The sequence below is a fragment of the Chitinimonas taiwanensis DSM 18899 genome (assembly GCF_900119825.1).
Classification (GTDB): Bacteria; Pseudomonadota; Gammaproteobacteria; order Burkholderiales; family Chitinimonadaceae; genus Chitinimonas; species Chitinimonas taiwanensis.
The window spans coordinates 1-396680 of sequence record NZ_FPKR01000002.1 but is presented as its reverse complement, the minus strand read 5'-3'; the positions used below and the strand labels follow the sequence as shown (position 1 = coordinate 396680).

Sequence of the window (396680 nt, the reverse complement as noted above, 5' to 3'; positions counted from 1 at the left end):
GGATAACAGCGCCGCTGCTGTGCAGGGTCTGGCCGCAGGCCAGACCGTCCCACTGCAATTCCAGGTAGAAAGCCTGGATGGCACCACGTCCACCGTCAGCATCACCGTCACCGGCACGGGCGAAACCGCCACCATCGGTGTCGGTCGTGTGCAGGAAGACACCACGCTGAGCGACAGCGGCACGCTGAGCGCCACCGGCGGCGCCAGCTTCGTGGCGGAAACCCTCAATGGCAGCTACGGCAGCCTGAGTGTGGGCAGCAATGGTCAATGGACCTACACCCTGGCCAACGGCCAAGCCGCCGTCCAGGCGCTTAGCAGCAACGACACCCAGACGGAAACCTTCACCGTCAAGCTGAGCGACGGCAGCACGACCACGGTCAGCATCGACGTCCGTGGCCTAGACGACGCCGCCGTGATCAACGGCGACGCCACTGGCGCCGTTACCGAAGATGCCAGCACCCCGAACCTGACCGACAGCGGCACGCTGACGATTGCCGACGCCGATGCTGGCCAAGCTAGCTTCCAGGCTGGCGCCGCCACTCCGGTGGGCAGCACGCTGGGCAGCCTGAGCATCACCGCGGCTGGCACCTGGACCTACACGGTTGCCAACAGCGCCGTGCAGTATCTGAAGGCCGGTGAGACGAAGGTCGAGAGCTTCACGGTGCTGGCTGCCGATGGCACCACACATACTGTCAACGTGACCATCACCGGCACCAACGACGTACCGGTGATCAGCGGCGACGCCACCGGCGCCGTCACCGAAGACGCGACCACCCCGAACCTGACCGACAGCGGCACGCTGACGATTGCCGACGCCGACGCTGGCCAGTCGAGCTTCCAGGCCGGCACCGCCACCCCGGTGGGCAGCACCCTGGGCAGCCTGAGCATCACCGCCGCTGGCACCTGGACTTACACGGTCGCCAACAGCGCCGTGCAGTACTTGAAGGCCGGTGAGACCAAGCTGGAAAGCTTCACGGTGCTGGCAGCCGATGGCACCACACATACTGTCAATGTGACCATCACCGGCACCAACGATGTGCCCGTGATCAGCGGCGATGCTATTGGCGCCGTCACTGAAGACGCGACCACCCTGAACCTGACCGACAGCGGCACGCTGACGATTGCCGACGCCGATGCTGGTCAAGCTAGCTTCCAGGCTGGCGCCGCCACCCCGGTCGGCACCACGCTGGGCAGCCTGAGCATCACCGCCGCCGGCACCTGGACCTACACGGTCGCCAACAGCGCCGTGCAGTATCTGAAGGCCGGTGAGACCAAGCTGGAAAGCTTCACCGTCAAGGCAGCGGATGGCACGAGCCACACCGTGAACGTCACCATCACCGGCACCAACGACGTACCGGTGATCAGCGGTGATGCAATTGGCGCCGTCACCGAAGACGCGACCACCCCGAATCTGACCGACAGCGGCACGCTGACGATTGCCGACGCCGATGCCGGCCAATCGACCTTCCAGGCTGGCGCCGCCACCCCGGTCGGTACAACCCTGGGCAGCCTGAGCATCGCCGCTGCCGGCACCTGGACCTACACGGTCGCCAACAGCGCCGTGCAGTACTTGAAGGCCGGTGAGACCAAGCTGGAAAGCTTCACGGTGCTGGCAGCCGATGGCACCACACATACTGTCAATGTGACCATCACCGGCACCAACGATGTGCCCGTGATCAGCGGCGATGCTATTGGCGCCGTCACTGAAGACGCGACCACCCCGAACCTGACCGACAGCGGCACGCTGACGATTGCCGACGCCGACGCTGGCCAATCGACCTTCCAGGCTGGCGCCGCCACCCCGGTCGGTACGACGCTGGGCAGCTTGAGCATCACCGCGGCTGGCACCTGGACCTATACGGTCGCCAACAGCGCCGTGCAGTATCTGAAGGCGCGTGAGACCAAGGTGGAGAGCTTTACCGTGCTGTCTGCCGACGGCACCAGCCATACCATCACGGTGACGATTACCGGCACCAATGATGTGGCGACCATCAGCGGCACGGCCACGGGCAGTGTGCTGGAGGCGGGTGGGGTGGCGAATGCGCTGGCGGGTAGTGCCACGGCCAGTGGCACGCTCACGGTCAGCGATGCGGATAGTGGTCAGTCCAACTTCCTGGCACCGTCCAGCCTGAACGGCACTTACGGCAGCTTTACCTTCAATATCAGCACCGGCGCCTGGACCTATGCGCTGGACAATAGCAAGGCGGCGACCCAGGCCCTGAAGGGTGGTCAGCTCGTGCATGACACGCTGACCGTCAGCAGTAGCGACGGTACGGCCAGCCAGGTGATCGACGTGACGATTACCGGTGCGAATGACCATGCCAGCATCAGCGGCACGGCCACCGGCACGGTGACGGAAGACGGCAACCTGAACGCCAGCGGCACACTGAGCGTGGCCGACGTGGATAGTGGCGAGGCGGTATTCCAGACGCCGGCCAGCCTGACCGGCAGCTACGGCAGCTTCACCTTCAACACCAGCACCGGTGCCTGGACCTATGCGGCCAATAATGGCGCGCTGCAGTCGCTGGCTGCCGGCCAGAGCGTGACCGACACCCTGGTGGTGAAGAGTGCCGACGGCACGGCCACTCAGAATGTGGTGGTGACACTGAATGGCGCCAATGATGCACCGACCGGCGCGAACAATACCTTCACCATTCAGGAAGATGGCAGCAAGAGCTTCGCCGCGGCGGACTTTGGCTTCAGCGATGTCGATAGCGGCGATAGCCTGAAGGCCGTGCGCATCGACAGCCTGCCCACCGCCGGCAGCCTGACCCTGGGTGGCGTGGCCGTAACGGCCGGCCAGCTGATCAGCGCAGCGCAGCTCGGTAGCCTGGTATTTACCCCGGCCACCAATGTCAACGGCAGCAACTACGCCAACTTCACCTTCTCGGTGCAGGATCAGGCCAATGCCTTCGATACGGCGCCTAACACCATCTCGATCAGCGTCAGTGCAGTGAATGACGCGCCGACGGCAGCGGGTGGTCTGGTCAGCGGTACGGAAGACGTGCCCCTGGTCTTCAACTGGGCCAACTTCAATGTGGCCGATGTGGACAGCAGCGCGGCCAGCCTGGGCATCAAGATCAGCAGCCTGCCGGCCGACGGCTTACTGCAGTACTCGACCAATGGCACGAGCTGGCAGACCGTTACGCCCGGCCAGACCCTGAGCAAGACCGCCATTGATGCCGGTTTGTTGCGCTTCGTGCCAGACGCCAATGAGTCGGGCAGCGATGCGCTGGGCGGCAACGGCGTGGGCAATCAGCAGGCCGACTACACGCGCTTCAACTATGTGGCCACTGATGGCAGCCTGGAATCTGCCACGGCCACCGTGCGCGTGGATATTTCGCCGGTGGTGGACCAGCCGACCTTGTCGCTGGTGAATGCCGCCAGCAGCCAGCTGGTCAGCACAAACTGGGATTCTGTGGGGAATTCGGGTCAAAGCTCGCAGCTTGTGAGCGGTCCGGCGCTGGAAGGCTGGACGTTGATTACGACGGATGACAACTATGCGGGCGGCGACAATGTGTTTGAGATATGGCGGGCTGGCGATAAGCAGGTGTCGCAGAGCGGTAACGAGAACACGGTTGTTCTAAGTTCGGCAAACAACTTGAATGCGCTGGAACTGAATAATGCCAGCAGCAATGCTCAGACCTTGGGCATCCAACGTGCGGTCAACACGGTCGCGGGTGCGGTCTACGATCTGTCCCTCGACTATGCGGGCCGACCTGGCTTTAACGAGAACTTCACCCGTATCGCCATCTTTGTAGATGGCAACAAGATTGCGTCCTACGCCAATACCAGCCCGCAGAACGGTTTCAACTGGCAGAACCTGCACTTCAGCTTCGTGGGTACCGGGGGCAGCCAGACCATCAAGATCGTCACTGATGCGAGCCAATTCGATCCAAACGGCCGTGGCGCGATGATCGACGATATCGTGTTGACCCAGTACCAAGGCGTGGTGTCGGGCAATAGCAGCAGTGGCACGCAGACGGCTGTCACGCTGAAGAACTATGTGGGTGCCGCGCTGACCGATACCGACGGTTCGGAAAGCCTGAGCCTCAGCTTCAGCGGCCTGCCCATCGGTTCCATCATCACCACCAGCAGCAATCCGGCTGGCTATGTGCTGAGCGGCGGCGTCATCACCATCAGTGGCAGCGAGCTGGCTTCGGCCCAGCTGATCATGCCGTCGAGCTACAACGGCGCGCTGGCGATTGGCGTGACCGCCACCTCGACCGAGCTGGGCCAGACTGCCAGCACCAGCGGCACGCTCAATCTGCAGGTGCTGCCTGGCTCCATCCCGCCGGTGGCCGTCAATGACACGACCAATACCAATGAAGACACGGCAGTCACCATCACTGTGCTGGCCAATGACAGCGACCGCAATGGCGATACACTGACCGTGCAGACCGCTACGGCGGCCAATGGCACGGTAGTGATCAATGCCAATGGCACGATCACCTACACGCCGAATGCCAACTTCAATGGCAGCGACACCATTAGCTACTCGATTGGCGATGGTAAGGGCGGCAATGCTTCGGCCACGGTGGCGGTGACGGTGGCGGCGGTGAACGACGCGCCGGTGATTGCGGCCGGTGCCGCGGTAACGGGCAGCGAGGACAGCCCCTATGTGTTCAACTGGGCCGACTTCAAGGCTTCGGATGTGGACAATACGCTGACCATCCAGATCCGCAGCCTGCCCAGCGATGGCAAGCTTGAGTACTACAACGGCAGCAGCTGGGTGGCGGTCAGTCAGAACCAGAGCCTCACGCAGGCCGATATCAGTGCCGGCAAGCTGCGCTTTGTGCCGGATGCGCATGAGTCGGGCGCCGATGCCTTTGGTGGCACTGGTGTGGGCAATCAGCAGGCGGATTACGCGACCTTCACCTACCGCGCGAGCGATGGCACGGTGAACACCGGCGCTGCCACCATGCGCGTCGATGTGACCCCAGTGGCCGATTCGCCCAAGCTGTATATGGGCGGGGTGTCGTCTGCCGATGGTTCGGCACTGATCTCGACCTCGCCGGGCGGTGATGGTCTGACCGTGCGCCAGTACACCGCGCTGGGTAATGTCAGTGCCGGAAATATGGACACGGCCGATGAGGTCAAGCAGCTGCTTAGCCTGCTCAATGCGGCAACGCCGGCTTCGACCTCGGTGTCGACTGCGCCGGAAAACTACACAGCTGGTGTGAATGGCGGTGCGCCAACCGGTATTCCGACCGATGGCGCTTACCGTGTCAGCGGCCTGATCTATCTGGAAGCCGGCAAGACCTATACCTTCAGCTCCTACCAGGATGACACCGCGCTGCTGCGCATCGGTGGCACCGAGGTGCTGGCCAAGGAGCACGATAGCTGGGGCAATATCACCGCCAGCGACTACACCCCGACCGTCAGCGGCTACTACACGATCGATTGGGCCGTGTACAACGGCAGTGGCGTCGGTGCTTACAAGCCTTATCTGAGCGTGAACGGCGCCACACCGAAGGAGCTGACCAATGGCAACTTCAAGCTGTACAGCTCGCTCAGTCAGCTCGACAGCGCCGGCGGCGTGTATGACCCGCTGACGGTGGGGCCGGATGCCAGCGGTGGCTACTATCCGCTCACCATCCGCGGTGTGGAGGACAGTGAGATCAAGCTTGGCGCGGTGTCCTATGCGCTCAGCGATACCGATGGCTCGGAAGTGCTGGGCGCCTTGCTGGCCAAGAATCTGCTGGTTGGCACCGTGCTGAGCGACGGCACCAACAGCTTTACCGCCACGGCCGGCAATACCAGCGTGGATATCAAGTCCTGGAATCTGAGCAGCCTGAAGCTGGTACCGCCGAGCAATTTCACCGGCAGCTACAACCTGGTTCTGGAAGGGCGCAGCATCGAAAGCAGCACTGGCGCCGTGACCACCAGCACGACCAGCATGGCCATCACGGTGGCCAATGTGAACGATGCGCCGGTAGCCAGTGCGGATGCGGGCTCCGTGACCGAGGATTCGGGCAGCTATGTGGTGAGCGGCAATGTGCTCGGCAACGATAGCGATGTGGATGGCGACACCCTGGCCGTGCAGGCGGTCAACGGCAGCGCAGCGGCCGTGGGCAGCGTCATCAACACCAGCTATGGCACGCTGCGCATCAATGCTGATGGCAGTTACACCTACACGTTGAACAACGATGATGCGCGCATCAATGCATTGCGCGGCGGCGAGACCCTGAGCGAGCGCATCAACTACACCGCCAAGGATCCGGCCGGCCTGACCAGCAATGCGGTGCTCACCATCACCATCCATGGCAATACCGACCAGGTCGTGCTGTGGGGTTCGAACGGCAATGACCAGATCGGCGATGCCTACGGTGAAACCGTGGTGGCCGGTGTGGACAACAATGCCTTCGTACTGCAGCTGACTGGTGCAGCGCTGGGCAGTAATCCCGCTGCGAATGGCCAGGGCCAGGTGGTGGCCGGCAGTGCGGCTGGTGCGCAGATCATCGACGCCGGCGGCGGTAACGACTATGTCGAGGCCGGCGCGGGCAATGATGTGATCTATGCCGGCGATAGCGATTCGAGCGGCCACACCTTTGCCGAGGTGAAGGCACATAGCCTGATGACCTTGGCCGATGGCGCCGGCAATCTGCTGATGAGCGATGGTTCGGGCCTGCTCGACCAGAGCAAGGTGTCGGTCAGCAATCCCTGGGCCGATATCGTCAACGGCGGCTCGGGCAATGATGCGCTGATCGGGCAGGGCGGTTACGACCTGCTGTACGGTGGCAGTGGGAACGACTACCTGTCCGGTGGTAGCGGTTCGGACGGCCTGCGCGGCGGCACGGGCAATGACCGCCTCGAAGGTGGTTCAGGCAGCGATGTGCTGCGCGGCGACCTGGGTGCGGATACCTTCGCCTGGTCGTTCGGCGATCAATCGGCTACGGCTGGTGCAGTCAACGCCGGTAGCGGCAATGACTACGGTTTGAACGCATCGATCAAGCTGGTCAGCGGCGCTACCGATCTGGTCACCGACTTCAGCAAGACCGAGGGCGACAAGCTTGATCTGCGCGACCTGCTGCAAGGCGAAAGCCATGTGGGCGAGAACCCGGGCAATCTGAACCAGTACCTGCACTTCGAGTACAGCAACAACAGCACCATCGTGCATGTGAGCAGCAGCGGCGGCTTTGCCGGCGGTGTCTACGACGCCAGCAAGGAGAACCAGACCATCGTGCTGCAGAACGTGAACCTCTTGGTGGACAGCAACGGCACCAGCTTGCTGAACACTAATGCCATCGTGCAGGACTTGCTGAAGAACAACCGCTTGATTACCGACTAAGCGCTGTACGCCCCGCTGCGCTGCGCGCCTGTCCTTCCCGGATGGGCGCGCTTCACCGGGGTTCAGTGGCCTAAGGGGTTGATGTGACAGTGCTTGTTTGGCTGTCTCCCCAGTTTTTCCCAATAAAAAGCCCCGCTTCCGCGGGGCTTTTTATTGCCTGGGTGGCTCGCGTCAGCCCTGGAATTGCTCGGTGGCCAGCGGGCCAGTCATGCCGTCCACGCCCAGCGCATGCAGGGTCGTCCATTCCTCCGCCTGGTGGACGGCCTCGGCAATCACCTGCAGGCCAGCGCCGGCGGCCACACCGACAATCGCCTTCACCAGCTGCTGGTTGCCACTGTGAGTGTGGATGTCGCGCACGAAGCTGCCATCCACCTTCAGGTAGTCTAGGCGCAGATCGTACAGCGCCGGGATGCGGCCGAACTGGCGGCCGAAGTGCTCGATGCCGACCTTGACGCCAAAGCGGTGCGCGAGCGCGCAGAGCCGGCTCAGCCGCTCGTAATCACCATGCAGACCGTATTCATTCACCTCCAGCCAGAGCTGGGCTGCGGCATCGGCATGCTGGCTGAGCAGCGCTTGCAGCTGGGTGAGGAAGCCCGCATCGGCAATCGAGGCCGAGGACAGATTGACCGCCATCGGCTTGGGCTGCTTGGCGATCTGCCGGCAGGCGAGGGCGACCGCCACCAGGTCGAGTTGGGGCAATAGGCCCAAACGTGCCGCCATGGGCATGAACTGGCCAGCTGTCTGCAGTGTGCCATCACGCCCACGCAGGCGCAGCACGGCTTCCTGATGTAAGAGTTCGCCGCTGCGCTGCAGTACCGGGAAGCAGGCGAGCTCGAAACGCTGCGCCGCCAGTGCCTGCTCCAAGGTCTGGCGCCACTCTGCCACGGTGCTCGCATCGTCGTCGGCATCGCTATCGAGCACCACCGCATTGCTGCCCTGATTTTCCGCCTGGGCCAGTGCCTGGTCGGCCGCGCTGAGCAGATTGCGTTCCTGACTGCCGCGCTGATAGAAGCCGACGCCGATATGGGCGAGATTGTTGTGCTCGGCAAAGCCCTCCAGGGTCAGGCTTTCCAGCGCCAGCAGACATTGCTTGGCCAGCGCCTCGGCGCGTGCACGACCCAGGCTGGGCGCCAGCAGCGCGAAGTCGGCACCATTCAGGCGCGCTAGCAGGCGCTCGCCATCTTCCTCGGCAATGCCGCTCAGGGCTTGGGCGACCCGGCGCAGATAGTCATCGGTGCCCAGACGGCCCAGGCTGCGGTTGACCCCGTTCAGATCGTGCAGGCGGATCAGCAATAGCGCACCACGTGGGGCAGCCATTTCATCGACCATGGCCTGGCGTAGCCGTCCCATGAAGTTGTCACGGTTGGGCAGGCCAGTCAGCGCATCGCGGTTGGCGTGGGTACGCAGCTCATCGATGCGCGCAGCCTGCTCGTTGAACATGGCTTTCACCCGGTCGACCATGGCATTCATGGTGCGCACCACTAGGCGCAGCTCGCTCACATTCGGTTCGCGTATGGTGACGAAATGCCGCTCGCCAATCGCCGCCGCCTGGGCTACCAGCTCGCTTAGCGGCCGGCGCACCCAGCGGATCAGCGCGGTGACGGCGATGCCGGACAAGAGGCCGGTCAACGCGATCACGGCCAGGAAGGTCAGCGCACCATGCCAGAGCGAATGGTAAGCAAAGCGCTCGTGGGCAATCACCGTGACGCGCCCGGCCTGCTTCCAGCCATCCGACACCATGCCAGTGCCAGCCTGCACATGCAGCGGTACCAGGCGGGTAAACCAGGCTGGCACCTCGTCAGCCTGTTCATGGCTGCGCCGCTCGGTTACCAGCTTGCCGTTCACATCCTCGAAGCGCACCAGGCGGAAGTGGCCGGAATCGAATAGCGCGCTGACCATCAGCTCCACCGTGGCGGCATCCTTGCTCTGCTGCGACATCGACAGCGCCAGCGAGGCGGCATTGTCGCTGCTCTGGGTTAGCAGCTGCTGCTCCAGATACTGGCGCGCTGTGCTCAGATTGACCACGAAACCACCTACAAAGGCCATCAGGGTGGAAATCACCACCACCAGCCATAACTGCCTGAGTAAAGACATAACCCTCTCCTGATACCGGATACCTCGGGTGCCGGCGCACCCCGCCCTGGGGCGGATAATTCCCCGCTAGAAGCTGAAGCCCTCGCCACGCATGCGTGCGACCAGATCCTTCCAGCGCGATAAACGATCGGACGAGGCATTGGGTTGGCTGCCGCCCGGCACCCAGATGCCATCGCTATTGAAACTGAATACCGGTAATAAATCGGGCCGCCGCGAAGCAGGGCGTATATCGCCAATCAGATTATCCAGTACCAGGGGTTCGGCATCGGGCTGGCTGTAATAGGCGAGCACCATATGCGCCTGGCTGACCGTGCTGCTCGGGCCGCCAATTTTGGCTTTCACATAAGTCAGTCGCAGCTTGGCCGGATTGATATCCAGCATTTGCAGGGTGAAATACTTGGCAATGGTGAAATCTTCGCAATCGCCCGCACCACGGCCCAGGGTCTCCAGTGGTGTGGCCCAGTAATCGGTCTGTTGCCAGATCACGCTATCGTCTTCGAAGCGAATCTGGCGATTGAAGAAATCATTGACCCGCTTGAGTTTCTCCGCCTCGGGCAAGGTAGCCGAAATGCCTTGTAAGTCGCGCCAGGCTTGGAACTTTTGCACAGCGCCCGTACCCCAGCGCTGGTTCAGGCTACGCAGCAGGCGGTCGAAATCGGGGGCTGAATATGCCAAAGACATAATCAGCAGGCAGGCCAATATGCTGGGCCATTTCGCCAAGCATTTATTCCAACTGCTTGTTATTGCTTTAAAAAATTCGCAATGGCGCACAAGCACGCTAGGGTGAAGACCCCGCCCGATGATTTGTTTATCCACAAGCTAAATTAGCAGTGGCTTAATTGGAAGTCTTTGATTGCAATGTGTTTTTATTCAAATGGCCGGTTATAATTCGCGCCATTCCCAATTAGCCTGCGCAGCGCGGTGTTTTTACCCCAATACGCTGTGCACTAATTCACACCGCGACCGTAACCGAGAATAGCGGTCGGCTTCAACAGCATGGAGATTGGTTTTGATGAAAGCAATGTTTGGCTGGTTGCCCCTGACGGTGATGGCCCTGAGTCTGCAACAGGCTTATGCCGCACCGCAAACCCTGAAAGAGGCCGTCGAGCAAGCCATTCTGCAGAATCCGGAAGTACGTTATCGCTATCACAATCTGCAGGCCAGCACCGAGGAGCAGGACGCCGCCAAGGGCGCCTACCTACCGCGCGTGGACCTGAGTGCTGAGGCCAATCGTACTCGTACCGATACGCCGAGCGCGGCCTCGCGCTCCTATCAGAACCCCAGCGCAACCATCCAGCTGCGCCAGACCCTGTTCGATGGCTTCGCCACCCGCAATGAGGCGCGCCGCCTCGGCCATGTGAAGCAGGCGCGCTACTACGAGCTACTGGCCGCCAGCGATGAAGTGGGCCTTGAAGCTGCGCGCGCCTATGTCGACGTGCTGCGCTATCGGCGTATGGTTGAACTGGCGCGGCAGAATTATGCGGTGCACCAGGAAATCCACGCTTTGCTCAGCCAGAAGGTGGCGGCCGGCGTCGGTCGTCGCGTCGACCTTGAGCAGGCGGCGGGTCGCCTTGCGCTGGCTGAGTCGAACTGGCTGACCGAAGAGAGCAATCTGCATGATGTGTCCACCCGTTACCAGCGCGTAATCGGCGAGCGCCCAGCTGCCCAGCTGGGTGAGCTGCCCAAGCTGGATGCGGCCTTGCCGGCAGGCGACACCCTGCTGCAGGACAGCATCCGCCGCAACCCCACTTTCCTGGCCGCTGTCTCCGGCATACGCGCCGGCCGTGCCGATGCCGATGTACGCCGTGCCGGCTACTGGCCGACGCTGGAGTTCAAAGCCAGCCAGAGCCTGGAACGTAATCGCGATGGCGCCAAGGGCGAGTACCGTGATGGCGTGGTGGGTCTGGTACTCAACTACAACCTGTTCCGCGGCGGTAGCGACCGCGCCCGGGTGCGCCAGTACAGCCAGCAGCTGAACGCGGCCTATGATCTGCGCGACAAGGCCTGCCGCGATGTGCGCCAGACCGCGCTGATCGCCGTCAACGACGTGCGCCGCATCCGCGAGCAGATCAAGCTACTGAGCCAGCATGAGCTGTCCACCGCCAAGGCGCGCGATGCCTACCGCCAGCAGTTCGATATCGGCCAGCGCTCGCTGCTCGACCTGCTGGACACCGAGAACGAACTGTTTGAGGCGCGCCGCTCGCTGGCTTCCGCCGAGTTTGACCAGGAACTGGCTAAGCTGCGCACGCTGGCCAGCGGCCACCGTCTGTTGTCGGCGCTGGAACTGCAAGCCATGCAGAACGGCGTCGAGGAAGAAGACGGCGGTGTGGCCGAGGATGATGGTCTGCTGACCTGCAATACCGATCTGCCACCCACCCCGGTGCTGGACAAACCGGCCTTGCCCGCGCTGCCACCCGTGCTCGTGCCGCCCAAGCCACAAGCGCCTGCAGCTGCGCCGGCCCCGGTGGTCATTCCGCCCGCGGCTAAAAAGCTGGAAACCCTGACCGTGAGTGCTGCTGCCTGCTTCGACTTTGGTAAGTCCGAGCTGAAGAAGGATGGGCGCAAGATCTTCGACGAGATTGCCGCCAAGCTGATCGCCCGCAACTACGATCCGGCCAAGACCCTGATCGTGGTGGAAGGTCACTCGGATCGCATCGGCAAGCCGGCGAAAGTGCAGCAGATTTCCGAGGCCCGTGCCGAGAATATCCGCGAGCGCTTGATCGAGCGGGGCCTGCCGGCCAGCATGATCAGCGCCAAGGGCATGGGCATGAGCGAGCCGGTGACCAAGCCGCAAGACTGCAAACCGGTGGCCAAGAACCGCAACAAGCTGGTTGAGTGCTATGCGCCCGACCGCCGCGTGGAGGTGGAGATTTACGCGACGGTGGAAAATTGAACTCACCGCACGACCTTAGAACAACCGCCCTGCTAGGGCGGTTTTTTATTGCAGCTGGCGGGCTTAGATCGCCTGCATCCTCTAAGCAGGCGCCAGCGTCTTTACGCCCCGCCCAGCGGCTAGCGCATGATTCGCGGCACGGCGATCAGACCTGTGCCGATGGCAAGTACAGGCTGGCCAGCAGGCCGCCGCCCGGCGCATTGCGCAGTATCAGCTCCCCGCCATGGCGATGTGCGACCCGTTCGGCAATGGCCAGACCCAGGCCACAATGGCCGTGACCGCGCCGGGCCGGATCAAGCCGATGGAAGGGACGCGGTGCGGTTTGGAGCTCGGCCTCGCTCATGCCGTGGCCGTAGTCGCGCACCTGCAGGCAAACGCGCTCGGCCTCGGCCCGTGCGCTCAGTACAATCGGCGCGCTGCCGTGGCTAAGCGCATTGTCGATCAGATTGCTGAGCGCACGCAGTACGGCCAGCTTGTCGATCTTGGCGTACAGGCCGGCCGGTGCATTGAGGCTCAGGCTACAGACCGGCGCATAGCGCTCGGCTACCTCGGCCAGCAGGCTGGCCAGCTCAACGCGTTCGATCGGGCCGGCTTCGGCCTGGCCGCGCACATAGGCGAGGAACTGCTCGGTAATCCGCTCGATATCGTCGAGATCGCGCTCATACGGCGCGGTATCAGTGCCGTCCAGTAGTGCCAAGCGCATGCGCAAGCGGGTCAGCGGCGTACGCAGATCGTGTGAAACGCCGGCCAATAGCGTGCGTCGCTCGTCCTCCAGCGCACTCAGATTGTCGCTCATCTGATTGAAGCCACTGGCCAGCTGGGCCAGCTCGTACGGGCCTTGTGTGGGCAAGTTGGCAACGCGTTCGCCACGCCCCAGCGCGGCCTGGGCCAGACTGAGCCGGCGCAGCGGGCGATATAGCGGCCAGAGCAGCGCCAATGTGCCGAGCAGGCCGATGCCGGCGCTGACCAGCACCAGGGCGGCGGCCATCCACGGGTCGCGTGCCGGCTGCGGTAGGAATTCGCCTGGGCCGGGCGGGGGCAGAGGACGCGGTGGTGGGCCTGCTGCATCGCTCGGGCGCGCAGGTGGTCTTTCCGCGAAGTCGGCCTGGGGTGGTCGGCCCTCCAGCACTCCACCGAGCGGCGGCATGCCCGCGCCAAATGGCGTCTGGCGCAGCCACAGCCAGCGACCGCCTATCAATACCCTGACCCACAGCGCACCCTGGGGCGGTGGCGTACGACCGATCTGGATGTCCTGGCCGAGACGCTCGCGCAGCGCCGCGGCCAGCTTCTGGCTCTGCGGCCCTAGGCCCAGGGGCTGCAGCTCAGCGGGTGCTTCCGCGCGCAGCTGGGCGTCGTGCTCGCCGTGGCCGTGCAGATAGGCCTCGCGCTCGGCCTCGGTCAGTACACGCCAGATGCCGCGCTGGGTCTCCACCTCGGTGGCGATGCGTTGCGCCCATTGCTGTACCGGGCCATCGCGAAAGGCCCAGCTAAACAGCGCGAAAGCCGCGGCATGGCTGAGCACCAGGGTCAGGATCAGCACCAGGGCCGTGCGCCCGAACAGGCTGCCAAACAGGCGTTGCAGCGCGCCGCTCATCGTGCCTTGCCATCCGGCACGAATACATAGCCAAAGCCCCACACGGTCTGGATCAGGCTGGGCTGGCCGGGGTTGGGTTCGATCAATTTGCGCAGGCGGGAAATCTGCACATCCATGCTGCGTTCGAAGGCTTCGGCCTCGCGCCCGCGCGATAGCTCGATCAGCCGCTCGCGGCTCAGTGGGCGGTTGGGGTAACGCACCAGCACTGCCAGCAAGCTGAATTCGCCACTGGTCAAAGGCAGGGTCTGGCCGGCGCGCTGCAGGCGGCGGGTCGCCAGGTCGAGCTGGCAGTCGCCGAACACCACCACCCCGCCATCCGGGTCGGGTGCGCCGGCTGGGCCGCGCAGCTTGCGCCGCCGCAGAATGGCCTGGATGCGCGCCAGCAGCTCGCGCGGATTGAAGGGCTTGCCCAGGTAGTCGTCGGCACCCATCTCGAGGCCGATGATGCGGTCGATCTCGTCGCCACGTGCGGTCAGCATCAGGATGGGCAGGTCCTCATCAGCCAGCTTCAGACGCTGGCACACCTGCAGCCCCGACTCGCCCGGCAGCATCAGGTCGAGGATCAGCAGATCAGGGCGCTGGCGCGCCAGGCGGCGATCAAGCTGGCTGGCATCGCTGAGCGTGGCGACCTGGTGACCGTGTTTTTCCAGATATTGCTTGAGCAGGCTGCGCAAGTCGGGGTCGTCGTCGACCAGGAGCAAATCGTATTGGTTCGTCATGCGGGTCAGTTTACCGAGCGCTGTTGCTGCGAGATGGCCGGTCTGTAAGCAGATATTGCGGGCAGACCCTTACGGCAATATTCGCTTACAAATGCCGATTCGCCAGTGACAAAGCACTTACCGCGGCCGGCTAGTTTGGCCAGCGTGCGCGTCGTGCGCACGTTACCAAAGGAGCCCCCATCATGCTTTCCGGTATTTCATCGGCTGTCAGCTACGGCTACAGCCCCCAGGTCCGATCGGGCGGGCAACGCCCCGATCCCGCTGCCATGCAGCAAAAGCTGTTTGAGAAGATAGACGGCGATGGTGACGGCAGTGTCACGTCAGCCGAGTTCACCAGCTTCAGCCAGAATGCGCCCGCCTTGCCCGAAGGTGTGACCGCGCCAAGTTTCAGCGACTTCGATGCCGATAGCGATGGCGCGCTGAGCCTGAGCGAGTTTGCCGAGGGCAGCAAGGTCTTGGAAGCGCAGCTGCACAGCCAGTTCGACAGCCTGCGTGCGGCGGGTGGCATGCCACCACCGCCGCCCGAGGGTGACAGTGAGCAACTCGATCTAAGCAAGACCGAGCTGAGCAGCCTAGCCAGCGCCTTGGCCGACAGTGATAGCACGGTATCGGGCAAGCTGACCGCCTTGGCAGAGAACTTCGAAGCGGCCGATAGCAATCAGGATGGCAAGGTCAGCATCCAGGAGTTGCTGGTTTACCAAGCCGAACAGGACGGCGCGACGGACGCCGCAGCAAGCCAGGGTAGCCTGCTGCAGGACAGGCTGCAGGCACTGGTAGTGGCCTTGCTCGGCGAAGGGCAGGGTGGGCAAGGCAGCTTGAGCGTGAGCGCCTAGTCAGCACAAAACAAGATGCGGTCGCCACCGGGGGCAATCAGCGGCATGGTCCAAAACCATGCCGCTTTTTCATGGCCGTGCGCAAATGTAAAAAAGCGTCACGCCGGCGCCCAACGCTTACACACCCTTACATCCGTCGCCTGGCCTGCAATCGCTGGTTTACCGCTTGGGCCTAGATTGACAGCCATACGCCGCACCCCGCGGCGCTTTGCCCGCCGGTACTTGCTAAGCCGGCATGCTGACAGGAGAAATGAAGATGAATCGACTAAGCCGTTTCGCTGCTGTGGGCTTGATCGCGCTAATGGTTGGCGCGCAGGCCGCCGATACCCCGCCCGAGCCGCCCATGCACGGTAAGCACCCGCATCGTGCCGATGGTGCGCTGGGGCATGGCCCCTTGCAGATGCTGAATCGCCACAAGGCGGAGCTCAAGCTCAGCGCGGCGCAGGAGAAGCAGTGGTTGGCCGCCGAGGCCGCCAGCCAAGCGGCCAGCCAGGCGCGCCGCGACGCGCATGCCAAGCTGCGCGAGAGCCTGGCCGCCGAGCGCGAGAAGGAGGTGCTGGACTTGGCCAAGATCGATCAGCTGATCGAGCAGCAGCGTGAGCAGGCCCAGGCTCAGCAACGTGCGGCACACGAGCAATGGTTGGCTGTGTACGCGAGCCTGAGCCAGGAACAGAAGCGCCTGGCCAGCCAGCATATCAAGCAGGGCATGGCGCGCATGGACAAGCGCATGGCACGCAAGCACCGTCACCACGACGGCCCGCCGCCGGGTGCACCCATGCACTGAGGCATCCATTGCCTTGAAGCTGAACGTCTGGTGCCCCATCCGATCTGCTCGCAGCGAGGGCGGAGCCAGGTAAATAGAAAAGGGCCGCTAAGCGGCCCTTTTCTACATCGCGGCTGGAATTTAGCGCGGTACCACGCGGCTCACCCGGCCCTGGGTAATCACGCGCACCTTCTGGCCCGGGCTCAGCGCCACGTCGGCCTCCTGCACAATGGAGATCACTTCGCCGCTATCCATCTGCAGCACGATCTCGAGGCCTTCCTTGCTATTGGCCTCCTTGCCGATGGCATTGCCGGCCGCTCCACCGACCGCCGCACCGATTGTGCCGCTGATGATGGCGCCGCTGCCCTTGCCGATATTGCTGCCGGCCGCCACGCCGCCAATGATGGCGCCCATGATCTTGCCCAGCTCGCTATCAGCCTGGATCTTCACCGGACGTATCGACTCGACCACACCGGTGCGCACGCGCGATTCATTCATCGCCTGGTTGGGGTTGTAGACATTGGCCGAGCGGTCGGAAGCGCAGCCGGCCAACAGTACTAGCAGACCAAGGCCTGTGGCCGCGAGCAAGTGGGATGTGCGTGATGGCGTCATGGCTTTTCCTCGAATCAATGATTGTTATGAACGACAACTAGACCAATTATCCGCCCAGCCGTTCCCAAAACCAATGCGCCGACGCCAGCTTTCCGCCAGCGAGCTGGCAACGGTAGAATGCTGGCAGACCAAGCGGCGAGCCAGCCGCGATAAGCGGGCAGCCTGCCTGTGACTAGGGAGCGGCATGAAATTCCTGTTGAGCAATGACGACGGCTACTTCGCCCCCGGGCTGGCTGCTCTGGCGGCTGCGCTGCAAACCCAGGGGCAGATCGAGGTGGTGGCGCCCGAGCGCGACCGTAGCGGTGCCTCGAATTCCCTGACCCTGGATAGGCCTCTCAGCCTTAAACGTGCGCCCAGCGGCTTTCATTATGTGAATGGCACCCCGACCGACTGCGTGCATCTGGCGGTGACCGGCATGCTGGCAACGCCGCCCGACTGGGTGTTCTCCGGCATTAATCACGGCGCCAATATGGGCGACGATACGATTTATTCCGGCACGGTGGCCGCTGCCACCGAAGCCTATCTGCTCGGCATTCCGGCTGTCGCGATCTCGCTGGTCAAGCGCAGTGGCGGTCATTTCGATACCGCGGCCCAGGTGGCGCTCGATCTGGTCGAGCGCCTGCGCCGCGAACCGATCCGCGGTGCCGTGCTGCTGAATGTGAACGTGCCCGACTTGCCCTATGCCGAGCTCAAGGGTTGGCGCGTGACCCGGCTGGGGCGGCGCCATAAGGCGGAGCCGGTGATCAAGGCGCAGAATCCGCGCGGCGAAAGCATCTACTGGGTAGGCCCGGTGGGCGAGGCGCAGGATGCGGCCGAGGACACCGACTTCTGGGCGGTGGCCAATGGCTATGTGTCAGTCACGCCCCTGCAGATCGACCTGACGGCCTTCAAACAACTCGACTTCCTTTCTTCCTGGTTGCAAGCGTGAAACACGACTTTTCCGGCATTGGCATGACATCGGCCCGTACCCGTGGCCGCCTGGTGGAACGCTTGCGCCAGCAGGGCATACGTAACGAGGAAGTATTGGCCGTCATGGGTAATACGCCGCGACATATCTTTGTCGACGAGGCCTTGTCGCATCGCGCCTACGACGATGTGTCGCTGCCCATCGGTCTTGGCCAGACGATTTCCCAACCCTATATCGTCGCGCGCATGGTGGAGTTGGCCATCGGCGGCGCGCGGCGCGACAAGATTCTCGAGGTGGGCACCGGTTGCGGCTACCAGACCGTGGTGCTCGCCCAGCTGTTCAAGACGGTCTATTCGGTGGAGCGTATTGCCCAGCTACTTGAGCGTGCACGCACCCGCCTGCGCGATTTGCGCATTAGCAATGCGCGCTTAAAGCATGGCGACGGCTTTATCGGAATTACTGAAGCAGCACCTTTTGACGCGATTGTGATGGCCGCCGCACCGACCTATGTGCCGGATGCGCTACTGGCCCAGCTGGCCGTCGGCGGACGCATGGTTTTCCCCATTGGAACGGTCGATCAGGAGCTTCGAATAATCGAACGTACTGAAGATGGCTTTACCGATACCAAGCTGGAAAAAGTCCGTTTTGTGCCGATGTTGCCTGGACTTGCCTAGCTTCAATAAAACTGTCATTGTGGGTCCGTACCTTGTTGTACCACTCGCTACAGACGATGCCATATACAAGGGAGTAACGAGTTGAATGTTTGTCGCACCGCCGGTCTTTTGTCCGCCCTGTTGTTAGCTGCCTGCGCCACAAAGCCGGTTAGTCCCGTCCCAGTTGTTGATCGCAGCACGCCGCAAGGCGCAGCGGCCGGCAAGCCCATTGCCAACAATGGCGCGCGTGCCCCGCAAGCGGGCGATGGGAAGACCTGGGTCGTCAAACCGGGCGACACCCTGTACAGCATCGCGTTGGAAAATGGCCTTGATTACAAGGAAATCGCCGCCTGGAACCAATTGGCCGATGTGAACCTGATCAAGGTCGACCAGGTATTACGCCTGACCGAGCCCGCTGAGGCCGTTGCCGCTACGACATCTGCACCCGCCAGTGGCGTGGTGATCAAGCCGCTCAAGTCCGATGTCGACCTGCCTGCACCAGGCGTCGCCGGCGTCGTGCCCAGCAAGCCCGCCACTGCGCCGGGAACTGTTGCTACCGTCAACTATCCGAAATCGCTCAAGCTGTCGTATAGCAGCGACGCTGCCACCGTGGCACGCCAGGCTGAAGGCCCGGTGCAGACCGCCGCGCTGGCCAAGCCGCTGGATGCCGGCAAGCCAACCGAGGCCAAGCCTCTGGAAATCAAGCCGCAGGAGCCCAAGCCTCAGGACAGCAAGCCGGTGGAAAAGCCCGCTGCGGGCGGTGAGGAAGATATCGCCTGGAGTTGGCCAACCGCCGGTAAAGTGATCACCCCGTTCTCCGAGACCGCCAAGGGCTTGGATATCGGTGGCAAACTGGGTCAGCCTGTGCTGGCCGCCGGCTCTGGCCGGGTCGTCTATGCAGGCAGCGGCCTGCGTGGTTACGGCAAACTCGTCATCATCAAACACAACAAAACCTATCTGTCGGCGTACGCGCACAACAATCAGCTGTTGGTGAAAGAAGGGGATAACGTGAAAAAGGGAGACAAGATTGCCGAAATGGGAAACAGCGATGCAGAGCAGGTCAAACTGCACTTCGAGATCCGGCGCTTTGGGAAGCCGGTTGATCCATCGAAATACCTGACAGCGGGCTGATCATGAACCACGCCATCGATACCGTAGACGACGAGCTGCTCGACGAAGACCTCCTGGATGATGCTGAAGAGGAGGATGAGGCCGAAGATGAAGCTGAAGTAGAGGGTGTGCAGGCGGATGAAAAAGAACGTTATGTCGTTGAATCGACGGGCGATGTCACCCAGATCTATCTGAACGACATCGGCCAGAATGCCTTGCTGACCCCGGATGAGGAACGCCGCTTGGCGCGCTTGGTGGTCGAGGGTGATTTTGCGGCTCGGCAGAAGATGATCGAGCACAATCTGCGCTTGGTGGTGAATATCGCCAAGCATTACATCAATCGCGGCATGGCCCTGCTCGACCTGATCGAGGAAGGCAATATCGGCCTCATGCATGCGCTGGAAAAGTTTGATCCCGAGCGTGGCTTCCGCTTCTCCACCTATGCCACCTGGTGGATACGCCAGAGCATCGAGCGCGCGATCATGAATCAGTCGCGCACCATCCGGCTGCCTGTGCATGTGATCAAGGAATTGAACGTCTATCTGCGCGCTCAGCGTCATCTGGAAGCGCAGATGGGACGCGAGCCGACTCTGGAAGAGGTTGCTTATCAGGTCGACAAGCCGGTGGAGGATGTGCGCCGCGTGCTCAGCCTGAACGAGCGCATGGCCTCGCTGGATGCGCCGCTTGATATCGATCCGATGCTGTCGATTGGCGAATCGATTCCGGATGAGCAGCAGGAAGGGCCGGAAATGATTCTGCAGAACGCCGAGGTGCAGCGCTATGTGCGCGACTGGCTCAAGCAGCTGAACGATAAGCAGCGCATGGTGATCGAGCGCCGCTATGGGCTCAATGGCTACGATATCTGTACGTTGGAGGATCTGGCGGCGCACTTGCAACTGACTCGCGAGCGCGTACGGCAGATCCAGATCGAGGCGCTGGAGAGTCTGCGGCGACTCCTGCGCCGCCAGGGTGTATCGCGCGATGTCTTGTTAGGCTAGTGCGACCAGGGCAGTCAGAAACAGGCCGGAGATTCCGGCCTGTTTCTTTTTGCGCCGCCAGCCCTACTGCCGGGCTTGACGGCTTTGTTAGAATCACTTTTTTGGCCTAGTCGGCCACGAACTCCCCAAGAGGACAGCATGCTAACCGTCTACAACACCCTGGCCCGCGAAAAGCAGGTCTTCACACCCATCGAACCCGGCCGGGTGCGCATGTATGTGTGCGGCATGACGGTGTATGACCTGTGCCATATCGGTCACGCGCGCATGCTGACCGCCTTCGATGTCATTGTGCGCTGGCTGCACGCCTCCGGTTACGAGGTCAACTATGTGCGCAATATCACCGATATCGACGACAAGATCATCAAGCGCTCGCTGGAAGCCGGCATCACGCCAGAGGCGTTGACCGAGCGAACGATTGCCGAGATGCACGAGGATCTGGCCAAGCTGCTGCTTCTGCCGCCTACCCATGAACCACGCGCTACCCAGCACGTGCACGGCATGATCCATATCGTGGAAGGTCTGATTGCCAAGGGGCGCGCCTATCCGGCTGCCAATGGCGATGTCTATTACGCAGTGCGCGAGTTCCCTGGCTACGGCAAGTTGTCGGGCAAATCGATTGACGATCTGCGCGCCGGCGAGCGTGTGGATGTCGATCCGCATAAGCGTGATCCGCTCGATTTCGTGCTATGGAAGGCGGCCAAGCCTGGCGAGCCGCAATGGGATTCTCCCTGGGGTAAGGGCCGTCCGGGGTGGCATATCGAGTGCTCGGCCATGTCCGAGCATCATCTGGGCACGCATTTCGATATTCACGGCGGCGGTGAGGACCTGCAGTTTCCGCACCATGAGAACGAGATCGCCCAGAGCGAGGGCTGCCACGATCACACCTATGTGAACTACTGGCTGCATAACGGCTTTGTGCGCTTGCAGGGTGAGAAGATGTCCAAGTCGCTGGGCAATTTCTTCACCATCCGCGATGTGCTCAAGCACTTCGATGGCGAGGTGGTGCGCTTCTTCCTGGTGCGCGCCCATTACCGCAGTCCGGTCAATTACTCGGACGAGCTGATGCGCGATGCCAAGGCTGGGCTCGATCGCCTGTATACCGCGCTCAAGCTATGCCCACCGACCGCGCGCGCGCCGATCGACTGGCATAGCGATTACGCCCAGCGCTTCAAGGCCGCCATGGATGACGATTTTGCGACCTCAGACGCGGTGGCCGTGCTGTTCGAGCTGGCGGCCGAGGTCAATCGCAGCGGCTCGGCCGAATTGGCCGCGCAACTGAAGGGCCTGGCCGGCATCCTCGGCCTGCTGCAGCGTGATCCGGAAGCCTATCTGCAAGGCGGCCCGACGGCAGAGGGGGAAATCTCGGCTGAGCAGGTCGAAGCGCTGATCCTGGCGCGCGCCGAAGCACGCAAGGCAAAGAACTTTGCCGAGTCGGACCGGATTCGCGATGAGTTGCTGAAAAACGGCATCGTGCTGGAAGACAGCGCACAAGGCAGTAGCTGGCGGCGGCAGTAAACGTCCCTTACGGCGCTGGCTGTGCTTGAGTCAGCGCCGCATTCACACCTTTTTTCATTGATGAGTCTGTATGTCTGCTATTCCCGTCATCGCCATTGATGGCCCCTCCGCCTCGGGCAAGGGTACGGTTGCCGCGCGCGTGGCAGCCAGCCTGGCCTGGCACTATCTTGATTCCGGCGCGCTCTACCGATTGACCGCCCTGGCCGCCCTGCAGCGTGGCTTGGCGCTGGACGACGAGCCCGCGCTGGCGGCTTTGGCCGCTAAGCTGGATGTGGCTTTTCTCGAGGGCATGATTCTGCTCGACGGTGAGGATGCGACCGAAACCATCCGTGCCGAAGCGATAGGCGAGGGCGCTTCGCGCGTCGCCGTCCTGCCCACTGTTCGCACGGCCTTGCTGCAACGCCAGCGTGATTTCGCCCATGCGCCGGGTCTGGTGGCCGACGGACGCGACATGGGTTCGGTGGTGTTTCCCCATGCTCCGCTGAAGATTTTCCTGACCGCCAGTGCCGAGGAGCGTGCGAATCGCCGCTATAAGCAGTTGATTGCAAAAGGGGAAAAGATTACACTCTCGCAGATTTTGCAGGATATCGAGCAACGCGATGCGCGCGACCGCGCCCGTAGCGTCGCTCCACTCCAGCAACTGCCTGATGCCTTGCTGCTTGATACGACCCGTTTAAGCATCGAGCAGTCAGTGCAATTCGTGCTTGATCATTGGCGGGCTGTGTCCGCCGCCTGATCGGGCAAACCGTGTTGCTGATGCCAGATTGGCGGCACGGCGGTGCCAGTCCTTGCGCAAGGCGGGTTTGGCTTTTTTAACTTGACCCCACAGGCAGTACACGTGGGCTATCTGGATAATCAAATGACTACCGAAGTTTCTTCCATGGAAAGTTTTGCCGCCCTCTTCGAGGAAAGCCTGGCGCGTCAGGAAATGCGCGCTGGTGAAGTGATCACTGCAGAAGTGGTTGCTGTCGAAGACAAGGTGGTGATCGTCAACGCCGGCCTGAAGTCCGAGTCGCTGATCGACATCAATGAATTCAAGAACGACCAAGGCGTGATCGACGTTAAGGTTGGCGACTTCGTGCAAGTGGCCATCGAAAACGTGGAAAACGGCTTTGGCGAGACCAAGCTGTCGCGCGACAAGGCTAAGCGCCTCGCTGCCTGGATCGACCTGGAAGAAGCTCTGGAACAGGGCATCATCAAGACCGGTCTGATCTCCGGCAAGGTCAAGGGCGGTCTGACCGTCATGATCAACGGCATCCGCGCCTTCCTGCCGGGTTCGCTGGTCGACATCCGCCCGATCAAGGACACCACCCCGTTCGAAGGCAAGGACATCGAGTTCAAGGTGATCAAGCTCGATCGCAAGCGTAACAACGTGGTTGTTTCGCGTCGCGCCGTGCTGGAAGAAACCATGGGCGAAGAGCGCGAGAAGCTGCTGTCCACCCTGTCCGAAGGCGCTACCGTCAAGGGTATCGTCAAGAACATCACCGACTACGGCGCCTTCGTGGACCTGGGCGGTATCGATGGTCTGCTGCACATCACCGACCTGGCATGGCGTCGCGTGAAGCACCCGTCGGAAGTGCTGACCGTTGGCGACGAAGTGACCGCCAAGGTGCTGAAGTTCGACCAAGAGAAGAACCGCGTTTCCCTGGGCCTCAAGCAGCTCGGCGAAGATCCGTGGGTGGGCCTGGGTCGTCGTTACCCGCAGAACACCCGCCTGTTCGGCAAGGTCACTAACATCACCGACTACGGCGCCTTCGTTGAAATCGAACAAGGCATCGAAGGTCTGGTCCACGTGTCCGAAATGGACTGGACCAACAAGAACATCCACCCGACCAAGGTCGTCCAGCTGGGCGATGAAGTCGAAGTGATGATCCTGGAAATCGACGAAGATCGTCGTCGTATCTCGCTGGGCATGAAGCAGTGCATGTCCAATCCGTGGGACGATTTCCAAGCCACCTACAAGAAGGGTGACAAGATCAAGGGCGCCATCAAGTCGATCACCGACTTCGGCGTGTTCATCGGTCTGCCTGGCGGCATCGATGGCCTGGTCCACCTGTCCGACCTGTCCTGGAACCTGACTGGCGAAGAAGCCGTTCGCAACTACAAGAAGGGCGACGAAGTGGAAGCCCTGGTGTTGTCGATCGACGTCGAGCGCGAGCGCATCTCCATGGGCATCAAGCAAATGGAAGGTGATCCTTTCAACAACTTCGTGTCGACCTTCGACAAGGGTGCCGTGGTCAAGGGCGTCGTCAAGTCGCTGGATGCCAAGGGTGCCGTTGTTGCCCTGAGCGAAGAAGTCGAAGGCTACCTGCGCGCTACCGAAGTGTCCCGCGACCGCGTGGAAAACATCGCTTCGGTGCTGAAGGAAGGCGACGAAGTCGAAGCCATGATCATCAACGTTGATCGCAAGAACCGCTCGATCAACCTGTCGATCAAGGCCAAGGATTCGGTGGAAGAATCCAGCGCCATGAACAAGCTGGCCAGCGAAGCCACTGGCAACGCCGGTACGACCAGCCTGGGCGCACTGCTGAAGGCGAAGCTCTCGGGCAACCAAGAGTAAGTCGTGATGCCTTCCGGTAGCCCCATGACCAAGTCCGAGTTGATCGCCAAGCTCGCGGAGCGGTACCCGCAGCTCGTGGCGAAGGACGCCGAGTTGGCCGTGAAGACGATCCTGGATGCAATGGCAGTCAGTCTTGCCAGTGGCCAGCGTATCGAGATTCGGGGTTTCGGCAGCTTCGACCTGAACTACCGCCCGCCACGGGTGGGGCGCAATCCGAAGTCCGGGACGAAAGTCGCGGTGCCGGAGAAATATGTGCCGCACTTCAAGGCAGGCAAAGAGCTGAGGGAGCGCGTGGACGGTCAGGAGTAATCCTGCCGGCCCCGTGGCCCTGGTATCAAGAGAACGCGGCATCGCAAGATGCCGCGTTTTTCTTTTGCTGGGCGCGTGCCTGGCGGCAGCCGTGCAGTTTGCCGCCAGCCCTGCGCTGGCCTCGGTTAAAATGGCGGCCTTGCCCGCTTCTGGAGTTGCGCAGTGCGCTATCTTTCCTGGCTACTCAGGCTGTTTCTCTTTCTGTTGCTGTTTGCCTTTGCCTTGAATAACACCGCCCTGGTTGCCGTACAGGGCCTGCTGGGCAGCGAGCTGAAATTGCCGCTGATCGTATTGATCCTGCTGTGTTTTGCCTTGGGTGTGGCTGCCGGTGTGCTGGTCATGCTCTTGACGCAGCGCCGGCTGCAGCGGGAACTGGCCGCGGCAGAGTTGCGCCTCAAGCAGCTGCAGGCCAAGCCGGCTGCCCCGAATGAAGTCGAGCCGGCCGCGCCGCTCGACGCCGTACTTTGATCAAATAGGAACACAACGTGGAATTTGAAGCCTGGTGGCTGATCCTGTTTCCGCTCTGCTTTGGGCTGGGTTGGTTGGCGGCGCGTGTCGATATCCGCCATCTGCTGGCCAACTCCAAGCTGCTGCCGCGCCAGTATTTTGAGGGGCTGAACCACCTGCTCGGCGAGCGCACCGATAAGGCGGTCGAGGTCTTTGTCGATCTGGCCCGCAACCATAGTGAGACGATAGAGCTGCAGTTCGCACTCGGGCATCTCTTCCGCAAGAAGGGTGAGATCGAACGCGCGATCCGTATGCATCAGAAGCTGCTGGCCCGCCCAGAGCTCAAGCAGCATGAGAAGCACTCAGCCCAGTACGAGTTGGCGTTGGACTTCATGAAGGCCGGTCTGTTCGACCGCGCCGAGGAGCTGTTTGGCCAGCTCGATGACACCGACTTTGCCCGTGCCGCACGCCGCCATCTGCTCGATATCTATCAGCAGGAGAAGGAGTGGAAGAAGGCGATTGAAACCGCGCAGCAACTACGCGATACCAGCCATACCTATCAGCATGAGATTGCCGAGTTCTACTGCGAGCTGGCCACAGCGGCGATGACCCGCTCGCAGCCGCAGGAAGCGCGTCAGTATCTGCAGCAGGCGCTGGCTGAGCACCGCAAATGTGTGCGCGCCAATCTGCTGCTCGGTGAGCTGGCCGCCAATGAGGGCCAGTTCGCCGCCGCTATCGAGGCCTGGCTGAAGATCGAATCGCAGGATCATCGCTTCCTGCCTTTCGCCGCGCGCAAGCTGCTGGATGCCTATGACAAGCTCGGCAAGGCTGAGGAGGGCACGGCCCTGCTCAAGGGCTTTCTCAGTAGTTATCCCGAACTCGATATGCTCGATGTGCTGGTCGAGCGCATTGCGGCGACCGAGTCGGATGCGGCGGCCTATGACTGGCTGCGCGAGGAACTGCGCCGTAATCCGACCATGGCGGGCCTGCTCAAGCTGCAGGATGCGCAGACCAAGAGCGCGCCGGCCGAGCGTCGTGCCGAGCTGGAGACCATCCAGCGCCTGACACAGGAGGCTACCCGTGGCGCGAGCATGTATCACTGCGCGTCCTGCGGCTTCAAGGCGCGTCAGTACTTCTGGCGCTGCCCGGCCTGCAATGACTGGGAAAGTTTCCTACCGGCCCGCGGCCAGACCAAGGCCTGAGTCACTTCACCTCCATCGCCGCAAGGGCTGCGAGTACGCGCCTCGGCAAACCCACACACGAAGAAAGTACTGCCATGGCGCATGACCCGAAAATTCTGGTGGCCCTCGATTTCCAGGATGCTGCTGCTGCCCTGGCCTTTGCCGAGCGCGTCAGCCCCAGCCAATGCCGGCTCAAGGTTGGCAAGGAGCTGTTCACCGTTGCCGGCCCGCAGCTGGTGGAACAACTGGTGGCGCGCGGCTTCGATGTCTTCCTCGATCTGAAATTCCATGACATTCCGAATACCGTGGCGCAGGCCGTCAAGGCGGCGGCGCGGCTCGGGGTGTGGATGGTCAACGTGCACGCCTCGGGCGGACGCAAGATGATGGAGGCCGCCCGTGATGCGCTGCAGGATGAGCCGCGCAAGCCGTTGCTGATTGCGGTGACCGTGCTGACCAGCATGGATGGCGCGCAGCTGGCCGAACTTGGTCTGCCCGAGCCGGCGGTACAGGTGCCGCTGCTGGCGCGCCTGGCACTGGATTGCGGCATGGATGGCGTGGTCTGTTCGGCCCAGGAAGCCGTCGTGCTGAAAAAGCTCTGCGGGGCGGATTTCAAGCTGGTCACCCCCGGCATTCGCCCGGCCGGTGTCGATGCCGGCGATCAGAGCCGCATCATGACGCCGGAAGCCGCCATGGCAGCCGGTGCTGACTATCTGGTGATTGGCCGCCCGATCACCCAGAGCGCCGACCCACTCGCCACTCTGCAAGCGATCAACGCCAGCCTGGCCTGACCACCGCTCTTCCGTCGGTCCTGCGCGCCAGCGCTGTCATCTGCCTGCAAGCCTGCCGCTCTAGCCTCGTGGATATTCATCCACGAGGAGTAGCGCATGAAGCTCACCATTATCGGTACCGGCTATGTTGGCCTGGTCAGTGGCGCCTGCCTGGCGGAAGTGGGCAATGATGTGTTCTGCCTGGATCTGGATGCGGACAAGGTCGCGGCCCTGCAAGCTGGGCGAATCCCGCTCTATGAGCCAGGCCTGACCGAGCTGGTGCAGCGCAATCTGGCTGCCGGGCGCTTGCGCTTCTCCACCGATGTGGCGGCAGCCGTCGCCTTCGGCACCCTGCAGATTATCGCGGTGGGCACGCCGGCCAGCGCCTCGGGTGAGGCCGATGTCAGCCAGGTCTGGCAGGCCGCACGGGCGATTGGTCAGCATATGACCGACTACAAGGTGGTGATCGGCAAGTCCACCGTGCCGGTCGGTACCGCGGATCAGGTCAAGGCGCTGATCGCAGCCGAGCTTGCCCAGCGCGCGGTGGTCGTGCCTTACGCGGTGGTGTCGAATCCCGAATTCTTGAAGGAAGGTGCGGCGGTCGAGGACTTCATGCGCCCGGATCGCATCATCCTCGGTAGCGAGGATGAGCGTGCCACGCTCTTGCTGCGCTCGCTGTATCAGCCGTTTCAGCGTAATCGCGAGCGGCTGTTGCTGATGGATGTGCGCTCGGCCGAGCTGACCAAGTATGCGGCGAATGCCATGTTGGCCACGCGTATTTCGTTCATGAACGAGCTGGCCAATCTGGCCGAGGTGCTCGGCGCCGATATCGAGCAGGTGCGCCACGGCATGGGCTCGGACCCGCGCATCGGTTACGACTTCCTGTATGCGGGGCTAGGCTACGGCGGCTCCTGCTTCCCCAAGGATGTGCGTGCGCTGCGCCATACCGCCGCCCAGCATGAGGTACCGCTGCGCTTGCTGGGTGCGGTCGAGCAGGTGAATCGTCAGCAGCGTCTGCGCTTGGTCGCTAAGCTGGCCACTCTCTGGGGGGGAGACTGGCAGGGCAAGCGCTTGGCGCTGTGGGGCTTGGCCTTCAAGCCGAATACCGATGACATGCGCGAAGCGCCAAGTCTCGCTATCATCGAGGCCGTATTGGCCAGGGGCGCCAGCGTGCTGGCCTATGACCCGGTGGCCATGCCGGCGACCCGCGCGCTATTGGGTGAACAAATCGGCTATGCCGATAGTCCCATGGCCGCCCTGCATGAAGCCGACGCGCTGCTGATCGCCACCGAATGGAAGGAGTTCCGCAGCCCCGACTTCGAGCAGATGCGTGCGCTGCTACGTGCGCCGCTGATAATGGACGGGCGCAATCTGTACGAACCGAAGCGCATGCGTGAGCTGGGCTTCGTTTACCACGGCATAGGCCGTTAGTTTCCACCTCATTTCTGCCCGTGCCGCTGCGCGGGCTGGCAAGGCAAGCATGAAATACGACGATATCCGCCGCCAGTTGGCCCAATCCCGCGTCCTGATCGTGGGTGATGTGATGCTGGATCGCTACTGGTTTGGCGATGTGGAGCGCATCTCGCCCGAGGCGCCGGTGCCGGTGGCCAAGATCAGCCGTGTGGAAGAGCGCGCCGGCGGTGCGGCCAATGTGGCGCGCAATATCGCCGCGATTGGCGGCCAGGCCACGCTGCTGTCGGTGGTGGGCGACGATGAGGCGGGCACGGCGCTGCAAAAGCTGCTCGAGCAGCATCAGGTGGTGACCAGCCTGCACCGCGACGCGAGCATTACCACCACGGTCAAACTGCGCGTGGTCGCGCGCCAGCAGCAGTTGATCCGCCTGGATTTTGAATACAGCCCCAGCCATGAAGTGCTGGCCGCCAAGCTGGACGATTACCGCGCTGCCTTGGCTGCCCATGACGTGGTGATCCTGTCCGATTATGGCAAGGGCGGGCTTACCCATGTGACGGCCATGATCGAGGCGGCGCGCCAGGCCGGAAAGCCGGTACTGGTTGATCCGAAAGGCGATGATTACCGCCGCTATGCAGGCGCGACGCTGCTGACGCCCAACCGTGCCGAGCTACGTGAAGTGACTGGTCGCTGGTCCGATGAAGCTGAACTGGAGCGCAAGGCCCAGCAACTGCGCGTGGAGCTGGGTTTGGCAGCCTTGCTGGTCACCCGCTCCGAAGAAGGCATGAGCTTGTTCGAAGCGAGCGGCGTCAGCCATGAGCCTACGCTGGCTAAGGAAGTGTTCGATGTGTCGGGGGCGGGCGATACGGTGATCGCCACCCTGGCCGCCATGCTGGCCGCGGGTCTGAGTCTGCCGCAGGCCATGCACTGGTCGAACCGCGCGGCCGGTATTGTGGTGGGCAAGCTGGGCACGGCGGTGGCGACCGCTGAGGAATTATTTGCCGATTAATGGCTGCACCAGCCGATCGAATAATGCCCGCGCCATGCGGGCATTATTCATTTACACCCTTGATAATGCTGTTGGAATATTTGCCGCGCAGGGCGCCAATCGATACAGCACATTCATACTGAATAATATGTCTACATAATCGACTGCCATACGCCATTTGGGGGATGCGAGCGCCGTAGCAGCCCAACTAGAATGCGCCTGCCTTGTTGATCTGCCTGCAGCCTGCTGCGGGTAATAGCTTGAATCGAATTGGGCCTCTTGCCCGTCAGGTGTCATTAGTTGTTCGGTTGGCAGTGCGTTTTATCACTTCAAATCTGCTTTTTCCCGCCGTTCTAGGCAGCGCAGTTTTTCTCTACCGCTTATTATTCGATATGTAACAGACCGGCACCCAACCTGGGTGCCGGCCTTTAATTTGCCTGCAAGGTGTGGCGATGGATCGCAATGATTTATTAACCGCAACCCGTGTCGAATTCCTGCGTGCGTTTGCCAAGTCCTTTTCCGAACTGCTGCCCCAGAGCATAGACCGCCTGTTTGCGCGCGCCGACCAGGCGCGCTCCTCGCGTGAGCAACGCAGCCTGCTCGATGCACGCGCGGTGTTGCAGACGCGTGGCGAAGAGGTGCTGCGCGTGGCCAATCAGTCCATGGAGCAGCTGCTCAATCGCAGCTTCCGCACCGCTTACAGCACTTTCCGTCCGCAGTTCCAGGCCACCAGCGGCGGATTGGCCAGCCTCAGCCTGGTCGATACCTCTTCCTTCGAAGGCGAGCTCAAGGTGGACGACATCACCTTGCGCTACCGCAATGCGGCCGATGAGCAGCTGCGTGACCTGAATATCCGCATGGCCATCCTGTTCGAGCAGGACGATATCAAGGAGCGCGAAAACCCGTTCCGGCCCTATCTGTTCTCGCGCTGCGTGATCAATAGCGTGGAGGCGCTGGCACTGAGCCAGGAGCTGGCCGATGCGCTGATTGGCCAGTTCCGCGACGACCTGACCGAGCATGTGGTGGCGATCTACACGCGGCTGAATGCCTTGCTGGCTGACCATGGCATTGCCGCCCAGCTGCGCCTGCAGGCAGTGCGTAATCCCAATTACACGCACAGCCAGGTGCCACAGGAAGGGCTGAGCGCGGAAATCCGTGCCGATGACGAGGCTTATCTGCAACAAGTGGGTTTTGGCCGGCCGGCCGAGCCGGCACGCGCCAGTCCCGCCATGCCCAGGGGAGGCAGCGCGCCGGCCGCGGCGATGCCGAATGGCATGCCGGATCGTGCCGAGCAGCTGCTGAGCTGGGTGCGCCAGAGCAGCAGTGGCGGCGGATTCGCGCCCATGCCATCCTCCGACGGCGGTTGGGCGGATGGCGGCGGGCTGGACGATGGCTGGTCGGCCGAGGCGGCGCTTGCCGCGCCGACCACAGCCAAGCCGGGCGGTGGCGTGCAGGGACGGCGTGGTTGGCTATCGGGCATGCAGGCCGTGGGCAGCAGCCTGCGCGAGTTCTTCTCCCCAGCCAGCCCGGCGCGCCCGACGCCTGCCAATAGCCCCTTGGCGAGCGCCGTGCAGGGGTTGCAGCAGAACAGCCCGGCGGCTAGCGAGCTACAGGCGGCCGACGGCAGCTTGCGCAATCTGATTCTGGAAATGCGCCCAGGGCTCGGGGGCATGGTCAGCGATGTCAGCGAAGAGATGACCATCGACATCGTGGCTATGCTGTTCGAATTCATCCTGCGCGATAACCAGGTACCGGCCGAAGTACGTGCCCAGCTCGGGCGCTTGCAGTTCCTGGTGCTCAAGGTGGCGCTGCAGGACCCGACCCTGCTGACCCAGCGTCACCATCCGGCCCGCATGCTGGTCAACCGCATTGGTTCGATCTCGCTGGGCCTGCAGCAGGCAGGTGCGCATAGCGAGCGGGTGATCAAGGAAATTCAGCAGATCATTGAGCGCCTGCTGGCCGAGGAAAGCCCGCAGCTGTTTGCCACCATGCTGGATGAGTTCGACGCCTTTATCGCACGCGAGCTGCGTGCGGCCGACGAGCAGGTTGAACGCGCGGTGCGGGTGCTGGAAAGCGCCGAAAGCCATACCCTGCGTTTTGCCCGCACCAGCGCGGGCCTGGGCGATGCGCTGGCTGGCCTGACGCTCGACCCCTATCTGCACGACTTCCTGCTCAATGGCTGGGCGCAGGCCATAGAGCGTGCCGATAGGCAGGACAGCGCAGCGGCCACGCGCTACCGCCAGATGGTGCCCGACCTGATCTGGAGCATTGCACCCAAGAGCAGCAAGGAGGAACGCAGCCAGCTGCTGGCACAGATTCCGCTGCTGCTGGGCAGCTTGCGCCAGGGTCTGGCCCTGACCGGCTGGTCGGCCGAGCAGCAGCAGGAATTGCTGGCCTGGCTGATTGATGCGCACACCCATGCCTTGCGTACGAGTGCGCAGAGCTTCGCCGTGCCCAGTCTGGCCGATATGCGTGCACGCTTTCAGTCTTTTGTCGGCGGGCAGGATAGCGAGCCGATATCGATGCCCAAGCGCCCGGCATTGGATAGACGCATGCTGGACGAGGCGATCAATGAGATCGAGGCTGAGCTGAACCTGATAGAGCGGGTCCTGGCGACTGAGGACAGCCCGGCCATCGAGGAACCGGCCCTGTTTGTCGAGGATGAGGTGGAGGGCGCGTCGCTCGAGTACGCGGCGGCCGCATCCGGCGATGTGCTGGATCGTTTGCGCAGCGGCGTCGCGATCGAGATCAATCTGAATGGCAAACCCAGCCGTGCCCATCTGAACTGGATCAGCCCAACTGCCTCCAGCCTGGTGCTCAGCATCGATGGCGATGACAAGCCGTCCGCGCTCAGCGTGCGCCTATTCCTGCGCCTGCTAGAAAATGGCCGCGCTCACTTTCTGGAGGCGGCGCCCTTGTTCGAGCGTGCGGTGCAGTCGCTATTGCAGTCGGCAGACCGCATGGACAGGCTGGACCCACATGCAGCAGCCCGTCTGGGTGCCAGTGCCTGATGGACTGAGCGTAAAAAGCCCCGCCTGTGCGGGGCTTTTTACATGGGACTAGGGCTGCGTGCGGGCCAGCACGCCCTGGGCGGCGGCCACGCCGCTGCGCACGGCGCCTTCCAGCGTGGCCGGGTAGGGGCCGGCCGTGTAGTCGCCGGCCAGCCACAGGCTGGGTTCGCGGGTGGCATTGCCGGGCCGTGCCAGATCGGGCGTACAGGCATAGGTAGCGCGCTTCTCGGCGATAACCCGCTGCCAGAGTGGTGCAGGCAGCTGCGGCTGGCAGCGCGCCACTTCTTCGGCCACCACAGCGGCCAGCTCGGCCTGCGTATAGGCCTCATGCCTACCCTCGGCGCTGATCACGGCGGCCAACAGCCCATCCTGGCCACACAGCTGGCCGCGGTCGAACAACCACTGCGCGCAGCTGTCCACCATGCCTAGCATGGGCTTGGCCAGGCGGGTGCCGGCTGGGTACTGCAGATAGACGGTGTAGATGGGCTGCCACTGCCAGTTGGCCAGCATGGCCAGCGGCTGGCTCAGCGCCGGGAGCGATTCGGCCAGCATGCCCAGGCGGTGCGGCGGCAGGGCCAGGATTAGTTGCGCGTAGTCGCCCGTGCCGCGGTCGAGCTGCCAGCCCGTGTCGGTACGGGTGACCTGCTTGACCAGCGCCTGGCAATGCAGCTGGCCACCGCGCGCCTGTAGATAGCGGGCGGCGGCCTCGGGGAATAGGGCGGACAGATCGCTGCGTGGCAGCAGGAAGTCGCTGGCGGCGCGCTCGGCGGCCAGGCTATCGCGCAGCACATTCAGCAGCACCTGGGCGCTGGCGCTGGCAATTGGCGTATTCAGTGCGGCCAGGGTCAGCGGCTCCCACAGGCAGCGCACAAGGATATCGGGTTGGCCTTGCGCGGCCAGCCAGCCGGCCACGCTCTGGTCCTGCTTGAGGCGCCAACCCTGCAGGCGCGCCACGGCCATCGTGCGTATCGCCGCCCAGCGTGCGCGCGCATCCAGGCCCTCGGCGCACAACAGGCCCACCAGCGTATGCCAGGGCGCGGGCAGGCGCGGGCAGGCCAGGCGCATGCGGCGCTGGCTGCCGCTGTACACATCCAGCTCCATGGGCAGGCGGGCAAAGGCGGCATCGACCTCCACGCTGGCCAGCGCCATCAGGCGCAGCAGCTCGCGGTAGGCGCCGATGGCCATATGCTGGCCATTGTCGAGCGCCAGGCCGTCGATCTCGACCCGGCGTGCACGGCCACCGGGCAGCGGGCCGGCTTCGAAGACCTCGACCTGTCGACCGTGGCTGGCCAATTCCATGGCAGCGGCCATGCCGGCATAGCCGGCGCCGATAATGGCAATGCGCATGGTTCAGATCTCTTCGCGAAAAATTTTCATAGAATAAAATACATTAATTAAAACAATGCTTTGATGTGGTTTTGCTTGTCCAAAATTTCTGACTTATATCCCCAATTGGTGGGCTATGTACAAGTTGGGACAAATGGCGACCATCGAGAAGATTTCTGGAAACCATGCTCGCATTGACCGTTGCTGAACTTCGGCATTTGCCAAGCCCAGACAAGATTAAAGAAATTCCGGTTGCTGGCTATCCGGTAATGGTCGCTCAACCCTACCCAAAAGCTTCGCCCAAGTTCTTCTATGTGTGGAAGGGAATGGGTGCGGCTGGGACGCGTACAACTCGCCGTATTAAGCTTGGGGGAGTTTGACCATATCTCAGCCCATGCGAAGCGCTCACTCGAAGATGCCCGCCTACATGCAGGCAGTACGAATTCGAGAGTCAAGCGAGGAACCAACCCAAGCAGCCGCTGAGGCAGGAGATGATGACCTCACTGCGCGTTCCTGCCCGATGGTGACTTTAGGGAGGTGCGGGGTTCAAGATTGGCCCCCTAGTAGTGAATGAATGCATCGAGTGGCTTGACCGTGACTCGATGCTGTCGAAAAACACCAGAAGGGCACGCAGTAAATACCTTCCCAAGTTCCTAACGTTCACCGGGAACGTGATTCTATCGAGTATCACTGCTGATGAGGTCAATGACTTCATTGCTAATTGACTAGAGGCCCAAAAGACGGTTCGCCATGATGATGGGAGTGGCACCTGACGCGCTGTCCTAGTTGCCATTTCATCACTGTTTCGGTGGGCGATTGAACGTGGGTATGCGGACGACAATGCCCACCCCACAGCCTGTTCTATCAAATCTCGAACGTCACTTGAGACAAAGGAGCACTGGGTCACGATGATGCCATTGACTCACTGACAATGGCCTGTGCTCAGTCCAAGAGTTGGTGGTTGTCGAAGAAGAGGTGACAGAGAGGCTGCACCATGAATGGATGGTGCAGTCTTGGCTGGATGAACTGACTATGGATTCTGAAGTTCTGCTGGGTCAGGAGTATCGGATTGTTTAGATGGAAGGTGGCGGATGATCGGCAAACTTTTATCGTTAATAATATTTAGTTCGTGCAGTCTATTCATATAAGCACTGGAATTACTTGATATTCTGTAAGTGGCTGGGGTGGTTTCCGTAATGAATCCAGCAGCTAGAAGTTTATTGAGGGTATGTGCTATTCTTTCGTTGTCGTCTTTTGCGCTGAAAAGAATTTTTGCCTTTATTTCATATAGTGTGGTTACATCGAAATATTCAAGCGTGACATCGAACTCTAAATTTGCAATCGCAATTGCAAATAATTCAATTTGAATGCGCCTGCTCTCTGCTATTTTGTGCTTTTCCTGAAGTTCAGCATTTTCATTTTTTATTTTTTCTATGGATTCATCACGATTTTTCAAATCTTCCTTTAGTCTCACTGCGTCCTGAAAGCTGCTACTCAGCTCATTCGCTGTCTTTGCTCTCTGCTTCTCTATCTGGGCAACCTCTTCTTCATAGTCTTCACGTATCGCCTTGGATTCTTTGCGAATCTTAATGGCTTCTTGGTAGCTAATGGGCTTCTGCTTATCCATCTTCAACTGCATGGCCTTGTGGTAGTTCTGGCGCTTCTTGTAAGCGACCATAATTTTGGTGTTGATATAGGGCCACCAGAAGATATAGAAGAGGACAGTGGTTAGTGGGAAAACCCAATTCGACCACAAGTTACAGTTTGCCCAGTGTGAGTACAAGCCATTAAAGTTAGTGCAACTTGTCCAACTGGTCAGATTGTTTTCAATATAACTAAGCTTCTCATAGCCCTTCATGTCTGACACAGCAATGAGAACAATCTTGTAGTTCCACAGCAGCCAAGAGATTGCATAAGCCCCAAGAAACGGACTCGATACCCTGTCGTATAATTGAGCCTTTACTGAATTCGAGAATTCTTCAAGCATACTCATTCATTGGCCCCCTCACTTCTTGGCGCAAAGCGCACGGTCAACATAAGTTTTGTTGCCGTTCTTGTTGATGTAATAGCAGCCGCCCTTTGGTCCGAGAATATAAATTTGTGGCTTTTTAGGACGATAGGTGTTGGCTGCCGAAGCCAGCAGCGGTGCGGTCGATAGTGCCAAGCAGGCCAGTAGCATCGTGAATTTCATGTCTCCCCCTTGTGGAGCCTGCACTTTTTAGTCGTGCATGTAGGCTTGAAGAGCACAATACATCCTGATTCTGGGACAAGTAAGGGAGTGCCCAAAGAAATACCATTGGCATTCCTTGCCGGCGCGCGCTAACTGTGTCGTATATTTGAATCGCGCTAGACCCTTCGTTAGCGATTTTACGCGAGTAGAGTCTCATGATACGTAATTCACTAACTTGGACTTACAAAAGGTCTACCTTGCGTGGGCTTTTTTATTCGTGTTCACTTACAAGCAAACTAGCCTACTTAGTAGGCAATTGATCTTGTGATAACAGGATTCTGTTGTAAGAAATTGATTCTTTTGAAAACAAATGCAATTAGATCTCTTCGCGGAAAATGTCGCGGTACAGCTCGGGGTAGCGTGCCAGCACCTGGCGGGCGCGGTCGGGCTTGATGGGGTGCAGGGTGGTGATGAAGTGCAGATTGCCTTCTGGCTCGATGGCGACGAGTTCGAGAATGAAGAACAGCCGCCGCTCGGGCATGAAGTAGAGCCAGGAGGCGGAGCCATGGCCGTACTTGACGATATGGTTTTCCAGCTCGAGTAGGCGCTTGGAGTTTTCGGCGCTATAGAGGAACTGTTCGACGCTGCCGTCTTCGCGCTCGTATTTGCGCACGATGCGGAACTGCTCGAGCGCCTCGCGCATCTTGCGCTTGCGGATGGCAACGCGGTCAGCCTGCCGCATCTCAAGCCAGCCTGCCACGACGATGGCGATCAGCACCAGCGCAGCGAGCAGCACAAACCAGGGCGAGATCGGCAGCGCGTTCATTTCAGGCGAACCACCAGGTCTTCCAGGCCAGCCAGAGTTTGCGCAGTGGCGTGAGGCTCAGGCGTTGATTCAGCACCTTGGCCGGGCCGTCGAGCTTGATCTCGTCCAGGGTGGCGCGGTAGATGGCCGCCATGACGAGGCCCGCGCGCTGATTCTTGCGGTCGGCCTTAGGCAGGGCGGCCAGTGCGCGTTGGTAATAGCCCTCGGCGCGTTCGATCTGAAAGGCCATCAGCGCCTTGAAGTTATCGCTCTCGCGGTATTGCTGGATGTCGGCGGCCGGCACATTGAAGCGCTGCAGCTCTTCCACTGGCAGGTAGATACGCCCGCGCCGCGCGTCTTCACCCACATCGCGGATGATATTGGTCAGCTGGAAGGCGAGGCCCAGCTGCTCGGCGTATTCATAGGTCTTCGAGTCGCTGACGCCGAAGATGCGCGCCGACAAGAGGCCCACCACCGAGGCGACCAGATAGCAGTACTGGCGCAGGTCTTCGAAGCTGTTGTAGCGCGCCTGGGTCAGGTCCATTTCCATGCCGTCGATGATCTGCAGCAGCTGTTCGCGCGGCAGATCGAGGCGGGTTACATGCGGCAGCAGTGCTCGGGTCACCGGATGCTGCGGCGTGCCGGCATACAGATTGCCGATTTCGCTACGCCACCAGTTCAGCGTGGTGCGCGCCACATTCTCGTCATGGGTCTCGTCCACCACATCGTCCACCTCGCGGCAAAACGCATACAGGGCGGTAATCGCCAAACGGGTTTGCAGCGGCAGGAAGCGGAAACTGTAGTAGAAGCTCGATCCGCTCTGGGCGGCCTTGTCTTCGCAGTATTGATCGGGCGTCAAGTGGGCTCTCGGGATGTACGCGGTCGGGAACGGCGCGATTGTAACGGTTCCCGGCCACGCTGGCCCAAGGCTTGCGGCGATTTACACCCTGGCAACACTCATTGCTTGCTGCGGCTGATCCAGCTTACCCCGCCGAGCACCAGTGCAAGCCCCAGCAACTGCGCCCAGGAGAAGGGTTCGCTGAGGATGAACCAGCCAAAGACGATGGTCAGCACCGGCCCTATGGTGCCCATGGCAGCGGCCTTGCTGGCGCCGAGCGCGGCCACGGCGCGCGCCGCCAGCCAGATCGGCAGCACGGTGGAGAACAGTGCCATGGCCAAGGACCAGCCCCAGATGGCCGGGGCAAGCTGGGCGAGGCTGGCCAGCGGCCGGGTGGCGGCGAAATGCGCGAGCACGAAGCCGCAGGCCAGGCTGCCCGACAAGCCGGCCAGGCGCATGGCGCCCACGCGCTGCACATAACGGCCGGTGCCCAGGTAGTAGACCGAGTAGCTGAGGCTGGACAGAAAGACCCAGCCTGCACCGATCAGCACCGCGAGGCTGGCCTGGGTGTGAATCAGGTCGTGCCAGAAGGCGGCCAGCAGGCCCAGATAGGTGAGACCCATGCCCAGCCAGACCCGCGCACCTATCGGCTTGCGCCGCCACACCGCTTCCATCAGCAGCACCAGGGTCGGGTAGGTAAACAGGATCAGCCGCTCAAGCCCGGCGCTGATAGTCTGCAGGCCGATGAAATCGAACAGGCTGGACAGGTAGTAGCCGACCAGGCCGAGCAGCAGCATGCCCAGCCAATCCCCACTGCTCAGGCGCGTGCCACCCGCCTTGTAGACCAGCCAGATAAAGGCGGGCAGGGCCAGCAGCATGCGCAGGGCGAGCAGGGTGATGGCATCTACGGGGCCGGCAGCATAGGCGAGCTTGACGAAGATGGCCTTCAGCGAAAAACCAGCCGCGGCCAGCAGGGCCAGATTGCGCCCATCCTGCCACCAGGGCGGGGTTTCGGTGTTGGCGAAGTGAGGGCGGGCGCTGGGGGCGTGGGACATGGCCGGAATTCCTGAGGCAGACCCGCGCCATTCTGCAAAAAATGCCGGCACTGGAGAATACGTGATTGTTGCAGTAGCCTTCGCCAATGACGAAACCTGTGCGCTTTGATCTGATCGATCTGAAACTGTTTGTCGCGGTGGCACGCGCCGGCTCGCTATCGCGCGGGGCGGCCAGCCTGCCGTTGGCGCTGTCGGCCGCCAGCAGCCGGCTGCGTCTGCTCGAACACCGGCTCGGCTTCAGCCTGTTCGAGCGCCATGCGAGCGGCGTGCGCCTGAACTCGGCCGGTGAGCAGCTGCTTGAGCATGCGCAACGCGTGCTGCGCGCGGCCCAGGATGCACAGGCCGCCATGGACCAGCTGCTGGATGGGCAGCGCGAGCTGTTGCGCCTGTATGCGAATGCCACGGCCAATAGCACGGTGCTGCCTGCCGCACTCGGGCGCTTTCTGGCCGAGCGGCCGCGTGTGGATATCAGCCTGAATGAATGCCCGAGCCGCGAGGTGATAGCGGCGGTGCGCAATGGCGAGGCCGACCTCGGCGTCATCGATACCGATTATGCCCCGGCCGATTTGCTGACCTTGCCGCTCAATCGCTACCGGCTGGCGGTGCTGCTCTATCCCGAGCATGCCTTGGCCACGCACGCCAGCATCAGCCTGCGCGAGCTGGCCGAGCAGGCCTTGGTCGGCCAGCCGGCCCACACCGCCTTGCAGGGCTTTTTGCACAAGATGGCCGAGCTGGCCGGGGTGGATTTACATGTACGCGCGCGGGCGCCGAGCTTTGCCGCCATGGCGCGCTTGGTGGCCGGTGGGGCAGGGGTGGCGGTACTGCCGGAAAGCACTGGGCGTAGTTTTCGCGACAGCCTGGGCCTGGTCTTGCTGCCGCTGAACGAGGAATGGGCCGAGCGCGGGCTGCAGCTGTGCCTGCGCCCCTGGGACGGGCTGAGCCCGACCGTGCGCGCATTGGCCGCCCATCTGGGCAGGGTGAGCTAGGCCCCAGGCTGGCGGCGCGCTAGCCTAGCCAACCGCTGGCGGCGCGCTTGATGCGGTCGTTGACGGCCAGCCAGTCGGCTTCCTCGGGCGGGCGTTCCAAAAGCAGCACATCGAAACGTCCACCATCGCAGGCGCGCAGCGTGGCATACAGCTCACGCGCATAGTTGGCCGGGTCCAGCGGCATGGCCACCGACTCGGCACCGCACACCGCCTGCAGCATTTGCGAACGATGCAGCAAGGCCACGCGCTGGCCGGCTTCGAAACGCCGATAGGCCTCGCCTTCCAGCGCGGCCAGCGGGCCGACCAGCAGCGGGGTACGCGGCGCATAGTGCGAATCGAGCAGGCCGGAGACACGCAGCTTGGCACTGTCGGCCTTCTGGTGGTGGATGAGCTTCACGCCCAGCACCGCCTCGATGGCCTCGGCCGGCACGCCGCCCGGGCGCAGCAGAGTGGGCTGTTCGCCAGTCAGGCCGACGATGGTCGACTCCACCCCGACCTGGCAGGGGCCGCCGTCCAGGATCAGACCGAGCTGGCTGCCGAACTCGTTGTACACATGCTGGGCTGTGGTGGGGCTGACATGGCCGAACTGATTGGCCGACGGGGCGGCCAGCCCGCCGCCGAAGCGTTCGAGCAAGGCATGGGTGAGCGGATGGGCGGGCGCGCGCAGGCCGACCGTGTCCTGGCCGCCAGTCACCGCATCGGGCACATGCGGCTTGCGCTTGAGGATGAGCGTGAGCGAGCCGGGCCAGAAGGCGGCGGCCAGCTTGCGCGCGGAGTCGGGGATATCCTGCGCCCAGTCGTCCAGCTGCGCGGCACCGGCGATATGCACGATGACCGGATGGTCGGCGGGGCGGCCCTTCAGGGCGAAGATCTTGGCCACCGCCTCGGGGCGGCGGGCATCGGCCGCCAGGCCGTAGACGGTTTCGGTGGGAATGCCGACCAGCTCGCCCGCTTGCAAGAGGGCGAGGGCTTGGTCGAGGTCGGTGGAAATGGTGTTAGGCATGCCGGCATTTTACCCAAGCGTGACGGCGGGCACGAATCGGCTAGTGTCGTATCCAGCCGAAGCGGGTAACCGTTTGCAGTAATTCGGCCTGGCGCCGGCAGCCAGTCTTGCTTAGCAAGGCGGTCAGTTGGCTGCGCACCGTGCGTATACCCACCCCCAACTGTTCCGCGCATTCGGCCGGGGTATGGCCCTGCATCAGGCAGGCAAGCAGGCGGTTTTCCGCCGGAGTGAAGCCATACAGTGCGCTCAGCAGTTGGCTGGCGCAGGCAGGGGACTGATCGGGTTCATGCAACAAGACCAGCATGGCCGGGCCGGATGGTCCAAGGCCAAGCGGGGCATGGGCGGGCAGCGGTATCACTTCAAGCTGGATGGCATGGGGCGATGAGACATTGCCCACCCGCATAGCCCCGGCTCGCTGCCCACCTTGCTGCAATAGCGCGCGAAAGGTGGCTTCGGGCTGGGCGCACAGATATTGATTACGTATCGATACGCCCAAGCCACGCCGCAAGAGTTGTTCGGCAGGCCGGTTGGCGAAATGCAACCGCCCTTGCATGTCCACAATGGCCAAGGCCTGGCTGAGCAGATTAAGCGCAGCTTCCTCGCAGGCTTGCGCCAGTCCCAACTGGGCCAGTTCCATGCGCAGACGGGCGGCGCGGCGAAGGTGGGGGAGGAGGGACTGCAATTGTTCTAGCTCAGCCGCTGTGAATTCGGCACGGCCCAGATTGTGGTAAAGCGCTATCCATATCTGCAGCCCGCTGGATTCGCTGGCCCTGCTGCAAATTAGCTCGCCAAAGCCGTAGTGATGGAAAAAATCCTGGTAGAAGGGATGCTTGCGGATGACATCGAGCCCGAGATCGCGCCTGTCGTGATACCAGCGGTCGGTGATCAGCGAACCTGGGCCGCGGGCCGGGTCGGTGCCGGCATAGTGGGTCGCATAGTCAACCTCCATGGCAGGGTCGACATCGCTGCTGACCACCATGGGCGGCACATCGGGACGGGTGGGGTCCAACATCAGCATGGCTGAACCATCACAGAGGGCAAATCGTGCCAGTGAGCTACAGGCTTCGCGCCAGCGTACCGGGTCGCTAATCCCGGCATACAGCGTATCGAGCAGACTGGCTTCATCCATGGCATTTTTCCTTGGGTATCCGTCATATGACGGATGCTCAGGAAAAATATATTAAGTAGATTTGCACTTGGAAATGCCGCTTGTCGGGGTTTATAGGTTCTTCCTGAAGCCTGTTTTTTGAAAATCCAGGCATCAGAAAATCAGCCGCTTACAACGCAAGGGATGCCAAAAGTTGAAGTTTCTGGAAGTGTCATTAGGGAGCCTTTCAGCAACTTAAGTTTCTAAGCGAGGCAAGGTGCGAGTGAAATAATTTCGACGCAGCATCAGTGCCGGTGACCTCCACATTAGGCGCAGTGAGGGCGCCTCCTACCCCTCATAAAAAGGAGAATGCATATGTCTATCAAGCTAACTTCTGAAGAAGCAAAGAAGGCAGGCTATAAAAAAATTCCTTCAGGTACTAAAATTGACAAAACCAAAGGGGTGAATATTGACGCCGTAAAAAATGGTGACCTTTGTTACGTAGGTCCATGCGAACCAGGAGCTGGAGCAAGAACAGTCTGCTATCGTTCCGAGAATGGTTGCGATGATTGTTGGCTGGAAGATGATCTGCAGTGCAATAACTTGTCCGCCACAGAACAGACTGTCGAGCTTACAACAGCGTTCAAAATTGAGAGGTTAAAATCTGACTTTTCGCAATCGGTCCTTGTGACAGAGAGGACTATATATTCAGCCCCGACGAGCAATACTCCAATTGAAATTAAAGCCTGCGTGAATTTCTTCTATCACTCTGGCGGATTGGGAATTAGAAACAATTGCAGTGAATGCAAGGTTGCCGTAGTCAACTGGGATGGACGCGGAATCTACTACTATAAAGTAGCGGGCTACAGTCAAATTGTGGTAGCTCGTGAAAGCTCCTTTGGGCAACTAATTGGCGAAAACCCTTGCTAGCCCCTAACTACTCGCTCAACGGCCCCAAAGATAACGCTTTGGGGCCCCCTCGCTAACGTGATAGCCACTGCCAGTGAGTTTGGCGACGTTCAGGCAACGGCTTTGTGGCTGAGTTGGCCTGTGCCCGCCTAGTGCGCCACGTCGCCGGCCTGGGCCATGCGCGGTGGTGTGCGCATCCAGAACAGCAGCGGCAGCATCAGCACGATGGCAATGCCGAACAGCATAAACAGGTCGGAGAAGGCCAGCATCATCGCCTGCTTGGCCACCTGGCCATTGATAACCGCATACGCTTTCTGGGTGGCCAGCGCGGCGGCCTCGCCCTTCTGCTGGAACAGGTGGGTGAATACATTCAGGCGCTCGGCCATGGCGGCATTGTCATGGGCCAGGTGTTCGACCAGGGCCGAGCGCTTGATGTCCTCGAACTTGACCAGCAGGGTGGCCGACAGGGCAATGCCCACGCTGCCGCCCAGCTGCCGGGTCAGGTTATACAGGCCCGAGGCATTCGGGATCTCCTGCGGCTGGATGCGCGCCAGGGTCAGATTGTTCAGCGGCATGAACACGAGGCCCAGACCAAGGCCGCGCAGGATCAGCGGCCAGAAGAAGTCGGCCGCCCCCGATTCGGTGCTGAACAGATGATGGCCCCACATCGCGTACAGGAAGATGGCCGCGCCGGTGGCGATCAGCCCCCAGGCCGGTACGCCGCGCGCCAGCAGCTTGGCGGCAATCGGCATGGCAAAGGCGGCGGCCAGCGCCGAGGGCAGAATGATCATGCCGGTCTGGAAGGCGTCGAAGCCGATCAGGGTCTGGGCATAGACCGGGAACAGGAAGACGGTGGAAAACAGTGCGGCCCCAAGGAAGAAGGTGAACAAGAGACCGGCGCTGAATTGGCTGTCCTGCATGATGCGCAGATTGACGATCGGGTGCTCATACTCGAGTTCGCGGATCACGAAGGCGATCAGGGCCAGGATGCTGGCGATGGTGTAGGCAATGATCTCGGTCGATTCGAACCATTCGAGCTTCTCGCCGCGCTCCAGCATCAGCTGCAGCGCGCCCACGCCCACGGCGAGCAGGATCAGACCCAGGTAATCGACGGCGGGGATGGTTTTGCGGTGGGCCGAGTCGGGCACGAAGACGAGGACCAGCAGCAGGGCGGCCGCGCCCAAGGGCAGGTTGATATAGAAGATCCACGGCCAGGACCAGGTGTCGGTAATCCAGCCGCCCACGGTGGGGCCGAGCGAGGGGCCGAACATGATGCCCATGCCGAAGATGGACATGGCGGTAGCCATCTCCTTGGCCGGGAATACCTCGTACAGCGTGGCTTGCGCGGTGGCGATCAGGCCGCCGCCACCCAGGCCCTGCACGATGCGCCAGAACACCAGCTCGCCGAGCGAGTCGGCATTGCCGCAGGCCCAGGAGGCGATGGTGAATATCAGGATGGACAGGGCCAGGTAGTTGCGCCGGCCAAACTGGTTGGCCAGGAAGCCGGAAATCGGCAGCACGATCACATTCGCCACCACATAGCCGATCGATACCCAGGTGATCTCATCCAGGGTGGCACCGAGGCTGCCCATCATATGTGGCACCGCGACGTTGACGATGCTGGTGTCGAGCAACTCTAGCACGCAGGCTAGCGTGACCGTGGCGGCGATGATGAAGCGGTTCTGGAAAATGCTGGCAGGGCTGTTGCTGCGCAACAGGCCGGGAAGAAAAGGTTTCATGAATCAGGCCTGTGGGCTAAGGGCGAGCTTGATGCCCAGGAAGAGGAAAAGCGCACCGATGCCGCGGTTCAACCACTGGCCGACGGCGGCGCTGGCCTTCAGCTTTCAGCTGGCGATATGTGGCGAATCGGGGCCGGGGCTGATATTGCGCAGCAGGCCCGAGACGATGAACAGGGCAAGATCGCGGGTTCCTAACATGGCTATCCTAGTTGGCAGCGAGAGCCAGTGCGTAACCGGTGCGCAGCGCATGCGCCCAGTCGTGGCGCTGCTTGCGCTCGGCCTGGCGTGCGGCGGCTTCGTGGTCGTAAGGCAGGCTGATCAGCTCGGCGCGCCAGCCTGCGGCCGTGTATTCGGCAATCGCATAGCGGGCGTTCGGGCTGCCGTTCTCAATCACATGCGGGTGCGGATGGGCGTCGTCGTAAGCGGGCAGGCCCACGCTGCCCGGATTGAGCACCAGCTTGCCGTGGCTGGAGTGAAGCACACGTGGCACATGGGTATGACCACAGGCGATCAGGCCGGCCGACACGGCACCGAGCCGGGTATCGACCTCAGCACGGCTGGCCATGCGCACGCCCTGCGGCGTGACGGTTTCCAGGAAGTAAGTCAGATCGCTATCCGGCGTGCCGTGGCAGAGCAGGATGTCCTCGAATTCCAGCCGGGCCGGCAGCTGCGCGAGCCAGGCCAGCACGTCGGGCGATAGCTCGGCATGGGCCTGGCGGTCGCTCAGCCCCATGCGCTCGGGCGCTTGCAGCAGCTGGCGCTCGTGGTTGCCGGCCAGCTGGGGCCAGCTCTGCGCCATCAGGAACTCGGCCGTTTCCTGCGGCCATAGCGGCCCGCTCAGGCTATCGCCCAGATTGGCAATGCTGTCCACCCGGTGGCGGCCGATATCGGCCAGCACGGCTTCCAGGGCGGGCAGATTGCCGTGGATATCGGAAACGAGGGCGAGGCGCATGGTGGGCTCCCTGGGATTTGTGCTTAGCCGAGGCGGATGCTGGCCAGGACGCTCATGCCTGGGCGTAGCGGCGTGTGCTGGCTATCGAAGGCATCCAGTTTGACCTTGACCGGCACGCGCTGCACCACCTTGGTGAAGTTGCCGCTGGCATTGTCGGGCGGCAGCAGGGCGAACTTGGCGCCTGTGGCCGGGCTGAACGATTCCACCTTGCCGGTGAAGGTCTTGCCTGGATAGGCATCGACTTCGATCTCCACCTGCTGACCGGCCTGCACGCGGCCGACCTCGGTTTCCTTCAGATTGGCCGTCACCCACACATCGTTGAGCGGCACCAGATACATGAGGGTCTGGCCGGCCTGCACGAGCTGCCCCACTTCGACCGACTTCTTGCTGGTGACGCCGGCCAGCGGCGCGGTGACGTGGGTATCGGCAAACTGGATGGCGGCTAGGTCGCGCACGGCGCGCACCGACTCGACCTTGGCCTGGGCCGACTTGAGGCCGGCACCGGCCACGCCGATCTGCTTGCCGGCCGCAGTGGCGGTATCGCGCGCGGTGCGCAGCTGCGATTCGGCGGCACGGGCGGCTGCCTCGGCGGCATCCAGCGCGGCGGCACTGGTCATGCCCTTGGCCGCCAGCGATTTGGCACGGGCCAGATCATTGCGGCTGCGTTCGGCATTCGCCTCGGCCTGGGCAATGGCCGCCTGGGCGGCAGCGGCATTGGCCTGGCTATAGCTGAGCTGGGCGCCGGCCTGGCCTGCGCCATCGCGACCGCCGGCATTGGCCAGGGCAATCTGCAAGTCGGCCTCGGCCTGCGCCAGGCGCGCCGCATAGTCGCGCTCGTCAATCTGTACCAGCTCGCCACCCAGCGCCACCGGCTGGTTATCGCCGACCTTGACCGCCTTCACATAGCCGCTGACCTTGGCTGCGATGGGCACGATATGGCCTTCGACCTGGGCGTTATCGGTTTCCACGAAATGATGGCCATGCCACCAGTGGTAGCCGACCCAGCCGATGATGCCGGCCAGGGCGAGGGCAAATACCAGACGGGCCTTGTGTTGCTTCTTGGGGGGAGTGAGATCGCTCATGCTGGGCATTCCTGCTTCAAACGGGGCGCTGGGTGCGCCGAAAAAGGTGGGCTTGGGCTGAACTCATCGCTGGCTAGGCCAGGGCGGTAAGCAGCACGCATTCGATGATTTCTGTCAGTACTCGGTGCCTGGCGCAGCGCCTTCACAGGCGCTGTGAGCGGACGAGCCCGCCAGGTCGAGCTGCGGTGTGGCTTAACGGGCCTGCAGGCCCTGCAGCATCAATTCATAGTGAAAGCGCGCGAAATCCCTGAGGTCGACCGGCTCGGTATCGCATAGCGAGAAGCTCTGCTTCCAGACCTTGATCATCATCAGCGGCGAGATCACCGCGCGCGTTGCCAGTGCCACATCGACCGGACGGAACTCGCCGGCGGCAATGCCACGCTCGATCACATTGGCGAATAACTTGCGGCTGCGTATCACCACTTCTTCCACATAGAAGCGCGCCAGTTCCGGGAAGTTGTTTGCCTCGGCAATCATCAGCTTGGAAATGCCGGTCGAGGCCGACTGCTCCATGCGTTCGGCCCAGCGCTCCAGCAGGGTCCAGAGCAGATCGGCCCAGCGGCCTTGATGTTCGGCCAGCAGGGTTTCGCCCGATTCGATGTTCGGCAGCACGGTTTCGCGTACCACGGCCTTGAACAGTTCTTCCTTATTGGCGAAATAGAGGTAGACCGTTCCCTTGGTGACGCCGGCCAGCTTGGCCACATCGTCGAGGCGGGTAGCGGCAAAGCCGCGTTCCACGAACAGGCTCAGGGCGGCTTCGATGATTTCGGCCGGGCGGGCGTCTTTGCGGCGCTGCCAGCGTGGGGTGGGCGTATTCATAGCTGTCTCGGGGTCTAATGACTTGGCGGTAATTTATTACTTACTGACTTAAAGGTCAACAACTGCTGCGTGAGCATTGAAGCAGGCGGCGCTTTGGCGTAAGGTGCAATCAATATTCATGTTGGCTAATAAGAATCGCGCCCAAGTGCCTGAACTCAAACTGGAAATGCTATCCGTACTGCCCGCGGCGACCATACCAAGGCGCCCGCTGCTGTTTATCCACGGTGCCTATGTCGGTGCCTGGTGCTGGCAAGTGCATTTCCTGCCTTACTTCGCCCAGCGCGGCTATCCGGCCCATGCGCTGAGCCTGCGCGGGCATGGGGCGAGCGAGGGCAGGGCGCAGCTGGCCGCCACGCGCATCGATGACTATCTGCAGGATGTTGAGCGCGCCGTGCGCCAGATTGAGCAGCAACATGGCCAGACCCCGCTGCTGATCGGTCACTCGATGGGCGGCTTCCTGGCCATGGCCTATGCGCGCGAGCAGGCGCTGCCCGGCCTCGCCTTGCTGGCCACCGTGCCGCCCGAAGGGCTGATCGGTTCCGCACTGCACCTGTTCTGGCAGCACCCGCAGCTGATGTGGGAGCTGAACGCGCTGCAGAATATCGGCCTGCCGCCACGCCTCGACAAGCTGCGCGAGCTGCTGTTTTCGCCCGCCTTGCCCGAGTCGGAACTGCAGCGCTATGCCGTGCAGTTCCAACATGAGTCCGACCGCGCGCTCATCGATATGACCATGCCGCAGTTCGACCAGCGCCCACCACGTGGTTGCCCGCCCGTGCTGGTGCTGGGTAGCGAGCAGGATCTGCTGATGCCTGGCCATCTACTGCATAGCGCCGCCCATGCGCTGGGCGTGCGTGCGCAGTTCCTCAAGGGCTTGGGGCATCTGCTGATGCTGGATGCGAGCTGGTCTGCTGCGGCCGATACCTTGGCTGCCTGGCTGGAGGATTTGCCATGAATCCGCTCAATCTGGATGGCATGCCATCCATCCTGCTTGACCCGCATCTGCCGTCGCGCCAGCCCAAACGCCCGCCGCTGCGCAAATCGCGCCTGGCACGCGTGCGCACGCCCTTACTCTGCGCGCTGATTGCACTGCTGCTGTCGGCCTGCGGCAGCAATCCGCCCAGCAAGCCCGTGGCGCGCGCACCGGCCAAGCCGGCCTTGAGCAGTATTCAGATCAATGACGATGCGGGGCGCGAAATCGTCATGTATGCACTTGGCCTGCTGGATGTCGGCTATGTCTTCGGCGGCAAGAACCCGGAGGCCGGGCTCGATTGCAGCGGTATGGTCAGCTTCATCTACCGCCATGCCGTTGGCGTCGATCTGCTCGGCAGCGCGGCCGATATGGCGCGCAAGGGGCGGCCCATCTCGCGCGAGCAGCTGCAGGCTGGCGATCTGGTGTTCTTCAACACCATGAATCGGCCGTTCTCGCATGTGGGCATCTATATCGGCGACGATAAATTCGTGCATGCCCCGACCAGCAAGGGACGTATCCGCATCGAAAGCATCCGCAATAAATACTTCGCTGCCCGCTTCGAGGCGGCGCGCAGCTATTTCGCTGGTTAAGCGGGCGTTATGTGGATGGCCTGATACGCAGGCGCTGGCGCAGAAAACAAAACAGGGAGCCTAAGCTCCCTGTTTTGTTTGGCTAGTCTAGCAATCAGGCTTTATCACCGTGCTGCGTCTCCACCATCACCAGCTCGGTCTGCACCGGGGCGGGGGCCTCGGTCGGCTTGACCTCGCTACGGCGGCGGCGCACCGGCACTTCCAGCTGCACATCCACCGGCTCGAAAGCCTTCAGCTGGGTGTTGACCTGCACAAGACCCACATCCTCCGGGCGGCCGATTTCCAGCTGTACCTGCACAGGCTGGCTGCTGGCTACCGGCGCAACTTCCGCAGGGGCGGCTTCGACAGCCGGAGCGGGGGCTGCGGCTGCCACTTCGGGTTCCGCTGCGGCTTGCGCGGCAGCGGCGGGCGCTTCCACCGGGGCTGCCACGGCAGGCGCTGCGGCGACTTCCTCGCGGACATTCGCTACCACTGGCTGCTCGGCCGGTGCGGCTGCGACGGCTTCAACTACGGTCTCGGCAACCACTGGCGTAGCGACTTCGACCTGGGCGAGCACTGGTGCAGCTTCCTGCGCGGCGACCGGGGCTTCCGCGGCCGGGGCGACGACAGCTTCCGGCGCATTCACTTCCGCATTGGCCGCGTCTTCCTGAGTCATGGTCTCGGCTTGCAGGCCATTCGCTTGCTGCTCGTTACGGTCACCACGGCCACCGCGACGACCGCGACGACGACGACGGCCTTCATTACCTTCATTCGCCTCGTTGGCGGCGCTGTCCACCGGCAGCAATTCCTGCTGCGACGGCTCGACTGCCTGCTCGGCGTTCAGCTCGGCACGGGCTTCCTGCGGCTGGCGCGGGGCGCGTGGTTCGCGTTCGGCACGCGGTTCACGCTCAGCACGCGGTTCGCGTTCGGCGCGCGGCTCACGTTCCGGGCGTGGCTCGCGTTCGGCACGCGGTTCACGTTCCGGACGTGGTTCACGCTCGGCGCGCGGCTCGCGTGGCTGACGCGGTTCGCGCTCGGCGCGCGGCTCGCGTTCATTGCGACCTTCTTGGTTCTCGCGCGGCGCACGTGCTTCACGCGGCTCGCGGGCTTCGCGACCTTCGTTCTGGCGCTCGTTGCGGTTGTCCTGACGCTCGGCACGGCCTTCGCCTTGCGCGCGCTCATTGCGGTCACCGCGCTGACGCGGCTCGCGCGGCGGACGCGGCTGCTCGTCCTCCTCGATGCGCGGCTTGCCACCAGGGCGACGCTCATTGCGCTGCTCGGCATTGCGCTCGCCGCGCTCGCGACGGCCTTCGCCACGCTCGCCACGGCGGTTGTTGTTGCGCTCACGACCACCGGTCTTGTTGGCTGGTGTCGGCTGTTTGACTTCCTCGGCCTTTTCGCCGGTGAAGAAGCGCACGATGCGGCTGAACAGCGAGGGCTTGGCTTCCTCAACCACCGGCTTTTCCACGGCGACCGGGGCAGGCTGGGTCGGGGTGATGCCCTTGACGGCAGCTTCCTGGCGCGGCTTGCTCGGCTCATTGTCCTTGCCGTGGCTGTGCGCCTCCTCGGCCGGGGCTTCCATCATCTTGTAAGACGGCAGGACTTCCTCGATGTGGTTGAGGTCGTCGTGACGCAGACGGGTCAGCTGGTAGTTCGGCGTTTCGAGGTGGATATTCGGGATCAGTACCACGCCCACCTTGAGGCGCGATTCGACCGAGAAAATCTCGGCGCGCTTCTCGTTCAGTAGGAAGGTGGCCACATCAACCGGCACCTGCGCGTGGATGGCGCCGGTGTTTTCCTTCATCGCCTCTTCCTGAATGATGCGCAGGATGTGCAGGGCCGACGACTCGGTACCGCGGATAAAGCCAGTGCCATGGCAGCGCGGGCAGGGTTGGTGGGCGGTTTCGCCCAGGCTCGGTTGCAGGCGCTGGCGCGACAGCTCCATCAGGCCAAAGCGCGAGATCTTGCCGGTCTGCACGCGGGCACGGTCATGGCGCAGCGCATCGCGCAGGCGGTTTTCCACCTCGCGCTGATTGCCAGCCTTTTCCATATCGATGAAGTCGACCACGATCAGACCGCCCAGGTCGCGCAGGCGCAGCTGGCGGGCGATTTCGTCGGCGGCTTCCAGATTGGTGCGGGTAGCGGTTTCCTCGATATCGCCGCCCTTGGTGGCGCGCGCCGAGTTCACGTCCACCGATACCAAGGCTTCGGTGTGGTCGATGACGATGGCGCCGCCCGAGGGCAGGCCGACTTCACGCGAAAACGCGGTTTCGATCTGGTGTTCGATCTGGAAGCGCGAGAACAGCGGGACATCGTCCTTGTACAGCTTCACGCGGTTCACGAAGCCCGGCATCACATGGCTCATGAACTGCTGGGCTTGCTCGTACACGAACTCGGTGTCGATGAGGATTTCGCCGATATCGGGCTGGTAGTAGTCGCGAATCGCGCGGATGACCAGACTGCCTTCCTGGTAAATCAGGAAGGGGCCCTTCTGGGCGCTGCCGGCGTTCTCGATGGCGCGCCACAGTTGCAGCAGGTAGTTCAGGTCCCACTGCAGCTCTTCGGCGCTACGGCCGATGCCAGCGGTGCGGGCAATGATGGACATGCCGGCCGGCACATCGAGTTGATCCATGGTGGCGCGCAGTTCCTGGCGCTCCTCACCCTCGATGCGGCGGGATACGCCACCGCCGCGCGGGTTGTTCGGCATCAGCACCAGATAGCGGCCAGCCAGGGAAATGAAGGTAGTGAGGGCGGCGCCCTTATTGCCGCGTTCGTCCTTTTCCACCTGGACGATCAGCTCCATGCCTTCCTTGAGCGCGTCCTGGATGCGCGAACGGCCATCGGCGCCTTCCTTGAAATAGGCGCGGGCAACTTCCTTGAAGGGGAGGAAACCGTGGCGGTCGGTGCCGTAATCCACAAAGCAGGCTTCGAGCGAGGGCTCGATGCGGGTGATGACAGCCTTGTAGATATTGCTCTTGCGTTGTTCCTTGCCGACGGTTTCGATATCCAGATCAATCAGCTTCTGGCCGTCTACGATCGCGACACGTAGCTCTTCGGCCTGTGTCGCATTGAACAGCATGCGTTTCATGTTTTGTTCTCCCGCTGCCGGACAGGCAGGGGCGAACACACCGACGGTGGAAGCCGCCGAGGGAACGAATCAGACGATGGGGCGTTGCGTAAGCTTGTGCAAGGCAGAAAAGTCCAGTGGTTCCGTACTGTCGTCGTGGCCGAGATGTCGTTGCCACGCACGGGTGTGTCCTGTGTGCCGACTGGTTTACTTGTAATGCACCAGCCTGCGAATGTCCGGTCTAGCGTTTTGTCACTTTGTGTCGTCGTTGCTTGGCGGTGAACGACGTTAACCGCACCGGCTGGATCGACTTTCCCGTGTTTTCCTGTGCACTGTGAGCACTCGCGTCCGCCTTGCGCGCTAGGTGCGACCGGGTTTCGGATTGCACGGCAAGAGAGATGAGACGCGGGGAAAAGAGCGGGAAAGGCCGCGCGAGCCGGTCGCGCGTGAGATAATCCGCCTCTTTGGAAGTCATCGCCGTGTTGGCAGGTGACTGGAAAACAGGGCGGCGGCTGGTCTTGTTTTCTCGTGTCGGCAGCGCCCTTGGGCGTGGCCGCATGCGTTGCGCAAGACCGCCAGAGTATATGACAAGATGGATAATACGAGCAAAGTTTCCTACCTCACCGTTGGCAGCGAAGAAGCGGGTCAGCGGCTGGATAATTATCTACTCAAACATTTGAAGGGCGTGCCCAAATCGCTGGTCTACCGCATCGTGCGTTCGGGCGAGGTGCGGGTGAACAAGGGGCGGGCCGATGTCACCTATCGCATCGTCGAAGGCGATCTGATTCGCGTCCCGCCGGTGCGGGTGGCTGAGCCGAATGCCAAGCCCAGTCAGGCGACCATGGCGCGCGGCCCCGAACTGCCGATTCTGTTCGAGGACGAGGCCTTGCTGGTCATCGACAAGCCGGCTGGCCTTGCGGTGCATGGTGGCAGCGGGGTCAGCTTTGGCGTGATCGAGCAGCTGCGTGCGCAGCGCCCACAGGCCAAGTTCCTGGAGCTCGTGCACCGGCTCGATAGAGAGACCTCGGGCATCTTGCTGATTGCCAAGAAGCGCAGTGCGCTGGTGGCCATGCATGAAATGCTACGCAACGATCGCGGCATGGATAAGCGCTACCTGGCCCTGGTGCAGGGGCAGTTTCCCGATGCGCGTCGGCATGTGCGCTTCAAGTTGCAGAAATATGTGACTGCGGATGGCGAGCGACGCGTCGCGGTGACGCCCGATGGTCAGGAGTCGCACACCGTCTTCAATCGCCGCGCGCGTTATACGGCTGCCACCTTGCTGGAATGCGAGCTGAAGACCGGCCGCACGCACCAGATTCGCGTGCACTGCGCGCAGTCGGGTTTTCCGATTCTGGGTGATGATAAATACGGTGATTTCGCCCTGAACAAGCGCCTGCCGCGCGAAGGGCTTAAGCGTATGTTTCTGCACGCCTGGCGGCTGACGCTCAATCATCCGCTCAATAATACCCCCTTGAAACTGGAAGCCCCGCTGCCGACTGAGCTGCAGGCCTATCTGGATACGCTGGAGGCTATCGATGGCTGAACGTTTTGATCTCTTGGTATTTGACTGGGATGGCACGCTGGCTGATTCGACCGGCCTGATCACCCAATCGATACAACAGGCCTTCGCGGAAGCGGGCCTTAGCGTGCCTAGCCGCGAGGCGGCCAGCTATGTGATCGGCTATGGGCTGAACGAAGCGATGCAGTATCTTGCACCCGAAGCTAGTGGCGCGGAAGTGGCGCGCGTGGTGGAGGCCTACAAGACCCATTACCTGGCCCGCGATGGCGAAATCCTGCTGTTCGAGGGTGTGGCTGAAGCGCTGGCGCGCTACAAGATGGCCGGTTATGCGCTGGCGGTAGCCACCGGCAAATCGCGTCGTGGCTTGGATAGGGTGCTGGAACAAACGGGCTTGGGCGTGTATTTCGACACCACGCGCTGTGCGGACGAATGCCACTCCAAGCCGCACCCGCAGATGCTTGAGCAGATTGTTGAGCACTTGGCGGTGCCGGCGGCGCGAACGGTGATGATAGGGGACACCACGCACGATTTGCAGATGGCGATCAATGCCGGTACGGCGGGTCTGGGCGTCAGCTATGGCGCGCACCCGCGGGAGAATCTGGCCGAACTGGCGCCGCTGGGTTTGTTCGATAGCTTTGGCGAGCTGGATAACTGGTTGATTCAATATGGCTGAGCGACGTTGGCGCATCTGCGCGAGTGAAGATCTGCCTGATGCTGGGCTGGGCGTGCGCTTTCAGGCTGAGTGGCGTGGGGTGCCGGCACCTGCTTTTGCCGTACGTTGGGCCGGCAAGGTGCAGGCTTATCTGAACGAGTGCGCGCACATCCCGATCGAGCTGGATTTCAACGAAGGCGACTTCTTCGATCTGAGTCGCAGCTATTTGATCTGCTCGACGCACGGCGCTTACTATAGGCCGGACACCGGTCTATGCCTGGGCGGGCCTTGCAAGGGCGCCCGCCTGACCAAGCTGGCCGTGCTGGAAGAGGCGGGTGAGGTCTTCTTCCTGCCGGATGCCCAACCCTGATTGCCTTGAAGTGGAATGTAAAACCCTATGAATGAGCAGCAAAACCCGAACTGGGAACGCCAAGTGCTGGAAAACCTGCTGCAGGCTGGCCTGAAAGAGCAGCGTAAGACGCGTAACTGGAAAATCTTCTTCCGCTTTGTCGGTTTCGCCTGGCTCTTCCTGCTGCTGGCGATTCTGGTGAGCTGGCGTAGTGCTGGCAATGTTGAAGCGGTCAGCTCCGGCCCCCATACCGCCTTGGTGGATTTGCGTGGCGTGATTGCCGCGGGTGGCGATGTGGATGCCGACACCGTGATCGAAGGCCTGCGCAATGCCTTCAAGGACAAGCAAACCAAGGGTGTGGTGCTGCGTATCAATAGCCCGGGCGGCAGTCCGGTGCAGGCCGGCCAGGTGGCTGATGAGATCAAGCGCCTGCGCAAGCTGAACCCGACCACGCCACTATATGTGGTGGTCGATGATATCTGCGCCTCCGGTGGTTACTACGTTGCGGCGGCGGCCGACAAGATCTTTGTCGATAAGGCCAGCATGGTTGGCTCGATTGGCGTGTTGATGGATGGTTTCGGCTTTACTGGCGCCATGGAGAAGCTGGGCGTTGAACGTCGTCTGATCACGGCCGGTGAGAACAAGGGCTTCCTCGATCCGTTCTCGCCACAAAGCCCGGCTCAGCTGGAGATTGCCCACAAGATGCTCGATGAAGTGCACCAGCAATTCATCAAGGTGGTGCGCGAAGGGCGTGGCAAGCGCCTGAAGGAAACGCCAGATATGTTCTCGGGTCTGGTGTGGAGCGGTGAGAAGAGTGTTGAGCTGGGGTTGGCCGATGGCTTTGCCACCGTGGACAAGCTGGCGCGTGAAGTGATCAAGGCGGAAGAGATTGTCGATTTCACCCCGCGCGATGACTGGACGCAGCGCTTTGCCCGCACCTTGGGGGCCTCGGCTGGCGCACAACTGGCCAGCCAGTTCACCCTGAGTCTAAAGTAAGCCTACAGGCCCGCCCTGGTGCGGGCCTGCTTTCCAGACGGAGTCGCCATGGCGCGCAAACATCGGGTCGAAGAGCATGAGAATCACGAACGTTGGCTGGTGTCCTATGCCGACTTCATCACGCTGCTGTTTGCCTTCTTCGTCGTCATGTATGCGATCTCCCAGGTCAACGAAGGCAAGTACCGGGTGTTGTCCAATTCCCTGACCGTGGCTTTCAATAAGCCGGATGCCGCTTCAGAAGCGCTGATCAAGTCCGATCCGAATGGCAGCAATGCCTCGCTGATCGACCTGCCTTACCGTCAGCGCCGTGAGGCCCAGCAGGTACAGGAGCTGGTGCAGGAGCGTGCACGACAGGCCGAGGCCATGAAGCAGATGGCTGGTGAGTTGAAGCAGGACCTGGCCGCCTTGATCGACGATGGTCAGGTGCGCGTTACCGAGAGCAAGCGCGGCATCGCCATCGAGGTGAATGCCAGCCTGCTGTTCCCGGTCGGCTCCGCCACCCTGGATGAGCGTTCGGCCCAGTCCCTGGCCGATATCGCGCGCAAGCTGGCGAGCGCCGAGAACCTGATCCAGATCGAGGGGCATACCGATAATGTGCCGATCAACTCGCCGCTGTTTCCGTCCAATTGGGAGTTATCCGCAGCGCGTGCCGGCACGGTAGTGCGGCTGTTCGAGGCGAATGGCGTGGCGGCGCGGCGGCTGGTTGCGCTGGGCTATGGCGAAAATCGCTCGGTGGAGTCGAACCAGTCCGCCGAGGGGCGTGCGCGCAATCGGCGCGTGACCATCCAGATCCTCGCCGATAAGGAAAATGAGGTGGCCACCTTGCCGCTGCCGGATGCCACGACGCCTTGATGCTGAAGCTGCCAATAAAAAAAGCCCGCCTTGAAAGCGGGCTTTTTTTATTGGGTTGGATGCTGGACTAGGCCTTACCCAGCGAGCCGCCCGGGCGCGACAGCTTGGGCTGGCCATAGGCATCGTAGGATAGCGTTGAGCTTTGGCTATTCTGCAGCAGGGTCATCAGCTGCTGGTTTTGCTGATGGCGGGTCTCGATCAGCTTGCCATTGGTCTGGTTCAGCGCACTGGCCTGGCGGGCGGCCTGGATCAGCTCCTGCCAGAGTGAGGCGATGGGCGGCCAGGCCTCGGCGGGCAGATGGCGCGCCTGCGCGAATAGATGGGGTGCATCGGGGGACAGCTCTACGCCATTGATGTCGAAAAGGCGCTTGCGTTCACGCGCCAGGCTCTCCAGGGTTTGCGCGCGCGCCGTCTTTTGCTGGGCGTAGCCGACCAGGTCGGCCAGGGTGTTCTTGATCAGCGCATCCTGCTCCTGCTCCAGCAGCTCCACGAAGCCGAGCAATTCGGCCAACTCATTCTGCAGTACGGACATGAGAGGGGAGGGAAGCATGCGGATGCACCTGTCGAAGCGGGATGGGGTGGACGTCAAATAAGAAACGCCAACCACCGGTGATCCGGCAATTGGCGTTGCGTAGTATGCCTGCAAGTGCTGCTGGCGTCAGGGCTTCGCGAGCAGTTCCTTGACGCTGGCCATCAGCTTATCGGCGATGGCATCGGGATTCACGCTGAAGCGGCCCTCGGCAATCGCTTGGCGAATCTCGCTGATCTTGGCTTCGTCCATGACCGGCTGGCTGCCCAGATTGGCCTCCAGCGAGGCGAGGCGCGCGCTGAAGCTGGTGATGTCGACATTCTCGCCACGCACCTCTGCTGCGCCGCTGCTCTCGCTGCTCGTCTTGCTGCTGGGGCGGCTGTCGGTGCGGTTCAGCGCCGCGCCTAATGGCTTGCCGGAATTGTCGATTTTCATCATGCGTCCTTTCGTCGACTACTTTGGCCGACTCCTGTCACTTTAAACCTTACTCTGGTTTATCGGCATGGTGGCTGAAAACTTTAGCCCGGCTGGTTGAAAAGCTGCGAGATATCGGCAGGGTAGGGCGGCGATTGCCGTATAGGCCTGATTTCGGCTAGATTGCCTGCAGACTTGAGTGCTTACTAAGGGAGATTGTTCCATTATGCAAATCGTCACACCTCGCTTCGGCGTGCTGGAGATCGAAGAAAATTCCTTGATCACCTTTCCGGATGGTCTGCCTGGCTTTGATAACTGCAAGCGCTTCAAGCTGCTGCATGAAGACGTGGCCGAGCCCAAGGTATTGTGGATGCAGTCCTTGGATGAGCCCGAGGTGGTAATCAGTGTGATCGATGCCAATCTGCTTGGCTTGCACTATCAATTGGCGCTGAGCGACGCAGAAAGTGCACTGATTCAATATACGGGCGGGCAGGATGTGATCCTACTTTTGACCCTGACGCGCGACGGCGATGGCAACAAGATTCAGGCCAATACCCAGTCGCCTATTGTCTTGAATGCCGCCAGCCGCCTTGCCCTGCAGAAAAGCGGCGTGCGTGCGGAGATCGTTTTTACCAACGAATAGTGCCGGACGGCTGCTCGAAACGCGCTACTGTCAATCTTGCGGGGTGGCGGCATTTCGCCATAATGGCGCACTTTTCGCCGTTACGTCCGGCATTACCGGAGATCGATCGCATTGCAAAATGCGGCCAGCCCGAGCATGAAAACTACATTCCTCGACTTTGAACAACCGATCGCCGAGCTTGAAGGCAAGATCGAAGAACTGCGCTATGTGCAGGATGATTCGGCGGTCGATATCTCGGTCGAAATCGACCATCTGCAGAAAAAAAGCCAGGAGCTGACGCGCGGCATCTACGCCAAGCTCACGCCCTGGCAAATCTCCCAGGTATCGCGCCATCCTCAGCGGCCCTACACGCTCGACTATATCCGCGAAATCTTCACTGACTTTCAGGAATTGCATGGTGATCGGGGCTTTGCCGATGATCTGGCCATTGTGGGTGGTCTGGCGCGTTTGAATGGCCAGTCCTGCGTGGTGATTGGTCATCAGAAGGGTCGCGATACCAAGGAAAAGATTCTGCGCAATTTTGGCATGCCGCGCCCCGAGGGCTACCGCAAGGCTTTGCGCCTGATGCGTCTGGCTGAGAAATTCGGTCTGCCCATCTTCACCTTTGTCGATACGCCCGGTGCTTATCCAGGCATCGGCGCGGAAGAGCGCGGCCAGTCCGAAGCGATTGGGCGCAATCTGTATGAAATGACCCGTCTGCGCGTACCGGTGGTGGTGACCATTATTGGTGAGGGTGGCTCGGGCGGTGCGCTGGCCATTGCGGTGGGTGACCAGGTGCAGATGTTGCAGTACTCGACCTACTCGGTGATCTCGCCCGAAGGTTGCGCGTCCATTTTGTGGAAGAGCGCCGAGAAGGCGCCTGAAGCGGCTGAGACTCTTGGCATTACGGCTGCCCGCCTGAAGACCCTGGGTCTGGTCGACAAGGTGGTGGCCGAGCCACTCGGGGGTGCACATCGCGATCCGCAGGCGATGATGCTGACCTTGCGCAAAGCCTTGCAGGACGCACTGAAGAATCTGCAGGACAAGCCGATCGACGCGCTGCTGGAGACGCGTTTCGAGCGCCTGATGAGCTATGGCAAGTTCAAGGAAGTTGCCGCTGTCTGAGTCTGATCAGCTGTATGACCGCTTTCGGCAGCTGGCGCTGGTACGTTGCCAGTCGCCAGCCCGGGTGGCGGTCGCTTACTCCGGTGGGCTGGACTCCAGTGTGCTACTGCATTTGTTCGCCCGTCTGCGTGCCGAGCAGGCTTTCTCGCTACAGGCCTTTCACGTTCATCACGGTCTGAGTGCCCATGCCGACGCTTGGCTTGCGCATTGCGCGCAGGTCTCGGCCCAGCTCGATATTCCCTTCTCCAGTGTGCGTGCTGATCTATCGGCTCGCTCGGGTGCCGGCCTGGAGGCCGACGCGCGCGCCGCGCGCTACCGCGCCTATGCCGATCTGTCCGTCGACTGGGTAGCGCTCGCACATCATCAGGACGATCAAGCTGAAACTGTGCTTTTTCGGCTGGCTCGCGGTGCCGGGGTGCAGGGCGCGGCTGGCATGCCGGTGCAGCGCGCGCTGGCTGCGGATAAGCAGATATGGCGTCCACTGCTGGATGAATCACGCGCCAGCTTGCTGTGCTACGCACAGCAGCAGGGCTTGTCTTGGGTGGAAGACGAGAGCAATGCGCGCCAGGATTTTGATCGCAACTATCTGCGTCACGCGGTGATGCCGGCCTTGCAAGCGCGTTTCCCCGCCGCGCCAGCGGCCATCGCCAGGGCTGCCCGGCATTTCGCCGAGGCTGCCACGCTGCTCGATGAGTTGGCGCAGGAGGATGCGGGCGAGGTGGCGCCGCTCAGTCTTGATCTGGCCCGTTTGCGTCCTTTGCCGCCAGCTCGCCAGCGCAACCTCTTGCGCTGGTTTCTTGCTCGCCATGCGCTGCGCCTTGAGGAGCGCCAGCTCCATTTGCTGCTCGATCAGGTCCTGCAGGCGCGCGATGATGCGATGCCCTTTTTGCGAGTGGCCGAGCGCTCGGTGCGCCGTTATCGTGAGCGCTTATGGGTGGCGATCCTGCCGCCGCAGGTGCAGAGCTGCGTGCTGAATGCGCCTGGCGATCTGCCGCCTGACTGGTGTGGTGAGCTGCGTTGGCAGCGTCGCAATGGTGGTTTGGCGGAAGGCTGTTGGCCGGGTGTGCAGGTGCGCCCGCGTGTGGGTGGTGAGCGCTTGAAGGTGCGTCGGGGTGGGCCTACCCGGCCGGTCAAGGATCTGTTGCAGGAGGCGGGTGTGCCGCCCTGGTTGCGTAGTTATTGGCCCTTGCTGTGGCGCGATGAGGTCTTGCTGGCCGTAGCGGGAATTGCCGTGGCGGCCGATTATCAGGCGGAAGGCGGCTGGTGGCCGATCTGGCTGCCGCAGGGCTGGCCCCTGCCGGCTAGATTGGAATGAGGCTGAAAATGAAGAAGCCGCCTTTGATTCAGGGCGGCTTTTTCATGGGTCTTACGATATGCGTGGCTTTACTGGGGTGCAGGCGCCTGCAGTATGGGCGTCACGCCCATTTCACGCAGCCGGCGCATCATCAGGTCGGCTTCTTCGCGGCTTTTGAACGGGCCAATCTGCACGCGTGTCTCCAGGCGGGCGGGAATGCCGGCGCTGCTCAGGCGGCTGATCAACTTCTCCGCATTGCTGCCGCTCTGGAATACACCGGCCTGCACGGTAAAGCCGCGTGTGCCGGCGGGTTGTACGCCAGTGGCCAGGGCAACAATCGTCTGCTCGGGCGTCGTGGCCGGCGCGCGTGCGGCGCGCGGTGGTGGCGCGATGACGGGCTGGCTATTGCTGGGCGATGCGCTTGGCGTGCTGGCTACCTCGGTGCGTGCTGGGCTGCTGGCGGGTGGGTTCGGCTTGTTGCTTGACGTTGTCGGGTTGGTCTTGGCTGGGGCTGCTGGCTTGTCTTGCTTGATGGTGGCGGGTGGGATATCGGTTGAGCCACCGTCTGGATCGAAGGGGGCGAGTTCGACCTGTGCGCCACTCGGTTTGCTGACGGTGGCGTTGGTGCTGTTTGCGGGTGGTGTGCTGGCAACTGACTCTTCGGCGTTGGGCTGGGTAGTGGCTGCCTCAGGGCCGGCGCTGCCGGTTTCCGGATCGGGGCCAATACTGATGATGGGGGCGGTCTCTGTGTTGGCGGCTGGCGGGGCGCTGACGGCCGGCGCGGGTTCGCTCGAGGTTTCCGCCTGTAGAGGGTTGATGGCTGGGCCTTCCGCGCTGACCGTGGGCTTTTGCTCAAAGCGATTCAGGAAGGTAATCGCGAGTGCGGCAACCACGATCAGGCAAACGGCAATCGCCAGGCGCTGCATCAGGCGCTGGCGGATTTCCTTTTGCTCGGCGTCTTCTTCGGGAGATGGGGGCGGTTGAACCCGATTCGGGCTGGGGCGGATCGCGCTCATATGATTATCTGCGCCACTTCGGGCGCGCTCCCTTGGGATAGGCTTGAACCGACAGATCGTGCTTTGCGCGCCTTGGCGGCAAAGCTGGTAGAATATTCGGTCATTTTTATGCAGACAAGCTGCGCAGCCCTTCGTGGGCCGGGCTTGTGGTGCGAAATTATCTGCTTTTCCCTTTTTCCTCTACGAAATAATTGGAGTAGTAACCATGGCTGTTGAACGCACCCTGTCCATTATCAAGCCCGATGCCGTTGCCAAGAACGTGATCGGCCAGATCTACACCCGCTTTGAAAACGCTGGCCTGAAGGTTGTGGCTGCCAAGCTCAAGCAACTGTCGCGCGCTGAGGCTGAAGGCTTCTACGCTGTGCACAAGGCCCGTCCTTTCTTCAATGATCTGGTGAACTTCATGATCTCCGGCCCGGTCATGATTCAGGTGCTGGAAGGCGAGAACGCCATGCAGACCAACCGCGACCTGATGGGCGCTACCGATCCGAAGAAGGCCGAGAAGGGCACCATCCGCGCCGACTTCGCTGATTCGATCGATGCCAACGCTGTGCACGGTTCGGACAGCCTGGAGAATGCCGCGATTGAAATCGCCTACTTCTTCGCGGGAACCGAAGTTCACGCTGCTTAATTGAACGCCTTGGCCATGTCTATCAATCTGCTCGACTTTGACGCTGAACGCTTTGCCACCTTCCTTGCGGAGCGTGGCGAGAAGCCGTTTCGTGCCAAACAGCTGATGCGCTGGATCCATCACTTCGGTGCGGCGGATTTCGGTGTGATGACGGATATTGCCAAGGCAACGCGTGAAAAGCTGGCGGCGGAGGCAGTCATCGCCCCGCCCAGCTTGATGCTGGAACAGAAATCCGATGACGGCACCCGTAAGTGGTTGCTGGATGTCGGCACCGGCAACGGTGTGGAAGCGGTCTTCATCCCCGAGGATGACCGCGGTACTTTGTGCGTATCCAGCCAGGTTGGCTGTGCACTGGAATGCACGTTCTGCTCGACGGGACGACAAGGTTTCAATCGCAACCTCAGTACGGCGGAAATCATCGGCCAGCTGTGGTGGGCGAACAAGGCCCTGGGGCGCGACCCCAAGGGTGATCGCATCGTCTCCAATGTGGTGATGATGGGCATGGGCGAGCCGCTGGCCAACTTCGACAATGTCGTGGCCGCCATGCGCCTGATGCTGGATGACAATGCTTACGGCCTGAGCCGGCGCCGCGTCACGCTGTCCACCTCGGGCCTGGTGCCGCAGATGGACCGCCTGCGCGAAGCCTGCCCGGTGGCTTTGGCCGTATCACTGCACGCGCCTAACGATGCGCTGCGTGATGAGATCGTGCCGATCAACAAGAAGTATCCACTCAAGGAATTGATGGCTGCCTGCCAGCGTTATTTGGAAAAGGCGCCGCGCGATTTCATTACCTTCGAGTATGTGATGCTGGACGGGGTAAACGACAGCTTTGAACACGCCAAACAGTTGGTGGCGCTGGTCAAGGATGTGCCGTGCAAGTTCAATCTGATCCCCTTCAACCCTTTCCCGAATTCAGGTTATGGTCGCTCCAAGCCGGATGCGATCCGTCGCTTCCGCGATCATCTGATACAAGCGGGTTTCATCGTGACGGTGCGCAAGACGCGCGGCGATGATATTGATGCTGCCTGCGGCCAGCTGGCTGGCCAGGTGAAGGACAAGACCAAGCGCACACTGCGCTTGGCTGCGGAAGGCAAGACCACGCAAACCATTCAAATCACAAGGGACTAGCCCGTGAAACTCAGCCTGATTGCCCCGCTTCTGCTGGTTCTGAGCCTGCCCGCCCTGGCTGCGGAAAATGACGCCGATCGCAGCAGCCAGGTTCCGCGTCTGCGCACCGAGCTTGCCGCGGGCTACTATGCGCGTGGCCAGTATGGCGTGGCCCTGCAGGAAGTGGACAAGGCCTTGGCGGCCGATTCGAGCTATGCGCCGGCCTACTATGTGCAGGGCCTCGTCTATATGGATCTGCAGGAGTTCGATACCGCGGACAAGAGCTTCCGGCGTGCCGTCTCGCTCGACCCGACCGAACCGAATGCCAATCACAATTACGGCTGGTTCCTGTGCAATAAGCGCAAGGCCTACAAGGAGTCGATTCCTTATTTCCTGGCTGCGCTGAAGAACCCGCTCTACAACACCCCGGAAAAATCGCAGCAGCAGGCGGGCTTATGCGCGCTGAAGGCGGGCGATACCGCGGCGGCTGCAACTTACCTGCGCCAGGCCGACCGTGCCCAGCCGGACAATCCGCAAACCCTGTATGGACTGGCGCTGCTGTCCTATCAGCGTGGCGATTTCGAAGCCGCCCGCAATATGCTCTCGCGCCAGGCACGCCTGGGGCAGGGCGGTGCCGAAGAGCTGTGGCTGAACCTGCGGGTTGAGAACAAGCTGGGGAACACCGACAATGTGGCGGGCTTCGGCAAGGAATTGAAGACCCGCTTTCCCGATAGCGAAGAAGCTCGCCTGCTGGCTGCCGGCCAGTTCGATTGATTCCCTCCATCCGCGATGACCGCGCCTGCATGACGCCCGAGATGAGCCAAGAACAAGCGCCTACCCCCTCCCTTTCCGAAATGCTGGCCCAGACGCCAAGCGCGGGCGCCATCCTGGCGGCGCAGCGCAAGCAACTGGGCATGTCGGTGGACGAAGTGTCTGCCAAGCTTAAGCTGTCGCACCGCCAGATCGAGGCGCTGGAAACCGATCGCTACGATGCCTTGCCCGGCAATACCTTCGTGCGTGGTTTCGTGCGTAATTACGCACGCCTCTTGCAGATCGATGCACAGCCCCTGCTGCACTACCTGGAAAGCCATCTGCCCCAAGAGGCGCCACAGGCCGCCCTGCCGCGCCTGCAGAGTGAAACCCTGCCCACCCTGCGTCCGGGTGGCTCGCCTGGTCAGTCGTCCTTTCTGCTTGCGGTCTTGGGCGGTTTGGCACTGGCGCTGATCGCCTTCGGTGCCTACTGGCTGGTCCAGCAGTCGCGTCAGGAACCCATCCTGACCCTGCCGGAAACCCAGGCGCCCGTGGTGCTCGAGACGCCTGCACCGATCGCCCAATCCGCTCCTGTGGTCAGTGCACCAGCAATCGAGGCCGCACCGGCTGCGGTGCCGCCTGAGCCTGCATTGCCAGCTCAGGCTGCTGCACTGACGCCGGCGTTGCCGGCAGCGCAGCCTACGCCCGCGCCCGCTACGGCGGCACCCACGCTGCCGCCGGCCACTACACCGCAGGTCACACCGCCGGCTGTAGTGCCAGCACCGACTGGCGAGATTCGTGTCGTGGCCAAGCAGGAAAGCTGGGTGCAGATCACCGATGCCAATGGCCGTCGTTTGGTCAATGAGCTACTGCCGGCCGGCCAGGTGCGTGTGGTCGGCGGCAAGCCGCCTTACCAGGTACGCATCGGCAATGGCCGCCAGACCGAGCTGTATTACAAGGGCAAGGCCACGGATCTGGGGCCCTATATCCGCGTCGATGTGGCCAATCTGGAATTGAACTGAATTCGAGTATGAGCAAACTTCCCCGTCGTATTTCCCGTCAGGTCATGGTTGGCCATGTGCCTGTTGGCGGTGACGCGCCCGTGGTGGTCCAGTCGATGACCAATACCGACACCGCCGATGCGGCCGGTACCGCCCAGCAGGTATTCGAGCTCTGGCAGGCGGGCTCGGAGCTGGTGCGCATCACAGTCAACTCGCCCGAAGCCGCGGCCCAGGTGGGTGAGATTCGTCGCCGCCTGGATGCCATGGGTTGCGATGTACCGCTGGTGGGCGACTTCCACTTCAACGGTCACAAGCTGCTGAGCCAATACCCGGAGTGCGCGGCTGCATTGGCCAAGTACCGGATCAATCCTGGCAATGTGGGCAAAGGCAGCAAGCGCGACGAGCAGTTCGGCGCCATGATCGAGATGGCTATCCAGTACGGCAAGCCGGTACGCATCGGCGTGAACTGGGGCAGCCTGGATCAGGCCAAGATGGCGCGCATGATGGATGAGAATGCCCAGCGTGCCGAGCCGCTGCCTGCCGATGCGCTGATGCGCGAGGCGCTGATCCAGTCGGCGCTGGAAAGCGCGGCCCAGGCCGAGGCACTGGGCCTGCCTGGCAACGCGATTACGATCTCCTGCAAGGTGTCGGACGTGCAGGACCTGATCAAGGTCTACCGCGATCTGGCCAGCCGTTGCGACTACCCGCTGCACCTGGGCCTGACCGAAGCTGGCATGGGCTCCAAGGGCATTGTCGCCTCGACCGCGGCGCTGTCGGTGCTCTTGCAGGAAGGTATCGGCGACACCATCCGCGTGAGCCTGACCCCTGAGCCGGGCGAGGCGCGCACCAAGGAAGTGGTGGTGGCGCAGGAAATCCTGCAGACCATGGGCATCCGCTCGTTCACCCCGCTGGTGACGGCTTGCCCCGGTTGCGGCCGTACCACCTCGACCTTCTTCCAGGAGCTGGCGCAGAAGATCCAGCGCTATCTGCGCGAGCAGATGCCAGTCTGGCGCGCTGACTATCCGGGCGTGGAAACCATGAACGTGGCCGTGATGGGTTGCGTGGTGAACGGCCCGGGCGAATCCAAGCTGGCCAATATCGGCATTTCCCTGCCGGGCACTGGTGAAGTGCCGGTGGCACCTGTCTTCGTCGATGGTGAGAAGACCGTCACCCTGAAGGGCGAGGGCATTGCCGAAGCCTTCCAGGCCATTGTTTACGACTATGTGCGCGCCAATTACAGCGAGGGTGGCAAGCTGCGCCGCCGCATGGACGCACCCAAGACCATTCCGCTCAAGACGATCTGATACCTGCATCCATGGCTGACAAGTTCCAAAGCATCAAGGGTTTCTACGACATCCTGCCCGGCCAGACCGCGCTGTGGCGCCATCTGGAAGACGTGGCCAGTGAGGTGCTGGCCCAGTACGGTTATCGCTATATCCACCTGCCCATTGTCGAACCGACGGCGCTGTATGTGCGTGGCGTGGGTGAGCACACCGATATCGTCGAGAAGGAGATGTATTCCTGGACCGACGCGCTGAATGGCGACAAGCTGACCCTGCGTCCGGAAGGGACGGCTGGTTGCGTACGCGCCGTGGTTGAGCACAGCCTGACCTATAACGGCCCGCAACGGCTCTGGTATATGGGGCCGATGTTCCGCCACGAAAACGTGCAGAAGGGCCGCCAGCGCCAGTTCCACCAGATCGGCGCCGAGGCTTTCGGCTATGACGGGCCCGATGTGGATGCCGAGCTGATGATCATGCTGGCGCGCCTCTGGAAGGCGCTTGGGATTACCGATGTCGAACTGCAGATCAATACGATTGGTGACGCCAGCGAGCGCGCGGCCTACCGCCAGACCCTGATCGCCTATTTCGAGCAGCATGCCGAGCTGCTGGATGAGGACGCCAAGCGCCGTCTGCATGCCAATCCGCTACGCATTCTCGACAGCAAGAATCCGCGCATGCAGGCCATGATCGAAGCGGCGCCCAAGTTATTCGATGTGCTGGGTGCTGAATCACGCGCGCATTACGACGGCCTGTGCGCGCTGCTCGATGCGGCCGGTGTGCCTTACACGCTCAATACCCGCCTGGTGCGTGGTCTCGATTACTACAATCGCAGCGTGTTCGAGTGGGTGACCACCAAGCTGGGTGCCCAGGGCACGATTGCGGCCGGTGGTCGCTACGACAGCTTGGTGGAAACCCTGGGTGGCAAGCCGACCACGGCCTGCGGTTTTGGCATGGGCATGGAGCGGGTGTTTCTGCTGATGCAGGAATACGGCGTGCAGGCCAGTGATGCGCCTGATGTCTATCTGGTCAACGCCGGCGAGCAAGCCCAGGCCCAGGCGCCCATTCTGGCCGAACGTCTGCGTGACGCAGGCATGGCGGTGGCCGTGCATGCCGGTGGCGGCAGCTTCAAATCGCAGATGAAGAAGGCGGATGGCTCGGGTGCGCGCTTTGCCGTGATTCTGGGTGAGGACGAAGCCCGCGCCGGTACCGCGGTGATCAAGCCGCTGCGCGACGGTGGCGAGCAGCGCAGCGTAGCCCAGGCTGAACTTGCTGCGGCTTTGATGGACTGAGCCCATGGCGCAGCAAAAGCTCAAGGTTTCCTTCAAGCTCTTCGTGCTCGACATCATCGGCGCCATGCTGGCCGGTTTTGGTCTGCTGGGCGTGGTGGGCGAGGGTGGCCAGGTGCATCCTTGGCTGGCAGACCCGCTGCATGGCGCGATCCTGCTGGTCACCGGACTAGGCCTGATGGCCTGGTTCATGATCGATCTTCTCAAACGTATCCGTGCGCAACGCCAGTCGCGCACCAATCAACCCGCTAACGAACGGAAGTAAGCACAGATGGCCGCATTTGATTTGCAGGAACAGGAACAAATCGCCGAGATCAAGGCATGGTGGGCGCAATGGGGCAAGTGGCTGATCGCCCTGGCCATTGCCTTGCCGGTGGCCTATGTGGGCCAGTACGGCTGGAAGGCTTACCAGAAGTCGCAAGCCGAGGCGGCCGCTACTGCTTACGCTAATGTGGAAAAGGCCTTCCAGGCTAAGGATGCCGCCAAGACCCGTGCTGAAGCCGATGCGATGACCAAGGCTCAATCGGGCCATGCGCTGACCAGCCGTGCCATGCTGCTGGCTGCCAAGCTCGCGCACGACGCGAAGGACCTGGATAAGAGTCGTACCGCCCTGGAGTGGGTAGTCGCGAATGCCAAGGAAGACGGTGTGGCCGACGTGGCGCGTCTGCGCCTGGCTGCCGTGCAACTCGATCAGAAGCAATTCGATGCCGCGCTGAAGACCTTGGACAAGCCTAAGGGCGCCGCCTTTGACGGCCTGTTTGCCGATGCACGCGGCGATGTGCTGGCCATCAAGGGCGACGCCAAGGGCGCTCGTCAGGCTTACGAGCAGGCCTTGGCACAGCTGGAGAAGGATGCCCCGGCCCGTGACCTGATCGAGATCAAGCTGTCCTCGCTGGAGGCGGCCAAGTGAAGCAGCTTCTCGCGCTGAGCCTGTTGGCCACGCTGGCTGCCTGCGCCGGCACCGACAATAGCCCGGTACCCACCGAGCTGAAGGATGTCGCCAATACAGTGGCATTCAGCCAGCAATGGCAGGCTAGCTACTCGGAGGGCGGTATCTACCATTTCGCGCCAGACGTCACAGGCGGCAGCGTATTCATGGCCGGTCTGCAAGGTATTGCCGCCTTCAATCCGCAAGATGGTCGTCGGCTGATGGAAGTGCGCAGCGACAAACCGCTGGCAGGCGGCATCGGCGCAGCCAATGGCGTGGTGGCAGGCGGTTCGCTGAAGGGCGATCTGTTCGCCTGGGATGTGAGCGGCAAGGCCAAGTGGCAGGTGCGCGTTTCCAGCGAAGTGGTGGCCCCGCCGGCCATCGCCGAGGGTGTGGTCGTCGTGCGTACCGTGGATGGCCGCATCACCGGCTTGAATGCCGAAGACGGCAAACAGCGCTGGCAGTTCTCGCGCAGCCAGCCAGCGCTGATTCTGCGCAGCTATGCGGGCGTGACGATTGCCGATGGCGTGGTCTATGCCGGTCTGGCTGCGGGACGTCTGGTGGCGCTGTCGCTGGCCGATGGCCGCGTGCTGTGGGAATCGTTGGTGGCCCAGCCCAAGGGGGCTACCGAGCTCGAGCGCATCGCCGATGTGACCTCGCTACCGGTGGTCGATAAAGGTCAGGTCTGTGCGGTGGCCTACCAGGGCCGGGTGGCCTGTTTCGCGGTGAGCAATGGTTCCTTGCTGTGGGCGCGCGATATTTCCAGCTATGCAGGTCTGGCCATCGACGACAACCATGTCTATGTGACCGATGATGTCGGTACCGTCCAGGCGTTCGAGCGCTCGGGTGGTCGCAATCTGTGGAAGAGCAGCGATCTATACGGTCGTCGCGTGAGCGGCCCCGCGGCACTCGGCGGTGACTATATTGCAGTGGGCGATTTCGAAGGCTATGTGCATGTGCTTGCCGCAGCCGATGGTCGCCTGGTCGCGCGTCAGCGTGCGGATCGCAGCCCCATCGTGGTCGCTCCGCGCCTGATCGATGGCAAATTATTGGTACAGACACAGGCCGGTGGCCTGTATGCCTATACCCTGAAGTAATCTCCTGGTCTGCCTGGCCAGCCTTGGTTTGCCGAGCGGTGAACCCAGGCTGGCCGCTGTGTTGTACCGGTAATGCAATGTTGTTAGGAAACGAATGAAACCCACCATCGCCCTCGTCGGCCGTCCCAATGTTGGCAAATCCACGCTGTTCAATCGGCTCACCAAAAGCCGTGACGCGCTGGTAGCCGACCAACCGGGCCTGACGCGTGATCGTCACTATGGTCACGGCAAGGTGGGCAGCAAGCCCTATCTGGTGGTCGATACCGGCGGCTTTGAGCCGGTGGCCGATGACGGCATCCTGCATGAGATGGCGCGCCAGACCCTGCAAGCGATTGATGAGGCCGATGCGGTCGTGTTCATCGTGGACGGCCGCACCGGCTTGACGCCGCAGGACAAGCTGATTGCCAACCGCCTGCGCCAGCTTGATCGCCCGGTACGCCTGGCCGTCAACAAGGCGGAGGGCATGGTGTCGAATCTTGTGGTGGCCGAGTTCTTCGAGTTGGCCCTGGGTGAGCCCTGGCCGATTTCCGGTGCCCATGGTGAGGGTGTACGCAGCCTGATCGAAGACCTGTTGGCCGGCTTCGAGGTGGAAGTCGAGGAAGAAGACCTCGATTACCCGAAGTTCGCCATCATTGGTCGCCCGAATGTGGGCAAGTCCACGCTGGTGAATGCCATCCTGGGCGAGGAGCGGGTGATTGCTTTCGACCAGCCCGGCACCACGCGCGACTCGATTTATATTGATTTTGAGCGGAACGCCCGCAAATACACGGTGATCGACACGGCGGGTGTGCGTAAGCGCGCTAAGATCGACGAGGCGATCGAGAAGTTCTCGGTGGTGAAGACCATGCAGGCGATTGAAGACGCCAATGTGGTCGTGCTGGTGCTCGATGCCCGTCAGGACGTGGCCGAGCAGGATGCGCATATCGCCGGTTTTGCGTTGGAGGCGGGGCGCGCCATGGTGGTGGCGGTGAATAAATGGGAGGGCATGGACTTGTACGCGCGCGATCAGATCAAACGCGATATCGCGCGCAAGCTTGGCTTCCTCGACTTTGCCCGTTACCACTATATCTCGGCGCTGGAAGGGCAGGGCGTGGGAGATCTGTTTGCCAGTATCGATGCCGCTTACAAGGCCGCCATGGCCAAGTTGCCGACGCCGCGCTTGACGCGCGCGCTGCAGTTGGCCACCGAGAAGCAGCAGCCGCCACGCGCTGGTTTGGTGCGTCCGAAGATGAAATATGCGCACCAGGGTGGCACCAACCCGCCAGTGGTGATCGTGCATGGCACGGCGCTCGAACATATTCCCACCAGCTACTGGCGTTATCTGGAACATTCCTTCCTGAAGATGTTCAAACTGCAGGGCACGCCGCTGCGGGTACAGTTCAAGAAGGGTGAAAACCCGTATGACACCAAGCCGGGTGAATTCAAGCCCGACCGCAAGGGTGTGATGCGCGGCGAGCACAAACCCGGCAAGGAAGTCGTCAAGCGGGTGAGAAAGAAAACGGGCTGATCCCGGTTGTGCTTGGCAGAAAAACTGCTACAAGTCACAGTGACCAGCCGGATTGGTTTGCGCAGGAAAACAGATTGGGCGGATTTCCGTCGTTTTTTAATTGCATAGTGGAGAACTACAAATGAGCGCTAAAGGGCAAATGCTACAAGACCCGTTTCTGAACATCCTGCGCAAGGAACATGTGCCGGTTTCGATCTATCTGGTCAACGGCATCAAGCTGCAAGGCCAGATCGAGTCGTTCGACCAGTACGTGGTGTTGCTGCGTAATACCGTGACCCAGATGGTCTATAAGCACGCCATCTCCACCGTCGTGCCGGCCCGCGCCGTGTCGATTCCTTACGAGAACAAGGATCAGGCGCCAGCTGCCGAAGCCTGATCCTGATCGATCAAGCCAGCGCGGGGCACTTCGGTGCCCCGTTTGCTGTAAGGCTGCAGTGTGGTGTCATTGTCGCAACCATGGAGTAAACCCCCAGCGTGTTTGAACGCCATCAAGGCGGCGATAAAGCCGTCCTGGTCTGTCTCGATTTTGGCGAGCCGGACTATCTGGAAAACATCGAAGAATTCAAGCTCTTGGCGGAAGGCAATGGCTATAAAGCTTTGGCCGTCATCCAGGGCAAGCGCCAGCGTCCCGATCCCAAGCTGTTTGCCGGCTCCGGCAAAGTGGAGGAAATCGCCGCCGCCCTGGCGGCCACCGGTGCCAGCACAGTCCTGTTCAACCATGCGCTGGCTGGCGCGCAGGAACGTAATCTGGAGCGCGCGCTCGAATGTCGCGTTTCCGATCGCGTACGGCTGATTCTGGATATCTTCGGCCAGCGCGCGCGCTCCAATGAGGGCAAGCTGCAGGTCGAACTGGCGCAGCTGCAATATATGTCCACCCGTCTGGTGCGCGGCTGGACTCACCTGGAGCGCCAGCGCGGTGCCACCGGCACGCGCGGCGGCCCGGGTGAAACCCAGCTGGAAATGGACCGCCGCATGCTGAATGAGCGGGTGATCAAGCTCAAGGCCAAGCTCAAGGATCTGCAGCGCCATCGCGACACCCAGCGCCGTGCGCGCGAGCGCAGCAAGCAGTTCTCGGTCTCGCTGGTCGGCTATACCAATGCCGGCAAGTCCACGCTGTTCAATGCGCTGACCCATGCCAAGGCCTATGCGGCCGATCAGCTGTTCGCGACCCTGGACACCACCAGTCGTAAGCTTTTTCTGGATCCGCAGCATTCTATTGTGTTGTCAGACACGGTCGGTTTCATCCGCGATTTGCCCCATGGCCTGGTAGCGGCATTCCGTGCCACGCTGGAGGAAACGGTGCGGGCGGATCTGCTGCTGCATGTGGTTGACAGTGCGAGCGATACACGCGAAGCGCAGATCGAGGCGGTGAATCTGGTCCTCAAGGAGATCGACGCCGATGCGATCCCGCAGATCGTGATCTGGAACAAGATCGACCTGAAGGGCGGCGAGCCTGAAGTCGAGCGGGATGAGTATGGTAGGATTCGCGCCGTCCGCATGAGCGCAAAAACGGGACTGGGCCTGGATTTATTGCGGCAGGTACTGGTCGAAGCAATGCCTGACTATTCAACGACGGAATAAAGCTATATGTCGCAAGACCCGCAATGGGGCCGCCGAGGCAAGGACGGCCCTCCTGATCTGGACGAAATCGTCCGTCAGTTCAGCAATAAGCTCAAACAGTTCCTGGGCGGCAAGCCCAGCGGTCCGAGCAACTCACCCAGCGGTTCGCCCGGCAATGCGCCGGATGCACGCACCATGATCGGTGGCATGTCCATCGTCTTGGGCGTGATTGCTGTGCTGTGGGTGGCGAGCGGCTTCTACGTGGTGGATGCACGTGAGGAGTCGGTCGTGCTGCGCTTTGGCCGCTATGTGGAAACCACGGGTTCCGGCCTGCACTGGCGCATGCCCTGGCCGATCGAGCAGAACGAGATCGTCAAGCTGTCCGAGGTGCGTTCGGTGGAAGTCGGTTTCCGCGGCGATGCCAAGAGTCGCGTGGAAGACGAGTCACTGATGCTGACCCAGGATCAGAACATCATCGAGATGCAGCTGGAAGTACAGTATGACGTGAAGTCGGCCTATGACTTCGTGTTCAACAATGCCACCACCGATAGCGATGCGCGCGACCTGGTCAAGCAGGCCGCTGAAACCGCGATCCGTGAAGTGGTCGGTCGCAACAAGGTCGATTTCGTGCTGAACGAAGGGCGCGGCCAGATTGCCGCTGACACGACCCGCCTGATCCAGACCCTGCTTGACGACTACGGCACCGGTATCCGGGTGAGCCGCATCAATATCAATGATGTGCAGCCGCCGGAAGCCGTGCAGGCAGCCTTTGCCGATGCGGTGAAGGCCGGTCAGGACAAGGTCAAGCAGACCAATGAAGGTATCGCTTACGCCAACGATGTGATTCCGAAGGCCAAGGGTTATGCTGCGCGCCTGCTGCAGGAAGCCGAAGGTTACAAGCAGAGCGTGATCTCCCGCGCCGAGGGTGATGCAGCGCGCTTCAAGCAGGTGGCCAGCGAATATGCGAAGGCACCGCAAGTCACCCGTGATCGCCTCTATATCGATGCGATGCAGCAGGTGATGAGCAATAGCACCAAGGTGCTGGTGGACCAGAAGTCCAACGGTAATCTGCTATATCTGCCGCTCGACAAACTGATGCAGATGAGCAGCCAGCAGGCGCCAGCTGTTGAGAGCGTGCCGGCTGCGGCTGCCGATGCACCAGTTACCATCGTGCCGCGCACCAGTCCGCTGCGTGGCGAACGGGAGGGTCGTTAAGATGAATAGATTGATTCCGGCACTCGCCGTTGTGCTGCTGGGCCTGATGGTGCTCAGCATGAGTGTGTTCACGGTCGACCAGCGCCAAGCGGCCATGGTCTTCCAGCTTGGTGAAGTGGTGCGCGTGGTCAAGGAGCCTGGCATACGCTTCAAGGTGCCCTTGCTGCAGTCAGTGCGCTACTTTGATCGCCGTATCCTGACCATGGATGCCGAAAGCCCGGAGCGCTTCAATACGATCGAGAAGAAGAACGTATTGGTCGACAGCTATGTGAAGTGGCAGGTCATTGACGTCGAGCAGTACTACAAGAGCGTGGGTGGCAGCGAACGCATCGCCGCAGCGCGTCTGCGCAAGACGGTCAATGATGTGCTGCGCGCCGAGTTCGGTAAGCAGACCGTGCAGGATGTGATTTCCGGCAAGCGTGATGAAGTGATGGAAGTGGTCGGCCAGGTTGCCGACGCTGATGCGCGCAAGATTGGTGTGCGCATCGTCGATGTGCGTCTTAAGCGCGTCGATTTCCCGAACGACATCAGCAATGCGGTGTTCGACCGCATGATCTCGGAGCGCAAGACCGTGGCCAACCAGCTGCGTTCGGAAGGCTCGGCCGAAGCGGAAAAGATCCGTGCCGATGCCGACCGTCAGCGCGAGGTGATCCTGGCTGAGGCGTATAACAAGGCCCAGCAGCTTAAGGGTGAGGGCGACGGTCGTGCAGCCTCCATTTACGGTGCCGCGTATGGTCAGAACCCTGAGTTCTATGCCTTCTACCGCAGCCTGGATGCCTATAAGCAGACCTTCAAGTCCAAGTCGGATGTGATGGTGGTGGACCCGAGCTCGGCCTTCTTCAAATACATGAAGGACCCGCGAGCGAAGTGACGAGCTTGTGGGATAATCTCGGTTTCGCCCTGGCCCTCGTGCTGATCGCCGAGGGCCTGTTGCCGTTCTTGTCGCCCACTTTGTGGCGCCATACCTTCGAGCGCCTGGCCGCGCTGGAAGACGGCCAGCTCCGCTTCGTCGGTTTTGTCTCCCTACTGGCTGGTCTGCTTTTGCTGCTGGTCTTTTGAGCGTCTGTTCCAATGAGAAACTGGATTCTTCCTGAAAATATCGCCGACCTGCTGCCGCCCGAAGCGCGCCGGGTCGAGACGCTGCGGCGCGCTTCGCTCGATCTGATCGCGGGTTTTGGCTATGAGCTGGTACAGCCGCCGCTGATCGAGTACGTGGACTCGCTGCTCACGCGTGACGATGCTGCGCTGGATTTGAAGACCTTCAAGCTGACCGATCAGCTGTCAGGTCGTCAGCTTGGCCTGCGCGCCGATATCACGCCCCAGGTTGCCCGTATCGATGCGCATCTGCTCAATCGTCAGGGCGTGGCACGTCTGTGCTATGCCGGGCCGGTCGTGCATACGCTGCCCGACGGCATCATGGCTGCACGCGAGCCGCTGCAGCTGGGGGCTGAAATCTACGGCTATGCCGGTGTGGCGGCCGATGTGGAAATCGTCGAGTTGATGGGCGAGTGCCTGAAGCTGGCAGGTATTGCCCATGTGCATCTGGATATCGGTCATATCGGGCTGTTCCTGGCGCTGGCTGATGCGGCAGGCTTGCAAGGTGGTGCGCGTGAAGCGGTGTTCCGTACCATCCAGCAAAAGGATGCCGCCACGCTGGCTGCGCTGCTGGCCGATGTGCCGGCCGATCTGAAAGCCGGCTTGCTGGCCCTGCCGAATCTGTATGGCGATCTGCAGGTGCTTGAGCAGGCCGAGCGCAGCCTGCCCGCGCTGCCTGGTGTGCAGTCAGCGCTGCGCGAGCTGCGCGAGCTGAGCGTGGCCCTGGCAGCACGCGACATTACCCCGAATTTTGATCTGGCCGAGCTGCGTTCGGGCTACTACCACACCGGCCTTGTATTTGCCGCCTATGCGGAGGGCTGGCCGAATGCGGTGGCGCGCGGTGGGCGCTACGACCATGTCGGCGAGCAGTTTGGTCGTCCCCGTCCGGCCACCGGCTTCAGTCTCGATTTGAAAGAGCTGGCCTGGCGCCTGCCGCCGGCAGCCGCGCGCGCGGCGATTCTGGCGCCGTCCACTTTCGATCTGCAACTGGCCGATGCGATCCGCCAGTTGCGTGCAGCGGGTGAAACGGTGGTGGTGCGTCTGGGCGAGGTGGTGGACCCGGAAGAACTGCATGCCAACCGTGAGCTGGTGCTGGTGGATGGCCAGTGGCAGGTGCGTGCGCTCTGAGCGGCTTGACTGTCTATGCTGTAGTGCATTGCATGGCAATGCCAAGGAAAACCGGCGGTCGTGGTGCCAGGATGGGCCAGGACTGTTTCCCTGACCGGTAGGCCGATTTCGGGCCTGCAGGCCGCGCCGCTGGCGCGAATTTGATTTGATCTGTAATGAAGGAATATCCATGAGCCGTAACGTCGTGGTGATTGGCACCCAATGGGGTGATGAAGGCAAGGGTAAGATCGTTGACTGGATGATGGATCACGCCGAGGGTGTGGTGCGTTTCCAAGGCGGTCACAACGCTGGCCATACCCTGGTGATCGGTGGCAAGAAGACCGTGCTGCGCCTGATTCCGTCTGGCATCATGCATGCTGGCAAGGCCTGCTTTATCGGCAATGGCGTGGTGATCTCGCCGGAAGCGCTGCTCAAGGAAATTGATGAGCTGAAGGCGGCGGGTGTAGATGTGGAAAGCCGCCTGATGATTTCCGAGGCCTGCCCGCTGATCCTGCCGTATCACGTGGCGCTCGATCAGGCCCGCGAAGCGGCCAAGGGCGATAAGAAGATCGGCACGACCGGTCGTGGTATTGGCCCGGCCTATGAAGACAAGGTGGCACGTCGTGCGATTCGCGTGCAGGACCTGTTCTTCCCTGAGCGCCTGGCAGCCAAGCTGGGTGAAAACCTCGCTTACTACAACTTCCTGCTTAAGGAATATTTCAAGACCGCGACCGTGGATTTCCAGCAGACGCTGGAAGAAACGTTGCGTCTGGCGGAGCGCATCAAGCCCATGGTGGGCGATGTATCGCGCACGCTGCACGATATGAACCAGGGCAATAAGCCGCTGCTGTTCGAGGGGGCGCAGGGCACGCTGCTGGATATCGACCACGGCACCTACCCCTATGTGACCTCCAGCAACTGCTCGGCCGGTGCGGCTGCGCCCGGTGCAGGTGTGGCGCCGCAGATGCTCAATTATGTGCTGGGCATTGTGAAGGCCTACACCACCCGCGTGGGTTCCGGTCCTTTCCCCACCGAGCTGTTCGATGATGTGGGTGCAGGTCTGGCCAAGCGCGGCAATGAATTCGGTTCGGTGACTGGTCGTCCGCGTCGCTGCGGCTGGTTCGATGCGGCTGCTCTGAAGCGCTCGATCCAGATCAACGGCGTGTCCGGCCTGTGCGTGACCAAGATGGATGTGATGGACGGCATTGATGTGATCAAGCTGTGTACCGGCTACCGCATCAATGGTGAGATCGTAGACATCCTGCCGGTAGGTGCCGAGGAGCTGTCGGGTTGCGCGCCGGTGTACGAAGAGCTGCCGGGTTGGAGCGAATCGACCTTCGGTGTGAAGCGCTTTGAGGATCTGCCGCTGAATGCGCGCAACTACCTGAAGCGTATCGAGGAAGTGACTGGCGCACCGATCGATATCATTTCGACCGGCCCGGATCGTGAGGAAACGATTGTGCTGCGGCACCCGTTCAATCACTAAGCATCAGGAACGCCCGGCCCGTGCCGGGCGTTGTCACATGGGGCGGGCGGGATTGCCTGCCGCTGTCATCGAGAAATGCCGCAATGACCGTATTGTCCGTTAACGTTAACAAGATCGCCGTGCTGCGCAATTCGCGTGGTGGCGATATGCCCAGTGTGCTGGCCGCAGCGCAAACCTGCCTGGCGGCCGGTTGCGGCGGGATCACCGTTCATCCGCGCCCCGATCAGCGCCATATCCGCCCTCAGGATGTGCTCGATCTGGCGCAGTTGCTGGCGGGCTCGCCTGCCGAGCTCAATATCGAAGGCAATCCCTTCGCACCGCCGCGCGATGCTTATCCGGGCTTGCTGGCGCTGTGTGCGGCGGCCAAGCCGGCTCAGGCTACCTTGGTGCCCGATAGTGATGGCCAGATCACCTCTGACCATGGCTTTGATCTGCGCCGGGATGCTGAGCGCCTGCGCCCGCTGATTGCCGAGTTGCATGAGGTGGGTTGCCGGGTCAGCCTGTTTATGGATGCGGATTCGCCGGATATTGAACTGGCAGCTGAGATCGGCGCAGACCGGATCGAGCTCTACACCGGTCCGTATGCGGAAGCGTTTGAGCGTGGCGATGCCGCGCGGCAGCTGGCGCTGTGCGCGCAGGCGGCGCGACGTGCGCAAGCGGTGGGCTTGTCGGTCAATGCCGGCCATGATCTGAATCAGGCCAATTTGGGCGCTTTTCTTGTCCAGGTGCCTGCCGTGGCCGAGGTGTCGATAGGCCATGCCTTGATCGGCGAGGCGCTCTACGCGGGCCTAGCCGCTACGGTAGCGGCTTATACGGCAATCTGTGCGGGAGAGGGGCGCTGAGTCGCATGCGGGCGCTTATGGCCTGCCTGTGTGGCAGCGAGCGCCTGCTTGCTGCCGCAGGCAGCCTGTCAGTCAGCCAGTCGGGTGTGGTGGCGCGATACGTTTCGAACGCACAAAACAATAAAGCCGATACTTTTGTATCGGCTTTATTGAGTATTGGTGCCCAAGAGAAGACTCGAACTTCCACGCCCTTGCGAGCGCTAGGACCTGAACCTAGTGCGTCTACCAATTCCGCCACCTGGGCTTCAAGACTTGCTGCATTGTGTTCAGCGCGTCGAGAGGTGCGCATTATAGGGGATCGAAAACTGCTGTCAAGCTTTTGGCTGAAGAATTTTGCGCAGCCTGCCTTGCGTACCGCTCAGCGCGCTGCTGTTAGCGCTCCGATGCTGCATGCACAGAGCAGTGCTGGCGCTGAAAACAACAAAGCCGACGCTTGCGCATCGGCTTTGTTGATTAATACTGGTGCCCAAGAGAAGACTCGAACTTCCACGCCCTTGCGAGCGCTAGGACCTGAACCTAGTGCGTCTACCAATTCCGCCACCTGGGCTTCGAACATCGCTGCTTTGCAGTAGCGCGTCGAGAGAGATGCGCATTATAGAGAGGCAAATCGCCGTGTCAAATACCAAATCGAAGAAAAACACTTCCTCCAGCAAATTGCCGCGCGCCGCGCTCAAGCTGCGCCAGGCAGATCCTTTTTATGAACAAGAGCTTGCGCGTTATGCGCAGCCCATGCCGAGCCGCGGCTATCTGCTGCAAATTCTTGCCGAGCATGGCGCGCCGATGATGCCGGAGGAGCTGGTGGCGATGTTTGCCATCCAGCCCGAGGAGTCGGAATTCTTCTCGCGCCGCATCAATGCGATGGCGCGTGAAGGTGAGGTGGTGATCAATCGCAAGGGGGCAATCTGCATTGCCGAGAAGCTCGATCTGATCAAGGGGCGGGTGGTAGGTCATCCGGATGGTTTCGGTTTCGTGGTGCCGGATGACGGAAGCCCCGATCTCTTCGTCGGCCCGCGCGAAATGCACAAGGTGCTGCATCGCGATCGGGTCATGGTGCGCGAGATCGGTGTGGACAGACGTGGGCGGCGCGAAGGCAAGATTGTCGAGGTGCTCGAACACGTGAATAGCCGCGTGGTGGGTCGCTTGAAGGAGGAGCGCGGTGCGCGCTTCGTGCTGGCCGAGGATCGCCGCATCACCCAGGAAATCCTGCTTGCCCCGGAGGGCAGCCTGCCGGCCGAGCCAGGCCAGATCGTGACCGTGGAGTTATTGAGTCAGCCGAGCAAGTATTCGCAGGCGGTTGGGCGCATTGTTGAAGTGCTCGGGAATTATGCTGACCCGGGCATGGAGATCGAGATCGCGCTGCGCAAGCATGATTTGCCGCACGAATTTTCGGCCGAAGCCGAGGCCCAGGCCAAGAAGACCCCGCAGAAGGTGTTGAAGAAGGACTGGCAGACCCCGGAGGGGCTCAAGCGCGAAGATCTGCGCGATATGCCGCTGGTGACGATAGATGGCGAGACCGCGCGCGACTTCGACGATGCCGTGTATGCCGAAAAGCAGGGACGCGGCTGGCGGCTGGTAGTGGCGATTGCCGACGTCAGCCACTATGTGCGCCCCAAGGACGCGCTCGATGAGACCGGCTACGAGCGCGGCAATTCGGTGTACTTCCCACGCCGCGTGATTCCCATGCTGCCGGAGCAGCTATCCAATGGGATTTGCTCGCTGAACCCCGATGTCGAGCGCTGCTGCATGGTGTGCGATATGCAAATCGACGCCAAAGGCCAGGTCAAGCAGTACCGCTTCTACCCGGCGGTCATGCTGTCCAAGGCGCGCTTTACTTACACTGAAGTGGCGCAGATCCTGGCTGAGCCCAAGGGCGAGGCGGCCCAGCGCCGCAAGGCCCTGCTACCGCATCTGCAGAATCTGTATGGCCTGTTTCAAGCCATGCTCAAGGCGCGTAGCCAGCGTGGGGCGATCGATTTCGCGACCACCGAAACGCAGATGATCTTCAACGAGCAGGGCAAGATCGAGCGTATCGAGCCGGTGCAGCGTAACGATGCGCACCGCCTGATCGAAGAATGCATGCTGGCGGCCAATGTCTGCGCGGCCAACTTCCTGGCCGAGCACAAACATGCCTCGCTCTACCGCGTGCATGAGGGGCCGAGCGAACGCAAGCTGGAGAATCTGCGTCGCTTCTTGGGCGAGCATGGTCTGAGCCTGGGTGGGGGCGACGAGCCGCAGGCCAGCGATTATGCCGCGCTGATGGAGCAGGTGAAAACCCGTCCGGATGTGGACCTGATGCAGACCATGCTGCTGCGTTCCATGCAGCAGGCGGTGTATAGCCCCGAGCAACTCGGCCACTTTGGCCTTGCTTACGATGCGTATGCGCATTTCACCTCGCCGATACGGCGCTATCCGGACCTGCTCGTGCATCGCTCGATTAAGGCGGTGCTGAAAGGCCAGACCTATGCGCCAGGCAAGTGGGAAGAAATCGGCGCGCATTGCTCGAGCACCGAGCGGCGCGCCGACGAGGCGACCCGCGATGTGCAGAACTGGCTCAAGTGCTACTTCATGCGCGATCGCATCGGCGAGGTGTATGAGGGCGTGATCTCGGCGGTGACCAGTTTCGGGGTATTTGTGTTGCTCGACGGCCTGTTCGTGGAAGGGCTGCTGCATATCTCCGAACTGGGTAAGGACTATTTCCACTATGACGAGGCCAAGCATGTGCTGCGCGGCGAGCATGGCGGCCAGGTCTATGGGCTGACCGACCGCATCCGCATCCGGGTGGCACGCGTCGATCTGGAAACCAGCAAGATCGACTTCGCGCTGGCGCAAGCGCCGGCCGAGCAGGCTGCCAGCAAGGCAACGCGCGCTGGCCGGGCTGGCGCCAACAAGACCGTGGCGCCAGCCCCGGCTGCAGCACCCGCACCCTTACCCGCCAAGACGCTGCCTGCGGATATGCCTGCCAGCAAGCCAGCGCGCGGTGCGCGACGCAGCAAGGCCGATGCGCCTATTGCAGACGCACCTGCGCCGGCAGCGCCCGCTAAGTCCGCGCCCAAGGCCAGGGTGAAGCAGGCTGCATCGGTGGCTGCGGCCGAGCCCGATCATCAGCCCGACTCGCCACGCCTGGCCAAACGCCCCGCGCAGGTGGCGGCCCTGTTGTCGCCCAAGCCGCAAAGCAGCCCGCTGGATGTGGTGTTGGCCCAGCTCGATACGCCGAAAACCAAGACCAAGGCCAAGCCAGCGGCGGAAAAGACCGCGGCACCGGCTAAGCGCAGGAAGGCACCGGCCAAGTTGCTGAGCCCTGAGTCTGGGGCGGACAAGCTGTCTGCACCTAAGCCGACGAAGGCCAAACCCGGCAAACGCTCCAACTAACATGGCGCCGGGCATGGCGGAGGAGGATGCGGATGTCGCCTTTGGCGTGGGACGTGCTGGCCCACTACCGCTGGCTGAACTGCCCGGTGTGGGTGTTCAGCGAGGATGGTCGACACATTCTGTGGGCGAATCCGGCCGCCTGTGCCTATTGGCAGGCGACAGACTCGGTCGCACTTGCTCAACGTGATCTGGGTGCAGACGCCGCCTTCCCTTCGGCAGCCTTTGCCCAGCTAAGGGCCGAGCTGGCCGAGCAGGGCAGGGCGGCCTTGCGTTGGCCGGGGCGACTGCCCCTGCAGCTCGAAGCTTGCCTGATCCGCTTGCCCGCTGGTGGCATGGGGATATGCGCGCAGGGCCAAGCCCTGACGACACCGATCGAGCCGGCCGCCTTGCGGGGTGTGGAGGCGGTGCTGCATTTCTCGCTGGCCGTGGTGATGTTCAGCCTGGATGGTCTGGTGCTGATGCAGAACCCCGCAGCGCTGCGCGCGTTTCCACAGCTCGCCCAGCAGGCGGTCGGCAGCTTTGCCAGTCTGTTCGAGCAGGCCTGGGAGGCACAGTCGGTCTGGCAGGCGGCGTTGGAGCAGGGGGTGGAGCAGGGCGAGCGCCTGCTGGCTGCGCGCCCCAAACCGCGCTGGTATGCGTATAGCCTGCACCGGGTGCTCGACCCGGTCAGCGGCGCCCCGGCCATGCTGCTGACCGCGCAGGATGTGTCGCAGCGCGTACTGTCCGAGCAGAAGTTCCGCGTATTGTTCGAACAATCGGCCAATCCCATGCTGCTGTATGACCCGCAGACCGGCCGGGTCGTGGATGGCAATCGCGCTGCCGCGCAAGCGCTACGGTTGGCCGGGCGCCAGCAGCTACTGGATGCCGATCCGGCCGATTTCTACCCGCTGCTGCAACCGGATGGTCATGCCTCGCTCGAGCGGGCCGCCGAATTCGGGCAAGCGGCCCTGCGCGCGGGTTGGCAGCGCTTCGAATGGCTATTCCGCCGCGCCGATGGCACCGAGCTGCTGGTTGAGGTCAATCTTTCGCCGGTGACGGTGGATGAGCGCAGCCTGCTGTTCGGCGTCTGGCACGACTTGTCCTTCCGTCGTCTGATTGAGCGCCAGCTGACCGAGGCCAAGGAGCAAGCCGAGGCGGCCAGCCGTGCCAAGAGCCAGTTTCTGGCCAATATGAGCCACGAGATACGCACGCCGCTGAACGCGATTCTGGGCATGAGTGGCCTGTTGCAGGAGACCGAGCTGCAGCCGCGCCAGCGTGAGTGGCTGGATGTGGTGCGCTTCTCGTCCGAAGGGCTGGCCGAGCTGGTCGGTGACATCTTGGATTTCTCGCGCATCGAGGCGGGCAAGCTCAGTCTGAATCAGGCGCCGTTCGACTTGCTGGCCCTGGCGCAGCGCACGGTGGCTTTGCTGCGTCTGACGGCCACGGAGAAGGGTTTGGACCTGCGCCTGGAGGTCGAGGATGGCCTGCCCACGTGCTTGAGCGGCGATGCCGGGCGGGTCCGCCAGGTGTTGGTCAATCTGCTCGGGAACGCGATCAAGTTCACCGAGCGGGGCGAGGTGAGCCTGAGCCTGGCTGCGCGCCCGCTCAGCGAGGGGCGGGTCTGGGTGGAGATGGCGGTGCGCGATACCGGCATCGGGATTGCCCCAGCCAAGCTCGAATCGATCTTCGAGGCCTTTGCCCAGGCTGATGACGCCATCAATCGCCGCTATGGCGGTAGTGGCCTGGGACTGACCATTTCGCGTCGCCTGGTGTATGCGATGGGTGGCGAGTTAAGCGTGCAGAGCACGCTTCAGCAAGGCAGCGTTTTCCAGCTGCGCATCCCTATGAATCTGGCCGAGATGCCAGCCGCGCAGGTAGTTGCGCCGCCGGCTGCGCTGCGGCCTCTGCGCATCCTGCTGGCGGAAGATAATCCGCTCAATCAACAGCTGGCGCTGGCCCTGCTGGCGCGCGATGGGCACGCTGTGACCTTAGCGCAGGATGGTGGCGAGGCGATCGGCCTGTTTGCCGAGCAGGACTTCGACCTGGTGCTGATGGATATGCAGATGCCGCGCATCGATGGCCTGGCTGCCAGCCGGGCGATTCGTGCGCTGCCGGCTGCACGACGTGTTCCGATCATCGCCATGACCGCCAATGTGCTGCCCGAGGACCGCGCACGTTGCCTGGCCGCTGGCATGGATGACTTCCTGCCCAAACCGATCTCCCCCGAACGCCTGCGTGCACTGCTAGCCGGCTTGCCGCTGGCGGCGCCAGATGCAGTGGCTTCGACCGAGGAGGCGGCGGTGGATTTCGATCCTGAGCAGGCGCTGGCTGGCTGCGGGGGCAACCGTAAGTTGCTGGCCAGCTTGCTGAGCTTGTTTGCGGCGGAATGGCCGGCGCGCCGCAGCGCGTTGGTGGCCTGCTTGGATCAGCGCGATTCAGCCGCGCTGGCGGAGGCGCTGCATAGCCTGAAAGGCAGCCTCGGTGCGCTGGCCTTCAGTGCAGCATTACAGCGATTGCGGGGTCTGCAGGCGCATAGTCTGCCCGCCCTGGGGGACTTGATCGCGGCGGTGGAGGCCGGCGTGGAGGCAGGTCAGCACTGGCTGGCCAGCGATTAAGCCAGTTTTGCTTCAATCGGCTTGGTTTGGCCAGCCACGCCAAGCCGTGGCTGGCAATCAGCCTATGCCGCGCAGCAGTTGGTCGATCTTGGTACGGTATTCATTGCTCGGATCGGTGATGCGCATGCCGGTGCGGAATTCACCCATTGAACCGACTAGGGAAGAGTAGATAGGCTTGCCCTGTACATCGACGTAGGACACGCTGATATGCATCGCATCCGGGATCTGCAGAATGATCTTGTAGGTGATGTGTGGAAACAGCTGCTCCTTGCAGAACAGCGAAATCCCCTTCTGCGCCACCTCGGTTGCCTGGCCCTGAATCACCCGGTCTGGCTCATTCAGCGGGATCACGGCCGCTTTCCAGCGGACCAGTCGGCGCCCTGAAGTGCGTTGGTCGAACATGCTCAGCCCTAGTTGATATGCTTGTTAGCGATTCTATGCGATGGCCTGGGCGCTTCATAGCGTGGCGCAATGTGCATGCTATGCTGAGCCAGCCTTATTCTGGAGAACCCCATGTATTTTGTTGACCGCTCGATCGCTGTGATCAAGCCGAAGAAGCCGTTTCTCGATTGGCTGAATGCCCTGCCGGACACCGAGGTGACGCTGACGCTGGAAGATGTGCGCAGCGATTGCACCGTGCTGATGATTCCCGAGGTCAATGAGCAAGAAGATGGGATTGCCTATATCGACGATATGGCCGACAAGGTCTTCGAAATGGAACTGGCCTCCTGGAGCCAGGAAGAGAAGCTCTGGCCCAAGTCGCGCAATCTGAAGACCTTCTGGGAATGGTTCGATGTGGAGATCCACACCGTGCTGATGGACAGCGTGGACCAGGACATCCGCAATAGCCCAGCCGATCACGGCTTGCACTAAGCCTGGACAAGTTCAGGCTCGATTCAGGCCGGCGCACTAGACTGGCCCCATCTCAACGGAAGAGGAATACCTGATGAAAAAATTAGCTCGCCTGACCGCCTTGGCCTTGTTGGCCAGTAGTGCATTTGCCAGCGAAGCTGTGCTGTTCAATGTGGTTAGCCTGCAGGCGGAAGCGCGCCGCGAGGTGCCGAATGATCTGGCCCAGGCTTCGCTGTATGTCGAGTTCAGCGATGCGAATGCCGCTCAGCTGTCCGATAAGCTCAACCGTGCGCTGAGTGATGGACTGAAGGCCGCCAAGGCCTACCCGACGGTGAAGGCGGCCAATGGCGGCAATAGCGTCTACCCCTTGTATGGCAAGAACAATAAGGCGGAAGGCTGGCGCGGTCGGGCCGAAGTGCGCCTAGAAAGCACCGATTTCAAAGCGCTGGCCGAGCTAGTCGGCAAGCTGCAAAGTACTATGCAGCTGGGTGGGATGAGCTTTGGCGTGTCGCCCGCCACGATGGAAAAGGCGGAGACCGAGTTGATCGACGAGGCGGTCCGAGCCTTCCGCAGCCGTGCTGAAGTGGTCAAGCAAAGCGTGGGCGGCAAGGGCTATAAGCTGGTGAATCTAAGTGTGAATACCCAGGGTGGCTATGCCCCGCCGCCTATCATGCGCGCCAAGGCCGGCTTTGCCCGTGCCGAGGCGATGGATGTGGCTGCCCCACCGATGGAAGCCGGGCAGAGCCAGGTCACGGTGGGTGTGGCCGGCAGCATCCAGGTCGAGTAAGCAAAAAGGGCAGCCCAGGCTGCCCTTTGTTCTATGCCTGCACATAGCGCCCCCCCGCTACGCCTATCGCTGCGCCCGTCTCGCCTAGTCTGCAAGGGGCTGCTGGCTTTGTACGCGCTGATCCTGCCGTCACTCTGGCTGGCCAATCTGCCCTGGTGGGGCAGCCTTGGACTGAGCCTAGCCCTGTTGCTGGCCGCATATTGGCATCGACGCGTACAAGCGCAGCCAGTACCCGAATTGCTGCGGCTTCTGCCGGATGGCGGCTGGATGATCGTGTGGCCATCCGGTGTGGAAGAGCTCGCCCAGCTGGCGGATGGGGTCTACTGCAGCCGCTACCTGATTCGTCTGCCGCTGCGTCTGGATGATGGCCGCCAGCTGCGCCTGATGCTCTGGCCTGATAGTGCAGCGGCCGATGAGTTGCGCCGTTTGCGTGTCTGGCTGCGCTGGGGTGTTCGCGATGAGCGGTCTGCAGGGCAGGGCGGGGCCAGCTGAGCCGGCCCCTTCCGACTAGCTGCCCTGACGCGCGGGCAGGATGGTGGGCGTGGCGACCGCAGCCGTATCCGGATAGTCGCGGCTGTAGTGCAGGCCACGGCTCTCCTTGCGCAGCAGGGCCGAGCGCACGATCAGATCGGCGGTGTCGACCAGATTGCGCAGCTCGATCAGGTCGTTGCTGACGCGGAAGTGGCTGTAGTACTCGTCGATTTCGCTACGCAGCAGGGCGATGCGATGCGCGGCGCGCTCCAGGCGTTTGTCGGTGCGTACGATGCCCACGTAGTCCCACATGAAGCGGCGCAGCTCATCCCAGTTGTGCGCAATCACCACCGCCTCATCCGCATCGCTGACCCGGCTCTCATCCCAAGCCGGCACGGCCAGTCGCTGCGCCTTGGGCGCGGCGGCAATCGTGCTGGCTGCCGCACGGCCGAGCACCAGCGCCTCCAGCAGTGAGTTGCTGGCCAGCCGGTTCGCGCCATGCAAGCCGGTGCATGCGGTTTCCCCTATCGCATACAGATTCGCCACATCGGTGCGCCCCTGCAGATCGGTGACCAGGCCGCCGCAGGTGTAGTGGGCGGCCGGCACGACCGGGATAGGCTGACGGGTGATGTCGATGCCCAGCTCCAGGCAGCGCTGGTGGATATTCGGAAAATGCTCGCGAATGAAGTCGGCCGGCTGATGGCTGATATCCAGGTGCACGCAATCGAGACCATGCTTCTTCATCTCGAAGTCGATGGTGCGTGCGACGATATCCCGCGGCGCGAGCTCGGCACGCGCATCGTGGGCGGGCATAAAGCGCGTGCCATCCGGCAGTTTGAGCAAGCCGCCCTCGCCGCGCACCGCTTCCGAGATCAGGAAGCTCATCGCATGTGGGTGGTACAAGCAGGTCGGGTGGAACTGGATGAATTCCATATTCGCCACCCGGCAGCCGGCGCGCCAGCCCATGGCAATGCCGTCGCCGGTGGCGGTGTCCGGGTTGGTGGTGTACAGATAGACCTTGCCCGCACCGCCGGTGGCGAGCACGGTCTGGTCGGCCAGCAGGGTTTCAACCTTGTCAGCATGGCGGTCCAGCACATAGGCCCCCAGGCAGCCCGCCTCGGGCTGGCCAAGTTTCTTGCCTAGGATCAGATCCAGACCAATATGGTTTTCCAGCACCTTGATATTCGGGTGGGTCAGCACCTTGGCCGCCAGGGTCGCCACCACGGCCGCGCCGGTCGCATCGGCGGCGTGGATGATGCGCCGATGCGAGTGCCCGCCCTCGCGAGTCAGATGGAAGCCGGTTTCATGCGCGGCATCGGGCGTGAAAGGCACGCCCAGGCGTATCAGCCACTCGATCGCCTCGCGCGCATGGCTGAGGATACATTCGGTGGCGGCAGGGTCGCACAGACCGGCGCCGGCAATCAGCGTGTCTTCGACGTGTTCGGCAATGCTGTCGGTCTGGTCGAGCACGGCGGCGATGCCGCCCTGCGCCCACTGGCTTGCGCCATCGGTGAGCTGGCGCTTGGTCACCAGGGCGACCTTGTGCGTGTCGGCCAGCTGCAAGGCCAGGGTCATGCCAGCCAGGCCGCTGCCCAGGATCAATACATCGTAACGTTGCATGATGTTCGCGAGGGTTGAAGTGCGCCCACTATACCAAAGCGTGCCCTGAGCGAGCTTTGCCTGCCTCCGGAACTTTTCTGCAGCTGCCGCAGTCAAGTTGTTGTGCCCGCAAGGGAGGACACTGCGTAAAGGCCTTACAGAATATGGACACCATTACACTCCGGCCCACGAATCTGCTCGACGTATGGGACGCCGAGCCCAAAACTGCACGCAAAACAGCGCCAGTGCTTGAAAAAGCGCCGGCCAGCAGGCATGTTGACCCGATTGCAGCGCCGCAAGCGCAAGCTGGTAGTGCGCTGAGCGAGGGGAAAACATCGACCATGTCGAGCGAGCGGGACATCGACCACGAATTGGTACTGCGCGTTCAGCGCGGTGACAAGAAGGCTTTCGAGCTGCTGGTCGCCAAATATCATCGCAAGATCGCACGGCTGCTCAGCCGCATGATCCGCGATCAAGCCGAGATCGAAGACGTCTCGCAGGAGGCCTTTATCAAGGCCTATCGCGCTTTGCCCTCCTTTCGCGGCGAAAGCGCGTTCTACACCTGGCTGTATCGCATTGCCATCAACACCGCCAAGAACTACCTCGCTTCGCTTGGCCGTCGTCCGGTGCTGTCGACCGAGTACGAGGACGAGGACGGTGAGACGCTCGATACCGCTGCCCAGTTGCCGGATATGAATACGCCGGAAACCGAGATGATGAATCGCCAGATTGTCGATACCGTCAATCAGGCGGTGGAGGCCTTGCCGGAAGAATTGCGCACCGCGATTACCTTGCGCGAGATGGAAGGTTTGTCGTACGAAGACATCGCGGCAGTGATGAACTGCCCGATTGGCACCGTGCGTTCGCGGATTTTCCGCGCGCGTGAAGCCATTGCGGTACAGTTGAAGCCGCTTATCGAATCAGCTGGCAAAGACCGGCGTTGGTAAACAAACAGGGTAGATGGGTGTTGAACATGCAGGAAAAGCTCTCTGCAATGGTGGATGGCGAGTGGGATGACCACGAGCTGGAAAAGCTGATCGCCTCGATTGATCAGGATGAGTCCTGCGCGCAAGCGTGGCATGACTATCACCTGATCTCCGATGCAATGCGCCAGCAGCCCGTGGTATCCGACTGCTTCCTGGCCAAGTTTTCCGCCCGGCTGGAAGCCGAGCCGGTGGTGCTGGCACCGAGTGCTCTGCGCCGACGCCCGGCCGCCCCGCGCAAGCAATGGGTGGCGCTGTCGATGGCGGCCTCGGTGGCCTTGGTCAGTGCAACAGCCTGGTATGTCGGACGTGCCCAAGGCGGCAGCCTGCCTGCGGCTGAACTGCAGGTGGCGGCCAATCAGCCGGCACCGCGCGCCGCGCAGAATGTGGATGCCCTCAATCCCTACCTGCAGGCGCACCAGGCTATGGTGGGCAATCCGGGTTTCAGCCACCGCCCAGTCATCCTGACCGGTGCCGAAGCTGAACGTGCGGTCGCACCGCGTTGATTCGGCGTCCCTGCGTATCTTGCCTACTCCTCATGCTATGAAGCTGCGCTTGGGAATTTGCGGTCTGCTGCTGTTTGCGCTGTCCGCCTCGGCGGCTGAACTGCTGACGGCGTCCGAGTCGGTTAGCCTGCTGCGCAAGATGGGTACGGCAGCTCGCTCGCTCAATTACAGTGGTGTGTATGTGTATCAGCATGCTGATGTGATGGAGACCTTCCGGCTCGTGCATGCCTTTGATGCCAGCGGCGAGCAGGAGCGCCGCGAGTCACTGGACGGCGTGAGACGCGAGTTCGTCCGCACCAATGACCAGATCGTCTGCTACTCGGCTGAGGCGAGACCCTTCTTGCTCGACCGGCGTGCGGCCAACAAATTCTTCCCCGGCGTCATGCCCGACCAGGCCGCTGATGTGCTCAGCAACTACGCCTTCAAGCGCCTCGACACCGAGCGCGTGGCAGGGCACGAATGCCAGTCCATTCTGATGGAGCCGCGCGATAAGCTGCGCCATCCGCACAAGCTGTGTGTGGAACCCAATTCCGGCCTGTTGCTCAAGTCCACCATGTACACGACGGGGCGGCGTGAGCCTCTCGAGCAGTTCGCCTTCACCCAGCTGGAAATCGGCGGGCCGATCAATAAACAGCTGCTCAAGCCCACGCTGGCCGGTAAGGTACCGCCCCCGGCGCCTGCGGTTGCCGCCAAGCCGCAAACGCCGAGTCCAGCCGCGACCGAGGTGCAGTTCGTGGCCGAGAACCTGCCGGGTGGCTTCCGCCTGGTGAAGGAAGCGACCAGTCAGATGCCTGGCAAAGCGCTTCCGGTGGCGCATTATTTGTACAGCGATGGCATGGCGACGGTATCGGTGTTTATCGAACCGGCCAGCAATGGCCCTGTCAGCTTGCCGCTAACCCAGGGTACGCTGAACTTCTACTCGCGCCAGATCGATGGCTGGCGTATCACCGCTCTGGGCGAAGTGCCGCTGCGCACTGTGCAGCTGTTCACCCAGGCCTATTCGCCGCGCTAGCTCGTCTACCACGCATTCCGTCTGTGGCTATTGCAGTTCGCGCCCACTATCCCCATCTTCGTCGCGTCCACGTGCTGGCCTTGGAACTCCACGCGCCAGCCCGGCTCGAATCTCCCGATTGCACTGGCTTGACCGCGAAGGCTTCAAGCCATGTAAAGCTTGCTCGTCAACATAGAAAAGGGATCTAAGCATCATGAAGAACAGCCTGTTGACCGCCGCATTGATTGCCTGTGGTCTGATTGCCTGCACCGAAGCGGCCAATGTGGGTGCCGCATCCCAGCCGGTAGTGGCTGCCGCTGCGCCTGCCGTTGCGGCCAGCGCCCCTCTGGTGACCGGCCTGCCTGACTTTACTGCGCTGGTGGAGCGCGAGGGCAAGGCCGTGGTGAATATCAGCACCGCGCAGATTCGTCGTAATGCCGGCAATCAGCAGATTCCTGGCCTGGGCGGTGACGATCCGTTCGAATTCTTCCGTCGCTTTGGTTTCCCCATTCCGCCCCAGGGTCAGCGTCCGCAGCCGCGCGAAGAGCGCGCCCAGTCGCTTGGTTCGGGCTTCATCGTGGAGGCCGATGGCTATGTGCTGACCAATGCCCATGTGGTGGCGGATGCGGATGAGATCACTGTCAAGCTGGGGGACAAGCGCGAGTTTAAGGCCAAGGTGGTGGGCTCGGATGCGCGCACCGATGTGGCGGTGTTGAAGATCGACGCCAAGAATCTGCCGGTGGTGGATCTGGGCTCCAGCGAGAAGCTGCGTGTCGGTGAATGGGTGGTGGCGATTGGCTCACCGTTTGGCCTGGAAAACACCGTGACCGCAGGTATCGTCAGCGCCAAGGGGCGTAATCTGCCCGACGAGAATTTCGTGCCCTTTATCCAGACCGATGCCGCGGTAAATCCGGGCAACTCGGGTGGCCCGTTGTTCAATGTGCGCGGCGAGGTGGTGGGCATCAACTCGCAGATATTCAGCCAGTCGGGCGGCTATATGGGTCTGTCTTTCGCCATTCCCATCGACGAGGCAATGAAGATCGTCGCGCAGCTGAAATCGGGTGGCAAGGTGACCCGTGGCCGCATCGGCGTGGGCATCCAAGGGCTCAGTGATGAGCTGGCTGCCGACTTTGGCCTGAAGAGCGCCAAGGGTGCACTGGTCAGCAATGTCGAACCCGAAGGCCCGGCTGCCAAGGCCGGCTTCAAGGCTGGTGATGTGATCCTCAAGTTCAATGGCCGCGAGGTCGAGCAGTCGTCCGATCTGCCGCGCATCGTCGGTGAAACCAAGCCAGGCAGTGCGGTGCCGGTAGAGATCTGGCGTGATCGCTCGGCCAAGACCCTGAAGGTGACCGTGGGCGAGCTCGACCAGCTGGCGGATGGCCGCTCGGCTCAGCGCGAACTGAAGCGCGATCGTGGCGCCGCCGAGTCCTTGAACAAGTCCGGCCTGACTGTGCGCGAGCTCAATCCACGTGCGGCCAAGGAGCTAGGCATCAAATTCGGTCTGCAGGTGACCAATGTGGAAGGCCCGGCCGCCCGTGCTGGCGTGCAGCCTGGCGATGTGATCGTCGGTCTGGGCGGCGAGGAGCTCAGCAGCTTCGCCCAGCTTGAACAGACGATTGCCAAGGCCAAGCCCGGTAGTTCGCTGCCGCTGCGTCTGCGTCGCGGTGAGGCTGCGCTGTTTGTCAGTCTGAAACTGCCGAGCAAGGGCGAGGAATGACAGAGCGGGTGCTGCTGACCCTGTTTGGTCGTGAGTATTGCAGTCTGTGCCAGCAGATGCGCGAAGAGCTGCGTCTGCTGGCGCCTGAGCTGAATCTGGACATCGTCTGGTTCGATATCGACGATGACGATGAGATCGAGGCGCGCTACCACGAGATGGTCCCGGTGCTGACGGGTGATCAGGATGAGGTGATCTGCTTCTATCACCTTGATCGCCACAAGCTGGAGGCTTACCTCGTCCGTCGGTCGCTTGGCTGATCTAGCAGCCAAGCGGGCCCGATTCCGGTAAAATCGCCGCAAATCTACGTGGGCACGCCACAACGTGCCCATTTTTCATGCCGGTTTCCGGCAGCTGTCAGCCGGAAAAGTACCCACAGAAGTTTATGAACCACATCCGTAATTTCTCGATCATCGCCCATATCGACCACGGCAAATCCACGCTGGCCGACCGCTTCATTCAATACTGCGGCGGCCTGGAGTTGCGCGAAATGAGTGAGCAAGTCCTTGATTCGATGGATATCGAGAAGGAGCGTGGCATCACCATCAAGGCCCAGACCGCTGCGCTGCATTACAAGGCGCGCGATGGCCAGATCTACAACCTGAACCTGATCGACACCCCAGGTCATGTGGACTTCAGCTATGAAGTGAGCCGTTCGCTGGCTGCCTGCGAGGGCGCGCTGCTGGTGGTTGATGCCTCGCAGGGCGTAGAAGCGCAGACCGTGGCCAACTGCTACACCGCCATCGAGCAGGGTGTGGAAGTGGTGGCGGTGCTGAACAAGATTGACCTGCCGGCTGCTGAGCCGGAACGGGTGATCGAAGAGATTGAAGACATTGTCGGCATTGAGGCCACCGATGCCGTGCATGCCTCGGCCAAGAATGGCATCGGTATCCAGGACATTCTGGAAGCAGTGATCGCGCGAATTCCCGCCCCGAGCGGCAATCCGGATGGTCCGCTCAAGGCGCTGATCATCGACTCCTGGTTCGACAACTATGTCGGCGTGGTCATGCTGGTGCGCGTGGTGGATGGCGAGATCAAGCCCAAGGACAAGCTCCTGTTCATGTCCACCAAGGCCCAGCATCTATGTGAACAAGTCGGTGTGTTCACGCCCAAGTCACTACAGCGCGATTCGCTCAAGGCGGGTGAAGTGGGTTTCGTCATCGCCGGCATCAAGGAAATTGCCTCGGCCAAGGTGGGCGACACGATTACCCTGGTCAAGCCGGCCGCTGAGCAGCCGCTGCCTGGCTTCAAGGAAGTGAAGTCACAGGTGTTCGCAGGTCTGTACCCGGTTGAGTCGCATGATTACGACTCGCTGCGCGATTCGCTCGAGAAGCTCAAGCTTAATGATGCTTCGCTGCATTTCGAGCCCGAGGTATCGCAGGCGCTCGGCTTCGGCTTCCGCTGCGGTTTCCTGGGTCTCTTGCACCTGGAAATCGTGCAGGAGCGCCTTGAGCGCGAATTCAATATGGATCTGATTACCACGGCGCCGACCGTGGTCTATCAGCTGCTGTTGAAGGACGGCGAGGTGATCGAGATCGAGAATCCCTCACGCCTGCCTGAACTGGCCAAGATCGAGGAAATCCGCGAGCCCATCATCACCGCCACCATCCTGATGCCGCAGGACTATGTCGGCCCGGTGATGACGCTGTGTAATCTGAAGCGCGGTGTGCAGAAGAATATGCAGTATATGGGCCGCCAGGTGATGCTGACCTATGAGCTGCCCATGGCCGAAGTGGTGATGGACTTCTTCGACCGCCTGAAGTCGGTATCGCGCGGCTATGCCTCGCTCGACTATGACTTCAAGGAATTCCGCGCCGACGACCTGGTGAAGCTCGATGTGTTGGTGAATGGCGAGCGTGTCGACGCGCTGAGCCTGATGGTGCATCGTGCCAATAGCGTCTACCGTGGCCGCGAGCTGGTCAGCAAGATGCGGGAACTGATTCCGCGCCAGATGTTCGATATTGCGATCCAAGCCGCCATCGGTGCGCACATCATTGCGCGTGAAACGGTGAAGGCCATGCGTAAGGATGTGCTGGCCAAGTGCTACGGTGGCGATATCACCCGTAAGCGCAAGCTGCTGGAAAAGCAGAAGGCCGGTAAGAAGCGCATGAAGCAGGTGGGTAATGTCGAGATTCCGCAGGAGGCCTTCCTGGCCATTCTGCAGGTTAGCGACAAGTAAGACTACGCCGGGGCGACCCGGCGTTTGAATTTGCTGCCGACTACTTGTTTCATGCCGCGCTATCTGCGCTTGGTCGCAAAAGCACTGACGGATAACTGGCAGCCCGAATAATCTGAATACTTTCTTTCAACCCACGAAAGCCCTCATGAACTGGACACTGCTCGCGCTTGCCGCATTGTTTATCGGTCCCATCCTGATCTGGCGCGCCCGACGTAAGGCGCAGCCGGTATTCGATGCCGAACAGATGAGCGAAAGCGCTCTGTGGGGCTACTTCCTGATCCTGGTCGGTGGTTGGGGCGTGTTGTCGATGTTCGCTAACCCGAGCGACCTGTTCTTCCTGGTCATGATGGTGGCGGCTGTACTGGCCTTGTTCGCTAAGCTGCGTGGTTACAAGGCCAAGGGCAATGAGCGGCCGCTGCCGGACTGGGCAGCCTTCGGTTTTTCCAATGCCTTGGTGCTGGCCGCCATCGGTGTGGGCAAGACCTTTGTGGTCGAGCCGATGCAGATCCCGTCCAGCTCGATGCGCCCTGGCCTGGTGGTCGGTGATTTCATCCTAATCAATAAATTTGCTTACGGCGTGCGTATTCCGTTTATCAACGAGACCGTTGTGCCCTTGGGCAAGCCACAGCGAGGCGACGTGGTGGTATTCCGTTACCCAATGGATACCCGACTCAACTACATCAAGCGTGTGATCGGTGTGCCTGGCGATAAGGTCGAGTACCGCAACAAGCTGCTGACCATCAATGGCGTAAAGGTTGATAGCGTGCCGGTGGCCGAGTATCGCTACGCCGATGGTGGTGGCGAGGGTATCCAGGCTGTGCGCATGCGCGAGACCCTGGACGGCAAGGTGCATGACACGCTGAATGTGCCGGGAGCCCCCACGCTGCTACCGCCGGGTGTCATGGATTTTCCTGGCCGTAGCGAATCCTGCCAGCACGATGAAACGGGCTTCAGCTGCACGGTGCCGGCCGGTAAGTACATGATGCTGGGCGATAATCGTGATAACAGTAATGACGGCCGTTACTGGGGCTTTGTGCCGGAGAACCATCTGGCCGGTAAGGCTTTCCTGATCTGGATGAATCTGGGCGAACTGAGCCGGATTGGTACCAAGATCAACTGAAATGGGCTGGGGCGGTGAAATCCGTCGCCACAGCCACTAGAATGGCGCGAATCGACCCGCCCGGGTCTTTAGCCAGCGAAGAATGGGGAATCGAATGCGTAAGCAAGCAGGTCTGAGTCTGATCAATATGTTGCTGTGGGCCATTGTGTTGGGTTTTGGCCTGCTGCTGACCTTGAAGTTGATCCCGGTATATACCGAGTACTTCGGCATTAAGTCGGCCTTGGCGGGTCTGGTGAAGGAGAAGGCTGGGGCGCCAGTGAGCGATATCCGCGAAGCCTTTGTCCGTCGCGCCGAGATCGAGAACATCAAGTCCCTGAAGGCGGATGATCTGGACATCATTCAGGATCAGGCTGGTACAACCATCAGTGCCAGTTACGAGGCCATCGTGCCCTTGGTAGCCAATGCAAGCTTGGTGTTCAATTTCGAACTGGAAGAAAAGCAAGGCGGCAGCCCGGCGGCTGAATAAGGTGAGTGGGGATCTGAATCGGCTGGAAGCCGCGCTTGGTCATCGCTTCAAGGATGCTACCCTGCTGCGCCAGGCCTTGACACACCGTAGCTTCGGCATACCGCACAATGAGCGGCTAGAGTTTCTTGGCGACAGCATCCTGAACGTGGTGACCGCCTGGTTGCTGTTTGATGCGTTTCCCGAACGTAGCGAGGGTGAGCTATCGCGTTTGCGTGCCAGCTTGGTCAAGAAGGAAACCTTGGCCGAATTGGCCAGCGATCTGGGGCTGAGCGACTATCTGCGCCTCGGCGATGGTGAAGCGCGTAGCGGCGGTTACCAGCGCCCGTCCATCCTGGCCGATACGCTGGAAGCCTTGTTTGCCGCCATCTGTCTGGATGCCGATTTCGAGGCCGCCAAGCGCTCGGTGGCCCGCTTGCTCGGCCCGCGCATTGCGACGATAGACCCGGAAACGCATGGCAAGGACAGCAAGACCCGTTTGCAGGAATGGCTACAGGCGCAGCGACTGGCCTTGCCCGATTACCAGATCGTTAGCCAGCACGGTGAAGCACATGACCAGCACTTCGTGATCGCTTGCCGCATTGCGGCGCTCGATCTGGTGTGCGAAGGCGAGGGCGGCAGTCGCCGCGCTGCCGAACAAGTCGCGGCTACCCGCGCGCTGGCCTTGCTGCCGGCAGTCAAGAAAGGGAAGAAGCCATGAGCGACGCCACTGCATTCCATACCGGCTTTATCGCCATCGTTGGCCGCCCGAATGTGGGCAAGTCCACCCTGCTTAATCGCTTGATTGGGCAGAAGATCAGCATTGTCTCGCGCAAGGCGCAGACCACGCGGCACCGCATTACCGGCATCCGTACGGATGCTGATGCGCAGTTTATCTTCGTCGATACCCCGGGTTTTCAGACCAAGTACAAGAGTGCGCTGAACGAGGCGATGAACCGTGGCGTGACCACCACCTTGTCCGATGTGGACGTGGTGCTGTTCGTGATCGAGGCGAGCAAGTTCGACGAGCGCGATATCGAGGTCATGAAGCTGCTGCCCAAGCACCGACCGGTGATCCTGGTGCTGAACAAGGCCGATCTGCTCAAGGACAAAGGCCAGTTATTGCCCTTTATCGAGCGCATGTCCAAGCAGTTCCCCTTCCATGCCATTGTGCCGGTGTCGGCCAAGAAGATCATGAAGGTTGATGTGCTGGTCGACTCGATCAAGCCACTGCTGCCGGTGGGCGAGCCGATGTATGAGGAAGATCAGGTTACCGACCGCAGCGAGCGCTTCCTCGCCTCGGAGCTGATCCGCGAAAAGATCTTCCGTCTGGTTGGTGATGAATTGCCCTATTCGACCACGGTGGAAATCGAGCGCTGGGAAGAAGAGGGTAATCTGCGCCGCATCTATGCGGCCATTCTGGTTGACCGCGATGCGCAAAAGGCCATCGTGATTGGTCATGGCGGCGAGAAGCTGAAGGAAATTTCCACCCAGGCCCGTACCGATATGGAAAAGATGTTCGACGGTAAGGTCTATCTGGAAGTGTTCGTCAAGGTCAAGAGCGGTTGGGCCGATGACACCCGTCTGGTCCGCCAGTACGGCTACGAATAAGCGACCCTCAGGCCCGCCGCATCAGCTGCAGCGGGCCTGCCTTCTCTTTCTCCTTCCCACGCATGGCAGCCACCTTCGCCCGCAGCAAGGAACGTGTCGAAGCCAGTCACAGCTGGCTGCTGCACAGTTATCCCTATAAAGAAACCAGCCTGATCATTGAGGTATTCAGCCGCGAACATGGTCGGGTAGCCATGGTGGCGCGCGGTGCGCGTCGGCCGACCTCGGCCTTGCGCGGCAGCCTGTTGGCCTTCCAGCCGCTGGCTCTGTCCTGGTTTGGTAGCGGTGCGCTGAAGACTCTGCATGCAGCAGAGTGGCAGGGCGGTGTCGCTCAGCTGGCTGGCCTGCCACTGATCTGTGGCTTCTACCTGAACGAGGTACTGCTGAAGTTGCTGCCGCGCCAGGACGCTCACCCGGCCCTGCAAGCCGCCTATGCAACGGCCATTCGCGCGCTGAGTGTGGCCCAGGATGGTGAGGTGGAGCCTATCCTGCGCCGCTTCGAGCTGACCTTGCTGCGTGAGCTCGGCTACGGTCTGGCGCTGGACAAGGATGCGCATGGCAGCCCGATCTCGCCCACGCGTCATTACCGTTTCCTGAGCGGACGCGGCCTGTTGCTCGATGAACAGGTGGCGGGCGAGCAGGGCGTACCCTTGGCGGGCAGCAGCGTGCTAGCGATGGCGCGCGGTGAGTTTGCCGACAGCTTGGTGGCCCAGCAGGCCAAGCACTGGGTGCGCACAATGCTGGCCGAGCTGCTTGGCGACACGCCGCTGCATACCCGCAATATCCTGCGTGATCTGCACAAATTATGATTTTCGGCATCGGTACCGATCTGGTCGACATCGCCCGCATCGAGCAGGCTTACGCCCGCCACGGACGGCGCTTTCTGGCGCGCATGTTGGGGCCGGATGAGCTGGCCGGCTTTGTCGATGACGCGAACAGCGCGCGCTTTCTGGCCAAGCGCTGGGCGGCCAAGGAAGCGTTTGCCAAGGCGCTGGGCACTGGCATCCGGCCACCGGTCAGCTTGGCCTCTATCCAGATCTGCCATGATGCAGCCGGTCGTCCGCTGCTGCAGCTGGACGCGGCAGTGCTGGCCCATATGCAGCAGCTGGGCGCCGGGCGAGCCCATCTGTCGCTGTCGGATGAACGTCAGCAAGCCTTGGCATTTGTACTGATTGAAGCCGCTGTTTAAGCCACGGCATGGCGCAGCACCGGCAGCTTGCGTATAAAGAAACAAGGCCAGACCCGGCGGCAGGCATACAGCCTGTCGTTTGCTGAGCCAAGATCCGCACAGATTTGTCCACGTAATGCCTTCACCGGGAGAAAGCTGATGATTGCGATTGAGCATAAGGCGCATGGCGTGCTCGCGACGGTAGCCGGTGAATTCACGCTGGCGGATTACCGCGAGTTCGAGGAGAACGTGCTGTACGAGGTGCAGTTCCACGGCAAGCCGAATCTCTTGTTCGATCTGACCGAGATGCTCAGCTACACGCTGGATGTGGTCTGGGAGGAGATACGCTTTTCGCGCCAGCATGGCCATCAGTTCGGTCGCGTGGCCGTGGTGACACAAGACCAGTGGATGACCTGGGCGACCTGGCTGGCGCGGTTATTCGTGGACAGCGAGGTCAGGGTGTTTGACGATGCAGCGCAGGCGGAGGCCTGGCTGGGTGAAGCAACAATGGTGATGAACTGATGCGGAAACTGTTTGAATCGATTTCCGGGCTGGTCAAGCGCGATGCCGATCCGCTGGCCGATGCCCGCTCAGCCACACAATGGATGAAGGAAATCGGCCAGGAAGACCTGGGCGGCCGCCTGAGCGCGGTACGGGCGGTGTTGGCCAGCGTGGCCGGCCGCCCCAATCACAAGCTGGACAATCTGCTGGCCCTGTTCGTGATCGATGAGCAGATTCAGACCACCTATGCCCAAGTCTGCCAGCAGTATGTGCAGAACCCGCGTGCCGGCAAGGCCATCGAGGAAAAGCTGTGGAGCGATATCATCGGCTTTGCACGCGATATGCTGGCGGCCTACCACCCCTTTGTCGTGCTGGAGGAGCCTGGCCCACAGGAGGCGAACGGCTTCCACCAGGCCAGCGCGAAGATGCTGGCGCGCGCGCTCCACTATGTCGGTATTCAGGTGAAGTGGCATTTCTTCCGCTTCCAGGCACCACCTGCCCAGCTCTGGGCGGCCACCAACCAGCTGTATCGGCTAGCTGAAATCAGCAATGTCGATTCCGACCCTTTCCCGCTTTATCCGGCCCAGGATGCGACGCCTACCTCCTGTGCGGATGAGTTCATCCGCATCCAGATGCTGGCCACGCTGAATAACGGCAACTTCAGTCTGCGCCAGTTTGATTGGGCCGACCGCTGGCTGGCCAGCTGGTCGCGTCATGTGCAGATCGAGCGCAAGTACCGTGACAATATCCACCAGTTCTGCGTGAACCTGGCCGAGCCGACCGGCCCGGCCAAGATCCATGCCGCCATCGAGGGCGAGATGCTGCGCTTTTGGGGCGTGGCAGAGCTGCTGGCCGAAATGGGTCGCACCATGCGCGCGCTGGAAGGCGGCGACTCCCCGGCTCGCCTGGGCCTGGGTGACGATGCGCGCATGCCAGCCTGCCTCGATTTCATGCGCCAGCTGGAAATCCTCTGGTCGCGCGAGCGGCATCAGCAGCATAGCCGCGATGAGCGCACCCAGGTCAGCAAGCTTGTGCAGATTGCCTCGGGCTTGAGCAATATCTTCGCCGCGGTGCGCCTGGACGACGAGCGTGCCATGGCGCGCGCGAGCGGCCGTCATGCGCCCGATAACGACGAAGTGATGGACATGAAGCTGTATGGCTATGTGACCGAGCGCACCAAGCAGAAACTGGCCGCCATGCAGTCGCGCAACCATGCTTATGTCAGCAAGGCCAAGGCGGTCGAGCACGATGAATGGGTGATTGAAAACCAGTCGGCGGGTGGCTTTGGCGCCGTGCTGCCACTGAATGGCCACGATTGGGTGCGGCTGGGGGTTTTACTGGCGGTGCGCAATGAGGTGCAGGGCAGCTGGATGATTGCGGTGATACGCCGCCTGAACCGCATGGATGCCGAGCAGCTGTATGCGGGCGTGCAGATTCTGACCACCACGCCGGTGGCGGCCAGCTTGAAGTCGATGGATGAGGAGCAGCGCGCGGTGCCGATGTCGCTCGATGGTGGCATCGACACCATAGGCCTGACCATGCCGAAGAGCGCACTCTATATCCCCTATCTCGGCGAGGGTAAGCGTCTGAACAGCCTGCTGATCCATACCTCGGACTACGCACCCGGTCGCGTCTATCAGGTGGTGGCGCGCGATAAGGCCTTCATGGTGCGGATTGCCGATACGCTGGAGAAAGGGCCAGACTGGATCTGGACCGCGGTGGAAGTGCTGCGTCGCGACGCCTGAAACGCGCGCCCAACAAAAAAGCCGACCAGCGAGGTCGGCTTTTTATTTACCTGGGCTTAGACGCCCATTTGCTGTTTCAGCCACTGGCCGATGGCCTCGATCTCCTCCAGGCAGACCGAGTGCGGCATGCGGTAGCTATGCCAGCTCACCGCGCGCCCCCCCTGCACCTTGTCGCGCGCGGCCTCGCCCAGTGCATGCGGCACGATGGGGTCTTGCGCGCCATGGGCGGCAAACAGCGGCGTGGCGGCATTGGCGGGCGTGGCTTCGGCCTCGATCAGGCTGGCGGACGGGATATAGGTGGACAGGGCGATCAGGCCGGCCAGCTTGTCCGGATGGGTCAGGCCCACGCTGTACACCATGGCACCGCCTTGCGAGAAGCCGGCCAGGAAGATGCGCTCGCTCGGAATGCCGCGCGCGTTTTCCTTGGCAATCAGGGCGCGGATCGCCTCGCGGCTCTTGCGTATGCCGGCCTCATCCACGCGCCGGCCAATCGCGCTCAGTTCCAGGATGTCGTACCAGGCACGCATCACATAGCCGTTATTGCAGGTTACCGGCATGGTCTCGGCATGCGGGAAGATGAAGCGCACGCCGGGCGCATCCGCGAGGCCCAGCTCGGGTACCACCGGTACAAAGTCACTGCCATCGGCCCCCAGGCCATGCATCCAGATCACCGCCCATTCGGGCTGTGGCTTGGTTTCCAGTTCGATTACTTCCAGCGCATTGCTCATGCGGCGAGGTCCTTCACTTGTTGGTAGCGGAAGCAGTTCAGCGCATGGTCGTTGACCAGGCCGCTGGCCTGCAGATAGGCATAGATGATGGTGGAACCGACGAATTTGAAGCCACGCCGGCTCAGCTCCTTGGAAATCTGGTCGGACAGCGCAGTCTTGGCCGGTGCCTGCCGGTAGTCCTCGATAGTGTTCTGAATCGGCCGGCCGTCGACATGGGCCCATAGATAGCCATCCAGCGTCTGGCCTGCCTCGCGCAGGCGCAGATAGGCCTGGGCATTGGCGATGGTCGCGGCTACCTTGAGCCGATTGCGCACGATGCCGGGGTTGGCCAGTAGCTCGGCCACCTTGGTTGCATCGTAACGGGCAATTCGCTCCACATCCCAGCCATCGAAAGCCTCGCGATAGCTGTCGCGCTTGTTCAGGATGGTTTCCCACGACAGGCCGGCCTGGGCGCCTTCCAGATTGAGCATCTCGAACAAACGCGTCTCATCGTGGCTGGGCACGCCCCATTCCTCGTCGTGGTAGGCGAGGTAACGCGGGTTCTTCGGGTTGGCCCAGCCGCAGCGGCACAGGGTATCCATGCTTATTCCTTAGGCAGATTCAAGGCGGGGATCGGCCGCGCCTGCAGCGGTGCTGGCGCAGACTGACTGAGTTTATCGTTCAGATAGCGCAGTGCAGTCTCCAACTGCAGGTCTTCACCGCGGAAGGTGGCATGGGGCGGATTCTCCACCTCGATATCGGGCACCACGCCGCGGCCTTCAATCAACCACTGCCCATCCAGACCGAACTGGGCGTTTTCCGCCACGCGTGGCTTGCCGCCATCGGCGAGGCGGAAGCTGTCCGACAGCCAAACGCCCGCGCCGGCGGTGCGCGTGCCGATCAGCGGCCCGAGTTTCAGCGCCTTCACGCCGGCGGCAAAGGTTTCGCCATCGGAATAGGTGAGCGCATCGGTCAGCACCACCAGGTGGCCACGGAAGCTCTGCTGCATATTGCCATAGGGCGTAGCGCCCGGCGGCGCCCAGAAGGCCCACACGCGGCGCAGCAGCTTCTCGATGATCCAGCTATCGATATTGCCGCCATTATTGCGCCGCACATCAATGATCAGCCCGTCGCGGTCATACTGGGCATAGAACTCGCGCGCGAAGCTGGCGATATCGCTGCTGCCCATAGCGCGCAGATGCAGATAGCCGATGCGCCCAGCGCTGGCCTGCGCCACGCGCTCGAGCCGGCTGCGCTCCCAGTCGGTGTAGCGCAGTGCGGCATGCTGGCGCGCACTCACCGGCACCACCACTTGCTGCAAGGCCTGCTTGCCACGCAGCAGATTCAGCAAGAGCTGTTGCCCGGCCTGATTGCGCAAGAGGTCGGACAGATCGCGCAGCGCCGCTGTAGGGCGGCCATTGATGGCGGTGATCAGGTCGCCTTCCCGCACGTCCACACCCGGTGCCTGCAGCGGCGAGCGCTCGCTGGGCAGCTCGGCCTCGCTGCGGTAGATATGCTTGACCAGCCAGCCCTGCTCGCTGCGCTCGAGCTGTGCGCCCAGCCCGGCCGTGGCCACCGTGTCATCGGCGCTGCGCATGTCGCCTGGGATGATCTGCGAATGCAGCGCGCCAAGCTCGCCGATCATCTGCGCGAGCAGATCATCCAGCTCGGCGCGGTCGCTAACCCTGGCTACCAAGGGCGCGTACTTGCCACGCATGGCCGGCCAGTCCACGCCACGCATGGCACGGTCGAACAGGAAGTCGCGATGAGTGCGCCAGGCATCGGCAAACATCTGCGTCCATTCCTGGCGCGGTTCGACCAGCAGGCGCCAATCACCCAGGCGCACCGCATGCTTGGCCAGCTCGCTGGGCGCCTTGGCGGCGGCCGGCACGATGTAGAGCTCATTGCCCTTGCGGTAGAGCAGCTTCTTGCGGTCTTGCGACAGTGCATAGCTGCTCAGCTCGGCCACAAAGGTCTCTGCCTTCGGGCTGTTATTGTCGATGGACAGGGTCTTCAGCGTCAGGCTACCCTCGTCGCGCTCCAGCCAATACAGGCGCTTGGCATCGACATTGAGCTCGCTGTAATTGCCCGCGGCCAATGGCACCTCGAATAAGCGCTCTGCCAGCCCGTTCCAGACGATGGCGGGCAGCTTGGGCGCCTTGCTGGTCTTGGCCTTATCGGCCTTGTCTTCGTCTTTTTCCTCGTCCTTCTCGCTGCTCTCGGGCGCCTTCTTGGCCGCGCTCAACTCATCCTTGGCCTGGAAAGGGAAACGGTTATCGGCCTGCAGCGCCAGTGCATAAATCTTGCTGCGCTTGTCGAAATAGGGGCCAAGGTTGCGGTCGCCCCAGGGGTGGCGGTTGACCGCATTGAAGCTGCGCTCAGACAGAAAATACAGCCAGCGTCCATCCGGGCTGAAGGCGGGCGAGCCCGATTCATATTTATCGCTGCTCAGCCAGTGCAGCTGCTTGCTGGCCAGGGCAAACAGACCGAGCTGGGCGCGACTGCGCGCGCTATTACTACGCACGATGGCCAGACTCTGGCTATCCGGCGCCCAGCGCAGGCTCTGGAATTCCTCAATGCCTTGTGTACCGGCGTCGTCGATCAGCTGGTTTTTGCGCGTGGCCAGTTCCAGCAGCCACAGGCGCGCACGCTTATCGGTATGGGCCAGCCACTTGCCGTCCGGCGACAGGGCCAGATCGAGGCGGTGCACCTGACCATCACGGGTCAGTTGCTCTGCCGCCGGGCTGCCATCGGCCGGCAGGCGCCAGATTTCCTGTTCACCGCTCGCATCGCCAATGGCATACACCCATTTGCCATCCGGGCTGGGCACGGCTTGCCAGAGCCGGCTGCCCGCTGGGGCGCCCAGCTCCACCCGGCGCAGCGCACCGGTACCGGCCAGTGCCACCTGGCCGCGCGCGGTCAGCGCTACCCGCTCGCCATCGGGCGAGAGCTGCATATGGTTCAGGTATTGCAGCGGCTTATCCAGCCAGCGGCTGCGCTGCTGGTCGAAATCGGACAGCAGGGAAATCGGCGGCGTACTGTCCTGACCACTGGCCAGGTCCAGCACATGCAGGTCGGCCCCCAGCTGATAGCTGATGCGCCCATGCGCGAGCTGGGCGCTGCGTACATCGAAATCGCGGTACTGGGTCAGCGCACGCGCATCGCTGCCATCGGCCGCCAGGCTCCAGAGATTGTCGCGCCCGTTCATGTCGGCAATCACCACCAGGCGCCCCTGCCACCACATGGGCCGGCGCAGATTGGCATCCTGCGGGCCGATGCGCTCGGCTTCCGCCTGGCCGGCGAGCTTGAAGCGCCATAGCTGCGACAAGGCCCCGCCGCGATAGGCACGCGCATTGTCGCCGGTGCTAGCGAGGCCAAAGCGCACGAAGTACAGATACTCGCCGCGCGCATCCACTACGGCGTCGTTAGCATCGGCGAGCGGAAAGACGCGCCGCGCCAGATTGGCCGGGTTCACGGCCGCCACGATGCGCAGCGAAGACGGCCCCTGATCGTGCTGCGCGCTGTACAGCACCTCGCCCTGCGCCGTCCAACCCAGCGCCAGCGCACGGCTGTTTTCAAAGCTGATGCGCTTAGGCAAGCCGCCGGCCAGGGGCATTACATACACTTCGGTGCTGCCTTCGTAATTGGCCGAAAACGCCACCCATTGGCCATCGGGCGACAGGGCAGGGCGGGTCTCCTCGGCCGCATGGCTGGTCAGCCGCCGCGCCGCCCCGCCCGCCAGCGGCACGGTCCATAAATCGCCCTCGGCGGTGAACACCAGGTCCTGTTGGCTGATGGCCGGAAAACGGAAATACGCACTATTGGCTGCCCAGCCGGGCAAAGACAGCAGCAGGCCTAACAGGCCTGCCGTCAAACGTACTACGCGCATCGCCGCGCTCCCTGTATTTGGTATAAGCCCGGCGGATCACGCCGGTTGGCGGCGAGTTTACAACGCGATGACAGCCCGGCGTACAGCGGGCGGGCAAGTTGAGGCAGCTTGGCGCTACTTTAGCGGCCGAGTTTGCACTTACCAACGAAAGTCGCTTAATAGGGTTCTGCGTAGTGGACGAATTTGACTGTTTCTCCAAATCTATCTTGAAATAATGGAGATTTATTCAATTGCAACAATTCATCCCGCAAAGCAGAGCTATTCAAGGCTAAGTTCTTTCTTCTATGGGTTGGAAAGCATTGCCCTAAAAATACCCATCCTGAGCAATCTATCGTGGTGATCTGACGCAGACGAAGGCTTTCACCTAGCGGATCATTGCGGAACGTGCATTCATGTTGCATCTCGAGGTAAAGCAATGTGCTTGCGGGGAAAGCAAGTCCGCTCCCGTTAAACCAGATGCCGAATGTATCCGTGGCATCATGAAGCCATAGAACTACTTTCCCTTCGATTGCGGCGCTAGGCGGAATAAGGCCGCTAGCCAGTTCCTTCACTTGCGTGATACCTAAGGGAGTCTCGCGGATGTTGCTTTCTTGAATATCGATTTTCAGTATCCAAACATGCGTAATGCCATCGTCAAAATTTCGCTTGTAATATCGCATTTCTGCTCCGAATAATTTTTCGGTTATTTAATGTAATCCTTGCTTTGGGTGAGTGGTCATGGTGCTGCATGTTAAATACATTGCTGTATGGCATCGATATGAAAACTTTCTAAGTCGATCGGTTATTCCTATGTGGTAGGGGGCTGTTTGGTTTGTCAATGGAGAAATTAATGCACTGTAAAACCCTGGCCCTCTTTTTATTATTTTTACAGATACTATTGCTGATAGTGAGGCTTGCTGATTGCAAAGATGCTTATAGGTGTTGTAGGGGGGTTGATGCTTTTGTCTTTCATGTTGAGTTCAAGTGTATGGCGTGTTTGGTTGTAAAATTGGTGGGGCTGCGACAATTATAATACTTCAGTCGCGATGGTGGGCAATTAATTGGCTAGTTTGGGTAGAAATGAGATGTCGACGAGATATTTTTTTGGATTATCTTTGTTGATAAAAACGGTGATTTTTTCTCTGTCGATATGATCTGTTGGGTCAAACCATATATTATTGCTTTTGAATACGTGAATTTCCGAGGTGAGGGGATTCTTCCATTGAGTAATGATCACGTACGGATTTCTATTGTTGATCGAATAATTGGTGTTGATTTCAATACCATTGAGGTCGGATTCAATTTGTTTTCCATTTTCCTTTAGCTTGGTGTTGCTTTGGCTTTTTAGTGCCGGAATCATAAACAAGCAGCCACCAACTAGCGAGAAAGCGCCGCCGAGGATTCCAAGAATGATGGTTCCACCCCAAAGGGAGAATGTGCTATTGATTTCCGCTTTGCGCGGTTCGCTGGGGATGTAAAGAATGTCCACTTCTTCATCGATGTCAAAGCGAGGTGGATTGCTGCTAGACGATGTCGAGAATTGAATTTTTTCGCCGCTCTGAGTTTGAAATTGCACAACCGGTTTGTAAGTTGTGGAGTTATTATAGCTTGATGCAAGCAGGTCAATGACGATGCCTTTGGTGGGAACGGCACGGTCTAAAAAGGATGAGGTACTATTGAATGTTAATACTGCACCGATCAGTAGTGCTGCACCTGCCAGGGTGAAGGTGTATTTGATTATGCTCAATGTCTTCATGGCTCGTTTTCGCTGTAGGTAATAGATGAGTGTGCACGTAGTGTGCAGCGTTTAGGGTGAGTATTGGCTTTGGTATGTGGTGTGAGTAGGTGAATGATTAAGGTACTGCTTAGTCTAAGCCGGAGCAGGCTCTTACCGAATCAATCTCACACTTGATATAAGCTTGGCAGCTGTGAAACTCCGTACTCTGTCGATCGGCTGGTATTTTGCACTCGTCTGCTGTGGCAACCTTGCATTTTGCCTGCATATTATCCAGGCAGGCGTCCATCTCCTTATCTGGTTGCTGTGAGCAGCCGAATAGAGAAAGTGCAAGAAATAAATTAATCGTAGTGTTTGGCTTGATTTTCACGTCAGTTGCGGGCTTAAGTTAAATAGGGAGGTTTGGGATTTTTGTCGGCGTGAATGCTTGGTCATATGAATTTCTCAAGTTGTAGTCCCCTTCAACGGTTACTCGTGATGTAGGTGCATGGCTATGATTGGCCGATTACAATCCACCTCGGTGCGTTGCAGATCATCTGGTTGATGCTCCATAATTACCTGGATGTGCAAGTGCAGAATGATAAGCACTACTTCGCGGAGGGTGCTGGGCTATATGAGTAGAGGAATCATCTTGTCCATTGAGTAATGTGCCTATGTCCATGCTGAAATGTTTGCGCTTTTGACACGTCACTCGGACTTGATCAAGTGAGCAAGGCTTTTAGCATATTCAGTATGCTTGGCGCATGCCGCAAATGGGGTAGGGATGTGGCTCGGATTGCAGCATCTACTTGCTGGGTGAGGCTTGATGATCCTGTGTTTGCACTTTGGTAATTTGACCAATGTTTGGGTGGCAGGCAATCAACAGCGTGCTATGAGTGCACTGCTGAAATAGGGCACATTACCCGCGAAGCATATTGCCTTGTCGTGCTGTCTGGCTTCATGGGTGTTAGGTAGCGATAGATTTGCTATTGGCTTTCAGCCCGTGGCGTATTGGGATATGTATCCATGTGGCGCCTAACTTAGAACTAAGCGGCGTATAACGCCCCACAAGCCAGAATGTCTTGGTCTATTTGGCTGCAGAGTTAGCTGTGGCGAGCACATTCAGATCTGTGGAATGACGCTACAAATCGACTAACTCGCGTAAAGCAAATGTCAGTCGTCTCATGCAGTGGACGTGACATGAGTTGGCCTTCTAGCCAGATAACAAATTCACCTTTGTCTGTGAACTCTTTTCGTTCGGGGTTGCCGTGGTAGCAATTGCCGGGGCCGCATATATCACCATCATGTACGGCGTCATATATGAATATTCCGTCTATGTGCGCTAAACCCATGCCGCAATAGTAGGCATGACTGTCTGCAATCCACATACCGCTTTCGAGAAGATCGGCTGTCTCAATGGCGAGATTATGAGCGTCAGCCTTGCTTGGGAGTCTAGGGGAGCGCCTGAGCGGTAAAACGATGAAGCAAACTACAACGGTTCCGATCGCAAGCGCTATCTTCCAGGAGGTGATCGTTAAAAGTACAAAAAGAGCAGTAGTTAGGCTAGACATGGCTAATTAGGGTGTACCAGGCGCTGCGCGGCTTTATCGCGCGGTGTCTGTGTTGGCTGCAGGATTAGAAGGATACGTCCTACTAAGTCGCAATAAAGACATCGGCACAGGTGTCCCGGTGACTCAAGCGGTAAGTGCATAGCCATCTTTTGAAGCATCATTCTTCTTTGTAAGCCTACTGAAGGCATTAGCCATATTCTGAATGCACGCAATAGTAAACTGCTTTTGCATGCCGTTTGGGAAAGAGGCTAGGTATGCCTCCTGCTCCGAAATTGCGGATGCCCTATAGTTACAACCACTAACACAGCTGATGTTCTTCCACTGAGACGAAGAGTCATTCTTCCCTTCTAGGACCCATTTGCCATCAGGTCTGGACAAACGTATCTGCCTACCGCTGGGTTGTCCGTCCTTTCTTGTCAGTGAGTAAGTGGCAATATCCAAATCTGATATTCCATCGGCAAAAACAAAAAGTGAAGAAAGGAGAGCAACTGCAACAAGTAGAAGCCTAAGCATGGTTGTGTCTCTTCTTACGTTAATTCGACCCTAATTAGGGTAATAGAAATACTAGGCGAGAGGTGTTGCACACTCCGATTCGCTACTAAGTCATTGATTTGTTTTCAAGTACGTATCGCTGAAGATGTTGACATGACCGATAACACTTTTCTAGCACCCGATGCGGCGCCGGCAGCGTCTTCGCGTTTGCTTGTCCTGGCGCGCGAGCGTTTGCGGCTTAAGCATTGCAGCATTCGCACCGGGCAAGCGTATCTGAGGTGGATCAGGCGCATCACTCTGCATCACGATAAGCGTGACTCGCGCGAGATTTTATGGCATCCGTTTGCGTTTGCAGGAGGTTTTGCGCCTGCGCGTGACAGCAATGCCCGCCCCTTGGCGGGCATTGTCTTGGTCATGGTGCTTGCCTCAGGCCTTGGCCATCAGCTCGCGCAGCACAAAGGGCAGGATGCCGCCGTGCTGGTAGTAGTCGACTTCGATTGGGGTGTCGATCCGGCAGAGCAGGGTGACTTCGGACTGGCTGCCGTCGGGGCGGCGGATGCGCAGGGTCAGGTCCTGTTGAGGGCGTAGCTGGGCGTCCACGCCCAGGATGTCGAAGCTTTCATCGCCGCGCAGGCCCAGCTTTTCGTGGCTGTCCTCACCCTTGAACTGCAGCGGCAGCACCCCCATGCCGACCAGATTGGCGCGGTGGATGCGTTCGAAGCTGCGCGCCACCACGGCTTTCACGCCCAGCAACTGTGTGCCCTTGGCGGCCCAGTCGCGGCTGGAGCCGGTGCCGTATTCCTCGCCGGCAAACACCATGGTGGGCGTACCACGCGCGATATAGGCCTGGGCGGCCTCGTATACGCTGGTCTGCTGGCCATCCAGCAGGGTATAGCCGCCTTCCACGCGGCTGCCGTCGGCCTTCGGTGGCAGCATCAGGTTTTTCACCCGCACATTGGCGAAGGTGCCGCGAATCATGATGTCGTGGTTGCCGCGCCGGCTGCCATAGCTATTGAAGTCGCTTTTCTGTACACCGCGCTCCAGCAGATAGCGGCCAGCTGGCGTGCTGTCCTTGAAGGAGCCGGCCGGCGAAATATGGTCGGTGGTCACCGAATCACCCAAGATCAACAAAGCGCGCGCGGCGCGGATTTCGGCCACGGCGGCCGGCTGCATGGCGAAGTCGGCAAAGAAGGGCGGCTGGGCGATATAGGTGGAGGCTGGCCAGTCGTAGACCTGACCAGTGGGGGCGGGAATCGCATTCCACAGATCATGGTCGCGGGTGAAGTCGCCATACAGACGGCGGAACACCGCCGGGTTCATCGCATGGTGCATGAGCTGGGCGATCTCGTCCGAGCTTGGCCAGATCTCGCGCAGGAACACCGGCTGGCCATCGCTGCCGTGGCCAAGCGGCTCGGCTTCCAAATTGATATTGGCGCGCCCGGCCAGGGCAAAGGCCACCACCAGCGGTGGGCTGGCCAGGAAGTTGGCCTTGATATTCGGGTGGATGCGCGCCTCGAAATTGCGGTTGCCACTCAGCACCGCCGCCACGATCAGGTCATGGCTGGTAATCGCCTCGTTCAGCTCGGCCGTCAGGTCGCCGGCATTGCCGATGCAGGTGGTGCAGCCATAGGCGGCCACATTGAAGCCCAATTGGTCCAGATAAGGCTGCAAGCCGGTTTCGCGCAGGTATTCGCTCACCACGCGCGAGCCTGGGCCAAAGCTGGTCTTGATGCGCGGGTGCACACGTAGGCCGCGTTCGACCGCCTTCTTGGCCAAGAGACCCGCCGCCAGCAGTACGCCGGGGTTGGAGGTATTGGTGCAGCTGGTAATTGCCGCGATCAGCACATCGCCATGGCCCACATCGCCGGGCATTGCGCTGCTGGCCGCCGTGGGTTTATCGACCATTTCCACCATATTGCGCGCTGGTTCACTCTGGCGCAGTGCCTGGCTGGCTGCGGCGCCATTCGCCTGGGTGCTCACGCGCTGGCTCAACGCCTCGGCTGGCTTGCCGAAGCCGTTTTCGCTGATCGGCAGGCTGAACAGGCTGTTGAAGGTGCTGGCCATATCGGGCAGGGCGATGCGGTCTTGCGGGCGCTTGGGCCCGGCCAGGCTGGGCACGATGCTGGCGAGGTCCAGCTGCAGGGTCTTGCTGTAGGCAATGTCGCCGGCCTTGGGCATACCGAACAGGCCCTGGGCCTGGAAGTAGGCTTCGAAGGCTTCCACCTCGGCCTCGCTACGGCCGGTGCCGCGCAGATAGGCCACGGTCTTGTCGTCCACCGGGAAGAAGCCCATGGTGGCACCGTATTCGGGCGCCATATTGCCGATGGTGGCGCGGTCCACCACGCTGAGGCTGGCGGCACCGGGGCCGAAGAATTCCACGAACTTGCCCACCACCTTTTCCCGCCGCAACAGCTCGGTTACGGTCAGCACCAAGTCGGTAGCGGTAATGCCTTCGCGCAGCGCGCCTACCAGTTCCACGCCCACCACATCGGGGGTGAGGAAGTAGACCGGCTGGCCGAGCATGCCGGCCTCGGCTTCGATGCCGCCTACGCCCCAGCCCACCACGCCCACGCCATTGATCATGGTGGTATGGCTGTCGGTGCCGACCAGGGTGTCGGGGAAGGCGATGCCCTCGCGAATCTGCACGCCACGGAACAGGTACTCGAGATTGACCTGGTGGACGATGCCGATGCCGGGCGGCACCACCTTGAAGGTATCGAAGGCCTGCATGCCCCATTTCATGAACTGGTAGCGCTCGCGGTTGCGCTGGAATTCCAGCTCCATATTCAGGCGCAGCGCATCCGCCGTGCCGTAGTGGTCAATCATCACCGAGTGGTCGACCACCAGATCCACCGGCACCAAGGGCTCGATGGTCTTCGGGTCCTTGCCGAGCTTGGCCGCCACATTGCGCATGGCGGCGAGGTCTGCCAGCAGCGGCACGCCAGTGAAGTCCTGCAGCACCACGCGCGCTACCACGAAGGGGATTTCGTCCACGCGCGCGGCATTCGGCGCCCAGTTGGCCAGCTGGCGCACATGAGCCTCGGCCACTTTCTTGCCATCGCAGTTGCGCAGCACCGATTCGAGAACCAGCCGTATCGACACCGGCAGTCGGCTGACCGGGCCAATGCCGGCCGCTTCCAGTGCAGGCAGGCTGTAGTAGTGCAGGCTGCGGCCCGAGGGCAGGGTAAGCGGGGTGAGCGTGTTGTACAGATTGTGCGGCATGACATTCTCCGGCAGCGATCAGGCGATGGGACAGCATGCTGTTGCGACCCGGCGCAGGCGCGCCGGGTCGCTGGCTGGGCTTAATCTTTGCCCATGCTGGCCAGGAAGCAAGTCGCCGTGCCCGATGGCGCGGGCCTCAAGGCTGACGGCATTCGCTATCGGCACGCTGGGCACGTGCTGCGTGCGGGCTGGCCAGGAAGTCGCGCAGGGCCGGCACGCTGCAGGTGCTGGCATGCCAGAGCAGGAAATGGCTGCCGCCCTGCACGCGGTGCAGGCTGACTGGGCCGCGCGTGCGCAATAGCTGCAGATGGCTGACTGCGCCCGCATAGCTGGTCTTCGGGTCGTGGCTGCCATGCAGCAGCAGGGTGGGTGGCAGTTGCAGCGGTAGCGCCAATGCCAGCTCGCTGCGCGCGTAGCTGTTGCCGCGGTGGCGGGCCAGGATGCGCGGCAGCGGGCTGAGAAAGCCGAGCTCGGCCTCGCTGCGCCTGACCTCGTCCAAACTGCGCGTGGGCTGCAGATCGTTCTCGCTGGCGCTGATCAGCTGGGTCAGCGGTAGGGCAGGTGGGCTTTGCGGGTAAGCAAGAAAGGGTGCCAAGCGCGCTGCCTGGGCTGCCTGGGCAGTTTGCAGCGCAGTCGAGTCGCCCTGCAGCAGGCCGTTCAGGCTGCGGATCAGATCACGGCCCGGTTCTGGGCCATCGAGCAGGCTGCCCAGCTGCAGGCGCAGGCTGTCGCTGGCGGCCGCATCCTGGCTGGCCAACCAGGCACGGTAGCGCTCGCCCAGCTTGGGGCCGGCCGCCTGCCCGCAGGCCGGGTCGGCCGCGCAATCGGCCAGCCACTGCCAGCCGGCCCGGTCCACATCGTGCGAACGCATGGATAGATCGTGCGCGGCATCGTCCTGGCGCGGTACCAGTGAATCGAGCATCAGGCCATCCAGGCGTGGGCGATGGCTGGCCAGCATGCGCAGGCTCAGCTGTGTGCCATAGGACACCGCATACAGATAACGCGGCCCCGTGCTGGCATCGCGTGCCAGCAAGGCGGCCAGATCATCGGCGGCCTGGGCCAGGCTGAATTGCTGCAGGCGGGCCGGGGCCTGCGCCAGGCTCCCATAGCAGCTCGCCCATTCGGCGCCCTCCAGCGCAGCCCCGCCCGGGCTGTGCACGGCTTCCTCGGTTGGGCAGAGCCGGGTCGAGAAGCCGGTGCCGCGGTGGTCGGGGATGATCAGGTCATAACCGGGGAAGGCCTGTGCGAGCTGGCGGCGCAGCGGATAGAACATGGCGCCCGATTCACCTGGGCCGCCCGCCACCAGCCAGACCGTACCGCGCGCGCGACCCGGCGCGGGGAAGCGGCGCAGGAACAGTTCGATCTGCTCGCCACCCGCTTGGGCGTGATCGGCCGGCATGCTCACGCGTGCACACTGGCTGTCGGCCAGCTCGGCAAAGTCGCTGCGGTCGGCGCAGGGCTGGAAGTCGAGCGCAGCCAGCGCGGCGGGGCTCAGCAGGGTTAGGCCGGCCAGCAGGCCGAGGGCAGTAAGCGGATGGGGCATGGCGCGGACCTGGTGGATAAAGGTGCGCCAAGGCTGGCGCGCTCGGCCTGGCCTGCCCAGCACGCGCCGATGAAATGCCGCCTGGGCGGCATGGGCTGCACCTGGCGCCGACTGGCGCCTTAGCCCGGCTGGCTTTGCGGTGCAATGCCGGTGCTGGCGGCCTGTTGTTCCAGCCAGCGGGTCAGCACATGGATGGTCGGGTCATTCATGGCCGCGCGCGGGGCAATCCAGCAATAACCGCGCACCACCACGCTCGGTTCCTGCAGCGGGGCGACCAGGGTGCCGGCATCCAGCTCGGCCTGCATCATCGGCAGCGGGCCGAGTACCACGCCCAGGCCATTCATGGCCGCGCGCAGGGCCAGGTAGAAATGGCCGAACTGCTGGGTGGCGGCCGGCTTGAGCTCGGGCACGCCGGCCAGGGTCAGCCAGCGTTGCCAGGCCGTCGGGCGGGTGTCGGCTTGCAGCAGCGTGTGCTGGGCCAAATCCTGCGGGCTGTGGATGGGCAGTCGCTCAAGCAGGCTGGGCGCGCACAGCGGCAGCTCGCGTTCTTCCAGAAAGGGCTTGCTGACATGGCCGGGCCAGTCGCCCGGGCCGCGCCGTATCGCCAGGTCGAACGGCGCATCGAGGCGCGAGATATCGCGGTCGCTGGTCATCAGGCGCAGCTCGATATCCGGGTGTTCACGCTGGAAGGCGCCCAGGCGCGGCAGCAGCCAGAACATGGCAAAGGTGGGAATCGAGTTGATCACGATGCGGCGCTGGCGGTCGGGCTGCTTGAGCTGGGCGGTGGCGTTGGCAATGATGTCGAGGCCGTCCTGCACCTGCACCAGATAGCGCCAGCCCACTTCGGTCAGCTTGACGCGGCCGCCGCTGCGCTCGAACAGCGGCACGCCCAGCCAGTCTTCCAGCTGCTTTATCTGTTTGCTCACAGCGCCATGGGTCACGAACAGCTCGCCCGCCGCGGCGGAAAAGCTCTCCAGCCTTGCTGCAGCCTCAAAAGCGCGCAGGGCATTCAATGGGGGGAGGGTAGCGGTCATTGTGTGAGTTTAACTCACAGAACCTGTCGCAATTACTCGTTTGTGCATTGCCGCGCATGGCGGTAATCTGCGAGCACTTCAAAGAAGCCCCTGCGCCCAGCGCGGGTAGGGCGCAGCCGGCAAGTGGCTGATTCGCCAACTAAAATACCGCTGTCGCCGCGGGGTTTCCCGACAAAGATGCCACGGGCCGCCAAGGCTCCAAGCGCTTCCCGATCACACGCAACCGCAAGCAAAAAAGGTCATCGCCATGCTAGAAGCCTATCGCCAGCACGTATCTGAGCGCGCCGCTCTGGGTATCCCGCCGCTGCCGCTCAATGCGCAACAAGTCGCCGATCTGGTTGAACTCCTGAAGAACCCGCCCGCGGGTGAAGAGCAGACCCTGGTGGATCTGATCACCCACCGCGTGCCGCCCGGCGTGGACGATGCCGCCAAGGTGAAGGCTTCCTTCCTGGCCGCCGTGGCCGAAGGCAGCGTGAAGAGCCCGCTGATCGACCGCGCGTTGGCGACCAAGCTCTTGGGCACCATGGTCGGTGGCTACAACGTCAAGCCGATGGTGGATCTGCTCGGCGATGCCGAAGTGGGCACCATCGCCGCCGAAGGCCTGAAGAAGACCCTGCTGGTATTCGACTTCTTCCACGATGTGAAGACGCTGGCCGACCAGGGCAATGCCAATGCCAAGGCGGTGCTGCAAAGCTGGGCCGATGCCGAATGGTTCAAGAGCCGTCCGGAAGTGGCAGAGAAGATCACCGTCACCGTGTTCAAGGTGACCGGCGAAACCAATACCGACGATCTGTCGCCGGCCCCGGATGCCTGGTCGCGCCCGGATATTCCGCTCCACTACCTGGCCATGCTGAAGAACGCCCGTCCTGGCATCACGCCGGAAGAGGATGGCAAGCGCGGCCCGATGCAGTTCATTGAAGACCTGAAGAAGAAGGGCCACCTGGTGGCCTATGTGGGCGATGTGGTCGGTACCGGCTCCAGCCGCAAGTCGGCCACCAACTCGGTGGTGTGGGCCACCGGCCAGGACATCCCCTACGTGCCGAACAAGCGTTTCGGTGGCGTGACCCTCGGCGGCAAGATTGCGCCGATCTTCTTCAATACGCAGGAAGACTCCGGCTCGCTGCCGATTGAAGTCGATGTGTCCAAGCTCGATATGGGCGATGTGATCGACGTCTACCCCTACGCCGGCAAGATCGAAAAGAACGGCGCTGTGGTGGCCGAGTTCAAGCTGAAGTCCGATGTGATCCTGGACGAAGTGCGCGCCGGTGGCCGTATCAACCTGATCATCGGCCGCGGCCTGACTGGCAAGGCGCGTGAAGCGCTGGGCCTGCCGGCTTCCACCGAATTCCGCCTGCCCAAGGCCCCGGTCGACAGCGGCAAGGGCTTCTCGCTGGCGCAGAAGATGGTTGGCCGCGCCTGCGGTCTGCCGGAAGGCCAGGGCGTACGTCCGGGCACCTACTGCGAACCGAAGATGACCACCGTGGGTTCGCAAGACACCACCGGCCCGATGACCCGCGACGAGCTGAAGGACCTGGCTTGCCTGGGCTTCTCCGCCGATATGGTCATGCAATCGTTCTGCCACACCGCTGCTTACCCGAAGCCGGTGGATGTGAAGATGCACAAGGAACTGCCGGCCTTCATCAGCACCCGCGGCGGCGTGGCCCTGCGTCCGGGCGATGGCGTGATCCACAGCTGGCTGAACCGTCTGCTGCTGCCCGATACCGTCGGTACCGGCGGTGACTCGCACACCCGTTTCCCGATTGGTATCTCTTTCCCGGCCGGTTCCGGTCTGGTGGCGTTTGCCGCCGCCACCGGTGTGATGCCGCTGGATATGCCTGAATCGGTGCTGGTGCGCTTCAAGGGCAAGATGCAGCCGGGCGTGACCCTGCGCGACCTGGTGAACGCGATTCCGCTCTATGCCATCAAGGCTGGCATGCTGACCGTGGCCAAGGCCGGCAAGAAGAACATCTTCTCCGGTCGCATCCTGGAAATCGAAGGTCTGCCCGACCTGAAGGTGGAGCAGGCCTTTGAACTGTCGGACGCTTCGGCTGAGCGCTCGGCTGCCGGTTGTACCGTGCACCTCGACAAGGCCCCGATCATTGAATACATGACGTCGAACATCACGCTCATGAAGAATATGATCGCCAACGGCTACCAGGATGCCCGCACGCTGGAACGCCGTATCAAGGCCATGGAAGCCTGGATTGCCAAGCCGGAACTCTTGAAGGGTGACGACGACGCCGAATACGCCGCCGTGATCGAGATCGATCTGGCCGATATCCACGAGCCTATCGTGGCCTGCCCGAACGACCCGGACGATGTGAAGACCCTGTCCGAAGTCGCTGGTGCCAAGATCGATGAAGTGTTCATCGGTTCGTGCATGACCAATATCGGTCACTTCCGTGCCGCTTCCACGCTGCTGGAAGGCAAGCGCGACATCCCGGTCAAGCTGTGGGTGGCCCCGCCGACCAAGATGGACGCCGAGCAACTGACCAACGAAGGCCATTACGGCACCTTCGGCACTGCTGGCGCACGCATGGAAATGCCGGGCTGCTCGCTGTGCATGGGTAACCAGGCGCAGGTGAAGGAAGGCGCGACCGTCATGTCGACCTCGACCCGTAACTTCCCGAACCGTCTGGGTAAGAACTCCAACGTCTACCTCGGTTCGGCTGAACTGGCCGCCATCTGCTCCAAGCTGGGTCGTATTCCGACCAAGGAAGAGTACATGGCCGATATGGGCGTGCTGACTGCCAAGTCGGCCCAGGTCTACAAGTACATGAACTTCAATGAAATCAAGGACTACCAGGACGTGGCCGACACCGTGAAGGTGTAAGCCCAGCTACTGGCCTTGCGAAACAGCCCGTCGGGAAACCGGCGGGCTGTTTTGTTTTCTGGCCACGCTCGGGGAAGGAGCGGAACCGAGCGCTTGCTTTCATGCTTATGTCATCTATGTTGCCCACACTGCTGCGCCGCCTGGCCCTCTGCAGCAAGGGGCCCGCGCTGTGCGGCATCGACCAATAAGACATGGAGCAAGATCAATGCAAAAACCGCTATCACTGCTGGCCTGCTTTGCCCTGTCGGCCAGTCTGGCCGCTCAGGCTGCCTGCCCCGACTACCGCACGCCCCAGCAGGCACCCAGCGCGCCCACGCCGGCCAAGAAAAGTTTCCGCCATTTGGGCAGCAAGCTGCTGGCCAGCCTGTACCAGCCCTGGCATATGGTGCACGACAGCCTGGTGGCGGCCGGCCAGCCGGCCACCCTGGTGGGCAAGTTCGATTACGACGCGGTGCTGCACAAGGACTTGGAAGACGAACGCGTGCATGTCTACCTGTACGGCAGCGGCATGAGTGGCTGGGAATACCTGGGCAGCCAGCTCAGCAATAGCGATGGCAAGATCAGCCTGAGCATTGCGCCGCGCCCGGTGGGCGAGTACCGCGTGCGCATGGTGGTGGAGGGCGATGGCTCGGCGGTGGAGGGTTATCTGAGCGTGGTCGACCCGGCACGCGAGGCGGTGCTGTTCGATATCGACGGCACGCTGACCATCAATGACTTCGAGGCCTATGCCGACTATGCGGGGCTGAAGACCGCCAGCGCCTATTACTACGCGCCCGAGGTGGTGCGCGCCTATCAGCAGAAGGGCTATCAGATCATCTATCTGACCGCGCGGCCCTACTGGGTGACCCGCGATGCGCGCGAATGGTTTGGCCGCCAGCAGCTGCTGGGTTGGCACTACCGCAGCAACCCGTATGGCGATGGGCCGATTCCACCCAATACCGAGCAACACAAGACCGACTATGTGCGCTATCTGCGCGAGACGGTGGGCTTAAAGATCGTGCGCGCCTACGGCAATGCCACTACCGATATCGCCGCCTTTGCCAAGGGCGGCATTGCCAAGGCCGATACCTGGATCATCGGCGAGCATGCGGGCAAGGACGGCACGCAGGCGATACGCGGCGACTATGCCTACCACTACAGCACCGTGGTGGCGGCTACCGCACCGGCCAGCTGCCAGCGCTAAGCGGCAGACAGTGCGGACTGTGGCGATGTCAGGCCATAGTCCGCTGCAAGGCCCGGCCTGCCGTCAACTGGGCGGGCCGCGCGACTGAATAGCGACTGTTCTGATCGATCATGTAGTGCATTAATTTGCACTACATGTGGCATATGCTGGTAAAAAGCGCCCCCATAGCAAAGTGCGTCCTTCAATCAAAGGCTTAGCACCCGGCACACAGCCCATCAGGCTGGCATTCAATATTCAGTATTCGCGCGGCGCACCCGGCCGTGCCCAGTAGGAAAAATCCATGTCCAAGCAAGCAATTGGCGTCATCGGTATGGCCGTCATGGGCCGCAACCTGGCGTTGAACATCGAAAGCCGTGGCCACTCGGTCTCCATCTACAACCGCTCGGCCGATAAGACCGATGAAGTCATGGCAGAAAACCCCGGCAAGCGTCTGGTGCCTTTCCACACGCTGGAAGACTTCGTGGCCTCGCTGGAAACACCGCGCCGCATTCTGCTGATGGTGAAGGCCGGTACCGCCACCGATGCCACCATCGAGCAACTGAAGCCGCTGCTGGACAAGGGTGACATCATCATCGACGGTGGCAACACCCTGTACACCGACACCATCCGCCGCAATAAGGAGCTGTCCGCGCTCGGTTTCAACTTCATCGGCACTGGCGTATCGGGCGGTGAAGAGGGCGCGCTCAAGGGGCCGGCCATCATGCCAGGTGGCCAGCGCGAGGCCTACCAGCTGGTGGCGCCGATTCTGAAGCAGATTGCCGCGCGCGCGCCCGATGGCGAGCCCTGCGTCGGCTATATCGGCCCGGATGGCGCCGGCCACTATGTGAAGATGGTGCACAACGGCATCGAGTACGGTGATATGCAGCTGATCGCCGAAGCCTACGACATCCTCAAGCGCGTGCTGAACCTCAGCAATGCCGAGTTGGCCGAGGTGTTCGCCGAGTGGAACCGTGGCGAGCTCGACAGCTTCCTGATCGACATCACCGCCAAGATCTTCAAGAAGGGCGATGACCAGGGCGCCGGTGGCGAGCTGGTCGACTACATCCTCGACTCGGCCGGCCAGAAGGGCACCGGCAAGTGGACCAGCAAGAGCGCGCTCGACCTCGGTGTGCCGCTGCCGCTGATCACCGAATCGGTGTTCGCCCGCTTTATCTCCTCGCTGAAGAGCGAACGCATCGAAGCCGCCAAGGTATTGCGCGGCCCGGCTACCCGTGCCGCGGTCAGCGACCGTTCGGCCTTTATCGAAGCGGTGCGCCGCGCGCTGTTCCTGTCCAAGATTGTTTCCTATGCGCAGGGCTTTGAGCAGATGCGCAAGCAGTCCGAGGAAATGGGCTGGAACCTCAATTACGGCGATATCGCGAAGATCTTCCGCGCCGGCTGCATCATCCGTTCGCGCTTCCTGCAGAACATCACCGATGCCTACGCCAGCAACCCGCAGCTGGTGAACCTGCTGCTCGACCCGCACTTCGCCAAGATCGCCAATGAATATCAGGCCGCGCTGCGCGAGGTGGTGGCCACCGCGGTCATCGACGGCATTCCGGTGCCGACCTTTGCCTCGGCGATTGCCTACTTCGACAGCTACCGCGCCGAACGCCTGCCGGCCAACCTGATCCAGGCACAGCGTGACTACTTCGGTGCGCACACCTTCGAGCGTACCGACCGTGAGGGCGTGTTCCACGCACAGTGGTTCTGATCGTCTGATCGTGGCATCGCGCCAGCAAAAAGCGCCCCTTGGGGCGCTTTTTTCATGCCTGCTGTTCAGGCAGCGCGGCCACCAATGCAGCCAGCCGGCGCAGCGCGTGTTCCAGCTCGCGCGTGTAGGGCATGCCGCAGCTGATGCGCAGATAGGCGTTGAAGCGGTTGGAGTTGGAGAACATCAGCCCCGGCGCGATGCGTATGCCTTCCTTGAGCGCGGCATGGAATAGCGCCTCGGAGGAGCGCTGGCCGGGCATTTCCACCCATAGCGCCAGCCCGCCATTGGGCAGATTGAGCCGCGTGCCGGCCGGGAAGTAGTGCGCGACCGCCTCGGCTACCTGCTCGCGCTGGCTGCGCAGGCTGGCGCGCAGGCGGCGCAGATGGCGCTCGAAGGCGCCGCTGTCCAGATAGTCGGCCACGGCGATCTGGCCGAGCACCTCGGTAGAGCGCGATTGCGCGTACTTGAGCATTTCCACCCGCGCCTGCCAGCGTCCGGCGGCAATCCAGCCCAGGCGCATGCCGGGGGCCAGAATCTTGTGCAGCGAGGCGCAGTGGATGACATTGCCGTCCTGGTCCCAGGCCTTCAGCGCCGCCTGCGGGGCCTCGCTATCGCTCAGGGCCGAATAGGTGTCGTCCTCGATCAGTGGAATCTGCCGTGCCGCGCACCAGGCCACCAGGGCGGCCTTGTTGGCATCGGGCATGGTGCTGCCGAGCGGGTTCTGCAGATTCGGTACCACCACCAGCGCCTTGATATCGCGGTAGGTATGCGCGGCCAGCTCCAGCGCCTCCAGCGAGATGCCGGTCTGCGGGCTGCAGGGAATCTCCAGCGCCTTCAGTCCCAGGCTTTCCAGAATCTGCAGTAGGCCGAAGAAAGTCGGTGATTCGACCGCCACCACATCGCCCGGCTGGGTGACCGCGCGCAGCGCGAGGTTAAGCGCTTCGATGCAACCATGGGTGACGATGATCTCGTCCGGCGACAGCTTGATGCGCGACACCAGTGCCTGGCGCGCCATGGCGGCACGGAATGCTGGCTCGCCATTCGGCGTGCTGGGGCCGGCATGGCCGAACAGATCGGGGCGCTGGCGCAGCGCGCGCAGCACGCCCTGCTTGAGCGCCTCGCTCGGGTAGAGCGCCGGCGCGCCGCAGGCACCGGCCAGATTCACCGCCACCGGGCGCTGCTGGCCCTGGGCGATGATGGCTGAGACGCGCTCGTGTATGCCCACATACTGGGCCGGGTCGGGCAGCTGCTGGCTAGGTTCGGTGCTGGGCGCCAGCCCGCTGCGGCGCAGGCTGCGCACAAAGTAGCCCGAGCGCGGGCGCGCTTCCAGATGACCGCTCTGCTCGAGCTGGCGGCAGGCATTCAAGGCGGTCGACAGGCTCACGCCATGCCGCTCCATCATCACGCGCAGCGAAGGCATGCGGTCGCCGCTGCGCAGGGTGCCTGCGTCGATGGCTTTCAGATAATGGCCGGCCAGCTGCTGGTAGAGGTTTTCGGTGTGCATGCGCGATTATTTGGCCGGCGGGCCAGGCAGAACAGATACAGATGCGGGCCTTCTGCTACGTAACAGATGGCAAAACCCTACGCTGTTCTGCTGGCGAAGTACGCGGCTTGTGCCTGTTGGCGCGCCGGGGCGCGGCCTAAGCTGTGCACTCCCTGTTCGCCGATCCGGAGTCGCCCATGAGCGCAGCCCATCCCCCCATCCAGCACCTGGCCGCCGGCCGTAGCCTGCAGTTCTGGGCCGCCAAGGGCAGTACGCTGCATCTGCTGCGCGGCAAGGTCTACCTGATGCCGGCGCCGCGCTGGCTGGCCGACACCATGCTGCAGGAACCCCAACTGCTGTTGGGGGGCAGCGCGCAGCGGCTGCATGAATCGGGCTGGGTGGTGCTGTATGCGGTCAGCGCGGTTGAGCTGCAGCTTTGCCCAGCCGCGCCGGCCAAACCCTGGCGGCTGCGCGCGCGGCAGGGGCTGGCGGGTGTGCTGCTGCGCCTGGCGCGCCAGCTGGTGCTGCTGAGCCGCCCGCTGCGCCGGGGCTGGCAATGAACGCCAGCGCCAGCCCCATGCTGGCCATCGACTATGCGGCCATCTGTGCCGCCCAGGCACGCATCGCCACGCGTGTGCAGCGCACCCCGGCCTTGCACTCGCCGCTGCTCGATGCGCACTGCGGCGCACAGGTCTTCCTCAAGTGCGAGAACCTGCAACACAGCGGCGCTTTCAAGCTGCGCGGGGCCTTCAACACGCTGCTGCAGTTCAGCCCGGCCCAGCGCGCGGCCGGCGTGGTGGCGTTTTCGTCTGGCAACCATGCGCAGGCGATTGCGCTGGCCGCGCGCGAGCTGGGCATGCGCGCCGTCATCGTCATGCCCAACGATGCGCCGCCGGCCAAGCTGGCCGCCACGCGTGCCTATGGCGGCGAGGTGCTGCTGTACGACCGTTACCGTGAAGACCGCGAGGCGATTTGTCGCGAGCTGGCGCGGGCGCAGGGCCTGACCCTGGTGCCGCCCTACGACCATCCACTGGTGATGGCCGGGCAGGGCACGCTGGCCAAGGAGTTGTTCGAGCAATGCGGCGAACTGGATGTGCTGCTCAGCCCGCTGGGTGGCGGCGGCCTGCTGTCGGGCTGCGCGGTGGCCGCACAGGCGCTGTCCCCGGCCTGCCGCGTGGTCGGGGTGGAACCGGCGGCAGGTAACGATGGTCAGCTCAGTTTGCAGCGCGGCGAGCGCGTGCGCATTGCCACCCCGCGCACCGTGGCCGATGGCGCGCAGACCCAGCAGCTGGGCGAGCTGACCTTCGCGGTGATCCGCCGCCATGTGGCCGAGATACGCACGGTGGACGATGCGGCCCTGCTTGATGCGCTGCGCTTCGCGGCCCGCCAGCTCAAGCTGGTGCTGGAACCGACCGGCTGCCTGGGTCTGGCTGCGCTACTGAGCCAGCCCGATGCCTGGCGCGGCTTGCGTGTGGGCGTGGTGCTGTCGGGCGGCAATGTCGACCCGGCCCAGCTGGCCGGCTATCTGGCCGCAGCCTGAAGGGGGCTTCCAGAGGCCTCTGTTTCTAAGCGAGGCAAGGCGCGAGTGAAAAATTTCGACGTCAGCTATGTCTGATAGCTAAGGAGAAATTTTTCACGCGCAACGCCGCATCGCGACGAAAAAAGGGGTTGCTGCAAGCGCCCTGAACTGGCCCGGGGCCACACATGCGCTTACACTGGCGCGCTCGTCGGGTCTGACCCGTGCATGCCCCTGTTGGAGGAATCGATACGATGTTGACTAAACACGCTAGCAAGCTTGGTCTGAGCCTGGCCTTGCTCCTGAGCCTGGGCGCCTGCGCGCCCTTCGTTGCCCTGCAGCCGGCCGCCGAGGCGGTACAGGTGAGCACGCTGGAAGCGACCACCGCCTGTACGCCCAAGGGCAGTGTGCATGTGAAGGTGCTGGGCAAGCTTGGCCCGGTCGAGCGCGATCCGGGCAAGATCATCATCGAGCTGAACACCCTGGCGCGTAACTCGGCGGTCGGGCAGGGCGGCGACACCATCGCCGCCGCCGGCCCGATCAAGGACGGCGAGCGCGACTACAAGGTATTCCGCTGCCGCTAAGCACTGCGCCGGCCTGTCGGTCAGTCATGAAAAAGCCCGCCGTTGAAGAACGGCGGGCTTTTCATTCATTTTGGCAGCCAACTAGGTCCCAACAGCCTGGACGTCGGTGTCGTCTTCAGGATCGCTCGGGTAGACAGACACACAGAGCGATACACCCGTAGCGCCTGCAAGGGCCAGCAGTTCCGTCGGGAAAGTGAACGATGCCCAGCCAGGCGGATGCAGCTCAGCACCGAAGTCGAGAACCGCGCCTTCCACGCCGTGAAAGGCAGTCAGCATCTTGATGGCATCTAGGTGCTGACGTAGGAATGCGATCACATCTTCAATCTGTCGTGACAGCTCGGAGAAATCGGCCTCACTTGCAACAATTCGGATGCCCGAAGCCTGGTTGGTTGTTTCATTCGTTCTGCTATTAGGGAAGCGCTTCTCCCCTTTGCGCCAAAGCGAGCTGGTAATCAGCGATGACTTCGAGATGAAGTCATCAACATCAAAATGCTTGCCGCTGGCGCGAAGGATGCAGGTCATGAATGCCCCAGTTAGTTGCTAGCGCGCTGTAGCGATTCCGCCTTGATGGCGGCCTGTTCGATACGTTCCGGGGCGCTCAACTGGCTGTCGGCCAGGATGCGGTCGATGGCTGGCCATTTGCCGCTGCCGTTCAGCGCGTCCTCGCCCAGGAAGCCGATGATATTCACGTAGAAGGTGAAATCGCGCGGGCTGATAAAGCCGCGTGCATAGGCGCTATCGGCCCAGGCCAGGGTCTTGGCGAAGCGCTGCTGCTGGTCGAGGCCACGATATAGGGCCGGGAAGTAGCGGTCGACATGGCCAAGCAGGGACAGCACATTGCGCTGGTAGTGGCCCTTGCTCACGGTATCCAGCGGCATCACCTTGCGCTTGGTCTGCGCCAAGCGCTTGGCCACCTGGGCGCGCTGCGCCTTGCTCAGCTTGGCCTGTAGCGCGCTGGCCTGTTCGGCGGCACCCGGCTCGCCGTATTCGGCGGCCAGCTGATACCAGATCAGGGCGTTCACGCGGTCGCGCGCCTGTTCATAGCGCTGCGCCACCAGCAGCTGGGCGCTGCTCATGCCATTGTGGGCGGCGCGCAGATGCCAGCGACGCGCTTCGGCCGCATTGGCCTTCACGCCATCGCCTTCCAGGTAGGCATTACCCAGGCCGTATTCGGCGCAGGCGTTATTGCGCTTGGCGGCTTCGCGCAGCTGCTGGGTGGCGGCCACCCGGTCGGCCGGCACGCCGCGCCCACCGCGCAGAATCACCGCCAGATAGCAGCGCGCATCGGCATCGCCCTTGCTGGCTGCCAGCTCGAAGCAGCTGGCGGCCTTTTGCTGGGCGGCATCGCTGTCTTCCTCGTACAGCTGCTGGCCGCGGCCGAACAGCAGGTCGGCATCCACACTGCTATCGCACTGCACGCTGTCGACATAGCTGAGCGCGGCGATCGTGGGGTTGCTGGCATGGGCAGCCAGGCTGGGCTTGCCATCAGCCGGCGGCAGATTGGCTGGCTGCTGGGCAACGGGCTGGCTGGCGCAGGCACCAAGCAGCAGGGCGCCAAGCGCCAGGCAGTGGCGGTAAGAGATGGACGACATGGTTTTTCCTCCCGGAGACCGGTTGCTTTTGTCTGGCGAGCCGCCGTGGCGGCCACGCTGCTTATCGCAGCTGCGTATTGCAGCGGCATGACGCGCGGCCTGTCGGCTCATATAGGGGCGGCGATTTTAACCGGGCGGTGATGCCTGTCCATGTCATTTGTGCGCTTGCCAGCGCGGTGTCGCATCCGCGCCGCGATGGCAATGCGCGTTAGCGCGGCGGCACACGCCATGCCTAATCGCGTCGCCAGCTGGTCCACAGCGCGGCGGCCACAATCAGCGTGCCGCCCAGCCTGGCCAGCGGGCTCAGGCTTTCGTTCAGCCACAGCACGGCAAACAGGGCGCCGAAGGCCGGTTCGCTGCTGGTCAGCAGGGCCACGCGGCTGGGCGCGCTGTGCTTGAGCGCCCAGTTCTGCGCAAAGAAGGCGAACACGGTGCAGCCAAGTACCAGGTAAACGCTGGCCCACCAGAAGGCCGGTGCGCTGGGCAGCGGCGGCAAGCCACCGGGCAGGGCCAGCGCCAGCAGCAGGCTGCCCAAGCCGATCACCGCCGCCTGCACGGCAGTCAGTGCCAAGGCCGGCGCCGGGTGGGCGCGGCTAAGCTTGCTGGTCTGGCAGACGGTAATCGCGCGCAGCACGGCCGCCGCCAGCATCAGCCCATCACCCAGGCCCAGCTGGCCGCTCAGCCCACCGCTCAGCATGGCTGCGCCCAGCAGCGATAGCGCGGCAAAGCCAAACACCGCGCGGCTAGGCCGGTTGCCCAGTAGCGCCCATTCCACCAGCGGGGTGAACACCACGCACAGGCTGATCAGAAACGCCGCATTGCTGGCCAGCGTGTGCGCTACGCCATAGGTTTCGCACAGGAAGATGCCCAGCATCAGCCCGCCCAGCGGCAGGCCGCTGCGCCAGGCGGCCAGCTGTTCGGCCCGGCTGGCGCGCAGCAGGCTGGGCAGCAGCAGGGCAAAGGTCAGCAGGAAACGCACGGCCAGAAAGCCCAGCACCGGGTAAAAGGCCAGCGCGCCCTTGGCCACGCCATAGCTGGTGCCCCATACCAGCGCCACCAGCAGCAGGGTGATGTCAGATAGGCGCAGCAGGGCTTTGGGCTGCGCCAGGCTCAGTGTAGTTGTCATGGCAAATCCTCATCGTATCGGGTCGATGGGGATTATCCATTCATGCATTCAGGGCGATAATGATCTGAAATGGAATAGCACCTGTGCTGGAAAGGCATGAATATGCAGATCGATAGCCTGCCCGATATGGCCGTGTTTGCCCGCGTGGTGGAGGCGGGCAGCTTCTCGGCCGCCGCGCGCCAGCTGGGTAGCACGCCCTCGGCCGTCAGCCGCCAGGTGGCGCGCCTGGAAGGCCAGCTGCGCGTGCGCCTGCTGGAACGCACCACGCGCAAGCTGCGCCTGACCGAAGCCGGCAGCGCCGCCTATGGCCGCTGCCAGGCCATGCTGGCCGCCGCGCGCGAAGTGTGGGCGCTGGCCGATGCCGACGCAGCCACCCCGCGCGGCCTCTTGCGCGTAAGCATGCCCAAGGCGGTCGGCCGCCAGGTCATCCACCCGCTGATGGCCGGCTTTCTGGCCCAATACCCGGAGGTGGACGTGCAGCTGGTCATTACCGACCGCACGGTCGACCTGTACCAGGAGGCCATTGACCTCGCCATCCGTATCACCGACGCCCCACCGCCCGGCCTGGCCGGCCGCCCGCTGATGCCGATACGCCACCTGCTGGCCGCCAGCCCCGCCTATCTGGCCGCCAACGGCACACCGCAACAGCCGCGCGACCTGGCCGCACATAGCTGCCTGTACCTGGGCGAAGACGAGCGCGACCGCCACTGGCGCTTCCGACGCGGCAACGAAAGCGCCGAAGTGGCCGTGCGCGGCCGCTATGTAGCCAACCACAGCGAGGTACGCCTGGAAGGCGCCCTGGCCGGCCTCGGCATCGCCAGCCTGCCCGAATTCGCCGCCCGCACCGCACTGGCGCGTGGCGAACTGCACACCGTGCTAGCCGACTGGGAACACCTGACCGACTACGCCGGCACCGCCTGGCTGCTCTACCCGAGCAACCGCTTTCTGCCGGCCAAGCTCAGGGTGTGGATTGATTATGTGGTGGGGTGCTTGGGGAGTGATGGGGCAGGGGGGCAGCTTGAGAGACGCGCTGGCTGATGTGTGCAAGGTGGTATGTCTATTTTCTGGACGGAGACACTCAGCCAGGGTTGATTCGACTATGACGGGCTGTTGCTCGGCCTTAGCGGCCATTGGCCTTGGTTCCAAAGATAGGCGGCAATCTGCCCAACAGCCACCATTCAGCCATTGCCCTCGTTGAGCGACCAATTTCCTAGGCAAACTCAACAAAGTCCCCAGAAATCTGGATGTGGCTGTCTCGGAGTTCAGCGCTGAGTTCGTCGAGCAACTGTTGCCGAACATTTCTTCCAAGGCGCTGAAATCCTTGTGCCTTCGCGCGTTCCCGCAGGACATCCTCAAGCAGGACACGTCCACCGTTTCGCATTAGATAAATTTTGAGGTCAGATTTTGGCGCCATCACAGACACTTCCGGCTGCTCGTAACTCACTTCGGGCGCGAACATTTCCGAAGTCACCTCTGCGTTTGCCCTAGGTGTAGTGAAATCACAGGCGATGAGGTTATCCAACTCGTAGATGAGCGACATGTCGTCCGTTCCCTCATTCCCGATTGAAGCTTCTTTCGGAATTTCGAGTTCAGCCAGGCGCTCGAAAACGGGTTGCATCGCCGCCTCCGCATCACGATAGAAAGCGCTGCCGCGAATGCGCGCGAATTGCCAACCAAGACGCTCGAGAATCGTCTGCCGCTCGATGTCTTCAGCGAGCTTTTCAAAGGGATGATAACGGTCACCATCACACTCGACTGCGAGGCGACGACCACCGCCTTCAACAACGATGTCGATACGGTAGTATCCCACTTCGACCTGGGTCTTCACGCGGTATCCAGCATCCGTCAGCAGCTTCAGCACCGCACGCTCGAAGGGGGACTCCGTCTTTCCAACCTCGCGATGGTATTCACGAAGAGATGCTAGCGGGTCCTTGATGTGTTGCATCAGTCGCAAGCGCATGTCTCCGGGCTTCAGATGCAGGTCCGGGTCAAACGAATGCACCACAAACAGCTGGTCTCGCGCCCGGCTTACGGCCACGTTGTAGCGCTTCTTGAGCAACTCAAAAGCGCCTTCACCGGTCAGGCGCATTGGCCCCTCGTCTTCGGGGCTGTCCAGCATCGAGAGGAGTATGACATCACGTTCGTCGCCCTGAAACTCGCTTGAACTTCCTGCGAGGATGCGCCTACGCTCGATTTCGGTGCCGGGGATTTCCTTGAGGATGAGCGACTGGATTGCCAAGGTTTGCTGGTCGCCAACCATACCAATGACGCCGATGGTTTTTTCGGCATACGCTGGGTGGGCAATCATCGCCTTAATCAAATCGACGATGCGGCGAGCTTCGGCCTTGTTGACGTGTCCGTCCCGACGGCCATCAACCCGAACGCCAACGCATGCCGGTTTGAGGTGCGCTGAGTTGGATTCGCGCAGTGGCTTAATTTTTCCGTCGTAGGAAAGTTGGTTCGAGAAGGCGATGATTTCCGGCACGCACCGGAAATGTTCAACCAATCGAATACCGTCCCCAAAGGACTGCCGGCCAATGTCGTAAATAGAGAACCTCGCGTCAAACAGGTGCGAGTTCGGAATGTCCTCAAGAATCTGCTTTCGAAGGTTGTCCAGCAGCGCCTGTCCTTGACCGACCCCGAGAGGGGTTACCTGCTCATGGTCGCCCACAATGATGACCTGCTTGCCGAGGTACATTGGAATTAGCGCGTTCAAGTCAGCCTGACTCGCTTCATCGATAACGACGACGTCAAACCGCGTCGTCCGCGGGTCAAAGTTTTCTGCGACCAGAGAAATAGGCATTACCCAAACGGGGACAGCGCCAGCAGCGCGGGCCATCAATTTCCTCGCCTCTGCAAGGAGCATCTGACGCCGGTCCTGCTGCCGAGTGGAGATAAGCGCCTTCGCCGTATCCAGCCATCCAACCAGACACTGTCGAATTGAATTGTTCTGCTTCAGGCGCTCCAGCTGTTTTCCCCAAGCCTTCGCATCAATCAGCCATACGGTCACTTCCCTGAGTGTGGCCTCAACCTTGTCGATTTCACGCTGAATTTCGTTAGCGCTAAGGGCATCTCGAGCCACAAGCTCGTCATTAAGTTGTCGCCAAATCCAGCCAGCAGGAATGTCGCCAGGAATTTGCTCAGTATCGTGAGGAGATGTCCGCGTCTGGATAAGTTGAGACCATACCGGTGCGACCATTTCCAAGCGCTTCAGTAAGTCGCTCCGTTCCGAGACCAGCGGCTTTACGGTTTGGAGCCGGCGCGCGTATTCAAGAGCTGTGTCGTAGCTGGCGGTATCTCTTGCACGCAAAGCAGTCACGATTCGTCCGAGACAGCCCGTGTTGTTTTCGCTCGGGTCCAAGGAGAGCGCTAAGCGCTCGATTTCCGCAATACCGGCCTCGCATTCCGCCAGCTTGCGCCGCCCAACTTCGGCCGTCATGAGCGGTGGCAGCATACTCGAGGCCAATGTCTCGATGACTTGATATTCGGTGATTTGAGACGCCTGGCGCGGAATCAAACCGAACAGGTCGTTCAGCTTCACGCCTTCTCCCACCAGTCGTTCTGCCAGCGGTTTCCATACACGGTCGTGCCACTCGAGGCAACGCTGCATTTCCGGAATAAGCGCTCGGCAAGACTGCTCGGGCACCATGCCAAGGCTCGCAAAAGGCTGTTGGATGTGCTGTCCAATCAGCTGGTCCCAAAGCGGTTGGACTGACTCGCGAGCGTGTTCCAGTTCGACCAATGCTCGAAGCGCGGCGAAATGGTCCGTGTGGTTAGGCTCACCTGCCGAGACGGTGGCAGTCTTGATGAACTGCTTCCACTCGCCTCGCGTGACCAAATTAAAGAAACCGAGTTTTCCGCCATTCTCAAGATGCTCGCAGATTTCAACGACCACCTTCTTCTGAATGACGACCGGCATGCCAGTCGCCAGCTTCGGCTGGTGGTGCAGCATGAGTGCATGCTTACCCTGAGCTTCTGCGCCACCATTAATTTGCTCGATGAGCTTCAGCCAAACATCCTTCGCCGTGCCGCCATGGATGCCCGCAACAATGGCAAATGGCCGCCAGGACTGCTGGCGCAGCTCGTCCGAAAACTCAATGCCAAGGTCGAGCATCAATTGCGCGAGCGTCTCGCTACTGCCTTTGCCTGGTGTATTCCAGCGCTCCTGGCCAACCGTCAGGTCAGTGGTGGTGAGATTGTTGTATTCCGTTACCATCACCCTGAATTGGCGCTCGCTAGGCAAGCACGCAATATCTGGCAGCGGTTTCAGCGCATCTTGCTCCTCCAATACGGAGAAATGAGCACCCAAACTGTAGAGGCGGGCAAACTCCTGGAGAGATAAGGGGAGGCTGGCGCCCAATTTGACCGGCGATGGAATCCACGATGCGGACACCTTGTTGTCACGGACATGCCGAGCTGCCTCAGCTGGGGAAAAGGCGCGGTCGCCAACCTTGATTTCGCGATATTCGTTTTCGAGGGCCTGCCGCAACTTCTGCTTGAGGCTGCGCTTCTTGCTTAACAGCTCTTTACGCTGTTGTTCAAATTGCTGGGCTTTTGCGAGCAGCGACTCAGCCGAGTCGTGAGTCATCCGCTCCGTGATGGAGCCAATCGCTGTTTCCAGTTGCTGGCGAGCGCCTTGGTCGCTGCCAAGCACGGATACTGCTAATGGCCGGAGCATCTCCGGCACTTTGTCGCGGACGACGCGCAGCGCCTTAGCCGTCTGGGCGGTGACCAGGATGGACTTGCCTTGAGCCAGTAGATGGCTAATGACGTTACCAATTGTATGGGTCTTGCCAGTACCAGGGGGGCCTTGAACGATTACGGAACCGCTCTTGGAGAGCTTCCGGATGATTTGCAGCTGCTCTTCGTTGGCCTCTTTAGCCAGAAGAATCTCATCGTCCGATACTGACGAATCCTCGCCAGCCCCTGTCCCGTAGCCTTGTGCGCACCCGCCAGTGCTGCCATCACCAATGGTCTCTGGCGCCCAATCGTCTAGTGTCCCCGTAATTTGGCCTAATGCTGGCGAAAAGACAGTCTGGTTATCGATGTCCTCGATGATGGCGTTCACGAAATTGCCGAGGCCCGCGCTTCGCTTCCGAAGGAACAAGACGGTGTCCCGATACATGCGCGGGGTCGAGGTCGCGTCATCCGTAGGTGGTTCCTCGAGGAATTCACCCTTGATGGGGGAAACCGTCTGAATGAATGCCTTGAGGTAGGCCGTCGTGTCTTGCCACCCAAGGGGGTGGTAGCCGGCTTTCTCGAGTTCGTTGCTGCGATTCCGAATTGAAACCGGCAGCACCTCTTTCAGGTCAGTGAAGAGGCTGTTGTACAACTCTGGTTCGCGCTCGGTCTCGCAGACAACGAACTCTGGGACTTCGGCGTCGAAACGGATTTCCACGCGCTTGAGAAGAATTGGATGGCTGATGCGAACCGTCGTCTCTTCTGTGCTCGACATCGTGGACCAAAGCAGTTGGCCATCGCCAAGCATCAATTCCAGTTCTTCGCCGTCCTTTTCGATGGACGCATAGATATCGTAGAACTTCTCGTAGAAGGACATCGCAGAGCGCGCTGCAATCTCCGGCCCCACCCAGGCCGAGCGCTGTTCCAACCATGCAGTGTAGTTTGCGACTCGCTCTCGGTCCGCATCGAAACGTACTGTCCTGGTGACGCTCAATATCTCATGTACTTCCGGAGGCTTGCCTGGGAGGTCCCAGCCTTCCTTCAGCCAAGACGCAATACTCAGTGGTGGCTCAACGACGCCAGCTTCTCTAGTCGCTTGGCTACGATTGGCTTGGTATTGGCGGAGCGCTTCCACTCGACCGGCCTCATCATCAAAACGCTGAGTCGTCGAGACATTCAGGCTTTGGACTACTTCGGGTGTCTTGGCGGGGTCGTCAAATCCCGGGGCGAGCCACTGGAGCAATGACGTAGGCGGTTTGGGGCAGGGCGTCAGGTTCGGGCGCCGGATGCGAATCAAGACTTCGGGTATTTCCTGGGTCGTATCGGAGGTGCGGACCGGCCGAAAGAGTTGCATGCTGGGATGCTCGGGCATATCCGCCAAGCGAATGACTTTCACCTGTTCGGCCAGCTTCCGAATTGGCCTGTAACGGAGCTGATTTGCCTCTTTTAAGAACTGATAAAGCTGACGTACTTTGTTTTTTGTCGAATCGTTCAACACATCACCCAGAACGCATGGCGGAGCGCCGATAAAAGGCTTGCCGCAGTAATTAATTAACCGCTCAAATCATACGTCATCGAGTCGTTACTCGGTAGCGTCCGGCAAAAGGCTTCCGCCTCAACATGTCGCTTAAATCCCAGCCCTCTAAGGAGAAGCAGGACATTCAGTTTGAATCGCCCCCGCTTCAGTAGACTGTTTTGAGAGTCTGCATTGCGACCTAAATCGGCCACAGAGAGAAAAGCAGCTAGATGGCAGCTTTGGCCGATAAGCCGTCACCGACGATGCGCACCCTAGCCGCTGAACTCCCCCCGCCCCGCGCTTTCGTCTGCCATCCCCCACATCGCAACACGACTAGGCAAGTTGGTGTGCCGTTTTGGGGGTATACGGCCCGCAATGATGCTGCACCATTCCCTAAGCCAACATTTGCGCATCGGGTAGGCGCAACCCCCTAAGGCTGCCGTGCCGAATAGCTGAGCGTGGCTTTGCCACTGTTGAAGTTGTAGTGCCAGACCTGCTCGACCACGCCGGCTTCGATGCGTACCAGTGCCACCTCGGGCGAGCTGGCGTACAGGGCCAGGCGTGGCATCGATTCATTGCCGCGGTCGTAGCCGCGGCCAAAGCCGCTCAGCTGGTCGAGGATGCGGCGGGTGGTTTGTAGCTGGCAGGCGTGGCTGAGGAAGACCAGGCTGCCCTCGCTGGACCAGCCCATATAGCGGTCGGCCTTGGCGTCGTAGCTGAGTGCGTTCAGGTCGAGGTTGTCCAGCGAGCGGTAGTCGAGCCATTTGCCGCTGCGTGCATTGAAGCGATACAGTAAGCCTTCGCCGCCCAGGCTGCTCAAGGTCACGATATGGCGGCGCGTGTCGTAGGCAAGCGCGGTGGGCCAGGATAGGCGCGGGAAGGTGCCCGGCAGTGCAAAGCTTTCGCGCTTGCCGCTGCGGCGCTCGCTACGCACCAGTTGGTCGTTCTCCAGCGTGTACATCACCTTGCCGGTCTCGTCCCAGGTTTGCAGGCCGATATCGCGATAGCCCTGCTTGCGGCCGCTGTGCGGGCCGTTGACGGTCCAGGGCTCCAGCTGCTGCTCGGTGTTCCATAGCCCGAATTCCAGCTGCGATGGCAGGTTTTGCGCCGCCGGGCCTTGCAGCGTCAGCATCGGGTTGGGGGCGTCTGGCTGGCGAATGCTGACTTGGCGCGCCAGGCTGTAGGCGCCATGAAAGCTGTCGACGCTGCTGCGGCCAAACCAGCCATTCAGGTGCGCGAGTATCTGCACGAAGTGCTTGTTGTCGGCCTCGTAGCTATACGGCAGCGTCACCGGGTAGCGCGCGGCCTTGCCGGCTTTGACGCTGGCTTCGCCGTCCGAGGCGGTTTTGCTGTACAGCACGGCGCTCAGCTGGGTACGCGCGCTGGGCACCACCAGCCAGTCGATGGCGTGGTAGCTGCTCAGCACCAGCAGCACGCGCTTACCGGGCCGATCCAGGTCCACCCGGACCTGGCGTGTCTCGGATTCATAGCCCGAGACCAGCACGATTTCGGCGCCTGCGGCCAGTGCGCGTGGCGGGCCGGGCGGAATGCTGGGCTCTGGCAGGGCGATGTCGGCCAGCGTGTCGCTGCGCGTGGCGGCCTTGCTGGGTGGGCTTTTCAGTGGTGGTGTGGCGCCAGGGCAGGGGTTGTCCTGGTAACTGATTTCGCCCTTGTGCAGGCATTGGTAGACGGTGGCGCTGGCGGGCAAGGCAAGCAGCGGCAAGAGCAGGATCAATAGGCGCATGGTGTGGGTAGGTGAGGCGGCGGGGCAGAATGGGCGGCGATGATACGGCCGATTGGCGCTGCTGCGTGCTTTGCGGGTGCTTGACGACCCGCGCAGCCCTGTTCAACAAAGCCGCTCCGATCAACGCCTAGCCTTCAGAAGGAGAACCCGCATGACCCACGCCGCCTCTCCCGCTTTTACGCGCTGACCCTGATTCCGCCACTGGCGCACGGGGTCTGTTGCCCCTTGCGCCGGTTGCCCTGAAAAGCCCCGGCCTGTCCGGGGCTTTTTCATTCCGTTTTGCCTTGGGCGGCGGAATGCAGGAAATCAATACTTATGCCTATTTTGCAAACCCTGGCCGGCCAACAGGTGCCGGTCAAAATCTGGACCGACGAGATTGAATTCGCCGCGATCCAGCAACTGAAGAACGTGGCCGCGCTGCCGATCGTGCGCGGCCATATTGCCGCCATGCCCGATGTACACCTGGGCATTGGCGCCACCGTCGGTTCGGTCATTCCCACCCGGGCGGCCATTATCCCGGCCGCCGTGGGCGTGGATATTGGCTGCGGCATGAATGCGGTGCGCACCACGCTGACGGCCAGCGACCTGCCCGACAGCCTGGCGCGCCTGCGCTCGGCCGTGGAAGCCACGGTGCCGGTGGGCTTTGCCCAGCATGCCTGGGACAAGGTGCGCGGCAGCAAGCACCAGCGCGCGGCGCGGCCGCTGGACGACCGCCTCGACCGCATTGTCGGCAAGCATCCGGGCCTGATGAAGATGCAGCGCCAGTTTGCGCAGAGCTGGATCTGCCAGATTGGCACGCTGGGCGGTGGCAATCACTTCATCGAACTCTGCCTCGACGAGGCGCAGCGGGTGTGGATCATGCTGCATTCGGGCAGCCGGGGTACCGGCAATGTGATTGGCCGCTACTTCATTGAAGCTGCACGCAAGGATATGCAGCGCCACCAGCAACAGCTGCCCGACCGAGACCTGGCCTACTTCAGCGCCGGTTCCAGCCTGTTCGATGACTATGTGGAGGCGGTGGACTGGGCGCAGGACTACGCGCTGACCAACCGGCGCGAAATGATGCGCCTGGTGGTGGAGGCGCTGCAGGCCCACCTGCCACCCTTCAAGCTCAGCGATGAGGCGATCAACTGCCATCACAACTATGTGCAGCAGGAGACCCACTTCGGCGAAAAGCTGTTCATCACCCGCAAGGGTGCCATCTCGGCCCAAGCGGGCGAGCTGGGCATCATTCCCGGTTCGATGGGGGCGAAGAGCTTTATCGTGCGCGGGCTGGGCAATCCCGAGTCCTTCTGCTCGTGCTCGCACGGCGCGGGCCGACGCATGAGCCGTAGCGAGGCCAAGCGCCGTTTTGACCAGTTCGACTTGCGCGAGCAGACCGCCGGGGTGGAGTGCCGTAAGGATGGCGGCGTGGTGGACGAGATTCCGGCCGCCTATAAGGACATCGATACCGTGATGGCGCAGCAGACCGATCTGGTCGAGATTGTGCATACCCTCAAACAAGTGATGTGCATCAAGGGCTAGGCCCTACCCAACCGAGCAAGAGGAGCAAGCGCATGAAGAAAACCAAGCTGACCGTGGTGCTACCGGCATCCAAACCGCGCAACCCGGTGGCGCTGGCCGCACGCCAGCGCCAGGCGGGAGCACATGATAAAGGCGAGAAGACCCGGCGCCGCGATGCGCGCCAAGCCTTGCACAAGGCACTCAAACAAGGGCGGGAGGATTTCTCGCCCTTTTTCATGCCTGCTTGCGGTCAGTAATACTTGAGCCGGATCAAGCTAAGCCGGTTTATTCCAAAACGCTGGATGCAAATGCCTGAATGTGTGGAGGAAAGTTCTAATAATTTGCTAGAATTGCCGCCTGCCAATAACAGCTGTTCTCATCTACTACCCATGTCCACGATCGCCACCGAACGCGTCCTGAGCGTCCATCACTGGAACGACACCCTGTTCAGCTTCACCACCACGCGCGACCCGGGTCTGCGTTTTGAGAACGGCCATTTCGTGATGATCGGCCTGCAGGTGAACGACCGCCCGCTGATGCGCGCCTACTCGATCGCCAGCGCCAATTACGAAGAGCATTTGGAATTCTTCAGCATCAAGGTGCCGAACGGCCCGCTGACTTCGCGCCTGCAGCACCTGAAGGTGGGCGACGAATTGCTGGTCAGCCGCAAGCCCACCGGCACCCTGGTGGTCAGCGACCTGAAGCCGGGCAAGAACCTGTTCCTGTTTGGCACCGGCACTGGCCTTGCGCCCTTCATGTCCATCATCAAGGACCCGGAAACCTACGAACATTTTGAAAAGGTCATCCTGTTCCACGGTGTTCGCACGGTCAGCGAACTCGCCTATGCCGACTACATTCAGGAAGAGCTGCCCAAGAACGAGTTCTTCGGCGACATCATCCGCGAGAAGCTCATCTACTACCCAAGCGTGACCCGCGAGGAGTTCCGCAACCAGGGCCGTCTGACCGATCTGATCGAAAGCGGCAAGCTGTGCGCCGACCTGGGCCTGCCGCCGCTGAACCCGGAAACTGACCGCGCCATGATGTGCGGCAGCCCGAGCATGCTGAAGGACACCGCCGCACTGCTCGATGCACGCGGCTTCCAGGTTTCGCCGCGTATTGGCGTGCCGGGCGACTATGTGATCGAACGCGCCTTCGTGGAAAAGTAAGCCACGCGCTTCGCCGCGCGGTTTACCGCAGTGAAAAGCCCGTCTTGCGACGGGCTTTTTGCATTTCAGGCTCTCAGGCTCAGGATCTCGCTGGCGATGCGTTCGGCGGCCGGTGGCGCGCTTTGGCTGCGCTCGGCCAGCCGGTAGCAGGCATCGGCCACGCTGCGCGAGCGGCTCAGTTGCAGCAGCGCCTTGCTCCACTGGGCCACGCTGGCCGTGGGCGACACGCTCAGCCCAGCGCCCAGCGTGGCCAGCCGCGCGGCATTGTCGAACTGGTCGTGGGCGAAGGGGGTGATCAGCTGCGGCACGCCAGCCGCCACGCATTGCGCGAGCGTGCCAATGCCGCCGTGATGGACCATGACACTCAGATGCGGCAGCACCAGGTCGAACGGCACATAGGGCGTATGGCGCGCAAAGCTCGGTAGCTTGGCCGGCAGCTGTTCGCGGTAGGGCGTGATGAGCAGCGCGCGCAGGCCCAGGCTGTCGCAGGCGGCCAGTGCGCGTTCGAATAAGGGGGCGGCGTGTGCCATGGCAGAGCCGGGCGTGATGCCGACCACCGGCTGACCGGCGCTGAGAAAGCGTGTGAGCAGGGGGTCGAGCACCGTGCCGGCCGGCGCCGACCAGCGCGGGAAATCGGTGCATACGCTGTGTGCGGGCCAGTCGCGCTGCGGCGCGGCAAACCAGTCGGGAAACGCGCAGATCACCTTGTCGGGCGAGTTGGCCCACTGGCTGAGCACGCGCTTAACCGGTGGTAGGCCAAGTTCGCGACGCAGCTGGTTCAGTCCGGGGCGCAGCATGGGGTCGAGCGCGCTCGCTTCGATCAGCCTTTGCAGCGGGCCAGCCAGCCAGGGCGGCAGCTGGCGCAGTGCGGTCAGCCTCGGCCAGGCGGCCGGGTCGTGGGCGGAAAACAGGCAGGCAGGCGCCAGGTGCACGGTGGCGCCACGCAGCACCAGCTTTTCCTGCGCGAGGCGACTGTTCCAGGCCAGGGTGCTGCCCACCAGCAGGGTATCGGGCTGCGCATGCTGTTCGATTTGCACATAGGCGGCGCGCAGATTGCGCGCCAGATGCTGCGAGATCACCCCCAGACCCTTGCGCGGATGCCAGAGCAATGGGTCCTGCACAGCCTGCTCGTAGTCGGCACGCGTGCCCACCGGCAGAAAGCCCAACCCGGCCGCCTTGATGCGCTGCGCAAACCAGGGCGATGAGAGCAGGGTGACGGTTTCGCCGCGCGCCTGCAATGCCTGGCCAATGGCCAGGAAAGGGTAGACATCGCCGGCGCTGCCAAAGCAGGAAATCAGGATGGACATGGGGAATCGCGGTGAACGGTAGCGGGGACGGCAGGCGCTGAGGCGCTGCGGCGCGGCCCGTATTATCGCCAAACTGGCCGGGCTTGCCGCGAGCTTTTCTGCCCGGCCGGGTGGTGCGGCAGCAGGCACTTTGGTGGTTTCGGGCTGGTTTGTGGCTATGTCCCTAATCTATAAGACAAGTTTCGCGCATTTACGGGCTTTTCAGGCTTGCCCCTCCCGCGCATTTGGGCCACAATCCGCCCTCATTTTTAGCGCCGCGGCACCTCGCCCGGCGCGGGTATTAGGGCGCTTTCGGGCGCGCCTGGTGCTTGCCCCAAAGGGCCATGAGGCTAGGGAGGCGGGTCATCGGCCCCTCTCCGGCGCGGCGCAAAGCCGGGCCGACTCGTAATCCATCAAGGCAAGACGTTCTTAGACCTTCGGGTGTTGGGGCGCCGGTCTAGGAGTCTGAACCCGCTTTGCGGCAGGGCAGGCTTCGATGGGATTGCGCCTCACCCTGACTACTTGGGGGTGTGGGATATGTCCAACTTGGAATCTCGCAATCTGCTGCGCGCAGCTAACGCGCAACTGCCGGTCTCGGTCTATTTCGACGACGACTTCTACAAGCTCGAACAGGACATCCTCTTCGCCCATGGCCCCAAATATGTGGGGCATGAGCTGATGGTGCCCAATGTGGGCGACTATCAGGTGCTGGAGATGTACGACCGGGCGCGCATGCTCAAGCGCACCGAGGGCGGCGTGCAGCTGCTGTCGAATATCTGCCGCCATCGCCAGGCGCTGATGCTGGATGGGCGCGGCAATAACAATCACATCGTCTGCCCGCTGCACCGCTGGACCTACGACAACCAGGGCGTGCTGCTCGGTGCGCCGCATTTCCCGGAAAAGCCGTGCTTGAACCTGCCCAATACGCGGCTGCAAAGCTGGAACGGCATGCTGTTCGAACTCGGCACCGGCGGCCGCGATGTGGAGGCCGACCTGAAGGACCTCGGCGTTGCCAAGGACCTCGACTTCAGTAACTACATGCTGGCCGATGTGCAGGTCGATAGCTATGCGGGTAACTGGAAGACCTTTATCGAGGTGTATCTCGAGGACTACCACGTCGACCCCTTCCACCCGGGCCTGGGCCGCTTCGTTGAATGCGATGACCTGAAGTGGGAGTTTGCCGACTGGTATTCAGTGCAGACCGTGGGCATTCATAACGAGCTGGCGCGGGCTGGTTCGAAGTCCTATGCCGAGTGGCACAAGCAGGTGCTGGCCTTCAACCGTGGCGTGCTGCCCAAGCATGGCGCGATCTGGCTCACTTACTACCCGAATGTGATGGTCGAGTGGTATCCGCACACGCTGGTGATTTCCACTCTGCTGCCGGACGGCCCACGCAAGTACAAGAACATCGTCGAGTTCTACTACCCGGAAGAAGTGGTGCTGTTCGAACCCGAGTTCATGGCGGCCGAGCAGAAGGCCTACCAGGAGACCGCGGTCGAGGACATGGAGATCATCCGGCGCATGGAAGAGGGGCGCGAGCGCCTGTTCAAGGAAGGCCGCGATGAATTCGGCCCCTACCAGAGCCCGATGGAAGACGGCATGCTGCACTTCCACGAGTTCATGCGCCGCCAGATGGGCACCCATATCCCAGCCATGCGCGGCTAAGCGTTCGCTACCCGCCTGTGTGCAAAGCCCCCGTAGCGTTCAGCTAGCGGGGGCTTTGTTTTGGGGCCGGTAGCACGTGTGCTAACGGCCGATGGGCGGGTAGTCGCCGTAACCGTCCGGCCATGCAGTCAGTACCTCGAAACCGCTATCGGTGACTGCCACCATATGTTCCCACTGCGCCGAGAGCGAGCGGTCCAGCGTGACCACGGTCCAACCGTCGGCTAGCTGGCGCGTATCGCGCTTGCCAGCATTGATCATCGGTTCGATGGTGAACACCATGCCGGCGCGCAGCTTCATGCCCTGGCCGGGGCGGCCGTAGTGCAGCACGTCCGGTTCATCGTGGTAAACCCGGCCTATGCCATGGCCGCAGTAATCGCGCACCACGCTGAAGCCGGCCGCCTCGGCCACGGTCTGAATCGCATGGCCGATATCACCGAGGGTGGCACCGGGGCGCACCTGGTGGATGCCGGCACACAGGGCGTCGTAGGTGACCCGCACCAGGCGCTGCGCGAGCGGGCTGGGCTGGCCAACCACGAACATGCGGCTGGTGTCGCCAAACCAGCCATCCTTGATCAAGGCCACATCGACATTGACGATATCGCCGTCCTGCAGCGGCTTATCGGTGGGAATGCCATGGCAGACCACCTGATTGACCGAGGCGCAGATGGTTTTGGGATAGCCGTGGTAGCCGATATTGGCCGGCACGGCCTGCTGCACCTTGACGATATGGTCGTGGCACAGCTGGTCAAGCTGATTGGTGCTGATGCCGGGGCGGATATGCGCGGCCAGCATGCTGAGCACCTCGGCCGCCAGCTGGCCGGCACGGCGCGCCATGACAATCTCACTGGCGCTGTGAATGACCACCTGACGCCGGGTCATGCGCGCGCCCGCAGCATGGTGTTGGCATCGGCCGTGCTGGCCTGCTGTTCGGCTTCGATCAGCAGCTGGCAGATATCGCTATACGCCAGCTGCGGATGGCGCTCGGCCAACTGGCCTACGCGCAGCCAGTGCTCGGCCTGCGCGTTGATCGAGCGGCTCATCGCGCTGCTGGTGATGCGCAGCTGCTCATGCATCTGCTCGGAGATTTTGACAATGCCCATGCTCGCCCTTGAGATATATGAAACGTATATAAATCGTATATTGCCTGCTTTGCGGGCGGCTGGCCATTCGGGTTAGTGCTTAGCCAGGGCAGGGCGGCGCTGTCGGGGTGTGGCGCTGCTGCGCTACACTGGCCCGCTGTTCCCGAAAGCACATCATGACCGGCATCACCGACTTCCCCGCCTTCCTCTTGGCCTCCATCCTGCTGATCCTGTCGCCTGGGCCGGGCACGCTGTCCATCCTCGGTTCGGCCACGGCCTCGCGCCGGGCTGGCTTTGCCGCCCTGGCCGGCACCAGCACCGGCGATGCCATCCTGATGGCCGCTGCCGCGATTGGTGCGGCGGCGCTGCTGGTCAGCCATCCGTTTGCATTTACCGTGCTGAAGTACGGCGGTGGTGCTTATCTGGTTTGGCTGGGCATCAAGAGCCTGCTGGCGCGCGAGCAGGGCTTTGCCGTCACCCAGCCGGCCGAGGGCGATGCCTACCGGCGTAGCCTGCTGGTTACCCTGCTCAACCCCAAGGCCATCGTGTTCTTCATGGCCTTCTTTCCACAGTTCGTGCAGCCCGGCGCGGGTGCGAGCGCCTTCGTGCTGCTCGGCGCCGTGTTCATTACCCTGAACTGCTTGTTCCAGGCCCTGCTGATCAGCGGCGCTGGCGTGGTCATGCGCCATCTGGACCAGGCGCCGCATTACGCGCTGTGGGTGAATCGCGTGCTGGGCTGCGTGTTCATCCTGTTCGGCCTCAAGCTCGCGCTGGGCTGAGGGCCGCCGCGCCCATATGTAAAGACCCGCCGGCGCTTTGCCTGGTGGGCGGCAGGCCTGCTAGGCTTGCCGCCAACTGGCAGTGCAGGTGCCAGCCTGGACAGTCTGGCGGCTTCATGCCCCAAGCGTGCCTGTTCAGCCCCTGCCTGCCGCAGCTTGAATGCGCCTGACCGCCCCGAATCCGACCGAGATGCCGACCATGCAAGACGATTTCGAACTTCACCTTGAAACACTGGCGATTCGCGCCGGCCAGGAACGCAGCCAGTTTGGCGAGCACGCCGAAGCGCTCTACCTGACTTCCAGCTTCGTGGCCGATAACGCCGCCCAGGCCGCCGCCCGCTTTACCGGCGTGGAGCCGGGTTACATCTATTCGCGCTTCACCAACCCCACCGTCACCCAGTTCCAGGAAAGGCTGGCTGCGCTGGAAGGCGCCGAGGCCGCCGTGGCCACCGCCAGCGGCATGTCGGCCATCCTGGCCCTGTGCATGGGCCATCTGAAGGCCGGCGACCATATTCTCGCCTCGGCCGGCATGTTCGGCGCCACCATCCAGCTGTTTAACAACTGGCTGGGCAAGTTCGGTGTGAGCGCAAGCTATGTGGATGCCACCAACCCGGCTGCCTGGGCCGCCGCGGTCAAGCCGGAAACCCGCTTGTTCTATCTGGAAACCCCGTCCAACCCGCTGACCGAGGTGGCCGATATCGCCGCCATCGCCGCCGTGGCCCATGCCCATCAGGCGCTGATGGTGGTGGACAACTGCTTCTGCTCGCCTGCGCTGCAGCAGCCGCTCAAGCATGGCGCCGATCTGGTCATCCATTCGGCCACCAAGTACATCGACGGCCAGGGCCGCGTGCTCGGCGGCGCCGTGGTGGGCAGCAAGGCCTTGATCGAGCCGGTATACCAGTTCCTGCGCACCGCCGGCCCCACGCTGAGCGCCTTCAACGCCTGGGTGCTGACCAAGGGCCTGGAGACGCTGGGCATCCGCATGAAGGCGCATTGCGAGAACGCACTGGCGCTGGCCCAGTGGCTGGAAGCGCAGCCTGCGGTGGAAAAGGTCTATTACCCAGGCCTGCCTTCGCACCCGCAGCACGAGCTGGCCAAGCGCCAGCAAAGCGGTGGCGGCGGCGTGGTCTCGTTTGAACTGAAGGGCGGCAAGGACGCGGCCTGGAAGCTGATCGACGCGGTGCAATTGCTCAGCCGCACCGCCAACCTCGGTGATGTGAAGACCACCATCACCCATCCCTACACCACCACCCACGGCCGCATCAGCCCGGAAGCCAAGGCTGCCGCCGGCATACGCGAGGGCCTGGTACGCATCTCGGTCGGCCTCGAACACATCGAAGACATCCAACGCGACCTGGCCCGCGGCCTGTAAGGCGCAGCCAGCCAATGAAAAAAGCCACCGCGAGGTGGCTTTTTTCATTTGGACAGCGACCTTATTCGAAGCTGCTTTCCCGTTCCGAGGCGAAGCCGACCGACAGCGCGCCGATGCCGACGTTCACGCCGGCCGGCGTGCCCATTTCGGACAGCATGACCTTGACCCCGCGCATGCGCGCGGCCTCCAGCAGGCGCTGGTAACCGGACATGGCTTCCACCACGCTCGGTTCACCGCCATAGCTCACGCACACCACCGGGGCGAGCAGGCCGCCGTTGATCTGGGCGATGGCGGCGTCGAACAGCTTGTCGCAACCGACCTCGAAGCCGCGCACCTTGCCCACCGGGTGGGTGTCGCCACGGTAGGCACGCAGAATCGGCTTGATATCGAGCGCCGAGCCGAGCGCATAGGTCATGAAGCCCACGCTCTTGTCACCGCGCGAGCGCGCCTGGCTGCGCAGCTGGCCGAGGCCCGACGGCACCATGAAGGCCTGGGTGTGCTGGGTCAGCTTGTCGATATGGCGAATGATGTCGAGGGTGGAGGCGTCGGCAGCGATCAGGCGCGCGACTTCCGACACGATCAGGCCTTGGCCGGTGAACAGGCTGCAGCTGTCGAATACGCGCAGCGAGAACGGCGCCTTCACACCGGCTGCTTCGCGGATGGGGCGGTAGTCGTTCAGGATGCGCAGCGAGGCATGGGTGGCGTTTTCGAAGATCAGGCTACGGCTCTTCATCAGCGTGATGCAGAACACATAGTCGAATTCGAGCACCAGGCGACCGAGGAACAGCTCGCGGATCTGATCGGGGTTGAAGGGGCTGGAGCTGAGGCCGCCTTCACCGCGCGCAATTACATCGCGGTAGAAGGCCAGGGTGGCGTCGGGGTTGCGGTCGTCGATGAAATCGCCGTCCGGGCCGTGAATCGTGATCGGCATGATCACGATCTTGTGTTCATCAAGAAAGCGACGTGGCAGGTCGCAGCTCGAATCGGTAACGATGCCGATGCGCATGCAATATCTCCGGTGTGTTCATTGCTGAGCCGTCTGACGCGGCTTGGCAACAAGCCTAGCATGTCGAGCATTTGCTCGGCACCGGATGTGCAAGTTTTTGCTTATAAAGGCAAGCTGGCCGTGCCAGCCTTACTTCAGGCTTGCAATTGCAGGCTGGCCAGGCGCTGGTAAAGCGGGTTATTGGCGAGTAGATCGGCATGCTTGCCGATGCCAGCAATACGCCCGGCATCGATGACCACCGTGCGGTCGGCATGCAGCACGGTGGACAGGCGATGGGCGATGATCAGTGTGGTGCGCCCCTGCATCAGCCGGTCGAGCGCCTGCTGCACCATGCGTTCGCTATGCGAATCGAGCGCGCTGGTTGCCTCGTCCAGCAGCAGGATGGGCCGGTCGGCCAGAATCGCGCGCGCAATGGCGATGCGTTGGCGCTGCCCGCCCGATAGGCGCACGCCACGCTCGCCCAGGTCGGTCGCATAGCCCTCGGGCAGCTGCTCGATGAATTCGCTGGCAAAGGCCGCTTCACAGGCCGCCTTCACCTCGGCCTCGCTTGCCTCGGGCCGGCCATAGCGCACATTGTCCAGCACGCTCATGGCAAAGATCACCGCCTCCTGCGAGACGATGGCAATCCGGCTGCGCAGATCGGCAATCGCCACCTCACGTACATCGCGCCCATCCACGCGCACGCAGCCTTCGGCCGGGTCGTAAAAGCGCAGCAGCAGCTGGAATACCGTGCTCTTGCCGGCGCCGCTCGGGCCGACCAGGGCCACTTTCTCGCCTGGTGCCACCCGCAGGTTGAAGTCGGCCAGCGCCGGCTGTTCGGGCCGCGTCGGGTAGTGAAAGCGCAGCTGCTCGAATTCGACTTCGCCGCGCGCCGGCTGCGGCAGGGCCAGCGGCACGGCCGGTTCGGCCACCTCGGGCCGGGTGGCCAGCAGTTCCAGCAAACGCTCCAACGCACCGGCCGCGCGCTGCACATCGCCAATCACTTCCGAGATGGTGGCCACCGCGCCGGCCACGATGACTGCATAGAACACGAAGGCCGACAGCTGACCCGCGCTGATCTTGCCGGCCAGCACATCATGCCCGCCCACCCACAGGATGGCGGCCACCGCGCCGAACACCAGCACCATCACCGCTACGATCAGGGTGGCGCGCTGACGGATGCGCTGTTTGCCGGTGGCAAAGGTGGCCTCCACCCGCTCGGCAAAAGCTGCGCGGTCGGCGCCCTCGTGGCCATAGGCCTGCACGGTGCGGATCTCGTGCACGGTTTCGTCGATCACGCTGCTGACCGCCGCCACCTTGTCCTGGCTCTGGCGCGACAGCTTACGCACGCGGCGGCCGAACAGCAGGATGGGCACGACCACCAAGGGCACGCAGACCAGCACCAGCAGGGTCAGCTTCAGGCTGGTCACCGCCAGCATCACCATGCCGCCCACCAACATCAGCGCATTGCGCAGCGCCATCGAGGCCGAAGAGCCGATCACGGTCTCGATCTGGGTGGTGTCATTGGTCAGCCGCGAGATCACCTCGCCGGTGCGGCCGGTTTCGAAGAAGGAAGGCGGCAGCGTGAGCAGATGGTCGAACACCCGCCGGCGCAGATCGGCGGTCACCCGCTCGCCCAACCAGGACACGAAGTAAAAGCGCGCATAGGTGGCGGTCGCCATCACCGCAATCAAGCCGAGCAGGGCCAGCAGAGCCTGGTCGAGCAGGGCCGGATCGCTTGCTACAAAGCCCTTGTCGATCACTGCGCGCAAACCCTGGCCGACCAGCAGCATGCAGGCCGCTGCAATCACCAAGGCCACGGCGGCGATGGCAATGCGGGCGCGGTAGGGGGCGAGCAGGCTGCGTATCAGGGCAAGAGGGCGCATGCGGGTATCCGGTTGGCTGCGCTGCTGCGCAAAGAGGGTGCGTTTCAGATGAGGACGCGGGCGCGGATTTAAAGCGGCAGGGGCGTGAAGGTGTGATTGGCCAGTGCGTTACCCAACACGCATACCGCTGGGAGGCGAGTTGGTTTTAATGACGACGTCTGCTGCGGCTATTGCGATTGGTCGTATTGGGTGCGACTTGCTCAAGAAGTTGCTTCGGCAATTTGCACGCAGCGGCTGTGAAGGCTGCGCGTGTGCCGCACAATGGCGCCCTCTCTCAAGGACGGTTATCCATGCACGCACCGGATGCTCATCTAGCCAGCGCCACCTGGCTCTACCTAGGCGGCCCCTCGGGCGCGCTTCACTGCCTGGCGCGGTGCGACAATGTCTCGCCGCTCTGGTGCCTGCTGCTGGCCGGCGCTGCCGAGGTAGCCGCGATTACTACGCCGGAGCCCGACACCCAACTGCCGCGCCGGGGACTCAGGGTCGGTGCCTTGCGGGCGCTGCACAACTGGCGACTGTTCTGCGATTTCATCGCTGTCCATCCACAGTACCATCGGGTACCGGCACTCAGCATTTATCTGTCTGCAGTGGCAGAGTGGATTGAACAGCTCGCTGCCGAAGTGGGTCAACCCTTGGACGCGCTGTGGCTGCAGGGGGATTGGGATGCGCTATCCGGGCCGTTCGATGAGCATGAGTCTTCGCGTATCGCCTTCTGGCGCTGGAACGCCGACTCGCGCTTGGCCTTAGTACAGGGCGGTGATCCGCTGCAGCTGCACGAGATCACCCAGGTGGTCGATTTCGAGGCGTTGCAGGACTGGGTGCGTGGCTTCGGCCTGAACAGTCTCGATCATCCTTACTTCGATGCGTTGGCCCAGGAGGAGGCGTTCGAGGCACAGGGCACGCCCTTCGAAGATTTTCAACAGGCCGAGGCGCTGTCCTTCGACCCCTGGTGCGAGCATAACTTCCGCCCCCGCGAGCAGGCGGGGCTGTTTGGCCTGGTCGACGACGATGGTGCCTGGCATGAGCCGCCACAGTGGCAGGAAATACGCCCGGACGCTGGCAGCCTGGTGCGTGTCTGGGTCAGGCTGGGCGCGCGCTGGGGTCTGCTACAAATTGAGCCCACGGCGGAGCTGTTGTTCGCTCCGCAGTTCGATGCTGTGGTCGATTCGGCGGCGGGCGAGCTGTGCGTGGCGAGCCTGAACGGCCGCCAGGGTCTGCTCGATATCGCGCTGCGCCACTGGCGCTTGCCACCCGAGCACGAAGAGCTGCGCCGCGAGTGCAGCGGGCTGCTACGCGTGCGCCAGGGAGAACGGCTGGGCTATCTCGATGAAGACGGCCAGGTGCTCTGTGCGCCGCGCTATCAGCAGACCCGTCCGTTCGGCGGCAGCCAGCTGTTTGAGGCACAAGGCGTGGCCTGGGTAGTCGAAGCCGGGCGTTGGGGGCTGATCGATACCGGCTGTCGCGAGCTGCAGCCCTGCCAGTTCGAACGCGTGGAGTTTCGCGAGGAACATGATCAGCGCGGCTGGCGGGTATGGCGTGACGGCCATCAGGGCTGGGTCAATGCTGCTGGCGTGCTGGTGGTGCCTTGTCAATGGGATGAGGTGGACTGTTTCGAGCCCTACCAGCATGCCTGCGCCGCCGAGGGTATTTATCGCGTGCAGCGCGCCGGCCGCCATGGCCTGCTGCCTAGCCGGGGTGATTGGTGCATTCCCTGCGAATACGAGGATATCGAGCCGCTGGGCGTTGGCCCGGGCGCGCCACCTTTGCCGGAGGATGCGCTGCGCCAGGCTGCCGAACCGGAACAGGGCGACCTGGCCGTCTATATCGCTGACGGTGATACTGGCCAGTCGCGCCTACTGATTCGCGTACGCAATGCGCAGGGCGAGGGCGTGATCGATGAGGCCGGCCGGCAGATCGTTCCGCCCGCTGCCTGGCGGATTGCGGCGATCGGCAACCAAAACCTGCGCTGGCTGCGGCTGGAGGACGAGCAGTCACATTACCAGCTGTGGTGCGTCGAGCGGTGTGCACCGGCGCTGCCGGGCTGGCATGCCGGGGTCGATGTGCTGGACTTGCCCGGCCAGACACTGCTGTTGAGCTTTGCCGAGTCAGCGCCCCGAGACAGCGATTGCAGCTTGGAGTTCTGGACCACTGAGGGGGAGCCTGCGCTGGCTGGCCGCTTCATTGGCCTGCTGGGCGAGGTACTGTACGACTGCCGCTTGCTCAGTGATCAGCGCGAGTTGCTGCTGACGCATTGGCGCCGCGGCGAGCCGGTCGAGGCTTGCGAAATCCTCGCTGAGGGCGGTACCCGAGCGGTCTTCATCCAACCCGGCCAGGCACCACTTGTGGCTAGAGAGGAATGGCAGCGGCGTTATCGCCAAGGCGATCTGAATGCCGCGCTGGCCTTGTCCCGGCACTGTGAGACTAGGACACAGGCCTATCAGTGGGCGCGCCGTGCCTGCGGCCTGGACGAACTTGCCAGACAAGCATCGGCGGCAGCCTGGTTGCAATTGATTGAGCTGAGCTTGCAAGGGGCTGGCGATCTGTACGAGGCAAGGGACTGGGTCGAGCGCGGCCTGGCAGCCATGCCGGAGCTGGACGAGCGAGCACGCTTGTGGCTCTGCGCCGGGCGTCTGTGGCTGAATCCGGCGGCGGGTAGGGTGGATGCTGAGCGGGCTCGCCAGGCACTAGAGTGTGTGCAGCGCTTCAGTGACCAGCAGGACGCGGAGCATATCGAGAGCCGCTTTTACCTTGGGCATTACTGGTATGAAGGGCTGGGCGGCACGGTTGATCGCAACCAAGCGCGCGAGCTCTGGCGCAGCGCCGCGGCTGACGGCCATGCGCCCGCCTGCGAGGCGCTGCTGCGTCTACTGATCGACGACGCCCATGCTCAGGTGAATTCGGATGCTGCAGGGCAATGCTTGGAAGAGGCGCTTTACCATGCTCGGCAGTTCCTGGCGCACCCGCAGCATGGGGTAGCGTCGACGACGCTAATGGCCATACGCTACCAACTCGGTGAACTGCTTCTGGTTTGCGAACCGGTAGCCTGGGAGGAGGCAGAGCAAGTGCTGCACCAGGCTGCTGAGGCTGGTCATGCCCAGGCTATGGGCCTGTTGGCGGAGAAAATCTATCGTGACCGGGCTAGCCCGCTAAAGCGCGCAGGTGCAGCCACGCACTGGGCTTGGCGCTACGCCGCTGCACAGGGGCTCCTTGCTACGGCCGACAAGGGCTGGCGGCGCTGGCTGTTTGCCCTCGTCTGGTGGCTACGCGGCTAGCTCTTGCTCGCCCGAGCAACTTAGCAGGCGGCTACTTTCGTTCTCTGCAGCCAGCCTTGGCTCCAGCGCATTGGGTGCTGCACGGGCATCTCCAGTGCCACAGACTCAACGCTAAGGCGCGCCAACGATGGATGCGTTGGCGCCGAGTTGGCCGACTAATTGATTGAACAGCAACCGAATACCGGCGGATACCGGGCCGCGCTGTGGTTCGTAGGCATAGCGATCCTGGCTTGGCGGAGCCCATGGCTGTACCGCCTTAATAAGCTGACCACAGGCTAGATACGGTGCGGCCTGGAAGTCAGCCTGCTGCCTAAATCCACGCCGACTAATACGGCGGCTCATCTGCTTCAGGGTGCCAAGTTTGCCGTGCGTGCGATTGCGGAAGGCTTGCGCCACGAGGTCGGCGGCCAGATCCGCTTGACCGGTATCGAACCGGGGGCAGTGGATTCGTAACTGAAGTTCGGTAGCTCACTCGCGCGATAGCGCCAAGGCTATCGGTGAGTTCTACGACATTGCCATCCCGGCCGAATCGGTGGCACGTGCCATTGCGTTTGCCGTCGCGCAGCCGGCTGAGGTCGGTATCAGCGAGATCGTGCTGTGGCCTACGGTGCAGGACTTCTAAGCGGTAAGTCTCGGTCATGGCGACACGCCTACAACCAGATGGCGGGCGCGCTCCGACCACGGGCCTCACTTTGCCGACAAGGCGCTCAGCTTGCGCCAGGCGTGCTGGTCATCCGCTGCGGCTGCTTGGCGGAGTAAACGTAGCGCAGTCTGCCGGTCGCCCTTGCTGCCACGTTCCAGATACAGCATGGCGGCGTTGTAGGCGGCGATGGAATCACCAAGCTGACTGGCCGCCGTGAAGGCCTTCAGTGCACGCTCGGGACACAGGAAGAACATTTCCCAACCCGCGCCAGCCCGGCGGATGCCTTGTGCATGCTTGTGCTGCATCAGCTCGGCTTCGAAGGTGGCAGGCCAGCCGCCCGCCAGTGCCACCATGACTTCGCCGCCTTCCGCAACCTGGTAGGGCCCACCGCCCTGCGATAGGGTAAACGCCTGCCTGGTGGTGCGGGATTTGCCATCCTTGTCCAGCCAGATAAAGCCATCCTGCCCCTGAACGGGAAAGCCCTTCAGTGCGCGTGACAGCTTTACGGCCAGCGATTGTCCGCCGGGCTCGGCCGCCACCCCGCTCCAGGATGCGAGCAGGATGATCTTCCTGACTTCGGCGGATAGCTTGGGGCGCAGGATATCGGCCAGTTCTTCGGCGCCGAGAATGCGCCAATCCGCATCGTAGAAATGCCTGGGACTGGCATGCAGGCTCAGGTAGAGCGTCGATGGGTCATCGTCCCTCGCCCTGCTGTAGTTGAGGATGGCGTCTTCCGCCGGTATGCAGCGTTGGGTCCTGGCATCACAGTAGGGTATCGAGGCCGTACCGGTGAGTGGTAGCGAAGATGCACACTCGGCGGCTGCGAGGCTGTGGAGGGCGAACAGGGCTGTGTATACGATGATTTTCATACAGTTTTGCAGCGTCTCAGACCATCAAGGTCGCTATGCGATCGTGGTAGGCCTCGTCAGCAGCGATTCCAGCAGTTCGGGTAACCATTCGGGTTTGAACAGGCCTGGTGGTGCCTGCTGCAACTGTTCGATATCCCACCACTGCCAACGCTGGATCGTGTGTTGTTCTTCCTCGGTCCAGTCGGCGGCGAAGATCGTGGTCGGCGCCGGGCAGGCGACCAAGTAGTACTGCTCCTGCCAGCGCGCTGTGACCGACCTCGCCACCGCATAGTCGGCTTCGCGCTGCTTGAGCATGGGGCCGATGGGCAGCCGCAGACCGGTTTCCTCATAGAGTTCGCGCGCGGCCGCCGCCGCGTAGTCCTCGCCTGGCTTCAGTTCCCCGCCCGGCGTGGCCCAGAATGGCGCCTGATGTTCGTCCTGATACAGAAACAGCAGTAGCCGGCCAGCGCCGTCCACGATGATCAAGCGCGCAGAGTATCGGGTTTGCATGGTATGTTCTCGCTAAAGGCCACAGCTTGCCATGGGCTTGCACTAGCACAAATCACATGTTCTTCTTCGCAGAAGATGTCCGCGTCATTTAGAACCCATGCAGATCAGACCGAATGGGCGTTTCACAGTGCAGATCGCAAACTCGCAGCTTCCGGCTAATTCAATTCGGCGACTGCCGTATCTGGATGTCAGGATTTCACTTCTTGTGGTGTTGTTTGAATATGGTCAGTTCGCCATTGTCATCGGTGTTTTTAATGACCCAGTACCCGATAACGGCAAGTAATAACAAGGCTGAAATGAGTATGCCTACAAGGGACGGCATCAGGCCATGCGTGGCCAGCATGGTTTCCCATTTGGAATAAAAGAATGCGACGAAGCTTGCAATAAAGCAGAGGTAAAACTGTGCTGAGCCTTTGGGGAGTAGTTTTTTCATATTCATAAGCCATTGATAATTAATTCAATCATTGCAATTTGCTGTGTTGCTGCGAACGAAAGCCTGCTTTCAATCAGCTGATCTATGCGCTGCCCAGAGCTTGGGAATGGCGCGATACGCGGCGATCAGCCGCCTTCACAGCGTGTGGGCAACAGCTTAGCGCCTTTTGAACGCCTGGTGACAGCAGGGCGGGCAGCAGTGCGAGCCCGCCAGACAGCTAATGCGCATCCCCACGCAGCACCGTCACCCTGGCTTGCAGATCGCCCAGATCCAATTCGCTGGTGGGCACCGGCGCGCTCGCCACCAGGGCGATCTTGGACCAGAAGCGGCGTGGCATTTTCAGCATGGCGCTGCCGTCCTTGCGGCTGAAGAAGCTGCCCCACAGGCCGCGCAGGGCCATGGGGACGACCGGGGCATTGGCGCGTTGGGCGATTTCGATCACGCCGGGTTTGAAGGGGTTGATCTGGCCGTCATAGGTGATCTTGCCTTCCGGGAAGATGCATACCACTTCGCCGTTGGACAGATATTCCTGCACTTTGAGGAAGGCGCGTTCCTTCATGCCCGGATCTTCCTTGGCCGGGGCAATCGGCACGGCGCCGGCGGTGCGGAAGATGAAGCTCAGCACCGGAATCTTGAAGATGCGGTGGTCCATCACGAAGCGCACCGGGCGGCGTACTGCGCCGCCGATGACCAGCGCGTCCATGAAGCTGACATGGTTGCAGACCAGCACGACCGGGCCCTGATCGGGAATATGGTCTAGGCCCTCGTGCTTGACCCGGTACATGGTGTGGGTGGCGATCCAGACCAGGAAGCGCATCAGGTACTCGGGCTGCAGGCCGTAGACATAGAGCGCGACCGGGATATTCATCAGCGCGACGATCAGCAGCAGCTCAGGAATGCTGGTGCCTGCCTTGAGTATCAGGATGCTGACCACGGCCGAGACGACCATGAAGCAGGAATTGAGGATGTTATTGGCGGCGATGATGCGCGAGCGGTATTCGGGCTCGCTCTCGATCTGGATCAGCGCGTACAGCGGCACGATGAAGAAGCCGCCGAACACGCCCAATAGGGTGATATCGGCGATCAGGCGCCAGTGGCTGGCGTCGGCCAGGAAGGCCAGCGCACCAATGCCGGCGGCGGGCATGGCCGGAGCGGCGAAGTAGAGGTCGATGCCGAACACGCACATACCGATCGAGCCAAATGGCACCAGGCCGATTTCGATCTTGCGCCCGGACAGTACCTCGCACAGCGCCGAGCCCGCACCGACGCCGACCGAGAACAGCGCCACCAGCAGCGTGTAGACCTCGGCACTGCCACCGAGCACGTCCTTGGCATAGGTGGGCAGCTGGGTCAGATAGACCGCGCCGAAGAACCAGAACCAGGAAATACCCATCAGCGCGTGGAATACGCTCAGATTGCGCCGGCTCAGGCGGATGATGTGCCAGGTCTCGGTGAAGATATTCCAGTTGATCTTCAGGTCCTTGGCCTGCGGTGGGGCAGACGGCATGCCGCGGCTGGCCAGATAACCGAGCACGGCCACGCCCACACAGGCCATGGCCACCACGGCTACATTGTCCGGATTGTGTTCGACCAGCAGGGTGCCCCCGATCTGGCCCAAGAGGATGGCGATAAAAGTGCCCATCTCGATCAGGCCATTGCCGCCCAGCAGTTCACGCTCTTCCAGGTATTGCGGCAGGATCGAATACTTGAGCGGGCCGAACAGCGCCGAGTGCACGCCCATCAGAAACAGGCAGCCCATCAGCAGGGCGGCATTGCGATAGAGAAAGCCCACGCTGGCCAGCAGCATGATGGCGATCTCGAGCAGCTTGATCCAACGCGCGAGCGTGGCCTTGTCGAACTTTTCCGCCAGCTGACCGGCGGTGGCCGAGAACAGGAAGAAGGGCAGGATGAAGATGCCGGCCGCCGCATTGACCAGGGTGGGGGCATCGAGGCCGGCGAAACCGAGGCCAAAGAAGGTGATCATCACCAGCATGGCGTTCTTGAACAGATTGTCGTTGAAGGCGCCGAGGAACTGGGTGGTGAACAGGGGCAGGAAGCGCCGGGTGCGGAAGAGTTCGAACTGGTTATGGCCTGACATGCATGCTCCCGGGGGGCGGATTGGCTGTGCTGGCGCGGCGGCCAGCGATATTGCGCGCGAGATTAGCAGGCGACGCCCCCTTTGCCTACGCGGGCCGCCGCGCACGGCCAGTGCTAGAATTCAGCCCACCGCATGGGCCGACCCGCCTGGTACGGCCCGATTGGCCCGCTTCACAAGAGCGCGCCGCACAAGGGAGACTGCGTTGAACCACACCTTTCTGAGCCATCTGCAAGCCGAACTGGCTGCCATTCAGGACGCCGGCTTCTTCAAGCCCGAGCGCGTCATCGCCAGCCACCAGCGTGCCGACATCGCCCTGCGCGACGGCAGCCAGGTACTGAACTTCTGTGCCAATAATTATCTGGGCCTGGCCGACGACGCCCGCCTGATCGCCGCCGCCAAAAAGGGCGTGGACGACTATGGCTATGGCGTGGCCAGCGTGCGCTTCATCTGCGGCACCCAGAGCGTGCACAAAGACCTGGAAGGCGCGATTTCGCGCTTTCTGGAAACCGACGACACCATCCTGTATTCGAGCTGCTTCGACGCCAATGGCGGCGTGTTCGAAACCCTGTTGGGCGAACACGATGCGGTGATCTCGGATGAGCTCAACCATGCGTCCATCATCGATGGCGTGCGCCTCTGTAAGGCACAGCGCTATCGTTACAAGAACAACGATATGGCTGATCTGGAAGCGCAGCTGAAGGCCGCCGATGCGGCCGGCGCGCGCTTCAAGCTGATCGTCACCGACGGCGTATTCTCGATGGACGGCTTTATTGCCGATCTGAAGGCCATCTGCGATCTGGCCGATAAATACCAGGCCATCGTGATGGTGGACGACTCGCATGCAGTCGGCTTCATCGGCGAGAACGGCCGCGGTACACCCGAGTACTGCGGCGTGGCCGAGCGGGTCGATATCTATACCGGCACGCTGGGCAAAGCGCTCGGTGGTGCATCGGGCGGCTATGTCGCCGGTCGCCAGCCCATCATCGACCTGTTGCGCCAGCGCTCGCGCCCCTATCTGTTCTCCAACTCGCTGGCCCCGGCCATTACCGCCGCCAGCCTGGAAGTGTTCCGTATTCTGGAGAGTGACGGTGCGCGCCTGCGTGCCAAGGTCAAGGCCAATGCCGAGCTGTTCCGGCGCAAGATGAGCATGGCCGGCTTCACCCTGCAGCCGGGCGTACACCCCATCGTGCCGGTGATGCTGGGCGATGCGAAGCTGGCCAGCGAAATGGCCGCGCGCCTGTTGGCGCATGGCGTATATGTAATCGGCTTCAGCTTCCCGGTCGTACCGAAGGGCAAGGCGCGCATCCGCACCCAGATGAGCGCCGCGCACGAACCCGAGCATATCGAACGCGCAGTGGCGGCCTTTATCGCCGTGGGCAAGGAACTGGGCGTGATCGCCTGAGTGTAGCAAGCACTTTGTAGCCACTATGGCCGCGCCCACAAAGCGCGGCCGGACTTTCAGGAATATCCAGCATGAAAGCACTCGTCAAAGCCGAAGCCGCGCCGGGACTGACCCTGCAGCGGGTGAAGAAGCCCGAGGTCGGCCATAACGACCTCTTGATCAAGATCCGCAAGACCGCCATCTGCGGCACCGATATCCATATCTGGAAATGGGATGAATGGGCGCAGAAGACGATCCCGGTCGGCATGCATGTCGGCCATGAGTATGTTGGCGAAGTGGTCGGCATGGGCTCGGAAGTGCGTGGCTACAAGATTGGCGACCGGGTCTCCGGCGAGGGCCATATCACCTGCGGCTACTGCCGTAACTGCCGTGCAGGCCGCGTGCACCTGTGCCGCAATACCACCGGCGTGGGCGTGAACCGCGACGGCGCGTTTGCCGAGTATCTGGTGATCCCGGCCTTCAATGCTTTCAAGATTCCCGACGATATTCCGGATGAGATCGCCTCGATTCTCGACCCGTTTGGCAATGCCACCCATACCGCGCTGAGCTTCGACCTGGTCGGCGAGGATGTACTGATCACCGGTGCCGGCCCGATCGGCATCATGGCTGCCGCGATTGCCCGCCATGTCGGTGCGCGCCATGTGGTGATCACCGATGTGAACGAATACCGGCTGGAACTGGCGCTGAAGATGGGTGCCACCCGTGCGGTGAATGTGGCCAAGCAGGACCTGAAGGCGGTGATGCAGGAACTGGGCATGACCGAGGGCTTCGATGTGGGTCTGGAAATGTCCGGCAACCCGAGTGCCTTCCGTTCCATGCTGGAAACCATCAACCACGGCGGCAAGATCGCGCTCCTGGGCATTCCGCCCGGCGATATGGCCATCGACTGGAACCAGGTGATCTTCAAGGGCCTGGTGATCAAGGGCATTTACGGGCGCGAGATGTTCGAGACCTGGTACAAGATGGCCGCCATGCTGCAAAGCGGGCTCGATCTGTCTCCGATGATCACCCACCGCTTCCCGGTCGAGCAGTATGTGACCGGCTTCGAGACCATGTTGTCCGGGCAGTCGGGCAAGGTGATCCTCGACTGGACCGAAGCGGCCGAAGCGGTCTGAACCCCGCCGCAGCCAGCCAAAGCCGGATCGATGATCCGGCTTTTTTCATGCGTGGCGCGAGCGGCTTGGGCCGCACCCGGCGCAGTTAGGCGCTTGCCTGCGGCAGCCGCACGGTCACCAGCAGACCGCCATCCGGGTGGTTGGCCAGCTGCAGCTCACCGCCATGAGCATGGATGATATGGCGCGCAATGCCGAGGCCAAGGCCCATGCCCTCCTGGCGCTGCAGGCGGCCGTGTTCGAGGCGCACATAGGGCTGGAACAGGCTGTCGAATGCTTCCTCCGGCACGCCCGGCCCGTGGTCGCGCAGGCTCAGCTCCACCTGGCCGGCATGCTCGCTGAGCAGGATCTCGGCCCGCTCGCCATAGTGGAGCGCGTTTTCCAAGAGATTGCTCAGCGCGCGCTTGAGCGCCAGCGGCTTGGCGCGCACGGTCAGCGCCGGGCCGGCCCAGCGCACTTCCTTGCCGGCCAGCTTGGCATCCTGGGCCAGGCGCTCCACCAGTTGGTCCAGGCGCAGGGCGGTGCGGTTCTCGTGGATATCGCTGTCCTTCACGCTTTGCAGCGCGCCCTTGACCATCACATCCAGCTCGTCGAGGTCCTCATGGAACTCGGCGCGCGTGGTCTCATCGTCGAGCAGCTCGGTGCGCAGCTTGAGGCGGGTGATCGGGGTGCGCAGATCGTGCGAGATCGAGGCGAATAGCCGCTCGCGGTCATCGATATAGCGCTGAATGCGCGCCTGCATGGCATTGAAGGCGCGCGCAGTCTGCACGAATTCGCGGCTGCCGGCCTCGGGCAGCGGCTCGGGCGTCACGCCCTCGCCAAATGCTTCGGCCGCGCTGGAGATTGTTTCGAACGGCCGGGTCAGCCAGCGCACCACGCCGATCGACAAGAGCAGTACCGACAGCAGCGTGGCCAGTTGCAGGGCGAGTCGGTCCAGGCTGAGCGGGTCGGCATTGTCGAGGAAGTAGGGGTCGGGCATCAGCGCGGCCAGATACAGCCATTCCTCGCTGGCCAGCTGGGTCTGGATCACCAGGATGGGCGCCGGGCGCGGACGCACGATCAGCGTGTGCTGCACCCATTCGTCCGGCAGCTCGGCCAGGCGCATGCCGGCCTCGTTCACCACCAGCTGTTCAGGCCAGACAAAGCGCGCGCTGACCGAGGCCGGCTTGCTCAGCCCGGCCTGCAGCGTGGCCACCACGGTCTGCTGCACGGTGCGGGTGAGGGCGGAATCGGCTATGCCCTGCAGGGCCAGCGGCTGGCGGTTCACATTCACGAAAAAGCGCGTGCCGCCCATCTCGCGTAGCTGGGCAATCAGCAGCGGGCGGTAGTTGGCTGGCAGGCTGGCAAAGAAGCGCGTGGCGCTGGCGGCACTGGCGCCCAGATGGCGCGCCGCCTCGCTCGCTTCACGTTGGGCCTGCTGGCGCAGCTGGCCGGTCCAGATCAGATTGGCCACCAGCTGGGTGGCCAGTACGCCAGCCACCATCACCAGGCTGAGCCGGCCGGTCAGCGATCGGGGCAGTAGGCGCATCAGGCTTGCTCGGCCACGACTTCGGCTGAGAACACATAGCCGCTGCCGCGCACGGTCTTGATCAGGGTCGCATCGTCATTCAGACGCTGGCGCAGGCGGCTGACCTGCACATCGAGCGAGCGGTCGAGCGGTCCGAGATCGCGGCCTCGGGTTTCCTCGGCCAGCACATCACGGTCGAGCACCTCGCCCGGATGCTCGAGGAAGTACTTGAGCAGCTGGAAGTCGAGCCCGGTCAGCTTGACCGGCTCACCCTGTGCATCGCTGAGCGTGCGCTCGACCAGATCGAGCCGGAAGGCATTGAAGCGGTAAAAGCGTACCGGCGCACTGGCCACATCACCGGTACGGCGGTGGATGGCCTTGATGCGCGCCAAGAGCTCGCGCGGGTTGTAGGGCTTGCCGAGGTAGTCATCGGCCCCGAGCTCCAGGCCGACGATCTTGTCGGTGTCGTCGGCGCTGGCGGTCAGCATGATGATGGGCACCTTGCTCGTGCGCCGGACCCGACCGCACAGCGCAAAGCCATCGGTATCGGGCAGCATCACGTCCAGAATGACGAGACTCAGCTCATCCTGATAGCGCTCGAACTCGGCCAGAAAGCTCGCGCCATCGTGGGCCAGGCGCACCTCGTACTGGTTCTTCTCCAGATAGGTTTTCAGCAGGGTGCGGGTTTTGGCATCGTCATCGACGATCAGGATTTTGCGCGGCATAAGTAGTTCTAATCAGCGTGAGCTTGGCGTAATGAGCCCATATCGGGTATTCAGCGCCGGTTAAGTGGCAGGGCCTGAGTATGAACGTACACAACAGGGCCCGCGCCCCCATCCGAAGGAGTTTGCGATATGAAACGATTTTCCATCCTGGCCACCCTGGCCCTGCTGACCGTGCCTGTACTGGCCACCGATGTTGGCGTGTCGGTGACGGTGGGGGAACCCGGCTTCTACGGTCGTATCGATATTGGCAGTTTTCCGCAGCCGCGCGTCATCTATCGCGAACCCATCATCGTGCATCGCTCGCCAGTGATTGTGCATGAGCCGATCTATCTGCATGTGCCGCCCGGCCATGCCAAGAACTGGCGCAAGCACTGCGGTCGTTACGATGCCTGCGGTCGGCGTGTCTACTTCGTGCAGGACCGCTGGTACAACGATGTGTATGTGCCGCGCTACCGTGATCGCCACGGTCGGCACGATGATGATCGCTATGACCGACCCGGCAAACATGATCGTGATGACAAGCACGATAAGCATCCAGGCAAGGGCCATGGCCGTGGCAACGGCAAGGACTGAGGTCCGCCCGAACTGATTGGCAAGCTGATCCAGCCGCGCCCTTGGCGCGGCTGTGTTATTGCCGGCCCAGTGCGCGCGCATAACCGGCCAGTTTCCGCTGGGTTTCCGCCGTGCTCAGCCGTTTGTCGAGGAAGTAGCGATGCACCTGGGCAGTGATCGCCTCCTTCAAGGTTTCGCCGGTGGCCATGCGGTGCACGATGCTGGGTGCCTGCACACCGCTGCCGCGCGCAAAGGTCTGCCAGGATGCGCGCCCGCAGGCATCGAGTTGGGCCGGGTTGATATCGCGCCGGACCGGCACCGAGCCCTTGATGCGGTTATACGCAATCTGCACCGGCGCATTCACCACCAGAGCGGCCAGCGCCAGCTGGGCCGGCTGGCTGTCCTTGCCGGCCAGCATGGCCAGCGTGTCCACGCTGTAGAGATGGGCGTCCTCGGTGGCCGGTGAGGCCTGACAGTCGAAGTCCGCATCGGCCAGCTGGCCCATGGCCAGCAGTTCGCCCTTGGCCCAGTCGCCCATGATCCACATCACTGCCTCGCCCCGCGCAAAGCCATGCGCAACGGCCTGCCACGGTTGCTCGCGCAGCGGCTGCGGCATCCAGCGCTGCAGACGGCGCAAGCGCTCCAGCGCACGCGCTACCGGCGCGCCTTGCCACTGTGCGGCATTGCCGGCTTCGAAGAGCGCGCGGTAGCCGGCCGGGCCAGCTTCGCCGAGCAGAATCGCTTCGAACAGGGTGGCGACCTGCCAGGGCTCCTTGCTCTGGGCCAGTGGCACGAAGCCGCCGGCCTTCAGCTTCGTCGCCAGCAGCTCGAACTCATCCCAGTTGCGCGGTGGCTTGAGCCCAAGCTTGCCAAGCAGGGCAGAGCGATAGAACAGGGTATTGATGCGATGCAGGCCGACCGGCACGGCCACGCTGCGCCCGCCCGGGCTGACCAGCTGGCGTATGGTGGGGAAGAGCTTGTTCTGCCAGTCGTCGCGTTCGGCCACCTCGTCCAGCGGCAGCAATAGCCCCAGCTCGCTCCATTCGGCAATCGCCGGGCCGATCAGCTGGGTGACGTCGGGCGCCTGGCCCGACAGGATGCGACTCTTGAGCACCTTCATCGCCCCCACGCCGGCGCCGCCGGCAATCGCCGCATCGCGCCAGACGATCTGTTCGGCCGCAGCCCGCTCGGCCAGCAGGTCCGCCGCGCGCCGCTCGCTGGCCGAGGTCCACCAGTGCAGCACATTCAGCTGCTCGGCCTGGCTAGGCAGCGCAAGGCTGGCCAGCAGCGCCCAGGGCGCGGCATGCCGGATCAGCCAATGGCGAGGGAAGGGCATCGGGCGTTGTCTCCTTGGATGCGGGCCAGTGAACACGAACGAGCGTGGTTTTCTTGTCTTATACCGGCCTGCGCGGCGCAGCATAACGTAAGGCTGGCTATTGATTTGTAACAAAAGCTTGCAGGCCAGGATGCCGGTCTGCTGCGCGCGGTGGCAGCGGCCATTCGCGATGATCGTGCCGAATAAAGCAGGTATATCAAGGCTTTAAGCGTGTGCTTTCCTTTGCCTACTCAGCGGGGGCTGCAGGCTGGCAGGGCCGGGCAGTGGTTTGGTGCGATAGATTGCCTTACCTGAACTGGTCTGCTGGCGGTATTCAAGTATCTGAAAACAAAGGATTTTATATTCCATCGCCGTGGCGGCGCTCATCGTCGTGTCACACAGCCGCCGGTGCTAGTTTGCCCTCAACCCCGGAGCGCCGGGGCGCAACCGCCAATGAGGAGCAACAAGAAAATGAAGCACACCAAGCACACCCTGAGCATGCTGAGCGTCGCCCTGCTGGCGGGCGCGGCCCAGGCCGGCACCCTGAGCATCGAATCCTGGCGTGTGGATGACAAAGCGCTGTGGGAAGACGTGCTGATCCCGGCCTTCCAGAAAAAGCATCCGGGCATCACGGTCAAGTTCGCCCCCACCGCGCCGACCGAATACGACTCTAGCCTGACCGCGCGCCTGACTGGCGGCACGGCTGGCGACCTGATTACCTGCCGTCCTTTCGACAAATCGCTCGATCTGTACAAGAAGGGCCAGCTCGAGAAGCTGGATGGCAAGCCCGGCATGCAGCACTTTCCGGCCAGTGCCAAGGTGGCTTGGCAGAGCGATGATGGCAAGGACAGCTTCTGCATGCCGATGGCCTCGGTCATGCATGGCTTCTTCTACAACAAGAAGATTTTCGCCGACCTCAAGCTCGCTCCACCCAAGACCCAGGCTGAGTTCTTCGCCGCGCTGGACAAGGTGAAGGCGGCCGGTAAGACCCCGATTGCATTGGGCACGGCCGATCAGTGGGAAGCCAACCAGATCGTGTTCACCGGCATTGGCCCCAACTATTGGCAGGGCGAGGCCGGCCGCAAGGCACTGATCGCCGGCAAGGCCAAGTTCACCGACCCGCAGTTCGTGGCGGTGTGGGAGCAGATGGCCAAGTGGGCGCCTTACCTCGCCAAGGGCTATAGCGCGCAGACCTATGCTGACACGCAGAACCTGTTCGCCAGCGGCCGCGCCGCCATCGTGCCGGCAGGCTCCTGGGATATCGCCTACTACAAGCAGCAGGGCCTCGACTTTGGCGCGTTCGCCCCGCCGGTAGCCAAGGCTGGCGATAAGTGCCAGATCTCCGACCACACCGATATCGGCATCGGCATCAATCCGAAGTCGAAGAACAAGGCCGACGCCAGCAAATTCCTCGAATGGATTGCCTCGGCCGAGTTTGCCGACCTGTACACCAATAAGGTCACCGGCTTCTTCTCGCTGTCTTCGCATCCGATCGAGGTCAAGGACCAGGTCGCCAAGTCCATGCTGGACTGGCGCAAAAGCTGCGGCTCGACGATTCGCCTGAATGCCCAGGTGCTGAACCGCGGCGAGCCGAATATGGAAACCGAGCTGTGGAATGTGAACAGCCAGGTGCTGAACGGCAAGCTGGCCCCCAAGGCCGCTGCGCAGCAGATCCAGGCGGGTTTCGCCAAGTGGTACAAGCCGCAGCAGTAAGGCCCGGCAGCCCTGCGCCACACCTTGGTGCAGGGCTGGGTGAGGGCGCTGCGGCCGCTACACCAGCACCCCAGGCATGCCCAACATGCTTCGCCACGGCCGCCGCCCGCGGCGCCACACCCTCGCCACCCCGTGGTCGCTGCTTCCCAGCCGACGGCGGGGCCTGCATTCCATCCTGATGGCTTGCAGCGCGCACCGCGCCTGCACAAGGAAAGTCGCACCATGAACCGAATCGCCCGATGGCAGATCGCCATCTTCCTGGCCCCGGCGCTGCTGATCTACGCCAGCTTCAGCGCCTGGCCCCTGCTCGATACGCTAGGCCTGGGCTTCTTCAACACCGATGAAGCCGGGCAGCAGCACTTTGCCGGCCTGGCCAACTACTACAAGCTGCTGCTCGACCCGCAGTGGTCGGATGGCTTCTGGAACGCGATGGGCAATAACGTCGAGTTCTTCTTCATCCATATGCTTGTGCAGAACCCGATCGGCCTCTTGCTGGCCGCGCTCTTAAGCCTGAAGGGCGTGCGCTTTGCCAAGAGCTACCAGACCCTGTTGTTCCTGCCCACGCTGTTGTCGGTGGTCATCATCGGCTTTATCTGGCAGCTGATCCTGTCGCCGCTGTGGGGCGTGGCCGAAAGCCTGCTCGCCCAGGTCGGCCTGGCCGAGCACTTCCAGCCCTGGCTGGGCGAGGAGGGCAGTGCGCTGCTGACCCTGGCGCTGATCTCGGTGTGGCAGTTCATCGGCATTCCGATGATGCTGATCTACGCGGCGCTGATCGCCATTCCCGAGGAAGTGATCGAAGCGGCGCGCGTGGAAGGCGCGTCGGCCTGGCGCATCTTCTGGCAGATACGCCTGCCGCTGATCCTGCCCACGCTGGGCCTGGTGACCATCCTCACCTATGTAGGCAATTTCAATGCCTTCGACCTGATCTACTCGGTGAAGGGCGCGCTGGCCGGCCCGAACTACAGCACCGACATCCTCGGCACCTATTTCTACCGCACCTTCTTTGGCTACCAGTCGCAGATTGGCAGCCCCACCATGGGCGCGGCCGTGGCGACGCTGATGTTCCTGGTCATCCTGGCCGGGGTGGGCGTGTATTTCTTTGCCGTGCAGCGCCGCCTGCAGCGGCACGCGTTTTGAGGAGGCCCGCCATGCGTCAACCTGTAAGCCACTTGGCCGGCAGCAGCTTCACCCATCTGGTGCTGGCCGGCTACACGCTACTGTCGCTGTTCCCACTGTTTCTGGTGCTGATCAACGCGTTCAAAAGCCGCGCCGGTATTTTCGATGCACCGCTGGCCCTGCCCAATGGCGAAACCTTCTCCACCATCGGTTTCGAGAAGGTGCTCGGTAAGGCGCACTTTCTGGGCTTCTTCGGCAATAGTCTGACGGTGACCGTGCTGTCGCTGGTGCTGATCCTGCTGTTCGGCGCTATGGCGGCTTGGGCGCTATCTGAGTACCGTTTCCGCGGCCAACGCCTGATTCTGCTGTTTTTCGCCTTCGGCATCATGGTGCCGATACGTCTGGGGACCGTGGCGATTCTGGAACTGATGGTGAAGTTGGAGCTGGTCAATACGCTGAGCGCGCTGGTGCTGGTCTACACCGCCCAGGGCCTGCCGCTGGCCATCCTGATCCTTAGCGAATTCATCCAACAGATACCCAAGGAGCTGAAAGAAGCCGCGCGCTGCGATGGCGTGGGGGAATTCACCATCTTCTTCCAAATCATCCTGCCGCTGATCCGCCCGGCCATTGCCACCGTAGCCGTATTCACCATGGTGCCGGTGTGGAACGACCTGTGGTTCCCGCTGATTCTGGCCCCAGGTGAGGCTACCCAGACCATCACCCTGGGCGTGCAGCAATTCATCGGCCAGTACGCCACCGACTGGAATGCGGTGCTCGCCTCGCTGTCGCTGGCCGTCCTGCCGGTGCTCGTCATCTATGTGTTTTTCTCGCGCCAGCTGATACGCGGTATCACCGCCGGCGCCGTCAAATAAGGGAGGTCATGTCATGGCCCAAGTCAGCCTGCAACAAATCCGCAAATCCTACGATGGTCAGCATGATGTGCTGGCCGGTATCGACCTCGACATCCAGGACGGCGAATTCGTCGTGCTGGTTGGTCCCTCCGGCTGCGGTAAATCCACGCTCTTGCGCATGTTGTGCGGTCTGGAGGAAATCAGTGGCGGCGAAATGCAGATTGCCAATCAGCGCGTCAACGATCTGCCACCGGCTGAGCGTGGCATCGCCATGGTGTTCCAGAGCTACGCGCTCTACCCGCATATGACGGTGTACAAGAATATGGCCTTCGGCCTGAAGGTAGCCGGCGCGGACAAGGCCGAGATCGCGCGACGCATCCGCCATGCGGCTGCCATCCTCAAGATCGATCATCTGCTCGAACGCCTGCCGCGCGAGCTATCGGGCGGGCAGCGCCAGCGTGTGGCAATTGGCCGCGCCATTGTGCGCGAACCCAAGCTCTTCCTGTTCGACGAGCCGCTGTCCAACCTCGACGCCGCGCTGCGCGTGCAGACCCGGCTGGAGATTGCCAAGCTGCACCGCGAACTGAAGGCCACCATCGTCTATGTGACGCACGATCAGGTCGAGGCGATGACCCTGGGCGACAAGATTGTGGTCATGCACGACGGGCGCATCCAGCAGGCCGGCACGCCGCTCGAACTCTACCAATGCCCGGCCAATCTCTTCGTGGCGGGTTTCATCGGTTCGCCCAAGATGAATCTGCTCGATGGCGTGGTGGCTGAGGCGGGGGGCGAGGGCGTCAGCATTAGCCTGACCGGGGGCAAGACCGTACACGCCGCGGTGGATGGCAGTGGCCTGAGCGTGGGGGAACGCGTGACCCTGGGCATACGCGCCGAACACTGGCAGGCGGGCGAGCAGGGCAGCGAGCGCTTTTGCGGCACGGTCAATCTGGTCGAACACCTGGGCGAAGCCAATCTGCTCTACTTGACTCTGGAAGGCGGCCAGGACGTGGTGCTACGCGGCGACGGCAATGTCGAGGTCACTTATGACAGCCAGCTCAGCCTATCGGCCGACGCCAGCGCCTTCCACGTCTTCGACCGCGACGGCCAGGCACTGCGCCGCCTGCAACCGGGCAATCTGAAGGTGGCAAGGCGGGCGGCGGCGCTGGTCTAGGTTGTTGGAAATCAAAACGGCGCACCTTGGTGCGCCGTTTTTTGGTGTGAGCCGGTGTCAAACTGCCACTACACCCTTGATCGCCTCGTGGCTCTGATAGCCCTCGAGCGTGAAGTCCTCGTACTGGAAGGCGAAGATGTCCTTGATCGCCGGGTTCAACTTCATCTGCGGCAAGGGCAGTGGCTGGCGTGTGAGCTGCAGCTGCACCTGTTCGCGGTGGTTGCTGTAGATGTGGCAGTCGCCGCCGGTCCAGATGAAATCGCCCGGCTGTAGGTCGCAGACCTGGGCCACCATCAGCACCAGCAGCGCGTAGGAGGCGATATTGAAAGGCACGCCGAGGAAGAGGTCGGCACTGCGCTGGTAGAGCTGGCAGCTGAGCTTGCCGTCGGCCACATAGAACTGGAAGAAGGCGTGGCAGGGCGGCAGAGCCATGTTCTCGATCTCGCCCACATTCCAGGCCGATACGATCAGGCGGCGTGAATCGGGATTGTGCTTGATCTGCTCGACCACCTGGGCAATCTGGTCGATATGGCGGCCGTCGGCCGTGGGCCAGCTGCGCCATTGCACGCCGTACACCGGGCCGAGGTTGCCGTTTTCGTCCGCCCACTCATCCCAGATGCGCACGCCGTTTTCCTTCAGATAGCCAATATTGCTATCACCCTTCAGGAACCACAGCAGCTCGTGGATGATGGATTTCAAGTGCACCTTCTTGGTGGTCACCAGCGGAAAGCCCTCGGCCAGATTGAAGCGCATCTGGTGGCCGAATACCGACTGGGTGCCGGTGCCGGTACGGTCGGTTTTCTCGGTGCCGTGGTCGAGGACGTGTTGCAGAAGGTCGAGGTAGGCGCGCATGGGATCTTCGCTAGCTTGGGTGAAATCGCTTGGGCGAGCAGGCTCGCCGCGTGGCCCGCGATTCTAACAGCGCACCGGCTCGCGGCGCAGCCCGATGATCGGGCCGGCGCGCCCGCAGCGCGCTGTGGCGCGCATGCCCACAATGGCGAGCGGCGCAGTGCAAATTGCTCGCATCTGGGGCAGGCGGCATGGTGTAATACCGCCCGCTAAACCCCGCCTTCAGGCGCATCGGCACAGGGTTTGGCGGGTCGCTCCCCGCCGCTGTTCAACGCTCTTCCGGAGTTCAAATTCTCATGGTCCCGTTCCGCTTCCAGCCGACCCTGCTCGGCGCCGCTCTTGCCCTTTCGACGACCTTTGCCGTGCAAGCTGCCGGCACGGTGAATGTGTACAACTGGAACGATTACATCGCCGCCGACACCATTCCCAACTTCGAGAAGGCCTCGGGCCTGAAAGTGAAGTACGACCTGTTCGACAGCGTGGAAACCCTGCAGTCCAAGATGCTGACCGGCAAGTCGGGCTATGACGTGGTCTACCCGTCGGCCGACTACGCTGGCAAGTGGATTCAGGCCAATATCTTCCAGCCCATCGACAAGAAGAAGCTGCCGAATCTGGCCAATCTGAACCCTGAATTCCTGAAGAAGCTGGAAGCCGTTGATCCGGGCAACAAGTTCCTGGTGCCGTATATGTGGGGCACCATGGCCTTCGGCATCAATGTCGACAAGGTCAAGAAGGCACTGGGCAATGAGCCGATGCCGGCTGATCAGTGGGACCTGGTGTTCAATCCGAAGTACACCAGCAAGCTCAAGAGCTGCGGTATTTCCTACATCACCATGACCAAGAACCTGTTCGCCATGGCGAACATCTACAACGGCAAGCCGGCTAACGACTTCTCGAAGGACAGCGTGGCTGCCGCGCTGAACACCCTGAAGGCTGTGCGCAAGGACGTGCGCGTCTTCAACGACAGCCCGATCGATCTCTTGGCCAATGGCGATGTGTGCGTGGCCATGGCTTACAACGGCGATGTGTATATCGCCAAGGATCGTGCCGCTGCCGCCAAGAAGCCGCAGAACATCGAATACGTGGTGCCGGCCAAGGGCACCATGATGTGGTTTGACGTGATGGCGATTCCGAAAGACAGCAAGAACGCCGACAACGCGCACAAGTGGATCAACAACATCCTTGATCCCAAGGTGGTGGCCGCCATTACCAATACCGTCAGCTACGCCAACCCGAACGCCAAGGCTGATGCCCTGGTGGACAAGAAGATCAGCGGCGACGCCAAGATCTACCCGAATGCCGCTGCGCTGCAGAAGCTGCAACCGCTGGCTGTGATCGACCTGCCGACCCAGGTTGCACTGACCAAGGCCTTCAACCAGTTCAAGACCGCCAAGTAAGCTAGCGCGCCTTGTAGGGACCGAATGGCCGGGCTTTCGCCCGGCCGTTTTTTTATATTCATGCCCCTGGGTTCATTTTCCAGCGGCGTGGACGATAGCTCGGTCATGCCCAACTTCCTTGCCCTGCCATGAGCTTAATCAACGGCCTAGCCGGCCCCGCCAGGGCACCCTGGCTCGCACAGCAGAACACCGCGCCACAAACTGTGCCGGCCGGCGCGTCCACCAATACACCCAATGCCAGCCCCGCCAGCGTGGTGAGGCTCAGTGCAGCGGCCCTGGCTGCCGAGGCTGGCCAGATGCCTGATGGCCTGCCCATTACGGTTGCTACGGTATGGGAGCGCGCCGACGGCGATGCGATCTCGACGCTGATGGCCAGCAAGCAGCAGGCGTTTGGCCGCTATGGCTCGGTGCTGCAGGGCTTGGGGGCGGCCCTGCTGACGGCTGGCAGCGATTATTCCCAGGCGGCCGTCTGGTTCAATCCGGGCGGCGCCAGTGCGGCGCTCGCGCCGGCAGCCCGCCTGGCCGGCTTGCACACGCAGGCGAGCAATCAGGTGAGCCTGAACCTCGGCTTGCGCTCTGGCACCCAGGTCAGCTTATTTATCGGCCATCAGTCTGATGGCCTGGCGGTGCGCTTCGAGAGCAGTGCGGCGCTGGACGAGCAGGAGCGGGCCGCCTTGGCTGGCCTCGCCGAGGGCTTCGAGCAGGCGCTGGCCGCCTGGACGGCTGATACGCCGACGCTGGACTTGGCGGGCCTGCTCGCTTACGACGCCAAGGCGTTCAGTAGCCTGTCCTTGCGCATCGATCAGGACCAGCCGGGCAGCACGGATTTGAGCCTGCAGCTCGATATCGATGCCAAGCAACGCAAGCTCAGCGTGGACGGGGCCAGCGGCAAGCTCGAGCTGCGCCTCGACACGGCCCAGCAGCAGATCCTGGGCAGCCCGGCCCAGCGTGAGAAGGCGCTGGCCACCTATGCGCAGCGCTTTGCCCAGGCGGGCGATGCCGGCCGTGCCGATAAATCCTTGATCACACTGTTGCAGGATGCGTTTACCCAGCTCAATCGCAGCGCGCCTACCCAGACCGGTGGCGCTGCCTATGAGCGCTTGCTGGCCGCCATGCCCTTAGCCGACCACGACCAGGCCATGCTGAGCGGTCTGGCGGATTTCCAGATCGATCTGGTGCAGGCTAGCCGGCGGCCTAACCCGCGCCGGCCCGATGAGGTGAACCGCTTTAGCTACCAGGCATCGCAACAGACCGAGATCGAGGGGCGGGACAATGCGAAGCGAACCATCACCCAGCAGCGTCATCACAAGCTCGAGGCCAGCTATCACCAGCCCCTGGCCGGTAGCAAGCTGATGCTGGACGACAACCCGGCCAGCCAGTACTACACCTTCCATCGCGTCGAGGCGGAGAGTGAGAGCCGTGCGCAGATCCGCTATGCCGACCATCTGATGGTGGCGGCCAGCCTGCAGCAGCAGGGTAGTCAGCGCCATGAGATCACCGAGTACCAACATGGCGTGCGTACCCAGCACACGGTCACGCCGAACCGCTATGGCTGGGTCAAGGATTTGCTGGCCACGCTGAAGCCGCTGTACGAAGAAAAGGCGGATTCAGACATCGAATCCGCCGCGCGTGAGGCCTTGCTGGCCAGGGTGAACGCCCAGGTGCTGGCCGCACCTGAGCCGGGCTTCATGGTCTAGGACTGGCGGCGCACGCCGACTTCTGGCGTTTGAGCCGGTCCAAGCCACCCTTACATGGTTTCCAAAACCTCGATGCCGAGCAGGTTCAGGCCGCGCGCCAGGGTCTGGCCGCTCAGCTCGCACAGCTTGAGGCGCGAGGTGTTCGCCACGCCGTCCTGCAGCACCGGGCAGGCTTCGTAGAAACGCGAGAAGGCGGTGGCCAGGTTGTACAGATAGGCGCACAGGAAGTGCGGCATGCTGTCGCGCGCCACCTGGTGCACCACATCGGCAAAGCGCGCCAGTTCCAGCGCCAGCGCATGCTCGGCCGGCTCGCTCAGCAGCAGCGCACCACGGCGGTCCCAGTCACCCACCTTGCGGAAGATGCTCTGCACGCGTGTATACGCATACTGCAGATAGGGCGCGGTATTGCCTTCGAAGCTGAGCATGGCGTCCCAGTCGAAGATGTAGTCGGTATTGCGGTTCTTCGAGAGGTCGGCGTACTTGAGCGCGCCGATGCCGACCGCGCGGGCAATCTCGCGCCGCGTAGCCTCGTCCTGATCGGGGTTTTTGCTGCTGACCAGCGCAAACGCGCGTTCCACCGCCTCGTCGAGCAAGTCGCCGAGCTTGACCGTGTCGCCCGAGCGCGTCTTCAAGGGCTTGCCGTCCGGACCCATGATGGTGCCGTGGCCGATATGCTCGAACTGCGCGTCGGCAGCCAGGAAGCCGGCCTTGCGTGCGGTGGTGAACAGCTGCTGGAAGTGCAGGGCCTGGCGCGAGTCCACCACATACAGGCAGCGGTCGAGCTTCAGCTCGCGGGTGCGGAAGCGAATCGCGCCAAGGTCGGTGGTCGCGTACAGATAGCCGCCACCCTGCTTTTGCACGATAAAGGCGGCCGGGTCGCCTTCCTTGTTCTTGAACTCATCAAGAAACACGACCTGGGCGCCATCGCTCTCGGTCAACAGACCTTTCTCGCGCAGCTCATTCACCAGCACGGGCAGGTCGTCGTTGTAGAAGCTCTCGCCGCGCACATCGTCGTCGTTCAGCAGGAGGCCGAGCTTCTGGTAGATGGCATTGCAGTGGGTGAGCGAAATCGCCACGAACTGCTTCCACAGTGCCAGCACCTCGGCGTCGCCACCCTGCAGCTTGACCACATAGTCGCGCGCGGTATCGGCAAAAGCCGGGTCTTCATCGAAGCGCACCTTGGACTTCTTGTAGAAGCTGTCGAGATCACCCAGTTCGAGCGAGGCATTGCCGGTCTTGCTGGTCTCCACCATATAGGCCACCAGCATGCCGAACTGGGTGCCCCAGTCGCCCACATGGTTCTGGCGCACCACCTCCTGGCCGACAAAGCCCTGGATACGGGCCAGCGCGTCGCCGATGATGCCGCCGCGCAGATGGCCGATATGCATTTCCTTGGCGAGGTTCACCGACGAGTACTCGACCATCACCTTCTGGCGCGGCAGGGCGTCCACGCCCAGCTGGGCATCGCCGAGCGCTGTTTCCACGCGCTGGGCGAGGAAGCTGTCGGCCAGCTTGATATTGATGAAGCCTGGCCCGGCAATCTCGAGGCTGGCGGCGATGCCGGCCAGGTCGACCGCATCGATGACCTTCTGCGCCATCTCGCGCGGGTTGAGCTTGAGCGCCTTGGCGGCACCCATCACGCCATTCATCTGGTAGTCGCCAAACTCGGGGCGGCCAGCCTGCTGAACCAGCGGCTGGGCATTCGGGGCGCCAACCGCAGCCAGGGCAGCGGCGAAGCGGTCGTTAAGAAGCGGGAGCAAGGACATGGTAGGTAGTTCCTGAAAAAACAATCCCCTCCGCAGGGAGGGGCTTGTTAGTAAGCGTTGACGCGATTTTACGGGCCGGCGCCGGGGCGGGCAAATCAGCGTGCGACGCCGGCCAGCACCTCGAAATACTCGGGGAAGGTCTTGGCCACGCACTTCGGGTCATTGATGCGTATCGGCGTGCCGCCCACCGCCACCAGCGAGAAGCACATCGCCATGCGGTGATCGTCATAGGTGTCGATAACCGCATTCGGCGTCAGCGCGGCCGGCGGGGTGATGGCGATATAGTCGGCGCCTTCGTCCACCGTGGCACCGAGTTTGCGCAGCTCGGTGGCCATCGCGCTCAGGCGGTCGGTTTCCTTCACGCGCCAGCTGGCCACATTGCGGATGGTGGTGGTGCCATCGGCAAACAGCGCCAGCACCGCAATCGTCATCGCCGCATCGGGAATATGGTTGAGGTCGGCATCAATGGCGGTCAGCTTCTTGCCCTTGGCCACCACCGGGCCGGTGGCCTCGATCCAGTCCTCGCCCATGGCGATCAGCGCGCCCATCTGAGCCAGGGTTTCGGCGAACTTCACATCGCCCTGGATGCTGTGATTGCCCACGCCTTCCACCCGGACCGGCCCGCCACCAATCGCGCCAGCAGCCAGGAAATAGGAGGCCGAGCTCGCATCGCCTTCCACATGGATGGTGCGCGGGCTGTGGTAGCGCTGGCGGCCCGGCAGCTGGAATTCATTCCAGCCGCGTCTTTCCACCTGCACGCCAAAGCGGCGCAGCAGATTCAGGGTGATATCGATATAGGGTTTGGAGATCAGCTCGCCGACCACCTCGATGCGTGCATCCTCGCCGCCCAGCGGCAGGGCCATCAGGAGCGCGGTCAGGAACTGGCTCGATACATCGCCACGCACGCGTGTGCGCAGGCCCGGCGTGGCGTCGTGCTGGTTCTGCCAAGGGCGGATGCGCAGCGGCGGATAGCCCTCCTGGCCCAGGTAGTCGATCTGAGCTCCCAGCTCGCGCAGCGCATCGACCAGGTCGCCAATCGGCCGCTCATGCATACGCGCCACGCCCTTCAGCGTGTAGTCGCCATCCATCAGCGCCAGTGCCGCGGTCAGCGGGCGGAAGGCGGTGCCGGCATTGCCAAGGAAGAGCTCGCCCGACTTGACCGGGAAAGCACCGCCCACGCCGTGCACGCGGTAGTCGCGCTCAGCAATCTGCTCCCAAGCCACGCCCAGCGCCTGCAGGGCCTCCAGCATGCGGCGCGTGTCGTCCGAATCAAGCAGGCCGCGCACCTCGGTGCTGCCCTCGGCCAGGGCGGCTAGCAGCAGCGTGCGGTTGGAGATGCTCTTGGAGCCAGGCAGGCGGATGGTGCCGCTGGCGGTGCTGCAAGGGGAGAGATCGAGATATTCCATGGGAGGGCCGGGGCGTATGTTGCACTGCGATGAGAGCTAGCGAGTGTAGCCGCTGGCGGGCCGGGCCGGAAGTTGCCGCGCGCGTAAGGCTTGCGCTTTGTGCAACGCGCATGGGCAAAACAAAGCCCTGCCGTGCAACGCCATGCTGGGCGTGCAGGGCAGGGCGGTTGGATGCAGCGAGGGGCCGGCTTACTTGAACAGGCCCTTCAGCCCCTTCTTGATTGCCTCATCGGCCTTCTGCTTGATCTCTTGCTTCACTTCTGCCTTCTTCTCCTCCAGCTTCACACCGGCGTTGTCCTTCAAGGCGGCACTCAGGTCGAGCGAATACTTGGGTTCGGCAAAACTGCCCTTCACCCGTACCGGAATGGTCAGTCCGCGTAGCTCATCGCGGCTGGCGCCTTCCTGGCCCTTGCTGGTCGCCACCAGGGCGGCCTTGATCAGGTAGTTGACTGTCTCGCTCTTCAGATCGGCCTCGCCCTCGCCATTCACGCGGATCAGCGGCGATTTCATGCTCAGGTCCTTATTGCTGACCAGGCCCTGCGCTAGCAGCAAGCTGGCGGTCAGCTCGGTGAAGTCGGTCTTCTCGTTCGGGCTGCTGGCCACAGTCTTTTCGCCGCCCTGGAAATTGGCCAGCGTGGCCTTGGCGTCGCGCAGGGTCTTGCCGATATTGATGCCGCGCAAGGCGCCATCGTTAAGCTTGGCGCGCAGATTGCCGCTCACGCTGTGCTTCATGGCCGTGGCGTCGCTGCCTTGCACGGCCAGATCACCCTCGACAAAGCCGCGCCCTTCCAGGCGGTCGAAGTTGGCGAACTGCTTGAGCACCGCATGGATGTCCACATTGCTCAGCTTGGGCTTGACCGTGATGCGCGGGCTGGCGGTGGCGGTGGCCGTGGCGCTGGCGGCGATATCGCCACCGAAGGCCTTCAGGCTGGCCAGCGGCACATTGATCAAGCCGTGCTTGGCCGCAATCACCACACGCACTTCGCGCGCATCGAGCGGTGCCTTCTTCAGCTGGCCGACGCTGATACGCCCATCGATATTGAGGTCCTTCAGCGCGGACAGGTCGATCTTGGCCGGTGGGCCGGCCTTGCCGCTATCGGCCTTGGCTGGCGCGATATAGCGGTCGAGGTCGAGGCGGTCGGCCTTCAGCTCGAAGCGCACGGCTGGCTGGCTGAAATTCTTCACATCGGCGCTCAGGTTCAGGCCATTGCCGTCCAGCTTGCCGGCCAGCGCGGTATCGAGGTGCTGGGCCTGCAGGCCGAGGTTCAGATGGCCGCTCAGGTCCACCGGCGCGGCCTTGGCCGGCCCGGCGGTGATATTGCCCTGGATGGCCAGGCGCGACAGGCTCAGCGCGAGCTTGTCCACATCGAAGCCCAGCGGGCTGCTGATCTTGAGCTTGGCGGCGGTGCCGGCCTGCTGGCCATCCACATCGACCACGAAGGCGCGTGCGGCGATCTGCTTGCTATCGCCGGACAGGTTTTCCAGGCGGAACTTGGCATCCAGCTTGCGCGCCGCGCCGCTGAGCAGCGCGTCCAGCGTCAGCAGCTCGGCGCTGGCGCCGTTGCCACTCAGGCTCAGCTTGGGCGCCGCCAGGTTCAGCTTCAGCGTCTCGGCATCCAGCTTGCCCTCCACGCTGCTTTGCAAGTCATCGAGTTCGAAGCGCTTGGCCTCGGTATCCATGTCCAGCTGGTTGAGGCGGGTTTTCAGCTGCACATCCAGCAGCGGCTTGGATACCTGGGCGCGCGTGCTGAAGTCCAGATTGCGCGCGCCCTTCAGGGTCAGCCCATCGGCAGCCAGCGCGAGCTCGCTCAGCGACATCTGGCGGCCGGCCTGCTGGTCGTCGAAGGCCACATTGACCTTGTCCACGCGGATGCGCGAGATATCGAAATCCACCGGCGGGTTGGGTTGCGGGTCTTCTTCCTTGCTCATCAGGTCGGCAAAGTTGAATTCACCCTGCGCATTGCGCACCAGCTTCACTTGGGCGCCATGCAGCTCGACCGCGTCCACGATCACCTTCTTTTTGAGCAGCGGCCAGAACTGCAGCGACACGCGTGCATCGCTGATCTGGGCGAACTGTTGGGTGGGCGCATTGCGCTCGGACAGCGAGACATCGCTGAGGGTGGCACCCAGGCTGGGCAGGATGGACAGCTTGATCGGACCATTGAGCTTGAGCGTGCGCTGTTTCTCATCCAGCACCAGCTGCTCGATCTGCGGCTTGAGCGCATTCGGGTCGAACGTGGCCACGATATAGGCGAGCGCGCCGCCGCCCAGCAGCACGACGCCGCCGGCACCGTACAGCGCGTATTTGACGATCTGTTTCATCTTGTTTTCCTTGTATCGAACTGACGCAGCCTGCGCCTGGCAGGCAGCGCCCTGATCTGATCATCGCGCCGGCTGGCTGACTGCCAGGTGAATCGGCGTGGGCAGCGTGTGGGGCAGCATGGGCCTGCGCCTAGCCAAACACGACATGCCAGAGGCTGCGTACCGCCTCGCAATACGGTTGCACGGCGGCCAGTGCTTCCTCGCTCGGCGCGCTACCGTCCAGGCGTTCTTTGTGCTGCAGCTCGCGCAAACGCCGATAGGCTTCCTGCGCATCGCTGGCCAGGGCGGCCGGAATCAGCCCGGCATCGGCCGCCACGCGCAGCAGCGCGATATTACCGCTATTGGCCAGCAGGCCAGGGTGCTGCCAGGCGTGAGCCAGCACCAGGAATTGCACAATGAACTCCACGTCTACCAGACCGCCGCGCATATGCTTGACGTCCTGCGCCTTGGCCGGATGGGTGGCGAGCATCTTCTCGCGCATGCCGACCACATCCTCGGCCAGTTTCACCACATCGCGGCGCTGGCTGAGGATGGCGCGTCGCACGGTCTCGAACTTGGCCCCTACAGCCGCGTCACCGGCGGCAAAGCGCGCGCGGGTCAGCGCCTGGTGTTCCCACACCCAGGCGTTTTCCTGCTGATACTGGGCAAAGCCGCTCACGCTCGACACCAACAGCCCCGAGGCACCATTCGGGCGCAGGCGCAGATCGACCTCGTACAGCGCGCCGGCCGCGGTGGTGGTGGAGAGCCAGCTGATGATGCGCCGCGCCAGCTTGGCGTATTTCTCGCCCGCCTCCGCATCCTCGTCTTCGTAGACGAAGATGATGTCGAGGTCCGAGCCATAGCCGAGTTCCTTGCCGCCCAGCTTGCCGTAGCCGATGGCGGCGAAGCTCGCCTCGGGCTTGTGGCGGCCGGGCAGCTCGGCCCAGGCACGTTCCAGTGTCACGGCCAAGATCAGATCGGCAAGGTCGGACAGATGGTCGGACAGCGTGGTCAGGCTGTATTCGCCGGCCAGGTCCTGCGCGCATAGGCGGAAGATCTGCTGGTGCTGGAAATGGCGCAGCACATCCATCTCGGCTTCCTGATCCTCGCCCACGGCGGCGAGGTCAGCGCGCAGCTGCTGGCCCAGGCGTGGCCAGTCGGGCGCGCTGTACAGAAGGCGCGCGTCGAGCAGCTCGTCGAGCAGAATCGGGTGGCGGTGCAGATAGTCGGCCACCCAGGGACTGGCGCTATGCAAGGCGGCCAGGCGGCTCAGTGTCTGCGGGTGCTCGGCCAACAGGGCCAGATAGCTCTCGCGCCGGCTGATGGTTTCCAGAAAACGCAGGATGCGCGCCAGCGTGGCATCGGGGTTGCGCTGACGCGCCGCTACTTCCACCAGCGGCGGGATCAGCGCATCGAGCCGGCGTCGGCTCTTGTCCGCCAGGCTCTGGTAGCGGCCGCCCTGGGCAATGCCGGCGAGTTGGCGTTCGATCTCGGCCGGGTCCTGATAGCCGAGCGCGGCCAGCTTCTCCAGGCTGGAATGGCCATCGGCAATACCTAACCAAACGCCGGCCAAGGGGTGCACGGCATCGCCCTCGGCCTGTGGCAGGGCGAATACCTGCTCGAAGTGGCGTGCGACATTATTGCGGTGCACATCGAGCGCGCTGCAGAAGCTGTTCCAGTCCGGGTGGCCCATGCTGGCGGCGATCAAGGCGCGATCCGCCTCGTTGCTCGGCAGCATCTGGGTCTGTGCGTCATCGAGGTATTGCAGGCGGTGTTCGAGATCACGCAGGAAGACATAGGCGGCATTCAGCTCCACCACGGCCAGCGCTTCCAGCTGGCCCATGCCCACCAGCTCGGCCAGCACCTGGCGGGTCGGGCGGATGCGCAGGGCAGGGCGACGCCCGCCGCGAATCAGTTGGAAGACCTGCGCGATGAATTCCACCTCGCGGATGCCGCCTGGGCCGAGCTTGATATTGTCAGCCATATCGCGCCGCGCCACTTCGCGGCGAATTTGCGCATGCAGATCGCGCATCGAGGCATAGGCGCCGTAATCGAGGTATTTGCGGTACACGAAGGGCGTAACCAACTGCATGAGCCCGGCCGCATCGCCACCCAGGCCGGCCACGCCACGGCGCGCATACAGGCCGTTGTCGTCGCAGATCGCGCGGCCTTTGATCCAGGCATAGCGCTCCCATTCGCGTCCCTGGGTAAGCAGATAGTTTTCCAGCGAGGCAAAGCTCGAGACCAGTGGCCCGCTATCGCCATAGGGGCGCAGGCGCATATCGACGCGGAACACAAAGCCATCCGCCGTCACATCGTGGATCAGCGCAATCAGGCGCTTGCCCGCGCGGGTGAACCATTCCTGGTTGGATATCGGCCGCGTGCCATTGCTTTCGCCATCTTCAGGAAACACGAAGATCAGGTCGATATCGCTCGACACATTGAGCTCGCGCCCACCCAGCTTGCCCATGCCCACCACGATCAGCTGCTGCACCTGGCCCGATTCGGCCCCGATCGGCACGCCGCTGCGCTCGTCCGGGCGGGTCACGCACTCCAGCGCGGCCAGGATCGCCACCTCGGCCAGATCGCTGACCGTGACAATTACCTCGTCCAGATCGGCGAGGCCGAGCAGGTCGCGGCAGAAGATGCGCGCCATCACGGCCTGGCGCAGCTTGCGCAGCGCGATCTTCAGGCCGGCCTCGTCCAGCGCCGGGTCAAGCGCGGCCTCCATCTCGGCACGGCTGAAGGGCTGCTGCAGCTGCGCCTCGGTGGCCGCCTGCAGTTCGGGCTGGGCGGCAAACAGGCGTTGCAGGTAGCGGCTGTGTTGTAAAGCGCTGACGACAGTGGGGAGCATGGCGAAATATTTGTGATTTGGTGTAAACGCAAGCGGCGCACTGGGCGCGCCACGGCTAGAATTCGCGCCTTTATTCTAGCCTGCGCCCAGGCACTGGCCGCGCGCATTTGCGCGCCGCGAGGCGGACCTGAGCTGGCCGGTGATATCGGACCGGTGTGTGGCACTTGCCCCCTGCGCAGCGGTCTGTTGTTTGAAGAGCCTGTTTCCCATCCCGATGTCACCTGCCCGCCACCACCCTCTGCTTGCCCGCCTGGTGCTTGTCCGCCGTCTTGCTCTGCGGCTCTTGCACCTGCATTCGCGCGCGCTGATCTGGCTGGCCGCTGTCTTGATGCTGGTCTGGGGCGGCACGGCAGCCTGGCTGCAATGGTGGTTCTTTCCGCGCATCGAACAGTATCGTCCGGCCCTGGTGGCCGAATTCAGCCAGCGCGTCGGGCGGCCTATTGGCGTGGATGCGCTGCAGGGTGGTTGGCGCGCCGGCAAGCCTTATCTGGCCATGCAGGGCCTGAGCCTGCGCAGCAATGAAGGTGTGCTGGCGCTCAGTCTGCCGCGTGCCGAGGCCACGCTGTCCTGGTGGCCCCTGCTGCTGGGTCAGCTGCGTTTCGACCGCCTGGCCGCCATTTCCCCGCGCCTGAGCCTGAGTCGTGCCCCGGACGGCATCGTGCGTCTGGCCGGTCTGGCGCTCAATGGCGGTGAGGGCGACGACGCGATCGCTCAGTGGCTGCTACGCCAGCATGAGATCGCCATCGAGGATGGCGAGCTGATCTGGCAGGACGCGCTGCGCGGCGCGCCCGCGCTGAAGCTGGCTGCGCTGAACATCAAGCTGGAGAACCAGCTGTTCGGCCGCCACCGGCTGCAGCTGTCGGCCACCCCGCCGGCCGGGCTGGCAGCACCGTTGCAGGCCGAGCTGAACTGGCGCGGCGATGATCCGGCCGACTGGCAGCAATGGCCGGGCCGTCTGCAGCTGGATATCGCTCAGCTGCGCCTGGCCGATTGGGCGCGTTGGGTCGAGCTGCCGTTGGGCGCACAGCGCGGTCAGCTCGAGGCGCAACTCCGGCTCGATTTCCGCGGCCTGAAGGTGCAGGCGCTCGACGGCCAGCTGGCGCTGCACGAGGCAAGGCTGCAACTGCAGCCGACGCTGCGCCCGCTCGAGATCAAACAGCTGGCCGGCCGCCTGCGTTGGCAGCAGCGCGATGCGGCGCACAGCCTGAGCCTGGACGGCTTGCGTCTGGCACTGGCCGATGGCCAGCAGCTGAATGGCGCGCAAGCCACGTTGGAATGGTCGCCCCAGGGCGGACGCCTGGACGCTGGCGGCTTGAATCTGCGTGGCCTGGGCGAGCTGCCGGCCAGCCTGCCGCTGCCGGCGGTCTGGCAGCAGCGCCTGCTCGGCTGGCAGCCCAGTGGCCGCTTCGAACAGCTGAATTTGCGCTGGCACGGTGATGGGCGTGATGCACAGGCTTATCAGGGCCGTCTCGCCTTCAGCAATCTGGCCTGGCAGGCACCGCGCCCCTGGCCGAGTGCCGGGCCACTCGATGGCGAACTGAACCTGGATGGCCAGAGCGGCCGGCTGAGCCTGCGCGGCGCACGCACCCGCCTCGATGCGGGGGAATTCTTCCTCGCCCCCTTGCAGTTTGACCAGCTGCGCTTGGCGCTCGCTTGGCAGCACACCGCGCAGGGCTGGCAGCTCAAGCTTGGCGATCTCCTGCTGCGTAATGCCGATTTGCAGGCGCAAGCCAGCGCCAGCTGGGCCTGGCCCGGGAAGGGCGCCGGTTACCTGAAGCTGGATGGATCGGTGGCGCGCCTGCGCGCAGGCGCGGTGGCCGACTATCTGCCCACGGTGCTTGGGCGCGAGACGCTGGACTGGCTCAAGCACAGCCTGGTGGCTGGCGAGGCACGCAATGCGCGCTTCACGCTGGACGGGCCGCTCGCGCAGTTCCCATTTGCCGATGGCCAACAGGGCATCTGGCGCGTGGAGACCGAGACGGCTGGCGTACAGCTCGATTACGCAGCCGGCTGGCCGGCGGTGACCGGGCTGGATGGCAAGTTGAGCATCGTCGGCAATCGGCTGCAGGTGGATGCCAGTGGCCGCATCCTCGGCACGCGCGTGCCGGCGGTGCGCGCGCTGATCCCCGATCTGGCCATGAGTACGGCGGTGGAGATAGACGGCAAGGTGCAGGGGCCGACTGCGGAGTTCTTCCGCTTTATCGCGCAAAGCCCGCTTGAGCAAAGCCTGCATGGCTTGGGCAGCCTGGCGCGCGCCGAGGGCGAGGGCAAGCTCGCGCTGCAGCTGCAGATTCCTTTTGAAGATGCCGATGCGACCACGGTGCAGGGCCAGTTCCAGTTCCAGGACAACCGGCTGCGCATCGGCAGCGATATGCCGCCGCTGAGTGACTTGCGTGGCTTGCTGCGCTTCACCGAGCGCGGCTTGAGCGCCGAGGGCCTGAGTGCGCACAGCCTGGGTGGGCCGCTGCGCGCCGATATCCGCACCGAGGGAGATGTTGTGCAGATCATTGCCACCGGCCGTGCCGAAATGCGTGCGGCAGCCGAGCAATACGGCCTGCCGCTCAGCGAGCGCATCAGTGGTGCCAGCAGTTATCGCGCCCAGGTCAGCCTGCCAGCCAGCGGCTGGCAGCTGCAGCTTGACGCACCGCTGCAGGAGGTGGCGCTCGATCTGCCCGCGCCTTTGGGCAAGGCGGCTGGCGAGCTGCGCCCCTTGCGCCTGCAGCTGGATGCGGCCGAGCGCAGTGAGCGCTGGCAGCTGGCGCTGGGCAATCAGCTGCGCGCCCGCCTGTTGCGCGAACCCGGCGCGCAGGGTTGGGCGCTTAGTCGCGGCGAGATACGGGTCGGTCAGGGCGAACCGAATATGGCCAACCGCGGCCTGTGGTTGACGGTAAATCTGCCCGAGCTGGATCTCGACCCCTGGCTGGCCTTGCAGACCCAGCTTGAGAGCAAGCCCGCCGCTGCCGAGACGGCCGCCAGCAAGGCCACCAATCCGCTCAGCGGTGTGGAGCTGCGCGTCGACAAGCTGCAGCTCTTGGGCAAGCAGTTGGACGCGCTATCGCTGCGCGCGCTGCCGCAGGCCGAGGCCGGTTGGCAACTGACTGCGAGCGGCAAGCAGGTTGAGGGCAAGCTCAGCTGGTCGCCGCAGGCGCGTGGTCGGCTGTTCGCGCGCCTGAGCCGCCTGCAACTGCCGCTGCCCGCCGCACCCGGTGCGCCGAATGAGACTGCCGACCCGGCCAGCAAGCCGGTGCTGCCGGCCATCGACCTGGTGGCGGAGGATTTCCAATTTCGCCAGAACTCGCTCGGCCGCTTGGTGCTGCAGGCGCAACAGCAGCGCGAGAACTGGCAGATCGACAGCCTGAGCCTGATCAACCCGGATGGCCAGCTACTGGCCAGCGGCCTGTGGCGCGACCAGGGCGCCGACAGCAGCACGCGCATCCGCCTGGCGGTCGAGTCGGGCAATGTGGGCAAGCTGCTTGGCCGCTTTGGTTACCCGGAAACCGTGCAGCGCGGCAGTGGCCGGCTGAACGGCGAGCTGAGCTGGCAGGGCGCGCCGACCTCGCCCGATTACCCCAGTTTGAGCGGCAACCTGCGGCTGGAAGCCCAGAACGGCCAGTTCGCCAAGATCGATCCTGGCATGGGGCGCTTGCTGGGCATTTTGAGCTTGCAATCCCTGCCGCGCCGTTTGTCGTTGGATTTCCGCGACGTGTTCAGTGAGGGCTTTGCCTTCGACCGTATCGAGGGCGATAGTAAGATCGTGCGAGGCGTGCTGACGACGGACAATCTGACCATCGTCGGCCCGGCTGCACAGGTGTTGTTCCGCGGCGAAGCCGACGTGGCGCGCGAAACGCAGCAATTGCGTGTGCGCATCGTGCCGGTGGTGGGCGACAGCGTGGCGGTCGGTGTGGGCGTGGCCCTGGTCAATCCGATTGCCGCGGTGGGTGCCTTCCTGCTGCAACGCGTATTGAAAGATCCGCTGGGTCGGCTTATCGCTTACGAGTACGACATCAGCGGCAAATGGAATGACCCGCAGATCAAGCGGGTAGGGGCTGCATCGGGCAAGTAGACGGCTCGAGGAGGGCCTGTTGCGCGGTGTGTGCTCACTTTGGGAACACCTTTGGCGGCCAGCGTGCCTGCCCGAGCCTGTTCCGTGTGCCCAGACCAAGAAGGAGACACCATGTCCACCCGCGCCCGTAGCCTGCAAGCGGCCGCCACCCAGGCGGTCAGCCATGGAAACCTTCGCATCGCCGCCATCCAAATGGCGTCCGGCCCCACCGTGGCGGCCAATCTTTCCGAAGCCGAAGTGCTAATCAAGCTGGCCGCCAAGCAGGGTGCCAAGCTGGTTGCCCTGCCGGAATATTTCGCCATCCTGGGTCTGAAGGACACCGATAAGGTGGCCGTGCGCGAGCAGCCCGGCCATGGGCCCATCCAGGATTTCCTCAGCCGCATGGCCAAGAAGCACAAGCTGTGGATCGTCGGCGGCACCGTGCCGCTGTGGACCGAGGACCCGCACAAGGTCAAGAACAGCACACTGGTATACAACGACCGCGGCGAGGTGGCGGCGCGTTACGACAAGATCCACCTGTTCGGCTTCGAGATGGGCAGCGAGAAATACCGCGAGGAAGCGACCATCGAAGCGGGCAAGGAGGTAGTGGTATTCGATTCGCCGTTTGGGCGGATTGGCCTCGCCATCTGCTACGACCTGCGTTTCCCCGAGCTGTTTCGCCAGATGCAGCCGGTCGATCTGATCATTGTGCCGGCCGCCTTTACCGAGACCACCGGGCGCGCCCATTGGGAGACCCTCGTGCGCGCGCGAGCCATCGAGAATCTGTGCTATGTGCTGGCCAGTGCCCAGGGCGGTTATCACCGCAATGGGCGCGAGACCCATGGCGACAGCATGATCGTTGACCCCTGGGGCATCGTGCTCGACCGCTTGCCACGTGGTTCGGGGATTGTGATCGCTGATATCGACCACGACTACAAAGCGCGCCTGCGCCAGGGCCTGCCAGCGCTCTCGCATCGGGTACTGGTGTGAAAACGCTGCTCTGGCTGCTGCTGTGTCCGCTCTTGCTGGCGGCGCCGGCCGATTACGGTTGCAACCGGCCGGTGCGTGCGGATTTTTTTCCGTTTGGCCTGGCTTACTGGCGGGATGATGCGGGCCAGCAGCACGGCAGCGATTTTGAGCTGATGCAGGCGATCGAGCAGGAGACCGGCTGCCGCTTTGAAGTCAGCGAGCTGTCGCGCGTACTGATCTGGAAGAAGTTCGCCGCCGGCCAGACTGACCTCGTGCTGTCGGCCTTACCCACGGCCGAGCGTGATCGCTGGGGCCATTTTATTGCCTTGCCCTATTGGGGCAATCGCAATCAGCTGGTGATCAGCCGGCAACTGAGCCGACCCGCGACGGTGGAGGCGTTGCTCGCGCATCCGCAGCTCAAGCTGGGCGTGGTACGCAGCTATCGCTATGGCGAGCCCTTCTGGGAACAATTGATCGGGCAGCAGCGTCAACGTGGGGTGCTGGTCGAGGCGCCTGATCTGGAAAGCGTGTATCGACTGCTCAAGCTCGGGCGCATCAATGCGCTGATCTCGGCGCCGATGAGCTACCGCCTGCTGCTGCCACGTTTTGGTCTGCAAAATCAGGTAGACACGGTAGACTTCAGCCCGGATGCGCCGCCCTTGCGCGCCGGTCTTTATTTATCCCACCAGCGCTTCAGCCCGGCGGAAATCGCCCGCTGGGAAGCGCTGCTGAACGGCCCGCTGCAGGAACGTTTCAAGAGCATCCTGACTCGCCATCTGGGCCCGGCGCCCCTGGCCGAGCAACCCTAAATTCAGCCTCAGGCGCCGCCGCGCCGGGGCGCATACAGAAAGCGTCTTCCCGATGACATTCGCCTACACGCAGGCCAGCCAGGCCGCCGGCCAGTATTTGCTCGATCCCTACCAGCTTGACGATGCCGCGCTCGAGCAGGTGTTCGGCGAAATCATGACTCGCGAGGTCGACTATGCCGACCTCTACTTCCAGTACAGCCGTGCCGAGGGCTGGAGCCTGGAAGAGGGCATCGTCAAGGCCGGCAGCTTTAATATCGACCAGGGCGTCGGTGTGCGCGTGGTCAGCGGCGAGAAGACCGCGTTTGCCTATTCGGACGATATCAGTGCCGCTGCGCTGCATTCGGCGGCTCAGGCCACGCGTGCAATTGGCCGACAGGGTGGCCGTGGCGTGGCGGGCAGCAGCCGGCATGGTAGTGGCCATGCGCTGTACCGCGGCAGGGACCCGCTGGCCAGTCTGGATGAGGCAGCCAAGGTGGCGCTGCTAGAGGGCCTGGAGCGCTACACGCGCAGCCTGGACCCGCGCGTGACGCAGGTGATGGCCAGCCTGGCCGGTGAGTACGAGGTCGTCTACATCGCGCGTCACGATGGTCACCGTGCTGCCGATGTGCGCCCGCTGGTGCGGGTTGGCGTGCAGGTGATCGTTGAGCAGCATGGCCGGCGCGAATCGGCCCATGTGGGCGGCGGCGGCCGCTTCGACTACAGCTATTTCAGTGAGGAACGCTTGCAAGGCTATGCGCGCGAAGCCGTGCGCCAGGCTCTGGTCAATCTGGATGCGCGCCCGGCGCCGGCCGGCGAGATGACCGTGGTGCTAGGCAGTGGCTGGCCCGGCATCCTGTTGCATGAGGCAATCGGCCATGGCCTGGAGGGCGATTTCAATCGCAAGGGCAGCTCGGCCTTTGCCGGCCGCGTTGGTCAGCGCGTGGCGGCCAAGGGTGTGACCGTAGTGGATGACGGCACGATTGCCGATCGGCGCGGCTCATTGAATGTGGACGATGAGGGCAACCCAACCCAGCGCACGGTGCTGATTGAGGACGGCATCCTGCAAGGCTATATGCAGGACAGCCTGAATGCGCGCCTGATGGGGGTGCCGATTACCGGCAATGCACGGCGCGAAAGCTATGCGCACATTACCATGCCGCGCATGACCAATACCGTGATGATGAATGGTGACACCTCGGCCGAGGAGATCATCGGCTCGATCAAGCGCGGCTTGTATGCGGCCAATTTCGCCGGCGGCCAGGTCGATATCACCAGCGGCAAGTTTGTGTTTTCGGCCAGCGAGGCCTACTGGGTGGAAGACGGCAAGATCCAGTACCCGGTCAAGGGCGCAACCCTGATCGGTAACGGCCCGGATGTGCTGACCCGGGTGGGTCTGATCGGCAACGATATGCAGCTCGACCCCGGCGTAGGCACTTGCGGCAAGGAAGGCCAGAGCGTGCCAGTGGGGGTGGGGCAACCGACCATACGCGTGGACGGTGGTTTGACGGTCGGTGGGACAGCCTGAGCGGCCACGAGCAGGGGAGAGTGAAGCGGGGTAGCCAGCGGATTGCTGACTACCCCGTCTTGTTTTTTACTGACCCGCGCCTTGCACTTCCTTGACGGCGGCGTTGTAGTCATTGATGGCCATATTGGCCGCATCAGTCGCACTCTTGACCACAGCCGATTGCTCGTCGATGAACTTCTTCATGCAATCGCCGTATTCCTTGAAGCGGCGATTGAAGGTCTTCATCTGCATATCGCTGGCCAGCTTGCCTGGGAATTCAGGCTTGGTGCAGCTGGGCTTCACTGGCTCATTCGCCCAGGCAGCCGTACTGATCAGGGCAAAGGCGAGAAGAAAATGCTTCATGGCAGAGGTCCTTGCGAGGGGTTGAGGGGCGCGAGTGTGGCGCCAAATTGACGCGTGCGTCAATCCTCGCCAGCAAGCGCGCACTTGGCGCTATAGTCTGTGGCGAGAAAACCGACAAGGAGACCCCATGAGCGACCTGCTGCAACTCGAGCGCATCGGCCATACCGCGCTGATCACCATCCGCAACCCGCCCGCCAATACCTGGACCGAAGAGAGCCTGCCGGCCCTGCGCCGCATGGTGGAGGCGCTGAATGAAGAACGCGATATCTATGCGCTGGTACTGACCGGCGAAGGCCCGAAGTTCTTCAGCGCCGGTGCCGACCTCAAGGTATTCGGCAGCGGCGACAAGGCGCGCGCGCGCACCATGATCACCTACTTCGGCAAGGCGTTCGAGGCGCTGGCCCAGTTCCGTGGCGTCAGCATCGCGGCCATCAATGGCTACGCAATGGGTGGCGGGCTGGAAGCCGCGTTGGCCTGCGATATCCGCATCGCCGAGGAACATGCGGTGATGGCGCTGCCCGAAGCCAGCGTGGGCCTTCTGCCTGGCGGTATGGGCAGCCAGCATCTGCCCTGGCTGGTGGGCGAGGGCTGGGCCAAGCGCATGATTCTCTGTGGCGAACGCGTCGATGCCCCGACCGCCTTGCGCATCGGTCTGGTCGAGGAAGTGGTGCCGACCGGTGAAGCGCGCCAGTTTGCGCTGGCCATGGCCGAGAAGGTAGCCAAGCAGAGTCCGAGCGCGGTCAGCGCCTGCAAGCAGCTGATCCAGGCCGCGCGCAAGCAGAGCATGTGGTCGGCACTGACGCTGGAGCGGGAAATGTTCGTCGATCTGTTCGATACCGAAGATCAGCAAGAAGGCGTGCAAGCCTTCCTGGAAAAGCGTGCGCCGGTCTGGAAGAACCGCTAGGTGGGTCGCGCTCGCCTGCCTAGCGTGTTTGGGCTGGGCTGGGAGCGCCGATTACCAGCCGCAGCCCGAGCCACCCGCGACCAGTCTGGGCGTGCTGATCGACCCGGCCCTAACGCTGCCCGAGCAGCTCGCCCAGCCGCTCTGGCTGGCCGATAAGCCGGGCGGCGCGTTGCAAACCTATAGCGCTGGCGATCTCGCCTATCTTGAAACTGACTATGAGCAAGCCCGACTGCTGATCTATGCACAGCAGCCCGGCTGGTGGGGCGTGGCGCTACGCGAGGCTACCGCGGGCAGCGCGCTACGCTGGTTGCCCGCACAGGCCGGCCAGCATTGGCAAAGCTATGCCAGCCTGCTCAGTGCTGAGCGCCTGCGCTACCCGACTGCCAGCTGGAATGGTCGACTGGCTAAGCGTGTTGGTGGCTTGCTGCGTGCCCAGCCCGGTTTGCCACCAGCCAGCGGCCTGCAGTTTGATCTGCTGGGTCAGCGTGAACGGTTTGGGCAGACCTGGTTCCATATCGCCATACGAGCGAATGTGTGCACACACGGTGAAGCCAGCCTGGTGCTGGCGCGTGGCTGGCTGCCCTTGCGTGGGCGTGATGGCGCCCTGAATCTTTGGTATTACCCGCGCGGCTGTTGAGCACGCGGCCTGGAAGGAATGTGTGATGACCAGCAAGACTGTCGTATTCGAGCTACTGCCCACCGAGAGCGGCCATCTGATCGGCCAGATCACCCTGAGCGCCGAGAAGTCGCTCAATGCGCTGTCCTTGGAGATGATTCGCCAGATTGCCCCGCAACTGGCGGCTTGGCGGGACGATGCACGCGTTGCCTGCGTGCTGCTACGCGGCGCGGGCGAGAAGGCCTTCTGTGCCGGTGGCGATGTGGTGGCCATGCATGCGGCCATCCGTGCTGGCGACTTTGCGCTGACCGATGCCTTCTTTGGTGAGGAATACGCGCTCGATTACGCGATTCATACCTATCCCAAGCCCATCCTGGCCTGGGGCCACGGCATCGTGATGGGCGGGGGCCTGGGCTTGATGGCCGGGGCCAGCCATCGCGTGGTGACCGAGCGCTCGCGCATCGCCATGCCGGAGATCACCATCGGCCTCTACCCGGACGTGGGGGCGTCCTGGTTCCTGAATCGCTTGCCCGGGCGTCTCGGGCTCTACCTGGGCCTGACCGGCGCCTCCTTCAATGCGGCCGACGCGCTATATGTGGACCTGGCGGATTTTGCTCTGCCCAGTAGTGCGCGCGATCAGGTCTTCGCCGGCCTGGGGGCCTTGTCCTGGCAGGGGTGGGGTGAGGCCGATAAGGCGGTGCTCGGCAATTATCTGCGCGATCAGATGCGCCAGCATGCGCTGGAGCTGCCGGCTTCGCCGATACGCAGCCACTTCGATGCGATCCGTTCGCTGATGGATTACGAGAGCGTGGATGAAATGGTGGCGGCCATCTGCAGCTACAACGGCGCGGATGACTGGCTACGTGCGGGTGCGCAGAAGCTGGCGGCCGGTTCGCCGACCTCGATCCGCCTAGTGCTGGCCGCCCAGCAGCGCGCGCGTCAGCTGTCACTCGCGCAGGTGTTCGAGATGGAACTCAATCTGTCGCGCCAATGCTGCCGTCACCCTGATTTCGCCGAGGGTGTGCGCGCCTTGCTGGTCGACAAGGACAATGCGCCGCATTGGTCGCCGGCCACCTTGGCCGAGGTAACTCCTGACTATATCGATGCCTTCTTCTACGCGCCTTGAGCTGAGTTGCGGGTGGCTGCGTGCCACCTGCAGCCACCTGCCTAGTTGGCGCTGAATACCTTCTGCAGCAGCTTGCTGGCTTGGCCCATCGGGTCGGCGCGGATGGCTTTCTCCTTGTCGGCAATCATCAGGAACAGCCCGTCCATGGCCTTGCGGGTCACATAGTCATCAAGATTGGCATCCTCGGCCTTGATCAGGCCGAACTGGGCCGCCTGGCCTGCATAGGCATTGTATTTGTCTGCCAGCTGCAGCTTGGCGGTGGACTTCTTCACGATGGGCAGGAATTTGGCCGCGATGGCTTGGCTGCTGGTACGGCGGAAATAGTCGGTGGCAGCCGATTCGCCGCCGCTGAGTATGCCCTTGGCGTCCTGCCAGCTCATCTGCTTGATCGAATTGACCAGGATGGGCTTGGCTTCCACCACGGCGCCCTCGGCGGCGCGGTTCATGGTGGTGATCAGCTCATCGGCCTGGGCACCCATGCCGAATTTGCGCAGCATCTTCTCGGCCTTCTTCAGGCTATCGGGCAGCGGAATCTTGACCTGCTGGTTGCCCAGAAAGCCATCGGACTGACCAAGCTGGCTGACCGCGCTATTGGCGGCCACGGTCAGCGCCTCCTTCAGGCCGGCGCTGGCGTCCTTGCCAGTCAATTGATCGAGGCTGATGGCCTGGGCGCTCAGGCTGAGCAGCAGGGGCAGGCAAAGGGCAGTAAGGCGGTAGGGCAACATGGTGGGCTCGCGGATTCAGGCGGTTTTGGGCAGCGCGCGCTCGGCGTGCGCGCTGTAGTCGGGCACCCGGCGTGGGTAGGCCTTGTCCATCAGGCTGGACGAAATCAGGAAATCGGCCGAGGCACGGTTGCTGGCCATCGGTATATTCCAGACCACGGCCATGCGCAGCAGGGCTTTCACATCCGGGTCGTGCGGCTGGGGTTCGAGCGGGTCCCAGAAAAAGATCAGGAAGTCGATCTGCTGCTCGGCAATCGCGGCGCCGATCTGCTGGTCGCCGCCCAAAGGGCCACTCTGGTAACGATGCACGGGCTGGCCGAGTTCGCGTTCGATCAACAGACCGGTGGTGCCGGTGGCGAAGAGCCGGTGGCGCGCCAGACTGCCGCGATTGAACTTGGCCCAGTCGAGCAGGTCGGCTTTCATATTGTCGTGTGCGACCAGGGCGATCTGCTTGGCCGGCTGCATGATGATCTGCTTGAAATCCATGCGCTGGGTCCTTTTCTTATGGCTGCCTGTACTGTCGTGGCGGGCATGGCTTGGGAGAGTGCCTAGTATAACGAGGCAGCCCGCTGCGCTGGCCGCCAGTTAAGGAGTGAGACGATGTTTGCTGTTCTGCCGCTGCGCCTAAGCCTGCGCGGCCTCTGCTTGTCGCTGGGCCTGCTGTGCGCGAGCAGCCCCGCTTGGGCCATCGATTTGCCCGCGCGCTTTCGCAGCGAAGCCTATGCGTTGACTCTGAGCCAGTTCGTCGGCGGCCTTGATCACCCCTGGGGCATGGCTTTCCTGCCCGATGGGCGCCTCCTGGTGACCGAGCGCGCCGGGCGTCTGCGCCTCGTCGGCAGCGATGGGCGCGTTTCGGCACCGCTGGCGGGCCTGCCGCCCATCATGGCCAGCGGGCAGGGCGGTCTGCTTGATGTCGCGATCGATCCGCAATTTCGCAGCACGCGTTGGATCTATCTCAGCTATGCCGAACCGCGTGGCCAGGGGCGCAATGGCACCAGCGTGCTGCGTGCCAAGCTGGACGAGACGGGCTTGAGCGAGCCCAAGGTGATCTTCCGCCAGCAGCCGGCCGTGGCCTCGCAGCTGCATTTCGGTTCACGCCTGGCCTTCGCGCCCGATGGCACACTGTTTGTTACTACCGGCGACCGCTATAGCGAGCGCGATCAGGCCCAGAGTCTGGACAACCATCTGGGCAAGGTCATCCGTATCCGGGCGGATGGCAGCGTGCCGCCCGACAATCCCTTCCTTAAGCAGGCGGGCGCACGGCCGGAGATCTGGAGCTATGGGCATCGCAATCTGCAGGGAGCGGCTGTCCATCCGCTCAGCGGGCAGCTGTGGACGCATGAGCATGGCGCCAAGGGTGGTGACGAGGTCAACCTGACCCAGGCCGGCGTCAACTATGGCTGGCCAGTCATTACCTGGGGTGTCGATTACTCGGGTGCGCCGATCGGCGAGGGTAGTCGCAAGGCCGGCATGGCGCAGCCGCTTCACTACTGGGTGCCAAGCATCGCGCCCTCGGGCATGGCCTTCTATCAGGGCCAGCCGTTTGCGCAGTGGCAGGGCAGCCTGCTGGTTGGCGCACTGCGCGGCCAGATGCTGGTGCGCCTGGCGCTGGACGGCACGAAGATCAAGCAGGAAGAGCGCTTGCTGCAGGGCCTCGGTCAGCGTATCCGCGATGTGCGGGTTGGGCCGGACGGTCTGATCTATTTGCTGACCGACGAGGGCGACGGCAGTATTCTGCGCCTATCGCCGCAGCCATAAATATCGTGCTGGCCCTAAGCCAGACGTAAAAAAGCCGACCACGAGGTCGGCTTTTTAACTGGGCTGCGCGGCTTACTTGCTCTTGACCCAATCGGCCACGCTGGCCAGCGCGGCGCTCAGGCCTTCGGGCTGGGTGCCGCCGGCCATGGCCATGTCCGGGCGGCCGCCGCCCTTGCCACCGACCTGCTGGGCGACCAGATTGACCAGCTCGCCCGCCTTGATCCTGCCGGTTAGGTCGGCGGTCACGCCGGCCACCAGGGCCACCTTGCCCTCGGCCACCGCGCCGAGCACGATGGCAGCGCTGCCCAGCTTGTCCTTCAGCTTGTCGACCATCTCGCGCAGCGCGTTGTTGTCGGCGCCTTCCACCTGGGCGGCCAGCACCTTGATGCCGTTCACCTCGACGGCCTGATCCTGCAGGCTGTCGCCCGCGCTGGCTGCCAGCTTGCCCTTGAGCTTGGCCACTTCCTTTTCCAGCGCCTTCTGTTCCAGCTGCAGCTTTTCCAGCTTGCCCAACAGGTCGCCTGGCTGGGCGCCGATCAGCTGGGTGGCGCGCTTCACTTCGCGCTCCATATCCTGCACATAGGCCAGTGCGCCTTCTCCGGTCACCGCTTCCACGCGGCGGATGCCGGCCGCCACGCCGCCTTCGGCCACGATCTTGAAGAAGCCGATATCGCCGGTACGCTGCACATGGGTGCCACCGCACAGCTCGGTGGAGAACTGGCCCATCTTCAGTACGCGTACCTCATCACCGTACTTCTCGCCGAACAGGGCCATGGCGCCGGCTTTCAGTGCCTCGTCCTGCTTCATGATGGTGGCGCTCACCGGGTAGTTCTGCGCGATCACATGGTTGACCACCGCTTCGATCTTGGCGATTTCCTCGGCGCTGACGGCCTGGGTATGCGCGAAGTCGAAGCGCGTGCGCTCGTTGTTCACCAGCGAGCCCTTCTGCTGCACATGGGTGCCGAGTACTTCGCGCAGGGCAGCGTGCAGGAGGTGGGTGGCCGAGTGGTTACGGGCCGTGGCCAGACGCTTGTGCAGGTCGATGGTGGCGGTCACGGTGTCACCGAGGCGCAGCGTGCCGCGCACCAGCTTGCCCTGGTGGCCGAATACCGCGGCCTTCACCTTCTGGGTGTCCTGCACATCGAACAGCGCTGCCAGGCCGCCGCTGGCGCTGATCTCGCCGCTGTCGCCAACCTGGCCGCCGCCTTCGGCATAGAAGGCGGTATTGTCGAGCACCACCACGCCGGCCTCACCCGCGTTCAGCACCTCGACGGCTGCGCCATCCTTGTACAGGGCCAGCACGCGTGCTTCGCAGCTATTGGCCACATAGCCTTCAAAAATCGTGTCATTGCCGTTGTATTCGACATTGGCAGCGGCATTGAACTTGCCGGCGGCGCGGCCGCGCTCCTGTTCCTCGGCCAGCTCCTTCTCGTAGCCGGCCATATCAAGTTCCAGCTCGCGTTCGCGGCAGATATCGGCAGTCAGGTCGATCGGGAAGCCATAGGTGCTGTGCAGGGTGAAGGCGGTCTTGCCATCCAGCGTGCGTTTGCCGCCCTCGAGCGACTTTTCCAGCAAGGCCATGCCGATATCCAGCGTACGGGCAAACTGCTCTTCCTCGGCCTTCAGGGCGGCGGTAATGCGCGCCTGGCCCTCGATCAGCTGCGGGTAGGCATCGCCCATGGCGCTGGCCAGATCGGCCACCAGCTTGTGAAAGAACAGGCCCTTCTGGCCGAGCTTGTAACCATGTCGCACGGCGCGGCGCACGATGCGGCGCAGCACATAGCCTCGGCCTTCATTGGACGGCAGCACGCCATCGGCCACCAGGAAGGCACAGGCGCGGATATGGTCGGCAATCACCTTCAGCGAGGGCTGGTCCTGGGTGTAGGCCACGCCGGTTTCGCGCGCGGCGGCCTTGACGAGGCTGGCCAGGATGTCGGTTTCGTAATTGGACTTCACGCCCTGAAGCACGGTGGACAGGCGCTCCAGGCCCATGCCGGTATCGACCGAAGGCTTGGGCAGCGGATGCAGCACGCCAGCCTCGTCACGGTTGAACTGCATGAACACGTTGTTCCAGATTTCCATGAAGCGGTCACCGTCTTCATCGGGCGAGCCGGGGGGGCCGCCGGCCACGTCCGGGCCGTGGTCGTAGAAGATCTCGGTGCAGGGGCCGCAGGGGCCGGTGTCGCCCATGGTCCAGAAGTTGTCGCTCGCATAGGGCGCGCCCTTGTTGTCACCGATGCGCACGATCTTCTCGGCCGGCAGACCGACCGTCTTATGCCAGATGTCGTAAGCCTCATCGTCGCTGGCATACACGGTCACCATCAGCTTTTCCTTGGGCAGGTTCAGCCATTGCGGGCTGGTCAGGAATTCCCAGGCATAGGTGATCGCGTCGCGCTTGAAATAGTCGCCGAAGCTGAAGTTGCCCAGCATTTCGAAGAAGGTGTGGTGACGCGCGGTGTAGCCGACGTTCTCGAGGTCATTGTGCTTGCCACCGGCGCGCAGGCATTTCTGGCTGGTGGTGGCGCGCGTGTAGCCGCGCTTTTCGAAACCGAGGAACACGTCCTTGAACTGCACCATGCCGGCCACGGTAAACATGATGGTCGGGTCGTTACCCGGGACGAGCGGGCTGGAGGCGACGATCTGATGGTCCTTGCCTTCGAAGAAGTGAAGGAATTTCTGGCGGATTTCTGCGGTGCGCATGACGTGGAGGATCCGTGCGGGAAGTCGAAAAATATCCGCCAATTATGCCCGAAACTGCTGCATTGCAGCGCGTCGGCATGGGCGGAAAACAGACAGGCCCGCCTAAGCGAGCCTGTTTGCCATCAGCTTGCTGCGCCGCGCGTGCTTACTTGAGCATCTTCCACAGGAAGCTGAACTCCAGCGCGGTCATATCGGCCTTCTGGCCATTGTCGGCCGCGCCGGCATGGCCACCTTCCATGTTTTCGTAATACCAGGCGTTCTGGATGCCCATGCCCTGCATCTTGGCGAACATCTTGCGCGCATGGCCAGGATGCACGCGGTCATCGCGGGTCGAGGTGGTGAACAGCACATTCGGGTAGCGCACGCCGTCCTGCAGATTGTGATACGGCGAGAACTTGCGGATGTATGCCCATTCGGCCGGGATGTCGGGATTACCGTATTCGCCCATCCAGGACGCGCCAGCCAGCAGCTGGTTATAGCGCTGCATGTCCAGCAGCGGCACCTGGCAGACCACGGCACCAAAGAGGTCGGGGCGTTGGGTCAGCATCACGCCCATCAAGAGGCCGCCATTGCTGCCGCCCATGATGCCGAGTTTCTTGGGCTGGGTGATCTTGCGCTGGATCAGGTCCTCACCCACGGCGATGAAGTCGTCATAGGCCTTCTGGCGGTTTTGCTTGAGCGCTGCCTGGTGCCAGCGCGGGCCGAATTCACCGCCACCGCGGATATTCGCCACCACATACACGCCACCCTTCTCGATCCAGGCCTTGCCGGCACCGGCCGAGTACCACGGAGTCAGGCTGACTTCGAAGCCGCCATAGCCATACAGCAGGGTCGGGTGGCTGCCGTCGAGCTTGAGCGTCTTGTCCTTGACGATGAAGTAGGGCACGCGGGTGCCGTCCTTGGACTTGGCCTCGTACTGGGCGATCTCGAAACGGCTGGCATCGAAGAAGGCCGGGCGCTGCTTGAGCAGTTCGCGCGCATCGCTGCCGGCGCGGGCCAGATAGAGCGAATCGGGGGTCAGGAAGTCGACATGGGTGAGGAAGTAGTCATCCGAGCTGTCCTCATCGACACCCATCACGCCCAGGCTGCCAAAGGCCGGTGCCGCTACCTCGCGCTTGTGCCACTGGCCGGCATTGAAGCGCCATTCGCTGATGCGACCCTTGACCTTGTCCAGGCTGCTCAGCAGCACATAGTTCTGGGTGAAGCTGATGCCGTCGCGCTCGAGTGCCGTGGTGGCGCTTGGGGTGAACAGCGCGGTGAAACGCGGCTTGCCGGCGCGGAAGGCGGCGAAGTCGCTGGCAATCAGGCTGCCGGCCGGCCAGGTCTTGCCGGCCACCTTCCAGGGCTTGCGCAGATGGACGAGCAGCTGCGGGCCAAAGAACTGCACCTTGGCATGATCGGGCACGGCAAGACGGCTGAGCTTGTCGCCTTCGCGCAACCAGGTTTCGCTGGTGTAGAAGGTCACGCCGCGCTCAATGATCTCGTAGCGATACCCTGGGCGTTCCACCACGGCGGCGCCGACCGAGATATCGCTCTGCTGGCCTTCGAATACTGTTTTGGCGGCTGTCAGCGGTGTGCCGCGCTGCCAGAGCTTGAGCACGCGCGGGTAGCCGGAATCGGTTTGCGAACCCGGCCCGAAGTCGGTGCCGACGAAAATCGCGTCCTTGCCCTGCCAGCTCACATCGGTCTTGGCCTCCGGCAGGCTGAAACCATCGGCCACGAAGGATTTGCTGGCGATATCGAATTCGCGCACGACTACCGCATCGGCACCGCCGCGCGAGAGTTCGATCAGGCAGCGGTCATAGGCGGGGTAGCGGCACTTGCTGCCCTTGAAGACCCAGTTCTCGTTTTCCGCCTTAGCCAGCGCATCCAGGTCAAGCACGGTTTCCCACTGTGGCTCGGCCTGCTTGTAGCTGGCGAGATCCGTGCGCCGCCACACGCCGCGCGGGTGCTCGGCATCGCGCCAGAAGTTGTAGTAATGGCTGCCCAGCTTGTTCACATAAGGGATGCGCGCCTTGGAATCGAGAATCTCGCGCACCTGGCTGCGCAGGGCGGCGAAGCCCGGCTCCTGTTCGAGCATCGCGCGGCTGGCGGCGTTCTGGGTCTTGACCCAGTCGAGCGCTTTTTCGCCGCCCACGTCTTCCAGCCATTGGTAGGCATCTACCGCTGCCTCGGCATGCACGCCCAGTGCGGCGCCCGCCAGGGCCAGTGTCAACAACTGCTTCTTCATGCGCTCCCCCATCGATTACGGAATACGGGCTGGTGGCCCAAGGTGGGCGAGCATAGGCAGGCGCGCAGTAGGCAGCCATTTTCTGCGACGGGCTGCAGCGCAGCGCGATGAATGGTGTGGCCTGAGCACCACAGCGACCAGTGCGTCAGAGAGGAACTGATCTTGCTCTAGCTGGCAGTGCGGATCTGAATTAGCCGGCCGAGTAGAGCGGCTAGCGCCAGGCCGAGCAGTGCGCCGCAAGCATTGGCCAGCATGTCGTAGAGATCGAAGCTGCGGTAGGCGGTTTGCCCCTGCAGGAACTCGATCAGCACCCCAAAGGCGCTGGCACCGACTAGCACCTGCAGCCAGTGACCGCGCAGCAGCAGTGCCCACCAGCCACTGAGTACGGCATAGCCGAGCAGGTGGGCGATCTTGTCGCTATCGGGTGTGTCGGGCAGCGGTGGCGCCGGCATCAGCGAGCCGATGGCAATGGCCAGGATCAGCGCCACGCCGATCAGCAGGGCGGGGCGACGCGGGAGTGGGGGCATCATTCATCTTCCAGGCCAGCAATCACTTTGCGGATCACCTCGTAGGCAAAACCACGGCTTTGCAGGAAACGCGCTTGGCGCGCACGCTCCTGCTCATCGCGCGGGCGCTCGCGAAAGCGCTTTTGCCAGACCGTGCGGGCGCGCAGGAGTTCCGTATCGTCCTCAGGCAGGTTGTCCAAGGCCTCGCGTATCAGCGCATCGGCAATGCCGAGTTCGCGCAAAGCTTGCTCCAGCCGAAAGCGCCCGAAGCGCGCGGCGTTGGCACGTACATAGGCAGCGGCAAAGCGCGCATCGGACAACCAGCCGCGCGCTTCCAGCGCATCGAGCGCCGCGGCAATCTCGGCGCTATCGGCGTCCAGGCGGCTGAGTTTGCGCTGCAGCTCTTGGCGCGAGTGCTCGCGCCGGGCAAGCAGGTCGAGGGCTTTCTTTTGCAGGTCGACGACAGACATGGTGGGCAGGGGAGGGGGCAGAATGAAAAACGCCACCCGCTGGGGTGGCGCTGGAGTGCGCGGCTTAGATTTCTTCCGGCATCTCTTCGTCGTCGGCCTCGGCCGCAGGGACCGGCAGCGGCGCGTTGATGCCGACGGCCGAGCGGATCTTGGCTTCGATCTCGCGCGCGATGGCTGGATTGTCGCGCAGGTATTCGCGCGCATTGTCCTTGCCCTGGCCGATCTTATTGCCCTGGTAGGCATACCAAGCGCCCGATTTGTCGACGATCTTGTGGGTCACGCCCATCTCAATGATCTCGCCTTCACGCGAGATACCTTGTCCGTACAGGATGTCGAAGTGGGCTTCGCGGAACGGCGGGGAGACCTTGTTCTTGACCACTTTCACGCGCGTCTCGTTACCGACCACTTCCTCGCCCTTCTTGATGCCGCCGATGCGGCGGATATCGAGGCGCACCGAGGCGTAGAACTTCAGCGCATTACCGCCGGTGGTGGTTTCCGGGCTGCCGAACATCACACCGATCTTCATGCGGATCTGGTTGATGAAGATGACCAGGGTATTGGTGCGCTTGATATTGGCAGTCAGCTTGCGCAGCGCCTGCGACATCAGGCGGGCTTGCAGGCCGACGTGGCTGTCGCCCATCTCGCCTTCGATTTCGGCCTTCGGCACCAGGGCGGCCACCGAGTCGATCACGATGATGTCCACACCGCCCGAGCGAACCAGCATATCGGCGATTTCCAGTGCCTGTTCGCCGGTATCGGGTTGCGAGATCAGCATATCGCCCACATTCACGCCCAGCTTGCCGGCATAGACCGGATCGAGCGCGTTTTCCGCATCGATATAGGCAGCCACGCCACCCAGCTTCTGCATCTCCGCCACGGCCTGCAGACAGAGCGTGGTCTTACCCGAGGATTCCGGACCGTAGATTTCGATGATGCGACCGCGTGGCAGACCGCCGACGCCAAGAGCGAGGTCCAGACCCAGCGAGCCGGTGGACACCACCTGCAGATCGTTCTCGATCTGGCCTTCGCCCATCTTCATGATGGAGCCCTTGCCGAACTGCTTTTCAATCTGCGCCAGCGCTGCGGCCAGGGCCTTGCTCTTGTTGTCATCCATGTTTCGGTTTCCTTAGCGTGCGGAGAACGAACGTTCTCTAATTCGGTCGGGCGGACTATAGCACAAGCTTTTTCGCTGTGAAGCCCCCGAGCTGGCTTCGCTCGCTATTTTTTGTGTGGATACAGTTCAATCAAGCACTTAGCTGATGGTTTTCTCCACCTGACGCGGCAGGGTGAAGTAGAACGTGGCGCCCTGGCCCTGCGAGCCCTTGGCCCAGACCCGGCCGTGATGGCGGTTGATGATGCGCTGGACGATGGCAAGACCCACGCCATTGCCCTCGAATTCCTGCGCATTGTGCAGACGCTGGAAGGCACCAAACAGCTTGTCGGCATAAGCCATATCGAAGCCGGCACCGTTGTCGGACACATAGAAGGCATTCTGGCCCTCGATATGGGTGGCGCCGAACTTGATCTCGGCTGCCGGCACCTTGGCGGTGAACTTCCAGGCATTGGCGAGCAGGTTCTGCAGTACTACCCGGATCAGCTTGGGGTCGGCCTCGGTGACCAGATTCGGCATCACATTGATGCTGACCTGGCGTTCGGGATCGTTGCTACCCAGCTCCTGCAGGATTTCGTTGGCGATATCGGACAGATTGACCGCCTGGGTATTCACCTCGCTGCGGGTGAGCTTGGACAGATTGAGCAGGTCATCGATCAGATTGGACATATTCTGGGTGGCACGGCGGATGCGGCCCAGGTATTGGCGGCCCGCGTCGTCGAGCTTGTCCGAATAGTCCTCCAGCAGCACCTGCGAGAAGCCGTCCACGCTGCGCAACGGAGCGCGCAGGTCGTGCGACACTGAGTAGGAGAAGGCTTCCAGCTCCTTATTGGCGGCGGCCAGCGCCTTGGTGCGCTGCTCAACCAGCTCTTCTAGGTGGTTGCGATAATGATTGAGCTCGATTTCGGTGGTCTTGCGCGCCGAGATATCGATCAGATAACCCTGCAGATGGCGGTCGCCCGATTCATCCGGAATGGCGGTGGCGATCAGCATCACCCAGACCAGGCGGCCATCGGTGCCCAGCATGCGGCATTCGAATTCGATCGGGCGGTCGAGGTCCTGTGCCTCGGTGAACAGCTTGTAGGCGAGGTGGCGGTCATCCTGATGCAGATAGCTGCTCAGGAAGCCCTCGCTATACCAGATATGCAGCGGGTAACCGAGCAGCACCTCGGCCTGCGGGCCGACATAGGTAAAGCGCCACTCGGCCGGGTTGGCTTCCCAGGGCACCACATTGGTCGACTCGACCAGGCGGCGATAGCGATCTTCGCTGGCGCGCAGTGCCTGCTCGATCTGGCGACGCTGCTGGATGTCGGCCTCCAGCTCGCGGTTCTTGCTTTCCAGCTCACCAAACAGGCTGTGCAGCGATTGACGGGTGATTTCCAGGCTCTGGCCGAGCTTGCCGATCTCGTCATGGCGGCGCCATTCGAACGGGGTGGACAGATCGTGCCGCGCGAGGCGAATTGATTCGGACATCAGCCTTTGCAGCGGATTGAGCACGCGGCTTTGCAGCAGAACCAGGATGAAGGCGAGGCTCAGCGCCAGCTGGATGCCGGCAGTGATGAAGAAATACAGCTGGCTCTGGTGGATGGAGGCGAGCGCTGCACCATCGTCCATTTCCACCGTCACCTTGCCGATCACATTGCCCTGCTTGGTCACGCTCTGCGCCAGGGTTTTCAGCTTGCCTTGGCGGCGCTCGGGGCGATTCATTTCCAGAAAGGTGCCCAGGGTCGCGTCCTGCACGATTACGCGCACGATGCGCGGATCGCTCATCACCGAGTCGAGCAGCGGTTTACCGGTGTCGGGCGACAGATTCCATAGCGGCTCCTGCATGCCCAGCACCAGGATCTCGGTAATCCGGCTATGGTCCTGGTTCAGGTTCTTGATCAGTGCATCTTCCTGCCTTTGTACCGTGAGGAAACTGATGAATATGCCTGGCACCAAAAGGCCGGCCAGAATCGCCAGGACAACGGCGCGACGCAGGGTCAATGTCATGGAAAGCAGCTCCCTGAGCTTTTTGTTGGATAATCGCCAACGAATGTTGTCTGCTTATTATTAGGCCCGGCCCGAGGCGATGCAAACGGCGTTGTGGCGAATAAGGAGAAGTACTTGAAAGTCCTGATTCTGGGTGCCGGCATTACCGGTGTCAGTTCGGCCTGGTTTTTGCGCGAAGCCGGTTTCGAGGTGACGGTGCTGGACCGTCAGCCGGCGGCCGCGCTGGAAACCAGCTTTGCCAATGGCGGGCAGATTTCCGTCTCGCAGTCCGAGCCCTGGGCCAATCCGGAAGCACCGCTCAAGGTGCTGAAATGGCTGTGGCGCGACGATGCGCCGCTGCTGTTCCGCCCCAAGGTCGATCCGCGCCAGTGGGCCTGGGGCGCGCAATTCCTGCGCGAATGCCTGCCCGGCCGCACTGCACGCAATATCGTGCAAATGGTCAATCTGGGCCTGTATAGCCGCGCCACCCTGCAGGCGCTGCGTGCCAGCACCGATATCGAGTACGACCACGCCAGCCGCGGCATCCTGCAGATCTATTTCGAGCAGGCGGCTTTCGAGGCGGCGGCCGAAGCCTCGGCGCTGATGCGTGAGTACAACTGCGTCCGCGAGGCGATTCCGCGCGAGCGGGCGGTGGCGATCGAGCCGGCGCTGGCCGGCCTGGGTAGCCGCCTGGTCGGCGCCACCTGGGCCGAGGATGACGAGTCGGGCGATGCGCATCGCTTCACCCAGGGTCTGGCCGCGTTGGCCGCGCAGAAGGGGGTGGAGTTCCGCTTCAATACCTGCATCCGCGAGCTGCAGTCGGCCTGTGGCGAGATCAGCGGCGTGAAGGTGCGCGACTGCGAGGGGCGCGAAGAGATATTGAAGGCCGACGCCTACCTGCTATGCCTTGGCAGCTATAGCCCGCAGCTGGTCGCGCCGCTGGGCCTCTATCTGCCTATCTACCCTACCAAGGGCTACTCGGCCACGCTGTCCACCGAAGACCACGCGGGCGCCCCCCTGGTCAGCATTACCGATGAGGCGATGAAGATCGTCTACACGCGTCTTGGCGAGCGCATCCGCATCGCCGGCACAGCCGAACTGAATGGCTATAACACCGAGCTCAATCCGGTGCGCTGCCAGGCGCTGATCCGCCGCTACTTTGAGCTATTCCCCAATTCGGCCGACCCGAATTCGGTGCAGTTCTGGACTGGGCTGCGCCCGTCCACGCCGTCGAATGTGCCGCTGGTGGGGAGGTCGCGCATCCGCAATCTTTATCTGAATACCGGTCACGGCACGCTGGGCTGGACTGAGGGGCCGGGTTCGGGGCGGGCGATTGCCGAGCTGATGGCTGGGCACAAACCCGAGCTGGATTTCGACTTCGTCGGCTTCTGAGCTGGCTGGTAAACAAAACGGCACCCCGCGGGGCGCCGTTTGCATGGCTGGCTAGGCTGTCGTTCAGCCGTGCAACCAAGCCTCACGCGCGGCCAGCTTGGCTGGGTCGCTGTCGTCGCGCCGTAGGCCCACGGTCTGGCTGGGTTCGGCTTCCAGCTTGAGCTTGACGTTCATCAGCTCGTCGCGGCGGAAGGCCAGTACGTCCAGCTTGTCGCCCGGCTTGGCGGCGGCCAAGGCGGCATCCAGATTGCCCGCCGTGGCCTTTAGACCATCAATGGCGACCAGTACATCGCCGGCACTCAGGCCAGCATGCTCGGCCGGACCATCGCTGAGCACATGGGTGAGTTTGACCAGGGCGCCATCGCTGGCGGTGCGCGCACCCAGCCAGACGCCATTTGGCTTGGCCTTGTCCAGCCAGCCGCCCTTGTCATTGGCACCGGTTTGGCTACGCGCCTGCCACTGGATGCCTACGCTGGCCAGCATCTCGGCCAGCGGCAGCTCCTCGGTGCTGCGCAGGAAGTGGTCGAACTGGGCTTGCAGCTTCAGGCCGGTCACTTCTTCGGCCACCTGTTCCCAGGCCTCTTCTGGCACGCCCACCGGCTTGCCAGCATAGAAGTCGCGCCCATAACGCTCCCACAGCGCCAGCATCACATCGTCCAGGCTGTGCTTGCCCTGGGTAGCCTGGCGGATGTGCAGGTCGAGGCACAGACCGGCCAGTGCGCCCTTGGTGTAGTAGCTGATGCCGCTGTTCGGACTGTTCTCGTCCTGGCGGTAGAACTTGATCCAGGTGTCGAAGCTGGAATCGGCAATGTTCTGCACCAGGCGGCCCGGGGTGCGCAGCACGCCGGTAATCGTGTGTGACAGCAGTTCCAGATAGCTGTCGGCATCGATCAGGCCGGCACGCACCAGGGTCAGGTCATCGTAGTAGCTGGTCAGCCCTTCGAAGGCCCACAAGAGGCGCGAATAGGCTTCGCCATCGGCCGGGTAGGGCGCATAAGCAGCGGGCTTGATGCGCTTGACGTTCCAGCTATGGAAATACTCGTGCGAGACCAGCCCCAGGTATTGGCGGTAGCTGCTCTTCATGCCGGTTTCGCCGTCCTTGGGCAGGTCCTCGCGCTTGCACATCAGCGCGGTGGACGCGCGATGTTCCAGGCCGCCATAGCCATCGCCGCTGACGAAGGTCATGAATACATAGCGCTCGAACGGTGCGGGTTCGCCGAACATGCGGATCTGGTGTTCGCAGATCTTCTTGCAATCGCGCGCCAGGCGCTTGGAATCGATCTTGGGCAGGCGGCCCGACAGTACGAAGTCGTGCGGCACGCCACAGGCCTTGAACTGGATCAGCGTGAAGTCGCCCATTTCGACCGGGTGGTCGATCAGCTCGTCATAGTCGGCGGCGCGGTAGCTGCCAAAGGCATAGGGCTTGGCCTTGTGGGCGGGCAGGCTGGTGGCCACGCGCCATTCGCGATAAGCCTTGCCGCTCGGGGCCACAATATCCACTTCCACCGGCTGGTCGAGCTGACCGTCCACACCCAGGAACACGCTGCTGCCATTGAAAAAGGCGCGCGTGGTGTCGAGGTAGGCGGTGCGTACCGACAGATCGAAGCCATACACGGTGTAACGCACGGTCACCGCGCCCTGGGCCGGCGCGAGCTGCCAGTGGTTCTTGTCGGTCTTGCTGATGGCCAGCGCGCCGCGCTCGTCCTCGGCACTGATGCTGACGATGTGCTTGGCGAATTCGCGCACCAGGTAGGAGCCGGGAATCCACACCGGCAGGCTCAGGCGCTGACCTTCTGCGGCAGGGTGCTCGATGTGCAGGCGGATGTCGAACAGATGCGCTTCCGGGTGGGCGGCGCTGATGCGGTAGTGGATGGTGGGTTTCATCGCGGCAACTCGCTGGTGGCGGGAAAGCCGCGCAGTCTACGCCGCTGCCTGGGCAAGAAAAAGCCCCGCCATACGGCGGGGCTGAGCGACTGACGCGTGTGTGCTTAGCTGATCGTGACTGCGGCGATGTCCTTCTGCACCACGGCCCGCTTGCTGGCGGCAATCGTGCTGCTGGGTGCTGCGCCGCCTACCAGCTTATTCAGTTGCTTGAATTCGCAGCTGAGCGCGCTCGGTGTCAGCGTGACCACCGCATAGCCTTGGGCATCGGTATTGGCCAGCTTGAGCCAGGGGTTGCTATTGAGGCCGGCCAAGGCCTGCGCCACCGGCAGTAACTGGCCGGTGAAGCTGCTGCTGGTTTCGAGGCCTGCGAGGACGGCCGTGGTGGTGGCATCCAGCTGAGCCTCGGGCACGCCCTTGGCAGCCAGCGCGCCGCGCAGCTGCACGCGCAGGCTGCTGGCCAGCGAGGCTGCCGTCACATTGCTGGGGCTAAGCGTATGGTCGAGCAGGTTCACATTCAGTTCGACCGTGCCAAGGCCGCTAACTGGCGCGCTGAGCGGGTAGTAGACCAGGGGGGCCAGGCTGCTCGACAGGCTGCCCACGGCATCTTTCAGATAGCTGAAGAAGGAGTCCGAGCTGACCCCGGCGGTGACCAGGTCCACCATCACCGGCGTGCCGCCACCGGCAGCGCTGTAATCGTCGTGCACGGTGCCGGCGTAGAAAGCATGGATATCGCCAGTCAGCGCGACCACATTCTTGATGTTATTGCTGGCCAGATGCGCCATCAGCGCCTTGCGCTCGGCATTGAAGCCGTCCCATTGGTCGGCATTGAGCAGGAACTGGGTGAAGAAGCCGCTCAGGCTGGATTTCATGCTGGCCGGGATAAAGGCCGAGTTCTGCTGCTTGCTGGCAATATCGGCCTTGATGGCGGCAAACACGGCGCTGGGGCCGCTTTGCCCGGTCAGCAACTCGGCAATGCGCAGTGCGCCGGCCTGTTGCTGCTGGCTACTGTTGGCGCCAGCGGTGGCTGCGGTTTTGACGGCATCGAAGGCGCTGACTGCCAGCCCCGCCTGCTGTGCACTCAGGCCTGCGCCGATTGCAGCCGTGAGCTTGGCATTCGTGTCGCCAGCTCCGGCATCACTGAGGCCGATCGCCCCGGCGCCATTCGCCGCGACGGTATTGCTGGCGCCGGCCGCCACGGCGGCCACCACGGCCGCCGCCAGTGGTTGGCTATTGCTCAGTGCACTGGCGGCAGTGGCGATATTGCCGGCCAGGGTGGGAATGAAGTTCAGTGCCACCAGGGTGGCAATCGCCTGCGTGCCATCGATGCCCATGCGCAGCAGCGAGACTTCATTGCCCCACAGCTTCCAAGTGGCGGTGGACTGCTTGAGCGTGGATTGCCACCACTCGCGCTGTGTCTTGCCCAGGATGGACACCAGGGCCAGCGGATCGCCCTTGGCCTGACCCGCCGCCATTTTTTGTGCTTCCACGCCGGCGAGCATATTGCTCGGCACCATATAGCGGCTGCCTATGCTGCCCAAGGCAAGCCCGGTAGCCGGGTTGGCGCTGGCTTCCGGAATCAGGTGATCGCTGCGGTACAGGCGTTCGTCCGTCATCACCAGATGGGCGAGCTTGCCGAACTGCAGCTCGCGGTAGATGCGGATGTCGTGAATGCCCTCGGCATCCTTGCCGCTGTAGTAGATATCGGCCGGCATGTACTCATACCAGGCCTGGTTGGCACTGCGCCGGCGGGCAGGCTGGCGATCATTGTCGCTTGCGCTGCCATTGGTATAGGTCTGCGCATCGCCCCAGCAGTCATCGCTGAACTCATGGTCGTCCCAGACCGCGATAAAGGGGAAGCGCTCGTGCACGGCCTGCAGGCGTGCATCGCTGCGGTACTGCTTGTACAGATAGCGGTAGTCGGCCAGCGTGCTCGCGTACTTGGCGCCGCTGCTGCCGTTCTTGAAGGTGCCGTTGGGCAGCACCAGCTGGGTATGCAGGTTTTCCACCGCGCCGGTCTGGAAGGCTTCGCCCACCGTCTCATAGATGTAATCGCCGAGGTGCACGATGAAATCGAGCTGCTCATTGGCGGCGATATGGGCATACGCGCCCCAGTGATTGATGCTCCAGTCCTGGCAGCTAAGGAAGGCGAACTTCAGCTCGGCTACATCGGCATTGCGTGCCGGGGCGGTCTTGAAGCGGCCGACCTTGGAGCGCATGTCGCCCGCGATGAACTGGTAGAAATAGGTCTTACCGGCTTCGAGGCCGCTGACCTTGTGGCGCACTGTGTGGTCGAACTCGGCGCGCACCGGCAGCTGGGTATCCAGTACCAGGCTGCCGCTCAGCGCGGCATTGCTGCCCAGCTTGCTGGCGTGGTCAGCGCTGCTGATCTGCAGGCGGATGCTGAAATCGGCTTGGCTGCTGCTGGCCACCGGGTCGGCATTGGCCGGCACCACGCGCGTCCACAGCATGATGCCGTCTGGGCGCGGGTCGCCCGAGGCCAGGCTTTGCGGGAACTGCCAGCCATTGCCGCTGGCGGCCGGTGGCAAGGCAGCCACCGGTGCATTGCTCTCGTCGCTGCCGCAGCCAAATAGGCCGAGGCCGGCAACCGAGAAGGTGACAAAACTGCCTGCTTTCAAAAACTGTCTTCTATCCATCCGTACGCTCCCTTGATTGTTGTCAGCCCTGCGGCGGGGTATGCCGGTCAAGCGCATGCTTGGGCTGTGGATAAATGTAGTCTAAGCGGCATGCATGTCATCGATATTTCAGGCCGAAATGGCGATTCACTTGTTTAGACAAGGTTTTTGCCCGCTTACCAGCCTTTTGTAGGGAAATGCTTATGTCATTTATCCTTGTGGCGCTTGGTGAATAGCGCCGCAAGCCGCTTCCAGCAAGGCGTGGCGCGGATGCGACAGCTTGGTTTACTGCATTGCGGTACTCCCTATTTCGCATGGTTAAATTCGAACTTTCTAATGTTTGATAGCCCGTTTTACCGGTGATCCCGGGGTGTAAGCGGGTGGTTCAAGCGCTCAGGGGCGCCCGGTGCCGATGCGTGCCGGGCTGGAGGGAGAATCACCATGTTCGCTCGTCTCACCGTCGTGCAGCGAATTGCTGCCGGCTTCTTCGTGGTTACTGCGCTCTTGCTGGCGGTGGGGCTGACCGGTCTGTTCGGTCAGGCCAGCATGAATGCCAGCCTGGCCAATGTCAGCGACGCCACCCAGCTGCGCGGCCACAGTCAGTCGGTGCTGGTGGCGCTGCTGGAAACCGGCCGCCTGGCCGATACCTACCATGGCAATCAGGACGAGGCCGAGCTCAGCGCCATCGAGGCGCGCTATGCCGACACGGCCAAGCGCATCGCTGACTTGCGCGGTGAGCTGCAGGGTCTGGGCGCCAATGACGAGGCGCTCAAGTCGGCAGCACAACGCTTTGGCGCCGATATCGCGGCGGTGCAGACGGCGGCCGATGCGCTGTTCAGCTCGCACAAGCGTTTTGCCGGCCAGCAGCCGCAGCTCAAAACGGCGCGCGCTACGCTGGAAGACAGCGCCGACGAGCTGGATGGGCTGATTGCCGATGCGATGGATGCCGGCCAGGGCAATAAGGCGGTGCTCAGCAAGCTGCGCCGCGATGTCAAACAGGCGGTGATCCTGGCCAGCGAGGCGCTTCAGCAGCGCAAGCTCGAATCGGCTCGCATCGCCGCCAAGGATGTGCTGCCGCTGGCCGAGGCGATCCGCGCCGGGCTGGCCGCCAGCGAGTCGGCCAAGGGTCTGGACGAGGTGCGCGACCTGCTCACCGACTACCTGAGCGTGCTGGAGGGCAATGGCGCTTTGCTGGGCCTGTATGTGCAGTCGCTCGAGCAGGATGCCGAGTCGCTGAAGGCGCTGGCCGAGCTCAACCAGCGCATCGACAGCACGCGCCAGCAGCTGGATGCGATTGCCAAGCTGGCTAGCGAGCGGGTGAATGCCGCCACCGCCGGCGCCGCGACCCGCAGCAGCGTGGCCATGACCGCCATCGTGCTGATGAGCTTGCTGGCGCTGGCGATTGCGATTGCCACCGCCATCTGGGTGACCAATAGCATCCGCCGCCCGCTGGCGGGTGTAGTCGCCCAGCTGCGCAGCCTGGCGGCCGGCGATATGAGCCGCACGGTGGCCATACATAGCCAGGATGAATTCGGTGACCTGGCCCGCTCGACCAATGAGCTGACCGAGCGCCTGCGCGTGATGTTGGTGGATATCGCCGGCGACGCGGTGCGTCTGGCCGAGGCCAGCGAGCAGAGTGCCACCATTACCGCCCAGACCAGCGCCGGCATCGAACACCAGAAGCGCCAGACCGACGAGATGGTGCGCGAGATGGCCGCCATGAGCGATAGCGTGCGTGCCGTCTCGGAAGGTGCAGAGCGCACCCTGAACGAGATCCGCGCCGCGCGCGCCATGGCCGAACGTGGCCAGGACGTGGTCAGCGCCAATCTGCAGACCATCTCCCAGCTGGCCGGTCATATCGAATCGACCTCGGAAGTGGTGGCGCGCCTGGATGCCTATAGCAAGGACATCGGCCGCATCCTGACCGTAATCGGCGAGATTGCCGAGCAGACCAATCTGCTAGCCCTGAATGCCGCGATTGAAGCGGCGCGCGCCGGTGAGCAGGGGCGTGGTTTTGCCGTGGTGGCCGACGAGGTCCGTACGCTGGCCAGCCGCACGCGCCAGTCCACCGGCGAGATCCAGTCGGTGATCACCCGCCTGCAGGCCGGCGTGAAGGACGCGGTGGGCGCCATGTCGCAGAGCCGCAGCGGCACCGCGGCCAGCGTCGACCAGGCTACCGAGGCTGGCAAGACCTTGAATGCCATCCTGGCCAGCATGCGTCAGGTGGACGGCATGAGCGGCGAGATCGCCAGCGCGGCCGAGCGCCAGAACACCACTACCCGTCAGCTGCACCAGGGCGTGCTCGGCATCAGCGAGATTGCCGAGCAGACCGCCGTGGGTGCCACCCAGACCGCCGCCTCGAGCCGCGAGCTATCGCAACTGGCCGAGCGCCTGCAGCGCCAGGTCGCCCAATTCCAGGTCTGAGCGCCGCGCGCCGACCGCATTCCCCCGCCAACACATCTGGAGCCTCATCATGCAAAACCGTCTTCTGTTCAGCCTGCTCTCCGTCTGCCTGCTCGGCTTGGCCCAGGCCGACGATGATTTCGACCGCGCGGTCAGCAGCGTCTGCGAATACACCAAGGCCAATGACCGCGCCGGCCTGCGCCGCAAGCTCGATGACTCGGGCATCGAACTGCGTCGCACCTATGAAGATATCCGCTGCGGCAACGACAGCCTGCTGCGCGTGGCCGCTGGCAATGGTGCGGTGGACGCCGCCACCATCATCATCACCAAGGCCGGCAAGCGCGCGCTGACCGAGCCGGAGAAGGACGGCTTGACCAGCGTGCAATGGGCTCAGAAGAAGCACGATGCGGGTGATGCCGCCACCAAGGGCAAGATCAAGCCGGTGCTCGAGCTGATGCAGTCCAAGCTCTAAGCCCATCAGGTTGTGCCAAATGAAAAGCCACCCGCGGGGTGGCTTTTTATCGCTGCGGCGGGGGCGTGTTCTCGCCTCAAGCCAGATCGCTCGTGTACTGAATCACCTTATCGGCCAAGGGCAGGTCGCTCAGTGTTATTGGTACTGTCGCGCCGAACAGGCCATGCAGGGCTGCGCATATCGGTGCTTGCTGGGTGGCCTGCGCGGCCGGCAGACCTAGGCGCAGGCTGCGGTCGGCGCACTGGTGCAGCGTGTACTGCGGCAGGGCAAAGCGGGCCAGGCAGTGGCTGACATCGACATTATTGATCCACTGCCCGCTGGCGGTCTGAAAGCGCACAGGTGGGCGGCCGAGCAGCCCGCATAGTAATGGGCCGTCGGCCGTCATGCGCAGCGCGGCAAAGTCGCCAGTGCGGTAGCGCAGCAGCGGCAGATAGGGGTTGAAGCCACCCGTCAGGGTGATTTCACCGCGCTCGCCTTCCGGCACGGGGTGGCCGGTCGGATCGAGAATTTCCACAAACAAGCGTGGCTGCAGCAGCAGATGGCCGTCCAGCTCCGGCGCGTACGCCGCAATCGGCCCGCATTCATTCATCGAATACAGATCGAGCACTGGGCAGGCGAAGCGCGCACTCAGCGCCGCGCGCAAGCCTGCGCTCATCGCCATCGAGGTAGACAGCAGCGCGCGTGGCCTGTGTTGCAGCGGCAGTTCGGCCAGTGCGCTGAGCGAGATTGGGTCGCCGGTGATCAGCTCGGGCGCCATCGCGTCCAGATAAGCGACGCGGTCCTCGGGAGCCTGCCAGTCGTTCGGGTGCAGATTGATCTTGGCCAACCCCGCGTCGTCGAGCAGCGGGTTGAAGGACACATAGGTAAAACAGCGCGCCTGAAAGCCGGCCAGCACCACGCTGACGTCGCCACGCCCGGCGCGTAGCGCGATGCCAAAACGCGCCAGCGCACGGCGGTGGAAGGCCAGATAGCTGGCCGACACGCGCGGATGCGAGGGCAGTTTGAGCGGGTGGCCGGTGGTGCCGCTGGTCGAGTATTCGATCAGGCGGTTCAGCGGCAGATCGTCCGGCACAAAGCGGGTGATATCGCGACTGAGGTCAGCGCGCGACAGCGTGGGCAGGTTGTGCCAATCGTCAGGCGGCGCACCGCGCTGGCGGTAGGCCGGCACGCGCCGATACACGTCGGGCAGGAAGTCGGCCAGCCAGGTCGGCCGCCCCTGCGCGGGCCAGCCTATGCTCGCGGCCATCACCTCGCGGGTGAAGTGGCGTAGCCAGAGCAGATCGTCGGCCTCCAGGCGATGACCGCTGCGGTTGCGGTAGCGTGGTGCGGCCGGGTGTTCGAGCAGCTGGCGCAGCATGTGGCGCCCACTATCGCCGATGCCGGGGAACAGGCTTTCATCCGGGCGTACGCTGTCGCGATGCATGGTCTTATTCGCGCGTGTATTTGTCGGCTGCCTCGGCGGCAGCCTTCTGGATCAGCGCCTCGCGGATTTCCCGCGCGCGTTTTTCCGTCTCCCTGGCGGCCGCCAGGATGCGACGCCGCTCGGTGCTGCTCAGTGCCTGCAGCCTGTCCTGTGCCTGCGCCTCGCTTTCCCCGGCCGGGCGCAGGCCGAGTGCGGCCAAGGTAATGCGCAGCAGTTCTTCGCGCCGCTCCGGGTCGTGCAGGTATTTGTCCGCCGCATACTCGGCTGCCATCTGCGCCAGGGTGTCGGCCAGCAAGGGCAGCACGGTCGTCTTGTTCAGCTGCGCCTGCAGCTCGGGCGCGGCCAGCAGCCAGCAGGTCATTGCGACCAGATTCAGCCAGTTGGCATCGCCGGCCTTGCTGGTTTGAAACGGCGAGAGCTCGGCCAGGGTGCAGGGCGTGGCTAGTTCGCGGCACAGGTCGAACACCAGCGCGTCCACATGCAGCGCACCACGCTCGCCAATGCGCGGTGCATCGCAGAAGTCGCGCGGGGTATTGGCCAGCCGGCCCAGCAATAGCTCAAGCAGTGGGCCTTCAGTCGTGCTCATCGGGCAGGCTCCATTCTGGTGGGATCCATTGGGGTGGGCGGAATCAAGCCGTGGCGATGGCGGCGGCTGAAGTCCTGCGCAAAGCTCAGCAGGGCGGCCCAGTCCGCAATCGCATGCAGCGCCCAGCCCTGGGTCTGCACGGCTTTATCGATGGTCTGCAGTGCCTTGGCCACATAGCCAAAGCGCTGCTCGGGCAGATTGAGCGCCAGCGTGCCGCCCGCACCCGCTCTGGCCAGGGCGCGCGCGGCAATGTCCCAGCCCTCGTTGCCCTGCTCATCCTGTGCGAATAGGGTGTCGATGCCCTCGTCCGAGATCATCAAGAGATGGGTTGGGCGCGCGCGGCCCTGCGGGTCGGCGTAGGTGTCGCGCAGGCAATGGATGGGGAAGGCGGTGGCGCCACCGAAGAAATCAGTCAGCACGGCCAGGATGGCCTGGGTGTCGCGGACAAAGCCCGCCGTGCGGCGTACCTCGTCCTTGCCGCTCCATAAGGTGACCTGCACGCTGGCGCCGGCGCGCAAGGCGGACAGCGCAATGATGGCGCCGGCCAGGGTGAGCCAGGACATCTGCTGGCGCGGGTCGGGCATCGAGCCCGAGCTGTCCACATAGATATCGAGATCGATGGGCACTAGCGTGGGCAATTCGGACGGCTGCTCACCATAGTCGCGCTTAACCGTACTCAGCCCCGGCACGATGGTCGGCGATTGCAGCACGCTCTGCAGCCAGTCCAGCTCATCGAGCGGATCGGCGCATTCCCAGCGGTTCAGCCCCTCGGGCAGCGGCTCGCTCGCGGCAGGCATGTGCTGGCGCGGGTAGGGCAGCAGATGGGGCAGTGCGCGCTCATGGTAGTAGCGGATGGCGATCTCGTGCGCATCGAGCACCACGCCGGCCGCGCGCAGGATTTCCCCATATTCGAAGGGCTCGCGCATCTGGCCGCCCGACAGCTGGGTGGGCTGCGATTCGGCGCTGCCCAGTCCGTCGCCATCTAGCTCCTGCGCATCGTCCGTATCCGGCGCGTCTTCGCCGGTGATCAGCGGGTCCTCGGCGGGATGGATGGTCCCACTGATTTCGCCTGGCTCGACCACGCCCAGACCGGCGCCCGTGCAGTCGCGCCCGGCCGATTCGGTGTCGTGCAGCAAACGGGTCAGCGCGGCTTGCTGGACATCTTCCTGCAGCAGATAGGGCAGCATCAGCGCGGCAAAGCGACCGGCACCTTCCAGCCAGTCGCGCGCATACACGCGCAGCAGGCGCGCACCCAGCCAGGCATCGGTTTCGCCGCGCGCATCCAGCGTTTGCCTGCACAGGCTGCCGGCTTCCAGCTGCCAGAGCTGCTCGTAGATGCGCATATACAGCGCCCAGACACCCGCCGGCGAGCGGCCGGCATCTTTCTTGGCTGCGGTATCGGCCAGCTTGCGGTAGATATCGGCCAGGCGTAGCGCGGACTGGCGCTGCAAGCGGTCGTTGATCAGCAGATCGGTGTACAGATTGGCCAGCAGCGGCGCGTGCTGGGTCAGCGTGGGCAGGGCCTGGCGCATGCGCGCCAACAGGCGTAGATGGTCGGTGGCATTGGCCGGCGCCAGCACATGGTGGCCAATCTCATGCGCAAGCACTTCCAGCGCATAGTCATCCAGGCCCAGGCGCGCAATGGTGGCCAGATCGATGACCACGCGCTGGTCGGCGAAGCGGATCATGGCAAAGCTGCCATTCAGGCCCTCGGCGCGCGCGGCCTGCACGCTGCTGCACAGCAGGGCCGGCTGCAGGCGCGTGTAGCGGCTCCAGATTGCCAGCGCCTCGGGCCAGGCGGCCTGCCAGCGTTCGAGCAGGGCGCTGTCGTGTACGCTGCTCATGCCAGCGCGACCAAATGCAGATAGTGCGAGTAGGGTGAGCAGAGCAAGGCGCTCTGCGCGCCGCACACGATCTGCAGGCCCTCGGCCGGCAAGGGCAGCGCGCAGCTGGCCTCGCCATACACGAGTCGCCCGTTACGCACGGTGAGTTCGTCGGTACCGGGGCTGCCCGCGGCGTATTCCTCCGCCGAGCCCGCATGCAGCGCCACGCCGAAGGCGTCGGCACACAGATAGCTGTAGCGTCCGGCGCTATGCAGCACAAAGCCTTCACCATGCACGCGCGCCGTGGGCGGCGCGGCAAACGGTCCGGCAAAGCCGCTGAAACCACCGCAGACCTGAGTTAGGCGCAGGCCGGTACGGTCGGGCTGGGCGGGGTCGAACCAGGGGTCGGCCTGCAGGCGCTGCAAGGCGTTCGGCCAGTGCTGCGCGGCTGGTAGCTGAAAAGCGGCAGCGCCCAGCTCGGCCGGCAGGCCGGCCAGTACATTCAAGGCGCTGGCGCGAAAATGCGCGGCGCCACAGCGCCAGGCCAGCACCTGTCCCAGCGCGCGCAGGCTGGCGGTATCCGGGCAGTGCGCGGCCAGGCGGCGCAGGTCGGCCAGCCATTGCGCGGGGCGGGCGCCGGCTTGGGCGTGCAGATACAGCAAGCCATTGAACAGCATGCCCAGCGTCGCGCGCGGCTCGGCCAGCAACTGTGGCAGACAGGCCGGCAGCAGCTCATCCCAGAGCACCTGCACCAGCGGCAGGCTGTGCTTGCCGCGTAGCTGCAGGGTCAGGGCAGCTTCAAAGGCGGCCAGGGTCACGGTATTCAGCCGCGTGGCATCCTGTTGTGCCACTTGGCTGGCCAGCCGATCGAGCGGGCCCTGGATAAAGGTTTGCAGGAGGCTGGTGTCAAAGCCCGGCTGGGCGCGGCAGGCTTCGGCCACGCGCGCATTGAACTGGCTGCGGCCGCTCTGCAGCACCTGGACCAGCGCGGGGGAGAGGGCCGCGCCGCTCATGCCTGTGCCCTGAGCCAGTGCAGATAGTTGGTGTAGCGCTGGTGCAGATATTTGAGCTTGAGCAGGTCATCGTAGAGATGGCCATACAGCTTGCGCCCCTTGACCCGCTCGCCAATCAGCCGCTCGATCTGAGCGAGGCGGGTGCGCGTATCGCGCTCGCTCAGCCCGTCCAGGCCCTGGGCGAAGTCGGCTTCCAGCTCGGCGAGCGGGTCGTCCCGATCGAGGTTCAACCGCTCGTACTCGGCGCAGGCTTGGTCGAACAGATGGCGCAACCAGCTGATGCGGTCGGCGCGGAAGGGGATGTTCTCCGGCAGGCTGAAGAAGGGCGCATCGAGATCAGGCTGCAGCTTGTCGTGCAGCACGAAGGGCAGGGTCTGGCGCAGATCCTCCAGCTCCACCTCGCCATTGCCGCGGAAATAGGCGAGCGCCTTCGCATACAGCAGCAGGGTCATCAGATTGCGCACCGACAGACCATTCAGGGTCTGGCAGCCCAGGTCCTTCAGCCTGTCGCGCCCATTGTCGGCGGCGGTCAGTGCATGCCATTCCACGCCAGCCAAGCGCGCAGTGTCCTTGGTCAGGTATTCAAACTGCGCACCGGCGGTTTCGAACAGCTCGAACTGGCTGGTGAAGAACTCGATGCGCCGGCGTAACTCGCGCGGCACCTGGATCGCGCGGATTTCTTCCTCCATGCGATCCACTTCCTGCTCGGTGAAGATGATCTCTGCGGGCACGAATTCCTCGGGGCGGATGTTTTCCTCGATGCGCAGCAGCAATTCGTCCAGAAAGCGCGGATTGAAGGCCAGCGCCTGCACCACCACATCGATGCGGTCACGCAGCGCCTCGACCACCGCATAGGTGCCTCCGCCCCGGTCGTCGTTGGCGGTCAGATACCAGGCCGAATCGGGGCACTCGAACACATGGTTGAGCACCTCGGCATAGTTGTCGCCCATCAGGGTCAGCAGCGCGCTCTGGGTGCGGGTGGGAATGCGGTTGTACTCGTCGATGATCTTGACCCGCATGCCCAGCCAGCTGCGCCAGGCAATACGGATATCGTCCATATTCTGTGCGGCGACGAGGTCGGCCGGCAGCGGGTTGCCCAGCAGGTCGGCGATGGTCATCTGCGGGTGGCCGTGTTGCATGGCGCGGCGCACTTCCTTGAGCGGATAGCCGGCCAGCACCCCCATCAGAATCGCGCTGGCCGTCTTGCCGCGCCCCGGCCCGCCCACGAACAGGCATTTGCGCCGCGTGGCAAAGGTCAACAGCGGCAGCAGCACAAAGCTTGAATAGCTCTGTGCCGAGGGCAGGGTCAACAGGCGCTTGCTATCGCCCACCTGGTAACGCTGGGTCGGGCCATCGTGGTATTCGATATCGTAATGCGGGCTGATGATGGCGCTATTGACGATCCAGAAATAGGCCTGGCGCAGCTTCTCGTCCAGCGCGCGGTTGGGCGCCGTCGCGCTGTCGCCGCTTTGTAGCGGCCCGGCATACAAGTCCGCCACATCAAACTGGCGCGGCTTGAGCACTGGCTTGGGGTTGGTGGGCGATTTGGACAGGCGCTGGAAGAAGCTCAGGGGCGACATGGCTGTTTCCGTCAGTCAGAGGCGGGTTGGAGTGGGGGCGCAAATTGCCAGGCCTGCGCCAGCAAGGCATCGATGGCGGCCAGAGCCTGGCTGCAGCGTTGCGCGGGGCTGCCGTGCAGTTCGCGCCAGGGCACGGGCTGCGCGGCTAGCTCGCTGCGAAAGCGCTGGTTCATCCAGCTACGCAGGTGCTCGCCATCGCGCAGGCCATCGTCCTCAAACGGCACGCCCTGCTCGCTGGTCAGCAGGTAGAGCGCACGCGGCGGCATGGCTGCGGCAAGCGCGGCGACTTGCTCGGAAGGGTAGCCCATATAGCGCTCATGCCAGATGCGCGTAGCCAGTGCATCGGTGTCGCAGATCAGCACCGGGCTGCCCGCTGCGGCTGCCTCATCCTCGCGCTGGCACTGCATGCGCGCCACCTGGCTGAAGTCCTCGCTGTGCCAGGCAATCGCCTCGGGGCCGGCATCCGGCTGACTGGCGCGCGCCAGGGCAAGCAGATTCCAGCTGTATTCGCGCCCATATTCGGCTACCCAGCGCGTGCGCGTCCATACGCCGCCGCGCGCGCGCAGCGCCTCGGCCAGATCGCGCGCCAGCGTGGTGGTGCCGGTGGACTCGGCGCCCACCACCACCACGCGCAGCGCCAGCCCCGCCTGCACGGCTGGCACCAGCTGGTCCCAGTGTGTCAGCGGGTCGGCCCGCACGGCCGTGGCCGATATCGGATACAGCGTGCGCGCGGGATCGAGGCAGACCGGGGCGGCGGAAAACTGCCGCGCCAGCTCGGTGCCATAGGGCTCGGAGCTGAACACCGCGTCCACGGCGGGTGCCGCGCCATACAGACGGTCGGCCTGGCGAATGGCCTGGCGCATGATGTCCACATGCGCGGCCCAGATCTGCGGGCAGGCATAGTCGATCGGCACATCGTCGAGTTCGGCCACGATGCGTACTTGGGGCAGATCGGCGAGGCTCGCACGTAACCAGGCCAGGCGCGCGGCCAGGGGGATCGATTCCACGCTGGCGCCCAACAGGCCGACGGTGACCTGCCGGCAATGCGCAGCGGCGGTGCGGATCAGGTAGTCATGCCCACGGTGCGGCGGGTAGAACTTGCCGATGATCAGCCCATGCGCATAGATCAGACGGCTCATGCCGCGGCACCCAGCGGACGCGCTTGCGCGAGGCTGCGCCAGTGCCACCAGCCCTTCAGGCAGATCAGCAGGAAGATCGCGTACAGGGCGGCGATCAGCGGCAGGCCGCGGCTCCAGTAGAGCGGAATCGACACGATATCGACGGCGATCCACCAGGCCCAGCTTGAGGTCTGGCGGCGGTTCAGCTGCCACTGCGCGCATAGGCTCAGCGCGGTGATCAAGGCATCGATCGGTGGTGCGCTGCCCTTGAGCGCCAGCAGCAGCTGCCACAGCAGCAGCGTGATCAGGCCCGCGCTGGCCAGCAGCAATAGCTGTTCGCGCAGGCTGGTGGCGAGCACGGGCGCCGCGGCTTGGCGCTGGCCGTGCAGCAGCCATTGGCGCCAACCCAGCACCGCCAGGACGATGAAGACGATCTGCAGGCCGGCATCGGCAAACAGGCGCTGCTGCAGGAAGACGAGGCCGAGAATCGCGCTATTCAGAATGCCGGCCGGGAAGTTCCAGATATGGGCGCGCGCAGTCAGCCACACGCACAGCAGGCCAGTGGCAAAGCCGAGCATATCGCCGGCCGACATCGGCATGCTGCCGACAAAGAATAGCGGGGCGGTCAGGGTGCTCAGAATGTCGGGCATGCGCGTGTTGGTTTGGTTGAAGAGGGGCGATGCTTGGCCGAGGGGCCGTCGGTGGGCGCGCGCTCAGTCGTCCTGCTGCTTGCGCTCGAAGTAATGGAGCTGGCGGCGCCATTTCTTGGTCGGGCGGCCGCGGACATCGGGGTGGTCGAATACCGGTTCGAGCTTGGCCTGGGTGGCGCGCAGCAGGCGGGCAGCGGCGCTGGCTTCGGTTTCGGCATACAGCTGCTGGGCCACGCTGGCCGGGCCGCGTTGCTCGCTCAGGCCCAGCACGGTCACGATGAACTCGCCGCCTGCATTGAGGATGCGCAGGCTGTCACCCGCTTTCACGCTGCGCGCGGGCTTGGCGCGTTCGCCATTCAGATGCACATGGCCGGCATCGATGGCGCTGCTGGCCTGGCTGCGCGTCTTGAAGAAGCGCGCGGCCCATAGCCATTTATCCAGGCGTACGCCTTGCTCACTCATGCTCGGGCGCGAAGCCGGCGCTATCGGCCGGGTTGAAGCGCAGGGTCTGGCCGCGTAGCGCCTGGCCGGCCGGGCCGAGCAGGTAGAGGAAGGCGGGCAGCATATCGGCCGGCAGCGGCAGTGCATCGACATGTTCGGCCGGGTGGGTCTTGGTGCGGAAGGGCGTGCGCACCGGGCCGGGCACCAGCAGGTTCACGCGCGGGAAGGGCGGCTTGTCCCATTCGTCCGCGGTGATGGTGGCCAAGGCAGCCTGGCCGGCCCGCGTGGTGGCGAAGCCGCCCCAGTAGGCCTTGGGCTGCAGACCGTGCTGCTCGCCCACGAACAGGATGCTCGCGTCGTCCGCACGCTTGAGCAGGGGCAGACAGGCGCGGTTGATGGCAAACGGTGCGGCCACATTGATACGGTACATATCGACCCACTCTTCCAGCTTCTGGTTGACCAGCGGCGACAGGTGGTTGAAGCCATTCGCACAGTGCAGGATGCCATCGAGCCGATCGAATTCCTTCCAGATCAGATTGGCCAGGTTCACGCAGTCCTGGTCGGTCAGCTTGGCCAGGTCGAGCGGAATGGCGGCCGGCTTGGGGCCGCCAGCGGCCTCGATCGCGTCGTACAACTTGCCGAGTTTCTTCTCGTTGCGGCCGACCAGGATCACCGTCGCGCCATGAGCGGCAAAGGCCTTGGCGGCCGCCTCACCCAGGCCCTGGCCGGCGCCGGTGACCAGGATCACCCGGTCTTTCAGGTAGTCGGCGGGGGCGTGGAAGTCTTGCCAAGCATGCATGTCTGCAGGTCCAGTCTGGTACGAGTAGGAAAAGTGTGTGCGGCGCGACCCAGCTAAATGGCGTACGCGCCGTATCCAAAGGCGGCGCGCAGTTTAACACGCGGCACTTTCCCGCCTTTGATCTGCCATAACAGTCTTGCATTCTGGCCGTATCGGCATCAGCTTGCTGTACTTACCCCAAGCGAGGAAGGCAACCATGGATAAAGTGGTCAAAACCGACGCCGAATGGCGCGCCCAGCTCAGCGACACCCAGTACCGCGTGACCCGCCACGCGCATACCGAGCCGCCGTTCAGCGGCATCTACTGGGATACCACCACGGCAGGCAGCTACAACTGCATCTGCTGCGGTACGCCGTTGTTTGTTTCGCAGACCAAGTTCGACGCGGGCTGCGGCTGGCCGAGCTTCTGGCAGGCGCTGCCCGGCGTGGTGAACGAGCGGCGCGATACCAGCCACGGCATGATCCGCACCGAGATTTTGTGCGCAGTGTGCGATGCGCATCTGGGCCATGTGTTCCCGGATGGACCGGGACCGGATGGTCTGCGCTACTGTGTGAACTCGGCCTCCATCGACCTGCAGCCCAAGCCCGAATAAACGCTGCCGCTGGGCGCCCAAAGCCCGGCGGCGCTAAAATCGGCCTTATCGACTCTTCAAGGACTTCCCCATGTATATCGTGGTTACCGGCGCGGCCGGCTTCATCGGCTCGAATCTCGTCAAGGCACTCAATGCGCGCGGTATCAGCGACATCATCGCGGTGGACAATCTGAAGAAGGGCGACAAGTTCAAGAATCTGGTCGATTGCGAGATCGCCCATTACATCGACAAGAACGATTTTATCGAGCTGCTCGACGCCGGCGATTTCGATGGTGAAATCCAGGCCGTGCTGCACCAGGGCGCTTGTTCCGACACCATGGAACAGGACGGCCAGTACATGATGGACAATAACTACCAGTACTCGCTGGCCCTGCTCGACTATTGCCAGGCCGAGGAAATCCCCTTCATCTTTGCGTCCAGTGCCTCGGTTTACGGCGCCGGGCGCGTGTTCAAGGAAGAGCGCGAATTCGAAGGCCCGCTCAATGTGTATGGCTACTCGAAATTCCTGTTCGACCAGATTGTGCGTCGCCGCTGGGATGAGCTGACCGCCCAGGTAGTTGGCCTGCGCTACTTCAATGTGTATGGCCAGCGCGAGAACCATAAGGGCCGCATGGCTTCGGTTGCCTATCACCATTTCCACCAGTACCGCGAGCATGGCAAGGTCAAGCTGTTTGCCGGTTGCGATGGCTATGCCGATGGCGATCAGCGCCGCGATTTCGTGTCGGTGGAAGACGTGGTCAAGGTCAATCTGCACTTCCTCGACAACCCCAAGCAGTCGGGCATCTTCAACCTCGGCACCGGCCGCGCGCAAAGCTTCAACGAGCTGGCCGCCGCCAATGTGAATGCCTGCCGTCGCCATGAAGGCAAGGAAGCGCTGCCGCTCGCCGAGCTGGTCGCCCAGGGCATCATCGAATACATCCCCTTCCCGGAAGCCTTGATCGGCAAGTACCAAAGCTATACCGAGGCCGATATCGGCAAGCTGCGCGCCAGCGGCTACAAGGGCGAGTTCTACACGGTGGAAGAGGGCGTGAGTCGCTATATCGACTGGCTGTACGCGCGCGCCTGAGCTTGCGTTATGTGTTGAGCAGAACGGGCCTCCCATCGCGGAGGCCTTGTTGTTTTTTGCCCCGGCGTAGGACTTGTCGCGAACCTGTCATATGGCGGCGCTAAGGTTCGGCCGTTTTGTTCAACCGCCCTCTAACAGGAAATCCTCATGCAAGTTCGCCTTGTCGCCGCCGCTGTGCTGGCCGCCTTTGGCGTGGCCACCCAGGCCGCCGAAGCCTTTGAGATCGATACCCCGGAACACGCCCATATCGCCTCGGTGGAACGCTATACCGTGCAGATTCCGGCCAGCGAGCAGATTGCCTACACCGGCAAGTTCGCCAGCGCCTTCCCGCAAGGCCTGCACCCGGCATTCGGCTCCGGCCTGCGCTTCAAGGGCTATGGCAAGGATGCGTCGCTGAGCTTCTGGGCGATTACCGACCGCGGTCCGAATGGTGATGCCCCTAAGGTGCTGAATGGCGACAAGAAGTCGCCCAGCAAGATCTTCCTGGCCCCGGACTTCGCGCCGCGTATCGGCCAGATCAATGTGCAGTTGGCCGATGCGGCGCGCCTGGTGAGCAGCATGCCGCTCAAGCAGGATGGCAAGGCCATCAGCGGCCGCCCGATCAGCCCGGAAAACACCGGTTCCTCGAAGGAAATCCCGCTGTCCGATACGCTGGCCACGCTGAAATTCGACGACTTCGGCATGGACCCGGAAGGCATCGATTTCGACTCGGCTGGCAATCTGTGGATTTCCGATGAATACGGCCCCTTCATTGCCCAGGTGGATGCCAAGAGCGGTGAGTTCATGCAGCAGTACCTGCCGGGCGCCGGCCTGCCTGAAGTACTGGGCGAGCGCCAGGCCAATCGTGGCATGGAAGGCATTGCGCTGACCCCCAAGGGGCTGGTGGTGGGCCTGATCCAGTCCACGCTGGATATCAAGAAGGAAACCAAGGGCTCCGCCCAATTCATCCGTCTGGTGGTGCTGGACCCGAAGACCGGCGACACCCAGATGTATGCCTACCCGCATGATGTGAAGGAATACAAGAAGAGCGGCGACGCCAAGATGGGCGATATCGTCGCCATCGACGAGACGCGCTTTCTGGTCATCGAGCAGGGTAAGGACAAGAACAAGCAGATGCGCAATGTCGTCTACCTGATCGACATCAAGGGCGCCCAGGACCTGAGCAAGGTCAAGCTGGCCAATGGTAAGGAACTGGAATACGCCGATGCCAAGCAGCTGGAGGCCTTCAAGGAAGGTGGCGAAGTGAGTGGTACGAGCAATATCGTTTCCGCTGGCGCCAGCAGCAGCTTCAAAATGGCCAAGAAGACCCGCCTGTTCGATCTGCGCGAGATCGGCTGGACGGCCGAGAAGGCAGAGGGCTTGGCCGTGGTGGGCGACCTGGGTAAGTTCGGCGATGCGACCGAGATTGCCATCATCAATGACAATGATTTCGGCCTGAAGGCCAGCATCAATGCCAAGGAAAGCGACCCGGAGGAATACGCGGTCGACAAGGCCGGCAAGCTGGTGGACGACAAGGGCAATGCGGTGAATGCCGAGCTGCGCATCGCTCAGGGCGAAGAGCGCGACACCCAGCTGTGGATGATCCACCTGAAGAAGCCGCTCAAGGACTACTTCCCCAAGTAAGCCTGCCTGGTTTGCGCTGATGGTTCGACATGCCCCGCCCCGTGCGGGGCATGTGCATGCTGGGGCGGGCGATATGCAAATGCCGATCGGCCTTTTGGGCTGCTCGCCTTGGGCGGGTAGAATGCGCGCTTCGATTGGAGCGGCGCGCATGTATCAGACCCTGGAAGATTTTGTCGGCAACACCCCCTTGGTGCGTCTCAAGCGCCTGCCCGGCCAGACCAGCAATGTGGTGCTGGCCAAGCTGGAGGGTAATAACCCGGCCGGCTCGGTCAAGGACCGCCCGGCGCTGAGCATGATCCGACGTGCACAGGCGCGTGGCACCATCCAGCCCGGCGATACGCTGATCGAGGCCACCAGCGGCAATACCGGCATTGCGCTGGCCATGGCGGCAGCCATGATGGGTTACAAGATGCGCCTGATCATGCCCGAGCACCTAAGCATAGAGCGGCGCCAGACCATGAAGGCCTTCGGCGCCGATATCGTGCTGGTGAGCCAGAAGGAAGGCATGGAAGGCGCGCGCGATCTGGCCGAACGCATGCGCGACGCGGGCGAGGGCATCATCCTCGATCAGTTCGCCAACCCCGATAATCCGCTTGCTCATTACGAAAGCACCGGCCCGGAACTCTGGCGCGATACCCAGGGCCAGATCACCCATTTCGTCTCCAGCATGGGTACCACCGGCACCATCATGGGCACCGGGCGCTATTTGCGCGAACAGAACCCGGCCGTGCAGATCGTCGGTGTGCAGCCGATTGATGGCGCGCAGATTCCCGGCATCCGCAAATGGCCGGCGGAATACGTGCCCAGCATCTGCGATTTCAGCAAGATCGATCGCATCATGGAAGTCAGCCAGGAAGAAGCCGAAATCATGACCCGTCGCCTGGCGGCCGAAGAGGGCATCTTCGCCGGCATCAGCTCAGGCGGCGCCATGGCCGCTGCGCTCAAGCTGTCGGCCGAGGTGGAGAACGCTACCATTGTCAGCATCGTCTGCGACCGCGGTGACCGCTATCTATCGACCGGGGTGTTCCCGGCCTGAGACCAGGCTGAACGCAAGCAAGGCAGCTCACGCTGTCTTGTTCCTCGCTTGTGCCCGCGCGATCATGGCGTGCTTGCCCGCATGGCCTTGGCGGCCGCTGCCATTGCATCCTCGGGCTTACCCTTCTGCTCGGCTATCTGGATCAAGGCCTGCGGTAGCGCGCCCCAGAATTTGCTCATCTCCAGATTGGACGGCATGGGGCGGCCAAAAGTCACCCCGTCCATGGAGATGCGGATATTCGGGTCGCGCATCAAGGCCCAGAACAGGCGCTTGTTCAAGGGCACGCCGATAGGCTTGTCGGCATTCATGGTCTTGAGCCCGGCTTCCTTTAGCACATACTCCTCCAGGAACTTCACTGCCGTGGCCTGATTGGGCGAACCGGCAACCAGCATGGCACCCAGTACACCAACAAAAGGGCGTGCCGGCTTGCCGTCCACCGTAGGCAGCGGTGCCACGCCGAAGTCGATGCCGGCTTCGCGCAGCGCACTCCAGGCCCAGGGGCCGTTGATCCACATCGCTTGCTTGCCTTCCTTCATGGCTTTTTCCGCATCGCCATACGGCAAGCCACCCTTGGGCAGTACGCCGCTAGTGATGAAGCGGTTGAGCAGCTGCACACCCTTGAGTGCACCTGCATTGTTGACCCCGATATCGGCCGGATCGTAATCGCCGGCCTTGTTGCGAGCGAAGACATAGCCGCCATTGGCGGCCAGCAGCGGCCAGGTGAAGTAGGCATTCGTATAGTCCCAGCCAATGGCCCTCACTCCTTGCGCCTGCAAGCCCTGGTGCAGGGCTTCGATCTCCTCGAAGCTGGCGGGTGGCTTGCTGACCAGCTTGCGGTTGTAGATCAGCATCACGGCTTCGGCCCCGACCGGATAGCCCCATACCTTGCCGCCCAGGGTGAAGGCATCCCAGCCTACCTTGACCTGCTCCTGCTGCAGGGCCGGCTTGGGCGAGACCGGGCTGATCAGCCCCTTGGCGATCCAGTCGCCGATGCGGTCATGGGCCCAGAACATGATGTCCGGCCCCTTGCCATTCTTGCTGGCGGTCTCAAACGCGCTACCCAGATCGTCCGGGTGCTCGACCTTGGCGGGAATGCCGGTGTCCTTGCTGAAGCGGTCGGCAATCTGCTGCAGGCCGCCATAGGCCTTGTCGGCATTGATCCAGATCAGCAGCTTGCCGGCCTCGGCAGCGGTGACCGGGGCATGGAGGACAAACAGGCAGATGAGGCTGAGCATGAGGCGCATGATGGTGATTCCTCTGTGAGGGCAGTCGGCGTACTGGCGGCTTGGCATCGTGCAGCGCTGCCTACTGGAAGCGATAGCGCGAAATGGCCACACCCATTTCGCCCGACAGGGCATGCAGGCCGTTGGCTTCCCCGGCCGCATCGCGGGCGGCGGCGGTGCTTTGCTCGGCCATGCTGGCAATCCGCTCCACCTGCTGCGAGATCGAGGTGCTGGCGGTGCTCTGCTCATGGATGGCATCGGTGATATCGCGTACTACGGCGACCGTGTCGCCGGCCGAGCTGCGAATGATTTCCATCGCCGTGCCGGCAGCCCGTGCCGAGGCGACCCCTTCCTGCACGGTGGTCACCGTTTGCCGCATGCGCTGGCTGACGTCATCGCTGCTGTGCTTGACCTTGGCCACCAACTCGGTGATTTCCTGCGTGCTTCTGGCGGTGCGTTCGGCCAGTCCGCGCACCTCATCGGCCACCACGGCAAAGCCACGCCCATGTTCGCCCGCCCGTGCCGCTTCAATGGCCGCATTCAAGGCCAGCAGATTGGTCTGCTCGGCCACCTCGCGTATCACGGCAATCACACTGCCTATCTTGGCCGTCTCGGCCTCGAGCAGGCGCAGGCTTTGCTCGGTATCGTCCACCTGGCTGGCAATCTGGCTGAACTGGCGCACCGAGGTATTGACCACCTCCGCACCCTCGCTCGCCTGCTGGCCAGCGCCGGCCACCAGGCCAGCCGCATCCTGGGCACGCTGGGCGACATGGTTGATGCTGACCGTCACCTCTTCCACCGCGGCGGCCATGGCGGCGGCGGAATCACTCTGCGTGCTGGCATCGTCCGACAGGGCCTGCGAGGTGGCGCGCATGCGCTGCGACGCCTCGCCCACGCCTTTGGCCAGGCCCGCAAGCTGGGCGAAGGATTCGCGCAGCGCGTCACTCATGCGGTTGAAGGCGGCAACCGTCTGGCCGATCTCGTCATTGCCACTGGCCGGCATCTTGCGGGTGAAGTCCAGCGAGGCGCCGATCTCCACCACTGTGTCGCGCAGCGCATTCATACGCCGGCTGATGGCATTGCTGAGCATCCATCCCAGACCCGCCATCAAAGCGGCCGCCAACACGATGACCCCGATCAGCACGCCAAAGGCCGCCTTATAGGTCTGCGCCGCACCGTCGCGGCTATCGCTGACGCGCTGGCTGGCCTCGCTGACCAGCCCACCCAGGGTTTCCACGGTCAGCTGGGCGGCATCTTCGATATAGGGGCTGACCGCCAGCTCCATGGCCGCCTCGGTCTGGCCATTGCGCGAGCGCGCCAGCGCGGTTTCGCACACCAGGAAATAGCTGGCCATGATGTCGCGGAACTCGGCTAGGCGAGTCTTGGCCTCGCTATCAGGCATCGTGCTCAGGAAGCTGGCCAGATCGGCATCCAGCTTGCTCACCCCGCCCTTCAGCTCGCTGTCGAGGGCCGCCTTGCGGTCCGGGTCAGGGTCGGCGATATGGCGAAAGACCAGCGTACGCAGGGCGTGATAGCGGGCCTCGAAGCCCTTGATGGCGAGCAGGGCCGGGACTTCCCGCTCGGTGACCTGCCCAACGGTCTGCTGCATCTGGCCCAGCTGGAAGAGGCCGAATACGCCGACGATCAGCAAGGCCAGGATGGCGCCGCCAATCAAGCCGGCCAGGCGTGCACGGATACTCATGTCGTCCCCTTATTGATCTGATGAACTGCTGCTTATTCATAGACCGCGGAGACCGGTGTCGCGATGGGGATTGCCAGGCAGCGGGGCTAACGCCCCTGCACGGGCGTAGACGGGTGTGGAGGGGCGTCAGCATGCCGTCATGGTGTGCGCAGCGGGACGGCCGGACTATCCGTCCCTGGCGCTAGCTCAAGCCTCTTGCTTGTCGGCCTGCGCCATCTTCAGCTGCATCAACAGCGCATGCAGCATCTCGGTCGACAGGCCGTGCAGCACCAGCCGGTAGCCGGCGCGCAGCGTGCTCTGTGGCACCAGCGGATGCTTGTTATTGAGCAGGATCAGGTGCTGGGGCGCGTTGAGGATGGTGGCCGCGTACACGCCAATGGTTTCGTCCAGCTGCAGCGAGTTGGCCGCGCGCCAGAAGTCGTTATCGGTGAGGAAGAGCTGGTAGATCGGGGTAAAGCACTCGATGGCGGTCTGCAGATCGACCTTGTTCAGGGCACCGTGCGGAAAGTCCTCCAGCTGGATGGGCGGCTCGACGATCATGCTGAAGTCGGGCGCCGCCACCGGGCCCAGCTGCTGTTCGGTAAAGCGCAGCGCCTGGTTCAGGCGGATCACGAAATTGAACAGATTGAGGTCGTGCTTGAGGAAAAGCTCGTCCTTCAGGTCGTCGAGCACGATGGGGCGCAGCGGCGCCGTGTCTACGGGCACTGGTGAGTTTTTCGCGATGAATTCGAGAATCTGCCCGCCGAGGTGGAAGTGACGCATCACCAGCCAGTTGGCCTCGGGTGAGACCAGGCGCTTGAGGCCTTCGGCCAGCAGCCAGTGCAGAAAGCGCGATGCGGCCCAGCGGCGTGGCACGAAGACCTTGATCACCTGGATCAGCACGATCAGCGTGCGTGCCAGCGGGCGAATGAAGGGCAGCAGGAACTGGCGCGCCAGCGAGCTGGAGTCGGCCAGCCAAGCCTGCTTCACATGGTCGGGCAGTGGGGTACTCTGGTCGAGATAGAGCGCCAGCCAGGGATTGGGATCGCGCGTGTCGTGCTCGTGGGCAAGGAAGTCGGGCAGGCGTTTCATCTCAGGCGTCCAGGATGTGCTCGAACTGCATCAGATAGAGCTGGGTGGTACGGCGCGCGGTGGCGAGGATGGCTTCGGCCGCCTTCGGTTCGATGCTGAGCACGATTTCCACCGCCGCCAGCCAGCGCGCCAGATGATGCTCGTCGTTGGCGCCATGGTAGTCGAGAAAGCGGAAGGCGCTCGGTGGCAGGTCCACCTGTTGGCGCAACAGCGGCAGGAGCGCGGGCACGATGCGCTGACCGGTGCCCTCGATCACATAGATAGCGCCTAACAGGCCCAGCGGGTTCTCGCTGGCGGCCAGCGCATGCAGATAGCTATTGAGCGCCTCGCCACCCGGATTGCGCCGCAGCGCATCGAGCGGCTGGGTGCCGCCGGCGGCCTGGTAATCCTGGTAGAGGATCATGAAGTCGTTCTGCTCGTCGCCCGCGTGGGTCTCGATCAGCGCGCCCAGCTCGGCAAACGGGCCGGTCAGCGAGGCGACCGCTTCGCGCATCCATTTACTGCCTTCGCGTACCTGAGGCACCCATTGCGCGGTCCAGCGCTGGTAGTCGGCCACGCTGAACTGGCCGGCCACCAGCTTGTGAATGACTGGGCTGCGCCAGACGGCCGAGCGGTAGTCATGCCAGATGCCGGCCAGCTGGGTCAGCAGCGGTTGCAGCTGGCTGGGCGCGCCGGCTGGGTCGTGCGGGGCGGCGATGGCGGTGGCTGGTGCGCCGGGGCGGGTAGCCGCAGGCGTCGTGGTGGGCTGGGCCAGCGGCGCGGATGCGTCTTCCACTTCCAGCAGCATATAGGCGGCGCTGATACGACCCGATTCGGGAATGAAGCAGAGGATCTTCTCGCCGGCTTTCAGGCTATGGGTATCGAGGAACTCGGCCAGCATGATAAAGATGGAGGCTGCGCCGGTATTGCCGCGTGTGCGCAGATTGCTGTACCAGCGCTCACGGGCAATCGACAGGCCGGCTTTGTCGAGTAGTTCCTCCACCACCGGGATGAATTTCTCCGAGGAGTAATGGCACAGGAAGTGGTCGACCTCACCGGCCTTGACCCAGCCGGCTTCCACCAGCTTCACATATTCATGGATGGACACATCAAAGAGATGCGGCAAGAGGCGGATGTCCTGACGCAGCGACAGCGCACCGGCGGCTTCGGCCTCGCTGGCGGAGGGATAGTCGAGGAAGGACGTGCTGCGGTCCTGGCTCAGGCCCAGTTGCATGCATACCGGGTAATCGCCGGCAAAGCTTTGCTGGTGTATCCAGTTCAGCTTCAGGCGCAGGCCGCCGCGCCCGCTGGGGCTGTCGGTCAGCAGCAGCGCACCGGCGCCGTCCGACAACATCCAGCGCAGGAAGTGCGCATCGAAATCGCTATCGTAGCCACGTGGGCCAAAGCGGCTGCGCTTGAACATGCGCGAGGGCATTTCAGCCGCCAGCGCCAGCGCCTGGCGATGCGCGCCCAGCTCGATGCCCTGGGCCGCATGCTGGATCGCACTGACCCCGGCCGCACACACGCCCTGGCTCGACAGCGTGCTCATCGGCGGCGCACCGAGTTCGCCCTGGATCATGTTCGCAAAGCCCGGCATCAGCGCATCGCCGCCCGAAGAGCCTACGCTGAGCAGCGACACATCACCAAGCCCGGCCTGCGCGCGCGCCAGGCAATCATGCACGGCTGCGGCGGCGAGCTGAGCATGGCTGATCACGGTATTGCCCTCGGCATCGATGCCGTAGTGGCGCGTCGCAATGCCGTTTTCGGCCAGGATGCGCGCCTTGATGCGCCCGGAGATGCGGTTGAGCGGGGCGATATAAGCATCCATCGCCTCATTGCTGATGGCGGGGCCGGGCAGGTGGTAGCCGGCGGCCTCGATATACACACGGTTGAAACGGGTAGGCATCAGTTTTCCTCGTGACGCATCAGCGTGCGGCTGCGCAGGCGCGGCCAGAACAGGCTGAGCAGATAGGTTTTGAACATATACGGGACAAGGCCGCCAGCCTGCAGGCGCGGATCGAGCCGCGCTTGGTAGTGGGCATGCAGGGCCGGTAGTTGCGACCAGTGCACGCGTGGGTGCAGATGGTGGGCGGTATGCAGGCCGATATTGAACAGCAGCGGGTTGAGCGCGCCGTTGAAATTGCGCGCGAAATCAAGACGCGAATGGCCATCGGCATGCGCATGCTGCAGATAGTTGGTGGCCAAGAGCCAGTGCAGGCCGTGCAGCTGTGGAAGCAGCACCAGCAGCAGCCACAGACGCCAGTCCAGCCAGGCCAGCACGGACCAAGTCAGCAGCACGGCCGCATACTGCTGCAGGCAGTAGCGCCAAGCGCCGGGATGATGGCGGCGTAACCGCAGCAGCCAGCGCAGGAACAGCGGGTAGAGCACACCTATCGCCTGTAAGGGGTGGAGCAGATAGCCGAGCAGATGATTGCTGTCGCCACCGAAGCGATAGGTGCGTGCGACATCCCGCGGGCCATGGTGGTAGCGGTGGTGATTGGCATTGTGCGCGACATGGAACACAAAGGTCGGATGGCCTTGCAGCACGCTGAGCCAGATATCGCTGAGCCGGTTCAGGCGCTTGCTGCGCCACATGGGCAGATGCGCGTGGTTGTGGTGGATGACACCGATACCGAGGGTCAGGAAGAGCTGCAGGCTATACAGCGGCCAGCTCAGTCCATGCTGCCATTGCCACAGCACCAGCGCGGGCTGGACGAGCAGATAGACGAGCGACTGCAGATCGCGCCAGTTACGCAGCATGCGTGCCTTGCTTGGCGGCGTGGCGGTCCAGCTGCGGCTTAGCCGCATCAGGCGGCAGCGCAGTACCGAACAGGCGGTCCATGAAGGGGAACATGAAGCCGTAATTACCCTGATAGCAGGCGTGGTGCAGATGATGGCGGCGCGCGCCATTCAGCCACCAGCGGTCGCGGTCGAAATCGGGCAGGAAGTCGTAGTTCGAGTGGCCGATATTGTTGAACACGATGCTGAACACCGGCACGGCCAGCAGCGACCAGACCGCGAAATCGTGTACCAGCATGGGCAGTAGAATCACATTCCCCAGCATCAGCGCTTCGATCGGGTGGAAGGCATAGGTCGACCAAGGCGTGACCACAATGGAGCGGTGATGGGGCAGATGAAAGCGACGCAGCCAGCGGCTGTGCAGCAGCCAGTGGTTCACATAGAAATGGATTTCGTTCCACACCACCAGCACGGCGATCTCGGCCACGATGCGCAGTGCACTGGGTGCCACCGCCAGCTGCGCCCAACCGAGCTGCAACAGCCCCCAGGGAAAGATACTGCCGGTGCCGAACAGCAGCACCGACAAGGCGGACAGTCCAAGCTCGCGGCGCAGTTGGCCGGCCCCCAGTGGTCGCGGATCGAGCTGGCCGCCGTGGCCGAGGCGCGGCATCAGCCAACGGGTCAGCCAGAGATTGAGCGCACCAAAGCCCAGGTAGAGCGCGGCAAAGAAGGCGCAGCCCCACAGCATGATCTGCTGCCAATCAAAGCCAAGAATCAGTTCGCGCATGGTGTACCCCGGATAGATGCCGGCCGCTTTGTAACAAGGTCGCCATGCTGCCGTCATCCTCTGCTTGAGGGAAGGGCAGTATTACGCCTTGTGGCGGCGCTGCCGCAACCCGACACGGCGCTGGGGAAATCCCCGCCTTGAATGGCGGTGCTGGCTTGGGTAAATTCATAGGATGATTGGATGAATTGAGGTGAGTATGGCCGATAGCAAGGTATTTCGACGTTCACTGGTCGAGCAGGTGGCCGACCTGCTGCGCGAGCGGATCGCCGCTGGCGACTGGCCGACCGGCACGCGTATTCCCACCGAGCCCGAGCTGGTGGAGCTGAGCGGTGCGAGCCGCAATACGGTGCGCGAAGCCGTGCGCGCGCTGACCTTTGCCGGCGTGCTGGAAACCTGCCAGGGCGATGGTACGTATGTGCGCAACCGCATCGACCCGAGCGCCACCATGCGTGCGCTGGGCCGCGCCAGCCTGCGCGAACACCTGGAGCTGCGCAGCCTGCTGGAGGTGGAAGCGGCCCGCCTGGCGGCGCTGCGCCGCAGCCCAGCGGAGCTGGCCCAGCTGGCGGCGCTGCTGGCCGCACGTGGTGACCGCGCGCCCGATGCGGCGGGCCTCGCGGACTTTATCGAGCGCGATGTGCGCTTTCACCGCCAGATCGCCGCCATGGCCGGTAATGCGGCGCTGGCGCAGCTGTATGACTTCTTCGCGGTCAGCATCGAGCAGCACCTGGCAGACGCGCTACAGGACAAGGCGCTGCCCGAGCCCGGCCATGCCGAGCACGCGGCAGTGGTCGCGGCGATTGCCGCTGGTGATGCGGAAGCGGCCGCGGCTGCCGCACGCCAGATCAGCGGGCCGACCCTGGCCCGGCTTGCCACGGAGCAGGTGCGATGAGCAGCACAAGCAAATCAGCCTGGCTGCTATTGGCCGGCATGGTGCTGGTTGGGCTTAATCTGCGCCCGGCCCTGTCCAGCATCGCCCCGGTGCTCAGTGCGGTACGCGAGGGCGCCAGCCTGTCGGCGGCCGGTGCCGGCTTGCTGACGACCTTGCCCGTGCTTTGCCTGGGCCTGTTCGCTCCGCTGGCGCCTTGGCTGGCGCGCCGTATCGGCGCCGAGCAGACCATCCTGGCCGTGCTGCTGGTGCTGATGGCGGCCTTACTGCTACGCCCGTTCAGCGGCGTGGCCGGGCTTTTCCTCGGCACCGTGCTGGCCGGTGCCTGCATCGGCATCGGCAATGTGCTGCTACCGGCCATCGTCAAGCGTGAATTTGCCCACAAGGTGGGGCCGGTAACCGGGCTGTACACGATGGCGCTGTGCCTGGGTGCCGCGCTGGCGGCTGGCGCCACCGTGCCGGTGCAGAACCTCGCCAATGGCGACTGGCGCCCGGCGCTGGCCTTCTGGGCGCTGCCGGCCCTGATTGCCGCCTTCGCTTGGTGGCCACAGCTGCGCCAGCACCGCGAAATCCGTAGCAGCGGCCATGTGGGTGGGCTGTGGCGCGATCCGCTCGCCTGGCAGGTCATGCTGTATATGGGCAGCCAGTCTTCGCTGTCCTACTGCGTATTCGGCTGGCTGCCCACCATCCTGTCCGAACGCGGCATGACCCCGCTGGCGGCCGGCTTCATGATGTCGCTGTCGGTGCTGGTCCAGCTGAGCAGCGCGCTGGCCGGTCCCTGGCTGGCCACGCGTGGGCGGGACCAGCGCGCGGCGATTGCGCTAGTGCTGGGCCTCACCCTGGCTGGCCTCTTGGGCTGCATCTATGCGCCGCTCGAACAGGTGTGGATCTGGGCGGTGGTGCTGGGTCTGGGGCAGGGCGGTACGTTCAGCATTGCGCTGACCTTGATTGTGCTGCGCGCCAGCGATGCCCAGGTGGCGGGCGAGCTATCCGGCATGGCCCAGGGCGGCGGCTACACGATTGCCGCACTCGGCCCCTTCCTGGTCGGGGCGCTGCATGAATGGACGCATGGCTGGCATGCGGTGGCACTGCTCTTCGTGGTGATCAGCGTGGTCGCGCTGCTGGCTGGTCTGGGTGCCGGGCGCAATCTGCATGTGCGTGCAGGTGGTGGGGCGCATTAAGACCTTGCTGGTGGCGGCGTGGGCCGCCACCTGACTAGGCGGGTTTGAGGGCCAACAAGGCCTGGCCCAAGGTGTGCACGAGGCGCGGTGTGGAGGCTGGGCCGCCGAACGGCCACAGGCCAGCCGGCAGCTCGGCCATGCGTCCGGCGCGGATGGCGGGCACGCGCTGCCAGACCGGGTCCTGCACCAGCTTGCTGCGCCCATCGCTGAGCAAGGCAATGCTGGTCTGCAGGGTCAGCAGGTCTTCCACCGTCTTCGTTTCCACGCCTTGGCGCGCGGGGGTATCGAGCCAGGGCCCAGTCAGGCCCAGCGCTTTCTGAATGCCGCCCGGCACGCTATTGCCGGCAAATGCCCACATCTGCGACACCCCACCGATGCTCTGCAGGATGGCCAGCGGCTGGCCGGCCCAGCCGGCCCGCGCCAGCGCCGCGCGCTGTTCGGCCAGCGCCTGGTCCAGTCTTACCAGATCGCGCTCGGCCGCGGCCTGCAGCTCGACCGCCTGGGCGAACTGGCGGTAATCGGCATACACGCTGGCTAGGCCGTCCAGCTCGGGCGAGGGCAGCAGCAGGGTGGGGGCGATACGGCTGAACAGGCCGTGCAGGCTGGCATGCCGGAAGTCCACCCCGACTATCAGGTCCGGCTTCAGCCGCGCCATGGCTTCCAGCGAAGGCTGCTGACGGCTGCCCACATTGGCCACGCCGGCGAGCTGCGCCTTGCCATAGCCGACCCAGCGCGCATAGCCCTTGGCATCGGCCACGCCCACCGGGCGCAGGCCCAGGGCCAGCGCCATTTCGGTGGCGTGGTACTCAAGGGTGATCACGCGCGGCTGGCTGGCCGCGCGGGCCAGCAGGGGGGCGCCAGCCAGGGCGCCGGCGGCGAGCAGAAAGTGACGACGATCAAGCTTCATGGTGCCATTTGTCCAGCAAGGTGGTCAGTTCGCCGCGGCTGAGCGTGCACAGATGCGGGCAGGTCGCGCAGTACACGATGCCGGGAATCTCATGCCGCAGGCAGCAGTGGCGGCGTAGCCGCGTGGGTTCATTCATCAGCTCGGGCAGCAGCGGGGCGATGTAGTGGACCGGGTTGCGCAGCGGGTTGCGCTGTCCGTCTGGCCAGTTGGCCGCCTCCAGCAGCGCGCTGCGGTCCTCGGCCAGCCAGGCCGGTGCCTGTGGCAATTGGGCCAACTGGCTGAAGATGGCTTCGAGCAGATTGCCGACGTTATTCCACAGCACGCGCGCCGAGACGCGCCCATGCTTGGCCAGCGCAGTGATCAGCGGGGCCAGATGCCCGACCAGCAGCGGCAGCCAGCGGCTGGCGGTGTCGGCATCGTTCGGTAGCGGCGCCCCGGCGTGCGGGTAACGGAAGGCGGCCACCTCGCCCAGCGCATTCAAACGCAGGCTCAGCTCGCTAGCGGCCTGGGGCAGACGCCAGCCGGCCACCACCATCAACCCGGCCTGCGGAATCAGCAGATTGGCCAGATAGCGCTTCAGCCATTGCGACACCAGTGCGCGGCGTGGCGCACCCGGATGGCGCGCCGCATACGCGGCCAGTGCCTGGTTTAGCGTGTCCGGCTCGCCCAGCTGGTCGGCCGGTATATCGGCCGCTTCGGGCGCGGCGTCGAGCAGCACACAAGCCGCATACGGCGCCAGCGGGCCTTGCAGCCACTGGCGTGGGTCGAGGGCCGCGCTCATGCCAGCTTGCGGCTGCGTGCCAGCAGCCAGAGGAAGTAGGGCGCGCCGATAAAGGCGGTGATGATGCCGAAGGGCAGATCGCGCGGGGCGAGCAGGTTGCGCGCCAGCAGGTCAGCCAGCGCGCAGATCAGTGCGCCGAGCAGTACGGCCAGCCACAGGCGCGGCTTGTGCCGGCCGGCACCCAGCAGGCGGGCAAAATGCGGTGCGACCAGGCCGACGAAGCCCACCGGCCCGGCGGCAGCCACGGCTACCGCGGTAAACAGCGTGGCCAGGGCCAGTGCGCCAAAGCGCGTCGGCCGCACGGCCAGGCCCAAGCTGGCCGCGCTTTCATCACCCAGTCCCAGGATGTCCAGCCCGCGCGCCAGGCGCAGCGCCAGCGGCAGCAGAATCAACATACCGGCCAGCAACAGCGCCGCATCGGCCCAGCCGCGCCCATAGCTGCTACCGGCCAGCCAGGTTACCGCACTGGCCACCTGCAGCTTGGCCTGCGCGACCACCAGGGTGCCAAGCGCCCCGCCCAGCGTGGCCAGGCCCATGCCGGCCAGGGCCAGCTGCATCGGTTCCCAGTCGTGGCGGCGGCTGATCCATAGCAGCGCACCCAGCACGGCAGCCGCACCACCGAGCGCGAACAGCAGGCGCACCAGCAGGGCTGGCTGGTCGAACACGGCCAGCGCCAGCAACACGGCCAGCGCTGCGCCCTGGCTCAGACCCATCAGCTCGGGGCCGGCCAGCGGGTTGCGCACCACGCCCTGCAGCAGCACGCCGGCCGCGGCCAGCAGCGCGCCGGCCAGCATGGCCACCGCGATGCGTGGTGCGCGCAGATCAAACAGCAGGGCGGCGAGGCCACCCGGCTCGCGCCAGACGCTCAGCCAATCCTGTGGGCTAAGGCGCAGGCCCAGTGCGGCGATCAGCAGCAGTGCGAGCACGAGCAGGCCGTACAGCAGCGGCAGGCTGCGTCGCCGCCCGAGCGCTTCGCCCACCTGGGCCGGCAGCTGGCGATGGCCCTGGCGGGCGATCAGCCACAGCAACAGCGGGGTGCCAGCCAGTGCAGTCGCCACACCCAGCGGCAGCAGGCTGCGGCTGGTATCGGCCAGCCAGTCGGCTGCCGGGTCGGCCAGGGCCAGGATCAACGCGCCGGCCAGGCCGGCCGCTGGCAGCAGGCGCGCGGGTTTGTGCAAGCCCAGCAGGCGTAGCAGATTCGGCGCGATCAGCCCGACCAGGGCAATCGGGCCGGCCAGGGTGACGGCCACGGCGGACAGCAGCGTGGCGATCAGCAGCAGGCGGCGGCGGAAGCGTGCCACATCAAGGCCCACGCTGGCGGCCGCATCGTCGCCCAGCGCCAGCAGCTGCAGGGCCTGACGGCCGCGCCAGGCCAGGAAGACCGCCAGCGCAAACCAGGGCAGGCTGGCCTGCACGCCGCGCCAACCGGGCTGGAATAGCGAACCGGCGCTCCACAGTGCCACGCCGGCCACGTTCTGGTCGAAGAGGACCATGAGCAGGCTGACCACGGCCGATAAGAGCAGCGACACCACGGTGCCGGCCAGCACCAGCGTGAGCGGATGGGCGCGCCAGCCACCCGCCACCACGAAGCACAGTGTCACGGCCAGTAAGGCGCCGCCGAACACGGCCGGCACGGCGGCCAGAGCCAGGCTGGGTGGCAGCAGCACGGCCACGATCAGGCCGATCTGCGCACCGGCGGTAACACCGAGCACGCTGGGCGAGGCGAGCGGATTACGCGATAGCGCCTGCAAGAGGCAGCCGGCCATGCCCAGCGCGGCACCGGCCAGCAGGGTGGCCGTGAGGCGCGGCAGGCGCAGCTGCTGCAGGGCAATGAGAAAGGTATCGGTATCGATGCGGCCGGACAGCCAGCTGAGCACGGTGGCGCGGCTGGCCGGCAGTGGGCCGAGCAGGCTCCAGGTCAGCGCCAGGCCAAGCCCGGCGAGCAGCCAGAGCGGCAGCTGCTGCGGCGTGGGGCGCAGGCTTACACGCATGCGGCGGCCTCGCTGGGCTGGCTGGCCAGGCGTGGCAGGCAGACGGGCTGACCATCGACGAGGCCGCGCCACATCGGCACGCCGAACACGGCTTCCAGCGTGGCCGGTGTGGCCACCTCGGCCGGGCTGCCAGCGGCGGCAATGCGACCCGCCTGCATCAGCACCATATGGTCGGAAAAGGCGGCCGCCTGGTTCAGGTCGTGCAGCACCCAGACCACGGTCAGGCCGTGGCTGTGGTTGAGCGCCCGCACCAGCTGCAGCACTTCGATCTGGTGACGCACGTCGAGGAAGGTGGTCGGCTCGTCCAAGAGCAGCACGCGGCCGCCCTGGGCCAGCGCCATGGCAATCCAGGCACGCTGGCGCTCGCCGCCCGATAGTGCAGCCAGCTCGCGTTCGCGCAGTGCATCCAGCTCGGTGGTGCTGATCGCCCAATCGATCCAGCGCTGGTCTTCGCGGCTGACCCGCTCGCCCAGGCCGGTGTGCACGAAGCGCCCGCAGGCGACCAGTTCGGCCACCGTCATGCCGGCCGGGGTCAGCGAGGACTGCGCGAGCATGGCCATGCGCCGCGCGCGCTCGGCCGGGCTCAGGCTGCTCACCGCTTCCTCGCCCAGCCAGGCGTGGCCGCCCACCGGCTTGATCAGGCCGGCCAGGGTCTTCAGCAGCGTGCTCTTGCCGCAGCCATTCGGCCCGCACAGCGCGCTGACCTTGCCCGCCGGGAAGCTGACATCCAGCTGCTGCAGGATATTCACCCCGGCCAGGGAGACCGAGAGTTGCTCGGCGCGCAGGCCGGCGGGGGGGAGGGTGGCGGTATGCATGGCGTAGGCAGGCGCGCGCCGCGGCATGGTGGCGGCGGCGCTAAAGCATTAAATGAGAATGATTATACGAATGATTTGCTGGCGAGGCGAGCGCCAGACCAGGCAGGGGCGGTGGGCCGAGTAGGCGCAAAGCCTTGCCCATGGCCGCACGGCGGCGCGCTGCGTGCCGCCGTGGTTTACTGGCTGGCGGCCGCCAGGGCCGAATCCTTATCCGCCGCTTCGGTTGCGTTGGACACGCTGGCGTCGTTGAAGCCGAGCCGGCCTACGAAGGGCAAGCGCAGACCGGGGCTGTTCAGGTCCACGCCGAAGTTCAGGCCGAGCAGATTGAATTCCAGCCCCTCCTGCCAACCCAGGCTCATGCCGAGCAGGCCCAGGACCGAGAGCTGCAGGCCCGAGCCGGAGGGCGAGATGCCAAGCGGCCGGCTGACCGGGCGGTAATCCTTGCCAATCGCATTCGCGGGTAGATCGAGCCGCAGCGCCGGCACCTCGCGGCCGATATGGGCGAGGAAGGTATTGCTATTCGGCCCCGGATAGCTGCGATAGGTATCGGCATACGGGTAGCTGGCAATCGCGGCCTCGATCTGGCCTATTAGCGCCTCGACCTGTTCGCCGCGCTGGTCCACCAGCAGGCGCGGCTGTGCGCCGTACCACAGGCCATCGGGCAGTGCGTAATTGCGCTGCACCACCTCAGGCGCGCGCCAGCCCACCACTTCGTAGCGGGTGAAGGCGGTGTCGCCAGCCCGTTTGTAGATGAGCCACGGATGCACGGCAAAGGCACCGCGCCAGCCAAAGGTCGAGGCCACATACACCTGCACGATGGCGGTATCGGCCAGCTGCTGCGGGTCGGGCGCAATACCGGCCGAATGGCGCGGCGCGGTGCGCCAGCTGTGTTGCTTCTGCGCCTCGGGCAGCGCGTCAGCCAGGCTCAGGCCAAAGGACAGGCTGAACAGGACGAGCAGGCCAAGGCCTATGCGCTTCTTGAGTTTCATGGTGCTTCCAGACGGTGGGGATGATGAGCTTAGCGCAGCAGGGTGTGCGCTTGGAAGGCGGCCCATCGCCTGGGTTCCCGCTTGGGGTAGAAATACCGCTAGCAGCCACGGCATACGTGGCGGTGCGCTGGCCCTGCCGTTACACGGCCTTGCGCTTGCCCTTGGGGCGGCTGGTATTGAGCGCAATCGCGGCGCGGATCAGCGCCTTGAACGCATCGGGGTCGATGTGCTGTCCCTCGTGCAGATCAATCGCGCGCCGGGTATTGCCGTCCAGGCTGGCATTGAACAGCCTGTCCGGGTCATCCAGTGCCGCGCCCTTGGCAAAGGTCAGCTTGACCACGGCCTTATAGCTCTCGCCCGTGCAGAGTATGCCCGCGTGTGACCACACCGGCGTGCCCATCCATTTCCACTCCTCGACCACCTCCGGGTCGGCCTCGTGGATCAGTGCGCGCATGCGTGCCAAGGTCTCGCCACGCCAGTCGCCCAGCTCGGCAATGCGCTGGTCGATCAAGGCCGCGGCTGACGCGGTGGTGTTCGTGCTCATGGCTTGCATCGCTTCCTCCTTGGCAGCCCCCGCGCCTATCGCAGGCCTGCTTTTTTGTTTTGATCGCGCGCGGGTAGCTTGGCTGCTGAGCCCGTAGGGCTTACTGCCACCGACAGCCATCTGGCTGCCAGGCGGCATCGTCCTGGGTGAACGCCACCGTCTTGCCATTGCGCAGATTCGTATACACAAAGTCGTATATCCGTGCGCCCTGACTGGTGATCTGGTACTCGCCCGAGATGCGCCCATCGACCACTTCCTGCCAGACCGTAGTGAATTCCCAGGGGCGACCCTCGGGCATATCGGTGGCTTCCGAGCTGCGCAGCACCAGCGGAATCACCGTTTTCGATCCACGGTACTTCACATAGGCCGCGCGCCAGCCGCTGCTGGCCTCGGCAAATGACTTTCACTCAAGCCGTATCGGCTTGCTGCCGCCGCTACTCAGGCAGCGTAGGTCCACCGCTACCGGCTCGGCTGCCTCTGCCGGCAGGCCCAGATTCAGCGCGAGGAACATCAGTGCCAGAAGCCAAGGTACGGCTGCTTGGGGTCGGATGGTGGGCGGATGAGATGGCAGCGTGGTCGTCATGGTTTTTTTGTAGGCCAGAAAATCATCAGGGCGCAGGACAGCAGGGTAGAAATCGTGAAGATGAGCGCGCCATGGATAAACCACGGGATATCGAAGCCGTGGCTGTGAAAGTCACCGATGAAGGCTCCCCCAACCAGGCCAGCCATACCGCTACCTGCTAGGGCGGACAGCCATGCCTGCTGGCGGCTGGCCCGCTGGCTGAGTGTGTACAGCGTCAGGGCCGCCGCGGGCAGGGCGAAGCCGATGATCAGTAGCTGGGGGAAAGCGAGTCCATCGGTGCCTTGCTAAGACAGACCCATTCAGGCCATCGCCACGCTAGGCAAAAGCGGCTTTTGCATAAAGACGCTCAACGGGTCGTCACGGTAGTCGCCAAAGGGGCCGCGTCGTTCATAGCCGCAGCGCGCATACAGCCCCAGCGCTTCAGGCTGGTAGGGGCCGGTTTCCAGCTTCAGCAGCGTGCAGCCGCGCTCGGCGGCGCGCGTTTCCAGTAGGCTCAGCAGCTGCTTGGCCACGCCCTGGCCGCGGCCTTGCGGGTGCACATACATACGCTTGAGCTCACCATAGTCGGTGCCCAGCACAACGGCGCCACAGCCGAGCGCACGCTGCGCGCCATCCCGCGCGACGGCGAACAGCACATGGGGTGCGCATAGCGCGGCAAGGTCGAGCGCATGGCGGCTTTCGGGCGGGTAGAGCGCGTCCTGGTAGGCATCCAGTTCGGCGATCAAGGCGATCACTTCGGCTTGCGCGGGGGATTCGAGGGCGATATGCACGGTCATAGGGGGCGGTCGATGGGGTGGGCGGCGCCGCTAGCTTGCGCATTCAAGGCCGGCGTAGCAAGCAGCCTGTTGACGCGACGGATGTAGCGCCAGTGCACGATCCAGAACGGCAGCGCCACGACGCCGGCCAGCGAGCCAATCTCGTTCGGCAGCAGGGAGACGATCTGCGCGCTGCACCAGGCGAGGCCGGACAACATGCCAAAGTCCCGGATGCCATGCAGCGCGGGGTTCGATTGCGCCTCCTGGCGCAAGGAGCGCGCCACATTGGCGACGATGAAGAAATCCTCCACGAAGTTGTAGGGGATCACGAGCATGAGCCAGACGCTGCGCGGCGTGGCCGCCCTGGCACCGGCTTGCACCAGGCTGAGTGCGCGCGCGAGGTCGCGGCAGTACAGCACGACCAGGCCCAGGAATAGCGCCGCCACGACAAGGCTGCCCCAGGGCCCAAGCAGTGCCAGCTCCTTGAATACCCCGCCGCGCACCGGCGGGAGCAGCAGCGGGTATAGCAAGGCATAGGCGACCGGCATGGTCAGGATGAGTTTGCCGACCAGTAGCGCGGTGGATTTATGCATGTAAAAGGGGCTTTCCGCTGCGCCGCCTGGCGATATAGGGCTGCACGAACATCGTCAGGCCGGTCAGGAGCAGCAGAAACAACGCAGGCAGTGGCGCATAGGTGATCCAGGCCGGCGGTTCGCCCCCCTGCAGCGCGCGAGCTGCGAAGTTGGCCAGCACGGTGAGCGTGAACACGATGGCGGTCCAGCGGTGGCAGGGCCGTATCCAGCCGCCCGCGCTCATGATGCTTGCTCCGGCTGCCGCGCGGGGCCGGCTTCGATCATCTTCCAGCCATTGCCGGAAGGGTCGCGAAAGCCCGCATCGACTGCGCCATAGCGCTCGACCGGCGGCTGGTTGAACTCCACCCCACGCGCGCTCAGCCGCTGATAGGCAGCACGGCAATCGTCCACCGCCAGCACCAGCGGCGGCATGGCACCCTTGGCCACCAGCTCGGAGAGGGCCTGCGCGCTGGCCGCATCGTGTACCGGCGGCCCCGGCTTGAACAGGCCGAGCTGGAAACCCGGCTGCTCGGGATGCTGGACGGTGAGCCAGCGATACGGGCCATTGCGCACATCGGTGTGCAGGCGAAAACCCAGCTTGTCGACATAGAAGGCCAGCGCCTCGTCCTGGTCGCGCACGTATAGACCGACTACCTGTATGCCTTGCTTCATAACGCCTCCTTGGTTTGAGCCACCATCTTCTCAAGGCCCTGCTGGCGCCGCTTCTCCGAAACTGCGCTGTTCAGATCGGGCCGCTGCAGTGCGCGCAGCACGCACTCAGGCACGGCCTGCTGCGTGGGTGCCGCCGCTTGCGTACGCGCGCGCAGGCTGCCCGGATTCTCCCCGGTGATATCGCGGAAGATGCGCCCAAACGTGCCCAGGCTTTGCCAGCCGGTCTGGAAGGCAATCTCGGTAATTGGCAGATCGGTATCGCGCAGCAGCGCGACTGCGCGCTCGATGCGGCGTGTAAGCAGATAGCGGTGCGGTGGCAGCCCGAAGGCCTGCTTGAACCCACGCGCAAAATGGGCGGCCGACACCGCGCTGACCTCGGCCAGCCGCGTTATCGGCCACGCCTCGTGCGAGGCCGCATCCATGCGGTCCTTCGCGCGTAGCAGGCGCCGTATCAGTTCGGGGCTCTGGCTCATGGTTCCTCCTGCCATCAAGAGCTGCGTGCTTAGTATTTTCCCCAGTCATACACGCGCGCCACACCCAGCTGTCCGGGCGGTAGCGTGCCCAACCAGTCTGCCAGGGCGTTTTTTATCGAGAGTACATCAAGGCGAATCTCGGCCAAGACCAAGCTTGGATTGCGGTTCACCAGGGCTTGAATCTCCCGGTCGACCGTGCGGGGCAGTGGGCTGAGCCGCTGCGCGCATGATTTTGCCCTATCGCCATTGAATATCATCAGAACGGCTGCTTGCAGGACAAGGCATTCGTCCGCTGGCAGCCGGGGAATGCAGCCTCGACAGAACACCGTCCAGGCCGGGTTGGAAAGCTCCATGGTTTGACTCGCCAAAACCCCATGCTCCCAGTCAGGTGCTTCGCTGAGCTGCTCGTAACGATAGGGGTAATGCGCGGCTTCGGGGGGCCAGGGTTGATCGCTGGGCAGGGTGGCGAGTTTCAGATAGTCACTCATGGTTCATATCCGCTGGTGATTTCGCTCCGAGGCTGCATGGCATTGGGTGTCTGGGGCAAAACGCGCTAGCCGGCCAGCGCCTGCCATTGCGCCCAGTCGAGCTCCCGACCGGGCCAGACTGGGCCGGTGAGCGGGAAGCTGTGCTGAATCCAGCTGCGGCATAGCGCGTAGAGCGTGGCTTCCTCGGCGACGAAGGGTTCTGCGACCCACAGAAAGCACAGCTCGCGATAGATGCCGCGGCGGCGGTCGGCCGCCAGCCTGCTCTTGAAGGGCTTGATATACAGGCAGCCCGCATACACGTCCTGCTGCCAGACCGAGTAGGCGAAGGACAGATTGGCATGCGACTCGTGCTCATGGCGCGCCAGATCGGCCAGATTGGTCTCGAAGCTCAGATCATCGGGCGGCCACTGGTTGTCCGGCCCAAACACGCCGCGTAGGCGCGCGGCCGATGCACACACGGCCTGAAAGTCCGCCTGTGCATCGCCCGGCACCAAGAGGCGCAGTTGAAAGCGCTCTAGTGTGGCGAGTGGTGGTGCGCGGAAGCTGTCTGGAAAAAGCATGCGGGGCCTGCGCTGAGCCGAGCCGGCAGGCGGCACGGGTGAGGATGAAGGTGTGCGGGAGCTTGCCACAAGCGGCACTGCTGCGCTGCCCGGTTTAGCTGGCCCTGGCAGTGAGCGGCGTCGTTTACACGGGCAGGGACCGTCTACTGCGCACTGTCTAGTTGCGCGACGGCAGCCCAAACTGCCTGTTCCGGTCCGGCTGGTCTCCTGTGCCGGTTAGGTCTGACCAAAATCGACTACTGATGCTGATCCTGACCAAAGCGCTATCGACGAGGTTGCGCACCGCTCGCGATCCGAGCACTCCTGGCTGGTATTGCGCTTACAGCTTGGCATCGACCACGTTGGACACGCGGATCGATTCTTCCAGCGAAGCGGACGGGATGCCGCTGATGTGGAACATGCGGATGCCTTCCTGTAGCGAAGGCATGAATGCCTTGCCCACGCAGGGCAATAGCACCAAGACCATCACCAGTAGGGCCCGGACAATGATGCCGCTCGCCGGGTGGCGCCTAGATCGTAAAGCCGGCAGTCCGGGTAATCCTGCTTGCCAGGAAGTCCATGAACACCCGCACTCGCAGAGGCTGATAGCGCCGGCTTGGATACAGAAAATGCATCTGATGCGGCGTGGCTACCCAGTCCGGCAGCGCCAGAACCAGCTCACCGGTGTCGAGCAGGTCTTGTATCAGCCAGGTCGGAGCTATACCTACCCCGATACCGCGCCGCAATCCCTCGCGGATCGCCAACGAGCTGTTCACTAGATAGCGCCCACGCACCGTTACCGTTTCGCGCTGACCATCTGCTCCGTTGGAGAGCTCAAGCTGGTCGCCGCTCTGCAGCCAGGCATAACGGAGGTAGGGCAACCGCGCCAGGTCCTGCGGCTCTCGCAAAGTTGGATAACGCGCCAGGAATTCGGGCGCAGCCACCAAGGGCCGTGCCGAGGCCGCTACCCGCCTTGCGATGATCTGCTGCGGTAGCGGGCCGCCCAGGCGCAGGGCCAGTTCCATTCCGGCCTCGACCAAGTCCACTTGCCGGTCGTCCAGGATCAGTTCCACCTCGATGTCCGGATATTCCGCGAGAAAGTCGAGCACCCAGCCATTCAGGTGCATTTCTCCCAACCCGACCGGTGCGCTCACGCGCAACAGGCCGGCGGGCTGTTCGGTCAGGCCGCGGGCTGCGGCCACGCTTTCGTCCCACTCCTCCAATACTCGCTTCGCGCGTTCGTAAAACCGTCGACCGGTGTCGGTCGGCGCGAGGCTGGTCGTGCTGCGCTCCAGCAGGCGCACGCCCAATTCTCGCTCCAGCGCAGCCACCGCCTTGCTCAGCGTGGGCTGGCTACTGCCGGCCTCGCGCGCAGCGGCGCTGAGGCTGCCGAGCTCGACCGCGCGAACAAAATATTCCAGCCGGCGAATCCTATCCATGTCATTCCAATTTTGAATGAGCCATTTGCAATTTTACTATCTACTCGCCAGAAACGGCATGAATAAAACTGCATTCCATCGCAGCCGATCCGCTGCGATGCCACTCATTCAATATCCGGAGTAGTACGATGCAAGCATTTGATTTTCATGCCTCTCTTCAAGACTGCGAGGTTGTTGTCATCGGCGGCGGCACCGGTATCGGTTTTGCCACTGCCTTGGCCGCCAAGGCTCGTGGCGCGCGCATTACGCTGATCGGCCGCGATGCCACCAAGCTCAAAGCTGCCGCAATACAACTGGGAGGCGCCAGCATCTCAGTAGCCGACATCGCCGACCGTGCCAGCGTCGAAGCTGCGCTGGCCGGACTCACGCGCATCGATCATCTGGTCATCACCGCCGGCAGTCTGCTCGCCGGCAAGTTGGCCGAGAGCGACCCGGATATGTTGCTCAAGGCTCTGCAGGAGCGAATCGCCGGGCCGCTTTATGCCATCAAGGCATCACTAACCAAGATGCCCGGTACCGGCTCCATCGTGCTAATGGGCGGCCAGTTTTCGGACCGCCCAGCTGGCAACGGCACCGCGGTCATCTCGGCGGCCGTGCGCGGCATCGAAGGTCTGGCCCGCGCCTTGGCGCTGGAGTTGGCACCGATCCGCGTGAACGTCATCTCGCCTGGCTTTATCGATACCCCTTTGTTTGACGTGCTGGGCGCGGAAGGCAGGCAGACGGTGCTCGCCCAAGCTGCCGCCACACTCCCGGTAGGCCGTGTCGGCCACCCGGAAGAGGTTGCTCGGGGGATCGCGTTCCTGCTGACCAATGGCTATATGACAGGAGAGGTGCTGCATATCGATGGCGGCGGCCGCCTGGTCTGAGCCCCGTGGATTACACGCTCCCTAAAACAGATACCGCTGATGTCCGTGATGGATGCCGCTTGCGCGTGGACAGCACAATAGTGCCGTTGTAGCAGGCTAGGTCCACATCGCTACGATTCAGCAAAGGCTCCCATCCAGGCTGGGTAAGGGCAGAACGCAGATTGTCGGATACGAGGGCGTGCGGAACTACGTGCTCTGCCTGCAGCCGCTTGAGCAGGAGGCATTGGAGCGGATGGCCAAATTCGACCAATTCATCCAGCAGGACACCGCCGTTCAGGTGGAACGAGAGGAGCAGATAGCACCAGCAAGAGTGGTCAGCATTGTCCAGCAGCGGTCAGGCCTGACGGGCGCGGCGTTCATCGGTGACCAGCGCCTGCACCAAACTGCAGCTGGCCAAAGCGCGCCAGGCCTTGGTTATGGCCGGGTGGGTCCAGCACCGATAGGTCGAGCAGCAGCGGCTCGCCTATCCATTGTGCCAGCGTGGTGTGGTCTGCGAGGTCATCGTCGCTTAGCGGATGCAGCAAGACGGTGAGCCCGCAGTCTTGCAGCAGCGGCAGCAGGCTGGGCAGTGCGGCGGCGTGGAACTGCACTTCAAACTGCGGCTTCGGGTGCGGGCCGATGCCCCTGTCGTGCATCTTTCCGACCAGCAGCAAATCGGCCAGCCTGCCCTGGGCCAGCATCTCCGCCAGCTCCTGGTGCAGGCCTAGCGCCACGGGGCGGCTGTCTGCATCGAAGTAGATGTGGGCGTGATAGGGATCGGTGGGCGGCTTCATGCGGTATTCCTGCGGACTACGGTGGCGTTAACCCAGCGCCGTGGCGGTTTTCCTCAGCAATCCGCCATAGTGGGTTGCGCTGAGCTGATCACCGCGATGCCAGGCAGTGACTGGCCTTAGGGTAGCGGCGTCGCGGCCGGCTTGGCGGGCCCGATATGGCCAAAATCGCGCTTGGCCCAGGCGGCCTGCTTTTGCTGGGCGCTGAGTTTGCGCGTGGCGCGGTGGCTGGCTTTATAGCGGTAATCGACCCAAAGGGGAAAGCCGGCTCTGGCCTGATTGACGTAGCGCGGCTGGCCGTGGGCGAAATCGAGCAGCTGATACACCCAGAAGCTATGCGCGCGGCCATCGCGCGTGGCGTCGGTCCAGATGGGCGTGGTCTGGATCAGCTGGCAGTGCTTGGCGCGGCCGGGTTTCAGCCAGTCGTGCGGGGCCGGGTCGTAGCTTTCGATGCTGCTGACCACATAGCGATCTCCCTGCGACACGAATACGGTGAGCCAGGCGTAGCCAGCCGCCAGGCCCGCGCCGCCCGAGCGCTGCACGATCAGCAGATCGGGCCGGCCGTCGGGGCTGAGCTCGGCGCTGAAGGCGCCATCGAAGCCCAGCGTCGAGCCGGTTAGCGCGTAGCGCGCGCTCAGCGGCTGGCCGTTCGCGCTGCGTACCAGCTGCGCCTGCAGATTGCCGTCGGCATCCTCATCGATATCGAGCCTGATCGACGCGCCCTTGGGCTGGAAACGGTAGCCGGTGGTCGGCGCGGTGTTTTCCAGCGCCTTCAGCGGGCAGGCGGGTGGCCATTTGCCGGGCGGGAAGGGCGCATAGCGCAGATCGACCGCCCAAGCCAGTGTGCCCAGGCACAGCACCAGCAGCAGCCCGCCAACTCGAGTCAGCCCGCTTAGCCCAGCACGTGCGGGTGAGTCGGCGTTCAGGCCCAGCCGTTTGGCCCAGCGCAGCGCCATCATGGCCGCCAGGCGCGCACGATCTTGCCCTCGCGCACGGCAACATCCAGCCAGGCAGACTGCACCTCATCCCGGCCATCGGCATGCACGAGCCAGTTTTTGATCGCATACAGGCTATAGCGCTCGGGCTGCACTTCGGCGCGGTAGTCGGGGCTGATCTCGCCGATATCCGCCTGGATATCGCGTACCTGCCGGGTCTGCAGGTCCAAGGCAACCGCGCTTAGCCGGTCAAAGCCTGGCCGGCCGCTCCAGGGCAGCACCAGCAGCAGGGTGTGATGGGGTAGGTGCACCGCACCGATGCCGCTGCATACGCCACCGCGACGCGACAGAGCCTCGGTCTGCAGATACCAGGCACCCGGCAGCGCCAAGCGTGTGCGCTGGCCATTGCGCCAGTTCAGGTGCACGACGAAGTCATCCTCGGCCACGTCACCGCTTTGCGAAGCAAAATCGACCGATTCCAGCGCCAGATCAGGCTGGCAGCGGGCTTGCCAGCTGGCGGGTGAATCGGCCGCTGCAGCTGGGGCGGCCTGCAGCAGGCCGAGGCAAGCCAAGCACAATAGGTAGCGAAGGTGGCGCATCAACATGGTGAACAAACTTTCTTCAAACGGCGGCGCCTGTCATAGGCAGCCAGCTCTGGATTCAAGCGCGCGATGCTATGGCCTGCTTGCCCACAAAGTCACGCAAACGGCCGCGCTGGCTTAAGCCAGCACAATCGGCGCGGTGATGCGGTGCCCGCTGGAGCGAAAGAAACTCCCGCCCGCAAAGCCTTCGGCCTGCTGCTGGATGAAGTCGCGCGCTGTACCCGCCTGCATGGAGGCGGCTTGCTGGGCGGAGATGGCCACACGCCACCAACGGCCAGACTGGCTGTAGTGGGGCATTTCCAAGCTGTAGCGCAACCAGGCACGCTTGCAGGCCCGGCAGCGCCAGATGGCGACCTCGCCGCCGTGCGCATCCTCGCCTAAGTCGCGGATGGCATAGGCGGCGAAGTGAAACGGTGCTTGGTTGCAGGGGCAAGGGGTGGTCGTGGTAAGTACGGTCGTGATTGGTGCCAGGGCAGGCCAGCGTGGCCAGCAAAGCTAGTCGATATGGGTGATATCGGCCGGCAGGCCAAGCCAGGCGTGCATGCGCGTTTCGTAAATGGAGATCGACGCGGGCGGAAAATGTGGGTCGGCAAAGGCGCCTACGGGAATCGCCACATCGCCGGGCATTTCGTCGATGGTGTAGTAAACCGTGGCCCCGCAGTGCGGGCAGAAACGGAATCGGGCGTGCGAGCCTTCATCGCCCACGCGCAGGTATTCGGTGCTGCTGCCCTGCACGGCGACCTGCGCCGCAGCAAAGCGCGCTTGCGCGCCAAACACGCTGCCGGTTCGCCGCTGGCAGGCCAGGCAATGGCAAATCGACACACGGATGGGCTCTCCGCTTACCGTGGCGCTGAGCTGGCCGCAGGAGCAGGCGGCGGTACGGGATGTAGTGTGCATAGCGAGTTCCTTGCAGGCGGGGAGGCTTGCTCCCCGTTTCAATCCATCGTGCAGAGGCTAAGCCTGACGGTGGCCTGCCGCCACAGCGGCTGCGGCTGCTTGCCTAGCTAAGCAGCGTAACATTCGCTCCCAGCTGCAGCACGCCACCGACGCGCACATCCGCCCGCAAACCCGCACGGCCCAGCCAGTGCTTGACCACCTTGGCCGGCGGCAGCTCGGGGCTAGCCAGCAGCTTACCGACGATGGAACACGGCTCGCACAGCTCCACCCCGAACAACACCAGCTCACCCACCCTGAATTCCCTGCCCACCAGCGCATTCAGGCGCACGCCGCGGGTAACGAGATTGCGCCGCGTCATGCCCAGGTCCACATCGCGGCCATGCTGCTGGCAGAAAGACTCGATCTCCTCGGCCTCGACCAGGGTCAGGTTCTGGCCAGGGTGCACCGACTTCCCAAAGTTGCGATCCCCCAGCAAGCCCAAACCGGCACGCACCTCGGCTTGTGCCACGCTGATCTGGTCCGCGCCACGGGCGGGGCTGATGAAGATACGTTCAATCATGGTTGGCTTTCCTAATCGGGCGGGGGCGAAGGGCTAGGCCTCATTCGGCGCGACCACTTCGACCTTGATGCGGTCCGGGTCTTCGCAGTACAGCGCGTAATAGTCGGGCCCGCTGGCATACGGGTACTCGGACTCATACAAGACGGTGTAACCGGCGGATTTGACCCACTCGGCCATCTGATCGATATGGCGCCGCGACTTGCCGTGAAACGCAAGGTGATTGAGCCCCACCCGCTTGCGATGATAGCCAGCCGCAAGATGCTCGCTCGGCGCCTGCAGAAAGCACAGATAGGTGTTGCCTTGTGTGTAGTTGATACCGCCCGACCAGTGCTCGACCTCATAGCCCAGCTGCTGCATGAAGGGGTTCCAGAAGGCGCTGGAGCGCGCGAGATCGCTAACATAGATTTCGACGTGGTGCAGCACGGCGTGGTTCTCCCTTGCCTCGGTTCAAATCGGGGCTCTGAGGTCAAGTAAGGTCAGTAACTGGCTAGCGAAGCTTGGTGATCCAAGCCTAAAGCATGAGCCGGGATAGCTGGGTTGAATGAGAAGCCAACGACGTCCACCGAGCCAAGCGCTAGGCTTTAAATAATACTAATGCATCAATAAATTAGCGCTGAAATAAAGCCAGCTGCTTCGTCACAATCTCATTTGACAATCCAGCTGGCTTTTTTCAATACATGTTAGTGCCTGAAGTCACAGTTCCAGATGAATTTCATATGTATCCTGTAGCAGAGAGGGCTGTGTGCTATCGACAGCCGAAAGCTCTCAACTCGAATTACTCGCGTTTACGGAGGCGTGCAATATCGTCAGATCTACCGAAGGCTTCTGCTAAGACGAGTGGTGTGAATCGCCGAACTTGACCCTTGGCCGTATCGAAATTGGTATCCTCAATATAGTAGAAATGTTGATCAGGGTTTTTTGTTAAGGTTAATTCAATCTTAGCCATGATAGCAGGTGGTATTTGTGCATCGCTAAGTACGATACTTGTAGGTGACACCTCGAGAGCATTGCGCTCGAAAAATTGATCGATGTCTCCACGCAATAGTGATGATTCTTTTGTATATCCCCTTGCAAGCATGGCCGGGCCTTCCTGATTGCAGCGGGCAATACCATTTGCCAGGGCGGCCGCGGGCGGTCTGCCTTCGTCTTCCTCACGCGCTCCAGCTGCTAGGGCATTGGCCAGATGATCCTCATGGACGGTGCCAATGAATGGATACAAACGAGTACTACGCCTTGGACAGAATACCGCTGCCGGAATATAGTCCGCACTATAATTAGATTGTAACCATGTCAGTTCATCGAGTGCGAGTTTTGGCACTTGTATCGTTTCTAAGAATGAGCGCTTGATGAATATTGTGGTGAAATCCCGCACATTATCTTGGCTTTGAGTTTCATAGTCACGATGCTCGATCTCAAATCTGGGGGCCATAAGCAGTGCCAAGATGAGTGATCCAAAACAGATGAGTGCTTGTTTTACTTTGGGTGGCGTGGGCTTGTTGCCAATTCGACGACTTGTGGTGTAGTACCAAATGGGAAAGGTCGCGATGAGGACACAAGAAAATATACAGAGTGCATCAAATAGCCGAAAGCTGATTGGGCCGATACTTAATCCTTTATTTCCACTGGTCGCTAGGTTGAGCAAACAAACAACGGTGCCGGCAAATGAAAATGTTACGGGCCAGCGAAACATGGATAACTTTGATGCTGAGCGCCAGTTGTGTGCTTCAATATTGGAATTGTTCGTCATTAAAATGGCCTAAAATAAATCAATGAGTGATTCTGTATTGCATGTTGTAGCGTGAAATTGTCATCTGAGTTGTGCTTGATCCGAATACGTGGGGCGGAGTGTCAAAATCCCCAGCCATATTCTGTCTGAAATTCCTCCCTAGTGTTTCTTCTTATGACTTCCATGGAAGCAGTTGTGTTGCCTCCGCAGCAACTTTCTGTGGATTTGTAATCGCCTTCTTTTGAGAGAAAATAGCAGTCTGTATCTATTATCTCTTCGGCTATTCTGGCGGAGATTTCTGGGTTTGCGTAAGTTCTAACTAACACATCGCCAATCAAGTTGGCATGCGCCTGTTGTTTGATTTTTTGTATTTCGGATATTAGTTTTAGGTCGTGAATTTTTCCTCTGAGGCTAAGTTGAGCATTTTCACCATTGCTGAGAAAAATAACATCATCATTAAAGTAAATGCATGGGTCAGGGTCATCTCCTCCTGTTTGGCAGGCAAGTGTGCTTTCAGCATTTGCCATGCTGGAAAGTAGCAAACATAAGAGCAAACAGAAAATTTTCATGTATATGTCTATTTTTTGGGGTCTGGGTTCGTTAGTTTGAGAATATGGCGGACGAATAGGCACATCTCACTAATCGAGAAGTTGAGGTTGATTTAATTTGGATTGATTGGTCGAGACATAACTATACTCATATAGTTAGTGTGTGGCTGCCAGCTATGTTCGCATTCATAGCGATAGCCCCAATCGTGGTACATGGCAATCAAACCTTTCGCGGGAGCAGCGGTATCGATCGCTATGATCTGACCATGGTTCAGACGGGCGTGTGCGAGTGCAGCATCATGTAATGCCCTACCTAGGCCTAGACCTTTAAATTCTGGCACGACTGCAAACTGACAGATGGACCAGACATCTGGGTTTCGATAAATCGTAAGCGGAGATTCAGGTTGTGGTGGCCGTACAGTGATAGTACCAATGTACTCCTCATTGAATTGGGCGATAAATCCTTGTCCTTGCTCAAAGCGCTTGGCGGTATCGGATATGGATTGATGTGTTCCCCAAAAGCGCAGGCCAAGGGCAGCATGCTTTGCATAGGCAAGATGAATCAAGCGTGTGATTTGCTCTAAGTTATCACTAGGCGATACAGGACGAATCTGAATTTTTTCAAGAAAGTGCATGCGGTACCTATTATCTTGGATAAATAGCAGTCGAATTGCTGCCAGTGCAGAGGGAGCTAACTGCCTTGCGGCAGCATGACCAATCGATCAGCTTATCAACAACCTTGCTCTCCTGCATTTTTCATTATCAGGCGATCTTTTGATTTGACTTCTGATATGTGTGCAATCGAATAGCCGTGATCACAGGCAATCCCCGTTGCATATTGGGTGATCACCACTGTTGCGTTGCCCCTCAATCCGGAAATCTTCTTCTCTTGTATATCTTTCATAATTTTATTATTCGTAAGTAGTTTGAGTGCAGTCATTTTGTTGAGAATATCTATTCTGTCCGGCATGTATTCATTGAAATAGGGGATTTCTTTAAAGGTGCTCGGATAGAAGCTTATGTCAAAGCAATCTTCGCTGAATACGGTGCACGTCGAATCTTCATTCGAATATGAATGAATAAAGACTTCAAATGTGCCCGTTACTACCTGCTTTCCGGAGAAGGTGCAGTCGATCTCGCTCTCGCAATGCTTGAGTTTTAATGTGCTTTGGGCGGGCTTTCTGATTTTGGGTTTCTCATACGCCGCTGCATTGAGTCCAATTGCCAAAATGATGGATGAGAAAAGTGCAGTGAATATAAGTCTAGTCATTTGATTTTAAATATCTGGTTAAGTGTGTATGGAGTAGTGTTGCCTGATGATGACCATGACCTAGCTGATTGTGTTGGGATCAGTTTGACCAAGGTGTAGAGCTTTTACTAAGCTCTAGAGTTTGGCGTGCCAGCTGGGTGAGGAATGTTTGATCAATAGAGATTCGCGCGAAGCCTGCATCTGTCGCCGGTCGATTTACGTCCGACAAGATGCAGTTGATAGCGACAGCGCCGCGGTCAACCATCAGAACTCTAATCGCTACATTGCCTTTAGTGCTCCAAAGTGTGGTGCTGGTGCCTGGAGTTAGATCTCTGTGCATAGCCATGAGGCTCAATGCGAAGTGTTCCAAATCGCTCCGGTTGAATAGCGTGGTCACACTGATCCGTATCCCTGCATTCAATAAGCAGCACTCAACTTCTATTGCCTTGTTCTCGAATAATAGGAATGGTTCGTCCGTAATGAAGCTAACTTCAAGAGCGGCTTGGCCATTCACATCCGTTACTTTTATCATGATGAAATAGGGTGTTTGATATCAGGGCGGAGCGGTAAAGCCCAAAGGGAGGTCTATCAACCTCTCTTGGGTATTTACATTGGATTGCAATGAGAAATTAGGGTTTCTTTTTGTGTATCTCCATGACGCCACCCATACTGCTGTAGTTAAAATAATCGGATTTGTTATCTGCGATCCAACTGATCTTTTTTCGCTGCTCTTGGGGGACGTAACAAAAGAAGTCCTCTTTGACGCCTAGGCAAACAACACCGGCGGTTGTAATTTCCGGCCAGTCGAGCTTTTTCCAAAGCTTGGCCACTGCTTTGTCTGAGAGTTGCTGTGCAGTAGCCTTGGAATTATCCCCGTGAAACAGAATCTCATAGATACTCCCCTTGGCTCGAATCGACCAGACGATATCACTCTCCTTGCCGGTGAATGCGTGGCCAAAGTTACCCAGCAGCAGCTCCTTTGAGTGTACAGAAACAGCGCATAAAGCGACGATTGAAGAAAAAATTGCTTTGATTTTCATGATAGTTCCGAGTTGTTAATGCTAGGTTGGGAGGCGTGAATGTTTGATATCGAATTGTTACAGCTAAATGGTGCTGAACTTGGATTGCGCCTGGAAGGCGATAGTTACAGCATAGGAATGATGATAAAAACAGGATTTTCTAGCATTGCAGGCCAGTTTCCTTCGCTCTCTTGTATAAAGTGGCAGCCACAATTACTGAAGCTATACCGAAGCAGATTGAGAACCAATCAGGTGTGTCGCTGGAAATCGTGTTGATTGCACCCGCTCCGCCAAAAAGAACTGCAAATAGCCCCCACACTACAACGCCAGTTGGCAATCTCTTCTGTGCAACGCCAATGCCATAGATTTTTTTTCCTCGTTGGTTCATCTCATGAACGGCTTTAGCCTCTTCCGAGCAATCTAATGAGCAGGTTAAGGCAAATGGGACCGATACCGTACAGATACTACAGATGGCTTTACCACATGTTTTGCAGATGGCTACAGCGTGACTATCTTGATGAGTGAAACAATGCATAGATAGGGATTCCTAAGTGAATGAAATGGATTTCATCCATCTGGATGAATAGCAAAGTGGTAACGCCGCTGTAACACCATGGTAGTGACCGCACACTGCATCAACACAGGCCATGGAGGCGCACTGCAACCACCAGTATTGATCTTGCTGAGAACATGCTCATAGTGCGTGGCATCAGTCCAAGCAGGTCACCTATTTTCGTCAAAACCAAGCTTCAATGCAGTGACTTACTGCCGCGATTTACCGCAAATTTTGTCATGACTAGCATAAGCGATTACTCGGGCACTCATCGCTGCATCACTAGATTTGATGGATGCTCTGTCGTGCTGGCCAACCTGTAGGGCATGTCTGGTAGCGAAGCCTGATCCTCACCACTCGCATAGATCGACAGGCTGAACGAGGGCGAGTGGTGTGAGTTATGTCTCTGCCCTGTAGCGGATATCCCGCCAACTAGCTTGGTTCTCGATATATAGTCTTTCTATGCGCAGCTGTCGAGCGATGCGAGGAGGAATTGAAGTGATACAAAATCCACCCTTCCCGGGTAAACCAGTCGCCCTTTGCGGAAAAGCATATATATGAATAGTGCTTTACAAGGAAGTCTTGATCGAAGGATTAGCCCTTTGATTTACTAAAATCATTAAGTATTTCCACTGAGGTGATTAGTGTAAACAGCAGAAGTGCGGATAGGAGTGCATAGCCTGAAAGGAAAATCAGTGAGTATATTGAAAATAATCCTTTGAGTAAGTAGAGGCTAAGGATGGAACTAATTAATTCCATAAAATGATGGGCGCGTCGGATGGCTTTCTTTGTGCTGCTTTCACATGTGGTTAGAAGTAATGGCCATGAAAATATGAGAATTAGCAATGCACTTTCATGGTCCCTGAGATCAATGGCTTCAATTGGTGTGAATACATAGTCTTGGGTGTTGTCTTGTAAATTGTCATCAGTGGGTTCTTTGGATGAACATTGGCCCAGCGGCAAGAAAAAACATGCGGCAATAATCAAGGCAAGAATGCGTTTGAGTGCAAGTGCGCGCTTAGGATCTAGCTTGTACGCTAGGGCGAGCCATGCAGTACCGCTGTCGTAAGTTGGTTTGAGCAAGCAGTTAAGGCGTTTCATAGCGACGGGGCCAACAGTTTGTACACGCTCCGGGAGCATCAAGCTGAGCTGCTTGGTTTGATAGCCAAGACGGACCGCAATGTGGGTATGGCCGGTGCTTAACATGAATGACTGCGTAAAGCAACACCTCTGCGCCGATCAAAAAGAGCTCGCAGAAATCCCCGAGCAGGATTTTCTCAGCGATACCGAACACGACTGTAGACGAGAACCCGACCATCAGCAGCCAAATGGCGACTTGATTGCGCAGCCAATAGCTACGACGGGAGTTGGGTATAGATTGGGAGCGCATGACGCTTTAAAAGTTGGAGGTAATATGTGGCCGGAACTACGAAGCAGCAGAGTGTGCCCAATGTGCAGCTCAGGCTTGTTGCGTTGACCGAAAGATTAATCATCCTGCGCCCAATTTCGAAGTGCTCTGCTTAACTGCTGTTCATTCAGCATAATTTCCTCAGACTTGCACCATTCGAGAAAATCTAGCACTGCCGCCTTTTGTGCGGGAGAACACTGATGCCGAAAATTCAAATGCCGAATTTCAGGGCTTTTGCAGCGACCATACTCAGCTAAGGCGTGAAGCGTTCCATCAAAAACCAGGCTAGCTCTGTCATTGCTTGTGGTGCACCAGTGCATATAGGTGGGTACCAGCGCCAAAAGGTCGAACTGCTCTTTTATCCCCATAAGGTCAGTGTTGGATTCGATGAAGGCTGCTGTAACGCAGGGATCGCCTAGCGCTTCGGGGAATGCAGCCTTCAGGGTTTCAGAGATCGACATATACATGACTAATGTTGGAGGTGAGGGGCGGATGGAATACCGTAAGTGAGAGTGTAACCTTTGGTAGCCTAGTTGATTGAATGTAAAGGACTTGAGGATTCACATGCAGTCGGTGTGATACTCGATGAAATAGCTGGACTAGCCTGATACTGAAGTCATCCAACTGCGGCGGGGGGAAAATGCCTTGATGAGTAAGTGTTCCAAGCAGATAGCTGAGTACTTGCGTAGCAGTGGTATTTGTCAGGTGAGCCGTGTAACGATATGCCGTTGCACTCTGCGGAACAAGTGCTGAGGCTATATAGAGGCGGTGCGCAAAAATGAACAGTCGCTAGGACTCTTTGGGAGATGTTTGGAATTGTGATCATATATTTGATTCAACTCTCGTGCGTGGGGGGTGAAGCAAAGTTCAGGTGCCTTGAGTTTAGTCAAGGTAAGAAGCAAATATGAAAAGGCTATTTGCTGCGCTGGCTTTAATTTCTGCTGTTCAGGGCTGCGTGCTCGCCGCCTCAGTCTAAGAGCAATGCTTGCAGGTAGTAGGGAAGGAAGCGTCATTTTTGCTAAACGATCTCTATGAAAGTAGTGATAAGATTTTCTATAGGTACAAGGAAATTATCTTTGGTTAAAAGATGGAAATGGTGCTTGACTTTGTGGTGTTTGATGGAGGGTGCCTTACGGTTTAGGACGTTATTTTTAAGAATGAAGGGGGCAAATTTCACCGTTAAATCTGATGATTCTGACATATTGCAAGGAGAGGTTTTTTCTTAAGGGCTGGAAAGAAAAGTATTTTCTTTTTTTAACTTTCCATTTTCTTGGTTGGGGGAATGGTTCCTATCATGTTCATGTCTTTGCATCACTGGTGCCTTGGCGCAGCACACCTAATCATTTAAGCAAAACGCGCCGAAACGGCGGCCACCACCGTGCCTAGTCCGAGCAGCTGGTTCAGGGCGACCAGTTGGCGGATGCGGTTTAGTGCGGTGGCGGCCTGTGGCCAGGCGGCGTCTTGGCAGGCTTGGCGCAGCCTTGGGTAGCAGCCCAGGTAGGCATAGGCGAACACCGCGCTCATCAGCAGGCCCAGTGTAAGCATCAGGTGCCAGCCCAGCGGGGCATGGGCGAAGCCCACGCGCATCAGCATGGCGAGGCCGCTGAGTAGCAGGGCGCTGATGGCGAGTGCGGTAAGCGGGAGGAAGCGCGCAAAGGTGGCAGCCCAAAGCGGCAAGCGTTGCGCGGGTTCGAGCACCTCGACCGCGGCAGGTCGCAGACAGAAGTAAGCGAAGGACATGCCGCCCAGCCAGAAGATGGCGCTGAGCAGATGGATGAGCAGCAGTAGCGGCTGGAGCATAGGGGGCCTTTCGGGACGGGTATCGCAGGTCGGCAGCTGGGGTGAGAGCTTTAGTTGGCGACCCTTGGCCGCCCTTTGCATGCTAGCAGTCGCTCCGCGCCTGGATGCCGCAAAAAAACACAGCCCGCACAAGGGCGGGCTGTGATGGCTGGGGCTTGGGGAGCATCCTGGCGCGGCTAGCGTGGCAGCAGCTCAAGCAGCTGCAGCGGCGTCGCGATGCGCATATCGGCGCCCCATTCCTCAGGGCGGTCGGTGTCGGCGATATAGCCATAGTCGGCCAGCACGGTCTTCATGCCAACGGCGCGGCCAGCCACGATATCGCGCTCGGCATCGCCCACATACCAGCAGGCGGTCGGGTCCACGCCGATCTGGGCGCAGGCATGCTGCATGGGGCGAGGGTCGGGTTTGGGCACGCCGACGGTGTCGCCCGACACCACCACGGCGGGCGGGATGCTAAAGCCTAGGGTGGGCACCAGCCGGTCGGTGAAACGCATCGGCTTATTGGTGATGATGCCCCAGGCCAGGCCACGCGCATGCAGGCCCTCGATCAGCGGATTGATGCCATCGAACAGCACGGTTTCATTACGGAAACCGTCTTCGTAATGGTCAAGAAAGCGCAGGCGCAGCGCATCGAAGCCCGGCGCATCGCGGTGCAGGCCAAAGCCCAGTTCCACCAGACCGCGCGCACCATGGCTGGCAATCGGGCGGATCTTCTCGTAGGGCACGGCCGGGCGGCCTTCCTCGGCCAGCAGGCGGTTCAGTGCGCCGCCCAGGTCTAGCGCGGTGTCGGCCAGGGTGCCATCCAGGTCGAACAGGATGGCGCGGATCACGCTAGGCGCTTTCGGCAGGCCAGCAGGTAGTTGACCGTGGCGTCGTCGTTCAGATAGTAGGACTTGGCGATCAGGTCGTAGCCCATGCCCTTCAGCTCCACCATATCCAGGCCGTTATTGCGCGCCATGCGCGCGAGCTCCGACGGTTTGATGAACTTGCTGTACTCGTGCGTGCCACGCGCGAGCAGGCCCAGCACATACTCGGCGCCGACCACCGCGTGCAGATAGGCTTTCGGATTGCGGTTGATGGTGGAGAAGAACACCCAGCCGCCCGGCTTGACCAGCTGGGCAACCGCGGCCACCACGCTGGAGGGCTCGGGCACATGCTCGAGCATTTCCATGCAGGTCACCACATCGAAGCTGGCCGGCTGGTTGGCGGCCAGCTCTTCCACCGGCAGGCAGTGGTAGTCGACCTGCACGCCCGACTCTAGGCCATGCAGCTTGGCTACTTTCAGCGACTTCTCGGCCAGATCGAGACCGGTGACCGTGGCGCCGCATTGCGCCATGGCTTCGGACAGGATGCCACCACCGCAGCCTACGTCGAGTACAGTCTTGCCGCTCAGCGCAGCGTGGCCATCGATAAAGCCCAGGCGTAGCGGGTTGATCTCGTGCAGCGGCTTGAATTCGCTGTCCTTATCCCACCATTTGTGGGCCATATCGGCGAACTTGGCCAGTTCGGCGTCGTCGGCGTTGCGGCTTGGAGTCAGGGATTCGTTCATGGGTTTTCCTTAGGCACCTTAGTGGGTGGCAATGCGCTCGCGCCAGTAATGGGCGCGCGCTTGAATTTGGCCGGCATTCAGGGTGCACAGTTCCCGATCGGCCAGCACAGCGCGGCCGTTGATCCACACATGGCTGACCTGTTCGCGGCTGCTGGCATACACGAGCTGGGAAATCGGATCATAGAGCGGTTGGCTATCTAGCCCGGAGAGATCGACGGCAATGATATCCGCCAACTTGCCGGCACGCAGGCTGCCGATATGCGCATCCATCCCCAACGCGCGTGCGCCGGCCAGCGTGGCCATTTCCAAGGCCTTGGCGGCGGGCACCGCCTGCGGATTGCCCGATTCGGCTTTGGCCAGCAGGGCGGCGAGGCGCAGATCGGCCAGCAGGTCGAGCTTGTTATTACTGGCGGCGCCATCGGTGCCGATGCCCACATTCACCCCCGCCGCCTGCAGCGCGGCCACCCGGGCAAAGCCGGAGGCGAGCTTGAGGTTGCTGGCCGGATTGTGCGCGATATGTACGCCATGGCGTGCCAGCAAGGCGATTTCGGCATCGTTGGCGTGTACCACATGGGCGGCGACCAGATTCGGGCCGAGCAGACCGAGATTGCGCAGGCGTTCCAAGGGGCGCACGCCGTATTGCTTGAGGCTGGCGTCGATCTCGTCGCGGGTTTCGTGGATATGGCAGTGGATGCCAATTTCCAGCTGCTCAGCCAGGGTAATGATCTTGCGGAAGGTCTCGTCCGCCACGGTGTAGGGCGCGTGCGGCGCCAGGGTGAAGCTGACCAGTGGCTCGCCGACGAACTGCTCGCGCGCATGCAGCGCCTTCTTGATGTAGTCATCGGCGTTGATGCCATAGCCGGTGGGGAATTCCAGCACCGAGCAGCCGACCACGGTGCGCATGCCGGCGCTAATACCGGCGCGCGCCACGGCTTCGTGGTGGAAGTACATATCGTTCACCGTAGTGGTGCCGCCACGGATCATCTCGGCCATCGCATGCACGCTGCCATCGAATACGAACTGATCCGATACATGCTTGCCCTCGGCCGGCCAGATATGGTTGTTCAGCCAGTCCATCAGCGCCAGGTCGTCGGCCAGGCCGCGCAGCAAGCTCATGGCCGAGTGGGCGTGCAGATTGATCAGGCCGGGCAGCAGCGCATGCTCGCTCAGCGTGTGATGCTCGGCATTTGCATAGCGGGTGCGCGCCTCGCTGCTGGGCAGGATGGCGACGATACGTTCACCCTGCATGACCAGCGCATGGTTTTCCAGCACTAGGCCAGCGGGTTCGACGGGAATAAGCCAGCGCGGATGCAGGCAGAGCGTGGTGGACATCGTGGGGCTCACAAGAAGATGGCGGATTCTAATGCAGGCAGGCTAGCGGCCGCCATGGCGCGTGGATGGGCTAGGCGGGATGTGCTGGTCCATTCACGGATCGAGCAAAGCGAGGCTCCCTCGCGGCGGCGAGGGTGGGGAAGTGGACTAGAAGCGAGAGGAATCATCGCTGTATCGTTGGCGGCGAGCACCCAGCTCCGCCGGGTGGTGTGCCGTGCTTTGAGCGATGGAGTCAATCAGCACTTCCTTAGCCGCGCTCTGCCTGGCGGGCGAGAAAGCGTGCCGGGTCCACGGCGTGGACCAGCTCGCGCTCGATGGGTAGCGGCTCGCCGGCAATCTGGCTGGCCAGCATTTCTGCCAGCAGGCCCGACCAGACCAGGCCGCGCGCGCCAAAGCCCGTCAGCGCATACAGGCCGGCGCGGCGCGGCGCCAGATGCAGGCTGCCCGCATGCTTGGGCTGAAAGCCGGCTGCATCGGCCAGCGCACCGGCAATCGGCAGGCGGTCGGGGGTGCCGGGCCGTGCGCATACGCGTCCCGCAGGCGTGGTGGCCTGCGTCTCGGCGCTGGCTTCGGGCAGCATGGCGCTCAACAGTGCCAGGTTGTCGGCATGCGCCTGCGCTTCGCTGCCGCCTTCGCGCAATGGGCTGGAACCCAGGCAGGCGAGGCCGGCATGGGCGGGCGTTAGATAGCCTGCGCGGCAGACGACGGTGTGCACACTGCTTGCGCTGGCGGGCAGATGGCTGACCACGCGGGTATCACTATTCAGCGCTAGCTCGGGCGCCCAGCGCGCGGCCTCGGCTGCATTGGCCAGGATCAGCACTGGCGCACTGCCCAGCAGTTGGCCGTCCGCATCCAGCGCCTGCCACTGGCCGTCCTGCTGCCGCAGGTGCTCCACCGCAACCCCATAATGTGTTTGCAAGGCCGGGCCACATGCCGCCAGCAGCGCTCGCACGAGGCTGGGTGGGTTCAGCCAGCCAGCCAGGGGAAAGAATAGGCCGCCGCCGCTGAGCGCCTGGCCGGCCAGTTGGCTGGCTTGCTCGGCATCCACGGCCTGCAAGAGCTCGGCCGGCCAATGCTCGGCAATACGGGCGAAGCGCTGTGCTTCCTCGCTGTGGCGTGCCAGTTGCAGTGCGCCACACCAGCCGGTGATGGACTCGGGCAGGGCCGCGATGCGACGCCGGCCATACAGAAAGGCGGCGCGCGTCAGCCGCGCTTGCAGATTGTCGTCCTGCGACACCACCGGCCGGTAAGCGCCGGCATGGTTGCCCGATGCGCCGCTGGCCGGGCCAGCGGCCCGCTCCAGCAGGGAGATACGCCAGCCACGCGCGGCCAGTCGCTCGGCCAGGCTCGCGCCAGCAATGCCCGCGCCGATAATCAGCGCCTGCTTCTGGGATGCCGGCACGGGGCGGTGACGTTGGCCGCGGAACTGGCCGACCAGCATCTGGCGCTTGCCGCCAAAGCCGGCCACCCGTTCAACCTGAAAGCCGGCTTCGGCCAGACCGCGCCTGACCTCGCCCGCCACGGTATAGGTGGCCAGCGTGGCGGCGCTGGCGGCCAAGCGGCTGAATTGCTTGAACAGCGGTGCCTGCCATAGTTGCGGGTTCTTGGCGGGGGCAAACCCATCCAGATAGAAGGCATCAACCTGGGCGAGCAGCTTGGGCAGCCAGTGCAAGGCATCGCCGAGTAGCAGGGTCAGCACCACTTGGCCGCCGGCCAGCTCCAAGCGATGAAAGCCGGGCACCAGCACCGGCCATTGCGCGATCAGCTCGGCAGCCAGCGCCTGCAGCTCGGCGTCTTCGCTCAGCAGCTGTGCATACAGGCGGCTTAGATCGGCGGCGCGAAACGGGTGCAGCTCGCAGGAAATGAAGTGCAGGCGCGCGCAGCGCTGCGGGTCGGCGCGCCATGCCTGCCAGGTGGCCAGAAAGCTCAGCCCCAGACCAAAGCCGGTCTCGCAGATGACGAAGTGATCGTGACCCTGCCAGCGGCCCGGCAAGCCGTTGCCGGCCAGGAAGACGTTGCGCGCCTGCGCCAGGCCGCCGCTACGCGAGTGATAGATGTCGTCAAAGCGTGGCGAGAAGGGGATGCCTTCCGGGCTGTAGGCGAGTTCGGCGGCTTGCAGGGGAGGGTGGCTCATCAAGCGAAACGGGCACCTTGCGGTGCCCGAGTATCGGTGTGTTGCGGGTTTAGTCTTCGCGGCGCATCTGCGGGAACAGGATCACATCGCGAATCGACGGGGCATCGGTCAGCAGCATGACCAGACGGTCGATGCCGATGCCGCAACCGCCGGCCGGCGGCATGCCGTATTCGAGCGCCTTGATGTAGTCGGCGTCGTAATGCATGGCTTCGTCGTCGCCGGCATCCTTCTGGCGCACCTGGTCGAGGAAGCGCTCGGCCTGGTCTTCCGGGTCATTGAGTTCCGAGAAGCCATTGGCCAGCTCGCGGCCAACCACGAACAGCTCGAAGCGCTCGGTAATGCCGGGGCGGCTGTCCGAACCGCGCGCCAGCGGCGAGATTTCGATCGGGTAGTCGATGATGTAGGTCGGGTCCCACAGCTTGGTCTCGGTGGTTTCCTCGAACAGGCTGAACTGCAGGCCGGCGATGCCGCTGGTGGCAAAGCTCTTGCCGCCCAGGCGTTCGATCTCGGCCTTCAGCCACACGCGGTCGTTCAGCTGCGCCTCGTTGTACTCGGGGTTGTACTTGAGGATGGCCTGCACCACGGTCAGACGCTCGAAGGGCTTGGACAGGTCAACGACCTTGCCCTGATATTCGATCACCGCATGGCCGTTCACGGCACGCGAACACTCGCGGATCACCTGCTCGGTCAGGTCCATCATGCGACGGTAATCGCAATAGGCCTCGTAGAACTCCATCATGGTGAACTCGGGGTTGTGGCGTGTGCTCATCCCCTCGTTGCGGAAGTTGCGGTTGATCTCGAACACGCGCTCCAGACCGCCGACCACCAGACGCTTCAGATACAGCTCGGGCGCAATGCGCAGGTAGAGCGGCATATCGAGCGCATTGTGGTGGGTGGTGAAGGGCTTGGCCGCGGCGCCGCCCGGAATCGGGTGCATCATCGGCGTTTCCACTTCCAGATAGCTCTCGCTCACCATCACCTCGCGTACCTTCTGCACGATCTTGCTGCGCTTGACGAAGGTATCGCGGCTCTGGTCATTGGTGATCAGGTCGAGGTAACGCTGGCGGTACTTCTGTTCCTGGTCGGTCATGCCATGGAACTTCTCTGGCAGCGGGCGCAGCGACTTGGCCAAGAGGCGAATTTGCGTGGCTTGCACGCTCAGCTCGCCAGTCTTGGTCTTCATCAAGGTGCCGACGGCACCGACGATATCGCCAAGGTCCCAGTGCTTGAAGGCGGCCAGTGCAGCTTCGCCCACCTTGTCGAGCGCGATATACAGCTGGATACGGCCCGAACCGTCCTGCAGGGTGGCGAAGGCTGCCTTGCCCATCACGCGCTTGAGCATCATGCGGCCGGCTACCGCCACCTCGATGGCCTCGGCTTCCAGCGTTTCCTTCTCGGCGCTGTCGTACTTGGCGTGCAGGTCCTGCGCCAGGTGTTTGCGCTCGAAATCATTCGGGAAGGCGGGGCCCAGCTTGCGCAGTTCGGCCAATTTGGCGCGGCGCTCTGCCATGAGCTGGTTATCGTCGAGGGTAAGGGGGTTCTGATCGTCGGCCATGATGGTTTCTATTGGTAACTATTTGATTTGCTGCTGAAGCTTAGACGCCTTGCTTGAGGCTGGCTTCGATAAAGATATCGAGATCGCCATCCATCACGCCCTTGACGTTGCCCACTTCCACGCTGGTGCGCAGGTCCTTTACGCGGCTCTGGTCGAACACATAGGAGCGGATCTGGTGGCCCCAGCCGATATCGGACTTGCCGGCTTCCAGCGCCTGCTGGGCTTCCATGCGCTTGCGAAGCTCGGCCTCGTACAGCTTGGCGCGCAGCATCTGCATGGCTTCGTCCTTATTGCGGTGTTGTGAGCGGTCGTTCTGGCACTGCACGACGATATTGGTCGGTACGTGGGTAATCCGCACGGCCGAGTCGGTCTTGTTGATGTGCTGACCACCGGCGCCCGAGGCGCGGTAGGTGTCGATACGCAGATCGGCCGGATTGATCTCGATCTCGATGCTGTCGTCGACCTCGGGGTAGACGAAGACCGAGCTGAACGAGGTGTGGCGGCGCGCGTTCGAATCGAACGGCGACACGCGTACCAGACGGTGCACACCGGTTTCAGTGCGCATAAAGCCGTAGGCGTAGTCGCCGGTCAGCTTGATCGTGCAGCTGGAGATACCGGCCACTTCGCCTTCCGATTCTTCCAGTAGCTCGACCTTGAAGCCCTTGCGTTCGCCGTAGCGCATATACATGCGCATCAGCATGCCGGCCCAATCCTGCGCCTCGGTGCCACCAGCGCCCGACTGGATGTCGATGAAGCAGGCATTCGGGTCCATCGGATTGCTGAACATACGGCGGAATTCGAGTTCGGCCACCTTCTTTTCCAGCTCGGCCACATCGGCCTCGATGGATTCCATGGTGTCCCAGTCCGCTTCGCCCTTGGCCATATCGAACAAATCGCGGCCATCGGCTACGCCGCTGGCAATCTGGTCGAGCACCAGTACCACGTCCTCGAGCGCCTTGCGCTCACGGCCGATATCCTGCGCGCGCTTCTGGTCATTCCAGATGCTCGGGTCTTCCGAGAGACGGCTTACTTCTTCCAGGCGGTCTTTCTTGCCAGGGTAGTCAAAGATACCTCCGCAGTTCATCGCCACGGCTGGCGAGATCGGCGAGGGCGTTTTCAATGGCGTTGAGGCGTTCGGCTTCCATGGCGGCGTCTGCTGAAATCTTTAGGAAACCGCGAATTATACCGGAGCGCGGCGCTTGGGTTGCGGCCCATTACGCGGAAATGCGCTTGCTTTGACGGGCGCGCGCTGCTGAAGCCGCTTCAAGCGGCCTTGGGCAGTGCATCCAGTTCGGCCAACAGACCGTCCAGGACCTGCTCGAGCCGGTCGAGCAGGCCGGCGTCGGCCGGGCTGCCGGTCATGCTCAGCTGCTTTTCCAGTTCGGCAGCCAGGCCCTGCACCTCGCTGGCGCCGATCAGCCCGGCGAGGCCCTTCAGGGTGTGGGCGAGGCGGCTGGCCAGCACGCCGTCGGCCGGCAGGGCGGCGCGGATACGTGCGACGACACCGCGCTGTTCGGCGCTGAAGCGCTGCAGCAGATCGAGGTAGAGTGCCTTATCGCCCAAGGTGCGCGCTAGGCCACTGGCCACATTCAGGCCGGCGATCTCGGGCAGCGGGCTGTCCGCCGGCGCCGGTGTGGCCGAGGGCACCACCGGCGCGGCATGCACCCAGCGCGCGACGGTATCGAACAGTGCCTGCGGGGTGATCGGCTTGGCCAGATGATCATTCATGCCCGAATCGAGACAGCGCTGCTTTTCCTCCAGCAGCGCATGGGCGGTCATCGCCACCACCGGCAGCTGGGCCAGCGATGGTTCGGCGCGAATCGCGCGGATGGCCGCATAGCCGTCCATGATGGGCATCTGTACATCGAGCAGCACCAGCGCATAGCGGGGCGCCGTGCTGCTGAGCAGCGCATCCAGCGCCTCACGGCCATTGCTGGCCAGGTCCACCTTCACCCCGGCCGCCTGCAATAGCTCCATGGCGATCTGCTGGTTGATCTCATTGTCCTCGACCAGCAGCACGCGCACGCCATCGAATCGGGGCAGGGCGGTCAGCGTATTGCGCGCCGCGCGCTGCGGCGCGGGCTGGCCGGCTTGCAGCAGCACATTGAACTGGAAGAGCGAGCCGCGGCCGAGTTCGCTCTCCACGCCGATGCGGCCGCCCATCATTTCCACCAGCCGGCGCGAGATGCTTAGCCCGAGACCGGTGCCACCGAACTTGCGCGTGGTCGAGCCATCGGCCTGGGTAAAGGCCTGGAACAGCTTGGCAGCTTCGTCCTCGCTCATGCCGATGCCGGTATCCCGCACGCGGAATGCGAGGCGGATGCCGCGCTCGTCCTGGCGCTCCATGCTAGCGCTGAGCACGACCTGCCCTGTCGCGGTGAACTTGATCGCGTTATTGAGCAGATTGATCAGCACCTGCCCGAGTCGCAGCGGGTCGCCCTTCAGCTGACGCGGCAGCGCGGCGGGGATCTCGAAGCGGTAGTCGAGGCCCTTTTCCTGCGCTCGCGCGCTGGTCACCGCATGCACATTGCCCAGTACCTCATCGAGGTCGAAATCCACCGACTCCACATCCATGCGCCCGGCCTCGATCTTCGAGAAGTCGAGGATGTCGTTGATGATGCCGAGCAGGGACAGGCCGGCGGTGTGGATCTTGTCGATGTAGTCGCGCTGCTTGGGGTTGAGCGGCGTCTTCAGCGCCAGATGGGCCATGCCGATGATGGCATTCATCGGGGTGCGGATTTCATGGCTCATATTGGCCAGGAACATCGATTTAGCGCGCGTGGCTTCCTCGGCATGCCGACGTGCGGTTTCAGCCTCGCGCAGCTCGCTCTGCATATTGAACACCTGCAGCTTGGTGCGGGTGGCCTGGCTTTGCGCACGCTCGTACAGCGCGTGATAGCGCTGATGGTCGCGCAGTGCGGCCTGCCAGTCGCCCTGGGCGGCATGGATATCGGCCAGCTCGCGGCAGGCGCGCATCGGCATGAAGGTGTAGCCGATATCGCCGGTCTCGTCGATCGCGCGGTTCAGCTTCTCGACCGCCTCGGCCAGCTGGCCGCGCCGCCGGCACAGATGGCCGCAGGCCCACCATACATAGGGGCGCAGGTGCTTTTCTTCGTAGCTGTCGGCCTCGTCCAGCGCCTGGCGGCAGAAGGCCTCGGCACGGGCCAGCTCGCCGCGCTGGGCCAGGGTGTAGGCGGCCACGGCCAGGAAGAAGCCGCGGTTGGATGGCGTGGTCTGTTGGAACGGTTGCTCGGTTTGGATGAAGTCGGCAATCAGCGCATGGGCGGCGTCCGCATCGTCGCGCGACAGCTTGCACAGGGCGAGGATGAAGCTGGTAAAGGGTAGCAACCAGCTTTCCTCGCACTGCTGGGCCAGGCTGCGCGCCTGCAATAGCATGGCTTCGCCGTCGTCCAGATTGCCGCAGATATAGAACAGCTCGCCGATATTGCAGCTGATCTGAGCCACGCGTGCGCGCAGATCGAGTGCCTTGGCGGCCTCCAGCGCCGCATAGAAATGGCGGATCGCCTCGTCGGTCAGTCCATATTCCTGGGCGATGATGCCCATGGTGTTGAGCGCCAGCACGCTGCCCAGATCGGCCTGGCGCGGCAAGATGGGCAGCACCTGTTGCTGGGCGAACGCATAGGCTTCGGCGATGCGCCCGATCACGCGGTAGACGGCCAGCAGGCCAAAGCGGCTGAGCAGTACGCCATCGCGCAGGCCTAGCGCCGAAAAACGCTGGTCGAGTGAGATAAAGCGCGCCTCGGTATGCGTATTGCGGTCGTCGAAGTAATCACATAGCGCAGCGATCAGCTCGCCATACAGCGGCGCTTCCTCCCCCGGCAGCGCGCACAGCGCGCGGGCGATTTCACGTCCCTGCTCGGGCTGGTCGCGCATCACGCCCAGCGCGCGTTCCAGCTCGGCATGCCAGGCGGGTTTGCTGAAGGCGTGGCTGATCATGCCGGCAACCCGCTGATGGTGGCGCCTAGGCCAGCGCGCCCAGCCAACACACCCAGCAGTGCCTGGGCGGCGGCGAAGTCCTGCTCGGCCACCGCCTGTTCGACGGCTGCGAAGGAGTGCCCCAGGCCCTGGCGCAACTGGCCGCCATGGCGCAGCACCCAGGCTTGTGCGGCCAGGTCATGCGCATGCAGCTGGGCATTGAGCTGGCCGACCAGCTCGCTCAGGCTAGGCGCGGCGGCGGCCGGCGTCGCCAGCTGGGCATTCAGCCCGCTGCAGAGTGCGTGCAGCGTCTGCTCGAGCTGTTGCAGGGCCTCGTCCAGTGCGCTCGGCTCGGCGCCTGCGGCAATGCGTGCTTCCAGTGCATCGGCCTGCGCCTGCAGCTCGGTGGCGCCCAGATTGGCCGCCACGCCTTTCAGCGAATGCGCCTCGCGCTCGGCCGCCGGGCGGTCGCTGAGCAGGCGCTCGCGGATCTGCGTGGCGCTATCGACAAAGCGGCTGCTGAACTGGCCGAGCAGCTTGCGATACAGGCCTAGATTGCCGGCCACGCGGCGCAGTCCGTCCTGCGCATCGAGGCCAGCCAGTTGCGGCAGGCCGGTGCTCGGATCGGGCGCTGCAGCCGGCCCGTTCTGCTTGCCTATCCAGCGCCGCGCACACGCGTACAGCGCCTCGGGTTCGATCGGCTTGCTCACATGGTCCTGCATGCCCTCACGCAGACAGCGCTCGCGCTCCTCCACCATCGCGTGGGCAGTCATCGCCACGATGGGCAGGGCGGCAAAGCGCGCATCGGCGCGTATCGCCAGCGTCGCTTCGTGGCCGTCCATCACCGGCATCTGCAAGTCCATGAACACCAGGGCGAAATGGTCGGCGGGTAGCGCCTGCAGCCGTTCCAGCGCCTGGCGGCCGTTTTCGGCCACTTCCACGCTCAGGCCTATGCCCTGCAGCAGTTCGGCGGCGATCTGTTGATTGACCTCATTGTCCTCCACGATCAGGACACGGGCGCCGCTCAGGGCGGCTTCGGCTTGGGGCGCTTGGGGCAGGGGCATATCGTTCTCTTTGCTGCCGACCAGGGTGACCAGCGTATCGACCAGGCTGGAGCGGTTGACCGGTTTGAGCAGGAAGCCATCGATGGCGGCCTGTTCGGCCCGATGGCGGACTTCTTCGCGCCCGAAGGCGGTGACAAGGACCATGACCGGCGCCTGTTCCAGGCCGCGGTCGTTCTTGACCTGACGGGTCAGTTCGATGCCGTCCAGGCCGCGCATCTGCCAGTCGGTCAGCACCACGCGGAAGGGGTCGCTGCGGTCGGCCGTGCGGATGGCGGCCAGCGCGGCGGCGCCCGAGTCGACCGCATCAACGCGGAAAGGCAACTCGCCCAGCGCATCGACCAGCACCTCGCGCGCGGTGTCGTTATCGTCCACCACCAGCACGCGCATATTGTTCAGCGCCGAGGGCAGCACGCGTTCGAGCTTAATGCGCTCGCCCGCCGGCGCGAAGCGCACGCCGAAGCGGAAGGCCGAGCCCTCGCCCTCGCGGCTCTCCACGCTGATCTGGCCGCCCATCATCTCCACCAGGCGGCGCGAGATGCTCAGACCGAGGCCGGTGCCGCCAAAGCGGCGCGTAGTGGAGCCATCGGCCTGCTGGAAGGCCTGGAACAGATTGGCCGCCTGCTCCTCGCTCATGCCGATGCCGGTATCGCTGATGCAAAAACCGATGCCGATCTGGCCGCTCGGCGCATCTTCCAGGCGCGCACTCAGCCGCACCATGCCGTTCTCGGTGAACTTGACCGCGTTATTGATCAGATTGATCAGGATCTGCCCAAGGCGCAGCGGGTCGCCGCGCAGGCGGCGCGGCACCTCGGCCGGCACATCGAACACGTATTCGAGGCCTTTTTCCTCGGCGCGCGTGCTGGTCACCGCGGCCACATTGGCCAGCACCTCATCGAGATCGAAATCGATCGATTCCACATCGAGCCGGCCGGCTTCGATCTTGGAGAAATCGAGGATGTCGTTGATTACGCCGAGCAAGGACACGCCGGCGGTGTGGATCTTGTGCACATAGTCGCGCTGCTTGGGCGACAGCGCGGTCTTCAGCGCCAGATGGGCCATGCCGATGATGGCATTCATCGGTGTGCGGATCTCGTGGCTCATATTGGCCAGGAACATCGACTTGGCCTGGGTGGCGTTCTCGGCCTCGTCCTTGGCGGCGCGCAGGGCCAGTGCCTGCTGGTGCGACTCGGTCACATCCATCCAGAACCCATTCCAGACCCAGGCGCCGTCATCCTGCTTACTGCAGCTGGCGCGCGTATGCACCCAGAGCAGCTTGCCATTCAGCTGCACGCGGCTTTCAAAATCGGTACCGGTTTTGTCGGTGATGGCGCGGCGCAGGATGGCCTGGCCGGCAATACGGTCTTCGGGCTGCACAAAGCGCCAGCGCGAAGCCGGGTCACGCTGCAGCTCGCGGTAGTCGACGCCGATGATCTCCTGCGCCTTGGCGCTGGCGAAGTGGTAGTGCAGGCGGCCATCCGGCTCCAGGCGCAGCTGGAAGATGGCCAGCGGTAGGGCGTCGGACAGATCGATGAGCCGGCGGCGCGAATCCTGGGCCTGATCGCGCGCACTGGCCAGCTCAGCGCTCGCCTCCTGGCTTTCGGTAATGTCCTGCCAATAGCCGTTCCAGATCAGCTTGCCCTCGCGCGTCATGCTTGGGCGTGCTTCGCCCCACACCCAGCGCAGCTCGCCATCGCTGCGGCGGATGCGGAAGGCCTGCTCCCAAGGCTGGCGCGCGGCCAGCGCCGCACTGATCGATTCGCGCACGCAGGGTAGGTCGCGTTCCACGATCAGGCTCAGCGCCTCATTTACATCGCGCACGATGTCTTCCGGCGTGCGGCCGAATTCCTGCCATTGGGCATTGGCAAAGATGATGCGTGGCTGCGCCTCATCCACCTGTAGCTGGAAGACAGCCAGCGGCAGCTTGTCGGTCAGCTCGCGCGCGCGCCCCTCGGCCGCAGCCAGCGCGGCCTCGTTCTGACGCCGCTCGGTGATATCGCGCACAAAGGCGGTTGCATGCCAGTCGCGCCCCTGCTGATAGCTGGTCAGGGCCAGCTCCACCGGCACGGCATGGCCTTGCGCATGCCAGGCATCGACCTCGATCACCTGGCCACGCAGGGCACTCAGCCCCGCTTCGAAGAAGCGCGCCAGGCCGCCGCGGTCGGTATTGCCGAGCGCCTGTTGCGGCAGGAAGTGGTAGACATGCTTGCCGAGCGCCTGCGCGCGTGACCAGCCCAGCATGGCCTCGGCAGCCGGGTTCCAGTAGGTGACCAGGCCTTGGCTATCCAGGCTGATGATGGCTTCCGGCGCGGCGGCCAGCAGGGTTTCGATGCGTGCCTGCTCACTGCGCTGCGCGAGGCTGGCGGCTAGCTCGCGCTGCTGCTGCACGACCACGCTGACCAGCAGGGTAAGTGTGGACAGCGCCAGCAGAAACAGGCCGAGCGAGGCCAGATGGGTGAGCGTATCGACCGGCGCCTGCGGCTGGCCGGTCAGTTGCAAGGCAATCGTGACCAGGCCGGTGACCAGGATGGCCGAATGCACAAATAGCGGCGGGAAGCGCATCGCCGCCCACACCAGCAGCGGCAGGGCCAGGAAACCGATCAGCTGCACCGGCATCGGGGCGAAGCGGGTCAGCCACCAGGCCAGTGCGGCGCAGCTGAGGGCGGCCAGCACGAAGAGGACTTCCGCGCGGCTCATGCGCAGTGGAATCGGCCGGTAGCTGGCTGGGTCGGCCAGCTGGCTGCGCGCACGCACATCGAGGCGCAAACCCCAGGACAGCAGGGCGGGCAGGCAGATCAGCCCGCCGAATAGATCGCCGAGCGCAGCCTGGAACCAGTGCACGAGCCAGCCCTGCTGGGCGCAGATCAGTAGCTTGGCCCAGCCGCAGTAGCCAAGCGTGGCGGCACCCGCATTCAGGGCTGCATACAACAGCGCCAGCAGCATCAGCCATACATTGGCGCGTACGCTGCTCAGGCTCAGGTCGAAGCGCTGGCGGCGGGCCAGCCAGCTAACCGCGCTGGCCGAGAGCAGCATGCTCAGGGGTTCAATCAGCCCCCAGGCGTAGCGCGCGCTGTTCTGGTAATCGACCGCCACATAGTCGTGAAAGATATACAGCGCCACGCCGATCAGGCTTTGCGGCCCATACAGCAGCGCGGCCGCGCAGGCGACGGCGGCCGGCGGCCAGACCGGCGTCAGATAGCCCTGGCCCAGGAAGGCAAAGCCGAGCTGGGCGGCGAGCCAGTACACGGCTGTGATCAGCAGGATGCGCAGCAGGTAAGAGCGGGTGGCTTGTGGCATGCGTTACGTATCTAGTTTCAGGCAGCGGCGTGAGCAGGCGTGCGCGACAAGGTGTCAGCGGCGCGTCAGTTTAACAGCCTTGACTGGCGCGGCCCTTGCCATGTTTGCCGCCATGGCGCGCCGGCATGTCTCCAGCAAGAAAAAAGCCACCCTCGCAGGAGGGTGGCTTAAGGCTTACATCAGGGCGATCAGGCTGCCAGGCGGCTGCGGATCTCGCGCATGGCGGCCGAGATCATGGCCAGGTCCGGCACGGCCACGCGCAGTTCCTCGAACATCTTGCTGCAATGCTCGATGGCGGCTGCGCGGGTCTTCAGCCAGTTCTCCACCTGCTTGGCCGCGTTCTTGCCATCCTGCTGCAGCACGCGCTGGGTCAGGCTGGCGTGCTCGCGGTACAGCTCATCGCGGAAGGCCATGCGGGCCAGGGTCTGCCAGCGGTTGTCGCGTGGCAGGCCATCCACCACGCTGCGCAGCCAGTCGATCTGCAAGGCGTTTTCCAGCTTGAAGTAGACCTGGGCCACCTCTTCGACCCCGGCCTTGCTTTCGCGCGCCAGGCGGGCGATGTCCAGCAGGGCCAGGAGCGCGTCCAGGCTCACCACGCGGGCGGCCAACTCGCTCTTCACGCCGGCATCCTTCAGGCGTGCCTGCTCGCTGATGAAGGCCGGCTTGTCCGACAGCCACTTGTCGAGCTTGGGCAGGAGGGCCGGGATTTCCTCGGTCAGCTGCTTGATGCGCTTGTCGGCATCGGCCTCGGTCAGCTGCACATTCAGCACCCAACGCGCCACGCGCTCGAGCTGTTTGCGCACTTCCAGCATCAGCGCGTACTGGGTCTTGGTCGGCACCTTGTTGTCGAGTGCTTCCAGTTCCAGCCACAGCTTGTCGGCCTGCATCAGGCGCGAAGCAAGGCTCCAGGCATGCACGATGGCGGCCGGGCTGGCATTGGTTTCCTCGGCCACGCGGAACACGAAGCTGATGCCCATGCGGTTCACGCACTCATTGGTCAGTACGGTGGCCACGATCTCACTGCGCAGCGGATGGCTGGGCAGCTGCTTCTTGAACTTCTCCACCATCTTGGTCGGGAAGTAGGCCTCCAGCAGCGTGTCCCATTCCGGCATGGCGGGCAGCGGCGAGGCGATCAGCTGATCGAACAGGCCGAGCTTGGCATAGGCCAGCAGCACAGCCAGCTCGGGGCTGCTCATGCCCTGGCCAGCAGCCTGGCGGTCCGCCAGCTGTGCGTCATTGGGCAGATACTCGATGCGGCGGCTCAGGCGGCCGGCCTTTTCCAGGCTCTGCATGAAGCGGCTGTGCACGCTGAGCAGCGACTGGGCCTGCTGCAGCTCGAGGCTGATCGCCGCGGTCTGCAGATAGTTGTCGCGCAGCACCAGCTCGCCGACGTTGTCGGTCATCTCGGCCAGGATCGCATTGCGCTGCTTGAGCGTCATATCGCCAGCCTGCACCAGACGGCCGAACAGGATCTTGATATTGACTTCGTGGTCCGAGCAGTCCACGCCGGCCGAGTTGTCGATCGCGTCGGTGCAGATATGGCCACCGTTCTGCGCGTATTCGACCCGACCCAATTGGGTGAAGCCGAGGTTGCCGCCTTCACCGACCACCCGAGCGCGGATTTCCTTGCCGTCGATACGCAGCGCGTCATTGCTGCGGTCTGCGGCCTCGGCGTGGCTTTGCGTGCTGGCCTTGAAATACGTGCCGATGCCGCCGTTGTACAGGAGGTCGACCGGCGCTTTCAGGATGGCGCGAATCAGATCGTTCGGCGCCATGCTCTCTTCGGTCACGTCGAGCACCTTGCGGACTTCCGGCGAGAGCGGAATCGACTTGGCGCTGCGCGAGAACACGCCACCACCCTTGCTGATGGTCTTCACATCGTAGTCTTCCCAGCTGGAACGGGGCAGGGCGAACATGCGCTGGCGTTCCTTGAAGCTCTTGGCCGGGTCCGGGTTCGGATCGAGGAAGATATGCAGGTGGTTGAAGGCTGCCACCAGCTTGATCTGCTCGGACAACAGCATGCCGTTACCGAACACATCGCCCATCAGGTCGCCGATGCCGGCCACGGTGAACGGTTGCTTCTGGGTGTCGTGATCCATTTCGCGGAAATGGCGCTTGACCGACTCCCAGGCGCCCTTGGCGGTAATGCCCATCTTCTTGTGGTCGTAGCCGACCGAGCCGCCCGAGGCGAACGCGTCATCCAGCCAGAAACCGTATTCCTGCGACACGCCGTTGGCGATGTCGGAGAAGGTCGCTGTGCCCTTGTCGGCGGCCACCACCAGATACGGATCGTCCGCATCGCGGCGATGCACGGCCTTGGGCGGTACAACCTTGCCATCGACCAGGTTATCGGTGAGGTCCAAGAGGCCGCGGATAAAGGTCTTGTAGCAGGCCACGCCCTCAGCCTGATAGGCCTCGCGATCCGACATGGCCGGCGCCTGCTTGAGCACGAAGCCGCCCTTGGAGCCCACCGGCACGATCACCGTGTTCTTCACCTGCTGGGCTTTGACGAGGCCGAGCACCTCGGTGCGGAAGTCTTCCTTGCGGTCTGACCAGCGCAGGCCGCCGCGCGCTACCTTGCCAAAGCGCAGGTGGATACCTTCCACGCGTGGCGAGTAGACGAAGATTTCATACAAGGGCACCGGTTGCGGCATGTTCGGGATCTTGGCGCTCTCGAACTTGAAGCTGATGTAGTCCTTGACGCTGCCATCCTTGCCCGGCTGGAAGAAATTGGTGCGCAGCGTGGCGCTGATCGCATGGAAGAAGCCGGACAGGATGCGCTCGTCGTCGATGCTCGGCACCTGGGCCAGCGCTTCGCGGATCTTGCTCGACAGCGGCTCGGCCTCTTTGGCGCGCTTCTGCTTGGGTTCGTGCAGGGCCAGGAACAGGCTGACCAGATCGCGTGCAATGGCACGGAAGTGCGCGAGGCGCTCGGCGATATGGTCGAGGCTGTAATTGAGGCCGATCTGCTTCAAATACTTGGCATAGGCGCGCAGCAGCACGACTTCGCGCCACTCGAGGCCCGCCAGCAGCACCAGATTATTGAAGCGGTCGTTCTCGGCGCGGCCTTCGAAGATAGCGGCAAAGCCCTGCTGGAAGGCCTCGCGGCGCGCTTCATCGTCCAGCAGGCCTGGCTGCTGAAGCTTGATAGCGATATCGGTGACCCAGGCACGGCCCTGGTCGGCGAACTTCAGCGTATAGGGTTGTTCTTCCAGCACGCGTACGCCCATGTTTTCCAGCACCGGCAGGCTGTCGGACAGCGCGATCGGGTCTTCGCGGAAGATCTTGAAGCGATGCTGGGTCGGATCGGCCAAGGTGGCATCCATCAGCTTCATGGTCAGCTGCTTGCTCTTCAGTGCGGCTTCGATCTTCTCGATATCGCTGACCGCAGTACGCGCGTCGTAATCGGCGTAGTAGGCGGCCGGGAAACTCTTCGCGTACTTGGCATTCAGCGCCATGCCGCGTTCCTCGCCGGCATGGGCGGCCAGGTTCAGCTGCAGATCGTCGGCCCAGCGGCGTGTGGCATGGGCGATCTGGTTCTCGATCTCGCGCGGATCGTAGTCGGGCAGGGTGGAGCCAGCCGGCGTGCGCACCATGAAGTGGATGCGCGCCAGGATGGAGTCCGACAGCAGCACATTGAATTCGCTCGAAGTGCCGCCAAAGGCGGTCAGCAACATCTGCTGCATCTTGATGCGCACATCGGTCGTGTAGTTATCGCGCGGCAGGTAGACCAGGGCCGACACATAGCGGCGATACAGGTCCTCGCGGATGAACACGCGCACACGGCTGCGTTCCTGCAGATTGGCAATGCCGAGCGCGATTTCACCGAGGGCGGCTTCGCTGATCTCGATCAGCTCGTCGCGCGGATAGGTTTCCAGCACATTGAGCAGGGTCTTGCCCTTGTGGCTGCTGGCCGCGAACTGGTTGGCGGCCATCACGGCATTGATCTTGCGGCGCAGCACGGGAATCTGGTGCGGCGGGGTGTTATAGGCCTTGGCCGTGTAGAGGCCGAGGAAGCGCCGCTCGCCGACCACATTGCCCTTGGCGTCGTAGCGCTTGAGGCCCACGCAGTCCAGATAGGTGCCGCGGTGGATGGTCGAGCGCGAATTGGTCTTGGTCAGCAGCAGCGGGGTCTTGTCGCGTGCCAGCGCGCGGATCTCGGCCGGCAGGGCGGCGAAGCTGGCCGAATGGGCGCCGCGGGTTTCGCCGCGCAACAGCCCAAGGCCGGAGTTCTTCACGATGGTCAGCTGCACGCCATCCTTGCTATCGGTCAGGTCGTAGTCGCGATAGCCGAGGAAGACGAAGTGATCGTCGGCCAGCCAGTCGAGATAGGCGAGGCTTTCCTCCCACTCGGTTTTGTCCACCACGGGCTTGCGCTTCTTCAGCTCGGCATGGATCTCGGCCAGCTTGCCGGTCATGGCGCCAAAGTCTTCCACGCAGTCGTTCAACTGCCCGAGTACGCGCAGCAGCTCTTCCTTGATCTCGTCGAGCTTGGCCTTGTCGCTGATGCGGTCGATCTCCAGATGCATCCACGATTCGGCTGCGCCGCTGCCGGCCTTGCTCAGCCTACCCTTGGCATCGCGCTCGGTGCGCAGCACCGGGTGGATGATCAGGTGGATCGCGTAACCGAGGCGGTTCAGGGCCACACTGACCGTGTCGACCAGGAAGGGCTTGTCGTCATTGACCAGCTCGATCACGGTGTGGCTGGTCTGCCAGCGGTGGTCGTCGAAGCTTGGGTTGTACACACGAACCAAGGCCTCGCCCGGCTTGCGCGAGGCGGCCAGCTTGGTGTGGGCCAGCGCAGCGCCGTACCAGTCCTGGCTTTCGCGTCCGGACAGGTCGTGGGCATCGGTATCGGCGTAATAGGTTTCGATCAGGGCGGCGAGGTCGACCGGACCGGCCTCGCGGGCATCGGCATGGCGCTGGATGTCGGCGACGAGACTGGCGTGGAAGCTTTGCATCTTCATTTATCTCCTGGTGGGCAGCAAACGAGCGCTTCGTGGGCGTTCGCTTGTATAGACAGACTGTGCAGTCTGGAATCCCATTGCCTGCGAATTCGGGGCGTATTGTAGCCGCAGTAAATCGACTACCTGTATTAGGGGATGCGACACATTGTTATAGACTGCAGGCCGCATTGCGTGAATTGGTATGCAGGCAACAGCTTGGGGAAATCCATTAGCGTCTGCTTGTTAAACTTGTTGCACGCTGCCACGCTCCGTGTACGAAAATGTCGCATTCAGGGAAGCTATCCGCTGCCCTGTCGGGCTTACAATCAGTTCCGGCACTGGCTTGCAGATGGCCGTGGAATGCGGCGTCTTCCCGGGTCCTTTCTAAAGCACATCACAATTAGGAGTAAGGCAATGAAGAAAACTGCGCTGTTCGGTGCGATCGCACTGGCGCTGTCCGTAGCTGCTTCCGCCAAGGAATGGAAAGAAATTCGCGTCGGTATCGATGCGACCTACAAGCCTTTCACCTACAAGACCCCCGATGGCAAGCCAACCGGTTTTGACGTGGATATCGCCAACGCCCTGTGTGCCGAGCTGAAGGCCAAGTGCGTATTCGTTGAACAAGCCTGGGACGGCATGATCCCCGGCCTGAATGCCAAGAAGTACGATGCCATCGTGTCCTCGATGTCCATCACCGAAGAGCGCAAGCGCGCCGTCGACTTCACCGGCAAGTACTACAACACCCCTTCGCGCATCGTCGTGAAGCTGGGTGGCGCGATCAAGAACGTGCCGGCCGACCTGAAGGGCAAGAAGATCGGCGTGCTCAAGGGTTCCACCCAGGAAAAATATGCCAAGGGTGAGTTGGAAGGCGCTGGCGCCGTGGTCGTGCCGTACGAAGCCCAGGATCAGGTCTATCTGGACATCAAGTCCGGCCGCCTGGACGGTACCGTGGCTGATAGCGTGGAAGTGTATGAAGGCTTCCTGAAGACCGCCGACGGCAAGGGCTGGGGCTTTGTGGGCCCGGTGCTGAATGAGCCGAAGTACTTCGGTGAGGGCGCTGGCATTGCAGTGCGCAAGAGCGACCAGGATCTGAAGGCCGCCCTGAACAAGGCCATCGGCACCATCCGCGCCAATGGCACCTGGAAGAAGATCAACGACAAGTACTTCAATTTCGAAGTCTGGGGCAAGTAAACCGGCTTCTGTCTGATCGCCTCCGGCATGGCCTGCGGGCCATGCCGGTTGTCTGTTCGCCACACGGCGCCTGGCCGTGCTGGTCAGCCCTCGCGGGCTTTTGCAGTCCCCGTCTTACGCTTCATACTGCACGGTAACGCCCACCAAGGCCGCACTCCCTCAAGCGGCACAGAGATCAAAGATGGAAGAGTACGTACTGAATATTCTCAAGGGCTCGGTGCTCACGCTCGAGGTGGCCCTGGGCTCCCTGCTGGTGGCGGTTGTGCTTGGCCTCCTGGGTGCGACGGCCAAGCTGTCGCAAAACAAGCTGCTGAACTGGCTGGCTGGCATCTATTCCACCGTGATACGCGGTATTCCCGATTTGGTGCTGATGCTGCTGATTTTCTACGGCGGCCAGATCCTGCTCAATCTGTTGCTCGAATCGGTCGGTTACACCGAGTACGTGGAAATCAATCCCTTCGTGGCTGGCGTACTGACCATAGGCTTCATCTACGGCGCCTATATGACCGAGACCTTCCGCGGCGCCATCATGGCCATCCCCAAGGGTCAGATGGAGGCGGGTCTGGCCTTCGGCATGAGCAATACCCGGGTGTTCTTCCGCATCACCGTGCCGCAGATGATACGGCTGGCTCTGCCCAGCTTTACCAATAACTGGCTGGTGCTGATCAAGGCCACTGCCCTGGTGTCGATTCTCGGCCTGCCCGATATGACCATGCTGGCCAAGCAGGCTGCCTCGGCTGCGCGCGGCATCACGCCGATGGCGCCCATGCTGTTCTTCTTGTTTACCGGCGCCATCTACCTGGCCTTCACCACCATTTCCCTGGTGGTGCTCAAACAACTCGACAAGAAATACTCGATGGGCGTGCGCCGGGGAGAGTTCTGATCATGCAATTCGACGTCATTTTCGAGCCCGCCACGCTCAAGCTGTTTTGGCAGGGCATCCTGGTCAGCCTCAAGCTGCTGGTCATCTCAGTCAGCATCGGTGCGCTGCTGTCCATCCCCTTGGCCGTGCTGCGCGTATCGCGCAATAAATGGCTGTCCACCCCGGTCTGGCTGTACACCTATGTGATGCGCGGTACGCCGATGCTGATCCAGGTCTATCTGATCTATTACGGTGTGGCCCAGCTCGACATCGTGCAGGCCAACTGGGATACGGTGGCGCTGTTCAAACCGTTCAAGGATGCGCTGTTCTGCTGCGTATTGGCCTTCACGCTCAATACCTGCGCGTACACGACAGAGATGCTGGCCGGAGCGATCCGCGACACCAATCATGGTGAGGTGGAAGCCGCCAAGGCCATGGGCATGAGCAAGTGGCAGGTCATGCGCCGCATCGTGCTGCCCTCGGCACTGCGCCGTACGCTACCGTCCTATTCGAACGAGGTGATCATGATGCTGCACGGCACCTCGCTGGCCAGCACCGTGCCCGCGCTCATGGATATCACCGGCGCCGCGCGTAGTGTGTATTCCGATTACTACCTGCCGTTCGAAGCCTTTATCACCGCCGGCGCCATCTATCTGGTGCTGACCTTCACCCTGGTCGGTCTGTTCAAGCTGGCCGAGCGGCGCTGGCTCGCCTATTTGCAACCGCGCAAGGCCTAAGGAGACCGTATGCAAGTCAAACGTCATGCGCTGCTCAGCCCCAGCGTGGGCACCCAGCGCGAGCTCTTGAGCTTTCATTACGGTCAGCCCGGACGCGGCGAGAAGGTCTATCTGCAAGCCAGCCTGCATGCAGATGAATTGCCCGGCATGCTGGTGCTGCATCACCTCAAGCAGAAGCTGGCCGCGCTGGAAGCACGCGGTGAGCTCTTGGGCGAGGTGGTGGTGGTGCCGGTAGCCAACCCGATTGGCCTGAACCAGACCCTGATGCACGGCCAGCTCGGTCGCTTCGACTTTGCCAGTGGCGAGAACTTCAACCGCCAGTACCCGGACTTCCTGGCCTTGCTGGGCGAGCAGATCGCCAGCCGTCTGAGCCAGGATGCCGAGGCGAACAAGCGCGTGATCCGCGCTGCGATGGGCGAGGCGCTGGCTGCCATCCAGCCGACGACCGAACTCGCGTCGTTGCGCCACACCCTGGTCTCGCTCGCCTACGACGCCGATGTGGTGCTCGATCTGCATTGCGATTTCGATGCCGTCCTGCATGTGTATACCGAGACGCCTTATCTAGATCAGGCCGAGCCGCTCAATCGCTATCTGGGCGCACGTGCCGTGCTGCTGGCCAAGGGCTCGGGCGGCGCCTCCTTCGATGAGGCGCTCAGTGGCCACTGGTGGCGGCTGGCCGAGCAGTACGCGGGGCGCTTCCCGATTCCGCTCGCCTGCCTGTCGGCCACGGTCGAGCTGCGCGGCGAGACCGATGTCTACCATCACCTGGCCGAACAGGACGCTGCCAATCTGCTCGCCTTCCTGCAGCACCGCGGCGTGCTGGCCGGCCCGGCGCCTGCCTTGCCTGAGCCAGCTTGCCAGCCCACGCCGCTGGCTGGATCGGAAACCCTGCGTGCGCCGCATGCCGGCGTGGTCGCCTTCCTCAAGCAGCCCGGTGATTACGTCGAGGCGGGCGAGGTGGTGGCCGATGTGATCGACCCGCTCAGCGACCGGGTCAGCCCGGTGTTGGCCGGGGTCAGTGGTGTGCTGTATGCACGCGGCATCGTGCGCTATGCCACGGCAGGCATGGACCTGTGCAAGGTGGCTGGCAAAGTGGCCTTCCGCAGCGGCAATCTGCTGAGCGCCTGAACGGATATTGGCCGGCTGCGCGGGGCGCAGCGGGCGACAGAGTAAAAAATTGGAGACCACCGTGAGCATCAAGCTATCTGTCGATAATCTGCACAAGCGCTATGGCAGCCATGAAGTGCTGAAGGGCGTTTCCCTGACTGCCAATGCGGGCGATGTGATCAGCATCATCGGCTCGAGCGGCTCGGGCAAGAGCACCTTCCTGCGTTGCATCAATATGCTCGAGCGTCCGCATATGGGGCGCATCACCGTGGCTGGCGAGGAAATGAAGCTGGTCACCGCCAAGGACGGCATGTTCAAGGCCGCCGACGACAAGCAGCTGCAGATGATGCGCGCCAAGCTGGCCATGGTGTTCCAGCACTTCAATCTGTGGGCACATATGACCGTGCTGGAAAACATCATCGAAGCGCCGGTGAATGTGCTGAAGGTACCGAAGGACGAGGCGATTGCCCGCGCGCGCAAATACCTCGACAAGGTCGGCCTGAAGGACGTGGAAGACAAATACCCGGCGCATATGTCGGGCGGCCAGCAGCAGCGTGTGGCGATTGCCCGCGCGCTGGCGGTGGAGCCGGAAGTCATGCTGTTCGACGAGCCGACTTCGGCGCTCGACCCTGAGCTGGTCGGTGAAGTGCTGCGCGTGATGAAGGCGCTGGCCGAGGAAGGCCGCACCATGGTGGTGGTGACCCATGAGATGGCCTTCGCGCGCGAGGTGTCTAACCATGTGATCTTCCTGCACAAGGGCCTGATCGAAGAGCAGGGCGACCCCAAGGCGGTGCTGGTCAATCCGAAGAGCGAGCGCCTGCAGCAGTTCCTCAAGGGCAGTTTGAAGTAAGCATGTTCGATTACGCCGACAAGCCAGCCACCCAGCGCTTGGGCGTTTTGCTATTACCGGGCTTTACCCCGGGCGAGCTCGGCTTGCTGGAGGATTGCCTGGCCGAGGCCAACCGCCTAGCGGAAATGCCGCTCTACCAGCTGCAGCTGCTGTCCATGGATGGGCGGCCGGTAGCCTCCCGTAGCGGGCGGCTGCAGGCGGTGGATGAGGCGCTACGCAGCGATGGCGGCTACCCGCTGCTATTCGTGGCGGCCGGTGATCTGCCCAAGCCCTTGCCGGCCACCGACCCGGTGCTCGGTGCGCTCGCCAGCCTGGGGCGCCAGCGCGGCCTGCTCGGCGCCTGGCATGCTGGGGCGTTCTGGCTGGCGGCGGCTGGCCTGCTAAATGGTTGCCGCGCTACCGTGCACTGGACCTGGCTGGAAGCGTTCGCCGAGCGGCATCCGCAGGTCATCGTCTCTTCCGCACTGTTCGAAGTGGACAAGGACCGCGCGACCTGCGGCGGCGGGGTGGCGGTGGCCGATCTGTTTTTGCACTTGCTGGCACGCCAGCACAGTGCCGAGCTGGCCGCCAGCGTGGCCGAGCGCCTGTTGCTGGAACGGATACGCGGTCGTGACGACCGCCAACGCATCCCGCTGGCCAACCGGGTCGGTAGCAATCAGCCCAAGCTGGTGCAGGCGGTGCTGCTGATGGAGGCGAATCTGGAAGAACCGCTGACCACCGATGAGATCGCCCAGCATGTGTGCGTGTCGCGCCGCCAGCTTGAGCGTCTGTTCAAGCAGCATCTGGATAGCGTGCCCTCGCAGTACTATCTGGAACTGCGCCTGAACCGCGCGCGCCAGATGTTGCGCCAGACCTCGAAGTCAATTATCCAGATCGGCCTGTCCTGCGGTTTCTCCAGCGGCCCGCATTTCTCCAGCGCCTATCGCAATCATTTCAAGCTCACCCCGCGCGAAGACCGCCAGCAAGGTTCGGTGCGCAGCGTGGCCGAGTAAACGCCGCCAGGCAGGCACTGTGCGCCGCATCTGCTCGCACGGCGACTGGCGGTTCTCAGCACGTACTTGGATGTCGCAATCCGGCAATCAATTTGCCGGCGACCTCCTTAGAATAAGCAGCAATCATCGATCGAAAGGATCCAGACCATGAACCAGACCGTGACCCGCGCCGATTTTGACCAAGTGATGGTGCCCAACTACGCACCCGCCGATTACATTCCGGTGCGCGGCGAGGGCGCGCGCGTGTGGGATCAGGCTGGTCGCGAGTACATCGATTTCGCCGGCGGTATTGCCGTGAATGCGCTTGGCCATGCCCACCCGGCCCTGGTGAAGGCGCTGACCGAGCAGGCCAGCAAGATCTGGCATGTGTCGAACAGCCTGACCAATGAGCCGGCGCTGCGCCTGGCCAAGAAGCTGGTCGCGGCCACCTTTGCCGAGCGGGTGTTCTTCTGTAACTCGGGTGCCGAGGCCAATGAGGCCGCTTTCAAGCTGGCCCGCAAATACGCGATCGATGTGGCAGGTAGCGAGAAATACGAAATCATCTCGACCACCAATTCCTTCCACGGCCGCACCTTCTTTACCGTCACCGTGGGTGGCCAGCCCAAGTACTCGGATGGCTTCGGCCCGCGTCCGCAGGGCGTCAAGCATATTCCTTACAACGATGTGGCGGCCCTGAAGGCTGCCATCAGCGACAAGACCGCCGCCGTGGTGGTGGAGCCGGTGCAAGGCGAGGGCGGTGTGTTGCCGGCCGACAAGGCCTATCTCGAGGCGGTGCGTGCGCTGTGCGACCAGCACGGGGCGCTCTTGGTGTTCGATGAGGTGCAGACCGGTGTTGGCCGTTCCGGCTCGCTGTATGCGTACATGGAATACGGCGTGACGCCGGACATCCTGACCTCGGCCAAATCGCTGGGCGGTGGCTTCCCGATTGGTGCCATGCTGACCACCGAGAAGATTGCCAAGCACTTCGGCGTTGGCACGCATGGTTCGACCTATGGTGGCAACCCGCTCGCCTGTGCGGTGGCCGAGGCGGTCATCGATGTGGTGAATACCCCGGAAGTGCTGGCCGGCATCCGCGCCAAGCATGCCCGCTTTGTCAGCCAGCTTAATGCCATCGCAGCCAAGACCGGCGTGTTCTCGGAAGTGCGCGGCATGGGCCTCTTGATCGGCGCCGTGCTGGCCGATGCCTACAAGGGCCGCGCCAAGGACTTCATGACTGCAGCGGCCAAGGCCGGCGTGATGGTCTTGCAAGCTGGCCCGGATGTGGTGCGTTTCGCCCCCAGCCTGGTGATCGCCGATGCTGATATCGACGAGGGCATGGCGCGCTTCGCCCAGGCGGTCGACACGCTGCTGGCCAAGTAAGCCCGCCTGGATCTGAATAATAACGATCGAACCGAGGAGCTACTGCGTGCTTGTTCTGCGTTCCAGCCGCTTGTCCGACCTGCCGGGCGTGGAGGTCTTGGCCAAGGAAAGTCCGGTCGGCGTGACTTCGCTGCCGCCTAACCGTGACACGCTGTACCGGCGCATACAGGCCTCGGTCGACTCCTTCGCCGCTGATGTGAGCTTCCATGGCGAGGAAAGCTACTTCTTCGTGCTGGAAGACACGACCAGCGCCGAGCTGGTCGGCGTGTCGGGCGTGGTGGCCTCGGCCGGCTTCAACGAGCCCTTCTACAGCTACCGCAACGAGACGCTGATCCATGCCTCGCCTGGCCTGGGCATCCATAACAAGATCCATGCGCTGTCGCTCTGCCACGATCTGACCGGCAACACCCTGCTGACCTCCTTCTACTGCCGGCCCACGCTGGATTTCAGCTGCTGGAGTGATCTGCTGTCGCGCGCGCGCCTCTTGTTCATCGCCCAATGGCCGGAGCGCTTTGCCGATGCCGTGGTGTCCGAAATGGTGGGCGTGAACGGCGCGGATGGATCGAGCCCGTTCTGGGATGCGGTCGGACGCAATTTCTTCGGCATCGACTACCAGCAGGCGGAGTTCTACTGCGGGGTGAAGGGGCGCAAATTCATTGCCGAGCTGGTACCCCAGCATCCGATCTATGTGCCCTTGCTCAGCGATGCGGCCCAGGAGGCCATGGGGCAAATCAATCCGAGCTCGGCCGTGCCTTTCGATGTGCTGACACGCGAAGGCTTCGAGACGGAAAACTATATCGATATCTTCGACGGCGGCCCGACGCTGTATGCGCGTACCGCCGCCATCCGCACCATCGCCCAGAGCCGTTTGATTACGGTGCGCCAAGGCGAGGGTGCCGGCGCCAGCTATCTGGTGGCCAGCACTCGCCTGGATGACTTCCGTTGCACGGTGGCCGAGGCGCAGCTGCACGACGACGAGCTCGTGCTGAGCGCGGCCGCCATGACGGCTTTGGGATTGCAGAACGGCGACACGGTGCGTTGCGCACCGCTGTAAGCCAAAAGGACTATTTATGCGCGTACGTTCCATCCGCCGCGACGACTTGGCGGCACTGATTCAGCTGGCACGCAGCACCGGCGTGGGCGTGACCACGCTGCCGGTGAACGAGGAGCGCCTGACGCGCCGTATCGAAAGCTCGCTGGCCGCCGTGGCCGGGGCGCCCAATCCGGCCGATTCCAGCTTTGTATTCGTGCTGGAGGATGATGCCCAGCAGGGCCATGTGGCCGGCATCTGCGGCATCGAGGGCGCGGTGGGTTCCACTGAGCCCTGGTACAACTACCGCGTTGGCCTGTCGGTGCACAGCTCGCGCGAAATCGGCGTGTATCGCAAGCTCGATACCCTGTTCCTGACCAATGACCTGACCGGCGCGGCCGAGCTGTGCTCGCTATTCCTGCAGCCCGAATACCGGCGCGACAGCAATGGCAGCCTGCTGTCGAAAAGCCGCTTCCTGTTCATGGCCGAATTCCCCGAACGCTTCGATGAGCGCGTGATCGCCGAGATGCGCGGTGTGTCGGACGAGGCCGGTCGCTCGCCGTTCTGGGAAAGCCTGGGACGGCACTTCTTCAAGATGGAATTTTCCGAGGCCGACTATCTGACCGGCATTGGCCAGAAGTCCTTTATCGCCGAGCTGATGCCGCAGCACCCGGTGTACACCGCCTTCCTCAGCGAGGAAGCGCGCGCGGTGATCGGCCAGGTGCACGACAACACCCGCCCGGCGCTGGCCATGCTGGAAGGCGAAGGCTTCCGCTACAACGGCTATGTGGACATCTTCGACGCCGGCCCGACCATCGAATCCAAGCTGCACGATATCCGTGCAGTACGCGATAGCAGAACCTACACCGCAAAGCCGGAAGACAAGACCACCGGGCGCAGCTGGTTGGTCGCCAACCGCAAGCTCGACGATTTCCGCGTCTGCCTCGCCCAGACCGAGCCGACCCCGGCCGGCCTGCCGCTCGAGCGTGCGGTCATCGAGCGCTTGGGCATCGAGCCTGGCGCCAGCGCGCGCGCCGTGCTGCTGTCGGCGCGCGGCTGAGCGCTTGCCGCACAGCTGACCTCGTTCAAGATCGAGTCGGGCATGCCCAGGGCGGGCAGGGCCTGGCGGTAACCGGAGTAGCCTTCATGACCCAGCAATTCATTAACGGCCAATGGCAAGCCGGCCTTGGCCAGCCGTTCAGCTCACGCAACCCAGTCACCCAGCAGCCAGTCTGGCAGGGCCAGGCGGCCACGGCCGAACAGGTGGCTGCAGCCGTCAGTGCCGCGCGCGCGGCCTTCAAGGGTTGGCGCGCGCTCGGCTTTGCGGGGCGTGAAGCCATCGTACGCCGCTTTGCCGAGCTCCTGAATGAGCACAAGAACCAATTGGCCGATGCAATTGGCCTGGAAACCGGCAAGCCGCGTTGGGAAGCGCTGACCGAGGTCACCACCATGGTGGGCAAGATCGATATCTCGGTGAAGTCCTACCATGAGCGCACCGGCGAGAAGGAAAGCACGCTGGGCGACGCCCAGGCCGTATTGCGCCACCGTCCGCATGGCGTGGTGGCCGTGTTCGGCCCCTACAACTTCCCCGGCCACCTGCCCAATGGCCATATCGTGCCGGCCCTGCTGGCCGGTAATACCGTGATCTTCAAGCCATCCGAGCTGACGCCCGGCGTGGCGCACCTGACCGTGGCGCTGTGGGAAAAAGCCGGCCTGCCGCAGGGTGTGCTGCAGCTGGTGCAGGGCGCGAAGGACACCGGCGTGGCGCTGGCCGGGCATGCCGGCATCGATGGTCTGTTCTTCACCGGTTCCAGCAATACCGGCCACTATCTGCACAAGCAGTTTGCTGGCCACCCGGACAAGATCCTGGCGCTGGAAATGGGCGGCAATAACCCGCTGATCGTCACCGAGGTGGCCGATATCGATGCCGCCGTATTCCAGACCATCCAGTCGGCGTTTATCTCGGCCGGCCAGCGCTGCACCTGCGCGCGCCGCCTGATCGTGCCCGAGGGCGCTGCGGGCGAGGCTTTCCTGGCTCGCCTGGTCGAGGTCAGCGCCCAGCTCAAGGTCGGGCGTTGGGATGATGCCGAGCAGCCTTTCATGGGTGCGGTGATCTCGGTCGGCGCGGCTGATCATCTACTGGCCGCCCAGGCCGATCTGATCGCACGCGGCGCCAAGCCCTTGCTGGAAATGCGCCGTCTGGAGACCGGTACCGCCCTGCTCAGCCCCGGCATTCTCGATGTGAGTGGCGTGGCTGATCTCGCCGATGAGGAACACTTCGGCCCGCTGCTCAAGCTACAGCGCGCCGATTCGTTTGAGCATGCGATTGAACTCGCCAATGCCACCGCCTACGGCCTGGCCGCAGGTCTGCTCAGCGATAGTAAGGCCTTGTACGAGCAGTTCTGGCAGGAAAGCCGTGCTGGCATCGTCAACTGGAACAAGCAGCTGACCGGTGCCTCGAGCGCGGCGCCGTTTGGTGGCGTGGGTGCCAGCGGTAACCATCGCGCCAGCGCCTATTACGCGGCCGACTACTGTAGCTACCCGGTGGCCGGACTGGAAACCCCGACACTCAGCAAGCCCGCCAGCATGCCGGCCGGCATGACGATGTAAAACCAGCCTGATACGGAGACGAACAATGGCTGCTTTTGAAGCGAATTTCGATGGCCTGGTTGGCCCGACCCATAACTATGCCGGCCTGAGCTTTGGCAATGTGGCCAGCACCGGCAACCAGAATGTGGTGGCCAGCCCCAAGCAGGCTGCCCTGCAGGGTCTGGCCAAGATGAAGGCCCTGCACGATGCGGGCTTCAAGCAGGGTGTGCTGGCGCCGCATGAGCGCCCGAGCATTCCGGCGCTGCGCCAGCTCGGCTTTAGCGGCAGCGATGCCGAGGTGATCGCCAAGGCTGCCAAGCAGGCGCCAGCGATCCTGGCCGCCTGCTCGTCCGCCTCGACCATGTGGACCGCGAATGCCGCCACCGTCTCGCCCTCGGCCGATACCTTCGATGGCCGCGTGCACTTCACTCCGGCCAATCTGAACAACAAGTTCCACCGCAGCATCGAGCACCCGACCACCGGCCGTATCCTGCAGGCGATGTTCCGCGATGAGCGCCACTTTGCGCATCACCCGGCACTGCCCGCGCAGATGCATTTCGGTGATGAGGGCGCGGCCAATCACACCCGCTTCTGTGCCGAGTATGACAAGCCAGGTGTGGAGTTCTTCGTGTTTGGCCAGGCCGCGTTTGACAGCCGCTACCCCAAGCCGCAGAAATTCCCAGCGCGCCAGACGCTGGAAGCGAGCCAGGCGATTGCCCGCCTGCACGGCCTGCGTGACGAGCTGGTCGTGTACGCACAGCAGGACCCGGACACCATCGACAAGGGCGTGTTCCATAACGACGTGATCTCGGTCGGCAATGGCAATGTGCTGTTCCACCACGAGAAGTCCTTCCTCGACCAGGCGGCCGTGCTGAGCGAGCTCGATCGCAAGCTGGCGGCCGTGGGCGGCAAGTTTGTCGCCATCGAAGTGCCCGAGGCCGAGGTGACGGTGGAAGAGGCGGTTAAATCCTATCTGTTCAACAGCCAGCTGCTGAGCAAGGGCGATGGCAAGCTGATCATCGTGGTGCCAGAAGAGAGCCGCAATATTGAACGGGTCTGGGCCTATCTGAACAAGCTGATTGCCAGTGGCGGGCCGATCAATGAGGTCAAGGTGTTCGACCTCAAGCAGTCGATGCAGAACGGCGGCGGCCCGGCCTGCCTGCGCTTGCGCGTGGCGATGAGCGACGCCGAGCTGGCGGCCGTCAACCCGGCCGTGCTGATGAACGAGGCGCTATACGGCACGCTGACCGCCTGGGTGAACCAGCACTACCGCGACCGCCTGAGCGCCGCGGACCTGGCCGACCCGCAGCTGCTGATCGAATGCCGCACCGCACTGGATGAGCTGACCCAGATCCTCAAGCTCGGCTCGGTCTATCCCTTCCAGCTGGCTTGAACGAACAGGGCAGGGCGATGAACTATCTCGAACAACTCTTGCATGCGCAGTCGCCCGACTGGCCGGCCGGCCTGCCCGGCGGGCTGCGCCTGAGTGTGCTTGGTGAAGGCCTGCTGGCCATCGAACCTGCGGCGCCGGTGTTCGATCTGTTTATCTCCTGCGGCATCCACGGCAACGAGACCGCGCCGATCGAGCTGGCGGCCAGCCTGCTGCAGGAGGTGCTTGATGGCCAGCTGCTGCCGCGTGCGCGCCTGCTGTTCGCTTTCGGCAACCCGGAGGCGATGCGCCGTAATGAGCGCTATCTGGACGATGATCTGAACCGCCTGTTCGGCAAGCCACGCGAGCAGACCGGCGACGGGCCGGCTGCCCAGCGTGCGCGTGAGCTCGAACAGGCGGCCTGTGCCTTCTTTGCCGCATCCGGATCGCGTTGGAAGCTCCACTACGATCTGCATACCGCGATCCGCGGCTCCAAGATCGAGCAATTTGCCATCTATCCCTTCCCGCATGAGCAGGCCTTTGATGCGGGCGAAATCGGCCGCCTGGCCGCCTGCGGCATTGAAGCAGTGCTGTTGCAGTCCAAGGCTTCGCCGACGTTTTCCTACTACACGCGTCGTCACTGCGGTGCGCACGGCTTCACGCTTGAGCTGGGTAAGGCCCGGCCATTCGGGCAGAACCAGGAGGTCAGGCTGGATAAGCTGGAAGCTGAGCTGCGCCGCCTGATCGCCGGTGAGCAGCGCGACTACCGCGCTAGCGCCGCGCAGCCCACGCTGTTCAAGGTCGCGCGCGAGCTGGTCAAGCACAGCGATGCCTTCGTGCTGCATCTGGACGATGCGGTGGAGAACTTTACCGAGCTGGCCGCAGGCTATCTGCTGGCCGAGGATGGCGCGCAGCGCTTTGTGGTGGAGGAGCCGGGCGCCCGCATCGTCTTCCCCAATCGCAAGGTGAAGAACGGCCTGCGCGCCGGCCTCCTGGTGGTGCCAACCACGCTTTAGTCGGCCGCCGCGCTAGTCGCGCTTCTTCTGGTACGGCCCTTCCTGCACCGCGCGCAGGATGCCACGCCAGATATCCACTTCCAGTTTTTCCAGCTGTATGCGCCCGAACATGCGTCGCAGGCGCGGCATCAGCCGCTTCGGGTTGTCCGGGTTAAGGAATTCGAGCTGCACCAGCGTCTGTTCCAGATGCACATAGAAGCGCTCGATATCATCATGTGCGGCCAGCTGCGGCTTCTCTTCCAGATGGCTGATATCGTCGTCCACCGCGCAGCGCAGCTCATAAGCGAGAATCTGCACCGCCTGAGCGAGGTTGAGCGAGGCATAGTCGGGATTGGTGGGAATGGTTACCAGGCGGTTGCAGCTACGCACCTCCTCATTGGTCATGCCCGACATCTCGGTGCCGAACACGATAGCCACCTCTTCGCCCAGCTGGGCGCGCTCGATCAGGATGGGCGCGATCTGGCGTGGGTTGTGGCGCGGCACGCTCAGCTCGTGCACGCGCGGGCAGGTGGCCACGGTCTGGGTGCAGCCGGCCAGTGCGGCTTCCAGCGTATCGACCACGATGGCCTGCTCCAGGATATCGTGCGCGCCCGAGGCCAGCGTTACCGCTTCGTCATCGGGGAAGCGCTTGGGATTGACCAGATAGAGACGGCTCAGCCCCATGGTCTTCATCGCACGCGCCACGCTGCCGATATTGCGCGCGAGGCTGGTGTGCGAGAGCACGATACGGACTTGATCCAAAGGGTGACTGACGGGTTTATTCATTGCCTGACTTCGCGTAAAATGCTGAAAAATTGACGGCGCCGGTTCCGACCGACGCCGTTTTACTTGTTCTTTGCTTCCTGCCGCATCGCATGCTTTGCCAACGCCTGTTGGCCGGCTCGTCTATCCTTCCCCGGCAGGGAGCTCAATCTTTGCCCCAAGGACCATGCCATGCATCCGATGCTCAATACGGCCATCAAAGCCGCCCGCCGCGCCGCCTCCGTCATTCAACGTGCTTCCAATAACGTCGATCACCTGCGTATCGAAAGCAAGGATCACAATAGCTTCGTGACCGAAGTGGACCGCGCGGCCGAGAAAGCCATCGTCGATACCCTGCTGGAGGCTTATCCGCGGCACGCGATTTTAGCCGAAGAGGGTGGTTCACGCGGCGATAGCGACGATGTGTGGATCATTGACCCGCTCGATGGCACCACCAACTTCCTGCACGGCGTGCCGCAGTACTGCATCTCGATCGCGCTTGCGCACAAGGGCCAGGTCACCCAGGCTGTGGTTTACGATCCGAACCGCAACGACCTGTTCACCGCCACCCGCGGCGCAGGTGCCTTCCTCAATGATCGCCGTATCCGCGTTTCGAAGACCAAGGAACTGGCCGATTCGCTGGTGTGCACCGGTTTTCCTTACTCGCAGTTCGGCAAGCTCGATGTCTACCTGCAGCAGCTGGGTGCCGTCATCCAGAAGTCGGCCGGCGTACGCCGCCCTGGCTCGGCAGCGCTCGATCTCGCCTATATCGCCTGCGGCCGTTACGACGCCTTCTGGGAAATGGGCCTGCAGCCTTGGGATATCGCTGCTGGCAGCCTGCTGGTACAGGAAGCGGGCGGCCTGATCACCGATCTGAGCGGTGAGGGCGGCTATATGGAAAGCGGCGATGTCGTGGCCGGCACCCCGCGTGCCTTCGCCCAATTGCTGCAAACCCTGCAGGCACCGGGCAAGTAACACACTACGTCATTGCTGGCGTGCAGTACCAACGGGATGGCTGGGGCAGCCATCCCGTTTGTTTAGTGATTGCTTTATATGCCAATAAATATTGGCAGAATGATGTTGTTTGCAATCAGATATATTTGCGTTGTAGGCGCAGGTATCGATGTGCTGTCGTCTAACTATTAGCAAAAAAATCCAACGGACTTATCCAATCAGGTTTTCCTGCATTGCTTAAGTTTGGATGCTGGTTTGAGGGTTGCTGTTTTGAATATGACTGATGTGGCAATTTATAATACAAAGCGCCTAAAGACTATGTCTATGGTTGAAAGCTGTGTTGCAGACTCATTGAGTTTTTGGTCTGCAATTGTGGTTATTCCTTTATTGGCGCTAGTGGTAGGTATCTTTTCTATTATTTGGGTTTTGCCTAAATTATCTTTGGTGTCGCTGGCTTCTGTTGCTATTGTTTCAATTCCAGTTGTTATATATTGGTATCAAATGCCGCGGATTGACGTGAGAAGAATTGCTTTATTTGGTAGGTACTTGGAATTCGATCAGGTATTGCAGAGGATTACCTATCGGGAGGTGTGGGTTTTAGGAGTGAAAATCACCCGATGCTGGCATTATGACCAAGTTAAGGAGCTGGTGTATCCAAAAAATATCGACCGCTTGGAGTGGATCGTATTTCTATTTCACGATGGCAAGATGCTCAAGTTGGAAGCACGCAATTTCTTTATTTCAGAGGTGCTGGAATTGGCGAATGAGTACATGCCGAATGCTCCTTCACGACAGGTGCGGTCAGCGATAGAAGTGTATCAATATGATGAGGATTGAGGGGGTATTCAAACCTTGGTGCTTGTCAGATCTTTGATGTCCTTCGTTAGGAATTCATTTATATTTATTAATAATGGCTGCGCTCATCTGTAATTTCATGGATAGTACATTGTATGGGTGTTATTGAGTTGGTGGTCTAGGTCAGGTGTTTTAACTGATCGATTAAGGTGCGCAATGATGAGAGCTGATCAAAAGCCTCGGTGGGAATCAGGTCCTTGGGTGAAGGAGTCGGAGACGAATTCCCCGGCTTTGCAGCCGCCGGCTAAGGGTGTCTATGGTGGCGTAGTAAAGACCTTGCCCGATATCCATACGCAAACAATTGTTGGTGAATTGCCGCAGCTTGCAGAGGAAGTATCCGTTAAGAATGAGGTCTTTCTTGAGATTAAAGGCGGGTGGACTCAGCGGCGCTGGATTCTTATATTTGCGTCACCTCTTCTTTTGGTTATGTTGCCTGCGACGTTGGCTTTTTTGGGTTGGTCCTTGTTGAGCATTGACTCCTATTTGGGGTTGGAAGCTCTTATTGTTGCGGTCATAACGGTGCTTATGGCTTTTTATTTAAGCTACCCTGGTTACTATCTAACCTTTTGGGCTTATGAAAGTGAGCCATTTCGATTTGATAGAACAACGCGCAAACTCTACTGGTTCCGCGCTCCACGCCGAAAGTGGCCAGGGTATGAGCCGATACCAAAGCCGGGCAAACCGGAAATCAAGATTTATGACTGGGAGAATATCCGCGCGGAAGTGACCCGGAATATGGTTACCAATGGTAATACGGCAGGCCGTGTCAGCTATCTGCAGTTAGCGGTGCTCGACCCCGCCAGTGGGCAAGTCCTTGAGCGCTTTCGTATCGGTAATGATTCGCTGGCTGGTCCCTTTAGTGATCGCGTTGCGCTCTGGGAAACCATCCGTCGCTTCATGGAGGAGGGGCCCGATGCCGTGCCTGATGCCGTGGATAAGTTTCAGCGGGTGACGCTGATCGACTTTTGGGACGCGTGCAACCCGCTAACGCGGTTGGTGGAGTCGACCACGGGTGGGGAGCGGCTATGGGGGCGGATTCTGAGCATTCCGGCCACGCTACTGGCACCGCTGCTATTGCTGATTGGTTTGTGTCATTGGATCGCATATCGCACAGCCCGGAAGGTGAGTTGGGGTGAACTCGACACTACCGTATTCAAACTGCCGCCGACGGCGCAGCCCAAGGTCAATCTTGCCCAGGCTCAGTTCGAAGCGGATACGCCGCGCCGTCGCCGCTTTGTGTTCATTCTGCTTGGTGTATTTGTTGCAGAGGTGGTGGCATTCTTTTGGTGGGGTTTGACGCTTAGGCGGTTATTGATAGGTTATTGAGTTGACCGGAGTTAAAGGGTAACGCGTGAACCCTGTGCTCATGAATTTGTCGACTTAGCCTATCTGATGATTTGAAAGTTACAGTGATCTATCAGTCCTGAAAACGGCCTGTATCTATATTGGAGAGCAAGATTTGGGTGTGAGTCAGATTAATTCAAAGCGTCCTCCGCCGCTGAAGTTAACCGGCTTGTGCGATGAAGTGAAATTGCCAGTAAAAGAAGCACCCGATTCGGGCGGTGGCGTCATTACACGGATGGATAGTGAAGCGCTGATATTTGATGGACAGCCTCAAGGTAGTTTCACGATCGGTCTCGGCTTGCTATCTCAATTAATTGGCCTGATTTTTCTGCCGTACATGCTATTTTCCATCATAAAGGATTTTTTCTTCTCTGAGGCTGTTTTTCCTGTTGGTGGTGGGCTTTGGTTTTTTACACTAATTGGTATTGTTCTTTCGGTGGGTGGGGTGTTCTTTTCGATTTACTTGATCTATCTCGGAATGATATTGCCAGCACCCAGTCCGGTAATATTTAATCGCCGTCTTGGATTGGTAGTGGGGTCTCATAAGGGCAGGCCAATTGCACTGGAGTGGAAAAAGGTAAGACCAATTCTACTTCACAGCATCATGCTTGCCGCAGGCGCGCAACGGCAATATTACTTGGCCTTGATAGAGCGGGACGATAGCCTTCCAAACGGGCGGAAGCAAAAAACAGGGTATGGCCTGATGGTAAGCACAGGACATACTTGGGGCTGGGCAAATTGCCATGCAATGTGGGAGTTTATACGCCGTTACATGGAAGATAGGCCAGAAAGCCTTCCTGCTGTCGAACTGTCGCCGCCGGCTGGTTTTGAGGCGAAAATGCTCGACGAAGGGCCGTATTGGGAATTTCACGAACGTCAAGGCTTGATAGCAGATTTACGAAATCGGAATGGCTTACCAAAATTCAACCATTGGGTTAGTTTTATGATGGTGATTTTTGCGCCAGCATTTTTAATTAACGTGTTTCGAATGCTGTTTCGCCGGCGTGTCAAGCTGCCCAAGGAGTGGCTACCCGCTGCGCCAAGTGCGCCTAACCCTTACCATATTCGCCAAGCCGAGACTGGAGATCTGGCTATACGCATTAAGGCTGCGCGCTACATCGCACTGTGGATGACGATCTGTTTAGGCCTTGGCATGCTCTTTTGGATTTGGCTTGTTAGACTGATTGTATTCTGAAGCATTGAGAGAGCAATAAACGCTGGTGTGAGGGTGAATATCAGTGCGACACCGGCAGCGCCAGCCTAGGCCGTTACGCCCTGCTGACCTCTGATTCGCTTTCACTCAGGTCTAGACAATATAATTCAGCGCATTTCTCCTCTGGAAGGGAGCTTGATTTCAGTATCCATATGAAAATGCTGGATGAGCGCTTTGCTTTAAATGGCTTGCTCGTCTGAGTGTGCTAGGCATAAAAATCTCGTACGAAAGGGGTAAGAGGAAATTTAGCGTGAGCGTAGTGCTCTTTCCGGCACCAATAGAAATTGGCTCGCCATTAAGGGGCTTCCGGGCTAAAAGACACTGCAGTATCGTGCTTAGTGGTGCAGTTTATGGCTTAAATGGCGGTTGCGCTTGGAACTAGAGAGGAATGCTATATCTAGGTTTACATAGCAGCAAAACGTTTGCTGCCTCCTCTGCCCAACTCCCTCATCATTTTTTTTGCAGAAGCGATTTGACTTTCTGTTGAATATCTTCACAGTTTCTCTTATACGCATCGGACTCTGGATCCGTAAGCCTGACGAAGCCTTTTGCGATTTCAATGCCGTTTCTGAAGTCCGCTTTGAAGTGCTCGGGCGTGTAGTGCGGCACTTTAGATTGCACTAGCTCACGGGTTGCTGCGAGCTTGAGATCGAAGAGGTCTTTGATTTCTTTTTGCGTCAACTTGCAAGCTTGGGCGAAGCCAAAAAGCGTCCCGTCTGCCCTTACTTTTGTAATTAGCTTCGACTCGTCGTCTTGGGGTGCTTGGGCTAAAGCTAGGCAGTTTGCGAGGAGCGCAAGCGCGACTGCTGCGCCCCTGTATCGGTTTTTGGAACCTATGTATGGCTTCATGGTGTAAGTGGCCCGAAAAATAAGTGACATGCCATGCGTTTGACATGAGAGGCGAGCCGCGGCTTTCTCTGGCGATTCCTCTCGATACATGGATGAGGCCGAGCGTCAGATACTCGCGCGTATGACCTGGGCGCAGTGACCGGTGCGAGCAGCGAGCGCCTGTATGAAGCCTTCAGTGAGGTGCGGCCAGTTCCAGAACGTAATACCAAAACTGGCAAAGCCGTATGGCGGGTCATATAGCCACTCTTCCACTGTTTGCGTAACAGAGCATGCTGGGCAGGCCAGTTGGCCTTCGCCGGCGGAGCAAAACCAATCGTTTACCGCATCACCCCAGTGCGGTAGCCGTTCAAACCTTGCGGCACAAGACGGACAGATGAGGGAAAAGCCATTGCCGCCGGCGTCGAATACGGTTCGCCTAATGCTGAACTCTGCGCCGTTAGTCTTAAGCTGCAGCAAATTTCCATCGGCCATGCCCGTTGCCGCCACATAGTTGGGACCAGGCGGATAGCCGAGGGCGGAGCTAAGCACGCAATCACAAGGCGTGAATATAAGGATGCCCTCTGAAACTAGCCATGCCAGCAGGTCACCGCCTAGACTCGCAGCGTCTTGTTCGCCAACAGAAGGGAAGATGACTGATTGGGAATGGTCGCTCATAGTCGTGATTGCCAACTTAACGAATAAAAGGGACTTCCCCGTCTCGGATGAGCGGCGAAGCCGCTAGGGCACCGCAGTGCCACGATGGCGTTTCCACCCGTCATCGCCAATCGGAAGGGGAAATCCATGGCCATTATCACCATCGGTATCGATCTCGCCAAGAACGTGTTCGCCGTGCACGGCGTCGATGGAACCGGCAAGCCGACCCTCGTCAAACCCAAGGTCCTGCGCACCGACCTGTTACCCCTGATCGCGCAACTGCCGCCCTGCCTGATCGGTATGGAAGTCTGCTCCTGTACCCATCACTAGATCTGCTTATTCCATTGGCATGAGCACATAGTCAAGCTCATCGCTCCTTATCGACTTGGTGGCAAACACGGAAATGAAGCCGGATGTTACTGAAATCGGGGTGACGTCGCTCCCTCTCCACTTCGTCTCTTAGCCTCTGGTTAACTCTCCCTCTGAGAAAATAGCCCGCAAGCTGATTTACCAGCACACTGCCATTCTTTGCGCAAAGCGGCGGTAATTCCCGCGCGCCTACACCGCGCTGGCCGTCCTGGCCAATTCTCTCCGCTGCCGGCGGAGCTTCTTGCCGCCTTGCCGGTGGCTAGCGGCCAAAATCCCACTGAATTTTCAATATTATTCAATTAAATCAATGATTTGATCGATTGGCACATTGTCTGCTTTATCCGCTCCGACACCTCGTCGCCGAAACGGATATCGCACCATGCAAGTTGCCCAGTCCTCTGCCAATGCCTCACTGAACGCCAAGCTCGCCATCGATGCCCAGGCAGTTGGGGATTTGCGCGGCAAGCTGGCACGCGACCCGCAGGGCGCGGCGCGTGAAGTGGCTAGCCAGTTCGAGAAGATGTTCCTCGACATGGTGATGAAGTCCATGCGCGAGGCGACGCCCAAGTTCGATGAGCTGGAGAGCGATACCGTGGGCATGTTCCGCGGCATGTACGACCAGCAGCTGTCGCAAACGCTGACCTCGGGCAAGGGTCTGGGGCTGGCGGACATGATTACCGCCCAGCTGAACAAGCTCAACGGCGTGCAAAGTGCCGCTACACCCAACCCGGCGCGCCAGGCTGCGCTGACCCCGCAAGTGCTGGCCCAGCCGGCAAAGCCTGCCGCCCCGGCGGCAGGGGTAAGCAGCAGCGCCAGTGACTTCGTGGCCACGGTCGGCTCGGCTGCCGTGGATACCGCACGCGCCATGGGCCTTTCCCCGCACCTGATGCTGGCGCATGCCGCGCTGGAAACCGGCTGGGGCAAGAAGCCGATTACCGATGCGGCCGGCAACAACACCCACAACCTGTTTGGCATCAAGGCCAGCCGTGACTGGCAGGGCAAGACGGCCGACATCGTCACCACCGAATACATCGACGGCAAGGCGCAGAAGCGTGTGGAGACCTTCCGCGCGTATGACAGCTATGCCCAGGCCTTCCAGGACTATGGCCGCCTGCTGAGCAAGCGCTATGGCGAGGCCACCCAGGCCGGTGCCGACGCCAAGGTCTTCGCCACTGAATTGCAGCAAGGCGGCTACGCCACCGACCCCAGCTATGCCAACAAGCTCAGCCGCGTGGCCGAGCACCCGGCGCTGAAGGCCTATCGGGCCGCTGCCTGATGAATGGAATTTTGACGCCGCATCGGGCGGCGGGAGTAGAACATCATGGGTAACAGTATCTACGGTGTGGCCATTTCCGGCCTGAATGCCGCCCAGGTCGCGCTGAACACGACCAGCCACAACATCGTCAATGCCAATACCGAGGGCTATAACCGTCAGCAGATCAAGCAGTCGGCCACCACGCCGGCGCCGACCGGCGGTGGCTTCCTTGGCCGCGGCGTGCAGATCAATACGATCAGCCGCGTCTACGACGAATTCGTTGGCCGCCAGGTGCAGACTGCCAAGGCGCAGGATGGTTACCTGACCAGTCAGTTCTCGCACCTGTCCGACCTCGACAATCTGCTGGCCGACCCCTCGGCCGGTTTCTCGCCGTCCCTGCAGGATTTTTTCACCGGCGTGCAGACGGTGGCGAATAGCCCGAAAGATGCCGCTGCACGTCAGTCGCTGCTTGGCCTGGCCGAGTCCATGGTGACCAAGCTGCGCACGGTGAACGAGCGTATGGCGGTGCTGCGCGAGGATGTGAACACCGAGATCGTGTCCTCGGTCGGCAATATCAATTCCATCACCAGCCAGATCGCCGAGCTGAACGACCAGATCATCCTGGCTACCGGTGCTGGCGGCGGCAATCCGCCCAATGACCTGCTCGACAAGCGCGACCAGCTGGTCAAGGACCTGAACGGCTATGTGAAGTCCACCGTCATCAAGCAGTCCGATGGCAGCTACAACGTGTTCATCGGTAATGGCCAGAATCTGGTCGTGGGCAATATGGCCTTCAATCTGGGCGCGATCCCCTCGCCCGATGATCCGTCCCGGCTGGAAGTGGCCTACCAGCAGTTCGGTGCCACCGTCATCATCCCGGATAATCTGATTACCGGCGGCTCGCTCGGTGGGGTGCTGGAGTTCCGTACCAAGACGCTGGACGATGCGCAGAACTCGCTCGGCCGCATCGCGGTAGCGCTTGCGCAAACCGTCAACGACCAGCACCGCAAGGGCCAGGACCTGAATGGTCAGTTCGGCGGTAACTTCTTCAAGTTCCCCGTTGAGCAGGTGAATGCGCAGCACAACCTGGGCGCCAACGCGCGCACCATGACGGCCGAGCTAACCTCGGACCAGCCCTTTATCGAGAGCGATTTCAATGTCGCCTACGATGGCACCAATTACACGATCACCCGCCTGACCGATGGGCAGACCAATACCGTTACCCCGGCCTCCATCCTGGCTGCAGGCGGGCATGTGGCCTTCGGCGTGCGCTTTCAGCTCAGCGGCAATCTGGCTGCCGGGGAAAACTTCGGCGTCAGCTTCCGCCCGGCGGCCTCGCATGTGATTCCGAGCGCCAAAAACACCGGCGATGCTGCGCTGCAGGTATCGATTGCCAATATCGGTGTACTTAGCAGCAGCGATTACGAATTCATCGTCGACAAGGTAGACGACGCGACCACCGTGGGTGTGCGCGAAGACAGCTATCGCATCGTGCGCAAGAGCGATGGGATGACCACCAATATCAACGGCACCCAGTGGGCCAATCCGCCCATCGTGGTCGATGGGTTGAGCTTCCGGCTCAATAGCGGCAACTTCGTGGCCGGCGACCGCTTTACCATCCAGCCCACGCGCGACTTTGCCGAGAATATGTCGGTAATGATCACCGATACCGCCAAGCTGGCCGCGGCGGCGCCCATCCGTACTTCCTCGGATGTGGCCACCATCGTCACCTCACAGGGCGGCAGCAATACCGGTACCGGCACCATCACCAATATCACCGAGTCCATGGTGTCCAGCGGCGGCAGCGCGGCCAAGAAGGTGGAGGTCGTGTTCACCGGCCCTGGCACCTACGATATCCGCGATGCCGGCACCGGCACCGTGCTGGCCGGCAATCAGCCCTATGTTCCGGGTGGCAATATCACGTACAACGGCTGGACCGTGCAGGTGGCGGGTGCGCCAGCGGCCGGTGACCGCTTCATCATCGAACCGCGCCGCAATACCGGCAGCGGCACCATCTCGGCCGGCGTGGTCAGCTCGGTGCCGGTCAATATCAATCTGAAGGACCCGGTGGCCATCCAGTTCGTCTCGTCGACCAGCTACCAGCTGGTCGACCCGACCAATGGCAATGTGCTGCAGGCGCCGCAGCTGTACACGGCCGGCCAGGACATCAGCTTCAACGGCTGGACAGTGCAGCTCAGCGGCGTGCCGGCCAATGGCGATAGCTTCATCATCGAGGCGAACGCAGGTGGCACGGCTGATGCGCGCAATATGCTCGCCATCGGCAAGCTGCAGACCATGAACACCATGGCCGGCGGCACCAGCAACTTCCAGGGCACTTACAGCAAGATGGTGGCCGACGTCGGGGTGAAGACCAACCAGGTCAAGATCAACCAGGAAGCCCAGGCCGCGCTCTTGCAGCAGGCCGAGACCAAGCAGCAATCGACTTCCGGCGTGAATCTGGACGAGGAGGCGGCCAATCTGCTGATCTTCCAGCAGGCCTATCAGGCTGCCAGCCGTACCATCCAGATCGCCCAACGGGCTTTTGAAGAGGTGTTGAACATCGGCCGTTAAGGCCGGCGTTCAGCATTGAGCAGGAGTAAGCACCATGCGCGTGTCCAGCAATACCATCTACCAGCAAAGCGTGTTCAATCTGGGCAATCGCCAGAGCGAACTGACCAAGTTGCAGAACCAGCTGTCCACCGGCCGGCGCATCCTGACCCCGGCTGACGATCCGGTCAGCTCGGCCCGTTCGCTGAATCTGCAGCAGTCCACCAGCTTGAACGAGCAGTACATCAAGAACACCCAGTACAGCAATAGCGCACTGGGTCTGGCGGAAGGCAATCTGCAGCAGGCCACGCGCATCATCCAGGACATCCAGGAACTGGCGATACGCGCCGGCACGCCGGCGGTGACCAGCTCCGAGAAAAAGATGATCGACGCCGATATCCGCGGCAAGTATCAGGAGCTGCTTGGTCTGGCCAATACCACCGACGGCAATGGCCTGTATCTGTTCTCCGGCTACAAGGGCGATACCAAGCCGTTCAATGAGCTGTCCTATGGCAATGTGCGCTACGACGGCGACCAGGGGCAGCGCAATGTGCAGATATCACCCTCGCGCGAGATTCCGGTGTCGGACTCGGGCGCGGATCTCTTCGTCAAGATCTATGATGGGAATGGTACCTTCACCACCAGCATGAACCAGAGCGGTGGTGCGAAGAACCTGGGTACCGGCGTGATCAGCCCGGGCACGGTGGTTGATCCGATCAAATGGGCCGATGCGAACAATAACGAGCGTTACCGCATCGACTTCCGCACCATTCCCGACCCGCTGGATGCCACCAAGACGCTGACCAGCTACGACATCATCGATAACGATACGACTTCGGCCACCTACAACCAGTCGCTGATCGATAGCTATGACTACACGGCCAGCGGGCCACGTGCCGTAGGTGTTGGCTACCCGCGCAGCTACACGGCCGGCGGCGATATCGTGTTCGCCCAGCAAGCCGGTGAGACCACGCCGCTGTATGCAGGCTGGGACTTTGGTGCCAAGGTGTCGGTGAGCGGCGTGCCCAAGAATGGCGACAGCTTTACGCTGGAGCCGAGCAAGTACCAGGACATCTTCTCCAGCATCGGCGATTTCTCTGCCGCGCTGACCGGCTATATGAATAGTGAGGTGGGTGGCGCCGAGTTCCAGAATCGGCTCAATACCCTGCTGTCGAATATGGACAATGCGCTGAGCCGCGTGCTGACCGTGCAGGCCAATATGGGCGCACGCATGAACGAGGCGTCCTCGGTGGAGAACACCAATGGCGACCTGAATGTGCAGTTCAAGGCCACCATCTCCAAGCTCACCGATCTTGACTATGTGTCGGCGATCAGCGATTTCTCGCTGACCCAGACCTATCTGGAGGCGGCACGTAAGTCCTTTTCCTCGGTGCAGGGCCTGTCGCTGTTCCAGTTCATCAACTGAGCATGGCCACGCATCAAAAAAGCCGCCCGGTCTGTGCCGGGCGGCTTTGTTTTTGCACCGTTGCGTCAGGGTTTGGTGCCTACGAACAAGGTTGCATTATTGCGGTCCGGACTAGGGGCTAGCAGGCGGAAGCGCTTTTCCAGCGGCGTGTAATAGCCTATGCCGCTGAAGCTCTGACTGGGCGCGCTGCAGGGTGCGGGGCCGAACTGCAGCGTCACATCAAACAGATTGCCGCGGCTGCGCGGGGTGGCCATGCCGCTGGCCACGCAGCCATTACTGCTGCTGATGCTGATCACGCCATTGCTGGCCAGATTGAAGGTGCTTTGCTGCAAGTCCTGCAGATTGGCCAGCGAGCCGCTATAGCTGCCGCTGGCGGCGCTGAGAGAGGCAGTTTGCTCGTAGCTGGGGACATAGACGCTGGAGAAGGTCTGTGCACCGCCTGCTGGGTAGCTAAGGCTGCCGCTCAGGCTTTGCTTGAGTTGGTAGCTGGCCGAGACGGTGATCGGCTTCATATTGCGGCTGATGAAGTCGTAGTCGCGCGCGTCGCTGCTGGCAAAGCTACCGTTCAGTGAGTTACCCGTGCCCTGTATGGCACCGGCAATCAAGAGGCTGTTGGAGATATACGAGTAAATGAAGTAGTAGCTGCCGTCAGCCAGTACATGGCCGACCAGCAGGCGATTGTCGCTGGTGGTGCCGGTCCACAGACCTTCGGCCGTGGGTGGATCGGGCAGCGTACCGCCACCACCACCAGAACCGCCGCCGCTCCCTCCGCCGCCAGAGCCACCGCCCGAACCGCCACCACTGCCGCCGCCCGTGCCGCCCCCGCCAGCGCTTCCCCCGCTGTCCCCACCGCCACCACCACAGCCCATAATCAGTGCCGTCAGCAGGCTGATGGTACCCAGATAGACGCATCGCATGATTCTTCCTCCTCAGGATGCTGGTCTTTGAACGGCGCAAGCAGACTGGGTGGTGTCGTATCTAAGTTGCTGATTTTCTGCCAGGAAAACCGTGGCTTGCTGCGATTTGGCCATGCCGGACACCCGCGCCCCTAAAGCGTGTCGTAGTGTATGAAAGGGGGCGGGGCAAGCACAGTCTTATGTAATTATTAACCCTCTGGCTACGCCGCGCTCAGTACTGGATCTGGACCGAGTCAGCGCCGAGATCCTTGCGCAGTGCAGCCAGCAGATCGTCGCGCAAGGTGACCTTCCAGCGCTCGCCCAGCTGCATCGCACAGCCGGCCTTGCTGTTGCGGTATTGGATGCGCACCGGGCAGTCGCCGCCGCGATACGGCTCGAGCATCTGCTTGAGCTGGGCGGCATTGGCATTGCCATTGATGCCAAGATTGAGCGATTTGGCAAATCGGCTGCGCGCCTCGGCGAGGTCCAGTACCCGCTCGGCAATGATGCGCAGACCGCCGCCACCGCCATAGCTGTCCTCGCTAACCTTGACCTCCATCACCATCAGCGCGTCCTCGCGCAGCGAATGGCGCGCCGCTTCCAGCGTCTCGGCGTACACCATCACATCGCGCTTGGCGCTCGCGTCGTCCAGGGTCACAAAGGCGATCTTGCCGCGTTGGCCGATCTTGGTACGGATCTCCAGTACCACGCCGGTAATCCACTGCGTGCTCTTGTTCGGCACCAAGCGTGCGAGCTCGGTCTTCACGAAGCCGCGCACGAACTTGGCCTGGGCGGTGAACGGGTGGCCGCTCAGGTAGAAGCCGATGGCGGTCTTCTCCTCAGTCAGCTGGGCGCTATCGCTCCAGCGTGGCACGTCCACCAGCTGCATCTGGTGCTCGGGTTCCGGCTCGAAGGCATCGAACAGGCCGCCCTGATTGGCATTGGCTGCCTTCTGCTCGGCTGCCTCCATGGCCAGGCCCACGCTCGCGAGCAGGCTGGCGCGGTGGTCGCACAGGCTGTCGAAGGCGCCGCCGCGGATCAGCGCTTCGATCACGCGTCGGTTCACGATGCGCTTGTCGGTGCGCTGGCAGAAGTCGAACAGATCGGTATACGGGCCGTGCTTCTCGCGCTCGGCCACGATGTAGTCAACTGCCGCCTCGCCCGTACCCTTGATGGCGCCCAGCGCATAGCGGATTTCGCTGCGCGACACCGGCAGGAAACGGTACACGCTGTGATTGACGTCGGGCGGCAGGAACTTGAGCTTGTTGGCCGGGCTCGTGCAGTCGTCGTAGAAGACCTTGAGCTGGTCGGTGTTATCGAGTTCAGTCGACATGGTGGCGGCCATATAGGCCGAGGCATGGTGTGCCTTCAGCCAGGCCGTGTGGTAGGCGACCAGCGCATAGGCGGCGGCGTGCGACTTGTTGAAGCCGTAGCCGGCGAACTTCTCCATATAGTCGAAGATCTCGTTGGCCTTGGCCTCCGGGATGTTCTGCTTGGCTGCACCCTCCACGAACATGGCGCGCTGGGCGACCATTTCCTCGAGCTTCTTCTTACCCATGGCGCGCCGCAACAGGTCGGCGCCACCAAGGCTGTAGCCGCCGCACACCTGGGCGGCCTGCATCACCTGTTCCTGGTACACCATGATGCCGTAGGTGGGTGCCAGCACCGGTTCCAGCAGCGGGTGCAGGTACTCGAACTTCTCGCCATGCATACGGCGGGTGAAGTCGGGGATCAGGTCCATCGGGCCCGGCCGGTACAGCGCCACGAAGGCGATAATTTCCTCGAACTGCTTGGGCTTGGCATCGATCAGCATCTTTTTCATGCCGCTCGATTCGAACTGGAAGACCGCGGTGGTATTGCCGCTGGCGAAGATCTTGTAAGCGGGCGCATCGTCGAGCGGCAGCTTGGCTACGTCTACGTCCTGGCCGCTGACCAGTTTGATGTACTTCTGGGCGAGCTCGATGATGGTCAGGTTGCGCAGACCCAGGAAGTCGAACTTCACCAGACCGGCCTGTTCGACATCGTCCTTGTCGAACTGCGATACCGGTGACGCACCTTCACCGCTGGCGATGTACAGCGGGCAGAAATCGGTGAGCTTGCCCGGCGCGATCAGCACGCCACCTGCGTGCATGCCGATACCGCGCGTGAGGTCCTCGAGCTTGAGCGCCAGTTCCAGCAGCTCGCCCGCATCTTCCTGTTCGATCAGCTCGCCGATCTGCGGCTCGGCTTCCATGGCCTTGGACAGCGGCAGCGGCTTATTGGCCTCTAGTGGGATCAGCTTGGAGAGCTTGTCGCACAGGAAGAAGGGCAGATCGAGCACCCGGCCGATATCGCGCACCACCGATTTGGACGACATGGTGCCGAAGGTGGCGATCTGGCTGACCGCCTCCTCGCCGTATTTCTGACGCACGTACTCGATCACGCGCCAGCGGTTTTCCTGGCAGAAGTCCACGTCGAAGTCGGGCATGGATACCCGTTCCGGGTTCAGGAAGCGCTCGAACAGCAGCGCGTACTTGAGCGGATCGAGGTCGGTAATGCTCAGCGAATAGGCGACCAGCGAGCCGGCACCCGAGCCACGGCCCGGGCCCACCGGGCAGCCATTCGCCTTACCCCATTTGATGAAGTCGGCCACGATCAGGAAGTAGCCGGGGAAGCCCATCTTGATGATGGTGTCGCACTCGAACTTCAGGCGCGCCTCGTACTCGGGGCGCTTGGCCTCGCGCTCGGCTGGGTCGGGGAACAGCTGCAGCAGCCGCTCCTCCAGGCCCAGCTTGGATTCATGCACGAGGAAGTCGTCGAGTGACATGCCGTCCGGGGTGGGGAAGAGCGGCAGGAAGTTCTTGCCCAGCACAATGTGCAGATTGCAGCGCTTGGCGATTTCCACCGTATTGGCTAGCGCCTCGGGGATATCGGCAAACAGCGCGGCCATCTCGTCCGGGCTCTTGAAGTACTGCTGTTCGGTGTACAGCCTGGGGCGGCGCTTGTCGGCCAGCACATAGCCCTCGGCAATGCAGGTACGCGCCTCATGAGCCTTGAAGTCGTCCGGGTCGAGGAACTGGATCGGATGGGTGGCTACCACAGGCAGATCGTGTGCGCTGGCCAGTGCCAGCGAGCCCTGCACCACGGTTTCCCAGCGCGGGTCGCCCGTGCGCTGCAGCTCCAGATAGAAATTGCCGGGGAAGTACTGCATCCACCACGCCAGGCGCTGTTGGCTCAGCTCCGCATTGCCATTCAGTAGGGCCAGGCCGATATCGCCGAGCTGGGCGCCCGATAGCGCGATCAGGTCGGCATTGCTGCCATCTTCCAGCCAGGCGCGCTTGAGCTCGGCGCGGCCGCGGTACTGGTTGTGGCGATATGCCTGGGTGATCAGCTCGCACAGGCGGCCGTAACCAGCGCGGTTGCGCGCCAGCAGCAGGGCACGGAAGGGCTTGTCGCGGTCTTCCTCGTTTTCGATCCAGACATCCACGCCCGAGATCGGCTTGATGCCGCTGCCGCGGCAGGTCTTGTATTGCTTGACCATGCCGAACAGATTCATCAGGTCGGTCATGGCCAGCGCGGGCATGCCCAGCTTCTTGGCGCGTTGCACGGCATCGTCGATGCGGACGATGCCATCGGTAATCGAGTATTCGGAATGAAGGCGGAGATGGATGAAAGCAGGAGACGTCATGGGCGAATTTTACCCGTCTGCCCCCCCGCTTTGGGCTGCACGGGTGTAAAAATAGGACTGGACATCCGGGAAGGAACGAGCACGCGATGCAAGCAGCCCTCTGGCTAGCCGCAGCCCTGCTGGGCGGCACTGTGATCGCACAGGGCGAGGCCCACCACAGCGTTCGCCTCGCCAGCGCCGCCTGGCCGCCCTATATCGATGCCGAGCTGCCGGGCCTGGGTGCCTCGGCCGTGGCGGTGCGCACGGTGCTGGCCAGCCAGGGCCTGGAATTGCAGGTGCACCTGCTGCCCTGGAACCGCGCGGTGCGTACCGGCCTGCAGCAACCTAGCTTTGCCGGCTATTTTCCTGAATACGATACGCCCGAGACGCGCCGGCGCTGCCATCTATCGCCGGCGGTGGGCAGCGGACCGCTCGGCTTTGCCTACCGGCGCAGCAGCGGCTTTAGCTGGCAGCAGCTCAGCGATCTGGCCGGGCAGCGCATCGGCATCGTGGGGGGGTATGTGAGCACGGCCGCGTTTGACCGTGCGGTGGCGCGCGGCGAGCTGCAGGTGGACACGGCGCTCGACGACGCGCAGAACCTGCTCAAGCTGGCCAATCAGCGCGTGGATATCGCCATGGTGGACAAGCATGTCTACGACTATCTGCTGCGCCGCGATGCCCGCCTGGGCAGCCACGCGGCCCAGCTGCAGTTCCATCCGCAGCTGCTGCAATCGCCCAGCCTGCATGTGTGCTTCAAACGCAATCGCGATGGTGCTGCGCTGCGCAAGCGCTTTGCGCAGGGGCTGACCGAGGTGGATGTGGACGCGCTGCTGCGTGTCTATATGGCGGCGCTGCCGTCCTAGCGCTCAGGCCGTAGGCAGGCGCACGAAGTCCTGCCCGTCGAAATCGGGCTGGGTCTGTTCGCTGACTTGGCTGACCCGTGCGCCGGGCGGTCCGCGCCTGCACCAGGCGATCAGTGCTGCGACGCTTTCCGCCTCGCCGCATACCAAGGCTTCCACGCTGCCATCATGCCGATTGCGCACCCAGCCGCGCACCCGCAGCGTGAGCGCCATGTTTTCCATGGCATTGCGATAGCCGACGCCTTGCACGCGGCCTTCGATGCGCAAGAGCCGGGTGATCATGACCAGGGCGCCAGGATGGGGCGCAGCAGCTGCTGCGCCTCGCTTAGCGAGCCGACGATGCGATGGCCGAGTGCGCGTACTTCCGCACTGGGCGCCTTCATGTCCGGCACCTGGATAGGCGTCATGCCGGCCGCCAAGGCCGCGCGCACGCCGGGCTCCGAGTCTTCCAGCACCAGGCAGTGCTGCGGGTCCACCTGCAGGGTCTTGGCGGCCAGCAGGTAGATATCGGGGGCGGGCTTCGGGTGTTCGATATCGCTGCCGGTAATCACCACCGGGAAGTGCTTGATCAGGCCACTCTGGGTCAGCTTGTGCTCGGCGCGGTCGCGGCGGGTCGAGGTGGCGACCGCCTTGGGAATGCCCAGCTCGTCCAGCCATTCCAGCAAGCTGCGTATGCCGGGCTTGAGCGGTAGGCCGGCTTCGACCCGCTCGTGGTAGAGCGCATCGGTGGCGCGCGCCAGCGTCCAGACTTCCTCCTCGGGCATGCGCTGGCACAGCAGCGCGAAGCACAGCTTCTCGTGCAGGCCGACCATGGCGTGCAGCAGCTCCTCATCCAGCGTCTTGCCGTGCGCAGCGGCGGCTTCGATCCAGCACTGCATGACCGCGCTTTCGCTGTCCAGCATCAGGCCATCCATATCGAACAGGACGGCGGCGGGGGTGAAATCAAGCTGCATAAGTACTTTCCGACCATTCGGCGGCCAGCAGGGAATAACAATGGAGGTCGTGGAACTGCCCGGCCCAGTAGCCCTGGTCGCGGTGGCAGCCCTCGTAGCGAAAACCGAGCTTTTCCACCAGGCGGATCGAGGCCGCATTATCGGGGTGGATTTCAGCCTGCACGCGGTGCAGGTCCATCTCGGCAAAGCCATAGTCGAGCACGGCGGTCAGCGCTTCGCGCATCAGGCCTTGGCCCCAGGCCTCGGTAGCCAGCTCATAGCCAAGCGTGCAATTGCGCCAGCTCGGGTTCCATTTGAACAGGCCAGCACTGCCGATCAGCTTGCCATCGCTTTGTCGGGCAATGCCCCAGCGCGTGCCGGGTGCGGGCATGCGCCGCCAGCTGGCGAAAATATCGATCAGCTGCAGTGCTTGCTGGGGTTCGTGCATTGGGTCGGCGCCGAACCAGCGCATCACCTGCGGGTCGCTCTGGATGGCAAACACGGCGGCGGCATCGGCCGGCACGATCTCGCGCAGGCACAGGCGCTCGGTAAGCAGAACGGGGAAGGACATGGACGCTCTGGCAGTAAAAAGGCTGGCACAAGGCCAGCCTGGGGCTATCAGCTGATGCGCATGCCGGGTTGGGCGCCGCTATCGGGGCTGAGCAGATAGAGGCCCGGCTCGCTGCCGCTGGCGGCCAGCACCATACCTTCCGACAGGCCGAACTTCATCTTGCGCGGCGCCAGATTGGCCACCATCACGGTCAGGCGGCCGACCAGGTCTTCCGGCTTGTAGGCCGACTTGATGCCGGAGAACACATTGCGCGTGTGGTCGCCCAGGTCCAGGGTCAGCTGCAGCAGCTTCTCGGCGCCTTCCACATGCTTGCAGTCGATGATCTTGGCCACGCGCAGATCGATCTTGCCAAAGTCATCGATATTGATGGTCGGCGCAATCGCTTCGATTTGCGGGCCGGCCGCTGCGGCGGCGGGGGCGAGGCTTTGTTTGTTGGCTTCCACAAGGGCGTCCACTTGCTTGGGGTCGATACGGGTCATCAGGTGCGAGTAAGGCTTGATTGCGTGGCCCAGCAGCAGGGTGCCGGCATCGGCCCACTGCAGCGGCGCCACATTCAGGAAGGTTTCCACATCGGCGGCCAGCTTGGGCAGCACCGGCTTGATGTAGATGGTGAGCAGGCGGAACAGGTTGATCAGCAGCGAGCAGGCGCCATGCAACTCGGCATCGCGGCCTTCCTGCTTGGCCAGCTCCCAGGGCTTGACCTGATCCACATACTGGTTGACCTCGTCGGTCAGCGCCATCACTTCGCGCAGCACGCGGCTGAATTCGCGCCCTTCGAAGCCGGCGGCCAGATCGGTGGCGGCGGCCTGCAGCTTGGCCACCAGCGGGCTGTCGGGCAGGGTGGCGGCCAGCTTGCCGTCAAAACGCTTCTGGATGAAGCCGGCCGCGCGGCTGGCGATATTGATGTACTTGCCGACCAGATCGCTGTTCACGCGCGCCACGAAGTCGCCAAGCGACAGATCGGCGTCTTCAATGCCGCTGCCCAGTTTGGCGGCGTAGTAATAGCGCAGCCATTCGGGGTTCAGGCCCACATCGAGATAGCTCTTGGCGGTGATGAAGGTGCCGCGCGACTTGGACATCTTCTCGCCGTTCACGGTCAGGAAACCGTTCACATTGATGGCGGTCGGCGTGCGGTGGCCCGAGTACTTGAGCACGGCCGGCCAGAACAGCGCGTGGAAGTAGAGAATGTCCTTGCCGATGAAGTGATACAGCTCGGCGTCCGAGCCCTCGGCCCAGTAGGCTTCCAGGTCTTCGCCGATGCGGTCGAACAGATGCTTGGTGGCGGCGATGTAGCCAATCGGCGCGTCCAGCCACACGTAGAAGTACTTGCCCGGCGCATCGGGAATCTCGAAGCCGAAGTAGGGCGCATCGCGGCTGATATCCCAGTCCTGCAGGCCGGCCTCGAACCATTCGCCCATCTTGTTGGCGGCTTCCTTCTGCAGGCGGCCCGGCTGGCGGGTCCAGTCGGCCAGGAAGTCGCCGCACTCGCTGAGCTTAAAGAAATAGTGCTCGGACTGGCGCAGCTCGGGCGTGGCGCCCGAGACGGCCGAGAAAGGGTTCTTCAGCTCGGTGGGCGCATAGGTCGCGCCGCACACCTCGCAGTTATCGCCGTACTGGTCCTTCGCCGCGCACTTCGGGCATTCGCCCTTCACGAAGCGGTCGGGCAGGAACATCTGCTTTTGCGGGTCGTACAGCTGGCTGATGGTCTTCACCGCGATCTTGCCATCGGCCTTCAGGCGCCGGTAAATGCTGCTGGCCAGCTCCTTGTTCTCGGGCGAGTTGGTGGTATAGAACTCGTCGAAGCCGATATGGAAGCCGGCAAAGTCGGCCACATGCTCGTCATACATCTTGGCGATGAAGGCCTCGGGCGTCATGCCCTGCTTTTCGGCATTGATCATGATCGGCGTGCCGTGCGTATCGTCGCCGCACACATAGTGCACCGTGTGGCCACGCATCTTCTGGAACCGCACCCAGATGTCGGCCTGGATATAGCCGACCAGGTGGCCGAGGTGGATGGCGCCATTGGCGTAGGGCAGGGCATTGGTAACGAGAATCTTGCGGGCGGACACGGTGAAATCCTGTCTCTGGTCGAAAAGCGGAAGCTGCCGATTATAGCCGAAGGGCTTAGAATGGCGGCCCACTGAAAAGCCCAATATGTTCGTTCAGACCGTCGATTACTGTTCCGCCGCTGCACCTGCCCGTTTTGTCGACTCCCTGCGGCAGAGCGGCTTTGCCGTGCTGGTTCGCCACCCGCTGCCCACGCGGCTGATCGAGACGATCTACCGCGACTGGTTGGACTTCTTCGCCACGGGCGACAAAGCGGACTTCCGCTTCGACCCGGCGCGCCAGGACGGCTGGTTTCCCGCCGAGGTGTCGGAAACCGCCAAGGGCAAGCAGCAGCGCGATCTGAAGGAGTTCTACCACGTCTATCCCTGGGGGCGGATTCCGCCCGCGCTGCGCCTTGATGCGCTGAGCTACCACGGCGTGGCGAATGCGCTGGCGGCTGAGCTGCTGGGCTGGATAGAGGCGGCGCTGCCCAGCGAGGTGGCACAGGACCTGAGCGAACCGCTGTCCGGCATGATCAAGGGCAGCCCGAATACTCTGCTGCGCGTGCTGCGTTACCCGCCGCTGCGCGGCGACGAGCCGGCCGGTGCACTGCGCGCGGCTGAGCATGAGGACATTAATCTGATCACCCTGCTGCCGTCCGCCAGCGGGCCGGGGCTGGAAGTGCGCGACCGCACCGGCCAGTGGCATGCGGTGCCTTACGAGAGCGGCGCGCTGGTGGTCAATGTGGGCGATATGCTGCAGGAAGCAACGGGCGGCTGGCTGCCTTCCACCCCGCACCGGGTGGTGAACCCGGAGGGCGAATGGGCGCAGAGCTCGCGCATCTCGCTGCCGCTATTCCTGCACCCGCGCGGCGAGGTGGTCTTGTCGGCGCGGCATAGCGCCGCCAGTTATCTGGATGAACGCCTGCGCGAGCTGGGCATCCGAACCTGAATACACGCCTGGCCCACCCTGGGCCGGGCAGGAGAAACGACGTGGCAGACCTGAATCAACTGAATGGCGCACTGGCGCACTGTGTAGACGCCGATACCGGGCGCGATTACCTGGCCATGAAGGCGGTGCGCGAGCTGGCCATCGATGCCGCAGGTGCGGTCAGCCTGCAGATCGTGCTGCCTTACCCGGCCAAGAGCCGCGAGGCCGAGATTGCCGCCCAGGTGCAAGCCGCGCTGGGCAAGCTCGATGGCGTGCGCAGCGTGGCTGTGCAGGTCAGCAGTCGTATCGAGGCGCACACCGTGCAGCGCGGCCTGACCCCGCTGCCTGGGGTGAAGAATGTGATCGCGGTGGCCAGCGGCAAGGGCGGGGTGGGCAAGTCCACCACCGCCGTCAATCTGGCGCTGGCCCTGGCGGCCGAGGGCGCGCGCGTCGGCCTGCTGGACGCCGATATCTATGGCCCGAGCCAGCCGCTGATGCTCGGTCTGCAAGGCCAGAAGCCTGAATCGCCGGATGGCAAGTCGATCCTGCCCATGCGTGCGCACGGCATTCAGGCCATGTCGATTGGCTTTCTGATCGACGCCGAGCAGCCCATGGTGTGGCGCGGCCCGATGGTGACCCAGGCGCTGATGCAGCTCCTGAACGACACACGCTGGGACGACCTCGACTACCTGTTGATCGACCTGCCACCCGGCACCGGCGATATTCAGCTCACCTTGTCGCAGAAGGTGCCGGTGACCGGCGCTGTCATCGTGACCACGCCGCAGGACATTGCGCTGCTGGACGCACGCAAGGGCCTGAAGATGTTCGAGAAGGTGGGCGTGCCAGTGACTGGGGTGGTGGAAAACATGGCCATGCATATCTGCAGCCAGTGCGGCCATGTGGAGGCCATCTTCGGAGAAGGCGGTGGCGGGCGCATGGCGGACGAGTACCAGGTTGAACTGCTCGGCCAGCTGCCGCTGGAAATGAGCATCCGCCTGGCGACCGACACCGGCAAGCCCAGCGTGGCCGCCGAGCCCGAGGGCAAGGTCGCTGCCATCTACAAGGCGATTGCGCGTAAAGTCGCGGTCAAAATCGGCGAAAAGGCGAAGGATTTCTCCGCCAAGATGCCAAAAATCGTGATCCAGAACACCTGATGGAACTGGGCGACGCGCTGGTCTATGGCACCGCGCAGATTTTTCATCGCGCCGATGGCGAGGTGATCGATCACGGCGATTACCGCTGCATCCGCACGCCGGATAACCCGACCTTCTTCTGGGGCAATTACCTGCTGTTCAACGCCCCGCCCAAACCGGGTGACTTGGCGCGCTGGGAGGCGATGTTCGAGGCGGAGATCGCGTCCAGGCAGCCGCAGTCGCGCCACCGCGCGTTTGGCTGGCTGGGGCCGCGAGGTAACACCGAGCAGTTCAGTGCCGCCGGCTATACGCTGTCCGAATCGGTGGCGCTGGCTTGCCAGCAACCTAGCCTGCCGCCGCATGCCAACCCGCAGATTGAAGTGCGGCCGCTGCTGAGTGAAGCCGACTGGCAAGCAGCGATCGCCTTGCAGGTGCTGTGCCGCGCCGCGGTATTTGCCGAGGCCGACTACCGCGCCTTCAAGCAGGCGCAGTTCGCCAGTTACCGGCGTATGGTCGAGGCGGGCATCGGTTATCGCTACAGCGCGTGGTGCCATGGTGTGCTGGTGGCCGAGTTAGGTATATTCCGGGGCGAGGGCGGGCTTGCACGCTACCAGAATGTCTGTACCCACCCCGACTGGCGCCGTCAGGGCATGGCCGGCAGCCTGGTCTACCAGGCGGGAATACATGCCTTGGCCGCCTTGGATGCCCGTAAACTGGTCATCGTGGCGGAAGAGGAAGGCCCGCAGCGGCTGTATCGGAATCTTGGCTTTGTGCCGGAAGAGATTGCTTACGGGGTGGATAAAGCACCGCCGCAAGCGCAATAACGAGGAAGGACGCAATGAGCATCAAATCCGATCGCTGGATACGCAAGATGGCGCAGGAACACGGCATGATCGAGCCGTTCGAGCCGGGCCAGGTGCGCTATGTGAACGAGCAGAAAATCGTCTCCTACGGCACCTCGAGCTATGGCTACGACATCCGCTGCGCCGACGAATTCAAGCTGTTCACCAATCTGAACAGCACCGTGGTCGACCCGAAGAACTTCGACGAGAACAGCTTCGTCGATGTCTCGGGCAAGGGCTATTGCATCATTCCGCCCAACTCGTTTGCGCTGGCGCGCACGGTTGAGTACTTCCGCATTCCGCGCAATGTGCTGACCGTGTGCCTGGGTAAATCCACCTATGCGCGCTGCGGCATCATCGTCAACGTCACGCCTTTCGAACCCGAGTGGGAAGGCTATGTGACGCTGGAGTTCAGTAACACCACCCCGCTGCCGGCCAAGATTTACGCCAATGAAGGCTGCGCCCAGGTGCTGTTTCTGGAAGCGGCGGCGGACGATATCTGCGAGACCTCCTACCGCGACCGCGGCGGCAAATATCAGGGCCAGGTCGGCGTGACCCTGCCCAAGACCTGATTCAAGGCGGCTGAACGGCGCGCATGGGCTTGGCCCGGTTGCGCCGCGGCCTTTTTATCGGATCGGCGTGCGGCCCGCTGCGCGTTGGTCGGTTCAATCTGTATGAGGAGACTGTGATGACCGTATTGGTAAACAAGCAAGCCCCCGACTTCACCGCTGCCGCCGTGCTGGGCAATGGCGAAATCGTCGAAAAGTACAACTTCAAGGCCGCCACCCAGGGCAAGTACGCCGCGGTGTTCTTCTACCCGCTCGACTTCACCTTCGTTTGCCCGTCCGAGCTGATCGCCTTCGATCACCGCATTGAAGAGTTCAAGGCGCGCAATGTGGAAGTGATCGGCGTATCGATCGACAGCGAATTCACCCACAGCGCCTGGCGCAACACCCCGATCGACAAGGGCGGCATCGGCCCGGTGCGCTACACGCTGGTCGCCGACATCAAGCATGAAATCTGCAAGGCCTTCGACGTGGAACATGCCGACGGCGTGGCACTGCGCGGCACCTTCTTGATCGACAAGCACGGCGTGGTGCAGCACCAGGTGGTCAACAACCTGCCGCTGGGCCGCGATATCGACGAACTGCTGCGCGTGGTGGATGCCCTGCAGTTCACCGAAGAACACGGCGAAGTCTGCCCAGCCGGCTGGAACAAGGGCAAGGCCGGCATGAAGGCCGACGCCGCCGGCGTAGCCAAATACCTGGCCGAAAACGCCAGCGCGCTGTAAACCCGCCGCCTGGTGGTAGAAAACCCCGCTGCAGCGGGGTTTTTTATTGCGGGCCTTATGCTTTGAGCTAGCCACTGCGCCTTGGGCGGATTACGTTAGCAGCTTTTGGGGGGAGGACGCAGGTTTGGCAAAGTGTTATTGGACGTGTTGCTGTGTTGGGCGGCATCGATTTATAAGTAAAAAGAGGTTTTAGGGGATAGTGTGTTACATCTTTCGCCCAATATTTTTAATACGCTATTTGGGGGCGAATTAACGTTATGTTGCAGGAGGAGCAATGTCGATACCGACGATAGTCGTTAGTCAAACCCAAGTTGCCGAACGCGTCGACCAGTTCACAGGGGCTCTTGTCGCGTACTTGGGTGAGCTTGGGTTGCCTACACAGAATGTTCTTGTACCAACTGGCGAGCGACAGCGTGTTATAGCTAATCTCCCTGACGTAATCGCACTGATTGATCACGCAAAACGCGGTGAGGCTCTATATCTCTCTAAGTTCATTGCCGCATGCGGTGCAGGGCTCTTTGATGCCGCCTTGAACTTTGTCTGGGATGAAACAGTTGTCCATCTACGGAAAAAGGTCGCTCGTTTTGATCTTGACTACTTCTACGACAGTGTGGTGACTGATCCGGCAAGACGTGCAAAGCTACGTGATGAGACAGATCTGACAAAAATAGAAGAGTGGGAACTGGTACGTGGCTGTCTCTTGACAGGGATTCTGTCGGAAATTGGCTATCGTCACCTAGATTACATTCGGGATATGCGCAATTGGGCGAGCGCAGCACACCCGAATCAGAATGACCTGAGCGGGCTCCAACTTATCTCTTGGCTTGAGATCTGCATTAGGGAGGTCATTGCAAAAGAGCCAGAAGCAGCTGCGATTGAGGTTAAGAGGTTCCTGAACAGTATCCGCAACTCAATTTTGACGGAGCAAGATGCTCAGCATATTCGATCGGGGATGGAGCACCTACCTCCCGACATTGTCAGGTCTTTGCTTCGCACACTCTTCGGCATGTACACCGCCGATAACACGGCAACGCAAGTTCGATCCAACATCAAGCTGATTGCTAGCAAATGCTGGGGCCTTGCACCAGAAGATGCGAGGTATGAGTGCGGCTTGAGATTCTCCACGTTTGCCGCAAACGGAGAGGTTACTAGACGAACAGCGGCAAATGAATTTCTGACAGGCATCGGGGGTCTCGGTTATCTCCCACCGGATACGCTTGCTGTTGAAATGGCCGAGAAAGTTACTGCTCTTTACAGCGCACATAGCGCCTTCAACAACTTCTACAATGAACCTGCGCACGCCAAGAACCTGCTTGCTTACATTCCAAGCACAGGGCGCATCCCAGAAGCTATCAGACGTAGCTATGTAAAAACGCTAGTCATGGCCAAAATCGGTAATGGATACGGTGTTTCGGGAATGGCTATTCCCCACTACAACGAGATGATTGGTCGTTTTACAGAAGATGAGTTCAAGGAACTCGTTCGGCTTCCGACAGATCGCGAGTTCGCTGCACGGCTTTCACTGCGATCCTGCGCTCCAAACTTCCGATCTGTCGTCCAGTCCTTGGTACATCTGACCACGAATCAGATCACACAAGCTGCGATGAACACCATTATTGCGGCGACGGATGCGCAAGTTCCAAGCCTTGGTAGAGACACTTCGTTTCAGCGAATTATCAACTCCTACTAAGCTGCAGCATGAAAAATCATTCAAGCCGACGCCGCTGCACGGCGCAGCTTAATTTAGGAGTTAGTCATCTCTACCGGAGGTTCCAGTGAATTACTATCATCAAAAAGAAAAACTAGCGAAAATCGCCAATCGACTTGCAAAGAAATACCGAGAAAAACTTGAGCAACTAAAGCAAGAGCATAAAGAGCTCAAGCGCCCGGATTTTATTTGGCACTTTCTCATTCAGAGCTTCTCTACTATGGGACGAGCAGCAGGGTGGCATGGCCTTGTTGGAAATAAAGAAAATTATTCCAAGGTGACATTTGATGCGCTAGCCAAATTGGACCCTTTGCAACGTGAGAATGTCGTTCGCTCGACCTGTAGAGTTGCTAAAATTCGCATGCCTGATAAAAAAGCTGAGTTTATTCTTGGATGTTTTGAGCACATTAAAAAAATGGGAGGCCTCGAAAAGGCAAATGGGCTGCTTCATGCGGCCTCTGGACGGGAAGAAAAAATCAAGTTCTTAATGTCTTTTCCTGGTATTGGCCCGAAGTATGCGCGAAATATCATGATGGACGTTTATCATGAAGATTTTAGGAATAGTATTGCTATTGATATTAGAATAAAGGCCATTTCTAGTGCTCTTGGTGTGGCGTTCAATAGTTACGCTGAGCACGAGAAATTCTACCTTGAGTGTGCAAAATTAGCCGGAATAAACGGTTGGGAGTTGGATCGTCTGCTATTTAATTTCAGGAGTGAATTTGAAAACGAAATCGCAGCAGCTGGCTAACAAATCATTCCAGCTATGTAGGGTGTCCAGTCTCGGACGCTTGATTACGGCCCGCCACCAGCTATTCGCTCAAATAACGCCGGTCGTCGAAGCTTTCCACCCATTGCGGGCGGTAGATGATGAGCACGGCCATGGATTTCCCCTTCCGGTTGGCGATGACGGGTGGAAACGCCATTGTGGCACTGCGGTGCCCTTGTGGCTTCGCCGCTCATCCGGGACGGGGAAGTCCCTTTTATTCGTTATGTGATCTTCAGATATATGAATCCTAAAAATCCTGGTGAAACGTATTGGATGTTTCTTTCGCTGCTGTGTTTGCCAATTGACAAGCAGTTAGAACTGATCGGAGGGTTGCCTCTAGATTCTACTTCGCATATTTCTATACATGGCACCAATGCGGATCATGTGCTTTGGGTTATTGAAGAGTATTATATCGGCTGGTTTGATGAGGTTTCTAAAGGTGGCGCCGCAGAAGAAATTCATGAGTTAATTCAAACTGGCGCGTTTGGATTTCCAAACTATTTAATGGATTTTATCGATGGCGCTCAATGGAAGAAATTAAGATCTCTAGCTTGTATGGCACTTTCTCAGGCGGGACTGGATGTTTGGCCAATTGATAAAGCAATAGATTTTAATGACTTTATCGAACTTCAGGATTGATTACATAACAAATCGTTCAAGCCGTTCGCTTTGCTCACTCGGAGTCGGCTAAAGCCGGCCCCTTAACCAAGCGTAAGCAGCCAATTTATGCCTGAACTCCTGCGTACCGTAACAGCCATGTAGGGCGGGTTGGCTTCATCAGCCCGCGCGGAAATACCGCCTATCTGTGCTGAATCGGCTCGTGTTATGTAAGCCATTTTTGCGGGTTAGGCCTGCGGCTAAGCCGGATTACCATGCTATGCCGCTGCCAGCGTATACCTTGATATACTTCTTGCTCTTCTTTCCATTAAATCATTTCATTTGGGGTTGTAATGAATAAGATGTTTGTAGCTATCGCTGCCTGCTTGCTGTGTTCTATTTCTAGCATCGTGCTTGCAGCAGAAGGTCAGATTGTGCTGCCGGGAATGTATGAGATTACTTCTGGTATAGCTGACAAACCTATCAAGACTGAGGCTTGCTATAGCGATGCAGATGTAAAAGACCTTCCTACGCTTTTACTGAAGATGGAAGATAAATTGATGCAAAAAAACTGTGTTGCTGAAATTCTGTCAGTGGCTAATAGAAAGGCTGAGTGGCGCACTGAGTGTAAGACACAATTTGTTACCCGAACGACGGTTGGTTCGATCATGTGGGGCGATGCGCATTTCAGCGGTGACGCTTTTCTCAAGATGGGGAGGATTGAGATGGCCTATCAATTCGATGCCCGGCGCGTAGGTGATTGCCAATAAAGGGTTGCCCGCGTGGCGATACACCAGCTGCCTTTATTGAATCGATTTGTGCAATTCATTCTCTGTGGCCCGTACCCAAGCCTTCAGGGCAGTTCAAGCGGTGCAATCTGAGATAGCGGACCACTGTCTGCGGCTGGTGCCCCACCAGCCTACTGGCTCAAATAGCGTTGGTCGTCGAAGCTTTCCACCCATTGCGGGCGGTAGACGATGAGCATTGCTATGGATTTCCCTTCCGATTGGCGATGACCGGTGGAAGCGCCATCATGGCACTGCGGTGCCTTTGCGGCTTCGCCGCTCACCCGGGACGGGGAAGTCCCTTTTATTCGTCAGCCGTTGAATGGACACCGTGCGCACCTTCATCTTCGCTCTTATTCTTTGGCCGCTAGTTGCATGCTCGGAGCACCAGGAAAATAGCTACGCTTCTTTCTCTCCGGCGCGAGCTACTGGTGCCATATCAAGAGGTTGGATTCCTGCTTGGCTCCCAACCACTGCCACCGCGATTACCGAGGTACACGACCTTGACACCAACCGTTCTATGGTGCGGTTCTCATTTCCTGTGCATTCACAGGTCTCTCTGCCCGTGAATTGCTCTCGCATTTCTCCGTTTGCTTCACCATCCGCACCTTTTTCACGCAACTGGTGGCCATCTGATGTGCCGGCTAGGCATCTGTCTACGTATCGCCATACCTTCTATCAGTGCGGTTCCGCTTATGTCGCCATCGCAGCCAATCTTGGGGAGGGTTTCTCGTGGCAACCTTAAGAACGGCTAAGCCGACGCACAAGCTCGCTCACTTTGCTCCTTGGGCGTCACAAGCATGAGCATCACAACTGCAGTAGTCATCGCCGCCGTCGCGCTCATATTTGTGTGGGCATTGCTCAGTGGTGGAAACTTGCCATCGCCGTACCGCTCTCGCGTCTGCCAAGGCAAAAGCTGGCGCCACGCCTTTCCAGGCGCAACGAAGACCGAAATTCGCCGGTTCCTTGCGTGTTTTACCCATGCCTTTGCTTTCAGCGACAACGAAAAACTGAAGTTCAGCCCGCACGACCAGCTGCTAGACATATATCGTGCTCTGTATCCACACACCTGGCAGGCAGACGCTATGGAGTTCGAAACCTTGTGTGATGAAGTCCAAAAGACGTACGGCGTTGATCTCAGCCACATCTGGCGCCAAGACATGACGCTTGGACAACTCTTTGCGTATGTCGGGCAGTCAGCAAAATGACGCCCAACAGTGCCGTTAACCGGACATCACACTGCTGTGCAGTTCGGTTTCCTTCGCCCTCGGCTCCAGCAGCCGGCTAGCTCCACGTTAGACCCACCAAGGAATCCCACATATGCAAAATCAACGATGGCGTTCGGCACTCGCATGGATGACTCTCGTCGTCGGAGCCCTCTGCTCATCTTGCCAACTGGCGCCTGTGGCGCAGGAGCCGCCACCATGCACGGCCAATATCCCCCTCAGACTCGCAGATGCACCGGGTCCGCATGGGCACCCTTTGGCCTCTAGCCCTTGGAAAATTGCGGTTGGCGAAAAGCCGGAGGGTCTCGCATATGTCGACGAGGAAATGCTGCTGGCTCAGGGGGAGACGGATAGCATGGGCCGTATTGCGCTGCTCAAGCATGAGAGTGATCGGATTAGCGCCTTAGCTTGCGAGGGGCTGACGCCTGTTTGGTTTGTGTATCCCGGGTACACAGGGCAGATCAGCGGTGTTAGGCGATCTAAGTACTTGTCAGACAATGAAGACCTCCTTCATCGCTTGATGTTGGAAGGCTACTTTTATGAATTGCCTGCGTACTCAGTGTCGCTTTTTAATTCGCCAAGCGTAACTGAAGTACTTTATATGGCTCGCCAAGACTACGGTGTTGAGTCCAACGAGGCGCTGCTGAAGAAGCTCCGCGAACTTCAGCCTTAGGCCTAACTGCGCTCATCGACCGGATAACCGCCAGTCTATTGGCTCAAATAACGCCGGTCGTCGAAGCTTTCCACCCATTGCGGGCGATAGATGATGAGCATGGCCATGATCAGGCCGCTGCTGAAGGCTTCGGACCAGGCGAATAGCAGGTAGTAGGGCAGTACCTCTTCCAGCAGATAGCCGGGCGCATAGCGGCCGGCCAGGGCGTGGAAGCCGAGCAGGCATAGGGCGGCGGCGATGAAGCTGAGTGCGGCGCCAAAGAAGCCGTTGGCGAAGAAGAAGGCGAAGTAGTTGGCGGGCAGGCGTTGCTCGCTCAGGCGCAGCAGGCGGTCGGCCAGCAGGATGCCGACCAGGGGGCCGAGCAGCCAGCTCCAGCCGGCGGCCAGCCAGTCGGCGCTGCCATTCGCGCAATTGGCCAGTACCACGCCGGCCATGCCGACCAGGGCCTTGTCGCGCCCGCACACCAGGGTCAGCACCGAGGCGCCGAGCAGATGGAAGCTCAGGCCCGGTTGGATGCCGGTTTTCAGCTGCCAGATCACCGCGATCAGCGTGCTGGCACCCAGCCAGCCAGTGAGCTGGGCCTGGCTCAGGCTAAGCCAGGCCACCTTGCGCGCGCGCCAGACCAGCAGGCCCAGCGCCAGCGCATTGCCCAGCAGCATCAACTCGGTGGGAAAGCCTTCGGCGCGCAGATTCATGCTCGGGCTGCCTTAGCCCAGGGCGCGGTTGACGATGTCCGCCAGCTGGGTGAGCTTGCCGTGGAAGAAATGCCCGGCGCCGGGCAGCACGGTAACCGGCAGGCTTTGCGGGCGCGCCCAGTCGAATACGCTCTGCAGCGCTACCACTTCATCCTGTTCGCCATGCACGACGATGGTGTGGGCGGGCACGGCGGGCAGCTGCCAGCGCGAGGTAGCCGGGCCGATCAGGATCAGTGCCTGTACGGCGGCTTCGCCCAGCCGTGCGCACAGCTGGCTCTGCACATAGGTGCCGAAGGAAAAGCCAGCCAGGATCAGCGGCAGGCCCGGGTGTTCGGCCTGGGCCACGGCCAGCACGGCGGCCATATCATCGACCTCGGCATGGCCGAAGTCGTGCACGCCTTCGCTCTTGCCCACGCCGCGCAGATTCGGGCAGTAGGCCACATAACCACGCCGCGACAAGAGCTTGGCCAGGGTATGGACGATCTTGTTGGTATTGGTGCCGCCCTGGGTAGGGTTGGGGTGGGCGACCAGCGCGATGCCGCGCGCCGGGCCATCCAGGGCGCTGTCCAGTACCAGGGTGTCGAGCTGGCCCACCGGGCCGGCCAGCATGCGGGCTTCGAATTGCGGGGCTTTCATGGCGTCAGATCTTTAGCCTGTCCACGATCTTGCCCTTGACGAGGTGCTCCTGAATGATCTCCTCGACGTCTTCCTTGTCCACATACTGGTACCAGACGTTATCGGGGTAGACCACCATCACCGGGCCTTGCGCACAGCGGTCCAGGCAGCCGGCCTTATTGGTGCGTACCTTGCCTTCGCCGGCCAGGCCCAGTTCCTTGACCCGGTTCTTGGCGTAGCTGTGCATCTCGCTGGCGCCGAAGTCATTGCAGCAGCTCTCGCCATTCGGGCGCTGGTTGGTGCAGAAGAACACATGGTGTTTGAAGTAGCTCATCACAGCCTCGGATTCGGATAGACAGCCGGGCCGCCCGCACTGGGCGGCCGCGCGGTTTAGTGGCGGGTGGCGCTGGCCGGCAGTTCGGTGGGCAGCGGGAAGTAGGGCAGGTTGTCCTTGATCTGTGGCAGCACCTCGCCCAGCACGCGGATGTCGTCGTGATGGCATTCGCGCAAGAGGTCGACCATCATCTGCTGGATCGCTTCGACGCGGTCGAGCTGGCCGAGCGGCCAGATGAAGCCGGCCCATTCCTCACCGTTCTTTTCGGCGCCCAGCGTCACGCGCAGCTCGGCGCCCTCGTGGCAGGACAGCACGGCCACCGGGGTTTCGCCCGCTTCGCGCAGCTTGCGCAGGGTATTGCTGGCAAACACCTGGAAGCGGATTTCCTGCTGGGCCACGCGGCCGTCATCGAGTGCGGCCAGCCAGGTTTGCGGTGCGCGCGGCAGCGGGAACAGGGTCATCGCATCATGCTTGAGCTGCTCGCCCAAGAGCTTGGTCAGCGCCATCGCCCAGGGGCCGGGGGCGATATTCAGCTGCACGGCCGGCGCGGCATCCTTCTTCTGCATCGCCACGCCGACCAGAAAGCGCAGGAACACGCCGTCGCCATCCACCTGGACCGGGCTTTCCTTGAAGTCGTGCGGCAGGCCGCCCGACGCGTATTGCAGCGCATCGCGCCAGCGCGCCAGCTGGCTGGGCTGGATGGCCAAGAGCTGGTCGCGGTCGAGCAGCTTGGCCGACAGCTGGACATCGGCATCGGCGGCAATCACGCCGTGTTGTTGCAGCAGGGCGCGCACGGCGTCGACATCGGGCAGCTTGCCAGCAATCACATGCTTGCCGCGCACGCCGGCCACCAGCACCAGCGGCAGGGCAAAGATCACCGCCTGCTGGGCCTGGTCGGCACCGGCTTGCGCCACGTTCACGCGCAGGCGTTCGTTCAGCACGCGCTGGCTGGCCGGGCTGGGCGCGCTGGCCAGCGCATTCAGCAGCTCGGCGTCGTCGCTCTGGCTCAGCAGGCGCTTGATTTCGGCATCCAGCGCGGCTTCCTTGGCCACCAAGTGGCCGAGGTTGCGCTCGCCCAGCAGCGCGTCGGCCAGCTGGTGCAGGGGGTGGGTGGCAGTGCCGCTAAAGGGGCGGGGATCGGGCAGGGAGGCGTTCGCTTGCATGGCTTATAGTGATGTGGCTGGCGGCAAAGCCGAGATTATACGGGCATCGCTCAGGCTTGGCCCGGACGATGCGCCTTGTATAGAAGTGAAGTCTGATATCAAAAATTCGAGCGCTTGCTTTAATATGCCGACTAGACCGCTGCAGCGGCACCCAACTCCCGGAGACAGCACCCCATGTCCATTGGACTCGCTTTCAGTCGCCTGATCGACTGGTTCATCCCCGATAGCATCCGCCACAACCCGCTCGACCTGAGCCGCGCCCGCAATGTGGTCGGCGCGGCCGTGTTGGCGGCGATTGCGGTGCCCATCTTCGCCATCAATTACTTCAAGCTTGGCCACACGGCCATGGCCTGGGGCATTTTGATTTCCGGCGCGGGCATGCTGGGCACGGCCTTGCTGCTCAAGCTGACCGGCCTCTTGATCCTGGCGCGCGAGGCGGCCATCGGGGTGTTCTTCTGCATGGTGGTGTGGATGTGCCTGGTCAACGGCGGCATTGAATCCTCCTCGGCGCCCTGGTTCCTGCTGGTACCCACCGCCTCGATGTTCGTTGGTGGCAAGAAGAGCGGCATGTTCTGGAGCGCGGCGGCCTTGATCGGCATCGTGCTGTTCTTCATCGCTCACAAGGCCGGCTGGCCGCTGCCGGTCAGCCCCCTGGGGCCGGAGCTGCATCCGCAGCTGCAGTTCCGCTCGCTGATGGGCCTGACCATCGTGATCTTCGCGCTGGCCATGATGTTCGAGTACGGCAAGATCAAGAGCTTCGAAAAGACCGAGCAGGCGCGCCTGCAGGCCGAGCAGGGCCGCGCGGCCATGCAGCAGATGCTGAGCGAGGTGACCGGCGCGATCGGCACGGCCTCGAGCGAGACCGCGCAGATCAGCGAACGCACCAATACCATCAACCGCACCATGCGCCACCAGGCCAAGGAAACGGGCGAGATGGCGCGCATCGTGGACGAGATTGCCGCGCTCACCGTGCAGAGCGCCGAGCAGTCCGAACGGGCCGCGCGCGAAGCCGAGCAAGCCGGCCAGCTGGCCGGCGAAGGCGGTGCAGCCATGGGGCGCACGCTGGGCAATATCGGCAAGACCGCCGAAGTGGTCAGTCGCTCGGCCGAGCGCATTGAGGAGCTGGGGCGGCGTAGCGACGAGATCGGCAATATCGTGCAGGTGATCCGCGCGATTGCCGACCAGACCAACCTCTTGGCCCTGAATGCTGCGATTGAAGCGGCGCGTGCAGGCGAGCAGGGGCGGGGTTTCGCCGTGGTGGCCGACGAGGTGCGCAAGCTGGCCGAGCGCACCAGCAGCGCCACGCGCGAGATCGAGGAGAAGATCGGCACCATTTTGACTGGCACCAATGAGGCGATGGCCGCCATGCGCGAGGGCAACCAGCGCATGGAGGAAATCAATCAGAGCGCGGCGGAAGCCGGCCAGCGCCTGGATGCCATCATCCAGGGCACCGAGCGCCTGGCCGGGCTGATCGGCGAGGTGGCGCGCAATGAGCAGCGCCAGTCCAGCCAGTTCCAGACCATTGCCACCGATATCGCCGAGCTGCGCGCCGATGTGGAAGAGGCGAGTACCTCGACCGCCGGTATTGCCCAGGGCGTGACCACGCTGGAACAGACCATGCAGCAGCTGGCCAAGTCGACCCAGGCCTTCCGCGCCTAGTGCGTCCATGGCCCTGGCAGAAAAAAGCCGCCTGCGAAGAGGCGGCTTTTTTCATGGGCGTTCGGCTTACAGCTTGGCCGAATGCTCGCGCGTGGCGTGGAAGGTAACCTTGGGCCAGCGCTCCTGCGCCAGTTCCAGATTGACCCGGTTCGGCGCCAGATAGGCCAGGTTGTCGGCTGCATCGCGCGCCAGGTTCAATACCAGACTCTTTTCGAAGTCGGCCAGCATGCGGGCGTCCTCGCAGCTGACCCAGCGCGTGCTGTGCACGCTGGCGTTTTCGAAGATCGCGTCCACGCCGTATTCGTTCTCCAGACGGCTCTTCACCACCTCGAACTGCAGCACGCCCACCGCGCCGATGATCAGGTCGGCGCCCGACAGCGGCTTGAACACCTGTACCGCGCCCTCCTCACCGAGCTGCTGCAGGCCCTTTTGCAGCTGCTTGATCTTGAGCGGGTTGCGGATGCGCACGGTGCGGAACAGCTCGGGCGCGAAGTAGGGGATGCCGGTGAAGGCCAGCTTCTCACCTTCGGAGAAGCTGTCACCGATCTGGATATTGCCGTGGTTGGGCACGCCGATAATGTCGCCTGCATAGGCTTCCTCGACCTGTTCGCGGCTGGAGGCCATGAAGGTCACCACCGAGTTGGCGGCCACGTCACGATCGAGGCGCAGATGCTTCATCTTCATGCCGCGCTCGAACTTGCCCGAGCACACGCGCAGGAAGGCGATGCGGTCGCGGTGCTTGGGGTCCATATTGGCCTGGATCTTGAACACGAAGCCGCTGAACTTCTCCTCATCCGGCTGCACATCGCGCACGGTGGCGTCGCGGTGCTGCGGTGCGGGCGCCCAGTCGATCAGCGCGTTCAGAATCTCGCGTACGCCGAAGTTATTGATGGCGGAGCCGAAGAACACCGGGGTTTGCTTGCCGGCCAGGAAGTCCTCAAGCGAGAACGGATGCGAGGCACCGCGCACCAGTTCCAGCTCCATGCGGGTGTTCTCGATCTCGAGCGGGAATAGCTCATCCAGGCGCGGGTTGTCGATGCCCTTGATGATTTCCACGTCCTCGATATTGCGGTCTTCGCCCGGCGCGAACAGCAGGATCTCGTCATTGAGCAGGTGGTAGACGCCGCGGAAGGTCTTGCCCATGCCGATGGGCCAGGTGATCGGCGCGCACTGGATCTTCAGCACGCTCTCCACCTCGTCCAAGAGCTCGAGCGAATCGCGCACTTCGCGGTCGTACTTGTTCATGAAGGTGACGATGGGTGTATCGCGCAGGCGGCACACATTCAAGAGCTTGATGGTCTGCTCTTCCACGCCCTTGGCCGCGTCGATCACCATCAGCGCGCTGTCCACCGCGGTCAGCACGCGGTAGGTGTCTTCCGAGAAGTCCTGGTGGCCCGGGGTGTCGAGCAGATTGATCACATGCTCGCGGTAGTCGAACTGCATGACCGAGGAGGCGACCGAGATGCCGCGCTGCTTTTCGATCTCCATCCAGTCGGAGGTGGCGAACTTACCGGTCTTCTTGCCCTTGACCGTACCCGCCATCTGAATGGCGCCCGAGAAGTACAAGAGCTTTTCGGTCAGCGTCGTTTTACCGGCGTCCGGGTGGGAAATGATGCCGAAGGTGCGCCGACGGGCGACTTCCTGTGCGATGGGCGACATGGTCAAGCGCCTTGAATTCTTTGAGAAAAGGGCGCGATTGTAGGCGAGCAGCCCTCGAATGTCGATCTGGTGCGGCACGGCAATCCGTGCGCGCGGCGGGCGTCAGCACCAGATCGATTCGATGTCCACATAGGCGTTGAAGGTGGCCGGGTTGATCGTCTCCTTCACCGCAAACTCGGCCTGGGTGGTGTCGCGGTAGACGGGCGGCAGCAGCGGGGTGCCGGCGGCACTAAGCAGGCTGATTACCACCGGGTGATTGGGCGAACTGCCCGGACGCACGACCACACCCTGTTCGCCATTGGCGAGGCTGAGCTTGAGGCCGGGTGGAAACACGCCAACCGCGTGGATGAACTGCGCGGCCAGGGTCTGATCGATGGTCTTGCCGCGCTCAAGCAAGATGCCGCGCAGGGCCACGGTCAGCGGCACGGCCGCGCGGTATTCGCGGAAGGTGATGCGTGCGCAGTAGACGTCGGCCAGCCTGAGCAACTGCCCCTCCTTGCTCAGATCATTGCCGCTCAGCCGATTGGGGTAGCCGCTGCCATCGAAGTGCTCATGGTGTTCAAGCACCGCGCGCAGCCAGATCGGATCGTGCACACCAATGGATTTGAGCTTGCTGGTGGCCAGCTCCGGGTGGCGATGCAGGCGTTCGAGCTGCTCGTTGCTCAGCGCCTCGGTCTGCGTCTTGATTTCGTCCTGGAACTCGCTCGAACCGAGGTTCATGGTCAGCGCCGCGCACACCAGCCCATGTTCCTTGGCTTTGGTCATTTTCAGGGTACGGGCGGCCAGGCGCACGATGACGGCACTGTCCAGCATATGGCGCGCGCTGTAGGCGCCGTCCTGGCGCAGGGTGATGAAGGCCTGGGCGAGGGCGGGGTTGGCGCTGCACAGACGGTCGACCTCGTGGGCGATCTCGACGATGCGGCTGATGAAGATGCCGCTCTGGATATTGAGCTCAAGCTGGCTGTAGAACTGGGCCATGATCTTGCGCAGATCGTTCCAGTCCTGCACCGGGCTGCCCGCGCCGCCGGCGGGGCTGTCCTGCTCTTCGGCCTCCAGCTGCAATAGGCGCGAGGACTGCAGGGCCTGGCTGTCGGCATACACACCCATGGCCACCAGGCGGTCGATCTGCGACTCGCTGGCCACGATAAAACCCTTGCTTAGCAGCAAGGTACCTTTCTCGTCGAACACATCCCAAGGCAAGGCCTTGCCCACCTCGATGTCCGAATGACGAACCCGTGACTGGCTCATGATGGCACCACCTCAGGCTGATCTAGATGGCGGCGCGCAGCAGGAAGATGGCCGTATCGGGACGTTGCGGGTCTGCAATGATGCGGAAGGCGAGCGGGGTGTGCGCATCGCGCGCGATGGTGATCAGCCCAAGCCCGGCGCCCTTGCTGCCGTCGGGCGTTTCCTGGCGTATGGCCTGGGTGTAGGCGGCCTTGATCTCGGCCTGGGTCATCTGCTGCAGCGGCTCAATGCGGCTGCGCAAAGTGTGCGCCTGCGCCTGGCTGACCCGGTTTGCGCATTCGATCAGGTACTGGCCCTGGGTGAGCGTGACGCAGATGCTGCCCCAGCGCAGCTGATGATCGTCCTGATCGTGCGGCGTCAGCGTGTCCTGCGCGTAGTGGATGATGTTCTGGGTCATCTCGACCAGCGAGGACATCAATCTGCGCCGCACCGGCGTGCTGATGCCCTCGCTATCGAGCTTGACCTTGAAGCCTTCCACCATGGCGGTCAGCAGCGGCTGCGATAGATAGCCGCTGTAGAAAAAGCACACATTGCCAGCGGTGAACAGTTCGCCAAAGTTATCCAACACATCATCAAGCATGGGGTGATGCTCCCAAAGGGGTGGTCGGCTCAGCACGGGCGCCAGTGGGCGCGCGCCACCTAGTCGGTATTGACCGGTACATCGACAAAATGGATGGCCGGGTAGTCGGCATGCAGTTCCTGGCCAAATTCGTACAGCGTGTCGTCGTCGGCGTCATGAAACCAGTTCAGCGTGATGCGGTTGCCGGCCTGGGCGGCCTGGTGGAATGCATCGAACATGCTGAACAGCAGCTTGGTGCTCGAACTATTGAAATAGGCGAGCGAGACATTCAGCTCGATATTCGCGGCCCGGCACTGGGCCAGATACTGCTGGACGCGTTCAAGCAGGCCGCCATAGAAGGCACTGGCATTCTCGGGATAGGACTCGCCCTTGATCAGCAGCAGATGCTGGTCAAAGCGGAAGTCGATCTCCGGCGTGCTGGGCGTTGCGGCGATAAACAGGTTTTGCATCATCGGCCCCTCTTCTAGGTAAGGCACTGGCCTGCGCTCGGCCATCAAGGTCGGAAACACAGGAAGGTCAGGTCATCGCGCCTGGGCTGGTCGGCCTGCCACAGGCTGTAGGCATTCAGCACCGACATGCTGATCACATCCGCACGCTCGTGGCGCTGCGACAGGATGGATTCGCGGATGCGCCGCTTGCCGAAGGCGGTCTGCTTGGGCCCGCCAATCTGGTCGATCAGGCCGTCGGTGGTGACGAACATCAGCGTGCCCTCGGGCGCGCTGACCAGACGGTTCTGCCACAGATAATCCATTGGGGTATCGATATAGCCGACCCCCATGCGATCACCGTCGACCTGGCTGAAGTCCTCGCCGTCCGGCGCCAGCACGAATAAGGGCGTCTTGGCCGCCGCGTAGGTCAACGTATGGGCCTGGCTGTCGAACCACATGAAGGCACCGTCCAGCCCATCATCGGAATGGCCGAAGCCGCCCTGCGGGGCGATCTGCCCGAGCAGACGCTTGATGGCACGGTTCAGCGCGGCCACGATGGCGCCAGGATTGCGTCGATCGCCATGTTCGATTGCCTGCGCGAGCAGCGACGAGGTGATCAGGGTCATGAAGGCACCGGGTACGCCATGGCCGGTGCAATCGGCAATGACCCCGAACCAGCCATCCTCGAAGCGCTCGAAATGATAGAAATCGCCGCCCACCACATCGCGCGGCTCCCAGACCAGCTCGCTATCGCGCAGGGTCTCTGCCAGGGTGTCGCGCGCTGCGCGCATCAGCGCCTGTTGGATCACCCCCGCATACTCGATGGAGTGGCGGATCTGGCGGTTCTTCTCGGCCTGCAGGTCGGCAATCATGCGCATCAGGCGTAGGCAGGAGCCGACGCCAGCGTATTCGCCCTGGCGCGTGACGATGAAACCGGCGGCCAGGGTCTGCTCGCCGCGGTCGACCACGCGGAAGGACAGCACCTCGAGATTGAGCTTCTCGTCCACGATCAGCGGATCGGAATTCATGAAGGCCACGCAGCTCTGCGGGCCATACAGCGCCTGGGCTTGCGGCGCGGACATCTCGGACATGAAGGTATTGCGATAGATGAGGCCGACCGGCTTGCCACCCGACACCACCGGCAGACTGACCAGATCACGGTCGAGTGCGAAACGGCGCAGTACTTCGAAATTGCTGGTCTCCAGCGCCACTGGCGTGATCAGCGTGGAGATACCGCCGGCATAGGGCTGCCGGTGTATGGTCTGGCGCTTGAAGTAATCGATGCTGGGAAGATCCATGAGAGTGCGCCGTCCTTGGCGCAAAGCGCGTGGGATCGTGTGGGCTGGCTCGCCGCTGACTGAAACCGATATAGCCGACCGGCAGGCCCTTCTTCAAGTCGGCATGCTGCTTGGACAAACGCGCATCCGCCTGCGGCTTGACTATGCTGGTGGGGCTGCCTTGATACCAGTGCGCGGAGAAACCGGATGTCGCTTGACGGTACACAGCCCGTTCAGAAAGCCCCGCACCGTAGCTACCCGCTGCGTGTGCACATTGCCACCCTGTTCACCCTGCTGATCCTGCTGACCGGCCTGTCCATCTGCTGGTATGCGTATTGGCAGAACCAGAAGCTGGCGCTGCAGCTGGCCCAGGCGCGCTTCAGCGATACCGCGCGCGAAACCGCCGCCAGCCTGGAAGGCCTGCATCGGCCGACCGAGGCCCTGGTCAATATGCTGGCGGCACTGGGCAAGCTCAGCGATTCCGACACGCTGCCCGAGCGTCTGGATGGCCTCGGTCTGCTCAGCGAGGCGCTGCGCAGCAATCCGCAGCTGGTCAGCCTGTATGCCGGCTATAGCGATGGCGATTTCTTCCTTTTGCGCCGCTTGGCCGATGTGGCAGCGCGCGAGCGCTTTGCCGCCCCGCGTGAGGCGGCTTTCCTGGTCCAGTCGGTTGAGCGTGCCGGCGCCGAGCAGATCGAGGGCCGCTATCTGTTTCTGTCCGATGATCTGCGCATCCTCAGCGACGAGGCCCGCCCCGACTACCGTTTCGACCCGCGTGGGCGGCCCTGGTACCAGCTGGCGCGCAGCCAGTCCGGCCTGGTGCGCACCGAGCCCTATGCCTTCTTCACCACCGGCGAGGTGGGGCTGACCTTTGCCCGGCGCAGCGACAATGGCCGCGTGATCGTGGCGGCCGACCTGACCCTGAGCCGCCTATCGGCCGAACTGGCCAGGGCCAGCCCGACGCCCTCGGCCGAGCTGGCCCTGGTCGATGCGCGCCAGCGTGTGCTCGCCTACCGCGACCCGGCCCGCCTGCTGCGGCCCGAGAGCGGGCAGGGCGCCGCCAGCCGCCTGTCGCGTCTGCAAGAGCTGCCTGCGCCGGTATTACGTGGCCTGGCTGCGCAGCTGGGCAAGCCACAGGCGCAGGCCGGCCAGTACCGTGCAGCCGGCGGGCGCGACTGGCTGTACAGCCTGCAGCCCTTGGCTGCCCAGGGCGCGCAGCGCAGTACGCTGATGCTGGCCGTGCCGCTGGACGAGCTGTTCGCCGAGGCGCGCCGCGTGCGCGACCGCACCGTGCTGGCCACCTTGCTGATCCTGGCGCTGTCCCTGCCGCTGACCTGGTGGCTGTCGCACAGCATTGGCGAGCGCTTGCGCGCGCTGAGCGATGAGGCCAAGCGCATCCAGCGTTTTCAGTTCGATGGCGAGGAGCCGCCACCTTCGCCTGTACACGAGGTGGACATGCTCGGCCAGGCCATCGGCAGGCTCAAGCGCACCATCCAGCGCTTTCTCGATATCAGTCAAAGCCTGGCCGAGGAAACCCAGTTCGACCGCCTGCTCGATCGCGTGCTGCTGGAAACCATCGGTGCGACCGGCGCCGAGGGTGGCGCCATCTATCTACTGGATGAGGCGAGCCAGACGCTGAAGCCGGCCGCCATGCGCTGGCAGGATGCGGCGCTGGGTGTGGCCGAGCTGCAGCCGATTGCGCTGGATGCCGTGAGCAACCCGCTGGCCATGGCCGTACGCGAGCGCACCACCGAGCTGTTGGCGCTGTCGGCGCCGCGCGAGCCCAGCCTCGCCTATGTCGACGCGCATTTCGGCCTGCAGCCGGTGCTGATGATTGCGCCGCCGCTGGCCAATCGCAGCGGCGAGCTGGTCGGCGTGCTCTGCCTGTTTCTTCCCGGCGATAGCGACCATATCTCGCCCGCGCGCGCCGCCTTTGTGGAAGCGCTGTCCGATTCGGCCGCGGTGGCGATCGAGAACCAGCGCCTGTTGCAGGGCCAGAAGGATCTGCTCGAGGCCTTTATCAAGTTGATCGCCGGGGCGATTGATGCCAAGAGCCCGTATACGGGCGGCCACTGCCAGCGCGTGCCCGAGCTGACCAAGGCGCTGGCCGAGGCCGCGCACAGGGCTGAGGACGGACCATTCAAGGACTACCGGCTCAGTGCCAGCGAGCGCGAGGCGCTGCATATTGCCTGCTGGCTGCATGACTGCGGCAAGGTGACCACGCCGGAATTCGTGGTCGACAAAGCCACCAAGCTGGAAACCCTGTACGACCGCATCCACGAGGTGCGCATGCGCTTCGAAGTGCTCAAGCGCGATGCCGAGATCGCCTACTGGCGCGAGCTGGCCCAGGGCGGTGATGCGTTGGCCCTGGCGCAGCGCTGCCAGCACGAACAGGCGCAGCTCGATGAGGAATTCGCCTTTGTCGCGCAGTGCAATCTGGGCGGCGAGCAGATGTCGGCCGAGCAGCTGGTGCGGCTGGGGCAGATCGCCCAGCGCCAATGGCTACGCACGCTGGACGACAGGCTGGGCGTGTCCTGGGAGGAGGCGCAGCGCATGGCCGCCCAGCCTGCGCCCGAGTTACCGGTGCTGGAGCCGCTGTTGGCCGATAAGCCCGCGCACCGTATTGCGCGTAAGCCGCATGAACAGATGCCGGCCGATAACCCCTGGGGCTTCAAGCTCAGCCAGCCCGAGTACAAGTTCGACCGCGGCGAGCTGCACAATCTGAGCGTGCGGCGCGGCACTTTGAGCGAGGAAGACCGCTATCTGATTAATGACCATATCGTGCAGACCATCATCATGTTGTCGCGCCTGCCTTTCCCCAAGCATCTGCAACGGGTGCCCGAAATTGCTGGCGGCCACCATGAAAAGATGGATGGCGGCGGTTATCCGAAGCGGCTGACCCGCGCGCAGATGAGCGTGGAGGCGCGCATGATGGCCATCGCCGATATCTTCGAGGCGTTGACCGCGGTGGACCGGCCCTACAAGCAGGGCAAGCGTCTGTCTGAGGCGGTCGCCATCATGGCGCGCATGCGCGACGATGCACATATCGATGCCGAGCTGTTCGCGCTCTTCCTGCGCAGCGGCGTGCATCTTGACTACGCGCGGCGCTTTCTGCGCCCCGAGCAGATCGATGCGGTCGATATCGAGGCCTATCTGACGGAGGGCAGGGCATGAATACGCTTGGACTGCGACTGTTCACCCGGCTGGCCCGTGGCCTGCTCGGCCTGGTCCTATTGGGCAACGTGGCGGCTGCGCCGGTGCTGCAGCTGGTCAGCACCGAATATCCGCCCTATTGCGGTAGCGAGCTGCCCGAGCAGGGCGTGTTTACCGCCCTGACACGTGCGGCCTTCAAAGCGGCTGGTTTCGAGACCCGGGTGGTGTTCCGCCCTTGGGCGCGCGTATTGGCCGAGGCCCGGGCCGGCCAGCACGATGCGGTGCTGGCGGTCTGGTACCAGGCCGAGCGCGAGCAGTACATGGTGTATAGCGACCCGCTGTGGGTGAATCGCATCGGCTTCTATGCGCGGGCGGGCGAGACTCATCCCGTGCATCAGCTATCGGCGCTGAAGGGACTGCGCATCGGCATCGTGCGCGGCTATGCGAATCCACTCGAGTTCGAGGCGGCCGATCTGGGCGGTGAGGCGGCGGTTGACGATCTGACCAATCTACGCAAGTTGCAGGCGGGCCGGCTTGACCTGGTGCTGATTGAACAGGCGCTGGCCGCCCATCTGCTGAAGACTCAGCTGCGCGAGGCCGCCGGGCAACTGGTCTGGCTGGAGCCGGCGCTGGCCAGCCCGCCGCTGTATGTGACGCTCACGCGCGGCAAGCCGCAGTACCGCAAGCATCTGGCCGCCTTCAACCGCGGCCTGGCCGAGATCCGCCGCAATGGCGAATACGCACGCATCGTGCAGCGCCTACTCGGCCCCTTGGCCGCGCCCTAGCTCATTCGCCCAGCTGCTTCTTTTCCAGCGCTTCCCAGCGCTCCATCTTGTCCAGCACCAGCACGTCGATCTCGTCGATGCGCGCCTGCCAGGCCGCTGCGTCGAGCGGCGCATTGCGGTAGATATTCGGGTCGAGTAGCTTTTCCTGCAGCGCGGCCTGCTCGGCCTCCAGGGCCGCAATCTCCTGCGGCAGCTTCTCCAGCTCCTGGCTTTCCTTGTAGCTCATCTTCACCGGGCGGGCGGTGCGCTCGGGTGCGGCGGCTGGCTTGGGCGCTTCCACCTTGGCCGGCGTCTTGGCATTGGCCAGCATGCGGTTGCGCGCCACGATCCAGTCGTCGTAACCGCCGGGGTTCTCGATCAGGCGGCCGTCGTCCTCGAAGGCGATCACCTGGGTGACCACATTGTCGAGGAAGGTCCGGTCGTGGCTGACCAGGAAGACGGTGCCGGTGTAATTGGCCAGCAGCTCTTCCAGCAGTTCCAGGGTGTCGATATCGAGGTCATTGGTTGGTTCGTCCAGCACCAGGATATTGGCCGGCTGGGTAAACAGGCGCGCAAGCAGAAGGCGCGCGCGTTCGCCGCCCGACAGCGACTTGACTGGGCTGCGCGAGCGTTCCGGCGCAAACAGGAAGTCCTCGAGATAGCTGATCACATGCTTCTTCTCGTTGCCGATCACCACGAAGTCGCTGCCCGGGCTGATTACATCGCAGATCGCCACGTCCTCGGGCAGAGCCGAGCGGAACTGGTCGAAGTAGGCGATTTCCTGCTTGCTGCCCTGGGTGACGGTGCCGCTATCGGGGGCCAGCTCACCCAGGATCAGCTTCAGGAGTGTGGTCTTACCGGCACCGTTCGGACCGATCAGGCCGATCTTGTCGCCGCGCAGGATGCGCGTGCTGAAGTCGCGGATCAGCGTGCGATTGCCATAGGCCTTGCTGACGTTTTCCAGTTCGGCCACCAGCTTGCCGCTGCGCTCACCGGCGTCTAGCGCGAACTGCACATTGCCGACCCGTTCACGCCGCGCGGCGCGCTCGCGGCGCAGCTGCTCGAGGCGGCGCACGCGGCCTTCATTGCGGGTGCGGCGCGCCTTGATGCCCTGGCGTATCCACACTTCTTCCTGGGCCAGGTATTTGTCGAACTTGGCGTTCTCGGTCGCTTCCTGGGCCAGCATCTCGGCCTTGCGTTCCTGATAGGTGCTGAAGTTGCCGGGGAAGCTCGATAGCCGACCGCGGTCGAGTTCGATGATGCGGTTGGACACATTGTCCAGAAAGCGCCGATCGTGGGTGATCAATAGCACCGCGCCGGCGAAATTGCGGATCAGGCCTTCCAGCCATTCGATGGCGGACAGGTCGAGGTGGTTGGTCGGCTCATCGAGCAGCAGCAGCTCGGGCTCGGACACCAGTGCCTGGGCCAGCGCCACGCGTTTCTTCCAGCCACCCGACAGCTCGCTGATCTTCTTCTCGGCCGGTAGGCCGAGGTTGGTCAGCGTGCTGGCCACCAGCGAATCGAGGCGCCAGCCGTCGCGCGCTTCCAGTTCATGCTGCAGTGCCATCATGCGCTCGAGCGCGTCCGGGTCGTGCTCGGCGGCAATCGCGGCGGCATGGTAGTCGGTGAGGATCTGCTTGAGGTCGCCCAGCCCCTCGGCCACCGCTTCAAACACGGTGGCGGCTGGGTCGAGCGGCGGCTCCTGCGGCACATAGGCGACGCGCTGGGTATTGCTGACGCGGATCACGCCGTCGTCGAGCTTGTGCACGCCGGCAATCGCCTTCAGCAGCGAGGACTTGCCCGCACCATTGCGACCGATCAGGCCCACGCGTTCGCCGGGCTCCAACACGAAATCGGCATGGTCGAGCAGGGGAACATGGCCAAAGGCCAGGCAGGCATTTTCAACAATCAGAACGGGCATGGTAGGCAGACAGTAAGCGAAGGCGGGCGATTATACCGATGCGCGCGGGCTTGGGCTTTTCCGCTGCATGCGATCCCGCTTGAATAAATGCGGCTAAGTGGTTGAGGCAATTTGGAAAATGCTGGGTTATGATGGGGTATATAAGTAAAAACTAGCGGACAGAGACAGATGGAGCGAATCGGATTCAGCCTGGCCTTCGATGCGGCCAGCCAAAAGCTGCAAGCTCAGTTCAAATCGGAGGAGGGCGCTCAGCTGCCGGATCGTGCTGCCCTGGATGCCGAGTTGGCGGTGAAGGGCTGGTCGGGTTTTTACCTCGATGAGGCCGCCATCAGCGCCTTCTTCGAGCAGGCGCGCCAATTGGCTGAGACGCCGGGCGCCAAGCCGCTTGAGTTGGTGATCGGCGAGCGGCGCGATGGTAGCTTCAAGCTGGACATCGCCGCGGACAAGATGAGCGTGAGCCTCACTCTGGTCGCCCCGCAGGGTGGACGCTCGGTGGTGGACGAGGTGCGCCCGGCCCTGCATATCAAGGGCATCATCCATGGCATACAGGACGCCGCCTTGAACGAAGCGCTGGCGGCTGGGCACTGCGAGGATGTGGTCGTCGCGCTCGGCACGCCGCCACAGGAGGGCGAGGCCGCCCATTTCGACAGCCTGATCGAGGCACTGCGTGAGGCGCAGTTCGAGGCTGGCGAAGACGAGGTGGTCGATTACCGCGACCTCGGTAACCTCCTGATCATCCATGCCGGCACTCCATTGATGCGCCGTACGCCGGCCGTGCCCGGCATTGCCGGCACCGATGTGTTCGGCAAGACGGTGCCGGCCCAGCCGGTGCCCGATACGCCGTTTTCCAGTGCGCTGAAGGGCGCTGCACCCGCCGAGGGGGACAGCAATCAGTTGGTCGCCTTGATCGATGGTCAGCCTGTACCCTGCGCCAACGGCGTCGATGTGAATCCACTGATCGAGGTCGAGCAGATCGATATCGAGAGCGGCAATATCCAGTTTGACGGCACGGTGCAGGTCAAGGGTGATGTGAAGGCCGGCATGCATATCCGCGCCAGCGGCGATGTGGTGATCGGCGGCACGCTGGAAGCGGCCGAGGTCGTGGCCGGCGGCAATGTGGTGGTCAAGGGCGGCATTGTCGGCCGCGCCGAGGCACAGGGCGCCACGCATGGTGGGGCAGTGGAAACCGCCATCGTGCGCAGCGAGCGCAGCGTGCAGGCCAAGTTCATCGAGCACGGTCTGGTGGAGGCGCGCCAGGACATTCTGGTTGAGCGCGCGGTGCGCCAGAGCGAGTTGAGCGCCGGCCATGATGTGAATGTCGGTCAGTCGGGCAGTGGCCAGATCATGGGGGGGCATCTGCGTGCCGGTCTGAATGTCCGCACCGGTGTGCTCGGTTCTCCCTCAGGGGCTCCCACCCATGTGCAAGTGGGTTTTGACCCCTATGTGAACCGTGACAAGCTCGGTCAGGAAGCGCTGCGCAAGAAGAAGCTGGAAGACTATGCCAAGCTGCGCCAGCTGCTCGATTTTCTGGACAAAAACCCGGCCAAGGGCGCCGGTGGCGTGCGCGAAAAGGCCGAGATGACCGCCAAGGCGATTCAGGACGAGGTGCGTGACCTCGATGTGCTCTTGCACAAGCTGAGCGAGCAGCTGGCGCTGAACGAGCATGCGCGGGTGCAGATCAGCAAACGCGTGCATGCCGGCGCGCTGATCCAGATCGGCCAGAAGCGCTGGGAAGCGCTTGATGATGGCCCGGGCGGCAGCTGGCGCCTGGACGACAAGGGCGAGCTGCTCAGCGACTGGGTAGGGCGCTAGGCAGCTACTGCGGCTTGGTTGGCAGAACCTGAGGTCGGTAGCGCAAGGCTGCCGGCCGGTTTTTGTTGGCATCGCGCAGCGTAGCCGCTGCGCTACCATGCAGGGCTGCGGTTTTCCGCCGCGCCGCATTCACCCCGATATCGTGTCGGCATCGTCTACTACTTGGGCGGTGCTGTTCTGGCTGGGCGCGGCATCCTCTCTTCCCCTTTTCTGAACTCTATGCAGACACTGGACAGCCTGGCTGATGAAGCACTGATGCAGCTGATTGCCCTGGGCGAGATCGCCCAGCCGGGGCGCGAGCTGGTGCGTCGCCACCAGCCGGCGCTATTCAATCGCCTGGCCTATCTGGCTCAGGGCGACCGGCATGTGGCGGCCGACCTCGCGCAGAAAGTATGGGAAAAGGTCTTGGGTGGCGCGGCTGGCTTTGCTGGCCAGGCCTCGTTCAAGACCTGGCTGTACACGATTGCGCGCAATGCCTTTATCGACTGGCTGCGCGTGGAACGCAGCCGCGGCCAGCTGCCACTGGAGCAGGATTGGGATGAGGATGGCCCCACGGTCGGGATCGAGCTCGTCGATGAGCGCCCACAGCCCGATGCCCAGGTGCTGGCCAGCCAGGATGCCGCGCGCGTGCGCGCCGCGCTGTGCCAGCTGGCACCGATTTACCGCGAAGCCATGGTGCTGCGTTATATGGAGGGCCTGAGCGTGGAGGAGGTGGCCAGCCTGACCGGCCAGAAGCTGGAGACCACGCGCACCCGCCTGCGCTATGCAAAGACCCAGCTGCGCAGCCTGCTGGAGGATGCTCATGGCTGATTGGCAGGAACAGGATGACAGCGAAGCCGAGATCGCCGGCTGGTGCACCCTGCTGCAGCGCGCCGCCTGGACACCTGCGGCCGGCGATGCCCTGAGCCCCGCGCTGGCGGACCTGATCGACCGCCTGCACGAGGCTGCGCAGGCGCGCCGCGATACGGCCTATGCGCAAGACCCGGCCAGCCTGGCGCTTGATCCAGCGGCGCTTGGCTGGTGGCTAGCCCAGCGCGAGGACGCACAGTTCACCTGGCTGCTGCAGGACGAAGCGCTGCGCTATACGGCGCCGGCTGAGCTGGATGCCCAGTTGGTGGCGCTACTGCAGCGCCCATCACCGGCTAAGATGCCTGCCGCAAGGCCCGTCTGGCGCGGGCGGCTGAGGCTGCTGGCTGATTGGCTGGCAACAAGTCTGGGCGGACATGGCCGGCTGGCGCTGGCCAGTCTGGCGGTGCTGGTGCTGTCAGTTTCCCTACTGCTCGATCTGCGCAGTCAGCGCGAGCTGCAGCTGGATGAGCCACTGCAGGCTGAGATGGCACCGCGCGAAGTGGAAGCCCAGACTGCGCCAGACGTGAGCGAAGCGATGCCTTTACAGCAAGCTGCGCCGGCTGGCGAGGCAGCCAAGCCTGCCGCCGACATGCCGCCCCTGGCGGCGCTGCAGAAAGCGGCGCCTGCCCAGCCCCCCGTGGCGCCAAGCGAGCCAGTGCCGGCCGCCAAGGCCGCGCCGCAGCTGCTTGAACGGCCAAGCCAGCCAGTCCAGCCCAGCTTGGCCGAGCCGGCTGCGCCCGCCCCAGTACCGGCGCCTGCCCCGGTCGCGCCTATCGAGTCCGCCCGCGAGGCGGAAGTGCCTGCCCCACCCGCAGCACCCGCGCCGGCCCTGCGCGCCAAGGCGCTCGCCGCACCGCCACCACCTGTACAGGCCGATGCGGTGCCATCGGCGCTGGCCCTGCGCTTGCGTGCCTTGCTGGATAACGGTGAGCTGGCCACGGCCCAGGCGCTATGGTGTGCAGCGCGCGCTGAGCAGGCTAGCCTCTCCAGCCAGCTGCTGGCGGTCGAGCTGGCCCGCTTGCGCGCGGCGGATTGCACGCAGGCTCAGTAATAGCTGAGCGCGCGTGCCTTGCCCCAGAACACCCGGTAGGCATACACGGTGTAGCCGATGATGGTCGGCAGCACGATGCACACACCCACGAACATGATCAGCAGCGATTCCGGCGCGCTGGCGGCCTGCCAGACGGTGAGCCGGTGCACGACCAGATAGGGGAAGAGGCTGTAAGCAAGGCCATGGAAGGCCAGGATGAAGATGCCGACCGTGCAGGCAAACGGCACCCAGCACCAGCGTTCATGACTAGCCGGCATATGGGCCAGGCTGCGCTGGATCACGCCGAACAGGGCCAGGGTCATTAGCGGAATCGGTGCCAGCAGCAACGCATTCGGCAGCGAGAACCATTTGGCGAAGATTTCCGCGCTGACCAGCGGGGTGACGATGGAGATCGCTGCCACGCCAGCTGCCGTCAGCCACAGGCTGCCACGCGCCCAGCGCACCGCACGCGCCTGCAGCTCGCCCTCGGTCTTCATGATCAGCCAGGTGGCACCGAGCAGCGCATAGCCGGCGGTGAGGGCAAAGGCGGTGAATAGCGCGAACAGGCCCGATTCCCAGCGTGGCTCGAAGCCGACGATGTAATAGCCGAGCATACCGCCCTGCGACAGCGTGGCCAGCAGCGAGCCCGCATAGAAGGCGCGGTTCCACCACGGCTTATGGTGGTCGCGTGCCTTGACGCGGAAATCGAAGGCCACCCCGCGCAGGATCAGCCCGAACAGCATAAGCGTGACCGGCAGATACAGCGAGGTGAGGATCAGGCCATGCGCCATCGGGAAGGCCACCAGCAGAATGCCCACGCCTAGCACCAGCCAGGTTTCATTGGCATCCCAGAAAGGGCCGATGGACGCGATCATGATGTCCTTTTCAGCATCGGGCGCGCGGCGCAGCAGGATGCCGACGCCGAGGTCATAGCCGTCCAGAATCACATAGGCGAGCATGGCAAGGCCCATCAGGGCCATGAAGACCACCGGCAGCCAGCCGGCAGGGGTGGAGAGATCAGGTGTCATGGCGAAATCCTTAAACGGGGGCAGTCTGCGTGGCGGCGGGCTTTTCGTACTTCGCGTACTTGGCCTTGCGCGCGAGGTAGAACAACACCGACACATAGGCGACGATCAGCGCGGCATACAGGGCCAGATAGGCGAACAGGGTGCTGGCGATCATGCCGGCCGGCACCTTGCTGGCGGCATCGGCCGTGCGCAGCACGCCATACACGAGCCAGGGCTGACGGCCGATTTCGGTCACATACCAGCCGGCCAGGGTGGCCACCCAGCCCGAGAAGGTCATGCCCACCAGGGCCATCGCCAGCCAGCGCTGCGGCGCACCGTGGCGGCGCAGCTGCCAGCTGCCCAGCCAGCTCAGCAGCAACATCAGCATGCCCACCCCGACCATGATGCGGAAAGCCCAGAATAGCGGCGGCACCGGTGGATGCTGGCCGACGAACTCGTTCAGGCCGCGGATTTCGCCGTTCGGATCGTGCTTGAGGATCAGGCTGGCCAGCTTGGGAATGCCGATCGCGTAGTCATTGCTGCGGGTTGCCGAATTGGGCAGTGCGAACAAGAGCATCGGTGCGCCACGCTCGGTCTCCCATACCCCTTCCACCGCGGCGATCTTGGCCGGTTGGTGTTCCAGAGTATTCAGACCATGCATATCGCCGACGAAGATCTGCAGCGGAATCAGCGCGGCGGCCAGGTAGACGCCGGTTTTCAGGCTGGCCAGCACGCTGGCGGCCTTGTCGCCGCGCAGCCAGCGATAGGCGGATAGGCCTGCGAGCAGGAAGGCCACGGTCAGCCCCGAGGCCAGCAGCATATGGCTGAGCCGGTAGGGCATGGAGGGATTGAATAGGATGGCTAGCCAGTCGGTGGCGTGTGCCTTGCCGTCTATCATCTCGAAGCCGACCGGGGTCTGCATCCAGGAATTGAGTACCAGAATCCAGAACGCCGACATGGAGGTGCCGAAGGCGACCAGGAAGGTGGCCAGCGTGTGCATGCGATTGGACACCCGCTCGCTGCCGAACAGCATGATGCCGAGGAAGGCCGCTTCCAGGAAAAAGGCGGTCAGTACCTCGTAGGCCAGCAAGGGCCCGGCGATATTGCCGACGGTCTCCATATAGCCGGGCCAGTTGGTGCCGAACTGGAAACTCATGGTGATGCCGCTGACCACGCCCAGTGCGAAGGTCAGCGCAAAGACCTTGACCCAGAAGCGATAGGCGCCCATCCATTTGATGTCGCCGCTGCGGTTGTAGCGCAGCTTGAAGAACAGCAGCACCCAGCTGAGCGCAATGCTGATGGTGGGGAAGAGGATGTGAAAACTGATATTGGCGCCGAACTGGATGCGGGCCAAAAGCAGGGGGTCCATGATGCTTGCCTCATAGGAAACAACGGTTGTGCCCAGCCAGGCCGGGCGAAAGGGCTGCCACGCAGGGTGGGCACCGAGGGGGAGGCGGGCGTCCGCGCTGTCCCCACAACGCTGTTACCCGCTTCGGTGGCTGCCCCTGCGGGCAACGGTTTACTTGCTGGAGAGGCGCTGATTAATTCGATTACTCGACGATCAGCTCACCACCCGGCGGAGCCGGGTGCTGATCGACAGCGATAAATCAATGATTCCTCGCTGTTCTATTCCACCCCCTCCGCCCCCGCCGCTGCGGGGGGACCGCGCTGACGCGCGACGGTGAGTTGATCAGCGCTTTCCTAGTGCTTATTGTCGTCCTCTCCCTTGCTGCCCATGCCTAGCAGCAGCTTGTCCTTGATCTCTAGGAATTTGGTGACCTTGCCGCCGAGCTTCATCAGCTGCATCAGGGTCTTGGAGTCGAGTTTCTGTACATCGCTGAACCAGTCGGTGGTCAGCTCGATCAGATCGTGCATTTCGCGCAGACGGCCCTGGGCGTGCTTCTCGGCCGAGGTGGCCGGCTCGGCCAGCAAGGCATCGCGCAGCATGGACAGCGTCGGGTCGATTTCGCGCTTGCGGCGCTCCTCGGCCAGGGTGCGGAAGATCGCCCACACGTCCTCGGGGGCGGAAAAATACTCGCGCCTATCGCCCGGCAGGTGCTGGAGCTTAACCAGGCGCCAGGACATCAGCTCCTTGAGCCCCATGCTGATATTCGAGCGCGAGAAGCCGAGCGCCTCGGCCATCTCATCGGCATTCAGCGGGCGCTCGGCCACGAACAGCAGCGCATAGATTTGCCCGACGGTGCGATTGATGCCCCAGCGGCTGCCCATTTCACCGAAGTGCAGCACGAAGGTCTGGATCAAGGGCGACATCAACATGTTTGACTTCCTGAATTTTCAGTAATTGTTGAAATATCTTAACTTACATCAACAACTAGCTAAAGTAATTTGTGCTAATGAAGTGAGACCCCCGTTATCGGGCTGTGCTTCAGCGCCGGCAAGGGCTGAACAAAGGCCTGCCTGCTGGCGCGCCCGGCGCGAACCCGCCAGACTGCGCGCTTCCGAACCCGCTGCAACCCGTACACGAAGGACCACCCATGCCGCGCTTGAAGCGCCTGAGTTGGCTATTACTGCTCGCTGTCTTGATCCTGGGCCTGTTGGTCTGGTTTTTTCTGCGCGCCAGCCCGTGGCCGGCCTACCGCGTACAGCGCGCCGACCTGAGCGAGACCGTGGTGGCCAGTGGCCGGGTGATTCCGCCCGCCACGGTGGAACTGGCCAGCATGGTGAATGGCACGGTGGCTGAGGTGCGTGGCGAGGAGGGCGATGCCTGCCGCAAGGGCGAGCTGCTGGTGCAGCTGGATGAGAGCGAGCTGCGCGCGCAGCTGCGCAATGCGGAGGCCCAGCTCGCGCAGGCCGAGGCGCGCCTGGCCCAGCTGGGTACGCTGACCGCCCCGCAGGCCGCACAGACGGTCGAGCAGGCGCGCAGCAGTCTGACGCTGGCCGAGCGCACGCTGGCGCGGAATCGCGAGCTGGCCCGCACCGGCTTTGTCAGCCCGGCGGCGGTGGATGAGGCGCAGCAGCAGGTGGAACTGGCCGCCAGCCGCCTGCGCAGTGCGCAAACCGGTCTGAGCAGCAGCCAGGCGGGCAGCGAGCGCCAGCTGGCCCAGGCTGGCGTGCGTGCAGCCCAGGCGGCCGTGCAGCTGGCGCAGGCCAAATTGCAGCAGCTGAGCCTGCGTGCACCGGCCGATTGCCGCGTGCTCTTGCGCAGCGTGGAAGTGGGGCAGGTGGCCCAGGTCGGCAAACCCTTGCTGACCCTGGCCCTGAATGGTCCAACCCGCATCAGCATGCTGGTGGATGAGAAGCGCCTCGGCTACCTGGCGGTGGGTCAGGTAGCACGTGTGTTGGCCGATGCCTTTCCCGAGCAGCCATTCGATGCCACGGTCAGCAGCATCGCGCCTGGCGTGGACCGTGATACCGGCACGGTGGAAGTCAAACTGGCGGTGGCCAAGCCACCAGCCTTTCTGCGCGCAGACATGACGGTTTCGGCCGAGGTGCGTGTGGCCAGCCGCCCGCAAGTGCTGCAACTGCCTAGCGATGCGGTACTGGCCGGTAATGGCGAGCCCGCCGTGTGGCTGGTGCGTGATGGCGAGGCGCTGCGCCAGACTGTGCGCCTGGGTTTGAACGGCGTCGGGCGGGTCGAGGTGCGCGCGGGCCTGTCGGAGGGCGATATCGTGCTGGCCCCAGGCAGCAAGCCGATCACCGCCGGCATGGCGGTGCGGCCGCAGGTGGCCCAGCCGTGAACGCGTTTGAATGGCTGGTGGCCCTGCGCTTTCTGCGCGAGGGGCGCATGCAATCGGTGCTGATCTTCCTTGGCGTGACGGTCGGCGTCGCGGTGGTGGTGTTCATCACTGCCCTGGTCAACGGTCTGCAGAGCAATATCATCCAGCGCACGCTGAGTACTCAGGCGCATATCAGCCTGCGCGCGCCCGAGCAGCAGGCGCTGCGCCTGCCGCCCAGTGGCGCGGTGGCGGCCAAGGTGGAAAAGCGCGCCCAGGCGCTCAAATCGCTCGAGCAATGGCAGGCCTGGTTGACGGTGCTGGGGCGTGAACCCGGTGTCAGTGCTGTGTCGCCCATGGTCAGCGGCGCCGGCCTGGCCGTGCGCGGCGCGGCCAGCAAGTCGATCGCGCTGATGGGCGTGCTGCCCGAGCAGTACAACCGCATCGTCAATCTGCGCGACAAGCTCAAGCAGGGGCAGTTCACGCTGGCCAGCGGCGAGGTGGTGATCGGCACCGAGCTGGCCGACGACCTCGGTATTGCGCTCGGCGATACCCTGCGCCTGAGCACCCAGGGCGCGCGCAGCGATGTGTTTCGCGTGGCCGGCATCTTCGATATGGAGATCAAGGACATCAACCGCCGCTGGGTGCTGGTCAATCTGCGCAGCGCGCAAAGCCTGCTCGATCTGCCGGGCGGGGTCAGCCAGATCGACCTGAAGGTTGCCCAGTTATTCGAGGCCGAAGCCATCGCCCAGCGCCTGGCGCGCCGTACCGGCTTCGAGGTGGAAAGCTGGATGCAGACCAATACCCAGCTGCTGACCGCGCTGCGCTCGCAAAGCGCCTCGTCCAGCATGATCCGCGTGTTTGTCTCGTTGTCAGTGGCGCTGGCGATTGCCAGCGTGCTGGCGGTGTCCATCGTACAAAAGCAGAAGGAGATCGGCATCCTGCGCGCAATGGGCACGCGCGCGCCCAGCGTGCTGCGCATCTTTCTGATCCAGGGCGGCGTGGTCGGCCTGCTCGGCTCGCTATGCGGCTCGGTGCTGGCCACCGCGCTGCTGCAAGTCATGGGCCTGGTGGCCAAGGCACCGGATGGCTCGCCGCTCTTCGTGCTTGAGGTGTCGCCCTCGCTCTTCATCAGTTCGGCGCTCGGGGCCACGCTGATCGGCCTGCTGGCCGCGGCCGCGCCGGCCCTGCGCGCGGCCCGGCTCGACCCGGTACAGGCAATACGCAATGGCTGATCCCACACGTCCGCTGCTCGAGTTGCGCGCGCTGCGCAAGTCCTATGGCAATGCCGAAGTGCAGACCGAGATCCTGCATGGCATCGATCTACGCCTGATGCCGGGGGAGTTTGCCGCGCTGATCGGCCCCAGCGGCTCGGGCAAGAGCACGCTGCTCAACTGCATTGGCCTGTTGGAAGGGGCGAGCAGCGGGGAATTGCTGATCGATGGCCAGGTGACCCAGGGTCTTGATGATGCCGCGCTGACCGCCTTGCGCGGCCGCACACTGGGCTTCATCTTCCAGTTTCACTACCTACTGCCGGCCTTCAGCGCGCAGGAGAATGTCTACCTGCCGGTGATGGCCGACCAGGGTCATGCCACGCCGGCCATGCGCACCCGTGCCCTCGATCTGCTCGCGCGCGTGGGCCTTGCCGATTCGGCGCAAAAACGACCGGCTCAGCTATCGGGCGGCCAGCAGCAGCGGGTGGCGATTGCACGCGCCTTGGCCCAGCACCCGAAGCTGGTACTGGCTGATGAGCCGACTGGCAATCTGGATACCCGCACCGCGGATGAGATTTTTGCCCTGCTGCGCGAGGTGAACCGCAGCGAGAACACCACCTTCCTGATCGTCACCCACGACCCGCGCCTCGCGGCGCGTTGTGACCGCATCATCCGCCTGGTGGATGGCCAGATCGTCGAGGACCGCCCCAATGTGCCGCAGGCGAGCGAGCCGATTTGAATGGTATTAATACCGTTTGTCGCGACGCGCTAAGTTTGGCGCGTATCGCGCCGATATGCAGCCAAGCCTATTGGCCTGCTCAAGGAGTGCCAAGTCATGAACCTGAATCCCCTCTCTGCCGCCCAGACCGCCAATCTGCCGGCCAATACCGATGCCACGCAACGTAGCACCGCGCCGCGCCAGCAAGGACTGCTGGCCAAGTCCATGGCCATGCTGGACAAGCTGGGTGATCTGGCGGAAAAGCGCGTTGAGCAGCTGAATCAGAGCATGACCAGCATGGCGCAAAGCCTGATCCAGAGCTTTGCCGGCAGCTTCCTCGGCGACGCGGCCAAGGGCGCCAAGATCGAGTTCGACAGCTTTTCGCTGGCCAGCCAGAGCAGCTTTAGCGCACTGAGCCTGCAGCAGCGCGACGAAAATGGCCGCATCAGCGCCTCGGCCTTCCGGCTTGAGGAGGCCAGCCAGTTCATCGGCCGCGGCACGATTACCACCGCCGATGGGCGCAGCTTCGAGTTCGAAATGGATATCCGCTATAGCCTGGAGCTGGAAGCCGCCAGCATCAGCCAGCAGAGTAATAATCGCGGCGGCCAGGCCCTGGCCGCCTTGCCGGCAACGGAGCCGGCGGCAGCGACACCCGCGCAGGCTGCTACGGTACCCAGTTCCGCATCCGCGCCGGCAGCTGCACCAAGCATGCCTTACCAGCAAGCCCAGTTCGCCGGTACGGCGGCCGAGCTGCTCGAACGCCTGCGCAGCGAGCCGGTGCGCGTACCCTTCAATCTACAGCTGCCCGAGCAGGGGGCGAATCCTCAGACGCTATTCGGCGACCTGGCCATGCGCTTGCTCAATCTGCCTGGCGGCGAGCGCTATCTCGATCTGCTGCCGCAGACTGCGCAGGGCGAACCGCGCAAGACCGATGGCGTTGACCTGCTGGCCTGAAGTACGCCGCGCCGCCCAACACGCAGCCCGCCTTTCGGCGGGCTGTTTTTTGTGCCGACACGCGCGAGCTGCTCAGCGCGCGCCGGCCAGGGCGGCGCCCATCGCTACCAGTGCGCCGCCAAACACGCGGTTCAACCAGCGCAGGCGCAAGGGATGGTGTAGCACGGCGCGCAAGCGCGCCGAGAACAGCGCATTGGCCGCCACCCCGAGGGCAAACAGCAAGGCGAAGCTGGCGGCCAGCAGGCCGAACTGGGCATTGCTGCTCCAGGCGGCATCAGCCTGCATGAATTGCGGGAAGAAGGACGGGAAGAACAGCAGGGTCTTGGGATTGAGCCCCGAGGTGGCAAAGCCGCGCCAGAACAGGCTGCGCTCGGCACCATCGCTAGCGGCTTCCAGCAGCTTGGTCGCATGCCATTGCTGCCAGCCCAGGTAGACGAGATAGGCAGCAGCCAGCGCAGCAGCGCCAGCGCATGTGGGCTGAGCAGCAGGACGCCGTTCAGGCACAGGCCGGTAAACAGCAGCTGCAGCAGAACCGCGCCGGTGGCACCCCAGACGCAGGGCAGGGCCGGGCGCCAGCCGCTTTGCAAGGCTTGGCTCATGGCCAGGACATTGACCGGGCCGGGTGAAAAGATCAGCACCAGGGAGGCCAATAGGAAAGACAGGTAGAGCTCGATCGACATGCAAGGCTTTCTCGCCACCGCGCACCTGCACCCGCGCTTGTGGCGCGAGCCGGCCTTGGCTGGCAATACGTGAAGGAAACAGGACACGTCGTCTGCGCCGCGGGTTGCCTGGCCGCCCACCTATCGCAGGCCGCTGCACCCTGGCTGGCCGTGCATGGGCCAGCGCCGCCTGCCGGCTGGCCCGGTGGGGCCGCTCAGCACCTTGGCGCTATTGGCACCAGGGGCTGCACGGGCAGAAAACGTGCAAAAAAATATACCGGCCGCCTGGCTGAATAGGCTTTTCATTTGCGGTGCTTCCTGCTCACTATTTGGAATGACGTTCCTGTATATTGATATCTGAAAGAATAATCTTCGAGATTGCGCAATGAGTGCCAAACTCCGTTCACTGGATGCCCTGGACCGCAAGATACTGCGTGCGCTGCAGCAGAATGCGCGCCTGAGTAATGCTGAGCTGGCAGAACAAGTCGGTTTATCGACCACTGCGTGCTGGAATCGCACCCGTCAGCTCGAGAGCGAGGGCTTTATCACCGGCTATGTGGCCTTGCTCGATCAGAAAAAGCTTGGGCTGGCCGATATCGTGCTGCTGGAAGTGACGCTGGACCGGCATGAGGACGATGCGCTGGCGCGCTTTGGCGAGGAGTTGGCCGCCTTACCCGAGGTCCTGGAGGCGTATCTGGTGTCGGGCGAGTATGACTATCTGGTCAAGGTGGCCGTGGATGGTACGGCCGGTTATGAGCGCTTCCTGCGCGAGAAGCTGTACCGGATTGCCGGCATACGCCATAGCCGTTCGATGTTTGCGCTGCGCTGCATGAAGCAACGCGCCTCGGTCGAGGTGTGAATGGCTGGCTGAGGCTCAAAAAAAAAAGCGAACCTAAAGGTTCGCCCCGCTTGCATCGACTGGGATCAGCGATGCAGTTCGCCTGCCCGTTCGGGCTGATAGTCAACGGCCAGCAATTTCACCCGCAGCGGCTTGCCCGCTGGCGTCGGCCAGTCAATTTCGTCCCCGACCCGCAAGCCGAGCAAGGCCGCGCCGACGGGGGCGAGGATGGACAGATGACCGGCTTCACCCTGTGCGTCCTTCGGATAGACCAGGGTCTTGGCGAAGGTTTCCTCGCCCTGGCCGACCGCGAAATGCACGGTGGAATTCATGGTGACCACATCGGGCGGCATATCGGCCGGTTCCAGCACATCGGCGCGGGCCAGCTCGGCTTCCAGTGCGTTGCGGCCAGGAAAGCCCTGCTGGGGCAGGGCGGCCAGCATCGCTTCCAAGCGCGTCAGGTCCAGCGATGAGAGGGTGATCTTGGGTTGCTTCAACATGGTGTTTCCTTTCTGCAAGTATGCCCGGCCGATTATGCCCCATTGGGCGTCGCTGCCAAGCCGGGCGCGGGCTGGCTGACTTCATGCGGCCGGGCTGGGCTGGCCGCTGCGGCATCGTCCGCGAACAGCCGACGGGTTTCGCCGATGGCGAACAGGCTGAAGGCGCTGTCGGGCAAGCCGGCCTGCTGTCTGGCCGCGCGCAGATCATGTATCGGCTGCTCCAGCGCTTCATCGGTCAGGACGAAAGTCCCCCAATGTATGCCCATCGACTGCCGCGCGCCGACATCGCGGTGGATCTGCACCGCCTCGGCCGGGTTCACATGCTGGGCGCGCATGAACCAGCGCGGCGCATAGGCGCCGACTGGAATCATCGCGAAGTCGATCGGCGCGAAGCGTCGGCCGATATCGTGGAAGTCGCGCGAGTAGCCGGTATCGCCGGCGAACCAGAGCCTGCGCCCCGCATACTCGAGCACGAAGCCGCCCCAGAGCGAGCGGTTCTCGTCGCCGAACAGGCTGCGCTTGCTCCAATGCTGGGCTGGTACCAGATGGATGGCCAGTGGGCCGGCCTGGCCAGGCAAGATGGTCTGCTGCCACCAGTCGAGCTTCTGCACGTGCTGTACGCCCTCGTCGGCCAGCCAGCGGTCTATGCCGAGCGGCACGATGAACTGCGGCGGCCCGCCCGCTTGCTGCTTGAGTGCGGCTATCGTCGCCTGGTCGAGGTGGTCGTAATGGTTGTGCGAGATCAGCACCACATCGATGCGCGGCAGCTGGCTGAGCGTGGCCGGCAGCGGCACCCGTCTAGGCGGGCCGATGAAGGACAGCGGCGAGGCGCGTTCGGAGAACACCGGATCGGTGAGGATATTCAGCCCGCCGATCTGCAGCAGCACGGTGGCATGGCCTATCCAGGTCACCGTGGTGTGCTGGCGATTGGCAGCCAGATAGGCGAGCTCGGGCTGCACGCGTGGAATCTGGCTCAGATCGTGTTCGATGCGCGGACCGGTCCAGCGCTGCCACTGCCAGCGCCAGAAATCGGCCGCACCTTTCTGCTCGTGCGCGTAGTTATTGCGAAAGCCCTGCAGGGTATGGTGGGGCTTGCTCGGGTCGTAGTCGGGGTTGGCAGGCGCCTGGCTGGCGCAACCGCCCAGGCTGAGCAGGCTAGCCAACAGGCAGCTGCTGCGCGGGGTGAGTTTGGGCATGAGGATCGCAGATAAGGCGTAAGCACGCTTGGAGTGCGCACCGGCCGGCGAGTTTCCTGGCCGGCCCGCTTTCTCCAGCCACACTGGCCGGGTGCTGCTTCATCTGCTCAGTGTTGCCAGCTCAGCCCCGCATACCAAGCGCGCCCGTCGCCGGGCATGAACTGGGCGCTGTCCTTGCCGCCCGCATCGCGCAGCACGCCGGTGGTGGCTGCATAGCGCTTGTCGGCTAGATTACGGCCTTCCAGGAACCAGCTGGTCTGCTTACCCACTGTCTGCTGCAGCTTGAGGCCGTAGAGAGTGTAGCCACGTGCCTGCAGGCTGTCGGCGAAGTCGACCGCATACGCCTTTGGCGCGCTCTCGATATTCAGGCCCAGGCGTAGCGCATAGGGCAGCCGGTAGCCGCCCTCGGCGCGCAGGAACAGGCGCGGAATGCCGGGCAGGCGCCGATTGCCATACAGCGTGTCGCCATCGAAACGGAAGTCGTTCACGAGGCCGGCCAGGCGCCAGTCCAGCCCGCCGTGCTGGCCACCCAGATAGGCTTCGATGCCACGATGCACGGTGCGCTCGGCATTCACGGTGATATTGGCGCCGACCACATTGGTGGCGATCTGCAGCAATTCCTGGCGCAGGGCGGCGTGATACACGCTCAGGTCCCATTCCAGCCCGGCCTGGCGGCCGCGCGTACCGAATTCCAGCGAGTTGGCGCGCTGGGCGGCGTTATTGACCGGATACAGCCCGCCGCTGATTTCCGACAGGCTGGGCGGCTCGAAGCTGCGGCTCAGATTGGCGTAGAACTGGCTATGGCCTGGCTGGCCATGTAAGAGGCCCAGCTTGGGATTGATGCCCTGATAGCGGCGGCTGAAGCTTTCGCTGTAGCGATCGCTCGGCGTGCCGGCCACGAACTGATCATTCAGCCGGCGCCTGGCCTGGGCGGCCTGCAGGCCGGTAATCAGGGCCAGCTGAGGGCTCAGCTGATGCTGATTTTCCAGATACAGCTCCAGATTGCTCGCACGCTGCGCACTCTGATTGCTGCGCGCACCGCGCCGCCCGCCCTGATTGAGCCAACGGTCTTCGGCCGTCTTGCCATAGGACGGCGCGAAGCCCAGCACCAATCGGTTGCCGCGCCCCAGCCAGACCGCTTCGTTCACATAGCGCAGCTCCAGGCCCAGATCATCGTTGCGCTGATCGAGCACCTGGAAGATGGGGTGGAACAGGCGCTTATGGCTCAGATAGGCCGCCAGCTCGTAGCGCTGTGCGCCATCACGTAGCACGGTCTTGTTCGAGATGCGGCTCCAACGGATATCGCGCTGCTGATCGTTACTGACATTGCCGGCCGCGGCCTGGCGCGGGTCGGCCTCCAGCTGGGCGCGCGTCAGACTGCCAGGCAGATCGGAATCGCTATCGGCATGACCCAGATAGACGCGGCTTTCCAGATGGGGGCTGAGCTGCCAGCCGATATTGGCGAACAGGCGCACGGTGCGTTGCTCGGCATGGCGCCGAAAGCCGCTTTGCTGAAAGCCGCTGGCCGACAGGTAGTAATCGACATCTTCTGCCATATTGCCGCTGGCCGCCTGTAGGCGACGATAGCCATAGCTGCCGGCCTCGGCGCGCGCCTGCAGGGCGGCGGCATTGCGGCCATTCGGCGAGGCGTAGTTGATCGCGCCGCCCAGATTGGATGCACCGTACTGCAGTGCATTTGCGCCGCGCCAGACTTCGACATAGCGCGCGGTCAAGGCCTCGATGGCCTGGAAGTCGAAGCTGCCGTCGGCCAGATTCATCGGCACCCCGTCCTGCATCAGCTTCAGGCCGCGGCCGTGAAAGGTGCGCTGCAGGCCCGAGCCACGGATGGAGACGCGCGCTTCCTCGGCGCCGAAGCGCGGCTGCACGAAGACCCCTGGGGCAAAGCCGAGCGAGTCGGCCAGCGTGGCCACCCGGCCACCGCGGTAGCTGTCCGCATCCAGCACATGGGCGCCGCCCGGCGTGCGCGCCATCTGATCGCGCGCGCTCTGCAGATCGGGCTGGGTCAGCGTGGAATGGTCATATGGGCGTTGCCCGAGCACTTCGATAGTCGGACTCAGGTGATCGGCCTGGGCCAGGCTGGCGACCGCGGCCAGACAGGCCAGGCGCAATGGCTTCACATGCATGCTGCGCTCCCTGTTTTGAATGGGCGCCATTCTAGGGAGCGCACCGGCCGGCCGACTGCGACACCTTGTCGCGCCACCCACCGCATAAAATCGCGCAGCACAGGGCCGGCAGTGGGAAAATGCCGGCCCACGATTTTTGCAGGACCGCGCCATGACCGAGCCGCTCAATACCATCCGTAATCTGGTCGTCCACCATCTGCATAAGGACGCGCACGGCCCGGCCACTGTATCGCTGCGCGCGGGCGAGCTGGCGGTCAGCGCCAGCGCCCAGCGCCTGGTCGACCGCCTGTGCAAGCATTACGCCGAGCGCCTGGGCAAGGGCTATGGCCGTTTCGAAGATGACGAGGACAACTTCCCCATGCCGCGCTTCGTGCGCCAGCATGTAGAGGAGGGCAGCATCGATTTCATCAGCCTGGCCCAGCTGATGATGCAGCACCTGCAGACGCGTGCCGAGCAGGAGCAGCTGGCCAGCGGCGGCCATGTGCTGATTGCGCGCGTGGACAATGGCTCAGCCGATTTCCTGCTGGTGGCCATCATCACCGAGGCCATTGGCACCACCATGACCGAAGACCTCGACATCATTGAGACCGTGCACCTTGATCTGGCCAATCTGCGCGTGGCCGGCCGCATCGATCTGGCCGCCTGGCAGCGCGGTGCCGAGCGCTATATCAGCTTCCTGAAGGGGCGCGGCGAGGTGGCCAATTACTTCAAGCTCTTCCTTGGCTGCAATGATGTGGTGGTGGCGCTGCGCGAAACCCAGAAGCTGGTGCAGGGACTCGAGCAGTTTGCCGAACGCCAGCAGCTGGAGCCCAGCCAGCGCGACCAGCTGTTCGAACGCGCGCATGTGTTTCTGGATGAGCTAGGCGACGAGGGTCTGCCGCTTAGCCTCGACCAGGTGGCCAGCAAAGCCTGGCCCGATGCACCGCAACAGCTACGCCATCAGCTGGCCGACCAGGATCTCGCGTTATCGAGCGGCTTTGTGCCCGACCGCCGTGCGATCAAACCCTTGGTCCGTTTCAAGGCGAATGCGCCGCAGTGGAAGCTGGAGTTCGACCGCAGCAGCCTGCGCTCGGGCGCCGTTATTTACGACAAGCACAGCGATACTCTGGTGCTGTCCAACATCCCCGAACACCTGAAGCGCGAACTGCTGGCCGATTAAGGCGTTACCAAGAACGCGGCTAGGGCAGGGCGGCCTGCAGGAGCCGCTCCACATGCCGGTTGGGCAGGCGCGCCGGCAGGCTGATCGCGTAATAGTCCTCGCTGACCTCGCTGAGCTCGGTGACCAGCTCGGCATCGTACTGGCGCGACAGCATTTCGGTGAGCACGGTGGCAGCGGGGAAATAGCCGGCGCCATTGCCGCCGAAGGTGGTCAATAGCGCGCTATCGTCAAATTCTCCCACGATGCTCGGGCGTAGGCCCTCCGCATCCAGCCAGGCATCCAACCGCGCACGCATGCTGCTGCGCTTGCTGGGCATCAGCATCGGCGCCTGGCTCAGTTCGGCACGGCTGCGAGCAGAGCCCGGCTGGGCCAATAGGCTGCGCGCGGCATAGATGCCGATAGGGCAGGAAGCGAGCCGCCGTGCCACCAGTCGGCGTTGCTGAGCCTGGCCCAGATCGCGGTCGCTGAGCACGATATCGAGCTTATGGCGCGAGAGTGCCGACACCAGCTCATCAAAATCCCCCTCGTGGCAGACCAGGCGCAGCTGCGGCGTGGCGCCCACCAGCGGCGCCAAGAGCTGATAGGCGACCAGCTTGGGCACCGAGTCGGCAATGCCCACCGTCAGCCGGCTGGCCTGACCGAGTTGCGGGTCGTTCAGCGCGTCACGTAGCCGCTCGCCAAGCAGGAAGATCTCATCCGCGTAGCGCAGCGCCTCACGCCCGGCTTCGGTCAGCTCGAGTCGGCGTCCGACCTGCTGGAACAGGGTGCGCCCCATCTCGCGCTCAAGCTTACCGAGCTGACCGCTGATGGTCTGTGGGCTCAAGCCAAGTCGCTCGGCTGCCCGCGCCACGCCGCCTTCCTTGGCCACCGTCCAGAAGTAATGCAGATGCTTATAGTTGAGTTCAGCTTTGCTCATGGTAATTCATCGAAAAAATCGAAGTATTGCCAAGAATATACTCGATTCTTTCAGTGTCTAACTGCCCGTACACTGCGCCAGTCCAGTTTTTCAGGGCAGCTTGCCCACAGGAGACTTCCCATGAAACGCACAATACTGTTCCTCGCGACCAACCTCGCCATCATGCTGGTGCTGTCGATCAGCGCCCGCATTCTGGGCGTGGATCGCTTCCTGACCGCCAACGGCATGAATTTCGGCATGCTCTTGGCCTTTTCGGCCCTGATCGGCTTTGGTGGCTCGTTTATCTCGCTGCTGATGTCCAAGACCATGGCCAAGTGGAGCACCGGCGCTCAGGTGATCGAGCAGCCGCGTAATGCCGACGAAGCCTGGCTGGTGGATACGGTGCGCGTGCTGGCCCAGCGCGCCAATCTGCCCATGCCTGAAGTGGCGATCTATGAAGGCGCGCCGAATGCCTTTGCCACCGGGCCGAGCAAGTCCAACTCGCTGGTGGCTGTCTCGACCGGCCTCTTGCAGACCATGCGCAAGCGTGAAGTGGAGGCGGTGCTGGCGCATGAGGTGGCCCACATCGCCAACGGCGATATGGTGACGCTGACCTTGATCCAGGGTGTGGTGAACACCTTCGTGGTCTTCCTGTCGCGCGTGGTCGGCTATCTGGTCGACAGCTTCCTGCGTAAGAACGATGAGGAAAGCAGCGGCCCCGGCATCGGCTATTACGTGGCTTCCATCATCTGCGAAATCGTGTTCGGCATTCTGGCCAGCATCATCGTCATGTACTTCTCGCGCCAGCGCGAATTCCGGGCCGATGCGGGCGCAGCCAAGCTGCTGGGCAATAAGGCACCGATGATTGATGCGTTGCAGGTCCTGGGTGGTCGTGAACCGGGCGAGCTGCCCAAGAATATGGCGGCTTCCGGTATCACTGGCGGAATGGCCAGTCTGTTCAGCAGCCATCCGCCGATGGAAGCGCGCATCGAAGCACTCAAGCAACTATCCTAAGCCCAACCCGCCTGCCGGCTTGCCGCCGGCAGGCATTTCAGAAAGAAGAATATGGATTATCCATTGTGGATGTGGGGCACTTTCGCCGCCGTCGTCATCATCCTGCTCGTGCTCGATTTGGGCGTGCTGAACAAGAAGGACCATGAAATCAGCGTCAAGGAAAGCCTCAAGCTGTCGGCTTTCTACATCAGTGCCGGCCTGCTGTTCGGCACCTGGGTCTGGTATGAGCTCGGCCCCAAGGCCGGTATGGACTACTTCACCGGCTTCCTGGTTGAGAAGAGTCTGTCGATGGACAATGTGTTCGTCATCAGTCTGATCTTCACTTACTTCGCCATCCCGCGCCTGTATCAGCATCGCGTGCTGTTCTGGGGCATCTTGGGCGCCATCGTGATGCGTGGCGTCATGATCGGACTCGGTGCTGCGCTGATCCACCAGTTCAGCTGGATCATGTACATCTTCGGCGCCTTCCTCGTCATCACCGGCGTGAAGATGCTGTTCATGCATGATGATGAAACCGATGTGGCTAGCAACCCGTTGCTGAAATGGTTGAAGAGCCATTTCCGCTTCACCGAGAAGCTGCATGGCAATCACTTCTTCGTGAAGGAAGCGGACCGCAAGGACCCGAGCAAGATGGTGTGGTGGGCCACGCCGCTATTCCTGGCGCTGATCATGGTCGAGCTGACCGACCTTGTGTTTGCGGTGGATAGCGTGCCGGCGATCTTCGCGATCACCACCGACACCTTTATCGTGTTCACGTCGAATATCTTTGCCATCCTTGGCCTGCGCGCGTTGTACTTCGCCCTGGCAGCCATGGTGCATCGCTTCCACTACCTGAAGTACGCCTTGGCGGTGGTGCTGGTCTTTATCGGCGTGAAGATTTTCTTGGTCAATTTCGCGATCAAGATTCCCTCCCCGGTTTCCCTGGGCGTAACGTTCGGCCTGCTGGCCGCTGGTGTCGCCTACTCGCTGTGGAAGACCCGTAATGAGCCGATTCCCGAAGTGGGACGCGAGTAAATTACTCAGTAAGACAAAACGCCCGGTATGCCGGGCGTTTTTTATTTCTATCGTACTAGTGCAGCCTTACTGCCCTGCAGCACGGTAAGCGCGTTCTATCGACTCCTCCACCACGGCGTACAGAGAATGCAGCATCGGCTTCAGATCACGCCGGATGGCGGCCGGACTTAAATGGGACGGCACGCGCAGCCCGCGATGCTCGATACCGCTGCCGATCTGACGGATATCGAAGCCGATACGTGAGAAGTGCTTGGCCAGACGTGGCTCGGTCAAGACGAACAAGTGATCAATGCCCATACGCAAGGAAATCGCCACACAGGCGAGGTATAAACCCACCGGAATAAACGGGAATCGGGCTGCTGCGCTGTTCTGCTCGAAGTCATGATCGCTGATGGCAATCGGCACATGCTGCTCGTCCTTACGACGCCGGAAGTCGGACATCACCGCCAGGCGAGAGACTTCGGCAATCCGTTGTCTGTCGAGCTGGCTTGGGTCGATGATGCGCCGGTCAAGCACATCGGCGCAGTGGTGTTCAAATGGCAATTGCGAGTCCTGCGGTGGCTTGCCGGGCAGGATCATCCGGCAGCAGCCCACTGGGCGGGGATTGGCACCACGCGTGCGCAGCAAGCACAGGATCGAGTGTGCATCATGCTCGTCACGCTCTTCGCCATCCTCGCGCTCATCTTCAAAATGCAAGTCATGGCAGTACACCGCGTGGCGTACGCGGAAGACTTCCTTGCGTTCGGCCTCACTTAAAGCAGGCAGGATTTCAAAGTAGCTATTGAAGCTAGCGCCAAGATTGTCTACAGAGGGAGAGCCGCTCATAGTGCACACCACATCTAGTTTCACCCAAGCAGGGTGGTTCGCCCTGGCCAATAAAATCGGGAGGAAGGAATATGTTTGATCAGCAGGCTGGCGCTTTTCCCTACGACAATGCGTTCTCGCGCAACCTGGGCTGGGTTACCGAAGCCGAGCAGCAGAAGCTGCGCAAAGCCAAAATCGCCGTGGCGGGCCTTGGTGGGGTGGGGGGCTTTCATGTCACCACGCTGGCCCGCTTCGGCATCGGTGCCTTTTCTATAGCTGATTTTGATACCTTCGATGTGCCCAATTTCAATCGTCAGGCTGGCGCAACGGTCAGCTCGCTAGGGCGCCCTAAAGCCGAGGTGATTGGCGCCATGGCCAAGGATATCAATCCCGATATTGACCTGCAGGTCTTCCCCAAAGGCGTCGACGAATCGAATATCGAGTCCTTTCTCCAAGGTGCCTCCGTCTATGTGGATGGGCTGGATTTCTTTGCCTTTAAAGCGCGTCAGTTGGCGTTCGCCACGGCTTACCGTATGGGTATTCCGGCGGTCACCGCAGCGCCATTAGGCATGGGTACTTCCGTGCTGGTCTTTCTACCCGGCAAGATGAGCTTTGAGGACTACTTCGGTTTCGAAGGCTGCAATGACACCGAAAAGGCACTGCGCTTCCTGCTTGGGCTGACCCCCAAGCGCCTGCATGCGGCGTATCTGGTCGAGCCTGATCGCATCAATCTGCAGGAAAAGCGCGGCCCGTCCACCGTGGCCGGTTGCATGCTCTGCGCGGGTGTAGCTGCCACCGAAACAGTCAAGCTCATCTTGGGCCGTGGCGACATCCGTCCTGCACCCTGGAGCTACCATGTGGATGCCTATCGGCATCAGGCGTCTTGGAGCTGGCGCCCCATGGGCTATCGCAACCCCTTGCAAAGGCTGGGCTTCAAGCTGGGCATGGCGATGCTGGCCCGCCAAGCGCTTAAGTGAACGTCGTGCAGCGGTGTCGGAAATCTTTACGCTTATCGTGATGTTGCTAATTGATAATGCAGAAATTTCTTTTAAATCAATGAATTGAGTTGTTGGCATGTCGCTTGCTATTAATGACTCGCATCAGACTGTAGTGCTCGGGAGACGCCAAGTGCTGCATAAGAAAGAAACATTGCAAGTTCAAAGGAGATTAGCGATGAAACTGAAAAAGCTCATCACGGCGCTCGCTCTCGTAGGTGCTGCTGCCATGGGAAGCGGCGCACATGCCATGGTGGTGCAAGATGCTTGGACCATTAGCGCGCTTGGTACCACGACCAACAACGTCGGGCACCTTGGTATGAACGGTGCGGATGCTACGGTTACGCAGCAAGTTGGCATGGGCGGTACGCCATTCGTTGGTGCAAAGTTCGAAGAATTTGGCCAGATTTTCTCGATTAACTATGTGACAGAAAACGTACCTGGCTTTGGCGATTTCGGCTTCCCGCAGAACTTCGCTCAGCCACTGGATGGCTTCCGCTTTGTGTTTACTGGCTTGTCCGGCGTAGTAACTGCCTATGATGCGGTGACTGGTGCCATCAACTACGCGTTTACTCCTAACGTGGGGTCTATCAAGCTGCAAGCGACGTCTGACGGTGCTGCCAGCTGGGTTGACATGGCAACCTTGGCAATGAGCGGCCCTTCCGGTGGTGACCTGGCAGACTTCAATGGCCAAGCCCAAACCCTGGGTCAGTCGACTATCTTGCTGAACTTCCTGAGCTTCGAGAATGGCTTCGATCTTGATCTGTTCGGACCAGGCTCGGGTTACGACGATGTGAAGGATCTGTTCATGCAGATCCAGCTCACCAACAAGATTTCCAACCCCTTCGCCTTTGCCGGAGCTTGTAGCTTTGACAACACTGCGCTTTGCGCAGTCGGTAAGGTGACCAGTGATGGTAGCGCCGACCTGCTGAAGGTGCCGGAACCAGGTTCGGTTGCCCTGATCGCTCTGGGTCTGCTTGGTCTGGGGGCTGTGAATCGCCGTCGTGTAGGCAAGTAATTGACCAGCTGGATTGCTACGATTGCTAATTGAGTAGTATCGCTAGCGAGTAAATAAGGAGGGGATTATCCCCTCCTTATTTTATTTATTGCCACATGAGATCTGCCAAGTCGCGGCGCAAAGAGCGAGAAGTCGGCGGGCTGGAGTAGCCAACTCGGCAGAAGAAACTGAACGGCCGCTGGGCATTCTCGCCTGTCAATGTGTCAAAGGACTGAGCTAATTCAGTTGCGGCGGTATTGATACTGGCTAGCTTGGAAATATCTCGACCATGCTGCGTGTACCAGCGAAAAATAACCGGCGTCATTTCTGGTTGCAGATACATGCCAAGCGCACTGACGGTCAGCCATAGTCTTTGCATGGCGACACCGGCATCTACATAGTCTTTCAAGCAATCTGGTTTTTTTGCGGGCTTTAGCAGCACATGGCTGGCGCAGCAAATCGCGGGCAAGTAATCCAGTTGGATGCGTGGGGCAACCGTGCCGAATAGGTAACGATTGAAAAAATCCACTCTATCCCAGCTCTGCATAACCCAACGCATCAACTTGGCCGTCATGGCATCTACACCAACTGCGCCCTCGGGAATCTTGTCTTTACTGAATTGTGTTCCCCATTCAATGACTTCACAATGAACCGGGTAGGCCTCTGGGCAAGTGAGGCGAATCTTGGCATTGCGCCACAATAGCCCGGCCACTGCTCTTCTTTGCGTTGCGCTCTCAAAGAATTGCAAGGTGTAGCCATTGCCTACCGAGCGAATGAGAGCCTGTTTTTGCTCGGCGCTTAATGGTGTGCGCTGCATCGGACGACGTTGTACGCACCTTGCTTCAATGAATTCGGCCAATGGATCCGTCGCAATGTTTTCTGCTGCGAGTAACACATCATAGATCGGCGCCTCGTCTTGATTGCCCTCGCGAATAGTCCACGAGGTGGCATAACCAAATTTGCTTGCAGCAATTCTTAGCGTTTCCAGCAGGGCGCCATGTGCCATATGGCTGGCATGACCATCAAAGTCATACACGACGTGCTGGCGGGTATCGTAGCCATGCACGGCAACATGATTATCAGTCAGAACTTCAAAACGATAAGGCTGCTGATTATCGCCACTTGGGGCCCAGCGAGCTAATTCAAGAATACGGATAAGTACTTCGCGTGACATGACTAACCTCATTGAAGCTGAGTTCGGTGAAATGGACCTGGATTGAATCAGTTCAATGTAGCAGCAGTACTAGCGCATGGACACGAATTCATGCGCTAGTTCTCTATTGCTTAGAGCGTGCTGTCAGTAGTAGGGCGCGCTTAATGACCTAATAAGCTGTGCGCGATGCTGTCTTGCTCTTGAATCGAGAAGCAGTAAGGGAAGACTGAGCTGCGACCTTGCCGGGTGCCCCCTTTTTGGGCAATGGCCTGTTGGGCCTGTGCCAAGTCCATTTGCATCAAAACGGCAGGAGCATTGACGCGATCGCAATGGCGCTCGGTGCCAATGATACGGAAGCCAAAAACACGTCGGTAAAAAGCGACATGACGTGGGTTGACCTCGATCAGCGCATGGCTTGCGCCCTGCTGATGGTGGGCAAACAGCATGGTAAGGTGGAAGAGGGGCCCTAGAATTTCCAGTGGGTTCTGATCGTTGTCGATAGCCAACTGACCCAGTTCCACCAGTTTTTGCCCCGCCCGGCGTTTTTCTTGGACGACATCGGGATAGAGCGCTTCGCAGTTCATTGGGCTGGTCCCATCCATGCGTGCGGAAACCGTACCTACCAGCTCGGTACCACGTGTTGCGATAAAGGTCATCTGTGTTGGCTGTGCCGGCCGCAACAGTGCATCACCGCATTCTTCGCCGTATCCGCGCCAGCGATAACGACGAGAAACTAACTCCGCGGCACGTGCTTTGGTTTCCAACTCTTGAGCGCAGGCAAAGCGGTAAGGGTGGCTTGCTGAGGTAGTGGACTCGTTCCCTAGTGCGACCTCGTCAAGAAAAACACTGGCAGGACTGGGTTGTCGCCAGGGTAGTTCATTGACGGCATGGTCTGACTGAGTTAGGGCAGAAGTGGGCTTCTTCTCGCCGGAAAGGAAGGGGATATGCGAAATAGGGAGGGTTTGGCGTGGCTGAGTAGCGAGAGTCGAATCCAAGATATGCATCCCTATAATCGTCAAACTGTACATTGCTGGACTGAAACATCAGCGCCTGGCTAGGTCTTATCTGTTTTGGTTCAGCCAACCCCATCCTTCATTTGGATGATTAAGCAGTTTGCGTGCCATTGTTGTTTAAGGCGGATGTATTCCAGCATTCAATGAATTAGGTATTAATGATTTATTGATGTTTGTATCAAATCTGTCGCAAATTGGCGACGAGGGAGGCTTGAAGGGTTGGGAGGTGTTGTTACTATTTACATTAACTTCATGATTTAAAAGCGCTGTCATCTCCGACTGTTACTGTCGCTGAAGGGCGACAAATTAACAGTGCGCGAGCAATTTCAATGTCTGTCCGGATGCCCTACAATTCGTTGCATTGAAGCTGTCTATGTTGAATTTTCTTTTCTTGCAGTTCCCGTATCTGAGTATATAGGGGAAGACTTATGTTTAAGGTTTTTGGGCAAGGCTTGAGTGTCGAATTTCGTCAGTTTGTGACTATTTTACTGGCGCTGACCCTGCTTGGATGTGCATCCTCTCATCCACCTGCGCCGGCCGTTGCAGCTTCATCTGAATATAATTATTTAATTGGTCCGGGTGATACCGTCAATATTGTGGTCTGGCGAAATCCGGAACTCTCTATGTCAGTACCGGTTCGGCCTGACGGCAAGATCGCGGCGCCCTTGGTTGAGGACCTTCCTGCGCTCGGTAAGGATTCGTCGACCTTGGCGCGGGATATCGAGAAAGCCTTAGGTAAGTTTATTCGTGACCCGGTTGTTACCGTGGTGGTGACCAATTTTGTTGGGCCATACAGCGAGCAGATCCGGGTTATTGGCGAAGCGGCTCGGCCGCAGACCTTGCCCTATCGGCAGAAGATGACCTTGCTGGACGTGATGATTGCAGTGAATGGCATTACGGATTTTGCGGATGGCAACGGTACGACTTTGCTGCGCACCTCCGAAGGGGCCAAGCAATACAGCGTGCGTATCAAGGATCTGATCAAGCGCGGAGATGTATCTGCAAATGTGGAAATGAAGCCGGGTGATGTGCTGATTATTCCACGCAGCTGGTTCTAGTGTTTGTTTTTATATTTGATAAGCGAGTGGCGATGAATAAGTCGCCACTCGCTATGGAATCTAAGAATTTATGGATGATTTGATACGTCAGGTAACGACGGTACTGGCCGAAATGTGGCGTCGCCGCTGGTTGGGTTTAGCGGTTGCATGGGTCGTAGGTGTCATCAGTGTGACGGTCCTCTTACGACTGCCGGATAAATATGAGGCCAGCGCACGTATCTTCGTTGATACCCAGTCCATCCTGAAGCCGCTGATGTCGGGTCTGGCTGTTGAGCCCGATATTGATCAGCAGATATTGATTCTAAGTCGCACCTTAATTAGTCGCCCGAATGTGGAAAAACTGGTGCGGATGGCTGATCTCGACCTTGATATCAAGACCAAGGCAGCTCAGGAAGAATTAATTGATGATCTGATGAAGTCTCTGGTGATCAAGAGTACTTCCCGTGACAATCTGTATACCTTGTCATATCGAGATACGGTACCTGATAGGGCCAAACGAGTGGTGCAGTCGCTGGTGTCGATTTTTGTCGAATCCAGCTTGGGTAATAAGCGCGAAGACTCTGATTCGGCCAAGAAGTTTATTGATGACCAGATTCGGGTGTATGAAAAGAAGCTCGAAGAGGCTGAGAACCGGCTGAAAGAATTCAAGCTGCGTAATTTCGGCGTACAAGCTTCGGATGGCAAAGACTATTTTGGTCGCGTCAGCGAGGTGGGCTCTGCACTTGAGTTGGCCAAGCTCGAGTTGCGTGCTGCCGAAAACTCGCGTGATGCCTTGCGTCGTCAAGTAATGGGTGAGGATCAGGTTCTTCTGCCCGATGCCTCACAAAGCACGGCCGGTGTGTCCATCCCGGAAATTGATGGCCGTATCGAGGCCATGCAGCGCAATCTGGATGGCTTGCTGCAGCGCTTCACCGAGCAGCATCCGGATGTGGTGAGCACGCGCCGCTTGCTCAAGGATCTGGAAGAGCAGAAGCGTCAGGAGATTGCTGCTCGTCGCAAGGCGGCGCTGAGCAATCCCGTCACCTCGGTAAACGCCAATCCCGTCTATCAGCAGCTGAAGATTGCCCTGGCTGAGAGTGAAGCCAATGTTGCCTCCCTGCGCGCCAAGGCGGCCGAGTACCAATCTCGTTACAACGCTTTGCAGGCATCAGCGCGTCTGATTCCTCAGGTGGAAGCGGAGCTGACCCAGCTGAATCGCGACTACGACATCAATAAGAAGAATTATGAAAGCCTGGTAGCGCGCCGTGAATCGGCGACGATTTCCGGTGAGATGGAGGCCAGCGCTGGCGGCATCGACTTCCGCCTGATCGATCCACCCCGTGTATCCCCCAAACCGGTCGCGCCAAACCGCTTGCTGCTGTTGCCGTTGACCTTGCTGATTGCCTTGGCGGCCGGTGTGGTGGTGAGTTTTGTTGCCAGCCAGATGCGCCCGGTGTTCATGGATGCACGTTCTGTGCGCGAGGTCACTGGCCTACCTCTGCTTGGTTCGGTTTCCCTGGTTGTGGACGAGGCAAGCAAGCGGCGTGAGCGCAAAGGTCTGTATGGCTTTCTTGCCGGCCTGGTTTCGCTGATCGGCGTGTATGGCGTGGGCATCCTGCTCTTGTTCCTGATTTCTACTCGTACTGCTTGAGGATAAGTGATGAACCTTATTGAACAAGCAGCCAAGCGCCTGGAAGAGCTGCGCCAGGCCGGTGTGGATGTGCCAGAACCGACGCCTGTTGCTGCTGGCATTGCCGTGCAGCGTCCCAGCCAGGCGGCGGCTGCACCGGTAGTCGAACCACCACCGGTGACGGTACGTTCGCGCAGCATCGAATTGGATATGGACAAGTTGGCGGCCTCGGGCTTGATTTGTCCGAATGCACCACGCTCCCAGCTGGCTGATGAATTCCGCGTGATCAAGCGCCCCTTGATCGCCAATGCGATGGGCAAAGGAGCGGCACCGGTCAAGAACGGTAATCTGATCATGGTGACCAGTGCCTTGCCACACGAAGGCAAGAGCTTCACTGCGGCCAATCTGGCGATCAGCATCGCCATGGAGCTGAACAACACCGTCATGCTGGTGGACGCCGACGTGGCGCGGCCTTCGCTGCTCAGGATGCTGAGCTTGCCGCCCGCACCTGGCCTACTCGATGTGCTGGTGGGTGGCTCGAACGATCTGTCTTCGGTGCTGCTCCGTACCAATATCGAGACCCTCAGTATTTTGCCCAGCGGTTCACAGCATCCGCGTGCTACCGAGCTGTTGGCCAGTGATGCCATGAATGCGCTGCTGGACGATATGGCCAGCCGCTATCCCGATCGGATCATCATTTTTGATTCGCCCCCCTTGTTGGTCACGACCGAAGCACGTGTATTGGCAACCCATATGGGACAAATCGTGATGGTGGTACGTGCCGAGGGAACGGCGCAGAGCGATGTCAAACATGCGCTGGCGACGATCGAGTCCTGCCCGGTCAAAATGATGCTGCTTAACCAGGTCAAATCGTCCAACCGTGGGGAGTACGGTTATGGCTACGGTTATGGTTACGGATATGGCAACTAGCCTGGTCCGTCTGCCCGCATCTCATTTGCCGCAGCATGGGCCTGTGCGAGTTTATCGCCGCGCGGCACGCCTGCTGTTGGCATTGCTGGCCGTGCCGTCCATGGCCGGCGTATGGGAGGTGCAACCTTCGGTGTCGCTGAGTGAAACCATCAGCGACAACGCTAGCCTGCAGTCGGGTGACAGCAAGAATGAGGCAATCACCGAGCTCAGTCCCGGCATCCGTTTACGTGGCACGGGCGATCGCCTGAGTGTGAATCTCGACTATCGCTTGCAGCGGCATATCTATGCACGCGAGAGCGAAAAAAATAAGACGCGTCATGCCTTGGGGGCGAACGCTAGCCTGGAGGCGATCGAGAATTGGTTGTTTGTCGATGCTGATGCCACGATCAGTCAGCAGGATATCTCCGCCTTCGGTGGCTCGCCGCTGGGCGATAACAGCAGCAACCCGAATCGCACTGAAACAGCCAACTACCGGCTTTCGCCTTATGTCCGCGGTCAGCTGGGGGGCTGGGCCGCCTATCAGCTCAAATACACGCAATCCTTGACCAAGGCCGACTCCGCCCAGGTGGCGGATATCGACAACGGCACCTGGTCAGCCGGTCTGTCTGGCCTGCCTGCGCCATCCGGGCTAGGTTGGGGATTGGATGGAAATGGCCAGACGATAGAGTATGAGAACGGGCGCAGGAGTCGCTCGGAATCGGCGCGCTTGCTGCTTAGTTACCAGTTCGACCCGCAGTTCAAGCTCGCCGTGTTTGCCGGTAAGGAGCGTAATAACCATGCCAGCCCGCAGATGCAGAGCAATGACACCCCGGGCGCCAGCCTGGAGTGGAGTCCGAGTAGTCGCACTCAGATCACCGCCAGCTGGCAGCGGCGCTTCTTTGGCGATGGCAGCAGCTTCAGCTTCAGTCATCGCTCGGCGCTGACCGCCTGGCGTTTAAGCAGCAGCAAGGATATTTCGGTTGTGCCGAATCAGTTCGGCGAGGTCACGCTGGGTTCCTTCTTCGATCTTTACTTCAATCTGTTTGCCAGTCAGGAGCCAGATCCCATCAAGCGCGCCGTGCTGGTCAGGAACTTCCTCCTACTGAACGGCATTCCACCCAATGGTACGGTCAGTGCCGGCTTTCTCGCTTCGCGCATCTCGGTGCAGCGCCAGCACCAAGGCTCGGTCGCGATTCTGGGCGCGAATAACAGCCTGACGTTGAGTGCCAGCCAGAGCGATTCACGCGGCCTACTGGCGGCAAGCAATCTGTCGGACGATTTCGATTCGGTCGATCAGGTGCGTCAGCAAAGCCTATCGCTGAACTGGGCGCATCGTTTTTCGCCGCTTTCCTCGCTCAGCCTGATGCTGGTACGGCAACGCAGCCAGGGCTCGGGTGCCACCGCGCTGGAAACTACCACTGATGGACTGAACCTGCTGTTTTCCACCCAGTTGTCGCCATTCACCCGCGCCAGTCTCGGTTTCCGCCGCTCCGTGGTCGAAGGTGCCAGTGACTATGCAGAAAATGCATTGACCGGCACCGTGTCCCACCAATTCTAGTTGAACGCCATGTATGAATCCTTTTACGGTTTAAGCAGTAAACCGTTCCAGCTGAACCCCGACCCGTCCTTCTATTTCGGTAGCACGCAGCATCGCCGCGCCACGGCCTTTCTGGAATACGGTCTGCATCAGAACGAAGGTTTTATCGTGGTGACCGGCGAGGTGGGCGCGGGCAAGACCACTATTGTGCGTGGCCTGCTCAATAAGCTCGACTCAAACAAGGTCGTGGCCGCCCAGCTGGTCAGCACCCAGCTGGATGCCGAGGACACCTTGCGCATGGTGGCGGCGGCCTTCGGGGTGAAGACCAAGAATATTGGCAAATCGGAGGTGTTGCTGGCCCTAGAAGCCTTCCTGGTCGACGTTACGCGACAGGGCAAGCGCTGCCTGCTGATTGTGGACGAGGCGCAGAACCTCACCCCGCGTGCGGTGGAAGAGCTGCGCATGTTGTCCAATTTCCAGTTCGAAACCCAGGCTTTGCTGCAGAGCTTTCTGATCGGCCAGCCCGAGTTTCGCAGCATCATGCAAAGCCCGCATATGTTGCAGCTGCGCCAGCGCGTGATTGCCGCCTGTCATATCGGCCCGATGGACCAGGAAGAAACACGCGGCTATATCGAGCATCGACTCACCTGCGCGGGGGCCCAAAACAGCAAGCTGTTTGATGAAGGCGCCGTGGAGGCTGTGCATGAGGCCAGCGGCGGCGTGCCGCGCCGCATCAATACCCTGTGCGATCGCGTTCTGCTGTCGGGCTTTCTGTCCGGCAAGGCCCTGTTTACCCGTGCGGATGTGGAGGAAGTGGCGCTGGAAATCAGCGAGGAACTGCTCGCGCCCAGTTTGCGCGGCAAGAAGCCTCTGACCGGGGGCGAGGATATGACCGCGCAAATGATAGACAACTATATCCACGACCTTGATCTATCGCGCTGCGTGCTGGATGCGAATCTGGCTGAAGAGGCCAACCGTGTGATTGCCGACCTGCGTGGCGGCCAGACCGATCAGCGTCTGATCCGCCTTGAGCGCACCATGCTGCGCCTGGAACGTAACTCCGCCTCCATCCTGACCCTGCTGCAGCAATTGGTGGCCGGCATCCGTGTCCAGCAAAGCGAGCCGGAACGCAGTCAGGAAAAAGGCAAGCGCGGCGATAAGGAGAAACTCGCATGAGCGCGCCAGCATGGCCAGCGCAGCTCGGCCCAGTGATCTGCGTAGTCGGTGCGCGCCCCAACTTCATGAAGATGGCGCCGATACTGCGTGCGTTTGCCGCTCATAGCCCCGCGATTCCGGTCGTGCTTGTGCACACCGGCCAGCACTACGACCGCAGCATGAACGACCGCCTGTTCGAGGATCTCAAACTGCCGCACCCCGATATCAATCTGGGGGTCGGATCGGGTTCGCACACCGTGCAGACGGCCGAGGTGATGCGCCGCTTCGAGCCGGTGTTGGATGACTATCGTCCGTCCTGCGTGCTGGTGGTTGGCGATGTGAACTCTACGCTAGCTTGTAGCCTCGTGGCGGTCAAAAAGGAGATCCCGGTTGTGCATGTGGAGGCGGGCCTACGTAGCTACGACCGCCGCATGCCGGAGGAGATCAACCGGGTCCTGACCGACCAGATGGCCGATAGGCTGTACACCACGGAGCGCAGTGCGCAGGTGAATCTGGAAGCTGAGGGCATCGATGCCGCCCGCGTCTGCTTTGTCGGCAATGTGATGATTGATTCCCTGCTGCATAACCGCGCCATGGCACGCCCGGTGGCGCAGACGCTTGCCGAGGCAGGTATCGCAGCAGATTGGCTGGCTCCGGGTAGTGCGTATGGTGTGATCACGCTGCACCGGCCCTCCAATGTTGATCAGCCGGAGACGCTGCAGCCCTTGTTGGCGACGCTGGCGCGTATTGCTGAGCATTTGCCGCTGATCTTTGCCATGCACCCCCGCACACGCGCCAATATCGAGCGTTTTGGTCTGCAGGAATTGCTACCGGCTGCCCGCATCGCAGTGCTGCCGCCGCAGGGTTATCTTGAAATGCTGGGGCTGATGGACGGCGCGCGCCTGGTGCTGACCGACTCGGGCGGATTGCAGGAAGAGACTACCGCCTTGGGCGTGCCTTGTTTGACCTTGCGGGAGAACACCGAGCGGCCGATTACGGTCGAGCAGGGTAGTAATTCCCTGGTGGGCATCGTGCCCGCGTCGATTGAGCAAGCAGCGCAGGCCGTTTTGGCCGGTGCCGGCAAGTCGGGGCGCATGCCCGAGCTATGGGATGGTCAGGCCGCCGAACGTATTGCGGCGGACTTGTACGCCTGGCTCAGCGCTGCAGCTGCGACGCCCCATGCTGAGGGAGTGCGCCATGTCTGAGGCCAGGATCACCAATGCCCTGACCATCGATGTGGAGGACTACTTCCAGGTCTCCGCCTTCGCGCCCTATATCGATCGCCAGGACTGGGATCAACGTCCGTGCCGGGTGGAACGCAATATGGCGCGCATTCTGGCCATGCTCGATGCGAGCCAGACCAAGGCGACCTTCTTTACGCTGGGCTGGATTGCCGAGCGTTATCCACAGCTGGTGCGCGAAATCGTCGCGAATGGGCATGAGCTGGCCAGCCATGGTTATGGCCATCAGCGTGCCAGCGAGCTGAGCGAGGCAGCGTTCTTCAACGATATCGACCGGGCCAAGCGGCTGCTGGAAGATCTGAGCGGGCAGGCAGTCAAGGGTTATCGTGCGCCGAGCTTCTCGATAGGCCAGGGCAATCTATGGGCTTTCGATTGCCTGCAAAGGGCGGGTTACCAGTACAGCTCCAGCATCTACCCGATTGCGCACGACCATTACGGCATGCCCGATGCGCCGCGCTTTGCCCATCAGGTGCGCGATGGCTTGCTGGAGGTGCCGGTCAGCACCGTGCGCTGGCAGGGGCGTAACTGGCCTTCCAGTGGTGGCGGCTACTTCCGTCTGATGCCCTATGCACTGTCGCGCTGGCTGTTGCAGCGTATCAATCGTGAAGACCAGCAGGCGGCCATCTTCTATTTCCATCCCTGGGAAATCGACCCCGAGCAGCCGCGCGTGGCGGGCATCAATGCCAAGACCCGCTTCCGTCATTATCTGAACCTCGGCCGCATGGAAGCGCGCTTGCGGCGTCTGCTCGGCGATTTTCAGTGGGGACGCATGGACGAGGTCTTCCTCAAGCGCGCATCCAGCGTGCCGGCCGATAAGGCGCCGCTGAACGGAGTGGCTGCACATGCATGACGCCACCAGCACCATGCTCAAGCGTACCGAGGCCATGCCGCCGGATGAGCAGGCGTCGGCTGCACCGCTACAGCTGCGCCAGTTGGACCCGAATGACGCCGCCGCGTGCGCACGTTGGGATGCTTTCGTCCTGCAGTGTCCGCAGGCGACTTTTTTCCACCGCGCCGGCTGGCTGACGATTCTGCGCGACGTATTCAAGCACCAGCCTTATTTCCTGTACGCCGAGCGGGCCGGGCAGATCGAGGCGGTATTGCCGCTAGGTCATGTACGCAGCGTCTTATTCGGCAAGGCGCTGGTGTCCCTGCCTTTCGCCGTGTACGGCGGCGTGGCCGCTCAAGATGCGGCGGCGGCCGAGATGCTCGAAATCGAAGCGCAGGTGCTGGCGCGCCGCCTGGGGGTTGATCACCTCGAGATGCGCAATCTGCAGCAGCGCCATAGCGACTGGCCGACCCAGGATCTGTATGTGAGTTTTCGCAAGGCCATCCTGCCCGAGGTGGAGGCCAATATGCTGGCGATACCACGCAAGCAGCGCGCCATGGTGCGCAAGGGCATACAGCGCGGCCTGCGTAGCCAGATCGACAGCACGGTCGACCGCTTCTTCGCGCTCTATGCCGACAATGTGCACAGGCACGGCACGCCCGCGTTATCACGCAAGTATTTCCAGGCCCTGCAGCGCGTGTTTGGTGCCGACTGCGAGATTCTGACCGTGGAAGACCCGGAAGGTCGGCCGCTGAGTAGCGTGCTGAGCTTCTATTTCCGTGACGAGGTGCTGCCTTACTACGCCGGTGACGATGTGCTGGCGCGTGATCTGGCCGCCAATGACTTCAAGTATTGGGAACTGATGAGGCGCGCCTGCGAGCGCGGGCTCAAGGTGTTCGACTACGGGCGCAGCAAGCAAGGCACCGGCTCTTATGCCTTCAAGAAGAACTGGGGCTTCGAGCCGCAGCCGCTGTACTACCAATACTGCCTGTACAAGCGCGATGCGATTCCGCAGAACAACCCGGCCAATGCCAAGTACCGGCTGCTGATTGCCACCTGGCAGCGCATGCCGCTGTCCTTGGCCAATCTGATCGGGCCTTTTGTGGTGCGTAATCTCGGATGAGCGGGCTGCATAGGGATGGCCTGTCCCGATCCCAGCGTTTGGAGCGGCTGCAATGAACGCCCTGACGCCGACGCCCATGCTGGCTAGGCCCGCAGCGGGCGGGGCCTGGCGGCGCAGCCTAGTGCTGCTGATCGTGCTGCAGCTGGGCTTGCTGCTCGCCTATCACGACACGGTGGCCGGCATGCTGGCCATCTGGTCGCGCTCGGAAACCTTTACCCATGGTTTTCTGGTGCCGCCGCTCAGCCTGTGGCTGATCTGGCGCCAGCGTGCGCAGCTGCGTGGCCTGCCGCCGCGGCCAAGCTGGGCCGCCTTGCCGCTGCTCGCGCTGGCGGGTTTTGCCTGGCTGCTTGGGGCCTTGACCAGTACCAATGTGCTGGCGCAGTTCGCGCTGGTATTCAGCCTGATTCTGACGGTACCGGCCGTGCTCGGCTGGCCGATTGCACGCCAGCTCGCCTTTCCCTTGGGCTTTCTGCTGTTCGCCGTACCGTTTGGCGAGTTCGTCATTCCCACCCTGATGGCCTGGACCGCCGATTTCACCGTGCTCGGCCTGCGCTTCAGCGGCGTGCCCGTGTACCGCGAGGGGCTGGAATTTGTGATTCCGTCCGGCAAATGGTCGGTGGTGGAAGCCTGTAGCGGCGTGCGCTATCTGATTGCCTCGCTGATGGTGGGTACCTTGTTTGCGTATTTGAACTATGTGTCGCTCAAGCGCCGGCTGGTCTTCGTGCTGGTGGCGGCGCTGGTGCCGATACTGGCCAACTGGGTGCGTGCCTATCTGATCGTCATGCTTGGTCACTGGTCAGGCAATACCTTGGCAGTGGGCGTTGACCATCTGATCTATGGCTGGCTGTTCTTTGGCATCGTGATCCTGGCCATGTTCTGGATAGGCGCGCGCTGGCAGGAAAACCCGAGCGAGCCGGCGGCCCAAGCCGCACCCGTGCTGACCGATGCACCCCAGCTGCGGCTGTGGCCGATGGCGAGTGCCTTGGCGCTGCTACTGGCGCTCTGGCCTGTGTGGCGCATGCAGATCACTCAGCCTGCCGCCGCGATGGCGCCGTTGACCGAGGCGCTGGCCGTACCCGGCTGGACGGCCCGCAACGCAGCCTTCACCGCATGGCAGGCCCAGGGCGATACCCCGGCGCTGCAAGCACGTTGGCATTACCAGGCCGATGCGCAGCAAGTCGGTCTGGACCTGGCGTACTTCCGCGCGCAGGGCGAGTATCGCAAGGCGATCAGCTCACGCAATGTGCTGGTGCATCAGGATGACAAGCAGTGGAAGTCGCTGTCCCAGTCAGGCCGCGTTCTGCCACTAATGGGCGCCGAGCTCAAGGTGCAAGAGGCGCAGCTCCAGGCTGCCAGCGGCCAGCAATTGCAAGTCTGGCGCTGGTACTGGGTGGCCGGGCGCTGGACGGACAGCCCGCGCCTCGCACGTGCTTACACCGCCTGGTCGCAGCTGAGCGGGCAGGGCGACGACACGGCCGTGCTCACGCTGTTTGCCGAGCGGGCGCAGGCCGAGGCGGCCATGCCGGCCTTTGTGCAGGCTGTCTTTCCGGTGCTGACCGCGCAGCTGAATTCCTTGAAGGAGGCGCAATGAGCGGCGCGCACGATCCCCGCCCCCTGGTGGCGCATGTGGTCTACCGCTTCGATGTGGGTGGGCTGGAAAATGGGGTGGTCAATCTGATCAATCGCATGCCGGCCGATCGCTATCGCCATGTAGTGATCGCGCTGACCGAGGTCACCGATTTCCGCCTACGTATTGTGCGCAACGATGTGGAATGCATCGCCCTGCACAAGAAGCCCGGCCACGCCCTATGGATTTACCCGCAGTTGTATCGGCTATTCCGTCGCCTCAAGCCGGCCATCGTGCATAGCCGCAATCTGGCCGCGCTGGAAGCGCAGGTGCCGGCCTGGCTGGCTGGCGTGCCCCTGCGCGTGCATGGCGAGCATGGCCGCGATGTGGATGATCTGGACGGCAGCAACCGCAAATACCAGCGTCTGCGCCGCTTATATCAGCCCTTTGTCAGCCACTACATCGCGCTGTCCTGCGACCTGGCTGACTATCTGCAGGCACGGGTTGGCATTGGCGCGGCGCAGCTGAGCCAGATCTACAACGGCGTGGATGCCGAGAAGTTCCGGCCGGTCGCGGCGCGCCAGGCCATTGCCGGCTGTCCGTTCGGCGAGCCAGAGCATTATCTGATCGGCACGGTCGGGCGTATGCAGACGGTGAAGGACCAGACCCTGCTGGCACGCGCCTTCATCCTGGCTCTGCAGCTGGCGCCCGAGCTGAAGTCGCGCCTGCGCCTAGTGATGGTTGGCGATGGCCCCTTGCGCACCCAGGTGCAGCAAATGCTGGCCGCCGCGCACTTGGACGAGCTGGCCTGGTTGCCGGGCGAGCGCAGCGATATTGCCGATGTACTGCGTGGCCTCGACTGCTTTGCGCTGCCTTCGCTGGCCGAGGGCGTGTCGAACACGATTCTGGAGGCCATGGCCTGCGGCCTGCCCGTGGTGGCCACCGCCGTGGGCGGCAATGCCGAGCTGGTCGAAGCCGACCGCAGCGGCAAGCTGGTGCCGGCCGGCGATGCAGCCGCCATGGCGCAGGCGCTGCTTTACTACGCCCAGCGCCCTGAGCTCGCGCGTGCAGCCGGTCGCTATGGGCGCCAGCTGGTTGAGCAGCAGTTCAGCCTGGATGCCATGGTAGGCCGCTACCAGGCACTGTACGACGCCCTGCGCCAGGGCCAGTCGCCCCGCGCCACCGCCGCGCTGGCCGCCCAGGCCACGCCACCCACGATTCACGACTAGAAGCGAACCCGACCATGTGTGGCATTACCGGAATTTTCGATAGCCGTGGCCAGCGCGAGATAGACCGCGCCGTACTCGAGCGCATGAATGAAACCCAGCATCACCGTGGTCCGGATGGCGGCGGCCTGCATATCGAACCCGGCGTCGGCCTCGGGCATCGACGCCTGTCCATCATTGATATCGCCACCGGCCAGCAGCCGCTCTACAACGCTGATGGGTCGATCTGCGTGGTGTTCAATGGCGAGATCTACAACTACCAGAGCCTGATCGCCGAGCTGCAGGCGCTTGGCTATGTGTTCCGTACCCGTAGCGACACTGAGGTGATCGTGCACGCCTGGGCGGCCTGGGGTGCGGATTGTGTTCAGCGCTTTCGCGGCATGTTTGCCTTCGCGCTGTGGGACCACAATCAGGAAACGCTTTTCCTGGCGCGCGACCGGCTGGCGGTGAAGCCGCTGTTCTATGCACTGCTGCCCGATGGCACGCTGCTGTTTGGTTCGGAGCTCAAGTCGCTGCTCGCCCATGGCGGTCTGGCGCGCGAGATCGACCCGCTGGCGGTGGAGGAATACTTCGCGCTCGGCTATGTGGCCGAGCCGCGCTGCATCTTCAAGCAGGCACGCAAGCTGCCGCCCGCGCACACGCTGACGATACGGCGCGGCCAGCCGGTGCCAGCCCCCCAGGCCTATTGGGATGTGCGTTTCAGCCTCGATCAACCGCTGGATGTCGAGGAAGCCTGTGCCGAACTCAAAGACAGGCTGCAGGAGTCGGTGCGCCTGCGCATGATCGCCGAGGTACCGCTGGGCGCCTTCCTGTCTGGTGGCGTGGATTCCAGCGCGGTGGTGGCCATGATGGCTCAGCAGTCGGCCGAGCCGGTCAATACCTGCTCAATTGCCTTCGACGACCCGGCCTTCAATGAGTCGGAGTTCGCCAAACTGGTGGCCGAGCGCTACCACACCAACCACCATGTCGAGACGGTGAAGAGCGACGATTTCGACCTGATCGACACCCTGGCCCGCTTGTACGACGAACCCTATGCCGACAGCTCGGCGATACCGACCTACCGGGTGTGCGAGCTGGCGCGCAAGCATGTGACGGTGGCGCTGTCCGGCGATGGCGGCGACGAGAGCTTTGGCGGCTACCGTCGCTATCGCATGCATCTGCTGGAAGAGCGCCTGCGCGCAGCGCTGCCGCATGGTGTACGCAAGCCGCTGTTCGGCCTGCTGGGTCGCTTGTATCCGAAGGCCGACTGGGCGCCACGCGTGTTCCGGGCCAAGACCACTTTCGAAGGCATGGCGCGCAGCTCGGTCGAGGCCTATTTCCACTCGGTCTCGATTCTGCGCGACCCGATGCGCGCCCAGCTGTTCAGCCCACGCTTCAAGCGTGAGCTGGCCGGCTATAACGCGGGCGATGTGTTCGACGGCCATGCCGCACGGGCCGGTACCGATGATCCGCTTGCGCTGATCCAGTACCTGGACCTGAAAACCTATCTGGTCGGCGATATCAATACCAAGGTCGACCGCGCCAGCATGGCCCACTCGCTCGAAGTGCGCGAACCGCTGATGGACCATGAGCTGGTGGAATGGCTGGGCAGCTTGCCGTCCACGCTGAAGATACGCGGGCAGGAGGGCAAGTTTCTGCTCAAGAAGGGCATGGAGCCCTATCTGCCCGACGCCGTGCTGTACCGGCCCAAGATGGGTTTTGCCGTGCCGCTGGCACGCTGGTTCCGCGGCCCGCTCAAGCAACGAGTGCGCGAGGCAGTGCTTGGCCCGCGCCTGGCCGAAACCGGCTGGTTCAACCGCGATTACCTGCAGCATCTGGTCGATGCGCATCAATCCGGCGCGCGCGATTACAGCGCGCCCTTGTGGACCTTGCTGATGTTCGAGGCCTTCCTGCGCAATGTGCTGGATGCCGGCCCAACGGCAGCACGTCAGCCGGAAGTGGCGGTGGCCCTGTCATGAGTCTGCGTGTCCTGCATGTGCTCGACCACTCGGCCCCGCTGCACAGTGGTTATACCTTCCGCACCCTGTCCATCCTGCGCGAACAGCGCGCGCTGGGCTGGGAGACCCTTCACCTCACCACGCCTAAACAAGGCCACAGCCCGCTGCGGCAGGAAGAGGTGGACGGCCTGATGTTCTACCGCACGCCCAGCGCCGAGGGCACCGGTCTGCTGGCACAGATGCGCCTGACCCAGCGCCGCCTGGCCGAGGTGGTGCGCGATACCCGCCCCGACCTGATCCATGCCCATTCGCCGGTGCTGAATGCGCTGCCGGCGCTATGGGTGGGGCGCCAGTTCAAGCTGCCGGTGGTGTACGAGATGCGTGCGTCCTGGGAGGACGCGGCGGTCGACCATGGCACGACGCGTGAAGGCAGCCTGCGCTACCGCGCCTCGCGTGCGCTGGAAAGCTTTGCCCTGCGCCGTGCCGACGAGGTGACCACCATCTGCGAAGGTCTGCGCGGCGATATCGCCGTGCGCGGCATTCCCAGCGAGCGGATTACCGTGATTCCCAATGCGGTGGACGCGAATGCCTTCCGCTTTGGTGTGGAGCCCGACCCGGCCCTGCGCAGCCAGCTCGGCCTCGATGGCGCCACGGTGCTTGGCTTTGCCGGTTCCTTCTACGGTTATGAGGGTTTGAGCCTGCTGCTGGGTGCGGCCGAACGCATGCTGGCGCGCCACCCGGCGCTGCGCGTGTTGCTGGTGGGCGGCGGACCGCAGGAAGCGGCGCTGAAGGCTCAGGTGGCGGCCGCTGGCATGCAGGACAAGGTGATCTTCACCGGTCGCGTGCCGCATAGCGAGGTGCAGCGTTACTACGAGCTGATCGATGTACTCGCCTACCCGCGCCTGCCAATTCGCCTGACCGAGCTGGTCACCCCACTCAAGCCGCTCGAAGCGATGGCGCAGGGGCGTATCTTTGTTGCCTCCGATGTCGGTGGCCACCGCGAGCTGATCCGCCATGGCGAAACTGGTTTTCTGTGCAAGGCCGGTGATGTGGCGGCGCTGGAAAACGCGCTGGAAGACGTGCTGGCCCAGCGCGAACGCTGGCCGGCCATCAAGCAGCAGGCGCGCCGCTTTGTGGAAGCCGAGCGCACCTGGCGCAGCAGCGTGGCCCGTTATCAGGAAGTCTACGGCCGCGCGCTGGCCGGCCGTAGCCCCATTCCCGCCCTGCGCGGTTGAGGTCGGATCATGTGCGGCGTACACGGACTATATCGGCTGGATGGCCAGCGCGTGGCGGCGGAAACGTTGAGCGCGATGGGCAATATCACCCAGCATCGCGGCCCCGACGACGAGGGCATGCATATCGATGGCGCCTGCGGCATTGCCATGCGCCGCCTGTCCATCATCGACCTGGCTGGCGGCCATCAGCCGCTATCCAACCAGGAGCAGACGCTGTGGCTGGTCTGCAATGGTGAAATCTACAACTACCGCGAGCTGCGCAGCGAGCTGCAAGCCAAGGGCCATGTGTTTAAGACGGGTTCGGACAGCGAGGTGCTGCTGCATGGCTATGCCGAGGAGGGCGATGCCTTTGTGCAGCGCCTGAACGGCATGTTCGACTTCGCGCTCTGGGATGCGCGCCGCCGCCGCCTCTTGATCGGCCGCGACCGCATCGGCGTGAAGCCGCTGTATGTGCTGCAGGATGGGCAACGTCTGGCTTTCGCCACCGAGGCCAAGGCGCTGTTGGCCCTGCCCGGTGTCGAGCCCGAGCTCGACCGCAGCGTGCTGGCCAGCTATCTGCAACTTGGCTATGTGGCCGCGCCGTTGTGCATCTTCAAGGGCATGCGCAAGCTGCCGCCGGCCACCCTGCTGGCGGTGGAGGATGGCCAGATCAGTGAATGGCGCTACTGGCAGCTGCCCACGCGCATCGATACCAGCCTGAGCGAGGCGGATTGGGTGGCGCGCGTGCGCGACCAGCTGGATAAATCGGTGCATATGCAGATGGTCAGCGATGTGCCGATCGGGGCCTTCCTGTCCGGCGGTGTCGACTCCAGTGCCGTGGTCGGCCTGATGGCCCAGCATTCGTCCCAGCCGATTCGCACCTATGCGATCGGCTTCGAGGGCGGGGCCGCCGAGGCCCTGTATAACGAGCTGCCCTATGCGCGCCGGGTGGCCGAGCTGTTTGGCACCCAGCACCGCGAGATCCTGGTCAAGCCCGATGTGGTCGGCCTCCTGCCCAAGCTGCTCTGGCATATGGATGAGCCGATTGCCGACACCGCCTTTATCACCACCTTCCTGGTGTCGGAATTCGCGCGTCAGGATGTGAAGGTCATCCTGTCCGGCGCAGGCGGCGACGAGATCGCGGCCGGTTATCGACGCTATCTGGGCGGCCACTATGCGGCACGCTTCCAGACCCTGCCGGCCTGGCTGCGCCGCTCGGCCAGTTTTGCGGCCCGTCATCTGCCGGCTGACCGTCACTCGGGCCTGCTCAACACCCTGCGCCTGGCGAAGAGCTTTCTCGCCTCCACCGAGCTAAGCCCCGACGCGCGCTATGCGAGCTATCTGCAGGTGCTGGACCGTCAGGCCGTCGCGCAGATGCTGCTCAGCGAGCAGGCCGGTGCCGACCCGCTGCAGGATGCCTTAGCGCGCGTGCATAGCGGTGATGAGCTGCAACGCATGATGGCGGTGGACCTGGAAACCCAGCTGCCCGACGACATCCTGCTGCTGACCGACAAAATGAGCATGGCGGTGTCGCTCGAATGCCGCGTGCCCATGCTCGATCACGAGCTGGTCGAGCTGATGGCGGCCATTCCGTCCGCCATCAAGGTGCGCGATGGACGGCTCAAGCACATTCTCAAGCAGTCGGTGGCTGACCTCTTGCCGGCCGACATCCTCGACCGCAAGAAGCGTGGCTTCGGCACACCGATGGGTGCCTGGCTCAAGCGCGAATTGGCGCCACTGCTGCAGCGCCTTTTATCGCCCGAGGTGGTGCGCACGCGCGGCCTGTTCCGCAGCGAGGCGATCCAGCAGCTGATGGCCGACCATGCAGCCAATCGCATCGATGGCACTGACGCGCTGCTGGCCCTGCTCAATCTGGAAGTATGGAGCCGCATCTATCTCGATCGGCGTGACCCGGCCGATGTGGCGCTCGAACTGAAAAGTTATCTCGCATGAATATCCTCTACCTCTGCCACCGTTTCCCATTTCCGCCCAAGCGCGGCGGCAAGATCCGGCCCTTCAATATGATTCGCCACCTGACCCAGCAGGGGCACTCGGTCACTGTCTGCTCACTCGCGCGTACCCAGGCCGAGGCCGAGGAAGGGCGCGGCATCCAGCCGCATTGCGCGCGTTACGAAATGAGCCAGGTATGGAATCCACTGCAGGCCTTGCGCATGGTGTTGCGCCTGCCGGTCAGCACGCCGTCCTCGATGGGCTTTTTCTATTCGCCCGAGCTGGCGGCCAAGGTGCGCCAGCTGCTGGCCGAGCAAAAGTGGGACCTGATCTTCGTGCACTGCTCGTCGGTGGCGCAGTATGTCGAGCATGTCACCGACATTCCGAAGATTCTCGACTTTGGCGATATGGATTCGCAGAAGTGGTTCGAGTACGCGAACTACAAACCTTTCCCGCTCTCGCTCGGCTACCGGCTGGAAGGCAGCAAGATGCTGGCGGCGGAAAAGCGCTTGGCCAAGCGCTTTGACCTGTGCACGGCCACCACGCGTCTGGAATGGGAAACCCTGAACGACTATGGCACCGGCGCGGATACCGACTGGTTCCCGAATGGGGTCGATGCCGACTTCTTCAGCCCGGGCAGCGAGCCTTACGAGCCGGACACCATCAGCTTTATCGGCCGCATGGATTACTACCCGAACCAGGAATGCATGAGTCGCTTCTGCGGCGAGGTGTGGCCCTTGCTACGCGCCCGTCGGCCCAACATCAAATTGCTGATCGTGGGCGCCGACCCCTCACCTGCCATGCGCAAGCTGGGTGAGCTGCCCGGCGTGACGGTGACCGGCTCGGTGCCCGATGTCCGCCCCTATATCCGCAGCTCGGCCCTGATGGTGGCCCCGTTGGCGATTGCGCGTGGCACGCAGAACAAGATTCTTGAGGCGATGGCGATGGGGGTGCCGGTGGTGACCAGCAGCATCGCGGCCGGCGGCGTGGATGCCGAGGCGGAACAGCATTTCCTGGTTGCCGATGGCGCCGAGGCCTTGGCGGCCGCCATCCTGCGCATTCTGGAGCAACCGGCCGAGCGCGCGCGCCTCGCCGAGGCGGGCAGGGCGCGCATGCTCAGCCACCATGCCTGGCCGAAATCCATGGCCAGGCTAGAGCAGATTATCGAACGCAGTGTGCATAAATTCAGTCATGCAAGAGGGAAAACATTATGAAAATCAGTATCTTCGGCCTGGGCTATGTGGGCGCGGTCTCGCTGGCCTGCCTATCGCGTGACGGCCATGAGGTGATCGGTGTCGATATCGAACAGACCAAGCTCGATCTGATCCGCGCCGGCAAGACGCCGGTGGTGGAGGAGGGCATGGTGGCGCTGATGGAGAGCGTGGCGCAGAGCGGCCGGGTGACGGTCACCACCAGTGCCGAAGCGGCGGTGCAGGGCAGCGAGATTTCGCTGATCTGCGTGGGCACCCCGTCGGCCGCCAATGGCAGCCAGGACCAGGGCGCCGTGCTCCGCCTAGCCGAACAGATTGGCCTCGCGATTGCCAACAAGGCCGAGCCGCATGTGCTGGTATTCCGCTCCACCCTGGTGCCGGGCACGGTGGAAGATGTGCTACGCCCGATCATTGAACGCAGCTCGGGCAAGAAGGATGGCGAGGGTTTTCATCTATGCTTCCAGCCCGAATTCCTGCGCGAAGGCTCCTCGATCCGCGATTACGACAAGCCGCCGTTCACCATCGTTGGCGCCAACCACGCCTATCCGGTGGAGCGTCTGCGCGCGCTGTTCGGCCATCTGCCCTGCAACTTCCTGCAGACCTCGGTGCGCGCGGCCGAGATGATGAAGTACTGCTGCAATAACTTTCATGCGCTGAAGATCACCTTCGCCAATGAAACCGCGCGCCTGTGCGAGGCGCTCGGCGTCGATGCCTTCGAGGTGATGGACCTGGTCTGCCAGGACACCCAGCTCAATATCTCGCGCGCCTATCTGAAGCCCGGCTTTGCCTTTGGCGGCTCCTGCCTGCCCAAGGACCTGCGCGCCACCAGCTATCTGGCCAAGATGCACGATGTGAACCTGCCGATGATGTCGGCCATCCTGGCCTCCAACCGCGTGCATCTCGATCATGCGGTCGACAAGCTGCTGGCCAGCGGCAAACGCAAGATCGGCTTTGTCGGCCTGTCCTTCAAGACCGGCACCGATGATCTGCGCGAAAGCCCGCTGGTTACGCTGGCCGAACGCCTGATCGGCAAGGGCATGCAGCTGAGCATCTACGACCCGGAAGTGCATCTGGCTCGCCTCTTGGGCGCCAACCGTCGTTATATCGAAACCACCTTGCCGCATATCGGCGAGCTGCTGCGCGCCGAGCTGAGCGAGGTGATCGCCGAATCGGACGTGCTGGTGGTCGGGCTGAGCGGCCTCGAGATCGCCAATGCACTGGCCCGCCATTGCCGGCCGGAACAGACCCTGCTTGACCTGGTACGCCTGCCCAATACGGCGGACATTCCGGCCACGGTGGAAGGCCTGTGCTGGTAAAACTGGCCCCGCCGCGGCGGCGCTGGGCCGCACTGGCGATCGGCTGCCTGCTGGTGCTGCTGGCCTGCGCGGCCATGCTGCTGCCCTATCTGCGCAGCGGTAGCGAATTGGTGCGCCTGCGCAATGCCTGGCTCTTGCAGGATGCGCCGCGTTCGGGCGTGAACTGGACGCCGGCTGCGTGGCCTGCGGATTTCCGCCAGGAACCCGGCCCCAGCATGGCGCTGTTCGCCACCCAGGCGCGCGCGCTGAAGCTAGCTGAGCTGCCCGATGACTGGCAGCGCGCCCAGGCCATCAGCCGCCATCTGCTTACTGGTAGTGCGGTGCTGCATGGCGGGGCGATCCAGTCCGATCTGCAGACCACCTACCAGCGCATCGTGCAGCGTGGCGATGGCTATTGCGGCGACTTTGTGCGGGCCTTTACCGCGCTGGCCCTGGCGGCCGAGGTGCCGGTACGCCAGTGGGCGTTCTCTTTTGATGGCTTTGGCGGCCATGGCCACGTCTGGCCGGAAATCTGGAACCGCCAGGCGCAGCGCTGGCAGCTGGTCGATGTGTTCAATAACGCCTATTTCACCGCGGCCGATGGACAGATCCTGTCCGCGCTGGCTTTCCGCCAGGCGCTGCGCGAGGCGCCGGACAGCATCCGGATGCAGCGCCTGGTGGCCGAGGCACGCCCCGGCTATGCCGAGCCGGCCAAGGCCTGGGACTACTACCGGCGCGGCCAGAACGAGTGGTATCTGTGGTGGGGCAATAATGTGTTCGAGTACGACCGCGCCGTGTTGGTGAGGGCGCTAGGCGGCGTCAGCCGCTCGCTCGAGCAGGTGGGTGGCATCTTGCAGGGTGTGCAGCCTCGCCTGCAGGTGCTCGAAGAACCGGCCAATCTCAACCAGCTGCAGGCGCTGCGTAGCCTGCGACTGCAGCTGCAGTGGCTGGTGGTACTCGGGGCCGTGGCCAAGCTGGGCCTCTTGCTCAGCCTGATCATGCTGTGGCGCACGCGCCCAAGCCGGCAGGAAACCCGATGAAGCGCCTTGAGGATGTCAGCATGAATGCAATCGAGCAGGGCCAGTCGCTGCCACGCGTGTGCGTGGTGGGGCCCTTGCCGCCGCCCTCGGGCGGCATGGCCAATCAGTGCGAGCAGCTGCTGCGCCTGTGGGGCGAAGCGGGCATGCCGGTGCGCCATGTGCGTACCAATGCGCCCTATGCGCCGGCTTGGGTAGGGCGCCTGCCGGTGCTGCGCGCCGCGTTCCGGCTCATACCCTATCTGTGGGCGCTATGGCGTGCGGCCGGCCAGTCCCAGGTCATGCATGTGCTGGCCAATTCCGGCTGGGCCTGGCATCTGTTCGCAGCGCCCGCGGTGCTGATCGCCCGGGCGCGTGGCTGCGCGGTGATCATCAATTATCGCGGTGGCAATGCCCAACCCTTCTTTGCCAGCGCGCCCGCCTATGTGCTGCGCATGCTGGCCGGCGTGGCGCTGCGCGTGACCCCCTCGCGCTATCTCTTACGCGTGTTTGCCGATTTCGGTCTGGCGGCCGAGGTCATCCCGAATATCATCGACCTATCGCGCTTCAACCAGCAGCCGCTGCGCGCGTTTGACACGGCGCCGCATATTGTGGTCACCCGTAATCTGGAAGCGATTTACGATATTCCGACCGCGATTCGCGCCTTTGCCCAGCTGCGTGCGAGCTTTCCCGCCGCACGGCTGACCGTGGCCGGCAGCGGACCGGAGCTGGCCAGCCTGCAGGCGCTGGTGGCTGAGCTGGGCCTGGGCGAGGCGGTACGCTTTGCCGGCCGCATCGAAAACGCCGCCATTCCCGCCCTGTATGCCGAGGCCGATTGCATGCTCAACCCCAGCACGGTGGACAATATGCCGATCTCGATTCTGGAAGCCTTCGCCAGCGGCGTGCCGGTGGTCAGCACGGCGGCGGGCGGCATACCCGATATGCTCGACGATGGGCGCACCGGCCTGCTGGTGCCGATAGGTGATGCGCCCGCCATGGCGGCGGCCGCGCTGCGAGTCTTGCAGGACCCGGCGCTGGCGGCGCGCTTTTGCCAGGCCGCACGCCAGGAGGCCGAGGGCTATGCCTGGCCGCGCGTACGCGCACAGTGGTTGGATGCCTACCGGCGCGCTGCGGCGCAAAGGAGTGTGGCATGAGCAGCTGGTACACCAAGCTCTGCGCCGGCGTGCTGTTTCCGCTGCACGAGCGCCTGAAGGGTCACGACTCGGTGGCGCTGCGTCGCCGCCTGGAGGCCAGCCAGTGGTGGCCGGCCGAGCGTTTGGCGGACGATCAGCTGATGCGCCTACGCGCCTTTCTGGTCGAGATCGGCCAGCGCGTGCCTTACTACCGCGAGCTATTTGCCGAGCTCGGTTTCGATCCGGCCAGCATCCACAGCCTGGCCGATCTGCAGCGCCTGCCGCGCCTGGGTAAGCCGGAAATCCGCGCGCATGTCGAAGCGCTGAAGGCCGACGGCCATGGTCCGCTGACCCGCTATAACACCGGTGGCTCCTCGGGCGAGCCGCTGATCTTCTATATGGGCAAGGGGCGCAAGAGCCACGATGTGGCGGCCAAGTGGCGCGCCACGCGCTGGTGGGGTGTGGATATCGGCGACCCGGAACTGGTGGTGTGGGGCAGTCCGATCGAACTCGGCGCCCAGGACCGTGTGCGCCGCCTGCGTGATGGGCTGATGCGGAGTTTTCTGCTGCCGGCCTTCGAGATGTCGGCCGAGAACCTTGACCGCTTTATCGCCACCATCCGCGCCAAGCGCCCGGCCATGTTGTTCGGCTATCCGTCCAGCCTGGCGCTGATCGCCCAGCATGCGCAGGCGCGCGGCGTGGCGCTCAACGATCTGGGTATCCGGGTGGTGTTCGTCACCTCGGAAAAGCTCTACGACAATCAGCGCGCCAGCATAGAAGCGGCCTTTGGCTGCCCGGTGGCGAATGGCTATGGCGCGCGCGATGCGGGCTTTATCGCCCACCAGTGCCCGCAGGGCAGCCTGCATATCAGCGCCGAGGACATCATCGTGGAGACGCTGAAGCCCGATGGCAGCCAGGCCGGTGCGGGTGAACTGGGCGAGATCACTGTCACCCATCTGGGCACGGCCGATTTCCCCTTCGTGCGCTACCGCACTGGCGATATGGGCATACTCGGCACCCAGCTGTGCGCGTGCGGGCGCAGCCTGCCGGTACTGCAGGAAGTGCAGGGGCGCAGTACCGATTTCGTGGTGGCGCAAGACGGCACCGTTATGCATGGCCTGGCGCTGATCTACACGGTGCGTGATCTGCCCGGCGTGGCGCGCTTTCGCATCGAGCAGCGCTCGCGTGCGCTGACGGTGGTGAAAATCGTGGCCGAGGCCGGTTTCGCGCCCGAGAGCGCGGCGCGCATCGTGCACGACTTCAAGGCGCGCCTGGGGCAAGGCGTGGAGATCCAGGTCGAGCAGGTGGACGAGATTCCGGCCGAGGCCTCGGGCAAGTTCCGCTATGTGGTCAGCGCGGTGCCGGCCTTCGCACCGGGCGTAGAGGTGCAACATGCGTGATCTTGCCCTGGTACTTGTCCTGCTGGTTGCCACCTTTTATGCGCTCAAGCGGCCCTGGGTCGGGGTGATGATCTGGACCTGGGTCAGCATCATGAACCCGCACAAGCTCGCCTTCGGCTTTGCCCATGCCGCGCCGTTCGCGGCGATTGCCGCGGCGGTGACCTTTGTTTCCATGGTGTTCACCAAGGACAAGATCAAGTTCACCTGGAGCCCGCCGGTGGTGGTGCTGCTGCTCTTCGTGGCCTGGATGACGCTGACCACGGTGTTCTCCGTGCATTCGACCGCCTCCTGGCTGCAGCTGAACAAGGTGTTCAAGATCCAGCTGATGACCCTGGTGGCGCTGGCGGTGCTGCACGAGCGCAAGCACATCGAGTTCTTTATCTGGATCAATGTGCTATCCATCGGCTTCTACGGCTTCAAGGGCGGCATCTTCACCATTACCAGCGGCGGCGGCGCGCGCGTATGGGGGCCGCCCGGCGGCTTTATCGAGGGCAATAACGAGCTGGCGGTGGCGCTGATCATGTGCATCCCGCTGATGAACTATCTGCGCGTGGTGGCCACGCGCATCTGGATACGCCAGGGCCTCTTGGTGGTGATGCTGCTGTCGACCGTGGCGGCGCTTGGCACCCAGTCGCGCGGCGCGCTGCTCGCGCTGTCGGCCATGGGCGCGCTGCTCTGGTTGCGCTCGGACCGCAAGATCGTGACCGGCATCATGGTCGGCGTGATCGCCGCCGGCCTGCTCGCCTTCATGCCGGAAAGCTGGAGCGAGCGCATGGGTACCATCCAGACCTATGAGAGCGACGGCTCGGCCATGGGGCGCATCAATGCCTGGCAGATGACCTACAACCTGGCCAATGACCGTTTCCTGGGCGGCGGCTTCGCTATCTACCAGCCCGATCTGTACGCGATCTACGCGCCCAATCCGAATATCGTGCTCGGCGCGCACAGTATCTACTTTGCCGTGCTGGGCGAGCATGGCTGGGTCGGGCTGTTCCTGTTCCTGCTGCTATGGCTGCTCACCTTCATGCTGGCCGGGCGGCTGCGCAAGCAGGCGCGGCTGCTGCCCGAGACCATGTGGCTCTATTACCTGGCCGGCATGTGCCAGGTGTCCATCATTGGCTATGCGGTGGGCGGCGCCTTCCTCGCCCTGCAGTACTTCGACCTGCCTTACAACCTGATGGTGATCCTGCTGGCGGCCGACCGTTGGCTGAAGAGCAAGGCTTACGAAAATGAGAAAACCGGCGCCTTCGGCTCGGCCGCGCCGGTCGGCCGAATGAAGGCCAAGAAGAAAACCTTTCAGGCGGTACCCGCATGATGCTGCGTAGCGTGGCTGGCCTGCTGTCGCCAGCCGGCCCGAGGGCCAAACTGTCCATCCTCACCTTCCACCGCGTGCTGGCCCAGCCCGACCCGCTGCTGCCGGACGAGCCCGATGTGGCGCGCTTCGATGAAGAGCTGCGCTGGCTAGGGCGCTGGTTCCAGGTACTGCCGCTGGATGAGGCGGCCGCACGCCTGCAGGCGGGCAGCCTGCCGGCGCGTGCGGCGGTCATCACCTTCGACGATGGCTATGCGAATAACGCCACCCAGGCGTTGCCGCTGCTGCAAAAGCACGCGATGCCGGCCACCTTCTTCATCGCCAGTGGCTTTTTGAACGGCGGGCGGATGTGGAATGACGCGATCATCGAGACCGTGCGAGGCTGCCGCCAGCCGCAGCTCGACCTCAGCGCGCTGGGCCTGGGTAGTTGGCCGCTGGGTAGTGTGGCCGAGCGGCGCCAGGCGCTGAACGGCCTGATTGCCAAGATCAAATACCAGACCCCGCCCGAGCGCCTGGCCCTGGTCGCGCAGATTGCCGACTTGGCCGAGGTGACGCTGCCGGACGACCTGATGATGCGTTCCGAGCAGGTGCGCCTGCTGCATCGCGCCGGCATGCAGATCGGCGCGCACACCTGCAGCCATCCCATCCTGGCTACGCTCAGCGATGCTGAGGCCGAGCGCGAGATCGTGGATAGCCAGGCCGCGCTGCAGGACATCATCGCCGCGCCGGTCCGGCTGTTTGCCTATCCGAATGGGCGGCCGGGCAAGGACTACCACGCCAGCCATACGGCCATGCTGCGCCGCGCCGGCTTTGTCGCTGCGGTGTCCACCGCCATGGGCGCGGCCAGCCTGGGGTCCGACCCCTTCCAGCTGCCACGCTTCAAACCCTGGGACCGCAGTGCGTTCAAGTATGGCCTGCGCATGCTGGGCAATCTGCGCGCACCGGCCGCGCAGCTGGCCTGATCCGTGTTTTCCTCGTTCAAGACTTCGCGATGCTGAATCGATTTTCCCAGGCCCGCCAGCAATTGGCCGCGCTGACCCGCAGCAATTACGGCACCCTGCGTGGCTGGGTGCGCCATATGCTGGCCCAGCTTGAACTGCTGGCCGGGCGCGTGGACGCGCACATCGCGCTGCCGACAGAGCCGGTGCACAGGCTGGTCTTCGTCTGCCTCGGCAATATCAATCGCAGCGCGTTTGCCGAATGGGTGGCGCGCGGGCAGGGCGCGCGGGTCTGCTCGCTCGGCCTGTCCACCACCACCGGCGCACCGGCCTTCCCGACCGCCCAGCACACCGCCGGCTACTTCGGCCTCGACCTTGGCCAGCATCAGGCCACTGACTTCAGCGACTACCGCTACCAGCCGGGCGACCTCCTGCTGGCCATGGAAATTCGCCATGTGAAGCAGCTGCAGGCACGCGGTATTCCGGCCCAGGCCATCGTGCTGCTCGGTGCCTGGTCGCGCCCGCGCCGCCTGCATCTGCATGACCCGGCCACGCTGTCCGATGCCTATTTCTTCAGCTGCTTTACCTTGATCCACAGCGCGGTGCTGAATCTGTGTGCCGAGCTGCGTGTGCGTGGCAGTGCGAGCATGCAGCCATGAAGGTGGTGCTCAGCTTCGATATCGAGGTCTGGTGCAATGGCTGGGACCGGCTGGACGAGGCTTTTCCGGCCAGCTTTGCCCGCTATGTGTATGGGCGCTCGGCCCTGGGCGACTATGCACTGCCCAAGACCCTGGAGATCTTGAACCGGCATGGCCTGCACGGCGTGTTCTTCGTCGAGCCCTTGTTCGCCGCCCGTTTTGGGCTGGCGTACCTGGCCGAGATCGTTGCGCTGATCCAGAGCGCCGGCCAGGAGGTGCAGCTGCATCTGCACCCGGAATGGACCGATGAGATCAGCCCGGCGCTGATACCCAACAATCAGGTCAAGCGCCAGCACCTCAGCTACTACACGCTGGATGAGCAGACCGCGCTGATCGCGCACGGCAAGCGCCTGCTGGCCGAGGCCGGTGTGGCGCAGATCAATGCTTTTCGCGCCGGCAGCTTCGCGGCCAACCGCGCTACTTTTACGGCGCTCGCACGCAATGGCATCACGCTGGACAGCAGCCTGAACGATTTCTACGCAGTCAGCGGCCCCGATCTGCGCGGCGATGGCCCCTTGCGCGGTGCGCGCAGCATCCATGGCGTGCACAGCTTTCCGGTCAGCGTATTCCGCGATGGCCTGGGCAAGCCCAAGCCGGCTCAGTTATCTGGCTGCAGCTTTGCCGAGCTGCGCGCGGCGCTCGATAGCGCGGCCGCGCTTGGCCTGCCTGAATTCATTCTCGTCTCGCACAACTTCGAGCTGCTCAAGCCCGATTCGAGCGAGCCGGACCGCATCGTGGTGCGCCGCTTTGAAGCGCTGTGCGCCTGGCTGGCCCAGCGCGGCTGGCCCACGGTAGGCCTGGCGGACTGCACGCCCCCAGGCGCAGAGGCCGCGCTGCCACCGCAGCCCACGGTGGGCACGCTGGCCACTCTGGGCCGCTATGCCGAACAACTGCTGCGCCGATTCTAAGGCCCGCCATGAACCGACCCTTCTCGCTCTATCTCGACGCGGTGCGCTTTATCGCCGCCTGCCTCGTGTATGTCTACCACTCGAATCAGCGCCTCTTGGTGGCCGACATCCTGCCGGCCAGTCACTTCGGGCATAGCGCGGTCATCGTGTTCTTTGTGCTGTCCGGCTTCGTGATCGCCTATATCACCGACAGCAAGGAGAACGACTGGGCCAGCTATGCGGCCAGCCGCCTGTCACGCGTCTACTCGGTGGCTGTGCCGGCGCTGTTGCTGACCGTGCTGCTCGATGCCATCGGCCGCCAGCTCTACCCGGCGCTGTACAACTACCCGTTCGACCAGTTCGCCGTGCGCCTCCTGGCCGGCACGGCCATGCTCAACGAGGTCTGGTTCGTCTCCATCACCAGCTTCTCGAATGTGCCTTACTGGTCGATCTGCTACGAGTTCTGGTACTACGTGGCCTTCGGCCTGCTCACCTTCCTGCCGCGCCGGCTGGCCTGGCCCGCTTTGGCCGTACTGGCGCTGCTGCTGGGGCCAAAAATTTTGATGCTGGCGCCGATCTGGGCGCTCGGTGTGCTGCTGTATCGCTGGCGCGCGCTGCAAAGGCTGAGCACGCCGCAGGCCGGTGTGCTGGCAGTCGTATCGGTGCTCGGCATCGTGGCCTTCCATGCGCTGGATGTGGAAGGGCAGATCAGCGCCTGGTTCAAGGCGCAGATCGGCGCCCACTGGCATACCCAGCTGACCTTCTCCAAATTCTTCCTGGCCGACTATCTGCTGGGCCTCTTGGTGCTGATGAACTTTGCCGCCATGCGCCAGCTGGCGCCGCTGCTGGGCGCCGTGCTGCTGCCTTTCGAGCGGCCGATTCGCTTCCTGGCCGCCTATACCTTCACGCTCTATCTCTTGCACCAGCCACTATTCCTGTTCTGGGCCGCCGTGCTGCGCGGGGACCCGAACGGCTATGGCTACTGGCTGGCCACTACCGTGCTGGTGGCGCTGTCGGTGTGGCTGGTGGGGCTGTTTACCGAGAACAAGCGCCATGCGCTGCGTGCCTGGCTGCTGGCACGCCTGCAACGCCTGGGCGCGGGCCGGTTGCGGAGCGCCACATGAATGCGCCGCCCTGCATCGTGCTTGGTCTGGAAACCCAGATCGGCCTGAGTCTGGTGCGCGAACTCGGCGCTGCCGGCGTACGCGTGATTGGCATCACCCAAGACCCGCAGGCCATCGGTCTGGCCTCGCGTTATCTGCACGAGGGCATCGTGGTGCCCGAAGCACGTAGTCCGGCCCTGCTGGCGGCGATACGCGCGGTGGGCGAGCGCTATGGCCCGTGCAAGCTGATGGCAGTGGCCGAGGTGAACCTGAACTGGCTGATGCGCGAGCGCAGCCAGCTCGGCCAGGTCGAGGCCCTGCTGCCCGCGCCGGCTGCACTGGCCACGGTGCTCGACAAGCAGGCCACGCTGGCCGCCGCCCAGGCGGTCGGCATTGCCGTGCCGCAGTCGATCGAGCCCTTGCCGGGTGACGATCTGGCCGCCTTGGCCGCGCGCTGCCCATTGCCGGCCGTGTTGAAGTGGAAGGACCCGAATGCGGTGGCGCCACTGCTCGCCAAGCAGGGGCTGGATTTGCTGAAGGCCGAGTATGTGTACACCCAGGACGAACTGCTGGCCGCCTTGCGCCGTTACGCCCCCTTAGGCGCATGGCCCTTGGTACAGGAATACTGCCCCGGCTATGGCCTTGGCCAATTCTTCTATCTGCATGAAGGCCAGGCTTTACGGCGCTTTCAGCACCGCCGCGTGGCCGAGTGGCCGCCGGAAGGCGGCTTTTCCAGCGTTTGCGACGCGGTGCCGCTCAGCGAGCATGTTGAACTGCAGGCCAAGTCGATTGCGCTGCTGCGCGCAATCGGCTGGCAGGGTGTGGCCATGGTCGAATACCGCTACGACCCGGTCAGTGGGCGTGCGGTGCTGATGGAGATCAATGGGCGCTTCTGGGGCAGTTATCCGCTCGCGCTCTACGCGGGCGCTGGTTTTGCCCTGCTGTCTTATCAGGTCGCTCACGGCTTGCCCTATGCTGCCGAGCCGCCACTGAACACGCGCTTGCGCTGCCGCATGGTGGCGACCGAACTCAAGCGCCTGCTGCGCATCTGGCTGCAGCCGGACAAGATCATTGACCGCAGCTTCCAGCGCCGTCCCTGGGCCGAGCTGCTGCGCTTCCTGGCCGACTTCCTGCGCCCGAATGTGCGCTACTACGTGTGGTCCTGGCGCGACCCGCAGCCCTTTCTGCGCGATCTGCGCAATCTGCTGCGCGTGGGTAGGGGTTAGGGCCCCTAAGGCTGCATCGGGCCGATGTACTGACGGGCGATCACCACATTGTCGAGATACAGCGACATATCGTGCGGGCTGGGTGATACCCCGCCGTGGTAGACATCGAGCCAGACGGTCTCGATCTTCAGGGCATCGGTATTGCGAAAGCGGATATCGCTTTTCTCCATCACCAGCTTGCCGTCCACCCAGGCGCGCATGATGCCGTTCTTCTCGCCCGGGGTATTGAGCTTCAGATACTGCTCGACCGCGTACCAGCGCTTGTTTTCCAGCAGGGCGGCCGGCCCCTTGCCCCAGGGCCAGATATCGCCCGAGGCATCGCGGATATCGGCGTGATAGCTATAGGTATTGAGCGCGGTCAGCCCGGCAACCGACTTGGCCTCGGCCGGGCGCGCATTGAAGCCACCACGCGCCGACCAGCCGTTGTAGCCATCGGTCTTACGCATGCCCCAGCCCGCGCGCCCATAGGTGCCGGCAATGCCGGGCATCTTGCCGCCATCCAGCGAGGGGTTCCAGTCGCTGGCAAAACGCAGGTAGTAGCGGAAGTAGATCTCGTCCGGTTCGGCCTGGCCTTCCTTGGCAAACAGATAGCGCAGATCGAGGCCGAGGTTCTTGCCCTTGGCCAGGGTCACGCGTAGCGCCTTGCCCGACAGCGGCGCAAAGCCGCGCTCCGGGTCGGTGCTGACCGCGCTGGCCTCGCTACGCAGCGAATAGTCGCTCCAGCGGCTCATCCACAGCTGTTCTTCAAAGCCGCTGGTAAACAGCACGGCCGGGTCTTTCTCCAGCCCCGCATCGCGCTTGTAGCGCGCAGCCAGGCCCTGTTCGATCTTGCTGCTGGCGCGTTCGAACGGCGGCTCCACCCGGAAGGCGCCCAGGCGTGCGCCCGAGCCGTATTGCACATCGGATACCAGGTACAGCGTGGCCGACTGCAGCTCGCTCTCGGCGCGCGGCAGTTCGAAGCGCATCAGAATGGGCTGGCGGCCACTGAGCTTCAGGTCCTTGCGCTGGCCCAGGCTGGCTTGCGAGGTGCAGTCGAGAAAGGTATCGGCCGCTGGCGCCAGCCGGCTGCGTTCGCCGTTCTTCCACTGCAGCTTCAGCATGGGCCGGCCACCCAGATCGCTGGCCTCGCGGCTGTGGAATTCGAGTACACCGGCCAGTGGGCCGGGCAGGGCGCGCAGCAGCACGCCGTGATTCGGCTGCTTACCGCTCAGCCAGTCGCGTACCAGGGCGGTCAGGTCCAGCTCCACCATCTGCCGGCTGCGCTGCGGTTTGATGTCCTGGCTGGCATAGGGCTTGTCGCCATACAGCTTGCCCTCGCGGTCCACCCAGTCGCCCAGCGGCTTTTCCCAGGGCATCTTGCCCATGCCCAGGTAGTTCAAACAGGTCGGGCCAACCACATCGTCGGTCAGCACCAGGCCGGCTGGCGCGGCCCAGAGCGGTGCAGACATCAAGAGCGGAACAAGGCGGAAAAGCTGTCGCATGGGCTTGGCGGTCTAGGGAGAGTTGAGTTCAGCCCACAGCGCATCGGCGTCGGTGCTGAAGCCGGCAGTGCGCAGGCGCTGCTGGTAGATCAGCCAGGGCCAGGCGGGCGTTTTGCTAGTGGGGCGTTGCGCGAGCAGGGGCTGGGCCACGCCGGCGTCGGCAATCTGCAGGCCATGCCAGCGTGGCGGTGTGCTGGCATCAGGCACCTGCACCGCCCAGCGGTAGCCGCGTCCGGCCTGCAGGGCCAGGTTTTCCGGCAGCTGCAGCGGGCTGCGCGCCAAGGGCTGGCTGAATAGCGTCTGCCCGCTGGCGTCCTGCAGCGTAAAGGTCTGCGGCTGGCTGCCCGGCCAGCTGAAGCGGCGCCAACCCGGTAGCAGGCGGCTGCCATCGGCCGGTTGCGCTGCGGGGCTTGCTGGCGTCAGCGCGCTGCGTGGCAGGCTTTGCGCCAGCAGCGGCTCGGCTGGCAGCGGGCTTTCCTGCACGCGCTTGGCGGCGGCCATCACCCCGCTGCGGCTGAGTGTGGCCAGCACCGGGCCGGTCAGCACGATTTCGCTCTGCCGCCCCAGGTGTAGCAACGTGACCTGGCTGCCACCCGCGACCTGGATTTCGGTGCCGATGGTCAGATAGCGCGGCGCCTGGGCGGGCTCGGTGGCGGCGCCCAGCGCACGTACCGAGGCCTTGCCCTCCACCTGTAGCAAGAGCGCAATGCCGGCAGCCGAGCTGCTAAGCGCACACAGTAGCAAGAGCAGGGCAGGGAGCAGGTAACGCCGCATGAGCATCAGACCGAATCCGGGTCCTTGGCTGCATCCTTGGCACGGGTTTCGGACGCCTGCCGCGGCCGATTGGGCTTCTTCTTCGGCAGGGTCCACCAGACGATCAGCACCAGCAACAGGCCGGCAATGCCCGCCTCCAATAACAACCACGCCATCATCACACCTTGATATCTGGGAGCCAGCCGTCATCATAGCGGGATCAACCCTGCTTCAGAATGCGATTCATGTCAGCGCCGCAAGCCCCTGCTTCCCCCCGCCTACCGCGTAGCGACTGGCAAACCCTGTCCACCCTGCTTCCCTACCTGCTCAAATTCAAGGGCCGGGTAACCCTAGCAATCAGCTGCCTGGTGCTGGCCAAACTGGCCAATGTGGTGGTGCCACTGGTGCTCAAGGCCATTGTCGACCACCTGAGCGCTAAGCCGGGCCTGGTGCTGGCGGTGCCAATTGCGCTGATTCTGGCCTATGGCCTGTTACGCCTGGCCATGACCGGCTTTGGCGAGCTGCGCGATGCGATCTTCTCCAAGGTCGCCCAGGGCGCGATACGCCAGCTGGCGCTGGAAACCTTCCGCCATCTGCACCAGCTGAGCCTGCGTTTTCACCTGAATCGCCAGACTGGCGGCATGACGCGCGATATCGAACGCGGCACGCGCGGCATCAGCATCCTGCTGCGCTTCATGCTGTTCAATATCCTGCCCACCATCCTGGAAATCGGCCTCGTCACTGGCATTCTGATCTGGCTGTATGACTGGCGTTTTGCCGCCGTCACCCTGGTCACCATCCTTATGTACGGCGTGTTCACCATCTGGATCACCGAATGGCGCACCCAGAATCGCCGCAAGATGAATGAGCTCGATTCCAAGGCCAATGTGCGCGCAGTGGATTCGCTGCTCAATTACGAAACGGTCAAATACTTCGGCAACGAGCACTACGAAGCGAGCCGCTACGATGAATCGATGGCGCGCTGGGAAAAAGCCGCCATCCGCAACGAAACCTCGAATGGCATTCTAAATGGTGGCCAGAGCGGCATTATTGCGCTGGGGGTCACGGGTCTGGTCTGGCTGGCGGCGGACGGGGTGGTGAAAGGCCAGATGACCTTGGGCGACCTGGTGGCGGTCAACGCCTTCCTGATCCAGCTCTATGCACCGCTGAACATCCTGGGCATGGCCTATCGCGAGATCAAGCAATCGCTGACTGATATGGAAAAGATGTTCAGCCTGCTGCACCAAAACGCCGAAGTACAAGATGCCCCTGACGCGCAGATCCTGCACAGCAGCGCCGCCGCAGTGGCCTTCCAGCAGGTGGATTTTGGCTACGAGGCGAATCGGCAGATTCTGCACGGTGTGGACTTCCAGATTCCGGCCGGGCACACGCTGGCGGTAGTCGGCAGCTCGGGCGCCGGTAAGAGCACGCTATCGCGCCTGCTGTTCCGCTTTTACGACGTGAATGCCGGCGCCATCCACATCAATGGCCAGGACATTCGACAGCTCACCCAAGCCAGCCTGCGCGCCCATATCGGCATCGTTCCGCAGGACACGGTGCTGTTCAACGACAGCATCTACTACAACATCGCCTACGGCCGGCCCGACGCCAGCCGCGAGGAAATCATCGAAGCCGCGCGCTCGGCGCATATCCTCGACTTCATCGAAAAGCTGCCGCAGGGCTGGGACACCACGGTGGGCGAACGCGGTCTCAAGCTATCAGGCGGCGAAAAGCAGCGCGTGGCCATTGCGCGCACCATCCTGAAAAACCCACCCATCCTGATCTTCGACGAAGCCACTTCGGCGCTCGATTCCAAAACCGAAAAAGCCATCCAGGCCGAACTGGCCGCCATCTCGGCTAACCGCACCACCCTGATCATTGCCCACCGGCTCTCCACCGTGGTGGACGCGGACGAGATCCTGGTCATGGAAGCGGGCAGGGTGGTGGAACGCGGCAACCACCGCGCCCTGCTGGCCCAGAACGGCCTGTATGCGCGCATGTGGGCGCTGCAGCAAAGCGAAATAGAACAGACCGGTGACCCAGCACTGGCCTGATCGAAGCAAGGCAGACTGTGGCGCTAGGCCATCGCACGCTACGGTTTACCAGCATGTCGTCCTGACCAAATGATGTGACGCTTTTCCCGCTGCTTTTAGGATGTCTAAAAGCAGCGAACATGCTACAAACCGCCATCTGTCACACGGCAGCCGGTATTAGGCGTCGTCGTGACGTGTTTAAACACGTCTTTTAGGACGTCTACTTAACGTTGGGCCTTCTAAGCCAAGAGTAACTATGACGACATCAGAAACTGACTTCAGCATCTTCTACTCGTGGCAAAGTGACTTGCCAGACGAAACAAATCGACGGGCCATTCGTTCTGCTTTGAGGACAGCGAGCTCAAGTGTCGAAGCGGAATATCCCGGCCTTCGGATAGCGCTAGATGAAGCAACGCGAGGGGAAGCGGGTAGCCCCAATATCCCACTTACAATCCTTGAGAAGATCAAGACTTGCGATGCATTTGTCTGCGACATTACTACCATCAACGCTTCAGCCAGTTCAGAGTATCGCAAGACTCCGAATCCTAATGTTCTATTCGAGCTTGGCTATGCCGTCGCTCATATCGGATGGGGCCGAATCGTTATGCTCTTCAACGAGGCATTGGGAACTTTTCCGCTAGACGCACCGTTTGACATTGACAGACATCGCGTATCTACATACCGATTGTCGCGTGCGGAAGCAGGGAGTAAATCGGCTCTTGCAAGTCTCTCGAATCTCGCTGACCTTCCCCCACGCAGGTCTACCAGGAATTAGTTAGCATGAAGGGCAAAGGAGCCCCTCATGAGAAAGTCCCGATTCACTGAAGCCCAGATCATCGCCATCCTGAAGGAAGCCGAAGCCGGTATGGCTGCCGCAGAACTCTGCCGCAAGCATGGCATCTCAGACGCAACCTTCTACAACTGGCGAAACAAGTTCGGCGGCATGGATGTATCTGAAGCCAAGCGGCTCAAGCAGCTTGAAGAAGAGAACGCCCGGCTCAAACGCCTAGTTGCCAACCAGGCGTTGGATATCGACATGCTCAAGGAAGTCCTGG

The 396680-nt window shown here is 62.4% G+C and carries 336 protein-coding genes, 2 tRNA genes and 2 pseudogenes; 185 read left to right on the top strand and 155 right to left on the bottom strand.

Annotated features, from left to right (window positions below; translation table 11 throughout):
* Nucleotides 1–7291: VCBS domain-containing protein (locus tag BT173_RS03675; protein ID WP_139256033.1), on the top strand; the 7291-nt coding region annotated here is incomplete at its 5' end.
* A gap of 171 nt (nt 7292–7462) precedes the next feature.
* On the opposite strand, the gene BT173_RS03670 is transcribed toward BT173_RS03675, so the two are convergent.
* Together BT173_RS03670 and BT173_RS03665 are read right to left on the bottom strand one after the other, a co-directional pair.
* The gene (locus tag BT173_RS03670) at nt 7463–9385 is read right to left on the bottom strand and encodes a bifunctional diguanylate cyclase/phosphodiesterase (protein ID WP_072427260.1); all 1923 of its coding nucleotides are present in this window, start codon (nt 9383–9385) and stop codon (nt 7463–7465) included.
* Nucleotides 9386–9451: 66 nt separating this feature from the next.
* Nucleotides 9452–10066 (bottom strand): transglutaminase-like cysteine peptidase, encoded by a 615-nt coding sequence (locus BT173_RS03665; RefSeq protein ID WP_084658147.1) that lies wholly within the window; start codon nt 10064–10066, stop codon nt 9452–9454.
* 331 nt (nt 10067–10397) lie between these two features.
* Between BT173_RS03665 and BT173_RS03660 the strand changes: the two genes are divergently transcribed.
* Nucleotides 10398–12278: a TolC family outer membrane protein gene (locus BT173_RS03660; RefSeq protein ID WP_072427259.1), complete on the top strand. Its 1881-nt coding sequence runs from the start codon at nt 10398–10400 to the stop codon at nt 12276–12278.
* A 145-nt stretch (nt 12279–12423) separates the two neighbouring features.
* Here the strand turns inward: BT173_RS03660 and BT173_RS03655 are convergent, their stop codons facing one another.
* Together BT173_RS03655 and ompR are read right to left on the bottom strand one after the other, a co-directional pair.
* Nucleotides 12424–13872: an ATP-binding protein gene (locus BT173_RS03655; protein WP_072427258.1), complete on the bottom strand. Its 1449-nt coding sequence runs from the start codon at nt 13870–13872 to the stop codon at nt 12424–12426.
* Nucleotides 13869–14591, bottom strand: coding sequence for an osmolarity response regulator transcription factor OmpR (gene ompR / locus BT173_RS03650; protein WP_072427257.1), 723 nt, complete (start codon nt 14589–14591; stop codon nt 13869–13871). Before ompR ends, BT173_RS03655 begins: the two co-directional genes overlap by 4 nt.
* Before the next feature lie 266 nt (nt 14592–14857).
* Here ompR and BT173_RS03645 point away from each other — a divergent pair, with 266 nt between their 5' ends.
* Both BT173_RS03645 and BT173_RS03640 read left to right on the top strand, forming a co-directional pair.
* Entirely contained in the window at nt 14858–15424 is a 567-nt protein-coding gene (locus BT173_RS03645) for an EF-hand domain-containing protein (protein ID WP_072427256.1), read from the top strand.
* Nucleotides 15425–15680: 256 nt separating this feature from the next.
* Nucleotides 15681–16208, top strand: a complete 528-nt coding sequence (locus BT173_RS03640; RefSeq protein ID WP_175545545.1) for a periplasmic heavy metal sensor — start codon at nt 15681–15683, stop codon at nt 16206–16208.
* Nucleotides 16209–16328: 120 nt separating this feature from the next.
* On the opposite strand, the gene BT173_RS03635 is transcribed toward BT173_RS03640, so the two are convergent.
* Entirely contained in the window at nt 16329–16799 is a 471-nt protein-coding gene (locus tag BT173_RS03635; protein ID WP_072427254.1) for an outer membrane lipoprotein, read from the bottom strand.
* A 184-nt stretch (nt 16800–16983) separates the two neighbouring features.
* Between BT173_RS03635 and surE the strand changes: the two genes are divergently transcribed.
* The 14 genes from surE (at nt 16984) to BT173_RS03565 (ending at nt 32655) form a co-directional block, all read left to right on the top strand.
* On the top strand, nt 16984–17727 hold the full coding sequence (surE, locus tag BT173_RS03630; RefSeq protein WP_072427253.1) for a 5'/3'-nucleotidase SurE: 744 nt from the start codon (nt 16984–16986) through the stop codon (nt 17725–17727).
* Nucleotides 17728–17750: 23 nt separating this feature from the next.
* Nucleotides 17751–18380, top strand: coding sequence for a protein-L-isoaspartate(D-aspartate) O-methyltransferase (locus tag BT173_RS03625; RefSeq protein WP_072427252.1), 630 nt, complete (start codon nt 17751–17753; stop codon nt 18378–18380).
* A 108-nt stretch (nt 18381–18488) separates the two neighbouring features.
* A complete protein-coding gene (locus BT173_RS03620; RefSeq protein WP_245794121.1) occupies nt 18489–19490 on the top strand; it encodes a peptidoglycan DD-metalloendopeptidase family protein in 1002 nt (333 codons plus the stop codon).
* A gap of 2 nt (nt 19491–19492) precedes the next feature.
* Nucleotides 19493–20467 carry an RNA polymerase sigma factor RpoS gene (rpoS, locus tag BT173_RS03615; protein WP_072427250.1) on the top strand — a complete coding sequence of 325 codons (975 nt, stop codon included), beginning with the start codon at nt 19493–19495 and terminating at the stop codon, nt 20465–20467.
* 138 nt (nt 20468–20605) lie between these two features.
* Nucleotides 20606–21982 carry a cysteine--tRNA ligase gene (gene cysS, locus BT173_RS03610; protein WP_072427249.1) on the top strand — a complete coding sequence of 459 codons (1377 nt, stop codon included), beginning with the start codon at nt 20606–20608 and terminating at the stop codon, nt 21980–21982.
* 70 nt (nt 21983–22052) lie between these two features.
* Nucleotides 22053–22718 carry a (d)CMP kinase gene (cmk, locus tag BT173_RS03605; protein ID WP_072427248.1) on the top strand — a complete coding sequence of 222 codons (666 nt, stop codon included), beginning with the start codon at nt 22053–22055 and terminating at the stop codon, nt 22716–22718.
* Between the two features lie 123 nt (nt 22719–22841).
* Nucleotides 22842–24542, top strand: a complete 1701-nt coding sequence (gene rpsA / locus BT173_RS03600; protein ID WP_072427247.1) for a 30S ribosomal protein S1 — start codon at nt 22842–22844, stop codon at nt 24540–24542.
* A gap of 24 nt (nt 24543–24566) precedes the next feature.
* On the top strand, nt 24567–24851 hold the full coding sequence (locus BT173_RS03595; RefSeq protein WP_072427246.1) for an integration host factor subunit beta: 285 nt from the start codon (nt 24567–24569) through the stop codon (nt 24849–24851).
* 162 nt (nt 24852–25013) lie between these two features.
* Nucleotides 25014–25319: a LapA family protein gene (locus tag BT173_RS03590; RefSeq protein WP_072427245.1), complete on the top strand. Its 306-nt coding sequence runs from the start codon at nt 25014–25016 to the stop codon at nt 25317–25319.
* Nucleotides 25320–25336: 17 nt separating this feature from the next.
* Nucleotides 25337–26500 (top strand): lipopolysaccharide assembly protein LapB, encoded by a 1164-nt coding sequence (gene lapB, locus BT173_RS03585; RefSeq protein ID WP_072427244.1) that lies wholly within the window; start codon nt 25337–25339, stop codon nt 26498–26500.
* A gap of 74 nt (nt 26501–26574) precedes the next feature.
* The gene (pyrF, locus tag BT173_RS03580) at nt 26575–27267 is read left to right on the top strand and encodes an orotidine-5'-phosphate decarboxylase (protein ID WP_072427243.1); all 693 of its coding nucleotides are present in this window, start codon (nt 26575–26577) and stop codon (nt 27265–27267) included.
* Nucleotides 27268–27363: 96 nt separating this feature from the next.
* Complete coding sequence (locus tag BT173_RS03575) at nt 27364–28677, top strand: UDP-glucose dehydrogenase family protein (protein WP_072427242.1); 1314 nt, start codon at nt 27364–27366, stop codon at nt 28675–28677.
* A 49-nt stretch (nt 28678–28726) separates the two neighbouring features.
* Entirely contained in the window at nt 28727–29665 is a 939-nt protein-coding gene (gene rfaE1 / locus BT173_RS03570) for a D-glycero-beta-D-manno-heptose-7-phosphate kinase (RefSeq protein ID WP_072427241.1), read from the top strand.
* 431 nt (nt 29666–30096) lie between these two features.
* Entirely contained in the window at nt 30097–32655 is a 2559-nt protein-coding gene (locus BT173_RS03565; RefSeq protein WP_072427240.1) for a DUF1631 family protein, read from the top strand.
* Between the two features lie 48 nt (nt 32656–32703).
* On the opposite strand, the gene hpnE is transcribed toward BT173_RS03565, so the two are convergent.
* The 6 genes from hpnE to BT173_RS03540 all read right to left on the bottom strand — a co-directional run bounded on the left by hpnE (nt 32704) and on the right by BT173_RS03540 (nt 38849).
* Nucleotides 32704–34002, bottom strand: coding sequence for a hydroxysqualene dehydroxylase HpnE (gene hpnE, locus BT173_RS03560; RefSeq protein ID WP_072427239.1), 1299 nt, complete (start codon nt 34000–34002; stop codon nt 32704–32706).
* A gap of 1009 nt (nt 34003–35011) precedes the next feature.
* Nucleotides 35012–35974: a hypothetical protein gene (locus BT173_RS03555; RefSeq protein WP_139256031.1), complete on the bottom strand. Its 963-nt coding sequence runs from the start codon at nt 35972–35974 to the stop codon at nt 35012–35014.
* Nucleotides 35975–35986: 12 nt separating this feature from the next.
* Complete coding sequence (locus BT173_RS19200) at nt 35987–36172, bottom strand: hypothetical protein (RefSeq protein WP_139256030.1); 186 nt, start codon at nt 36170–36172, stop codon at nt 35987–35989.
* A gap of 355 nt (nt 36173–36527) precedes the next feature.
* A complete protein-coding gene (locus BT173_RS03550) occupies nt 36528–36977 on the bottom strand; it encodes a hypothetical protein (RefSeq protein WP_072427237.1) in 450 nt (149 codons plus the stop codon).
* A gap of 1 nt (nt 36978) precedes the next feature.
* Nucleotides 36979–37815 carry a presqualene diphosphate synthase HpnD gene (gene hpnD, locus BT173_RS03545; protein ID WP_072427236.1) on the bottom strand — a complete coding sequence of 279 codons (837 nt, stop codon included), beginning with the start codon at nt 37813–37815 and terminating at the stop codon, nt 36979–36981.
* Between the two features lie 98 nt (nt 37816–37913).
* On the bottom strand, nt 37914–38849 hold the full coding sequence (locus BT173_RS03540; RefSeq protein WP_084658124.1) for a DMT family transporter: 936 nt from the start codon (nt 38847–38849) through the stop codon (nt 37914–37916).
* Nucleotides 38850–38935: 86 nt separating this feature from the next.
* Between BT173_RS03540 and BT173_RS03535 the strand changes: the two genes are divergently transcribed.
* Nucleotides 38936–39835, top strand: a complete 900-nt coding sequence (locus tag BT173_RS03535) for a LysR family transcriptional regulator (protein ID WP_084658122.1) — start codon at nt 38936–38938, stop codon at nt 39833–39835.
* Between the two features lie 19 nt (nt 39836–39854).
* On the opposite strand, the gene BT173_RS03530 is transcribed toward BT173_RS03535, so the two are convergent.
* Nucleotides 39855–40838 (bottom strand): L-threonylcarbamoyladenylate synthase, encoded by a 984-nt coding sequence (locus BT173_RS03530; RefSeq protein ID WP_072427235.1) that lies wholly within the window; start codon nt 40836–40838, stop codon nt 39855–39857.
* Nucleotides 40839–40878: 40 nt separating this feature from the next.
* The gene (locus BT173_RS03525) at nt 40879–41967 is read right to left on the bottom strand and encodes a helix-turn-helix transcriptional regulator (RefSeq protein ID WP_072427234.1); all 1089 of its coding nucleotides are present in this window, start codon (nt 41965–41967) and stop codon (nt 40879–40881) included.
* Nucleotides 41968–42300: 333 nt separating this feature from the next.
* On the opposite strand from BT173_RS03525, the gene BT173_RS19195 reads away from it, so the two are divergent.
* A complete protein-coding gene (locus BT173_RS19195) occupies nt 42301–42855 on the top strand; it encodes a hypothetical protein (RefSeq protein ID WP_139256029.1) in 555 nt (184 codons plus the stop codon).
* A 128-nt stretch (nt 42856–42983) separates the two neighbouring features.
* On the opposite strand, the gene BT173_RS03520 is transcribed toward BT173_RS19195, so the two are convergent.
* The 4 genes from BT173_RS03520 to BT173_RS03505 all read right to left on the bottom strand — a co-directional run bounded on the left by BT173_RS03520 (nt 42984) and on the right by BT173_RS03505 (nt 47426).
* On the bottom strand, nt 42984–44573 hold the full coding sequence (locus BT173_RS03520; protein WP_072427233.1) for a DHA2 family efflux MFS transporter permease subunit: 1590 nt from the start codon (nt 44571–44573) through the stop codon (nt 42984–42986).
* A gap of 205 nt (nt 44574–44778) precedes the next feature.
* Nucleotides 44779–45525, bottom strand: coding sequence for a metallophosphoesterase family protein (locus BT173_RS03515; protein WP_072427232.1), 747 nt, complete (start codon nt 45523–45525; stop codon nt 44779–44781).
* 23 nt (nt 45526–45548) lie between these two features.
* Entirely contained in the window at nt 45549–46607 is a 1059-nt protein-coding gene (locus BT173_RS03510; protein WP_072427231.1) for an HlyD family secretion protein, read from the bottom strand.
* 192 nt (nt 46608–46799) lie between these two features.
* A complete protein-coding gene (locus BT173_RS03505) occupies nt 46800–47426 on the bottom strand; it encodes a TetR/AcrR family transcriptional regulator (protein WP_072427230.1) in 627 nt (208 codons plus the stop codon).
* Between the two features lie 145 nt (nt 47427–47571).
* Between BT173_RS03505 and BT173_RS03500 the strand changes: the two genes are divergently transcribed.
* Nucleotides 47572–48378: an alpha/beta hydrolase gene (locus BT173_RS03500; RefSeq protein WP_175545544.1), complete on the top strand. Its 807-nt coding sequence runs from the start codon at nt 47572–47574 to the stop codon at nt 48376–48378.
* A complete protein-coding gene (locus BT173_RS03495; RefSeq protein WP_245794120.1) occupies nt 48375–48986 on the top strand; it encodes a C40 family peptidase in 612 nt (203 codons plus the stop codon). The genes BT173_RS03500 and BT173_RS03495 overlap by 4 nt, the downstream gene beginning before the upstream one ends.
* Nucleotides 48987–49080: 94 nt before the next feature.
* On the opposite strand, the gene BT173_RS03490 is transcribed toward BT173_RS03495, so the two are convergent.
* Nucleotides 49081–52053, bottom strand: coding sequence for an Rne/Rng family ribonuclease (locus BT173_RS03490; protein WP_072427228.1), 2973 nt, complete (start codon nt 52051–52053; stop codon nt 49081–49083).
* A gap of 571 nt (nt 52054–52624) precedes the next feature.
* Between BT173_RS03490 and BT173_RS03485 the strand changes: the two genes are divergently transcribed.
* The 5 genes from BT173_RS03485 to motD are packed head-to-tail and all read left to right on the top strand — an operon-like array spanning nt 52625 to nt 56400.
* The gene (locus BT173_RS03485; RefSeq protein ID WP_072427227.1) at nt 52625–53575 is read left to right on the top strand and encodes an RluA family pseudouridine synthase; all 951 of its coding nucleotides are present in this window, start codon (nt 52625–52627) and stop codon (nt 53573–53575) included.
* Nucleotides 53568–54224 carry an HAD-IA family hydrolase gene (locus BT173_RS03480; RefSeq protein ID WP_072427226.1) on the top strand — a complete coding sequence of 219 codons (657 nt, stop codon included), beginning with the start codon at nt 53568–53570 and terminating at the stop codon, nt 54222–54224. The genes BT173_RS03485 and BT173_RS03480 overlap by 8 nt, the downstream gene beginning before the upstream one ends.
* Entirely contained in the window at nt 54217–54573 is a 357-nt protein-coding gene (locus BT173_RS03475) for a Rieske (2Fe-2S) protein (protein WP_072427225.1), read from the top strand. Before BT173_RS03480 ends, BT173_RS03475 begins: the two co-directional genes overlap by 8 nt.
* Nucleotides 54574–54600: 27 nt before the next feature.
* Complete coding sequence (locus tag BT173_RS03470; RefSeq protein WP_072427224.1) at nt 54601–55548, top strand: S49 family peptidase; 948 nt, start codon at nt 54601–54603, stop codon at nt 55546–55548.
* Between the two features lie 48 nt (nt 55549–55596).
* Entirely contained in the window at nt 55597–56400 is an 804-nt protein-coding gene (gene motD / locus BT173_RS03465; protein WP_072427223.1) for a flagellar motor protein MotD, read from the top strand.
* A 67-nt stretch (nt 56401–56467) separates the two neighbouring features.
* Here motD and BT173_RS03460 read toward each other — a convergent pair whose 3' ends face one another.
* The gene (locus tag BT173_RS03460) at nt 56468–56950 is read right to left on the bottom strand and encodes a flagella synthesis protein FlgN (protein WP_084658118.1); all 483 of its coding nucleotides are present in this window, start codon (nt 56948–56950) and stop codon (nt 56468–56470) included.
* 108 nt (nt 56951–57058) lie between these two features.
* The gene (gene flgM, locus BT173_RS03455; RefSeq protein WP_084658116.1) at nt 57059–57367 is read right to left on the bottom strand and encodes a flagellar biosynthesis anti-sigma factor FlgM; all 309 of its coding nucleotides are present in this window, start codon (nt 57365–57367) and stop codon (nt 57059–57061) included.
* A 175-nt stretch (nt 57368–57542) separates the two neighbouring features.
* Between flgM and fliW the strand changes: the two genes are divergently transcribed.
* The 3 genes from fliW (at nt 57543) to tilS (ending at nt 60405) form a co-directional block, all read left to right on the top strand.
* Nucleotides 57543–57986 (top strand): flagellar assembly protein FliW, encoded by a 444-nt coding sequence (gene fliW, locus BT173_RS03450; protein ID WP_139256028.1) that lies wholly within the window; start codon nt 57543–57545, stop codon nt 57984–57986.
* 135 nt (nt 57987–58121) lie between these two features.
* On the top strand, nt 58122–59090 hold the full coding sequence (locus BT173_RS03445; protein ID WP_072427220.1) for an acetyl-CoA carboxylase carboxyltransferase subunit alpha: 969 nt from the start codon (nt 58122–58124) through the stop codon (nt 59088–59090).
* Nucleotides 59059–60405 (top strand): tRNA lysidine(34) synthetase TilS, encoded by a 1347-nt coding sequence (tilS, locus tag BT173_RS03440; protein WP_072427219.1) that lies wholly within the window; start codon nt 59059–59061, stop codon nt 60403–60405. The genes BT173_RS03445 and tilS overlap by 32 nt, the downstream gene beginning before the upstream one ends.
* A 68-nt stretch (nt 60406–60473) precedes the next feature.
* Here tilS and BT173_RS03435 read toward each other — a convergent pair whose 3' ends face one another.
* Nucleotides 60474–61400: an SPOR domain-containing protein gene (locus BT173_RS03435; protein ID WP_084658114.1), complete on the bottom strand. Its 927-nt coding sequence runs from the start codon at nt 61398–61400 to the stop codon at nt 60474–60476.
* Nucleotides 61401–61605: 205 nt separating this feature from the next.
* On the opposite strand from BT173_RS03435, the gene ndk reads away from it, so the two are divergent.
* The 18 genes from ndk to BT173_RS03345 all read left to right on the top strand — a co-directional run bounded on the left by ndk (nt 61606) and on the right by BT173_RS03345 (nt 78295).
* Nucleotides 61606–62031 carry a nucleoside-diphosphate kinase gene (gene ndk, locus BT173_RS03430; protein ID WP_072427217.1) on the top strand — a complete coding sequence of 142 codons (426 nt, stop codon included), beginning with the start codon at nt 61606–61608 and terminating at the stop codon, nt 62029–62031.
* A gap of 15 nt (nt 62032–62046) precedes the next feature.
* Nucleotides 62047–63159, top strand: a complete 1113-nt coding sequence (rlmN, locus tag BT173_RS03425; RefSeq protein ID WP_072427216.1) for a dual-specificity RNA methyltransferase RlmN — start codon at nt 62047–62049, stop codon at nt 63157–63159.
* Nucleotides 63160–63162: 3 nt separating this feature from the next.
* Nucleotides 63163–63912 carry a type IV pilus biogenesis/stability protein PilW gene (gene pilW, locus BT173_RS03420; protein WP_084658112.1) on the top strand — a complete coding sequence of 250 codons (750 nt, stop codon included), beginning with the start codon at nt 63163–63165 and terminating at the stop codon, nt 63910–63912.
* 41 nt (nt 63913–63953) lie between these two features.
* Nucleotides 63954–64910, top strand: a complete 957-nt coding sequence (locus tag BT173_RS03415) for a helix-turn-helix domain-containing protein (RefSeq protein WP_175545542.1) — start codon at nt 63954–63956, stop codon at nt 64908–64910.
* A gap of 8 nt (nt 64911–64918) precedes the next feature.
* Nucleotides 64919–66193 (top strand): flavodoxin-dependent (E)-4-hydroxy-3-methylbut-2-enyl-diphosphate synthase, encoded by a 1275-nt coding sequence (gene ispG / locus BT173_RS03410; protein WP_072427214.1) that lies wholly within the window; start codon nt 64919–64921, stop codon nt 66191–66193.
* An 11-nt stretch (nt 66194–66204) separates the two neighbouring features.
* Nucleotides 66205–67461 (top strand): histidine--tRNA ligase, encoded by a 1257-nt coding sequence (gene hisS, locus BT173_RS03405; protein WP_072427213.1) that lies wholly within the window; start codon nt 66205–66207, stop codon nt 67459–67461.
* Nucleotides 67462–67465: 4 nt separating this feature from the next.
* Nucleotides 67466–67723, top strand: a complete 258-nt coding sequence (locus tag BT173_RS03400; protein ID WP_072427212.1) for a hypothetical protein — start codon at nt 67466–67468, stop codon at nt 67721–67723.
* 6 nt (nt 67724–67729) lie between these two features.
* On the top strand, nt 67730–68368 hold the full coding sequence (locus tag BT173_RS03395) for a YfgM family protein (RefSeq protein ID WP_072427211.1): 639 nt from the start codon (nt 67730–67732) through the stop codon (nt 68366–68368).
* Entirely contained in the window at nt 68365–69483 is a 1119-nt protein-coding gene (bamB, locus tag BT173_RS03390) for an outer membrane protein assembly factor BamB (RefSeq protein ID WP_072427210.1), read from the top strand. Before BT173_RS03395 ends, bamB begins: the two co-directional genes overlap by 4 nt.
* A gap of 94 nt (nt 69484–69577) precedes the next feature.
* Entirely contained in the window at nt 69578–70990 is a 1413-nt protein-coding gene (gene der / locus BT173_RS03385) for a ribosome biogenesis GTPase Der (RefSeq protein ID WP_072427209.1), read from the top strand.
* Between the two features lie 121 nt (nt 70991–71111).
* Nucleotides 71112–71366 (top strand): RNA chaperone Hfq, encoded by a 255-nt coding sequence (hfq, locus tag BT173_RS03380; protein ID WP_072427208.1) that lies wholly within the window; start codon nt 71112–71114, stop codon nt 71364–71366.
* A gap of 98 nt (nt 71367–71464) precedes the next feature.
* The gene (gene hflX, locus BT173_RS03375) at nt 71465–72571 is read left to right on the top strand and encodes a GTPase HflX (protein ID WP_072427207.1); all 1107 of its coding nucleotides are present in this window, start codon (nt 71465–71467) and stop codon (nt 72569–72571) included.
* Nucleotides 72572–72577: 6 nt separating this feature from the next.
* Nucleotides 72578–73765 carry an FtsH protease activity modulator HflK gene (gene hflK, locus BT173_RS03370; protein WP_072427206.1) on the top strand — a complete coding sequence of 396 codons (1188 nt, stop codon included), beginning with the start codon at nt 72578–72580 and terminating at the stop codon, nt 73763–73765.
* Between the two features lies 1 nt (nt 73766).
* Complete coding sequence (hflC, locus tag BT173_RS03365) at nt 73767–74636, top strand: protease modulator HflC (protein WP_072427205.1); 870 nt, start codon at nt 73767–73769, stop codon at nt 74634–74636.
* Between the two features lie 5 nt (nt 74637–74641).
* Complete coding sequence (locus tag BT173_RS03360) at nt 74642–74824, top strand: DUF2065 domain-containing protein (RefSeq protein WP_072427204.1); 183 nt, start codon at nt 74642–74644, stop codon at nt 74822–74824.
* Between the two features lie 12 nt (nt 74825–74836).
* A complete protein-coding gene (locus tag BT173_RS03355) occupies nt 74837–75988 on the top strand; it encodes an ATP phosphoribosyltransferase regulatory subunit (RefSeq protein WP_072427203.1) in 1152 nt (383 codons plus the stop codon).
* 169 nt (nt 75989–76157) lie between these two features.
* Nucleotides 76158–77453: an adenylosuccinate synthase gene (locus BT173_RS03350; protein WP_072427202.1), complete on the top strand. Its 1296-nt coding sequence runs from the start codon at nt 76158–76160 to the stop codon at nt 77451–77453.
* Nucleotides 77454–77536: 83 nt separating this feature from the next.
* Entirely contained in the window at nt 77537–78295 is a 759-nt protein-coding gene (locus BT173_RS03345; RefSeq protein WP_072427201.1) for a pyridoxine 5'-phosphate synthase, read from the top strand.
* A gap of 157 nt (nt 78296–78452) precedes the next feature.
* Here the strand turns inward: BT173_RS03345 and BT173_RS03340 are convergent.
* Both BT173_RS03340 and BT173_RS03335 read right to left on the bottom strand, forming a co-directional pair.
* A tRNA-Leu gene (locus BT173_RS03340) sits at nt 78453–78539 on the bottom strand.
* Between the two features lie 216 nt (nt 78540–78755).
* Nucleotides 78756–78842: transfer RNA gene (locus BT173_RS03335), tRNA-Leu, on the bottom strand.
* A 65-nt stretch (nt 78843–78907) separates the two neighbouring features.
* On the opposite strand from BT173_RS03335, the gene rnr reads away from it, so the two are divergent.
* Both rnr and BT173_RS03325 read left to right on the top strand, forming a co-directional pair.
* The gene (gene rnr, locus BT173_RS03330) at nt 78908–81664 is read left to right on the top strand and encodes a ribonuclease R (RefSeq protein WP_308417551.1); all 2757 of its coding nucleotides are present in this window, start codon (nt 78908–78910) and stop codon (nt 81662–81664) included.
* 32 nt (nt 81665–81696) lie between these two features.
* A complete protein-coding gene (locus BT173_RS03325; RefSeq protein WP_072427199.1) occupies nt 81697–84258 on the top strand; it encodes a response regulator in 2562 nt (853 codons plus the stop codon).
* Between the two features lie 57 nt (nt 84259–84315).
* Here BT173_RS03325 and BT173_RS03320 read toward each other — a convergent pair whose 3' ends face one another.
* The gene (locus tag BT173_RS03320) at nt 84316–84609 is read right to left on the bottom strand and encodes a hypothetical protein (protein WP_072427198.1); all 294 of its coding nucleotides are present in this window, start codon (nt 84607–84609) and stop codon (nt 84316–84318) included.
* 162 nt (nt 84610–84771) lie between these two features.
* On the opposite strand from BT173_RS03320, the gene BT173_RS03315 reads away from it, so the two are divergent.
* The 3 genes from BT173_RS03315 to BT173_RS03305 all read left to right on the top strand — a co-directional run bounded on the left by BT173_RS03315 (nt 84772) and on the right by BT173_RS03305 (nt 86389).
* Nucleotides 84772–85131: a hypothetical protein gene (locus BT173_RS03315; protein ID WP_072427197.1), complete on the top strand. Its 360-nt coding sequence runs from the start codon at nt 84772–84774 to the stop codon at nt 85129–85131.
* A gap of 73 nt (nt 85132–85204) precedes the next feature.
* The gene (locus BT173_RS03310; RefSeq protein ID WP_072427196.1) at nt 85205–85897 is read left to right on the top strand and encodes an SIMPL domain-containing protein; all 693 of its coding nucleotides are present in this window, start codon (nt 85205–85207) and stop codon (nt 85895–85897) included.
* A 33-nt stretch (nt 85898–85930) separates the two neighbouring features.
* On the top strand, nt 85931–86389 hold the full coding sequence (locus BT173_RS03305; protein WP_072427195.1) for a protein YgfX: 459 nt from the start codon (nt 85931–85933) through the stop codon (nt 86387–86389).
* A 15-nt stretch (nt 86390–86404) separates the two neighbouring features.
* On the opposite strand, the gene nadB is transcribed toward BT173_RS03305, so the two are convergent.
* Nucleotides 86405–87988, bottom strand: a complete 1584-nt coding sequence (gene nadB / locus BT173_RS03300; RefSeq protein WP_072427194.1) for an L-aspartate oxidase — start codon at nt 87986–87988, stop codon at nt 86405–86407.
* Between the two features lie 320 nt (nt 87989–88308).
* Here nadB and rpoE point away from each other — a divergent pair, with 320 nt between their 5' ends.
* The 14 genes from rpoE to BT173_RS03230 all read left to right on the top strand — a co-directional run bounded on the left by rpoE (nt 88309) and on the right by BT173_RS03230 (nt 100924).
* Nucleotides 88309–88914 carry an RNA polymerase sigma factor RpoE gene (rpoE, locus tag BT173_RS03295; protein WP_072427193.1) on the top strand — a complete coding sequence of 202 codons (606 nt, stop codon included), beginning with the start codon at nt 88309–88311 and terminating at the stop codon, nt 88912–88914.
* Between the two features lie 26 nt (nt 88915–88940).
* Nucleotides 88941–89456, top strand: a complete 516-nt coding sequence (locus BT173_RS03290) for a sigma-E factor negative regulatory protein (RefSeq protein ID WP_084658107.1) — start codon at nt 88941–88943, stop codon at nt 89454–89456.
* Between the two features lie 49 nt (nt 89457–89505).
* Nucleotides 89506–90468: a MucB/RseB C-terminal domain-containing protein gene (locus BT173_RS03285; RefSeq protein ID WP_175545541.1), complete on the top strand. Its 963-nt coding sequence runs from the start codon at nt 89506–89508 to the stop codon at nt 90466–90468.
* A gap of 193 nt (nt 90469–90661) precedes the next feature.
* Entirely contained in the window at nt 90662–92164 is a 1503-nt protein-coding gene (locus BT173_RS03280) for a DegQ family serine endoprotease (protein WP_084658105.1), read from the top strand.
* On the top strand, nt 92161–92421 hold the full coding sequence (locus BT173_RS03275) for a glutaredoxin family protein (protein ID WP_072427190.1): 261 nt from the start codon (nt 92161–92163) through the stop codon (nt 92419–92421). Before BT173_RS03280 ends, BT173_RS03275 begins: the two co-directional genes overlap by 4 nt.
* 125 nt (nt 92422–92546) lie before the next feature.
* Nucleotides 92547–94340 carry a translation elongation factor 4 gene (gene lepA, locus BT173_RS03270; RefSeq protein WP_072427189.1) on the top strand — a complete coding sequence of 598 codons (1794 nt, stop codon included), beginning with the start codon at nt 92547–92549 and terminating at the stop codon, nt 94338–94340.
* A gap of 145 nt (nt 94341–94485) precedes the next feature.
* A complete protein-coding gene (gene lepB / locus BT173_RS03265) occupies nt 94486–95460 on the top strand; it encodes a signal peptidase I (RefSeq protein WP_072427188.1) in 975 nt (324 codons plus the stop codon).
* A 94-nt stretch (nt 95461–95554) separates the two neighbouring features.
* Nucleotides 95555–95926 (top strand): DUF4845 domain-containing protein, encoded by a 372-nt coding sequence (locus tag BT173_RS03260; protein WP_175545540.1) that lies wholly within the window; start codon nt 95555–95557, stop codon nt 95924–95926.
* On the top strand, nt 95919–96623 hold the full coding sequence (rnc, locus tag BT173_RS03255; RefSeq protein ID WP_072427280.1) for a ribonuclease III: 705 nt from the start codon (nt 95919–95921) through the stop codon (nt 96621–96623). Before BT173_RS03260 ends, rnc begins: the two co-directional genes overlap by 8 nt.
* Entirely contained in the window at nt 96620–97513 is an 894-nt protein-coding gene (era, locus tag BT173_RS03250; RefSeq protein ID WP_072427186.1) for a GTPase Era, read from the top strand. Before rnc ends, era begins: the two co-directional genes overlap by 4 nt.
* Nucleotides 97514–97575: 62 nt before the next feature.
* Nucleotides 97576–98319, top strand: a complete 744-nt coding sequence (gene recO, locus BT173_RS03245) for a DNA repair protein RecO (RefSeq protein ID WP_072427185.1) — start codon at nt 97576–97578, stop codon at nt 98317–98319.
* Entirely contained in the window at nt 98316–98699 is a 384-nt protein-coding gene (gene acpS, locus BT173_RS03240; protein ID WP_072427184.1) for a holo-ACP synthase, read from the top strand. Before recO ends, acpS begins: the two co-directional genes overlap by 4 nt.
* A gap of 138 nt (nt 98700–98837) precedes the next feature.
* Nucleotides 98838–99200, top strand: coding sequence for a SpoIIAA family protein (locus BT173_RS03235; RefSeq protein WP_072427183.1), 363 nt, complete (start codon nt 98838–98840; stop codon nt 99198–99200).
* The gene (locus tag BT173_RS03230) at nt 99200–100924 is read left to right on the top strand and encodes a cyclic-di-GMP receptor FimW-related protein (RefSeq protein ID WP_072427182.1); all 1725 of its coding nucleotides are present in this window, start codon (nt 99200–99202) and stop codon (nt 100922–100924) included. Before BT173_RS03235 ends, BT173_RS03230 begins: the two co-directional genes overlap by 1 nt.
* Nucleotides 100925–100980: 56 nt before the next feature.
* Here BT173_RS03230 and BT173_RS03225 read toward each other — a convergent pair whose 3' ends face one another.
* The 8 genes from BT173_RS03225 to gcvA form a co-directional block, all read right to left on the bottom strand.
* Complete coding sequence (locus tag BT173_RS03225) at nt 100981–101652, bottom strand: alpha/beta hydrolase (protein WP_072427181.1); 672 nt, start codon at nt 101650–101652, stop codon at nt 100981–100983.
* The gene (locus tag BT173_RS03220; protein WP_072427180.1) at nt 101649–102233 is read right to left on the bottom strand and encodes a DNA-3-methyladenine glycosylase I; all 585 of its coding nucleotides are present in this window, start codon (nt 102231–102233) and stop codon (nt 101649–101651) included. The genes BT173_RS03225 and BT173_RS03220 overlap by 4 nt, the downstream gene beginning before the upstream one ends.
* A gap of 2 nt (nt 102234–102235) precedes the next feature.
* The gene (locus BT173_RS03215; RefSeq protein ID WP_072427179.1) at nt 102236–105520 is read right to left on the bottom strand and encodes a S41 family peptidase; all 3285 of its coding nucleotides are present in this window, start codon (nt 105518–105520) and stop codon (nt 102236–102238) included.
* A gap of 155 nt (nt 105521–105675) precedes the next feature.
* Complete coding sequence (locus BT173_RS19185; RefSeq protein ID WP_139256024.1) at nt 105676–106179, bottom strand: hypothetical protein; 504 nt, start codon at nt 106177–106179, stop codon at nt 105676–105678.
* Nucleotides 106180–106556: 377 nt separating this feature from the next.
* Nucleotides 106557–107255 carry a DUF3592 domain-containing protein gene (locus BT173_RS03210; RefSeq protein ID WP_072427178.1) on the bottom strand — a complete coding sequence of 233 codons (699 nt, stop codon included), beginning with the start codon at nt 107253–107255 and terminating at the stop codon, nt 106557–106559.
* Nucleotides 107256–109702: 2447 nt separating this feature from the next.
* Nucleotides 109703–112498: an aconitate hydratase AcnA gene (gene acnA / locus BT173_RS03205; RefSeq protein ID WP_072427177.1), complete on the bottom strand. Its 2796-nt coding sequence runs from the start codon at nt 112496–112498 to the stop codon at nt 109703–109705.
* A gap of 136 nt (nt 112499–112634) precedes the next feature.
* Nucleotides 112635–114041, bottom strand: coding sequence for an alpha/beta hydrolase (locus BT173_RS03200; protein WP_072427176.1), 1407 nt, complete (start codon nt 114039–114041; stop codon nt 112635–112637).
* A gap of 119 nt (nt 114042–114160) precedes the next feature.
* Nucleotides 114161–115075, bottom strand: a complete 915-nt coding sequence (gcvA, locus tag BT173_RS03195; protein WP_072427175.1) for a transcriptional regulator GcvA — start codon at nt 115073–115075, stop codon at nt 114161–114163.
* 247 nt (nt 115076–115322) lie between these two features.
* On the opposite strand from gcvA, the gene acnB reads away from it, so the two are divergent.
* From acnB to gnd, 3 genes are all read left to right on the top strand, one after another.
* Nucleotides 115323–117908, top strand: a complete 2586-nt coding sequence (gene acnB / locus BT173_RS03190) for a bifunctional aconitate hydratase 2/2-methylisocitrate dehydratase (protein WP_072427174.1) — start codon at nt 115323–115325, stop codon at nt 117906–117908.
* A gap of 205 nt (nt 117909–118113) precedes the next feature.
* Nucleotides 118114–119091, top strand: coding sequence for a lipin/Ned1/Smp2 family protein (locus tag BT173_RS03185; protein ID WP_072427173.1), 978 nt, complete (start codon nt 118114–118116; stop codon nt 119089–119091).
* Nucleotides 119092–119371: 280 nt separating this feature from the next.
* On the top strand, nt 119372–120784 hold the full coding sequence (gene gnd / locus BT173_RS03180) for an NADP-dependent phosphogluconate dehydrogenase (RefSeq protein ID WP_072427172.1): 1413 nt from the start codon (nt 119372–119374) through the stop codon (nt 120782–120784).
* 52 nt (nt 120785–120836) lie between these two features.
* Here gnd and BT173_RS03175 read toward each other — a convergent pair whose 3' ends face one another.
* Nucleotides 120837–122288, bottom strand: a complete 1452-nt coding sequence (locus tag BT173_RS03175; RefSeq protein ID WP_072427171.1) for an aminotransferase-like domain-containing protein — start codon at nt 122286–122288, stop codon at nt 120837–120839.
* Nucleotides 122289–122464: 176 nt separating this feature from the next.
* On the opposite strand from BT173_RS03175, the gene BT173_RS03170 reads away from it, so the two are divergent.
* The 3 genes from BT173_RS03170 (at nt 122465) to BT173_RS03160 (ending at nt 124367) form a co-directional block, all read left to right on the top strand.
* The gene (locus BT173_RS03170) at nt 122465–122827 is read left to right on the top strand and encodes a hypothetical protein (RefSeq protein ID WP_072427170.1); all 363 of its coding nucleotides are present in this window, start codon (nt 122465–122467) and stop codon (nt 122825–122827) included.
* Nucleotides 122824–123807, top strand: coding sequence for a threo-3-hydroxy-L-aspartate ammonia-lyase (locus BT173_RS03165; protein ID WP_245794118.1), 984 nt, complete (start codon nt 122824–122826; stop codon nt 123805–123807). The genes BT173_RS03170 and BT173_RS03165 overlap by 4 nt, the downstream gene beginning before the upstream one ends.
* A gap of 230 nt (nt 123808–124037) precedes the next feature.
* Nucleotides 124038–124367: a DUF4156 domain-containing protein gene (locus BT173_RS03160; RefSeq protein WP_072427169.1), complete on the top strand. Its 330-nt coding sequence runs from the start codon at nt 124038–124040 to the stop codon at nt 124365–124367.
* A gap of 81 nt (nt 124368–124448) precedes the next feature.
* Here the strand turns inward: BT173_RS03160 and BT173_RS03155 are convergent, their stop codons facing one another.
* From BT173_RS03155 to BT173_RS03145, 3 genes are all read right to left on the bottom strand, one after another.
* Nucleotides 124449–124889, bottom strand: coding sequence for a DUF4279 domain-containing protein (locus BT173_RS03155; protein WP_072427168.1), 441 nt, complete (start codon nt 124887–124889; stop codon nt 124449–124451).
* Between the two features lie 11 nt (nt 124890–124900).
* Nucleotides 124901–125959, bottom strand: coding sequence for a tetratricopeptide repeat protein (locus BT173_RS03150; RefSeq protein ID WP_072427167.1), 1059 nt, complete (start codon nt 125957–125959; stop codon nt 124901–124903).
* A 232-nt stretch (nt 125960–126191) separates the two neighbouring features.
* Nucleotides 126192–127085, bottom strand: coding sequence for a DMT family transporter (locus BT173_RS03145; protein WP_072427166.1), 894 nt, complete (start codon nt 127083–127085; stop codon nt 126192–126194).
* Nucleotides 127086–127181: 96 nt separating this feature from the next.
* Between BT173_RS03145 and BT173_RS03140 the strand changes: the two genes are divergently transcribed.
* On the top strand, nt 127182–128123 hold the full coding sequence (locus BT173_RS03140) for a LysR family transcriptional regulator (RefSeq protein ID WP_072427165.1): 942 nt from the start codon (nt 127182–127184) through the stop codon (nt 128121–128123).
* A gap of 172 nt (nt 128124–128295) precedes the next feature.
* Here BT173_RS03140 and BT173_RS03135 read toward each other — a convergent pair whose 3' ends face one another.
* Nucleotides 128296–133260, bottom strand: a complete 4965-nt coding sequence (locus tag BT173_RS03135) for a PDDEXK-like endonuclease domain-containing protein (RefSeq protein WP_139256023.1) — start codon at nt 133258–133260, stop codon at nt 128296–128298.
* 451 nt (nt 133261–133711) lie between these two features.
* Nucleotides 133712–135025 (bottom strand): DUF4124 domain-containing protein, encoded by a 1314-nt coding sequence (locus tag BT173_RS03125; RefSeq protein ID WP_072427162.1) that lies wholly within the window; start codon nt 135023–135025, stop codon nt 133712–133714.
* Nucleotides 135026–135340: 315 nt separating this feature from the next.
* Here BT173_RS03125 and BT173_RS03120 point away from each other — a divergent pair, with 315 nt between their 5' ends.
* The 3 genes from BT173_RS03120 to BT173_RS03110 all read left to right on the top strand — a co-directional run bounded on the left by BT173_RS03120 (nt 135341) and on the right by BT173_RS03110 (nt 137694).
* On the top strand, nt 135341–136549 hold the full coding sequence (locus BT173_RS03120) for an RtcB family protein (RefSeq protein WP_072427161.1): 1209 nt from the start codon (nt 135341–135343) through the stop codon (nt 136547–136549).
* A 32-nt stretch (nt 136550–136581) separates the two neighbouring features.
* Entirely contained in the window at nt 136582–136785 is a 204-nt protein-coding gene (locus BT173_RS03115) for a hypothetical protein (protein WP_072427160.1), read from the top strand.
* 132 nt (nt 136786–136917) lie between these two features.
* Entirely contained in the window at nt 136918–137694 is a 777-nt protein-coding gene (locus BT173_RS03110) for a ferredoxin--NADP reductase (protein ID WP_072427159.1), read from the top strand.
* 65 nt (nt 137695–137759) lie between these two features.
* Here BT173_RS03110 and BT173_RS03105 read toward each other — a convergent pair whose 3' ends face one another.
* Nucleotides 137760–139001, bottom strand: coding sequence for a glycosyltransferase (locus BT173_RS03105; RefSeq protein ID WP_072427158.1), 1242 nt, complete (start codon nt 138999–139001; stop codon nt 137760–137762).
* Nucleotides 139002–139517: 516 nt separating this feature from the next.
* Between BT173_RS03105 and BT173_RS03100 the strand changes: the two genes are divergently transcribed.
* Nucleotides 139518–140645 carry an aromatic ring-hydroxylating oxygenase subunit alpha gene (locus tag BT173_RS03100; RefSeq protein ID WP_072427157.1) on the top strand — a complete coding sequence of 376 codons (1128 nt, stop codon included), beginning with the start codon at nt 139518–139520 and terminating at the stop codon, nt 140643–140645.
* A gap of 81 nt (nt 140646–140726) precedes the next feature.
* Here BT173_RS03100 and map read toward each other — a convergent pair whose 3' ends face one another.
* On the bottom strand, nt 140727–141524 hold the full coding sequence (gene map, locus BT173_RS03095) for a type I methionyl aminopeptidase (protein WP_072427156.1): 798 nt from the start codon (nt 141522–141524) through the stop codon (nt 140727–140729).
* Nucleotides 141521–141745: a ParD-like family protein gene (locus BT173_RS03090; protein ID WP_072427155.1), complete on the bottom strand. Its 225-nt coding sequence runs from the start codon at nt 141743–141745 to the stop codon at nt 141521–141523. The genes map and BT173_RS03090 overlap by 4 nt, the downstream gene beginning before the upstream one ends.
* Nucleotides 141746–141900: 155 nt before the next feature.
* Here BT173_RS03090 and BT173_RS03085 point away from each other — a divergent pair, with 155 nt between their 5' ends.
* Both BT173_RS03085 and BT173_RS03080 read left to right on the top strand, forming a co-directional pair.
* Nucleotides 141901–142503, top strand: a complete 603-nt coding sequence (locus BT173_RS03085) for a LysE family translocator (RefSeq protein WP_072427154.1) — start codon at nt 141901–141903, stop codon at nt 142501–142503.
* A gap of 160 nt (nt 142504–142663) precedes the next feature.
* The gene (locus BT173_RS03080) at nt 142664–143875 is read left to right on the top strand and encodes an O-succinylhomoserine sulfhydrylase (RefSeq protein WP_308417550.1); all 1212 of its coding nucleotides are present in this window, start codon (nt 142664–142666) and stop codon (nt 143873–143875) included.
* A 61-nt stretch (nt 143876–143936) separates the two neighbouring features.
* Here BT173_RS03080 and BT173_RS03075 read toward each other — a convergent pair whose 3' ends face one another.
* Both BT173_RS03075 and BT173_RS03070 read right to left on the bottom strand, forming a co-directional pair.
* Nucleotides 143937–144881, bottom strand: coding sequence for a DegV family protein (locus BT173_RS03075; RefSeq protein ID WP_072427153.1), 945 nt, complete (start codon nt 144879–144881; stop codon nt 143937–143939).
* Between the two features lie 134 nt (nt 144882–145015).
* Nucleotides 145016–146746 (bottom strand): ABC transporter transmembrane domain-containing protein, encoded by a 1731-nt coding sequence (locus BT173_RS03070; RefSeq protein ID WP_072427152.1) that lies wholly within the window; start codon nt 146744–146746, stop codon nt 145016–145018.
* Between the two features lie 290 nt (nt 146747–147036).
* Between BT173_RS03070 and BT173_RS03065 the strand changes: the two genes are divergently transcribed.
* Nucleotides 147037–150018: a tetratricopeptide repeat protein gene (locus BT173_RS03065; protein WP_072427151.1), complete on the top strand. Its 2982-nt coding sequence runs from the start codon at nt 147037–147039 to the stop codon at nt 150016–150018.
* Between the two features lie 687 nt (nt 150019–150705).
* On the opposite strand, the gene BT173_RS03055 is transcribed toward BT173_RS03065, so the two are convergent.
* The 4 genes from BT173_RS03055 to BT173_RS03040 form a co-directional block, all read right to left on the bottom strand.
* Entirely contained in the window at nt 150706–151530 is an 825-nt protein-coding gene (locus BT173_RS03055; protein ID WP_072427150.1) for a DUF8616 domain-containing protein, read from the bottom strand.
* 33 nt (nt 151531–151563) lie between these two features.
* The gene (locus BT173_RS03050; protein WP_072427149.1) at nt 151564–152019 is read right to left on the bottom strand and encodes an NUDIX hydrolase; all 456 of its coding nucleotides are present in this window, start codon (nt 152017–152019) and stop codon (nt 151564–151566) included.
* 196 nt (nt 152020–152215) lie between these two features.
* A complete protein-coding gene (locus BT173_RS03045) occupies nt 152216–152452 on the bottom strand; it encodes a hypothetical protein (RefSeq protein WP_139256022.1) in 237 nt (78 codons plus the stop codon).
* A gap of 217 nt (nt 152453–152669) precedes the next feature.
* On the bottom strand, nt 152670–154550 hold the full coding sequence (locus tag BT173_RS03040; protein WP_072427147.1) for an MFS transporter: 1881 nt from the start codon (nt 154548–154550) through the stop codon (nt 152670–152672).
* A 202-nt stretch (nt 154551–154752) separates the two neighbouring features.
* On the opposite strand from BT173_RS03040, the gene BT173_RS03035 reads away from it, so the two are divergent.
* Both BT173_RS03035 and tdh read left to right on the top strand, forming a co-directional pair.
* Nucleotides 154753–155952 (top strand): glycine C-acetyltransferase, encoded by a 1200-nt coding sequence (locus BT173_RS03035; RefSeq protein ID WP_072427146.1) that lies wholly within the window; start codon nt 154753–154755, stop codon nt 155950–155952.
* Between the two features lie 71 nt (nt 155953–156023).
* Nucleotides 156024–157067, top strand: a complete 1044-nt coding sequence (gene tdh / locus BT173_RS03030) for an L-threonine 3-dehydrogenase (protein WP_072427145.1) — start codon at nt 156024–156026, stop codon at nt 157065–157067.
* An 85-nt stretch (nt 157068–157152) separates the two neighbouring features.
* Here tdh and BT173_RS03025 read toward each other — a convergent pair whose 3' ends face one another.
* Nucleotides 157153–158592, bottom strand: a complete 1440-nt coding sequence (locus tag BT173_RS03025) for an ATP-binding protein (RefSeq protein WP_072427144.1) — start codon at nt 158590–158592, stop codon at nt 157153–157155.
* Entirely contained in the window at nt 158592–159296 is a 705-nt protein-coding gene (locus BT173_RS03020; RefSeq protein WP_072427143.1) for a response regulator, read from the bottom strand. The genes BT173_RS03025 and BT173_RS03020 overlap by 1 nt, the downstream gene beginning before the upstream one ends.
* Nucleotides 159297–159425: 129 nt before the next feature.
* On the opposite strand from BT173_RS03020, the gene BT173_RS03015 reads away from it, so the two are divergent.
* On the top strand, nt 159426–159869 hold the full coding sequence (locus BT173_RS03015; RefSeq protein ID WP_072427142.1) for a hypothetical protein: 444 nt from the start codon (nt 159426–159428) through the stop codon (nt 159867–159869).
* Between the two features lie 55 nt (nt 159870–159924).
* On the opposite strand, the gene BT173_RS03010 is transcribed toward BT173_RS03015, so the two are convergent.
* Nucleotides 159925–161184: an ABC transporter substrate-binding protein gene (locus BT173_RS03010; RefSeq protein WP_084658097.1), complete on the bottom strand. Its 1260-nt coding sequence runs from the start codon at nt 161182–161184 to the stop codon at nt 159925–159927.
* Between the two features lie 450 nt (nt 161185–161634).
* On the opposite strand from BT173_RS03010, the gene BT173_RS03005 reads away from it, so the two are divergent.
* The 4 genes from BT173_RS03005 (at nt 161635) to BT173_RS02990 (ending at nt 166014) form a co-directional block, all read left to right on the top strand.
* On the top strand, nt 161635–162876 hold the full coding sequence (locus tag BT173_RS03005) for an ABC transporter substrate-binding protein (RefSeq protein ID WP_245794117.1): 1242 nt from the start codon (nt 161635–161637) through the stop codon (nt 162874–162876).
* Nucleotides 162877–163098: 222 nt separating this feature from the next.
* Nucleotides 163099–164013, top strand: coding sequence for a carbohydrate ABC transporter permease (locus BT173_RS03000; protein ID WP_072427140.1), 915 nt, complete (start codon nt 163099–163101; stop codon nt 164011–164013).
* Between the two features lie 11 nt (nt 164014–164024).
* Nucleotides 164025–164864 carry a carbohydrate ABC transporter permease gene (locus tag BT173_RS02995; protein ID WP_072427139.1) on the top strand — a complete coding sequence of 280 codons (840 nt, stop codon included), beginning with the start codon at nt 164025–164027 and terminating at the stop codon, nt 164862–164864.
* Nucleotides 164865–164877: 13 nt separating this feature from the next.
* Nucleotides 164878–166014: an ABC transporter ATP-binding protein gene (locus tag BT173_RS02990; RefSeq protein ID WP_072427138.1), complete on the top strand. Its 1137-nt coding sequence runs from the start codon at nt 164878–164880 to the stop codon at nt 166012–166014.
* Nucleotides 166015–166071: 57 nt separating this feature from the next.
* Here BT173_RS02990 and BT173_RS02985 read toward each other — a convergent pair whose 3' ends face one another.
* Complete coding sequence (locus BT173_RS02985) at nt 166072–166866, bottom strand: thymidylate synthase (protein WP_072427137.1); 795 nt, start codon at nt 166864–166866, stop codon at nt 166072–166074.
* A gap of 293 nt (nt 166867–167159) precedes the next feature.
* On the opposite strand from BT173_RS02985, the gene BT173_RS02980 reads away from it, so the two are divergent.
* Both BT173_RS02980 and BT173_RS02975 read left to right on the top strand, forming a co-directional pair.
* The gene (locus BT173_RS02980) at nt 167160–168260 is read left to right on the top strand and encodes an extracellular solute-binding protein (RefSeq protein ID WP_072427136.1); all 1101 of its coding nucleotides are present in this window, start codon (nt 167160–167162) and stop codon (nt 168258–168260) included.
* A gap of 128 nt (nt 168261–168388) precedes the next feature.
* Entirely contained in the window at nt 168389–169957 is a 1569-nt protein-coding gene (locus tag BT173_RS02975) for a hypothetical protein (RefSeq protein WP_139256021.1), read from the top strand.
* 50 nt (nt 169958–170007) lie between these two features.
* Here the strand turns inward: BT173_RS02975 and argS are convergent, their stop codons facing one another.
* The 4 genes from argS to glnE all read right to left on the bottom strand — a co-directional run bounded on the left by argS (nt 170008) and on the right by glnE (nt 178284).
* Nucleotides 170008–171723: an arginine--tRNA ligase gene (gene argS, locus BT173_RS02970; RefSeq protein ID WP_072427134.1), complete on the bottom strand. Its 1716-nt coding sequence runs from the start codon at nt 171721–171723 to the stop codon at nt 170008–170010.
* 95 nt (nt 171724–171818) lie between these two features.
* The gene (gene aroA / locus BT173_RS02965; RefSeq protein WP_072427133.1) at nt 171819–173129 is read right to left on the bottom strand and encodes a 3-phosphoshikimate 1-carboxyvinyltransferase; all 1311 of its coding nucleotides are present in this window, start codon (nt 173127–173129) and stop codon (nt 171819–171821) included.
* A 189-nt stretch (nt 173130–173318) separates the two neighbouring features.
* Nucleotides 173319–175451 (bottom strand): AsmA family protein, encoded by a 2133-nt coding sequence (locus BT173_RS02960; RefSeq protein WP_072427132.1) that lies wholly within the window; start codon nt 175449–175451, stop codon nt 173319–173321.
* Between the two features lie 130 nt (nt 175452–175581).
* Complete coding sequence (gene glnE, locus BT173_RS02955) at nt 175582–178284, bottom strand: bifunctional [glutamate--ammonia ligase]-adenylyl-L-tyrosine phosphorylase/[glutamate--ammonia-ligase] adenylyltransferase (RefSeq protein WP_072427131.1); 2703 nt, start codon at nt 178282–178284, stop codon at nt 175582–175584.
* 283 nt (nt 178285–178567) lie between these two features.
* On the opposite strand from glnE, the gene BT173_RS02950 reads away from it, so the two are divergent.
* The 4 genes from BT173_RS02950 (at nt 178568) to tldD (ending at nt 185608) form a co-directional block, all read left to right on the top strand.
* On the top strand, nt 178568–182347 hold the full coding sequence (locus BT173_RS02950; RefSeq protein WP_175545539.1) for a YhdP family protein: 3780 nt from the start codon (nt 178568–178570) through the stop codon (nt 182345–182347).
* A 111-nt stretch (nt 182348–182458) separates the two neighbouring features.
* Nucleotides 182459–183316 carry a carbon-nitrogen hydrolase family protein gene (locus tag BT173_RS02945; RefSeq protein ID WP_072427129.1) on the top strand — a complete coding sequence of 286 codons (858 nt, stop codon included), beginning with the start codon at nt 182459–182461 and terminating at the stop codon, nt 183314–183316.
* Nucleotides 183313–184104, top strand: a complete 792-nt coding sequence (locus tag BT173_RS02940) for a substrate-binding periplasmic protein (protein WP_072427128.1) — start codon at nt 183313–183315, stop codon at nt 184102–184104. The genes BT173_RS02945 and BT173_RS02940 overlap by 4 nt, the downstream gene beginning before the upstream one ends.
* A 52-nt stretch (nt 184105–184156) precedes the next feature.
* A complete protein-coding gene (gene tldD, locus BT173_RS02935) occupies nt 184157–185608 on the top strand; it encodes a metalloprotease TldD (protein WP_072427127.1) in 1452 nt (483 codons plus the stop codon).
* Nucleotides 185609–185674: 66 nt separating this feature from the next.
* On the opposite strand, the gene BT173_RS02930 is transcribed toward tldD, so the two are convergent.
* On the bottom strand, nt 185675–185950 hold the full coding sequence (locus tag BT173_RS02930) for a hypothetical protein (RefSeq protein ID WP_072427126.1): 276 nt from the start codon (nt 185948–185950) through the stop codon (nt 185675–185677).
* A gap of 127 nt (nt 185951–186077) precedes the next feature.
* Between BT173_RS02930 and BT173_RS02925 the strand changes: the two genes are divergently transcribed.
* The 3 genes from BT173_RS02925 to BT173_RS02915 are packed head-to-tail and all read left to right on the top strand — an operon-like array spanning nt 186078 to nt 188596.
* The gene (locus tag BT173_RS02925; protein WP_072427125.1) at nt 186078–186854 is read left to right on the top strand and encodes an enoyl-CoA hydratase; all 777 of its coding nucleotides are present in this window, start codon (nt 186078–186080) and stop codon (nt 186852–186854) included.
* Between the two features lie 28 nt (nt 186855–186882).
* Nucleotides 186883–187491: a hypothetical protein gene (locus tag BT173_RS02920; RefSeq protein WP_072427124.1), complete on the top strand. Its 609-nt coding sequence runs from the start codon at nt 186883–186885 to the stop codon at nt 187489–187491.
* Between the two features lie 25 nt (nt 187492–187516).
* Nucleotides 187517–188596 (top strand): enoyl-CoA hydratase/isomerase family protein, encoded by a 1080-nt coding sequence (locus BT173_RS02915; RefSeq protein ID WP_072427123.1) that lies wholly within the window; start codon nt 187517–187519, stop codon nt 188594–188596.
* 41 nt (nt 188597–188637) lie between these two features.
* Here the strand turns inward: BT173_RS02915 and BT173_RS02910 are convergent, their stop codons facing one another.
* Nucleotides 188638–189321 carry a DUF4197 domain-containing protein gene (locus tag BT173_RS02910; protein WP_072427122.1) on the bottom strand — a complete coding sequence of 228 codons (684 nt, stop codon included), beginning with the start codon at nt 189319–189321 and terminating at the stop codon, nt 188638–188640.
* 15 nt (nt 189322–189336) lie between these two features.
* A complete protein-coding gene (locus BT173_RS02905; protein ID WP_072427121.1) occupies nt 189337–189804 on the bottom strand; it encodes a methylglyoxal synthase in 468 nt (155 codons plus the stop codon).
* 114 nt (nt 189805–189918) lie between these two features.
* Here BT173_RS02905 and BT173_RS02900 point away from each other — a divergent pair, with 114 nt between their 5' ends.
* On the top strand, nt 189919–191076 hold the full coding sequence (locus BT173_RS02900; protein WP_175545538.1) for a PQQ-dependent sugar dehydrogenase: 1158 nt from the start codon (nt 189919–189921) through the stop codon (nt 191074–191076).
* A 72-nt stretch (nt 191077–191148) separates the two neighbouring features.
* Here BT173_RS02900 and alaS read toward each other — a convergent pair whose 3' ends face one another.
* The 6 genes from alaS to BT173_RS02870 all read right to left on the bottom strand — a co-directional run bounded on the left by alaS (nt 191149) and on the right by BT173_RS02870 (nt 200085).
* Entirely contained in the window at nt 191149–193776 is a 2628-nt protein-coding gene (gene alaS / locus BT173_RS02895; protein WP_072427120.1) for an alanine--tRNA ligase, read from the bottom strand.
* 145 nt (nt 193777–193921) lie between these two features.
* The gene (locus BT173_RS02890) at nt 193922–196006 is read right to left on the bottom strand and encodes a prolyl oligopeptidase family serine peptidase (protein WP_084658139.1); all 2085 of its coding nucleotides are present in this window, start codon (nt 196004–196006) and stop codon (nt 193922–193924) included.
* A gap of 167 nt (nt 196007–196173) precedes the next feature.
* Nucleotides 196174–196536, bottom strand: coding sequence for a VanZ family protein (locus BT173_RS02885; RefSeq protein ID WP_072427118.1), 363 nt, complete (start codon nt 196534–196536; stop codon nt 196174–196176).
* Complete coding sequence (recX, locus tag BT173_RS02880) at nt 196533–196982, bottom strand: recombination regulator RecX (protein WP_072427117.1); 450 nt, start codon at nt 196980–196982, stop codon at nt 196533–196535. The genes BT173_RS02885 and recX overlap by 4 nt, the downstream gene beginning before the upstream one ends.
* Nucleotides 196983–197046: 64 nt before the next feature.
* A complete protein-coding gene (gene recA / locus BT173_RS02875) occupies nt 197047–198096 on the bottom strand; it encodes a recombinase RecA (protein WP_072427116.1) in 1050 nt (349 codons plus the stop codon).
* A 138-nt stretch (nt 198097–198234) separates the two neighbouring features.
* Complete coding sequence (locus tag BT173_RS02870) at nt 198235–200085, bottom strand: ATP-binding protein (RefSeq protein ID WP_072427115.1); 1851 nt, start codon at nt 200083–200085, stop codon at nt 198235–198237.
* Nucleotides 200086–200199: 114 nt separating this feature from the next.
* Here BT173_RS02870 and BT173_RS02865 point away from each other — a divergent pair, with 114 nt between their 5' ends.
* Nucleotides 200200–201456 (top strand): D-amino acid dehydrogenase, encoded by a 1257-nt coding sequence (locus BT173_RS02865; RefSeq protein ID WP_072427275.1) that lies wholly within the window; start codon nt 200200–200202, stop codon nt 201454–201456.
* A 63-nt stretch (nt 201457–201519) separates the two neighbouring features.
* On the opposite strand, the gene BT173_RS02860 is transcribed toward BT173_RS02865, so the two are convergent.
* Nucleotides 201520–203340, bottom strand: a complete 1821-nt coding sequence (locus BT173_RS02860) for a M61 family metallopeptidase (RefSeq protein ID WP_072427114.1) — start codon at nt 203338–203340, stop codon at nt 201520–201522.
* Between the two features lie 104 nt (nt 203341–203444).
* Nucleotides 203445–205976, bottom strand: a complete 2532-nt coding sequence (locus BT173_RS02855) for an alkaline phosphatase D family protein (protein WP_308417549.1) — start codon at nt 205974–205976, stop codon at nt 203445–203447.
* Between the two features lie 438 nt (nt 205977–206414).
* Here BT173_RS02855 and BT173_RS19575 point away from each other — a divergent pair, with 438 nt between their 5' ends.
* Nucleotides 206415–208397, top strand: a complete 1983-nt coding sequence (locus BT173_RS19575) for a methyl-accepting chemotaxis protein (RefSeq protein ID WP_072427112.1) — start codon at nt 206415–206417, stop codon at nt 208395–208397.
* Nucleotides 208398–208446: 49 nt separating this feature from the next.
* The gene (locus BT173_RS02845) at nt 208447–208848 is read left to right on the top strand and encodes a DUF3718 domain-containing protein (RefSeq protein ID WP_072427111.1); all 402 of its coding nucleotides are present in this window, start codon (nt 208447–208449) and stop codon (nt 208846–208848) included.
* A gap of 76 nt (nt 208849–208924) precedes the next feature.
* Here BT173_RS02845 and BT173_RS02840 read toward each other — a convergent pair whose 3' ends face one another.
* The 9 genes from BT173_RS02840 to BT173_RS02800 form a co-directional block, all read right to left on the bottom strand.
* A complete protein-coding gene (locus BT173_RS02840) occupies nt 208925–210271 on the bottom strand; it encodes an AMP-binding protein (protein ID WP_072427110.1) in 1347 nt (448 codons plus the stop codon).
* Nucleotides 210272–210275: 4 nt separating this feature from the next.
* Nucleotides 210276–210857 carry a hypothetical protein gene (locus BT173_RS02835; RefSeq protein ID WP_072427109.1) on the bottom strand — a complete coding sequence of 194 codons (582 nt, stop codon included), beginning with the start codon at nt 210855–210857 and terminating at the stop codon, nt 210276–210278.
* Nucleotides 210854–212701 carry a vWA domain-containing protein gene (locus tag BT173_RS02830; protein ID WP_072427108.1) on the bottom strand — a complete coding sequence of 616 codons (1848 nt, stop codon included), beginning with the start codon at nt 212699–212701 and terminating at the stop codon, nt 210854–210856. The genes BT173_RS02835 and BT173_RS02830 overlap by 4 nt, the downstream gene beginning before the upstream one ends.
* Nucleotides 212698–213693: a hypothetical protein gene (locus BT173_RS02825; RefSeq protein ID WP_072427107.1), complete on the bottom strand. Its 996-nt coding sequence runs from the start codon at nt 213691–213693 to the stop codon at nt 212698–212700. Before BT173_RS02825 ends, BT173_RS02830 begins: the two co-directional genes overlap by 4 nt.
* Nucleotides 213690–215273: a MoxR family ATPase gene (locus BT173_RS02820; RefSeq protein ID WP_072427106.1), complete on the bottom strand. Its 1584-nt coding sequence runs from the start codon at nt 215271–215273 to the stop codon at nt 213690–213692. Before BT173_RS02820 ends, BT173_RS02825 begins: the two co-directional genes overlap by 4 nt.
* An 11-nt stretch (nt 215274–215284) precedes the next feature.
* Nucleotides 215285–216412 carry an AAA family ATPase gene (locus BT173_RS02815; protein WP_072427105.1) on the bottom strand — a complete coding sequence of 376 codons (1128 nt, stop codon included), beginning with the start codon at nt 216410–216412 and terminating at the stop codon, nt 215285–215287.
* The gene (gene pnuC / locus BT173_RS02810) at nt 216409–217041 is read right to left on the bottom strand and encodes a nicotinamide riboside transporter PnuC (protein ID WP_072427104.1); all 633 of its coding nucleotides are present in this window, start codon (nt 217039–217041) and stop codon (nt 216409–216411) included. The genes BT173_RS02815 and pnuC overlap by 4 nt, the downstream gene beginning before the upstream one ends.
* A 63-nt stretch (nt 217042–217104) precedes the next feature.
* On the bottom strand, nt 217105–217503 hold the full coding sequence (locus tag BT173_RS02805; RefSeq protein ID WP_072427103.1) for an RNA-binding S4 domain-containing protein: 399 nt from the start codon (nt 217501–217503) through the stop codon (nt 217105–217107).
* The gene (locus tag BT173_RS02800; protein WP_072427102.1) at nt 217496–218281 is read right to left on the bottom strand and encodes an SDR family NAD(P)-dependent oxidoreductase; all 786 of its coding nucleotides are present in this window, start codon (nt 218279–218281) and stop codon (nt 217496–217498) included. Before BT173_RS02800 ends, BT173_RS02805 begins: the two co-directional genes overlap by 8 nt.
* A 196-nt stretch (nt 218282–218477) precedes the next feature.
* Here BT173_RS02800 and msrB point away from each other — a divergent pair, with 196 nt between their 5' ends.
* From msrB to cysM, 4 genes are all read left to right on the top strand, one after another.
* Nucleotides 218478–218873, top strand: a complete 396-nt coding sequence (gene msrB, locus BT173_RS02795; RefSeq protein ID WP_072427101.1) for a peptide-methionine (R)-S-oxide reductase MsrB — start codon at nt 218478–218480, stop codon at nt 218871–218873.
* A 70-nt stretch (nt 218874–218943) separates the two neighbouring features.
* Entirely contained in the window at nt 218944–219939 is a 996-nt protein-coding gene (gene rfaD / locus BT173_RS02790) for an ADP-glyceromanno-heptose 6-epimerase (RefSeq protein WP_072427100.1), read from the top strand.
* Between the two features lie 147 nt (nt 219940–220086).
* Nucleotides 220087–221562 (top strand): esterase-like activity of phytase family protein, encoded by a 1476-nt coding sequence (locus tag BT173_RS02785; protein WP_072427099.1) that lies wholly within the window; start codon nt 220087–220089, stop codon nt 221560–221562.
* A gap of 148 nt (nt 221563–221710) precedes the next feature.
* Nucleotides 221711–222598 carry a cysteine synthase CysM gene (gene cysM / locus BT173_RS02780; RefSeq protein WP_072427098.1) on the top strand — a complete coding sequence of 296 codons (888 nt, stop codon included), beginning with the start codon at nt 221711–221713 and terminating at the stop codon, nt 222596–222598.
* Between the two features lie 62 nt (nt 222599–222660).
* Here the strand turns inward: cysM and malE are convergent, their stop codons facing one another.
* The 6 genes from malE to BT173_RS02750 all read right to left on the bottom strand — a co-directional run bounded on the left by malE (nt 222661) and on the right by BT173_RS02750 (nt 230099).
* On the bottom strand, nt 222661–223842 hold the full coding sequence (gene malE / locus BT173_RS02775; RefSeq protein ID WP_245794116.1) for a maltose/maltodextrin ABC transporter substrate-binding protein MalE: 1182 nt from the start codon (nt 223840–223842) through the stop codon (nt 222661–222663).
* A gap of 61 nt (nt 223843–223903) precedes the next feature.
* Nucleotides 223904–225523: a methyl-accepting chemotaxis protein gene (locus BT173_RS02770; protein ID WP_072427097.1), complete on the bottom strand. Its 1620-nt coding sequence runs from the start codon at nt 225521–225523 to the stop codon at nt 223904–223906.
* Nucleotides 225524–225709: 186 nt separating this feature from the next.
* Nucleotides 225710–226594 carry a DUF6999 family protein gene (locus BT173_RS02765; RefSeq protein ID WP_072427096.1) on the bottom strand — a complete coding sequence of 295 codons (885 nt, stop codon included), beginning with the start codon at nt 226592–226594 and terminating at the stop codon, nt 225710–225712.
* A gap of 1 nt (nt 226595) precedes the next feature.
* On the bottom strand, nt 226596–228479 hold the full coding sequence (locus tag BT173_RS02760; protein ID WP_072427095.1) for a StlD/DarB family beta-ketosynthase: 1884 nt from the start codon (nt 228477–228479) through the stop codon (nt 226596–226598).
* Nucleotides 228479–229333 carry a fatty acid desaturase gene (locus tag BT173_RS02755; protein WP_072427094.1) on the bottom strand — a complete coding sequence of 285 codons (855 nt, stop codon included), beginning with the start codon at nt 229331–229333 and terminating at the stop codon, nt 228479–228481. The genes BT173_RS02760 and BT173_RS02755 overlap by 1 nt, the downstream gene beginning before the upstream one ends.
* Nucleotides 229323–230099, bottom strand: a complete 777-nt coding sequence (locus BT173_RS02750) for a sterol desaturase family protein (protein WP_072427093.1) — start codon at nt 230097–230099, stop codon at nt 229323–229325. Before BT173_RS02750 ends, BT173_RS02755 begins: the two co-directional genes overlap by 11 nt.
* A 196-nt stretch (nt 230100–230295) precedes the next feature.
* On the opposite strand from BT173_RS02750, the gene BT173_RS02745 reads away from it, so the two are divergent.
* Both BT173_RS02745 and BT173_RS02740 read left to right on the top strand, forming a co-directional pair.
* A complete protein-coding gene (locus tag BT173_RS02745; protein WP_072427092.1) occupies nt 230296–230988 on the top strand; it encodes a FadR/GntR family transcriptional regulator in 693 nt (230 codons plus the stop codon).
* Nucleotides 230985–232166 (top strand): CynX/NimT family MFS transporter, encoded by a 1182-nt coding sequence (locus BT173_RS02740; protein ID WP_072427091.1) that lies wholly within the window; start codon nt 230985–230987, stop codon nt 232164–232166. The genes BT173_RS02745 and BT173_RS02740 overlap by 4 nt, the downstream gene beginning before the upstream one ends.
* 34 nt (nt 232167–232200) lie before the next feature.
* On the opposite strand, the gene BT173_RS02735 is transcribed toward BT173_RS02740, so the two are convergent.
* The 16 genes from BT173_RS02735 to BT173_RS02665 form a co-directional block, all read right to left on the bottom strand.
* Nucleotides 232201–233073, bottom strand: coding sequence for an ABC transporter substrate-binding protein (locus BT173_RS02735; protein WP_072427090.1), 873 nt, complete (start codon nt 233071–233073; stop codon nt 232201–232203).
* On the bottom strand, nt 233063–233854 hold the full coding sequence (gene fhuF / locus BT173_RS02730) for a siderophore-iron reductase FhuF (protein ID WP_072427089.1): 792 nt from the start codon (nt 233852–233854) through the stop codon (nt 233063–233065). The genes BT173_RS02735 and fhuF overlap by 11 nt, the downstream gene beginning before the upstream one ends.
* Nucleotides 233851–235845, bottom strand: a complete 1995-nt coding sequence (locus tag BT173_RS02725) for an iron ABC transporter permease (RefSeq protein ID WP_072427088.1) — start codon at nt 235843–235845, stop codon at nt 233851–233853. Before BT173_RS02725 ends, fhuF begins: the two co-directional genes overlap by 4 nt.
* Nucleotides 235836–236660 (bottom strand): ABC transporter ATP-binding protein, encoded by an 825-nt coding sequence (locus BT173_RS02720; RefSeq protein ID WP_072427273.1) that lies wholly within the window; start codon nt 236658–236660, stop codon nt 235836–235838. Before BT173_RS02720 ends, BT173_RS02725 begins: the two co-directional genes overlap by 10 nt.
* Nucleotides 236661–236836: 176 nt before the next feature.
* Nucleotides 236837–237649: a DUF3750 domain-containing protein gene (locus BT173_RS02715; RefSeq protein ID WP_072427087.1), complete on the bottom strand. Its 813-nt coding sequence runs from the start codon at nt 237647–237649 to the stop codon at nt 236837–236839.
* Nucleotides 237650–237788: 139 nt separating this feature from the next.
* Nucleotides 237789–238193, bottom strand: a complete 405-nt coding sequence (locus BT173_RS02710) for a DUF1801 domain-containing protein (RefSeq protein ID WP_308417548.1) — start codon at nt 238191–238193, stop codon at nt 237789–237791.
* 100 nt (nt 238194–238293) lie between these two features.
* Nucleotides 238294–238530, bottom strand: a complete 237-nt coding sequence (locus tag BT173_RS02705) for a hypothetical protein (protein ID WP_072427085.1) — start codon at nt 238528–238530, stop codon at nt 238294–238296.
* Between the two features lie 242 nt (nt 238531–238772).
* Nucleotides 238773–238922: a hypothetical protein gene (locus tag BT173_RS19570; RefSeq protein ID WP_175545537.1), complete on the bottom strand. Its 150-nt coding sequence runs from the start codon at nt 238920–238922 to the stop codon at nt 238773–238775.
* Nucleotides 238923–239075: 153 nt separating this feature from the next.
* On the bottom strand, nt 239076–239552 hold the full coding sequence (locus BT173_RS02700; RefSeq protein ID WP_308417547.1) for a GNAT family N-acetyltransferase: 477 nt from the start codon (nt 239550–239552) through the stop codon (nt 239076–239078).
* A complete protein-coding gene (locus tag BT173_RS02695; protein ID WP_072427084.1) occupies nt 239549–240124 on the bottom strand; it encodes a hypothetical protein in 576 nt (191 codons plus the stop codon). The genes BT173_RS02700 and BT173_RS02695 overlap by 4 nt, the downstream gene beginning before the upstream one ends.
* The gene (locus BT173_RS02690) at nt 240117–240347 is read right to left on the bottom strand and encodes a hypothetical protein (RefSeq protein WP_072427083.1); all 231 of its coding nucleotides are present in this window, start codon (nt 240345–240347) and stop codon (nt 240117–240119) included. The genes BT173_RS02695 and BT173_RS02690 overlap by 8 nt, the downstream gene beginning before the upstream one ends.
* Nucleotides 240344–240775 (bottom strand): VOC family protein, encoded by a 432-nt coding sequence (locus BT173_RS02685; RefSeq protein WP_072427082.1) that lies wholly within the window; start codon nt 240773–240775, stop codon nt 240344–240346. Before BT173_RS02685 ends, BT173_RS02690 begins: the two co-directional genes overlap by 4 nt.
* Nucleotides 240772–241248, bottom strand: a complete 477-nt coding sequence (locus BT173_RS02680; protein ID WP_072427081.1) for a helix-turn-helix transcriptional regulator — start codon at nt 241246–241248, stop codon at nt 240772–240774. The genes BT173_RS02685 and BT173_RS02680 overlap by 4 nt, the downstream gene beginning before the upstream one ends.
* A 29-nt stretch (nt 241249–241277) precedes the next feature.
* Nucleotides 241278–241736: a hypothetical protein gene (locus BT173_RS02675; protein ID WP_072427080.1), complete on the bottom strand. Its 459-nt coding sequence runs from the start codon at nt 241734–241736 to the stop codon at nt 241278–241280.
* 65 nt (nt 241737–241801) lie between these two features.
* On the bottom strand, nt 241802–242296 hold the full coding sequence (locus BT173_RS02670) for a hypothetical protein (RefSeq protein ID WP_072427079.1): 495 nt from the start codon (nt 242294–242296) through the stop codon (nt 241802–241804).
* 509 nt (nt 242297–242805) lie between these two features.
* Nucleotides 242806–243714 carry a LysR family transcriptional regulator gene (locus BT173_RS02665; protein ID WP_072427078.1) on the bottom strand — a complete coding sequence of 303 codons (909 nt, stop codon included), beginning with the start codon at nt 243712–243714 and terminating at the stop codon, nt 242806–242808.
* A 128-nt stretch (nt 243715–243842) separates the two neighbouring features.
* Between BT173_RS02665 and BT173_RS02660 the strand changes: the two genes are divergently transcribed.
* On the top strand, nt 243843–244580 hold the full coding sequence (locus BT173_RS02660; protein WP_072427077.1) for an SDR family oxidoreductase: 738 nt from the start codon (nt 243843–243845) through the stop codon (nt 244578–244580).
* Nucleotides 244581–244936: 356 nt separating this feature from the next.
* Here BT173_RS02660 and BT173_RS02655 read toward each other — a convergent pair whose 3' ends face one another.
* The 12 genes from BT173_RS02655 to BT173_RS02610 form a co-directional block, all read right to left on the bottom strand.
* The gene (locus BT173_RS02655; RefSeq protein WP_072427076.1) at nt 244937–245353 is read right to left on the bottom strand and encodes a DOPA 4,5-dioxygenase family protein; all 417 of its coding nucleotides are present in this window, start codon (nt 245351–245353) and stop codon (nt 244937–244939) included.
* Nucleotides 245354–245469: 116 nt separating this feature from the next.
* Complete coding sequence (locus BT173_RS02650; protein WP_072427075.1) at nt 245470–246306, bottom strand: hypothetical protein; 837 nt, start codon at nt 246304–246306, stop codon at nt 245470–245472.
* Nucleotides 246306–246890, bottom strand: a complete 585-nt coding sequence (locus tag BT173_RS02645; protein WP_072427074.1) for a hypothetical protein — start codon at nt 246888–246890, stop codon at nt 246306–246308. Before BT173_RS02645 ends, BT173_RS02650 begins: the two co-directional genes overlap by 1 nt.
* Nucleotides 246891–247004: 114 nt before the next feature.
* Nucleotides 247005–247184, bottom strand: coding sequence for a hypothetical protein (locus BT173_RS02640; RefSeq protein ID WP_072427073.1), 180 nt, complete (start codon nt 247182–247184; stop codon nt 247005–247007).
* Between the two features lie 198 nt (nt 247185–247382).
* The gene (locus BT173_RS02635) at nt 247383–247784 is read right to left on the bottom strand and encodes a GFA family protein (RefSeq protein ID WP_072427072.1); all 402 of its coding nucleotides are present in this window, start codon (nt 247782–247784) and stop codon (nt 247383–247385) included.
* 103 nt (nt 247785–247887) lie between these two features.
* Nucleotides 247888–248343: an MOSC domain-containing protein gene (locus BT173_RS02630; RefSeq protein ID WP_072427071.1), complete on the bottom strand. Its 456-nt coding sequence runs from the start codon at nt 248341–248343 to the stop codon at nt 247888–247890.
* A gap of 33 nt (nt 248344–248376) precedes the next feature.
* On the bottom strand, nt 248377–248766 hold the full coding sequence (locus tag BT173_RS02625; RefSeq protein WP_072427070.1) for a VOC family protein: 390 nt from the start codon (nt 248764–248766) through the stop codon (nt 248377–248379).
* Nucleotides 248767–249118: 352 nt separating this feature from the next.
* Complete coding sequence (locus BT173_RS19175; RefSeq protein WP_139256018.1) at nt 249119–250090, bottom strand: CTL/SLC44 family protein; 972 nt, start codon at nt 250088–250090, stop codon at nt 249119–249121.
* Between the two features lie 101 nt (nt 250091–250191).
* On the bottom strand, nt 250192–250638 hold the full coding sequence (locus BT173_RS19170) for a hypothetical protein (RefSeq protein WP_139256017.1): 447 nt from the start codon (nt 250636–250638) through the stop codon (nt 250192–250194).
* Between the two features lie 92 nt (nt 250639–250730).
* Complete coding sequence (locus tag BT173_RS02620) at nt 250731–251252, bottom strand: GNAT family N-acetyltransferase (protein ID WP_072427069.1); 522 nt, start codon at nt 251250–251252, stop codon at nt 250731–250733.
* A gap of 95 nt (nt 251253–251347) precedes the next feature.
* A complete protein-coding gene (locus tag BT173_RS02615) occupies nt 251348–251887 on the bottom strand; it encodes a hypothetical protein (RefSeq protein ID WP_072427068.1) in 540 nt (179 codons plus the stop codon).
* A 608-nt stretch (nt 251888–252495) separates the two neighbouring features.
* Nucleotides 252496–252906, bottom strand: coding sequence for a hypothetical protein (locus BT173_RS02610; protein ID WP_072427067.1), 411 nt, complete (start codon nt 252904–252906; stop codon nt 252496–252498).
* Between the two features lie 39 nt (nt 252907–252945).
* On the opposite strand from BT173_RS02610, the gene BT173_RS19165 reads away from it, so the two are divergent.
* Entirely contained in the window at nt 252946–253161 is a 216-nt protein-coding gene (locus tag BT173_RS19165) for a hypothetical protein (protein WP_139256016.1), read from the top strand.
* An 871-nt stretch (nt 253162–254032) separates the two neighbouring features.
* On the opposite strand, the gene BT173_RS19160 is transcribed toward BT173_RS19165, so the two are convergent.
* From BT173_RS19160 to BT173_RS02555, 12 genes are all read right to left on the bottom strand, one after another.
* Complete coding sequence (locus BT173_RS19160; RefSeq protein ID WP_139256015.1) at nt 254033–254644, bottom strand: hypothetical protein; 612 nt, start codon at nt 254642–254644, stop codon at nt 254033–254035.
* A 279-nt stretch (nt 254645–254923) separates the two neighbouring features.
* The gene (locus BT173_RS02605) at nt 254924–255313 is read right to left on the bottom strand and encodes a hypothetical protein (protein WP_072427066.1); all 390 of its coding nucleotides are present in this window, start codon (nt 255311–255313) and stop codon (nt 254924–254926) included.
* An 877-nt stretch (nt 255314–256190) separates the two neighbouring features.
* Nucleotides 256191–256646, bottom strand: coding sequence for a CopD family protein (locus BT173_RS02600; protein WP_072427065.1), 456 nt, complete (start codon nt 256644–256646; stop codon nt 256191–256193).
* 176 nt (nt 256647–256822) lie between these two features.
* The gene (locus BT173_RS02595; protein WP_072427064.1) at nt 256823–257476 is read right to left on the bottom strand and encodes an HAD family hydrolase; all 654 of its coding nucleotides are present in this window, start codon (nt 257474–257476) and stop codon (nt 256823–256825) included.
* Nucleotides 257473–258195: a bifunctional 2-polyprenyl-6-hydroxyphenol methylase/3-demethylubiquinol 3-O-methyltransferase UbiG gene (ubiG, locus tag BT173_RS02590; protein ID WP_072427063.1), complete on the bottom strand. Its 723-nt coding sequence runs from the start codon at nt 258193–258195 to the stop codon at nt 257473–257475. The genes BT173_RS02595 and ubiG overlap by 4 nt, the downstream gene beginning before the upstream one ends.
* 18 nt (nt 258196–258213) lie before the next feature.
* Entirely contained in the window at nt 258214–259527 is a 1314-nt protein-coding gene (locus BT173_RS02585) for a TRZ/ATZ family hydrolase (protein WP_072427062.1), read from the bottom strand.
* 247 nt (nt 259528–259774) lie between these two features.
* A complete protein-coding gene (mnmC, locus tag BT173_RS02580; protein ID WP_072427061.1) occupies nt 259775–261661 on the bottom strand; it encodes a bifunctional tRNA (5-methylaminomethyl-2-thiouridine)(34)-methyltransferase MnmC2/FAD-dependent 5-carboxymethylaminomethyl-2-thiouridine(34) oxidoreductase MnmC1 in 1887 nt (628 codons plus the stop codon).
* Between the two features lie 49 nt (nt 261662–261710).
* The gene (gene lysS, locus BT173_RS02575) at nt 261711–263216 is read right to left on the bottom strand and encodes a lysine--tRNA ligase (protein ID WP_072427060.1); all 1506 of its coding nucleotides are present in this window, start codon (nt 263214–263216) and stop codon (nt 261711–261713) included.
* A gap of 40 nt (nt 263217–263256) precedes the next feature.
* Nucleotides 263257–264361 (bottom strand): peptide chain release factor 2 gene (prfB, locus tag BT173_RS02570; protein ID WP_139256014.1). Its coding sequence is split into 2 segments (ribosomal slippage): nt 263257–264279 and nt 264281–264361, totalling 1104 coding nucleotides; the frame shifts between segments, so codons are not numbered across the junction.
* A 118-nt stretch (nt 264362–264479) separates the two neighbouring features.
* Nucleotides 264480–267173 carry a tetratricopeptide repeat-containing hybrid sensor histidine kinase/response regulator gene (locus BT173_RS02565; RefSeq protein WP_072427059.1) on the bottom strand — a complete coding sequence of 898 codons (2694 nt, stop codon included), beginning with the start codon at nt 267171–267173 and terminating at the stop codon, nt 264480–264482.
* A complete protein-coding gene (locus tag BT173_RS02560) occupies nt 267170–271510 on the bottom strand; it encodes a response regulator (RefSeq protein WP_072427058.1) in 4341 nt (1446 codons plus the stop codon). Before BT173_RS02560 ends, BT173_RS02565 begins: the two co-directional genes overlap by 4 nt.
* 188 nt (nt 271511–271698) lie before the next feature.
* A complete protein-coding gene (locus tag BT173_RS02555) occupies nt 271699–276477 on the bottom strand; it encodes an NAD-glutamate dehydrogenase (RefSeq protein WP_072427057.1) in 4779 nt (1592 codons plus the stop codon).
* A gap of 393 nt (nt 276478–276870) precedes the next feature.
* On the opposite strand from BT173_RS02555, the gene aotJ reads away from it, so the two are divergent.
* The 12 genes from aotJ to astE all read left to right on the top strand — a co-directional run bounded on the left by aotJ (nt 276871) and on the right by astE (nt 289558).
* Nucleotides 276871–277647, top strand: a complete 777-nt coding sequence (aotJ, locus tag BT173_RS02550; RefSeq protein ID WP_072427056.1) for an L-arginine-binding protein AotJ — start codon at nt 276871–276873, stop codon at nt 277645–277647.
* 181 nt (nt 277648–277828) lie between these two features.
* On the top strand, nt 277829–278530 hold the full coding sequence (locus BT173_RS02545; protein ID WP_072427055.1) for an ABC transporter permease: 702 nt from the start codon (nt 277829–277831) through the stop codon (nt 278528–278530).
* A gap of 2 nt (nt 278531–278532) precedes the next feature.
* The gene (locus tag BT173_RS02540; RefSeq protein WP_217651387.1) at nt 278533–279246 is read left to right on the top strand and encodes an ABC transporter permease; all 714 of its coding nucleotides are present in this window, start codon (nt 278533–278535) and stop codon (nt 279244–279246) included.
* A 9-nt stretch (nt 279247–279255) separates the two neighbouring features.
* The gene (locus BT173_RS02535) at nt 279256–280374 is read left to right on the top strand and encodes a succinylglutamate desuccinylase/aspartoacylase family protein (protein ID WP_072427053.1); all 1119 of its coding nucleotides are present in this window, start codon (nt 279256–279258) and stop codon (nt 280372–280374) included.
* 61 nt (nt 280375–280435) lie between these two features.
* Nucleotides 280436–281203 carry an ABC transporter ATP-binding protein gene (locus tag BT173_RS02530; RefSeq protein ID WP_281247333.1) on the top strand — a complete coding sequence of 256 codons (768 nt, stop codon included), beginning with the start codon at nt 280436–280438 and terminating at the stop codon, nt 281201–281203.
* Between the two features lie 2 nt (nt 281204–281205).
* Complete coding sequence (locus BT173_RS02525; RefSeq protein ID WP_072427052.1) at nt 281206–282195, top strand: GlxA family transcriptional regulator; 990 nt, start codon at nt 281206–281208, stop codon at nt 282193–282195.
* A 147-nt stretch (nt 282196–282342) separates the two neighbouring features.
* Nucleotides 282343–283554, top strand: coding sequence for an aspartate aminotransferase family protein (locus BT173_RS02520; protein WP_072427051.1), 1212 nt, complete (start codon nt 282343–282345; stop codon nt 283552–283554).
* A gap of 46 nt (nt 283555–283600) precedes the next feature.
* Entirely contained in the window at nt 283601–284608 is a 1008-nt protein-coding gene (gene astA / locus BT173_RS02515) for an arginine N-succinyltransferase (RefSeq protein ID WP_072427050.1), read from the top strand.
* Between the two features lie 16 nt (nt 284609–284624).
* Nucleotides 284625–285644, top strand: coding sequence for an arginine N-succinyltransferase (gene astA / locus BT173_RS02510; RefSeq protein WP_072427049.1), 1020 nt, complete (start codon nt 284625–284627; stop codon nt 285642–285644).
* An 86-nt stretch (nt 285645–285730) separates the two neighbouring features.
* On the top strand, nt 285731–287194 hold the full coding sequence (gene astD / locus BT173_RS02505) for a succinylglutamate-semialdehyde dehydrogenase (protein WP_072427048.1): 1464 nt from the start codon (nt 285731–285733) through the stop codon (nt 287192–287194).
* 25 nt (nt 287195–287219) lie between these two features.
* Nucleotides 287220–288566, top strand: coding sequence for an N-succinylarginine dihydrolase (astB, locus tag BT173_RS02500; protein WP_072427047.1), 1347 nt, complete (start codon nt 287220–287222; stop codon nt 288564–288566).
* Between the two features lie 17 nt (nt 288567–288583).
* Nucleotides 288584–289558, top strand: a complete 975-nt coding sequence (gene astE, locus BT173_RS02495; protein WP_072427046.1) for a succinylglutamate desuccinylase — start codon at nt 288584–288586, stop codon at nt 289556–289558.
* Between the two features lie 12 nt (nt 289559–289570).
* On the opposite strand, the gene BT173_RS02490 is transcribed toward astE, so the two are convergent.
* Complete coding sequence (locus tag BT173_RS02490) at nt 289571–290323, bottom strand: RNA methyltransferase (protein ID WP_072427045.1); 753 nt, start codon at nt 290321–290323, stop codon at nt 289571–289573.
* 168 nt (nt 290324–290491) lie between these two features.
* Here BT173_RS02490 and BT173_RS02485 point away from each other — a divergent pair, with 168 nt between their 5' ends.
* From BT173_RS02485 to BT173_RS02470, 4 genes are all read left to right on the top strand, one after another.
* A complete protein-coding gene (locus BT173_RS02485) occupies nt 290492–291274 on the top strand; it encodes an inositol monophosphatase family protein (protein ID WP_072427044.1) in 783 nt (260 codons plus the stop codon).
* A gap of 234 nt (nt 291275–291508) precedes the next feature.
* Complete coding sequence (locus BT173_RS19155) at nt 291509–292090, top strand: hypothetical protein (protein ID WP_139256013.1); 582 nt, start codon at nt 291509–291511, stop codon at nt 292088–292090.
* Nucleotides 292091–292267: 177 nt separating this feature from the next.
* A complete protein-coding gene (locus BT173_RS02475; protein WP_139256012.1) occupies nt 292268–293434 on the top strand; it encodes a DUF6708 domain-containing protein in 1167 nt (388 codons plus the stop codon).
* 139 nt (nt 293435–293573) lie between these two features.
* Nucleotides 293574–294647, top strand: coding sequence for a hypothetical protein (locus BT173_RS02470; protein WP_139256011.1), 1074 nt, complete (start codon nt 293574–293576; stop codon nt 294645–294647).
* Between the two features lie 468 nt (nt 294648–295115).
* Here BT173_RS02470 and BT173_RS02465 read toward each other — a convergent pair whose 3' ends face one another.
* Together BT173_RS02465 and BT173_RS19150 are read right to left on the bottom strand one after the other, a co-directional pair.
* Nucleotides 295116–295544 carry a hypothetical protein gene (locus tag BT173_RS02465; RefSeq protein WP_072427040.1) on the bottom strand — a complete coding sequence of 143 codons (429 nt, stop codon included), beginning with the start codon at nt 295542–295544 and terminating at the stop codon, nt 295116–295118.
* Between the two features lie 75 nt (nt 295545–295619).
* The gene (locus BT173_RS19150; RefSeq protein WP_139256010.1) at nt 295620–296168 is read right to left on the bottom strand and encodes a hypothetical protein; all 549 of its coding nucleotides are present in this window, start codon (nt 296166–296168) and stop codon (nt 295620–295622) included.
* Nucleotides 296169–296294: 126 nt separating this feature from the next.
* Here BT173_RS19150 and BT173_RS02460 point away from each other — a divergent pair.
* The 4 genes and pseudogenes from BT173_RS02460 to flgL form a co-directional block, all read left to right on the top strand.
* A pseudogene (locus tag BT173_RS02460) lies at nt 296295–296549 on the top strand (IS110 family transposase); the annotation flags it as partial.
* Nucleotides 296550–296895: 346 nt separating this feature from the next.
* On the top strand, nt 296896–297792 hold the full coding sequence (flgJ, locus tag BT173_RS02455; protein WP_072427039.1) for a flagellar assembly peptidoglycan hydrolase FlgJ: 897 nt from the start codon (nt 296896–296898) through the stop codon (nt 297790–297792).
* Nucleotides 297793–297837: 45 nt separating this feature from the next.
* Entirely contained in the window at nt 297838–300342 is a 2505-nt protein-coding gene (gene flgK, locus BT173_RS02450; RefSeq protein WP_072427038.1) for a flagellar hook-associated protein FlgK, read from the top strand.
* A gap of 34 nt (nt 300343–300376) precedes the next feature.
* A complete protein-coding gene (gene flgL / locus BT173_RS02445) occupies nt 300377–301744 on the top strand; it encodes a flagellar hook-associated protein FlgL (protein ID WP_072427037.1) in 1368 nt (455 codons plus the stop codon).
* Nucleotides 301745–301809: 65 nt separating this feature from the next.
* Here the strand turns inward: flgL and BT173_RS19565 are convergent, their stop codons facing one another.
* Both BT173_RS19565 and dnaE read right to left on the bottom strand, forming a co-directional pair.
* Nucleotides 301810–302661: a hypothetical protein gene (locus BT173_RS19565; RefSeq protein WP_175545536.1), complete on the bottom strand. Its 852-nt coding sequence runs from the start codon at nt 302659–302661 to the stop codon at nt 301810–301812.
* 211 nt (nt 302662–302872) lie between these two features.
* The gene (gene dnaE, locus BT173_RS02430) at nt 302873–306307 is read right to left on the bottom strand and encodes a DNA polymerase III subunit alpha (RefSeq protein ID WP_072427034.1); all 3435 of its coding nucleotides are present in this window, start codon (nt 306305–306307) and stop codon (nt 302873–302875) included.
* Nucleotides 306308–306393: 86 nt separating this feature from the next.
* Between dnaE and BT173_RS02425 the strand changes: the two genes are divergently transcribed.
* The gene (locus tag BT173_RS02425) at nt 306394–307149 is read left to right on the top strand and encodes a substrate-binding periplasmic protein (protein WP_072427033.1); all 756 of its coding nucleotides are present in this window, start codon (nt 306394–306396) and stop codon (nt 307147–307149) included.
* Nucleotides 307150–307152: 3 nt separating this feature from the next.
* Here BT173_RS02425 and BT173_RS02420 read toward each other — a convergent pair whose 3' ends face one another.
* Genes BT173_RS02420 through metG form a run of 4 tightly spaced genes read right to left on the bottom strand, consistent with a single transcriptional unit; the run spans nt 307153 to nt 310718 of the window.
* Nucleotides 307153–307428, bottom strand: coding sequence for an acylphosphatase (locus BT173_RS02420; protein WP_072427032.1), 276 nt, complete (start codon nt 307426–307428; stop codon nt 307153–307155).
* Nucleotides 307425–308099, bottom strand: a complete 675-nt coding sequence (locus BT173_RS02415; protein ID WP_072427031.1) for an HAD family hydrolase — start codon at nt 308097–308099, stop codon at nt 307425–307427. The genes BT173_RS02420 and BT173_RS02415 overlap by 4 nt, the downstream gene beginning before the upstream one ends.
* The gene (locus tag BT173_RS02410) at nt 308089–308649 is read right to left on the bottom strand and encodes a GNAT family N-acetyltransferase (RefSeq protein WP_072427030.1); all 561 of its coding nucleotides are present in this window, start codon (nt 308647–308649) and stop codon (nt 308089–308091) included. The genes BT173_RS02415 and BT173_RS02410 overlap by 11 nt, the downstream gene beginning before the upstream one ends.
* 47 nt (nt 308650–308696) lie before the next feature.
* Nucleotides 308697–310718, bottom strand: coding sequence for a methionine--tRNA ligase (metG, locus tag BT173_RS02405; protein WP_072427029.1), 2022 nt, complete (start codon nt 310716–310718; stop codon nt 308697–308699).
* 85 nt (nt 310719–310803) lie between these two features.
* Here metG and BT173_RS02400 point away from each other — a divergent pair, with 85 nt between their 5' ends.
* The 12 genes from BT173_RS02400 (at nt 310804) to BT173_RS19130 (ending at nt 320649) form a co-directional block, all read left to right on the top strand.
* Nucleotides 310804–311646 (top strand): 2OG-Fe(II) oxygenase family protein, encoded by an 843-nt coding sequence (locus BT173_RS02400; protein ID WP_072427028.1) that lies wholly within the window; start codon nt 310804–310806, stop codon nt 311644–311646.
* Nucleotides 311647–311687: 41 nt separating this feature from the next.
* Complete coding sequence (gene apbC / locus BT173_RS02395) at nt 311688–312779, top strand: iron-sulfur cluster carrier protein ApbC (RefSeq protein ID WP_072427027.1); 1092 nt, start codon at nt 311688–311690, stop codon at nt 312777–312779.
* Nucleotides 312779–313582, top strand: coding sequence for a GNAT family N-acetyltransferase (locus BT173_RS02390; protein ID WP_072427026.1), 804 nt, complete (start codon nt 312779–312781; stop codon nt 313580–313582). The genes apbC and BT173_RS02390 overlap by 1 nt, the downstream gene beginning before the upstream one ends.
* Before the next feature lie 14 nt (nt 313583–313596).
* A complete protein-coding gene (gene dcd / locus BT173_RS02385; RefSeq protein WP_072427025.1) occupies nt 313597–314172 on the top strand; it encodes a dCTP deaminase in 576 nt (191 codons plus the stop codon).
* A gap of 116 nt (nt 314173–314288) precedes the next feature.
* The gene (locus BT173_RS02380; protein ID WP_072427024.1) at nt 314289–314891 is read left to right on the top strand and encodes a peroxiredoxin; all 603 of its coding nucleotides are present in this window, start codon (nt 314289–314291) and stop codon (nt 314889–314891) included.
* A 274-nt stretch (nt 314892–315165) separates the two neighbouring features.
* Nucleotides 315166–316581, top strand: a complete 1416-nt coding sequence (locus BT173_RS02375) for a hypothetical protein (RefSeq protein WP_072427023.1) — start codon at nt 315166–315168, stop codon at nt 316579–316581.
* 85 nt (nt 316582–316666) lie between these two features.
* Nucleotides 316667–317350, top strand: coding sequence for a hypothetical protein (locus BT173_RS19145; RefSeq protein WP_139256009.1), 684 nt, complete (start codon nt 316667–316669; stop codon nt 317348–317350).
* A 162-nt stretch (nt 317351–317512) separates the two neighbouring features.
* On the top strand, nt 317513–318007 hold the full coding sequence (locus tag BT173_RS19140) for a hypothetical protein (RefSeq protein ID WP_139256008.1): 495 nt from the start codon (nt 317513–317515) through the stop codon (nt 318005–318007).
* 311 nt (nt 318008–318318) lie between these two features.
* Nucleotides 318319–318735, top strand: a complete 417-nt coding sequence (locus BT173_RS02365; RefSeq protein ID WP_139256007.1) for a DUF3617 domain-containing protein — start codon at nt 318319–318321, stop codon at nt 318733–318735.
* A 337-nt stretch (nt 318736–319072) separates the two neighbouring features.
* The gene (locus tag BT173_RS20105; protein WP_505625214.1) at nt 319073–319495 is read left to right on the top strand and encodes a YbbD-related protein; all 423 of its coding nucleotides are present in this window, start codon (nt 319073–319075) and stop codon (nt 319493–319495) included.
* 55 nt (nt 319496–319550) lie between these two features.
* Nucleotides 319551–319958 (top strand): hypothetical protein, encoded by a 408-nt coding sequence (locus BT173_RS02360; RefSeq protein WP_245794115.1) that lies wholly within the window; start codon nt 319551–319553, stop codon nt 319956–319958.
* 112 nt (nt 319959–320070) lie between these two features.
* Nucleotides 320071–320649 carry a hypothetical protein gene (locus BT173_RS19130; protein WP_139256005.1) on the top strand — a complete coding sequence of 193 codons (579 nt, stop codon included), beginning with the start codon at nt 320071–320073 and terminating at the stop codon, nt 320647–320649.
* 35 nt (nt 320650–320684) lie between these two features.
* On the opposite strand, the gene BT173_RS02350 is transcribed toward BT173_RS19130, so the two are convergent.
* From BT173_RS02350 to BT173_RS02335, 4 genes are read right to left on the bottom strand one after another with little or no spacing between them, the layout of a single operon-like run.
* Nucleotides 320685–321344: an energy-coupling factor ABC transporter permease gene (locus BT173_RS02350; protein WP_072427019.1), complete on the bottom strand. Its 660-nt coding sequence runs from the start codon at nt 321342–321344 to the stop codon at nt 320685–320687.
* 12 nt (nt 321345–321356) lie between these two features.
* Nucleotides 321357–321980: an alpha/beta hydrolase gene (locus BT173_RS02345; protein WP_072427018.1), complete on the bottom strand. Its 624-nt coding sequence runs from the start codon at nt 321978–321980 to the stop codon at nt 321357–321359.
* A gap of 4 nt (nt 321981–321984) precedes the next feature.
* The gene (locus tag BT173_RS02340) at nt 321985–322293 is read right to left on the bottom strand and encodes a (2Fe-2S) ferredoxin domain-containing protein (RefSeq protein WP_072427017.1); all 309 of its coding nucleotides are present in this window, start codon (nt 322291–322293) and stop codon (nt 321985–321987) included.
* 56 nt (nt 322294–322349) lie between these two features.
* Nucleotides 322350–323456 (bottom strand): hypothetical protein, encoded by a 1107-nt coding sequence (locus tag BT173_RS02335; RefSeq protein ID WP_072427016.1) that lies wholly within the window; start codon nt 323454–323456, stop codon nt 322350–322352.
* Between the two features lie 174 nt (nt 323457–323630).
* On the opposite strand from BT173_RS02335, the gene BT173_RS19560 reads away from it, so the two are divergent.
* Nucleotides 323631–325115 carry a methyl-accepting chemotaxis protein gene (locus tag BT173_RS19560; protein WP_072427015.1) on the top strand — a complete coding sequence of 495 codons (1485 nt, stop codon included), beginning with the start codon at nt 323631–323633 and terminating at the stop codon, nt 325113–325115.
* A 66-nt stretch (nt 325116–325181) separates the two neighbouring features.
* On the opposite strand, the gene BT173_RS02325 is transcribed toward BT173_RS19560, so the two are convergent.
* The 5 genes from BT173_RS02325 to BT173_RS02305 form a co-directional block, all read right to left on the bottom strand.
* Nucleotides 325182–326774 carry a peptide chain release factor 3 gene (locus BT173_RS02325; RefSeq protein WP_072427014.1) on the bottom strand — a complete coding sequence of 531 codons (1593 nt, stop codon included), beginning with the start codon at nt 326772–326774 and terminating at the stop codon, nt 325182–325184.
* Nucleotides 326775–326876: 102 nt separating this feature from the next.
* Nucleotides 326877–328022, bottom strand: a complete 1146-nt coding sequence (locus tag BT173_RS02320) for an HD-GYP domain-containing protein (RefSeq protein ID WP_084658091.1) — start codon at nt 328020–328022, stop codon at nt 326877–326879.
* 22 nt (nt 328023–328044) lie between these two features.
* On the bottom strand, nt 328045–328602 hold the full coding sequence (locus BT173_RS02315; protein ID WP_072427012.1) for a SiaB family protein kinase: 558 nt from the start codon (nt 328600–328602) through the stop codon (nt 328045–328047).
* A gap of 59 nt (nt 328603–328661) precedes the next feature.
* The gene (locus BT173_RS02310) at nt 328662–329054 is read right to left on the bottom strand and encodes a DUF1987 domain-containing protein (protein ID WP_308417546.1); all 393 of its coding nucleotides are present in this window, start codon (nt 329052–329054) and stop codon (nt 328662–328664) included.
* A 41-nt stretch (nt 329055–329095) separates the two neighbouring features.
* Complete coding sequence (locus BT173_RS02305) at nt 329096–330328, bottom strand: PP2C family protein-serine/threonine phosphatase (protein ID WP_084658089.1); 1233 nt, start codon at nt 330326–330328, stop codon at nt 329096–329098.
* A 186-nt stretch (nt 330329–330514) separates the two neighbouring features.
* Between BT173_RS02305 and BT173_RS02300 the strand changes: the two genes are divergently transcribed.
* Together BT173_RS02300 and BT173_RS02295 are read left to right on the top strand one after the other, a co-directional pair.
* Nucleotides 330515–333481, top strand: coding sequence for an HD domain-containing phosphohydrolase (locus BT173_RS02300; protein WP_072427011.1), 2967 nt, complete (start codon nt 330515–330517; stop codon nt 333479–333481).
* Nucleotides 333478–334245 carry a substrate-binding periplasmic protein gene (locus tag BT173_RS02295; protein ID WP_072427010.1) on the top strand — a complete coding sequence of 256 codons (768 nt, stop codon included), beginning with the start codon at nt 333478–333480 and terminating at the stop codon, nt 334243–334245. Before BT173_RS02300 ends, BT173_RS02295 begins: the two co-directional genes overlap by 4 nt.
* Nucleotide 334246: 1 nt before the next feature.
* Here BT173_RS02295 and BT173_RS02290 read toward each other — a convergent pair whose 3' ends face one another.
* A complete protein-coding gene (locus tag BT173_RS02290) occupies nt 334247–336145 on the bottom strand; it encodes an ATP-binding cassette domain-containing protein (protein ID WP_072427009.1) in 1899 nt (632 codons plus the stop codon).
* A 168-nt stretch (nt 336146–336313) separates the two neighbouring features.
* On the opposite strand from BT173_RS02290, the gene BT173_RS02285 reads away from it, so the two are divergent.
* The 3 genes from BT173_RS02285 to BT173_RS02275 all read left to right on the top strand — a co-directional run bounded on the left by BT173_RS02285 (nt 336314) and on the right by BT173_RS02275 (nt 339857).
* A complete protein-coding gene (locus BT173_RS02285) occupies nt 336314–337957 on the top strand; it encodes a flagellar assembly protein A (RefSeq protein ID WP_072427008.1) in 1644 nt (547 codons plus the stop codon).
* 219 nt (nt 337958–338176) lie between these two features.
* Nucleotides 338177–338767 carry an RNA polymerase sigma factor gene (locus BT173_RS02280; RefSeq protein WP_072427007.1) on the top strand — a complete coding sequence of 197 codons (591 nt, stop codon included), beginning with the start codon at nt 338177–338179 and terminating at the stop codon, nt 338765–338767.
* Complete coding sequence (locus tag BT173_RS02275; protein ID WP_072427006.1) at nt 338760–339857, top strand: hypothetical protein; 1098 nt, start codon at nt 338760–338762, stop codon at nt 339855–339857. Before BT173_RS02280 ends, BT173_RS02275 begins: the two co-directional genes overlap by 8 nt.
* Here BT173_RS02275 and BT173_RS02270 read toward each other — a convergent pair.
* The 3 genes from BT173_RS02270 to BT173_RS02260 form a co-directional block, all read right to left on the bottom strand.
* Entirely contained in the window at nt 339851–340864 is a 1014-nt protein-coding gene (locus BT173_RS02270) for a cytochrome d ubiquinol oxidase subunit II (protein WP_072427005.1), read from the bottom strand. The genes BT173_RS02275 and BT173_RS02270 overlap by 7 nt on opposite strands.
* A 10-nt stretch (nt 340865–340874) precedes the next feature.
* Entirely contained in the window at nt 340875–342212 is a 1338-nt protein-coding gene (locus BT173_RS02265) for a cytochrome ubiquinol oxidase subunit I (RefSeq protein ID WP_072427004.1), read from the bottom strand.
* A gap of 332 nt (nt 342213–342544) precedes the next feature.
* A complete protein-coding gene (locus tag BT173_RS02260; protein ID WP_072427003.1) occupies nt 342545–343120 on the bottom strand; it encodes a GbsR/MarR family transcriptional regulator in 576 nt (191 codons plus the stop codon).
* Nucleotides 343121–343338: 218 nt separating this feature from the next.
* Here BT173_RS02260 and BT173_RS02255 point away from each other — a divergent pair, with 218 nt between their 5' ends.
* The 4 genes from BT173_RS02255 to BT173_RS02240 all read left to right on the top strand — a co-directional run bounded on the left by BT173_RS02255 (nt 343339) and on the right by BT173_RS02240 (nt 347403).
* Nucleotides 343339–344541, top strand: coding sequence for an efflux RND transporter periplasmic adaptor subunit (locus BT173_RS02255; RefSeq protein ID WP_072427002.1), 1203 nt, complete (start codon nt 343339–343341; stop codon nt 344539–344541).
* Complete coding sequence (locus BT173_RS02250; RefSeq protein ID WP_245794114.1) at nt 344538–345752, top strand: ABC transporter permease; 1215 nt, start codon at nt 344538–344540, stop codon at nt 345750–345752. The genes BT173_RS02255 and BT173_RS02250 overlap by 4 nt, the downstream gene beginning before the upstream one ends.
* On the top strand, nt 345745–346470 hold the full coding sequence (locus BT173_RS02245; RefSeq protein ID WP_072427001.1) for an ABC transporter ATP-binding protein: 726 nt from the start codon (nt 345745–345747) through the stop codon (nt 346468–346470). Before BT173_RS02250 ends, BT173_RS02245 begins: the two co-directional genes overlap by 8 nt.
* Before the next feature lie 96 nt (nt 346471–346566).
* A complete protein-coding gene (locus BT173_RS02240) occupies nt 346567–347403 on the top strand; it encodes a hypothetical protein (RefSeq protein ID WP_072427000.1) in 837 nt (278 codons plus the stop codon).
* A gap of 72 nt (nt 347404–347475) precedes the next feature.
* Here BT173_RS02240 and BT173_RS02235 read toward each other — a convergent pair.
* Nucleotides 347476–348002: pseudogene (locus tag BT173_RS02235) on the bottom strand (LysE family translocator).
* A gap of 445 nt (nt 348003–348447) precedes the next feature.
* On the opposite strand from BT173_RS02235, the gene BT173_RS02230 reads away from it, so the two are divergent.
* The gene (locus BT173_RS02230; RefSeq protein WP_072426999.1) at nt 348448–348921 is read left to right on the top strand and encodes an Lrp/AsnC family transcriptional regulator; all 474 of its coding nucleotides are present in this window, start codon (nt 348448–348450) and stop codon (nt 348919–348921) included.
* Nucleotides 348922–348986: 65 nt separating this feature from the next.
* On the opposite strand, the gene rnk is transcribed toward BT173_RS02230, so the two are convergent.
* The 3 genes from rnk to BT173_RS02215 form a co-directional block, all read right to left on the bottom strand.
* Nucleotides 348987–349400, bottom strand: a complete 414-nt coding sequence (gene rnk, locus BT173_RS02225; RefSeq protein ID WP_072426998.1) for a nucleoside diphosphate kinase regulator — start codon at nt 349398–349400, stop codon at nt 348987–348989.
* A 32-nt stretch (nt 349401–349432) separates the two neighbouring features.
* On the bottom strand, nt 349433–350596 hold the full coding sequence (locus BT173_RS02220) for an MBL fold metallo-hydrolase (protein ID WP_072426997.1): 1164 nt from the start codon (nt 350594–350596) through the stop codon (nt 349433–349435).
* A gap of 107 nt (nt 350597–350703) precedes the next feature.
* Nucleotides 350704–352740, bottom strand: coding sequence for a TonB-dependent receptor family protein (locus BT173_RS02215; RefSeq protein WP_072426996.1), 2037 nt, complete (start codon nt 352738–352740; stop codon nt 350704–350706).
* A gap of 151 nt (nt 352741–352891) precedes the next feature.
* Here BT173_RS02215 and BT173_RS02210 point away from each other — a divergent pair, with 151 nt between their 5' ends.
* Nucleotides 352892–353899: a nucleoid-associated protein gene (locus BT173_RS02210; protein WP_072426995.1), complete on the top strand. Its 1008-nt coding sequence runs from the start codon at nt 352892–352894 to the stop codon at nt 353897–353899.
* Between the two features lie 19 nt (nt 353900–353918).
* On the opposite strand, the gene BT173_RS02205 is transcribed toward BT173_RS02210, so the two are convergent.
* Complete coding sequence (locus BT173_RS02205) at nt 353919–354815, bottom strand: LysR substrate-binding domain-containing protein (RefSeq protein ID WP_072426994.1); 897 nt, start codon at nt 354813–354815, stop codon at nt 353919–353921.
* 120 nt (nt 354816–354935) lie between these two features.
* Here BT173_RS02205 and htpX point away from each other — a divergent pair, with 120 nt between their 5' ends.
* Nucleotides 354936–355808: a protease HtpX gene (gene htpX, locus BT173_RS02200; protein ID WP_072426993.1), complete on the top strand. Its 873-nt coding sequence runs from the start codon at nt 354936–354938 to the stop codon at nt 355806–355808.
* Nucleotides 355809–355859: 51 nt separating this feature from the next.
* Nucleotides 355860–356822, top strand: a complete 963-nt coding sequence (locus BT173_RS02195) for a TerC family protein (RefSeq protein ID WP_072426992.1) — start codon at nt 355860–355862, stop codon at nt 356820–356822.
* A gap of 66 nt (nt 356823–356888) precedes the next feature.
* Here BT173_RS02195 and BT173_RS02190 read toward each other — a convergent pair whose 3' ends face one another.
* The gene (locus BT173_RS02190) at nt 356889–357671 is read right to left on the bottom strand and encodes a PEP-CTERM/exosortase system-associated acyltransferase (protein WP_217651386.1); all 783 of its coding nucleotides are present in this window, start codon (nt 357669–357671) and stop codon (nt 356889–356891) included.
* Between the two features lie 47 nt (nt 357672–357718).
* Between BT173_RS02190 and BT173_RS02185 the strand changes: the two genes are divergently transcribed.
* A complete protein-coding gene (locus tag BT173_RS02185; protein WP_072426990.1) occupies nt 357719–358603 on the top strand; it encodes a ThiF family adenylyltransferase in 885 nt (294 codons plus the stop codon).
* Nucleotides 358604–358799: 196 nt separating this feature from the next.
* Entirely contained in the window at nt 358800–359639 is an 840-nt protein-coding gene (locus tag BT173_RS02180; RefSeq protein ID WP_072426989.1) for a PEP-CTERM sorting domain-containing protein, read from the top strand.
* A gap of 85 nt (nt 359640–359724) precedes the next feature.
* On the opposite strand, the gene BT173_RS02175 is transcribed toward BT173_RS02180, so the two are convergent.
* On the bottom strand, nt 359725–360792 hold the full coding sequence (locus BT173_RS02175; RefSeq protein WP_139256003.1) for a nitroreductase family protein: 1068 nt from the start codon (nt 360790–360792) through the stop codon (nt 359725–359727).
* A gap of 140 nt (nt 360793–360932) precedes the next feature.
* A complete protein-coding gene (locus BT173_RS19120; protein ID WP_139256002.1) occupies nt 360933–361775 on the bottom strand; it encodes an N-acyl amino acid synthase FeeM domain-containing protein in 843 nt (280 codons plus the stop codon).
* A 437-nt stretch (nt 361776–362212) separates the two neighbouring features.
* Between BT173_RS19120 and BT173_RS02165 the strand changes: the two genes are divergently transcribed.
* The 24 genes from BT173_RS02165 (at nt 362213) to BT173_RS02050 (ending at nt 391358) form a co-directional block, all read left to right on the top strand.
* Nucleotides 362213–362842 carry an XrtA/PEP-CTERM system exopolysaccharide export protein gene (locus BT173_RS02165; RefSeq protein ID WP_084658083.1) on the top strand — a complete coding sequence of 210 codons (630 nt, stop codon included), beginning with the start codon at nt 362213–362215 and terminating at the stop codon, nt 362840–362842.
* Nucleotides 362843–362912: 70 nt separating this feature from the next.
* Nucleotides 362913–364472, top strand: coding sequence for an XrtA system polysaccharide chain length determinant (locus BT173_RS02160; protein WP_072426986.1), 1560 nt, complete (start codon nt 362913–362915; stop codon nt 364470–364472).
* A gap of 9 nt (nt 364473–364481) precedes the next feature.
* Nucleotides 364482–365381, top strand: a complete 900-nt coding sequence (locus BT173_RS02155; RefSeq protein WP_072426985.1) for an XrtA-associated tyrosine autokinase — start codon at nt 364482–364484, stop codon at nt 365379–365381.
* A gap of 43 nt (nt 365382–365424) precedes the next feature.
* Nucleotides 365425–366918 carry a TIGR03016 family PEP-CTERM system-associated outer membrane protein gene (locus BT173_RS02150; RefSeq protein WP_175545535.1) on the top strand — a complete coding sequence of 498 codons (1494 nt, stop codon included), beginning with the start codon at nt 365425–365427 and terminating at the stop codon, nt 366916–366918.
* A 9-nt stretch (nt 366919–366927) separates the two neighbouring features.
* Nucleotides 366928–368073 carry an XrtA/PEP-CTERM system-associated ATPase gene (locus BT173_RS02145; RefSeq protein WP_072426983.1) on the top strand — a complete coding sequence of 382 codons (1146 nt, stop codon included), beginning with the start codon at nt 366928–366930 and terminating at the stop codon, nt 368071–368073.
* Nucleotides 368070–369257 carry a non-hydrolyzing UDP-N-acetylglucosamine 2-epimerase gene (wecB, locus tag BT173_RS02140; RefSeq protein WP_072426982.1) on the top strand — a complete coding sequence of 396 codons (1188 nt, stop codon included), beginning with the start codon at nt 368070–368072 and terminating at the stop codon, nt 369255–369257. Before BT173_RS02145 ends, wecB begins: the two co-directional genes overlap by 4 nt.
* Entirely contained in the window at nt 369250–370143 is an 894-nt protein-coding gene (locus BT173_RS02135; RefSeq protein WP_072426981.1) for an XrtA system polysaccharide deacetylase, read from the top strand. The genes wecB and BT173_RS02135 overlap by 8 nt, the downstream gene beginning before the upstream one ends.
* Complete coding sequence (locus BT173_RS02130) at nt 370136–371245, top strand: FemAB family XrtA/PEP-CTERM system-associated protein (RefSeq protein ID WP_308417544.1); 1110 nt, start codon at nt 370136–370138, stop codon at nt 371243–371245. The genes BT173_RS02135 and BT173_RS02130 overlap by 8 nt, the downstream gene beginning before the upstream one ends.
* Before the next feature lie 52 nt (nt 371246–371297).
* Complete coding sequence (gene xrtA, locus BT173_RS02125) at nt 371298–372836, top strand: exosortase A (RefSeq protein ID WP_072426980.1); 1539 nt, start codon at nt 371298–371300, stop codon at nt 372834–372836.
* Nucleotides 372833–374041 carry a TIGR03088 family PEP-CTERM/XrtA system glycosyltransferase gene (locus BT173_RS02120; protein ID WP_072426979.1) on the top strand — a complete coding sequence of 403 codons (1209 nt, stop codon included), beginning with the start codon at nt 372833–372835 and terminating at the stop codon, nt 374039–374041. Before xrtA ends, BT173_RS02120 begins: the two co-directional genes overlap by 4 nt.
* A gap of 14 nt (nt 374042–374055) precedes the next feature.
* On the top strand, nt 374056–375996 hold the full coding sequence (locus BT173_RS02115) for an XrtA/PEP-CTERM system amidotransferase (RefSeq protein ID WP_072426978.1): 1941 nt from the start codon (nt 374056–374058) through the stop codon (nt 375994–375996).
* Nucleotides 375993–377210 carry a TIGR04063 family PEP-CTERM/XrtA system glycosyltransferase gene (locus tag BT173_RS02110; RefSeq protein ID WP_308417543.1) on the top strand — a complete coding sequence of 406 codons (1218 nt, stop codon included), beginning with the start codon at nt 375993–375995 and terminating at the stop codon, nt 377208–377210. The genes BT173_RS02115 and BT173_RS02110 overlap by 4 nt, the downstream gene beginning before the upstream one ends.
* Nucleotides 377211–377219: 9 nt before the next feature.
* Complete coding sequence (gene asnB, locus BT173_RS02105; protein ID WP_072426977.1) at nt 377220–379142, top strand: asparagine synthase (glutamine-hydrolyzing); 1923 nt, start codon at nt 377220–377222, stop codon at nt 379140–379142.
* A complete protein-coding gene (locus BT173_RS02100; RefSeq protein WP_072426976.1) occupies nt 379139–380353 on the top strand; it encodes a TIGR03087 family PEP-CTERM/XrtA system glycosyltransferase in 1215 nt (404 codons plus the stop codon). The genes asnB and BT173_RS02100 overlap by 4 nt, the downstream gene beginning before the upstream one ends.
* Complete coding sequence (locus tag BT173_RS02095; RefSeq protein ID WP_072426975.1) at nt 380350–381666, top strand: nucleotide sugar dehydrogenase; 1317 nt, start codon at nt 380350–380352, stop codon at nt 381664–381666. Before BT173_RS02100 ends, BT173_RS02095 begins: the two co-directional genes overlap by 4 nt.
* On the top strand, nt 381657–382685 hold the full coding sequence (locus BT173_RS02090) for a transglutaminase-like domain-containing protein (RefSeq protein ID WP_217651384.1): 1029 nt from the start codon (nt 381657–381659) through the stop codon (nt 382683–382685). Before BT173_RS02095 ends, BT173_RS02090 begins: the two co-directional genes overlap by 10 nt.
* Complete coding sequence (locus BT173_RS19810) at nt 382682–383815, top strand: glycosyltransferase family 4 protein (protein WP_245794113.1); 1134 nt, start codon at nt 382682–382684, stop codon at nt 383813–383815. The genes BT173_RS02090 and BT173_RS19810 overlap by 4 nt, the downstream gene beginning before the upstream one ends.
* On the top strand, nt 383812–385194 hold the full coding sequence (locus BT173_RS19805) for a phenylacetate--CoA ligase family protein (RefSeq protein WP_072426974.1): 1383 nt from the start codon (nt 383812–383814) through the stop codon (nt 385192–385194). The genes BT173_RS19810 and BT173_RS19805 overlap by 4 nt, the downstream gene beginning before the upstream one ends.
* Nucleotides 385187–386509 carry a putative O-glycosylation ligase, exosortase A system-associated gene (locus BT173_RS02075; protein WP_072426973.1) on the top strand — a complete coding sequence of 441 codons (1323 nt, stop codon included), beginning with the start codon at nt 385187–385189 and terminating at the stop codon, nt 386507–386509. The genes BT173_RS19805 and BT173_RS02075 overlap by 8 nt, the downstream gene beginning before the upstream one ends.
* Nucleotides 386506–387468 (top strand): polysaccharide deacetylase family protein, encoded by a 963-nt coding sequence (locus BT173_RS02070; protein WP_072426972.1) that lies wholly within the window; start codon nt 386506–386508, stop codon nt 387466–387468. Before BT173_RS02075 ends, BT173_RS02070 begins: the two co-directional genes overlap by 4 nt.
* A gap of 29 nt (nt 387469–387497) precedes the next feature.
* Nucleotides 387498–388103, top strand: coding sequence for an arsenate reductase/protein-tyrosine-phosphatase family protein (locus tag BT173_RS02065; protein WP_217651383.1), 606 nt, complete (start codon nt 387498–387500; stop codon nt 388101–388103).
* Nucleotides 388100–389050: a polysaccharide deacetylase family protein gene (locus BT173_RS02060; RefSeq protein ID WP_072426971.1), complete on the top strand. Its 951-nt coding sequence runs from the start codon at nt 388100–388102 to the stop codon at nt 389048–389050. Before BT173_RS02065 ends, BT173_RS02060 begins: the two co-directional genes overlap by 4 nt.
* 8 nt (nt 389051–389058) lie before the next feature.
* Complete coding sequence (locus BT173_RS02055) at nt 389059–390153, top strand: acyltransferase family protein (protein ID WP_072426970.1); 1095 nt, start codon at nt 389059–389061, stop codon at nt 390151–390153.
* Nucleotides 390150–391358, top strand: a complete 1209-nt coding sequence (locus tag BT173_RS02050) for a carboxylate--amine ligase (protein WP_072426969.1) — start codon at nt 390150–390152, stop codon at nt 391356–391358. Before BT173_RS02055 ends, BT173_RS02050 begins: the two co-directional genes overlap by 4 nt.
* A gap of 5 nt (nt 391359–391363) precedes the next feature.
* Here the strand turns inward: BT173_RS02050 and BT173_RS02045 are convergent, their stop codons facing one another.
* Genes BT173_RS02045 through BT173_RS19555 form a run of 3 tightly spaced genes read right to left on the bottom strand, consistent with a single transcriptional unit; the run spans nt 391364 to nt 393768 of the window.
* Nucleotides 391364–392806, bottom strand: a complete 1443-nt coding sequence (locus BT173_RS02045) for a polysaccharide lyase (RefSeq protein ID WP_072426968.1) — start codon at nt 392804–392806, stop codon at nt 391364–391366.
* A gap of 45 nt (nt 392807–392851) precedes the next feature.
* On the bottom strand, nt 392852–393619 hold the full coding sequence (locus tag BT173_RS02040) for a hypothetical protein (RefSeq protein WP_072426967.1): 768 nt from the start codon (nt 393617–393619) through the stop codon (nt 392852–392854).
* Nucleotides 393619–393768 (bottom strand): hypothetical protein, encoded by a 150-nt coding sequence (locus BT173_RS19555; RefSeq protein ID WP_175545534.1) that lies wholly within the window; start codon nt 393766–393768, stop codon nt 393619–393621. Before BT173_RS19555 ends, BT173_RS02040 begins: the two co-directional genes overlap by 1 nt.
* A gap of 69 nt (nt 393769–393837) precedes the next feature.
* Between BT173_RS19555 and BT173_RS02035 the strand changes: the two genes are divergently transcribed.
* From BT173_RS02035 to BT173_RS02025, 3 genes are all read left to right on the top strand, one after another.
* Nucleotides 393838–395646 carry an ABCB family ABC transporter ATP-binding protein/permease gene (locus BT173_RS02035; protein ID WP_373279656.1) on the top strand — a complete coding sequence of 603 codons (1809 nt, stop codon included), beginning with the start codon at nt 393838–393840 and terminating at the stop codon, nt 395644–395646.
* Nucleotides 395647–395881: 235 nt separating this feature from the next.
* A complete protein-coding gene (locus tag BT173_RS20035) occupies nt 395882–396400 on the top strand; it encodes a TIR domain-containing protein (protein WP_072426965.1) in 519 nt (172 codons plus the stop codon).
* 27 nt (nt 396401–396427) lie between these two features.
* Nucleotides 396428–396680: transposase (locus BT173_RS02025; RefSeq protein WP_072426964.1), on the top strand; the 253-nt coding region annotated here is incomplete at its 3' end.

What these genes read in the sequence shown, in the direction of transcription:
- BT173_RS03670 (WP_072427260.1), bottom strand. Translation starts at nt 9,385, where the DNA reads ATGTCTTTACTCAGGCAGTTATGGCTGGTGGTGGTGATTTCCACCCTG.
- BT173_RS03665 (WP_084658147.1), bottom strand. Translation starts at nt 10,066, where the DNA reads ATGTCTTTGGCATATTCAGCCCCCGATTTCGACCGCCTGCTGCGTAGC.
- BT173_RS03660 (WP_072427259.1), top strand. Translation starts at nt 10,398, where the DNA reads ATGAAAGCAATGTTTGGCTGGTTGCCCCTGACGGTGATGGCCCTGAGT.
- BT173_RS03655 (WP_072427258.1), bottom strand. Translation starts at nt 13,872, where the DNA reads ATGAGCGGCGCGCTGCAACGCCTGTTTGGCAGCCTGTTCGGGCGCACG.
- ompR (WP_072427257.1), bottom strand. Translation starts at nt 14,591, where the DNA reads ATGACGAACCAATACGATTTGCTCCTGGTCGACGACGACCCCGACTTG.
- BT173_RS03645 (WP_072427256.1), top strand. Translation starts at nt 14,858, where the DNA reads ATGCAGCAAAAGCTGTTTGAGAAGATAGACGGCGATGGTGACGGCAGT.
- BT173_RS03640 (WP_175545545.1), top strand. Translation starts at nt 15,681, where the DNA reads ATGAATCGACTAAGCCGTTTCGCTGCTGTGGGCTTGATCGCGCTAATG.
- BT173_RS03635 (WP_072427254.1), bottom strand. Translation starts at nt 16,799, where the DNA reads ATGACGCCATCACGCACATCCCACTTGCTCGCGGCCACAGGCCTTGGT.
- surE (WP_072427253.1), top strand. Translation starts at nt 16,984, where the DNA reads ATGAAATTCCTGTTGAGCAATGACGACGGCTACTTCGCCCCCGGGCTG.
- BT173_RS03625 (WP_072427252.1), top strand. Translation starts at nt 17,751, where the DNA reads ATGACATCGGCCCGTACCCGTGGCCGCCTGGTGGAACGCTTGCGCCAG.
- rpoS (WP_072427250.1), top strand. Translation starts at nt 19,493, where the DNA reads ATGAACCACGCCATCGATACCGTAGACGACGAGCTGCTCGACGAAGAC.
- cysS (WP_072427249.1), top strand. Translation starts at nt 20,606, where the DNA reads ATGCTAACCGTCTACAACACCCTGGCCCGCGAAAAGCAGGTCTTCACA.
- cmk (WP_072427248.1), top strand. Translation starts at nt 22,053, where the DNA reads ATGTCTGCTATTCCCGTCATCGCCATTGATGGCCCCTCCGCCTCGGGC.
- rpsA (WP_072427247.1), top strand. Translation starts at nt 22,842, where the DNA reads ATGACTACCGAAGTTTCTTCCATGGAAAGTTTTGCCGCCCTCTTCGAG.
- BT173_RS03595 (WP_072427246.1), top strand. Translation starts at nt 24,567, where the DNA reads ATGACCAAGTCCGAGTTGATCGCCAAGCTCGCGGAGCGGTACCCGCAG.
- pyrF (WP_072427243.1), top strand. Translation starts at nt 26,575, where the DNA reads ATGGCGCATGACCCGAAAATTCTGGTGGCCCTCGATTTCCAGGATGCT.
- BT173_RS03575 (WP_072427242.1), top strand. Translation starts at nt 27,364, where the DNA reads ATGAAGCTCACCATTATCGGTACCGGCTATGTTGGCCTGGTCAGTGGC.
- rfaE1 (WP_072427241.1), top strand. Translation starts at nt 28,727, where the DNA reads ATGAAATACGACGATATCCGCCGCCAGTTGGCCCAATCCCGCGTCCTG.
- BT173_RS03565 (WP_072427240.1), top strand. Translation starts at nt 30,097, where the DNA reads ATGGATCGCAATGATTTATTAACCGCAACCCGTGTCGAATTCCTGCGT.
- hpnE (WP_072427239.1), bottom strand. Translation starts at nt 34,002, where the DNA reads ATGCGCATTGCCATTATCGGCGCCGGCTATGCCGGCATGGCCGCTGCC.
- BT173_RS03555 (WP_139256031.1), bottom strand. Translation starts at nt 35,974, where the DNA reads ATGAGTATGCTTGAAGAATTCTCGAATTCAGTAAAGGCTCAATTATAC.
- BT173_RS19200 (WP_139256030.1), bottom strand. Translation starts at nt 36,172, where the DNA reads ATGAAATTCACGATGCTACTGGCCTGCTTGGCACTATCGACCGCACCG.
- BT173_RS03550 (WP_072427237.1), bottom strand. Translation starts at nt 36,977, where the DNA reads ATGAACGCGCTGCCGATCTCGCCCTGGTTTGTGCTGCTCGCTGCGCTG.
- BT173_RS03540 (WP_084658124.1), bottom strand. Translation starts at nt 38,849, where the DNA reads ATGTCCCACGCCCCCAGCGCCCGCCCTCACTTCGCCAACACCGAAACC.
- BT173_RS03535 (WP_084658122.1), top strand. Translation starts at nt 38,936, where the DNA reads ATGACGAAACCTGTGCGCTTTGATCTGATCGATCTGAAACTGTTTGTC.
- BT173_RS03530 (WP_072427235.1), bottom strand. Translation starts at nt 40,838, where the DNA reads ATGCCTAACACCATTTCCACCGACCTCGACCAAGCCCTCGCCCTCTTG.
- BT173_RS03525 (WP_072427234.1), bottom strand. Translation starts at nt 41,967, where the DNA reads ATGGATGAAGCCAGTCTGCTCGATACGCTGTATGCCGGGATTAGCGAC.
- BT173_RS19195 (WP_139256029.1), top strand. Translation starts at nt 42,301, where the DNA reads ATGTCTATCAAGCTAACTTCTGAAGAAGCAAAGAAGGCAGGCTATAAA.
- BT173_RS03520 (WP_072427233.1), bottom strand. Translation starts at nt 44,573, where the DNA reads ATGAAACCTTTTCTTCCCGGCCTGTTGCGCAGCAACAGCCCTGCCAGC.
- BT173_RS03515 (WP_072427232.1), bottom strand. Translation starts at nt 45,525, where the DNA reads ATGCGCCTCGCCCTCGTTTCCGATATCCACGGCAATCTGCCCGCCCTG.
- BT173_RS03510 (WP_072427231.1), bottom strand. Translation starts at nt 46,607, where the DNA reads ATGAGCGATCTCACTCCCCCCAAGAAGCAACACAAGGCCCGTCTGGTA.
- BT173_RS03505 (WP_072427230.1), bottom strand. Translation starts at nt 47,426, where the DNA reads ATGAATACGCCCACCCCACGCTGGCAGCGCCGCAAAGACGCCCGCCCG.
- BT173_RS03495 (WP_245794120.1), top strand. Translation starts at nt 48,375, where the DNA reads ATGAATCCGCTCAATCTGGATGGCATGCCATCCATCCTGCTTGACCCG.
- BT173_RS03490 (WP_072427228.1), bottom strand. Translation starts at nt 52,053, where the DNA reads ATGAAACGCATGCTGTTCAATGCGACACAGGCCGAAGAGCTACGTGTC.
- BT173_RS03485 (WP_072427227.1), top strand. Translation starts at nt 52,625, where the DNA reads ATGGATAATACGAGCAAAGTTTCCTACCTCACCGTTGGCAGCGAAGAA.
- BT173_RS03480 (WP_072427226.1), top strand. Translation starts at nt 53,568, where the DNA reads ATGGCTGAACGTTTTGATCTCTTGGTATTTGACTGGGATGGCACGCTG.
- BT173_RS03475 (WP_072427225.1), top strand. Translation starts at nt 54,217, where the DNA reads ATGGCTGAGCGACGTTGGCGCATCTGCGCGAGTGAAGATCTGCCTGAT.
- BT173_RS03470 (WP_072427224.1), top strand. Translation starts at nt 54,601, where the DNA reads ATGAATGAGCAGCAAAACCCGAACTGGGAACGCCAAGTGCTGGAAAAC.
- motD (WP_072427223.1), top strand. Translation starts at nt 55,597, where the DNA reads ATGGCGCGCAAACATCGGGTCGAAGAGCATGAGAATCACGAACGTTGG.
- BT173_RS03460 (WP_084658118.1), bottom strand. Translation starts at nt 56,950, where the DNA reads ATGCTTCCCTCCCCTCTCATGTCCGTACTGCAGAATGAGTTGGCCGAA.
- flgM (WP_084658116.1), bottom strand. Translation starts at nt 57,367, where the DNA reads ATGATGAAAATCGACAATTCCGGCAAGCCATTAGGCGCGGCGCTGAAC.
- BT173_RS03445 (WP_072427220.1), top strand. Translation starts at nt 58,122, where the DNA reads ATGAAAACTACATTCCTCGACTTTGAACAACCGATCGCCGAGCTTGAA.
- tilS (WP_072427219.1), top strand. Translation starts at nt 59,059, where the DNA reads ATGGCAAGTTCAAGGAAGTTGCCGCTGTCTGAGTCTGATCAGCTGTAT.
- BT173_RS03435 (WP_084658114.1), bottom strand. Translation starts at nt 61,400, where the DNA reads ATGAGCGCGATCCGCCCCAGCCCGAATCGGGTTCAACCGCCCCCATCT.
- ndk (WP_072427217.1), top strand. Translation starts at nt 61,606, where the DNA reads ATGGCTGTTGAACGCACCCTGTCCATTATCAAGCCCGATGCCGTTGCC.
- rlmN (WP_072427216.1), top strand. Translation starts at nt 62,047, where the DNA reads ATGTCTATCAATCTGCTCGACTTTGACGCTGAACGCTTTGCCACCTTC.
- BT173_RS03415 (WP_175545542.1), top strand. Translation starts at nt 63,954, where the DNA reads ATGAGCCAAGAACAAGCGCCTACCCCCTCCCTTTCCGAAATGCTGGCC.
- ispG (WP_072427214.1), top strand. Translation starts at nt 64,919, where the DNA reads ATGAGCAAACTTCCCCGTCGTATTTCCCGTCAGGTCATGGTTGGCCAT.
- hisS (WP_072427213.1), top strand. Translation starts at nt 66,205, where the DNA reads ATGGCTGACAAGTTCCAAAGCATCAAGGGTTTCTACGACATCCTGCCC.
- BT173_RS03400 (WP_072427212.1), top strand. Translation starts at nt 67,466, where the DNA reads ATGGCGCAGCAAAAGCTCAAGGTTTCCTTCAAGCTCTTCGTGCTCGAC.
- BT173_RS03395 (WP_072427211.1), top strand. Translation starts at nt 67,730, where the DNA reads ATGGCCGCATTTGATTTGCAGGAACAGGAACAAATCGCCGAGATCAAG.
- der (WP_072427209.1), top strand. Translation starts at nt 69,578, where the DNA reads ATGAAACCCACCATCGCCCTCGTCGGCCGTCCCAATGTTGGCAAATCC.
- hfq (WP_072427208.1), top strand. Translation starts at nt 71,112, where the DNA reads ATGAGCGCTAAAGGGCAAATGCTACAAGACCCGTTTCTGAACATCCTG.
- hflK (WP_072427206.1), top strand. Translation starts at nt 72,578, where the DNA reads ATGTCGCAAGACCCGCAATGGGGCCGCCGAGGCAAGGACGGCCCTCCT.
- hflC (WP_072427205.1), top strand. Translation starts at nt 73,767, where the DNA reads ATGAATAGATTGATTCCGGCACTCGCCGTTGTGCTGCTGGGCCTGATG.
- BT173_RS03355 (WP_072427203.1), top strand. Translation starts at nt 74,837, where the DNA reads ATGAGAAACTGGATTCTTCCTGAAAATATCGCCGACCTGCTGCCGCCC.
- BT173_RS03350 (WP_072427202.1), top strand. Translation starts at nt 76,158, where the DNA reads ATGAGCCGTAACGTCGTGGTGATTGGCACCCAATGGGGTGATGAAGGC.
- BT173_RS03345 (WP_072427201.1), top strand. Translation starts at nt 77,537, where the DNA reads ATGACCGTATTGTCCGTTAACGTTAACAAGATCGCCGTGCTGCGCAAT.
- BT173_RS03325 (WP_072427199.1), top strand. Translation starts at nt 81,697, where the DNA reads ATGTCGCCTTTGGCGTGGGACGTGCTGGCCCACTACCGCTGGCTGAAC.
- BT173_RS03315 (WP_072427197.1), top strand. Translation starts at nt 84,772, where the DNA reads ATGTATTTTGTTGACCGCTCGATCGCTGTGATCAAGCCGAAGAAGCCG.
- BT173_RS03310 (WP_072427196.1), top strand. Translation starts at nt 85,205, where the DNA reads ATGAAAAAATTAGCTCGCCTGACCGCCTTGGCCTTGTTGGCCAGTAGT.
- BT173_RS03305 (WP_072427195.1), top strand. Translation starts at nt 85,931, where the DNA reads ATGCCTGCACATAGCGCCCCCCCGCTACGCCTATCGCTGCGCCCGTCT.
- nadB (WP_072427194.1), bottom strand. Translation starts at nt 87,988, where the DNA reads ATGCAACGTTACGATGTATTGATCCTGGGCAGCGGCCTGGCTGGCATG.
- rpoE (WP_072427193.1), top strand. Translation starts at nt 88,309, where the DNA reads ATGTCGAGCGAGCGGGACATCGACCACGAATTGGTACTGCGCGTTCAG.
- BT173_RS03290 (WP_084658107.1), top strand. Translation starts at nt 88,941, where the DNA reads ATGCAGGAAAAGCTCTCTGCAATGGTGGATGGCGAGTGGGATGACCAC.
- BT173_RS03280 (WP_084658105.1), top strand. Translation starts at nt 90,662, where the DNA reads ATGAAGAACAGCCTGTTGACCGCCGCATTGATTGCCTGTGGTCTGATT.
- BT173_RS03275 (WP_072427190.1), top strand. Translation starts at nt 92,161, where the DNA reads ATGACAGAGCGGGTGCTGCTGACCCTGTTTGGTCGTGAGTATTGCAGT.
- lepA (WP_072427189.1), top strand. Translation starts at nt 92,547, where the DNA reads ATGAACCACATCCGTAATTTCTCGATCATCGCCCATATCGACCACGGC.
- lepB (WP_072427188.1), top strand. Translation starts at nt 94,486, where the DNA reads ATGAACTGGACACTGCTCGCGCTTGCCGCATTGTTTATCGGTCCCATC.
- BT173_RS03260 (WP_175545540.1), top strand. Translation starts at nt 95,555, where the DNA reads ATGCGTAAGCAAGCAGGTCTGAGTCTGATCAATATGTTGCTGTGGGCC.
- era (WP_072427186.1), top strand. Translation starts at nt 96,620, where the DNA reads ATGAGCGACGCCACTGCATTCCATACCGGCTTTATCGCCATCGTTGGC.
- recO (WP_072427185.1), top strand. Translation starts at nt 97,576, where the DNA reads ATGGCAGCCACCTTCGCCCGCAGCAAGGAACGTGTCGAAGCCAGTCAC.
- acpS (WP_072427184.1), top strand. Translation starts at nt 98,316, where the DNA reads ATGATTTTCGGCATCGGTACCGATCTGGTCGACATCGCCCGCATCGAG.
- BT173_RS03235 (WP_072427183.1), top strand. Translation starts at nt 98,838, where the DNA reads ATGATTGCGATTGAGCATAAGGCGCATGGCGTGCTCGCGACGGTAGCC.
- BT173_RS03230 (WP_072427182.1), top strand. Translation starts at nt 99,200, where the DNA reads ATGCGGAAACTGTTTGAATCGATTTCCGGGCTGGTCAAGCGCGATGCC.
- BT173_RS03225 (WP_072427181.1), bottom strand. Translation starts at nt 101,652, where the DNA reads ATGAGCAATGCGCTGGAAGTAATCGAACTGGAAACCAAGCCACAGCCC.
- BT173_RS03220 (WP_072427180.1), bottom strand. Translation starts at nt 102,233, where the DNA reads ATGGATACCCTGTGCCGCTGCGGCTGGGCCAACCCGAAGAACCCGCGT.
- BT173_RS03215 (WP_072427179.1), bottom strand. Translation starts at nt 105,520, where the DNA reads ATGCGCGTAGTACGTTTGACGGCAGGCCTGTTAGGCCTGCTGCTGTCT.
- BT173_RS19185 (WP_139256024.1), bottom strand. Translation starts at nt 106,179, where the DNA reads ATGCGATATTACAAGCGAAATTTTGACGATGGCATTACGCATGTTTGG.
- BT173_RS03210 (WP_072427178.1), bottom strand. Translation starts at nt 107,255, where the DNA reads ATGAAGACATTGAGCATAATCAAATACACCTTCACCCTGGCAGGTGCA.
- acnA (WP_072427177.1), bottom strand. Translation starts at nt 112,498, where the DNA reads ATGCCGCACAATCTGTACAACACGCTCACCCCGCTTACCCTGCCCTCG.
- BT173_RS03200 (WP_072427176.1), bottom strand. Translation starts at nt 114,041, where the DNA reads ATGCCCCATCCGCTTACTGCCCTCGGCCTGCTGGCCGGCCTAACCCTG.
- gcvA (WP_072427175.1), bottom strand. Translation starts at nt 115,075, where the DNA reads ATGACCGCTACCCTCCCCCCATTGAATGCCCTGCGCGCTTTTGAGGCT.
- acnB (WP_072427174.1), top strand. Translation starts at nt 115,323, where the DNA reads ATGCTAGAAGCCTATCGCCAGCACGTATCTGAGCGCGCCGCTCTGGGT.
- BT173_RS03185 (WP_072427173.1), top strand. Translation starts at nt 118,114, where the DNA reads ATGCAAAAACCGCTATCACTGCTGGCCTGCTTTGCCCTGTCGGCCAGT.
- gnd (WP_072427172.1), top strand. Translation starts at nt 119,372, where the DNA reads ATGTCCAAGCAAGCAATTGGCGTCATCGGTATGGCCGTCATGGGCCGC.
- BT173_RS03175 (WP_072427171.1), bottom strand. Translation starts at nt 122,288, where the DNA reads ATGCACACCGAAAACCTCTACCAGCAGCTGGCCGGCCATTATCTGAAA.
- BT173_RS03170 (WP_072427170.1), top strand. Translation starts at nt 122,465, where the DNA reads ATGAGCGCAGCCCATCCCCCCATCCAGCACCTGGCCGCCGGCCGTAGC.
- BT173_RS03165 (WP_245794118.1), top strand. Translation starts at nt 122,824, where the DNA reads ATGAACGCCAGCGCCAGCCCCATGCTGGCCATCGACTATGCGGCCATC.
- BT173_RS03160 (WP_072427169.1), top strand. Translation starts at nt 124,038, where the DNA reads ATGTTGACTAAACACGCTAGCAAGCTTGGTCTGAGCCTGGCCTTGCTC.
- BT173_RS03155 (WP_072427168.1), bottom strand. Translation starts at nt 124,889, where the DNA reads ATGACCTGCATCCTTCGCGCCAGCGGCAAGCATTTTGATGTTGATGAC.
- BT173_RS03150 (WP_072427167.1), bottom strand. Translation starts at nt 125,959, where the DNA reads ATGTCGTCCATCTCTTACCGCCACTGCCTGGCGCTTGGCGCCCTGCTG.
- BT173_RS03145 (WP_072427166.1), bottom strand. Translation starts at nt 127,085, where the DNA reads ATGACAACTACACTGAGCCTGGCGCAGCCCAAAGCCCTGCTGCGCCTA.
- BT173_RS03140 (WP_072427165.1), top strand. Translation starts at nt 127,182, where the DNA reads ATGAATATGCAGATCGATAGCCTGCCCGATATGGCCGTGTTTGCCCGC.
- BT173_RS03125 (WP_072427162.1), bottom strand. Translation starts at nt 135,025, where the DNA reads ATGCGCCTATTGATCCTGCTCTTGCCGCTGCTTGCCTTGCCCGCCAGC.
- BT173_RS03120 (WP_072427161.1), top strand. Translation starts at nt 135,341, where the DNA reads ATGCCTATTTTGCAAACCCTGGCCGGCCAACAGGTGCCGGTCAAAATC.
- BT173_RS03115 (WP_072427160.1), top strand. Translation starts at nt 136,582, where the DNA reads ATGAAGAAAACCAAGCTGACCGTGGTGCTACCGGCATCCAAACCGCGC.
- BT173_RS03110 (WP_072427159.1), top strand. Translation starts at nt 136,918, where the DNA reads ATGTCCACGATCGCCACCGAACGCGTCCTGAGCGTCCATCACTGGAAC.
- BT173_RS03105 (WP_072427158.1), bottom strand. Translation starts at nt 139,001, where the DNA reads ATGTCCATCCTGATTTCCTGCTTTGGCAGCGCCGGCGATGTCTACCCT.
- BT173_RS03100 (WP_072427157.1), top strand. Translation starts at nt 139,518, where the DNA reads ATGTCCAACTTGGAATCTCGCAATCTGCTGCGCGCAGCTAACGCGCAA.
- map (WP_072427156.1), bottom strand. Translation starts at nt 141,524, where the DNA reads ATGACCCGGCGTCAGGTGGTCATTCACAGCGCCAGTGAGATTGTCATG.
- BT173_RS03090 (WP_072427155.1), bottom strand. Translation starts at nt 141,745, where the DNA reads ATGGGCATTGTCAAAATCTCCGAGCAGATGCATGAGCAGCTGCGCATC.
- BT173_RS03085 (WP_072427154.1), top strand. Translation starts at nt 141,901, where the DNA reads ATGACCGGCATCACCGACTTCCCCGCCTTCCTCTTGGCCTCCATCCTG.
- BT173_RS03080 (WP_308417550.1), top strand. Translation starts at nt 142,664, where the DNA reads ATGCGCCTGACCGCCCCGAATCCGACCGAGATGCCGACCATGCAAGAC.
- BT173_RS03075 (WP_072427153.1), bottom strand. Translation starts at nt 144,881, where the DNA reads ATGCGCATCGGCATCGTTACCGATTCGAGCTGCGACCTGCCACGTCGC.
- BT173_RS03070 (WP_072427152.1), bottom strand. Translation starts at nt 146,746, where the DNA reads ATGCGCCCTCTTGCCCTGATACGCAGCCTGCTCGCCCCCTACCGCGCC.
- BT173_RS03065 (WP_072427151.1), top strand. Translation starts at nt 147,037, where the DNA reads ATGCACGCACCGGATGCTCATCTAGCCAGCGCCACCTGGCTCTACCTA.
- BT173_RS03055 (WP_072427150.1), bottom strand. Translation starts at nt 151,530, where the DNA reads ATGAAAATCATCGTATACACAGCCCTGTTCGCCCTCCACAGCCTCGCA.
- BT173_RS03050 (WP_072427149.1), bottom strand. Translation starts at nt 152,019, where the DNA reads ATGCAAACCCGATACTCTGCGCGCTTGATCATCGTGGACGGCGCTGGC.
- BT173_RS03045 (WP_139256022.1), bottom strand. Translation starts at nt 152,452, where the DNA reads ATGAAAAAACTACTCCCCAAAGGCTCAGCACAGTTTTACCTCTGCTTT.
- BT173_RS03040 (WP_072427147.1), bottom strand. Translation starts at nt 154,550, where the DNA reads ATGTCAGGCCATAACCAGTTCGAACTCTTCCGCACCCGGCGCTTCCTG.
- tdh (WP_072427145.1), top strand. Translation starts at nt 156,024, where the DNA reads ATGAAAGCACTCGTCAAAGCCGAAGCCGCGCCGGGACTGACCCTGCAG.
- BT173_RS03025 (WP_072427144.1), bottom strand. Translation starts at nt 158,592, where the DNA reads ATGCGCCTACTGCCCCGATCGCTGACCGGCCGGCTCAGCCTGGTGATG.
- BT173_RS03020 (WP_072427143.1), bottom strand. Translation starts at nt 159,296, where the DNA reads ATGCCGCGCAAAATCCTGATCGTCGATGACGATGCCAAAACCCGCACC.
- BT173_RS03015 (WP_072427142.1), top strand. Translation starts at nt 159,426, where the DNA reads ATGAAACGATTTTCCATCCTGGCCACCCTGGCCCTGCTGACCGTGCCT.
- BT173_RS03010 (WP_084658097.1), bottom strand. Translation starts at nt 161,184, where the DNA reads ATGCCCTTCCCTCGCCATTGGCTGATCCGGCATGCCGCGCCCTGGGCG.
- BT173_RS03005 (WP_245794117.1), top strand. Translation starts at nt 161,635, where the DNA reads ATGAAGCACACCAAGCACACCCTGAGCATGCTGAGCGTCGCCCTGCTG.
- BT173_RS03000 (WP_072427140.1), top strand. Translation starts at nt 163,099, where the DNA reads ATGAACCGAATCGCCCGATGGCAGATCGCCATCTTCCTGGCCCCGGCG.
- BT173_RS02995 (WP_072427139.1), top strand. Translation starts at nt 164,025, where the DNA reads ATGCGTCAACCTGTAAGCCACTTGGCCGGCAGCAGCTTCACCCATCTG.
- BT173_RS02990 (WP_072427138.1), top strand. Translation starts at nt 164,878, where the DNA reads ATGGCCCAAGTCAGCCTGCAACAAATCCGCAAATCCTACGATGGTCAG.
- BT173_RS02985 (WP_072427137.1), bottom strand. Translation starts at nt 166,866, where the DNA reads ATGCGCGCCTACCTCGACCTTCTGCAACACGTCCTCGACCACGGCACC.
- BT173_RS02980 (WP_072427136.1), top strand. Translation starts at nt 167,160, where the DNA reads ATGGTCCCGTTCCGCTTCCAGCCGACCCTGCTCGGCGCCGCTCTTGCC.
- BT173_RS02975 (WP_139256021.1), top strand. Translation starts at nt 168,389, where the DNA reads ATGAGCTTAATCAACGGCCTAGCCGGCCCCGCCAGGGCACCCTGGCTC.
- argS (WP_072427134.1), bottom strand. Translation starts at nt 171,723, where the DNA reads ATGTCCTTGCTCCCGCTTCTTAACGACCGCTTCGCCGCTGCCCTGGCT.
- aroA (WP_072427133.1), bottom strand. Translation starts at nt 173,129, where the DNA reads ATGGAATATCTCGATCTCTCCCCTTGCAGCACCGCCAGCGGCACCATC.
- BT173_RS02960 (WP_072427132.1), bottom strand. Translation starts at nt 175,451, where the DNA reads ATGAAACAGATCGTCAAATACGCGCTGTACGGTGCCGGCGGCGTCGTG.
- glnE (WP_072427131.1), bottom strand. Translation starts at nt 178,284, where the DNA reads ATGCTCCCCACTGTCGTCAGCGCTTTACAACACAGCCGCTACCTGCAA.
- BT173_RS02945 (WP_072427129.1), top strand. Translation starts at nt 182,459, where the DNA reads ATGTCCACCCGCGCCCGTAGCCTGCAAGCGGCCGCCACCCAGGCGGTC.
- tldD (WP_072427127.1), top strand. Translation starts at nt 184,157, where the DNA reads ATGACATTCGCCTACACGCAGGCCAGCCAGGCCGCCGGCCAGTATTTG.
- BT173_RS02930 (WP_072427126.1), bottom strand. Translation starts at nt 185,950, where the DNA reads ATGAAGCATTTTCTTCTCGCCTTTGCCCTGATCAGTACGGCTGCCTGG.
- BT173_RS02925 (WP_072427125.1), top strand. Translation starts at nt 186,078, where the DNA reads ATGAGCGACCTGCTGCAACTCGAGCGCATCGGCCATACCGCGCTGATC.
- BT173_RS02915 (WP_072427123.1), top strand. Translation starts at nt 187,517, where the DNA reads ATGACCAGCAAGACTGTCGTATTCGAGCTACTGCCCACCGAGAGCGGC.
- BT173_RS02910 (WP_072427122.1), bottom strand. Translation starts at nt 189,321, where the DNA reads ATGTTGCCCTACCGCCTTACTGCCCTTTGCCTGCCCCTGCTGCTCAGC.
- BT173_RS02905 (WP_072427121.1), bottom strand. Translation starts at nt 189,804, where the DNA reads ATGGATTTCAAGCAGATCATCATGCAGCCGGCCAAGCAGATCGCCCTG.
- BT173_RS02900 (WP_175545538.1), top strand. Translation starts at nt 189,919, where the DNA reads ATGTTTGCTGTTCTGCCGCTGCGCCTAAGCCTGCGCGGCCTCTGCTTG.
- alaS (WP_072427120.1), bottom strand. Translation starts at nt 193,776, where the DNA reads ATGCGCACCGCAGAAATCCGCCAGAAATTCCTTCACTTCTTCGAAGGC.
- BT173_RS02890 (WP_084658139.1), bottom strand. Translation starts at nt 196,006, where the DNA reads ATGAAGAAGCAGTTGTTGACACTGGCCCTGGCGGGCGCCGCACTGGGC.
- BT173_RS02885 (WP_072427118.1), bottom strand. Translation starts at nt 196,536, where the DNA reads ATGATGCCCCCACTCCCGCGTCGCCCCGCCCTGCTGATCGGCGTGGCG.
- recX (WP_072427117.1), bottom strand. Translation starts at nt 196,982, where the DNA reads ATGTCTGTCGTCGACCTGCAAAAGAAAGCCCTCGACCTGCTTGCCCGG.
- recA (WP_072427116.1), bottom strand. Translation starts at nt 198,096, where the DNA reads ATGGATGACAACAAGAGCAAGGCCCTGGCCGCAGCGCTGGCGCAGATT.
- BT173_RS02870 (WP_072427115.1), bottom strand. Translation starts at nt 200,085, where the DNA reads ATGACATTGACCCTGCGTCGCGCCGTTGTCCTGGCGATTCTGGCCGGC.
- BT173_RS02860 (WP_072427114.1), bottom strand. Translation starts at nt 203,340, where the DNA reads ATGAAACCCACCATCCACTACCGCATCAGCGCCGCCCACCCGGAAGCG.
- BT173_RS19575 (WP_072427112.1), top strand. Translation starts at nt 206,415, where the DNA reads ATGTTCGCTCGTCTCACCGTCGTGCAGCGAATTGCTGCCGGCTTCTTC.
- BT173_RS02845 (WP_072427111.1), top strand. Translation starts at nt 208,447, where the DNA reads ATGCAAAACCGTCTTCTGTTCAGCCTGCTCTCCGTCTGCCTGCTCGGC.
- BT173_RS02840 (WP_072427110.1), bottom strand. Translation starts at nt 210,271, where the DNA reads ATGCATCGCGACAGCGTACGCCCGGATGAAAGCCTGTTCCCCGGCATC.
- BT173_RS02835 (WP_072427109.1), bottom strand. Translation starts at nt 210,857, where the DNA reads ATGAGCACGACTGAAGGCCCACTGCTTGAGCTATTGCTGGGCCGGCTG.
- BT173_RS02830 (WP_072427108.1), bottom strand. Translation starts at nt 212,701, where the DNA reads ATGAGCAGCGTACACGACAGCGCCCTGCTCGAACGCTGGCAGGCCGCC.
- BT173_RS02825 (WP_072427107.1), bottom strand. Translation starts at nt 213,693, where the DNA reads ATGAGCGGCGCGGCCCTCTCCCCCGCGCTGGTCCAGGTGCTGCAGAGC.
- BT173_RS02820 (WP_072427106.1), bottom strand. Translation starts at nt 215,273, where the DNA reads ATGTCGCCCCTGAGCTTCTTCCAGCGCCTGTCCAAATCGCCCACCAAC.
- BT173_RS02815 (WP_072427105.1), bottom strand. Translation starts at nt 216,412, where the DNA reads ATGAGCCGTCTGATCTATGCGCATGGGCTGATCATCGGCAAGTTCTAC.
- pnuC (WP_072427104.1), bottom strand. Translation starts at nt 217,041, where the DNA reads ATGCCCGACATTCTGAGCACCCTGACCGCCCCGCTATTCTTTGTCGGC.
- BT173_RS02805 (WP_072427103.1), bottom strand. Translation starts at nt 217,503, where the DNA reads ATGAGTGAGCAAGGCGTACGCCTGGATAAATGGCTATGGGCCGCGCGC.
- BT173_RS02800 (WP_072427102.1), bottom strand. Translation starts at nt 218,281, where the DNA reads ATGCATGCTTGGCAAGACTTCCACGCCCCCGCCGACTACCTGAAAGAC.
- msrB (WP_072427101.1), top strand. Translation starts at nt 218,478, where the DNA reads ATGGATAAAGTGGTCAAAACCGACGCCGAATGGCGCGCCCAGCTCAGC.
- rfaD (WP_072427100.1), top strand. Translation starts at nt 218,944, where the DNA reads ATGTATATCGTGGTTACCGGCGCGGCCGGCTTCATCGGCTCGAATCTC.
- BT173_RS02785 (WP_072427099.1), top strand. Translation starts at nt 220,087, where the DNA reads ATGCAAGTTCGCCTTGTCGCCGCCGCTGTGCTGGCCGCCTTTGGCGTG.
- cysM (WP_072427098.1), top strand. Translation starts at nt 221,711, where the DNA reads ATGTATCAGACCCTGGAAGATTTTGTCGGCAACACCCCCTTGGTGCGT.
- malE (WP_245794116.1), bottom strand. Translation starts at nt 223,842, where the DNA reads ATGCGCCTCATGCTCAGCCTCATCTGCCTGTTTGTCCTCCATGCCCCG.
- BT173_RS02770 (WP_072427097.1), bottom strand. Translation starts at nt 225,523, where the DNA reads ATGAGTATCCGTGCACGCCTGGCCGGCTTGATTGGCGGCGCCATCCTG.
- BT173_RS02765 (WP_072427096.1), bottom strand. Translation starts at nt 226,594, where the DNA reads ATGAAACGCCTGCCCGACTTCCTTGCCCACGAGCACGACACGCGCGAT.
- BT173_RS02760 (WP_072427095.1), bottom strand. Translation starts at nt 228,479, where the DNA reads ATGCCTACCCGTTTCAACCGTGTGTATATCGAGGCCGCCGGCTACCAC.
- BT173_RS02755 (WP_072427094.1), bottom strand. Translation starts at nt 229,333, where the DNA reads ATGCTGCGTAACTGGCGCGATCTGCAGTCGCTCGTCTATCTGCTCGTC.
- BT173_RS02750 (WP_072427093.1), bottom strand. Translation starts at nt 230,099, where the DNA reads ATGCGCGAACTGATTCTTGGCTTTGATTGGCAGCAGATCATGCTGTGG.
- BT173_RS02745 (WP_072427092.1), top strand. Translation starts at nt 230,296, where the DNA reads ATGGCCGATAGCAAGGTATTTCGACGTTCACTGGTCGAGCAGGTGGCC.
- BT173_RS02740 (WP_072427091.1), top strand. Translation starts at nt 230,985, where the DNA reads ATGAGCAGCACAAGCAAATCAGCCTGGCTGCTATTGGCCGGCATGGTG.
- BT173_RS02735 (WP_072427090.1), bottom strand. Translation starts at nt 233,073, where the DNA reads ATGAAGCTTGATCGTCGTCACTTTCTGCTCGCCGCCGGCGCCCTGGCT.
- fhuF (WP_072427089.1), bottom strand. Translation starts at nt 233,854, where the DNA reads ATGAGCGCGGCCCTCGACCCACGCCAGTGGCTGCAAGGCCCGCTGGCG.
- BT173_RS02725 (WP_072427088.1), bottom strand. Translation starts at nt 235,845, where the DNA reads ATGCGTGTAAGCCTGCGCCCCACGCCGCAGCAGCTGCCGCTCTGGCTG.
- BT173_RS02720 (WP_072427273.1), bottom strand. Translation starts at nt 236,660, where the DNA reads ATGCATACCGCCACCCTCCCCCCCGCCGGCCTGCGCGCCGAGCAACTC.
- BT173_RS02715 (WP_072427087.1), bottom strand. Translation starts at nt 237,649, where the DNA reads ATGAAACTCAAGAAGCGCATAGGCCTTGGCCTGCTCGTCCTGTTCAGC.
- BT173_RS02710 (WP_308417548.1), bottom strand. Translation starts at nt 238,193, where the DNA reads ATGAGCACGAACACCACCGCGTCAGCCGCGGCCTTGATCGACCAGCGC.
- BT173_RS19570 (WP_175545537.1), bottom strand. Translation starts at nt 238,922, where the DNA reads ATGGCTGGCCTGGTTGGGGGAGCCTTCATCGGTGACTTTCACAGCCAC.
- BT173_RS02700 (WP_308417547.1), bottom strand. Translation starts at nt 239,552, where the DNA reads ATGACCGTGCATATCGCCCTCGAATCCCCCGCGCAAGCCGAAGTGATC.
- BT173_RS02695 (WP_072427084.1), bottom strand. Translation starts at nt 240,124, where the DNA reads ATGCATAAATCCACCGCGCTACTGGTCGGCAAACTCATCCTGACCATG.
- BT173_RS02690 (WP_072427083.1), bottom strand. Translation starts at nt 240,347, where the DNA reads ATGAGCGCGGGCGGCTGGATACGGCCCTGCCACCGCTGGACCGCCATC.
- BT173_RS02685 (WP_072427082.1), bottom strand. Translation starts at nt 240,775, where the DNA reads ATGAAGCAAGGCATACAGGTAGTCGGTCTATACGTGCGCGACCAGGAC.
- BT173_RS02680 (WP_072427081.1), bottom strand. Translation starts at nt 241,248, where the DNA reads ATGAGCCAGAGCCCCGAACTGATACGGCGCCTGCTACGCGCGAAGGAC.
- BT173_RS02675 (WP_072427080.1), bottom strand. Translation starts at nt 241,736, where the DNA reads ATGAGTGACTATCTGAAACTCGCCACCCTGCCCAGCGATCAACCCTGG.
- BT173_RS02670 (WP_072427079.1), bottom strand. Translation starts at nt 242,296, where the DNA reads ATGCTTTTTCCAGACAGCTTCCGCGCACCACCACTCGCCACACTAGAG.
- BT173_RS02665 (WP_072427078.1), bottom strand. Translation starts at nt 243,714, where the DNA reads ATGGATAGGATTCGCCGGCTGGAATATTTTGTTCGCGCGGTCGAGCTC.
- BT173_RS02660 (WP_072427077.1), top strand. Translation starts at nt 243,843, where the DNA reads ATGCAAGCATTTGATTTTCATGCCTCTCTTCAAGACTGCGAGGTTGTT.
- BT173_RS02655 (WP_072427076.1), bottom strand. Translation starts at nt 245,353, where the DNA reads ATGAAGCCGCCCACCGATCCCTATCACGCCCACATCTACTTCGATGCA.
- BT173_RS02650 (WP_072427075.1), bottom strand. Translation starts at nt 246,306, where the DNA reads ATGGCGCTGCGCTGGGCCAAACGGCTGGGCCTGAACGCCGACTCACCC.
- BT173_RS02645 (WP_072427074.1), bottom strand. Translation starts at nt 246,890, where the DNA reads ATGTTGATGCGCCACCTTCGCTACCTATTGTGCTTGGCTTGCCTCGGC.
- BT173_RS02640 (WP_072427073.1), bottom strand. Translation starts at nt 247,184, where the DNA reads ATGCCCCACTACAGCCAGTCTGGCCGTTGGTGGCGTGTGGCCATCTCC.
- BT173_RS02635 (WP_072427072.1), bottom strand. Translation starts at nt 247,784, where the DNA reads ATGCACACTACATCCCGTACCGCCGCCTGCTCCTGCGGCCAGCTCAGC.
- BT173_RS02630 (WP_072427071.1), bottom strand. Translation starts at nt 248,343, where the DNA reads ATGATTGAACGTATCTTCATCAGCCCCGCCCGTGGCGCGGACCAGATC.
- BT173_RS19175 (WP_139256018.1), bottom strand. Translation starts at nt 250,090, where the DNA reads ATGACGAACAATTCCAATATTGAAGCACACAACTGGCGCTCAGCATCA.
- BT173_RS19170 (WP_139256017.1), bottom strand. Translation starts at nt 250,638, where the DNA reads ATGAAAATTTTCTGTTTGCTCTTATGTTTGCTACTTTCCAGCATGGCA.
- BT173_RS02620 (WP_072427069.1), bottom strand. Translation starts at nt 251,252, where the DNA reads ATGCACTTTCTTGAAAAAATTCAGATTCGTCCTGTATCGCCTAGTGAT.
- BT173_RS02615 (WP_072427068.1), bottom strand. Translation starts at nt 251,887, where the DNA reads ATGACTAGACTTATATTCACTGCACTTTTCTCATCCATCATTTTGGCA.
- BT173_RS02610 (WP_072427067.1), bottom strand. Translation starts at nt 252,906, where the DNA reads ATGAAAATCAAAGCAATTTTTTCTTCAATCGTCGCTTTATGCGCTGTT.
- BT173_RS19165 (WP_139256016.1), top strand. Translation starts at nt 252,946, where the DNA reads ATGTTTGATATCGAATTGTTACAGCTAAATGGTGCTGAACTTGGATTG.
- BT173_RS19160 (WP_139256015.1), bottom strand. Translation starts at nt 254,644, where the DNA reads ATGTTAAGCACCGGCCATACCCACATTGCGGTCCGTCTTGGCTATCAA.
- BT173_RS02605 (WP_072427066.1), bottom strand. Translation starts at nt 255,313, where the DNA reads ATGTATATGTCGATCTCTGAAACCCTGAAGGCTGCATTCCCCGAAGCG.
- BT173_RS02600 (WP_072427065.1), bottom strand. Translation starts at nt 256,646, where the DNA reads ATGCTCCAGCCGCTACTGCTGCTCATCCATCTGCTCAGCGCCATCTTC.
- ubiG (WP_072427063.1), bottom strand. Translation starts at nt 258,195, where the DNA reads ATGAACGAATCCCTGACTCCAAGCCGCAACGCCGACGACGCCGAACTG.
- BT173_RS02585 (WP_072427062.1), bottom strand. Translation starts at nt 259,527, where the DNA reads ATGTCCACCACGCTCTGCCTGCATCCGCGCTGGCTTATTCCCGTCGAA.
- mnmC (WP_072427061.1), bottom strand. Translation starts at nt 261,661, where the DNA reads ATGAGCCACCCTCCCCTGCAAGCCGCCGAACTCGCCTACAGCCCGGAA.
- lysS (WP_072427060.1), bottom strand. Translation starts at nt 263,216, where the DNA reads ATGGCCGACGATCAGAACCCCCTTACCCTCGACGATAACCAGCTCATG.
- BT173_RS02565 (WP_072427059.1), bottom strand. Translation starts at nt 267,173, where the DNA reads ATGATCAGCCACGCCTTCAGCAAACCCGCCTGGCATGCCGAGCTGGAA.
- BT173_RS02560 (WP_072427058.1), bottom strand. Translation starts at nt 271,510, where the DNA reads ATGCCACAAGCCACCCGCTCTTACCTGCTGCGCATCCTGCTGATCACA.
- BT173_RS02555 (WP_072427057.1), bottom strand. Translation starts at nt 276,477, where the DNA reads ATGAAGATGCAAAGCTTCCACGCCAGTCTCGTCGCCGACATCCAGCGC.
- aotJ (WP_072427056.1), top strand. Translation starts at nt 276,871, where the DNA reads ATGAAGAAAACTGCGCTGTTCGGTGCGATCGCACTGGCGCTGTCCGTA.
- BT173_RS02545 (WP_072427055.1), top strand. Translation starts at nt 277,829, where the DNA reads ATGGAAGAGTACGTACTGAATATTCTCAAGGGCTCGGTGCTCACGCTC.
- BT173_RS02540 (WP_217651387.1), top strand. Translation starts at nt 278,533, where the DNA reads ATGCAATTCGACGTCATTTTCGAGCCCGCCACGCTCAAGCTGTTTTGG.
- BT173_RS02535 (WP_072427053.1), top strand. Translation starts at nt 279,256, where the DNA reads ATGCAAGTCAAACGTCATGCGCTGCTCAGCCCCAGCGTGGGCACCCAG.
- BT173_RS02525 (WP_072427052.1), top strand. Translation starts at nt 281,206, where the DNA reads ATGTTCGATTACGCCGACAAGCCAGCCACCCAGCGCTTGGGCGTTTTG.
- BT173_RS02520 (WP_072427051.1), top strand. Translation starts at nt 282,343, where the DNA reads ATGAACCAGACCGTGACCCGCGCCGATTTTGACCAAGTGATGGTGCCC.
- astA (WP_072427049.1), top strand. Translation starts at nt 284,625, where the DNA reads ATGCGCGTACGTTCCATCCGCCGCGACGACTTGGCGGCACTGATTCAG.
- astD (WP_072427048.1), top strand. Translation starts at nt 285,731, where the DNA reads ATGACCCAGCAATTCATTAACGGCCAATGGCAAGCCGGCCTTGGCCAG.
- astB (WP_072427047.1), top strand. Translation starts at nt 287,220, where the DNA reads ATGGCTGCTTTTGAAGCGAATTTCGATGGCCTGGTTGGCCCGACCCAT.
- astE (WP_072427046.1), top strand. Translation starts at nt 288,584, where the DNA reads ATGAACTATCTCGAACAACTCTTGCATGCGCAGTCGCCCGACTGGCCG.
- BT173_RS02490 (WP_072427045.1), bottom strand. Translation starts at nt 290,323, where the DNA reads ATGAATAAACCCGTCAGTCACCCTTTGGATCAAGTCCGTATCGTGCTC.
- BT173_RS02485 (WP_072427044.1), top strand. Translation starts at nt 290,492, where the DNA reads ATGCATCCGATGCTCAATACGGCCATCAAAGCCGCCCGCCGCGCCGCC.
- BT173_RS02475 (WP_139256012.1), top strand. Translation starts at nt 292,268, where the DNA reads ATGAGAGCTGATCAAAAGCCTCGGTGGGAATCAGGTCCTTGGGTGAAG.
- BT173_RS02465 (WP_072427040.1), bottom strand. Translation starts at nt 295,544, where the DNA reads ATGTCACTTATTTTTCGGGCCACTTACACCATGAAGCCATACATAGGT.
- BT173_RS19150 (WP_139256010.1), bottom strand. Translation starts at nt 296,168, where the DNA reads ATGAGCGACCATTCCCAATCAGTCATCTTCCCTTCTGTTGGCGAACAA.
- flgJ (WP_072427039.1), top strand. Translation starts at nt 296,896, where the DNA reads ATGCAAGTTGCCCAGTCCTCTGCCAATGCCTCACTGAACGCCAAGCTC.
- flgK (WP_072427038.1), top strand. Translation starts at nt 297,838, where the DNA reads ATGGGTAACAGTATCTACGGTGTGGCCATTTCCGGCCTGAATGCCGCC.
- flgL (WP_072427037.1), top strand. Translation starts at nt 300,377, where the DNA reads ATGCGCGTGTCCAGCAATACCATCTACCAGCAAAGCGTGTTCAATCTG.
- BT173_RS19565 (WP_175545536.1), bottom strand. Translation starts at nt 302,661, where the DNA reads ATGCGATGCGTCTATCTGGGTACCATCAGCCTGCTGACGGCACTGATT.
- dnaE (WP_072427034.1), bottom strand. Translation starts at nt 306,307, where the DNA reads ATGACGTCTCCTGCTTTCATCCATCTCCGCCTTCATTCCGAATACTCG.
- BT173_RS02425 (WP_072427033.1), top strand. Translation starts at nt 306,394, where the DNA reads ATGCAAGCAGCCCTCTGGCTAGCCGCAGCCCTGCTGGGCGGCACTGTG.
- BT173_RS02420 (WP_072427032.1), bottom strand. Translation starts at nt 307,428, where the DNA reads ATGATCACCCGGCTCTTGCGCATCGAAGGCCGCGTGCAAGGCGTCGGC.
- BT173_RS02415 (WP_072427031.1), bottom strand. Translation starts at nt 308,099, where the DNA reads ATGCAGCTTGATTTCACCCCCGCCGCCGTCCTGTTCGATATGGATGGC.
- BT173_RS02410 (WP_072427030.1), bottom strand. Translation starts at nt 308,649, where the DNA reads ATGTCCTTCCCCGTTCTGCTTACCGAGCGCCTGTGCCTGCGCGAGATC.
- BT173_RS02400 (WP_072427028.1), top strand. Translation starts at nt 310,804, where the DNA reads ATGTTCGTTCAGACCGTCGATTACTGTTCCGCCGCTGCACCTGCCCGT.
- BT173_RS02390 (WP_072427026.1), top strand. Translation starts at nt 312,779, where the DNA reads ATGGAACTGGGCGACGCGCTGGTCTATGGCACCGCGCAGATTTTTCAT.
- dcd (WP_072427025.1), top strand. Translation starts at nt 313,597, where the DNA reads ATGAGCATCAAATCCGATCGCTGGATACGCAAGATGGCGCAGGAACAC.
- BT173_RS02380 (WP_072427024.1), top strand. Translation starts at nt 314,289, where the DNA reads ATGACCGTATTGGTAAACAAGCAAGCCCCCGACTTCACCGCTGCCGCC.
- BT173_RS02375 (WP_072427023.1), top strand. Translation starts at nt 315,166, where the DNA reads ATGTCGATACCGACGATAGTCGTTAGTCAAACCCAAGTTGCCGAACGC.
- BT173_RS02365 (WP_139256007.1), top strand. Translation starts at nt 318,319, where the DNA reads ATGAATAAGATGTTTGTAGCTATCGCTGCCTGCTTGCTGTGTTCTATT.
- BT173_RS20105 (WP_505625214.1), top strand. Translation starts at nt 319,073, where the DNA reads ATGGACACCGTGCGCACCTTCATCTTCGCTCTTATTCTTTGGCCGCTA.
- BT173_RS02360 (WP_245794115.1), top strand. Translation starts at nt 319,551, where the DNA reads ATGAGCATCACAACTGCAGTAGTCATCGCCGCCGTCGCGCTCATATTT.
- BT173_RS19130 (WP_139256005.1), top strand. Translation starts at nt 320,071, where the DNA reads ATGCAAAATCAACGATGGCGTTCGGCACTCGCATGGATGACTCTCGTC.
- BT173_RS02350 (WP_072427019.1), bottom strand. Translation starts at nt 321,344, where the DNA reads ATGAATCTGCGCGCCGAAGGCTTTCCCACCGAGTTGATGCTGCTGGGC.
- BT173_RS02345 (WP_072427018.1), bottom strand. Translation starts at nt 321,980, where the DNA reads ATGAAAGCCCCGCAATTCGAAGCCCGCATGCTGGCCGGCCCGGTGGGC.
- BT173_RS02340 (WP_072427017.1), bottom strand. Translation starts at nt 322,293, where the DNA reads ATGAGCTACTTCAAACACCATGTGTTCTTCTGCACCAACCAGCGCCCG.
- BT173_RS02335 (WP_072427016.1), bottom strand. Translation starts at nt 323,456, where the DNA reads ATGCAAGCGAACGCCTCCCTGCCCGATCCCCGCCCCTTTAGCGGCACT.
- BT173_RS19560 (WP_072427015.1), top strand. Translation starts at nt 323,631, where the DNA reads ATGTCCATTGGACTCGCTTTCAGTCGCCTGATCGACTGGTTCATCCCC.
- BT173_RS02325 (WP_072427014.1), bottom strand. Translation starts at nt 326,774, where the DNA reads ATGTCGCCCATCGCACAGGAAGTCGCCCGTCGGCGCACCTTCGGCATC.
- BT173_RS02320 (WP_084658091.1), bottom strand. Translation starts at nt 328,022, where the DNA reads ATGAGCCAGTCACGGGTTCGTCATTCGGACATCGAGGTGGGCAAGGCC.
- BT173_RS02315 (WP_072427012.1), bottom strand. Translation starts at nt 328,602, where the DNA reads ATGCTTGATGATGTGTTGGATAACTTTGGCGAACTGTTCACCGCTGGC.
- BT173_RS02310 (WP_308417546.1), bottom strand. Translation starts at nt 329,054, where the DNA reads ATGATGCAAAACCTGTTTATCGCCGCAACGCCCAGCACGCCGGAGATC.
- BT173_RS02305 (WP_084658089.1), bottom strand. Translation starts at nt 330,328, where the DNA reads ATGGATCTTCCCAGCATCGATTACTTCAAGCGCCAGACCATACACCGG.
- BT173_RS02300 (WP_072427011.1), top strand. Translation starts at nt 330,515, where the DNA reads ATGTCGCTTGACGGTACACAGCCCGTTCAGAAAGCCCCGCACCGTAGC.
- BT173_RS02295 (WP_072427010.1), top strand. Translation starts at nt 333,478, where the DNA reads ATGAATACGCTTGGACTGCGACTGTTCACCCGGCTGGCCCGTGGCCTG.
- BT173_RS02290 (WP_072427009.1), bottom strand. Translation starts at nt 336,145, where the DNA reads ATGCCCGTTCTGATTGTTGAAAATGCCTGCCTGGCCTTTGGCCATGTT.
- BT173_RS02285 (WP_072427008.1), top strand. Translation starts at nt 336,314, where the DNA reads ATGGAGCGAATCGGATTCAGCCTGGCCTTCGATGCGGCCAGCCAAAAG.
- BT173_RS02280 (WP_072427007.1), top strand. Translation starts at nt 338,177, where the DNA reads ATGCAGACACTGGACAGCCTGGCTGATGAAGCACTGATGCAGCTGATT.
- BT173_RS02275 (WP_072427006.1), top strand. Translation starts at nt 338,760, where the DNA reads ATGGCTGATTGGCAGGAACAGGATGACAGCGAAGCCGAGATCGCCGGC.
- BT173_RS02270 (WP_072427005.1), bottom strand. Translation starts at nt 340,864, where the DNA reads ATGACACCTGATCTCTCCACCCCTGCCGGCTGGCTGCCGGTGGTCTTC.
- BT173_RS02265 (WP_072427004.1), bottom strand. Translation starts at nt 342,212, where the DNA reads ATGGACCCCCTGCTTTTGGCCCGCATCCAGTTCGGCGCCAATATCAGT.
- BT173_RS02260 (WP_072427003.1), bottom strand. Translation starts at nt 343,120, where the DNA reads ATGTTGATGTCGCCCTTGATCCAGACCTTCGTGCTGCACTTCGGTGAA.
- BT173_RS02255 (WP_072427002.1), top strand. Translation starts at nt 343,339, where the DNA reads ATGCCGCGCTTGAAGCGCCTGAGTTGGCTATTACTGCTCGCTGTCTTG.
- BT173_RS02245 (WP_072427001.1), top strand. Translation starts at nt 345,745, where the DNA reads ATGGCTGATCCCACACGTCCGCTGCTCGAGTTGCGCGCGCTGCGCAAG.
- BT173_RS02240 (WP_072427000.1), top strand. Translation starts at nt 346,567, where the DNA reads ATGAACCTGAATCCCCTCTCTGCCGCCCAGACCGCCAATCTGCCGGCC.
- BT173_RS02230 (WP_072426999.1), top strand. Translation starts at nt 348,448, where the DNA reads ATGAGTGCCAAACTCCGTTCACTGGATGCCCTGGACCGCAAGATACTG.
- rnk (WP_072426998.1), bottom strand. Translation starts at nt 349,400, where the DNA reads ATGTTGAAGCAACCCAAGATCACCCTCTCATCGCTGGACCTGACGCGC.
- BT173_RS02220 (WP_072426997.1), bottom strand. Translation starts at nt 350,596, where the DNA reads ATGCCCAAACTCACCCCGCGCAGCAGCTGCCTGTTGGCTAGCCTGCTC.
- BT173_RS02215 (WP_072426996.1), bottom strand. Translation starts at nt 352,740, where the DNA reads ATGCATGTGAAGCCATTGCGCCTGGCCTGTCTGGCCGCGGTCGCCAGC.
- BT173_RS02210 (WP_072426995.1), top strand. Translation starts at nt 352,892, where the DNA reads ATGACCGAGCCGCTCAATACCATCCGTAATCTGGTCGTCCACCATCTG.
- BT173_RS02205 (WP_072426994.1), bottom strand. Translation starts at nt 354,815, where the DNA reads ATGAGCAAAGCTGAACTCAACTATAAGCATCTGCATTACTTCTGGACG.
- htpX (WP_072426993.1), top strand. Translation starts at nt 354,936, where the DNA reads ATGAAACGCACAATACTGTTCCTCGCGACCAACCTCGCCATCATGCTG.
- BT173_RS02195 (WP_072426992.1), top strand. Translation starts at nt 355,860, where the DNA reads ATGGATTATCCATTGTGGATGTGGGGCACTTTCGCCGCCGTCGTCATC.
- BT173_RS02185 (WP_072426990.1), top strand. Translation starts at nt 357,719, where the DNA reads ATGTTTGATCAGCAGGCTGGCGCTTTTCCCTACGACAATGCGTTCTCG.
- BT173_RS02180 (WP_072426989.1), top strand. Translation starts at nt 358,800, where the DNA reads ATGAAACTGAAAAAGCTCATCACGGCGCTCGCTCTCGTAGGTGCTGCT.
- BT173_RS02175 (WP_139256003.1), bottom strand. Translation starts at nt 360,792, where the DNA reads ATGTCACGCGAAGTACTTATCCGTATTCTTGAATTAGCTCGCTGGGCC.
- BT173_RS19120 (WP_139256002.1), bottom strand. Translation starts at nt 361,775, where the DNA reads ATGCATATCTTGGATTCGACTCTCGCTACTCAGCCACGCCAAACCCTC.
- BT173_RS02165 (WP_084658083.1), top strand. Translation starts at nt 362,213, where the DNA reads ATGTTTAAGGTTTTTGGGCAAGGCTTGAGTGTCGAATTTCGTCAGTTT.
- BT173_RS02160 (WP_072426986.1), top strand. Translation starts at nt 362,913, where the DNA reads ATGGATGATTTGATACGTCAGGTAACGACGGTACTGGCCGAAATGTGG.
- BT173_RS02155 (WP_072426985.1), top strand. Translation starts at nt 364,482, where the DNA reads ATGAACCTTATTGAACAAGCAGCCAAGCGCCTGGAAGAGCTGCGCCAG.
- BT173_RS02145 (WP_072426983.1), top strand. Translation starts at nt 366,928, where the DNA reads ATGTATGAATCCTTTTACGGTTTAAGCAGTAAACCGTTCCAGCTGAAC.
- wecB (WP_072426982.1), top strand. Translation starts at nt 368,070, where the DNA reads ATGAGCGCGCCAGCATGGCCAGCGCAGCTCGGCCCAGTGATCTGCGTA.
- BT173_RS02135 (WP_072426981.1), top strand. Translation starts at nt 369,250, where the DNA reads ATGTCTGAGGCCAGGATCACCAATGCCCTGACCATCGATGTGGAGGAC.
- BT173_RS02130 (WP_308417544.1), top strand. Translation starts at nt 370,136, where the DNA reads ATGCATGACGCCACCAGCACCATGCTCAAGCGTACCGAGGCCATGCCG.
- xrtA (WP_072426980.1), top strand. Translation starts at nt 371,298, where the DNA reads ATGAACGCCCTGACGCCGACGCCCATGCTGGCTAGGCCCGCAGCGGGC.
- BT173_RS02120 (WP_072426979.1), top strand. Translation starts at nt 372,833, where the DNA reads ATGAGCGGCGCGCACGATCCCCGCCCCCTGGTGGCGCATGTGGTCTAC.
- BT173_RS02115 (WP_072426978.1), top strand. Translation starts at nt 374,056, where the DNA reads ATGTGTGGCATTACCGGAATTTTCGATAGCCGTGGCCAGCGCGAGATA.
- BT173_RS02110 (WP_308417543.1), top strand. Translation starts at nt 375,993, where the DNA reads ATGAGTCTGCGTGTCCTGCATGTGCTCGACCACTCGGCCCCGCTGCAC.
- asnB (WP_072426977.1), top strand. Translation starts at nt 377,220, where the DNA reads ATGTGCGGCGTACACGGACTATATCGGCTGGATGGCCAGCGCGTGGCG.
- BT173_RS02100 (WP_072426976.1), top strand. Translation starts at nt 379,139, where the DNA reads ATGAATATCCTCTACCTCTGCCACCGTTTCCCATTTCCGCCCAAGCGC.
- BT173_RS02095 (WP_072426975.1), top strand. Translation starts at nt 380,350, where the DNA reads ATGAAAATCAGTATCTTCGGCCTGGGCTATGTGGGCGCGGTCTCGCTG.
- BT173_RS19810 (WP_245794113.1), top strand. Translation starts at nt 382,682, where the DNA reads ATGAAGCGCCTTGAGGATGTCAGCATGAATGCAATCGAGCAGGGCCAG.
- BT173_RS19805 (WP_072426974.1), top strand. Translation starts at nt 383,812, where the DNA reads ATGAGCAGCTGGTACACCAAGCTCTGCGCCGGCGTGCTGTTTCCGCTG.
- BT173_RS02075 (WP_072426973.1), top strand. Translation starts at nt 385,187, where the DNA reads ATGCGTGATCTTGCCCTGGTACTTGTCCTGCTGGTTGCCACCTTTTAT.
- BT173_RS02070 (WP_072426972.1), top strand. Translation starts at nt 386,506, where the DNA reads ATGATGCTGCGTAGCGTGGCTGGCCTGCTGTCGCCAGCCGGCCCGAGG.
- BT173_RS02065 (WP_217651383.1), top strand. Translation starts at nt 387,498, where the DNA reads ATGCTGAATCGATTTTCCCAGGCCCGCCAGCAATTGGCCGCGCTGACC.
- BT173_RS02060 (WP_072426971.1), top strand. Translation starts at nt 388,100, where the DNA reads ATGAAGGTGGTGCTCAGCTTCGATATCGAGGTCTGGTGCAATGGCTGG.
- BT173_RS02055 (WP_072426970.1), top strand. Translation starts at nt 389,059, where the DNA reads ATGAACCGACCCTTCTCGCTCTATCTCGACGCGGTGCGCTTTATCGCC.
- BT173_RS02050 (WP_072426969.1), top strand. Translation starts at nt 390,150, where the DNA reads ATGAATGCGCCGCCCTGCATCGTGCTTGGTCTGGAAACCCAGATCGGC.
- BT173_RS02045 (WP_072426968.1), bottom strand. Translation starts at nt 392,806, where the DNA reads ATGTCTGCACCGCTCTGGGCCGCGCCAGCCGGCCTGGTGCTGACCGAC.
- BT173_RS02040 (WP_072426967.1), bottom strand. Translation starts at nt 393,619, where the DNA reads ATGCTCATGCGGCGTTACCTGCTCCCTGCCCTGCTCTTGCTACTGTGT.
- BT173_RS19555 (WP_175545534.1), bottom strand. Translation starts at nt 393,768, where the DNA reads ATGGCGTGGTTGTTATTGGAGGCGGGCATTGCCGGCCTGTTGCTGGTG.
- BT173_RS02035 (WP_373279656.1), top strand. Translation starts at nt 393,838, where the DNA reads ATGTCAGCGCCGCAAGCCCCTGCTTCCCCCCGCCTACCGCGTAGCGAC.
- BT173_RS20035 (WP_072426965.1), top strand. Translation starts at nt 395,882, where the DNA reads ATGACGACATCAGAAACTGACTTCAGCATCTTCTACTCGTGGCAAAGT.